The following is a 461,373-nucleotide window of genomic DNA, read 5'->3' as shown; positions in this document are numbered from 1 at the left end:
GACGGCTATAGCAGCAGGAGTCTTTTGAACTTGGGCTTCGAACAACTCATGCAAACAGGCGACATGCGGAGGCGGCGCCTCCGTGGTATTCCATTCCACAAGGACTTGCTGCTGCTCTCTATCCGTCAAGATCGGAAGTTGAGAAATCGCTGCGTCAGGCATAGCAACCATGCCTTGCAGTAAGGTCTGATAATGGTCCGCCATCCTGGCGATGGTCTCTCGATGGAACAGATCCGTGCTGTATTCAAAGATGCCCTGTAACTCATTATCGCTTTCAATCAGGTCGAGCGTGAGATCGAATCTCGCATATCCGGATTCGTGTTCCCTGTATTTCCAATTCAACCCTTCAAGCGTTGCCATTTCCAAATGACTCTGCTGTAAAGAAAACATCACCTGGAAAAGTGGGCTGTAACTGAGGTCGCGAACCGGCTGCAGTTCTTCAACCAGCTTCTCGAACGGCAGATCCCCGTGCGACTGAGCGGCTTGCACCGTCTCGCGTGTTCGGGCCACTAATTCTCGGAAGGATGGATCACCGGATACGTCGGCGCGAAGGACTAAAGTATTGGCAAACAGGCCGATCAATGCTTCGATTTCCGGTCGGTTCCGATTGGCCACGGGCATACCGATACAAAAATCGTTTTGTCCGCTATAGCGGCTCAACAGTACCTGAAACGCACCCAGTAGTGTCGTAAAGAGGGTGACATGCTGTTGTCGGCTGAACTCCCGCAACGAGGAGGTCAAAGCAATGGGGAATGAAAATTTGAATGTCGACCCTCTGTAGGTCTGCGAGGCCGGGCGAGGGTTGTCCGTTGGAAGATCCAGTTTTGCCGGAATGCCCTGAAGCTGTGCATTCCAATAGCGCACCAACCGTTCCACTGTCTCGCCGGATAGCCAGTGCCGTTGCCAACAGGCATAGTCGGCATACTGGACGGAGAGTTCCGGCAGTTCCAACGACGTCCCATTCCTGAGTTCTTCATAGATCGCGGCAAATTCTCGAATGAGGAGCCCCATCGACCAACCGTCGGCAATGATATGGTGTATCGTCAGCAGAAACACATGCTCTCGCTCCGAACACCTGAGGAGACTCATGCGAATCGCCGGCTCTTGGTCAAGGTAAAAGGGACGCTGGTTTTCGTGATTGGCAATATGCGTGATCTCATCTTCTTGGTCACTCGCCGACAAGGACGAGAGATCCTCGACCGTGAGGGATACGTACTCTTCATGTCTGATCACTTGAACCGGCTGTCCATCGGTTGTGACAAAGGTCGTTCTCAAGGCTTCATGGCGGCGTATGATTCGGTTGAGCGCCTGCTCAACGAGCGCTGGTTCAAGGTGCCCCTCCAAGTCGACACCAATTGATAGGTGATAAAATGGGCTTCCCCCTTCCAGCTGATCCAAAAACCATAAGCGTTCCTGAGCAAAGGAGAGCGGGATAGGCATTTGGGATGCACGTGGACGAATTGAAGGGGTCAGAACTCTATCAGGCTCGTCTTGCTTGACGGCGATGACTTTCGTCATGCCAGCGACAGTTGGATTTGCAAAAAAATCGGCAGGAGGCACGTCAACGTGACACACTGTCCGTATCTGAGACAGGAGTTGAACCGCTAACAGGGATTCTCCATCCAATTCAAAAAACGAGTCATGCAGACCAATCTGGTCGATCCCGAACAGGTCCTCCCAGACTGTGACGACTCGTTTCTCCAATTCGCTGTGTGGAGGCGCATACGGAACCTGAAGGAATGGCCTCTGACGATTATGTTCACCAGTCTGAGGAGCCATGTTCGAATGTGCCACGGTATCGGTTTCCATTCGATCCTCGCTTATCGGGCCTGTCCATGCACCGTATCTACTTGATTCGATCCAATACCGTTGTCGCTCGAACGGATAGGTTGGGAGCGGGACTCGTTTACACGTTTCTCCAGCATACATTCGAGACCAATCCACCGAAACACCCGCAAGCCACAGCTTGCCGACGGTTTCCCAGAGGTGCGCACCCGTTGAATGACTTTTTTGCGCATGGGGCAAGGACGAGAGAATGCAGAACGGAACGTCCGAATGAGCGCCCTGATGCGAACTGCACTCCTTCTTGGCAAGCTCCCGACGTGCCAACAGGCTGAGGGTTTCACCAGGTCCAACCTCCAACAAGACCTGCTTGGGATCATTGAACAATTCATGCAATCCCGAGGCAAAGCGGACCGTCTGACGAACATGCGTGACCCAATACTGTGGATCGATGGCTTCCTCCTTCGTAATCCATGTGCCCGTCACATTTGAAAGGAACGGGATGCGCGGATGACGACGTTCCACGTTCTTGACTGTCTCCAGGAATTCCGAAAGCATGGGCTCGACCATCGCGGAATGGAAGGCATGAGACACATGTAGACGACGCGAGGTGATCCCCCGTTCTTTCAAATCCTGCTCTAACGATTCAAGCACCGGTATTGGTCCTGACAGCACGCACAACTCCGACGTATTGACGGCTGCAAGATCGCATCCTCTCTCAAGCCATGGACGCATCTGTGATTCCGATACGGCCACTGCAAGCATCCCCCCTTCAGGCAGCTTCTGAAGAAGACGTCCGCGTTCCGCGACGACATAGAGCGCGTCTTCCAACGAAAAGACCCCAGCAAGACAGGCCGCTACATACTCGCCAATACTATGGCCGAGCAGCGCGTTCGGACGTACCCCCCATTCCATCCATAATGTTGCAAGAGCATACTCGATGATGAACAAGGCGGGTTGTGTTATACCGGTGTGATTGACGCTCTCCGATAGCGTTTGTCGCGTGTTCTCATCTTGAGAAAAGAGAGGCTGTAAGTCAAAACTGGTGTGTGGTTTCAGCAAATCAAGACAGTGATCAACCGCTTCACGAAACACCGGTTCTTCCGCGTACACCTGATGCGCCATGTCCACATGCTGCGCACCCTGTCCGGAAAATAAAAACGCAACTGGGCGAGTGTCCGACACCGTATCGGCGACTTGTAGACACACAGGATCGTCGCCTTCAAGAATACGGCAGGCCTGTTCGACGTCCCGGCAAATCGCTATGGCACGATACGCAAAATGCTGACGGCCGACTTGCAGCGTATACGCCACATCGCTCAGACTCTGTCCGGACGATTGCTTGAAATGATTGAGAAGACGAGGAATCATAGCCTCTCGTGCCGTGGGTGTTTTTGCTGAAAGAAGGAGCAAGCACCACGATCTGGAGGAGACTGATGGACGCATCAGCATCGGTGCTTCTTCCAAGACGACATGCGCATTTGTGCCGCCAAGACCGAATGAGCTGACACCGGCACGGCGCGGCTGACCGTTTCGTTGCCATTTTTGTAGTTTCGTGTTCACATAAAACGGGGTCGAGGGAAAATCGATCTCAGCATTGGCTTCGGTAAAATGCAAACTGGGCGGGATGTATTTATGGTGAAGCGCCAAGACGGCTTTGATCAATCCGGCAATACCCGCCGCGGCATCGAGGTGTCCGATGTTGGTTTTCACCGAACCCAACGCACAATACCCTCGACGTTCCGTACTCAGTCCGAACGCCTTCGTCAATGCGGCAACTTCGATCGGATCTCCCAAAGTGGTTCCCGTTCCGTGCGCTTCCACATAGGTGATGGAATCAGCTTTCACGTTTGCTGCAAGCTGTGCCGCATGAATCACCTTCGCTTGTCCGTCAATGCGCGGCGCGGTATACCCTATTTTTGCAGCTCCGTCATTGTTGATCGCCGATCCGCGAATTACCGCCAAAATATGGTCGCCTCCCTCAATCGCATCCTCAAGCCGCTTCAAGAGCACCAATCCCACACCACTGCCCCCAACCGTGCCGCGCGCCTGCGCATCAAATGCCCGGCAATGGCCATCCGGCGAAACAATGCTCCCCTCTTGGTACAGATAGCCGACCTTCTGGGGCACGGTAATTGACACGCCACCTGCCAATGCCATATCACATTCCCCACTTAATAAACCTTGACAAGCCAGATGAACAGCAACCAAGGATGTGGAACAGGCGGTTTGTATAGCAAGGCTTGGGCCTTCTAAATTGAGTTTGTAAGACACACGCGTAGGAAGAGCATCCTTTTCTACCCCGAGAAGCGCAGCCATGTCTGCAGCCGATTGCAAAGATACCCCGTGTGGGAAGACATTGAACATATAACCACTCGTACTCGATCCTGCGTACATGCCGATTGAGCCATGGCCACGCTCAGGGTCATATCCCGCATATTCAAGTGTTTCCCACGCACATTCTAAAAAGAGGCGTTGTTGCGGATCCAATAGTTCAGCTTCCTTGGGGAGCACACCAAAAAAACTCGCATCAAACACATCAATATCATCTAATAGGGCACGGGCTCGAACATACTTTGGATCGCTGAGTAAACCTTCTGGCACTCCAGACTCTCTTAGCTCTAGATCATTCAAAGTAGAAATAGCCTCAACCCCACCACATAAATTGTGCCAAAAGGCATCAATATTTTTGCTGCCCGGAAATCGACCAGCCATTCCAATGATGGCAACTTCCAGGCCACTAAAGCTCTGATCTTGAGAAGAAGGCATGGTCATTGTGTCCTTTTTTCCTGCTTCTGCATTCCCTGATCTTTCCTTCGTGCACGTTGTTGAGCCAGACGACTTTTCCCTTTGTCTATACGTTGCACATCGTCAAGACGTTTCTGTTCTTTCATATGCCCGTTTTCCGACCGTGCAAGAAACTCTGCTAGAGCATGAATCGTTGGATATTGAAAGAAATCGACAATTGAAATCTCGCGTTGAATCATATTCTGTAGTTTGCTTTTCACCTGCGTGAGCAACAATGAATTGCCACCGAGATCAAAAAAACTGTCATGAATCCCAACATCTTGGATATGCAAAATGTCCCGCCACACTGACGCAATAGCTTGTTCAATCTTTGTCTCCGGCACGACATGGCTCACACTCACCATCGAACGTTGTACTTCATGAACAGGCAAGGCATGACGATCGATCTTTCCATTTGGCGTTAAAGGAATTTCCTTCACTATGTGAAAGACGGCGGGAACCATATAATCCGGGAGTTGTTGTTCTAGATAGGTTCGCAATTCGCCTCGAAGATCTTTTGGGGTTGGTTGTAAATCAGACGATCCCCGAGAAAAGAGTCTTTGATAAAAGGTCGTCTGTTGAAACAACGGCTGTCGATAGGCCGAGTCGTAGGTAAACTCTACATGCGGACTACCTGTTCTGATGAGTTTTCCTTCCAATCGGTAATTGGGGTGAACAGGATGTTCGTCCATGAGCCGATATCCAACAGCATGGATGGAATCCCCTTTTCGAACTTCGATTCCGGGATAAAAGACAGGGAAAAAGACTGGGATCCAGCTATATTGATGATATCGTCCCGTTAAAACATCATTGACTTGTCCTTCAATTGTCGAGAATGCCAACCACAACAAAAATCCATCGATGCGTCCATTCTTATGTATCTTCAAAGTAATGTCCGTCTTAGCAAGAGGGTCAATTAGTCCGGTAAAGACTAAATCTTCAAACTGCTGAACATCTGACAACAAATGAATGCGCGAAAAATTCTTAATTCCTACTCGTACGTCAAACGGGTACCCCACGTCAGAAAAAATCTTTTGTACATATGGCCACGTTAACTCCGAAAACCTTGGCTGCTGTGCAACGGCATCTGGTAATGACACTGCTGCAATATTTGTTGCACTTCGAAAAGGAATCATCACACCATCTTTTTTCAGAAAACGTCTGGCAGAGTTTAAGATACTTACTACGCCTTCGGAAGAGGCGATATGACCAAGCAGTTCAGATACACAGACATCCACGGACTCTGGTAACTGAACTTGCATGACATCACCATGAACAAGGGTAATTTTGTTGGATAATCCGACCTCTTCTATAAGAGATTGCGCCTGTTTATATGCCTCTTCCAGCATCTCTATGGCATACACATGCTCAGCTCCAGCCTCCACACACATTCGTGCCAACAACACATCAGCTCCGGTACCAAGATCCACGACTGTTTTTCTGGGAACAAGCTGCTCAATCGCTGTCTGATAAGTGAGATTTCTGAGTTCATCATGAGTCATCGCGTAATACATGACAGCGTCATAGACGGGATATTCACCAACTGAAGGCCACAATTCTGGCAACCCAAGCTTTGGCTCTACATATGCCAGCAAGTTCTTCTGATGAGTTTCATCTTCATAAATCACGACGGCACATGCTTCCACCCCTAAATGTCGTGAGATCGCTGCCTCAATTTCACCTACCTCTATCCGGAAACCTCGAACTTTCACTTGCTCATCTACTCGCCCCTGAAACTCCAAATTGCCATCGGTCAAGTACCGAACCCGGTCACCTGTCTGATACAACCGCTTCCCAGGTATAAGGCTAAAAGGGTCGGGCAAAAACCGCACTGCTGTAAGCTCGGGATTCTGATGATAGCCCCGCGCCAGCCCGTAGCCGCCGATATAGAGCTCCCCCCACACCCCAATCGGCACCGGTTGTAGGTGCGAATCCAACACATACACCTGCATGTTCGAGATCGGTCGTCCAATGGGGATCGTCGTCTGCTCCATCCCTCGCTGACATGCCCATGCCGTCGCATCCATCGTCGTCTCAGTCGGCCCATAAAGATTATGCAGTTCCACTGACTCACCTAGCACGGCCCACACTCGCGCTTGCAATTCGAAAGGCAGCACTTCACCTCCACAGATGATCCGCCGTAAAGCTCCACAGCGCCGAAACGCAGGCTCCTCCATCAGCACCCGTAACACCGCCGGCACGACATCGATCACCGTCACTTCTTGCTTCAGACAAAATTCCGCTAAAGCCTGACTATCAAAGTGTTTAATCGGCGGGAGCAGGCACAGGCGAGCCCCAGCCAACAGCGGTGCCAACACTTCCAAGCTACCGACATCAAAGCTCAACGAGTATTTTTGCGGGACGCGATCCGTTGATGTCAGTGGCAATGCTTGCTGATACCATTGCATATGATTGTTCAGTGCCCCATGAGTCACCACCACACCTTTGGGAGTTCCTGTGGACCCAGAGGTGTAAATCACATAGGCAGCTTGATCGGGCTCAAGTATCGCATGGAGATTTTCCGACGACTCGGTCGCGATCGTATCCCAGTCGGTATCGAGCTGCAGCATTTTAATACCGCTCTCGGATAGCCGCGAGACAAGCCGCTCCTGGGTTAGCAGGAGCGTAACCTGGGCATCGATCAGCATCCATTTTTGGCGGGCAAAAGGATAGGTAGGATCAATGGGTACATATGTGCCACCGGCCTTGAGAATGCCTAACAAAGCTATGACCATTTCCCATGAACGCTCCAAACATAACCCCACTCGCACCTCAGGACCAACGCCACAGCTTCTTAAGTGATGTGCTAACTGATTCGTCCGAACATTGAGGACATCATAGGTCAAACTCCCCCCTTTACCGATGACGGCTTCAGCATGTGGCGCTGCTAACACTCGTGCCTCAAGTTGCTCCACCACATTATGCTTCAACGAATGTGACGTTCCATTCCTATTCCAGTCTATGAGTACCTGTCTTCGTTCAGCCTCGGGGAGAAGTGAATACTGCGAAATGCGTAAATGGGGAGTATTCACCACAGCTTCTAGTAACGTCGTAAATTGTGCAGCCATGCGCTCGATTGTCTGCTCATCAAAGAGATCGGTGTTGTATTCCCACATTCCACAGAGCCCTTCTGCCTTTTCCATAAACGCGATATTCATATCAAATTGCGAGGTACCACTTTCCGTGTGCAGTTGGCTCACCTCAAGACCAGGTAGCTCAAGTTCACCCAATGGCATATTCTGTAAAGCCATCATCACTTGAAAAAGGGGACTATGGCTTAACTTCCGAACAGGCTGTACGGCTTCCACAACTTGCTCAAACGGTACAGCTTGATGTGCCTGGGCTCCTAATACGGTTTCGCGTACACGGGCCAGTACTTCACTAAAAAAAGGATCCCCAGATAGATCCGTCCGAAGAACCAACGTGTTGACAAAAAATCCAATGAGCTTCTCTATATCTATTTGAGATCTGTTTGCCACCGGTGTCCCGACAACAATATCCACTTGGCCTGTGTAGCGTGCGAGCATTATCTTCAAGACAGACAACAATATTGTAAATATCGTTGTTGCTTGTTGTTGGCTCAGATGCCGAATTATTTCAAATACTGGCGAAGGGATCATGAAAGAATGCATAGCCCCTCGATGGCTCTGGACTGATGGCCGTGGCCGATCCGTCGGTAACACCAACATCGCTGGGGTTCCCTGCAAACGCTTTCGCCAATACGCCAATTGACCCTCTAAAAACGGCCCTTGAAGACGCAGCTTTTGCCACTGCACATAATTCACATATTGAAGAGGCAAGGCAGGTAAAGGTGAAGGTTTGCCTTCGAGTGCAGCCTTATACATTGAGCCCAATTCACGAACGAGAATACCCACCGACCATCCATCAGCCACAATATGATGCATGGTCACAAACAATACAGAAGTCTCTTTATTGAGATGCAATAACTTCATACGAACCAACGGACCATGCGCGAGGTCGAAAGCTTGTTGTGCCTCGTCAACAGCCAACTGTTGAACCGCAGATTTTTGTTCTTTTTCATCGAGTTTGCTGAGATCCGTTCTAGCCAGTTCGAGATTACTTTTTTCATTAATGACCTGAACAGGTTTACCCCCACTGGAAGGAAAGGTCGCCCGCAGCACGTCATGCCGACGCACGATCTCTTGAAGACTCCACTCCATTGCCGGAACATCCAGAAGACCTGTGAACTTCAATGCTATAGGAATATTGTAGAAGGGGCTGCTTTGATCAAGTTCGGTTAAAAACCATAATCGTTGTTGAGCAAAAGACAATGGTTGATCTTGCGCTCCTACTGACGCATTCAGTGGGATAGATTGATTAGCATGAACGGATGCAAGCCCTTCACGTAGCAAGAAAGAAATATACTCACTCAACTTAGCTACCGTTGGATGTTCAAACAAATCTTCCAACGAAAGCTCAACAGCACAACGCTCTTGTATGCGGGACAGCACTTGCGTCCCCCGTAGCGAATCACCGCCGAGCGCAAAAAAGTGACTTTCTCGGTTCACCACCGGACGTTCCAGTACCTCCTGCCAAACATCCACCAACATCGCTTCGATGTCAGTCCAGGCATCCTGTGGGACATTGGGCACAGAGGTCGTATCTAAGACCGATTCGTCAACCAGAGCTAACGTATGAGCCAGAAATCGCTCACGCGCGAGATACCGCTGCACTTTGCCACTCGACGTTTTAGGGAGACTGCCGGGCTTGATTAAGGCAACCGCATAGACGTGCAGGTCATGGGCATCGGCCACCGCCGTGCGAATACCAGAAACCATTTCTTGAGTATCCCCGTTCATGCGAAGATCAACTTCTTGTACGGTTACCACACGCTCTTCACTCTCAACGTCGATCGTGAACACTGCGCCACCCCCATCACGAAGGGCTTGATGACTCTGAGACACCGTCCATTCCAGATCATGTGGATGGTGGTTCCTGCCCCGGATGATTATGAGATCTTTGAGCCGACCGGTGATGAACACGTGGCCGTCGTGCAAAAACCCTAAGTCGCCGGTTCGAAGGTACGGTTCATCTCCGGACGAGAGCCTCGCTTGAAATGTCGCCGCTGATTCTTCCGGTCGATTCCAGTACCCTTGCGCCACGCTTGGACCCGTGACCCATACTTCTCCAACGCTTCCCTCCGCACAGGGTTGTCGATGTTCGGGATCCACGATCATGATGCAATGATCAGCATATGCATGCCCACACCCAACGACCTGCGGATGATCATGCCCCTTCCCTGGATGCACGATGTCCGCAGTCCGGTCCGGTGATGAAGGCTGAAGCGCGGTCAATACTGGCATCGCTTTGGGTTCACCACCGGAGACCATCAGTGTCGATTCCGCCAGGCCATAACAGGGATACAACGTCGACCGGTGAAACCCACACGGCTTGAACGCCGCCTCAAACTTGTCCAACGTGGCAGGACGGATGGGTTCCGCCCCGTTAAAGGCAACCCTCCAACACTCCAAATCCAGGCCTTCCCGCTGCGCTTGGGAGATCTGCTTGACACACAAGTCATACGCGAAATTGGGACCTCCGCTGGTAGTCGCCCGATACCGTGAAATAGCATCAAGCCATCGTAGGGGCTTTTGTAAAAAATGATGTGGCGCCATGAGTACGCAATGCGCACCCAAGTACAACGGCTGAAGCACATTCCCGATTAATCCCATGTCGTGGTACAGAGGGAGCCAGCCCACCACAACCGAGTGTTCATCATGGCCGAATGCATGCTGAATGACCCGTTGGTTGGCCATAAGGTTGCCATGGGTCACCATGACGCCTTTGGGGTGACCGGTTGAACCGGACGTGTATTGCAGAAATGCGAGAGACTCGGAATGTACATCGACTGTGGGACAGGACTCAGTGGACGTAGAAGCGTGAGGCTCAATATCAACCCATCGCAGGGCTTCAAATGTCTGCTGGCTGCCATCATCCATTCCCTGCTCATCGCGCAGCCGATGAACCAGTCGATCAATGGTAGTTCGCATTCGTGGTGTCGAGAGCGCAATACTTGGACTGGCATCATGTAGTATAGAAAGAAATTTCGGAAAGCTCCGTGACCGTTGAGGCGGATAAGCCGGAACGGCAACCACTCCCGCATAGAGACAACCTAAGAAGGCCACGATGAAAGCAAGACCGGGAGGAAAGAGCAACACCGCGCGTGAACCAGGCGTTTCGGTTTTAAGCAACTCACTCGCGATGAGACGAGCCCGGCTATTCAGCTCTCCATAGGTCAGGTCAACCGTCGCACGTTCACCATCGGTCAGGAACGTATAGGCCAAACGGTCGGACTCCTGCATCACGTGTTTCTGTAGAACCTCAATTAGGGTCATAGCCATGGATTGCTCTTTCCATATATCCGAGGGTGATTTTTAAGCAATTCGAAATACAACAATACATCCAATCACGAGATCCAAAACACATCTAAAACTCTTATCTCAAAACTTCAGACGGATCCTAATCCCTAGAGTTGACTCCTGTTCAGTGAATCCCTTCTCACCCTCCCCCCCTACCTTCGCCGAAGCGCTTCGGCGCGCAGACAGGTCTCCCACAAGAGGAGAGGGAACTTTCAGATGTCCCGAACTTCACGATCATTTCCAGTGCCTTGTCATTCGGTTTTCGAGATTAGAGTTTTGTATTACCTCTCTCTACACCTCACGCTTCACGAACAACACTTCACATCTTTTCTCCATACGCTTCTGCCATGGCCACCAGCACCGTCCGGTCACCTTCATACGGAGCCCGTCCATGTGCCGCCAACATGTTATCGAGTAACAGCACATCGCCTTGCTGCCAAGGGAAACGCACTTCAACACGGCGGTACGCGGCGTGTATCTGCTCTAGATCTTCCCGTGCGATTGGACTCCCATCACCATAGTACGCATTGCGAGGCAGATCGTCCTCACTTACGGTGATCAACAATGCATCCAGAACATGAGGGTCTAAGTTTGAAATATGAAACAGATGCGCCTGGTTAAACCACACAGAGTCGCCGGTTTGAGGATGCGTCGCGACGGCTTGGCAGATTTGGCGAGTCCGCAAGCTTCCATCCGCTTTCCATTCACATTCAATGTTGGTCTGTTGACAATAGGCCTCAACCTCTAACCGAGAGGTCGTCTGAAACACCTGTTCCCATGGCACATCGAGCCCATTCCCGTAGTTGCGCACATACATCACGTTCCGGTCGATGAACCGTTGCCGAATAGCCTGAGGGATACGTTGGTACACTTCTCGACTGTCTGCAATCGGCGTCTCTCCACCTTGTGTGGCCACGTGACGGGAATAAAACCAGATTTTCATCGGCCATTCACGAGTGTATGATTGTTCATTATGCAAAGGAATGGATTGATGAGCCGGATATTCCGTCGATGTATACACCTTCCCACTGACCTGCGAACGAGGGGTTGACCCGAACTCGTAATCCAGTAAGCGCTGGCTCACGGCCTTGGCGATAGACTCGAATTGATCCGCCGAGTGAACGGTGAATCCACGAAACAAGATGCCTCCATAAATCGGCAAGTAAGATTCAAGACCGGCTTCAAGAAAAGCCTTGATGGCATCTGGACGCACATCATCGATTGGTCGAACGACAAGTGGAAGTGATGACTGATGAGAGAAGGTCTCAAGCCTGACAGGAATATCGATTGGCACGGTTAACGCAAGACTAGGCATGGCTATTGATGACCTTTTGCATATGATTGTTCATAAAATGTTGGGAGTCTTTTGCCATTCTCTGACACTCCGAGCTTCAGGAATACGGCAAGAGTGATTCGCTGGCTTAAGTATTAACAAATAGATCATTCTGTCATTCGATATTGTTTCGTACTTCAACTTTCAGATTTCGATTTTTTAACACTCCCTTTGTCATCACACCCCCTGCAGACAGCCATCAAGTACGTTCCGCAATTCTTGTAAGACAAGATCCCGGGCCGTATGGAGGAAAAAATGTCCTCCTGAAAACATAGACACCGTAAATCGGTCATTCGTTAGTTCATGCCACGCTTCGAGCCGAGACCGTGAAACCTCATGATCCGAAACGCCACCAAACGCCGTAATGGGACAAGACAGTGGCGGTTCGGCTTCGTAGGCATAATGTTCACGAAGTGCAAAGTCAGACCGTAACACCGGCAAAAACAACTGCCGAATCTCCGGATTATCAAGAATCTCCGCTGGGGTACCCTCAAAGGCCCGGAGTTTCTGGATGAACTCAGGCTCTGGCAACGAATGAATTGGCGGATCGTGATCACTCAGATGAGGCGCCAAACTTCCGGAAACCACCAATCCTCGCGGCAAATGATTTCCCTGCCGTCTCAACTCACGAATAAACTCAAAACCAATCAACGCCCCAACACTATGCCCAAACACGACGAACGGAAGATCCGTCATGTCAATTAGAACATCATGTAAGTCTTGTACAAGGGGCCCCACCTGCGTGACGGGCGACTCCTGCATCCTTGACTCCCTCCCGGGATATTGAATGGCACAGATCTCGATTGACGCTTGAAGATGATCTGCCCAATGCCGAAAGATCGACGCCCCGCCTCCCGCATAAGGAAAGCAGAACAGCCGTAGGGCAGGCCTGACTCTTTGCCTTCGAAATGGCAGCCAGACATTCACAGCAGAGTGCAGTGTGTGCTTTACAATTGACATTGTTCGGCTTCAGCCTCTTCCATCTTTTTGCGCAAACTCAATGGACGCATATCGGTCCAGATTTCACCGATATGCGCTAAGCATTCAGCCTTGAGCCCTTTCGTCCCCTCATCCCGCCAGCCAAGCGGGTTGTCTTTATACTCCGGCCAGATCGAATACTGTTCTTCGTGATTCACGACCACTTTGTAAATCGTGGTATCTTCATCCTCGTCTTGCATAACCTTCCCTCCTTTTGTGAATGTTGGATTTAGATGTATAAAATAGTGCCTCTCTGCCTCTCTGCTTTTCGAGCTAGCTTTTCATTTTTCACTTGCAATGTACATGTGATCTTCAACCTTCCCAGACTCTTTACTCTGGACGAAGACTAAGCGTGTGACGTACTGGCCCTGGAAGCAACGACGTCGGCAAACCCTCAACCCAGGCGCGATGGTGATCCCGATAATGTGGCGACAAGGGATCACCCGATTGCCCACCCGGCATCTCAAACACTGCATCAGAGAGATGGCCTGGAGAAACGACTAACCGTTCCGTCGCTCCAACTACCCCAGAACTTGCTCGCACGCATTCTCCGCAACCCGGCATGGCTTCGTTGGGCAAACCAAGTACACCGGTAAGGCCAGGGAACACGTGTATTAATGGATGTCCATAGGTCTGTCGATTAAAGTCACCCCACTTCAACTTTTTCAAAGATTTCGTTTCGTGTTTTTCTAGAACCTGTTTCACACTCTTTTGAAGCACGGACAAGAGGAACGCATCCCATGTCGGATAGTGAGCAGCGCCTGGAAGCAATGAAGGAATCTTCGCGGTCAACAACCGCCGAAGTGCCGTCTCTGTATCTCCAGCCCAATAGGAAAAATCCTGATCATGTGCTCGACATTCTGTTAAATATGGCTCAAAGATATTATTTTTCAGTGAACGTTGAAAATGCTGTAAGAACCCCAAGCCAGCACTGTCCACATCCGCTCGTCCATTCCACTCAGCGAGAACATCCTGAAGTTCCTCGAGCGAGGGAGACAGGTGATCCTGGTGCTTCGCCAAAAGATCCAGCGCGACCTGTCGATAAAATTGGTAAGGCTGGCTCACCGTATCTAATTGTAAGGCCAGCATGTCGGCTTCCGAGACATTTTCTAATACCTTCAATCGTTCCGTGATGCGATGCCCTCGATAGCCGTTCGGAAAGTCGTGACCGATTGTATGCGGATATTCTTTCCCCACCATCCGATGATTCCCGGCCACCACATACCCCGAAGGAGGGTCAACAATTCGTGGTAAGGCTTCCGGTCGAATATATCCCTGCCACCCAACAGTCTCATCATTCCAGGACACGCTGGAGAACCCTGTCATCCCCTTTCGAAGTGGAACCCTGCCCATCAACGTCCAGGCAATATGACCTTGATTATCTGCAAGCACGGCACTCATCGCGGGGCCACGAGACTGATTCATGACCGAGATGGCCTCATGAATCGTGTTTGCCTGATCCATATGCAGGAGCCCAAAGTCCGCAGCGTGCGGATCCATCGGCACCCAGTGAATGGCCACAAACTTACCTAACAGCGGCTTCCGTGCCACCGGCCCCCATTTGGTCATCTTGACGTCGACCGGAACATCCGGTCCGCCTTTGACCTTGACCACTTCTCGTCGAACAGCATATGGCTCCCACCCGTCAGCCGTCCGATAGGCATCGGGATGATCCGAAGACGTCTCCACCGTAACCAAATCCAAGGCATCCACAAACGGATCCGTAAATCCCCACGCCACCGACCCATTGGTCCCGACGATCACTGCAGGAATACCCGGTAAAACCACCCCATTCAACTCATGTGTTTCGTAGCGCAAGCGAACCCGATACCAAAGATTGGGAATACTGATTGGCAAGTGCATATCACTGGCCAGCATCGTACGCCCATTCGCCGTCTTGGATGGGGCAAGCGCCCAACCATTGGATCCCCTGCCCCAATATTTATCCAACGGGTGTGGAGTCTGACTCGTGCGTTGAGACATGACAGACTTCTTCAGCGTAACCAATGATTCCACGGGGATGGGCGGAATCTCATCAGGCAAGCCGACCTCTTGCCGTTCACGCAACAATGAAGTCGTGTACGGATCAAAATCCCACGTGAGAAAGTTGAAGACATCCGGAGGCAAAGCGTGCTTCATAACTGTGATCATCCGCTCATGCTCAATCATCCACTCTGGGGGATGAAACATCCCCAGCATGACCAGGACACAATCCTCGATCGCCCATGGCTCAGGCCGATACCCCAAGAAATGAAATTCAAATGGCAGCGTATTCGTCTGTAAGACAAATGCATTTACACCTTCCACGTATGCCTCTAGGACAACGCGTTGTGCGACAGGTAGTTGTTTCGCGATTGCATGAGCCATCTGTTGCATGCCCAACACCCGCTGCTGAATATCGACTGGAAGTACCGACTTTCCAGCAATCTCCGCTAACCTCCCGGCGCTCGTTCGGCGCAACCAATCCATTTGAAACAGGCGATCACGAGCGGTGATGTACCCAAGTGCACGCATGGCATCTGCCCGCGTCGACGCATTCACGGTTGGAACTCCCAACGCATCAAACATTACATTCACCGGTGCGGATAAACCGGGAATCGATTGAGAGTCCTCGGCATGAGACAGAAATTTCTGAGACTCTGCATAGACCAACACAGACCCCGCGTACAGGGCACACGCCACAAGTAATCCACATAGCAACAAAGACTGGAAACGAGGGCTTCTGCTCAATCTACGCATGTTTATCTCTACTCTCAGCTGCTTCAACGGCCTCAGCAAAGATATGTGAAATCTCATCAACCTGCGATTCCGTCACGATTAGCGGTGGAAGAAATCGGACAACACATCCATTGCGTCCCCCCAATTCCAAGATTAACCCGCGTCGAAGCGATTCATGCTGAATGCGCTGTGCCATGACTGAGTCGGAGGCGCAACTTCCACAGCTATCAGGAGGACTCTCGCGATTGACAATTTCAACGCCGATCATCAGACCACGGCCTCGCACCTCACCAATACATGACGACCGCTCTTCAATCAGTAGCAACTGACTCACTAATCGGTTTCCTAGCCGCTCGGCCTGTTCAGTAAGATGGTTATCAATCACAAACTGTATCGTTGTGGCACCGGCGACCATCGCGAGTTGATTGCCCCGAAAGGTTCCCGCATGCGCTCCCGGCAACCATTGGTCCAATGCGGCATCATACGCGATAAGGCTGAGCGGCAAGCCACCACCGATAGCCTTAGACAAGATGACCACATCCGGCTTAATACCAGCCAGTTCAAATGCATACAGCATTCCCGTCCGTCCCAATCCCGTTTGCACCTCATCTACAATCAAAGGAATCCCGCGTTCACTCGTTATCCGGCGCATTGCGCGAAGCCATTCCGTTGGCGCCGGAATGACACCACCTTCGCCTTGCACGCATTCCAAAATCATAGCGGCAGGCGGCAACACGCCACTGTTGGGATCATCGAACACATGTTCCACGTATGCTTGAGCAATCTGTTCACTTTGTGTACCGCCAATTCCAAACGGGCAACGGTACGGATAGGGGAAGGGAAGAAAATGGACATCCGCCATGAGTCCGGCAATCGACAATTTAGGCTCAAGATGTCCTGTCAGGCTCAATGCCCCGTGCGTCATGCCGTGATACCCGCCATGAAAGGACACAACTGACCGCCGCCCCGTGGCCGTCTTCACCAGCTTGATCGCCGCTTCCACCGCATCGGCTCCGGACGGTCCACAGAATTGCACGCGAGCACTGGAAGAAAAGTCGTCAGGCAAACTGGCGAGAATTTGCTCAACAAAGTGATCCTTGACCGGCGTACACAGATCCAAGGTTTGCATGGGACAGTCAGCATCCATAGCCCGGCGAATACTATCGCTCACAACCTGGGGATTGTGGCCCAGGGCCAATGCCCCGGCTCCGGCCAGGCAGTCATAGTAGGCGCGACCTTCAGTGTCATACACGTACACTCCCTTGGCTTTTTGAATCGCAAGGGGAATGCGACGTGGATAGCTGCGGGCATTGGACTCACGAGCCACCTGCCGCTCAAGATAGGAATTGGCAATGACCGGATTATGCGGAGAACGAAGGGGTTCGGAATCTGTGCGACTCTTCACCACAACATGCGGGGGAGTGGTCTGTGTAAACATGAGCGATTGTCCTTCCTTGGTCATGCTCGACGTAAGACTTGTGCTATGTGTACGGACGTTATACTGGGATCATCGGCTGCTCTGAAACTGGAACCAGCTGTCCATCATGCATTTTGAGACAGCGATCGGCCATTGAAAAATACTGATCATCATGTGTGACCACCAACACGGACTTTCCCGCGGCCTTTAATGCCTGCAGCGCATTCTCGTAAAACCAGCGTTTAAAGATCGGATCTTGATCGCCGGCCCATTCATCAAAAACATAAAACGGACGATCCTCCAACAAGGCCGTCACTAAGGCCAGGCGCTTGCGTTGCCCACGCGACAGCGCCAGCGTAGACAACTTACCCTCGTGAATCGTGACCTTGTGGTCGAGTTCAAGCATCCGGAGATATTCCACGGCTTTGACTTCCAACTCAGGCGTCTTAATGCCCAAAAACGAGTTAAACAGATAAAAATCTGAGAAGATGGCTGAAAAATGCTGCCGATAGTGTTCGCGTTCATCATCTAAAACGGGCACGCCATTTACACGAATCTCCCCGCGCTCTGGCGCATAGAGGCCCAGCAACAGCATGGCCAACGTCGTCTTACCACTCCCATTTCCACCAATTAAAAACACCACTTCGCCCGAATAAAACGATACATCAATCGGACCAAGCTGGAACGGGCGATCTTCACGTTCATGATGATAGTGATGCGTAACCCCAACCAATTCCACATGTTCCAAGACCGTGGAATCTCCGAAAGACTCAGAAGAGAACGACGGAAGGCGGTCTGATGTGCCCTGCGGCACCTCCTCACCAGAAGACAACGAAAGGCCAAGATCATGAACCTTCTGCAAGGCGACACTCGCACGCCCAAGGCCCGGTAACGCATCCACGATTAACTCCAATGGTGACATTAAGTAGAGCAACACTAAGATATACCCCGTCGTAGCTTCCGCCGAGAGGTCGTGTATGAGTGGCACTCCAAACAACAAGAGGCCGATCATGGTATACAACAGCAGTGAACTCCACCCACCCGCGATCGTATAGGTTGTCATCCCGGACACAAACGCTTGGCGATATGCGTGAACAGCCGATCCAAGTCCTTGCGAGAAAAACGCAGCACGGCGGGCACGATGCAACTTCAACTCTTTCATGCCGTCGGTCATCGCCCGAAAGGCATGATGCAAGCGATCACTGGCTTCGCGAGCCGACGTCAACGCCTTGATCGCGTAGGTTTCATGCAGGCGAAAGCACAGGATACCCATCGCGATAAAACCCATGACCACGAGAACTAACGGCCAGGAAAGCCAACCCAGGTAGGCCAAACAACCCGCCACCGTCGCAAGTTGCACACACAACATAGGTAACGTCACAAAGGCCGTCGCCATCGCCGACACATCGTCCGTCAGCGTCGCCAACACCCGATGAGCACCCAACTCCTCCATATGCTGGACGGGAGAGGCTAGGATTTGCCGGCTGAGTTGCATCCGCAGGTCGGCAATGAGCTGTTGCCCCAATCGCACAAGGACAATTTGCGACAGCATTCTCGATACCAACACGACTACGCTAACAGCACAGAATCCCCAAAACACCAGACTCGTCAGGTCGCTGGATGTATGTAAGGCCCGATTAATCAACGCCAGCAATCCCGCTCCACCAAGCCCACTGACGACACCAGTCAAACCGGCCAACACCACCTTGCCCCATGAAGCACGTAAAAGAAAGAGGATTACCTGCATAGTCTTGCTCTCGTATTCAGTATCAATTGGAACCCATACATTAATAAAGATTGCTTATTCCCTTAGTTTGCTTTTACCAGTTCACTTCACGCTTCACGAACGACGTCTCACTCCGTTTCCCCTTCTCCCTCATTTTGCACTTTGCACTTTTCACTTTGCATTTCCCCCTTCCCTCTTCAATCCGCCCACGGCGGGGTCCATGCTAGCTCTGAATCAAACCTGACTCGTAGCGTACCGAACACGCTGACTGGCGCGCCAAAATTGTTATAATTATTGAAATTACTGATTCCAATACTGTCCAAATATGTCGCGTCTAATAAATTCCGCACATTAATGGTGAAATCGTAGACCTTTTGTGGCGGTCGATAGAACACCACGGCATCTACGCGCTCATACCCATTGAATGAAAGAGTATTGGGAGTCCCCAATTTGACGGGACTTTGGAAGTAGACCCCGCCGCCAAAGCCAACCCCTTGCAACACTCCCGTCTGCAGTTCATACGTCACAAACCCCCCACCGAAATACCGCGGAACTCCAGGTGGAGCACTACCGACCGCGCCATTACGAGAATCTTTAGTAATCTCCGCATCGAGATACGTAAAGTTTCCAGTCACATTTAGGCCTGGCCAGAGCTGGCCATTGACATCAAACTCCACGCCTTGATGACGTTGCTCGCCTATGCCAATAGAAAATCGCCCATCCGTCGGATCGGTTGTCGCCGCATTTTGTCGATAGTTCCGAAACAGTGCTGTCGTTACGCGCAACCGTCCATCCAAGAGATCCACCTTTGCCCCTACCTCGTAGTTCTCTCCGGTCTCCGGGGCTAATAGACCGTTTCTTGTCACAGCGAAGGCATTGGTTTGAAATGATTGAGAGAAGCCAGCATACACTCGAAACCCGGGAAGCACCTCATAGGTTGCCCCGACGCGACCAGTTAACTTTCGAGATTTATCCTCATTCACATCGTTCGTACGGGTATCTTTTTGAGCAATATCCACAAAATCATATCGGCCTGCTGCCACGAACGTGAGCGCGTCAAAGGGTCGAACCACAATCTGACTAAAGAGACCAGTTTGCCTCAAGTCAGTCGTGCGTGGATTAAAGTCACCACTCGCCGCTGTTTGAAGATCGGCATTTGATGGGGCTTGAAAATTATTGGCTGGATTAAAGATATTGTCTGTCGCCCCTCCCCCGGCATAGGCATAGCCGAAAAGAAAGTCCAGGTTCTGCTCACGATGATCGACACCAGCTAACACCTCATGTTTGTGCCCAAATGCCTCGAATTCTTTGTTAAGAAAAATTTCACCAGCAAACGTTTCAATGTCGAATTGACGCAAGCCGACCGAGACTGGGATATCTCCACTGGGCGGAAGCCCGCCCCCATAGGCGTAGGCATAGAGACTTTTATCCGACAAATCGGAATGTTCGTATTTGCCTTTGAACGAGAGCGTTAAATTATTCACAAATTCGTGATTATAGTGCAGTTCGTAATCCTGTCCTCGAAAGGTTAATTCTGCCCCATTCTTGTCTCCTCCGCCAAAGTTACGCGTGCGGGGAATATCAGGGATTTTCCCATTCTGTGTTAATGGAAACCCGCTGTAACCGGCCCCGTCAAATTGCTGGTAATGGCCGGTCAGGAGGAGGGTGCCAGCTCCGTCAAAGAAATCCATTTCGATCGAGGGAGCCACCATATATTGCCGCACTGGGGCGTTATCAATAAAATTCCCTCCCTCTTCTACCGCAAAGATCAGTCGCCCGCGTACGTTGGGATGCTGCGGCAAGACTCCATTCGCATCTACAGTGCCCCGATAGAAATCATAGGACCCTGCCTGAAATTCGGAAATAGCAAAATTCGTATCTTGCGGAGTCTTGGTGATACGATTTACCACTCCGCCTGGACTCGACGCACCGCCTGCTATTGAAGCTGGGCCTTTGATAATCTCGTAGCGTTCAATCAATGCCGGGTCTGGAGCAAAGAACGTGTCGGTCGGCAACCCATTTGATCGAAGCACACTAAAATTTTCTACACCATCGGAAAACCCTCGAATTTGAAAACTTTCCGATCGGTTTGGACGTATCCTTCCGTTTGATACTCCACTCACATGCTCCAACGCACTCCTCTGTGAGAGCGAAAAGGTATCGCGAATGACATCACGGGTGACTACACCGATCGAAGTGGGCGTTTCAGTAATCGGCAAAGCTGTGCGAGTGCTGCTCGTCGTCTCATCCGCCTTATAGCCATCCACAGGCGGCAGAAACACCTTGGAGCGGGTGATCGTATCCGTCACTTCCACCGGCTGGACTTCGACAACGGGGATGTCGGAGTTGGAGGATATCCCCCCAACTGCCGCTCCAGCGGCTCCCGCCGCACCGGCATTTTCCTGTGCAAACAGCGTCACGGTATCGACATCGGAAAAGCGGTACTGTAGACCAGTGCCTTGAAGCAATCGTTGCAAGGCTTCTTCGGAGGTATACAGCCCTTCAAGCCCCTTTGTTTGAAGTCCCGCGACTAACTTAGAAGGATACGCCAGCTGTACCTTGCCTTGCTCTATTAGTGCCAAGAGCGCTGGCTGCAAGGCTCCAGCAGGAAGCCTCAAGGAATGCCGGGTAAGCTCGTCCCCATCTTGACGTGCCGCGAGCATGGGATGATGGCGACCGCCGATCAGCAAATCCTGGGCTTCGTGACGAAATGGTCCGAGCTGCGGCGAGTCCTGCGTATCTTGTGCCAACGCGGGATGATACGTTCCCAGTGCTAATGACGAAAGTCCAACCATAAACCCCCAGACCAAACTGTGCCGATGCTGTCCATTAACCGTTTCCGCTGCTTTGAGAAACGCCGCATGTACCCGTGTGGCTGTCGTTTGCTGTTGCGTACTCCGCTTCCTCCGCTTGAACGTCTTTGGTTTCATTCGTATTTCCTTTTTGTCTAGGCATAAAAAAACCCCACAACTACAAAAAGAATTGTGGGATCGGGAATCTACGTCCTCTGTCCTCGATCAGAAACAATTATTTATGAATTCGATATGAACCCTTTTAAAAAAATCGTCATGTTAGGTATGACGGATCCTTTTTGCAGATCCCTACCTCCAGAGAAAAAATAGTGAAAAAAGTATCAAGTCGGAGGCAAAGGGTACCGGGAGAACCACTAATGGTCTTGGCGTTCCAGCACGATAAGGTTCGGGCCATGGCGGGTAGGGTACAGAGAAAGCATATCTTCTAAGGCCCGAAAAAACCCAGTGGGGTTATCAAGATGAAACGCACCCGTGATCGGGACATGCCCGAGACTCGGGTCACTCAGGCGAATGGCGTCGGTTCGATAGCGTGCCCATTCATTCAGGACATCACGCAAGGGTGTTTCGACGAAGACCAATTGACCTTGCCGCCACGACGCCGTCATGTGCACGTTAAAGGGTTTGCTGGCAGAGAGATCACCTTCAGCTGTATAAAACACTTCTTCGCCCTGCCTGAGCAGTTGAGGAGTCTTCTCCGATATCCCGGGTGTGTGCCCTGGTACCTCCACAGCAACGCGACCTTCCAGAACGGCGACCTGGACCGTGTTCGAAGACTGACGAACAAGAAACTCTGTCCCGATATCATGGATAATGCCGTTTGCGGCATGCACATCAAAGGGACGTTGGGGATCATGGGCCACGGTAAAGAGCGCTTCCCCTCGCTCGAGGCGCACAATGCGACGTTCATCAGATATCTCCACCGATACCTGCGAGTCGGTGTTCAGCCGCAGCGTCGAGCCATCCGTCAACATCACGGTTTGCTGTTCGCCTTTGGCTGTTTGATACGAGGCCTGGTCTACTGATGAACTGGGCCACAGCCACACGAGACAGCCTACTATTCCCAGGGCTAGACTTATCGTCGTGATGGCTGGGGGCCATCCCCACTGCCAGCTCGCCCTACGTGCGGATGCTTCACGCACCTTTTGTTCCCAATAGTGATCGACGTCCGCCAATTCCTCGTCAAGAAATTTCGGCACGTGATCCAGTGTCTCCCACATCTCCGTCGCCCGTGCGTATTCCTGTTGATGCTCGGGGTGTGCGCCAAGCCATTGTTCAAACGCTCGTCGATCTTCCGGACTCATTTCTCCCGATTGTAAACGGATGATCCAGGCCAGCGCCTGCTCACGGGGTGAATACTGGGGAGACGGGTGAAGATCTTCGAGCATCAGTCAGTGATTCCTTGACGACCAGAGATCTGGTCCGATATGTGGACGAGTGATCGTGAGACTCGACTCTTTGCTGCCTGCGACAGGTGATGCCATACATTTCACGCACTAGCCGTTCGTGGAGATTGCAAATCGAAGAATGATACCAAGATACACGTAGAGGGTCTAATAGGTATAACGGATGGAGAGGGGGGATCCAGACCTAGGACGGCAAGATTTTTCTACTTGGAGTCGCTTAAGGGGTACCTCTAAGACCAGGATTGTTGTGTGAGGGTTAGGGAGGAAGCCGCGCGCTCAAAACCGGAAAATCATTGATCTACCATCCCTACTCAGTTTCTTTGTCGAGGAACTGGCTGCAGCGCACCATAGCCTTCATCATATGTTTTTCCACCATGGCGTGGGAAATGTCGAGAATATTCGCGATTTCGCGGTGAGACTTTCCTCGGACTTTGTGCAGGAGAAACACCCGGCGACATTTGGGGGGTAACTCGGCAATCGCCTGACTCAACCGTTGCACCTTTTCTTTTCCAGCCAAGATACGCTCTTGATTGGGAACTGCCGATGGACAGTCTTTCGCTTCCTCTAATTCGACAAGACGGTACGATGGGTTCTGCTGCTTGCGATAAAGATCAATGGTGATATTTGTGGCTGTTTTGTACAAAAAGGCACGAGGATTTTCAAAGGCTCGAGACGATTGTAGAGAAGAGATGCGGAGGAAAGCCTCTTGCACAACGTCCAAGGCATCATCACGTGACTGCAGCCGTCTGGTGAAAAACCTCAACAATTCGTCGTAATGCTCGCGTACGAGCGTACTCATGGTGAAGCTCGGGCTCAACGATTCAGACAATAAACGACTCCAATCGGGTCAGAAGAAATACGGTTTAAAACACGTCTTCATAAGTAATATGGCATTCTACATAAAACTCCAAGTCAGGAAATTTATAGTGATAATGAAATTAATTATCATAATTATCATCACCATGTCAATGCAACTTGCTTATCGTTGAGAACATACGGCCTTCAGTCGCAACTTGTCCATGTCTAAACACCAGATAGAACATGTTGATTGGTCTTGTCGCAAACAGGAGCTGGAGACGAACAAGAACGTGTGGCCCAACCTGACTAGGCAGCAAGCGCATAGAACTGTTCGGCGAACGATTGCTTATTTCCAGCTCGGATTTTTATCTGCCCTTTCTTGATCATCACCATCACCTCCATTCCCGCTAACGCTCGTTGGGCAGCATAAAAGTTTTTGAACCGCAACATCGGTCGCGTTAACTATTTTATGCGACGATGTGCTTGTTCAATGATATTATTCAGATATTTACATTGGCGAATTTTGATGCGCGTCTTCTGCTCGTGATTCACTTGTTTCAGGCCGGCGTGATTGGCCATGCGCTCATCAATATTGACGAGACTCGGTTTTCGGTTTTGACTAATCGCTTTCCTCAAAAAGTGTAAGGCAGCCTTGGTATCTCGTATGGCGGTTAAGAGAAAGTCGATCGTCTTTCCCTGCTTACCTACCGCGCGATAATAGTATTTCCACTGGCACTTCACCTTCTCGTAGGCTTCATCCATTCTCCACCGCTTACCAACGCGTTTCTTCTTCTGCCGAACGGCTGCATCGAGTTGCGGAGAATACAGCAGGACCCAACGGTTAATGGTAGAGTGATCCACAGAGAAGCCGCGTTCGGCCATCATTTCCTTAATGTCTCGATAACTGAGTGCGTAGGCGAGATACCACCGCATGCGTTGAAGGATCATACCGTGCTGGAAATGTCGGCATTTAAAGGGTTTCGATTGGCCTTTAAATCAGACCCACCGAAGGTTGCCAAAGTCCCTCGTTGGAAAAATCTGAAAGAACCACCTCCGCGATCTGGGTTTCGTGAATTTGAGGAATTCATTCGTGTCCGTGAAGTGCTCCCCCCACTTGCGAAGGTTGTGGTTACGATCTGTTACTGGACCGGCATGCGCAGCGGAGAAGTCCTCACGCTGACGTGGCGACAAATCAAGTTTGACTCCCGCATGAAAACCGTTACAATGGAACTCTCGGGAGCAGATACAAAGACTGGAGAACCGCGGATGGTGATTATGGGCGGTGATTTGTACAACGCCATATCATCCTGGTATAAAGACACCAATTGCAGCATCCCCAGTGTGAGTGGGTCGCGCACTTCAAGGGCCGTAAGCTCAAGAGCATTCGCGTAGCCTTGCAGCGAGCTTGTGTTAAAGTTGGCTTGGGTCGCTGGGAGAAGCCAAAAGAAAAAGAGGTTCTGAACCGTCGCTATCGCGGAGCCCTTGTCCATGACTTTCGGCGAACTGCGGTGCGGAATCTTGTTCGGGCTGGTGTCCCGGAGAAAGTCGCGATGAAAATTACCGGACACAAAACGCGAGCCGTCTTTGACCGCTATAATATTGTGAATGTCCAGGATCTCATGGAAGCCGGCCGCAAGATGGTCCAATTGCACCAACAGCACTTGGCCATTCCGCGGCGTGGGCATTTGGTGGACACTTCTCGGAAGCGCAACGCATAAACGCCTGTGAGCTGGCGTAGCTCAGTTGGTAGAGCAGCGGTTTTGTAAACCGCCGGTCGGGGGTTCAATTCCTCTCGCCAGCTCCATACACACTCAAAAGACTATCTCCTTACCGTAAAAATGCTCTCCATACCATCTTCTAACACTCAACGTGGGTAGGCACGGTTAATTTCCGGTAAGCCGTTCACTTTTTCTTCTGAATTGGAATCTATTCAGTATTTAAGACTTGAGTATCTTCTGAGCGTTGTCTATAGATGGTTAGCCGTATCTCCTTGTGGCGTTCTTGTTTGTGCGGCTACCACTATCGTATGAATAAATTGCAATTTTTTCACAACAGGCGGAACAAGAGTTTCCGGCATCAGATCAATCAAACCCATGGCACGATTCATTTCGTTCAACATCGTACCCAAGTTTTGATAAGATTTTATCATTTCCATGAATTCAGCTCGTGTAGGATCGATACCAACTTCGGCAAAATTGTGCCTCGCAGTATCTAAGACACTCACCATAGCAAGATATTTCGCAAACGTTTCCGCAAAATCCTCCCAGGGGTGCATCGTCGCATAGGCACTGATGAAACTTTCCTGCCAATTGTACGGAGGCCCTTCTTGATAATATTGTTCCAACGCTTGCGAATAGGTCGGGTTTTGATAATCGCCGAACAAACGAATAAAGGCCTCTTCTTCCGTGTTTTGTATGAACATTTCCCAGTAATAATGCCCAATCTCATGCCGAAAATGTCCAACGATGGTTCGATGGGCTTCTCCCAAGGACACGCGTAGTTTTTCACGCTCCACGTCTTCGGTTTCCTGAAGATTGATTGTAATCTTGCCATTGTCATGGCCTGTATAGACCTGTTCATGATCTCCCATTGGCTTCCATTGATTACCAGGAAAGTTCGCATCAGCCTTAAAGTCAAATGACAGGGCAGGTTCAATGCCATCTTCAGCTGTGCCATAAGGCAGACCTAAAACATCCAAGGAATAGAGAAGACGTCGTTTAGCTATTTCAAGTCGATACCAACGTTCTCGATTTCCCTCGACAGAAAGATCGGGAATCGTGTCATTGTAGCGACAATAATCACACAAACTTGTACTCGCCGCTTCATTGGTATTGACGACAATACATCGATTGCACACATGTTCGATGTCATAATTATGGCATTTAATAAGTGAAGCCTGGCAATCCGTAAACCCACACTGAAAGATGTCTGAAGATAGTATCAAGCCGGTCAACCGCTGACAGGCTGGACACCAGCCAACATCCGAATTGCAGGCCACACATTGAGTGTTTTCAAAAAATAAGGTATTGCCACAATGACAAGTAAATTTCTTCATATCCACATAGTCCTTATATGTAATATATATTCAGCCATCGACCGACTTGAACATAGTACTGATTGAAATTAGAGGATAGGCAAAATCCTGCTCACAACTAAAATATAGCGCTGCCCCTCATACTCGCGTCTCTCACTGGTTGCCCACAGTGCACAGATGAATCATTCAACACGACAAACTATACAACACCGAACCTGTCATGATCTGACCATGTTGTAGTATACAAGATCGAGAATAATCATGAGCCACACGCAGACATACCTTTCTCGCTTCTATGGATACGACTCTTGAACATTCAGTTTCCACGTTCCAAACTACCAAAATATTTACGGGCTCTTTAAAAAGTTGTACCGACCTCCCAATTCTGGTAAGAAGAGATTGGGCCTTGTATACTGAAAAGCAAAGGTCTCGTACTAGTGATACTGTTGATGCGGCATAGAGTCGAGAGTTCATACCGTAGTCTTTAGAAAGTAAATCTCTTCAACAAAGCTTCCTCGACTGTGTATTCACCCTACATCTCGGTGGAGTTATGAGGATCACGAATGAGTAAAACGCCATCAAAATCTCAAGCCGTTCCTCGCTGGAAGTTATCTGACCTTCTTGCGCAACCGGACAAGGACTTTGAACGTCTTTGCCGACAGCAGGAACGCCAGGTGAGTCAGCTCGAACGATTACGGCCACGGTTGAAACAGGATGTCTCCTCAACACTTTTCAAGCAGGCCTATCAGTTGAAAGAAGCCATCGCTGAAATCTCGACAACGCTCCATGCGTTTGCTTTCCTGTGGTTTGCAGAAAATACGCAACAGCAAGCGGCACGAGCGTTCCAAGCTACAGTTCGTGAACGCCTCACGAAATTTGATAATCGAATCCTCTTCTTAGATCTCTGGTGGCAGGGACTCAGCATTCACAAAGCCAAATCCCATCTTCGTCAATCCGGAACACTCCACTACTACCTTGATACGCTCACTCGGATAAAGCCTCATACTTTAAGCGAAACTGAAGAACAAATTATAAGCGTAAAGGATAGTACGGGTCGCAGTGCCATCGAAATGTTGTATGGCGTCTTGACGTCTGGGTTTAAATTTTCACTGAAGATAGACGGGAAAGTTCAAACCCTGACACGCGAAGAATTAACCACGCATGTTCGACATCCGTCGACTCAACGTCGACAGGCCGCGTATCAAGAATTATTCCGTGTCTATTCAGATCATCGTGATGTCATTGGAGAAATGTATAAATCATTGGTGTTGGACTGGAAAAATGAAGGCGTGACGCTTCGTCGCCATCGCACACCTATCGCCGTCCGCAACATGGCCAACGATGTTCCGGATCAAGCCGTAACGGCACTGCTCACGACATGTCGAAAGAATGCCAGTATCTTTCAACACTACTTCCGCCTCAAAGCCAAACTGCTGAAGAAAAAGAACTTTACACGCTATGATCTCTATGCGCCTCTTCAAACGTCCTCCACAAAATACTCGTTTTCACAAGCTTGGAAGATGGTGAATGAGTCGTATCAACATTTTTCACCCGAAGTGGCGAAGCTGGCAGCACGAGTCATAGAAGAACGACATCTTGACGCCCAAATTCGTCCAGGAAAGATGGGGGGAGCGTTTTGTTATAGCGTAACCCCTCACCGAACGCCTTATGTCTTAATGAACTTTAATGGTCATCCGCGAGACGTCTCGACCCTTGCACATGAACTGGGTCATGCCGTGCATGGCATGCTCGCACATCAACATTCGGTGTTGACCTTCCACTCCTCCCTCCCGCTTGCGGAAACGGCTTCAATTTTTGGCGAACAATTGTTGTCGGAGAATTTTTTAAGTCAAGAACGCAAAGTCCAAGCGAAGCGAGCGCTCTTAATGACACACCTTGATGACCTCTACGCCACGATTCTCCGGCAAGCCTATTTTGTGGAATTCGAACGGCTCGCCCACGACATGATTAGCGATGGAGCGACAATAGATGCCCTTGCTCAGGCCTATCTCCAGCTGCTCCGTGAACAATTTGGACGCGGCGTTCAGGTCTCCAAAGAATTTCAATGGGAATGGTTATCGATTCCGCATATTTTCTCCAGCCCGTTCTATTGCTACGCCTACAGCTTCGGCAATTTACTGGTCCTCGCTCTCTATCAACGGTATAAACAAGAGGGGAACACGTTTATTCCGAAGTATCTGAACTTGCTGTCGGCCGGTGGTTCCGCCAATCCCGAGTCCCTCCTAAAACCACTGAAGGTAAACATTCGGTCTGAAAGTTTTTGGCAAGAAGGATTTAACCGTATTCAAGATCTTGTTGTGGAATTAGAGAAAACCATGACATAGCCGCACATGACCGTGAGGAAGTCAACACGATTGCCATGTTCGGAAAACGTTACGGTCCTGTCAGAACGACAGGCTATGTGGAAGGATTCCATGAAGAAAGGTTCGAAGGATCAAAAAATTCCTGCCTGTTGCTGCAACCAGCGAATATAACGAATGATCTCGGTCACGTCTTCTGGTGTCACAGTCTCGACCTTTGGCATATTGCCAAACTTCCAATGATGCGCGCGAACTCCCTGCGCTGCCGCTCGCTGAAAAGCAAAATCCGCATGATGATTCGGTTCATAAATTTTATGAACGAGCGGCGGCCCCTGTTTCGTTCCACCTGCTTGAGGTCCGTGACAGCGAGCACAGTTGTCGTTAAATAACCCCTCTCCCTTCGCCAAGTCCTGCGGCATGTGATCCGTCTTGATTATGGCAACAGGCGAGCCACTGGCTTCATGCCCTTCGTGACTGACGTCGGTTTTAGCTTCGGAACATCCTGCAAATGAAAGGATACAGGCAACGACAATCAGCCCACATAGGCGCTGCGCGACCACATTATGAGGAATGTCGGGAATAATCATATACAATATTTAAATTGCGGAAAGAGATAAATGATCGATTCTAACATGAATCAGACTTAGTAGTGGAAGGATCATCCATACCCACAGCTTGAAATCCTTCTTGGCGAAAAAGACAACTATCACACTCACCGCATGCCCGTCCATCTACATGAGGCGCATAGCAACTATGCGTGAGTTGCAAGGGAACGCCAAGTTCCAGCCCTCGTTGAATGATTTCCGCCTTCGTCATGCTCATCAGCGGTGTAAGAATTTCAATGGATTCTCCTTCAACACCTCGTTGAGTTCCCAGACGTGCAACCTTCTCAAACGCCTCAACAAATTCAGGCCGACAGTCAGGATACCCTGAATAGTCACGAACATTCGCACCAAAATAGATCCGCGTCGCATGGACGACTTCTGCATAAGCCAACGCAAGACTTAAGAAAATTGTATTCCGAGCCGGCACATAGGTGATAGGAATGCCAGACTGGCGATCGTTCAGCGATTGCCGCTTCGGAACCTCGAGATCTTCCGTAAGCGCAGACCCGCCGAAAGCCCGAAGATCAAGTTCGATGACTTTGTGTTCTACAGCCTGCAACCATGTCGCAATACTTTCGGCACGAGTCACCTCAATACGATGACGTTGACCATAGAATACCGTCAGCAGGTACAGGTCATGTCCTTCAGACTTGGCCATCGCAGCCGTGACGGTCGAATCGAGTCCACCACTTGCAAGAATAATGGCTTTGCGTTTGGACATGAACCCTAACGGCCAATCAAACTACTCTGTCGGCCTATTTGCGTAAGATCTCTCAACGAAACAGAATACGACCCATAGATGCATCCGTTGTCGATGATGATGGAAAGATACAGACAGCGCCATAATCAGGAACGCTGTTCAGATCGTTCAATTTTCTCCATGAGTTCTCTGTTAGTTTGACAAGCGACACATAAACGGGCAAAGGGAAGCGCCTGGAGTCGCTTTTCGCTGACTTCCTCTCCGCACTCCGCGCACATCCCATACGTGCCTTCTTCAAGGCTCACAAGTGCTTCCTCGATTTGCCGTCGTTCCTTATTTCTCATTTCTTGCAAAGAAATCCCCATTTCTCTATCCAAATCAACAAGCGCTTGATCACCGCTATCCATAGCCGACTCTAACCGACGTTGCTGCTCTTCCGTCAATGATTGTCCCAACTGATGCTTAATGGCCTGCGTTATAGCATCACGTTTGGCAAGTAAAATTTTTCGAAGCGTCGCTTTACGTCCTTTAGAAGGGCTTGCGTGGATTGTTTTTGACTCTTTCTTCATGGCATCCTTTTTCGGTGGTTTTGCAGCTTCCTTCTTTTTTGACGGAGAAGCCTTTCCTGAACCACGGGTCACCTTTTTTACTTGCGTCGATGGCTTTTTCAAAACCTTGGATTTTGGAGAAGTAGTTTTTGCCGCAACCTTCTTCTTTGAAACAACTTTTTTCGAGGGAGGACTCTTCTTACCCTTGGTTGTTCGCGAGACACTCTTTTTTTTCTGAACTTTGGAAGCCATACATCAGCGCCCTTTCTGGCTGAAGCAGTTTACAGGCATCAAACACCATAGGCCCGCAAACCGAAATGGGAGGGTGATCTTAGCAAAATTTATCCATATGGCAAAGAGAGGGGTTTAAGAATAGGTGATTAGTGAGTGTACCGAACAATCGTGAAGTTTTTCCCGACCTGCTAAGAATGCCAGTTCAACAAGAAACGCAACATCAACAATCTCTCCACCCAATTGTCGAATGAGATGCACCGTCGCCCCGGCCGTGCCTCCTGTTGCTAAGAGGTCATCCACGACCAAGACCCGTTCCCCAGGCACAATGGCATCCCGATGGATGGCAAGAGAACTCGATCCATACTCCAAATTGTATTTGACTTCATAGACATCAGCAGGCAATTTCCCAGGTTTTCGTACAGGCACAAAGCCCGCATTGAGTCGATACGCTAACGGACTACCGAGAATGAAGCCACGTGACTCAATCCCGATGACTTTTGTAACATTGGCCGACTCATACTGTGCCGTCAGTTCATCGACAATCGTTCGAAGAGCGGTCGCATCCTTTAACAGCGTTGTGATGTCATAGAAAAGGATTCCAGGTTTGGGGAAATCGGGAACTTCGCGAATGAGTGATTTGTAATTCATGTCATGACACCTTTTTTGTTCCGCATATCATGCTCGATAGAATGAGTTATGTCTACAATTGTTTTTTCTTATGGTGAATGGCCTACCTTGACCATCTTGCGACGACTTGGATGGGTGCAACATGTATGAAAGACGACCTCATCTTCTCTGTAGCGTATGGACAACTGAGAGCCTATTCAGTCATTGTCGATCTCGATACCCACGACTGATCTCCCATTAGGACCGGATAATTCGAAACGCTTCAACATCATTGACCACGGAAATCCAATTAACCTGGACGTGGGCGACTTGCGCGAGAGCAGGGCCTTTCCGCAAAAACGTGAGAAATGATTCCACGAACTCAGGAGGACCTTCCACTTCACATTCCACTTGTCCACTGGGAAGATTTCGTACCCATCCATGAAGGTGTAACCTAGAGGCTTGTTGCTGAGTAAACGCTCGATAGGATACACCCTGGACACGTCCATCTACCACAATGTGCGCACGAACCTGATTCTTCTGCGCAGATTGCTCTTTCTCCGGCGATGACCTGTCCATATTCAGCTCTTCGGGCATAGTCATTATCCGTTCTCCATACGCTCTTGATGAGATTGAACGACATCTGCCCCAACTCGAGTCCCTTCACGAATGCAGTCAGGGATGCCAAGACCTTCAAACGCCGCGCCGGTAAGATGCATACCCTCAAGTCCATTCATCAGAGAGCGAATTTCCCGAAGCCGTTGACCATGCCCACACACATACTGTGGCATCGCACGATCCCATCGATAGACTTCGGCAAATAACGGTTCACACGAGATGCCGACCATTTCTCGTAATTGTTCCCGTACGTATGCCACAAGCGCTGTATCATCTTCTTCAAGAATCTTTTCCCGGCCTTTTCCACCGACATAGCAGCGAATCAAGGCATGTTGCGCATTTGCTCGATTCGGCCACTTTAAGGACGTCCAGGTTGCGGCAAGTAAGGACCGGCCTTCAATTCGAGGAATGACAAACCCAAATCCTCGTATCAATTTTTCAACCTCATGATATGGAAAGGCCAGAGAAATTGTGGCAGTCGAACAATACGGAATTTGGTTGAGCAGGGAAGCTACCGGAGGAGCTAATGGTTCAAGCAGTTTGGCCGTCACGTACGCAGGAGTCGCCAAAATTACGTCATCAGCAGGCATACGTTCCTGATTATCGAGCACGACGCTATACGTAGCGTGAGTCGTGACCTTGGCTTGAGTAATCTCCGCGACATGATGCCCTGTCAGAAGCGTAGCCCCATTGGATTCTATCCGTTTCACGAGCACCTGAATTAAATCCCCAAGTCCACCACGAAGAGTCGTGAACATGGTACGTTGCGGCTTCTGCTGCACAGACAACGAGCTAGGTCGAGCCTGCTGAGCACGTATGCCTTTAATCAAACTCCCATACTCTTGCTCAAGATCATAAAACCGTGGAAAGGTCGACTTCAAACTTAATTCATTCGCATCACCAGCATAAATTCCAGCAACAAGGGGTTCGATAAAATGGTCAAACGCCTCCGCTCCAAGTCTTCGACGAAAAAATGACGCTAGCGACTCATCGTGCTCTAAATTGGTATAACGTGGCACAAACCATTCCCATCCCATTCGAAGAATACCCAAGGGGGAAATTAAGCCACCCGAAAACAGTGAGCTGAGTCGAGTCGGAACGAACGCGACCAACCCCTGAGGCAACTCACGCATCTGACCTTTGGTAAAGCAAAATGTTTGGCTATTCGCCATATTGGTATTAATCAATTGATCGGTAAGACCAAGCTTCTCACACAATTCAAACGCCCAAGGTTTCGATGTTAAGAAGGAGTCTGGTCCTCCCTCTATCACGAAGTCATCAATCTGATGCGTGAGGACTTTGCCTCCGAAACGGTCATGCCCCTCAACAATAGTACAGTCAAGCGTCACATTCAGTCTTTGGGATTCTTCCTGAATGGCAAACGCCGTGGCGAGGCCTGAAATACCGCCTCCGACAATAACAACACGACGTGCAGGATCAACCATAAGGCAAGGTGTCCTTTATGGTCATGAGACTTGGCTCCCAAAGAACCATCGCGTTCTCTGCCAAATAATCAACACAGGAAGTAGGATGTTGGGGTGCTCTGGAGTGCGTCGAAGGCTTACGATGCCTCGACCTCATGTGTACTGAATTGATGAACACAGTCTATCGTGGCTTCTACAGCATCAACAGAGATATGAGGGAGAATCCCATGACCGAGGTTAAAAACGTGACCAACTCGCCCATTCGCTTGTTGCAAAATTTTCCGAACACGCCTCTCGATTTCTTTCATCGGCGCTCCAAGCACAAGTGGATCAAGGTTCCCTTGCACCGCGAGATCATAGCCAATTGTTGCCCACGCTTCGTCCAGCCGGACTCGCCAATCGAGCCCCATGACATCGCAGCCAGTCTTTCGCATCAAAGGGAGTAACGTTGCCGTTCCTGTCCCAAAATAAATTCTGGGGATGCCGGCTGATGCGACAGCATTAAAAATTCGTTGCGTGTGCGGCAACACGTATTCTTCGTAATCATCAGGACTCAAACACCCCACCCAACTATCAAAGAGTTGAATGGCCTGAGCCCCTGCATGAATTTGCACCTGTAAATATTCAATCACCCCATTTGCCAATTTACCGAGTAGCGCATGCCAAAGGTCTGGGCGCGCGAACATCATCTCTTTCGTCAAACGGTAGTCCCGAGAACTACCACCTTCGATTGCATAGCTGGCAAGAGTGAACGGGGCTCCAGCAAAACCGATGAGGGGCACACGACCGGCAAGAGCTTTCCGTGCCATCGCAATCGCGTCACCGGCATACCCAAACGATTCTCCATCGACAGAGATAAGCCGCTCGACATCCGCATCAGAGCGAACAGGATTATGAAAGACCGGGCCTTTACTCTCAACGAATTCTAGACGCAACCCCATGGCTTCCAACGGAAGAAGAATGTCAGCAAAAATGATGGCTGCATCCAGGGAAAACCGTTCAATCGGCTGAAGGGTTACCTCTGTGGCGAGTTCTGGAGTTTTGCACACATCAAGAATGGAATGCCGCTTACGGACCGCTAGATATTCTTTCATATAACGGCCGGCTTGTCGCATAAACCAGACCGGGGTTCGGTCTACAGGTTCACGACGGCATGCTCGAAGAAAACGATCATTCATGGCGGGTATTTTACGAGCGCCCCTTTAGGCTGTCAACGAATCCTTTTGTTTACATGGGAAATATCATAGACATAAATCATCCTGACTCGTCTCAACCATCACCTACTTACTTGAGTAGAGGTTGGAGCCGAGCACGTATGGACTGGCTGGTTTCCTCAATCTCATGAAGGTCTTCAACTGATACGATCTGTGCATCATCTGGCTCTAATTCAAGACGGTAATGATCTTCGTCCTGCGAAAACCATTCAATATAGGGGTGAGGAGGCAGCAATGGATGCGGGTCAAAGGAAATCAGGCTGACCTTACCAATTTGCGGACTCTCCAACTCAGCAAGCGTATCAAGAGCCCTTGGGTCATCAATAAACTTTGAATTCTGAAATCGAAAAACGTGCCCACGAATCTCTCCAGTGCATTGCCCTGCGAGACAAAAGTCTACAAGCCCAAGTCCGGCAAACAGCATTTGCCCAACAACAAGCCCTTCCATTCTATTGTCTAAGTACCCCTCTTTTACCCAACGGAAATTTCCGAACTTTTGCGCCATGATTGGATTGTCCTAGTGGAAAAAAGAGTGGAGAGAGGCATGGAATTAGATGTTGGGAAAACTCAGTGGAAGTCGAAGGTTTCAGAGGAAACGATTCAGCATGTCATGCCTAAGGCTTACAAACAGGACAATGCTCCAGTCGGGTCAGACCTGTATTTTCTAATTCGTCAAGCGCCGTCTCTCTATCTGGATACTCAAACCACCCACCATCCCAGAAATCAGCACGTCCCGCCATTGATGGTATTTCAAGACAACGCTCACGATGGAGCATCGCCTGATCAAGAGCATGTCTCACATGAATCCAATAATTCATAACACCATAGGGGCTCTGGAAATTCTAGGCTGTGACATGAGAAGACTAGTCACCCAAGAGTTGCCACTCATCCTTTTCAACGATAACTTTTTCTCCGGCTTGTAACTTTTTGACATCATCACGATGTAAAAGACGAAAATAACGATCGATACGATCCTGTTCATCAATACGTTCTTCTTGCATTAATCCACTGGCTAGCTTGTACTTCCGAATGAGCACCGGCATGGCACGCCTCCTTCGCGTTCTGATAGAGTTTTTCGAAATTGAAACCTCGTAAAGTAATGGTCTCACTTTGATAAAGTCAAGACTCTCACCTACAATACAACCGAAAATGGTTTTGAGGCAAGCCATAGCGATGCTTCTCCACGATTCGCTATAATACGGCATGCTCTGAACCGTTGCTCAGGAACCAATTAATCAGATGACTTTCATCTCTCGTGATATTCACTAGCGAATGAATAACTATCTCTTAGAGCGTTAAGGAGGGTTAACAATGCCATTATATGAATACGTGTGTGAGGCATGTGAAAATCAGTATGAACTGATGCAAGCGCTGAGCGTGAAGGCCGAAGACACAATCTGTCCAAAATGCAATGCGACCAAGAGCCGAAGAATCATGTCCGCCTTTGCCTCAAAAGTCGTGGGAACACATAAGACAGGTTTTGCAGAAATGAAAGCGTATAATATGTTGGATGAGCGAGTGAACAAATTCTCTAAACTCCCCCCGCTGATTGGCCAACGTACAGCTATTACACCAGGTCCTCCACCAACGCCACCCGGCTCAACCTCTAGCGATTCGGCATAGAATACGTGAATGTCGTTTGTACAGCTCGGGCTCAACACATGGACAGCCGATGTTGAGGCCACTGTGGTTGCAGCATATAAGCTATGACGTCACTGTTTTTTAAGACTCCGCATTCGTGGCTTGACATTCATGCCTAAAAACAGGAATTATTCCGCGGGTTTCTGTTGAACAAAGAATCATGAGTTGCCAAAACCCAGTACAGAGCGTGTCGCGTGGCATTCCTCTTTTTCGCAATAAGACAGACGTTTGAAATGAGGAGGATGGAGTGAAAATCTTCCTATGCAGTGTCTTACTCATATTCTCTCCTGCAATCTGGATAAGCGCACTGAATGCGGAAGACCTTTCCCTCAATGATTCAACTATATCCGGCACGCTTCTGATTACTGGAAATGGACCGGAACGTCATTTAGTCGCAGACTTGGCTAAAGCGTTTGAAGAAAACCATTTTTCGGTCTCCGTTGATGTGTTTTGGCATGAGCACGCAAAACCAATACGAACGCTTGAGTTACGTGAAACCGATATTGGAGTAACGGGGTATCACGCACCTCACCTGCGATCGACAGTCGTCGCCCGCGACGGAATTGCCATATTGACTAACTTTTCAAATCCAGTTTCAGAAATGAGCCTCGCGCAGGTCGCTGGCGTCTTTTCGGGAGAAATTCGCTACTGGTCTCAGGTATATGAAGAAGCGCCAGAGATGAAAATACAGCTGGTGAATCGAACCGAGAATCAAAACATTCGACAAGGGTTGACCGATGTGCTAGGGATTACGCGGATTTCCAGATCAGCCAAAATAGTGGACCAAGAGCGGCACGCCATCAATGCTGTGACAGGCGACCTCGCGGCCATTACGTTTGTCTCGATGGCGCCAGCCTTACGCGCAAAAGAAGACGGTGTCGCGATTAATCTCATCTTTATCGATAAGATTGAACCCGAATTTCAAACGGTGTTGGATAAAACATATCCACTCCAGCGACCGGTAGTCTTCAACACCAGCAAGGATCCATCCCCGTTGACCGTAGAATTTGAACAATTCGTCTTGTCGCCAGAAGGTCAACGCATTGTGAAAGCGAATCACTATTATCCTCTTGATACATACTAACCTCAATGCGAGACTGGCCGAAGGATACACCAAGGTAAGCTTCATGGTAGTCAGACAAAGGCATCATGTATCGAGACCTAATCAATACGCAGTAAACGACCCGTATGTTTAGAAAAATACTTATTGCAAATCGAGGCGAAATCGCCATGCGGATTATCCGTGCATGTCGTGAACTCGGCATTGCCACGGCAGCCATTTATGCCGAAAGTGATGCGACTGGCATCTATGTGAAAAAAGCAAACGAAGCCTATCTTGTCGGGCCTGGTCCCGTAAAAGGGTACCTTGATGCCCAGCAAATCGTGCGGCTTGCTAAACGAATTCACGCAGATGCCATTCATCCAGGCTATGGCTTTCTTGCGGAAAATGCTCAATTTGCCACGTTATGCGAAGAAGCCGGCATCACCTTTATTGGTCCCTCTGCCTACTCTTTGGACCTACTCGGGGATAAAGTCAAAGCTCGTGAATTGGCGAAAAAAGTCGGTGTTCCTGTCGTCCCCGGCACTGACGGCCCGGCATCCAGCATTGAAGAAGGCTTGGACTTTGCACGGCGAGCCGGGTATCCCGTGATGGTAAAGGCCAGTGCAGGAGGCGGTGGACGTGGACTGCGCGTCGTCCGGTCTGACGAGGAACTCAAAGAGGCCATGGAAGCGGGTGCCCGTGAAGCGTTAGCCGCATTTGGCAACGGAGAGTTATTTCTCGAAAAATATGTCGAACGCCCACACCACATTGAGTTTCAATTACTCGCCGATAAAAACGGCTATGTCATACACCTGGGAGAACGTGATTGCTCGATTCAACGCCGACATCAAAAACTCATTGAGATTGCGCCCTCGCTTATTCTCACACCACGGTTACGAGCCGAAATGGGAGAAGCAGCCATCTCCCTGGCGCGGGCGGCCCAATTCTACAATGCCGGCACCATCGAGTTCTTGCTGGATCCGGATGGACGATACTATTTCATTGAAATGAATCCACGCATTCAAGTTGAGCATACCGTAACCGAGCAAATCACCGCCGTCGACATCGTTCAATCCCAAATTTGGATTGCGGCCGGTCGTCCACTGGTATTCGGACAACATGAGGTGAACTTGCAGGGGTATGCCATCCAATGTCGTATTAACGCAGAAGACCCGCAAAATGAATTTCGCCCGTCATCAGGAAAAGTCACGGCCTATCTTTCGCCAGGCGGGGTCGGCGTTCGGATTGACGGACAGGTCTACAAAGATTTCACGGTCCCCCCCTATTATGATGCTCTCCTGGCAAAACTGACCGTGCATGGACGAACCTGGGACGAAGCTGTACGACGGACACATCGTTCGCTGGAAGAGTTCGTCCTCCGTGGAGTAAAAACCACGATCCCGTTCCTGACAAAAATTATGGAAGAACCGGACTTTCGAGCCGGTCGTTTCGATACCTCATATCTTGAAGGACATTCAAATCTGTATACCTATGAAGAAATGGTAGAACCAGAGGATTTGGTTGTCGCATTATCAGCAGCCATAGCGGCCTATGAGGGGTTATAACCAATAATCTAGAGACCTGCACAGGAAGTGATAGCCAAGTACTGGCTGAGTCCTTCACTCTCCTCCTGCTGCGTTGAAAGGTGTACGATGGCTTCCAAACGTCCTCCAGCAAAAAAGAACAAACCGGCCCGGCAGTCTTCTGGGAAAAAAAATGCTCATCACGGAGCAGAGCTTGACATCAAAGCTTCTCCCGGAAGACGGCTTCACATTACCGATGTGGCACTCCGAGACGGGCATCAATCCCTTTTGGCCACGCGAATGCGAACAGAAGATCTTCTTCCAATTGCCTCACAATTAGATACGGTTGGATTCTGGTCATTAGAAGTTTGGGGCGGAGCCACGTTTGATTCATGCCTTCGATTTCTCAAAGAAGATCCTTGGGAACGACTTCGAGCCTTTCGTGAAGCCGCGCCCAACACTCGCCTTCAAATGCTCCTTCGTGGACAAAATTTGGTCGGCTACCGACATTATGCCGATGATGTTTTAGAAAAATTCATTGAACTGTCGGCCAAAAATGGCATCGATGTGTTTCGGATTTTTGATGCACTGAACGATATTCGAAATATGAAATATGCCATGGAAGTGGCCAAAAGTTGCGGAAAGCATGTCGAAGCGACCATTTGTTACACCGTAAGTCCAGTACATAGCCTCAATCACTTTGTCGAGCAGGCTAAGCAACTGGAAGATTTGGGAACCGACACGATTTGCATTAAAGATATGGCAGGGCTGCTTCCCCCATTCGAAGCCTATGAACTCATGACCCGGCTCAAGGCAACGGTGCGAGTTCCGATCCATCTGCACACGCACTACACCTCCGGGATGGCGTCAATGTCGGCCTTAATGGCCGTACTCGGGGGGCTGGATATTTTGGACACCGCAATGTCTCCTCTGGCAGGCGGCACCTCGCATCCTCCGACAGAATCCTTCATCGCCGCGTTACGGGATACACCCTACGATACGGGATTAAATCTCCAAGACTTAGCACCGGCCGCCGACGGTCTTCGAAAAGTGCGTAAGCGGTATCGTCAATTTGAAAGTGATTTTACGGGAGTTGATACGGATATTTTGGTGTCTCAAGTTCCCGGTGGCATGCTGTCAAATCTCGCGTCACAATTGGCTGAACAAAATGCCTTAGATAAAATGAAAGACGTTCTCAGTGAGATCCCGAGAGTTCGCAAGGACATGGGATATCCACCACTCGTCACACCATCCAGCCAAATTGTGGGAACACAAGCGACGCTTAATGTGCTGACCAACGAACGATACAAAGTCATTACGAACGAAACCAAGAACTACTTCCGTGGTCTCTATGGCACACCACCTGGATCACTCAATTCAGCAATTCGGAAACAATCACTCGAAGGTGAACAGCCGGTGAAAGGACGTCCGGCAGATAGTCTCGACCCTGAACTTGATGATGCAATCGAAGAACTGAAAGAACAAGAACCTTCACCTGAAGATTTAGTCTCCTATGCGATGCTGCCATCAGTGGCATTACAATTTTTTGATGAACGCGAACGTGGGGAACTGAAACCGGAACAACTCGACCCACAAGGAGAAGACGGTCCCTTTGTGTCCACTGACCTTCATCTCGCACCTGTTGAATTTAAAGTAACGGTCCATGGCGAGTCCTATCATATCCGCGTCTCTGGTGCAGGCCGAACCGTTGATGGGGTCAAGCCCTACTACATCAAAGTTGACGATAAACTTGAGGAAGTATACCTTGAGCCTCTTCAAGAAGTTTTAGCCGGAGGACCAGAAGCTGTTGCCACTGACGGCAACGCCAAGTCGACGGAAGGACGCCCAAAACCCTCAAAACCTGGAGACGTCACCACACCCATGCCTGGACGAGTGGTCAAAGTTTTTGTCAGTGAAGGTGATACCGTTGCAGTCGGAGACTCGTTGCTCGTCGTTGAAGCGATGAAGATGGAAAACCGGGTACAGTCGCCCGTTGCAGGAACGGTGTCAGCTATTTTTGTCCAGGAAGGCGACGAAGTGAATCCAGACGAGACACTGATTCAACTTGAGTAACCTGTGAGCGGTAGACCAAATCCTTGCTGGTATATTTTCATCATCTTTCTGCTCATGGTTCACTATGGGTGTACCACCACCCCGACACTCCCACCCTTGATTGAATCGATTCAACGAATCCCCCTGCAGACCATCAACATTGATGGCCATCAGATTGCCTATCTCGACACAGGCCAAGGGGCACCTCTCCTATTGCTTCATGGGTTCGGTGGCGCTATATGGAATTGGGAGCACCAACAATTAGCGCTGTCATCACACTACCGAGTCATCACGGTTGACCTCTTAGGCTCTGGAATGTCGGCTAAACCAGACATTGCGTATTCACCTTCAATGTTGACCTCGTTTTTCATTAACTTTATGAATGCCTTAGGCATTGAGAAGGCAACGTTAGTTGGAAACTCCATGGGGGCCGGTCTCGCCATGGCAACGGCCTTAACAGAACCACATCGTGTGCAGGCCCTTGTTTTGATATCCGGCTTTCCACCAACGTTCAAAGGCTCGATACATTCACCGCGCTATAAACGATTTCTTGAGCATCGCCCTCCCCTATGGATGGCGAAAATCGGGAACTGGATGGCCGGACGTTGGGCCACGCAAAAAGTCCTTGAAGAAATCTTGTATGATGTTACATTATTAACACCAACCGTGATAGAACGCTCATATCGCAATAGAATGAAGACTGATGTGCTGACGCCATTATATTCGCTCATGGAACACATGGAAGAATGGGAACTCCAATACGGAGCACATCTCCAAGACATTGAACAACCGACGCTGATTTTATGGGGAGAAGAAGATCAAGTTTTTCGCCCGACTGTCGGTCAACACTTACAGGAACTGCTCCCTCGGACGACATGGCATCTCATTCCAAAGGCCGGCCATTTTCTCCAATGGGAAAAACCCGAACTCGTCAATACCGCTATCCAAAAGTTTTTAGCAAAGACGCCAACATGAAGATAATACACATTTCGTCGCAGCGCTAACCTATTACCTTGGAGATTTCACATGACTATGAATATAAGAACTTGGGGTTTGTTCATGACGGTCTTCGGATTATCATTGTTGACTGGATGTTCGACCATGGGCGGCACACAGGACAAGGGATTTACCTATACCGACATACCCGTTACGTATGAAACGGCATACCCTGGAGAAGGCAATCATATTCTCTTCCGAGACAAAGAGCTGCCGTTATCGGGAGAGGGCATTCAGATCGGCGATTCACTTCGATCGGCACAGGTCACGAAGTCCGATTTATCACTCAGCACACTAACGGGCCCCAACAACACCATACGCATCATCAACATCGTCCCCTCGCTCGACACGAAAGTTTGCGAACAACAAACGCACTATCTCAGTGAAAAGAACCACGGCCTTGACCAACAAATTTCTCTGATCACGATTAGCATCGACACACCATTTGCACAAACTCGATTTGCCGAAGAAGCCAATATCGATAACGTCGTATTTTTATCTGATTATCGTGGCGCAGAATTTGGGAAAAACCATGGGTTGCTGTTAGAAGGCCCTCATGTCCTAGCCAGAGCCGTCATGGTCGTGGATCAAGACAACATCCTTCGGTACATGCAGGTCACACCTGATCTCGGACAACTTCCCGACATGGAGGCGGCGTTTCAAGAAGCCAGACGTCTCCTGGACACGCCGTCATGACGTTTTCAGACCATTTACGAACACGTGCGGCCTCTATCTGGAAAGCTCAGTTGAAGCATCCCTTTGTCAAAGCATTAGGAGACGGTACGCTTTCTGCTAGAAAGTTTCGATATTATATTCTGCAAGATGCCCGCTACCTTGAAGAACTCTCACGTATCTTTGCCGCCGGAGTGACGCGTGCCACAGATGCCGACACCGCTCTACATTTTGCCAAATTAGTCGAAGACACGATCGTTGTCGAACGAGGACTGCATGAAAGCTATGGCAAACGCTGGAAGCTATCGGCCAAACAGATGCGTGCCACTCCACAGTCACCAACAAACTATGCCTACTGCCGCCACATGCGAAGCGTCGCACAAGAAGGCACGCTTGGTGAAATAACCGTGGTCGCGCTCCCATGCGCATGGATTTACTGTGAAATTGGAAAACACCTCTTACGAAAAGGATCGCCGAACGCCAACCATCCCTATCGAGATTGGTTGCTCATGTACGGCTCACCTGAATTTGCCGAAGTCGCTCAGTGGATGCGTGCAGTTGTTGACCGCTGTGCCAAATTGGCCGGCTCAGCGGAAAAAGCTCGCATGGAGGAAGCTTTTCTCATCAGTTCGCGTTATGAATGGATGTTTTGGGACATGGCCTGGCGCGAAGAAACCTGGCCGGTCTAGCCAGAGAGACTGAATACTTCCAGGATTGCACAAGTCACGAATCCACCCTGAAACGTAGACTGTAACAGCTAAAAACTCCGCGATCCCGAGGGGCAATCGACAACATAGTATCTTCCTCATGCATCATGGTATGACCATGTTCGATTCAAGGTCCTCAGCCCTTTTCTTTGCTTCAATTTTCCTACAAATAGTCGCCTCCCTAGCGATTCTCAATTCAGTCCAGTGAATGCCTAATAATTCACATGATCGCCATCTATCTAATGGATAGACGCCAGCGGACTTGTTCGTGCCATATGCACTTAACTTACATGTATCGGGAAGAATAGCTGCTGCTGGTCTTTCGAGGTCGTGCTTTAATCGTCACGCCAAGGAGTAGCCCAAGGACGACTAAGGCCCCACCATACAGCAACCAGTCTCGCTGCACATTGTCTTCCAATTTTTTGACAGTAGAGGACAGTTCACTCACGTCGTGACGCAAGCGTTCGTTCTGTTGAGTCAGTTCAACATTATGCGCATGCTCTTTGATTGGATTTGCCGACACACGCTTCAACTCGGCGAGTTCATTGGTCAGAGCGGTTACCTGCGCATTCAACTCGCGATTAGTGGCCTCGGAAGCCTTATTCTCAGCTTGAATAGCTGTATGCGCTGTACGATCTTTTGCCATTTGAGCTTCCAGCCGTTGAAGACGTTTCTCTGCGGCCACGAGTTTGTCCCTGGCAATTGGTGACGCAACAAGGTATTGAGAACGGAGCCACCCCTCCGTTCCCCCGTCGGTCCGAACTTGCGTAAATTCGCCTTCCTCGTCGGTCGCAAGCACAGTGAGACGTGTCCCACTCGGCAGACCACTGTGAATGATGCGATGACCAGGAGTTGGCCCACTGCGCATCGGGACCTTTAATACATCAGAGATATAGTTCACATCTCCAACTGCAGCGAGTAACGGTACGGGAAAACCAAGATAAAAAAACATGAACAAGACGAGATAGATAAAGCGTTTCAAAGCGATTAGCCTCCTTGCTATTGGGGTCATGACTTGACGTGGCATAACTGTTGAGCCCTGACTTGCTCACGGCTGAGCCCCCGACTTTCGAGTATCCGTTGAATATGCGAGATTCGTGAAGGGGAAACCCCAAACCGGTCCGCCACCACTCCCAATGGTTCGTTCGCGACTCGCCTTAGAAGCCAGGCGGCACATTGATATGCATCCTGATGCTCCCGTGTGAGTAACTTCCTGGGATGCATGGAGTAGACCTGTCCGACTCGAGTCAATACCTGTTCTCCCGTCAAGCGAGTCGGCGACACCTGTATCCGAGGGACATTCGTGACAGACTGCCGTTTTACCAGTTTTGCCATCGTGGATAAAAATGGTTCGGTCCCTAAAAATATCTGCCCCCGCACATGTTCCCAAGGTGACGGTTCATTCACTCCATCTCTGACGAATTGTTGATAGCGTCGTCGCCCTTCACTCATCGAGCGGTGAAAAAGTCTGTGAACGCCGTCGACATTAATCCATGACGGTGCCTTTTCCAGTCCAGCCGTCAGACGATAACTACTCCACTTCCACTCATGGACTTTCCGAACGATTCCCGCTCGAACCGGATTGAGCACGATATAGCGACACAACTCCTGCAAGTACACATCCTTCTCCACAAGAATACTTTTAAATCGACCCTGCAGAACAGGCCCCCCTTGTTGATGACGACGATTAAAAGTCTGCGTGTACAGGCTATTCAATCGACGCATGCCGCGACTGAGATTTCCCTCTGGTGTTTCAAGCAAAAGATGGTAATGGTTTTCCATCAAACAATACGCATAGCACCGCCAACCTTGCTGACTGACTTCTCGACCAAGAATATCGAGAAAGCAGCGGCGGTCTTGCTGATCGAGATAGATATCTTCTTGCGCGTTTCCACGAGCCGTCACATGATACAACGCGCCAGCATACTCCAACCGTAATTGTCGAGCCATATCGCTAACGCTAACGGGCATGACCTATTAAGTCAAACAATGACCCTCTCAATTGTATCTGGAAAGATGTTCTATACGAAACGACATAATTCAGAGTACACTCCTGCGACACAAACTCGTAGATTTGTCACATTTCGTCACGGTGCAACATGATCAAGAATTCTCAGCCCCAAACACTCACCTATTTACACTATCGTGATCCGTGTCAAAAAAAGCCCTACATTGCCTTGACTCTACCTGCTCCTTCACCTAGAGTGATGTTGCCTTCCATGGCGTCAGAGGCCTATGGGCATCGAGAAGTAAGTGACTGGTTAAAAAGGCCCAGTGACTTTATTTCTTAGCATGCAACGGTTCCCACTCGATTCTGACCCTCATACAATCAACGCCTTCCCACCAACATCCTTCTAAAGGTGACCCCATGAAACCTCTTCGCGTTACCATTCTCGATCTTGTCACAAAAGGACCGACAAAGCGCATGTATGCACGCGTGATGAATCCTAATCTTGCCAGCATCATGCCTCAGGTGGTAGCCGTATGGTGCGAGCAAGCTGGCCACAAAGTCCGATTTGTGTGTTACACCGGAACTGAAGATTTGACTCAAGAACTTCAAGGTGACACGGATCTTCTTTTTATCGGAGCCTTTACGCGATCAGCGCTGACGGCATATGCCATCAGCAACTTATACCGGCAACAGGGAGCCGTGACCGTGCTTGGAGGTCCTCACGCTCGAAGTTACCCGCAAGATGCCGCACAGTATTTTGACTACGTGCTTGGGTTCACCGATAAAGCCATTATTCAAGAAGTCTTACAGGATTGTGCACCCTATCGCCCTCTCGGCCGTCAACTCTCGGCCAAGAAACAGCCCGTAGACCTTCCAGGAGTAAAAGAACGATGGAAATATATTGAACCCACGATTGCCAAAGCGCCAACAATTAAAATTGTTCCCATGATTGGGAGTTTGGGATGTCCCTATACCTGCAATTTCTGCATCGACTCTGAAGTTGATTATGAACCCGTCCCTTCAGATCAAATTCGCGAAGACCTGCGCTTTCTTCTCCAAAAAATTCGCCGCCCAAAAGTTGCGTGGCACGATCCAAACTTTGGCGTTCGCTTCAATGAATACATGACCACGATTGAAGAGGCCATCGGTCATCGGAAGATCGACTTCATTGCAGAAATGACGTTGTCACTGTTATCGGAACCGCACTTAGCACGCCTACAAAAAAATGGGTTCAAAGCGATGCTTCCGGGTATTGAGTCATGGTATTCCCTGGGAGACAAATCCAGAACGGGACAGAACATTGGCATCGAAAAGGTTCAACACGTTTCTGACCACATCAATATGATTCTCAGGTATATCCCCTATGTCCAAACAAATTTCATCTTAGGATTAGACACGGATGAAGGCTCAGAACCCTTTGAACTGACCAAGCGATTTCTTGACCTCTCGCCAGGAGCCTTCCCCGCGTTCTCCCTACTCTCCGCCTTCGGTCAATCGGTGCCGGTCAACCTCGAATTACAAAGAGAAGGTCGAGTCCTTCCGTTCCCATTCCATTTTCTAGATAACAATAAGTCTATGAATGTCAGACCCAAAAACTATACCTGGCCAGAATTCTATGAACATGTCGTCAACCTGTCACAATATGCCTTTTCATGGCCAAGAATCATAAGAAGGTTTCAGGCCAATAAAGGTATTGTTCCAAAGTGGATGAATGGATTGCGGGCGGTGTCATCTGAAGGGTTTGGGCGTATCCGATACCATACAAAAATCCGTGGATTTCTGGACTTGGATCCACAATTCCGGAAGTTCTTTACAGGAGAAAGCCATCAACTCCCGAAGTTTTATGAGAATCGAATTCGAAAAAGTCTCGGTTCCCTTTGGGATGCGTTACCTCAGGGTTCTCTGTTACATGATCACAATGCCTACCTCAAGTCGACGCCTCCCTCTTCAGACTGGATAGACACTCCAATTACCCCGAAAACAGTGAGTCCCGTGACGATGAAAACCTCATAGGTCACGTCGCCATATACTTGGAGGAAATTCCCTATCTCAAAGAAGAAACTTCCTGTTTTCTCCTACACTCCGAATCCCCCCAGGCGTCGGTAACGATTTGATGTCTCAGTAGACATCTCGTGCATGACCACATATCACAGCATTCCCTGAGCACAATATTTGCACTTCAATACTTTAGATGCGAAAATATGATGGGGATAAGGGCACTATGGGTGTCCTTCCCTCGTCAGGCAACGACTTGAGGCCTGTGTCACGACTGCAGCAGTGAGGTATTGTGCAAAACGAACGCGGCTTTACATATTTAATGACCATGTTTTTTGTGGCCATGATGGGGATCTCATTAATGGTCATCGGTCAGGAATGGTCGGTCACCATGAAGCGAGACCGGGAAGCCGAACTCCACTTTCGAGGCACCCGCATCAAAGAAGCTCTTGAACGGTATGCAGCCGATTATGAGGTACTAAAAGGCATTCGTCCGACTCGTTACCCTCATCAATTAATCGATCTTACCAAAAAACCAAAGCGCTACCTGCAGACTGTGTATAAAGACCCCATGACTGGAAAAGACTTTGACCTGATTAAAACAGGAATGGAAATTCACGGGGTCCGGAGCACCAGTCAAGAGAAACCCTATGATCAAGTCAACTTTAAAGGGGCCAAGACCTACCAAGCGGTACGCTATGAGGTGACTGGACAATCTGGAGATTGCACACCTGGCGTCGATATCAGCAAACTTGAAACATTTGTCGGGTGCTCAGAATCCATCACGACGGAGATAGACCCAGAAACCGGAAAGCCAGTCCAAAATCCAGATAGCGCACAAAATGCCGTCTCTGAGCAAGGAGACATTCAATAAGTGCATCACGGCACGTATTCTTCCGCGCGACAAAGCACTGAGAAACTCTTGTTTTTTTCTCTGTCGAGATGAGTAATGTTCAACGCTTAATTTTTTGAGAAAAACTTCCGATAAAGAAAACAGACGTACGGGAACGAGAAAGAATCTAGCCTCACTATACGAACTATGCTAGGTTATGTGCGTGTGGGTGAACAGACCTTCTCTACGCGCACGGCAACAGCAATTCCAATTCGCAACCACTAACTCATGAAACATATTCGTCATCAATGGCTCCTGACATATCGATTGTTTGCATTAAGCTTTTTGGTTCTTCTCTTCGCTGCCTGCACAACACCTCAGCTCGAGCACGCCGAAGAAATGGTCGCCAACGAAAATTGGGATGGAGCCGTCGCGGCGTATCGAGAAGCAATCCGAGAAGACCCGTTTAATGAAGAGCTTCAGGACAAACTTGAAGAAGTCAAAGGCCGTGCAGCCGAAGCCCACTACACCAATGGCAGAAAATGGCTGAAAGATCATCTGTTAGCTGAAGCCTTACAATCCTTTCAAATGGCCTTGGGACTCGTCCCCGGAAAGGCGGAATATCAAACTGCCCTCACTGATGTCTTACGATTAAAGGAGGCGCGGCAAGCACTGCAAGAAGGGAAAAAGCTTCAAAATCTTGGACAACTCGAGGAAGCCATGGCTCGCTATGAACGTGCCATTCAACTCGACCCCAGTTTAACTCAAGCACTCGACAATATTACCGCCATTGCTCAGCAACAAAATAAACAAAAATCCATCGGTGGATCGACGGAACCCGTCACCCTTCGATTCCAAAACACACGACTCAAACAGGTATTTGAAATTCTTGCAAGAACAGCCAATATCGACATCTTATTCGATAAAGATGTCCGCGATGATCTCGTGACAATCTTTACGAGAGATACGCCATTTGACGAAGCCTTGACGCTCATTTTAAACACCAATCAACTCTTCGCCAAACGCGTCAGTCAGGATACCCTCTTAATCATCCCCGACACCAAACAAAAACGGGAACAATATCAAGACCTCAAAATCCGAACATTTTATCTCTCGAACGCCAAAGCCAAGGACATGGCGAATTTGCTTCGGACCATCCTTGAGACAAAACGAGTCTACGTGAATGAGCCCTTGAACACCGTCGTCGTACGAGATGAGCCAGCGAAACTGTCGTTGGCAGAACACATTATTCACGCAAACGACCGTGGCGATGCAGAAGTGTTATTCGACGTTGAAGTACTCGAAGTCAATCGAACCAAAACAAAACGAATTGGCCTCAACTTTGCCAAACAAGCTGGCATGGGTATTTTTCCTCCTGGAGCCACGGAGTTTAGCAATATCTTACAAAGTTTCACCTTTCGTAATCTCGTGAACCTTGGACCGGACTCATATCTCTTTACATTCCCAGGCAGTTTTCTTCTGGATTTCTTCAAACAAGAGTCTGACGCCAAAACACTTGCCGCCCCAAAGATTCGAGTGCTCAATAATGAAAAGGCCTCGATTAATATAGGTGACAAACAACCGATTCTTCTCTCAACGACCCAGGTGTTACCTGGACAAGCAACGACTGGCGTCACTCCCACCACGTCGACTGTAACATCTATTGAATTTAAAGATACGGGGATTAAGTTAACGGTTGAACCCACAATTCATCTCAACGATGAAATTTCTTTACGTTTACAAATAGAGGTCACGCGATTGGGCGATCGAGTCGTGCTTCAATCCAACCCTGAAATCTCTCAGTTCCGATTTGGGACTCGTACCGCCGACACGGCATTGAGCCTGAAGGATGGCGAAACCGTTGTCCTCGCCGGGTTACTACAAGAAGAAGATCGAAAAACTCGTGAATCCGTTCCAGGCGTCGATGACGTTCCGCTCCTAGGCGATCTGTTAAGTAATTCCGAGACAAATAAGATTACCACCGAAGTCATACTCGTCATCACCGCACACATTGTTAACAGCGTGTCTCCTGCAGACCTCACCAAACAAACGCTGTGGTCAGGAACCGCAAAAAACTACGATACGAAACCGTTATTCTCTGAACCGAATGTCGCCATGCCGATCGTGTTAGACAACACCTCCACCTCCTCAGCAGAACAGGATGATCCAGAAGAGCGAACAGCTGACTCAAGCACCGTTGATGCACCGTCGAACGAAGGCTCCGGATCAACGGAAGACTCTGAATCGGCATCGAGCGATGCGACGCAAACGGTTACCCGGTTAACCTTGCTGCCCCCAGCGCTTTCCACAAAGGTAGGAGAAAATATCAGCATCGATCTCACTGGTCAGGATATACCATCTATCGAAAAAACACATATCACGATCACGTACGACCCTAAAATACTTGCGTTTCAACAAGTACTGGAAGGGGCCTTTTGGCTAGACCAGAATGTTCAACCAAATCTTAGCGTCTCCGACGTTCCCAATATGGGACAAGTGGTGATACAGATGAATGGGGCGGGCAAGGCCGTTCAAGGCAATGGGCCACTCGCGACTCTGGTATTTCAAGCAAAAGCAGAAGGCAATGCATCCTTACACATACAACGCTCATCGTTTGTTAGCTCAACGGGTGAACCGATCCCCGTTATTACTCAGCATGGGAGGGTGTGGGTTCAATAGGATGCAATCCTGTCGTGGGGTGACATTCCTCGAACTCTTAATTACCCTGGCGATCATCTTTATTTTGGCGTCCGTGGCCCTACCGATTACCAAGGTCAGCACGAAACGATCGCAAGAGTTGGAGCTACGCCAAACACTGCGAACCGTTCGGACCGCGATCGATACATTTCGACGAGACTGGGCCAGAGACGGCGACACACTTCTTGGCCCGCTGTGTGTGAAAAATCAGCTCACGTGTAAGGAAAGTACTGGACAAAGCGGATATCCAAAATCTCTAGACTATTTATTAAAAATTGAATTGACCGGGGCGGAAGCGCAAACTGAAGGAACACACAATATTCGTCGCTATCTCCGTCGAATTCCTATTGATCCGCTAACGGGAAAAAATGAATGGTTACTCCGGTGTTATCAAGATGAAGCTGATGCTGACCGATGGTGCGGAGAAGATGTGTTTGACCTGCATACGACCAGCACGAACGTCGCTCTGGATAAGACTAAATACCGTGACTGGTGATCATGCGCACCTCAATACCATACAAGAACGGATTTACCCTGTTGGAACTGTTGATCGTGGTAGCCATTGCCGCGATTCTGATTACCTTGGCGGTTCCATCATTTCAGACGTCATCAACCAAAGCTAAGGAAGCGGCATTAAAACAAAACTTATTTACGATGCGATCACTCATTGATCAATTTTACGCCGATCGTGGCAAATACCCTGCCACATTAGAGGAGTTGGTGTCAGAACAGTATATTCGTGAATTACCGATAGACCCCTTTACGAAATCGTCGTCGTCATGGGAGGAAATTCTCGAGGAGAAAGATCAAGAAGATGACTCTCCAGCTGGAATCTATGATGTGAAAAGTGGCAGTGACGGAACGGCACTTGACGGTAGACCCTATAAAGAATGGTAGGCATTGCTATGAAGTATCTCTTACGTATTTGGCCTCAATCGTTGTTTGTCTTCTTGTATGTCCTGGCCACCATTGGATGTACCCATACCCCAGCCGCCGTACCCGAGGAAGTGCATGTGCCTCAACCGGCTCCCGTACAAGAAGTCTTAATCCATGAAGCACGTGAAGAAGCCAGCTTGTTGCGATCAGAACTCGCCATGATCAAAATTGCCACGGCCAAGCAACAGGCCGAACTTCAGTCTGCCCTGAATCAACTCAATACGTTGAAAGAACGGGAAGAGGCATTCTCGGCCAATATGCAAAGCATCAAGGAAAACTTATTAGCGGCTGAAAATGAACGCGATCAACTTCACCAAGAAAAGATTGAACTCCAAGCCCAATCAGCAGCTCTTCCTGATCTTCAACAGTTAATCGCCGAGGTTCAAACGGTCCAGACATCAGTGTATGAAATGATGGCGAATATGGAAACACTCATGACCGAGGTTGTACAAATCAAACACGACATGAAACAAACGCAGAGTCAGTCGCAACGTGGCACACCAAACTTAACAGCCTTTTCCATGACAACCTCTTCAAATCCAAGGACGAACTTCGATACCTGGACCGTGAGCGCAGGCGATACCCTGTGGCATATTGCGCAACAGCATGGCATTTCCGTGGACGACTTAATGGATATGAATGCTTTACAATCAGATGTGATTGTGGAAGGGCAAGCCCTAAAGATTCCTCAGCTTGCCGCTCATCAACCTGACCAAGAACAGCAAGAGGCGGACATGCCAGAGGCTGAGGTTGTTCCCCCAACAGAATAAACACATGTGACTCCTCCTCAGCATGGCCTTACTCATTTGACTGTTTCGAATGTCTCCAACTCGTGCCACTATTTCACTACAGAGCCGCGCGACCCGATGGAAGCACCTTTGAAGACTCAACGGAAGACGATAACGAACGGTCTGTTCGAGCTCGATTGGAAGCCCAAGGCATCCTTATTCTGGAACTCAATGGGAAAGGCACGCAGTCGACAAGCCACTCGTTTCAACGAAAAAAGAAGCCGCTGTCACTGCGAGAATTTCTCGTGTTTAATCAAGAGTTTCTCGCCTTGATTAAATCCGGGCTTCCGATGCTGCGGAGCTTCGACCTGTTATCGGAGCGAACCACGAAGGGGGCCTTTCAGGAAACGCTGCTGGGACTTCGTGAAGAAATACGCGGCGGGTCGTCCATTTCTGATGCCATGGCAAATTATCCTACATATTTTTCTGAACTCTACCAAGCCTCAATTCGATCAGGCGAACAGTCAGGCAATCTTCCGGAAGTCATTCAACGGTATATCGAATACCTCAAGCTCTTGATAGGCGTGAGGGAAAAAGTCGTGAAAGCCCTCGCCTACCCCTCATTTTTAGTCGTGTTCGGGTTTGCCATTGTCGGGTTTTTATTAGCCTATGTCATGCCCATTTTTGCCGAAGTCTATGCAGAAAGTAATACAGAGCTCCCACTGGCGACAAAACTGTTACTCGACACCATTACCTATGCTGGCGTGTGGCTCCCGTGGGCACTCATTGGGATACTGATCGCTGGAATCAGCTTTCATCTCTGGAGGAAAACGCCGCAAGGACTCATGCAGACCCATCGATGGCTGCTCCACCTTCCACTGATCGGTGATGTCGTCCTGAAAAATCAAGTCATTCGCTTTACACGAACACTCTCCACCATCCTTGCCGGCGGCATCCCATTACTCTCGGCACTCCAAGTCACGGCCCGGGGCATGACGAATCAAGTCTTCACACATGCGCTCAGCGCAACAATCGATTCCGTGCAAGATGGAAAGAGTCTCTCCTCATCGTTAAAACGCGAATCGTTTCTGCCAAGAATGACGATTGAAATGATTGAAGTTGGAGAAACCACCGGCTCCTTAGAAACGATGTTGCTTGAAGTCGCAGAATTTCATGAAGGAGAGTTAGATCTCCAACTCTCACGTTTGACAACATGGATAGAACCACTGCTCCTGCTCGGTATGGGGGTGCTTGTCGGTGGCATTGTCATCATTATGTACTTACCAATCTTTAATCTCGCGGGCGCCATTTAAATGCCTTGCCTGAACAGGACAACCTAGAGAACACACATGCCAACACCGCTCAAACGAGTTGCGCTTGAAGACATTTTCGTGAAACGTGGCCTTATACCCGACACCCAAATGGAGCAACTCGTGGCTCAGGCACTTGAGACCCATCGCCCGCTCAAGGCCATCCTCCTTGAAGAAGGTATTGTCTCCGAAGAGCACATCGTTCAAGCCTTAGCTGAACAGTATGGGTTGCCCTATGAACCACTGAATGAATTTCGCGTCAATCCTGATTTTTTTGAAACGATTCCAGTCGAGTGGATGCATCGATACCCATTTGTGCCTCTCTCAGAAGATGAGGGAGTGCTCACGATTGCCATCCCCAACCCACAAGATGTACGAGTGCTTGATGAGTTAGAACTGTTCTTGGGATGTGAATTACGATTGGTGGTTTCAACCGACACAGCTATTCATGACGCCTTAGCCGTCAGTGAAGGGAACAAGCAGGTTCTTTCTCGAATTCAGGCAGAACTCGATCCCGTTCTGATTAAGGAAGATGAGAAAGGGGAAGAAATTCTTTCTGTTGAACAAATCTCGAAAGATCAAAGCCCGGTCGTCAAACTCGTCAATACCATTATTTTGAGTGCACTCCAAAAACAAGCGAGTGACATTCACATCGAAGCCAATGAACAAGTCGTGCAGGTGAAGTTTCGCATTGACGGCGTACTGTATAATGCCATGGAACCGCTGTCCTCTTCGTTTCATGCCTCATTAATTTCACGACTCAAAATTATGTCCGAGCTAGACATCGCCGAACGACGTATTCCACAAGATGGTCGATTTAAACTTCACGTCGAAAAGCGTACTGTGGATTTTCGTGTGTCCATTCTTCCCAGTGTGTTTGGAGAGTCCGTTGTCATTCGTATTCTTGACAAACAACATATTGCCACAGGTGCTAAGGGCTTAAATCTCGACGTCATGGGATTTAATCCTGAAGATTTGCGTCGCTTACGACGTGCCATTACACGCCCCTACGGCATGGTTCTGGTCACTGGCCCCACAGGAAGTGGCAAAACCACCACCCTTTATGGCGCACTCAATGAAGTACATACGGTTGAAGATAAAATCATCACCATCGAAGATCCCGTTGAATATCAATTAAAAGGAATTGTGCAAATTCCCGTAAATGAGAAAAAGGGGTTGACCTTTGCCCGGGGATTACGCTCAATCTTACGTCACGATCCCGACAAGATTATGGTTGGTGAAATTCGTGATGTCGAAACTGCGCAAATAGCGATTCAATCAGCACTAACAGGACATTTGGTCTTCACAACCGTACATGCGAATAATGCCTTCGACGTGATTAGCCGTTTTGTCAATATGGGAATTGAACCTTACAATTTTGTCGCATCTCTCAGTTGCATACTGGCACAACGATTAGTCCGCGCAATCTGTCCATTTTGTAAAGTCCCCATCGAAATCAATCAGAACCTCTGCGAAGAATCCGGCCTCGACTATGAGAAAGTCAAATCGAATACGCTCTATGAGGGACAAGGGTGTCATGAATGCAACGGCCTGGGCTATCGTGGGAGAAAAGGCATTACCGAATTTTTGGATATGACCGACTCGATGAAGGAAATGATTCTCGCCGGGAAGTCATCATCAGAAGTTCGAATTGCCGCCATGGCACAAGGCTTAACAACTCTGCGACAAGCGGCAGTCCAAAAAGTCTTTCGCGGGGAAACCACCCTAAAGGAAATCAACCGAGTCACTCCGGTTGACGATGCCGTATGAGAACATTCCTCCCCATGACGAAAGCCAGCTTAGGACTCTCTATTACTCGGGACTCTCTCTGTCTTGTAGAAGTTCGCCGACATTGGAATCGTGTGACCTGTCGGCGTATTTCAGAATCACTTCTTCCTCCCGGCTGCCTACAGTTGTCCCCAGCACGTCCGAACATTAAAGACAGAACAGCGTTTATCGAATGCCTCAAAGCCTTGGTCAAGCATAACCGGCTCCCTCAATCCGTCGCTCTTTCATTACCCGACATCTGCGGACGAACAACGATTTTAACCTTCCCATCGTTTCCGACGAAACAATCTGAGCAAGACTCAGTCGTACGCTGGAGATTCCAGCAGGACATGAATATCGTGACAGACAAAACCCGTTTTGCGTATCGGACCGTTGCGGCATCAAAAAGCCAAACAAGCCCAAGGCAAATTCTCGCGACGGCTGTCCAACACGATATTATCGAACAATACGAAGAAGCCTGTCTTGAAGTTGGCCTCTTGCCAAATTCGATCGGGCTATCGGGATTAGATGTCTGTGACTTCTATCAAGGACAATTACCAAAACTCGCTCGGCAATCGAAACGCCAGAGTGGAACGACCAATGAGGAATCTCTATTCCTGTATTTAGCAAACTGGGGATTTTCGTTTATCGCATTTCAGAATACCGACCCAACATTTCTTCGTATCAAAGCATTGCCAATCCCGCGCTTTAACCAAAATACTCCACTCCCTGATCAAGCGGAGGGCCGACAAGATCTGGATACGCCAGACAGTGATGTCTTACCTGAAACCGACAAACAAAACCTCCAACAGTACGTGTCTGGACATTTGAATAATGTCTCCAATGAACTGGTAGCCACGTTACAGTATTACTTTGAATCGCATCCCATCCGGGAGGAACATGTTTCGATTCCTCTCTATTTCGCTGAAGGCGTCTGTCATGGAGAAGGATTTTTCCCAACAGAAGCAACCATTGAGCATATGCTCAATACCACGATATTGCGCCCCCCCCCCTTGTCGATTATGAAAGTGGCGGACACCTTGTCTCCGAAAACCAAAGTCGCCATGATGAAGTCTTCGTCTCAAATGAATTCCATTTCAGCCTTGGCCAGTGTGGCAGTGTTATGAGGAAATCTCGAACCCATCTGTCGCTCGCAGCTCCAGGAATGGATAGCCTCTTGCTGGTACAATGGGGATTGATAGTATTGATGGGAAGCGGCTTACTGATCGCTGGAGGTATTTGGTGGCTCAGTCAAGAGATTGACCATGAACGTTCTCTCTTTGTAGACAAAACGAATGAACTCCGATTGCTGAATCAACAAATGATCAAGAATGCTTCGTCGCACGGGATTGATCTTTCCGTAGAACGCATTGAGTCACTGCCGAAAGAAATCAGCTTTGCCAATCAAATTCGAAAGCAATTAGGGTTTTCGTGGACTCAATTTCTGAATGACTTGGAATCCACGGTCCCTGACACGATTTCTATGGAATCCGTCAAAGTCAATTTTAAGGAAACGAACATTGCGTTAAGCGGGTCAGCTAAAACACTGAAGGACATCAATGGACTGGTCGATCAATTAGAAACACACCCCTCATTTCATGATGTGGTCTTATCGCAACATGCCAATAAACAAAGCAAGAAACAAGGCAAGGCAGCATTTGTGCTTTTCACCCTCACAGTTTTGTATGAGTCAGTCCAGGATCCGTTCATAACAGGCAAACAAGGAGTGTAGTCACAGCATGCCCTTCGCATTTCTCAATCGTTCAAAGACCACACTTCAGGTCTCACGTCACCTCTTCCCGCTCACACTGATGGCGGGCCTGTCATGTCTCGTGGCATTGGGCATGTATGTTTTTGTGTATTTTCCTGCCAACACACAACTGGAAAACGCATCATTGTCCTATTCAACTACATTACAAGATCGACAACAATTAGAGGCTGCTCAGAACACCCAAGAGGTATTAGGAGAAATCTGGAAAGGCCTTCCCGTTCAAAAAGACTTTACGCGGTTGAGTGTCTCTATTGCCTCGTTAGCAAAGACGCATCATGTCCGAATTCCAGGGATGGGATATGATCTCCAAGAGCTTCGCCATCAACTTGCTACGAAGGGTATTCTTTCATTTGAAGCGTCTGGACAATATAAATCTATTCGGAAGTTCATCTTTGAACTCGAATCGAAGTGGCCATATGTGTTCATAGAAAAACTCTCAGCAGAACGCGCAAAAAAGTCACAAGAAGTCGGATTTAAAATTAAGGTGGCCACATTTCTCAGACAACCACATAACCACTCCACAGAAAAACGTCAAGTATTATGACCAATCAAAAAAAAATACAAATGCTCGGCGCATTACTGTTGGTATGGGGAATAACAGTTGTATTTCAATTCTCAGAAGAGACCGGAAGCCACGATACAGCCGTCAATATCGATGCTTCCCCCTATAGACAACTCAAAACCGCTCCCGACTCCCTAGCATTAGCGAAGTCATTTTCCAATCCTCGCCAAAACGTCACACTCGCGACACCACGAAATATTTTTTCTCCCTTCCATCTCCGTCACGCGCAACAGGCAGCAGATTCTAATCGTACGAAAACTGCAAAGATAAAAACTCAAGAAGGTATCAAAAAAGAACCAACATTCGTGGCTCCTCCAGGGCCTTCACCTGAGGAACTCGCCTATCAACGAGCACAGCAGCAACTCAGCAAGTTTCGATTTCTTGGCTATCTAAAAAAAGGTGGAGAGAGTCAGGCATTTCTGACGAAAGATGAATCTATCTATATCGTGAAGCAAGGTGAAACCGTCGAAGGTCGTATTGTCGTGAATCGCATTGATCCCACACTAGTCATCTTATCCACCAAAGTTATAGAATCTGGAAGCCTGGTTCAAGCAGAAATCCCACTCACGAAAGACGAAAAAGGCGCTTCACGTTCATAACACATTTTTCGTAGTCATCATACAATGCCAATGACAAGGGTTATCTCTAAGAGTCGACTATCCACAGTCGTCGCTCACATCTTTTTCATCATGAGTCTTCTCGTGCTTTCAACGCTGCCCCCCACGTTCGCTGCCACGTACCGTTGTGAAGACTCAGCTGGGGTCACAGTCTTAACAGACAGCCCCGCACAGCTTGAGCACTGCACAGTCTTATTTGAAGATCACTCGTTACCCGATCAAGCCACAAATCCTCATTCGGGACCTGCCCTTCAACCCATGTCATTATTGACTCAACCGAATGGCAAGGAGTCACCTGGACAAAACCAAGAATACCCCTTTATTGATGAGCCGGATAAAGGGTCGCAAGGCGAACCGTCAAATATGGTGACTATTCCAGTCACTTCCTATGGAGGATCGCTCCTGGTCACCGTTCAATTGAATCAAACCCGAGAAGTCCGGCTTATTCTCGACACTGGCGCAACCATGACCGTGCTCTCCCAAGATGTCGCTCTTGACCTTGGACTGCTGTCAAATACGAATACCCAATTAACGACGGTTCAGACCGCTGGAGGTCCGATACAAGTCAATGTGAGTACCATACGGTCCATCCAAGCCGGAACGGCTGAAGTCCATGATGTCGACGTAGCCATCCATGACCTTCCCGACAGTCATACAGGTGTAGATGGTCTTTTGGGCATGTCCTTTCTCAATCACTTCCTCGTCACATTAGATACCAATCAAGGCGTGCTGCACTTAAAACCACGTTCCTGACTCACCGCCAACAAGCATGGTGCTTGTCACACCACTGCACCATCATATTTTGTGAGTAATGATTGTTTGAAAAACACGTAGGGCAATGAGCGTGGGAAATTTACAAGACGTACAAAAGGCCATCTCTTACCACAACATCGAAGATCGTCGTGGCAAGAGATGGCTTGATCGATGGATCGAGCAAGGTTAGAAGATGGCGTTCATTAGTAGGGGTAATACCGTCCATGATATCGATAATAGTGGAGACAATTCCGATATCGGGAAAATGAGTAGCGAAGGTTGTTACACGTATACCCTCGCTTCCAATCCTTTCCAGTGTACTCTTGAGGAATTTGATTTTTCTTCAACGCATCTTCGACAAATTGGTCAACTTCCGCTTGATCACCAGGATTAAACGGCCGTTCCATGACTTCTTTGTTCAAGGCTCGCTGCATGGCAGCTAAGTCTTCCTCATCATCTGCAAACACCACGTGCGACCCCACGAAAATGTAAGACAGAACAAGAAAAATACCAAGCACGTCTTTGAGATATAGGCGAAATACCATTAGATTCTCTCCTAAAAAAAGAAGGGGCACCCCGTAGCAGAAAAAGGTTCACCACACTCCCACTTTCATTACGATAATAAACTCCCGCCACCACCGGAATTACGATTAAAATACATTCGATAATGAACGAGTCAGTCCCTTTGTCAGCAAATCTTGGGCCTCCTCATATTCCAAATTGGCCTGATTGGCCGTACTCACAACACGTGTTCGATATTTCTTCAGTTTACCCACTTCCGAATAGGTTTGTTGTTGAGTACCAGCCATACCTTGGGCCAAACTCTGTTGACTATCCGAACGAACAATCACCCCCTTGGGGGCCTTTTCAACCACCTGAACATCCGTCACCGCCATGAACGTCACATCTTTCACAAACGCATCTGCCACTGTCTCGGTAAGCCCTCCAACAACAGAACCAATCAACCCACCTGCAGCTCCTCCAATCCCACCATGCGTGGCAAGGCCCACACCAGCACCGGCAGCTCCACCAGCCAGCACTCCTCCATAACCTCCGCCTAACGCAGCTTCGGCAGCTGTTGGACTCGCTTTCGCCACACTGAGCACATTAGCCTGCAACCGATAGTGTGCTTCTTCCGGATCATCAGTTATTCGATACCCTCGTTTCATAATTGCGGCTTTAATCGGCGTCTCAATGTCAAAGTTATCTTTGTCTGAGGTATTGCGAACTTCAATAAAAATTACTTTTTTATCAGGTCCAACAGGATCAAGAAAAATTGTATCACTCATCTTGGTTTGTACATCTAAATCTTTTTTGGCAATAGACGTGTGTAATGCATTACATCCGGACATGATCCAAACCAGAAATCCAAAAATTAACACATTGGCTGTCATCTTCTGAACATGTTTCATAGCAACATCCACTCCTTTTCTCACACCGTAAAATTTCAAATATGAATAAATAAAACCAACTTATGATATACCTGTACATTTATTCGTGTTCGCCTCTACCGAGGCTAAGCAAAACCTACTTAAAATCTACCATTTGATATAGATGTCTGCTTATAGTTTCCATACGGAACAAAAAAGTTATTACGACAGATCTTTCACGCAATCACGATCAAGACTTGTATCTGCGATCTGCCACAACGCTTGAGGAGCCAGCTTGCCAGTCCATGTCACAATCGCGTTTCCAACTTTGGCTGTAATTTTTTCGGATTGGACCTGCGCAGTCACACCATCTCCAAAACGACGAACCCGACCTTTCCCACCACCCAAGAGCGAAGGGTTGCTCAGTAACGCTCCAAGGCCGGACGCGACAGGTGAAACCAAAATTTGAATCTTGAGCGAAGCACCCTCATTCAACAACTTCTGTTCAATCGTGGTCCCTCCACCAAATGCTGCAGCGCCGGCAGTCTGAATGGTTGGGGCCTTTTCACTTACCCAAGTTTCCACCGTTTTCGCAATACAACCCGCTAACAAAATACCTTTTTGCTCCTGCCATAGCTGATTGGCATAGTCTAAGTCCGCAGAGACTGCCCCATACTGATTGTTTTCAATGTTTTGGATACTCGACTTCAACACATCAATGATTTCTTGCATTCTTGGAGAGGTGGCATTCACCGTATGTGGACCATTCGCGACAACGAAACAGATCAAGCCAGTGGCAAGACGTAACATCCACCTGTTCTTCATCAACAACCTCCTGACATTCTGATGACTTGATTCTTGAGCCAATGAAACTACTACCGGTATCATAGAGGTTCATCTTCAAATTTTTCAATTCTATTGAGACAAGATTCTTCTATCGAAAAATGCTCAGGGCAGGGATTGGCAAGGAAGTGGTGAAGCCATGACAGCACGTTGCACAAGAAAACGCATCAATGACCTTGAACATAACACAACGAGTAGGACCAATGGCCAAGCAATCAAACAATACAATCGACCAACTATTGAGACGGAGATAATGGCGACATGCGAACAGAATGGCGGGGACGGGGAAAAGTCAGGAAAGTTTGGAAAAGCTGGAAAACTCTTCGTCTGTGGTAAATGTCGGGATTAATTGAAACATATTCACCTGCTCTAACACATTTCTGACCGTTTCTTGTGGATTGACCAAGATTAATCGCCTTTTCAAACCTTGAAAAATCTTTGCGGCAGAGACCAAAGCCCCGACGCCAATGCTATCGATGAAGGTCACACCTCGTATATCAAGAATAATCCCTTGGGTCTCAAGTTCTCGATGATAATCAATAGTCTCGTTAAAATTATTTTTTGAAAAAATGTCAAGTTTTCCAATTAAACTCAGAACTTGCATGCCATTGACTGATTTTTGCTTGATAACCATTGTAACAACACTGAGGAGAATAAGAATCACGGCTCGCATGTAACACAATCTACTACTTAGGTTCTATCCTCTAATTCGGCCATATATCCAAGAGACTTAAGCTTGTGTGTACTGAGAGCCCGCATAAAAATCATTGCATACGCATGGCACTTACCCTATCCTTATGAGCATTGCCCACATCACGAACCACTTTATTGCCCCCTGGGAGCAATGGCGTTCAGAGAAAACATGTCAATGATGATGCCAACTCCACAGTCCCATCACTTTCCCGCTCCACCATCATGGTTATCTGAATTGCCACGGAAAGATTATTGGTCAACGCCATTTGCCGAAAGCTTGTTAGCACATGCAGATCTGCCTCAAGGAATTACGGTATTAGACATTGCGTGCGGTAGCGGATTACCCACATTTTACTTAGCCCAGCACGTTGGTCAGACCGGCAGAGTCGTTGGTCTAGATATCAGTGAGGCTCAATTGCTTCGAGCACGAACGTATCAAGGCCCGCATTTCCCATGGCTTGAGTTTCGACAAAGCGATATACGACATCTCCCTTCAGATCTTGGGACATTTGATCGCATTACTGGAAACTTATCCTTCATGTTCTTTCGCCCGAATCGAAAAGAAACCCTCGAACAATTAACCCATTACCTCAAACCTGGAGGGCAATTAGTTTTAACATTTCCTTCCCTCGGCACATTTGACTCCCTGTGGAAACGAGTAGATCAGGAAATGATGGAGCAAGGACTGGCCAGCGAGCAGCAAGCCTTAACCGAGTACAGAAAAGAACGGCCATCGGCGAAAGATGCTAAGCAGTGGCTGACGGAAATCGGAATGAAGCATGTGCAGGTCAGTGAATACCCTCTAGAAGTTGAGACCGAGGGTGGACAGGCTTTTCTCCAGCATCCTCTATTACGAGGAGGCTTCCTCGATGATATTTATGAATGTTTTGCCGACCAACAACATGCGGAACATTTCATGGAGATCATTGCCAATGACATTCAAAGCTTTCTCCCGTTGATCGCACAACGTTGCGTCATGTCGGCCTGGAGTTCCCCAGAGTAAACGTCCCTTTCACTATTTCGAATTATTGTCACATGACTCACATGAAGACATTCATTGTCACACTCGTACTCCTAGGGCTCAGTACAATATTTCTAAGCTGCAATCTCATTGGTGGAGCATTTGAACATGAGCCTCAAGATCTACAGAAAGAAATAAGCGCCGAAGCGCAACTCCTCATGAAACACGCATTCGAAGGAATCGACCCGGCACAACTTCGTGACTATCATATCCATCTGCTCGGAATGAATACAGAGCTGAATGGCACATTTGTGAATGAAGGGTGGCAATCACCATTTGGCGGACTCATTCATTATATTCAGTTTCAAGTCTATAAAAGCGCTGCGGCCATTACCGATGAGGAGCAGGCTGACAGCCAATATCTTACACGACTCAAAACCCTCATTGAATATATGCCGCAACATGGAAAGTTTGGAATCATGGCGTTTGATTATTTCCACAATGAAGAAGGTCAGCCGATCAAAGAACTCAGCACCTTTCATGTTCCCAATGCCTACGTCATGAGTACGGTCGAAAATAATCCTGACATCTTCTTTCCTATTATTTCGATTCATCCCTATCGACATGATGCCATCGACGCCTTAACACGTTATGCCAAACACGGAGCGCGATTTGTCAAATGGCTTCCCAACGCCATGGGCATTCACCCCTCATCCGAACGTATGAACGAGCAACTCGAAGCCTATTATCGCGTGATGCACGACTACAAGATGACACTCATCTCGCACACGGGCGATGAAAAAGCCACGGAAGCCGAAGAATTTCAACATCTCGGCAATCCATTATTTTTAAAAAAGCCCTTAGACATGGGGGTGAAAGTGGTCATGGCACACGTCGCAAGCTTAGGCGAATGCAGCGAAGAAGATGCAGCCATCTGCACACCTGGTGCACCCTACATTGACCTCGCCATAGAAATGCTAGAAAACCCCACATATCAAAACCTGCTCTTTGCTGATATTTCAGCCTTAACGCAAGACAATCGAAAAGACCATCTCGATAAGGTATTGGGCAATAGTGCTATTCACGCACAACTCATTAACGGCAGTGACTATCCCCTACCGGCTGTCAATATCGTCATCCAAACCCGAACGCTTGAGTCAGCCGGATACATCACCGCTCAAGAACGTGAAGCACTGAATGAAATTTACGACTTCAACCCCCTTCTCTTCGACTTTGTCCTGAAACGCACACTTCGACACACCGAAACGGGCGCACACTTTCCACCCTCCGTGTTCCTCGAACACCCTGAGTTGCAAACACAGTAAACAGTCGTTTATTCAGAATACAGGGAAGTACAGATTCATGATCGTAGGCGCTCTGCATCGCAGAGAGTCACATTCTCAACATAACCTGTACAAAGACTGGGGAGGACTAGTCGATCCAGATGGCAAGAGGTGGAAGGAATGGGAGCGGACCAACACCAAAGAATGAAGGCCTTCGATACCCATACAATGGAGAAAAACCCGATCCGATAGGAGGAACAGGGACAAAGTCGTAAGACGGTGAATAAGCAGGATGGTCCTGCTTCGGATATTGTCGCCGTGCTTGACGAGTCATACGGTCTTTAAGCTCATTCATGGAAATTTCTTGGCGCTTCAAGCGTCGTTCTAATTGCGCAATTTTTTCCTGCGGGTTCTGAAGGCCTTCATTGAACGACTGAATACATTCAGCTTGAGAATTTCCCGTATACGTATATGACGTACATTGCCAAGGAATAGAAGACTCAGCAGCAGCCAACGACGGTAACCCCAATAACCCAAAACAACTGGCTACCGACATCAAGACTATCGCATTGTTCAAACTGCGCCACTTCTTAAGGGTACGCACAATATGTACCATCGAGTTCTCCATAATTCCAGTAAGCACTCTATAGAATATCATGTCCTGAAACGATGAACAATCATAATGTCGATTGTAATGTTTGACACCAAAACCAAATAGTAGGCTTGCCCACCTTACCAAGCATGATGGATGGCCTTGCCTAAAGCTGATCCATGACCGTGAACATTGCCACTTCCACAATCTGCCCCTTCACTCATTTCCGAAAAATTTCCTCCATGCTTTTTAGAGCCTTGGCACTAGTTCGGCGAATAATAATCTCCGCTTTTGACGTCAGCCGTACCTGTTTCGTGCGGGTCCCGGTCGCCTGAATTTCTAAAAACTTGGCGTCTTTCGCATTTTGAATCGCTCGTCGTGCTTGGCTAGCCGAGAGTTGAGGGATAATTTTCTCTGCATCGCTCATGGAAACTGGAATGCGATGCATCTGCTTGAGAAATAACTCTGAAAACAATGTCCAGTAATAACTTTGCTGTAGCTTCGGTTCTCTCGCAAAAGCCATAAGCCACTCTTGGGCGGCTTCTTTATTAACCGCTTCGATATACCGCTGAATTTCTCGATCCGAAAATCGTTTCACAGATGTACCCTTTCAATTCCTCAGGACTTATATGTCAGAATGACCGTACGGAGACAATTAAAATATTAATATCAAGTACGTATAATGTCAATATGCAAGTCATTGTTTACATTAATTAATACAGTCTTATAGTCTTCATTAAAACTTCATTATACATGTCATATTGACTAGTATAATGAATCAATGTATGTTTATGTATCGACATCATTCCGAACGGGCATGTCCCGACATCCCAGAAACGGAGGTATACTATGAACACACGTTACCGAGCCTCTCATCAATCGGGATTCACATCCATCTCAATAACACCACGCATCGGCTTCCGGCACATCGCTCTCACAACCGTCTTACTTTTTCTCACATTTGGGGGATATTCGCCTGCATGGGCGGGAGATCGACACAGGACAACTGCCGCAAAGATTCATCTTACAGGGTTTTCCATTCATATTGGACCAGGCAGCGGTGTTCACTTAGGAATAGGTGGTCATCGTCATGGTTTTCGCGGACCACGTGGGCCGTTCAGAAACCACGTTGGACCTCGCCATTTTCATTACGGTCCTCAATATTTTTTCGGGCATCAATATCGACCCTATTATGCACCACGACATTTCGAAAGACATCACAAGCATCGTGGTCATCTTAAAGGCTGGAGAAAACATCGCCGACATCGGCATTAAGAAAAACACGAGACTCTCTTGATTATTGAAACATGTGTAGTCAGAAAAACTCCCCGGGCATCATTACCCCCAGGGAGTTTTTCTTTTTTCAGTTGCGACTGAGGATTCTCTTGCCACGACTCACGGCTAAAAAGGCTCATACACACGTTCCCGTTACATCAATACCCCATCAACGGGTTCTAGACGCGGCGGCACAGACGTTTCGCCCAATTGTTGCCGTAAATCTATTTCAATATTTCGGCAGATAGCCGTCATCGGCACATCCTCATATTTTCCATCAAAGGGGTCTTCTGTTCGGCAGCCTACTCTCTCCATGACCGTAAACATGAACGCCAGCATCACATAAATTGGCAGAGTTTCCCATCCCAAATGTTTCACCAATGAGAATGGAAGAAGTAACAGAAATACCCAGACAAATAGCTTCGTAAAAAACCCATACTGACGAGGCAAGGGCGTATGCTTGATTCGCTCACATTTACCCTGCGCAATGTAGAATTCCTTGAGAGAGTCCATTAATCCCAACACGTAGGCACGCGGGGCAATCCAGCCAGCGTCAAACACTTCCCGTAAGCGCTTTGCTTGCCAATGATTCAGCTGTGTGGCTCTATTGGCAACACTATCCAATTGGTCTAGTTCAGCCTTCCCAATAAATGGGGCAAGGACATTCGACGCATACCCCTCTCGCAGTTGTAAACGCAAAGCCTGCAAAAATGCGAAATGCCGATAAATAAACTCTCGATGCAGTGCTTCGACTTGCTCAGCCTGGGCATCACTCCCTTGAGGCGGTTGAATATAGACAAGAACTTGTGAAGCGAAGTTTCTTGAAAAATTGGTGACATCACCCCATACCGTTCGAGCTTCCCAATAACGTTCATAAGCGGAGTTATTACGAAACGCGAGTAAGATGGCGATAGCCGTCCCAAAGACACTAATCCCAGTAAAAGGAAATGCGAGTTTTTCAAAAAAGAACTCTAAATGAAGAAGGCACACTCCATAGCCATATAGCGTGTAAAACAAGACAGCCCAGCCATCGATTTGCAGAAACCATTTAAAAGGAAGTCTCCGCCTGACAATCATCAGCCAATCCTTTCTTCACGACAATGAGCGAAACGATGAGACAGTAATGCACGAGATGTTGTAGACTTTACGTTCCGACACGCACAACGTGTCACAGATGTATTCAAGAATTACCCTCAATCTTCAGAGATGATAAATTGCTGAAACAAGTAACCACAGGCATAGAACCCTACCTGGCATCAAGCCTCTATATCGATTGGAAAACGCCAGTAGTCTTCGCTCACGCACAAACGTTAGCTAAGAACTGCCAGACCTCTCTCGATGTGGCCAAGGCCTGCTTCGAATTTGTGCGTGATGACATCAAGCATAGTAGAGATTATGCCCTGAATCCTGTGACGTGCAAAGCCTCTGAAGTGCTCACGCATGGCACAGGGTATTGTTATGCAAAGAGCCATTTACTCGCCGCATTGCTCAGGGCCAATCATATTCCCACCGGTCTGTGCTATCAACGACTGACAATAACAGATGAGATACCCCCGTTCTGCCTACATGGGCTCAACGCCGTATATCTTGATGAATTCGAATGGTATCGCGTTGATCCACGAGGCAATAAGGATGGGATCGATGCATCCTTCTGTCCACCAATAGAACAATTAGCCTATCCGATTAAGACACCAGGTGAAGTGGACTTACCGGAGATATGGGCTGAACCGCTCGGTACAGTCGTTCGAACACTCGAAAGCTACAAGACCTATCAAGAAGTGGCCGACAACTTACCAGATATTTCAATGCGCACCACTCAACACTCCTCAGTTCAATAACTTTTTAGGAGAACGACAATCTGTCGCTCTGTCGTACACGATCATCTCATCACGAAAAATGTTTTTTGAGCGAGTTCAATAACGCCTGATAAATCGGGTTGCAGAGTTCACCAACTGCCGTATCATTCGGGGAATCGTACGTCGACTGCCACTCCACAAAGGCCGTATCGTTTTCCGTAATCGGTAAGACCCGCGCCGCCCCGATATAGTTATTGACCGCACTCTTCGAAACCGGACCTGGGCCATCATCAATACGGTACATAAAGGTACGCTCACGATCATCGATCAACACTAAGGTCTCATGAAATGCGCCATTGAGAATGCGCTGTGCGCCCACTTGATCCCCATCCACTTCACCAACTTTCTCTACCTGCGTCACGACCCCAGCCGCCCATGACAAATCATGAAATTCCCGTAGCACCTTCCACACAGTCTCACAGGACGCATTGACGATGACTGAATTGTAACAGTTCCCCATAACTTTCCTCCTACATTCATCACTCTAAAAACTACATCGTGTTGTTCCACACATGCATGGAACAAAGCCGACGTCTAGCGTAACTCCCAATCGAGAATATTAACTTGCAATACAGCAACGCAAACCTCAAAACCTGTATTGTCACCTATGAGGATTGCCAATAACATCACACACTTGCAGCCAGCGTCACGACAAGGTACCGTACACCACGTTCCATCAGCAAGAATACCTCACACTATACGCATGATCACCGAATTCCTGATCACAACCAGAGAGAAACGAAAACGTCTCGATACGTTTCTTGTTCACCGTGAACCGGAAATTTCACGTTCCCGGCTTCAACGGTTAATCGAACTTGGGCGAATCCGCGTCAACGCACAGATCGCAAAACCAAGTCAAAAAATTAAACCAGGCGATCGAATTACCATGGATACACCGCAAGCAAGCGACTTGACGCTTGCGGGAAAATCCATGGCCATAGAAATCCTCTACGAAGATGAAGCGCTTATCGTGGTAAACAAACCTGCCGGCGTGGTGATGCATCCAACATCTGGAAACTGGTCTGGAACATTACTGAATAGTCTACTCGCGCATTTTCAGATGACCCAACAGGAAGCTCTAACACCTGGGATCGTCCACCGTCTTGATAAAGATACTTCGGGAGTTCTCGTCATCGCAAAAAACCGAAATGTCCATCAAGATCTTGCCGGTCAATTTGCCACACATTCCATCACGCGCCACTACGAGGCTATGGCTTGGAGCACTCCAACAAAAAGTGAAGGCGTGATTGATCTGGCGATTGGCCGTGATAGACACCAATCAAAAAAACACTCATCCAACACGGCTACCCCTCGCGCTGCCATCACCGAATTCCGTGTCATTCAGCAATGGAAAAACGTGGCGTCTCACATCATGCTTTTGCCTCGCACAGGCCGCACCCACCAACTTCGTGTCCACCTTGCGTCTCTCGGCTCACCCATTCTGGGAGATCTCCTCTATGGGGGAACACCGGCATGTCGCATCGGAGAAATTGCCATCCCACGAGTTATGCTCCATGCACGCACCCTTGGCTTTCAGCATCCGACGTCAAAAATATACAAGGAATACACTATCGACCCACCGCCCGATATGCAGACACTACAGCAACAACTCCAATACAGAGACGAAACAACACAAACCTGAGGACATTTATGATGCGCTATTTAGCTCGTCACGTCATGATAGTCGATGGTATGATCACATGGAATATACACATCTAGAAGGAGCCGCATATGGATATCGAAACATTTCGACAGATGGTTGAGAAAAACCCTAAAGGCTTTTTGGGGCGCTATGGCCTCGGAAAGAAGATTTACGAGGAAGGTGGCAATCTTGAAGAAGCAGCGGAAAATCTCCGCGTTGCAGTTGAGCTTGACCCAATTCATGTTTCTTCTCACTGGATACTAGGCCAAGTGTTGGGAAAGTTAGGAAAACATGAAGAAGCCAAAACAGTGCTCACAGCAGGGATCGCTGCGGCCACGTCAGGTCGTTCGAATGGAGGAGGCGACCTTGTCCCAGAAATACAGGCCTTCATGCAAAGTTTAAAATAAACTTATGATTTTCCCAAGGTGACCTGAAGAACTTTTTCTGTTTCTTCTCGAAGGAGGCGAAGCTCTATAACCTGCCCAGGGACGGTATGTTCAATTAAATAACTTTTTAATTCTGCCGCCGACGTAATCGGCGTTTCATTAATCGCTAACAGCACATCATTTTTCTTCACCCCAGCGATTCGTGCAGGACCTTTCGCCAGCGCGGCAGCCACCCGCCATTGCTGCTCAACCTTCATGACCTTCATACGAATGCCCAGTCTAGGGAATGCATAGGACTTTCCAGATTTTAACGTGGTCACAATTTTCACAATTAATGGACCAGGAATCGCAAAGGCAAACCGACTACATCGTCGTTCACGACTTTCGGTTTGCGTTTGAATAATGGCATGAATGAGACCAACAAGATGGCCATCCGTTCCAAACAGTCCTCCACCAGAGTTTCCACTACACGCCGAAAGGTCGATCTGTAACAGGCGTGATTGTGCGGTGGGTAAAAATGTTTGCGGATTTCCCATACGCCCAAAGGACAATGCAGGACCCCATCCAAGCGGATACCCAACGGTAAAGACCTCATCCCCTTGACGTGACGTCTCTTTCTCGAAAGAAACAAAGGGAAGGTCTCCGGCATACGAGTCCTCATCAAGTTGATACAACGCCACATCAAGAAACCTATTTACACCAATTAAATGTGCCGATAGCTCTGCAAGTCCATCAGTAAGCACATGAATTGCCTGTGGAACCTCAGCCTTGCCACCACGTGTCCGCTCTACGGCATGTCGCGCTGTCAGGATATACCCTTCGCCAAGATGAACCCCTGAGCCACGGATCGCAAATTGAGATTGCACAGATTGCTGAGACATCTCATCCGAATTATGGCGCAAGATACCAACCGTGGCATGCTTGGCTTGTTCAACCGCGTCATGCAATTCGGATGACCACGCCTCCCCTCCAATCCCATCCATTGAGATACACAGCCATGCCATGGCAAAAAACCATACTAATCTTTTCCTAGAAGTCATCTTTCACCCCTTATAACAAAACAATGCAACAGGCCTTCAGCTTTTCAGCTACGAGCAGATATTTCCTTTCGTACGCGATTCAACTCTAAAAACCTCTGCAACATGTCATGATACGAGTAATGCGCATTCCGACCGCTCGGGTTTGGAAGCACCATCACCTGCGCGCCTTCCAAAAACTCTGGAATAAAACCCACTCGCGACTTGGAAGACGTACGTTGTCGACGAGCACCAGAATCGGCATGAGGCGGAAACACCACAGGATAAAGCGTAACGCCAAGTAGCGCAATAATACGAGGACGGTATCGGCGCACTTTTTCGAGGAACAACGCCCGCCCCTCGGCATACTCGCCCTGCTTCAGATCACTACTACCAGCAGTTGTACGAGCGACAATATTGGTTAGCCCCAATCCCCACTCTGGCAAACGCCAATCATCATGATAGGTAACAGGGTACGGAACGAAGTTCGCCTCATTCAGTAGCTTCCAAAATCTATTGGAATGGCCGGCATAATGATGGCCGACCTTCGCAGATTGTGTGCCGGGATTAATGCCAACAAACAAAATATCTAAATCCGGTTTGATATAATCAGGAAGAGTCATTTATGTTTCCAGGAAAGCTCTACTTTAGTGAGCGGAAAACCTCCTCATCCGCTAGTTTTGAGAACGCACCATACCCCCAATCAGCCTGGCAGACACACGTGTTCCAACCCATGCCGTCAATCAACCATTCTTAGGTATTGCGACAGACCAACGTGGGAAATGACCTTGCATGTTGGAACCTCCGGCAACGTTTGCAACGCTTGTGAACAGACCGAACTTTGGTGAGCGGAAGACTCCTCATCCGCTAGTTGTAAGAATCACCATACCCTCTTTTCAGCCTGGCGTTCGAACCCTTACCGCTTCAGAACATATAGCGAAACGTCTGAAGCTCAACGGCTAACTCCATCATCAAATATGTTTCCAAATACTGATACCTCCAGCAACATCAGCAAACCTTGTGAACAGACCTGTCATTGGTGAGCGGAAAAGCTCCTCATCCGCTAGAGTAAAGAACACACCATACCCCCAATCAGCCTGGCAGACACACGTGTTCCAACCCATGCCGTCTATCGACCAATCTCAGGCACTGCGACCGACCAACGCGGGCAATGCCCGTGCATGTTGGAATCTCCGGCAATGTCAGCAACGCTGTTGACCAGACCGAACTTTGGTGAGCGGATGAGGAGTGTAACATTTCACGAATCAGGGAGACTGTTTGGTATAATACATGACGGTTTGATAAACGGACAGAAAAGTTCACAAATTTCTTGCATTTGTGCATTAACCAGGAGTGAGACTCATGAAAAAAATAATATTGACGAGTATCTTGGCATTCAGCGCAATCGTTCTCATACTCGAGCAGGCTCCAGCATCTTCGATGGACACCGGTACATCTGACGGGAAATACGCAAAGGCCACATTTGCCGGTGGATGCTTTTGGTGCATGGAACCTCCGTACGACAAACTGGAAGGCGTAATATCGACAACGTCAGGATATATCGGAGGAGATACAGCCAATCCAACTTATGAAGAAGTTTCTGCAGGAGGAACTGGACATGCAGAGGCCATCCAGGTGATTTATGATCCAAGCAAGATCGACTACGCTACGCTGTTGGAAGTCTATTGGCGAAACATCGACCCCACAACGCCAGACCGGCAATTTTGTGATCATGGTGATCAGTATCGACCAGAACTTTTCTACCATAATGATGAACAACGACGACTGATAGAAAAATCTATTAAGAAGATTGAGGAAACAAAGACATTTCCGGAACGTATCGCCACGGAAGTCTCTTCAGCCACGGAGTTTTACCCTGCGGAAGACTACCATCAGGATTATTATCTTAAAAACCCTTTGCGGTATAAATTTTACCGTTACAGTTGCGGGCGGGATCAACGGTTAAAGGAACTTTGGGGTTAATGAAGGTAGTTGCGGAAGAAATGATCTGAAAAGCCTCATGTCGGTAGTGCGATGCCATTCCATACCTTCGTCAATCATCACCCGTAACCAATCTCATGCTTCACAATTGGGTAGAAAAACACTGCAACAAGAGCGAGAGTAATTTGAGTAGATCAGTGCTCATGGCTATGATTGAAAAAAACAGAACTTGCGTCTACGGTCTAAGGCGTATTGTGTGAACAAGAGACGTGATCTTTTGATCGAGCATCACAATAGTATCTTTCCACAGCGATTGCCCTGAAACACAATTGCTTTGTTCTGTAGCAGTTGTTAGGTCTTGTTCTCGTATCAAAATTCCAGATTGTGTACGAAATAGTGTAAATAACACTCCCGGTTTCATTTTTTTATATGCAGAGCTTCCATACACAGTATCGACCGGTAGCAATTTAGTATTATAGCGATCCGCGTATTGACTGAGATTTAATGTAGAACTGGACTTTAGTTCATGTGCAATATGAATTTTCGTGTTTTCATCTTCAATGTTTGCATAACGACCTGAGAGTCTTTCGATACGATACATGGCATTAAAACCGAAAAGTGTTGCCCAAGACTTCCACTTTAAGAATTGAGCATCAAGACGAAACTCATCACCGTATATTTTGTAATTTTCTTGTTCACAAAAATCACCCAATCGAAGTGATGCAGCAAACTCTTGAACGTTGACCGGCGTAAAGGTTAATTGTGCGATAGGTTTTTCGTGAGTCAGCCTGCTATATGTGTATATATTGCCAAGCACAAGAAATGTCAGCATAAGCAATACAACAAGACTCAGAGTTAAAACACTGCGTACAATGAGTGTAAACATACCTTCATTCTAACAATATTTCGCTTCACATATTCGGCTTGCATACATCGTTGATAGAAAATACATGATGCTGTTCCCCTAACTTGTCCGCTTCTTTAAGAATTGGGCATCCCACGTAGCCTCGGCTACGATTGATGGACACCGGTGAAGCATTCTTGGGGCAGCCTAGATTGAAGTCTCTTACCAACTAACGTACTGATTACAGGTAGCCTTGGCTACGATTGGTGGATACCCGTGAAGCAGTTTTGAGGCAGCCTAGATTGAAGTCTCTTACCAACTAACGTACTGATTACAGGTAGCCAAGAAAAAGCTGAAGATAATTGGGGGGGAGTGGTGGTGGACGTAAAGTAGCAAAAGGCCAGTCTTATAATGGCATGTTCGGTTAATGCTGCCCTGTACCATTTCGGAGATTGGCCAGAGTTTCTTCCGCCTCAGGAATAAGATCTTGACGATTTTGGGCCTTGGCTATCTTAAGTGCAGTCATGGCTAAATTCAAAGCTTCCTCTTGTTCTCCACGATCGGCAATACTTTCGGCAATGACTAATCGCGCATTGATTGCCATCGGCTCTCGCCTAATGACTTCTCGAAGAATTTCTACGCCTTTCTCTGAATCACCACCCATAATACCGGGAAGTTTGACAAGCAGTGTGCCTTTGGAAGACAGCGCATCAATATGTTGAGGATCAAGTTCAAGCGTTCGGTTCAGTTCATCCATCATTCGGTTATATCCAAAGATTGCGCCCATCGTCGGCTCACCATCTATACGCATCTGCTCGCCCAACGTGCAAAATAGAGAAAAATGAGCTTCGGCATAATTATCATCGGCTTCGATCGCTTGCTCTGCAATAACCTCGGCCCGTTCAAAATGCCCCATCCGAACATCGCGATCTTTGGCAATACGTCCTTTTTGACATTCATCCAATGCACGTGCACTGAGCTCTTGAGCTGTTTGTTCGGCCATAGCAATCGGAGTATGCGTACCGAGCCACAGAATACTGGCGAATATAATCAGGCAAAATCTTATCATCAGAGCAGGTCTCCCTCTCACTTCAACATACGATGAAGCCAGTAATGGGTTTCTAGAAAAGGGGCCTTTACTTATACCAAACGCGTGTTTGAAAAGTTAAGACATGGGAGCAAGATATGCTCATCATTTTCAACCGAAATTCCACATTTGTCAAAATATTTCCCAACCTGTGATGCGCATGATTTCGCAGAGGCAGTCTGAAAAGAAACAGTCTACGATTTCACCTAAAACCCCATAGGTACTCAGCTTTACAGCTAACTCCGCAGCTTAATCGTTTTGATGCGGCTTGCGACAGAATGTTGGCTGTTTCTTACATTTGTGTAAAATTATTTGAGAATCTTGCACCAAATACATTTTCCAATTATGGTTCACTATGTAGTATGTCTTTCATGATCGAGAAAACTATGCGTTTACCAGGGCGTGTCATAGGATTGCTCAAAGAGTACATGCATGACTTAGTTGAACAGGCTAAGCAAGACGAGGCCGCGTCACAGTCATTTGGATATGCCTCGCCCCCGTATCACACCGATCAAGCCATCTCTGATTTGCTGGCTATTTTAGATGATCGGATTGAATCGGAAGGCGTTCAGGTCGGGCTCCACGTTGAATTTCTTCATCAAATGTGGACATTATGCGATCAGGCTCGAGCACATATCACCGAAACGGTCTGGCTTGAACAAAAACTCACCGAAGAAAAACCCTCTATAGCCCAAACTCGAGCATTAACCTATCACGCCCTCATTGACTACCTTGAGCATCAGCCTGAAAACTAATCGGCTTACCCATTATAGGTCTGACAATCAACTGCGCTCATCTCAGCTAGGTTCCTGCAAGCAAGGGCATGCTCAACATGATAAACTTGCCTAGCCTGTAATAAGTGCCAACTGTCAGTGTGAAACGAATATGAGAATGCTAGGCGGATACAAGGAAACAGCTGTCATCTCATCTCCTTGCCACTTAGCAGATGAGAAGTCTTCCCTTCGCGTTGGAGCCGAATCGCCACCCAATCCTCTCGACCCTTCACTTCGGCAGAACACCAGCCATACTCTACATAGCGAGCAATGATTTCCGATTGATCATCATCAAGAATGCCAGCCAAAAATAAGACCGTCTTCGTACTCGATACACTCGTCAATGCCTGACACCCAGTCAACAATGTTCGTCGATCGATGTTGGCAATAATGAAGTCAAATGACTCATTAGGCAAGGCCTGGATGTCCAACGTGCGAAGGTCAAGCTCGGCTCCAAATTGGTTCAAATGCGCATAGTCTTTTGCACACTCAATCGCCACAGCATCATGATCAATGCCCAAGGCAAATGCCGCGCCGAGCCGCAATGCCAACATCGCTAATAGACCGCTCCCCGTTCCAACATCTAACACACGTTCTCCGCCTTGAATCCATTCCTCCAACCATTCGGCCAACAACTGCGTGGTTACATGGTGCCCAGTTCCAAACGCCTGCCGGGGATCCAGTATCAGCTCAATCCCATGTTCTGGAATATCGACTGTCGTCCAACTTGGCCGGACAATGATTCGCCGACCAATCTGAATCGGCTGCACCGATGCCGTCCATTGCGCATTCCAATCCTGGTCAGACACCTCGTGAGCTGCAATCCGATCAGGATCAAGCTGTCCTCCCAATTGTTGAATGGCATTCCGAATCTTGACAAGCATATGATCAGTCCACACGCCGTGATCGTAATAAAGGTGAATCACCCCATCTTGCTCCCACGTTCCCAACATTCCATCTTCAACAAGAAGGCCGGCCAATTCCGTCGCACTGACAGATTCAGCAATATGGACATCAATAAAGGATTTCATTTAGGAGCCGATCCAAGATAAACACAATCTACTACGAATGCTCTGGATTTGGACATATTTTCCGCTCCTTCTCGTAACGATCATTTACCGTGGATTGACTTCTTCGATTGACGAAGAGGTGAGGAGTCGGTATGGTCGACAGGCGGTATGGAAGACACTATACACCAGAAGCGAGCACGCACGATCGAGCATGGCATTGCCAGAGCCGAACGTCTTACCATTATTGGCACACACGCCAGTACGTCTTTTACGAGATGGCGACTCACCATATTTTTCACAGCCTTTATCACCTGCTTAGCCTTGTATAAAAGCGAATGGTTTCATACAGGAAACCTCACGCTGCTTGGATTCTTTCTTCTATTCATCACCGTGACATATTTCCACGGTCGACTCAAGAGACAACTCCATCGGCTTCAACGTTGGAAAGACATCAAGCACTCGAATCTAGCTCGCCTTCGCTTGGATTGGCCAATCATTCCAACGCGAAACTTTTCTGTACCAGACAACCATCCATATGCCAATGATTTAGATATTATCGGGCCTCATTCTCTCCTGCAATTACTCGACACCACGTTTTCGCTTCCAGGTCAACACCGACTAAACCAATGGCTATTAGACCAAAACGAACAGCCTTTGCGCTTCGTAGAATGGACCGACCGACAATCCCTCGTCAAGGAAATGGCGCAACTGCCTCTCTTGCGAGACCGTATGCGACTCGAAGCCCGACTGATCAGCGAACAGCCGCTCGATGGAAACCGAATCCACGAAGCTCTCCGACATGGTGCTGACGTTCCGCATCTCGCCTTTCGATTATTCGCCTCAGTCTCACTGTGCCTGCTGACTTTCGTCTTAGGAGTCTTAGCCGCCCATGGATCGATAGCAGGATATTGGGTTCTCTCCTTCGGCCTGTACGTGATGCTGTACTTCTCGACAGCAGGGTCAATCGCCCCCGTGTTTGGACGCGTCCTCGACCTTCATCACGAACTAGAAAAACTCGTCGCCGTTTTTCGACTTCTGGAAAACCGTCGCTTTACGCACCATCCACAACTCGCACAATTGTGTGCACCCTTAATGACGAAAGCAGACAAGCCAACGGTACTCACCCGACAACTCGCACGTATTTGTTCGGGACTCAGCATCAAAGCCCATCCACTAGTGCATATGTTAATCAATACGCTGATGCCGTGGGACATCAGTTTTGCCTATCGTCTGCAGAAAACATGTGAGCACTTGCAGACCACGCTTCCCCTCTGGATGGATCAATTGGCAACTGTCGACGCCGCTAGTTCATTGGGCACCTTTGCCTATTTGAATCCTGAATATGCCTGGCCCATTCGTGAACAACCTTCGTCCCGGCAAGCCGACACCGGTTTTACGGCAAAACATATTGGCCATCCACTCATCAACGCACACCGTCGTGTCCCTAATAGTCTCGGCTTTCGTGAATTAGGCCAAGTGCTGCTTGTAACAGGATCAAACATGTCAGGGAAAAGCACCTTTCTTCGAACCATTGGCGTGAATATCTGTTTAGCTCAGGCAGGAGCCCCTGTGTGTGCACAGTATTTCTCCTGGACCTGGTTACGGCTCTTTTGTTGCATTCGCGTCACCGATTCATTGGCTGAAGGCCTTTCCTATTTTTATGCTGAAGTAAAGCGTCTGAAGATTGTCTTAGATGCGGTCAATGAACGAGACGGCCACTCCGTACTCTTCCTTATTGATGAAATTTACAAAGGCACGAATAATCGTGAGCGACTGGGGGGAAGTCAGGCCTTTATCCAAGCCTTACAAAAAGGCTATGGACTCGGCCTCTTGTCCACGCATGATCTGGAGTTGGCTCAACTTGAAACCAATGGATCACGGGTCAGCAATGTCCATTTTCAAGAAACAGTGGAAAAAGGTAAGTTGCAGTTTGACTATCAGCTCAGGCCTGGGCCCTGCCCGACCACCAATGCACTTCGAATTATGGAACAAGAGGGATTGCCGATTCCGGAAGATAGAGAATGAGAACATGAAAAGTGCAAAGTGAAAAATGTAAAATTTACTGTGAAATCTTACGTCCTATCAACTTTTCATTTTGCATTTTAAAATTTGCACGTCTGCGAACTACGGCGTAAACAATTGAACGTCCTGTTGAGCTTGATCGGTCTTCTCCCCAGTCGTCGTCCCGCATTCCGAACACAAATACTCATACAGATTTCCACTCGGGAGCACTAAGAGCAAACGCTCACGTGCAGGGGTCGCAGACTTACACTTCGGACAATACAACAGCGATGCGCGAAGCGCGCCAAATTGTTCTTGAGGCGAAGAAGGCTGCGGGGCTGGACGCCGCATACGCATGCCCGGCGGAATCGGTGGTGGGCCTCCAGGAAACGGTGGTCTCGACATGCACTGATCTTATCCAAGACCATCGCCAGCGTCAAGAATTACCCTGACAACTCATGGCATATGACCTTACAAAAAATTCATGGCAACCACATACAAGCCAATCAGAGAAAACAAACCGATGATAGCGCCCAAAAGAAACCAGAGCACATCGGCAATGCGTTTTTGCTTCTTGCTTCTCCTGGGTCTCCTCTCGTCCATGGCTCTATGGTATCGCGTTCCGCTACTCGTGGGCTATAAGGTTTCTCTCCTTGTGTATGCAATTGGATTAAGCGACATAAGTATGATTCCACGATCTCCGATATGAACGACAAGACCTTCATCATCCAAGAATGTTCAGAGCATTTCAAATGCTCAAGTGTTACATGAATATTTCGCCTTCTCTCCACACATATTATTGCGAGGCCTTACATGAATCGAAAGTACCTACAAGAACATCACTCCGCACCAACACGTTCATACAGCAAACGCTGCCTGACGACAGCGTTGCCAGTCAGCGCTTAAACATCCACGCCATAGCCATCACAAATACTCGCCAAATTCAGTCACTCAACTTGAACAAGCAGGATGGTTTGGCGTATGAAGGCTTCTCAAAAATGTTAAAACTTCCTCCTGCTCACTTTGCTCCAAAGCGAAATAGTTCGCTCGAGCAGTCACAGCCTCACCCCCATGCCAATCGATTGCTTCAGTGAGTGTCGTCGCTCGACCATCGTGCATATAGGGAGCCGTATCGGCGATACCCCACAAACGCGCGGTAATGAACAACTGATTCTCTACATCCGTCGCCTCATGAAGAGTCTCCTGAAGGCGCGGCCCCATATCATGTCGCTTCAAATCTGAATATAACTTGACCTTAATTCCACCCTTCAAACTTTTCTTAAAATTTGCAGGCTCTTCAGTCAGGTCAACTTCATAATACGGCTCCTTAAATGGATGAGCGGGATCTTCTGGGTGTTGATAAGGCAACGACTTGCGGGAAGTCTTCAGAACAGGTGTGTGACAGCTCGCACACCCAATTTCTCGAAAAAGCTTTCGTCCCTTTCCATTCGTCTTCGCTTCACAGGGTGGCGCCGTCGTCGTATTAAATATCGCCAAGGAGGACAACTGGCCAATGGTGATTTCATTTTTCACCCCATCTCCATCATGATCCATATCCTTACCGACAACTTCGACCGGCTCCATCCCCATGTGAAACCGTAAGGCACCGCAATCGAAGTCTCGGGTCGTGACATTATTGCCTTTTCGCCCAAACGGTCGCACTACAAGATCAGAATCCACACCCACAACATTGGAGGTATCCAAGATAACCTCTGGCTTCGGGTCCGTTCCTTTAAAAAATGACCGAGACTGCATCTTGCCACCAATACTGTACAACGAAGCCTTGGATGGTTGAATGGCGATAAAATGCATCAATTCAGCTTCGCCCTTTAGCTTCGGACGTGCCGCAGCTTTCATTTTTTGCATGCCTGCTACATCACTGCAATTAGTCGGAATCAATCCATCGTCGGACATTGGTTTACCATCTGGCATTTTCTCTAATTCATGAAGCTCATGGTGCGTGAGTTTTCGTGAAAACACCGACCCAAAATTCACACCATGCGTGGTCAGAGCAAATGTTTTCCCCAGGTTCTCCGGAAGTAAGGCTTCCTGGGCAATCTCCTGTAATGCTTGCGTCATCTCTTTGGCTAACAATTCAACGCCTCCCGAACCAAAAACAAATGGCGGATTGATAATACGCCCATTAAAGGCCACATACTCATTCTCACCCTTGTTGACCAGATCAAACTCCGTAACCGCCGGAAACGCATTCGCTGCCGCTCCCCCCACTCCACCAACCGCAAATGTTGCCGGGACGGCATCGTTACTCAGTATGGAATGGCATTCGAGGCACGTCTGCGAATCCAATCCATTCATACGCAGAAAATGTCCGTTCCCTTCATCAGAGTTTGCCTGAAGCGTCAAGCGGCTCCCAAATGGGGTTTTATCCTCTCCTTCATCGAATGGACCATCTCCTAAGCCGTCATGTTTATTAAACGGTGTGGAGAAGACACGCTCCCCCTGTTCAAGTATTTCCACTAAAGTTTTGTTTTTTGCTCTAATTTCTTCGTGTGTGATAGACGCGTCCAATTTTGGCGCTTCGCCCTTCGGAACAGGTCCGGACGCACACGAGACTAACGGTACCCCCGCGATCAAGGTGGCAATCCACCAACTCGTGAGTAACATTCTGTTCATGGCAAACCCTCCCTGATAGAAAAATATAATAAAAACATTCCGCTCTTTATCTATTCGACTCCAAACATCAACACCGCAAGACTTATACCCTTTAAGTTTAAGAATAGGTTTTGCGAAATATTACGATGTAAGTCTTTGGTCTAGAACCAGAAAAAGAAAGAGAAAAAAACAGATATCCGAAATAGTGAGAAACGCCACCAAAATTCCATGTATCTGATCAGATACTGGCTGTATCTACTTGTGAAAACGAGAAAACAGCCTGACAGAAAACAGGTGAGGAAATGAGGAAATTTTTACTGAGAAGGATTAAGCTGAGGTGACAACGAGAGAAGGTTCAGAAACAGGTACGCCATGACGGAAAAGAATACTCCTTGAAGAATTCGAGGAAACACGCTCACCAGGCAAAATGATACCTGCAAGATTCAGAGGATCAGCGGCAGAGATTCGCACGTCTTGCGTATCGGATTGCATGTCGCGTCGAACGGCACGAAGCGACTCAACGGCTTCGGGCAACGCATACTGTTCTCCGGTAAACCCGCTCACAAATCGTCCACCACGAATTTCTCCCCGCCATTCCATTCGACGGTATTGCATCAGTAGCTCACGCCAGGTCATGGAAAGTGACTCTCGCTTCAAAAGATCACGAAACACAATTCCGTATCGAGCCAGTAACTGCCTGGCCCACTTCTCATGAAGCTGTGATGTCGTAAGATGCTCATGACCCGATTCATGGCGAGGATTCACCAATAAATCCCATCGACCGGCACTATGACGAGGACGGCGCGCACGCTCCCTGCCCTCGGCATTCCGACGTTTTGGATTGATCAAGGCACGCAAGTTATCAACCCCATCAGCGGTAACAAGTCCCGCTGCCACTAATTCCCAGAGAGCCTGCTCCACTTCAGAAGCCAGGTGTCCCGCGTTTGCCGTCAGGTCAGGAAAAAAGCTCGCGCCTCTTCCTTCCAGAGCTTGAAGAACGTCTTGAGCCACGGCACTCAAAACCTGACGAAGCCCCACGCCTGCATCCTTCACCTTCTGTCGACTCAACGTAATATGCAAGGACGCATTCTCTCGAAGAAAGAAACTAATCGGAGCCAGGCTTGTCGGATTGATACGACGGATTGAGGATGCACTCGCTTCAACCTGAAAAAACATGTCCTTGCCTTTTTCATGACTCTCAACTGCAACGCGTGACTCTTTATACGGAGGCGTCAATCGTCCCCAAGCCACGACTCCTCGAAGACAGAGCATATCCAAGAGCTCTGGCTTATAATTTGAGACACGCTCTTTTAAGAGTGAAGATTCCCATGCAGACGCGGCTGCCTCAAAACCGGCTAATTGTGCAATGACCTCACGCAATCCAGCCTCACCATGCAATTGCGAACCTGGCGCACGATGTTGCCATCGAAAGAGAAAACGCATGAAATCGGCAGCAGAGACCGGCTCGATCTCACGACGCAATGAGCTGACAGTTCTTCGGTGAATTCTGGCAAGTAATCGGCGATCGCACCACTCTTCAAGTTTTACATTAGATTTTCCACATGAAGCTGAGTTTGTATTATTAGAAAAAGGCGAGAGAGAAGATGCCGTACGGTACTGTCCACGTAAGACTTGCCCTTGCCCTTCAAGGCGTAACAAAGCCTGAGTGACCGCCTGACGAGGTAAGTGCAATGCATACGAAAGCTCATCAACAGTGACAGGTCCACAACTTTCCATCCAACCCTGGACGATCAGAGGCATAGCTGCTTCTAATTCGATTGAGGGAACATCGGAAATAATCGGAAGAAGCTCTAATTGCTCCGGGGCAACAATTGAAACAGATGGATACAGCGACTGAACGATTGGCAATTGTTCTGTCGTCACCCAACCCCTTGCCATTTCGACTTCTTCATTATTCGCCTGACACACCTCCACAACGACTGCCCGTTTTGACTCAAGAAGCTCGGGGAGAAAGTCATTCCATGGCGCACCGAACTGCTCCGGCACCCACACCAAAAGATGAAGTGTTTCATGAAGTTCATCTGCATCTCGAACCGTCGGCCATGCCTCTTCAATCACCGCGGCAATGGCCGCAGGGTCGAGCGCACCAAGCTCTCCTCCCATGTCTCCGGGAAGCACTTGCCGAAGATTGACCGCTCGCGCTCTACGCTCCTCCAACGGCGCATCATCCAAAAATGCATAGGGATTGGCGTTAAGAATTTCATGTGCAAACGGTGAAGGCGCTGGCGACTCAACGGCCAGACATTCCACGTCACCGGTTTCCATGCGTTGAAGCAGTTGAACCAAGCCATCGATATCCATAGCTTCCGTAAGACAATCACGGACCGTTTCTTGGACCAATGGATGATCGGGAATCGGCACATCACCGACATGATTATCCTGGCAGGCCGTCGCCATAGGAAACGCTGCCCCGAGTAAATCTTCCGCGCGCATTCGTTGAATATGGAGAGGAACCTTCTTTCCCTTTTGAAAACGTAGCAGTGCTAAAGATCGAGAAATATTCCATCGCCATCGCGTGACAAAAAGTGGTGAAGCCAACACAGCTTGAATCAGCACATCGCGTACCGTTTTTGAATTGAGAAAGGAAAAGATAGCCTCTAACGGAAAACTGTGTTTTTCGCCAAGCGAGAGAACCAAGCCTTCATCGGTAGCCGCAGCTTGTAATTCAAAATCAAAGTTCACACAAAACCGCTTGCGAAGTGCTAACCCCCACGCCCGGTTTAATCGCCCACCAAAAGGAGAGTGAATCACGAGCTGCATACCCCCAGCTTCATCAAAAAACCGTTCGGCAATAATACGCTTTTGCGTCGGCACAGCACCAAGCACCTGCTTCCCATTTTGGACATACGCAATAACCTGCGCAGCCCCGGCCTCATCAACTCCACATTCGGCTTTCAGCCAGGTTTGAGCATTGGCAAGGGGATCTTGAGACGACTCTTCAAGTAGATGACTCACCTTTTCACGAAGCTGCGCGACTTCATTGGAGAGCTCGGCTGTGCGAGAAGGAGCCTCGCCACGCCAAAAGGGAATATTCGGAGGCGCACCATGTGCGTCTTCTACTCGAACTTTTCCTGTCTCGATTCCACGAATTCGCCAGGAAGATGTCCCCAGCAGGATAATATCTCCGGCTAAACTCTCAACGGCAAAGTCTTCATCGACTGATCCTACAACCTTGCCTTCCGGTTCAGCAATGACGGCATAGGTTGCGGTATCGGGAATCGCTCCGCCGGACGTAATCGCCGCGAGCCTTGCGCCTCGTCGCGGACGGACCTGTTGCTGCACCCGATCATGAAAGACATAGGCTTGTTGCCGACGACGGCCCGGCACATAGCCTTCTGCCACCATATGCAGCACGGCATCAAACGTCTCTCTTGTGAGATGCCGATAAGGAAAGGCCTGAGTGCAAAGTTGATACAGACCGCCCACCGACCATTCCTGCGCAGCCACTTCTGCCACGATCTGCTGTGCAAGAATATCAACAGGCTCTGGAGGAATCGTCACCGGATCTAGATTGCCGCGACGAATGGCATGTACCGCAGCCGCACATTCAACGAGATCATCACGTGTCGCACAGAACAGTCGACCCTTTGGGGTCGCGCCGACCCAATGCCCTGCCCGCCCGATCCGCTGCATACAGGTGGCGATGGCGCGGGGCGATCCAATCTGACACACCAAGTCCACATGCCCGATATCGATCCCCAGTTCCAGCGAGGCCGTCGCCACCATGACCTGCAGTTGCCCGGTTTTCAACCGATCTTCCGCGGCAAGCCGAATCTTTCGCGACAAACTGCCATGATGCGCCATGACCTTTTCTTCGCCTAACAGTTCAGCAAGATGATGGGCGATGCGTTCGGCTAATCGCCGTGTATTCACGAACACTAATGTCGTACAATGTTCATGGGCCAACTCCGCAATTCGATCATAGATCTCCGCCCACATGGCATTCGTGGCAATGGGCCCTAATTCGTCTCGTGGGACTTCAATCTCAAGATCAAGCTTTCGCTTCTGCCCCACATCGACAATTTGGCACGATGGAACAGATGAACCTCCCTGACCTATCCCATTCCCTGCGACTCCTCCACCAACAAGAAAATTCGCAATTAATTCCAAAGGCCGTTGCGTCGCGGACAAACCAATTCTCACAGGAGGCCTGGGGCACAACGCGGCTAGTCGTTCAAGAGATAAGGCTAAATGCGTCCCGCGTTTATTCGGCGCGACTGCATGGATTTCATCCACAATAACGGTCTTCACATTCCAAAGAATCTCTCGGCTTTTGCGAGCCGTGAGCATCAAGTACAAGGTCTCTGGTGTGGTAATGAGAATATGCGGAGGATGAGTCAGCATGCGCTGACGAGCGGCAGCCGGGGTATCGCCCGTTCGCACGTCAACTCGTAACGGTGGAACAAGATAGCCCGCAGACAACGCACACTGAGTAATCTGGGCTAACGGTTCCTGAAGATTCTTTTGTACATCATGAGACAACGCTTTGAGCGGAGACACATAGACGATCTGCGTCTGATCACTTAGCTCACAAGCCAATGCTTGCTTGAGGAGCGTATCGATGCAGGTTAAAAACGCGGCCAACGTTTTCCCCGATCCCGTCGGTGCCGCAATCAGCGTATGTTGACCAGAGGCAATCACCGGCCAACTCGCCACCTGGACATCCGTCGGCTCACCAACCTGCGATCGAAACCACTCGGCGAGAATGGGATGAAAAGAAGAAAGGGATGAGGTGTCCATAATTAGCGACATCGTAGCCCTTCCGGACACGGAGGTAAAGCACGCATTCGGTATACTAATAAAAAACAAAGCCTCTTCTGTATACTCAAAAGTGATAACTTGATAATGTGTATTATTAAACCTATTCCAAGGTAATAGTACGCTAGAAATACCATGCAAGGTTCCCCGTGATAATGGATGTTAAAAAACATATTCAGTCTTGGATAAAATCCACTGAAGAAGATTGGGACATTGCTAAGGATTTAGTCGAGAGAAAGAAAGTGCGCCATGGACTTTTCTTTGCACATTTAGCTTTAGAAAAAGCCCTAAAAACCCATGTATGTCAAGCAACACAGGACATCGCTCCAAGGAGTCATCATTTATCACATCTTGCGAAGATTCGAATTTAAGTTTAAGACAAGACCAGAACACCTTTTTGGTAGAATTCGACCAATATCAATTGGAAGGGCGATATCCAGAAAACCTCCTCAGCCCACCGACTCAAGACGAGGCAAATGAACTCTTAAGCAAAGCCCAGGAGATCTTTCAATGGTTGATCCAACAGTTGTAGCAACAATCCAGAATTATCTCACTGCTGCAGAGAAACAAGGGGTACGTGTCTCTCAAGCGATTCTATTCGGCTCCTATGCCAAGGGAACAGAAACCACAGAAAGTGACATTGATCTCTTAGTCATTGGGCCAAACTTTGATCCACAGCCCGATCGGAATGTTGTTGGAAAGTTATGGGGACTACGAGCTGAAACTGACATTCGAATCGAGCCAATTCCAATTGGAGAACAACGCTGGAAAAACGACGATTCCGACGTCATCATTGAAGTCGCTCGACGAGAAGGGGTCCCTATTTCGTTGTCGTAGATCAGGAACCTCGCCAAACTGGAATTACGCTGAGACTTATGACTGAAAGTTCAATAGCCTCCAACGCAATAACTATTTCTATACTCCCAATCGAAAGTCGAGTCATTGAATTTCCTCCTACAGTAAACACTCCTATACTTTAAAAATATAGTAGGAGAAAATCACACCTCCAATCCCATATCATTTGTCTTACCCCCACTAATCCTGCCTTGCTTGACTTGACATCGTAAATAAATCTGCCAAAATTCTTGACCAAACTTGCTGTAGTTAGATTTATTTCACCTTTTAAAGAAGAGAGCAAATGTCACCTTTAGATTCGAGGTCAAGTCAAGAAATGACCAAATGTACAACAGATCGATGATTGATACTTATAAAACTTGACCGGCCCCTAACATCACAAGATTGAATGTGTGAATTGCAAACATGGTGTAATTCGGTAGACCAGATCACTCTGGCCTTGCAGAGAAAAGGTATCAGAAAGTAGCAAATACAATGAGCAATAATGGAGAATGTCCCCTTTTCCATCATTCCGCTAACCGACATCATCACCAAAAACAGGTGACTTAAATCAAAACCGAGTCGCATCTCTGGGGAGAGCTATCGAGGCCGTGATGATACTATTCATCTCACTACCACTAATTCGGATGGAAATTGTTTATGAAATTTTTGAGATGGCAATAATGCAAGGAAAAGATGTGGAGAAACTGTAAGGATCATTAAAGGGTACAAAAAATGCCAGGACATAATTTTGATTGTGAGATTGGTAGAATGGTTCGAGAATTTGAGATATTGACACATCTTCTCAGAATCTTTAGCTACCGTTGTTTGATTAAGCAAAACCCCACGGTCGAACCTCTTCCAAAACACCCTCTGATGAATAAAACATGCTCAGGAATCATTAAAGAAATGGTCTCATTATATGAGACGACTGTTCCAAATGATAGAACAGGTTTAACTGCACTTAATAAGGCTATTGTCAAATTAAGAAGTATCCGATTGCATCGAAATGAAATCGTTCATGCCTTATTTTCGTTAGACCTTGATGGTCGTTCAAAAACCATGCATGCCAACATTGTCAAACAGATCAGAAATTTCGAACATGAACAGCAATTCTTTGAATTTCCGGAGCAAGCATTAGACAAAATTACGATCTGTATCATTGGTGCCGCAGAAGACTTTAGCTATGCTATTAGAAGAGTCAACCAGAATAAGCCCATTGCTAAGGCATTACTAAACTGCACATCGAAAGAATTTGTAGTACCAAATATTCAAGAATATAGAATTAAAGATAAAGGACAGTAAGGAATGAAACGAGATATGGAGTTAGTTCGGAAGATTCTGTTGGACGTTGAGAGTCTCAGATCATCAGAAACAGAATCATACTACACTCCTAAACTCGATGGATATTCAGAAGAAGAAATACACTACCATTGTGCTCTTATGGAAGAAGCAGGCCTACTTGATGTGAAACATCGAAACATTATGGGCACAAAGTTTCCATTATGTTATCCGAAGCGTCTCACCTGGTACGGGCATGAATTTCTTGATGCTGCTCGAGACGATGGAATATGGACAAAAACAGTCGCAACGATAAAAGATAAAACTGGAGCAATGAGTTTTGATGTTTTATTGGAGCTATTAAAATCGGCGATCCTTAAAGTCGCCAGTGGAGAATGAAATCCAGGGAGAGCATAATTAAAAAAAGGCGGTGTTCTGTTGAAATCGTATCAAGCACTTTTAGTTAGCTGCATTATTATCGTTGTTTTCCCATTTCCTTCCTTCGCTGAAGCAGATCATTATGCAAGGAGTGTGGTGATTCACGAATTAGAACTCCCTAACAAACTAAAAGTTGTGGGTTGAGAGGAAAAGGGGGACATTCTACTTTTTGGGGATTACCCTCCAACTCTAGCGTAATGAAGATAAATTGTATGTAAGCAGGCCTCTGTCAGTTTCTTGAGATTTTCGCCAAGGGAAGGAATCTGTTCCAAAAGAAGTAAAAAGTAGAATGTCCCCTTTGCCGAATAAATTGATGTTATGTAAAAACTCCCGCGCCCTTCTATGTCTCACATTTTCCTTAACGCACTTCTTCAGGTGTAAGCGTAATTTCTGCTTCTTGCAGGAGACGCTTTTGTTCATCAGCCTTCGCCTTACACTCTTTGTGATTTGGAGCTGGTCGCGTTTCGTCAAACTCTTCCGAACAGCCACTAATATTCAACTGATTCGGAACGGTTGACGCCATTAAATCCCCACCAGAGACTGCCAAGTCAATCTGCCAGGTCCGGTCGATTTTCGCAATCTCGGAGGCAATCTGATCTTCTGTTTTCCCATCAGCTTGTCTCTGTACAATATACGCTCGCCTAAACGTTTCGATGATCTTTGCATCACCACGAGCAGCAAGCTCGTGACTTATGATGATTGGGAGGCATCCACCCAGAAGGGAAGAAACCGATATCATGGCCAAAAGAATATAAAAAAGTGGTATTTTCATTAAATACGTTAACTTAAGCGCTTTACGTTAAATCATGACCTCTTCCTACAGGGGACATATTCTTGAGATTTCCCATAGAGATATTTCAAAAGTATACCAATACATGTCTTTAGTAGAAGGGGTACATAGGAAAAGTGGGAAGAAACCATTTACTAAACTTCCCAGGATATCAACAACAAAAAAGGGGCAAGACGCTTGCTTCATAAAATAGGATCTTCTCTACTCGAACAACCTCACAGCATCCGCCTAAATATCTTAGTACCCTCCAGAGTTAGCAAGAATAACGATCAGACTACGTGTTTACGTATTTGCATAAATCATGCATACTCATGCATATGAGAACAACCTTAAACATTGATAACGCTCTTTTAGAGAAAGCAACCAAACTCACCGGGATTGCAGAGTAGACCTCATTAGTTTGCTTGGGGGTTGAAATGCCTCATTTCTAAAGAAGCGACACGGCGGCTTGCTCACCTTGGCGGATCTGAGAAACAACTTGCCTTGCCGACTCGACGACGTTCACTCCCCAACCAATGATAATTGAGTAACTATGATTTTGGGACGACGGCAAGTTTGACCATCGCCCAATATTGCACTTGCCTGAAATTATATGTATGTGTATAGTGATACACATCATATATAGGAGGTCACACGATGCCAACAGAGACACTGAAGCTCGTCCGAAAACAATACCTTGTTTCTCCGAAAAACGTTATGAAACTGGATCGAATTGCGAAAAAAAAAGGCACATCTGCCACGGCCATCGTCAGGGAAGCTATTGAGGCTTACGATCCTGAAGGACTCGACTCTCTTGGCGAAACTGAATTGATAACATTGGTTTCAACAAGGCTCAAAGAAGCCATACACGACACACAGATGATGAGAAGAAAATTAAACAAGACATTCAAATCTCTGGGGGTTGCATAATGGCAGGCTGGAAAGATGTCTTGCTCGACACGCTGAAACTCACGGAAGAAGTCAAACGGCTCACCCGTGACATCGAACGACTGAATGGGCATGTCATTGATGTCGACAAACGATTGGTCCGTCTTGAAACTATGGTTGAAATGGCGAAAGGCCAGAAATTACCCAAAAACGTATAACTTCAAGTGTGTGCGTACGACAGACCTTTTCTCTCAAACCACGCAGGTATAGAATATAACTATGTCCACAGAGTATCCATCCTCACCTCCTAGCTCTGGCCGCCACCCCTGCCAATCCGGCGATCGCTCCACGCAGGAAAAACTGTCGAACACCCAACGTCTCGCTGCTGAAGCCCGATTGCTTCGCGCTCTTGAACTCTCTGATGCCTCCCTTGAGTTACAACGCACGTGTTTGAAAAAGCCCTAACACACATTGCCCATCGCCTCGACGAGGCCAAATACCAAGGACTTTTAACAGAGTATGTCCTGATTGGAGGGTTTGCCGTCTCTGCCTGGGGCATTCCGCGTGCCTCCCATGCTGTTGAATTTGCCTTGGCATTAGGGGCAGCGAGCCCCACAGCATTTTCACAATATCTCAACACGGAATTTCATGTTGAGAACCAGGACGACCCAACAAGAGGCATCTATCAACTTGAATACTCGACGAATGAACTCAACATCCCCATTCAGTTAAGCCTGCTACCATCTCAGTGGACCCGTATCATTGTGGATGACGCAGTTGAATTGTCCATTCTTGAATGCACCATTCCAGTTATTTCTTGGCAGGTCTTGATACTCTTAAAGCTTCACGATGGTGAATCACAAGACCTTCTTGACGCCCAACAAATCTTTCGTGCTCGCCATCCAAGTCAGGAAGATCTGAACTCTATTGCCACGCTTGCATCTCACGTAAAACTGTCATCCGCGTGGCAGAACTTCACTGAACACCTCGCACCATGATGGATTGCCCTTAAAACTTGCAAGGCATTAGATTCGCATTTTGCTTCACAAACCAATTCATGTGTAGTAGCCAGACACTCTACTCAAGCCGAGCAGAGCGCCGGCTACGTTTTAATGTCACCAAGATAAGATGAAACGTTGCGTCTTAATGAAACTCATCCAATCCCTAGACTCGTTCGAGCTCCAGTTTATCCAACCGTGTCCCATCCTCCCGTAGATACACCGTTACCTTGTTAGGCCCGGCGTCTAGATGCACTTCGACAGGATCGTGGCCACCGCGATGATTCACATAATCCGCCGTATAGCTGGTCGTCTTCACCGTATCCCACAGATACCCATCAGCTGGCGCCTCATTGACTTTCACCCAGAACGAATCATCCTCCGTATTGGCTGCATACACCCAGCCTTTGATGCGATAGGTTCCGGCCTGTGTCACTTGAAAGGTGTACTCCATTTTATGCGCTTCGTCCGGCCCCCCTAAGCGCCTCCCCGTACCGTTAGGCACATGCACATACTGGCCCCCACTGGCCGCGTCATCGGTCTCGAGCTCAAATGCCCCAAAGCGTTGCCCCGCTTCGGCTTCCTGCACCAAACTTCCCACGCGTTCGAGCTCCAGTTTATCCAACCGTGTCCCATCCTCCCGTAGATACACCGTCACCTTGTTAGGCCCGGCGTCTAGATGCACTTCGACAGGATCGTGGCCACCGCGATGATTCACATAATCCGCCGTATAGCTGGTCGTCTTCACCGTATCCCACAGATACCCATCAGCTGGCGCCTCATTGACTTTCACCCAGAACGAATCATCCTCCGTATTGGCTGCATACACCCAGCCTTTGATGCGATAGGTTCCGGCCTGTGTCACTTGAAAGGTGTACTCCATTTTATGCGCTTCGTCCGGTCCCCCTAAGCGCCTCCCCGTACCGTTAGGCACATGCACATACTGGCCCCCACTGGCCGCGTCATCGGCCTCGAGCTCAAATGCCCCAAAGCGTTGCCCCGCTTCAGCTTCCTGCACCAAACTTCCCACGCGTTCGAGCTCCAGTTTATCCAACCGTGTCCCATCCTCCCGTAGATACACCGTCACCTTGTTAGGCCCGGCGTCTAGATGCACTTCGACAGGATCGTGGCCACCGCGATGATTCACATAATCCGCCGTATAGCTGGCCGTCTTCACCGTATCCCACAGATACCCATCAGCTGGCGCCTCATTGACTTTCACCCAGAACGAATCATCCTCCGTATTGGCTGCATACACCCAGCCTTTGATGCGATAGGTTCCGGCCTGTGTCACCTGAAAGGTGTATTCTATTTTATGCGCTTCGTCCGGTCCCCCTAAGCGCCTCCCCGTACCGTTAGGCACATGCACATACTGGCCCCAACTGGCCGCGTCATCGGTCCCGAGCTCAAAGACCCCAAAGCGTTGTCCCGCTTCGGCTTCCTGCACCAAAAACTCACCCTCTTCCAGGACGAAATTTTTCTGCCCCAGGTTATTTGAATCCCATACATGAGTGCCATCAACTACAGGCAGGTCTTGTGCACATTCAATGTGCACCAGAATACTTGGATTTTGCATCAATGACGAAATCTGTTCTGAACGCAAACGAACCTTTACGACTCTTGAAGCTCCTGGCTCTACCCCAAACACAGTCTGAGAAGGTGTATCTGGTGCTGAAATCGAATTTGTGTAGTCATAAGGAAACACAAACTCAGTACCATCAAAATCCGCCAAAAACAATCGAGTACGAACAACCTCGGCTGTAACATTGCCAAAATTCCTTACTCGTACGTAAATATAATTATCGATGTTTTTGCGTGGGTTTTGGTGGGTTTGATTGATGTCACCATCGTCTTGATTCCGAATCCAGATATCGGAATTATCATTGAAAGGATTACCGAGAGTAATTCCTACGTCAGTCGTAAAGGTACCAAGATTGAGATCAATGGGATCAGGTACTCCATCTGCATCTATATCACGCCATCCGAAATGCCCTACAGTCCACTGACAAACATTGTATGTATTGCCTTTCATCAAGCAATCGATAGAGCCTGAATTATTGACCGCACAATTTCCATTAGGCTCTTTAAGATAACCCCAGCTACCACCGGTGGAGCAATTGCTATTTACATATTCATCCGGTGCTCCAAAGATGTGACCTGTTTCGTGAGCAAACACCCGGTCAATCTGGTTCGGACCCCATCCATTATTATCGTATTGCATGACGAGTCGAGGGCCACCAATAGAAGCATAGGCGAACCAAAAAGTGGCGTACTTGGTAAAAAAGGCAATGTATGCCCAGTCTGGACCATCTGTCATCGTTGGCCATCGTGTCGTCCGAAGGTCGTGCAAATAGTCATACATGTTCGACCAGTCAGCTCCATAACCTAGTGCATTCATTGCACTACCACGCCAATCACTCTCCCCTGTGACATTGTTAGGATCAAGATTGAGAGTGATGATGTTCACATCAAAGAGAAAGTTGAGATTCGCTCCTGCTGGCGCCAGACTGATCAGACCATTAGAACCTTCTTGAACTTCAGAGATGACATTGATCTGTTCGGCCTCAGAGAAGGCGGCTGAACTATTTTGCGGACCTCCAACAATGACGACACCCACAGCTGCCGTTCCTATCAAATACTGACTAGTGTTCGTTGGAGGTATACCTGCACCCGAATCTTCGCTCACTAAAGGAGCTGGAGATTCATCAACCGGCAAAACACATCCATGTGGCCTCTCCTGATGAACATCCCATGGCTCGCCATCATCAGATCGAGCAGCCTTAGCCATACGATGTTCAGATGACATTCTTTGGTTCCATGCCCGGACAGTCAGTAACCCAACCCGATCCAACTCCAAATTCTCAGGAAATTCAACCTGCGAGGTGGAGACAACACTAACTCCTTGGACGTTGCGCAGGGAATTCACAACCTCTTCATTTCCCTGACAAAGAATTAAGAACGGGGGATAACGATGAGTTAGTCTGCCTCCAAGTTTCTTTAAAGTTGCAATGGTAGCGTCAACCTGTTTCGATGAGACATTTTTTCGCATGATAATAAGAATTTCAGACATGCCCTACCTCCATAAAAAATATTTCTTTAAAAAGCCACAACAATGGATATACACATCCTTCAGAAAAGCAAGTGAAGTGCCATGAAAAATCTTTAAGCACTTTGACCGTTAAAACGTCCATTTAAAGAAGAAATTTTTGAGAAGCTGAGAAAACTAAGGGAAGGTGAGATAAAGAAGAGCGAGTCCAGGCAAAACTAGGTTGAGTACCTACGGAAATGAAGCAAGTCCACGTCGCGTAAAAAACTGCTCTATTTTAAATGTAGTTGTATCGCATTAGATAATCCTCGTATTATTTTAGATAACAAAAATATTCTACAAATCACATGACGTCCATAGTACTCACATTTTTCATAGCTTTGACTGAGTTCGATGCTCTTCCTATTGACCATCATGAAATTTATGGGATTTGCCTGAGAGCAAAGAGCGTAGCAATAAGAGTGAGTACTGCCTTGGCAAGAAGAAGCTACTAGCACAATTATCTGTAGACTCGATACCTCACAATCGGATTAGCTGAGTTCCCACGCATGAATGGCATTGCCTGCATGTGATGGACAGTCGAGGCTATGGAATTGCATTCATTGCAGCTCTTCTTTCCTTAAAGTCAAGCGACTCTCCTCAATGCAAAGCCCTTTCACCTGTGATCAATGACCACGCCCTTCATGCCTGTCCCACCACACGACGTTCTCTCATCACTGTCGATCCGACACATTCTTCTATAGCAGTGAGTGAGCTCCCCATGTACGCAGCTCTTACACTCTCAACCATCCTACGTTCCGATTTTGATCCTATAGGATTGCCTGACTGTTCTGGTCCAGCCATCAAACCTCGTTCTATTGCCAACGCCTGTGTCAAAAGAAAAGAGCGTGTCACCAGTTCGTGACAAGCTCTATCTTTAGAAAATGACGTACAAATAGGATGACGTGCTCCTTTGATATCTTCTGAATATTCTGGCTATGGGTAATCCCAATGAAAGGTATAGGCGAAACGATTGTTGGGGTATAATGAGAAAAATGAATATGCATTATTGGAGATAAACAAAAATGCTTACCTGGCTCACGCGGTTTATTGAGCATCATTCCCGCCTTCATCGAATTGCCCTTCTCCTGTGGCGACAGTTTCCTCCCAGATTAGCGGGAACTCTGAAGGGATTGCTTGCCCGAAAATGGGTAGTAGGAGCTATCGCCGTCATGATCGATGAGAATAGGTCACCTCCAGAGGTGCTGCTGGTGGAACATAGTTATCGTCCCCAACATCCTTGGGGCCTTCCTGGCGGCTCGCTCGAATCCACCCCTGGAGATCCCACCAGACCAAGGCAAACGCCTTTGCCTGACAATGTCATTGAATCAGCGCTCGACCGAGAAATATGGGAGGAACTGGGCATAGGCATTACAGTATTAAACCTTCTGAGAATCGATGCCATTCCATATGTTCCAGAAGAACCTGGCCCCTACCGCTTACACTTCTACTTCCGCTGTGCTCCACAAGGCGGATTCTCAGCGTTGCGACGCAATTTGGATTCTGGCCAAATGAAACCTCGCTCACCCGAGATCAAGCGCATACGCTTGGTGCCTCTCACTGATCTGAGTAAGTACGAAGTATTTTCCACGGATGTAAAATTTTTGTGTGAAGACCTTCCTCGACTTGAACCAACCTTGCACTGGTAAAAGTTACTCACCTCAACTCTCCATAGTAAGACCGCCCCTTCAGAGAAAGCCGCCAAACACACTGGGGTTGAAGAGAAGAAATCCTTAGTGCACTTCGGACTGGGAACCCTGATTTCTCAAGAAGCCGCACAATCTCACAGACCTTGGTGAATCTAAAAAACGACTCGTCTTGCCTCCACGACGCCGCCCATCCACAAAGCAAATGACCTTAACCAATTAGATCAAATTTGAGTTACTTCTTGGCAGTCGTCGACTTGCCTCGCTGTAATCAAGTGGCCTCATCCTGCTTCACCCCGACGTCATTGGAGAACTATAGCGAAACCAAATAACTTCCAGTGGTGCCGAGGGCACGATCGTTGCCTAATCCTGGAAATACCGAGAATAAACAGTCGACGTTGAACCCTGTCCCGTCCTGACATGCCAGTAAGCGGTAGCCAACACAGCGTCATAACACACTTCGTCCATACAAAAGTTAACTGGAACGGCGATAGCGTCCGAGATGAGAAAAGTTCATGCAGAGCAGGGAAAGGGATTGAAGAAACGGTTCTTGTCACAAGGCACAAATTTGCATAAGCTTAGGCAAATATCAGCAGTTAAATTTCATATGAATTCTTTGGTGAAGGACATGATACACTTCACGGCTGACTGATAGGTAAGGCAATCAGTCAGTGACCTTGCAAAAACATTCTCCCTCTTTATCTTTTTTACGATACGCATTTTGAACCATCAATTCAGTAAAGTTTTGCCAATTCAGCGAAAACGATTACACAACCTTCTCACCATGATAATCCCAGGCGTCTTGCTTGCGGGAATGTTGTGGCCTCCCATCTTGTGTTTTGCCGATGACCGCTCCCCCATCGACTCGGTTTTGGATACCTGGTCTAACATCGGTTCCCAATTTCAGGCAAACGGTATTCGCTTGGAGACCGTGAATACGACAGGCTTCGTCAGTAATGTTTCTGGTGGGATAAGGCAAAGAACTACGATTGTCGGCGATATTGATTTACTGCTCACCGTCGATGCCAGTCGATTAACTGGCTGGGAAGATGCCGGAACGTTTTTTGTGTATGGGTTGGGTTTGTATGGCAATGATCCCAGTCAAAATGTTGGAGACCTGCAGGGGGTAAGCGCGATTGCCGCGCCCAATACCTGGAAACTGTTCGAGGCCTGGTACCAGCTCCCATTATTCGATGGTCGGGTGTCACTTTTGGCTGGACTCTACGATGTCACCTCCGAGTTCGACGTCATCCGATCATCATCAGAGCTCTTTCTTCAGAGTTCCTTCGGCACCGGTGCCGAATTGGCGCTTGGCGGCGAAAGTGGACTTTCGACATTCCCAACCTCGTCACTAGGGCTGCGAGGACAAGTGAATCTTACCAATGAGTTCACGCTCCGTGGAGCGGTGATGGATGGTGTCGTTGGCGATCCCGACAATCTTGAGGGCACGCACATCATTTTGCATGAAGATGATGGCCTGTTTCTTACCATGGAATTGGCCTATTACCGTTTTGGAGACTTAGAGCTCCAAGAACGAGCACAGCAACCCGACCGGCTCCTTCGTCGTCGCCTGACCCGGGCAGCCGCCTTGCAGTACGATGGGAAATATGCCGTCGGGACATGGTTGTTCACGAGAGAGTTCAACGATCTTCAGAAGGTCGACGCCTTAGGCACTCCCCTCACTCGCGACGAAACGTTTGGCATATACGGAATTGCTGAACAGGGGGTCTACCATGAAACTCACGATCCGCATGAAGGCTTGAGAATCTTTGCCCGGGTCGGCTGGGCCGATCCTCGAGTGAATCAAGTCGAGTGGTATCTCGGAGGAGGCTTCGTCTACACCGGGCTCATTCCAACACGAAATAGCGATCAAACAGGCTTTGGGGTTGCTGCGGCAGTGAATGGCACAAATTTCAAAAAATCTCAACGCCAAGCCAATCAACCTGTGAGTCAGTCCGAAATTGTCCTGGAGTTCACCCATTCCTTTTCAGTACATCCCGCGTTGAATCTTCAACCGGACATTCAATATGTCATGAACCCTGGGACAGATCCAAGCCGATCAGATGCCCTCGTCATAGGAGGACGGCTAGAACTCTACCTCGATTGGTTTCAATAAAGAGAATTTCACATAAAGACTTCCGACCCTGTTAAGACATATTTTTCTCAAGACAGACGGAAGCGGACGTTGTCAAGCGTAAGGACATTGCTTCATTGAACGCTCGGCAAACATCCACCATCCGTCTTCAGTCTCAAGAATTGGGCCTATTTCTTTTTCTTACAGTCCTCAAAAGCCTTGATGCACTTCTTCAGATCCTCAGCATGCTCATCGATACACTTATTAAGTTTCTCCTTATCTCCGTTGGCTTTTTTTCGGCAATCGTTTAGTTTCCTCCCAGCTTTAATAAGGCACGCGATGAATTTCGTATGACAACGTTTATCTTTTTCTGTTCCAAGTGCAAGGGCGGCTATCGTGGTGATGTATTCTGTGCCAAAAGGTTCCAGATCGGCCCGCTCCAACAAGACATCACCAAACACACTTTCAGTGATTGATGCTTCGAGAGGCAAACCCTCCACGGCGGCCTTGACCTCGTTTTGGTCAAACTGTTCAAGAATCGTAGAAATCTTCTGTACGTTTTCAGGGTTGAGTTCGATTTCGGTATCCATGATCCATTTCTCCTCTCTTCATCATGTGGATTAACAGACGAAGGTTCCTCTCCGCAGTACGAGACAAAATCGTTCATTGACAGTAGATGACCGCTTGCTTCGAATGCGTGCCCCCATCTTCTTCATTGTGAAGGAATCAGCTGATTACCCGTCATCAGAATATACGAGAGGAAGAAAAGAACGGATGCATGCATTAAGGCAATTTAATAAATGGAACACTTGCTTTCCATACATTCCACGGTGAGTCAAACAATCATCTGACAGTAGGCAAAAAGATGAGCGAACACAGAGGTCGGCCATGTCACCAAACAGGCATAATCTTGAGGTGGTCAGGTATTGAACGTTCATGATGGACATGAAAGGCAGATCTCCCATGTTCACTGCCATTACACCCATCACCTAGATTCGTTCTAAAAATCCAAGCTCTACAGGGCGCGTACGATGCCCTAATTGGAGAATTGAGACAGTCTCTATCTAAATTATTTTACATCTCAACCATGACATCGACTTCAGCTTCACCGCGAGAGGCATTGCCAGACTGCAGACTCTACCGATTGGGCTACCTGACCTGGAGTGAACCAGCACGCACATCATGTGTTTCATGCTTTACATATAATTACCACCTCTGCCTGTAACGTCTTTGGAAATCTAATGTCACCTTTTTTTACTTTCCCGCTTTTGACTGCAGGTTTTTGCCTTCAGAGTATTTGGCCTTCGATAGCCATTTCCCCCATCGACGCGAACACACTCACGCATAAAAATCTTTGTCGATCAACACGTTGAGATTTGCAGAGATGCGCGCTCACTGACGAGTACAACAATTGCGTCAAATGTTCCTATATCAATACATTCTCCATCACTCATTGAGTGGCGTAACGCCACAGAGGAGGTGGTCTCATGATACGTTCTTTCTTTTTCATCCTACTGTTCCTGGTGACGTTTTCTGGGAGTCCGTCTGCACTGGCGACCTCATTCACCACCATCTTCGGACCGAATACCACGCCCGGAGCTCCCCCAGACCCAAACGTACTGAACGGCATCGATGGCTTCACATCATTTACCGGGGGAGAAACGCTTTTCTTTCAGAATGGAAATTTTTATGTGGGTGGTGCAGGCCCTGCAACAGACAACCCGCTATCGGCTCAGGGTTTGGCGAATTTTGGCGGCGCCCCACAAGTCAACAACCGGGCGTTTGGTGTTGCGGGTTCAGGCTCGGCGAATATTGATTTTACGCCTGGCCTAGTTCAAGAATTAACGCTGCAGGTGCGTGGCACGGAAGATGGTCTCTTAGTTGGCCCGACAGCACCCGGAACAACCTTTCCGAACTCTACAGCACTCGCGAATGCGACTGGAACTCTAGAAGTTATTACCAACTTAGGATCACAGGCAATCGTTCCCATACCCAACGCCGATTATGCGCCTTTGACCTTGCAGCTAGGAGGGATGATCAATGGCAACTCATTTCAACAGCTGATTCTCACGAATAATGGTCCTTCGAATTCTGCAATTTTACTTGGCGAATTGACAGCCGAAGCCGTTCCTGAACCGTCAACAGTCCTACTCCTCGGATCCGGCCTCATAGGACTGGCACTCTGGCGGTTACGAGAACATCGCTAATCTACACTCACGCCTGTTGAGGAGATCGCACAAGAGCCTTTTACCGTCTAACGGTAGGCTCTTGTGCCCAATGTAAGGGGTCGTGCGGGGAGTTTTTATGACACAATACGTACCCCATTTCTCTCTGTGACACATTAATCCCTCCCGCATACTCTACAGAATGGCCTCGACTAACGTTGCCGAACAGTCAAGGCCTACGCATGCTCATTACGTCGCGGTAATTTTTCAAAATCACGCTGCCTCTTCATCGCGAAAACCTTCTCCTATAGCTTCAGAATCGGTGGTAAGCCCGGCGAAACGTATCGAAGGATTCCCCAGTTCATACGCCGTAAAGTACACAGGCTTTTCGGTTTGCAGGATATGATACATGTCATCATAGCGATCCAGATTCATTTGAATCGTTGAAAAGTTCGCTCCAATACTCATCCAATCGTTTCCAGGTGCTGAATAAAATCGAATCGATACCGTATGCGCTGCCGCTGAGGCCGTCGGTTTTAAATTCAGTCGAATGGCACGAATATAATTCAACGTACTAGATTTAAAGACATCAACTTTATACGAGCTCACCTCACGATTAAATAATGATGGCATGACTTACCTCCCTACTGTAAATATATTGTTGGGTCGTACTTTCTTTTGAGTAGGTGAGCAATAATGAGACCATGAAAAAAATAGAATTGATGAAATCCGCATGCACTATAAACCCTGAGGTATTTCGCTGTCTTAGCGTATGCTGATCTTCAAAAATCTTTTCTATAATTTACTGATGAGAAACGAGCACCAACTCGTCGTCGTATCGAAATGGATACAAAGGTTATCTTAACTGTACTTTAAGAAGTCAGACTCGATTAAAAAAATCGAATCACTTTGATTTCCCAAAATCTATTCTACCTTTTTTTCTAACGACAACTGCTTATTGAGACAGGAAGTCATACTTCCTAGACCTTCCTAGGCAGCATTCATTTACAAACTCTTCAATCTTACGACTCACGTATAAACACAGGCAGCTTTTTCCAGAACATGTACTACCATTCGTGAAAGGAATCAAGAGTCGTTTACGACCATCAAAGACACCAACAAACAGGGACATAGACCAAAAGACTTCAGGCCCTACCTTTAATAGTTTGCCCAACCATGTTTTCTGATGTGGTCAATTCTTCCCCAAAGATAGCTGGCAATTTCTCGTGACACAGCTCATTCCATATTGGCGCATGAGAGCATACGCCTTCATAGACATTTCTTTGTACTGATACACATATTTGTCTATTGGTCTCAACCTTAAAATAATCGACCATAAATAATGTTCAATGACGGTTCTTTGGGAATGTCATTGTTGTCATACAGGCATTGACGGAGATTACAATTTCATTCACGGAGCCATGACATCATTACACATCAAAGACCAGGCTCGAGATGATGTTGCGTGTCTCATTTTAAAAGGAAGGGAGCTTTCATGTTACAAGACTTCAATAAAATGAAAACGTATGTTGTTGAAGGTACAGATGGTACTATTGGTACCGTAGCGGACATGTACTTCAATGACCAAACCTGGGATGTTCAATACGTGGCGGCGAACACAGGAAACTGGCTGGAAGGTCGGCATCTACTCATTTCCAAGGAATCTTTGTTGACATTAAAACAGGAAACGAGTGCATACCCTGCGTTAATCAGCCAAACAGAGGCTCAAGCGAGTCCTGAGTTTGAAATCAATCACCCCTTGTCTTGGGGGAAAGAGCGGGAGATTTGTGCATTCTATCATTGGGCTCCCTATTACCCCTTAGAAGAAAATGAGTTGTCTGTATTTCCTGGAATATTGACCAGCACTAACGGTCTTAAGGATTTTTCGCTCTTCACAAATGATGGTGAGATAGGAAAAGTTGTCAATTTTATCGTTGATGATACAGATTTAGTGTTACGGTATCTCGTCGTTGATACCTCCAAATGGTTAGCGGGCAGAAAAGTGTTAATCAGTCCGATGTGGGGAAAGTCCATTAATTGGACAGAACAATTGATTGCAGTCGATGTGAAGAAAGAACAGGTTCAGGAATCACCGGAATACGACCCCTTGGTTCCGATCGAACAAGTCTATGAAGTCAATCTTTATGAGCATTACGGTAAACCACATTATCGGTGAACAGTGATATTCCAAAAGGGTGAGGGAATGGCTTATGAATCTTGAAATAACCCTTGGCCCTGTGCCTCAGATATACTGGGCTTCCCACACTACTCAGTGTTACATTCAGGAAACCGGTGTCTCTGAATGAACTCTCCTCATGAGTTAAGGAATCCGGCGGATGACCCATCTTTCGACCATCCGCCGGTTCACTCGGAGAACTACATGTCTGCTCATCTCGCTTCAGAAAATAAATTTATATGCTTACCGAGCCACCAATCCCGTGACACTTGTGGGAATGGGTAACGTGCCTCGCGGTGAAATCGCGCCGGTGCGATTCACGAAAAATCCACGGATTTGACCATCTCCGTTGTTGAGCGTCACCAGAAATTGATTATTTTGTGTGAGTACCGCATCACGCACGCCTGTCCCAGTTTCGATCGGAGTATCCTGATTGGCCGGGAAAAAGTACTCTAACGTGCCGTCGAAATTAATCCGATACAACGACACCGTGCCATCTCCCGTATTGGTGGCATACCCAATCGTCTCATCGCTGGACAAGACCGTCCAACACGTGGCCGTACCTTGCTCAATAGAACCGACCCTGCCCGACACTTCACCGGTCTCTCGATCCACGCGGTAGGACACCGTCATTCCAGGCCCGCCATTATTGGCTTCAGTGATATTCACGAAATCTCGATCACCAAATGAGAATCCGAATGGAGTGGGAATAAACGATGGGCGCTTTTCCGGTCGTCGTTGTGGAGTCCCGTTCCGCCTCATGACAAACGTGGTCAAGGTGTTCGTGGCCTTTTCGGTGATGAGCAACACGGTGCCGGATTTATTAAATCCAACCTGAGCAGGCGCGGTCAGTTGAGTTCGATCAATGATGCGTGTGGAATTGGGAATGGGTACCAAGATCCCCCCTGCCGTAAACCGGAACCCACTGATATTATCGTATCGCATACGTCGAGGATCCTGATCATTCCCGCTTCCTTCGTTCAACACATAGACTAGCGTGCCAAACACCGTCACGCTCAGCGGGCGAAATCCACCAGAAGAAACTTTATTGACGAACTGTAATCCAGCCGGTTGCAGTCGAAAGCTCGTGAGCTCTCCGCTCCCTGGACTCACAACGAACATCCAACGATCACTGGCATCGGTCGTCAGTGCGGCCTGATTTCCAAGTGGTCCTCCGGTTCCCGTGCCTCCCGTTGGAAATCGACCAATTTCGCTGAGATTTCCTCGACTGTCAATGTCAAACGCAATGACATCGTTGCCATTCACTTCGTTACTCGCGGTATAGACAATCGCATGCGCAAATCCACTCATACAGAATGTGGTAACGAGGACTGCTGTCCCAATACATTGCGTAATCTTTCGTGAAATGTTGTTCATGGTTTTCTCCGTGTTGATTCGTGAATAATCAATGGCTAATACTCATACCCAACTCCAAACGACGTGAACGCATTTGAATGAAGAGTTCCTTGTGCATGTATCGACGTCAAACCGGTATAAACAGGAATCTTCACCTGCGTACGACCTCCTTGACTAAACAGTCTTTTTCATTGCCGGTGATTCACATTTCTTCCATCTCGCGATTCCTCCAAGCATTAAAAGCCCCGTCCCGAGCAGCAGCGCCGCCGACGGCTCAGGAACGGGAGCTGCATTTGATGGAGTGACCGTAGAAATATCGTCGATGTTAAAACCCAAAGACGTGTCGAGTTGGTCACCAAAGCTAATCAATTGCGCCGAGTTGAATGTCTGATCGCTGATCAGGCCTAGAAAAAACACCTCACCTCCATCAATGAGAGTCTCCTCAGGAGTTCCAGCATTGAACACGCTGCCTCCACCGGCTGTGAGCAAAAAATCATTAGCCTGCGTCGCCATGGGACTACCAATAATCGACAGCCCAACGGCTTGAACAGGATTTTGAAAATTCACATTCAGCTCATCGCCAAATAAAAATTCATTGGAAAACTGATCATTCACTCCTAAATAGTTCAGTGGAGAGGTGGTAAAAAACTCAGCCGAGACAATCAGGCCAGATCTTCCAAGCACATTGTCAACGTTGCTCGTGAAGGTCATGCCCTGAAACGGCACTCCCTCTTGAATCTCGGTTCCAGCGGAAACGTTATCGAAATTCACGACTGTTTCCGGCCCCGATAACGCGGATTGAAACGCGATTCTGTCTGTAAATCCTACCGATGCGGCATCAACACCAACACTCGCCAACAACAACATACAGCCAGCCAGCGTGGCCAACGCATGACGCCCTACCCGTTGGTGAAGCAGCACAATACCCCCGTCTCCCGAATGCCGTTTCTCAGTAAACAACTGCGCAATCTTAACCTTGCCTGCCCACCTACCCATGCGATGTTTCATGGCAACCTCCTGTAATATTTGGTGAGGGAACATGAATAAATAGAGATGGATATCTCCCGAACAACTTTCGCCGTACACCTCATGATGTTTCGTCTTTCCTTTCCTTTAAAGGTTGGCTGCTTAAACTTTCCAAAATACATTACTTACCGGTAAGTAAATTAACTGCAAATAATTAACTTACCAGTAAGTTAATGTCAAGACATATAATGCATGTTTATTTTAATAAATTAATTCTATTCTATGACAACACCATATAATGTGGTATAAATAAAGTCATACCACATATATTTGCGATAGAGGCATTAAAGATGTATAGTAATATTAATAACTGGTAAGTAATTTATTATTTATGTTATTCACAATTAATATAAATAGTTATGCTTAACTAAATATGCCAATAATCATTAGGCATAGACTCAAAATTAACCAAGTCACCTAGAGAGAGAAAGTTTTTGTGTACAGAAAAACGTCAGAGGTCACTCACGTGGCGGCCTCCTGACTTCTGTGCGAAGACATAGAAGGAAATATTTGAAGGAAGGACTATGGAGTCATGGCTTCGAAGTTACGCGATAAGCTTGTCGATACAGCATTAAAACTTTTTTATGACCAGGGCTTTCATGTCGTGAGCGTCGATACGATTCTGGCAGAAGCAGGAATCTCCAAACCAACACTCTATAAATACTTTCGCTCGAAGAACGAACTCATTCTCGCGGCCCTTCGTCGACGGGACGAACAGTCTCGCAATTGGCTCATGCGCGAGATGGCGCATCGTGGGTCCACGCCTCAGGAACAACTCCTGGCACTCTTTGATACATTGGGTGATTTTTTTCTGACTGACGAATTTCGCGGATGCATGTTCATCAACGCCACCGTCGAGTTTCCTCACCTCGATGACCCCATTCATCAAGCGGCAACAGAGCATAAACGGATTTTCGGTCGACACATCGGAGATCTCGTTGATAAACTACACGTGTCAAACGCTCAAGAATTGACAGAGCAACTACTCATCCTCATGGAAGGCGCCGTCATTACCGCCCATGTCAGCCAACCCAAAACCGTTGCTCAACAGGCTAAACGATCAGCGGAAATCTTGATCGACCATGCTCTCGCTCAGGCACAAACGTAACTGACACTCCGCACACACACCATGCCAAGAACCGCTCCAGATTCAGCCCTATCACCGAAAGAACGATTGATCGAATCGGCGCTTCAATTATTCTATGATCATGGGTTTCATGCCACCGGTATCGACATGATTCTCACAAACGCCAACGTGTCAAAACCGACGCTGTACAAATATTTCGATTCAAAAGATGCACTCATTTTAGCCGTACTTCGCCGCCGTGATGAATCAGTCCGACGTTGGTTGACGACAGAAATAGAACAACGTGCGACAACACCAAAAGAACGCATACTAGCATTGTTCGACGTCTTGGCCGAATGGTTTCGATCAGCAAATTTTCAAGGTTGCATGTTTATTAACGCGACGGCTGAATACGCGCAACACGATCACCCGGTCCATCAAGCCTCGGCAGAACATAAACGTGTATTTAGGCAATATATTCTCGGACTCACCAGCGATGCCGGCGTAGCCAACCCAGAAGAACTCACCGCCCAAATTTTGGTGCTTATGGAAGGCGCCATTGCCACAGCACATGTTAGTGGGCCTGGCGTTGTCGCTCAGCAGGCTCGCAAAACGGTTGAATTGCTGCTCTCTCACGCCGTAGCCTAGGCATGATTGCCGACGTGGACTCATGGTTCCTCAACCTTCGCTCTCCCACGATATCAAGGCATCACGCATGGCCTAGAGTTTCATCCATTACCGCTGCCATTACACCTCATCCACTATTCGATCAGTAGTATTCGTGTAAAGAGAGACAAGGAAGTCCTTGCATCCAAGTAGATAACCAGAGAACCAAAATACACTCAGCAGATAAAAAACGCACAGAACATCACTCCGAATGACAATTACAGACTGATGAGATGCAATAAAAAAGATGCGATGTGGAACATCGAAAGAGTCTCTGACTTTGCACCAGAGCATTGATGAACAACTTGATACAAAGAAAGGAGGAATCCTACATTAAAAGATACAACCGTTCTCCAATAAGGTCAGCGTTTGTTCTTCATTCACAAATATCAACGTTGGAGCGATACGGCTTATTCCTAAACGTTTGACCGCAAGCAAAGGCCTTGAATGGCGATCATGAGTTGCCCACACAATGGCGTTGGCATGTTCCAAGAGCGGACTCAGGAGAAAACCACCGGGCTCACGTGACACTGGTCGACTGCGCCGAGTAAAGCTACTGTAGTTTCCAGCTTTGTGAGCAAAACAATGCTCCCCATAAAGCGAGCTAACTTTCAGCAACTGGTCTGGCAACGGAATAATGGCGCCACTAAGATTCTGAGTTGGAGAAGAAATATTCACGTTACCACTCACGCCAAACGCTGATGAGGCATCAATGGTACTGACGCTATCGACGAGCACCACATTGCCAATCAAATCAATATTACCACCTGCCCCCTCATTCGCCCGTGCGAGAATGTGACTATTCTGAACAAGCACAAATTGCGGATCAATACCAATATTGCCGCCTTGCGTCGTCGCATCGCCAGCCACTGAACTTTCAAGCGTGCTATTCAAGAGATGAACCTTGAAATCGGCCGTTAATTTTATATTTCCCCCGGAAGCAAGCGTCGCATCAGTACTGACCACGCTATCAGCGAGCCGGAGAGTTCCCGTAGTGTCTAACCGGATAGTGCCAGCATCACCACCACCGCTGCTTTCGGCAGTCACCAGTGAATTATTTCGAAGGAGGAGCAGTCCATTCCCTTTGATTTGCCCACTATGAATCGTAATGTCGCCGCCCTGCCCGCCTGCCGTAACATCGGCTGACACGAATGTAGAATCCAGCGTCACGCTATCGGCACTGTCGACGAGTATCCCCCCTCCTCTCCCAGACATCGCTTCCGTCGTGATAGCCGTCCCGGACAAGAAAACTGGACCGGGCACAGAGCGATTCGGACCCTGAATCGTCACACTACCCGCATTACCTGTTCCTGTACTACTACTCAAAATTTGAGCATCGACCGCCTTCAATGCCCCTACAGTAAAGACGATATTCCCCGCATGACCTGCGCTGGACGTTTCGGCTTCAATTTTGGCAAAGCCAGGACCAATAGGATCGCTCAGCGTCAGCTTTTCCATGGCCGTCACAATAATATTACCAGCATTACGTGAGCCCGTTGTGGTTGCTCTAATTCCTCCAAAACCTATACTCACATTTGGAGCAACGACCTCGACCATTGACACAGCCGTATCTTGCGCACCTTGACGATTATGAACGTTGGTCACCAAATTCGACCCTCGCAAACTTATAGAGTCACGAGCAACAAGTTTGATTTGGCCTCCCTTTCCATCCCCGTGATACTGACCGACAAGGTTAACTGGAGGAATAATCGAGGTGGTAAGCCGAGAATTCCGAGGAAAAGCAATAGTCTTCGCCGCACTTCCCTTCCCAGTCACGCCCTGAATAGTGATGTTACCTGCATCCCCTCCCCCAGCGTTGGGATTGCGGCTCCGGCTCCCTAAAAAAGAATTCACTCCAGTCAGCGTCTCTACATTAAATGTAATATTGCCTGCGTTCCCTGTACCATTGCCATCAGCTCGAACCCCTGTTGTATTCAGCACGATGGTTTTTGCTGTACTGGTAATATTCCCGCCTTGCCCCTTACCTGTCGTCACAATTGTGTCGACTTGAGAGCCGGTCAATGTGATCTGCTCAGCAGGACGAGGTTCTCCTTGTACAGGCAAGCCTTCAATAGTAATCTGCCCAGCATTACCACTGTCAGGAAGATCTCCCGTACTGAGACTGAGGATTTCAGTATTCACGGCCTCTACAGTTTCCACATTGAGAATAATATTTCCCGCATCACCCGAACTCGAGGTGGACGCTTCAATTGTCGATTTCTGTCGCCCCGAAACAGATTCAGAATCCACAAGATCATTACCAATGGTCAGTACGCGAGTACTGAGATGAATATTCCCAGCATGGCCTGCTCCCAAAACATTACTCGTAATGCGAGAATTCTGATTGAGAGAAATATCGTGTTCTGTATGAATATCAATTCCAATGGGATTCCCATTTTCATTTCCTGTGGTCACGGAAATTTCAGCATCATCCATCATGAGGCGTCCACCTCGAACGATCACCGTTCCACTATGAACTCCACTCGTTGTTATCACGGCTTCCTCAGACAGAATGATTTCTCCACCATATTCAATTGGGTTCGCTTCGATCCTGTCCAGACTTATAGGAACCTCGGCCGCTGTGTTTAGACTTGCGACATGAATTATGCCTCCTTCCGCGACAAGACGAGAAGATCGAGACTCACTTCCCTTATCACGAGCCCCCAGGGTAATGTCTCCTCCAACTATTGAAAGGGCCTTCCCTTTAGGAACCTGAAGAGTGGCACCCTCAAGCGTGAGAGAAGCAAAATCCTTATTCGTGAAACCAAAAGTTATTGGCCTATTCAAAAATCCAAAGTCTTCAGTCGGCGCGACAGTCAAAATGCTCTCGGCCTTGCCATCCAACGATGCATCTGCATACAACGTCGTTCCATCTTCAAAACGCAGGAAATCGGCAGTACTCACGTAAAACGAACCAGTAAGATCAAGCTTGGCTTCTGACCCGAACACCACACCAGCTGGATTCAGGAAAAACATGTTGGCTCCCTCAATGGTCGAGCGGAGCGTACCATCAATATTGGAGAGAGTTCCTCCCGTCACACGACTCAGGATATTCTCAATCCTTGCCGAGCCATTGAAACTCGCGATCTCACCCGTACCCAGATCAAACTGGTCAAAGCTGTGGAATTGGCTATTTCCCTTGATGGTCCCGGCTTCGATATGATGAACTTCACCAATTGTGTTAACCGTCGTGTTGCTTGGAAGACTGGAATCGGGAGTGATCCTAGTCGCGACCTGAGCCATAATAGGCTCCAACAGAATCGTGCCAGCGAGCACTATGCCCAGAATAGACTTAATGACGAATTGGGAAAGACTAAAACTCAACTCCTGAACCAACCTGTGGAGGGGTAGCCCGTGAGCCATAGCATCTGATCATAGGGGCAATACGTCGTTCTCGTTTTCCTCTATTGCGATTCATGCACGATAATGAAAGTGAGAGTAAAAGTAAATGTTTCTGTAGGTTCCTCTACAACTCCTCAAAATTTAACTAGAAGCGGAGACAGTATTCTCATTTTGCACGGACAGAAGGACTCTGACTTGGTAAATCAATAGGAACAAATTCACAAAACTTTAGACGGGCCATCGTGGGGAACCTCATAGAGGATTAACTTAATTTTGCTTGAATAAAACTCTAGACGGGTCACGTAATGTTCATCAAAATGCTGTTCCAACGGACCTTTGGACCGACCGTTCATCGACTGACTATAGAACACCCAAAAACGCTTGCGCCCGGCGATGATTTCCCGTAATTCCACGGGTAACTTCTTCGAGGTCAGTACGGTCTCTTTTGTTCGAAACGGTCTGATGGCCATACGCCGTGGAGCTGGAAGATAGTGGAACAGATTCGCGGTCGTATGCGGAGTCATACAGATCACGACATCACCTTGAATGACATGGTCTTTCAAAAAACGTGCGGCTCCTCGATTATCTTCCCGATAATAGTGCGGATCAAAATAATAGTGCTGTATCGAAAAACCACTCACCACGAGAAGCACTCCCACACAACATAATCGAACGAATCGGTTTTGCACATGTTGAATACCCACTGCCAGAAACACCAAGAATGGTAGCATCGAAGTGATGACATATCGTTCGTAAAACGGGCGGTAGGTCACAAGCGCGGCAACGCTCATCCCAATGATGGGTAAAAAAAAGAACAGCACCCACACAAGACATTGCCGTTTATCGTATGTCCAAATTTCTTTCACGCCAAACCACGCGAGTCCCACAGTCAAGGTGAGAATGGGGATCATATACGTGAAATGAGGAGCCAGGTATCGTAACTTTTCTAGGTTAAATAAAGAACGAAAGTCTGGTCCCAGCGAATACCCTGTTGAAAACAACCAGAGAAGATTCAGAAAAGACGAAGGGTCGAACTGTTGATCAATTTTCCCGCTGACTTGAATCGCATACGTCCAATACACGGCAGGAAGCAGCAGCAATCCCACAGCAAGAAATGTCGGAACCCAATCGCGCCACTCATTCAACGGGCGAAGAATAAGAATAGAGAGAACGAGGAACGCTAAAAAAGGAATCGCAGCGGCATGACAGAGGAAGGTCAAGACCGCAACAATAACGAAACTGACTTTTAGCAGGCGACTCTGTTGATGGTCGATGCACCGTTGAAGTAGAAACAAGGCAAGAACACACAAAAACACGTACATGGCATAGGGTCTGGCTTCTTGACTATAAAAAATATGAAACGGCGAGATAGCCAATAGACCGGTTGCCCATACTCCCGTCTGGGCTCCAAATGTGTGGCGAACGATAGCGTAAAACAGTGGAAGCGTGAGAGAGCCGAAAATGAACGATGGCAACCGCAATGATATCTCGAGATCGCTCCAATATAACAACGCATGCGTAACCAGATAGTATAACGGCAGGACATTGGTTTGAACCTCTGTTTGAAACAGAACATGCGACAGACTCCCATTGGAACTTAAATAGGTCAGGATTTCGTCATGCCACAGACTCTGGTAGCCTAACCGATAGGCTCGCAACCCAGTCCCGATGACCGTAATCAAGGCCACCAACATACATGTCCGTCTATGTTCTGAATGGAGATGAATCATCAGCAACACATTAGAGACAAAAGAACAAACAGTAAGGGAAGGAGAATGATGACACGAAGGTCGCGAAGAGGTGTTGCACCGAAGGTTACGCCTGAAATGTACGCATCAGCGTCTCATGAAGCAACTGTGCCGACTCAAAATTCTCATCGACATCCATATGCGTAAACACCGCATTTCTTCCCGTGATAAAAAGATTGGAATATGCGGCAAGTGCCGCCTGAGTAACTGCTAACTGCTCTTCATACTGGCGAGTGTAAATGGGATATCCAAATGTTTCATCCAACAATAAGGTATCGATTACTTTTTCCCGTCGGATAAAGCCACTACGGTCAAGGTCATGAATCACTCGCTCAACAATCTGATCACGGGGACACGCCATGGTTATTTCCGCACACAACACCGTTTTACCGGTAGGTACGCCATGAGCGGAAAAGTTTTTAAACTCTGAGACCCGATTCATGACAAAGTCTTTATGCGCAAAATAGACCCAATGGTTCGGAGAAACCTGCGGTTGATCAAGTAACAGATAGACAAGCGAGACAGATTGAAATTGTAATTGAATAGGAATATTGAGGAGTCGCATCAATATCGTCAATGGCAACGTTGACACGACGACATCGAAGGCTTCGGTTTTTTCGATACTGTCCGTTTCCGACGTAATCGCGACAACCTTACCGTGTTCAGTATGAAGCGCCTTCACTGAGGTTGACAGGCGTACATCGGCATGAATGTCCTGATATAACCGTTGACAGAACGCTCCATAGCCTCCTTCCTTGGGATAATAAAAATGGCTAAAGTATGTTTTGCTATTCCGTTTGATCATATCGAGAATGCCAGATACACGAATTTTCTGAGTCGCCCACGACGTGGAAATTTCGTTTGTTGATATTCCAAATAATTTTTCTGTATAGGGACGAAAGAAAAACTCCGTTAAGGACTGGCCATACTGCGACAAGGCATACGAATCGAACGAGACTGCGGCCACATCGGAGTTTGAGGTTCGCGTGAGATAATCCCACACAAAAGACAGTCCTGGATTGGGGAAAAACTTGACGGCTAACTCTAACGGGTTTACGGGATCGGTAATCCATTTCCCCTCGATGAAAATTTTGCTTTGCCTGACGTTTCGAACCAGCGGCACAAGTGAAGAAAACGTGTGAAAAGTAGCCTGATTCGTTGTATAGAATCGGTGTGCGGCAATGTCACAATGAAACCCATGCCATTGGAAAGAACGTGCCAATCCGCCATAACACGATTGACGTTCAAAAACAGTCGGCGACCAACCGGATTGCTTCAGCAACCATCCTAAGCTCAGTCCTGAAATACCGCCTCCCAATATGGCCACTTTCATCACTGAACCTGCCCTGAATACGTTACATACATCATCATTCCCTTACGACAACAAAGTCGCTGATCTTACCATATTTCCTGCCGCCGCTTTTCCTACCGCACATCCTCAAGGAATCGTGGCCTCACTTGCAAGTGTTCTCAAGTTCAAACACCGTAAGACCTATACTTTTGCCTAATGGTTGGGTAGCATGGCGATCGAAGAAGTAACATGAAGAAACCACAACCCAACACAAGACGCACCAACACACAAGACACGTCCCGTCCAGAGGGATCAATCGAAAATGGCATCTTGGCCGTACGTCAGGCCAAGGGCTTTTCTCAAATCGAACTGGCAAGGCGAGTTGGGCTTACCCGGCAAGCCATGCATGCCATCGAACAAAACCACTATCTTCCTAACACATCCGTGGCCTTGCAATTAGCACGAATTTTAGACTGTCAGGTCGAAGACCTTTTTTCACTTCATCAGGACGAACAAGAGATTGAAGCCGAATTCTTGGGAACATTACCAGTCGAAGGACAGTCATTGCGGGTGAATATATCTCACGTCGGCAACCGTATCCTCGCGCGACCCTTATCGCAATTGGGCGATATGCTCAATTATGTGGTACCGGCCGACGGAATCGTCACAGAAACCATTCAACAACCACGCAATCGAAACACTCCACGAGTACGAGTCAGCCTTCTCCATGATCAAGAACGCCTCACACATAATATTGTGATAGCTGGATGTGACCCATCACTCTTTTTAGCCGGGGAACATGTTCGTCATGAAACATTCTCTGGTGTGACCAATTGGACAATGGGCAGCGTCAACGCCGTCAACGCACTCCTCGACGGTGAAGTCCATATGGCAGGCGTCCATCTAGTCGATGCACGATCTGGCGAAAGCAACCTTCCCTATCTGAGACAGCATGTACGTGGCAAAGATTTTCTGGGTGTACGATTTGCTTCATGGGTTCAAGGATTTGTGGTGCACCCAGAAAACCCAAAACATATTCGATGTGTTGACGATTTAGCGAAACGTGGGATTCAATTGGTCAATCGAGAAGCCGGATCTGGAGCCAGGATACTCTTGGATAGCCTTCTCAAAAAATCCGGCATCTCCGGCAAGCATCTCACAGGGTATGGGCGTGAAGTGTCGTCACATCTGGAAGTCGCGCGGAACATTCGGGATGGACTCGCCGACATTGGAATCGGTGTGGAATCGGCGGCACGACAATACGGATTAGCCTTCATCCCTTTACGCGAAGAGCAGTACGATCTAATTTTGCGAAAAGACTCTTTGGCCTCTCATCCAACAATCAGCCGTCTCTTTGATGCCATCGTCAGCCGTCCATTTCGACAAGAATTACTCGCACTTGGCGGGTATGATCTTTCAGAAATTGGAAAATCCCTGAACTGGTAATCGATATTCAACTCTACACCTCATGTTCTTGCCGAAAAGACACGGCTTTAATTTGGGCATAGACTCGCTGCCCTGGATGAAGATGTAAGGTCGCCAACGACTTTCTGGTTATCGTCGCAAGAAGCGGTACTCCAATATCTAATTTAATATCAACAAACGGATGATCGGCATGAATCGTTCCAATGTCGGTTATTGAGGCTTCCAGCATATTAAGCACACTACTGTGAAAGTCAGGGGGACTCGTAATGATACTCACGTCTCTTGAAAGAATCTGCACACGTAACCTCTCCCCTATCGGCTTTTCTTGATGCGGCACAAAAAGATGACGACCACCAAATTCCAGCGTCGTCAGTCCAAATTCCCTGTCATGGGCTTCGACGACTGTATCGATGACCGCGCCCATGTGACTGCCTTCCATGAAATGCCGTGCATCCAACTGCGTGCAGACCTCACTCAGTGGACCGCGGCTCATAACTCGGCCTTCCTTCATGATAATCAAGGTCGTCGCTATTTGGAGGATTTCTTGAAGCGAATGGCTTACGTAGATAATGGGAATATCCAAGTCCATATTCAACCGTTGAATAAATGGCAATATTTCTCGTTTGCGCTGAACATCAAGCGAGCTGAGCGGTTCATCCATCAACAAGAGTTCGGGACTTGTCAGTAAAGCCCGTCCAATGGCTACCCGTTGCTGCTCTCCGCCTGAGAGCTTATGAGGCCATCGTTCTAACAAATGCTCTAACCCAAGAAGATCGACAATGGCTTCCACGGTAATCCGATGTCGAGCAGTAGGAACACGTTTTCGTCCATATACAAGATTCGACTGAACGGACAAGTGTGGAAACAAGCGGGGCTCTTGAAACACATAGCCAACGGGGCGAAGGGAAAGAGGGACGAATATTCCCTCCTTGTCATCCTGCCAAACCGTCTGATCAAGGCGAACCACTCCGTTCGGTGCGCGCTCAAGTCCGCTCAAACAGCGTAACAAGGTCGTCTTACCGCATCCTGACGGCCCGAAGACCGCGGTGACACCCCGCAACGGAAGCTCAAGAGCAACCTGAAGAGAAAACGACGGATAACGCAGCTCGAGTTGAGCCGTTAAGGTGCTCATGAGACATGAATGGGAAGACGTCGATTGACCGTATACACGATCGTGAGAATGGTGAAACAAAACAGGAGAAGAACGGCAGACAGCATGTGCGCCTGTGTATATTCCAACACTTCAACATGATCATAAATCGCAATAGACAAGACTTTCGTTACGCCTGGAATGTTGCCTCCCACCATAAGGACGACTCCAAACTCACCGAGCGTATGCGCAAATCCCAAGACAATCGCACTGAGAAATCCACGTATCGCCATTGGAGAGGCAACCGTAAAAAATGCATCGAGTTTTGAGGCACGTAAAGACCATGCCGCTTCCAACGGCATTTTACCGACAGATTCAAACGCTCCATGTAACGGTTGCACGACGAACGGGAGCGAGTAGAAAGACGACGCGATGACTAAGCCGGTGAAGGTAAACGACAGCGACGATCCAGTCAGTTCCTTCCAGAGTCCGCCAATCGGACCATGCGGACCGAGTGCTACCAACAGGTAAAACCCCAAGACAGTCGGAGGGAGGACGATCGGCAATGCCACGATTGCCTCGACCAGCGTTCGACACTTTGACCGTGTACCTGCCAACCACCACGCTAACGGAGTCCCGACAATCAGCAGCACGATCACGGTCACGCCAGCTAACTGAATCGTCAACCACAGTGGTCCCCAGTCCATGTCCAGAAGATTCATTCGTTATCCCTTAACCAGGCATCATGTTAATCCAAACCAGCTACGCCATACCCGAACCCGACAATAATCTTCCGAGCCTTGTCCCCTTTTACGTAATCTAGCAAGGCGGTGGCTGCCTTATTGTGTTTGCCATTTACCAGAAGAACGGCCTGCTGCTCCAGCGGATCGTAGAGATTTGACGGAACATCCCAACGGCTCCCAGCCTTATTGATTTTCGGATCCAAGACTTGAGAGAGGGCGACGAACCCAAGTTGAGCATTCTGTGAGTAGACGAACTGAAAGGTTTGTCCGATGTTTTCTCCTTGAACAATCCGACGCTCCACTTCCTGCCATACCCCTAATTGCTCAAGCGCTTGCTTGGCCGCAACACCATATGGCGCAGTTTTGGGATTGGCTATGGCTAAATGTTCAATATGGCTATGAGACAATACAGACGTGCCATCCCCCTTGATTAACGTCGGATCAGCACTCCACAACGTCAGACGTCCCACAGCGTAGGTAAATCGACTCCCCTGCACAGCAAGTGCTTCTTTTTCCATCAACCGCGGCCGTTCAACATCTGCAGAAAAAAACACATCAAATGGGGCGCCATGTTGAATTTGTGCATACAATTTTCCGCTCGACCCTGAACTGATGACAGCAACATGCCCCGTGTCTCGTTCGAAATTGCTCGCAATTTCATGAAGCGCCGACAAAAAATTTGACGCCACCGCAATCCGCACATCTTGAGCCGACACCGCACCCACAGATACTTGAAAAATAAGCAGACACAAAATCAACACAATCTTGCACGCTATCATCTTTTCCTTGAAATCATCGACCGCCAATACTCTTGTTAGATGCTAACTTTCGTCAGGATGTACAAGTAATCCGTATCCTTGTTGCCCCCAGGTGGCAATCCTGCACTTGCAGGAAGGCGATCGAAATAACTGCCTTTGAACCAATGGAGGTAGCCCGCATCGAATTCCAGGTTGTCGCTAACTTTCCATTGCACCCGCAATTCCACATCGTGTCCTAGAAAATTTCCGGAACCGCCGCTGACGTCACGTAGTCCATTGCTGGCAAACGCTCCACGTGAAGTCGCGAGATACCACACACGGTGCTTGACTTGCAGTCTCCAACCTTTGACAGGGGTCACAATCACTCGCCATCCCGGCGAGCTGATATTCGTCCGGAAAAATGGACCGAAATTTCCGGTGGGATTTAACTCAAAACGCCGCGCTCCAAAAAGCGTATCGAATGAGGAATCTTGACTATCGTTTGGGTTTCGATCACCACTGGCATAATCATAGTACATGACAAATCGCGGCGACCACGGAATATTAAATGTATAGCCGAGATCAATATGTTGAAAGTGCGCAAAGTGATCAGTATTGCCTAGCCTTCCGGTCTGCCACACGCTCTCAATATCGTAGTCTGGCCGTCCTCTCTTGGGATCTTCATAAAGACGTAACCCAAACGTGGAAAACGAACGTTGCGCACTGACCGTTGAGCTACGTTGATCATTTAACCCAAAATAATACAGATTAAGGCGCAACCACGGGATTTGAGTTGATTCACCATAGACTCCCCAAAATACACTACGTTTCGATTGTTCATCGAGTTCGGTTTGATCACGTAAGACAGGCTCCACAAGAAACGTGCGAATCCTCCAAACCTTGTCTTTAGCCAATTGCCAATGCACCCCATCGAATGCATTGGTGGTATTGCGAAAATCGTTACGGGCGATCAATCGACGATGCCCAAAGTCCATCGTCATTCGCCCAACATGTACATCGGTTCGAAGGCCAGAACCCATGACATTATCTCCTGTCGCGGAAACGAATAACTGGAGAATGTCCCATTCATTCCTGATGCCCGTGTTCACAAAATCACCCGGACCATCGAGATGCACACGAGAATCCTGCCCTTCAAACAAGAATCTGAATGCTCCACCATTTAACCCGAACCGCAAACGTGATCGTTGCTGAACCTGTGAGTCTGTTTGTCCTAATGGCTGACTGGATCGCCAGGGATGATCATATGTCTCGAATCGAGTCCGATGCTCAAAGCCCAGATCAATCCACGTTGGAAGATTCAATGCATTCTTTACATACCGATTCCACTGCCATTCCTTCGTTCGAATCAACACAGCATCGGCAGATTCCAGCAAAGACGATTGCGATGTCGATTGAACTCGCTCCATGGTTCCCTGAAAGAGAGAAGACTCTACCGCCTCTAAACGTTTGTGCTGCGTGGTCAGTTCTGAGGAAGCCTCAGCTATCCCTGTCACACTCCAGAGGAATACACCGAGGCCCATCAAGATTCGTTTTAGAACATGCCTTTTTCCATCAACTACTCTATCCACTATCATTATCTTCATAATTCGCAGACCGTCCTTCGCATTTTACAAGAATATAATTTAGTAACATTTACATTACTATATGTCAATTTCATACAACATCTACCCTCTTCCATTTCCCATACCTTTGATACGACACAATCCCAAAGTGGAAATAGCGATTTTACGAATCTCGCTAACCGCATCGATCAAATATTTCTTGGACAGTCAAATGACCTTCAAGCACATTTTGGCTTCACCAATGTTCATTCGCCTTTTTCTTGATGGCGGGTTAGAATTTGCTATTCGATTTCACTGCATGAAATGGAGGGACTCACATCCATGAACATCCCCAAACAGCCGACGATCCAACAAGGCCTGACATCGGCCTCACCAATTCCAACACAAATCATTTCCAATGAAGAATTTACGCCAATCCCACAAACCCGAAATCAAAAACATCTCGATGCTTTGATTAAAGCACAGAGCTCGGAGATGGCAAACCGCCTGGGAATGGATCGACGGACATTTCTGAAAACCACCGGCGGCATGGCTGTAGCCTTACTCGCGATGAATCAGGTATTTGGGAAGTTCTTTGATATACTCACCGCTGAAGCAGCCGAACCTGAGGCTTTTCTTACTCGTCGCGGCGAACATTTCTTTATTTTCGATGTCCAGACGCACTATGTCAGTTCGACCTTTACGAATCCAGGCTGGCGAGAAAGCCTGTTGGCATTACGCCAGCGCGCCAACGACATGGGGCTTAATGCCGCGCTCTCGCATGACAGTAAGACCATGGCCGATTTAAGTTGGGAAAACTTCGTGAAAGAAGTCTTTCTCGATAGCGAAACATCATTAGCGCTTATTAGCACTCCGCCAGGCCCTTACCCCTGGACTTCCGTGGTTCCGCCCAAGGAAATGACACATATCCGAAATGAGATTAATCGCATCACAGATTCACAACGCATGCTGGCTCATGGATTGGTCATGCCGCAACTCGGCCAGGTAGATTTGGATTTCATGGATCAGCAGCATGAAGTATTTCAAGTCGACGCATGGAAATGTTATACCGGTGCGGCTCCAAAAGGCTTTAACCATGGATGGTGGTTACATGATGAACAAATTGCTTATCCCATGCTGGAAAAAGCGCAAAAACTCGGGGTACCGACCCCATCTGCATCCACAAAGGGCTGCCACTTGGCTCAGTAGCTGACTATAACCATCCGAAGGATACCCTTCAGGCAGCCAAGGATTTCCCTAAACTCAAGTTCTTGCTGTATCACGCCGGATTTTTAGGAGTCGACCGGATCAATCTTGAGAAAGCGAGAAACGGGGACGTGCCGTGGACCAGTGAGTTTTGCCGCATGAAACTTACACACCCCGGACTGACAAACATTTATATGGAAATTGGCTCAACCTTTGCGCAGCTTGTCATTACCGAGCCAAAAGCGTGCGCACATCTCCTTGGGCAACTCCTAGTCGCATTTGGGGAAGATCATATCTTGTGGGGAACCGATTCCATTTGGTATGGAACCCCGCAATGGCAAATTGAAGCCTTTCGGCGGTTCCAAATACCTGAAGAATTACAGGAGCGACATGGCTATCCGCCCTTAACGCCAGAGATCAAAGCAAAGATCTTCGGGTTAACTGCCGCACGCATCTTTCACATCGATGTGCAGAGTAAACGGCATGACCTCCCCAAAGATTATCTCAGCCACATGAAAATGGCTTACCTTGAAGAATCACCGTTGCCAAGCCATCACGCGTATGGGTGGGTAACAGCATAAGTCTATAATAGGATACAGAACTATCTCATCGTATCATCAATAGAGTACGGAATATGGCGAAACCAATGACGCAGACATCACGATTTGAAATACAGGGAGCCGACTCCAAGTTGATCATCGGAGACCGGATCACGGGGGAAGACCGGCAAATTTTATTTATCACCGGATTCTTATCAAAACGGTGGGGCAACAAAAGCCGCGCACTGGCCAATATCTGCCAGGAACGTCACTGGGGGTTTTGCTGTTTTGATTTTCGGGGAAATGGGGACTCGGAAGGTGCATTCCGCGACTATACCTTGCATGATTGGCTTGATGATGCGAAACGCGTCACCACCATGATCGCTGACGGTCCTCCGCTCACAATTATTGGTTCATCGTTAGGTGGTTGGTTAGCGTGGTTATTAGGACAAGAATTCCTCCATGTCCGACAGCTACTACTCCTCGCCCCAGCTTTTAATATGATGGGGAAACGAGCGCAGGATATCACCCCCGCTCGAAGAGAAGCCTGGGAACAGACAGGTTGGATGCCCTGGGATGACGATGCCCTTCACCGAGATTTCCCCTTGTCATGGAAATGGGTTCAAGAAAGCGAAACGCTGTGGGCGAAACGCATCACCCATCCTCGCCAGGTTCCGACAACAATTCTGCATGGCCTACAAGACACGGTCATTCCGCCATCGGGTAGTTGGGACATGACAGAACACCTCCTGACACAGGACCCGTACTATCCTGTCGAATTGATCTTGAAGACAGGTGATCATCGATTCAGTAGCCCTGCAAACTTGGAAACATTCTTGGCACTATCCACACAGAGCATCCTACAAGTATGACACCCATCGTCTCGCGTCCTTGGAATGGTCTTGCCCAATCCAACCAACCAACACTTCAATCACAAGTCAACTAACTTCTCATTTAGTCAATAGACATGCCTGACCCCATTAACTCGTAACTCGTTTCAGATGTTAGTCATTCCTCTAACCGACCACCAAAACTGCCGAAGTTTCCGCCAAACCCTCCCTGTCCTGTACTCCAATACTCACCACGTCGCCATCGTTGAAAAGGATGTTTTTTCTCTGGACGAGTAAACCGCCAGAGAATATAGACCATTGTAAGCGCGGCACTCAGATTCATCCAAAAGCCAACGTTGGAAGCCTTTTTTTCAGGCTTCTCAAGAAATTCCACGTCGCCTGACGCTGCAGCTAACCGAACGGTTGCTTGGTAGAGAGGCTTGCCGAATTCACGTGTTTTGAACATCGGTACGAAAAATTCTGCCGAGAGCTCGTTGAGCTGCTGCCGGGTGATGACGGACAATAAACTTCGTCCCAACACAATCACTGCTTGCCGCTCCTTCATTGACGCCAACAATAAGAGCCCGTGTTGTTGTTGCGCTGTCCCGATACGCCACTCTTCATATAATTCCGATGCATACTTTTCAACACTCAATTCAGGCCCGACAGTCGGCAATGTCACGACAATCATTTCCACACCAGTCCGTTGCTCGAGTTCTTTACACACTCCCCGGATACGTTCAGACCAATTGCCAGATAATACCTCGGCATAGTCGCTGACATACCCCAACGGCGTGGGAAGATGGAGGTCAACCTTTGGTCGAGGGTATTGGGCCAATGCCAGTGGAACCAAAAGCGCGACGCCCCAGGCACAGACCAGACCAATGATACAGATGGATCGCAACATATTTTTTTTATGCAATAGATTACGCATGTTGTCGCAACTCTCGAACCTTCTGAATAATCTGTTCAAGGTTTTGTATATACCGCATAAAGAGTTGTGACCATGCATGTTTACCGGGACTCCGAAACCCTTGCTTGACCTCAAGGACTTCTAGAAGCACGGATGCCTCGACCTGTAACGTATTGGGAATGTTCGATAAAAATGCCTCAGAAGTTCCTCCGGAAGGATGATCGAACACTCGGCATACTCCCCGAAGGCACGGAAGCAACGCCATAAGCGAAAGCGGCAACAAGGCAGCGATGGCCTCAGGACGCCCCCCGCCTTCAACAAATCGTTGCCGAACTCTCAGGAGATTCCCATTCAATTCCTGCTGACATTGTAGTCCTAGGTTGTGATCATTGATATGGATGGTCACAAACGGATCTCTGCCTTCCAACAACACATGGTTATCTTTTATTTCAAAATATTCTAACGGAAAATATTCAACGGATTGCCGAAGTTCATCCTCTGTCAACAGCAACGGTGGCACAACCCCATGCTTTCGCCACTTTTCGGTCAGTTGAGCCACATGCTGCAAATTGGGCAATGAGCATGTTTGTAAAATAAGAAGAAGATTAATATTGGAATGGCCCTCAACATATTCCCCACGCACAAGACTCCCATAGAGAAGAACCCCTTCGAGTTGTGCATCGAACGGCTTACGTAACTGCTTGAGATAGTTGCGGATGATGCGCTCGACAACTTCAGGCATCGACGGCCAATCATGCTGTAGACTCGACATACTTAATATTCCTTGCGACTTCTTTATGACGGACGCCACCATGCGAGTGGATCCATACCATTAAACATGATTGGGAATGTGTTGGGCTTTTGAATCTGGCCATAAACCAGCGGCTTTCACCCGATCAAACAAGGTAAATGGAGGACTCTCTCGTAGGCCAGCCGTTGCGGTCAACACTTGGTATTGAAGACGTGGATTTCCATCAATCGTCGTAAACACCCGGTCCCGGAGGTAGGATAACACCAGATTTCCAGTGTTCCAAAAAAATACTTCTTCATCGGCTAAGTGCTGTAGCATCGTGACCTGCTGACGACGGCGAGTTTCAAATGGCTTCAAGGCTGCGGCTGACCAATCATCGGTCTTGGCACATGTGTCGATGACCTCACTGAGGATTTCCGCATCGACCATCGCCTGCATCCTCCCTTGCGACGCATGAGGATTCATCCCATGAGCGGCATCGCCAATCAGCACAGCGCCATCGGTCACCCACGACTTGGCTCGTACTCGCCCCGTCCCCATGTACGCGGTTTGACTCCAATCCTGCAATGTGTCAAACGTACGGCTCAGATCGGGATAAATGGACTTCCATCGCTGGGCTAACACCTTGGTCCCTTCTTCTTTCATCGCAGGAAGTGCTCCGGAAGGGATCATATAAAACACATACACCTGACGACCGGCTCCTGGAAAGATGCCTAAGATCGTTCGCTGCCCCACGAAATATTGCGACTCCGTGAATTCCTCTTGCCCCTCAAGCATCGCCACAAGGTAACTTTCTTGATATTGGTGCAATTGCGCTGAAATGTTTATGGCTTGCCGAACGGTAGAAAACGGCCCATCTGCACCCACAACCAGCTTTGCCCCAATCCGCACAGGTTTTCCGTCAATCTCAGCTTCAACGCCACAAATGCCTTTCTCATTTCGTAACAATCGCTTAAAGGTTGCTCCATAGTGCACGGCATCAGGACTTTCAGCTTCTAATGTTTTCAGCACGGTTTGCTGAACCATATTGGGCCACATCACCAACGCTCGATTGTATGGCTGAGGCAACATGTCATAATCCACCGTACATAACCGCTTGCCTCCAACACGACGGAAGTGGAAATACCGCACGGGCTTAATCGCATGGGCCGGCACTCGCTCTAATACGCCAAGTCTATCAAGAATTTGCTGGCCGTTTGGCTGTAGTATTTCTCCACGTACGCCTTGGGGATGCCCCAACGCTTGTTCCAGCACAATGGTTCCAATGCGTTTTCTCGTTAACTGTATCCCCAGGATGGCTCCGCCGCCACCAGCTCCAACAATGACCACATCCTGCATTATATCCATTGGGTCTCCCTATCAGCTGGATCAGGAGTGAGCCCTAAGATGAAACAGGCAAAGCATTTCAACTGAATAGACAACATGATCGCAACATCTGAACGTTGGAAGGAAGCTTACGTGGTTAGGAAAATATCATGAAAATGCTCATCCGCTTCTTCCCAGGCCTTCGGGTAGGTCTTCATAAGCCATGTCCGTAAGTACGACTTTTGATCGGCGGTGAGCATTTTTTTGATCTGGTGAGACCGTCCTTGAAGGGGCTGAAGAAACCCGACCTGCCTGACGGGATCCAATGTCGCGGTCCGTACATAGACATTGGTAAACACCGTGGGCAGACTCTCTTCGCCATCTCCTTGCAACCATACGGAAATGTACTTTTCTAGCTGCAACCCCGAGCTATCTAATGCAGGATCCGTTTCATGAAACAGTTCGTTTTCAGTCTCAACCAGAGGGGTGGCCTCTTCCGCACGGAATAATAAATTATGATTCCACATAATGTCCTACGCCTCACTATTCATCTAACCGGCGCCATACTCTCAGGCACTTCCTGAAAAAGTCAAGATGGGCAGCGATTGATGTCCCCCATTCCCAACCCTGAACAACACTCTCAGCCTTTCATGATAGAAACTTTCTGTCCAACCTTTATTCGCATGACAGCAAAATAAAGTCTAGAAATAAGGATTCAATTGCATTACCCTAGGACAAACAGCGCAGTTTTACTATTGCTATGATACGCAGGCAAGACAGAATAATTCTGTCCTTTCATTCACTTAGTCTCACGGAGAGGAGGAAGGTCTCGTGACACTCCATAAAGTCTGTATTGTTTTTATTCTTGCATTATGCACGTTACCCGGATGTCAAGGTACCGGTGAAATGGTGAATTTCAACCTTCGACCCATGCCGTCCAATTTGCATGCGGGGGAAGACGTTCATGATGATACGCTTCGCATCGCCGTTTCGCCATTTCAGGATAAACGGCAAGAGCAATCAAGAATTGGAAAGCGCACCCATTTTTGGGGAGGCACGACGCAATTCAATGCATGGAATGGTCAAATTGGTGAAGGCATGGCTGATCTGGCGGTCGCCTACCTTCAGCAACGAAAGTGGCATACCACACAAGCGACTGAAGAAAACTTATCTAATGTGATTCTGTCAGGGGAAGTCTTGAAGTTAGAGACACAAGCCAAAAGTGGATTTGGCTTTACCGACATTCAGGTGTCCATGCAAGTTCGGTTTGAGGCAAAAAACATGAGTGACGGCAGTACCGTGCGTACGAGTTTAGGAGCCAATGGATCTGATACGGTTATTCTGTTTAGCCCAAAAGACGTTGAAACATTAACCAGCGATGTCGCAAAAGAATTATTCGACCAACTGTTTCGAGATCTTACGGTCAAAGATCGAGCCTTTCACTTACGCTCAAATCTTTAACCATGAACGATACCGTCGATACAGGCATCATTTGATATCCTCATACCACAGATGAACGACCCGATTGACGCTAATAGTCCATATATTCCTAACAACGAGATGTATTGAAGGTGGAACAAGACCGCACCGATTTACAACTTTTTGATATCGCTCACACTATCACTTTCTTTTGATTATTATCTCAGTTTCGAGGATTATCATACCCTGATTATTCTGACATGAGAGAGGACCATGGGCGTCCCCATAACAGGGTTGAATCATGGAGCCTCTCTCAACATTGACCGACATATTTATACATGGGTAGCCTTTTGAGGATTGTCTGAGACCTTTTCTTCTTCGACAGGCAGTTATTTTTCATACTTCCTCGTCTTCATCCTTTTTGCAAGCGATCATGCGTCTGATGAAACATCAAATTGGAGAAGCTCGATGGATCTTAGTGCCAGTCCGCCCCCCACTCAACAACCTTCTATCTTAATTGTTGAAGACGAAGAAGGGCCGCGTGAATCCATTAAAATGGTGCTGTCACCGTACTTCAACCTTATTACGGTGGATAGTGCGGAAGTGGCCGTCGAAGTCCTCAAACGCCAGCCAATCGACCTCATCACCTTAGACCTGAAACTCCCCGGTCAACAGGGCATCGATCTCCTTCAGAGCATTCGCCAGCAGGGGCAAGACGTCGAGGTCATTATTATCACTGGCTATGGAACCTTGCAGTCAGCCATGGAAGCCATTCGCCAAGGCGTGGCCGCATATATTCTCAAACCATTTAACGTCGCTGAACTGCTCGCCGTCGTAGATCAAACATTCGAACGTCGTCGTCGAATGAGCTCGTTGCAAGGTGCCTTACAAGCGTTTGGGAATTTATGGAGTGGAGAAGATAACCTTCAAAATACGGTCAAAAATTTTGAAACTTTGTTAGAGGCCAAAAGCCCGGAACTCGCGCAACATTCCCATCGCGTGAACTTCTACTCATCATTGCTAGCCGAACACCTCAAGGTATCGCCTGAAGAAAAAGAATATATTCAATTGGGAGCCTATATTCATGATATAGGGAAATTCGGCATTCACAATCGTTTGATTTCAGGAGACCTGCCTCAATCCGAACAGGATCAAGAAGTCGTGAAATGTCATCCAATCCTTGGAGTGAAGATGATTCAAGCATTGCCGTTCCCTGAGCCCGTCTCTCAAATCATTCATTCCCATCATGAGCGATACGATGGAACAGGCTATCCTGACGGACTCGCAGGAGAAGAAATCCCCTATCTTGCTCGAATCGTTGGCCTAGCAAATCTCTTTGACCATTTAGTAGTCGGTTATGACAATCAAGGACCTTTGGCAATTCCAGAAGCCCGCGAACACATCCGCCGCGAAGCCGGGAAAGGCATTGATCCAACCTTGGCTGACCTATTTGCACAGGTGGTATGGTAAAGAATAACGATGCCTACATCATTCAACCCATGATCGCATCCGCACAGGAAGGAATATGAAAGTCCTGCAAAACCATCATGGAATTCCCGTATCATATAAACTGAAACAGTAAACGAGTATCTCAACGCGAGAGAACGTCATGAAAGAGGTCGATTCGCCACACCCCACTCCTCTCCACGAGTCCCAAAGCATCGATACCTCCTCCAAGCCGTCAACTAACTCTCTCAATCCTCAGCGGCCTGACTTCCTACAACAGCATACCGCTGGAGAAGAATGGGAACAGGCCTTTAATGCACTCTCCGATCAGATCATCATCTTAGATCGAACCGGCATTATTTTGTGGGCCAATAAAGCCGTTACGGAGTACTTTGAATCGGTCCATCCAAATCTTATTGGACTGGACTATCGTATTCCGTACTACGGAACAATCCAACTCAAGGAACTTCCGCCGTGGGAAACCGTACTCGCGGGAGCCTTGTCTGTCGTCATGGAAACATGGCTCTCGTGTCTAAAAGGCTGGTTTTTAGTGTCCTGCTACCCCCTCTATGACCGCGCAGGCGAGCAGTGGGGGGCCATTTCTGTCGTGAAGGACATTACCGACCAAAAACGCGTGGAAGAAGCGCTTCGCGATATCGCGCAAGGGGCCCCTGCTGCGGGCAGCGTGGCGTTTTTTCGATCTCTTGTCAAAGATCTCTCGAATGCCTTGGATGTTGAATATGCCATACTCGCTGAATTTCCCGGTGCAGATAAACAGCAGGCACACACCGTCGCTGCATGGGCAAACGGTAGCTTTCTTGAAAATTTTTCTTTGGATATTTCTCAAACGTTTGGTAGCCGTATTTTGAAAAGCAAATATTCTAATTGGACCAATACGGCGCAACACGACTTTCCGACCGATCCGCTTCTTGCTCAATGGAACATTGCCAGTTATATCGGCAGTCCGCTCATCGGAACGGCGGGACAGATTGTCGGGATAGTCATCGCGCTCGGCACACGCCCTCTCCGCAATATTCAAATTGCCCAGTCGATTATCCCGTTATTCGCCGTTCGGGCAGCGAGTGAATTAGAACGAAAACGTGCGGAAGAAGCCTTGCGGGACAGCGAGGAACGTTATCGTGCCATCGTTGAAAATTCGTATGACTTAATCTTCGAGACCACCCCTTCAGGAACATGCCTGTACCTCAGTCCCAACTGTAGCCATGTCTTAGGGTATCACGTGAATGAACTGCTCGGAAAAAGTTTTTTTGATTTTGTCCATCCGGATGAACGTGCACGTCTTGCTGATGAATTCGAACAAAAAGTGAGAATTCTCGAATCCGGAGAAATGGTCTGTCGCCTCCGGCACCACACTGAAGAGTGGCGTTGGTTTGAAAGCCATACGAAACCCTTTAGAACGACGACCGGAAATATTCTCGTGGTCATTGATGCCCGAGATATTACCGAACGAAAACATGCAGAAGAAGAACGGTTACGTGCCACAAAACTTGAGTCGGTGGGTGTGTTAGCCGGAGGCATTGCCCATGACTTTAACAATATCTTGACATCGGTCTTTGCCAACGTGGGACTCTCAAAAATGCTCGCCACAAAACAGCAAGCGCCTGCTGATGCCAGTATAGTGGAACGATTGACCGCAGCAGAAAAAGCCTGTCTGCGGGCTCGAGACTTGACAAAACAACTGCTCACCTTTGCCAAAGGGGGAGCGCCGATTAAAAATGTCGCGTCGATTTCCACGTTCATCACCGACACAGTCGAATTTGCCTTACGTGGATCCAATGTCAAATGCGAACTGCATTTACCTCATGATCTGTGGGCAGTAGAAGTCGATGAAGGCCAGATGAGCCAAGTGATCCAGAACTTAGTCATTAATGCCGACCAAGCCATGCCGAATGGCGGCGTCATTACCGTCGAGGCACGTAACACCGACATTGAGTCGACAACAAGTCTTCCAGTCAATCCCGGACGATACGTCGTGGTCACCATACAGGATCAAGGTATTGGAATTTCCTCGGAGTATGTGAGTAAAATCTTTGATCCGTACTTTACCACCAAACAAAAAGGGAGTGGCCTTGGACTTGCCACAACGTATTCCATCATGAAACGCCATGATGGACACATTACAGTCAACTCTGAGCTTGGCGTTGGAACGACCTTCCTCTTATACATTCCAGCGGCCAAAACTATGCTCATTGAAGCGCAGGAAGAAGAAGAAGCCTTGATTACCGGATCGGGACGCATCTTGATTATGGACGATGAAATCGAGATTCGCGATATTCTGGGGAAAATGCTCGAGCACTTGGGCTACGACGTCACCTATGCCAATGACGGACATGATGCGATTCAGCATTACCAAACAGCACTACACCAACAAACCCCTTTTGTCCTTGCGATTATCGACTTAACCATTCCCGGTGGCATGGGAGGTAAAGAAACGGTTCGCTGCTTACAGGAAATGGACCCGAATGTCTTAGCGGTCGTGTCGAGTGGATACTGTAACGACCCGGTCTTGGCCAACCCGGAAAATTTCGGGTTCAAAGGCGTTATCGCGAAGCCCTATAATCTCATAGATCTCTCAAAAGTCCTCAGTCAAATCCTTCTCTAGCAATCAACGCGAATCTCGTAGTGTGCATGTCAGCCACGTTGAGAAGGTACAATCAACTATCTACTGACACCATCCTACGCAACAATCGTCCCAATATTGCGTGGGGCGACCACCCCACGGTCAGTGATGATTCCTGTAATATATTCTGCAGGCGTCACATCAAAGGCTGGATTCAACACCTCAATTCCTTCCGGTGCAATGGACCGAACACTGTGAAGCGTCGTCACTTCCGAGGAAGATCGTTGCTCAATAGGGATCTGCTCCCCGGATGTCATGGTCATATCAATGGTCGATGATGGAGCCGCGACATAAAATGGAATGCCATGCACTTTGGCTAGGACAGCCACGGAATACGTTCCAATCTTATTGGCCACATCGCCATTGGCAGCAATGCGATCGGCGCCAACCACACACAGGTGAATCCGTCCCTGTTTCATGAGAGACCCGGCGGCATTATCCGTAATCAGCGTTGTCGGAATTCCATCCTGCTGAAGTTCCCACGCCGTCAACCGGGCTCCTTGTAAGACCGGACGGGTCTCATCGGCAATCACTCGAATGCCTTTCTTGGTTTTCCAGGCAGACCGAATGACACCTAAGGCCGTTCCATAGCCAGCCGTTGCCAACGCTCCGGCATTACAGTGAGTGAGAATGGTTTGGCCATCCTTGATTAATGCTGCCCCAAAGTCACCGATGGCCTGATTCATTTGTATGTCTTCGTCTAAAATAGTCTGCGCTTCATGAATCACCTGTTGCTGGAGCCATGCGAGTGGCTTGTCTTTTCTTTCAAGCACGAACCGTTTCATTCGATCAATAGCCCAGAATAAATTGACAGCCGTTGGACGTGCATCCCTCATGCGGTCACACATCACCTGAAACGCTGCTTGGAACTCTGCAAATGATGAGGCCGTGATACTCTGCGCCCCCAAAGCCAAACCCAAGGCGGCAGTGACTCCAATTGCCGGGGCTCCTCGCACTTTGAGATCTCGGATGGCTTGTACAACCGATTGATAGTCGTCACATACCAGCACCTCAACCTTTTCAGGCAACAAACTCTGATCGAGGATTTTCACTGAATTTTGTCCCCATTCAACAGTCGGAATCATCATGTATCCTTTTTGGTCTTGAATAAAAAGTCATTCGCGACAATCACATGAAGTGTGACGAGGTCAGACATACGCGTTATTCCACAGAACGGTGTTGTTCAAGATTTTGGGCTTCAACATCTTGCTCAGCAGTTGGCACGATCATCGAGGTGCGAAGCGTATCAAGCGCCTGTTGAGAAAATCCCGTTATCCCCTCGGAAAATGACTCCAAAGGCTTATAACGAACATCGGGAGTCGTGATGGAACCCCGTACATGGAATAATGCCGTCACTATTCCCTTGTTCGATCCCACACCTATTCGATCAAACAAGGGGATATTTCTTAAAAAATCGGCATGTTGACCAAACGGACTCACCGCCGTGGCCACATCCAATTGATCCGATACCATATCAAACGTCCCAGCGGTAGTCATTTTCATAATTGGACTGTCGACAATGACATTGTCCGATGAGATGATCCCATCTTGAATATTCAATGTGCCCGTCATTTTCGTGAACGGAAACCCATCACGGTGCAAGTCAACTTTACCACGCAAAACCTTCGGAAGATTCAAGAGAGATACAATTTGCGGTAAGACGGTCCCTTTCTTAACATGTCCCTGCTCCATCACGACATCCATATTTCCATTCAAGGTCGCCATGACACCTCTCGGATTTCGCCCATGCCCCTGCACCATTCCACGAACGGAAAGTTTCCCGGTAATCAGACGATCTTCATGTTCGAAGGACTGCTGAATATGATCAAACGGCAAGCCTTTCAAATGAAACGACGAACGAATGGCCACCGGTCGCTCCTTGGGAAGATGAATGAAGACCCGACCGGCAATAGGTTGACCGTAGGCTTGACTTCGAATTCGATCGAGTGTCACCAAACTATCCCGAATTTTTAGAATGCCTGACAGGTTTTCAGCTTCTAACTTTTTATACGTTGGATGATCAATATGGATGTTTCCCATGACTGTACTCGTTCCCGCTAAATCTGCCAGCCAATCGCGAAACGTCGAACCTTGGCCCTTGGGAATCAATAAATCAATATCAAAATGAGATGACTCAAGCACCACATCAATCTCAGGCTTATCTCTCCAATGTTTGACCGTTCCCGTCAGATGAATGTCACTCTTCTCCATTTTTAATTCAAAGCGTTTTACCTCTGCAAAGGTTGGACTCACTTTGAGACGAAACAACAAATTGGTGATTGGGGTGGGTAAATCACGAGCCTTGACCACACCATCGGTCAACGCAATCCAGCCTTGGGGGCTCCATTGTGACCAATTCAGACCACGGCCCCGAACATCTAATGACACTTCGAGAATCCCCGCACGTAAGATTCGATTACCAACCATGACCCCTTCAGGGAGGAGACCCAGATTGATCGGCCCGGTGTTCACTCGACCATGAACTTCAACGGTAGGATTGACTCGCACATTGGCCCGAACAGAAAGTCGAAGTGGAAGAATAGACAACTCAGCCTGATGAATGACCAGATTTCCATTTTGATGAACACCGAGATCGAAACTGAGCGCTCCTCGTACACCACGCGGCTTTTTCATGACACGTGGCCACTGAAGCGATGAGTCGAGTAAGTCGAATCGCCCTTTGAGTTTCGGAGCGTCAATGAGTCCGGATAATTCAACCCGAAGACCAACCTCTCCGTTCATCGTCACCTCTTGAAATTGCGTTGACTGACGAAGAAGGGAATGTAACAATTCCTGTCGCAACGTGACCTCACCCCTGAATTGTTCAAATACCGGCTGCCGAGCCGTACGAATTGTCCCCTGTACGCGAAATGGACTGTCGCCAATCACTCCCTCAACCTCATCAAATTGTATGTCGTTCACGGAAAAGACAAAACGTCCTTTTTGGAGAACCATTGGCTCGGGCAACCCTGGCACACGCCACGTAAGCTCCTGAGGTTCATATTCACCGGATCGGAACTTCACCCCTTCGGGACTGTCCAACTGTCCAGCGAATTGCATATGTAAATTTCCAAGTCCTTCAACTCCCGTGAGACGCGCAAGATAGCCTTGAGCCTGTGTAGAAGACGTCAACTGCCCAATGACTTCAGTAATCTGACTGGCCTCAATCTGACTGTGAAGATCGAGTTCGATCCATGGACCGGAATCCTTAAATAAGATGACTCCATGAGCCAAGTGAATCGGGAGAGCATCATACACTCCACTAAAATCAATAAGTCGAATTCGATCGGGCTCCACGACGATTTCACCATTCATGGCGTCTAGTTCCGGCTTGCCAGTTTGATGCTTCCAATAACTTTGCACAAGCTGAAACGTGCCAACGACAGAAACCCCCACATCTGGACGAGTGGAACCCGCGATCGTCGCCTGCCGCACTTGAATAGTTCCTCCAAGCTCCGCGTCCTCCCAGAGGGGCAAAAGCGTTGCTGGCAATCGTTGCTTGGGAATAATGGCCTGCACCATCTTCAAGGAAAACGGCGTCGATTCGACACTTGCATACATGGTCAGATCTCCCGATGCGAGCAATCCAGAAATATTGGCATTGCCGGACAGAGAGCCTGCCTGACTTTCAATATGCAATTCAGGCAACGTCAATTCATATCCCACTTGACCCGGCATCAATGTCACCTGACTATCAATATGTGCTAACCCAAGATCGTTGAGCCCTTTGGATTGAAGAGTAAAAAAGTCTGTGACCTGCCCAACATCCAAATCGCGAACCTGCATCTTGCCATTCATTTTTACGACTTGTGGAACATTCGCAAATTGAAAGACAGCTTGCGAATCCTCTGAGGGACTACAATTGACAAGACCTTCAAAGAAAAATACGGAGGCCCGAGTCGTCTGTCGAATTCGTCCAGATGCTTCAATCGTGGCCGAAAACATATCAGGCTCCTGACCAACGAATGACAGCATCACGTTTTCAAAGACCACGCCTCGCGCGGCTTCGCGAGGTGATTCATCAATAAAAGTGAGACGTCCATCTGCAATCACCACTTCTTCAACCAAAAACAGATCAGCAAACACCGAATCATTCAAGGATGTCCGGGCAGACTGGAACAGTCTCCATTGCCCATCACGATCTCGCTTGACCTCCATCTCTGGCTGTTCAATAAAGAGTTTTTTGACAACAAATTCTTGACGAAGAAGCGGGAAAATTTTCAGATCTAGACTCATCCGTGTGGCACGAAAGAACGCGTGCGCATCTGGATGCTCCTTCACGATCACGTCTGACACTTCGACATGAGGATACGGCCACAACAACACACGTGCCTGCCCAACCGTCAGATGTGGCCCCAAGGTACGCTGCATATAGTCAAAGGCCATGCCGGTAAAGTACGTCGGATTCACAAAAAACGGGAGGATCATAAATGCGCCGAATACGACAATCACAAGAAGACCGCCGCCAGCAGCGATTTGAGAGAATCGACGCTTCACTAAAAGTCCAATTCCTGTTCCAAGATAGACACGATTAGCCTACACCATCTGAGACATGACTCGAGAGCACAGTATCACCTACCCGCCAATAAAAAGAGACACGGTCATCACATCCATGAAGACTGAGCGTCACTGTATCAGAGGTAGAAAGGAAACAAGAAACTTCTGACATACATGGGCAAAGAGTCTTCTTCAAAAAACGCGATAGGATTGCTCAACTCCTGCAGATTCCAACACCCCGTAATTCGCACTCAGATATCATTCACTCTATTATACGTCAAAGAATTCAGTCCTGCTGTCTGTAGGACTGGAAACGAAAACAGCAGACCGCTGAACCGCTGCCAATGAATGCCGTTTCACCAATCAGAGCCCAAGAGAAGGGACAACACCTCGTGAGCCCAACAAATTCCAACTTGACATGCCTACAGGGTGTCGATATTCTTCAATAATTCCACCAATACATTGCATGATCGTAATGCCCATTCGAAGGCCTTCCGGCGAAAATCACCGTCCTATCAACACACATCAAGCTCACCCCTCGCATCATACGAAGACAGGAAACTATGTGGGCACTGCCCTCAGCAAGAAACTTCTCAAGTTTTACGACTATCCACACCCGCTGAAACCACATGTCATCATTCCCGGATATGATAAATATCATGCACGGCGAACCGCGTCATTGTGTAAAGCAGTCGCCACACAGCTTGGACATCCAATTGCCCGAATCAAGCAGTATGAAATTGCCTGTCTTCTGCATGACCTCGGTCGTGCGGGACTGGATCAACCGTTATTTGGAAAAATTTGGTCATGGGCCAAAACTCGCGGAATTCCTACTCGGCCACGCGAATGGCGAACATTGTACCCGCACACTCCCTATGGACACGAAACCGAAGCGTTTCTTGAGCGATACGGACATGAGCTTGAACGACAACATATTCCCTTGGATGCCTGGACCACCGCACAAATTGAAATGCGACTGGGGTTTGCTCGACGGTTACGAAAACAGTTACGAGTCGTGAAGCCTGAACTAACACGCATGGGCATCACATGGGCCCCATGGATGGAACTGATCATGCTCTACTATTATTATCCTGAAAAATTACAACATGCATCACGATGGGTTCGCCAGCTAGCAGAAACATTAGTCGCCTGCGAACAGCTCGAAGCCTACAATAATAGGCAACGAGGTCGTGATTACTATACGCGTTCACACGAAAGTGTGCGAGAAGCCTTTCGCTACCTTCAACAATTACACGACCAAGGCATTGTGAGCGAACGCGTACTGACCGTCATTCAACAACTCATGACTCGGACATCGTTTATAAAAATATTAACAGATGCACGGGGAAAACCATTTACCCAACGAGACGTGCGGTATATCCAAACCCTTCAGAAAGACCTGAGCCTATGCCAGTCGTAACAGAATTCTTGCAGTACAGGATGAATGGCCGGACACATATTGAAAACATCACACACTCAATCCAAGAAACGCTCAAACTGTCTGGACTTCAAGCCGGAACGCTCACGATCTTTGTCAAACATACAACCGCATCGGTGATGATTATTGAAGATGAACCAGGGATCAGGAGTGATACCACTCGCATTTGGGATCAATTAATTCCCCCAGACCCGAACTGGGCACACAACACCAAAAACCCCGGTGAAGATAATGGACACAGCCACCTTCGCGGTCAACTGCAGGGCCCATTCGTAACGGTTCCTTTTGTCAATCACATCCTTACACTTGGCACCTGGCAACAAATCGTCCTCATAGATTTTGACACCCGAGCGCGCACACGAGAAATCGTCCTGCAAATGATGGGAGAATAACGCCGAATAGCGTGACAATCGTTGTAGAGTACATCATGAGCAAAATACACCCTGATTCTCAGACCTTGCACAGACATGCGAATATTTCCGTAATCGCAATATTGATTGTACTCATGTTTGACCTCTCCGTCTCCATGAGCTCCGTTGGTGTTGAACAGCCCCCACGGTCAGTGTCGTACGATACACAGTCTACGGCTCACGACTCCCAGTCACTCTTGACCGCTGCATCAACAACGCCAACATTAAGTCGTGAAGAACTAGAAACCATTGAGGTCTTTGAACGTGCACGCCGTTCAGTGGTGTACATCACCAACACAGCCCTTCGGCGTGACTTCTGGTCACTCAATACCTTTGAAGTTCCGCAAGGATCAGGGTCGGGATTCATCTGGGATGACCGTGGTCATATCGTCACAAACTTCCATGTCATCTATCAGGCTGATTCCATACAGATCGTGTTGGATGATCAGTCAACTCACGAAGCCAGTGTCATTGGCGTCGACCCTGATCATGATCTTGCCGTACTGCATATTCGTGATCACAAGAAACCATTTATTCCCATTGATGTCGGCAACTCAAAACATTTACGGGTAGGACAACGGGTTCTCGCAATTGGCAATCCATTCGGGCTGGATCATACCTTAACCACAGGAGTGGTCAGTGCCTTGGGGCGTACAATTAAGTCGTTGAATGAACGAACCATTGAAGGCGTCATCCAAACCGATGCGGCAATCAATCCCGGTAATTCAGGAGGGCCATTACTCGATAGCGGTGGACGCTTAATCGGGGTCAACACGCAAATCATCAGTCCAAGTGGTGCATTTGCGGGAATTGGATTTGCGGTGCCGGTCAATACCATTAACCGCATTGTCCCGCAACTCATTACATATGGGAAAGTCATTCGACCTGGACTCGGGATTTCCTTGATTCCTGATTCCATTGTTGCACGCTGGGGCATTCAAGGCCTTGTGATCGCACGTGTCGAACCGGGGGGGCCAGCCAGCCAGGCGGGTCTTCAAAGTGCCCGAGAAATGCGTGGAGGACGGATTCGGTTGGGGGATGTGATTACCACAGTTGACGGTCAGCCGGTTAAAGTCTTGGACGATCTCGCCATCATTCTTGATCGCCATAAAGTGGGAGATCGTCTACAAATCCAAATTCGCCGACAGGGAAAAATACGAAGTCTCAGCTTAACGCTTCAAGCGATGAAATAGCCCGAACGTGCAACTCGGCACGTTCGGAATCATCGTTCCTATGACACCTGCCTGGGGTGCGTGGTGAATATCATTTCACCGTCTTGAACATCCACCGTGACACTATCGCCATCCTTCAACTCTCCCTTCACGATTAATCGCGAAAGCGGCGTTTCAATGTCATGTTGAATTAATCGCTTCAGCGGGCGAGCCCCGTACACGGGGTCATAGCCTCGTGAGGCAAGTTCCGCAACAGCCGATTCAGTCACATCCATCGTCATTCGTCGCTCGACTAAACGTTGACGAAGCCGATTCAACTGAATATGCACAATATGGCTCAAGTGCGTCGTCGTCAGAGGATGAAACACCACCGTCTCATCAACACGATTAAGAAATTCAGGACGAAAGTGCTGCTTCGCTTCTCGCATCACCAATGCATGCAGTTGTTCATACGAGAGTCCCTGTTCCTGTCCTTCCAAAATCTCTTGACTGCCTAAATTTGATGTCATAATCAGAACGGTATTTTTAAAGTCTACCGTACGTCCTTGAGAGTCGGTCAATCTCCCATCATCTAACACTTGGAGTAAGACATTGAACACATCATGGTGCGCCTTCTCAATTTCATCAAAGAGGATCACGGAGAATGGACGACGGCGAACGGCTTCAGTCAACTGACCACCCTCTTCATATCCCACATACCCTGGAGGAGCACCGATGAGTCTCGCGGTCGTATGCTTCTCCATATATTCGGACATATCAATGCGAATCATATTGCTTTCATCGTCAAAGAGGATACTGGCTAACGCCCTAGCCAGCTCCGTTTTTCCAACTCCAGTTGGGCCGAGGAATAAGAACGAACCGATAGGTCGATTGGGATCTTTCAAGCCAGACCGGGCTCGCAACACCGCATCCGCTACCGCGTGCACCCCTTCTTCTTGTCCAATCACCCGTTCATGAAGTAAGTCTCCAAGGCGAAGTAATTTTTCAACCTCTCCCTGCATCAGACGGCTGACAGGGATTCCGGTCCACCGGCTCACAACTTCAGCAATATCCTCTTCATTCACTTCTTCGTTGAGTAAACGATGCTCTCCCTGCTTTTCCCCAAGGTGTTCGCCCTCGGCCTGCAGTTCCTGTTCGATGCGGGGAAGTGTGCCATATCGTAATTCAGCGACTCGATTCAGATCATAATTCCGTTCAGCCAGCTCAATCTCCCGCTTGACATCCTCCATTTGCTGACGAAGGTCCTGAAGTCGTCCCACTGACGCTTTTTCGGTATCCCATTGCGTTTGCAGCCGTTCAAGCGCCTGTTGCTTGTCGGTCAGCTCCTGATTGAGGTGTTCCAGACGAGCCAGGCTTCCTGGGTCAGTTTCTTTCTTCAACGCTTCACGTTCAATTTCAAGCTGCATCACCTTTCGAGAGAGTTCATCCATTTCAGCCGGCATACTGTCAATCTCCGTCCGTAAATGCGCAGCGGCTTCATCCACCAAATCGATGGCTTTATCAGGAAGGAATCTATCTCCAATGTAACGATGCGAAAGCTTGGCCGCCGCCACAAGCGCCGCATCTTTTATGCGTACGCCATGATGCACTTCATAGCGTTCATTCAGGCCACGTAAAATAGAAATCGTATCTTCGACGGACGGTTGATCAACCAGCACTGTTTGGAACCGTCGCTCAAGCGCGGCATCTTTCTCGATATGTTTCCGATATTCATTTAAGGTCGTGGCGCCGATTAAATGTAGCTCTCCCCTTGCCAGCATAGGCTTTAACAAATTCGCAGCATCCATCGAGCCTTCCGCAGCACCTGCCCCGACAACGGTATGAAGTTCATCAATAAAGAGAAGGATTTGGCCGTGTGAAGCTTGAATTTCCTTCAGAACGGCCTTAAGACGCTCTTCAAATTCACCACGAAATTTTGCGCCTGCGACTAAGGCTCCCATATCAAGAACCACGACGCGCTTTTTCTTCAGTCCCTCAGGAACATCCCCCTTCACGATTCGTTGCGCCAACCCTTCGACAATTGCGGTTTTCCCAACCCCCGGCTCTCCAATGAGAACCGGATTGTTTTTGGTTCTTCTCGATAAAATTTGGACGACACGGCGAATTTCTTCATCGCGACCGATCACAGGGTCCAACTTCCCCTGCTCCGCGAGCTTTGTGAGATTCCGTCCGTACTTTTCAAGCGACTGATACGTGCCTTCCGGATCTTGATTAGTGACGCGTTGATTTCCACGCACCTGCTGAAGGCCCAACAGCAATTTATCGCGTTTGAGGCCAATAGGACCAAAAACTCCCCCTTCTTCCACCATGGCCAACAACACATGCTCAACACTCAGATATTCATCCTGAAGGCCTTTCATTTCATCTTCTGCACGCGCCAGCACCGAAGCAATCCGAGGCGTCAAATGAATCTGGCCAGGCCCCCCCGCACTGCCTTGCACTTGCGGGATCTTGTTCATAGCCTGCTCCGCAGCTTGTTGCACGGCCACGGGTGATACGCCAGCTTGTTCAAGAATAGGCTTGGTTAATCCACCCTCTTGCTCAAGTAAGGCCAACAACATATGCTCAACATCCACACCTTGATGGTTTCTCCGCATGGCAATGCCAGAGGCGGCTTGAAGAGCTTCCTGCAGTTTTATCGTCATTGTATTCATATCCATCGCGAGACCTCTTCAATTGCATGAATATTCCTAATCCACAACTTTTTCGTCATGATTGCTCTTGGCCATAGATAACCACCATTTCCGTGATTTCAAGCCTTGCAGGCTATATCCCAATGGTTTGTTGATACAAGCGATGAACGATTGAGGTATGACGGTCATACTCATCCAAAAAGGCTTGAGCGGTTTCGGGAGGCGCGTCACCTTTGGTGTAGCCCATGCGCACGGCACATTTTGCCACCTCTTCGATATCACTCGGCAGGACATGCGTTTGGAGGTCATTCACCATCTGCAGTTTATGTTCGAGGTCGCGAAGAAATCGGTATGCAGCATCAAGTTGACCGACAGACTCTGCAGACAAAATCTGTAATCCGCCTAAAAGCGCTAGGGCTTTTAAGGTATTGCGTTCCATCACATGCGGAGATTGGTGGACATGCAAGAGTTGAAGGGCTTGGACCAGGAATTCGATCTCTCGAATGCCGCCTATACCCAATTTCACATGCCGTGTTTCTTCGCCTCGTTGACGAAGCTTTGCATGGATTTTGACTTTCAGAGATCGGACGGTCTGTATCACATGTTCCGACGGTGCCTGTTTCTGTCCATGAATAAAGGATCGAATCCGGCGCAAAAATGACCGGCCAATCGATTTGGTTCCTGCAATCGGATAGGCTTTAATAAAGGCCATTCGCTCCCAGTCTCGTCCTCGAGTCCGGTAATAGTGCACGGAATCCTCTAGTGATTTGGCTAATGCCCCGACATCTCCCTCAGGGCGCAAACGTAAATCAACACGAAAGATCGCACCTTCATCCGTCGTGATATCAAGCACATGTGTGATTTCCCGAGCAAGCTTCTCAAAATACTCATTATTGGACATCGGAGTTAGTCCATTGCTCGTCTGCGTTTCGCCCTCATCCGTTTGATAGACATACACAAGATCCACATCCGAGCTATAATTGAGTTCTCCCCCACCCAGTTTCCCCATACCCATGACCACAAATCCAGTCTGTACCAAGCGTCCATGCCGATTACGATGACTCGGAGCTCCATGTTGCGCACGAAGATGCTCATCGACAAGTTCATAGACGGCTTGGATCAACACCGTAGCCATATTCGACAGGGAACAAACAGTTTCGGCGACATCCGCGACACGCAACAAATCTCGAATACCAATACGCAGCATTTCTCTTCGTTTAAAACGTCGAAGCGCATCCCCCTTTCGCTCATAACTTTGAAACATTGCCAGAGACGTTCGTAGACTGTTCTCCATTTGCTTACGAGTTGGAGAACGAGTGTCAACTCGCTCTTCAACAAGCCAGTACAGCAGCATCGGATCGCGAATCAGCGTTTCGGCCATGGCCGGACTATTGCCAAAAATCATACACAACAGGTGCAGCATTCTCGGAGCTTGATGCAAGAACTGAAAGAGCGATCGACGTTGAATCCCGGTGGCGATATAGTGCTCCCATGCATTCAAGGCTTGATCGGGGTCAGCCGTCTCGCCGACCGCACGCAACAATTCAGCGAGAATGACGGACAGGGCTCGACGTTCTTCTGGATGGCCAGCCATTGATTGTAAATTGGCATCAGCCTGAGCCGGTCGCTCGAATCCATACGGCCTGAGCAAACGAGCCACGTCCTGGCGCCCTAATGTCGATGAGAGCAATAACGGGGTGGGATCGGGGATAGGCGCGTCATTCATTAGGCAAAACACTCATGTGAATGGGGATTCCGTAAGACTTGGGTATTATAGACGATCAGACTATAGACCTTACAATGTATCGCCATTTCAGTGTAATCTTATCGTGATGGATCATCAAAATCGAATTCAAGAATTACAACATGCATGTCCGCAACTTCATCCTCGTATTATTGAGGATTTTGTTCATCGGATGGACCCGGAATATTTTAAGCAGTTTCCCCCAGACATCGTCACGGAACATCTCTCGTTAGTCGGCACGCTCACCCCTGAACAACCATGCGCCATCACCATTAAAAAATATCCGAAACAACTCTATCAATTAACGATTATCGCCTACGATTACTATTCAGAATTTGCCATGCTCTGTGGGCTACTCTCTTCCGTCGGACTCGACATTCGAAATGCCATTATCTACACCTTGACGGACCAGGCCGCAACAGCATCATCATCCTCGACTCGACCGAGTCGGCAACTCCAAGTGAAACCAGGATTAGCAAACTCAGGGAATGCGGTTCGTGGACTGTCGCGAAAAAAAGTCGTTGATGTGTTCAATGTTAAACTGTTGCCAGGATGCGTGTTTCAGCGTACGCAACAAATGAAATTCAAAGAATCGGTCTTCGCCATGATTCGGTTACTCGAGACCCGAAATTTCCGACAAGTCCGAAGTCACGTCAATCGCGCACTCCTTGAATCACTCGAACAACTCAAGCCTCATGTCTCAGAAGTCGTCCATCCGGTTGAAGTACAATTCCATAATGCCCGCGCATCCGATGCCACAGTCATGGAAATTCGGGCCACCGACACCCCGGCGTTTTTGTATACATTCGCCAATGCCCTCACGATGCGTGGCGTCTATATTGCGAAAGCCAAAATCGAAGTGAAGGGCAACACCGCGCACAATGAATTATTCGTACAAGGACGAACGGGCGGAAAAATCAACTCGGCCGATGAACAACAAGAACTCATGTCCACAGCCGCACTGATCAAAGAATTCTCACATTTCCTGACATGGGCTCCTGATCCTGGGAAAGCGCTTGAGCACTTCGATCAACTCTTGGATGACCTGCAAGGAGACAAACAACAATCTCAGACATTTTCTCTCTTACGACAGCAATCACTACTCGGACACCTGGCGAAATTGTTTGGCAGTAGTGACTTTCTCTGGGAAGACCTTCTTCGCCGACAACATGCCAACCTCTTACCGGCGATGACAGACTTCCTGAAAGACCCGATCATTCGCGAAAAGGCTGATCTGGAGCAAGCCCTGACGGCTCAACTCAAAGCTTGCAAGTCCACCGATGAACGACGTGTCTGCCTGAACACCTTCAAAGATCAAGAGCTGTTCCGAATCGATATGAAGCATATGCTGGATACCGTATGGGTACCGGACTTTTCGCTCGCCCTAACGAACCTTGCAGAAGTTGTTCTTGAATACGCTCTGCGCGAAGCCCAGGAGGTTCTTGCGAAACAATTCAAACTCCCAAAGCAAGAAGCGCGACCGTACGCATTTACCATATTCGGGTTAGGGAAATTGGGAGGAAAAGAACTGGGTTATGCGTCTGATATTGAAGTGCTCTTTGTCTATGAGATGAAAAAATCCGCGAAACACACACACCAGATGCGTTCAACCGATTATTTTGAACAACTCGTACAAGAAATTCTTCGTTGGATTGAAGCCAAAAATAAAGGCATCTTTCATGTTGACACACGTCTGCGACCTTACGGTGACAAAGGCCTGCTCGCAAATTCATTTGAAGAAATCCGCAAATACTATGATCATCAGGGCTCGGCCGCTCCCTTTGAACGCCAAGCCATGATCAAACTTCGATACGTCGCCGGCGATAGCAAGCTCGGAGAAAAAGTTGAATGGCATCGTGATCGATACGTCTATAGCGCTCAACCTTGGCCCTTAGACATTGCCTTAGGTCTCCGCGCCAGACAAATGAAAGAACTAGTGCCAGGTCAATCCATTCACGTCAAATATAGTCCAGGCGGTATTATTGACATTGAATATCTCACCCAATATCTCCAACTGATGCACGGCCATCGTCTTCCATCGCTTCGTACGCCCAATACACTTGAAGCGCTCACAATCCTTCAACGACGGAAGATCCTTCAAACCGACGAAGAAACTATCCTCCATGAAGAATATCTTTTCTTTCGCCAATTGATCGATGCACTTCGTATCGTTCGGGGTCATGCCCAAGACCTGCTGCTGCCGGAGTCTCATTCAGATAGCTTAATTTTTCTTGCTCGACGCTTAGGGTTTGTGACTCAAAATTGGAATGATGGAGCCGTGGCTTTAGAAAGAGAAATTCACGATCGCATGAAGCGAGTCCATCACGTATTTCAACAACACGTGTATCCACCCACCCAAGCCTAAGCCCATCCCGCTATCTCCCATGGATACCGACATTGCCTCACCTATGAGAGGAGAACCTCACGATGATTTCTCGGCTGTTCACAGTCTTTACATCAAAAAACTGTCAATTCATGCAGCACAGAGTCAAACATTCCAACCTTTTCTGCCTTTGGACTCCAGGAACTCCCAGACTCATCCGATGAAGAACGTGAAGAGGACACCCGGAGAAAATACATTCACACGCTTCTCAGGATGCCCTCTGAGCAATCACACGGTCGTACAATAAAAGACTCATACTTTCAACATGTTAGATGTAGCGCACAACAAGCAAATACGCCATATCCGCAAAAAGGCTTCCTCTATTCAGAATAAGGTGAATGAGGAAAAACTGAAGGGAATTAGCCCCTTATGTTGTTCATCTCTTCATTCGTGGCTTGCTTTTTGCTTTTTTCATGACTATAGGGCGTCAAACAGATGACCGGTATTCGAAAGAAAAAAGCAAACACACTTCACCCCATGGAAACCTAGACTATGAAACACTCACATGCCACTCTAGCCAATGATCATGTTGATGAACTGCCATCAAACGCCGGTCGAACCTACACCCCGCCCGCAGGCAGTCAATCCCCGGCACTCGAGTCTCTCTATTTTCGCTCCTTTGGACCAAAGCCATTGCTTGACCGCCATTCGGAAGCTGAGCTTGGAAAACGTATCGACCAAGCCAGCGGTTCAATACGTACCATAGTCAAGCAAGGTCTTCAGGAAGCCAAAACATTACCGAAATCGTCCGCACAACAACAGGTCATTGAAAAACTCAAGGAAATTCACGAACTCAGTGGATTGTCCGTCCCGGCGATTGAAGAAGCTAGATGTACGTTGATGGCCTTAGAGAAACAAGACAGGCGACGTGCAAAATACATCGCATCACTTTGCCAACAGTTACAAGCCGCCGGTAGTCAGTTGGAGCAAGCCAAAGCAGAACTCGTGCAACGGAATTTACGATTAGTCGTGGATATTGCCAAACGCTATGCCGGGCATGGCCTGGCCTTCCTAGATCTTGTCCAAGAAGGCAATATTGGTCTAATGAAGGCTGCCGAACGATTTCAGCATAGCAAAGGATTTAAGTTCAGCACCTACGCAACCTGGTGGATCCGTCAAGGAATTACCCGCGCGCTCGCTGATCAATCACGCACCATTCGTATTCCAGTCCATATGAATGAGATTTCAAATAAGATTGCCCGTGTGTCGAAACGATTGACTCAACAACATGCTGCGCCAGCACAGATGGAAGATATTGGAGCATTCTTGAACATGAACCCTGATAAAGTTCAAGAAACTGTTCAAGTCTTTCAAGATCCGCTCTCCCTTGAAACACCTGTCGGAGATGGCGAAACCCTCTTAACGGACTTTGTGGCTGACTTAAAATCTGCCTCTCCCGAATGTCCAATTGCCAAAAAACAAACGAATCAACAAGTCCAACGTGTGCTCAGCACACTGACAGAACGAGAACAAATGGTCATTCGTCTTCGATTTGGCTTCGGACAAGATGAACCCTGGACACTTGAGGAAGTGGGACAAACCATGTCAGTCACACGGGAACGAGTTCGACAGATTGAAGCCAAAGCCCTCCAAAAGCTCAAAGAACCGAACATGAAACAGTTATTGGCTGCCATCAAATAACGTTTGCCATCCACCTCAGAAGGTTTTACTTTTCACAGCACAATGTATCCACGGGAGGTCAGACCTTGAGCTTGGCCTCCCTTTTTTTTTATGATAGGCGTCTCTAAAACATCTCATGACTCTGATTGGATACACGAATGAGCCCACAACCTGATCACCTCGCGCTCTCGCTGCGTGAAGACTTCCGCTATCACCTTGAACAGTTTTATGCGTTTCTCCACCTTGCTCCTCCTTATAATAGCGTTGAAAAAGCCATTCGCTTTCTTTCGACTGCCATACAACAAAAATCACAGGAAGAACGCGAACAACTGGCGGCACATCGTCATCTGAGATGGTCACTCTTTGAGCAGGCGTTCATTGAATCGGGATTGCCGAAGAAGCATCACGGAATTATTCGAGGACTCATACAATCGAACAAATGTGACCATCTTCCCAAAGAATACATGGTGTTCACACAACCATTTCTTGTGAATTCATAATTCCCGCTTCTGCACTCAACGCTCCGCGTAAACTCTCTGTAAACTTCCCGTACGTACCTAGTTTTCATCAATAAGCCGTTGTAGAGTCCTGCGCATGACACATCTAATCGTGATAGCCGATGCAATTATAGCGAAATAAAAAAACTTTCAGTCGAATGTACATCATATTCACAGCGCAACAACGCTTGTCGTACAGACAGACGTCTAGTGGAACGGCTATAACTTCATCCACATGAAACGCGTGAAACCGCGTTGTAAATCCTCATGGTTCACGCATTGCAAGAGAGGCTCTGCCCTAATGATGAGCATCCTGCACATACAGATGAAATAGATAGGCTCATGAGGAAACCTTGGTAGGCAAAAAAGATACAGGTGCATCTTTCGTACAACATTTTTACTGGACCTTTCGACACAAACGCGTTACGATCACTATACATTTTATTCTGTTCGTTATCGTTTGTGCGTTATCTTTACTCGGCATCTTACTTGCTCTTGTACAAGTAGAATTTTCAGTTTTCAGCCTGTGGATTACACCTAATGAGAGGCATGAATGAGATTTCAACAAACGATTGGCAAGGCGATCTCGGTTTCAGGCGTAGGACTCCACTCAGGCGAAACTGCCGAACTGACAGTTCACCCGGCGCCTCCCGGCACCGGCTTCATTTTCCATAAGGTAACATCAGGCGTTCCTGAAGCATGCCCAGCCACCATCCAGTGCCTACACCCAACGGATTTATGCACCGCGCTGAGTTTCAATACATTTCAAATACAGACGGTGGAACATCTCCTTTCCGCTCTTTCCGGTCTTGAAATCGACAATGTCCGCCTTGAGCTGACAGGAAATGAAATCCCAGCTCTCGATGGCAGCTCAGCGCCATTTGTGAGCTTGCTACAGGAAGCCGGGATTGTCGAACAAACTGTTCCGAGAACCTATTTGAAAATTGTTCACCCTATTTCAGTTGAACGCGGAAACAAGTCTCTGTCCGTCTATCCAGCACCTTTACAGAAAATTTCCTATTCGATTGTGTATGATCACCCACTTATCAAATCTCAAACTTATGTCCACCACGCTTCGCCATCCGAGTTCCAACGAAATATCGCCCCTGCGAGAACGTTTGCATTCAAAGAAGAAGTCGAAGGGCTCTGGTCGCGAGGGCTCGGGATGGGAGGATCACTGGACAATACGCTCGTCTTTTCTGACACCACACTTTTAAATGAACCTGGCCTGCGCTATACAGACGAATGCGTTCGACACAAAATTCTCGACCTTATCGGCGATCTTGCCTTACTCGGATTACCTGTGATTGGCCACATTGTAGCCGATCGTGCAGGACATCAACTTCACGCTGAATTAGTGACGGCCATTAATGCCAACCCTGATTCCTGGATACTCATCAATACCGATGTTGAAGGCAACGAGACATCCGCAGCTAAAACTGCGGACCAAAACGCTCAGGTATCAACCGTAGACCAGCCCCATCACGTCTATTCTTCGTTTTAGACTCACGCAGCTTCCGATAAGTCCACATCCATTATTGCCCCATTCCCCTAGCGTGACAGCCATTTCCACAATGTGCCCGAGTATATATTGTTACTGCTTCTCAGGACCTATAGCTGCAAACGTCAGGTCATATATAGCCGTTTCAATCATACTTCCGTTTGTACGACGTGTGTTTTAGCGCTGTGTACATGATGCACATTCGGCTGGAAGCTATTTGGGTTCGCTATAATTGAAACGGCTATTACCTACACTGTGATCTGAGACTGTAGCAAAGACTGGGTAGGAATTTGGGGGAAGAGCAAGGAGAAAGGCAATCCTCCGAGCCTTCCTCACCGTTTCTCAAGAACTTGATCGATAGGTCTTCCCGATATCTATCGGTATGAACACATGCAGGTCAGACGAAACAGGCGAAGTGTCGCTAGGGATTATGCCATCGAGCGCCTTCAAGCTCTGGATTAAACTGGTAGGTAAGTTTAAGCGTATCGCCATCCTTAATCTTCGACTCCAACGTTGAAACCCTCAAATTAATCGTGACCATCACTTGATTGGAATGAAGAAACGATTGGAACGGCTCAAACTTTTCCGCATGAGTTGCAAAAAGCTCTCGGACCGTCATCGGCTCAGGTACGTCACATTCAAACTCAGGCTCTTCGATTGCATCCTGAAGGGTCTGCCCAAAAACCAGCACTTTAATCATATGGTCCTCTCACATATCACGTACGAGGCAAGAATCTATTTAAGCACGAACTCTTCCTCAGACACAATTATTTCTCACTCGCTTCGTCCAGTAATTCAGCAATATGCTTCACTGCCACGGTGCCCCGCAGTCCATTTTTCAACTGAATCATACAGGCTGGACAACTAGTTGCCACAGTTTGCGCCCCACTATCAAGAATGGCATTCCGTTTCCGATCGAAAATTTTTTGCGACGTCTCATAGTCTTTTACAATATAGGTCCCCGCTCCCCCAGCGCATCGATCGGCGTCTTGCATTTCAACAAACTGCAGACCTGGCAGATTCGATAACGCCTTTCGTGGAGCCTTCGTCACCCCCGCAGCACGTAAATGACAAGAGGAATGATAGGTCACCGTTTCTTTCCGCGGCGTGTGGGACGATGACGTCTCGTGATGCTTCGCCTCTGCTATCCGGACATTTCCTGGCAGCTCAGAAATATGCTTGACCCGAGTAGACAATTGATTGGCCAATTCTTCTTCGGGCTCGCCCTTGAACAATCGCGCATAGTCCTTCAAGCTAAGGGTACAAGACGCACAGCCAGTCACGACGGTCTCATACGATGCCAAATTGGCAATGTTCTCTCGAGCGCCCTCTTTGACTAAATCGCGATGGCCATAGGTTTCAATCGGTGTTCCAGAACATCGTTGAACTGGAAGTACTGGCTCAAGACCCTGTTTACGCAAGACGCTGATGACCGCATCACCAACCCCATCCTCAAAATAATTTGCCGCACACCCATGGAAATACGCGACTGTAGCGGAATTTTTTTCTGACGTTGGACACATCTCTGGATACCGCTCGCGCAACGTACGTTTCGCTAATTGCGGAAGAATGAGCCCCTGGGGGATAGCCGCATTTGGAGCAAGCTGACGGAGTATTGGCCGAGTGAATGTTTCTATTCCTCGCCGAATAGAAGGGCGATCCCAGATCGGTTGCGTGTATGCCGCGATCTTGAGCAAACGCTCAAAAATCCAGGGACGAGCATGCAGACCAAACACCCATCCCATCAGCCGATTGGGATGTTCCGCACGTCGTTGCAAAATCAAGTCCGACACATCGACATCAGCCGGACACACAGTTCGACAGGACTTGCAGTTGAGACAGGCATCCACCACGCGCTTTGAATCCAAATAACGATAATCCTTGTCCGTAACAATTTCGAACCAGCCACGCGAACTCATATCTTCGGACTGAAAGACATCATATACCGGACAGACCGCGTTGCACTTCGCACAGGTGGCACAGGGTTTAGCCAGACGCTCATAATCAATATGTTCCGTAAAGGATTCATTGCTGATCTTCACCCCTGGATTCATCACTCCAGTCGGGTCCAGGAACCGCTTCACCTCTACGAAAACTTGGTATAAATCTTCGCCAAACATCGGACGGACCATTTCCGCACGAATACGCCCATCTCCGTGCTCGCCGCATATCGACCCTCCAAAGGTCTCAAGCACAACCTGATGCACCGCGCGGTGCGCGTTCACCATTCCCTGGAAATCTTTTGAATCATTCAGATCCAATAAAGGAAGAATATGCGCGTTGCCATCACCAATATGCCCAAAGACAGCCACCGCAATATCTTGCTCTCCAAAAAAACCTTCCAGGTAACGAATCAGCTCTGCGGTGCGTTCCGCCGTCACAACAACATCATCCACAAAGTTAATAGGTTTTTTGTGCTGATCATACCGGTACAGAGTGGGATACAGCGCCTTTCGAGCCTTCCACAGCTCCTGTTGTTTTTCACCATCGAACGCCACCACCGGATCAGCGGATAAACGATAGCCGCGACAGAGGCTCAGAAGTCGCTCACTTCGCCCAGGATCTTCGCCTTGATCAAATTCAATAAGCAGTGTGGCTGCGGAATCAGCCGGAATGCCGTACGTGTCTCTCCCGATCAAATTGAGTGTATTGGCATCCATCACCTCAAGAGCGCTCGGCATAAGCGTCAACAGGTCTGGGACCGCCTCCCCCATTTCCTCCAAATGACGAAAGTGAATCAGAGCAGAAGCCGTGGATGTTGGACGATCGACGAGCCGAATCGTCGCTTCGCTGAAAATCCCAAGCGTGCCTTCACTCCCGATAAAGAGTTTCGGCAAATCCCATACCTCTCGCTTCACCCCATCGATCAAATCAAAAAGATTATACCCAGAACTATTCTTACTCACATGCGGGCGTTTCGCCTGAATCAAGGCATCATGTTCGCGAACCAAATCTAGGAGCGACCGAAGGGACGGGTGCTCGTCAAAAATACGGGACAGAGCCGGATCATCCATCTTATACGATTGGGCCTGCAGCCAACCGCCTTGAGGTAATCGTACGCGAAGCGCCAACACATTATCTTTGACTGACCCGTACCGCAGCGTATGCGGCCCGGAAGAATTATTCGCCAACATGCCGCCAAGCTTACACATCTCTCCGCTCGATGGATCTGGACCGAACATCAGATTCGACGTCACAAGTTGTTTATTCAATTCAGCCAACACAATTCCCGGTTGAACCCTTGCCCATTTTTCAGCGTGATTCACCTCGAGAATTTTATTCATCCTAGAGACATCGAGAATGATCCCCGTCCCTATCGCTGACCCGGTGAGATTGGTTCCAGCAGCTCGTGCGGTGAGCGGAATGCCATGACGAACGGCGTACTCGACGATCAGATCAATATCGGCTTCACATTCAGGAAGGGCAATGACTTTCGGGGACAGTCGGTAAATGCTTGCATCGACGGCATAGGCCTTAAGAGTCGACACATCACTCTTGACTTTATGGTCACCGAGAAGTCGGTGGAGATCTTGAACAACTGAAGATTTCTTATCAGGAAGAATTAAAGGCATCGAACCACGCCATGACTCCTGCATAGGAGAAGATTGAGGGAAAAAGTACACGCTGAACCGTCTTCACATACTTCAGTGTACACGGTCGGAGGGCTAGGCTGGAAGGTCACCATTCCCTTCCGTAGAAGCGGTATCTGAAGGCGCCTCACCTTCATCGAACGGAAGGGCTAACGTAACGGGATTCCCAAGATCCTGTATTTCTTTTAGGGGCGGAAGATCCCTCAGATCTCGCAGACCAAATCGTTGAAGAAATTGCTTGCTTGTTCCATAGAGAATTGGACGTCCAGGAACATCTTGCCGTCCTACGATTCTCACAAGTTTTTGATCAAGGAGTGTCCGAAGCACCCCGGAAGTTTCAACCCCTCGGATTTTTTCAATATCCGAGCGAGTAATGGGTTGCTTATAACTGACGATGGCCAGCGCTTCAAGTGCCGATGGAGACAGCTTCGAAGAGGACTTGGTTTTCGAGAGACGGCGAATGAACATCCCACAATCCGGACGAGTCGCCAAGAGGAAGCCCCCAGCAACTTCCGAAAGACATAACCCGCGCCCTTCACTCTCATAATCAGACTGTAAAATCCGAAGAACTTCTATGATCTTAGACTTTGGAACCCCTTCGAGCACGGTGGATAATTTATCGACGGTAACTGGATCATGAGACACAAATAAAACGGCTTCAAGGATCCCTTTAATTTCTGAATCTGCGAAATCAACACTCTCGTCAAAACTCCCGTTTTGTTCTTCTTGCTTTAATACGTCAATCGACGGACCATCTGCAATCGAAAGCTGTGGCTCCTCCGTGACACTCTCGACAGCTTCCGCCTCAACACAATCTTCTTGACCTAACGTTTTGACTGTCATCCTAGGCCTCCGTAACACATTCATCAAAATCTACGAGGAAGCACTCGATACATTCTTGTCTCTTCACGATCAAATCAATTCTCCGACATTTTTCACATCACCCATGTATGGCTCGTTATAGTTCTGTGCTGCCGCTGCCATCGCCTGGAACAAAATTCCTGGTCACACGTATCGGGCCAAAGATATCACTCTGATACAGGCGAACTAAATTCATACGCACAAGTTCTAACAGGGCCAGAAATGTGACAATAATCAGAGGGCGCGACTTGAGATGCTCAAACAGTTCGTCAAACGCGGCAGAGGATTCAATCTCTAGACGTTCGAGAATACCATGAATTCTATCCTGAATAGACAAGGACTCTTTGGTGACATCAATAAAGACCTGATCGGGCGTCGCTCGATCTAACACCCGCTGCAAAGCTCCGACAAGATCAAACAAACTCAGATCATCGGAGAGCATGTCATCGTCAGCCGCACTGAGAGTCTCTCCTTGAGTCGAGGGAACCGGTTCACGAATGAAGGCTTCGCCCCAGATTTTTCCCTGAGTCGATAGACGAAACGCCGCATCTTTGAATTGTTCATATTCGACTAACTGACGAACTAACTCCGCTCGAGGATCCTCGCCTTCCCCGTCATCCTCAACAGGGGTCTCATCCTTGGGAAGGAGGAGCCGTGATTTGATTTGCAATAGTGTTGCAGCCATCACAAGAAACTCTCCGGCAAAGGAGAGATTCAAGTTTTTCAGTAAATTGATATAGCTTAAGTATTGCTGCGTAATAAGAGCAATCGGGATATCATAAATATTGATTTCTTGCTTTCGGATCAGATGGAGAAGAAGATCAAGAGGACCATTAAATGAATCGAGTTGAACCTTATAGGTATCATCCAATGATTCATCAATTTGCAGACTTTCCATATATTTGCGTTCTCGTGACTGACTCAAACAACGGTGCGATCTTTAAGATATACCATCTTTTGTGGGCTCCATCAATCCCTTCTCTATATATTGGGGACAAGCCACAATTACCCTAAGAATATCGCCATTTTTTTACACCCCAGGCAAGAACACAGAGAAAGCCCAGGAAAGCCAAGATGATAGAAAGGTTACCACTTACGTCTTTCTGCCTACTCATACTTTGCCATTTCCCATCAAGTGTCGTTCCTGAAAACTCCGGTGGCGTGAGAAATTCCACATTTCTAAAATTTGTGAGACCGGCAAATGAGGAGTCGGTAAAGTCACTGACTGCCTGAAATGTGGCATCTTGAAAGTTTGCTTCCTGCTGAAAAGACGAAAACCGAAAAAACGCCTCGCGATGAAACTGCGACTCGGAAAACGTGCCAGGCCCATCAAATCGAGCTCCCGAGAAACCCGTTCCCATCTGAAATTGTGCTTGTGTAAAATTGGCCCCTTGCTCAAAGATGACTTCCAAGAATTCCGCAAGCCCGGTAAACCGGCTTTCGCTAAAGTCCGCCTCCTGCTTGAAGTGCGCTTTATGAAATCGAGAATGTGTCCCGAATAGGACGTGATGAAATACAGCCTGCCCTTCAAGATGCGCACGAACAAAAAAGCCCTCATACAAGATTTTCGAGTTTGAAAAGTTCAGATCGTGAAGAAATGCTGTATGTGAAAAATCGACTGACCGTTCAAATCGGCTTCCAGTGATAGAAAATTCTCCTACTATGACCAGCATACCTTGTCGTAAATTCGTAGCCCAAGTGCCTTGAATGAGTGCGTCATGAATAGCCACTGGACGCTGAATAACCCGAACGTCTTCAATCTGACGTTCAGCGGCGATTTTTTGAATCACGTCTGAAGACAAAGATGCCGCGCTGATGGATTGAAGAGGCAACTGATCCAACAGCAAGTCACCAACGATCATGACCCCGCGAAGATCAATTCGTTTCCCATCGTGTAGTGCCTGGAACAGGGAATCAGCATGAATCGCATGGCGTTCACGTTCCTCCGCAGTGCATGACCCAACAAGATGACGACGGAAGACATCAGGGTCAGTCTCAGACGATTGACTCAGTTCACAAGCCCAAGCAATGCTCAGACTTCCCATACTGGCCGCCATGATCCCAACGATGACGATAGACCGGAACATCAAGCCAATCCCATCCAAGGCCATAGCACTGCCCGGCATACCCAACTTCGAATAGGTCTTGGATGAACTGGTGTAGACATAGCGACAGTACGAGAGGACAAAAACAAAGCCGCGCGTTAGGTATCGTGCTGGATATTCACATGCATGGCTAGTAGAAATACCTGAGACGCGTGAATCGCGTCGTGGTCGACACAGGAGGACCTCGGAATGGTCACGACTCGAGACGAGGAATAACCCCGATACACATGGCGAGGCACTAAGAAGATTGACTTTCAGGTTCCGGAGACTTTTTAGGACTGGCATCTTTCAGCATGAGGTAGAAATCCTGGTGATCAAGGTCCGATTGATTCAATCGCGCTTCAACATCACTCACGGTTGTAGGCGGAGGAACCACAACCTTCTCACCCTCATGCCAATTGACCGGGGTCGCGCAGGAATACCGTTCGGTTGCCTGTAACGCCGTGACAAGCCGCAACACCTCATCAACATTACGCCCGACATTCATGGGGTAATAAATCAGAGCTCGAATCACCCGCTTGGGATCGATCACAAACACGGTGCGAACGGTCGCCGTGGAGCTGGCATCCGAATGAATCATGCCGTAACGATGAGATACCGTCATATCCACATCAGCTATCATAGGAAATGGAATGTCAACCCCCATTTTCTGTTTCATATTCTGAAGCCATGCAAGATGTGAATGAACACTATCAACACTTAGACCGATGAGTTTCGTCCGCCTCGAAGCAAACTGCTCATGTTGACGGGCAAATTCCATAATTTCAGTCGTACACACCGGCGTAAAGTCAGCCGGATGTGAAAACAAGACGACCCAATCTTGCTCCTGCCACACGCTAAAATTGAATTCTGAAATATGAGTGGTCACGGCATCAAAATCCGGAGCGCGATCACCAATTCGAAGCAACCCAGTCCCTTCCGACATGCATCCTCCTTTATGTTCTTACGCTTCAAGTTCTGCTGCGATCACGTGTTACCAGGAACGTGAAATATCCTCTTCATCATCTTCGAGTCCCGAATCGTTATCACGGAAAAACTTTTCCGTTCCCAGCTCATCGGAAAGATCATCAGTGAGATCATCATCACTCTCTTCATCCAGACCTCGAGGAAACGCATCATCAACAAACTCGTCCGCAAGGTCATCAGTCAATTCATCCAGATCATCGTCGGAGTCATCTGCCCCTTCTATGGTGAGTTCATCAACTTCGACATCCGCATCCGCATCAAGACTCGTTTTTGGAGATTTCAAAGAACTTAACGAGGCACTTTCGGCACTGAGGACGGCAACCAAAGGAGACTTCGCCACATCTTCTTCAGTCAGGATAGCCGCCTCTTGCTTTTTGGAAACGGGTTCTTCGCGTACGGCTTTCGACGTACCAGGCTTCTTGATGGCCTTCGGCCTATCAGGTTTCTTGACTGATACAAGGGGTCGAGACGCCTTCGAAGGGGCTTTCCCCTTTGCTTTTTTCGTTGACGTGACGGCTTTGGCTTTGGCTTTGGCCGTGACTTTTGGCTTACCTTTCGCCTTCACAACTTTTTTGGGTTTTACAGATTTTGGGGCAGTTTTTTTATTCACGGTTTTGCTAATCGGCTTCTTTTTTATTGCCTTTTTGGCCGACGTTTTACGTGCTGACTTTTTTGCACTCGTGGCCTTGGCTTTCTTCGCTGGTTGAGTTTTTTTGTTTGACTTGGTGCTTTTGGCCGCCTTGGGTTTTGTTGCCTTAGCCTTTTTTGAGGCAGACTGACGCGTGGATTGAGACGCCGCCTTCCTCCCTGTTGTCGCTTGACGCTTCGACTTCGCGGTTGACTTCGACGGACTTTTTGATGACTTAGCCTTCAGCTTCGGTTTGGCTTTCGACTTGGGCTTGGCTTTCGACTTGGGCTTGGCCTTCGTTGCCATTAGCGAACCCTCCTAGTGTAGTGTTTCACAAGTTCGTGACATCGCCTAAGAAACATAGCGTATAGTGCTCTGCCTCTACATCTTCATAAGGAGAGACACTGGTTGAAGCATTCACCTCAAGAAAACCATAAGCTGCGGAGGTCGCTCCGGCTTAGGCTACTCGTGCATGTTCGCCTTTCTTCTTCAACAGTTAGGCCGTGCCGTTCTTAGGTGGCTCCCATCTACCATGGACCGCATACACGTTTCAAGAAAAGAATTTCAAAACTCAAAAAACGTTCGATAACGCTATCAAGAGCGACGGCCTATTGTTACAATGCCTTCTCGTGAAAAGCCCAACTACGGCATGGCTCATGCCTCAAATAAAGAGCTAAAGAGAGCAAAATGAAGAGGAGCACCCCCTCGTTCTTTCACATCATGATTGGCGTCACACACCAAACAATCACTGACGAATCGGCATCAAACAGCATAACCCTCGACCATGGCCGGACAGAAAACTCCTTCTAGAAGCCATTCGCGTATCTCTTTACTTAGCGAAATTTCATCATAACGTCAATGCGTTATGACCAGCAGCCTTCCCTGACCACCAAATCAACGATGAATTGTCACTCTATGCCTGAATCACCAACCCGAACTCGTTGGAAAATTCTCGGAATTCTCCTCCTCATTAGTATCGTGACCTATATCGATCGAGTGAATATCTCCATCACGGCTCGACAGATGATGCCAGCCCTGGGACTCACGGATCTCCAAATGGGACAAATTTTTTCGGCATTCGTCTTCGGATATGCCATCTTTCAAATTCCAGGCGGATGGCTTGGCGATCGGTGGGGAGCGCGTCGAGTTCTGACACTCGCCGTACTGTGGTGGTCAATCTTTACGGCCCTGACGGCCGTTGCCCCGACTCTTTCAATCGCGAACACCATTGGCATTATGGGTTCTCTCATGCTCGTCAGATTTCTCATTGGCGTCGGCGAAGCCGCAGCCCTCCCCAACTTCAACCGCGCCGTGGCCAACTGGCATCCACCACATGAACGTGGACTGGGCATCGGCATTACGATTGGAGGAATCGGCATTGGTTCGGCACTTACTCCACCGGTCACCGCGTGGATTATGGTCAACTATGGCTGGCAGACCGCATTTTATGCTGCAGGAGGTCTGGGAATAGCCATTGCCCTTCTCTGGTATTGGTATGCAACAGACTACCCACGGCACCATCGACACGTGAATGAAGCAGAAGCCCTGTACATAGAAAACGCCACAATTCAGAAACCTCACGCTACCCGCGCCATGAGCTCCTCGCCTCCCTCAAAACAGCAAGACACAGGAAAAAAAGAAATCACGCCCCCCCCTTCTGGCGTTCCATGGCGCACCATAATACGAACCCCCACGGTCTGGTGGCTCGTGTTGAGCTATACATGCCTTGGATATGTGGCATATGTCTATATGTCATGGTTCTATCTGTACCTTGTCAATGTGCGTGGCTTTGACGTGTTACGGGGAGCATTTTTTGCGTCAGCACCATTCCTTGCCATGGCACTGTTCTGTCCGTGGGGAGGATGGGTTACTGATAAATTATCACAGACTCACGGGTTGAACATTGGACGATCACGGGTTGGGGCAGCAGGAATGATTCTCGCTTCACTCTCCATTGTCATTGGCGCAAATATACCATCCCCCTTTGGGGCGATTGGAATGCTGTCACTCGGCGCTGGGTGGCTATACTTCACCGTGGGCGCATTTTGGGCGGCCACCACAGACCTGTCAAAAACACACGCAGGCACGCTCTCCGGAATGATGAACACCGGAGCAAATCTTGGCGGAACAATTTCGCCAACGCTCACCCCCTGGCTTGCAGAACAATTCGGCTGGTCGGTGGCACTTGGAGCCGCCGCCTTCCTTGCCCTTGTCGGTGGTATACTGTGGTTCCTTATCCGTCCTGCTGACGGGTTAAAGCTACATGAGAGAGAGCCCAGTTAGACACAGTAAAAAAATACCTTCTAGGCCAATCAAATCTACATGCGACACGAATCAATAGTGAACCGACTTATCAGCGCAAGAATGTAAACGGCCAGCAAACGATAGCAACAACAGTATCAGGCCATGACAACTTTTGCCCCTATCGGTTATCGACCTCAACTGGACAGCCTTCGCGCACTCGCCGCGTTTGGTGTGTTCATGCAACATTTCCTGTATGAAAACAATGTATTTCGAAGCACAATTCCACTTGGAGATCTTGGGGTCCGCCTGTTTTTTGTCTTGAGCGGATTTCTCATTACTGGTCTTCTCCTTGATGGAAGAGATAAAGTTGAAACCTCTAGTCGTCAGCCCTTCACACTGTTGATATGTTTTTATATACGACGACTCTTACGGCTCACTCCGATCTATTATCTCGTCCTCCTGCTTCTACTCTGCTTCACCTCAACAGACAGGTCCCAACTATGGTGGTTCTTTGCGTATCTGCAGAATATTCATTTTGCCATTGACAATGGCTTCACGGTTGCCGATAACTTTTGGACGCTCGCCGTCGAAGAGCAATTTTACCTCTTCTGGCCATTTGTCATTTTATTTATTCCAAGAGCCTACCTCTTCTCTGTCGTCGCACTGTGTGTCATCATAGGCCCTCTGTTTCGCCTTCTTTGCCTCACGACTGGACTTACTCATTTTCAGGGAAGCATGTTAATGCCATCACATCTCGACACACTCGGCATAGGCGGACTCCTGGCGATCCTGTCTCGCACAGTGGAAATCGACAAACGTCAGCTACACAGAATACTCACCATCAGCTCCAGCATCGGCATACTGCTTTTAATGAGCGTATTGATTGCAAAAGTGCTTGACACCCCATCATCGATCGAGTTCATACTTGGCGAATTGGGTGCAGGACTTCTGTTTGTTTGGATGATAGGCAGGGCCGCCGAAGGATTTAGTGGGCCAATCGGCATCGTACTCAACCAACCTACGTTAATCTATTGTGGCCGAATCAGTTACGGAATGTATGTGATCCACCTGTTTGTTCCAGACCTACTCAGCGGTATTGGATTCATGGCCATACTTCCCCCAATCGTCAATAATGATGAGTGGCTCAGGTTGCTTCTGTTCAGTGCGGTGTCTATTCTGCTCGCCATGGTTTCATGGCATCTACTCGAAAAGCCGATCAATAATCTTAAGCGTTTCTATCCAATATAATCTGTCAACTGCAATGTGGAGGAAACCGCAAAACCTGGCATAGCTCATATGCAATAGATAAACATCGGTCTCCTTGATGATGTGCACCATTACTTGATACAGTTCAATCCATTATGTCTGACCTAGCAAATTTTCAATTTCAGAAAAAAAATCCAAAAGCCACAATCTTTACCAAATTAGGGAACATTGAGCTTCGCTTCTTCCCTGATGCGGCACCACGGCACATCGAAAACTTTATTAATCTGATCAAGATAAATTTTTACGATGGAACGACATTCCATCGAGTCGTTCCTGGCTTCTTGATTCAGGGAGGCGACCCGCTTAGCAAAGACCCCAATCGCGCCCTTCATGGCACCGGTGGGCCGGGGTACAGTATCCCTCCAGAAACAAGCGACTATCCGCACAAACGAGGCGCACTCGCAATGGCCAAGATGCCGCGCAATGAAGATCGCACTCGCGATATTAACGACAATGGCTCTCAGTTTTTTATTTGTGTCGAAGACTCAGGAAGCTTAGACCGGATGTACACCGTCTTTGGAAAAGTCATTCGAGGCATGGCCGTCGTCGATCAAATCGTCGCTGGCGCGACGGATGATCGAGACAATCCGCTTGACCCCATCGAAATGACCATGACCGTGGAAGAATAGGACAAGGCTGTTCGACTACGTTTTAAGACATAGATCTTCCTGGCAGTGCGGTACCTTCAGCTAGTAACATGACTGAGGCCTAATAAAAGGTGATGCTTGCGTAGGTCACGGTTGAGTTAAATTGATCCGTGATGCCTCGATCATACCGCAACACCTCTCCTTTTTCGGCATTGATGAGTTTCATGACCAGGAATATCGTCGAAAATCCCAGGATATGACGGGCATCCCCTTCCTCTAAGATAAACTGCGCAAAGGCTTCAGGATTCATTTCTTCGACTTTTTTCAGCATTTCCAGGTCCGTCTGCATGCAGCGATGAAAGGAAAAATCTGTCGGCGGTTTATTATCGCCGTAGCGCAATCCAATGTGCGCCAGGCTGGCGCTGCCAATGACGCAGACCTCTTGACCACTCGCAGCGATAGAAGCTTTTAACGACACCAAAAAAGCATCAATTTTCTCAAAAAGTGGTTTCAACTCAGCATCCGATAACGTGGCTGGCGGAAACGAGCAAAGCACGGGAACGATAGTGATTGGCCGCTGACTTCCAATCGTGTGCTGCAAGAACGGCAATTGAAATTCGATACTATGTTCCTGCTCATGCCGAATATCTTCTTCGAAAAACTGCGCCCCACCATTGGCTCGAAAATGTTCAAGAATCGGCTTGTTCACCGACAACACGCCTAGTGGCGTTTCAAAATCTTTATCTGTCACGGCAATCCCATGTTCTAAATCGGTATGGCAGGTTCCAAGGACGATAAAGACATCGGGCGTCACGGTCTCACGCAACTCCTTATAAGCCCAGGCATAAATGGCCCCGGCCTCTTTGGGTTCGTAATTCGGAGCGACCATCGCCTTGAGTTTCTCCCCTTGATGCTCGGATGGCTTTTTTTCCGGTCCCTCTTTCGAATCAAAAAAACTATCCAACTGTTGACGCAGTGCATCCGGATTGGCCTCATAGCTCTTGCCAGCAAAGACCGACTTTCTCACCGGAGCTTGCCGATAGGCCGCAATGGCTTGCACTTTTGCGTGTTCACATCGTTCCCCTTCAAGAAAGAGTTTGTCTTCCAAATCTGCCACCAATCGGCTCAACTTGTCAGGCATCAGAAACTCACCATATTGCTTCAAATACTCGGCCCCGACTTCTTCCAAGGAATGTTCACCGTCAAAAAATTGAAACAAGAAAAAGAAGTTTAACGGAATGACTAACTTTTCTTCCGAAAGTCGAGAAGGATCCCAGAGCAATATATACTGCTCCTCTCCCTGCTTGAGTGGAGAATATTGTAAATTACGTAAGGACGGATAATTTTTGGGGTCTTTCGTTGCACTCGTCATGTTCTAGCAAGGCTCCTTCTCTGTTTCATCTCAAACACAGACACATAGATAAAAATACCACAGACAAGGATTATACGAGCCCTACTAAGAGAGCAGCAACCAAGAAGGACGAAAATTTGAAAGGAAAGCAATCGAAAGAGCGCGCGTACTCAGACTTTTCACGATTCCCAGTGCAACTACGTATGTAGATGACACCAAACCTGGTGGCCATGCTCTGCCGGACCAATTTGAATGAGCGGTGGTTCGGTGCTCTTACAGACATCCATCACCTCTGGACAACGAGTATGAAACCGGCAGCCTGAAGGAGGATTGAGCGGAGAGGGGACATCACCTTCCAAGACCATTCGTTCACGTTGATGGGATGGATCCGGGATGGGATTTGCCGATAACAGTGCTTGCGTATAGGGATGCTTGGGATTGCGAAACAATGTTTCCGTAGGCGCGACTTCAGCGAGCTTCCCGAGATACATGACGGAAATTCGATGCGCCAGATATTCGACCACATTCAGATCATGGGTGATAAATAAGTACGCGAGTTGAAATTCCTGCTGTAGATCTTTGAGTAAGTTAATGATCTGCGCCTGAATAGAGACATCCAAAGCCGAAACGGCTTCATCACACACGATAAACCGCGGACGTAATGCCAGGGCTCTCGCAATTCCCACCCGCTGCCGTTGGCCTCCGGAAAACTCATGTGGATAGCGGGAATGATGCTCTGGACGAAGGCCAACACGCGTCAACAATTGATCCACTTGACCTTGCAAATCTTTTCCTTTGGCGAGACCATGAATTTTCAGAGGTTCTCCAATAATTGATCCGACAGTCATCCGTGGATTCAATGAGCTATAGGGATCTTGAAAAATAATCTGCATATGTTGACGGGCGCGACGCATCTCTTTCGCATTCAAATCGAAAATATTTCTTCCTTCAAAGATGGCTTCGCCTGCCGTCGGTTCCATCAACCGAAGAATCGTTCGCCCCACGGTCGTCTTGCCACAACCCGACTCCCCAACCAACCCAAGCGTCTCGCTTGCCTGAATCTGCAGACTCACATCATCGACGGCTTTCACCCAGGCCGACGTTTTGGAAAATACGCCGCTCCGAACGGGGAAATATTTTTTCAACCCATTCACCCGCAACAGCGGTTTGCCATTTTGCGCACTATCGGGAGATCCCGTCATCCTAGCCTTTCACTGGAAATCCAATCCGAGTTTTTTACATTAACTTTTACACTTTGCATTTTTAACTTTTCACTTTGCGTTTCCCACGGTATTCCTCACCCATGCAGCCAGCACGAGGTTTCATGACCGGATTCGATTTGAATCAGGGGTGGGGGCTGTTCGGCACAATGCTCCAAGACATCTAAGCACCTCGTAGAAAAATGACACCCTGTGGGATATTGCAAGGGGGAAGGCACCGTCCCTCGAATAGACTCAAGACGTTTCCCTCGCTCACCAGGTCGAGGAAGCGAGTTCAGCAAGGCCTTGGTATACGGATGCGATGGATTGTTGAACAGCTGCGTCACACTGGCCCGCTCGGCAATTTTACTCGCATACATCACGATCACATTTTGAGAAAACTGTGCCACCACACCTAAGTTATGTGTAATGAGGAGTATGGCCATCCCCATTTCTTCCTGAAGACTTTTCAGTAGATCTAAAATCTGCGCCTGTATCGTGACATCAAGTGCCGTGGTGGGCTCATCGGCTATCAACAAATCCGGCTTACAAGCCAATGCCATTGCAATCATGACACGCTGCTTCATGCCTCCGGACATTTCATGAGGATATTGATCAATACGTTGTTCAGGAGATGGGATGCGGACTTTCTCAAGCAATTTCAGAACTTCGTGTCGAATGTCACTTGCAGATAAGTCCGTATGTATCTGTAACGTTTCCCCAATCTGATTGCCAATCGTAAAGACCGGGTTCAACGACGTCATGGGTTCCTGGAAAATCATGCCAATGGATTTCCCTCGAATCTTGCGCATGGCAGGCTCCGGCAATTCAAGAAGATTTTGTCCCTTAAAGAGAATTTTTCCACCAACGATACGTCCCGGCTGATCGACTAGTCGCATGATGGAAAAGGCCGTGACCGACTTCCCACAGCCCGACTCCCCGACCAAGGCTAGCGTCTCACCGGGCTGAATCGAAAAGCTCACATCTTCAACCGCCCGAATCTCGCCTTTATCGCTAAAGAACGAGGTTGAGAGGTTTGTTAATTCAAGGAGTGGTTGAGGCATAGAGTTTACGAGCGACTTCGAAGTTTAGGGTTCAAGGCTTCACGGAGACCTTCTCCGACCAAATTAAACGCAAGCACGACGACAAAAATCGCAATCCCTGGGATAAAGAACAGCCAAGGCGCATCAAAGATGAATCCCTTCCCGCCAGACAAAATATTTCCCCATGTCGCATAGGGTGGTTGAACGCCAAAGCCCAGGAAACTGAGCGCCGATTCAGTCAAAATAGCTGTCGCAACACCAATCGTCGCCGAGACAAGGACTGGGGCAATGGCATTGGGGACCATATGTCTAAAAATGATGCGCTTTTCTGGCAACCCAAGAGCATGGGCTGCTGTCACAAAATCTTGTTCCCGCAATGACAAAAATTCAGCACGGACAAACCGACAGGTTCCCATCCAGCTTGTCAGCCCAATGACAATCATAATGTTGTAGATGCTTGGGGGTAGTAAGGCTACAACCGTCAAAATCAAAAAGAAGGTTGGGAAACACAGCATAACATCGGTAAAGCGCATGATCAGGGTATCCACGGAAATACCCCATAACTTCACGTTGCCATAGTAACCAGCCACCCCCCCGAACAGAATACCAATAAACACGGATATCCCCACCGCAATGAAGCCAATTGACAATGAAACAAACGAGCCTTGCAACATACGAGAGAACACATCACGCCCCAATTCATCGGTCCCGAAAACATACATGCCAAACATCGGCTCTTCGTGTAACGCCCTCACTTCGGCAGACGGAGGGGAAAACGGTGGTTGAAACTTATCAGGTAACCGAACGACTTCAGCATCAAATACGACAACCCACTCTGTCAGAACTTTTCCAGCCACCGCTGCAATGAGAAGAAATCCCAAAATGACACAACCTGCAACGGCCAAACGATCTTTTTTAAAGATTCGAACAAATTCTTCCCATGGCGTTTCATGCGGAAGAAGCGGCTCGTCTTCTACCAGTGTCTCAGCAGTGAGTGTATGTTCAGTCATATGGAGCTGTATTTATTGCAGGCGGATCCTTGGATCAACGACGGCGTATAAAATATCGGACAAGAGCGTCCCCGCCAAAGTAAGCACCGCCGCGATAAAGTTGATGGTTAATATCACGGGAAAGTCTCTTGCGAGAATGGCTTCATATCCAAGACGCCCCAGGCCGGGCCACGCAAAAATCTGCTCAAAAATAACCGATCCGCCTATCAAGCCAGGAAGCAGTAACCCAAACATCGTCACAAAAGGCAGCAAGGCATTGCGTAAGGCATGCCCGTATACCACCGTATCTTCTTCCAGACCTTTTGCACGAGCGGTCCGGACATAATCCTGACTGATAACCTCTAACATTTGAGACCGGACATAACGCGACAACACAGCCACTCCCAACACCGCCGACATTAACGACGGAATCACCAAGTGCCACACACGATCCATCAGACGAAACGCAGGATGCGCATCCTCCATCCCAAAGGTTTTCATGCCGATGACGGGAACCCCAAAAACTTCAACAATCCAGAGAATCATAATATAGGACAAGAAAAATCCTGGAACGGAAATAAGCGCATAGGCCACAAAGGTACTCGACCGGTCGTAGACCGCGCCACGCCGCATGGCTGCATAGATACCTGCTGGAAAGGCAAACGTCCAAATCAACAAGGTCGCGCAGATAAAGAGCGGCAGTGAATTGAGAAACCGATTCCAAATTTTTGGCAAGACCGGTTGACTATCTTTGAAAGACTTGAGTTCACCGCTCACGAGATCTTGAACCCAGTACGCATACTGAAGGTACAACGGATCGTCTAAATGAAACGCCGCGCGAATCCTGGCAATATCTTCAGGTTTCATTCGTGGGTTGGCTGGATCAACCTCGCTGGGCTCTCCCGGGGCAAGATGAATCACAGAATGCGCCACGATTGAGACAATCACGAGCAAGACTAAGCGTTGAAGCACATTTCGTGTAATGAAAGTCCACATACTATGACGGCAAATCCATCAGGTGCTGGTCCCGATACGCACACAATAGATTCGAGAACATCACCATCCTATCCAGTCGTTAAAAATCAGGCGTGAAGGCCAACTTCTTCCATTTATGAAAATATACCGAGACATCGCCGGTTTTGGTTGGGTATATTTTCTGATAGATTTCTTGACCGTCTTCATCAGTTTCCACTAATACAATTTTCTTGTCCAAGACTCGTGTGCTGAGTGGCGCATACAGAAACGTGTACGGTTGATCATCATGAATAATTTTATGGAGTTGATGAGCCAGCTCCCGCTGACGGTCTCGATTATATTCTTGCCGTATCCGCACAATAAGCTCATCGACACGGGGATTGCTATATCCCACAAAATTAAGCTGTTGCGGGCCAGCCTGACTGGAATGCCAGATCTGGTACAAATCTGGACTGGTGTCCATACTCCACCCCAAAACTACGGCATCAAACTGTCCGGTATTCACGAAATCTTTTAAGAACACGGTCCATTCAAAGTATTGCGTACGGCATTTGACCCCGATTTTCTTCCACGCATTTTGTACGATGGTCATGACATTCTTGCGAATGGGATTGCCGCTATTGGTAATCAGATTAAATTCAAAGATTTTTCCATCTTTCTCCAGCCAGCCCTTCTCGTTCCTCCGCCACCCCATCTCTTCAAACATGGCTAACGCACGTTGCGGATCATACGGCAGCGGCTCCACGGTTCTGTCATACCATTCGGTATTTTGGGAATACGGCCCAGTGGTGCGTTCACCTTCTCCATATAAGATATACTGCAAGAAATCTTTCACATTCACCGCCATCCCTAAGGCTTGCCGAACCTTGGGATCTGCAAATAAGGGATTGCGGTTATTATAGCCAATGTAGGTATACGCAAACCCCATACTGGAAAATGACTGATACGACGGCGCATCTTTATACCGAGCCACCTGGTGCGGCTGAGCAATATAGTAATCGATGGCGCCAGCCAAAAACTCCATTTCCTGTGTCAATAAATCAGGAATGACACGCATGTAGTAGTCATGATATTCAGCGGGACCTTCCCAGTAGGATTCAGATCGTTGCAAATGAATAAATTCATCGCCTTGCCATTCGGCAAACTGAAAACGACCACTCCCGACCGGCTGGCGATTAAAGACACTATCACGCATGCCAAAGGTCTTTCGCGCTTCTTCCGACAAATCCCGTTCATCCATTTCCGCTTGCATCGCATCATGGTTGAGTAGATGCTCTGGCAAAATGCCCATGGTCCATGCGTCAATTGCCGGGGAATACAGTCGTTTATAGACCACTTTCACCGTATGCGAATCGACGGGTTCAACCGACTTAATCGGCTCAAAGCTTGATGTTCGCGGTGATAAGTTCTTTGAATCCATAATGGCTTCGTACGTAAACTTCACATCTCCAGCATCAAATTCATGTCCATCGTGAAACGTCACCCCTTTTCGCAGATGAAAGAGAATTTCTGGATTATGTTCACTGACGGGCAACAATTCCTGATAGTGACGCTCTAGCTCTTCTTGCAGTTCAGGAGAAAGCTCGGACTCGACCGATACATAGCGTTCATAAGGAGGATCATCCCAATAGCCTTCGCCGACAACAGGCACAACATATTGAAAAAGGTCCTGATCCACATGATCCAACACAAACTCAATTCGTTCAGGAACATGAATGGATACCTGCACGGATTCAATCGAAGGATTGCCGCTGTCATATTTGATGAGCAACGAACGTACCTCATCCCGGTCTTCCGGAGGTACAAGACGCACTGACGTCACGTGCGAACGGAGATCGGCAAGAGAGGGATGCGTCAATCGATGCCTCACGCGACGTAGCAGCTCCTGACCGGTCATCGCCGTTCCATCAGGAAAACGGTAGGGATCCCGGACCAGCAAATAGGCCTTTTCCGTAATAGACCAATCGGTAGCAAGACGACCTCGTAAGTTCAATTCTTCATCGAGATCCAACAGCCCTTCAAAGATAAAATCGGTAATAATGGCGCTTGGGAGGTCTGCATTTAAGATGGGATTAAGGATTTTTGCATCAGCCGCAGATGCTTCAATATATGTCACGAGACGATTCGGATTCCCGGCAGCTTGATTTTCGTATGTGGGAACCCAAAAGTACGATTGGAGGAGAAAAACGGTAAGCGCAATAGGAATGACGAGCAGTAATCGTTTAATCGTCATACAGATTGATACGTAAGCACAAACCGAAATGAAGGGGGAATTCCCTTAAATATTAACAGGAAACATAGAAATGGCGCCACTGATACGACAGACAACCTGTAGCCATAAAAAACCTCTACCACAATGCTTGATTACTCATACTATCACGAAGGACGCGTTACAGTGTCTTGAATAGAAAAAAATGTGAAAATGACTTTTTCTCTTGAATCAGAAGCATTCATGAGCTACCATTCGTCTTTACTCTACAATCTTGTACATTTAAGAGAACGACAGTACCAATCATTCGGGAGGAACCGGACTCACAAGTTTCTCGCAGCTATCTTCTCTCATAATCCCTCAATACCGATTTTCTCATCTTTTTCTGCAGTCCTTCTGAACTCATTGTTGTCCTAGTTCGCGTCAACATTCACAACCGCTGATTCGCGCTCAGCACAAGCAGTCTCTTACCTCTGCCTTGGAAGGAACGATTGCATGGATGATCGACAAACATTCACCATTCTTGTCGTAGACGACAATCCCGGCCTCAGCAATCTCATTCAAAAATATCTGGAACGAGAAGGATTTACGACCCTCGTTGCCCATAGTCGTGCAGACGCACTCGCCTGGCTTGGCCAACAACATGCCGACCTCATGCTTCTCGACCTTCAACTCTCAGACAGCAATGGGGCCGACCTCATTCAGTCTCTCGAACAGCAGAATCAACTTCCGCCCTTTATTGTCGTGACCGGGCATGGCGATGAGCGACTTGCCGTCACCATGATGAAATCTGGCGCACGCGATTATGTCATCAAAGACGATATGTTTCTTGAATTGCTCCCATCGGTCGTCATACGCACCTACGAAGAACTTCGACGCGAACGTCGTCTCTTAGCCGCTGAAGAAGAATTAAATACCGAACGCGAACGTCTGGCTATCACCTTAGCGTCAATTGCCGAGGGAGTGGTCACGACGGATACACACGGACAGATCACGTCCATGAATCGCGTTGCCGAAACACAGACCGGCTGGACACAACTCGACGCAATTGGCCATCCAGTGGAAGACGTCATACATTTAAAGCAACATACGAAAATGACGTTTCGGGAAAACCCTGTCCGGGAAGTTCTTGACTCTGGAAAGATGCTTCACCCGGCCCGGCACCGACTCCTCTACGCCCGGGACGGAGTCGAACGTGCCGTGGCGACAAGCACCGCACCAATCCGACGACACGATAAATCCATTCTCGGAGTCGTGCTGGTCCTTCGGGATATGACGGATCGCCTGCGAGTCGAACAAGAATTGTTAAAAGCCAGCAAACTGGAATCCCTTGGAATTTTGGCTGGCGGCATTGCACACGACTTTAATAACTTACTCACGAGTATTCTCGGCAATATTTCCCTCTCAAAAGTATCACTCAACCCTCAAACCGAATCGTACGGCTACATGGATGAAGCCGAAAAAGCTTCCCTTCGCGCCAAAAGTCTCACACAACAACTGCTGACCTTTGCAGAAGGCGGAGCACCTGTCAAAAAGCCCATGGCACTTGAACCGATGGTGACAGAATCCGCCACGTTTGCCTTACGGGGAACAAAAAGTCGCTGTCACGTTGACTTTCCCGTGAACCTTTGGCGCGTTGAGGCCGACAGAGGGCAACTCAGCCATGTCATTCATAACTTGATGCTTAACGCCCATCAAGCGATGCCGAAAGGCGGCACGATCACCATTCGTGCTGACAATATGACTTTTCACCCCAACGATCATGAACGCAAAATGGCCTTACACAAAGGACACTATGTCGAAATCATCGTGGAAGATCAGGGAATTGGGATTCCAGCCGATTACCTGGCACAAATATTTGACCCGTATTTTACGACAAAACAATCAGGGAGCGGCCTTGGCTTGTCCACCGCCTATTCTGTCATTAAAAATCACGGTGGCACGATGACCGTATCGTCGGAGTTGGGTAGAGGCACGCAATTACGCATATATCTCCCAGCTTCATCAAGTCAAGAATTGTCCGACGAGCCCCCTCCTTCCACATCGATCACGGGAGAAGGGAAAATTCTTGTGATGGATGATGATGATTCCGTTCGATTATTGCTTGAAGAAATGTTGATTCATCTCGGCTATGAAGTAGAAAGCGTTCCCGATGGCGATGATGCGATTACTCGCTATCAACAAGCCAAGGCCAGACAACAAGGGTACTCAGCCGTCATTCTAGACCTAACCGTTCCGGGAGGTTTGGGAGGAAAGGATACGTTGGAAAAACTTCGGCAGATCGACCCTGATGTCAGAGCGATTGTTGCCAGTGGATACTGTAATGACCCTCTGTTGTCACGGTATTCCGCCTTTGGATTTCTTGGAATGGTCGCCAAACCCTTCCAATTAGGTGAACTCAGCGAGGTTCTGCATCGAGTCACAATCGAATAAGGAACAGAGCATTCACCACAGCATGGCCTCGGTCAGCGTTCAGAACATGATGCTCGAAAGAATCCCACCAAGAAGGTTGTCGCAATCTTCTTATATTTCGACTTTGATATCTGAGCCCTCAACGGTGACGTTATAGGTTTTCACACATGCGGCAGGGTTATTCGTACAGGCCCCAGTTTTCACATTATACTCCCAACCGTGCCAGGGACAGGTGACGATATCTCCGTCTAACTCACCTTCGCCCAACGGTCCGCCTCGGTGAACACATGTATTATCAATCACGCAATAGGCTCCATTGACATGAAACACGGCGAAACTTTTCTCTTCGACTTCCGCGACCATTCCACTTCCTGGAGAGATCTGATCCGTTTTGGCAATGGTGATAAGGTCACCCATCGTGTTTCCTCCTGAGAATGTTATTCGTTCGGAACATTGTTATTTCCCCTCCATTGGTTTTGTAATTTTCTGCAACAAGCTCGAGATTGATGGGGATGCGTTCTCACTCGACCCTGACCCCATCGTTTGTTCAAGCAATGTTGCCGCGATCGCTTTAAACGCTTCAGTTTGTGGAGATGATGGATTGGCGACCACGATGGGCTTACCCTCATCCCCGCCACGCCCAATTTCTGGGTCAAGCGGAATGCTCCCCAGGAACGGGACTCCAAACTTTTGAGCCGCCTGTGCCCCACCACCATGTGAGAAAATTTCCGTTCGCTCGCCACAATGTCCACACACATAGAAACTCATATTTTCGATGACTCCCAAGATGGGAACATTCACTTTTTGAAACATCACAATCCCCTTACGCACGTCTTGCAGCGCAATTTCCTGAGGAGTCGTGACCGTAATGGCTCCTGTCATCGGAACAAGTTGGGCTAAGGTCAACTGCACGTCTCCAGTACCTGGAGGAAGATCAATCAATAAATAGTCCAACTCTCCCCAGACGACATCACGAAAAAATTGTTGAATCGCCGAGTGGACCATCGGTCCGCGCCACACCACAGGCGTTTCCTCGGGAACAAAAAATCCCATCGATATCACTTTGACTCCATAGCCTTCTGCGGGAAGTATTTTCTTGTCATCTTTTCCTGGCGGTTGAGTAATGCCCATCATTGTCGGAATATTCGGCCCATAAATGTCGGCATCCATTAACCCGACTCTCTGGCCAGATAAGCTTAACGCCACGGCTAAATTTGTCGTCACCGTGGATTTTCCGACTCCACCCTTTCCACTACTCACAGCAATGACATGCTTCACACCCGGAATAGGATTATCTTTTGGCGCCGTTGACTCTGCTGCCGCCTCACCGGGCTTAGGGCTTTCTTCAGACATGCGTTTTACTCCCTTTATAGAAAAACCGTTTATAGAATGACACTCTGCCTTCAATCGATAGATCAGAGTCCGCGAAGGCCCATTCCTTCACGGCCGTGGCTTCAGAGCATGACAAACGCCCCGCAAACCTCGACACTGTACTGTCCATGAGTGATTTGACTCTCAATACAGACTGGAAAAGTTTGCCATCAACCAAGTTGCGTGGCAAACTTTTTACGCGACCGGCCAAGAAGCGGTTCGTGATGGTATTGGCGGTTAGCAGAAATGACAGGATCCAAAATTTCCCCACATAAAATACATCGCCACCCTGAAAACTTTAGCGCACCTGTATCATCTGCAACATCTTCAAATCTATCCCTCACCATAACCCCTTTACACCGTGGACATTCCATTTTATGCTCCTGACATCGTTGTACACATCATTGAAAATACACAACAGCCGATGAGCACTCGGCTTCATAAGTATACTCAATTATAAAGCAATTGAAATTTCTTAGCATCACTTAGCCTAAGACATTGATTTCAAAGAACATTATATATGTCGTTCATTCTATAGCCGTTCCAGTTATGCCGAATCAGTTATAGCCGTTCCAATATACTCCGTCTGTACGACGTGTGTTTTTTCGCTGTGTGGATGATGTAAATTCGGCTGGAAATTATTTGGTTCCGCTATAAATGTCGACCTACTGAATGCTGGTTATAGCCGTTTCAATTATAGCGAAACCATGAAACATTTAGCCGAATTGACAGCACATACCAGACGCAACGGCACACGTCATATAAGCGAACGAGAACCGGACCGGCTATAACTTCCGGTAGTGGAAACGTTGTACCGCGCTGAGTTCGTGGTATTTTCCTGCTTGGAACGTATTTGGATTCGCTATAACCCTTCGTTATTGAACCGTCAATCGTCTGTAGGTCATCCAGGCGGGTATAACCTTCCTCATGTTCACGTTGTCCTGCGCTAAGCTATAGCCGATTCCATGAACTTCGATATCTTGAAGTCCTTAATTCTGAAGGGGAAGTTAGGGTGGCTCAACTGAAATGTATTTGGATTCGCTATAGTCATTGCCGTTCCTCTCACGAATCGTTCTTCATGTATTTCAAAGACGGTGTGAATCGCTTCACACCGTCATGAATAGATGAATGCACGAGTTAGGAGGAAAGGTCAGTTGTGGTAACGTGATTATGAAGCGTAGCCAAGACGTTGTGTACCCCTAGCAATATGAAGTATGGCACTCCAGAGACAACATTTTCGTACGCACGGATTACTCGTCAATAGACACTGCGGAAAATTTCAGACAAATATAGAACAAACCATATCATCAATATTCGTCGCATACATTTGGTCTTAGACCACACAGTATTTGCACAACGTTGATCGTGTCATACGCTTGCAATCCATTGTCTGCACACCTAGTATGACAGCCCGTAGCTGGAGGACCCTGTTCACAATGCCGCTTCAGTCAGCACACCACACAATTACAATAACAATATTGTTATCAAAATAATGGCCACCTCTCCTATGTCAGCAAAAGGAATTCGCTTGTGATGGATTATTTTTTCGCAATCCCTTACCCGGAAATCGATCCTGTTTTTTTTCGGCTGGGTCCCTTAGCTTTTCGCTGGTACGGCCTCATGTACCTCCTAGGACTCGGAGCTGCCTACTTCCTGATCAAATCACGAGCCGCAAGTAAAAACCTGGCCCTCTCACCCGAACAACTTTCCGACCTCATCGTGTATGCCGCTTTTGGTGTCTTTCTTGGCGGACGATTAGGGTATATTCTGTTTTACAATCCGGCATTCTATCTAGAAAACCCCTTAAAGATTTTCGCCGTGTGGGAAGGCGGCATGTCCTTTCACGGCGGCTTAGTCGGCACATGTGCTGCCCTTTGGATCTTTAGTCGCCGCCTCGGATTCCCGTTGCTCAGCATTGCAGATCTTGCGGCAGGCGCTGTCCCGATTGGTTTGGGATTTGGAAGACTCGGAAACTTTATCAATGGGGAATTATATGGACGGGCAACCGATGTGTCATGGTGTATGGTCTTTCCTCAAGGGGGGCCTGAATGCCGCCATCCGTCTCAATTGTATGAAGCCCTACTCGAAGGCTTCTTACTGTTTCTGATACTCACAGTCATTCAGAGACGGCACACACCGCCTGGAACAATCTTCTGGAGTTTTTTGATTGGCTATGGATTCGCGAGATTCTTTATCGAACAGTTTCGCCAGCCAGATAGCCACATCGGTTTTCTTTTTAATACGTTAACGATGGGACAACTCTTGTGTCTTCCAATGATTTTGATAGGCACAACCATGTTGCTCAGAGGATACTGGACGTCAAAACAGGCGTAACACCGCTCTCAACTGCCCACACCGCCATATCCACCAATTCCCCCACCCCCACCAATTCCCGGTAACACAGGGGCCGATGTGTTCTCTTGTGGTTTATCAGGGACATTGCCATAACGACGTAACGGAGGAGAATCCCAAATGACTTTATGGCCTGGAGCAAGATTCGCCGCCTGAATGTAATGTTGCCGTGCCCGCTCAGAGTCTCCCAGCCGTTCCAAGGCCAGAGCCAGATTGTAATGCGCTTCCGCTAATTCTGGCTGAGCCTGGACTGCCTGTTCAAACTCCACAATGGCCGCTTCCCACTGCCCCTCGGAAAACCGTTGATTTCCCTTATTGACTAACGACAAGGCCGCTGGATCCGTTCCGCTTGGAGCCTCCAAGACTCGTTGTGGCATTGGATCAGGCTGACTCGAACAACCATATCCACTGACAAGGCCGCCGACAATCATTATCAAGAAACCGATAGATGTCACACGCATATGTCACCCCTTCTGCTTAATCTGCTTAGACAGCAATGATTTGTCCAAGACGTAAAAAAATAAATTGACATCGTACCTCATGTAACTGAAGACACCGTTGAGCTGCACGTGTATAAATTTCTGCTTGATCGCGATAGAAACGCATACGATCGGGAACATCCTTCTCTTTTATACGATCAGTTTTATAATCGACAAGACAAATCTGCTGGTCACGTTCATACACAAGATCAATCACCCCCTCCATCACAACAGAGGTATCATCAGTTATAGCCATTTCGCCATTCGGCACGCAATCCCATGGAATGGTAAATGGGACTTCACGACCAAGGATCGTTGCACGTTGCAACATGGTATAGGCAGACGAAGACAGAAAGGTTTCCAATACGTCGCAGATCTCCTCTTGGACCGCCTCCCGGTCTTCTTCCCACTCATCGAGAATGGCATGGGCAGAAACTTCGGCAACTGTAGATTTCAGCCTATCTCTATGAGGAGAGGTGCAAGAAAAATCCCACTGCTGAAGCACACGATGAGTCAAGCTCCCAATTAACGCTCCACGTCCACCAAGCATCCCTCCTTCATTGCCAAACGCCTCCACCCGGGGTCCATCGGTCCTTCTAGACGTTGGCGTGAGATAGGTTGGCATGGCCATACATTCCTTCCACGCACGATCTCGCTCATCCCAGCGCTGAAGCCAAGAGTCCAAAGTCATTGGAGGGGAAAACGCATGAGCTCTCGTCTCAGCATTCCCCAAGAAAGGATCTGATGAAGGAATGAATATCTGAGGAATAGACGTGGAATGGAGAGTGAGCCTGTCGCAATCAGGACTCCCAACCGTATCGGTCGTCACCTCTTGAAGAAGACGAAAAAAAGTTCCCGCCGCCTGACGCTTGGGAAACCCACCAGACAAGACCAAACGTTCCTGCGTCCGAGTCATGGCCACATACAAGAGACGTCGCTGTTCCGCCTCTTCCTTCACACGGGCTTTTTCTTTGGTCAAAACATTCCCTAGGGTGCAAGAGGAACCAATCGACACGCCGGCGACTTCCGTCGCCCAATCGGATGAGATTGTTGGACCATCAGAGCCCGTCTGTGCGCCATGATGGAACCCTGGCAAAATCACAACGGGAAACTCCAGCCCTTTAGCCTTATGAATCGTCAACACACGAACGGCATCAAGGGATTCTTCGGCAAGCGACCGTTCAGCCTCACTCGGTTGCTCATGAAGTCGAGTGACCAGAAGATTCACGAAGCCCGACAACGTCAACAAAGGCCGATCCTCCATCTCCATGGCCATTGACTGTATTTTCTTGAGATTCGCAACCGCCTGCTCACCATGCCGGGAAGCCATGGCCAATTCAAGAATCGGCAAGCGAGAAAATATTCGCTCGATGATTTGCCCCAGTGGATACAGAAACGCCTGTTCATTCAACTCACGGAGTGCGACAAACAGCTTTTGGACTACAGCTTTACGAGGACTGGTCCACCGGTCAAGTTGCGACACATGACGATAGTCACACGCCTGCAGTTGTCGCAGTTCGTAAATCTCTCGATCATTCAACCCACCCACAGGTGAACGAAGCATGCCGAGCATCCCGACGGCGTCTCCCGGTTGATCAAGCACACGAAGCACATTGATCACATCAATAACTTCCGGTCTTCGATAGAAATGTTTTTCGCCATCCGTCACATACGGAATACCATGTCGCTGCAAGGCCTCAAGATATACGTGTGCTTGGGTCAGCTTTCGAAACAACAGTCCGATGTGCCCTGGCCGCAAAGGCACGTGGGTACCCGTCGCCTCAAGCAACGTCTCTTCCTTGAGTAAGTGCTCTTTCATATACCGTGCAAGTTGCTCCGCCTCCCGTCGAGTCACCGCCGACGCACCGACATCCTCGGGGTCTTCCTCCATCTGGACAACACGGACTTCCACCCCTGGAGCGCGAAGCATCTCGTGACGGTTTGGGGAAACCGTTAACTGAATATTTCCCGGTTGAATATGTTGTCGTGGTTGTAAGAGCCGATCAAACACATCATTGACGACATGCAGGACTTGACGATGACTGCGAAAATTGGTCGTCAGTTCATACACAATGCCACCGTCATCTCGAATTTTCGAGATCACATGATCGAAGGCCTCAAGATCAGCACCACGAAACGTATAAATGGACTGCTTGGGATCACCAACAATAAAGAGTTTTCCCGGCGTCAACTGCACCGCACGCCAATCCGATGCACAGATGCCTCGCGTTTCACACAGATACAACACGATTTCATATTGAATGGGATCGGTATCCTGAAATTCGTCGACGAGGATGGCCTGGAATTCATGTTTGAGACGTTCACGCACGACTGGATAGTCCCGCAGGAGAGTTCGAGCACGCGTCAGTAAATCCTGGAATGTCATCCATCCATCGCTGATGAACGTCTGTTGAACATGCGTCACAAAAGGAATCAACATCTGAAGAAGACCATGAATACGCGGGTGATCGACAGAAAAAATCGAATGTGCCAGACGAATCAATGCACGCGCATCGGAAAAATCCTCCTCTGTCCATCCTCGTGGCATGTTCCCTAAATTTGAACCTAACAGGTCGCAGTCAGTGTCCGGGAACGAATGTATGCCATCAAGTCCCTGCTCAAGAATGGCCGTCAACACCTGCGTCGCGACGCCAAGCGCGCGTTCAACTTTCCGAGGCTTGGCTACCCGATATGATGACAACAGCTCTTCCATCCGATTGCGTTTGGAACAAAACCAATCGCGAAGGTGTCCAGTGATGTCAGTCGTTCCGGTTTGCGCGAGCAACTGTCCGACCATTGACATATCGAGCGAAAGATCCAAGGCCAATCCACGAAGAGACTCAAGCCGGAAATGCGCAAGCAACGATTTCCATTGGTCATGCTGCGTTCCATGTGGCCCTAATTCACCATCAATCCACACATCCCACTCTTGCGTAAAGTATTCATTGAACCGAGAACCATCATCTTCTCGAAAATTTGGCGGCACTCCGCTTTCTAATGGATACAGTCGAAGCAGATGCGCGGCAAAACTATGCAGGGTCCCAATCTGCGCCTTTTCCACATCATCCAATGCCGCTTGAGCTCTAGCCACAATCTCTGTACTCGATAACCGAAACTCTTCTTGAAACCTCACCATGTGGTGAGACGTGGAGGCAGATTCGCCTTCTCGCTGTTCCCAGTTCACGAGTCCAAGCAACTGGTCGCGAAGTCTCATTTTCATTTCAGTCGCAGCTTTATTCGTAAAGGTGAGTGCGACAATATTCGTCATCGGTATGGGGTCGGGTTCTCGCAACAACACAGACAACAGTCGATTCACCAAGAGCGTGGTTTTCCCCGTTCCCGCACCTGCCACAACCACCACATTTCGATCAAAGGTGGTTTCCGCAAGACGACGAATGGAGGAATCTGGAATAGACGAGGAGTCAATCACGAAGAATCTCTTGTTTCCGAATGTGTCGAATCTGTTTGGCTTGACTCGATCGATACGCTCGTATCCACGTTGTCTCGTGAAACCGCCGACATGCCGTGGACACCGAGCAATGCTGGCAATACTCGCCAGGGAGAATGAAATATTCTCCTTGGTATATTCCCTGAACAAGGGTTGACAGGGTGCGGTGCAGTTGTGACCCTGCGCGTGACTTCCAGGAAGACCGTTCAAACACCGCACGATCAACTGGAGGCTCTCGATGAGGAGCCAGGTACACAAACTCGACAGATTCCGGGGAAAAAGGCTGCGTCGATTCGCCTGTATTCGTATGAACATGTAAGCCTGACATCAACGAATACAATGCAGGTTGAAGGTAGTGGCCACGAATACCTGAAGCCAGTAAGTCTCGATCTCGTGATTGTTGTTGTGAGCCAACTTTCAATTTATAGTCGACGACACGAAATGTTTCCGTCATGGCGTGACGATCTATCCTGTCCAAACGACCGTGAATTTTGAGACGACTGAATCGAGGATCTTGCATATCGACAGAGCCTTCCGCCTTCATTTCAACGGCAAATGGACGAAACCCACTTTGGAGAAACTCTTGTAGGCTCGCATTGACTGCGACTTCCACTAATTCCGTGATCGCATCCTTGAGCAACTGCCACAGAAGCCAATACCCCGTAAATCCGGTTGCCGCATGTGAGGCAAACACCTTCTCGACCACCAGGGCAATGCGTTCACGGATAGGGGGCAGGAATGCCTGTAGATCCGGCCATTCGTCCTGAATCAACTGCGCATACACGTCCCGCAATACGTCATGATACAGAAGACCAATGACCGATACCGGTAACTCCTCAGTCTGAGAACGCCGTATTCCATCTATTCGAAGCAGTTGAGAGGCAAAATACTGAAAGGGACATTGGGCATAGGTTTCTAGAGACGTAGGCGAAAGGCCTCGAGTCATCACATGTCGCCAATAACCATCATCCGGCCCGATCATCCCATCAAACAATCCTGGCGTGGACATCGGACGCTCCATATCCGAGAGCGCAAGCATACCTTGCTGCAAAACGAGAGGTTCACGTCCAGCATGCTCCAACAGAACGGAAGGGTCCGATCCTTGGCGTAAGAGTTTAAACCCAAGCTCCTCCCCTGTAAGAAGGCTGTCTCGAAAGAGATGCTCGTCGAAACGATCAGAAAACCGTCGAGGAAGTGCCCACTCAGACACTCGTGTGTTAGGGGTTTCTGTTCGTGTCAGTTCCCGGAGAAAAGACGATGGAGCTAATACACGCCCCTCTTCATCCGCGCGTTGATAGGAAAGGTAGAGCCGATCTCGTGCCGCCATATGCACAAGCGCAAATAAGAGTCGCTCCTCATCATACCCGGCATACTTTTCATCGATTTTATACCCCAAGGTTTCGAACAACACGTTTCGATGTCCATCTCGTAAAAATGCATCCTCTCGAATATAACGCGGAAACACTTTTTCGTTCAGACTGAGAATGATCACGGCACGAAACGGCAACCCACGGGCTGCCATTGCATCGAGAACGCGAACACCTCGGTAGGGTCCCGGGGCCAGGGGCAGTGACGACTCCTGCACAATGAGAAGGAAGACATTGGTCCATTCCTCCCATGTCATCGTCTCTTGAAACCGATCAAGCTGTTCAAGTTGCTCGAATATGGTATGAATCACGTCAACAAGAAATGAACCGTGAAGCGTCACATGCCCTTGCAGCTTGGCGTCATCACGGCTTCGTAAGACCAGATGCTTCTCAATCAACTTTTTGTAAGCCTTCGTCAGTTCTCCCGTACGTCCCTGTGATGGTAAGGCTTGGCAATCATCGATTAAATCCTTCACCAATCGGTGTAATTCCTGTGCCGTTGCACAAAAGTCCTGAGGTGACATCGTCCGGCTTTTTCCCTGTACGCTATCACGAATATGGCGAGGATCAGTTGCGGCAACAGTCGAAAGTTTTGACCATTGCTCTTCGCCACGGGTAATCCCCAATGTGTGAACGACTTCATCCCACCCCTCTGACCACATTGCTGGCATCGCGGCTTCTTCAGTGCCGGCACGATAGTAAGGAGACCTCAGCACATCGATCATGTCGCTGGCAGAAAATTGGTTCACTGATACGCGTGCAAGAAACACGAGCAGTTTCATGGCCGGTTCATGAATGATTGACCGTGCGCTTGATGACGTAAACGGAATTCGGTGTTGTTCAAACAGGCGACTCAGCATCGGCTCATAGGGCTCTAACGTACGAGCCACAAGACCAATGTCTTCAAACCGATACCCATGCAGTTCGACCAGATCCATGATTTCTTTACATGCCAGGGTCAGTTCATCTTCCGCTCCAACAGCGCTCACCACGTTCACCGTTCGTTGATTCATTGAGACAGGCGGTGGCGGAAAGGTGGAGTAGGGAGATGTTTCGCTCACGACGCCTGATAACAAATGACGGTCATAAAATCGTCGAGCAAAGGCAAAAGCCGGATCATCAACACACGGAAAATAGACTGTGACGTCTGCGCTGCGAGTCACGGATTCGAAAAACGTTAATTGTATTTGCGTAAGATCATAAAACCCGTAGTAGCAGACACGCGTCAGTCGAGCCAGGAATGATGAAGACGGAACGTGTGGAATCACTAATGACGTCAGGTCGTCCGGACCACCAATCTGTAATCGCTGAGTCGTCTCTTGAATAACGTCATACAACAGACACAACGTTTGCAGTGCATCCCTCGACCCAGGATCAAAGAGACCTTCGTTGATGGCGTGCGTCATCACGTTCGGAGGGACCATCGCATCCTTGAGATCCCGTATTGTCGCCCACAGCGCCGCGCACAAACCGGGCGATCGATTCAGCAACGGACTCGCAGATTGCAACTCGGTGCCGAGAGACTCAAGGACAACCCTCAGGAGCTGACGAAGCGTAAACTCGGTGACGAGTCGAAACGACGACACATCGGGAGAGGCGAACGGTTCTCGCGGCTCATCATGCAGCCGAAGAGCAAACTGATGAAATGTCAGAAAGTGTACATCATAGAGTGCACACCCATGTTCAACACACAACAACCATTGGAGTCGGCGGCGAAGAATTTCTGAAGGGACAATAATCGCCAGAGAAGTGAAAGGGTCGGTAGATTTATATTGTTGAATCTCTTCGACGAGAGCCGCTTCTAAGACAGGCTGGAATGGTCCAGACACAAGATGAAACATGAGCAATCACTATGGACGTGCGAAGATGAGAAGCAGAGAATGATACTGAGACGGGAAGAACGTCGAAAGAGCAATTGGGAACGCGAACTGACATCGTTGCGATTCGGCGTTCACACAAGTCACGACATGCCAGGTGCGGAGAGACGATACGACGGGTTACCCCGTTTCAGGGCCAACCAACTCGCCATTACAGTCACTACATACCCAATCACCATCATTAAATTTCATCGGATCACCACAAAACGGACATTCTGGTGGAGGGCCGGCCTCAACGACTGGAATGATGGGGATTTCAAAGTCTTCATCATCCTCATCCATCCCAAACGGCCTACTACCTTCTGTATGTGAGTCGGTCATAGTCTTTACGTTTCTCTTGGTTTCATTTTAGCTGCAAGAGCTTTTTCTGCAGCCTGACGGGTTGGGACACCGATAAACGTCAGCTTTCCATTCAAGATCGTTGCTGGTGTTGCACGAATGGAATGGCGTTCAGCTAACTCTCTACCATTTTCAGTATCAATCTCGATTTCTCGATACGAAAAACTATACTTAACCTTCATGCCTTTCCACAGTGTTTTCGCTGCGGGACAGGCATTGCATGCCTTCGAGACAAGTAATGTGACATTTGCCATAAAATCTATGAGTCCTCCTCAATCTAAACGAAACATATATATATGCTGTCATGTTACCACTAGAGAAAAAGAGGCCGCAAGGAAAAAGAACCTACCCATATAGCGTTGAACGTTATGCCCCTCAATCATTCACTCCAACACATGACAACACACGGCGAGGGCCATACTGGAATACCGACCCCCTATGACACCACATCCATTCAGGTCATGCCTGGGTTGCCTCATTCATCCGCACGTTTTTAAATATGTTACGCACACAGACAACACGGCATCATGACATAACCGAGCCAATGAGATCGAATAGGGGAGTGTTGAATAATGCTGATATCGAGCTGCAATATTCCTCGAGCACGTGTTGGATGTCAGAAGCCTCGGGTCGGTTCAAAAAAGTCCGTCCAGCAAGGCCACAGCCATTTTGACGCGCGGAGCGTACTGGTTATACGTGAGCACGGCAAAATGGCGAGAACGCCGCTGGCGGCTTTTTTCAACAGACCCAATAGCACAACACGGTAGACAGGATCTTATTCAAGACATACTTTCTGGCCGTGGAAAATAATCATGACAAAAAATTCGTTGATATAATTGAAAAAACTTATTATGATCATACGTATTCATACCTTCGGCCATCTGTATAGGATTCATGCACACGTTCATCATTCATACACAGCCGCCTCTTTTTCTAATCAGTCGTTCATCACGTTTTATTCTCACCAGTCTTTATATTTAAAAATTTTCTCGATCCATCGTCTCGTGCTCCAACCATAGACCACGCGCCGGAGCAGGAAGCGTTGCGTTCAATCAGCATGTTCTCAGGCTGGACTTTTCCATGCTTCAATGGAGAAAACAGCATGCGCACTGACGCGCTTAGGGGCAAGAATTTCACATTATGAGGAGAGGCCTCATCATCGTAGCAACCCATTGCAAAAACCCTTATCAGCACGCATGGCGAATTGACGAATACCCATGACGACCAAAACCCAATCGGCCACTAAAAGCACCACAATATTTTCAACACGTTCCATGCGATTATGGCTACCGATTCTGTTCGGCAGCATCATTACGATGATTCTAATTATCAGCAGCGTCACATACTACAATGTTCAGCAAAACAAGATGGACGAACAGGGAAAGACGTTGGCCACGATTGCCTCGGCATTGGGAAAACGACTTGACCGGATTTTATTCGAACGGCAAGCCGATATCTCTGTCTTAGGACAAAACCCTCTATTGGCGACCGATGACCTCCCTACCATCACGCACTACTTACAGCTCATTCAAGACACCTATCAAGCCTATAGCTGGATCGGCCTAACTGATGAATCGGGACAGGTAATTGCTGCCACCATTCCATCGACGGTTGGACTCATCATGAATCAGGATCCGTCATTCCAAACTATTCAGCATACAACCGGCATTCACATTGGAGATGCAAAACCACGGGATATTTTAGGAGATCAATACGCACTCATGATTGCAATAGCCATCCAACCAGACACGAGTACCTCGCAAGAAACAGCACTAAAAAAAGGGTTATTCGCCTACATTCCCCTTGAACATTTGGCTCAAGAATTCAAACGACAAACATCAGTCTTACGGCAACAATATCCCATGATATCGATGATTGAATGGCAATTGCTTCGACATGACGGTCTCGTCTTGTTTGATTCTAGCGACGATGAGGTTGGACACGTAAATCTCCTTACGGTAAAGCGTCCCTCAGCTCAGGCCGTCACCATGGGACATGATGGCTATGTGCAAGAACGTCACGACCGAAAAGACATTGAGGTCTTAACAGGATATAGCCAAATGAAGGGCAGTGGATTGGCTTCATCCTTTAATTGGGGCATCTTGGTGCGTCGCGATCTCGATGAACTCTTAGCCGCATCTCAGGACCTCCTATGGAAATTCGCAGCTGCAGTCGTGGTGTTATTATTGTTAATCGGCCTGCTCGCCTGGATGACCTACCGGTTGCAGCGCTCACAAATACTTGAACGCAACGCCAATCGTTTAGCCCAACGAGCAGAAAAACGATTCCGTACGATTGTTGAGGCGGCTCCCAGTGGCATGATCATGATCGATCGATCCGGAACGATTGTGCTGGCGAATCCTTTAATCAGTCAACAGTTCGGGTATACGAATGAAGAATTGCTCAACCATTCAATTGACATGTTGGTCCCCGAACGCTTCCGCCCGCAACACGCCATGCATCGAAGCAACTTTTTCTCAACGACCGAGGGCAGGAACATCGCTGGCGGACGCGAACTCTATGGACGACGCCAAAACGGCACTGAGTTCCCGATCGAAATTGGACTGAACCCCTTGATTACCGATGAAGCACACTACGTCCTCGCATCGGTCATTGACATCACCGAACGCAAGCTGGCCGAGCAACAGTTACAGGAATTAAATCGAACCAAGGAACTTATTTTGAAGTCAGTTGAGGAGGGCATCTATGGTCTTGATATCACCGGACATGTCATCTTTATCAATAAGGCTGGAGCCGCCATGTTGGGCTATTCCCCCGAAGAATTAATCGGCATGCCGATGCATTCGACTATTCACCATACTACATTCGAAGGAACTCCGTATCCTCAGCACACCTGCCCAATACATACCGCCTCCCAGGTCGAGGCTATCCAACACATTACGGATGAAGTGTTGTGGAGAAAGGATAGAACCTACTTTCCGGTTGAATACACTAGTGCGCCAATTAAAAATGAACATGGCGAGATTGAAGGAGCCGTCGTGACATTTCAAGACGTCACGGAACAGAAAAAACAACGAGACGAAATCAACGTGCTCACCGAACGCCTCCAACTTGCCACCCAGGCTGCAGAAATCGGAGTCTGGGATTGGGATGTGGTGCACAATCACTTAACCTGGGACGACCGCATGTATGCCCTGTATGGACAATTGCCACACTCACATACCATGACCTATGAATCCTGGCTTGCCACTCTCCATCCTAAAGATTATGCACGAGCCCACGGGGAACTTCAGGAAGCGCTTCACAGTCACACGCATTTTCGCGCCAATTTCCGGGTCATCTGGCCTAACCACTCGATTCACTATATTCAAGCATTTGCCATTATCAATCGCACCCACGATGGAAAAGCCATACGAATGACTGGAGTCAATTGGGACATTACGAACGAAAAAGTCAACGAGGAGGTCCTCACACAATACATCGAAAACCTCCGACGATCCAATTCGGAGTTAGAACAATTCGCCTATGTCGCCTCCCATGATTTACAAGAACCATTACGAAAAATCCGAAACTTCTCGGAGTTATTAAGCGCACGCGCCGAGGGACATTTACCTCAAGAACTCGAAAAGTTTCTCACCCCGATCGTCAGCAGTGCCACACGGATGCAAGCCCTCGTTCAAGACTTACTGGCTTTCTCTCGCATTGCACGTGAAGGGCCGGACGTCGCACCCGTCGACCTTCACGTCCTTGTGGAACAGGTAAAAAGCTCATTGGAATCGACCATTACAGAAAGCCAGGCCACCCTGATCATCGACCCCCTACCAACCATCGAGGGCAATGCCACGCAGATCGAGCAACTCTTTCAAAATTTAATCGCGAACAGCCTGAAGTATCATGGTGATCGTGCGCCACGAATCACGATCACGGCAACCCGACACGACACCTATTGGCAGTTTGCCATCAGCGATAATGGCATCGGAATCGATCCGCAGTATGCGGACCGCATCTTTGTGATCTTCCAACGACTGCATACGAAACAAGCCTATGACGGCACAGGAATAGGGCTCGCCATTTGTAAAAAAATTGTTGAACGCCACGAAGGTCAAATCTGGGTGGAGTCCACACCCAACGAAGGCTCAACATTCTTCTTCACGCTTCCGAATTCACAGGCTGGAAACGACCATCAAGCGGTATTGGTTAGTGAGCAAATGTCATAGTGGCAGACGCACGAGTCATACAGTGAAATCTTCCATCAAATTAATGAGTGTGTTAACATACGACATCATATCCAACCGTGCCTCATTATTCTGCCTTCATCTCTTTTTCGTATTGCTCATGATGACGATCATGTCACTGAGAGGTCACATATGACACAGCAAAGCAATTCGGTTCACATTCTGATGGTTGAAGATGATGAGGAAGACGTGGTGCTGACGAAGGAGTCACTCACCAACTCCAAAGTCACATTAGACCTACATGTTGTTGAAGATGGGGAAGAAGCGCTTCTGTATTTACGGAAGGCTCAGCCGTACGCCTCAGCGACAACCCCAGATGTCATCCTCCTTGACCTCAACCTCCCCAAAAAAAATGGGCGTGAGGTCTTGTCGGAAATGCGGGAAGACGACCTTTTGCGTTCAATCCCGGTGATCATCCTCACCACCTCCGATCAGGAAGAAGACGTCATGAAAACCTATAAACTTGGAGCGAATTGCTATATCACCAAGCCAGTTGGTCTGGAGCAATTCATGAAAGTCGTAACCGCCATCGACAATTTTTGGTTTTCAATTGTGAAATTGCCGCCTCGAACATAACGACATGATTTTTCGCACCCGTCAAATTCTGATCATTGACGATGACGCTGACGACATTCTCATCCTCGAAGAATGTCTATCACGCACAAGTCTAGACTTTCAGGTAACGGCTCTTCATACAGGAAGTGAAGCCATTCCTTATCTGCATGAATTCTCTCGTGAAAAGACAAAAGGTCGACCAGATCTTATTATTCTGGATCTTCACCTTCCAGACATTGACGGAGTTGAACTTATTCGCGCAATACGGCGAAATATTGTCCTGTGCGTGATTCCCATTATCGTCTACAGCGGATCCGATGACCAGGAACGCATCCGCAAATGTTATGCCGCTGGAGTGAATTGCTGTCTCAAGAAACCATCAAACATCGACGAAGCCATGACCCTGGCCTCTGCAATACATGAATTTTGGTTTACCACCCTTCAACTTCCCAGTAACTACGCTTAACAGTCATCGCCATAGGAGCCTGATCACATGGTACGAGGGAAACCCATTAAAGTCCTATTAGTTGAAGATGATGAGGAAGATGTGCTCTTGACGAAAGAGGCGCTTCACCGTTCAAAGTTGTCAATAGAACTTGATGTCGTCACCAATGGTGAACAGGCCTTACTCTATCTTCGGCAAGAGGCCCCCTATGCCGATACGACACGACCAGATTTAGTGCTTCTCGATATCAACCTGCCACGTAAAAATGGATGGGAAGTATTGGAAGTCATTAAAACCCATGACCAACTCAAGTCGCTTCCCGTCACCATGCTCACAACTTCAAGTGAAGACCCTGACATTCAGCGCTCGTACGATTTGGGAGCCAATAGTTATGTCACAAAACCCATTGGCATCGATGAGTTTCATCGAGTGGTGCAAGCCATTCAAGACTTTTGGTTTACCATTGTCAAGCTGCCACACTTGTGATGAAACCAACCGATTTTCCCACGTCAACACCTATGACGAACACTCTCAACACTCACGGAAGTCCATTGGATTGAATACCAATGAAGACCATGACGTTCTGTAACGGGCTTGCGCACTTCCAGTTCACTCCTTCAAACCAGAGTCACGACACATGACCGACTCTTCACTACCTCAACAGGCAAGCGAACAAGAGTTTCGTGCCCTCGTCGAACACAACATCGACGGAATGGTCATCATCACGCACGACCGAAACATTCGTTACGTCAACCCGGCTGCCTGTCAATTATTTCAACGTTCAGCGAAAGAACTCATCGGAACAGCCATCGAATTTCCCATCGTCGTTGGGCAAACAACAGAAATTGACCTTGTACGCGCACAGGGTTCGCACATTCCAGTTGAAGTACGTATCGTGAGTGTCAACTGGGAAGGCAAAACCAGCTACCTCGGATGCCTCCGTGATCTCACTGAACGCCGAAAAGCCGAAAAAGAACGAGAACGTCTTTCCACGCAAATGCAGTACGCTCAAAAGCTGGAAAGCCTTGGAGTCCTCGCCGGCGGCATTGCGCACGACTTCAATAATTTATTGATGGCGATCGTCGCAAGGACCGGTCTTGCACTTCGAATCGTTGGTCCGGACTCCCCGGCCAGTACACACCTGGAGCACATAAAAGTGTCGGGACTTCGTGGCGGCGAGCTTGCCAACCAAATGCTCACCTATGCCGGCAAGGGAAAACCGATTATCCAAACAATCAATGTCACACAACTTATTCAAGGCATGGCGCACCTACTTCGGCTCTCCGTCTCAAAACAGGCAACACTGGAATATGATCTAGCTGCAGAGGTGCCACTGATCGAGGCGGACCCTTCGCAGTTACGACAACTCATCATCAGCGTCCTGACCAACGCCTCAGAAGCTCTTGGAGACAAGAGTGGGGTCATTACGATCTCTACGGGGACCGTAAACATGCAAGCCAACCAGAGCAAGGGCTGGTACGTCACTGGAGATTTACCCTCATCTCACGGGATCTACATCGACGTGCGTGACACCGGTTCGGGCATGGATTCAGAGACTATTCCAAAAATTTTCGATCCGTTTTTTTCAACAAAATTCACAGGACGAGGGCTTGGCCTAGCCGCGTTACTCGGTATTGTCCGAGCCTTGAACGGAGCCGTCGCCGTGACCAGCCGTACTGGAGAAGGGACACATTTTCGCCTGATGTTTCCGTCGCTCGTCTCGACACAATCAGGCCAGATGAAACCGAATACCCCCGACCTTTGCTGGAAAGGCAAAGGTACGGCACTTGTCGTCGATGACGAAGAAGATGTTCGGCTTGCGTCTCAACTCATTCTTGAGGAAATGGGCTTAACCGTGTTGACCGCCGGCGATGGCGAGGCTGGGCTTGAGATCTACACGCGATACCATCACGAAATCACCCTCGTGCTGCTCGACCTTTCCATGCCCCGAATGAATGGTGCACAACTTTTTAAAGAAATTCGCAAACTCAGCCACGAGGTGCCGTTTATTCTCTCGAGTGGGTATAACGAGGATGAAGCCGCAACACGATTTCAAGGAACCGGCCGGTATGATTTCCTTCAAAAGCCCTATCAAATTGACGACTTGATTGCCAAGGTTCGAAAAACCATCGAAGCAGGAAGATAAAAATACATTCGACGCGCTTTCTTGAGTGAGATCATATGATTATCATTCGAGCGTTGGGTATGTATACAGGAAGGTAGCAAACTATTGTGCGTTCGTGCACTACACACCTCTAGAATCTACTTGAAGTCGTAATCATCGATCTCCATGATTCAGAGTCTCCTGCACCGACAAGCATCACAAGACAACATGAAGGATTGAAACCTGGAAAGCCCACGATTAACGCGAAACCAAAGAAATGCTTTCACTGGAGGAGCAGCCTGAAACATCTGATTGAAGAGCGCTATCTTTTGGAAATGTGAACATGAACCGGCTCCCGACCTGTTCAACCGAGTCAACCCAAATAGAACCGCCATGCATCTCAACGACTTTTTTGCATAAGGCCAGTCCAATGCCCATGCCGTCGGTTTTCACACCATTGTCTAACCGTTGAAAGACTTCAAAGATCTTCTGTGAAGCATCAGTGGGAATGCCAACGCCATTATCACTCACCGTTAACTGCCACATCGTGTCCATATCCTGCACAGAAACATGGATATTCGGAGGAGGTACGCTCCGAAACTTCAAGGCATTTCCAATAAGGTTTTGAAATAATTGCTGAAGAAAGAGTTCATTGCCCATCATCGTTGGTAATGGCTCTATCGTAATCGTAGCCTGCGTTTCCTGTATTGGTTGTTCGAGTTGAGTCAATGCTTCTTGAACAATATGATTGAGGTTCGCCTGCACAAAGGGTTTCGATGCACCACCTAAGAGCGAATAATCAAGTAACGCCTTAATTAATCGACGCATATGGTAGGCGCTTTTGAGGGAACGGGCAATGTAATCCTGAGACCGTTCGCTCAAGTGATCGTTCGAATCTTTTTGAAGCAGTTCCAAAAATGTAATGATCCTTCTCACCGGAGCCTGCAAGTCATGCGATGCACGATGAGTAAACTGCTCGAGCTCATGCTGTGATCGCTCAATTTCATCATGCTGCTGCTCGGTCTTACGAATCAGTTCAGCTTTTTCAATAGCCCGCGTCACCGCACGGACTATTCCCTCTGCCGTGAGTTTTCCTTTTACCAGATAATCTGCAGCTCCACTTTTCAAAGCCTCGGACGCTACCGTTTCATCGCCCTGCCCCGTCAACATCAACACCGGAATACGTTGAGTATCCTCTCTTTGATTGAGTAAAGAAATAAACTCAAGTCCATCGGCATCAGGTATTTGATAATCGATCAAAATACAGTCAGGTTGTTCGCGTTGACAGAGCTCCCATCCTTCGGCACTCGAATCCGATTCGATGATACGGAAACGTTGCTGTACGCTCTTACTCAAATATCGACGAAGCACGTCTCGGTCTTCCTGGCAATCATCAATAATCAACACAGATGTTTTCATACGGGTTTCTCCAGATTCGGCATGACCACGACTTCAAACCAATAATCCTTCAATCGTGTCATCGCCCGCATAAATCCTTCAAAGTCTAAGGGTTTTGTAATATAACTGTTTGCCCCTAAGGCATAACAGGCTTGCACATCTCGATCATCGATAGACGTCGTGAGGACAATAACTGGAATCAACTTTAAGTACTCGTCATGTTTGATTTCGGTTAAGACCTCACGCCCATCGGTGCCCGGTAAATTGAGATCCAGAAAAATCATGCCTGGAAGCTGGACGCCAGCTTGCGCATGATCCCGTGTGCACTGATGGAGAAACTCCACAGCATCATCTCCATCTACATGGTGTATGATGGGATTGATCAGTCCGGCAGCGCGCAAGCTCCGCACCGTCATCTCGTAATCCTCTGGACTATCTTCAACGATGAGAATAGGCTGTTGCGGCGTGGCCACCATCGAGCACACTCCTTTGCAAGGTAAAGAAAAATGTTGTCCCCTCTCCATACGTCGACTCCACCCAAATTTTTCCACCATGACGCTCGACAAGCTTCTTCGTGATGGTTAACCCGGCTCCAGTCCCGCCCCCAAACTGCTCACGACCATGCAGACGTTTAAAAATACGAAAGATACTCGACACATGCTTCTCCTTGATCCCGATCCCATTGTCGCGCACGTAAAAGACCAACGGTTCATTGCGTACGAAATGTATTTCGTCGTCAGAATCTCGTATCGTATTGGAAGATTCGAGACAAATATGCTTCTCGGATGAGGCTTCTCGTTGGAATTCATCAGCAGTGATGTAGCCGATTTCTATCCACTTCTCATGTTTATCGTTGTATTTCATCCCATTGGTGATCAAATTGCGGAAGACTTCACCGATTCGCACATGATCACAGGTGACTGTGGGCAACGATCTCGGGATGCGAATGTCGACACCGCATTCCGTTAACCGGATATCCAAGGACTCAATAATTTCCTCAAGAATCCTCTGTGTATCAGTCGGACCAATCGCCAGCTCCGTACGGCCGACTCGAGAGTAATAGAGCAACGAATTAATGAGGTCTTCCATCCGTTTCGATAAACGAAGAAGGGTTTCACAGCGAGACCGGGCCTCTTCATCCAATTGATGACCATAGTCTTCCATGAGAATCGTGGAGTAATTATAAATTCCACGTAACGGTTCCTTGAGATCATGGGATGTGATATACGCAAAGTCATCCAATTCCTGATTGGAGCGATGCAAATCATCCATGTATTGATACAAGGTGGATTCTTCTTTTTTACGAGCTGTCACGTCCACAACTGAAGCAAGCATCAAGGGCTCCGTCGCAGTCGGAACTGGACTCAGACCGACTTCCACCAGAAATTCCGACCCGTCTTTTCGTCGCCCAAAGAGATCACGAGTCCCCCCAAGAATTCGAGGCTCAGGATGGGCAAATGCTCTGGCGCGATGCTCTGGATGCACGTCACGAAATCGTTCCGGAACCAGCAACTCAATGGCCTGCCCCAACAACTCACCACGCTCATATCCAAATAACGATTCAAGGACTTGATTGGCTAAGACAATGGCTCCTTCTCCATTGATCATGATCAGCCCACTCGGAACCGCTTCGATGACAAGACGAAGTTGCTCTTGAATGCGTTGACGCTCCGTAATATCTCGAAAGGTCACCACAGCCCCGATAAGCTGTCCGCGATCATCACGAATAGGCGTACTCGTATATTCAACAGGAAAACTGCTCCCATCTTTCCGCCACAGGACGTCGTGATCGACATGATGGATCACACCATCTTTGAAGGCGGCATACATTGGACATTCTTCACGAGGGTACGGTGATCCATCCACTTTCGTATGATGCATCGTGGGATGCATCGGGACGCCAAGTAATTCCTCGGACGTGTAGCCCAACATAGCTGCCCCTGCCGGATTCACAAAGGTCGTATTGCCTTGAGCATCAAGCCCATAGATCCCTTCTCCCGCAGATTGCAGAATAAGGGCGTTCAATGACTCACTTTGACTCAAGGCGTCCTCCGCCTTCTTCTGCGCAGTTCTATCCATGACAGACGCTAACACGCGCACCCCGTCCGATGTGGTAAGTGGAGTCAGCCCAACATCGACAAGAAATTCAGAGCCGTCTTTTCGCCGCCCATAGAGCTCGCACCCATTCCCTATGGTCCGTGAGACAGGAGATGCCAAAAACGCGGTTCGCAACTGAGGATGACGATGCCGGAAGCGATCAGGAAGAAGGATTTCAATTTTTTGGCCAATCAATTCCCCTTCTCCATAGCCAAACTGCTTAATAATGTGAGTATTGGCTAAGAGGATCGTGCCATCGCCATCACTCATGATCATCCCGTTTGGGATAATGTTCAGGAGATGTTCAAAATAGTCTTTGTACTGGCGTTCCTGCGCAAGTCGTACTCGTAATTCGAGTTGCGTCATCACTTGTCGGGAGAGAATGGTCAATGCCTCTCGTTGCACTCGCGTAAGTGAACGTGGAGTCTGATCAATGACACAGAGTGTGCCGAGCGCCAACCCGTCAGACGTTTCTAGGGTCGAGCCTGCATAGAACCGGACGTTCGGATCCATCGTGACCAGCGGATTATCGGCAAACCGGACATCGTGCAAAGCATCGGGTACTTCAAAAATTCCAGATTCGTGAATCGCGTGTGCACAAAAGGCGATATCTCGAGGAGTGTGAGTGGCCGAAATCCCAACTTTCGATTTAAACCATTGGCGATGTTCATCGATCAAACTGATAAGGGCAATGGGTGTTTGACAAATATAGGCCGCAAGTCTTGTCAGATCATCCAACGATTCCTCTGGCATCGTATCGAGCACGTGATACCGATCGAGCGCAGCCAGGCGCTGAGATTCGTTGTCGGGCAATTGAGCCGAGAGCATATGGTCACCTTCTTCATATATTATGTATGTCCTTATTCGGCCTATCAACACCCTGTCTTAATAGGGCAATTCCAGTGCGTTGATTCAGCGTTGAAGTAAAGCGATCTACACGACAACAATGCAACACATGGAGCATGAACTCGATAAGACAACATGGTTCCTCTCAGAAGCGCTTACGGGCTCTTTCCACATTCACAGTACCTACGGTTGAGAAGTCCATACTTCACCTAAAGCTTCTTCCAGGTAGACCGATAACAGGAGGTATAGTGACAAGAGCAAACCATTCGTGAGGATGGGACGCAAAGCCAAGGGACCCAGTGAAGTCGACTTCACTCAGAGGTACGCCCGGTTGCCGCTTACGCACAACCTCCTCTCCGCTTTTGCTCCTCTCCTATCGGAATAGGTCTTTCATGATCACTCCGTTCTCTTGCTCATTCTTCATGGTGACGATCGCCATGATCCCGAGCAATCACTCACAGACGGAGAGACGAATGCGTCTAGGAAAAAGGCTATGTCGATGAGGTCAACAACAACCCGCGCGACCAACTCACTCAAGGTGCTACTCGTGGACGATAATGAAGATGATGCCATCATCATCCAAACACTCCTTGGCGATGTTGCGACCACACACTTCGACATTGACTGGGCCGACTCGTATGAACGTGGATTGATGATGATCAAAGAAGATACGCATGACATTGATCTGATTGACTATCACCTCGGCGCATACACCGGCATTGACCTGTTACATGAAATTCAAGGTCGAGGCTTTCAAGCGCCTGTGATTTTATTAACCGGGCATGGAAATGAATCCGTTGTGCTTGAAGCAATGCGGTCGGGCGCATACGACTATATTCCCAAAGGGTCCATGTCCTCCGAAAATCTGGAACGTGCCATTGGCCATGCTGTCGAAAAAACCAAGTTGCAAAAAACTCTCGACGAGCATCACCGTCAACTTCAACAGGCTAATGCCAATTTACTAAGGAAAAACGAAGAAATTCAACGGTTTTATCATGTGCTTGCTCATGAACTGAAAACCCCTCTCACCGCAGCCTCTGAATTCGTCGAAATCATACTTGAAGGCCTCGCGGGTCCACTCACGCCAGATCAACAAGAATATTTAGAAATTGTTGATGGGTGTTGTGACTCATTACGACAAAACATTAATGATCTTTTTGATATCACGCGACTGGAAACCGGAAAACTGAGTGTCGATCTACAACCCCATTCACTGGAGCCTCTCATTCATCAAGTGGTCACGTCTCTCGTGCCAACGGCACAACACAAAGGCATTTCCCTCAACGACTCGCTGCCTCCGGACCTTCCTCAGGTCATCATGGATCAACATCGCGTTCGTCAGATTTTGAATAATCTTCTTGGCAATGCGTTGAAATACACCCCCAAAGACGGAGAAATACGAGTCGAGGTGTCTGATGTTGTCGAAGATGAGACCAGAGTGAAGATTGCCGTGTCTGATACAGGCCCTGGAATTGGTAAAGACCAGCTTGAGCACATTTTTGATCGTCTCTATCAAATTCGAAATGATGCCTCACCATCCGTGGCCGGCTTGGGCCTCGGCCTGTTTATTTCTCAAGAACTGGCGAAACTTCATGGCGGAACCTTGTCTGTTCACAGTTCACCCGGAGCGGGAAGTATATTTTTCTTTACCCTTCTAAAATCCCCTCAACTCAAATCCTAGAAGAAGAGAGAAAGAGAGAGTATTATGGAAAAGAACATTTTGGTGGTCGAAGACGATGAACGTATCGTGAAAGCTCTGAGCGTTCGATTGAATGCCAAGGGCTATCACGTCCTTACCGCCTACGATGCGATCATGGCCATCCAAAAGGCCATGGAACAACCTCCAGACCTCATTCTTCTTGACATTACCATGCCGGGAGGAAATGGACTCACCGTTGCTGAGCGCATCAAATCCTCGACGAAAACCTCTCATATCCCGATTATTTTTCTCACTGCCAGCAAAGAAGCAAGCTACCATGAACGCGCACTTGCTCTCGGGGCAGTAGCGTTTTTTGAGAAACCATTTGACTTCGAAGAATTACTTGCCACCGTTAGAGCCGCGTTAGAGCATCCGAACATGAGTGTATCTGTGAATGGATGAGACAATGAAACATGTGCCCCTTGTACATAAGACAACCGTACCATGACAACAGCTCTCGACGCACGATTTTCAACTGAACGCATTCATCTCCTGCTGATCGAAGACGAAGAGGATGACGCCATCATTGCGCATTCCCTTCTTTCGAATATACGAGGCGTCGAGTTTACAATTGATTGGGTCTCATCGTACGAAGAAGGACATTCCTCGATCCTGCAAAATCGTCATCATGTCTGCCTGCTTGACTACTGCCTTGGCGCTCGAACCGGGCTTGAGTTATTACATGATGCGATGCAGTATGGATGTAAAACGCCTATTATCATGATGACCGGAACCACCGATCGACATATTGATTTCCAAGCCGTACAACTCGGAGCGTCAGATTATGTCGTGAAAGGACACATTGACCCGCCGCTGCTCGAACGAGTGATCCGTCACGCCAGAGAACGGAAAAAGGCGGAAGTCGAACGGGAAGAACTCCATACGCAACTCCTCGAAACCTCTCGCCAGTTAGGCATGGCAGACATCGCAATTAATGTTCTCCATAATGTCGGCAACGTCCTCACGAGCATCAATGTATCGGCCGGGCTCATCTCCCAATCATTGCGACAGTCACATATCGAAGGAATTAGTCTCGTGGCCGACATGCTACAAACCCACCACGGTCATCTTGACACGTTTTTCACGAAGGACCCAAAAGGCAAACTGATTCCACAATATCTTCAAGAACTTGGCAAAGACTTATCTGCTCGCGTCCAACACACCATCTCGGAAGTGGAATCTCTGGTTTCAAAAGTCGATCACGTCATGCAGATTATCGATGCCCAACAAACCATCGCAAAACCAGGGGGAGTGCAGGAACCCGTTCGGCTTGCTGCCTTGTTAGAACAGGCCTTAATGATCAGCGGGGGAGAACTGGAAGAACACCACATTGAGATTATTCAAGACTATGCTGAACTACCACAAGTGGTGCTTGACAAACATCAAGTGCTACAGATTCTTGTCAATCTGATACGCAACGCCAAGCATGCCATGATCGCTCACGAACGAACGCAACATCGCCTGACATTACGCCTCACACCATGTCCTGAACAGAAAGGGTTTGTACAAATTCAGGTGACTGACACCGGGATCGGCATTCACCCAGAACATCTCACTCGCATATTTGCTCAAGGGTTTACGACCAAAATGCACGGGAATGGCATCGGACTACACAGCAGTGCCATCGCGGCAAAAAACTGTGGAGGATCACTGTATGCCTCAAGCGAAGGGGAAAGTCACGGGGCAACATTCACGCTGACATTGCCTTGTTCAGTGGTGCAGAACCGGGCTGAAGACACCTGAATTCACAGAACCAACCAACACCAACAGGACATACCAACGATAGCGCTCTCACATCCAGGCTTCATACGCCCTCGATTCATTATGACTCTAGACAGAATGAACGATTCTTGAAGTTCTCATTACGTGATATAGCCGAGACGGTTGAGACAGATCGTGCGGTAAAATCATTCATAATTTCTCCACATCCGGCCATCTTTCGCTAACAAGGCGTCAGCATCAGGTGGCCCCCACGTTCCAGCAGGATAGGGATGGATAGCATGGGTACCAAGACTATCCCACACCTTGAGAATCGGGTCGACGACACTCCATCCCAATTCGACATTATCACTTCGTTGAAAGAGCGTCGCATCTCCAGCCATCACATCGTGAAGCAAGGTTTCATACCCGGTACTTGGTGCGTCGCCAAAGTAGTCGGCATATTGAAAGTCCATATTTACGCTCCCAACCTGGACCTGGGGACCAGGAATTTTTGCCCCGAAACTTAACGAAATACCCTCGTCGGGTTGTATACGAATGACGAGAACATTCGGAGTTAATCGATCCACCGGGGTCTTTCGAAAGAGCATGAGTGGGGCTGACTTAAACTGAATAACCACTTCGGTTACTCGTTGCTTGAGTCGTTTCCCTGTTCGTAAGTAGAATGGTACGCCTTCCCATCGCCAACTCTCAATCGACAAGGTCATCGCCGTATAGGTTTCTCTCAAGGACGTTGACGATACATTGACTTCAGATCGATACGGAAGCACCTGCGTGCCGTGAGAAATGCCGGCCCCGTACTGTCCAGCCACGGTCGACTGCAAGACTTCCATTGGATTCATTGGCTGAATCGCGCGAAGCAGTTTGGCCTTTTCATTGCGCACGGCTTCAGGATCAAACGCATTCGGTGGTTCCATGGCCACAAAAGCCAAAATCTGCAACAAATGGTTGGGAACCATATCGCGTAACGCACCGGCCTTATCATAGTAGGACCCCCGATGCTCAACGCCTAAGGTTTCCGCAACCGTTATTTGCACATGATCGATATATTGCCGATTCCAGATAGGTTCGAAAATACCATTGGCAAATCGAAACACCAAAATATTTTGAACAGTTTCTTTTCCTAAATAATGATCGATACGGTAAATCTGTTTTTCATCTAACACACTGCGCAATGTGGAATTTAAGGCCTGCGCAGACGACAAGTCATGGCCAAAGGGCTTTTCAATGACAATGCGGCGAGCCTGGTTTTTCTCTTGAGTCACGAGACCCTTGGCTCCGAGGTTTTGGACGATTTCGCCAAAGAATGAAGGAGAAGTCGCCATATAATACAGATAGTTTCCACTCGTACCATATTGAGCATTTAACTCGGAAATCATCTTCTGCAGATGCCCGTAGGTCTGTGGGTCGCGAAAGTCGCCAGACAGATAATACAAACGGTCGAGCAACCATTCTTTGATCGTTGATTCTATCGGTTGAGTAGAAAGCTCTTGAATATCTCGACGAATTTTGACGCGAAAGTCTTCAGTGTTCATCGAAACGCCATCGACTCCAAGAATGGCAAATTCTTGCGGTAAATGATGACTCGCGGCAAGGTTATACAACGCAGGAATGAGTTTTCGTTTGGTCAGATCCCCTTGTGCACCAAAGATGACAAAGAGCGTTGGAGGTCGTGTCTGACCTTGACCAGCCTGAGAATAGACGGCTGCGTTATCATCTTGCATATTAAATTCAACATGATCAGAAAACTCTTCAGTACCGAGAGGTCTTTCAACAGAGTCGTCCTGTTGATGTGATGGAGGGGGAGGATTCGTGTGCGACATTAATCGTTCATCCTCAAAATGATGGCAAGCAGGCAATGATGGCAACACGTATCACAATACGGCAATCTACCCGTGGTATAGCGAAAGCATCCAGTGCAGGTACCTGGAGAATACATTTTGTGGGTAGTGCCTACCCACACTTACATCTTACAGAAGTTTGGGGAAGACACAAGCCATAACACAAAAATCGTTCAGAGCCATCAAACTCATTCAATAAGTCGTTTCCCTGCCTTCACCGCCTTGCTGGCCACCCGTTCTGCCGTGCCCCAAGCTTTCCCCACGACTTTCCCAACAGCTTCACCAGTTTTCTTTGCCACTTTCTGAGCTTTCCCCTTCACCACCCGGGTTTTCTTTTTCACAGTTTTGACGCCAACAGCAGCCTTCTTTTTCCCGGCTTGCTTCAGCGTACTGGCCTTCTTCTTCGCAGTAGTGACTGTTCGAGAAGCACCTTTGGTCTTCTTTGCCACGCCCTTCTTGGTTGTCTTGATAGCACGGGTTGCTTTCTTCTTGGCATCAGAGAGCGTCTGAGAAGCTTTTTCTGTCTTATTGATAACCTTCTTTTTGGCCTGCCGGACGGCAGATGCGGTCTTTTTGCTCGCTGTACGTTTGGCCTTGTCAGCTGCGTTCGCAACGGTCTTCACAGTGCGTTTGACGTTTCTTTGAGTAGGCATACACTTCCTTTCTTTAGACAAAAATAGTAAAGCAACGCCGAACGATACCATGATGATTGATTATTGTGAAGAGTGAACGCACGAGGACACGTACCGTGTAACGTGAAAACAACTGTGACATTCACGTCCTCACGAACGTTGAGGGGGAGAGTCCTTGTCGTATGAGGTCACGACCAGAAGACAGACGAGAAATGTTCGCGTATTGTAATCGGCGTCTTATTTGCTTTGCACTAAGATGGCGGCCCGTGCCGTCCCGCCACCTGTTTGCACATTTAAAAAAGTCATGCCTTGTCTTGCGGAATTTGGAACGGTCACTTCCAGACGTTTCGCATCGACATACGTCATCTGCTTTCCTTCCTGTGCCCCAATGGTGACATGATGGACACATTCTTTAGTCTTGCCGAAATCACCCGTCACAACAATCTTGTCACCTGGCTTAACCTCATCAGGTTCAACAGTTTCAATCACAGGACGCCGACTTGAATCACAAACCGGATCGTCTTTGACTTTATCTTCGTCATAACCTTCAATGGCTTTTGGGGTCGCCGACGCTCCAGTCGGCGATTGAGCCAATACGTTCCCTACGTCAACACACATAAAATTCGCAAGCAGAATGAGTGTGGCGAGCAATGAAGATACATTCATCATGATAGTGTTCCTCTGAAAGACAGGGTGAATAAATGGACGTTGAATAAAGACTCGTACTGACCTGAAAAGTATAACCTGGCAATTCCTAGACGACATACGGCATTCATTGTAGACTTCTGAGGACTTGAAATCTACTCATTCACGATAGGAATGAGGCTCTAAAGCAAGATCCGTGCGTCACTCACAATTATAGCGAATTCCCAATACGCTCCAAACAGGAAAATACAACTATAGGGCACCTCTAAAACCAGAATTTTTTCGTGAGTGCAAGGAAGTCGCGCGCGAAACTTGCGCGCCTGTGATCGTTCTCGCGGAAAGGAGAATCCATCCCAACAAAGGAAAGAGGGCAGTCCCGTCTGCCCTCTGACCCATCGTGCCCAAGGCCACTGCCCTGAGCCTTGGCTACAATAGTGGGACAACCCTCACGACACTGATAAACCCTCCATTGTGTGAGGGAAGTGAGCTCTTGTATTTTGATCGTAGGTAGCCAAGACATGAGGATTTGAGCACGTGGCTGACGCCGCAATCGCGGAAAGGGACGGTTTTTAGAGATACCCTATAGCCGTTCCCATATACTTCCGTCTGTACGACGTGTGTTGTTGCGCTGTGTACATGATGTACATTCGGCTGGAAGTTATTTGGGTTCGCTATAGCCCAACGCGGCACAACGTTTCAACCAATGAAAGTTATGTAAAACGGCTATAATCACTAGGGAGAATGCGTGGATACAATTTTGTGAGAAAGAGGGCATCACAAACAGTTGGGAGTGGGATTCGGTGCGGTTACCGGGTACGACCCAGCTACGACTCATCGGAACAGTGAGGAGATGAGTCGTGCCTTAGGCGTGATGGCATGGCTGGCGGATACGCCGGCTTAGTGTTCTGATTTTTGCGCTCCACTCTTTGAAGCCGCGCCAATACTCCTCAAACCAGCTTGCGCACAGGCAACATCAAGATGCCCACCAGGGGCACCACCCACTCCAATGCCTCCCACCACCTCGTCTCCCAATTCAATGGGAAGACCACCGGCAAGGAGAAGTATATGCTCATTCATGTGCTGGAGACCGTGAAGTACTGGCATCTTGGCAACCAGGCCAGCTAACTTTTCCGTAGGCTGTTTCAAACTCGCTGAAGAGTAGGCCTTCTTTCGGCTACTTTCTAACGTATGCGGCCCGGCTCCGTCCTGTCGCAACACCGCACGGATATTTCCTCCTCGATCGACCACCGTCGCACTGACCCGATACCCATCGGCTAAGCATTTGTCGACTGCCGCATGGGCCGCCTTTGTCGCCAAGGAAAGCGGCAGCACACTCTCACGAGGCAATTCCTCTGCCGAACTCTGTGCTGTCACGAGACCAATCACGCAACAGGTCATGAGTAGAATGTTCATACAGGACGAGTATACGGTGGGACGTTGACACTCAGCTCCGTTCATCTGCTCCTCCTTACTGAAAATTTTATGGATTTCTGCCGCTCCTCTCCATACTCGTCGTTCATGGACCGTGTGCATCTGCTGACTCTAGAATGGTAACGATTTCACGAAACCCCTTTCGCCTGGCATGAAGCAACGGAGAAATCCCCTCTTCGTCAGCAATCTGGATATCAGCTCCAGCCTTGACGAACAATTGAATGATCTGTTGATGACGTGGTCTCCCATTGCTCAACACGATCGCCTCCAAGAGCGCTATCCATCCTAAATTATTTACATGATCGACATCAATATCAGTCTTCAGTAACACTTTCACAACTTCGAGATGACCTCGTTCACATCCAGGAATCAACGCGGTCCCCCCAAAACGATTATATAGCGTAAAATCGGGGTTCGCTTCTAAGATGAACGGTAGTATCTCAAGCCTACCTTCAGCACCAGCTAATAATAATGGACTATCCATCTGATGATCTTGCGCATTCACATTTGCACCGGCTTCTATCAAGAGACGAGCAATCTCAACGGAGTTTATGCCAACCGCAATCAATAATGCCGTGCGTCCTCGAGTATCTCGACTTTCTACATCCGCTCCATGCTTCAATAATTGCTTGACCGAGGCAAGGTCACGTTGGTCAACCGCATCAATCAAGAGTTGCTCTCGCTCACTGATTGGCCTGCCAGGTTGAGCAAAGCCAAGAATTGACATGATGATCGTGACACTCCACAACAGTTTCCCAATTCGCTTCATCGATCCCCGCACCGTCGCATCATTTAAATGGCAAAAGGGGTTGGCATGCCTGAGCCGACGTGACGTGTTTCTCAGGGATGACTTCAGGCGATAGCCATTCGTCTTATGCATGCCTGTTGCCGTTCATCCTCATCTCGTCGCACTCAGGACAAAACTGTACAGCACTTTTTCGTCCTCGCGCACAACAATCAGAAGCGCTAAGCTTGGGAATCGTGCACACGTCATACTCAATAGCCCACAAACTCCTCAGTGCGAATATCATGATCACGCACACCAGCCTTACGAAGCATAGAACGACATCCACTCACCATGGCAGACGAACCAACGATATAGTAGATAGGACTATCGATCCCCGGTACATGTCTCATCAACATTGCCTGATCCACATATCCAGTTTCCCCCAACCAGGGATCTCGTGCTTGTGCTGGTTGCGTCATAGTACCGACAAAGGTGTAGTTGGAAAGCGTACCCTGAAGATCTTCGAGTTCGTGAAAAAAAGGCGCATCTTCCAGACGACGGTTTGCATACAAGAGCGTGAATCGATGGGTCCGTTGATTGGCCGCGGCATCAATCAGCATACTCCGGAACGGGGCAATCCCGATACCGCCAGCCAGAAATACCAATGGCCTTGCGGCCTGTTCCGGCAAGGTCAAATGACCATATGGACCTTCAATATTCACCATCGTTTGAAGCGGCATATTCATCAGAACTCGTTTAAAGGCAGAATCACGTACACGCGTGACCACCATAAGGCAATTTTCTGATGGCGCACTTGCGATCGTTAACGCACGGGTATTACCGGCTGAGTCGGTTTCAGGCGGGTCCAGGAGCATCAGATCAATGAACTGCCCCGCTTTGAAACTAAAATCGGCTGGCCGTTCAAAATACAAGGCCATTGTCTTATCCGCCACTTCACGACACGCGATAAATCGAACGTGATTGGTTGTTGGTTCAAGAATGCCCTTACTGGCTCCCTGCTGCATATGTTCGCCATTATCCATCTTCGATGTCCTTCTCTCTTAAACCAGACAGCACCGTCGTGACGATATCCACGAATGTGGAAGCATCGATTACGCCATACTCTGAATCGATGAAACTCTTCATCGCGTATCAAAAGATTACGTCTGACTCATTATAATAGTCGTCTACTCACACATATGTTTTGATACTGAGCGTTCGTCATAAAATGTTTCCCTCCTTCAACTTTTTGCATGATTCACACTCAAGGTGCACTGGCTCTTCAATATGGCCTCAACAAGCAGACCATGAAAGAGCAAGAAGAAAATTTGAGAGATTGCACCACGGGAAGGAACAAAGTGCATGGCAATGACATCGCACGTTCGAGGCGATACCGCGGAAGGAATCTGCTCAAGTAAAGATTTTGCTACGCCTCTCTACTCAACACACTATCAGGCGCGCGCATATACGTGGGAGATATAGACGGACACACACAAAGCGTATATCCGTCACTAACTCAGTTACTTCAAAGTAAGGGGAGAGGACGCACGGTGGGACATTGACGACTCTTGTCTATACACATTCAATACATTGGCAAATGCAAGTTTCGCCCTGATGACAGAGAACATTGAAGTGGATTGCGTTGTCAGTGCTCGTGAGTAGTACAGATTCACGCAAACCATCAAAACGACCGCTGCAATGACCAATAAATCGTAGACAGGATTCATTATTCACCTCACTTGCCAATATTGAATGTGCAAAGAGTATTCCTGTCATATTTTCGCAAATATTTCTTCCAACACATCATTCAATATATTGAAAGTAAAGAGTTTTTCCATCATTATCTGACTCTTTCAAAAAATGACAAGCGTGAGCTACCTACACACAAGTGCGATTTCGAACGGAAGATAATGTGTGATATTGCACAAGCGGCTATCGTTGATGAGACAAGCTTACGATATCGATCACTCTCTCATGCTCTCAAGCACGCTTGGACTTGTAGAAACCTGGGCCTGAATACGGTGAGCAAACGGAAGAAAGGGCGAGGATATGGCTTGCCGACGGTACGGCAATACGGATTTCAGGCTAACAATTATGACTGTCGAGGCTCAAGCTCAATAATACCTTTGCGAATAGCCAAAATCGCGGCCTGCGTACGATCATACACATGCAGTTTGTGGAAGATATTTCTGACGTGATTTTTCACTGTTTTTTCACTAAGATCCAATACATTTGCAATTTCTTTATTTGTTTTTCCATCGGCAACGAGTCGAAGCACGGTAATTTCCCGTTCAGTCAGATCATGCTCAAGAATCCCTTTCTTCCGACCCTTCCCTTCCGATAATAGAGAAAATTCTGCAAGTATTTTACTGGCCACTGAGGGGTGAATAAGTGACTCGCCTCGCGAAATCGTCCGAATTGCCGCCACAATTTGCGCGGAGTCACTATCTTTGAGCAAATAACCTGTGGCTCCTGCACGAACAAGATCAAAAATATACTGCTGCTCTTCATACATCGTCAGCGCAATCACGCCAATATGCGGAAACTCTCGCTTGATGATCCGAGTCGCCTCCACACCGGTCATCCCCGGCATGCTCACATCCATCAAGATCACATCGGGCATCAACGAACGAGTTTTTTCAACAGCCTCTCCACCATCACGAGCCTCTCCGATAATTTCAATATCATCCTTTGTTTCAAGAATCGCGCACAGTCCCTCCCGGACGACACGATGATCATCGGTAATTAACACTTTTGTTCTTTTAGCCATGTGCGCGTTTCTCCTTTGATGCGATTGGGATATGAATCGTCACGCTCGTGCCCTTTCCCCGTTGCGACTCCCACCGTACTTCTCCGGCCAACATCCGAGCGCGCTCCATCATGCCTTGCAATCCAAAATGATCCCACTTCTCAGGATTATTCGATTCCATTGCGACGTCAAATCCCGTCCCATTATCCGTGATCGTCGTGACCAGAAATTTCTTTTGAGACATCACCTCGACATGGACCTGCGACGCCTTGGCATGCTTGGCAACATTATGCAGCGCCTCTTGAACCATTCGAAAGACAAACACTTTTGTCTTTGGATCCAAATGCGATTGTGCTCCCGTCGATTTAAAAGCGGTTCGGATTTTTTGTTCCGCTTCAAACGACTTCAAATAATTTGAAAGAGCCGAGACGAGATCAAGATTATCATAATGACCTGGACGAAGATTATACACAACTTGCCGTGCTTCTTGAATTGCATCCTTCAACTGCCCTTTTGTTTGATTAATCATCGTCAAACATTTTACAGGCTCCGTGCGAACAAGATCCCGACATCGTTCGAGCTTAAGATTCGACCCTACCAGCGTTTGGACAAGTCCATCATGTATTTCACAGGCAATTCGCGTTCGCTCGTCATTCACGGCCCCTTCGGACTCTTCCTTCACATACAGCTGAAACAGCGATTGATACCGCATTAATGTCGTTTCAATTTCTGTGGTGGCACGAATACGCGCTTCAACCAATTGCCACATAAACTTCGCACTCGCACCTCCGATGATCGAGAGGTTGGGAGCATGAATTTTCGAGAGGGCCTTTTCAACATCTGGATTCCCTGTGACATCGATCACCAACTCTACATCTTTACTCTGCAGAAAATCCCGGTAGTCTTTCGTGACAGGAATATTGAGCCGTTGAGCCAGCCGAATCCCACGTGTGCCCAACCGTGTCTCGGCAAGACCCACGACTCGAACCAGAGGATCATCAGCAAAAATTTCGATTAAGGCTGTCCCGCCTTTTCCGCCACCGATAATTGCCACTCGTGTGACAGCGACCGCAGCAGCAGAACGACTCGACGGTGTGCGCTTGCGGGATCCGTTAGGCTTGGTTGGTCGTCGAGGCATGCGGTGGGATCATAGAAGAAGAAATATGGTATCAGGACACCGCTTCATAAAAAATTCCACACGAGTGTTCCAATTCGATCACCCTCACTCTATCCAGCGTGTCGCGTACATCGCATACGCCTTACGACACATGTTTTTCTTGAGCAAGAATTTTGATCGTATCCATAAACTGATCGATATCTTTGAACTCTCGATACACAGACGCAAATCGAACATAGGCAACAGGATCAAGGTCGCGAAGCTCTCGAATGACTTCTTCTCCTACATCGCGACTTGGGATTTCCGTTTCACCTTTTTCTTGTATCCGTTTCTCAATTCGATCAACCGACGCTCCGAGCGCACTAATACTCACCGGACGTTTCTCGCACGCCTTTTTGAGACCAGAGAGAATTTTCGTACGGTCAAAGGGTTCACGTCGATTGTCCTTTTTGACGACCATGGGCATGCTCTCTTCAATCCGCTCATACGTTGTATAGCGGCGGCGGCAGGAGAGACATTCCCGGCGACGACGAATGATTTCCCCTTCTCGTGCAGTACGAGAATCAATCACCTTATCGTCAAGCTGGTCACAAAATGGGCACTTCACCGAACGCGGTCCTGTCGTTGAATGGCCCCTTAGACGGGTTGATAGGAATGAAAAATGGGAAATTGAGCACACAGGGCTTTGACTTCTTTTTTCACCTGCCGCTGTGTCTTGGCATCGTGAACATGTTGAAGTACGCGATCCATCAAATCAACCATGGCCTGCATTTCATGTTTGCCCATCCCACGCGTTGAGACCACAGGCGTACCAATGCGGATACCACTCGCAACCGCAGGCGGTTTTTCATCATAGGGAATGGCATTTTTATTCACGACAATTCCTGCTGCATCTAAACCTGCTTCCGCGTCTTTTCCCGTCACGCCCTTTGGCGTAAGATTGAGAAGAAATAAGTGATTATCAGTTCCACCCGATACGACACGGTACCCCCGCTCAAGGAATCCTTCGGCTACGATCTTCGCATTTTCCACAACCTGACGTTGGTACGCGGTAAACGCCGGTGATAACGCCTCTTGAAATGCGACAGCCTTGGCGGCCACAACATGCATAAGCGGACCACCTTGAAGTCCCGGGAATATGATTTTATCGACAGCTTTGGCATGTTCAGCCTTACACATGATCATGCCAGATCGAGGGCCACGCAACGTCTTGTGAGTAGTCGTCGTCACAAAATCAGCATACGGCACTGGATTCGGATGAAGCCCGGCAGCAATTAAGCCAGCAATATGCGCGATATCAACCAACAAGTAAGCTCCTACGGCTTGGGCGATTTCTCGAAATCGAGAAAAATCTAACACGCGGGAATAGGCACTCGCGCCCACGACAAGCATTCGAGGCTGACATTCTTCCGCAATTCGTTGAACGGCATCATAATCGATACGTTCCGTTTCGCGATCTACTCCATATGAATATGATTGAAACAGCTTTCCAGAAAAGTTCACCTTATGCCCATGGGTCAAATGCCCCCCATGCGCTAAGTCCATACCTAAGATGGCATCACCAGGTTTCAGGACCGACAGATACGCAGCCATGTTGGCCGATGAACCAGAATGCGGCTGCACATTGACATGCTCGCATCCAAAAATTCTTTTGGCACGCTCAATAGCTAACTCTTCAACCGTATCGACATGCTCGCATCCACCATAATATCGACGGCCGGCATAGCCTTCGGCATATTTATTCGTCATCACGCAGCCTTGAGCGCCAAGAACGGCGGGACTTGCGTAATTTTCTGACGCGATCAACACGAGCTTTTCACGTTGACGCTTTTCTTCAGCTCGAATGGCCGCCCAGACATCAGGGTCGGTTTCCTGAATGGCTTTCATCGTACCCACGGGATGACGCATGAAGTCTTACTCCCCTTCCGAAGATTCGTTATTCGATACGGTTTCGCTCGTCTCACTCGAGGCATGGGCGTGAGCCTCAGGCTCCTCCTCGCCTTTCTTGACAACCGTGACGGAAAATTCCGGCACCACATCTCGATGCAATTTCACCGGAACGGAAAATGTCCCAAGTTCCTTAATCGGCTGAGCCAGTTGAATCTTACGCCGATCAATGTCAATACCGTCCTTCGCCAATTGCTCTGCAACGTCTTTTGAGGTCACAGACCCAAATAATTTATCGTCTTTGCCAGTTTGGACTTCGAACGTCAATGCAACGTGAGAAATTTTCTTTCCCAACTCAGCAAGATCTTGAAGCTCTTTCTTCGTTTGATGAGACGCCACCCGCTTCAAATGTTCGAACATTTTGAGATTGCGAGGGTTGGCAAGAACTGCCTTGCTCCGAGGAATAAGAAAATTTCTCGCATATCCATCTGCAACCGTCAGCAGATCACCAACATAGCCTAGACCGTCAACATTTTCTTTAAGAATCACTTTCATGCACGTTCACTCCTTCCACTGTTTCTCTTGCACAAACACTGTGTTACAAGCCAATTCTTGGCATCTACTGTCACATAACATCGAGTATTCTCTACGGTGCTTCACGTTGAAGTTTTACGTAAGACGCCTTTTCGGATGTCGGTGTCGTCGACTCACCGAGACCATATCATACACATTTGGAGAATCTGCTTATGTGGGGGAACGACTATATTAAAGAAGATTGATCATAAAGTCGGGTCCACAAAAAGTCAATTTCCTCTCCAATTACGAGGACTTATTTCATTGAGAACCTATACCTAGACACTCTTGAAAAGGCTTCTCTACAATGAGCAAGGAAAGACAGCCTATTTTGTATGAAAATCTCATTCGCCCAAAGGATGCGCGGTTCTGTGCCATCTCATACCAAAAACACCATAACGTTGTGGTTCTTCAGAAAAAAATTCAACCGACAAACCGCATTGCATTATTCCATCATCACCATTTTCATGTTGCTCAACATCTCAACACCCACCCATGGGACGGCATTGGCACAGCCTTCGGACACCAACGGGTTATCCACATTACATGTTCGTCTCAGCAGTAAAGCCATCCGTCCACCCCAAGAACTCGTAATCTCGACTCTCAAGATACCCAATATGGCAATAGCGAGGCCAATAGTCGGCCCACCATCAAAAGCAGCGATTTTAGAAAATGATCAACGTCATCGAACGGCTGTCCTGACTTCCGAGGAAAACGGAGACTTAACGGTATACGTCTTAGACCATATCGACTTAACGCCTCATCGTGAGAGCCTACGGGCTCTGGTGGAAAACCGCGGATGCGCACATGATCGTATGACCATCACCGGGGGCCTCGGCTGTGTGGCAATTTGCTTGAAAGAAATCATTGAAGCTGAGTATCTTCCGTAGATTTCCATGAAACTGCACGAACTACTTACGCATTACGCGAACCAATTACAGACAGAGCGAGACCACGCCATGACGCTCGGCCTGGATGCCCCCATCGATATTGCGAAGGCTAGACATACTAAGACTATTGGAGGGTTGCACCTCTACGCGATCGAATGCGCAGAAGAGCAGGGTCTTCTACAGGACATTCCATTCACTATTTTACCGTCAAACGACTGCGAGCCCACAGAAGGTGTTGTGCTCGGCCGACTCAATGGTGAGATGATCATCCAAACCGTCGATACATTCGGTGACACCGTGCATCATTGCACCTTAATTCCCGATACGGCAGGTTATCTTGAAACGGCAGCCACACGATTACATGATATGGCGGGCAATCCGGAATCCTTCACATTGGGTCCAGCCGAACGACTCGTTCCCTGGCTCGACCCTGATGAAACAACCGATGCGACCAATGCACGAATGCATGGTGCGACGGCGGTTCTCACCACAATGTGGGACCCTGATGACGCGACGCGGCAGGCCAGCTTATGTACATTGCTCGTCGAACAAGCCAGGCTGAATAAACGTGTCTTAGTGATCAGTCCAGACCACGACTCACTGGACCGTCTGGCCGGAGCCATGGCAAAAAAACTTCACAATGCCGCCTTACCGTACAAAAGCCTTCTCACTCGCTATGAAATGCCGATACTCCAGATCATAGAAGGAATCGCACTTCAAGAAATTGGGTTTGAAGCTCACATGCATCAATTTTATGCCAAGGCCAATTCACACAAAGTTGCCTTACGTAAAAAATATGACCGGTTTCGAGAACTCACTCCAATTTTGTCGTATAAACGAGACAAACAAAAAGATTTGAATGAGGTCAAACTCTTGGAATGGCGTCTCTTAACCTCACTCAGCGAATGGCAGGGCAAAATTAAGTCTCTCGATAAAACCGTCGCAGACTATGAAGCCATTCCGATTTGGAAACGTCTGGCCATGCAGGCAGCTGGAAAAAATGTGGAAACCCTCAAAGAATATCGTAGCATCTATGTAGAAAAAACCCGGGAACTGATGCACGAAATAGAGATTGCCCAACAACGCATTCGAGAACTCATTCCCGAAGCCGCGATTCCTAAAGACATGCGACCGGAATACGACGAACTGAAGGAAGCCATCAGCAAACTCGGGGGAACAAAGAAAATTCGAGAAATGTTGGCTGCCGGAGAAGGAACCAACCGCCAGGCTTTTATTCAAAATAAGCGCATTGTGGCAACGACGGCCAGCCGAGTCTTGACCGATCCCCTGTTCAAACGCGTTCGCTTCGATGTAGCCATGATCGACAATGCCCCTCGAATCCCAGCCCCATGTTTATTAGGAGCGTCCGGACTTATTCGAGAGCGGATTATTCTGAGTGGCGACAGCCATGAACTTCAACCGTGGCCGGGCAAGAACACTCCCCATGCATTAGGTAAGTGGCCGCAAAAGCTATTGAACCTCTCATCCAGATCGCAAACCGAAGAAACTCAGGTAGGGTAGCGCAAGCCCCATGCTTCTAATCCTCTGCAAAAGATAAGAATGAGAAACTCCACCTTGACCCCTTCACTCTAAAAGATGATAATCTCCCATACTGAGCCGAAGTGGCGGAACGGCAGACGCACCAGATTCAGGGTCTGGCGCCCTCCGGGGTGTGCGGGTTCAAATCCCGCCTTCGGCACCAAATTCTTTTCCAGCGACGATCATTCGCTATCAGTTTTTCTATCTCCCGTTTCTCTATTTCCATCGAATAATACTTCTACCCTTGTAACACGTTCCATCAGTGCGAAGAGTTTCTTTTCCAAATGATACCAGGCGCGGAGAATCACAGTATTGATCGTATTAGATGACTTTACTCAGATGGTGGGCCTTTGAGTTCAATGGTGTTCCCTTCGGGATCTTGAATGTAGATAGAGGGGCCACTCCCTTCAGCTCCATATCGAGTCTCAAGTTTGCTGCCAACCACATGGTATCGGCTAAGGTGCTCGCGAATGGCCTCCTCATCGAAGGATTCTAAACGGACACAGAAATGATCCATGTTTCGACCCTCTTTCTCAGGTGCAGCTCCACCCATTCGCCCAATCTCGCTGTCAACCGCAACAATATCAATCAATGCCTCGCCCGCCCTTAGTTGCACGATGCCAATATCAGGAGACAATCGCCTTTCAACGGTGCACCCAATAACATTGCAGTAAAATGTCACTAACTTCTCAGCATCTTTGGCTCGTATCACGACGTGGTCCAACTTTCTGATCCGAATCAAGGTTCACCTCCTTTATGCATTATGCATAGCAAAATCACCTTTTTCGGTATTATAATTTATTCTTAAACTTCACCATCAACCCTTCTGATCCGGATAGAGTAAGATGTTGCATTGGAAGCAAAAGAGACAGTTGTATTATTCAAGACATAGAACATAGCCGAGTTGTTCCCATTCAATACATCATTTTCTCCATGGCGCTTATGCTATCCGGGATATGCGGGTTCACATCTTGCCTTCGGCACCAAATGGTTCTTTACCGGCTCCACATTTTACACATGACCGCCGAACCCATTATCTAGTACAATACGACTTATACGAAAAACTCGTTTGTGATTATCTTCGGAATTTGTTTCTAAGGCCGCTTTGTGGCCTAAGGAGAGAGCGTGCGGCTCTACCCTTATGAGTGACACAGATAACAACGTCCAACAGCCGAACACCCAAGCTCCCAAACGCATCTGCCTCATCGATGATGATCCAGCCGCTCGATTCCTTCTTCGCCTCTTACTTGAACACCACGGCCATCAATGTCTCGAAGCGGAGCAAGGCTCTCCTGCCCTTGCCCTTCTCCAGGAAGGACAGATCGTCGACCTGATCTTGACCGATAACCAAATGCCACACATGAACGGATTAGAATTCTTAAAGCAATTGCATGAATCAGTCCCCTGTCCCCCTCCCGTCATCATGTACAGTGGTCAATTAAATGAAGACCTCAAACAACACGCCCTCCAACTCGGAGCGCACGCGGTATTGAGCAAACCCTATACATTCCCTGAAATCCTACAGGCCATTAACCAGGCCTTAGCGACCGCCTAAGCTTCTGGTTTTTTCACTCACGTCATGGACACCATGACGCACAATCCTTCGCGCGACGATCTCTCTCACTGTACACATCGCTTGACAATTAAAGGGAGGTTGGCACAATGACCCCATTCATATGTGCTTGATGGCCTTATTCGCTTTATCCGTACGGTGTTTCACGACATGTTCTGGATCAAAAAGGTTGAAGTCACGCTTGAGAATAATATGAAGAAAATCGTGTTAGAGCGCCCGTCGTTTTTAGGTCCACGACGTCGAATCAAATTCATTGAATCAACACTACCCACAATGATTTGCTCAGCAGAGACAAATGTCATTAGCATCACGCATCGGCGCAGAGGCTGGCGGTTTCGAATCAGATATCCCTTACAAACGACGTACTATAAAAAAAATCCCAAAGGGAAATGGATTCAAATTGGAACAGTCTATCCATAAGCACACGATTTGTTTTACGATCCACTCTCTTGTATATTTGCATTGTGCATGAAACATCATGCGTAGAGAATGAACCACCAACACCAAGTACAGGCTATAAGGAATTCGGTCGTATTCAGCAAACACGTGACGTACCTTACGAAGCTTTCGCTCATAAGCCTCACGGCATTGCTTGTATTCTCTGGGTGTGCGACTCCAACGTTGACTCCAGAAGAAACGAAACAACTGAAGACCAAAACCTATTCGGCACTCTCCCCTGAAACAATTCTCCCTGCCGTGTCTGATTTATTTTTTTTAGTAGATGACCAGGCCTACCAGAGAACAGTACACGACAATCGCCTTACCGCCACGCGTACCCACAGCCTCGATATCGGAATGACTTTCGTCAAAGCGAAAGACACGTGGATTGTCGACATGGAGAAAACACCGAAAGGCACCACGGTCACACTCGATGTCAAAAGTGAAGAAACATGGATGACCGGCACAACTGAGGTCGACATGCCAGATGGCCCTGCCGTGTATACGCAATTCTGGACTCGTCTAGACTTTTTGCTCGGACAATCGACCGCCTGGATGACGTGTGACGATTTGACCAATGAATACCTGGAAGACCGAACATGGGGTGATACCTGGTGGCTGTGCAGCGAAGTCAAAGACCGAACACCGCCCGAATTGCTTGAAGGGACATGGCAAACACGCGAAGGGTTCTCCCTTTCCTCAGAAGACAACAATCTCTGTATACAGGAAGTGCGCGAAGGCAAATACGGCTTAGCACAAACACCACGACAACATGAGATTTACCGAACGCTTTGCCTGGAAGAGCTCGGCTACGAAAACAGTGACGAACCATCTGACCAACAGGTTCCAGATATCCAGTTCCCCGATGAACTCTACGATGATCAGGTGGACCCCATGGCACCAGGCAGAACAATGCCTCATTTAGAACATGATGGGACGCCATGGTCTTCACCATCTAATCCGTAATATCCCACGCCTAGGAACTCATCCCACCCAAATAGAAAATGTACTTCGATTTTTTGATGAATTGTGTTATATTGAAAGGAATACATTACCTTTCATCTTCGAGTGCATCGTGATTCGAAATATTTCCTACCCGCCTTCTCATACACGCACTTATCTCCCATGTATTTCTCTACGTCCAACAGCCCAGAGCTCCAGACATTGAGAGACGTATAAGTCATCGCAGCCTCACGTTGTGATATTCCTTTGGTCATATCATAATTGGAAAAATTCTCGCACAGATGGTGAACAGAAAAATCCTGAGTTCAGCACCCCAAGAAAAAAAGGAGTGAAGACTGCCATGAATGGTTTCCGACCTCTCTTACCACGACCCAAAATCACAGGTGCCCTCTGGATAGGTGTCGTACTCGCTGCATGCCTCACGTTGACTGCATGCTCTCGGTCAGCTTGGATGAAAGCAGATGGACGAGAGGTATCTCCAAATGAACAATTGACGTGTGCCGAAGAAGTCGGGGAACTGCCTGAAAACCACGCCCTGAATCACGACGAATTACAACCGAAGATTGAAGCCTGCATGAAGGGGAAGGGTTATCACCGGCGTCCCTGGTGGCTGTTAAACGATTTACATTGGAATATTAGTCCTCCATCCTAAGCATACAAGCCTGAGGCCTGACACGCTCATCGTTGCATTTTCCTGCTTAGCGCTCATCCGACTTCTTCATTCGGTTGCTCACAGAAGACGACTCGCTTCTCAAGATCAAAGTTTGATAAGGTGAGGCGTTGTTCTGCATACACACCTACTCTCAACATGATTCATCAAATGTATGAGTACATACTGCCGTTGAAATGGTACAAAGGAGAGCATTCGTGACATACACTCACCATTGTTCGCGCATCACCATGATCGGGTGGATGCTGACAGGTCTTATGCTTCTTCCAATCCCCGCCTATTCCGAAGTCATTCAAGGTTTTAGAGATCTGAAGTTTGGCATGACAGAAAATGATGTTCAGGCATTAGAACACTGCACAACCTCATCGGAATGTCTGTACGAACTTGCGGGGAAAAATCGTTACTTGCAGATGTTTTATACTGAACAGACACCCAACCATCAATCGTCCCCAATACTCACGAAGGTTTCCATTGAGATGGGAAGATTTACAAATGATTGGTACGAAGAACTCCAAGGCCGCCTATTGGATCAATACCAAGCGGCGAATGAATTAACAGACCGTGACATTGAAGCCTTTGCAAATAAACAACAGTCTGAATTAGTCTCTGTCTATGAAAACGGCCAAGTGCTCCTCAAGGTTGTTAGGCGGAAGTATGAAGTCCTCATCCTCAAAGTGGTGTATCAAAATACAGACTTAGCGAGTGAAGTCCTCCGACAGCACAACGTATCACCAAAACCGTAATGACAAGAACTTTTTATCATTCACGCACGTGATATATTATGTGTCCGAATGCCCTACCGTCATTGATACCCTGAATTTTCGTCGACCACAACACGAGAAAGTGAGCGATCCATCGGCATCCTGAATCTTCATGAGCCTGACAATCATACGTCAGAACCCTTCACTGTTGCTGCCCTCTTCTAGACCTTGAGCTCCCACTTTTTCCAGATCAGAAAAAGCGCCGGGATCACAAGAAGTGTAAGAATAGTGGTAGTGACCATTCCTCCAATCATGGGAGCAGCAATCCGTTTCATCACATCTGCTCCAGTTCCATGGCTCCACATTATCGGGAGTAAGCCCAAAAAGATGGCTGAGGCCGTCATGATTTTCGGTCGTACTCGAAGAACAGCACCTTCAATCACCGCTTCACGAAGATCCTCAATCGAATGCAGCCGATTGTCCCTTTGCCAACGGTCACAGGCTTCATCCAGAAAAATAATCATAATGACCCCTGTTTCCGCGGCGACTCCGGCTAAGGCAATCACCCCGATCCACACGGCAATACTGAGGTTATAATCCAAAAAATATAAATACCCGATTGCTCCGACCACCGAGAAAGGAATCGCCAGCAGCACGAGAAGACATCGGGGAATAGAGTGAAAATTGAGGTACAGAAGAAGAAAAATCAGAAAGAGCGTGAGCGGGACCACAATCAGGAGCCTTTGTTGTGCCCGCTCCATGTAGGTATATTGCCCCGCCCATTGAAGCGAGTATCCCGGAGGCAGCTTCACTTGCTGTTGAACTAACTCTTTGGCTTTTTGCACATAGGTGCCGAGGTCTTGGTCGGCAATATCAACAAAGACGATGCTGGCCAACGAGCCGTTTTCATCCCGAACTGACGGCGGTCCCATGGAGGTGGAAATGTGGGACAATTGGGCCAGAGGAATATGTTCACCGTTTGGCGTGGACACGAGGATGCGTTTAAGCGCGTCCACATCCTGTCGCAAATCGCGCGGGTATCGTACATTAATCGGGTAACGCTCCCGCCCTTCGACCGTCCACGCAATGTTCTTCCCTCCGATTGCGGATTCAATCACATCCTGTACGTCTCCAACGGTGAGACCGTATCGAGAAGCGGCCACTCGATCGACGTCAATATCCAGGTAGTATCCTCCCGTGACTCGTTCGGCATATGCACTGCGAGTGCCCTTCAAGGGTTGAAGCAGGCTTTCGATTTGCATGCCGATTTTTTCCAGTTCTTCCAATTGAGGCCCTAGAATGCGAATGCCTAGACTGGTTCGAATGCCGGTCGCGAGCATCTCCGTTCTCGTTTGAATCGGCATCCACCAGATATTCGGCATGCCCGGAAATTTCACTTTCTGCTCCATTTCGGCAATGAGCTTGTCCCAGGTCATGCCGGGACGCCAGTCTTTATCGGGCTTCAGCGTGACAATAGTCTCAGCCATGTTTAATGGAGCCGGATCGGTCGCCGTGCGTGCCCGGCCCATTTTCCCCATGACCTGGTCCACTTCAGGGAATTCTTTCAACAGCCGATCCTGTGTTTGGAGGACTTTGGAGGCTTGTTGAATGGACATGCCTGGAATACTGGTTGGCATAAAGAGAATCGTGCCTTCATTGAGGGGCGGCATGAATTCTGAACCTAATTGGTTGTAGAGGGGGATGATGGCAATCATGGTGACACCGGCCAAAAAGACCACCAGCCAACGGGCACGCACGACGCCTTTCAGCAAAGGGGTATACACCCATACCAGGAACCGGTTCAGAGGGTTTCGGCTTTCGGGTTTAATTTTTCCGCGAATGAACCACCTCATGAATAAGGGAGCCAATCCGATGGAGACCAATGCGGCAAAAAACATCGCAAACGTCTTCGTGTAGGCCAGCGGCTTGAACAACCGTCCTTCCTGTGCTTCCAGTGTAAAAATAGGGAGAAAGGAGACAGTGATAATCAGCAAAGAAAAAAAGAGCGGCCTCCCAACCTCCCGAGCAGCTTGAATAATGACGTCATCCCGCGAACCGGAACGGCCGTGTTGCTCCCATTCCTCTAATCGACGGTGAGCATTTTCCACCATCACGATGACGGCATCCACCATGGCACCGATCGCGATCGCAATCCCCGCAAGAGACATGACGTTTGACGTGACGCCCATGTAATACATGGCAATAAAGGATAAGAGAATCGCCACGGGCAGCAACAGGATCGGAACTAAGGCTGAGCGCAAGTGAAACAAGAACACAAGGCTGATCACGCTCACAACGATGCTGATTTCGAGTAGTTTTTCTTCCAGGGTGGCGATCGCGCGAAGGATCAGACTGGATCGATCATACACGGGAACGATCCGAATGCCCTCGGGAATAGAGGGACCGATTTCCTTCAGTTTTTCTTTGACTCGTTGAATGACTTCCAGAGCATTTTCGCCATACCGCATCACCACGATGCCCCCCACGGTTTCTCCTTGGCCATTTAATTCCAGAAGGCCTCGCCTGAGATCGGGACCAAGCGTGACCGTCGCCACTTCGTGAACCGTAATGGGTGTGCCCTTGCCGTCCGTCCCAAGAGAAACGTTTCGAAGGTCGTCAAGCGATTGGACATACCCCCGACCTCGTACCATGTACTCGCGTTCACTCGCCTCAATTACTCGGCCACCCACTTCATTATTGCTGCGGCGGATCGCCCGAATGACCTCCGGCAGACCGATACCGTATCCTTGCAATTTCACGGGATCGACTTGAACTTGATACTGCTTGACAAACCCTCCTATGGACGCCACCTCTGCCACTCCCGGGACACTTTGCAGCCAATAGCGAAGAGACCAATCCTGGAATGATCGAAGATCGGCTAAACTATGGGTATCGCTGTCATCCACGAGGGCATACTGAAAGACCCAGCCCACTCCCGTGGCATCGGGGCCAAGAGCAGGTGAAACGTCCTCTGGGAGTTTTCCTGCAAGTCCCTGCATATATTCCACAACCCGGCTTCTGGCCCAATACATGTCGGTGCCGTCTTGAAACACAATGTAGACAAACGACAACCCCAGAAAGGATTGTCCACGTACATATTTGATGCGTGGGGCGCCCAACATCGATGTGACAATGGGATAGGTGATCTGGTCTTCAACCAGGTCGGGGCTGCGGCCCGGCCACTCCGTAAAGACGATCACTTGCACATCGGAAAGATCAGGCAGGGCATCCAGGGGCGTGTGATAGACCGCCCAGATTCCCCACCCCATCAGGAACAGGGTGACGATCCCCACCAGGAATCCATTACGAGCGCTCCAGTCAATAATCCGTTCAATCATGGTAAATGACTCACATGCCCGACATGCCAGACATCTTTCCTCCTACCATCACAGAAAAGGGTTCCTTGATCTCGGGTTGCCCCGAACGTTGAGCCTCGATCGTGAGATCCCATTGTCCAGCCATTCCAAGATTCACCTTCGCCTCATACCTTCCTGGCTCTCCACCTGCCATGGGAACCGTGGCGGGAATCATCCCTGGCATTGGCATGGTATAGGTTAATTGGACTTTGGCGTCGGAGACCGGCTTGTTATTGTTGTCGGTTATTGTGACGTGAACTCGGTTATCTCCCATGCGTGCTGGTGTTGGATCCGTGGAAAAGACCAGCGTGAGTCCGCCGGCTGTCTTTTTCTTTATGGCAGTTGTCTCCATTTGTGACCTATTCTTATCCTGCCCCATTTCACCCCTTTTCATGCCGCCCATGTCCATCTGCCCCATTTGGGCCCGCTCCATTTTGACCCCGCCCATACCTAGTGCCCCCATCATATTCGTACTCGCCGCGAGCTTGCTTTCCGAATCGAGCAGAAATGTGCCGGATGTCACAATTCGCTCACCTTTTTGAAGGCCTTCAACCACTTCATAATATGCCCCGACTTTCGGTCCCAGCGTCACCTCGCGTGGCTCAAACATGCCTTCTCCTCGAGCCACAAACACCACTTTCCTCGTTCCGGAGTCCAGGACAGCTTCCTCCGGCACAGTGAGGGCGTTTCCACGAGTCACCTGAATGCGGACCGTCCCATACATCTCAGGTTTCAGTCGCAGATTGGGATTCTGAAACACGAGACGAACCTTTACGGTGCGAGCTTGCTGGTTCAGATAGGGATAGATGTACGAAATTTTTCCATGAAAGGTTTCTCCGGGATGGGCATCGAGGATCAGCGTTCCCGATTGGCCTACTTCAATAAACGGCACTTCATATTCAAAAACGTCCACCAGCACCCATACGGTCGATAGATCGGCAATGGAGTACACGGTCAGTTCAGGTTTGACATACATGCCCTTAAACACTTTCTTGTCCACAATGAATCCCGTTGCCGGGGAGTAAATGGTGACATAGGTTTGGGGTGTGCCACGGCGAGCCAATTCCTCAATTTGCTTATCGGTAATCGTCCACAACCGGAGCCGGTCGCGAGCAGCCTCTACTAATTGATCCCCCTGTTCTCGAGCTTCCAACAGTGGGCTATGTTGAATGTCTTTTTTCGCGCGTAATGCCAGGAGATATTCCTCTTGAGTGGCCACGAGCTCCTGACTGTACAGCGTAAATAAAGGTTGTCCTTTCCGAACCAATTGCCCCGTATAATCCACAAAAAGATCCTCCACCCATCCCGCCATCCGGAGATTGACATGAGTAATGCGCTGCTCGTCATAATCCACTCGCCCAACCGCTCGGACAACGGTCTGGAGCGCCTGCCTGTCAACCACGGCTGTTTTCACGCCAATCAGCTGTTGGCGTGCCGGGGTCACCATGGCATAGGCTTGGTTCGTTCCCATTTCTGGGGAAGAAGGCCCGTTCATGTTTCCCTTGTTCTCACTGGAGCGTACTATTTGACCGTCTTGTTCTGTAAATTTTGCGATCAATGGTTGGATGGTATTCCACATGGTTTCTTGAAACACCAAGATGACAATGACTAAAGCCCCGATGACGGTTCCCACTATCAGCCAGTGGCGTTGTCGTGAAGTGTTGTTTCGCATCTTCTACCTCTCGCTAAAGATCTTTACCCACCACCTGCTCGAGTTGCGCCATTTGTTGTTCCCGATTCGCGAGTGTCCGAAAATATTCAAGTTGATAGCTCAGCAATGCTCGCTCGGCATCGATTAAGTCAAAAAAATCCGATCGATCTGTTCGGTAGCCGGCATAGGCAGCCTGAAGCGCTTGCTTGGCTTGTGGCAGCACCGTGGTGGAGAAAAGCGTGATAACTTGCTGCGTCGCCTGAATTTGCGCCACTAAATCCTTAATCTGAAATTGCGTGAGGTTCTCAAGGGTTTTTTTTCTGGCCCGGGCTGCGGCCACCTGTGCGGTCGCCTCACGAACCCCCGCGTCGTACTTGGATTTGGTCCAGAAGGAAAATGGAATATTGAGCATGACATTTCCTCCGAATCCATTATCGGCCTGGAAATTTTGCCAGCGTTGCAGTTCGACTCGAAGGTGGGGATAGTACCGTAACTTCGCCAATTGGGTGGCCGATTGAAATTGATCCACGGCTAAATCAGCTTCTTGAATTTCCGGACGCACCAGAAGGGCTTCCTCCATGAGGGTTTCAAGAGAATACGTTAAGGGCTGAATGTCCGGAGTGCGTGGAATGCCGAGAACAGCCAGAGGAGCCCGATCGAGGAGGGTATTCACATGAGCCTGGGCTGTCTCTCGATGTTGTTCTAAGATTGGCAAATGTTGAAAGAGTTTCGAGAGTTCCACTTGAGCTCTCAGAACGTCTACTTGGGAACCTTTCCCGACTTTAAATTTGGCATTGGCAATTTTGAAAAATTCCCTCAACAACTTGACTTGTGCATGGTGGACGGCCACCGCCTTATGGGTATAAAACAACTCATAGTAAGCCATCGTAACGGATGAAGTGATTTCCAGAACTTTAGCGGCCAATCGTTGTTCTGATTGTGCCGCCTCATGAATGGCTACGTCTTCTTGTTGAGACAACAGGCCTGGTACCGGAAAACGCTGGGCTAATCCGTAAATGGTGGTATCCGTTTTGGTGATATTCAACGATTCTGGAGTATTCCATAGCTGAATTTTCACTTCTGGATCATCCAACACCCGCGCTTGGGGAACGCGCTCCTTCATGGCCAAGACCTGCTGTCGAACTGCAGCCACCTCGGGATTGTTCTGAAGAGCCTCCTGGATCAATGGTTGTAATTCCAAGATCGGTATTGGTCCTTCAGGTTCGTCAGCCATAGCAAAACCAAGCATCCCAACCCAAACTGTACCGAGAACAACCAAAATCCCATATAATCTTGATACTGGTTTCATATGTTTCTCCAAATCGAACCGAATTCCTGTGCCGTGACGTCAAAAACGAAAGCAGGAAATCTCAATTCGTCAATCTTTTCTGACACAGCAGAAAAAATGGCTTGTGATGTCTTAATCTAGAAATGTAACTGGGATGAAAAAATCAGGTAAGGTATCAAATACGAAAGACGGAAATCTGGACAAGGAAATCCCTTGAAGTCAGGAGATCGCCTCGCTCAGGTACAGAGAGGAATGGACTGATGGTCACTGGTTCAAAAAAAGTGGGAGCAATGCTCGAGGGAAGAACAAAATGAGAAAGTCCTGAAGAAGAAAGATCTGGACCAGATTGGACAGCGAGAGATTTAAACGCTTTACAGAATTGAGAGGCAGGCTCTTCTCCAGGCATAGAGCAATCACTCCCATCACTGACCTTCATGCCACTGTAAATCGGGATCAAACAGGCGTAGGCGTTAAAGCTGAACGAAAGGAAAAGAGTAACGAGAAAGAGAACGAACAGTTTTGGAGTTAATCGCATATCGAATAGCTTAATAGGAAAACAGTTTTCAAGGCAAGAGGCATGGGGCAAGTCAATGTGAAAGTCGAAATTCTTGCTTAGCCTCCTTGAGCACCAGAAATGCCGATCGACAAAATATCGAGGCAACCAGCAAGCCAATCGCAATGTCTGGCCATGCTGAGCCAGTGAGACTGACACCTAAAGCCGCAAAAAGCACACCAACATTGCCAATTACATCATTTCTCGAACACACCCAAGACGATCGCATATTAATGTCGTCATGCCGATGTCGCCAAAGCAACAGAAGACAAAAAACATTGGCGAGAAGTGCAAGTGTTCCAAACACGCCCATGACCTCGGCAACAGGCACTAATCCCTCCAGAACCTTGATCACGACCTGCACGAAAACACCAATACCAAATACGGCCATGATCATACCCTTCAAGATAGCGGCGCGAGCTTGCCACTTCCCCCCTCGTCCGATGACATAGAGGCTGAACCCGTACACAATGGCATCACCCAACATATCGACAGAGTCGGCAAGAAGAGCGGTCGAATATGACACAATCCCCGCCGAGGCTTCCAGGAGAAACATGATGATATTGACCCAGAACACGATGCGAAAGACACGGCGTTGCTGGTCAGAAACTTTGATGACGGAGCAGCATTCATCCATGAACGCTATCGTATCGCATACCGCGCCTCACAGCTATAGCTGTTCCCATAACTTTCCATCTGTACAAAGTGCGCTATCGCACGGTATTCGCTCGAATATCCGGAGTGGAGATATCAGATGTGATGTGACCACAAGGTAGGTTGCCTGTCATGCAAACCTGATGCAATGAATGGTCGGATCGCCTCTGGAAGTTTTTCCTTTCGCTCTCATTCATATTGTCCTGTAACGTAACGTCTCGCACTTAGCTCAAGAAATAGGGTTATCAGAGTTTCGCATTGCTCGAAAATTTGCTACTCTCAAGTAGAGAGTTTCCTCAACCGATCTATTTCATAAAAAATTGTAGTGGTGATGTACATAACAACAAGAACAATGGGGATGAAACGTAATCGTCATATCGTGTTCCGAGCCTGGCTCATATTTTGGCTCATGGCGCTCCCCCTCATTCACATTCACCCCGAATCCGATCATGCTCATGGCATGCCCGGACATGTTCATGGCGGAACCTACCATACGGTGTTATCCAGTACACCAATTTGCGCCTACGAAAATCATGACCATCATCACGATTCATTTTCTTCTGGTGAACAGTCCCCCCTACCTGACTCCACCCAACATCTCCCGCATGGCATGGAGCACTCCACTTATGAATTTTCAGTTTTTAATTCCTCAATAGATCCGATATTTAATGGAAGTTCTTCATTTTCCGCATTTGATGGGGTTGTGGCTTCAGAAAAAGATAGACCGACCTTAACACCCATACCCGGAACGAGCTTCTCGTTCCGTGAAACACTACTCTCGGCTTTCATTACCAAGTCTTTTTCGCCACGCGGCCCTCCTATTCTTCTCGTCTAATTCATTTTCAGTTTCTGACTCAACAACGTTTCTACTTTGCGCAATTGATTGAGCAGAGGGAAATATTTCTCGTTTTTTTCCAAATATGTATTCAGGAATGCATCTTCGATCATGTGGCGCACTCGCCAGAATACATGGTCGACATTGTCCAAAGGCTTTGCGTAGGGTTTTTTAGAAATACGCTCCTGTCACTGGAGACAGATATGATACAACACAAAATTTTGGCATACCTAGTCCTTCTCACCTTTATGAGTAACTCTCAAAGTAATCCAGCCGACGCGATGGAATCCTTGAGCATCGACCAGGCTGTGGAAATCGCTCTGGAGACAAATCCGGATTTGTTGGCGACCCGCCAGGAACTGGAAGTCGCTCGCGGTCGGAAAGTGAATGCGTTTCTTTTTAATCGGTTTAATCCCACGGTCAACGGCCAGATCTGGAATCGGAAGAACCCAGGTTCGGGCAATGTCACGGATTCGCAAGTAGGGTTGTCACAAGAGATAGAGATAGCTGGACAACGTGGACTCCGAAGAGAAGAAGCGATTCGAAATGTCTTTCGGGTCGAAGCCCAAGTCAAAAATCGTGAGCGACTCATCACCGGACAAGTAAAACGTGTTTTTGTTCAAACCCTCGCCTTGAAAAAAGTTTTACAACTCAGAAAGAAAATCGAGACTTTGAACCAACGAATTCGTGATGCCTCACAAGCACGATTTAAAGCCGGCGTCATTCCGATCATGGAATACAATTTAGCAGAGATCCGTTATGGCCAAGCACGGAAAGAGACGTTCGTAGCCGAAGCCGCATTCCAAAATAGCTTGGTGGCCCTCCGCAGATTGTTAGGGTGGAAGACGATTCGCGCAATTGAGCTGAAGGGACAACTCAAAAACTCCGTTAAAGTGGTTTCTTTGCCCAAACTACTTCAACTCGCACAGGCACAACGTCCTGACCTCTTGATGGCCAAAAGGGAGGTCTCCCGTGTCGAAGCGGCGATAGATCTCACCCGTCGACTTATCCTACCGAATCCCACCTTTCAGGGATTTTACTCAACGGAAACCGAAGGGCCTGAGGGAGCCAGTACACTCTTGGGCGGAGGAATCACCATTCCTTTTCCTATATTTGACCGGAATCAAGGAGAGTTGGTGACACAGGGCGGAAAGCTTAATCAAGGCCGACATCAGATTGTGTCCGTCACGAGGACTATCGAGCAAGAAGTAAAAACCGCGTTTCAAGGCTACCAGGCAGCTCGCCAATCCCTAGAAGTGTTTGAAGCAGAAGTGCTTGAACGAATCGATCAAAACTTCCGCTTTATCGAGATTGCCTACCGTGAGGGCAAGATTGGGTTACTGCAACTGATTGTGGTGCAGGATGATCTCATCACCGCTCAGCTTTCGTATGTGGATTCCTTAGGGGAGTTTCGGACGGCGGAGGTCAATTTGGAGCAGGCTGTTGGGGACACGCTGTAAGACAAAGGAATGGATATGAAACATTCAATTAGGGTCACGGTTCTAATACTATGCCTGCTCCTGAGCATTGCCTGTCAAGAAAATCCGACTGAGCGGGCTCCGGAGGGAGTATCAGCCGATCACAAGCAGGGCAGTGAATCTGACAGGGATAGCAAGCAGGACCTGCAAGGAGATCACGATAAACACGAGGAAGAAAATCACCTCGACGAGATCACCCTCGCCCCTGAAGCCTTGAAAGGTCAAACCTTCCAGACGGTCATCGTTGAACAAGGAGTCGTTAGAGAAGGGATCCAGGCCACGGGCAATATCAAACCGAATGCTTACAAACTCACGCATGTGAGTCCCCGCATCGAAGGAAAAGCTATCAAAGTCATCGCCGAACTTGGGAATTTCGTGAAGGCAGGCGATACCCTTGCGCTACTCGATAGCATTGAACTGGGTTCCCAAAAATCCGCTTTTCGACAAGCCCGAACCACCCTTCTCGTCAATCAAGCCAACTACAAGCGGGAAAAGCGGCTCTTCGAGCAACAGATCTCCTCGGAAAAAGATTATCTTGATTCGAAGGGGGCCTATCAACAAAGCTTGGCCTCTTATCAGGCAGCCTTTGAAGCTCTCGAACTCGTCGGACTGTCACACCAGGATATTCAAACGATTATCAAAAATAAAGATGGGCATCATCCTCTGTCGATCTTTTCCCTGACGGCATCTCAGAAAGGAACCATCATTGAACGGCATATTACTCCAGGCGAATTGATTACTCCTGGCGATAAACCCTTTACGATTGCCGACCTAAGCACAGTGTGGATTCTCCTAGATATCTTTGAAAAGGATTTGGCCAATGTCCGCGTGGGAGCGGATGTGCAAATTGCTGTGGATGCGTATCCGGAAAAGACCTTTCGCGGCACGGTTGTCTATCTGAGTAACATTTTGGATCCAGACACACGGACGGTCGAAGCCCGGGTGGAAATTCCCAATCCCAGTGGACGCTTGCGTCCAGGAATGTTTGCCAGATCTTCGATTGCCGATTCAGGCTCCCAAGGAAGACAGGTTCTGCGGGTTCCTCTGGATGCCGTTCAACACATCGAAGAACAACCTGTGACGTTCGTAGAGGAAAGGCCTGGGACGTATAAGAAACAGATGGTCACCCTTGGGTCGGAAGATGATCCTTACGTCGAAATACTCACTGGCTTACAGGAGGGCGAACGTGTGGTCACCAAAGGATCGTTTTACCTGAAGTCCGTCCTGCTGGAAGAAACTCTCGGAGGGCATGGGCATTAAGAGGAGCGTTGCCAAGAACCTTTCCAGAAATAAGGACGCGTCATGCTGAACCGAATCTTCGAATTTGCCTTACATAATCGATTCCTCATTCTGGTCTTTGCCGGGCTGATCATCGCGTCAGGGGTGTACTCGATGATCATCCTGCCAATTGATGCCGTTCCAGATGTGACACCCAACCAAGTCCAGATTCTGACCAATGCTCCAGGCTTAGGGCCAGTCGAAGTGGAACAATTCATTACCTTTCCTGTTGAAACGGCGATGTCCGGCCTGCCGGGGATTGAACTGATTCGTTCGGTCTCGCGCTTCGGCCTGTCTGCAATCACCATTTATTTCGATGAAGGCATGGATATTTATTTCTGCCGGCGCTTGGTGATGGAACGATTACCGCGGGCACGCGAGGCCATTCCACCAGGATTGGGAACGCCGGAAATGGGGCCCATTTCCACCGGCCTGGGAGAGATTTACCAGTTTGAGGTCAAGGGGAAAGATTACTCCCTCATGGAACTGCGGACGATTCTGGATTGGGACATCGCCTTTAAGCTTCGTTCGGTTCCCGGTGTGATCGAAGTGAACACCTTTGGCGGGGAGTTACAGACCTATGAATTCCAGCTGGATGCGTCGAAGCTGGTGTCATACAACCTCGCGATCGGACAAGTTTTTGAGGCCCTCAAGAAAAACAATGCGAATGCCGGAGGGGCCTATATTGTTCATGCGCAGGAGCAGTATTTGATTCGAGGAGAGGGCCTTATCCAAACTCTTCAGGATATTGAAAATATCGTGGTGGCGACTCGGAACGACGGCACCCCAATTTATATGCGCAATCTCGGCCACGCTCAGTTTGCACCCATGGTTCGCCAAGGGGCTGTGACGCGGGATGGCAAAGGTGAAGCAGTGACCGGCATTGTCATGCTGCTGATTGGGGAGAACGGACGAGTCGTGGTGAATCGGGTAAAAGAAAAACTCAAACAGATTCAAACATCGTTGCCGAACGGGGTCACCATTGATCCCTATTATGACCGAATCGACTTGGTGAACACGACCATTCACACCGTGGCGACAAACCTGACGGAGGGCGCCATCCTGGTCATTGCCGTCTTGCTTCTCCTCCTGGGCAATATCCGTGGCGGTCTTATTGTTGCGGTCGCAATCCCACTGTCTATGCTTGTCGCCTTTACGGGCATGGTCTCAGCACGAATCTCCGGTAATCTCATGAGCCTGGGCGCGATTGACTTCGGTCTGATTGTCGATGGGTCAGTCGTCATGATCGAAAACATCGTGCGGCATCTCGCCGAACATCGTGAAAAGACTCAAAAATCCAGGCGCATGACGTCTGAAGAAATGCACGAGGTGATTCGAAAGTCAGGACGGGAAGTGTTACGCCCCATCTTCTTTGCGGTGGGCATCATTATCATCGTGTACCTTCCCATTCTGACACTTCAGGGCATCGAAGGAAAAATGTTCACGCCCATGGCTGTTACCGTCATCTTCGCCTTAGCGGCCTCCTTGGTTCTCGCCTTTACACTGACTCCCGTTCTGGCCAGTCTCTTTTTGCGGAAGGGAGTAAAAGAAGAAGAAACCTGGATAATCCGACACATTAAGCGAATCTACCGCCCTCTGTTAACCCACACGATGCATCATCCTGCCATCACAGGTGGAGTGGCTGCCGTGTTGTTTGCGGGAAGCCTGGGAGTGGCATCGTTCATGGGTGCGGAATTTATTCCCAAGCTGGATGAAGGCTCCATTGCCCTGCAGGCCTGGCGGTTGCCTAGTGTGTCACTTGAAGAGTCCGTGAGGAACACGACCAGGATTGAACAGGTGCTGAAAACATTTCCGGAAGTGACCTCGGTGATTTCCCGGACAGGCCGTCCGGAAATCGCCACGGATCCCATGGGTGTGGAGATCAGTGATATTTATGTTTTATTGAAACCCGATGATGAATGGAGAACGGCGGAAACCAAAGACGGACTCATTCAAGCTTTCGACGCTGCCTTGAAAAAAGCGGTCCCCGGAACCAAGTTCAGCTATTCCCAACCCATTGCCCTGCGGGTCCAGGAACTGATTGCCGGCGTCCGATCCGAGATTGCCATTAACATTTTTGGCGAAGACATGGATCAGCTTAAGAGACTCGGGAACCAAGTCGTACAAGTAGTTACGAGGGTACCGGGAGCCGCCGGCACCAAAGCGGAACAAGTGGCTGGACTTCCATATCTTCGTGTGGTCATTGATCGAGATGCGATTGCGCGTTATGGGATTAACACGTCACAGGTTCTTGATACCATCAGAGCCATCGGTGGTCGCACCGTAGGACAAGTCGTGAAAGGTAATCACCGGTTTTTCATTCAAGTCCGTTTTAGACCAGAGGATAGGAAAAACTTCGACCGGATTAAAGATATTCGGGTTTCCGATCCACGGAACCGTTTGATTCCCATCTCTCAACTTGCCGACATTCGAGTTGAGACAGGCCTCGCACAAATCAGCCGAGAGAATATTCAGCGGCGATTAGCAGTGGAGACGAACGTCCGGGGTCGGGATCTGGCCGGCTTTGTGGCCGATGCGCAACAGGCCGTCGAGCAACAGGTCAAGCTTCCAGAAGGATACTCGATTGAATGGGGCGGCCAATTTGAGCAATTGCAGCGGGCCTCGATGCGGTTGGCGATTGTCGTGCCCTTAGCCCTGTTTTTGATTTTTGTGTTGCTCTATACGATGTTCAATTCAGTCAGGCCGGCTATGCTTATCTACTTGAATATTCCTTTGGCGGCGACCGGCGGCATCCTTGCCTTGTTCTTGCGCGGCATGCCATTTTCGATATCCGCAGGCATTGGGTTTATCGCGTTGTTCGGCGTAGCCGTTCTCAACGGAGTCGTCCTGATGTCCTATGTCTTAGACCTACGAAAACAAGGACTATCGGCAGAAGATGCAGCCTACACAGGCGCTCTCATACGCGTACGACCGGTTCTCATGACCGCCCTGGTTGCAAGCCTGGGTTTTGTCCCAATGGCCCTGTCCTCTTCAGCCGGAGCAGAAGTCCAACAACCTTTGGCAACGGTAGTCATCGGAGGCCTTGTCACCTCAACCGCGTTAACACTCCTGGTGCTACCTACGCTGTATGTGTGGGAAGAACGTCTGCGTGAACGGTGGGCTTCCTCACGATTCACAGCGAAAGCATCATGAAAACGAAGACCGCACGATCAGCACACCCATGCTGCGATACCAATCCCGTGTCCCGTCAATTATCTATTCATGCTTCGTATGAGTTCTTTTCTTAGGACAACGCAATTCTGCCGCACACTCAGCTCTTGAAGTCACCAGAGATTACAAGTCATAATATCTCAAGTCCTCAACATGCGACCATGCGATTTCCAGGAACATCTGTCATGCAAGAGGAGTCTCACGTTGTCCTTCATGCCATTTCCAGCCATCATTCCCAATCAGGAGGCTATATCATGAGTATTGCCACACCAGAATTACGCATTGATGATCGTGTAAAAGATTTTGTCGCGCTCCCATGTAAATTGTTGATCAATGGACAATGGGTAGAGTCCGCCTCAGGAAAAACCTTCCCCACCTTTAACCCGGCAACAGGGGAAGTCCTTGCCCATGTGGCAGAAGGAGAAACACACGATATCGATCGAGCCGTGCATGCTGCTCGCACCGCCTTCGATCAAGGACCATGGCGGCAAATAACTACATCAGAGCGTGGTAAATTAATTTGGAAGCTAGCGGACCTCATGGAAGCCCATCTCGAAGAATTCGCTCAACTCGAAACATTGGATAACGGCAAACCACTGACTGTCGCGCGCGTAGCCGATGTGCCATTAGCCATTGACTTATTCCGATACATGGCTGGCTGGACAACCAAACTGGAAGGCAACACCATTCCCATCTCGGTTCCCTTCACGCCTGGAGCACAATACCATGCGTATACATTGCGTGAACCCGTTGGCGTCGTGGGCCAAATCATCCCCTGGAATTTCCCCTTGCTGATGGCGGCATGGAAACTTGGCCCAGCACTTGCGGCTGGCTGCACCATTGTCCTCAAACCTGCGGAACAAACTCCGCTGTCGGCTATCCGTCTCGGAGAATTGATTTGCGAAGCCGGCTTTCCCGATGGCGTCGTCAATATCGTCACAGGATATGGAGAAACTGCCGGAGGCGCACTCGCCGCCCATCCTCAAGTTGACAAAGTGGCCTTTACCGGTTCGACCGAAGTCGGCAAGTTGATTCTCAATGCCGCCTCACATGACTTAAAAAAAGTGTCGCTTGAGCTTGGTGGCAAATCGCCCAACATCGTCTGTAAAGACGCAGATCTCGACATTGGAATTCCAGGCGTGGCAAGCGGTATATTCTTCAACCATGGACAATGTTGCTGCGCCGGTTCGCGTTTATTTGTGGAAAAGGGGATTTTTGATGAAGTCGTCGAAGGCGTGGCCGAGCAAGCCAAGAATATTAAAATAGGTTCAGGCCTTGACCCGAGCACCGATATGGGACCGCTCGTTTCCGATGAACAACAGCAACGGGTACTCGGGTATTTAGAAGCAGGCCTGTCCGAAGGCGCCGAAGCCGTCGTCGGTGGAAGGAAAGTTGGCGAACAGGGTTATTTTGTGGAACCAACAGTCTTAGTCAACACAAAACCCGACATGAAGGTCATCAGAGAAGAAATTTTCGGCCCCGTGGTCTGCGCGATTCCGTTTCACGATGTCGAAGAAGTCATTCCAGCCGCCAATGACAGTATTTATGGGTTGGCCTCTGCCGTATGGACAAAAGATATCGGCAAAGCCCATCGAATTGCCGCCGCCATGCGAGCCGGAACCGTATGGATTAATTGCTATAATATTTTCGACGCCGCTCTTCCCTTCGGAGGCTATAAACAATCAGGGTGGGGCCGAGAAATGGGACATGCCGCATTAGACTTGTACACCGAGGTCAAATCCGTCTGTGCCAGGCTCTCGTAAACCCATCCCTCTTGCTTAGCTAGAGCTTGATAGTCGCCATGAACGTCATCAGGCATCTCTGTTCTAGAGATGCCTGTAACAATTTAATTTCCAGTCGGAACCGCTCGAATTTCGACGTCATCGACCGCCGCCTCGATCAAACTGCCGCTCCCTGCGTCGGCCGCTATGATCAGCACCGTAATCGTCTGACCCGCAAAACTGGAGATATCCGTCGTGAAAGTGTTCCAATTTCCGGAATCATTGGCGCCATCACCCAATTCTTGAAAGACGGTGACCGTCGTCGCCCCTACAACCTGGACCCGGAGATAATCCACATTCGTCGCATTATTGAGATGCGCGAGGTAATAAGCAAAACTCAAAGTCACCTTCGCCCCAGCCGGCACGGTCATTGGCGGAGACTGGATGGACGTGAACCCATTATCAATGTCGTGCGTCCCAACGCTTTGACCAGCCGCTCCTTCCGTCACCAAGGCGAATAGTCCACTCGTGGCATGCCCCAATTGCAACACGGTCTCGTTATGGGAAGTCCCTTGCGGATCAGCCCGTTCCCACTGGCCCGTCGTGGCCGTGTCCGTCCCCGATGGATTGTTGATCCACCCCTGCGTCGTTTCAAAATCATAACGCCACTCAATTGATGGAGCATTCACGCTCCAGGTAAAACTCTCGGCTTCCGTGATAAGGCCGTCATCGGCTGAGACTACAACCGTATGTGATCCAACCGCCCCGACAGCCAGCATTCCAGTGATCTCACCGGTATCGGATTGAACCGTCAGACCTGCGGGTAATCCTGTCGCACGATACGTCAACACGTCACCATCTACATCCGTAGCCTGTATCGTCAGACTCACTGTCTCGCCGACAACATTCGTTTGCAACCCAGGATTCGTGAGAACCGGTGGTGAATTGACAACCACTGGCGCTGATTCGTGATCGTCTATCTGTTTGAGAAACGCAACCACCCCATCGAGCTGGGACGCAGTCAAAGAGACGCCCGCATGTGCCGTGACAGCCTCGGTTAACGTTGCGGCAGATCCATCATGCAGATACGGAGCCGTACTCCATACCCCTCGGAGCGTTGGTGAGTCTAAGCCAGTTAACGGTCCGCCTAAACGCTGACCGCTGGCCGTTTTGATCGTGCCAACGTTATGAAGTCTGTTCGAAGAACTATCCGTAAATCCTTGCCCTCCGTGACAACTCGCGCAATTATTTGATTCAAAAACCGTTCGACCAGCAACTGCCACTGGAGTCAATTCGCCATTGCTCGCACGGTGTGGGCTACGACTAAATTTCGTCAACGATTCCACATAAGCGGCCAACGCATCCAAGGCGCCACTCAACCCGGTTTTTGGTGCTCCTAACGGATCGCTCGTCGCGTTGAAATTCGTATCATTCATCAATCCTGTGCCGCCTGCAAGACTCCGAATTTGTCCCTCGAAATCCTGGACTTCATCAAAATTACCCGTCCAATGAAGTCGGCCATGTTCTGACCCACCTCGACCATTCAAGCTAATTGTATTCCGCAATCCTTCACCGGCTCCAGTCAGGTCCCAGACACGACCATCATGGCCTCCATTGTTATGACAGGAAGCACAACTCATGTATCGATCTCGCGCAAGGCGAGGGTCACGGGCGTCATAGAAGAACTGTTTGCCTGATAAGACCTGATTCGACAGTGTTTCGTTGCTAACAGTTGTATACGTCGCGATGGGATGCACCGTTAAAGACCCAACATTGATTAGCGGAGAAAGATCAAATACCCCAACACTACGGTCCATAAAGTTATGAACGTATAACGTGAGGCCGTCCGGAGCGATCACAAGACCTTGGGGCGCACGCCCCACGTCAAACCGAAAGAGTTCCGATCGTTGATACGCATCGATCACGGCAATTTCCCGGCTGGTTTCCAATGCGACGAAATAATAATTTCCATACGCATCGAATGCTCCGGCACTTCCTACCCCTGCATTGTCATGATCGAGACGTGCGGAAAAGTCCTCACGATCAGTCGACAGATCAAGACGCGAGGAGATGGCACGCACAGTATGCTCGAAATTTAAATCATTGCCATCCCGTAAGACACCACGCAGAATATTATCTTGTTTGGAAGGAACCCACGCCATACTGCCGTCAGGAGCAATAACAGGTGCTGCCAGGTAATTCGGCACGCCACGCGCTCCAGCTTCGAAATCAGTGCCATTATTGACGGCCAGAGTGCTTGTGCCGTTCACACTCAGAGTCGCAGCGTTGACCACGATCACCTCACCTCCAGCACCAGCAATTTGAGGGTGAGCCGTTTCTTCTTCTGGTAACATTGGCGTAATGAAGCGTGAAACATAGAGCTTACTGCCATCCGCATTGACGGCGAGATGTCGTGGATGCGATCCGACATTCACACTCCCTGATTGGTCTCCAGTACTCGGACTCAGCCGAAGCACGATGCCAGTTGCTTGAAGCACGACGTATGCATGATTTCCCGCTGGGTCAAACACGATCCCAAAGGGCCGTGAACCTGCAGGTAAGTCAATCGTCTGAACCACATCAAAAGAACCGGAATCGATAATACTCACTGTCGCTGACGAATGGTTGGCAACCCATATCTGTCCATTTGGAGCTAACGCTAAGCTTCGCGGTTCATCACCAACAGCGATTTCTGCAATCTTGCTCTGGGTCACCGTATCATACACACTGACGGTATCGTTATCCGGATTGACATTCCACACTCGATCGTTTCCACCGCGCACTTCATACCGTATGCTCATTGAACTATTTGGATGACTTTCGGTCAACGGACGATGAATGGCCTGGTAAAACTGTCGAGACACTTCCTGGGCACTACTATCTTTCACTGTCAGTGTAACGATGTAACGGCCCGGATTTTGAAAAGTATGAGCAATCGTCGCCGAGGAACTGTATGCCGTTTCTGGCGTGTTGTCCCCGAACAGCCATTTGTACTGGAAAATTCCTGTTCCACCACCCACCGTCGCTGAATACGTGAGAGACTGACCGATAGGATATGGAGTCGTAGGCATTGGGTTAATGATGATTGATGGAGGAGGCGCGATCGTCCAGTCAAAGGAAACCGCATCTTGTCCTCCTTGACCATCAAAAACTTCGAGCGTTGCCATAGTTGTCCCAACACTTGTGACCACCCCGGAAATAATGCCAGTCATGCTATCAATGCTCAACCCTGTCGGAAGTCCGACGGCACGAAACGTCAGGGTGTCACCATCTCCATCACTGGCAGCTACCGAAAGACTAACACGATCACCAGCCATGTGAGATTGTGGCCCCGGATTCGTCAGCACCGGACTGTGATTGGCGACTACTGTTATTATCCAGCTAAACGTCACATTCGCAGAATCGGTGCCATCTGCCACCGTGACAATGGCTGAATATGCGCCAGTGCTTCCAGTCCCTATTGTTCCAGAAATCACCCCCGTCAGAGGATCAATACTCAATCCTAAAGGGATGCCTGTCACACTATAAGTCAGCGTATCGCCATCCGCATCCGTAGCCATCAGAGCTAATGTGACCTGCTCACCTTCATTCGTCATCTGCTCGCCAGGATTCGTCACCACTGGTGCGTGATTGCCTGTTGGTGGATTAAAGAGAACCGTTTTTTCGTCGGCATTGTTCGCAAAGGTGCCTTGGGCCACCGCTGACCCCCAGTTCACTCCATCAGTGCTGATATACAATCGATAGGCCGCGACCGTTCCGTTTCCTCCTCCTGGACGGGGTAAATAGGCAAACCCGCCAAGACCGTACCCTGCACCTAAATCAATAACCATTTCATGGGGATGGGCAGGATCATTGTCATCTCCGGCCTGAGCAGCCCATTCCGTATGCCAGATGGTCGTAGGACTGCCATCGATAGCATTCACCACGCGCCCATCTTGAACCGTCTCTTCACTATCAAACGAGATGACAGACCACTCTGTTTGGCTTAAGCGATTTCCATTGCTATCCAACACATTCAGCTCGGCCATACTCGTCCAGGGTTTGCCGTTGACCTCCGAATCGGCCACAAACCGAACGTATCGATGGACATTCGCTGAAGGAGTACGAATCGTCCACGTAAAGGTCACACCTGCACTACTTGTCCCATCACTCACGTCCACGGTAACTGAGAAGGGCCCCGCACTACCACTGGCTACGGTTCCTGAAATCACCCCGGTGCTACTATTGATACTCAAGCCACTCGGTAATCCACTCACACCGTAGCTCAACGTGTCCCCATCAGGATCGCTCGCGCTGATCGGAAGTGTCACCGTGCCCCCCTCGGTATGAGTCTGCTCGCCAGGATTCGTCACCACTGGTGCTTGATTGCCTGTTGGTGGATTAAAGAGAACCGTTTTTTCGTCGGCATTGTTCGCAAAGGTGCCTTGGGCCACCGCTGACCCCCAGTTCACTCCATCAGTGCTGATATACAATCGATAGGCCGCGACCGTTCCGTTTCCTCCTCCTGGACGGGGTAAATAGGCAAACCCGCCAAGACTGTACCCTGCACCTAAATCAATAACCATTTCATGAGGATGCGCAGGGTCGTTGTCATCGCCGGCCTGGGCTGCCCATTCTGTATGCCAGAAAGTCGTGGGATTTCCATCAATGGCATTCGCGGCACGCCCGTCTTCTCCTACCGTCTCTTCACTATCAAACGACATGACAGACCACTCTGTTTGGCTTAAGCGATTTCCATTGCTATCCAACACATTCAGCTCGGCCATATTCGTCCAGGGTTTACCGTTGATCTCAGAATCGGCCACAAAGCGAACGTATCGATAGGCCCCTTGTCTAGGAGGCGTTCGGAGCACTTGCATGACTTTTGCCACAGAAGGCACACCCTGGCTATTCACCGCAAATAGCATCCAAAAACCAGGCGTGAGAATATTTGTATTGGCGTGCATAGTCAGTTCATATTCCCCTGTCCCCGTTGAAGAAAACGGAACTTTAAGAAAACGGAGATCGGAATTCAGGTTGTGAGTAATGCCTGACATTTTTACAACCGTGAAATATTCAACATTCGAAGAAGCATGCACAGCAATCACATCTCCATGCCCAACAGTAGTCGGTGCCGCAGTAATAACTGGTCTGGTCGCCAATGAACCGTCCGCATTAAAGAGATACGGTGGCGAATACACCTGATGATCCGGATGATCAGCAGAACAATTACAGAGCCCTCCCCCTCCCGACCACACACGCCCATCGGTCATCAACAATGCCACTGAATGATAATTTCTCGGCACGGACATATCAGCCACTTCCCGCCAGACTTGCGTATCGGGGTTCCAAATTTCCGGAGCCAGAATGGTCCCCTGGTCGCTAAATTCAATCCCAGAGGTATTCCCGCCTATCACCAAAACTTCTCCTGTGGGCAGTACGACGCCATTATTAAATTTTCGAGCATACGCCATCGGTGCGATAGTGGTCTTCTCAGGGGTCGGGCCATTAAGATCGATAATCATCGCTTGATTTGTTCCTGGGGAGGAACTGGAATTATCGACGGCGCCTCCAGCTACGAGCAGCTTGCCTTCATCATACATGACATTCGTGCTGTACTTGGGATACCAGTCATTACCGAGACCCGCAGAGGCAATTGCACCATTCCCGTTGGGATCGATAATATTCATTTGGGTTGTGGGACCTGTGTGAAACACGTCACCACTCGGCATCAAGTGAATATACGGCAACCACGTACTTTGATACCCACCAAAATTCAGGACCCCGCTGTTAAGATTCGCTCCCGTTTGCAGAGACCAGCCCTGCCCTTCTCTCCATAATTCCGGGTATGGGCCTCCCGGCCGACCAAGCAACGTCATGACCCCTCCGTCTGGGAGAGCTAGACTGCCAGGGTACCAACGGCCCGTGCTCATATTTTCGACACGCGTCCACTGTCCGGTTCGATAGTTAAACGTACTGACTCTATCCGAATTGGCATCGCCACCGTTCACGAACACGCGACCATCTTCCAGCATGGTCGGAATCCCGCAAAATAATGGGTGACTCGCATGGTTACTTTGCTGGAATTGTCCAGTACCCGGATCCCAAATAGCAGAAAAGGTGGACGACCCTCCGGTAAAGCTGAAACGATTATTCGCGCCCCAGGCAATAATACGACCATCAGGCAGATTCGCTGCAGACGCAAAGGCAAAGGCCCAGGGGACAATAGGCCCCCATTGACCTACCTGATTCAACGGCCCGCTGGTGGCGAGGGCCTGGATGCCCTCTGACTTGCCATTTTCCGAGAACGCGCCGACACGTTGGCGGGATAAAGGCGCGACAAAAACAGGTTCGTTACGCTGACGCGCCCGTTCTGCAGCGGCATAATCATCGTGATCATGCGACCACGACACACTGGAAACACCGAATTGCATAATGAGAGACAGCAAAATAATTGCGAAAAATACGCATCGAGATGCCATAGAGATTCCTCTTCAATGGTTTCCTCAAGAAACAATACAATTAATATAACTTCAGGCTGGAATAGATTTCGGAAACTAACATAAAGGAAGAGAGAAAAGGAATAACACAAATAAACTAGATACATCGTGACACAGTCACGACTCAGTGAGGCTCAAGTTTGGGGAAAAGGAGGAAAGAAAGAAGGTAACAACGGTCGTACCCATTCCACGAAAACACGGGCAGGGACAAAGTCAGAGAGAGTCTGCATACTCGCATAGGGCAGACATCTTACCAACTACGGCTAATGAACCGGGAAGAGTTTGGGCGTCACGAAGCCCGTGGGGGAAATCCTTTGGAGTCTTTGGACGTTGTCTGATGAGTAGAGTTCTGAGACTTCGCACGACGCGCAAGTTCAAGGTCAATCACAACCCCGCGTGGCTCTTTCTGTAACAAACGTCTCCAACATCGGCGACATAAGTCATGGTCCTTCATGCTCACCGCCCGTCCGAGTTTACTTGAATGAGGATTTCGTCTTGGCGACACTAAAATTTTCACTTCACTCCCGCATTGCGCACATTGCATGAGACCAGCATTTTGAATTTTTGAAGGTTTGCCAGACCGAATAAAGACACTCCCGCGTTGCGTGCGATGTCGCGACGCCCACCACTCTTCTGTCGTCATATCACCCTCTTGCATACCTAGCGATAACAGCCGCTTCATGACACACCTCACAAATGAAAGATAAATTCGTAAAGACTCCATTTACCTGATGACTTGAGCAAAGGATGTGCCGAATCAACGAGAAAGCCGTCAGTAACGCAACCCAGACTATTCCCCCTGACTTTCAAGGCGTTGCACACAGTGTTGCCACGAATTGAACCCACCCATAAAAGAACATGGGTGCATGAGCTATGGCGTTTTTTGACACGCCGTTGCGACTCATGACAGGTGCATTGAACTATGCAATGAATGGAAAAAGAGCTGATGATATCTCAGCGGGGAGTAGGGGGAGAGGAGTGCATGTCGAATTGATACAGAATACCGGCATCGAGTTCTAGGCTTGCTCCTCCGAACGGTGCCCCCACGACAAGCTTGCGTCCATGCGCAAAGAGTGTCTCACCGAACATATCACTCGCTCCAGCCGCCGGAAGAGGATCTCGAAGTGTCTGGACAAGCCTTCCAGTCGTCAGGTCAAAAATCGACACCAGGCCACCTTCAACTTTTCCAAATTCTTGTATTCGGTCACCGGGAGCAGCGACGACGACACGATCATTCAAGACAGCCACTGCTTTCCCAAAATGCGCACGTTCAGTAGGACTGGGATTGTGGAATCGACGCAACAATTTCCCAGATTCAACATCAAACAGATACGCCACGCCTTCTTCGCGATACCGATCATGAAACCCAAGAGCTCCAATCAATACCACTTGGGAATTTGCGGCCAAAGCCCATCCAAACAGAGACGAGTCAGACGGATTCGGAGGTTCAAAGGTACGCACAAGATTGCCTGTTTTGGCATGATAGAGGTACACAATTCCTGCATCATGATTGACGGCAGGTCCAAATGGCGCAGCAACGAATATAGACTCGCCAACCATCGCCACCGCATGTCCAAACTGGGTCTCATGCGTCACCTGATCAGCTACCGGATGAAAGGTCTGTTGCAGAACACCCGTTGTTTCATCAAACACATAGGCCGCTCCAGTATGAAACGATGAGGAAGTACTCGCCTGTGGATCCCCCACCACTATTCGCTTGTCCCCAACAGCTACCGCATGACCAAACACGCCACTGGCCGGTTGCGGATTCTCTAACGTAAGCCGGAATGTTTTTGTCTTCCGATCAAAGAAGTACACCACTCCAGTTTGCGTTTTCACAGCATCGCGCGCATGGGGCGCACCAATGATGACATGCTGTTTCGTAAGAGCCACAGATTGACCAAACAACGCTCCTCGTATCACAGTAGGAATGGTAAATGTATGCAGGACGTGTCCCTGTCGGTCAAAAAGATACGCAAGACCCGTGTCGCGTCCTGCATGCAGAGCATGGGGTGATCCGACGAGAACATCACTACCCTGCTGAACCGCAGACATGCCGAATCCATCAAGAATTCGTGGCTTCGGGTTATGGAAAATGGTACGTGGAGCTGTTGAGAGCTCTTCCAGTTCCACATTCCCACAATATGCCCATGACCATAAGCCTAAAACGAGCACCATGACTCCGACGCTTTTCATAAGACGCCTCCACATAACGACGATCACAACACGAACACCGAAGCACTTGCAACACACAGACACCAAACCGATTACTCAATCATGAAAAAGGTGTTGTGCGCACACATCCACATCATTCCACATGTAAACGCTTCCGTGAACCATCGGCACCACGTTCCTTCTGAGGCAGAATCACGGTACAATGGGTTGAGAGCACTCGTCCATATTCCATGATTCTCACTCAATCAAAAATTCTATAAAGAATGACGGACTTCGATCAGCACAAAGGCCTGGCTATTGTCACGGGCGCATCTCGCGGAATCGGTGCCGAATATGCACGAACACTTGGAAGTCGCGGCTATCCGCTCTTACTAGTTGGAAGAGATGAAGAGCGACTCCAACAAGTCGGCGATAGCATTTCACGCGATCATGGCGTAGCGGTCACGGTGAAATGCTTGGACCTCTCCCAAGAAGAAGCCGCTCATCACCTGTTTGTCACAGCGCAACAATGTCAAACGGACATTGCCATCTTGATTAATAATGCAGGGTTTGGCCTGTATGGGATGTTTATCGACATGCCGATGGCACGTATTCGAGCCATGCTTCAGCTGCATATCAACACCGTCGTAGAAAGTACTCGGCTTTTTTTGCCGCACATGATAGAACGTCAGTCCGGTGCGATCATTAATGTTTCTTCTGTGGCCGGATTCCTGCCCATTCCCTACATGGCTGAATATGCGGCAACAAAAGCCTTCCTCATTTCTTTTTCTGAATCGCTCGCCGAAGAAGTTCGTGCATCCGGGGTCACCGTGCAAGCCTGCTGTCCTGGATACACCGAATCGGAGTTTCATGCGACGGCTGGATACCGCCCACGCAATCCGCTTCAAGCTCAAACCGCTCAAGAGGTCGTTCACGCCTCACTCTCGGGACTTGCTAAGAAGCGGCGACGCGTGACCGTCGGATGGCAAGGATGGCTCTCTGATATCTTTGCACGATTCCTACCTCGATCCGTGGTAATGCGGATAGTCGGCAACCAAGTCAAACCGCGCACCTAACATGCACTCTCATCTTCCTCACCGTCACCTTCGCTCTTTCCACTATAGCCGTTCCAATTAACTTCCGTCTGTACGACGTGTGTTGTTGCGCTGTGTACATGATGTACATTCGGTTGGAAGTTATTGGGTTTCGCTATAGCCCATCGAGCGTTCCGTTCTATTCCGCATACTGTTTTTCAGGACGTACACCTCGCAGCAATATTCACCGCCCCCATGTAAGAACTTGCTCCCCAAAAGTTCGACAACTTACCCGCAATGCTCCCGAACACGCATAGGCACAGGCGTGCGCATAACTGAAGCCCTCAAACAGGCAAAACGAAATCGACGATCTATTTCATATCGTTACTGGCTGTTGTGCACGGTTCTTGAACTCCAGACACACACAGACTGACACAGACAGGCAAGAATAAATATTTATTCTCTAACAACCGACAATTTATATGAATATTAATGTTCTCGATAAACATCCTATGGTTGTGGTGATCAGACCATGCCAATTTGTGTGAAGACCGAAAGTCATTGAGCATCCAATGAATAATCAAGTAATGGAAAACAGATTATAGTGAGCTATCTGAAAATCGCGAGCGTCACGGGGGCTCTCCTTCTCCTGACTGGATGCGTGGTCACCCCAACGGTACTGACGAGTACCGAAATTAACACACGGGTTGATCATGACTTACAGCAACTCACGAGTAATCAGGCCCCAGTTCGAGCCCCTATTGATTTGTATGAAGCCATGGCACGCGCGCTGAAATACAATCTCGAAGCCAAAGTGGAACTCATGAACACCATGCTGGCACGCAAAAACCTTGACCTGTCTCACTACGACCTCCTTCCAACCCTCGTCGCCAATGCGGGGTATGATGGACGAAATAATTTCAGCGGGGCACGCAGCCGTTCACTACTGAGTGGCCAAACATCGTTAGAACCTTCGACCTCTTCGGATAAAAATCTATTTAGTTCCGACTTGACGCTCAGTTGGGATGTCCTTGATTTTGGACTGTCCTATGTTCGCGCACAACAGGCCGCTGATAATGTGCTGATTGCTGAAGAAGAAAAGCGGCGTGTCGCCAATCGCGTCATTCAAGATGTTCGCATCGCGTACTGGCGTGCCGTCAGTGCCGATCGCATGTTAGGACAACTGGCTCACCTCGATGACTGGGTGTCCAAGGCACTCAAAAATGCACAAACCGTCCATCATCGTCAGCTCGGCTCTCCCTTGGCTTCACTACAATATCAACGCGAATTAATGACGATCCACAGTGAAATCCTAAAACTTCATCAGAAATTGTCACTCGCGCGCATTGAGCTCGCCAAACTCATCAACCTTCCGCCGGGAGAACCTTATGAATTGGTCATTCCCGAACAACCCAGCACCCTACCGAACATTCCGTTTCCATTGGAAGCATTAGAACGACAGGCTTTAAAGAATCGGCCAGAGCTGCGAACGATCGATTATCGAAAACGGATACAAGCCAAAGAAACCAAAGCCGCCATTCTCGAGATGCTGCCAAATCTCAATCTGCAATTTGGACCGAACTACAGTAGCAATTCCTTTCTGTTTAACAATCATTGGCTCGCCTATGGGGCAAAAGTGAGCTGGAATCTTCTCAATTTGTTCCGAAAGCCCGCTCAATTCAAGATGATTGAAATACAAAAAGAAGTCCTCGATGCACAAAGTCTAGCGTTAACCATGGCAGTCATGACTCAAGTGCATATCAGCATGGCCCAACTCACCGCCGCGAAGCTGGAAGTCCATAACACAAAAATGTACTACGAGACTCAGCAGCAGATTCGCGATCAGGTTCACTCATCTTGGCTCACCAAACGATCGAGTGAACAGGTAATCATTCGAGAACGACTCAACAGCATTCTGGCAGAAATTCGCTACAATGTGGCCTTGGCTGATCTCGAAGCCGCCTATGCCAACCTGTTAGGGACCATTGGAGAAGATCCCATTCCAACCGTGCTGACCGATACGAGCATGTCGGAATTAACCACAGCCTTGCGTCATCGATGGAACGCATTAGTCGAAACAACAACCAAAGAGGGCACGCGTCAAAAAACATGAACCGTTGTCCTGCACATCTGACTTCACTGAAATTTATATGCTTCTGGGCATTCAGCATCAGTCTGTTGACAGGCACACTCGAGATTTCGGAAGCCAAGCGGCAGTCAAGCCCACAGACAGAAACGTCTGAACTCAATACCATTCGCGGCATCATCAAGCCCGCGGTACGCGCAACTATCTCAAGTGAAATTCAGGCGCGCATTCGCCACCTTCCCTTCAAAGATGGACAACGTTTTCGCAAAGGTCAAATACTAGTGCTGTTTGATTGCGTCAAATACAAAGCTCAACTGCATGCCGCCCGTGCTGAATATGAAGCCAAGCTGAAAACGCTAGAAAACAATCTTGAGCTATCCAAGCTCAACGCCATTGGGGAGTTAGAAGTCGACATATCCAAAATTGACGTCAAAAAAGCGATCGCTTCCATCTACCTCGCACGAATCAATATTAAACATTGTCGCATTCATGCTCCATTTTCAGGAAGAGTGGTCAAAGTGCTGGTCAACCGATATGAAAGCGTCAATCCATATGATGAACTGCTGAGCATCCTGGATGATCGTCACTTTGAGATTGAACTCATTCTCCCATCCACTGCACTGCGTTGGATAAAAAAAGGCATGTCATTTCAATTTACCGTTGACGAAACCAACGAAACATTTAACGCACGTGTGACAGAACTCGGCGCCAGCATTGCCCCGGTCAGTCAAACCATGCGTCTGACTGGTACATTCAAGAACCCCGAGAGTTCCGTCTTATCCGGCATGAGTGGCAGCGCGCATTTCCCCGACAACCCTCAGAATTTGACAAAAACCCGTTCTGTCGAACCAACGACGAAATCTCATCGGCTCACAAGACGGAGCAAGCGAACGCAATCCCTCTCGACGATAAGAAAGTAACACGATTCATCCCAGAATCATAACGAGACAGCGGGTAAATACCAACATGAACGACACCCCGCAACATTGTGTCCTTGAGAATGAACGGGAACAGGCACGCCCCTTGGCGGATCAATTCACACCGGACGTTCAATCCCCACAACACCCAGCACCTCTTGAACAACAAGCCATCCTTACTCTTTTGCAACTTGAACCCCAAGCCCGAAACGCGCAGACCGTCAAAGAACTGCAATTTCTCGTCGTCAACGACACGCGCCAGCTCCTTTCATATCGACAAGCCTTTGTCTTTAGCGCTGGAGCCTCGGTACGAAATCGATGTCACGTCGAGGCCGCATCAAGTTTGCCGATGATTCAGCGTGAGGCTCCGATTACCCAATGGCTCGAACGGACGCTGCATGCCATTCGAAACAAACACGACATCCCGACGATACAGCGCTGGACCGTGGACGATTGCCCTCCCGACCTGAAGACCCAATGGCGGGAGTTCAGTTTTGCCCATGTCCTGTGGTGCCCCTTCGTGCTCTCCAACGGCACGTTCATTGGCGGACTCTGGCTTGCCAAGGAAACACCATGGCTCGACAGCGAAGCCAGCGTCGCTCAGCGGCTCAGCGATACCTACGCCCATGCCTTGGGCGCATTACGTGGCAGCAAGAAGACGGCCAGACCGAAAACCTTCTCTCGATATTGGTGGTGGCTCGCGCTACTGATCACGCTCATCGGATTACACCTACCCGTCAGCATGTCGACGCTTGCTCCAATGGAGATTGTAGCGAAAGACCCGGCAGTGGTCAGCGCACCCATGGATGGCGTCATTGCAGACATTCTGATCCCACCCAATACGCTGGTTGCCAAAGGCCAAACGGTATTCGTCTATGAAGACACGAATTTCCGTAGTCAGTATGAAGTGGCCGAACAAAATCTGGCAAAAGCCGTAGCGGAATATCGTAAAGCCGCACAGGGAGCATTCTTCGAAGGAGAGAACAATGCCCAAGCTTCGCTGTTAATCACGGACGTGCGATTGAATGAAACCAAACGTGATTTTGCGTTAGAACGACTCGAACAAATCGAAGTCAAGGCGGCCAAATCAGGACTCCTTATCTACTCCGCCAAGTCGGATTGGATTGGGCGTCCGATTGAAGTGGGACAACGCATTATGGATATTGCCGACCCCACACACAGTGAATTGCGGATCGATCTGCCCGTCAATGACGCAATCGTCTTGAACGAAGGCGCGGACATCGAGGTCTTCCTGGATGCACGCCCCCTCGAGACCTTACGCGCGACACTCACTCGTGCCAGCTACCAAGCCATGCCATTGCCGGATCACATCCTGGCCTATCGAGTCACCGGAACGTTCAATGATGCTGATCCTGAGGTGCGAATCGGATGGCGCGGGACGGCCAAAATCTATGGAGATCAGGTGTCGCTGGGGTTCCTGCTGTTCCGTCGACCTATGGCCTTCATGCGTCAATTTCTGGGTCTGTAATGGCACACGCATCACAACACGACAGCGCACTACCTCCGCTACGAAACGATCTCCAGATCGTCAAAGGCCCCCCGACCCTTCAAGGCGAACCCACGTGGACCATCATCGATCCAGTAGCCAATCGGTACATACAAATCGGATGGACGGCATACCACATGCTCAACCGTTGGACGTGTGGAACGGTCCAACGGCTTATGGAAAAAATGGAATCCGAGACCACGGCTTCTATGACGACACAAGACATCACCGACCTCATTCTTTTTTTGCACACAAACCATCTGACACAGGCCCCACACGAAGGCGGCAACGCGGCATTTGTCGCCCAAGCGGAAGCAGCACAACAACACTGGCTCATGTGGATCATCCATCATTATCTCTTTTTTAAAATTCCACTTGCACGACCAGACCGTTTTTTACAGGCAACGCTACCATACGTCAGGCCACTCATGACCTCCACTGCCGGCATGATCGTCAGCCTTATTGGCGCGACAGGCCTGATCATGGTCAGTCGACAATGGGAAACCTTTACCAAGACCTTTGTCCATATGTTCACGCTGGAGGGCATACTGGCATTCGGCCTGGCACTCTGCGGAATCAAGGTGCTGCATGAATTGGCGCATGCCTATAGAGCAACGCAATATGGATGCCGCATTCACACCATGGGCGTCGCCATGCTCGTGATGTTTCCCGTGCTCTACACCGACACGACCGACACCTGGCGGCTCACCGAGCGCAAAGAACGTCTCACCATTGCCGCCGCAGGCGTGACGGTTGAGCTGATGGTGGCGATGCTCGCAACCTTCCTCTGGAATTTTTTGCCAGACGGCATTTTTCGTAGTGTCGCCTTTACCCTCGCGACCACAAGCTGGCTTCTCTCTCTGACCATTAACCTCAACCCGTTCCTGCGATTCGATGGTTACTATTTTCTTTCAGACTGGCTTGGGGTCCCCAATCTTCAAATGCGCGCCTTCGCATTTGGCCGTTGGAAGCTGCGCGAATGGATCTTCGGTATCGGCATCGCTCCCCCGGAAGTGTTTTCACCACGTATGCGAAGCATACTCATCATCTATACCTGGAGCGTGTGGATATTTCGGTTCCTGCTGTTTCTCGGCATTGCCCTGCTGGTCTACCATTTTTTCTTCAAGCTCTTGGGCGTCATCTTGTTTATCGTTGAAATCGTCTGGTTCATTCTCTGGCCGATTGGGCACGAACTTCGAGAATGGTGGAATCTGAAAGCCGAGATTGCTCGAACACCTCGTGCCTGGCTGTCAGGCATAGTCCTCGTACTCCTCACCATGGCCATGTGCATTCCTTGGAATACTCGCGTCGCCATCCCAGCGATTCTGCAAGCCCAACATCATACGACCATTTTTTCGCCAGCCCCCGGACGTCTGCTTCACACGACAATGCAAAATGGACAGGCCGTCACGCATGGCGAGCTCTTAGCCAACGTAGAATCGCCACAACTGGAACATGATATTCTCCAGACCCGACAACAACTCACGGCTCTCCAGCTTCGGCTCAAACGGCTGACGAGCCACACTGACCACATCGCGGACAAAGCCGTGGTCATTGAAGAACTGAAGACCCGCCGTTCGGAATTGGAGGGACTCCTTGAGAGGCAAGAGCAATTAGCCATAACCTCCCCATTCTCAGGCATCGTGATGGATGTGCAAACATCGCTGCACTCGGACCGCTGGATCGATGAATCCTTACCGCTCGCACGCGTCATTGACCCAACTCGCGCAGAACTTCTCGCATTGGCTCCTGAACATGATCTCGCTCGTTTGGCCGTTGGACAAGAAGCGCGCTTTATTCCCGATGATCCCATGCGTTCGATTCGTCACGCACACATTCGCGAAATACGCGAGGTTGATGAAGACACGCTCATCATTCCCTATCTGGCCTCGGTGTTCGGCGGAAATATCGCCGTTCGCGAAGACGCGGACGGCAATCTGCATCCGGAGACGGCGATTTATCGAGTCACCCTCGTGCCAACTAACAAGCACGTGCTCGATCATCAAGTAATCAAAGGCATGCTTCATATTAGCGGCCAACCTAAAAGTTTACTCACACGTGTCGGCGATACCATCATTCCAGTCCTTCTCAAAGAATTGAGTTGGTAAACAACCAACATCCCACGTCTCATACATACCATTCACACACTCCACTGTACGTTTTTGTTTATTCCACTTTCTTGTGACTGATTCGTGTCTACAGTCGGTTGTTCCTCCACCTTGTACAGAATTCCACTTCCCATTCGTATTCGTGCCGTCAACTTCCCAAGGAGAATGCCGAAAGAAAAAGAGTAGGCAAATTCTCCCTCGACAATACGGATGTCATGTTCCCCTGGAGAGAATCGGGTTATGCACAATCATGCTCGCACGCAAGACAGTCACGCCTCTCTGAAAGCCTCACTCCTTGTCCTCGAGCCTCGCCTCATGCTTGATGGAGCCGCCCTCGTGACCGGCGCCGAGGTTGTCGACGAATCCCAGGCCCAACCAACTCCTGACACGTCTCTCAAAGACGATGCCCAGAACAGTTCTCCCCCGCCCACCACGGACGACACCTTGCTTCACTCCCTCTCCACCTTGGACGTGCCATCAGATCGACGGGAACTGGTGTTCATCGATACCAGCGTCGAGAATTATCAAGTGCTCATAGAAGGCATTAACGCCAATGCAGAGGTTATCCTCTTGGATACCACCCGCGACGGCATCGAACACATCGCCGACATCCTCCAAAACCGCAGAGACATCGACGCCATCCACCTCATCTCCCATGGCGACCAAGGGGAATTGCGATTAGGAACCGGCGCCCTCACGCTGGAGTCTATGCAAAACGAGTATGCCGATGAACTCTCGGTGATCGGGCAAGCCCTCGGAACCGAAGCCGACGTCCTGATCTACGGCTGTAACTTTGGGGAAGGTGAGGCTGGCCAAGCCGCCGCCGCGCGCCTGGCGCAACTCACCGGCGCAGACGTTGCCGCCAGCAACGATTTAACGGGCAGTGCCGGTCTGGGTGGGGACTGGGACTTGGAAGTCGCCACCGGCCATATCGAAACCGGGATCGCCGTGGCTGAAACGGCGCAAGCTACATGGGCCAACGTGCTGGACATTACGAGCAACCTAGTCGCGCACTACGCATTCGACGAGGGGGCCGGCACCACAGCCACCGATTCCACCGCCAACAATAACGACGGCACGCACCAGAACTCACCCTCTCATGTTGCTGGCCACATCGGCAGCGGCGCCCTCGATTTCAGCGGAGATGCCGGCAGCAACAATAAGTATGTCACAGTCCCGGACGATCCCTCGCTCGATATCAGCGGGGATTTTTCGGTGACCTTCTGGTACAACTCGACTACCACACATGGCAGTCAAGTCAGGCTGGTTGGTGCCCGGGACGCCGGTCAGGGGTTTGTCGTCTACACCGACTCGAGTAATTCCTTAAATCTTTGGGTCGTAGGAAGTTCGACAGACGTCACGGTTTTCGATTCCGGCGGCCATATCACGGATGGCCAGTGGCATCACGTCACCATTACTCGAATAGGCAACACCTTTCGCACCTACGTGGACGGCGCTGAAACGGATTTCTCGACAGCCGCCATCGGAACCGTCTCGACCACGTCGCCTCTCACGTTCGGAGCTACCAACGCAACAAGCAATGACTACGAAGGCAAGCTGGACGATATCCGATTATACACTCGTGGCCTATCCGCAGCGGATGTCACTGAACTCTACAACTATACGGGGAACGCCGCGCCGGCAATTGCGGATCTCGGCAGCGACGCCCTGGCCTATACCGAAGGCGACGGCGCGGTGGTCATCGATCAAGGTGCCAGTGCAGCCGTCACCGATGCTGATTCTGCCGACTTCGATACCGGCACCCTCACCGTCTCGTTTACTGCGGGCAGCGATACTGCTGAAGATGTCCTGGCCATCCGTGATCAAGGAGCCGGAGCCACGAATATTACCGTCTCCGGGAATGCCGTCAGCTACGGCGGCACCCAGATCGGCACCTTCACCGGCGGCTCCAGCGGCACCAATCTCGTCATTACCCTGGATGCCGATGCCGACGCCACCGCGGTGTCCGCACTGGTGCAAAACATCACGTATGAGAACACCGACACCAATGCCCCCACTACCGGCGCCCGCACCGTCCGCTATGTGCTGACCGACGGCGACGGCGGCACCAGCGCCAACTACGACACCACCGTCACGGTGAGCGCCGCCAATGATGCACCGGTGTTAACCCCGAATACGCCGGCTCTCACCACCATCACCGAAGACGACACGGGCAACAGCGGGAACCTCATCTCCGCCATCGTGGGCGCCTCCATTACCGATGCCGACAGCAGCGCCGTCGAAGGCATGGCCATTACCGCTCTCAACAGCAGTAACGGCACCTGGCAATACAACACAGGCTCGGGCTGGACCACGGTCGGGGCCGTCACCAATACCTCTGCCTTGTTGTTACGCGCCACCGACAGTCTGCGCTTCGTCCCCGATGGCCAGAATGCCGACACCGCTTCCGTGACCTATCGCGCCTGGGATCAAACCAGTGGCGCCGCCGGCACCAAAGTCGATACCTCCACCAACGGCGGCACCACCGCCTTCTCCACCGCTACCGATACCGCCTCCCTCACCGTCACCGCCGTCAATGACGCGCCGGTGATTGGCGACCTTGGCAGCGATATCCTCTTCTACACTGAAGGCAATGGTGCCCAAGTCATCGATCAGTCCACCAATGCTGCCGTCACCGATGTCGACTCTTCGAACTTCGACACCGGCACCTTGACAGTGTCGTTTAACACCGGGAGTGATACTGCCGAGGATGTCTTGGGCATCCGCGATCAAGGGGCCGGAGCCACGAATATTACCGTCGCCGGGAATGCCGTGAGCTACGGCGGCACCCAGATCGGCACCTTCACCGGCGGCAGTGGCGGCACCAATCTCGTCATTACCCTGGATGCCGATGCCGACGCCACCGCGGTGTCCGCACTGGTGCAAAACATTACGTATGAGAACACCGACACCAATGCCCCCACCACTGGCCAGCGCACCCTCCGCTATGTCTTGACCGACGGCGATGGCGGCAGCAGCGGCTACGATTTGAAGGTGATCGTTGCCGCCGCCAATGATGCGCCAGTGAATACTGTGCCCGGCGCGCAGAACACCAATGAAGACACCAATCTGGTATTTTCAGCCGGCAACGGGAATCAGATTACTATTACCGATCCCGACTCTAGCGGAGACGCCTTCGAAGTGACCCTCTCCGTCACCAACGGCACCTTGAGTCTGCCAGGCACTGCCGGCTTGACGTTTGTGTCTGGCGACGGGACAACCGACAGTTCAATGACATTCCGCGGTACGGTAACAAACATCAATACGGCCTTAAACGGACTGACGTTCATCCCAACCACCGATTACAACGGTGGGGCAACCCTGACACTGACCACGCGTGACAGTCAACTCGTCTCGCTCGACATCGACGCCAATCTCCAAGCCCGTTACACATTCCAAGGTAACGCCGACGACGTCGCGCCGGGAACGGCGCAGAACGGGACACTGACTAATGGAGCCGCAATCACGACGGATGGGACCCGCGGCCAGGTGCTGAGTCTTGACGGAGCCAATGACTTCGTCGATCTCTCGACCCACACAACCGACTTTGCGGGATTTACCCAAGGCACCATCAGTGGATGGGTCAAATCCACCGGCACAAATGAAACCATTTTTTCCATTTCCGATACGGCGGACACCGGCAGTTACGCCGCACTATTCCTCGGAGGTTCAGGCTATCTCACATATGAAGTGGTGGAAAACGGGGTCATGCAGTTAGCCGTATATAAGAGCGACAGCGCCATTAACGATGGGAATTGGCATCACGTCGCCGTGACGATTGGCCCATCTGGCAACACCTTATACGTCGATGGCGTCGCTGCAACTGGGGGTCAGTTGACCTATGACACCGGCAACGCGACGACACAACATTTCTTCAGCAGCGTGTCGAACCTCGATTCCATGGCTATCGGCCGAAACCAAGATTCTTCAGGAGGTAAGTGGTATACCACTGGGAACCTTGACGACACCCGTCTTTACAACCGCGCCCTGACGGAAACCGACGTTGTCAATCTCGCCATGGATCTTTCCCTAACCGACACCGATACGGTCACAATCTCTGTTAATGCGCAGAACGACGCCCCCGTCCTCGATAATACCGGCACCATGACCCTCACCAACATTGCCGAGGATGACACCAGTTCCACCGGGGATACCGTGGCGGCGATCATCGCGAGTGCCGGCGGCAACCGCATCACCGATGTCGATACTGGCGCCGTCGAAGGGATGGCGGTCATCGGCGTGGACGATACCAACGGCACCTGGCAATACAATACCGGCAGTGGCTGGACCGCCTTTGGCGCCGTCACCAACACCACCGCCGTGCTCTTAGACAGCACCGCGACCATTCGCTTCGTCCCCGACGCCTCCTACACTGGCGCCGCCGGCGACCTCACGTTCCGCGCCTGGGATACCACCACCGGCAGCGATGGCGACACCGGGGTCGATGTCAGTACCAACGGCGGCACCACCGCCTATAGCTCAGCCACCGAGACGGCCACCCTGACCGTCACCGCCGTCAACGACGCCCCGGTGCTCACTCCGTCGACCCCAAGCTTGACGACCATCACCGAAGACGACACGGGCAACAGCGGGAACCTCATCTCTGCCATCGTCACCACCGATATTGCCGACATCGACAGTGGTGCCGTTGAAGGCATGGCCATTACCGCTCTCAACAGCAGTAACGGCACCTGGCAGTACAATACCGGCTCGGGCTGGACCGATGTCGGGACCGTCACCAATGCCTCGGCGTTATTATTACGCGAAACCGATAGTCTGCGCTTCGTCCCCGATGGCCAGAATGCCGACACCGCTTCCGTGACCTATCGCGCCTGGGATCAAACCAGTGGCGCTGCTGGCACCAAAGTCGATGCCTCCACCAACGGTGGCACCACCGCCTTCTCCTCTGCCACCGATACCGCCTCCATCACCGTCACCGCCGTCAATGATGCCCCGGCAAACACGGTTCCGGGGGCACAAACGGTCAATGAAGACACGGCGCTCATTTTTAACACTGCGAACGGTAACCTGATTTCGATCAGCGATGCTGACGCAGGCAACAATCCCTTACGCATCACCTTAACCGCCACCAACGGCACCATGACCCTTTCGCAAACCACTGGTCTCGCATTTAACACTGGAGACGGCACGACCGACGCCACGATGGTCTTTGAAGGCACACTCGCCAATATCAATGCTGCCCTGGACGGATTAAGTTTTCTTGGTGATCAAAATTTCACCGGTGCCGCTAACATCCAGATTATCACCGACGACCTCACCCTCACCTCACTGAACGAAGACACAAGCCTACTTGGCTACTACACATTTGATAACACTGGCGATCTTGGTAATGACGATAGCCCTGCGGGAGGACATGATGGCACCATCACTGGAGCCGTCACCACCAACGATGCCACACGTGGGAATGTTCTGTCTCTCGATGGGAATAATGATTATGTCGACATTACCGGGGCCGGAGCACTGTTTGGATCGCCGGCCGATATTACCCTCTCCGCATGGGTGAACTATTCCAATGCTGATACATTAGGCGGCGAAGTCATCTCGCTTGGCAACAATGTGATGCTGCGTGTTGATAATGGAGCCAGAGGGGTCACGGGAGTGTTTTACGATGGCACGACGTGGCAGTATAACGACTCCAGTATGAGCCTTGCCGACGGTAATTGGCATCATATTGCGTTCACATTCGATGATGCAGGTAATACCCAGGCGCTCTACATCGATGGAGTTCTAGCGGCTTCAGGAAACGCCACCGAATCCATCACGTATACCCAGGGGGCCAATACCCGAATCGGTGCCAATTCAAGCGACACCGACAATGACTTTGACTTCAACGGTCTGATCGACGAGGCCAGGATTTACGATCGCGCCTTAACTGCCACAGAAATAGCGAATCTAGCGTTGGAAGCCCCCTCGACGGATACAGACAATATTCCAATAACGGTTAACGCCGTGAACGACGTCCCGACGATCACCAACCTGGGCGGCGACGCCCTGGCTTACACCGAAGGCGATGGTGCCGTCGTGATTGACCAATCCGCCAACGCCACCGTCGCCGATGTAGACTCTTCGAACTTTGACACCGGCACCCTCACCGTCTCGTTTACCGCCGGCAGCGATAACGCCGAGGACGTACTCGCCATCCGCAACCAAGGCACCGGCGCCGGGCAGATTGGCGTGAGCGGTTCGAACGTCACATATGAAGGCACCACCATCGGTTCTTTCACTGGCGGCTCCGGTGGTACCAATCTCGTCATTACCCTGGATGCTGATGCTGATGCCGACGCCGTCAGCGCACTCGTCCAAAACATTACCTATGAAAACACCGACACCGACAATCCCACGACAGGTGCCCGCACCGTCCGTTACGTGCTCACCGACGGCGACGGCGGCACCAGCGTCGACTATGACACCACCGTCACCGTTTCAGGCCAGAACGATGCGCCAATCGCAACAAACGATCCCGGAAACTTCAATTCGGAGGTCACAACGCTCAACCCACTCAGCTATTGGCGATTTGGTGAAACCATGGGAGCATCCGCCACCGATGAAGGTTCACTGGGAAACAACGGAACCTATAATGGAGTCACACTCGGCGAACCTGGCGCTCTCAACGGAGATGCCAATACGGCGGTCGACTTTAACGGATGGTCGGATTACATCGAAATCGCTCACGACCCTGGCTATTTACTCAATAACGGATCGGTTCAACTTTGGTTTAAAGCTGATACTATCGGCGATATCGAAACGCTTTTTTCCAAGGACTCGCAAGACCATGATACTGGCGGTCACCTCGATATCCATATCTTAGCAAATGGGGAAATTCAAGCTCGGCTGCAAAGTAATGTTGGCGATAATTTGGTGACATCCACGAACACTGTGACTGCGGGAACATGGCATCACGTCGTGGTGACCTTTGGAGCCAATGGCATGACTCTGCATGTTGATGGCGCACTCGAAGATACCAATGCCTACACTGGAGGACTTGGTGCGACATCCGGAGATAGTGGAAACTTTGAACCGATCGTTATTGGAGCCAGTAGCCGATCGAGCGACGATTTAATGGCAACCCCTCTGACGCAATTCTTTGGCGGACTTATCGATGAAGTCTCGATTTTCGGATCTCAACTCAGCACGGAGTCCATCCAGAACTTCTATGCGACGGGCATACAAGCATACCCCGTATCTGAAGATGGGACTTTGACGGTCAATGCAAGTGCGGGGGTCTTGCGAAATGATTCGGACCCCGATGGAGATGGCTTAACGGTATCCTTGCTCGCAGGGCCATCCAACGCTGCGGCCTTTACACTCAACGCCGATGGCTCATTCACCTACACGCCAGTGGCGGACTTTAATGGAACCGATACCTTCACCTATCAAGTCAGTGACGGCAATGGAGGCACCGACACGGCCACAGCCACAATCCTTGTCACCGCCGTCAATGATGCCCCCGTCCTCGATAATACCGGCACCATGACCCTCACCAACATTGCCGAAGATCACACCACCTCTGCCGGGGATACCGTGGCAGCGATCATCAGTAGTGCCGGCGGCAACCGTATCACCGATGTCGATACCGGGGCCGTCGAAGGGATGGCGGTCATCGGCGTAGACGATACCAACGGCACCTGGCAATACAATACCGGCAGTGGCTGGACCGCCTTTGGCGCCGTCACCAACACCACCGCCGTGCTCTTAGACAGTACCGCAACCATTCGCTTCGTCCCCGACGCCTCCTACACTGGCTCCGCCGGCGACCTCACCTTCCGCGCCTGGGATACCACCACCGGCACCACCGGCGACACCGGCGTCGATGTCAGTACCAACGGCGGCACCACCGCCTATAGCGCAGCCACCGAGACGGCCACCTTGACCGTCACCGCCGTCAATGATGCGCCGGTATTAACTCCCAGCACGCCGTCTCTCACCACGATTACCGAGGATGACACGAACAACAGTGGGAACCTCATCTCTGCCATCGTCACCACCGATATTGCCGACGTCGACAGTGGGGCTGTTGAAGGCATGGCCATTACCGCTCTCAACAGCAGTAACGGTACCTGGCAATACAATACCGGCAGTGGCTGGACCGATGTCGGGGCCGTCACCAATGCCTCAGCGTTATTATTACGCGCAACCGATAGTCTGCGCTTCGTGCCCGATGGCCAGAATGCCGACACCGCTTCCGTTACCTATCGTGCCTGGGATCAAACCAGTGGCGCTGCTGGCACCAAAGCCGACGTCTCCACCAACGGCGGCACCACCGCCTTCTCCTCTGCCACCGACACCGCCTCCATCACTGTCACCGCCGTCAATGACGCCCCCGTGCTCGATAATACCGGCACCATGACCCTCACCAACATTGCCGAAGATCACACCACCTCTGCCGGGGATACCGTGGCCGCGGTCATCGTGAGTGCCGGCGGCAACCGTATCACCGATGTCGACACCAGCGCCGTCGAAGGGATGGCGGTCATCGGCGTAGACGATACCAACGGCACCTGGCAATACAATACCGGCAGTGGCTGGACCGCCTTTGGCGCCGTCACCAACACCAACGCCGTGCTCTTAGACAGCACCGCCGCTCTTCGCTTCGTCCCCGACGCCTCCTACACCGGCTCCGCCGGCGACCTGACCTTCCGTGCCTGGGATACCACCACCGGCAGCGATGGCGACACCGGGGTCGATGTTAGTACCAACGGCGGCACCACCGCCTATAGCGCAGCCACCGAGACGGCCACCTTGACCGTCACCGCCGTCAATGATGCGCCGGTATTAACGCCCAGCACGCCGTCTCTCACCACGATTACCGAGGATGACACGAACAACAGTGGGAATCTCATCTCTGCCATCGTCACCACCGATATTGCCGACATCGACAGTGGGGCCGTTGAAGGCATGGCCATTACCGCTCTCAACAGCAGTAACGGCACCTGGCAATACAATACCGGCTCGGGCTGGACCGATGTCGGGACCGTCACCAATGCCTCGGCGTTATTATTACGCGAAACCGATAGTCTGCGCTTCGTCCCCGATGGCCAGAATGCCGACACCGCTTCCGTGACCTATCGCGCCTGGGATCAAACCAGTGGCGCTGCTGGCACCAAAGTCGACGTCTCCACTAACGGCGGCACCACCGCCTTCTCCACCGTCACCGATACCGCCTCCATCACCGTCACCGCCGTCAATGATGCGCCGGTGATTACGAGTGACGGCGGAGGTGGTACAGCAAACAGCAGTGTGGTTGAAGGGAATACGGCGGTTACGACGGTTGTGGCGACTGATGTGGATGTCCCGGCCGATACGTTGTCCTACAGCTTGGTCGGGGGATCGGATCAAGGGTTCTTTAGCATCGATCCCAATAGTGGGGCCTTGACTTTTCAGACCGCACCAGCGTTTGCCAGTCCGGCCGATGCGGACATGGACAATGTGTATGACGTCCAGGTCCAAGTGAGCGATGGAAAAGGCGGTATTGATACACAAATGATTCACGTCACTGTGACCGATACCAATACGGCTCCCACTATCAGCAGCAATGGGGGAGGACCAACCGCCAACCTGACGGTTGCCGAGGAAACCACAGCCGTCACCACCGTCACAGCCACGGATCCGGATCTGCCCACCAACACCTTGACCTATCGTCTTGTGGGAGGAGCCGATGCCGCTCGGTTTCATATCGATAGCCAGACCGGAGCCCTCACATTCACGACGCCGGCCGACTTCGAACAGCCTCTCGATGGCAACAGCGATAATGTCTATCAGGTGCAAGTTGAAGTCAGCGATGGCCAAGGCGGAACCGATCAGCAAACCCTTCATGTGACCGTGACCAACATCATTGAAGCGCAAGCCCCTCTCCCGGACTCCTCCCCGGAGGCCGAAGCCGAGGCCGACTCAGAAGCTGACTCAGAAGGGCCAGCCAAAGAGACCCTGGACTCCAGCAGCCAGGCCGTCTCCCCCCCAGCAGCCTCCCCCAATACTGTCACCCCCGCTCTGCTTGATGAGCGCGAACTCCAGACAGAAGGTGAGACCAAATCAGAAGGTGCCGACAATCCAGAACTGGCTCTCTCCCACTCTCTCAATGAACTGGAATCTCTACAACTGACCAGATTAACATCTCGCAATCTTCTCACTCTCAGTGAGGCGCTGTCCGACACGATGCGCACGGTCGATTTTTCCTCCCCCCTGCCGGGACCATCCAGCGACCTCTCCAAGCAACTTGATGCCCTCGCTCAGCACCTGCAAGACACGATGCAGGACAAGCACGAGACGTCCGAGATGATTACCGGAGTCGCCACCGGAGGAGGGCTGACCGTCTCGGCCGGGTATATTGCCTGGATGTTGCGTGGCACCTCCTTGCTCACCAGCCTCTTGGCCTCCTTCCCAGCCTGGGGCCATTTCGATCCCTTGCCGGTGCTGTCGGGGGGCTATACCGCCCGCAAGACGGAAATGGAGAGCAATCAATCGGCGACGGATAAAGAAGATCAAGAATATCAAGGAATCGACAGGATCTTCCGAGACACTCCTCAAGACGAGGACCGCTCGGTATGACCCGATAGCCACGATCTCATGCGAATCCCGCCATTAGCTTCTATCAGCATCGGACTTGTCTCCGTCACGCTCACCTCCATCATGTTGAGTAATTCGTTTTTTCAGATAGCGCCAGATGAACACGAACAGACATTTGCCTATCGTCGAACTCTTTCCGAATCGCTTGCCATTCAATATTCAACGCTTGCCGGTCAAGACGACTTTGAGACCATTGAAGTCGCCATGGACACACTGGTTGAACGAACTCCTGATATTTTGTCTGCAGCGTTGGTCTCTGTCCACGGCGAACCTCTGGCCGCAACCTCGACTCACCAAACACTGTGGTTGCCTCCGGCAGACAACGAGTCCACGCTTGATCATGTCCAAATTCCCATTTTTCAGGGCCTGGCTCGATGGGGTACGCTGCAAATTCGGTTTCAAGCACCTCAGGATTCTCCAACGGCAGAATTTTTCTCATTACCATGGACCCGCTTCATTGCGACAGTCGCCTGCCTGGGATTCCTCGGCTATTATTTTTTTATGAAACGCACCTTGCGACATTTGGACCCGTCCTCTGTTGTCCCCAAACGAGTGAAGGCGGCGCTTGATAATCTGGAAGAAGGTGTCGTGATCCTCGACCCCCACGATCAAATTATCTTGGCGAATAGCGCTTTTCTGAGACAGTCCGGGAAAGACCTGACGGCCCTACTCGGTTCAAATATCTCAAAATTGCCATGGGTTACGACAGAAGCCCATGTGGGAGAGGAGATGCCGTGGGTGCTTGCCCGCACACAGAACAGCCCACAAACTGCTTCTCCGCGAATTCTCATTCAATCGGAAGACACATTCAGGAAACTCTTACTCAATTGTTCCCCCATTCAAGATGACGCTGGTCACGTCACTGGCGTACTCGTCTCGTTTAATGATGTCACGGAACTCGATATTGCCAATGCGCAGCTTGTCGAAACCTTACACAATTTACATGAAACCCAGGATGAGCTCCTGAAAAAGAATGCAGAACTTGAACTCTTAGCCACGAGAGACCCGATGACAGGCTGCTTGAATCGCCGCGCATTCTTTGAACAGTTGGATCAATTGTATGTGGCGGCAAAAGAGCAGGACACCGCTCTCACCTGCATCATGACCGACATCGATCATTTTAAGTCCTTTAATGACCGCTACGGACATGCCCTGGGAGATCAAGTTATTAAAGTATTTGTGAAAACCATGAGTGAATGCATTCGGCCCACCGACATTATGGGACGGTATGGCGGCGAAGAGTTTTGTATCATCTTACCCGAGGCAGATAGATCCCATGCCAGGGAGATTGCCGAACGTATGTGCCGGAAAGTCGAAGCGGAGAGTGGAGGTAAAATCAGAACCACGTCAGGCCTCAGCATTACGGCAAGCTTTGGCGTGTCGGCAATACGTCCTGAAACCGTTGACCCATCAGAGTTGATCGAACAAGCCGATCAAGCTCTCTACATGGCAAAAGAGGGTGGACGGAATCAAGTGAAAGTATGGGAAGCGAACGCACCAGTACAACCAGCGGTCTCTCACTGAGAAAAAAATGACTGGAAACAACACTGATTATGACAGGACTCAAGAACTGCTGAAATGGGCGACGTATCGTGACGATACACAATCGTCAAAATTGATGAGCGAATATTACGCGGCATGCTCCATGGCTGGAGCGAATATTTCGAGCGTCTGGCTTAACCCTTCTTGAACCAATTCGAGCATTCGATTGAGATCTTCCTCTGAGAGATCTTGTAATTCTTGCCCATGTATCGTTAGCCATTGCCTCCAGTTTTCCCTAGGAATATCCAACAACTGACATTCCACGACAACTCCGGCAAGATGCAGGATATCGAGTTCTAAGGAATGTTCTGTTGCGTCGAACGGATTCATATGATAGCGAGTCGACCGCTGATAGTTTTCTGGAAGGTGCCAATGCGCCAATACGCGTGCTCCGACCTCTGCAGCTTCAAACCCGATCGTCTTCAGTTCGAGCTTTGGTCGTATACTCATCTCAGTTTTCGCCTGCTCGAAAACCTGAGAGGCAAGATCCGGCATCTTTTGATACAAGACAAGGTGTCCAATGTCACAGAGTAATCCACCCACGAATAATCGCTCGCTATCAATCAGTTGGCAGTGTTGCCCCAACACTCGTGCCAACAACCCTCGTTCAACGCATTGCTGCCAAAACGTTTTCATATCCATTACATCCGGCTGAATTTTGGAAAACGTTGAGGCAAGAGACGTGGCTAAGACCAGATCATGGATGGGTTGCATCCCCAAAATACTTGCAGCACGTGAAACTGTTTCAATTTTCCCTGATAATCCATAAAATGGGCTATTGACTAACCTCAAGACTCGAGCCGTCATCGCCGGATCAACGGACAGCGCCCTTGCCAACTCAACCATTGACGCCTTGGGATCTTCAACCACCTCTTTCACACGCAGATAGACATCGGGAAAGGTTGGCAAATCGTCACAGTCTTGGATAAGTTGTTCGACCGTTAACATGGTTGTCTTTCAATCTCGTATCAGTAGATTTTCACAGACCTATCAGGCTATAGCCTATAGCCGTTCCAATTTACTTCCATCTGTACGACGTGTGTTTTTGCGCTGTGTACATGATATAAATTCGATTGGAAGTTATTTGGTTTCGCTATAGATATGTCCTCATATCTAGATCGGCCATTTAGGTGGATCCCTTAACGGGAAACAGGGAAAGTTATAGCCGTTCCAGTTATGCCGGATCTACATGTCGTCGCACTGAATGCGATTAACCCATCGTGATTGAAGCATCAATCGCCTGCAGGTCATCCAGGCGGGCATAACCGTCCTTACGTTCAGGCGGTACCGCGCAGAGTTCATCGTCTTTTCCTGGGTGGAAGTTATTTGGTTTCGCTATAAACGTGAAAATTGCAAAATGAACAGTAAGGTGGAGTGGGAGACTGGGAGAAAATCGTGGAGTCTCAGAGAACAACGAACAGCCTCTTCTCACGAAATACGAGCAACGTAATACGTCCTAGCCCGACGAATCTGCTCGCTGTAGCGCCCGCATAAGTACCGGATCGCTCATAGCGACTTCACTCAGCGCATCCATAATATGGAGTTCCTTCGACTTGACGAGACCCTTGGCTTTTGAATATTGCCGGGCATTAAATCGAGCCACGGATGGCTGACCATTAATAATCTGGCAGGCCAGGACGCCTCCGGTCTTCAATTCACAGGTTCCTCCATGATCCAACAACGTTTGCGCCTCTTGCTGACTCACACCGTGAAATTCCGAAAAATCCTCAAGTCCGCTCGTTTCAACCAGCTTTCCATCCGGCATCACACATTTCCGTTTAAAATGCGGTGACCAATCTTTTCGGAAATCAATATATTTCACATCGCCTCCGCGTGCGACAGACAATTCTAATTTGGCGTAGTCAATTCCAAGATTCTTTTGTTTGAGCCGTTCTTTGAGTTCTTCGGGTAATGTTCGATAGAAGACACGGGTTGCCGCCTCCCCCATCGAAAGCCCCCAACTCTGACGTAGCTGTTCAGCATCGGCATATTGCTCAAGGTCCAACACCCATGTCTGTTTTGGTTCTTGCCCCGAGGAATCAATTGTGCACACGAAGAGGCCTTTCGTGACCAGACTGCCGGATTGTGGATACTGATACAAACCACCTTCAGTCAATAACTGCGTCACGGTTTCGAGCGGAATCTCATAACTTTCGGACAAGACTCTGGCATGAACGGCGAGATCTTCAGACTCGGTCATCGCACAGACCATGACATTTCCTGGAGGGTCATGATCGGTATAATTCTCAAGTATGTTATACAGCACCGGCAATTTTTCTTTTTTCAGGGGACGTTTCTTTACCTTAAACATCAGTAGGCACTCCTCATTGAAAAACTAAAGCTCGATCATTCAGCCCCCCCGCAGCAAGCTACGGGGAATAGAAAGATTCATATTTGCATTTCTTGATGGCCCAATGGTACAAGAATGGCCGTTTTTATCACAATCTTTCTTTCACGTATCTCCAGCATGTCAAAACAAGACCTTCTACAGGCCTTCCATACAACCAACGCCTTTCAATGGGACGAACACACCGGCTTTCGTCTGGCCTCTGGACGAACCAGCCCGTACTACATCGACTGTCGTATTGTCTTATCGCACCCTGAGCCTCGTCACCTTGTTGCACAACTGGCCTATAACTCCCTGCAACATTTCACCTTTGACTTGGTTGGAGGACTTGAAATTGGTGCAATTCCGCTCGCCACCTGTATTTCTGATTATGGGTATTCAGCACAGCCTTGCCGCACGTGGCGTACGTTTGTGGTCAGAAAACAAGCGAAAGATCATGGTCTGGGCAAGTTGATCGAAGGAACGTTTTCCCCTGGCGACACGGCGATCATTGTTGATGATGTCCTCACCACTGGGGGGTCGCTTATCAAAGCAGCAGACGCGGCACGAGAGGCCGGACTCGTCGTCACACGTGCCTTAGTTATCGTCGATCGTTCAGAACAAGAAGGACAGCAACGTCTCGCAGACCATGGCCTTGAATTAGTCCGCCTTCTCACATTGGACGACCTGAAAAAGACTCAGCCAGCCTGACGGCTCTGTGATGATAGCGAATCCTCATACATTTCCGTTGAGCCACCCTGACTTTCCCTGCGGAATTATAGCGAATCCCAATAAGTTCCAATCAGGAGAATATCACGAACTCCGCGCGGTACAATGCGAACATGAGGAAGGTTATGCCCGCCTGGATGCCCTGAAGACGATTGACGGTTTAATAACGAATGGTTATAGCGAATCCAAATACGTTCCAAGCAGGAAAATACCACGAACTCAGCGCGGTACAACGTTTCCACCACCGGAAGTTATTTGAAACGGCTATAACCAGCATTCAGTGGATCGACATGTCACTGATTCGGCATAACTGAAACGGCTAGAACTGGATGAGCGCGATCGTGCTTGACAGTCAAACTGAATCCCCCACCAATTTTCGGTGACCACATCTGTTCCTCCCACGCCCTCAACCACCCGCTTCCGTCCACGTGTCGGCCCTTCCCGGTTGATCATATACGAACCGTGACAATATTGTCGTATCCGACGTAAGGCATCCGATCTATTTGGAGAAAGCAAGTGTCCGACATGTTCTTGAAACACATATTGCACCACGCCTCCGCCGTTTCCATTCGGATGCATGAGCACTCCTGCCCCACACCCGAGGAACCAACCCGCCCCGAATGCAAGAGCAACGATACTTGACCAACGCTTCAAAGCCGGCATAAGATTTTTAGAGAGAGCGGATACCGTATTTTACGCGTCTGTCACGTGCGACAGAGACCCATCAAAACCGTCCTGAGTATACCCTGGCTTGAACGACTTATAAAGGAGACCTCATCATGAAACAGATAAACATCTTCATCATCATGCCGCTGATGTGTTGTGTGATCATGGGCCTGAGTCTCACGAGTTTTGCAGCCCAACCCTATGTCTTGAATGTTCAGCAAGTAAAGGCCGGACTCGATAAAGCAGCTGATCCAACGCAAAAGGGATTTATCCTCATCGACGTGCGGACACCAGAGGAACATCGTGATGGGTTTATCCCAGGAACCGATATGAATATCGACTATCGAGCGCTCCCGCAACGCTATCGAGACCTGGCGGCTCAACCCGATGATCATATTGTCGTCTATTGTCAAACTGGACATCGGAGCAATATTGCCGCGAATACGTTAATGGAATTGGGATACACACATGTGTATAACGTCGAAGGGAGTATGAATGCTTGGCAGGAAGCCGGATATGCGGTTGAACGCCCTCACTAAAGAGAAACCCTTCAGTCATACTCGTTTAGGTAAACAGGAAAGAGAAATATTTATGAAGGGACGAGACCGTCTGTCTCCTCCATCACTTTCGAGTAAATACCATCAAACTCGTAATGAATCTCACGAAAAGCTGAAAGCAATTGCGGATCGAAGTGAGAGGGCTTTGTTCGATCATTTCCATTTAACATTAAGTCACATGTTTTCTTATGAGAAAAGGCTGGTTTATACGGCCGCTTACTTCGAAGAGCATCATAGTGATCCCCGAGCATGACAATGCGTCCGGTGAGAGGAATTTGTTCTCCCCTGAGGCCATACGGATACCCGCTTCCGTCCCACCGTTCATGATGGGTGATCGCCACTTCCCGAGCCATTTTCAACAACGGTGACGAAGACCCTGCTAACAAGCTTGCCCCGAGTGTTGGATGCGTCTTGATCATTTCCCATTCTTCTTCCTCTAACGGACCCTGTTTTCCTAGCACGGCATCAGGAATACCAATCTTTCCCACATCATGCATGGGTGCCGCCGCAAAGAGCTGCTGAGCGGCCTCGTCACTCCAACCTATGCATAACGCCATGGTTTTTGAATAATGACTCAATCGTTCGATATGTCCTCCCGTCTCCTCATCTTTATACCGAGAAGCCAAGGAAAGACGGACGATCGTTTCTGCATAGGCCTGTTCTAGTTCTTGATTTTTTCGTTGCTCCGCATCATAGGACTTTTTCAAATCTCGGGCATAGGCTTTTAACTGTTGGTTGACTCTGGTGATCTGCCTCGTCTTGGCGGCCTCTCGCTGAAGTAACGCCTTCAGGTCAGTCGCATATCGTGCAAGTTGAGAACGGGAAGCGTCTAATTGACGTTGAACGGCACCGGTTACGTCCTCGGGAACTTCTTCAGGAATGAGCGCATCACGATTCGATGGGTCGAACCTCATCCTGCTAACGCTTTCTGAACAGTCTGTATTAGTTCGAGAGGACTGAAAGGCTTTTGAAGGTAGGAAAAGATTCCGAGCGTGTGCATTTCATCTTGGTAGTCACGATTGTCTTGACTCGTGAGCATCACGACGGCGATACCGGCAGTGATGGGATTCTCACGTAACCTTCGAACCACTTCGAGACCATCGAGTTTTGGCATGACCCAGTCCAGGATAACCAGATCTGGTCGATGATGGAGAATGGCCTGAATCCCCGCTTCTCCATCTTCCGCCGTATATAAACGATACTGAGAATCCTCTAGCGTTATTTCAACCAACTCTCGAATATCGTCGTCGTCATCCACAATGACGATGGTCTTCTCTCTGGTTTCCATCTCTCATCTATCCTTTGCTCACCAACAATGACACATTCACAATGTCTGGGGGTCTTCATTCGGTTCTTGATCCTCCTTGATCATGTCAGTGTGTTCCGGGCTTGCATCAAGCTCCTGTACTGGAGATTGCGACTCCCAGGTCCCTCGGTCTATCTTTCTGGCAACGGTAATAAATCCTGAGTGTGCAACCATACGATGATCTGGCCTCACACTACGGCCTTGAATATTCCATGTGCGTAATAATGTTTCAAAGGTTTCAATAAGCGCAAACTCCCGAGTCTCTTCCAATGCCGTAACGGTTTGCATGACCTGCGGAATCGTCGGCACAAAGCTGAGATAGAGCCCCCCGCATCGCAACCCTTGAACCGCATGGGGTACGACCTGCCACGGCTCAGATAGATCCAACACGATACGATCAAAGAGCCCTGCTTGAAGATCGTCTTCATGAATCCCTTGAAAAATATCGCCTAACCTCAACGTAAAGTTTGGAACCGCTCCCATGTAGCGTTCAATATTTTTTGTTGCAGTCCTGGCAAACTCATCTCGCATTTCATAACTGACGACCGTCCCTCGCTCACCGACGGCTCGAAGCAGAGCCATGGTTAACGAACCAGACCCGACGCCAGCCTCTAAGACCCGAGCCCCCGGATAGATATCTCCCCAAATGGTGACCATGGCCAGATCTTTGGGATAAATGACCTGCGCCCCTCTTGGCATTTTCACCGAATATTCAGCCAATGTCGGATAGATCGCGAGCATCGCCCTCCCAGTTGAGAGATGCACCATGGTGCCATCAGGAATGCCTATGAGGTCATCATGAGCAATTTTCTCTCCACTCAATTGAAAGACATCACCAGCCTTTAATGTGAGGGCATAATGTCGATCCTTTTTGTCCACTAAATGAATTCTGTTTCCGGCTTGTAGATATTTCATAATGGAGGCATTCTAACAAGCAGCTTGACCATTTCACACCCACTCTTTTGAGGGGAATTGAGGTGCGAAACGCGTATCTCGTCGTTCGTTGCTCGTCGTTCGTTGCTCGTCGTTCGTTGCTCGTTGCTCGTCGTTCGTTACTCGTCGCTCGTTGCCTGTTTTCTGTCCTATATGTTACTCCTCACGCTTTACACCTCACTCCTCCCGCCTTTTGGCGATTATCTTGACACCATTCGTCCGTGAACGTAAGATCCAAATAGACGGGCCCTCACTGTCGGAGCCCCATGATTTCCTTACAGCTACCATCAACGTTCTCCATATTATTGGGTACCGCCCGGTTTTTTTCTCGCCTTGTATGGCTCGTATTCTTACTGTTGAACTCCTGGCACACTCCTGTCGCCTACTCACAATCACCACAGGTTATCGTGGCCACGTACGAAGGCGTCATTAACCCCGTCGCGGTAGAATACCTACAGGAATGTATTCAAATAGCACACGATACGCGGGCTGAAACCTTGGTCTTTCAACTTGATACGCCTGGAGGGTTGGACACATCGATGCGCATGATGGTGAAGGACATTACACAATCACCGGTCCCCGTGGTCGTCTACGTCTTTCCACCCGGAGGGCGCGCCGCATCGGCTGGCGTGTTTTTGACTCTGGCCGCACACTTTGCCGCCATGGCACCTGGCACCAATATCGGAGCAGCGCACCCGGTCGCCATGGGAGGCGGGGAAATGGATGAGGTGATGAAGAAAAAGGTGGAGAATGATTCCGTGGCTTATCTTGTTTCCATTGCAGAACGTCGCGGCCGTAACGCCGAGTGGGCGGAAAAGGCCGTGCGCCAAAGCGTCTCGGTCACCGCACAACAAGCCCTAGATCTTCAACTCATCGATTTCGTTCCTGAAAATCTCACGAAACTGTTGGAAGCACTTGATGGAAAAACTACGTCAATCAACTCGCATACAGTGACCCTACAGACCGCCCAAGCGCAGATTCACACATACCCAATGTCCTGGCGTCTCAAGGTGCTGAAGGCTCTGAGCGATCCAAACATCGCCTATGTCCTCATGACGATCGGCACCATCGGCATCATTGCAGAACTGTACAACCCAGGTGCGATCTTACCTGGTGTTGTCGGCGCCATTAGTTTGATCCTGGCGTTTTATTCCTTACACACACTCCCGGTCAACTACGCAGGCGTACTCTTGCTCATTGTGGGTTTGGTCCTGTTGCTGTTAGAAACCACCGTCACGAGCTTCGGACTGCTGGCTATCGGTGGGATCACCTCGCTGATCCTCGGGTCAGTCATGCTGATTAAAGAAGGCTATCCGTTTTACGAACTCTCCTGGACAACGATAATTCCCATTGTCGCATTCACGACCGGCTTTGTGTTATTGATCGTCTCGTTTAGCGTGAAAACACTCAAAAGCCGAACCATGACGGGGAGTGAAGGCCTGATCGGCATGACAGGTTCAGCAAAAACTGATCTCACACCTTCAGGAAAAATTTTCGTGCATGGGGAACTGTGGAATGCCATCAGTGACACACCCATTCATGCCGGCGACACCATCGAAGTGACCGGCATGGATGGCTTAACACTCTACGTCAAACCCTCACTCGCATCTCAGCGGAACGCGTAACGGTGGAGGTGACCGTGAACCCTTCGTATATTGTTCTCTTTATTGGAATCCTCGCTCTCATTGCCAAAGGGTTTTATGTCTTACGTGAATATGAACGCGCAGTGATTTTCCGTTTTGGCCGGTTAGCCAGCGGCATCATCGGAGGACATGGACCTGGCGTGATTGTCATTATTCCATTTATTGACAAATTGGTTCGCGTGAGTCTCCGCACCGTCACCATGGATGTTCCACCGCAAGATGTCATCACCAAGGACAACGTCTCGGTCAAAGTCAATGCCGTGATTTACTTTCGCGTCGTCGACGCACAGAAAGCCATCGTCGATGTTGAAGACTACTACTACGCCACATCCATGATCGCGCAAACCACCCTGCGGAGCGTCTTAGGACAAAGTCAACTGGACGACCTGCTCTCCAAGCGCGATGAAATCAATGCAGATCTTCAACGCATTATCGATCAAGCTACAGAGCCATGGGGCATTAAGGTGTCGGCGGTTGAAGTCAAAAATGTCGACCTCCCCCATGAAATGCAACGAGCCATCGCACGCCAAGCCGAAGCCGAACGGGAACGACGGTCAAAAGTCATTCATGCCGAAGGCGAGTTCCAGGCGTCTCAACGACTAGCCGATGCCGCGAACGTGTTATCGCAGAATCCTGCCGCGATCCAACTACGCTATTTAGAAACCATGATGAGTATTGCCGGGGACAAAAATTCGACTATACTTTTCCCGCTTCCAATCGATATTCTAAGCGCATTCATGAAGACATCCGATAATCCACAAACGAAAGAGCGGTAAGAGAATCTCAGCTGTCAATCCGTCCACGCATGACTCACATCGCTCATTCATGAAGGAATATAAGGAATGAAACGTTTTTTTGCCGTGATCGGACTGGGACGATTTGGCTATAGCGTAGCTGAAACGCTGATCAACAAAGGCTGTGAGGTCTTGGCCATTGATCGCGATGAGGAAAAAATCCAAGCCATTAGTGATATCGCCACATTCGCAGTCCAGTGTGACGCGACCGATGAACGAGCCCTCAAAGCCGTCAGCGCGCAAAACGTGGATGTGGCTGTGGTCAGCATTGGCGAGAATATCGAAGCGAGTATTCTTATCGTGCAAACACTAAAGGAGATGGGCATAGAATCGATTATTGCGAAGGCCGTAGCGCCCATTCAAGGAAAAATCCTCAAGAACCTGGGCGTCAATGAAGTCATCTACCCTGAACGTGATACGGCCATTCGCTTGGCTCACCGACTCATTTCACCAAATGTCTTAGAATATCTTGAACTCGCTCCCGGATACAGCATCGAGGAAGTCTCCGTTTCAGAAAAATTTTCAGGGTTAAGTATCGGAGAATCCAAAATTCGACAACAACATAATTTAAATATTATCGGGATCAAAAAACAGGTTACCCGCATGGTCAAAGGACGGATGATGGTTGGGGAGTCCTTTAACTTTACTCCGTCCCCGGATGAGATCATCGAAAAAGGTGACGTCCTTGTCTTGATCGGTCGAGAAGAAGATTTCGACCAATTCAGCGATGCTGAGGACGATAAAGATTAACGTGCTCGAACCATCGCAACTATCACGTCCCTCGTGACACATTCTCCAGAACACCTCATTTCAATTCAAATAACAATCGGGCACTGCTAACTGTGCAATGAAATCACTCTCAAAGCTTATCTTTACTAATATAGCCGTGCTCTTGGTCGGTCTCTTATCGATAAACTTTTTTTTCTCGATCATTATCGACGGCGTCTATCTTTATAAAAAAGTCTTTGTATCGATCGGACAACCCTTGTATCGCGAAAGCCTGCCTGATCAGGAGGAGGCCAAGAACATCTTTCGTGAGCTTCGACAATTAACGAAACAATACACCCCCTACATGGGATGGTCCCGTCAACCGTTTTCCGGCGTCTCCACCAACGTTGACTCCGTTCATGGCGAACGCATCACGCCGCAACCCTCGAATCAGACCAACAAGCATATACATTTTTTTGGCGGCTCGACCATGTGGGGAAGCGGGGTGGATGATCAGCACACTATTCCAGCTCATTTCCATACACTCCAGCCGGATTACCAAGTCTATAATCATGCGCAATCAGGTTTTATCAGCCGCCAAGGCGTGGCACGATTAGTCAACCTTGTGAATCAGAACAGCCCGATGGATGTTGTGGTGTTTTATGATGGATGTAATGATCCGTTGACACTGTGTCGTGGAGACATCTCAATTAACGGGCACCGGGAAGAATCAAAAATCCGACAAAAACTTGAACATCAATGGCAAATTCCTCAAAGCATTTTTACCGCCACGCAAATAGCTATTCGAACAATTTTCAAAGGAGGAACCCGTCCTCCATCTCGATGTGAAGACGACCCGAACTACGCCAAAACCGTCGCAACCACAATGGTCAATAATTGGAAAATCGCGAAAACAATTGCATCCATGAAAGGCGCAGACTTTCATGCGATTCTTCAACCGGTCTCACGGCTGGGTCATCCCAACATCGACTATTTAGATGAAAAATACGATGGGTCAGAATGGAAAGCCGTCTATCCGTATGTGCAGGAAATGAAACAAAAAGAAAATCTGACATGGCTTCATGACTTCTCTGATGCGTTTGATCGAAAAGACCCAATCTATATTGACTTGTGCCATGTCAACAGTTTAGGCAATGAAATTATCGCCAAGAAACTCAGTCAAATCATTTCCCGTCTCGACAACGCGTCCTGATAACCGAGAGTAAAGCCAGCACATGACGATGCGTGAAAAGGAATGGTATAGTTTCTTAACTTTTTCTCAGTACCTATGATCTGACGCCTGCAGGCCAGTCCGTTGAGTGAACGCCTCTCATACTGTGCGGGCTTGTTTGAGCGCAGCGAGTTAGCCCGCCCCACCAAACGGTGTTCATCTCATCAGATAAGCCTGGCCTGGGCGTTCATGGTTTTGGGTCCTTTTGCCGAAACAAAAGGGCCTCGGCCGCTGGGACGAACCCCGGCAGAGAGCAAAAACCTAGGACGATAAGTAAGGCATACGAGCAATGTGGGAATGAGAATGCGCCATGTTCTTAAGCAAAAGCTCCTCTGCACTATAGCGAATCCAAATAAGTTCCAGCCGAGTCACCACCACTCACAGAGCGCAAGAACACACTTCGTACAGACGAAACTGTATCCGCACGGTTACAGGTCTTAATGAAAAATTTAAAAACTATAGCACGGCGGAGAAACACGAAACGGTTTTTAGAGGTGCCCTTTAATAACTCTCAGATGTTCGTGCCACGCCAAATACCCGAGAGAGTCGATCCATAGGCGTCAGATGCTTAATCGCGACCATAAAGACTTTTCGCATCCGATCTTCCGGACAATGAATTTCTTTCATGCCATGCCAAGAATTTGGCGTTCGTGAAAAGAGCAGGCTATAATTTCCTATGGCACGAGAGGGAATGATATGCTGAAATGCATCAAAGTCCGGGGCTGACTTCCGGTCAAGGTGTCCGCCATCATCAAGAATGAGTGTTTCCCCTCCCCATTCCGGACTCCAATCCGTCGGAGTACTGAAGTAGAAAAGATGTGCGCCAACTTTATTCTTGTGATCGCAATGTGGTGAGATCGAACACCCATTGGGTGTATAAAACCAAAAAAAATCCAGTTCAAACGAACGGCATTTCAAGAAAGTTTTGAGAAATGATCCATATTCTTCCCCTTGCAGTTCTTGAAGAAATTCTTCCCATGGATCAGGCAAAGTAAGGCCTTGACGATACTTAAGGGTAAAACGATCATGACTTTTTTGACCATACTTTCGAGCTCTTCCAAACGTCGTGTTAAACAACGAAATGTCCGGCAAGGCATCAATCAAACACTGATACGCCTCTTCGCGTAACAACCCATACGGATTCACCCATGGATAGGGGTTCTGCCGCTGATACGCATCGACATCAATAGCCCCAAGGGTTTCTGAGTTAAGATACGTCATGGCGCTCACCATACAACAATTGTGATTCGACCGACAAGATGAGTCATCATTTACAGGGACAAGCCATTCACACCCGACAACCCCTAGGGCGTTCCACTCACCTTTTCATACTCATTGCCATACTGTACAGTTCAACTATTCCAAGCATTGGTGCGAACTCAGACTCACTCCCTTCATACTGTGCGCAAGCACCTCATCCAATTCTCATCACCGTACTCGGACTACGCAATACGCACGGTTCGATCAAAGCTAAGCTCTATGGCGACAATCCAGATGAGTTCCTTGTTTCCGGGAAGAAATTGGATACGAAACGCGAGTCGGCAGAAATCCCATCTACAAGCATCTGTCTCCAAGCACCCAGCCCCGGTACCTACGCCATTGTCGTACATCACGACGAAAATGGGAACAAGAAATTAGACACCAACTGGATTGGCCTGCCAACGGAAGGCATCGGGTTTTCAAATAACCCTGAGCTTGGCCTCACACAACCGGCGCATGACGATGTGGCATTTCAAGTTCGTGACGGACTCACCAGGGCAACCATCACGTTGCAGTATTAGGAATCAGACGACTTTTGCTTGACCATCGCCTTCCGGGCTCCATCTTTGACTGTACGCCAACGCAGCCTCTTTTTTCCTGCATGAAAAAACACCGAGACAATCTGAATAGCAATATTTAGATCACCTGGACTTTCTTTCACAGCCGCTCTCATTAATTGTAAGGCTTGACGCCACTCACCAAGCTGAATCAACATTTTTGAGCCTCGAACATATTCACAAGCCCTGATCCACTGCTTTACTTTTTGATCCAAATCGTCAAAGCATGCTGCTGTCGGCACAGGAGGTTGGCTCGATTGTTGAAATACGGTATGAGAACATCTATCAGATAGAGGCACTGATCGACGGGTATGATAATTGTTGATTGCCGTTTCATACAGCCTCCCAAGACACACTTGCGTTTGACTCCACGATCGTTTTCGAAGAATGGTTTCCCTCGCGGCCTCTCCAATCTTAACGATCAGATCACGGTTCCGTTCAAGTGTCACGGTCATGTCAACGAAGGCCTGGGAATCGTCAAATGGAACGATGAAACCATTCTTGTGATCGTGCACGAGATCAAGCACGGCACCCACTGGTGTCGAAACACACGGCAATCCGCTAGCCATGGCTTCAAGCAGTGGAACAGGCCCCCCCTCGATTCGAGAGGTTACCCAAAACACATCGAGGGCTCGATACAACCTCGCGATTGCCGTATGATCGAGTTGGTAAGACACGTGAACGACCGCAATGTTTTCACTCTGAAGCTGACGAACGAGCTGTTCCCAGCCAGGACCAATCATTACAATTACAAGTTGCGGCATGGATTGACGAAGAGTTTTTACGCTTTCGAGGAAACACGCCAACCCCTTTCTTCCATCGACATCACTTGTCCGTCGTCCGGCAAACCCAACGACAAACGCCCCTGTTGAAATGTTCAATTCCTGACGAATGGAAGATCGTTCAGCCTGGCTCGCCGGATAGAACTCCGTCCCATCAACGGCAAACGGCACAATCCCCAATCGCTCACAAGGTATACCCACATCAATCAAATACTGTTGCCATTGAGTCGACACCGTCATGACGGCATCGCAGTCATCAAGATATTTCACATGCGTGTTGGAATCCATATGATGGAACGTCGTCACCGTCGGCAATCGACCACAGAACGGCTCCATGGTTTTCGTATTCAAAAAATGGACAAGATCAAACGAGAGTGGAAATTGCCCATACCGTTGCTGAAACTCCCTGATCACATGTTGCGAACAAATCACGGCGTTGAGTTGAGGATTATTTTTGACAACCTGGCGGGCAAAATGACCAACTGTCCAATAGAGGGAATCAACGACCAGGAGAACGCGAAGTGGGTCGCGTCCTTGATGCTGTGCAGTAGATTCCTTAACAGCCATTGGCTTAGGAAGACATCCTTGTCGTAACCGAATGCCACACTTAAAAAACTGATACGTTATCTTACGCTATAGCCGATTCTCTGAACTTCGATACCTTGAAGCCCTTATAGCCGTTTCAGTTATGCCGAATCAGTGACATGTCGATCCACTGAATGCTGATTGCTCCTTCGTTATTAAACCGTCAATCGTCTTCAGGGCATCCAGGCGGGCATAACCTTCCTCATGTTCGCATGGTACCGCGCGGAGTTCGTGATATTCTCCTGATTGGAACTTATTGGGATCCGCTATAATTCCGCAGGGAAAGTCAGGGTGGCTCAACGGAAAGATATGAGGATTCGCTATAGTCTCTTGAAACTTAGAACACCCGCCTAAGCACGGTCTTCAACTAATGTGGCGGTACCCTGTTCTAAACGATACACACGATCTGCCGCATCAATAAGACCCGCCTGATGGGAAATAGCAAGAATCGTCAACGATCCTCGAAGCTCCTGTAGCGTTCGACAAATCGCAGCTTCTGTTGCCGAATCAAGTGCACTGGTTGCTTCATCTAAGATAAGCAGTCTCGGGCGATGCGCCAACGCCCGGGCAATAGCAATTCGCTGTCGTTGTCCACCGGAAAGGCTACTCCCATGCTCACCCACGGAAGTCCGTAATCCTTGAGGAAGTTGTTGAATAAACTCCCAGGCCCCTGCGGCGCGAAGTGCAGATTCTACATCAGCGTCCTGAAGATCCGGGTCTCCCAACGTGACATTTTGATAGACGGAATCATGCAACAGTAACGTTTCTTGGGGCACATAGCCGATTGATCGCCTCCAGGCGTTCAAGTTCACAACGCCTAATGGCAAACTATCCAAAGATACTTCCCCTTGCTGTGGCCGAATAAGACCGATCACCAAATCAACGATTGTGGTTTTTCCAGCACCGGACGGTCCGACAATTGATGTAAAGCCACCGGCCGGGATTGTCAATGACGCGTGGTTGAGCACCGGACGTGTGTCGTATGAAAATGTCACATTGTCGAATCTAATCTCATGCTCTAACTCTGGGACTTGATCACCTGATACATTTTCACATTGCTGCTCTGCCTGCTCAATCGTTTCACGAAGCGACCAATATGCGCTTTCAAATATCACCATATCCTGATATTGCCGTTGAATCTTTCCCAGCCGACTCAGCATCTGTGCCAGCAATAAGATAAGAACCATGACGGTCGCAAACGGCATTCCCCATTTCACTAACGCCATATACAGCCCAATGGCGACCAAAATCGTCAGCATCGGCTCCTGTGATGCCCGCAGTGCTTCCCGACTTATCACCTGTTTTCGAATGGCTTTGTTTAATTTTTTCGTTTCGGATTCCAAAAGGGAACTAAACAACGCTTCTCGCGCCATCGCCTTTAACGGTTTGACGGAACGAAGACTATCCGTCATGACTGCCAAGAGGGATTTCAGCAACTTGGTTTGACGTCTACCCGCACGCTTGGCCATCCTGATTAGCTTGTTGAGCACGAATAACAGACAGACACTCGCAACGATTGCCGTCAAGGTTACTTTCCACGAAACCAGAAATGCCACGCACATATAGACCAGCACTTGAATCGAGACGGCGGTGACATTGGCAGCAAAATGATAGGCACTGGCCGAACGCTGGGCTTCAGTTGCGACGGCATTCACCAACATCCCGGCAGGCTGACGAATGTAGTACTCCCACCGCGTTCTCAATAACGCACGGATGAGAGCCAACCGAAGATCGGTGGCCACATGAGCCATGGTATAGCCGACTTGCCGATTCGCTAACATTAAAAACACATTTTTAAGCAGTATGCCCACAACAATGACAATCAACAGAGCTTCAAGTGACGGAGACAACCCCATACGCACCAAAGCATCCAGTATGAGTTGACCAGGCCCTACATCAGTTGAAGATGCTCCACTCTCAAGAGGCGGTGATGGTGCACCTTGACTGTCTATCGCGGTACTTAAGAGTGGAAGGAGGGTGGATAAACTCAGTCCTTCCATCACTCCAGCGAGTAACAAGGAAAGGAGTGTGAAAAAACTTGGCCAAGGATAAGCTCGACCGAACGCGAGGAGTAAGCTCATACCGGTGAGAATTCGATTTTTTCAGAAAGGTCTTGCAAGGAGATCTCGTGATTCTTTTTCAATATGCCAGAAACATAAGACACTGTCGACCGAGACAGATTGAGGGAGCATGGTTTTCGAACACACCAGTTCGCGATCATTCGCTCTTGACCAGCCCACGCACATGCAACTGTCGAGCAAGAGACGTCGCCACCAATTGATGAGACTTGGCCGTCATATGTTCATCTTCAATACTATAATATAATCCAGATTCCCCCTGACGAGCAGCCTCAACTAATACGGTTAGCGAATCAAGCACAGGAATACCGGCTTCCTGCCCGAACTCCTCAAAGACTCGATTGATACGAGTGAGGTCAAGTTGTAGCTGCGGGTAGGCTTCTTGAACTTTTGCTTGATATTCATTCTCCACTTGAAGTTTTGGAGCCATGACCGTCATCGCAAATGTGGCCCCTTGAGCTAGTACCTGCTCTCGCATGCGTAAAATAAGGGCCTTCGTGACTGCCCATCCATCATCCCAGAGGCGCGTATAGTCCTCAACCGACATGCCACGAGTTGAGTATTCAGGAGCAAATTCCGCAAGGAACGGCCATCCGATAAACATGTTCGGATCATGGAATTTCGACGTTTTAAAACTACCCACAAGCATTTTCCCTAAGCGATACAACACCTGCCGCTTGTGATACGCTTTCAAGCGCTCTTCCGGAGTACGATCTTTCTCTCTCTCATAGAAAGGTTTGACATGACTCAAGTCCAATTGCAATTGACCGGCATCATCAAGACTCGCATAGGCTCGCACCTTTTTCTTCTGATGGAGTTCCTGCAAAACTAATGTATTCGTTTGAATATCCGTGTTTGGACTGAATGCTAATATGACAAGATCCGGCTTGTACGACAAGCCTTCTTCTTCTAAGAACAATAACTCCTGCACGGTGTTATACGTGGCAAACCCGCCATTAATAATTTCCACTCGATCCGCGCCAAGCTCTTCGGTCAAACGCGTTGGGATAATCTGCTCAACCGGAACCCCGCTTCCAAACGTCGTGGAATCGGCAACGAAAAGGATTCGTTGACGATGATCTTTGGGGCCAATATCCGGACCACGAAGACCCTGTGCATTGATGTGCACGGGTACATTGAAGTCCAACTCCTGATGCCACCCCGTCAATCCAGGACCATAGGCAATCGTTCGTGTTGGATGGGGAACCGTAAAGGAAGGGCTGGAAAATGGTTGTGCCAGTGAACCGAAAAAATACACACGAAGAAATGCCTCCATCACCACGACCATCACCGCAATAGTCATGCAAACCAGAACCACATTCAGCAACGGCGTTTGTTTCTTCATGAGATTGTCTATTCGCAAGAATTAGGGAGTAAAGTATTGGGGGAAATGTTCGAGTAAAGCCTGTTGCAATCTGCGAGCAAATAAATTTCCCGCCTTGCCATTGGGATGTGCATCCGTGGGGGTGACCCATAGGGAATGCGGTTCCTCGGCTTGCACTGCCGGCAATAAATCCAGAAACGGCACATTCAGACTCTCAGCTTGCCTCGCAATGAGATCAGTGACTTGGGTGAAAGGATAGGGGGCCACTTGGTGCAGCTCTGGATAATTGACCATTATCACCTGAATGTTCTGCTCTCGACAAAATTCAACCAGTTGCCGAATCGCCTCCTGCGTGGCCACCCATCCAGATTGACGCTCCGCATAAAGATCACGGTAATAACTTAGCCAATCGCCTCGTCCAAAATAACTGCGCATGAACACATCAAGACGACCGGCGAAAAAGACCGCCGCATAGGAATGTTCGACGAATACATTTTGGGTCCGTGACGGCGTGGGCTCCGCATCATTAATAAAATAGTTCAACACCACAATATCGGGATCATACCGAAACCCTTCGTGGAGGAAATAGGCCGTTTGCATTGCCGTATTGGTATTCCCAATTCCTGTATTCAGCACCTCAAAGCCTTTTGGTGATTCCTGTTGATTGAGAAGAGACTCCAGCACATACGAAGTCACACCCTCTGGTTCCGCCCCCCAACCAAAAGTTACAGAATCTCCAAGCATCATAATGCGCACCACATCATTCGGCTTCTCTACCGTATAGTCTTTATCCCGCCATCCAACTGCATTGATTGCAACCGGTACGCCCATGTACGTGCCAGACTGATTTGGCACATGCTCATGCCCCATTCCCGGAATTTTACTGACACGCTTGATATCGCGCGCATAGCGCCACATTTCAATGTCAAAATTATTCGTATTCGCTTGCGTGACTCGTACGTAGACTTCGAACACGCCAAAGACCACAAGCAAACTCATAAGCGCCAGTAGCACACCAAAGATAATATTTTTCATGATATGTATAAGAAGTTAGATACGATTCACAAGCACGAGAGGATAGACGGCTGGCATTATTTCCAGAGAGTATACATTGGGCTCTTGATGAGACGGATCGTGACGGGAAGGCCGAGAAAAGACAAACGGACGATCGCCAATATCTGGAAAAATCTTTGACCTACCTCATGGCGTATTGTTCTGTATCAAATGTCGTCAAGGTTCGCACACATGACGCAAGACATTCCTCAAAATGCGAAGGGCTATTGTATCGAATGACTACAAAAGAATAAATAGGTCTCTTGAGACTACCCTTACAAAAGAACATCTCGTATATCATCAATCACAACTGAAAAATTATCACTCACGCGCGGATGGGAAATAACTTCACGGGTTTTGATACACGTATAGTTCAATTTCATGTCCACAGAGAGACGAAAATAGGCATCAGTCGCTCGTGCTGGAAACAGCTCGATCACACGCGTACCCGGATCGCAAAATACCAGATTGGCTAGCCCAGAACCATGTGGCGCCACAATGACGTCCGCTTCAGAAAACAATCCTACTTGCTCAGTAAATGACATCGATTCCAATAGACATATCGCAAACCCTTGGTCACGAAGGAAATCGGAAAGTTCGACCTCGTTCGTCACCATCCGCTTGCCGGCACATGATCGAGATATATAAATTTTCCGCTTGGAGTCCGAAGAACTCTCTCGCGCTGGCAAAAACGTATCACGAAGCCAATCGCAGACCCAACGAGGGTGACGATATCCGAACATAATCTGATGGCATGGCACCACCAGCTCATCTCCCGTGACCCATGGAACCTGAACGCTATTGATAATGTGACTCCCAGACGTCAACCCTAAGCACTCGAGTGTTTCCACTTGAAAGGGATGCGAATATTGCAAGAAATAATGATCAGGCTCTCCATACAACTCCTGTAATTTGGCAAGGCGTGGAAGAATATCGAATAGCCAATGCGAGTACTGATGCTGGTTCTGTGAAGTCAAAATCGCAATTCGTCCCGGAAAATATCGCGGGTCTTGCTGCTCCTTGCGATAAGCAACAGGAATACTATCCCGCCAACTCCGTCGGCGATACTTCATGCGTTGACGAAATGGGTGGCACGCTTCCAAGACCGGCCGGCTTTTGGACTCAAACACAAACCCGTCCTGATCGGCTGATCCACCTGGAATAAGTACGGTATGATGAAGCGTGACCTGGGAAGGGGTAGGACGGTCCCAAAAATTCTCACGTGAGGCCTCATGACAGGCTGAATAATCAAAGCGTTCTGGAGGACTAAATGTTTTGTCGATAAACGGTGACGCCGATACGGGAATATATGGAAGGACTCCAAACCAATGGCCAACCCGTTCTGCCCCCAATACTGGGTAAAAAAGGCAGGCCAAGAGATGCCTGAACGTAGTCAAAGGGTTTTTGAATGTAGAGTGCCGTTTCGCAAGAGTACCTTCTCCGTCTTCGATGACAGAGGTGAGAACATCCTGTTGGACAAACAACTCCTTCCGACCCACACAACCAGGACTAAACTCCTTTAATAGTTCAGGCAATCGGGTTCCCTCCTTGGCGTTCCCTGTACTTGTTCACCTAACGGACGGACGCAATTTCAAAATTTACGCGATAGAGCCAGATTCACTCTTGACTCTGCTAATCGTACGCATGCTTACCACTTCAGAACAGACCAAACACACTTAGGGCTCAGCGTCAGAAGCTCACGAGTCAAGCATTACAAATGGAACATTCGTATTCTCAACGCAAAATGTTCACTAGCAGACGAGAAACGGAAGAGGTGTTTTTCCGAGAAGAAATATTAAAAATACAGGGGTTATGAAGAGTAGAATTGAAATTGATACAATGAATAATTCACGGGTATGACAACATCTGCAGGAAAATGAGATGATAGCAACAATTCAACGCACCCAGCGCGAGGATACATTTAGAGAGAATGAAATCATTATATAGTATTACCATAACAAAGATTATGAGTTGAGAAAACCAAAAAGAGACTTAATTTTTTGACTCACAACCTCCGCCTCGCGAAGCGGTCGATGCGTACGAATTTCATAATCTTGGCCAAAAGAGCATGCATAGCCTTGTTCAACCAAAACACGATGAAAGGCTTTAAGGTCGCGAAGAGGCCTCACAATGCCCTGTCTGACCAAAACGGCACTACAATTTTTGAAGCCTCGGCTCCAGAAACTACCTTGATACTCTCCATGTAATGAGGCTCGACCGGCAACAACAATCATTTCCCGCAGACGGGCAAATAACGTCAGAGGCTTTTCTGGTAGAGCATAAATAAACACAGGCTTCCCAATGGATACACTCTCACCCACCATGGACTCACTATCGCCCGTAACAATAATACTATCGGCCGTGGCGAGATACCCCCAGTAAGGATTTCGTGACTGATTCGGCTTCCACCTTTGCACGACCCCGGAATGACCTAATCCTTCAGTCAGAGCTTCGGTCGCTTGCGTTCCTGTGCGACGACTTGTCACGGCATGTACCATCCCGCCCGTTTTCTTCGCAAACTCAGCCACATCCTTTCCCAACTGTCTGGCAACGGACTCGTCCAAAACATTCCTGACAGTACTTCCACCAACCAGCAGCACAATATGCGGCCGAGGAGCGTCATCATATAGATCTGGCCATTCTTTGGCCGCCTCTTCGAGTTGTTGATTCGTCACGCGATTTAACGGCGCCAGGGTCTCAATGCGCTGCTCATTCGGCCACATCCGACAATACCCTGGGGCAATAGACACATCGCCTAGCTGCACGGCTTGACTGCCTTTCCGTCCGAGCTGAATAAGCTTGGCCTTCCCCTGACTCTGCTTTCGTATCCATCGTGCTACAGGCGCAGCGCGCCGACCCGCACTGATCACCACATCGGGCCATGGTGGGACGAGTGAATATGAAGAATCGCGATCCAAACAGATCGTGGTGGCACCGAGCAGTCGTTCATGAACTTTATGGAGCCAAGCCAAACGAGAAAACCCAAGAGTCTTGACCGTATATGGCCAACCCAACGCATCAGCCAAACCCAAGGACTGCGTAGAATTACCTGGCCGATCATCTGTCAATACCCAGACGACCGGTCGTGCGGATGCGATAGCGTCAGAACACAAAATACTGGCTTCTCCATATTGATCTTCTTGGCTCATAGCGCAAACCCACAATATTTTTCGATCAATGACAAATTCATCCGTAAATTGCTACTCTCATGCTCAGCACCCAACACGACTACATGTATCCCACGCACCAGCTCATGTACCACGCCGATCTTATTTTACCCATAGAAAATCAAGTCCGTGAATTGGATGCAAAGCTCCTCTTGGCTTGCACCGTAGCACAGCGTGGATATTCTGTGATCATCGGATGGAAAAGTGACATTGAGCAGGGAATTTACCGTTTTCGTTCCGGAAGCCTCTACCTCGCAAAATCATTTGCGCCCGTCAATCTTAAGATGTTGCGCATCTTAAAGGAATTAGGTCACCACGTCATCGCATGGGACGAAGAAGGCCTTGTGCATTACCCTCCTGACATCTACTTCGGACGCCGCTTTACAGGAGACATTTTACCTTATGTCGATAGAATTATCGCTTGGGGAGAAGACAATGCTCAGCTCCTCCAGCAATATCAATCGCCGTTTCCTCTGCCCATTCATGTCTTGGGCAACCCACGCGGTGACTTGCTGAGATCGGAATTGCGGCCATTTTTTGAGTCTGACGTGAAGAATCTTGTGGATCAATATGGAGACTACATTCTGGTCAACACAAATTTTCCATCCGTCAACTGCTTTGACCCTACACTCAATACGTGTCACGAAGACAATGATGCACCTGAAGGATTGGCATTAGGGAGAGGCAGTCGTGGCATGCCCGAAAGCTTTGCGCGAGGCCGTTACGCACATGTGAAGCAATTATTTGAAAAGTTCCAAGAACTTCTGCCGTTTCTCGCCGAAACCTATCCAACTCATACCATCGTCCTTCGACCTCACCCTTCTGAAAATCAAGAATTGTGGAAACAAGAAGTCAAACACTATCCGAATATTATCCTCAAAGCGACAGGGAATGTCATTCCTTGGATTCTCGGTAGTACCGTCCTCATCCACAACGGATGCACCACAGCCGTGGAAGCCTTCGCCATGGACAAACCGGTCATTTCTTACGAACCGTACCGAAACGAACGCTATGACAATCACTTACCCACAGATTTAAGCGAATCCTGTACGACCCTCGAGCAACTCAATGAGAGCCTTGCGAAATACCTTATAAACCCGATGCCACAAACATCCATGGCTCAGCACCAAGAATTATCAATTTTTTTAGCTTCGATGAATGGTACATTGGCCTGTGAACATATAGCAGAGTTGATTGACTCAATGAAGAAAAACGGCTCTCTCGCCCAGAAGCCTCTTACCGACCGACTCCGGCCACTCGGTCATGCAGTCGTACGGCATGCAAAAAAGAAATTCAAACGCCTCAAGGGAAACCTTCAGTATAGTCAAGCCTTTCAACAGCAACGTTTCCCAGACTTAAACCAGATGGAACTTAATCAGAAAGTAGATAATTTTAACCGCTTACTACAATTCCGCAAACCCCTACAGTTAGAGCCCTTGCAAACAAACATCATCCGAATAACCACATCATTTGAGAAAAATTGACACTTCGCGTACAGTATCGCTTGCTGTCTGAGACCAAGAAGAAGATATGGTCTAGGGCAGAGTGGAATTTTACTTCCTTTATAAAAACACAGGCTCTACCATCCTATTCGCTGTTCAAAAGGAGAATGCCCCATTGCCAAATACACTCACCAATCTCACCATTGAAAAATCAAAAGCTCTAGAAATTCTTGCTCCATTTATCGAGAAACAGTTGAAGGCAAATGACCCAGAAATTCAAACTGAAATAGCCAAGCTCAAACGTCGATGGAAACGAAGAAGATGGAAGCGTCAATTGTTAGGGTGGCTACCCACCGGCATGCAAATCCCTCGAGCATTTCGTGGGGCACGTAATCAACAATATGTCTTGGAAAGTTATAATGCAAACTGGGAAAGAGTTGACTGGCCAAGCCCTTCAACACCTCCCCGACCGAGAGAACTTGTGTATGCACAATGGGAGGAAGAATATCTCTTTATTCGAAGTGGGGCTCTATCACGAATTCATCTCGCGCTCATGGCAGACGTGATTGATGAACTCAAGCCACGCACAATTCTTGAAGTGGGCAGTGGAAATGGATTAAACCTATTCACATTAGCCAGTCGTTTTCCCGACATTGAATTTACAGGAATAGAACTCACAGAAAATGGAGTCGCACAGGCTCAAGCCGCTCAACAAAGCCATCCATTACCAAACACACTTGTCGACTTTTTCCCATGGACCCTGAACAATGAACAGGCGTTGCGTCAGATCACCTTTCGCCAGGGTGATGCCTGCGCACTCCCGTTTGAAGACTCGAGCTTTGACCTGGTCTTCACACGTCTCGCACTAGAACAGATGGAAACGATACGCGAAAAAGCCTTACGTGAAATATCAAGAGTCGCGCGGCAACACACCATGATGGTTGAACCCTTTGCTGAATTCAATCAGGACCCAACGCGATTCAATTATGTCAAGAGCAAAGACTATTTTTCTTTACCCTATGCACAACTCAAACAGTTTGGGATAGAACCCATCTATACCTTTTCAAACTTTCCACAAAAGTTAACACTCGGCGCTGGTCTTGTGGTTGGAAAAGTCGCAACGCATTCACCTAAATAGACACCTTTTCATAACTTTCTATTTAAAATGTCTCCTAGATTCCTTGATTCCTTCCGCAAGAAGTCACTCGACCCATCACGAAGCGACGACGTCTTTGCTGCATATGATGAAGATCGTGGCTATCGGGCGTACCATGAACATTGCCGGACGTTACTCAAAAAAACAATAGACAATGATGCGAACGATGCACTCAACCAAGAAGGCATTGAACACATACATGCATTAGACACAATCATCGCATCGGACATGCTCAATACAATTATTTCAAAATCCAACGAGTCAACGCGAAAGAAAAATATAGACTACTCTGCAATGCTCACGGTGGCAGATACGCGCTTCATCGAAACCCTATTCATGAAAATCTTCACGCCGGCGTTCGAGCAAAAACTTGTTCAATATTTTAAAAGTGAATTTTGTATTTATTGGCACACGATTCTTCGTGCCAGCCCCTCACCTCAAGCACGCCGTTCATTCCTGTGGCATTGCGACAAAGGGCCAAGCTGCCATATTAAGTTATTGCTCTATCTCAATGCCACGGATGAGCATGGCGGAAACACCAAATTTCTCGATCGCCGTACAACCAAAAAATTTGCGGAAACTGGATACCTTTTTGGTCCTGTCGATGCGAGACAAGCAGACCTCTCAACGCTCGCTAACACTGCTAATATTGAGTTTCAGCCAAAGCAGTGGGACATGCAACCCGGGGATGGGATTCTCTTTGAGCCATCTCAAATTCTTCACTGCGGAATCCTGCCGACTAAAGGACCACGTTACGTGATTGCCTTCTGCTTACTTCCTAGCCCTATCCCGTGGCATGAAGCTTTCAACCGAACTCAAGGCAACAACATGAGCCAAGACTACGCCTGGCACAGCAATGCTAACGAAATTTGCAAAGCATTACTTGAATCGAAAAGTCGGACGTCAACCTGAAAGCAGCCAGCTATCCCAGGAAAACCCGTGAAGCTGCGCGAACTGAATTTTGTACCTGTCAACCTGGGAATATGACTCGCCCGCTACGCATTAGCTATCCTGGTGTGGGGTATCATGTGATGAATCGTGGCACGGCCTGTGCCTATGATCGAGATCGCCGACTGGTTAACAAAAAATCCGAAGTCAATTGGAGCCTATCGAGAAAAGACTGTATTAATGACAGATATGATTCATCATTTTGCATCTGGCGGTGCAACACTAGCAATTGCCGCAAGATATGTATACGAACAAAATCAAAATCAGGCTGAAATGAAAGGGAAAATGATCAAAAACAGAAACACTAGATACTGTTTCAACCTTATAAAAATCATCTAGGAACTCCTTTGTCTCTCCGTATGCCATCACGACATCTCTTTCTTTACCCCTTTTTCCATTCCTGTTTAAACCTAAATTCAGTCAGTGCTTCTGCTCAGTAATTGATCCTGAGTGAGGTCAAGATCCGACATTTCTACCTGGCTTTAGCCACATACTTTCACACGTAATTTCATACCCCACTAACGAGGAATAGACAGCATTCGCCCTCCCTGCGCTTACATCCAATCGTGTGTGCATGAGTTCTGCATTTCGGCAGCCTTTTCCATATGTATCCACCGCTGTTGCTTGTACTCGATGCCCCCTCCTTTTGAGGGATTGTAAATAATTACCCTCCTGGCTTTTAGTGTTGTATGACCAGGTAACATCCAATTGTGAAAAGGAAACATTGATCGTCATGAAATTTTCTACGTTAGCTCGCATCAATTTATTAAGCCTCTTCTTCTTTAACCTATTTTTGCTGCTGAATTGGGGCACAACGGCTTTAGCATTGCCACTGACCAATTCCAACGTGCTCGTGACTTCACCAAGGTTCAATACAATTACCGAATACAACAAAACTGGCTCAGTAATTCAAAGTCACACCGTACCCTATCCTGGAAATATTCGAGGAGCTAATAATGTACGAGATAGCGTAGTAATGCCCAATGGCAAAGTAGCAATATACAATGGCACATTCGATCCATACTTTACCCAATGGTCACCTCATTCTGATACGTACACTCATAGAACTTTTTCGGGTTGGAGCACCATCAATGGTTCTGGACTTGGAGGGATCGCTGTCATTGGCAACCTTGTCTTTACCACGGACATGCGCACATTTGGTGACGGGGGACCAGATTTGGCTTCTGGAATAATACGATTTAACTTAACTACAAATTCTGCGGCTAGATTCGCAGAACCAGCTAGCTTCATCGATCTGACCATTGGATTTGATGGATTACTATACGGGCTCACCCTAGGTAACTCAGATGTTTTAGTGTATGACCCAAACACACTGGCTCTCCTAAGATCTTTTACTTTACAGCCACCTGTAAGTGGGATCGCGGTCAACAGCTCCGGACTGGTGTTTGGTTCGTCTTACGATGGAAATATTTACAAGTTTGCAAACAATGGGAGTATCGTTTCCTCTTTGCCAACCGGACATTTTGGACTGCTAGACATTGATCTCAATGGTATAGGAGAAATTGTGGTTTCTGGCCCTTCAAGCCAGTCTGTCATAGACGGTAAGATCATTTTTACCGATCAGAATTTTTCTTCTCTAAGTTCTTTTGATGTATATTTCTCAATTGATCCGTACGTGTCTTTTACCACCTCTATCCCCGCATCAAATACTCCGGTCCCAGAACCGAACACTCTAATGCTTTTAGCTAGTGGACTTATAGGATTGACCTTCTGGAGTGTAAGGAAGAATATTATCAGACCACTTACCCCCAATTTTGGCGCAAAAAACTAGGAGACGCACCCGCACCAGGGAGAACAAACTTTGGAAAATGCTGTGCCTTGATGATCACTCAAGGGATCGCCCAGGAGGATTCATGTTGAACTCAAGGCTCAATCGCTTCGCCGTCCGTTGTGATTTCCAGGCCTTTCGACCAAACGGTGCGCCTTGATTGACGCTTTGTCGAATTGCCTCAACTTCCATTTCTAAAAAAGGCGAATGTCCCATTTTCTTATACCAAAGCCGTGCGGACGATCGTCGAGCACTGGAAGCACTTGCGTACATCGAACATTGTCGAGTCGCCGTTCTCACGGGTACGCCTATGCACCGGGGCCTCACGCCGCCTTAAATCATCCGTCTATGCGACCTATTTGAATTGGAAGACACAAATGGTGGCTAAAAGAAGTTTCCGAAAGTTGAATGCCCAATACCTCGTCGGCAAGGTTGCGGAAGGAGAGGTGTTCACAGACGGAGTCAAAGGGACCAATCCGAAGGTCGTCGCCTAACTCTTTACACACTTTTTGACAACGGCTCATAAATTACCTGACACTAACTATAGATATTGCAATGGTTTTGAAAAAAAGCGGCAGATCGTTTTGTACAAATATGGTCCTCTGAAGTTGTCGAGGCTAGCGCTGAAATGAAACATATATGGCTCCTGGTACTCCTATGTGGTTTTTCAAACTCTTCTGTCTTGGCACAGAAAGAGCCATTAAATATTGAAATTCCTAATCCGCAAAGCAATAACAGTACGATACTTGTTCTATACCGAGATGAACATTATGCATGTCGCGTTGGTGAAGCCCCGAACCTTATCATTCGAGACGATTCCTTTCGGGTCCAAGAGACGATATATCTCTTGGAAAGACAGAGACATGACTGGAGGTCTCTTGAGGCCAGAGCCTACCTTTTGGTGATACAACAGAATCAAAAATGGAAGAAAGGGATAGGAGGCAAACTGACAGTTACGCTTGATGCGGGCAGCAAGTTATTTGTTAAAGTTGTGCCGAACTGCCGTTCTACTTTTAGTTGGAAGAAGGATTTTCTCCCTAGCCTTTTTCTCACAATTCTAACCTTTGGATTGGTTATACCAGATCACAGTGAAACTGACTTCTCTCTGATTCAAATGGATGAAAACCATGCTATTACAGAGATTCAAACTACAAAACGCTCTCAACCTCAAATAATCACCTATCATTAAATTCAAGGAATTTGCTTACTCTTGTACAAAGCCAGATTACAACCGTCAAGCACACTACGGGCTTCGAGAACGACTCATGGTCTGAGCCACACCGGTCATTCATCAGGATCAAGACTGGGAAGCCCGTCCCCACAGGACAAACCTTCAGGTCCTGGCACGTGTGAATTTTAGGACAAATTGGGAATAGAGACTAGTTTTATAATGTTTTCCCGTTCCCCTATGTTCCTACAAACAGCAGTTGAAAGTAGGGGCAAGTCCAATCACAAAGGTGAATGAAGATCGAGCAGATTTCGCGTTCTCACCATTGATAGCGATCATAGATCCATCCCACGAATGTATCCTCTAACTACCCATTACGAACCACCCATGGCAATATAACTTTATAAAACTAGACTCGACCCCAATACCAAAACATGGCAACCAAACATTCAATTACGATGACCTGGATCGCCTTACAAGCGCCAGTGGCACGTATCCCACGATTACGTATACGTACAATCAAATTGGCAACATGACGAGCAACTCCCAAATCGGCACCTATACCTATCCCGCCAGCGGCGGTAGCAGCGTGCGGCCGCATGCAGCCACAGGCGCCGGTTCGAATACCTATGCCTACGATGCCAATGGGAATATGACGAATGGGGCCGGGCGCACGATTGCCTACGATCACGAGAATCGGCCAATCACGATTACCGCCAATGGCAAAACAACGACGTTAACATACGACGGTGATGGCGGACGAGTGAAGAAAACGGTCAACGATGGCAGTCAGGAAAAAGAAACCACGTATATTGGAAAACTCTATGTGTGTGACGGCACAGCCACACCCCTTTCCTGTGCCAAGATGATCTTTGCCGGAAGCCAACGGATTGCAATGGTTCAACCATCCCCGCCAATTGGTACCGGAAGTATCAATTACTTTCATCCCGATCATTTAAGCTCGACCAGTGTGTTGACCAACAACACTGGTGTCAGTGAACAAGACCTGGCGTACTTTCCCTATGGCGAGACGCGTGTCAACACAGGGAAAACTATGTCAGCAGTCGAGGAATGGAAGTTAGAGATCGGCACATTTACAGGTGGAAATGATCTCTATCAAAGTAGTGGGCTCGGGCAACAAACCTCCGTCACCGTGCCGAATCTCCCAACTGACGGCAGCCAAGTCTATGTGACCTTATCGTATAACGTTGGAGGGCAATGGGAACATGACGAATATGTCTATACAGCCAGCAATGGTACTCCGCCTCCCCCCACAGCCGAACCGATTCCCATCAACTTCCAGCCCAGTGGGGCCACGGTGCCGAACGGTTATCTGAAAGATGATGGATCAGTGTATGACAGTACTCGTGGCTATGGCTGGACCACAAGCGTCAATACGCGTGAACGGAACTATTTGAGTGATCAAACGCGCGATACCTTAATTCACTTCGACACTGGAACCACCGTCGACTGGAATTACGATCTGCCCAATGGCGACTATCAGGTTTCACTCGTCAGCGGCGACCCAAGTTATTCACAAGGCCCGCATACGATAGCGGTCGAAGGCGCAACCGTCATCAATGGTGTCACAACACAGGCCAATGAGTTCATTACCATCACCGATCAGCCAATCACTGTGACGGATGGGCAGTTGACGCTGCATCTCACACGAGCCGGCGGCTCAAGCAAAACGATTATCAACTCGCTCGTCATCACACCAGTGAACACAGCACCACCAACTGAACCTACGCTCACGACAACCATCGCGGGAAGCGGGACAGTCACCAGCTCTCCCAGTGGCATGAATTGTAGCAGTGCAAGTTGCAATACATCGTTTGCCACAGGGACCGTCGTGACCCTGACTGCAACTCCGGCTAACGGCCAGAGCTTCATTAGTTGGGGGGGAACCTGCAGTGGGACAACCACCTCCTGCCAACTGACGCTTGATGCCAACCAAAGTGTCACCGCCACATTTACGGAAACGCCGCCTCCGTCCGACCTGGCCGGACACTGGACCTTCGATGAGAACAGTGGCACCCAAGCTACGGACGATTCCGGAAATGTCCACCATGGAACATTACTCAACGGCCCATCGTGGACGACGGGAACAATCGGCGGTGCGCTCGACTTCGATGGGAGTAACGACTATGTGTTGATCGGCGATCCGTCTGATGGAAGTTTAGACATGGGAGCCGGGCAGGACTTTACTTTGGCCGCATGGGTCAAGACAAGCGACCGCACGCCCAACGCTGGAGACAGCCTCCGGATCATTAGCAAGCAGGTTTCAGGTGGACGGTTCTATACCCTGCGCGAGCGAATAGACGGCACCGTCGGATTCGAAATTCGCACCGATGGCGGCAACTATGCAGGACAGCTGAGTACCACCACCATTGATGACGGCCAATGGCACCATGTGGCGGGAACTCGGCAAGGCGGCCTCCTCACGATCTATGTGGATGGCGTGGCGGAAGGCAGCACCAACGGCCCAACAGGAACCTTGGCCAATTCGGCTCCGCTGTATATTGGACACTATCAACCGGGAGAAGGCCAAAATTTTCATGGTCTCATCGACGAGGTGCGAATCTATCAACGTGCGTTATCAGCCTCGGAAATCACAAACCTGGCTCAATCGGATATAAATCATACCCTGACCGCGATTATTGCCGGATCCGGCACGGTGATGAGCAACCCGAGTGGATTGAACTGCGGAAGTGGGACGTGTCAGGCATCGTTTGCAGAAGGGATCACAGTCACACTCACCGCGACACCAAACGCTGGCCAGAGCTTCAGTAGCTGGTCGGGAGCCTGCAGTGGACCAACGCCGTCCTGCCAACTCACGCTCAATGCCAACCAAAGTACCACTGCAACCTTCACGACCGCTCCTCCGCCACCGAGCAATCCGGTCTCCATCAACTTCCAGCCCAGTGGGGCTCCTGTACCCACTGGATATCTCAAGGATGACGGGTCGGTCTATAACAGCGCACATGGCTATGGCTGGACCACAAGCGTCAATACGCGTGACCGAAATTATCTGAGTGATCAGATGCGAGATACCTTCATTCACTTCGATACGGGAACAACCGTGGACTGGAATTATGATCTGGCCAATGGCGACTATCTGGTTTCACTCGTGAGTGGCGATCCCAGTTTTCCACAGGGCCCACATACGATCGCGGTCGAAGGCACGAACGTCATTAATGGACTGAATACTCAAGCCAATGAGTTCATCACCATCACTGATCAGCCTGTGACGGTGACCGATGGCCAGTTGACGCTGAGTCTGACCCGTGCAGGTGGCTCTAGCAAGACCATCGTGAACTCGATCGTTATCACACCCGTCAGTACAAGCGCCTCGCTGACAACAAAAGATCCGAAGATACATGTTGTAGCATTCCATACCGCAGAGCAGGAAAAATATGCACCTCACCTCCATCAAGCGGTGAGCCAAGGGAGCAATCCAGGAACGGCACCAGCCGCCATTCGCCAAGGCGGGGGCATCTACAGCCTTCGCTTTGTGGTGCCACAATTGGCACACACACCAACCAATCCTCTGCTCCATTTGGTCTCTCATGGTGGCACCCCGTCGACCACGATAACTCCAACTCCTGGGAGTGTGCTCCCTGGAAGTACCGTCACCTTCTCCTGGAGTTATTCAGCTGCGAGCGGCAGCGGAACGGCCAATGTACCCTACAGGTACACCGGCAAAGAGCAAGATAATTCGACGGGGCTCTACTATTACGAAGCCCGGTACTATGATCCTGTCCTTGGGCGATTCATCTCCGCCGATACCATTGTGCCAAGTGCTACCGATCCGCAGGCACTTAATCGGTATAGCTATGCTCGTAACAATCCGATCATCTTCAATGATCCCAGTGGGCATTTCTTTAAGAAGGCTTTTAAAAGTACCACGAAATTTTTCAAAAAGAGTACAATAGGGCGAGTTGCTGGATGGACTGCAAATCCTATGCTCATGCAATTTACCGATCCGGTTACTAGCCGATATGCAGTCCCAGCAGCTGCAGGTGCCACTGTGGGTTGGGTGCCAGTTGTGGGACCTGTGTTGGGAGGAGCAGCAAGCGGTGCAGTGAGTGCATACTTATTTGGCGGTAACATAGGGGAAGCTGCATGGAAGGGGGCAGCGGCAGGCGCAGCAGGAGCGGCTGTTGGTGGCGGGCTCAATTTTGCGACAGGTGGTGACTATTTAATTGCCTCAGCTTTTGCAGGTGGAGTTGCGGGTAGTGCCACAGGGGGCGCATTAAATGGGGGTAGTACAAGCCAGATTGTTCAGGCGTCGCTGATACAAGGATCTGCGGCAGCACTCAGCGCGTATATTCAAATGAACGCTCGGGTTTCGCCGGAAGAAGCGCAGGAAGCTTCGCTAAGGGCAAAATATCAAGGAGCCCTCAATGTTGCTCAAGCTGAACAAACATCTTCAGGTGTCCAAATTGCTCGCACTGTCAGACCGCCAAGGCCAAGATATGAATTAGGTGAGGCCTTCGGAGATGTTCCTGATGAGTTTGTAAGAGCGTTTGGTACAGTAGCTGCTTTTGAGAAATACAGTCAGGTAAATCAAAAGTTTTTCGAACTCTCATTACTGTTCCCCTATGGCGAGTCAGGGAAAGCCATGGTTTGGATAAATACGAGTGAAGCATCTTCGAATTTTGGTGTTGTACAAGGAAGACTCGGGGGGTTGCATGATAATCTTATTGATTTCGGAAATAGTTGGTGGGAAGTACGCCACATTCCTCAAGGATCTCAGAGAGTGTACTAGGAAGGAATAGTAAGCTTTTCACATGAAGATTGTTAATGGCAGGGGTTCTGAAGGAATCAGGGTATTATTCCTACTAATATGGGCATGCTCCCTCATCGGTGCAGGCTCTGGTGCGATAACTTTTTCTGAGGAATTATCCCAGGAACAGATTTTTCAAAATGAAGTAAAGAAGCTAACTGAAAAAGGATTCTTCTTTTATAAGCAGAAGGAATACTTAAAAGCCATTAATTCATTTACCAAAGCACTTCAATTGACGGATGAGCCCTATGAGATACTGCTTTATCGTGCGAATGTGTATCTACAACATGGACAACATGAAAAAGCTTTGACAGATGCAACTACGGCAATTCAGATAAGACCTAAAGACCCCCTAGGATATCAATTACGAGCATCAATCTTCGCCCGAAATAATCATCCTCACAAAGGATTGGAAGACCTAACGAATGCTATTAATTTAAACCCTATATTAAGCGAAAACTATGTAAGAAGAGGAGACACTTATTTAATTCTTGGCGAACCCCAAAAGGCTTTAGACGACTTATCAAAAGCAATTGAACTTGGTCGTAGGAATCACCTTGTATTTCGGTACCGAGCCTATGCATTGGAACAACTCGGCCAATACAAACAAGCAATTGATGACTATTCAAAAGCTTTGCGTTTTAGATCATGGGACAGCCCTAGTTTAATTGGACGGGGTTGGATTCATGGTTGCCTTGGTGACTTAGAGGAGGCAATAGCTGACTTTAGTGAGGTGTTAATAAAAAACCCTAGCCACCTGGCTGTTCGACTTCAGCGTGCTATTACCTATTCTGACATTGGGAATTTGGAGTCTGCGGAGGCTGACCTTATTTATGGAGTTAGACAAGGTGTCAAAAATCCTGAATACTACCTATACTTGGCCGATGTCTATTACCGCCAAGGAAAACTAGACAAAGCAATAGATATCAATAAAAAAATCGAACTACTTAAGAATGAAAATTCACTATCGCCAATGTATCTTCAAAGGGGCCTACTCTATCTTCAACAAGGAAAAATTGTGGATTCGAAAAAATTCTATCAAGAGGGCCTTGAACTGGCTGAAAAATACTTGGATATGGAGGAAGTGAACGAGGCTATTCAAGAGTTTAAAGCCTTAGCAATTCAATACCCTAAACAGTTAAATGCAGGACAAGAAATATTGAGCGAACTGGAAGCGGCTAAAAAAAGAATGGCACTCATCTGGAAACCAGACATTAATTCTTGTTCAGCAATAAAAGCAGCTAAGGACGGGGCTTGACAAGTTGTAAGAAAGCCACATTCAATGTGGAAGTGCACCACGCGCTTCGCGAAAGACTTCATAGGGGGTCCGATAGCCTAAACACTTTCGAGGTCGATTGTTTAGGAGCTTTTCAATACGATTCAAGACAGCAGGGCCCAGGTGGTGAAAATTCGTGCCTTTGGGCAAGAACCGCCGAATCAATCCATTCACCTGCTCCACACTGCCTTTCTCCCAACTGTGATATGGGGCACAGAAGAAGGACTGCGAGCGCAGAGCTCCATTGATTTTTTCATGGCAGGTATTTTCACTGCCATTATCATAGGTGATGGATTGTCTCAGGGCACTCGGGTATCTTGTCAAACGACGAAGGATGGCCTTGCAAGTTGCGGCGGCCGTCTTCTTTGCCAAACTTGGGGAACTTGAACTTGGGGTCAAGACTAGTTTTATAATGTTTTCACGTTCCCCTATGATCCTAAAAACGGCAGTTGAGAATAGGGGGCACGTTTAGCTTTATAGTAACAAAGGTGAAGGAAAACCGAGCAGATTTCGCGTTCTCACCATTGATAGCGATCATAGATCCATCCCACGAATGTATTCTCTAACTGCCCATTACGAGCCACCCATGGCCCATATTCTAAAATGAAGTGCACCACTTTATCCTATAGAAACAGGAGGTGGTGTATGGGAAAGCATTATACGCATTTCGATCACAAAGAACGGACGCTCATCTATTGGTGGCGGAAAGAACGGCTCAGTCTCAGGGAAATGGGCCGCCGCTTACGGCGGAGTCATACCAGCATCAGCCGGGAATTAAGACGAAATTGCTGGGTTCGGCAACCGTATTTCCCACGCGGGGCTCAGCTCCTCGCTGGCTCTCGGCTCCACCGTCGCGCAAAGCGCGAGCGCTTCAAGTCGAAACAGGTCCGAGCCTATGTGCAGCAGCAATGACAAATCGGGGGGGGGGCCGGAATTGATTGCGGGGCGCTTAAAACAGCAGAGGCTTCTGCCTTCGGTGTGCCATGAAGCCATTTATCAATTGAGGTACATTTTTTTCTTACTTGCTCTTGGGTTGAGCTGTTCACTGTCAGCTTGTTCTCTCACGCTGAATGAAGGAACATCTCCTGGATTTCTATGGCCAATCGATCCACGAGGCCACAGCGAAACAAGGGGAATTTCGCGGTCTATAAGTATAAATATAACACCTGAATATCGAGATGAGTGGGATCCTGGGGAGACCTACATGGCTCGTATATTTTTGAAAGAAGCGGCAGGCACAACGGTTCTGGCTTTTAAAGACTCTGGATTATTTCCGCATGTGTTGATCGGCAATCAAAAAGCAGACTATCAGGTAGACCTCATACTGACTGGGAAACGACAATATAATGCTGGGCTGGTAGGACTTTCCAATATGACCCTCTGGCTTGTCCCTCATACCGTGACAAACACCATTCAACTTCAGATGACGATAAAAGACAAGCAAGGCCTGATCCTAGGAAAACTTGAAACTTCAGATCAAGAAAGGAAAATTAACGGACTTTTACTTTTACCATTTTTCCCAATATTGATGTACATCAATGACCCTGGGGGTTGGGATACGCTCATTTATCATGTGGTTCAGGCAGGCATTATAGAAGCAAATCAACAAGCTATACTCTAAGCTGACAAACCTTGGTTAAAAGACATGAAGAACGTAGAAGACGTGGCGTTAGACTGACACCTCTACATAGTCAACCTGACTGCTGGAAGAGGGAATGGGTTGACCATCAGCTTGCAGGCCTTCTAGATGAAAAACAATAGCTTCCCGAATGAGGGTCTCAGTTTCTTCTATGGTGGCACCGGTGGCCACACATCCTGGCAAGTCCGGAACATAGGCGGCGTAGTTTGATAAGGATTTTTCAATAACTATGGCATATCGCATTATAACCTCGTGTTTTTCCAACCCGCTTGTTTGTAAATGCTATTGAGAGTTCCAGGAGGAAGGTCATTGCTGGCTTTTCCGGCTACAGTTACACGGCCAGGCTTAGTCGTATGCTTGAACTGTCGATGACTTCCTCTTGTTGCAATTCGGTTACCGCGCTATGCAGCACCAACTGGGCTCTTGAATTCAAATCGTCGAATAAATATTTTAGAGTAGATACCCACGGGCTTACGCCGCGTGGCACTTAAAATTCAAATGCAAGCTGAAAGTGCCCCTTATCTACTTGCTCCTGATGAGCTACGTACCGCCGGATCACCGCCTCATTCAACCCCACGGTCGAAGAGAAAAACCCGGGGGACCACAACACGGCTCCCCAGTAAGTCCGTTTCAGCTCGGGATACCGAAGTCGAAGTTGCCGACTCACATTCGCTTTCACCTTGCCCACAATACTTGAGACAGCATATTTCGGAGGAATCACCAGCACCACATGAATGTGGTCAACCTGCACACTCCATTGTTTGACCTCCACATCTGGGTGATAGTGCTGGATTTTCGATATATGCTCCTCCACAAAGAGCTTGATCACTCCCCGCAAAATGGCGTCGCCGATACTTCGGAATCCACACCACATGGTATTGATGCTGCTACGCACCATGAGCACTGAGTCGAATCTCCATGCACCAGTGTCATCCGACCCCCTTCATATGGCAAGGAGGCCCCGCTTCTAGCGGGGAGCGCTTTCACCCACGGGCTCACGCCACATGGTCCTCCGCGCTAGCTTTGATAGGTTTTAAAAACAGGAAATTAAATCAAGTCTGACCCGAAAATAAACTCAACAGATAATATGAATCAATAGGTCAGTTTCTTTTCGAAGGTGAGTGTCACGTCTGCTAATAAGTCTGCGATACGTTGCCCGGCATCACCGGAACCGTAGAGTGGGTCTTCGGCCACTCGTCCCAACGCCGCTTGCGTTTGAATGGCCGTAAGGATGTCATGTCTGTCGTATTCCACATCGATCACATTGACACCCCGGTCACGACCAGTTTGGCGGCTACCGATGTTCACGGCAGGAACACCTAAATAAGAACATTCCCGAATGCCTGCACTTGAATTCCCGACCAAGCATTTACTGTGATAGATGGTTTGCACGAAAACATCGGGTGGTAAATTTCTAAAAAAGTGGACATTGGGAAGCATGTGATGTTCTCGAAACACACGAATCCCTTGCGATGTGCCATCCGATCCGGCATCTACATTCGGCCAAAACCACAATGTCGGAATGCCACTTGCGCTCACCGCATGCAATGTTTCCTCGATATGTTGCCGAGCTTGTTGAAACTCTGTCGTGACGGGATGTTGTAAGACCACGATGTATCCCTGCGTCACATCAAATTCGTCCCCAACACCTCCATATTTCTTGAAAAACGTATCCACGCTCATCTGAGAACGCGCAATGGCGTGCTTGGCTAAATCAATGGATGGGCATCCGGTCACAAATACACGATCAGGCCGTTCTCCCATCCGCACGACTCGTTCCCCGGCTCGTTCAGTGGACACGAAATGCAGATCAGCCAACTTGGTCACGGCATGTCGAACTTTTTCATCAATCGATCCCGTAATTTCACCGCCCTGGATATGCACCAAGGGAATATTCATATAGGCTGCACACACAGCAGTCGCCATCGTTTCAAATCGATCCGCAATCGTCACCACGACATCAGGTTTGAGATCATCGAATACGGTCGCCATCTCCGCAAGCCCTAACCCGGTCGACTTGGCCGAGGTCACGGGATTTTCACCTTCGACGATCATATAAACACGGCGATTAATGATGAATCCGTCTTTCTCAATCACGACATTCGTGCTTCCATAGCGGTCCAAAAGTGCGGAAGCGGCAACAACCAGTTGCAACTCAAGACCCGCATGATTTTGAATGGCCTCTAACGCCGACCGAATTCGTGAATAACTCGGTCTTGCCGTAATAACCACACAGACTTTACGTTTCCCCATACCGACTACTCCACATCCTCAATCTGAATGCAGGCATCACGTTTCACTTCGCGACGAAGAGAACGGCCAAGCAATGTTGACAGTTGGCTGGGCGGAACCCCTGTCCCGGGCTTTTTAATGGCGAGATGCTCACGGGCTAAGACCGTTCCTTTTGGTAAATCATCATTCGCGACAAGACTTTTCATGAAAATGTCTCGCAGAGACGCTATATCCTCAGGCAACGAGGATTTCGCAACCGGATGCGCTTTCATCGTTTCGATCATACGAATGCCTTCAACCAGCTGCCGCAGTTCCACAGTCGTAATTGAGGCAGGAACATCAGGACCAAACATTTCACGGCTGAGCGTGACATGAACCTCCAAAACTTCAATACCCATCGTTGCAGCCGCTAACCCTGGATAGATGAGGCCAGAATGGTCAGACAATCCGACCGAACACTTATAGCGCTCTCGAAACTGGGTCAGCACATTCAAACCAATATGCTCTGGAGGACAAGGATACCGCGATGTACATTGAAAGACGGCTAAGGCCTCTGCTCGCTCACGAACATGCTGAACCGCTGCATCAATTTCCTCAACGACACTCATACCAGTTGATAAAATGACTGGTAGTTTCGTCGCCGCCATCGCTTCCAATAGAGGAAAGTTGGTGATCTCACCAGAGGGAACTTTCCAAGCTTCAACTCCCACATCGGTGAGTAGCTGAACCGCCTCAAGAGAAAACGGAGAGCTGAGAAAACTCAACCCTTTTTGCTGTGCATGTTCCCGTAATCCCACCCACTGCTCAGGCGTAAATTCCATACGACGCCAATAGTCGTATCGTGTCTTGTCTTGAAGACTAAACGACTTTCGCCAGGGCTCGGCTGCCGTACTTTCTGCAGCCGCAATATGCGTCTGAAACTTGACGGCATTGGCTCCCGCATCCGCAATGGCATCGATAAAGGCATGGGCCAACCCCAAGCTGCCGTCATGAGACTGACCGACCTCTGCGATAATCGCACAAGCGGAGCCTGGGACAGGTTCTTGAAGCCATGTAGGGTTCATCATGTACTCGTTTGTCGATTATGGGTATGCAACATGATCAATGAAAAACCGCTATCCTGATGGATGCTCAGTCTGAGCGGCTTGCTCACGCTCAAACATAACATTCGCAAGATCAAGTTCAAACGGTTCATCAATATTCATAATATGCCGATCAATGACGACTCCGACACAATCCTCTTCTACAATATGGCCCCTCGTCAGCAGGGTCTCTCTCGTTACGGCATAACATAATCCATTCCGTGAGTAATAGGGAGGAATTGTTTGTCGTAACGAATGCTGCGCTCCCTCTTTGAGATAAAAGTTCACACAACCAGCGGGATCAAGAGTGAGTATTTTGTGTGGTGTATAATGACCAGGCACACGACTGACCGTCGCCGCGGCATGATGACTCCCTTCAACAAGTGTCCGTACGGTTCGCTCTACTTCCTCAGGCTTCCGTAAGGGAGTGGTCGGCTGTAAAAGAATAGAAAGATCAAATCGACAATGATAGTACGCTTCACCTTGCAACCACGCATGTTGCCACATGCCAAGAGCCGTCGCGTGATCGCTTGAAAATTCTGCTGGACGAAGAAACGGCACATCCAGACCATGGACACGACCTTCTTCAGCCATCTCTTCATCATCCGTTGAGAGAACGGCGTGATCGATCCACTCAAGAGCCTTGACCGTTTGTGCGGCATGGGCAATTAAGGACTTCCCCCCTACACGACATAAATTTTTACGGGGAATTCCCTTACTGCCTCCACGAGCGGGAACGACAGCAAGAATGTTCAGACCTTGCCAGGCCACATCACCTCCTATTGAGTCAGGCCGATTGGATTACTGGAAAGGTACGGTTGATTATACATAGAGAGCACAGGTTTGAAACGCTCCACACACTCTATAGCCGTTCCAGTTATGCCGAATCTGCATGTCGTCGCACTGAATGCGGATTGACCCATCGTGATTGAAGCGTCAATCGCCTGTAGGTCATCCAGGCGGGCATAACCTTCCTTATGTTCCGTCTGTACGACGTGTGTTTTTGCGCTGTGTACATGATCTAAATTCGGTTGGAAGTTATTTGGTTTCGCTATAGACATAGAAGAACACACACGTGAAACCCATATCACACAATGGGGGAGAGACACATCGAGATTACAGACTTCACTGAGCGCGTCATTCACTCAGTTGATCTTTGAGAGTTGTGAATGCGTCACAAATGGCGGTGAGCTGTTCAGGAGTATGGGCTGCACTCACACTACAACGAAGTAAACTCAGACCATTGGGGGTCGCAGGGGGAAGCATGAGATTGACATAGACACCCTGTTCAATAAGACCATGCCAAAAAGCTACCGCATATTCCTTTGATGGAACGGTCGCAGCCACCACGGGAGAGACTTCCGGCCCAAGCGTAAACCCAGCCTTTTGCAACCCTTCGTACAAGACATGACTATTTGCCCATAGCCGTTCACGCAATTGGTAATTACTGGCAAGAATACTCAAAGCCATTCTGGTAGAAGCAACAACCGAAGGGCACAAGGATGCAGAAAAAATATACGGTCGACTCATGTAGCGAATATAGTCCAGCTCCGGCCGTCGACTCACACAAAATCCGCCGGTAGACCCCAAGCTCTTACTAAACGTTCCCACGATAAAGTCGACCTTGTCATCAAGCTTCGCTTCTTCGGCAAGACCACGACCACTCTGACCAAGGACACCAAGTGAATGCGCTTCATCAACAACTAAACAGGCCCCATACTTTTCTTTCAACGCCACAACGGCAGCCAAGGGCGCTCGATCACCCAGCATGCTGTAAATACCTTCCAGCACAATCAGCGTGCTTGATGCGCGGTCGCCCAGCCTCACTAATCGCTTCTCAAGATCCTGCACATCGTTATGTCGAAATCGAAGAACCTCCGCTCCACCTAAACGGCACCCATCGTAAATGCTTGCGTGACTATCCGCATCTAGCAAAATGATATCTCCGGGGCCAGCCAGAGTTGATAAAATCCCAAGATTGGCTTGATATCCTGTCGAGAAAACAATTGCGCTGGAACATCCATAAAACGCAGCAAGCTCACGCTCAAGGGCCACGTGGCCTTCAAAAGAACCATTCGCCATTCGGGACCCAGTCGTTCCTGTCCCCTGACGTTCCAAAGCTTCATGTGCGGCGGCAATACATTGAGGGTTAAATGTCAACCCTAAATAGTTATTGGTGCCAGCCAAGATCGTATGTCGATCATTGATCATGGCTTCCGTGGGAGAAAGAACTTTCTGAACAACAAGCCGAAACGGATCAACCCCATGTTCAACAAGAGACTGATGCGCTGCACGAACAGGCTTGAATTTATCGAAGAGCGTCATGAGGATGGCACAACGAGTTTGGAAATTTGTGTGGCAAGGTCTTCAATCGTGCGGACTTCTGGAACAATATTCAAGGGAACAGAAATATCAAACTCATCTTCAATCGTCGACAACAGCTCCATCACTTGCATCGAGTCAAGACCAAGGTCCGCCACAAGCTGGGTTTCAGGTTTCAGCGTTCGCCCTTCTTTCACAAAAGGGGATAAGACTTCGTACAGCCGTTCAGTTACGTCGTCATGATTGCTCATCGAATTCCCTCTCCTCCATGTCGTTCTTATACCGTATACGACCGCCCCCCCCAAACCTGAGGCAGTCAAGCTAGGAGGCGATATGACCAGAATGCAATGAACGCCTCACCCCTTCTGGCAATGATATCGACGGCTCCCATCTCAAAAATTTCGTCAGCTCTGTATTATCACAAACCCAATTCATGTGTCTCAATTCCCGCACTTTACCATAGGTCAAAATTGGTTCATACCGAAAAATTTGAGCCAGCACTTGGTTGATCGAAGCCGTCGCACTGAGCAAAGATTTGGGAATGACTATTCGGATCACCCTTTTTCCACCGACTAATTCAAAAACATCCGTCCATGCATATCCCCCCTTGCGGCCATCATGTAACTCAAATGCTCGACCTGCGTGAGGACCTTGCTCCAACCACGTCCTCACGACCTCGGCTAAATCATCAACATATAACAATGAAAATCTGGAGTTGCGCGCCCCTAATTGTACGCCAATCCCACGTTCAATCCATTGAAATAATGGGAGAGTTGCTCGATCCTGCGGACCATAGACTGCAGGGGGACGCAGAATAATCCACTCCATCCTGCCAGCCACTTCCTCAAGAGCCATCTCTCCCTGCTGCTTACTCCACGCATAGGCTGAGAGGCTTGGTTCTCGAGCAGCGAGCGACGAGATCAGCACAAAACGTGGGGCATGTTTTTGCTCGGCAGCAATTCGTGCAATGCGGCGTACGCCCTCAACATTGCTCGTTTGAAACTGAACTGGGTCAAGCCCGCGAATCCTCCCGGCACAATGGACCACAGCCTCAACGCCATGGACAAGCGTATGCAAACATTCCGCATCCTCTAATGCCCCTTCGACATACTCTGTATTGTGCAGTGCCTCGCGGTGTTGATTGGCATAGGATGGACGGAGCAATGACCGTACCGTCCATCCGGCCTTTTCAAGATATCGCCATACGACCCGCCCAATAAATCCTGTCCCTCCAGTTAAGGCAACTATTCGGGACATGGCGAGAGCAATGGCGTACGTCGAAAATGATTAGAGGGAAGCTAAGCTCTCAGAAGGAGAAGCACATAAGGCAAGAGCTGGCGATTCGTCCCAATTGCCACGCTTTAAAAAATCTTCACGAGCGCGAGATCGAGACAACTTCCCAGAAGATGTCCGAGGCAAGGTCCGAGGAGGAATCAACTCGACAAAACAATCAATCCCCAATTCTTTGTAAATAATGGGTTTCAATTGCTCAATTAAGTGTTCACGTTTTTCAAGATCCGTTTCACGGCATTGAACCACCACAACCGCAGATTCTTCGCCATTCGAAGCCTTGACGGAAAATGCCGAAGCATCACCAGGTCGAACTCCTGGAAGACATTCTGCCAGGTATTCTAAATCTTGAGGCCAAATATTTTTCCCATTAATGATGATCAAGTCTTTTTCTCGTCCAATGATCACGAGACTCTCACCAATGCGATACCCAATATCGCCAGTGTTTAACCAGCCATCAGAAGAGAGGACTTCTTGGGTCGTGACAGGATCGCCAAAATAGCCAGTCATCAGCCCAGGACCTTTAACATAAATGACTCCGGCACATCGCTCAGGCAGGATATCACCACATTCATCCCGAACTTCAACTTCACAATCTGGAATTGGATTCCCGCAATTCACATAGCTACTTTCGCGAGTATGGGCATGTGTCCCTTGAACTTCATCATCCAGAGAAATAGCCTCTTTATGCTCGGCCAAATGATCTCCATCAACATAATCAACAATCAGACCCTGATCGAGCGGAGCAAAGCTCACAGCCAACGAGCATTCAGCCATTCCGTAACACGCTACAAATGCTTTTTTATTAAAACCACTCGGCTCCAGAGCCTTTGCAAATTGTAACAAGGATTCAGCGCGAACCGTTTCGGCTCCTACTCCAGCAATTCGCCAATTCGATAAATCAAATTGATCTCGATCACGTTCAGCCAACCGCCTTAAACATAACTCAAATCCAAATGACGGGCTGAAGGATATTGTGGCCTTGCTCTGCGTCATGAGATTCAGCCACTGTCGTGGCCGCATCGCAAAATCGCGAGTGCTGAGATAATCGACAGACAACTGGGAGGCCAATGGCCCAAGAACAAAACCGACTAAGCCCATATCATGATAGAAAGGTAACCAGGACACACATCGGTCACCGGATCGAACCTGAAGGCCATGCTGAATAATTCCAGACAAATTACTCAGTACGGCTTCCTGAGTAATTTCTACACCGCGAGGCCAACGGGTACTTCCAGACGTAAACTGTATGTATGCCAACTCTTTCGGACCAAGAGGGCATAACTCTTCTGAAGCTTCCGGCAGACTGGCAAACACATCTGCTCCACCTTGAATTTCCAGATCAAGCCCTTGCGAGGCCTCTTCGAGGTACGGAACAACCTCTTCAGGAGCCACGGCCGCTGAAGCACCACATGTCTTTAACAAACGATTCAGTTGTTTCACATACGCATCATGTCCGCCAAGATGCATGGATACGGGTAGAGGAACAGGAACAAGCCCTGCCATTTGGCACGCAAAGAAAAATCGCAAGAAGTCTGGAGTCGTGTCTGCAACCAAAGCCATTCGCGCTCCACGTGGCAACTGAAGAGACAGCAAACGCCTCGCAAGCGCGCCAGCTTGCTGATAGAGATCACGATAAGAAAGCGCGACTGAAAGCTTTCCCCTGCTCGTAAAGAAATTACATCCCGTCGCGCCTTGCGCTGCATACTCAAGCGCGTGAGACAGGCTTTCAAAGTTTCCTGGTCGAAGCAAAACTCCACTCTGAGTTGGGGTCACAAGACTTTCCATTAAGATACCCCCCTCATAGGCAATTTTCGTGAAGTACGAGACACTGTGTTTCTCTCAACATACATTTCAAACATTCTCCATATCCCGACCCATAAAATACCTAAGTATAAAGTACCAAATAATTTTCAGCGCACATGAAGGCACAAGCAAACCTAGGCTTAACAAAGCAATACCCATACCAAATTTTTCTTGAGAAATTATGAGATATTACGGCCATTTTCTTTATTATTTTCACGACCTTAATCAATTTCTGTTGCTAAACTGCAACTAAAATGAGTCTATTTAGACACACCGTTATAATAAATTTACTAAGACTTAAGTCGTGAAAGAATCACTTGATTGAGTTCAAGACTTGTCGCATTCACTTGCTTGAGATTAGGAGGACCTGGCCAACCAGCATCAACAAATTCCTGCTCAGCAAAAATTCGCGGCTTGGAATATCTTGGGAACACATGAAAATGCACATCCGGGTCGACCATCATCAACATTAAGTAATTAATCTTCTCAAACGAAAACTCCCGACCCAAGACACCTTCAACGTATTGTGTGACTTCGCGCAACTCTACAAATGCATCTGAGCTTAGCTGTGAAAACGACGACGCCTCTTCCTTACAGACAATCACTAACGATCCAAGCGTTACTTGCTGAGGACGCAACAGCACAACCCATTGCTCAAACATCTTTACCCGAGTCTCTGGATCACCAAATTTTTGCAATGTCGCATTCATCAGCTCATCTCCCTGCCGTCTTGAAATTCAATCCATCAGCAACACAGAAATACATATCATTTTTACTGAGACTTTTCACTGAGCCTAATGGACCTCTTGTCCATAAGCTCAATGTTCAATTCCCAACCTGGAAGACGATTCCAGCATAGAATACATCGGCCCTATCTTACAGACCTTGGACAGCAAGGAGAAATTACCATATGATGAGAACGATCTTCATCATTCATCTGTGGACTAGACTTGCAGCGTCTCACCCTCACTGAGAAAAATTAAGACGAACACAAGAGAAATGTCCTTTTAACCGATAGAGAATGTTACATGAGGATATCCTCAACCATTAGTGTGCAACCAGAACCACGATTTCCCTCTTGAAAACATGTCACACCAGGTTAACTGAAGGCCGCTTGAGTTCACTTTCTCTGCTGCCTATAATCGCAACTGAAGGTCTACGCTCTTCATGAAACGCAAAGCGACATAATCCATGAATACTTTAGGAAGCTTCTGGCGTGAGCGCACGCACCACTTAGATAAAATGTCTTTACGCGAACTCATCATCGCGTATTTTCAATATCCAGCCGTCATCGCCTACATTATCCTACTTCCTCCAAGCACGTATCTGGCCCTTGTGCCATGGCAAACAGGCGTAGCAACCCATTGGTCCCTCCTTCTTATTGCTGCGATGACAGCGGTTCTCGTCTATCCAGCCGTGTGGTACCTTCTGCATCGTTTTGTCTTACACGGACAATTTCTCTACCGTTCTCCTGTCACCGCAGCCTTATGGAAACGGATTCACTATGACCATCATCAAGATCCCAACAATCTTCGCGTCCTGTTCGGAGCCCTCTACACAACCCTTCCAACTGTCGCCATCGTGACCATGACAGTCGGGAACTTAATTGGCGGCTATCAAGGTGCCGCCGCCGCATTTGCCGCCGGACTCGGAACAACGTTGGTGTATGAATTTTGTCATTGCATCCAGCACTTACGTTATGTACCAAAATCTCAATTTCTTCGAAGAATCAAACGGCTGCACCTGCTCCATCATTTTCATAATGAAAATGGAAATTACGGCATCACCAATTATTTCTGGGATAAACTATCCGGCACGTTTTACGGACAATCACATGATATGCCTTCAAGCGCGACGGTTTTTAACCTTGGCTATAGTGAACAAGAAAGTGATCGGTATCCGTGGGTTGCCAAACTGACTGAAACCAGTCGATAGTCGATTGACTCGCTCACACGCATCTCCCTCACCATTCGAATCTCGATTCGACTTCCTGGCACCCATCTGCTATATGAGCCTCAGACCAGCTCACACACAACTGAAACGATTCGCATGAAGACCTAGACGATTCGTGTGTCAAACATGACCGCGAATTGATCAGTCATCAACAGTCTCTCTCGACACTGATACATTGACACGAATTCATAAATTATCCGTACTTCAACACCATGTCCGACCGGACTCAGACAGATTCAAACACACACTCCACGACGCACCGGGCAATCGCATCAACTGCACACTCCTCACTTCGAATTGTTCCTGTAGAAGACTCCCGAGCCATTGAGCAGTTCATTCGTGTCCCATGGCCTATTTACGCACAAGACGCCTGTTGGGTCCCTCCGCTTTTACTCGAACGCAAACAACATCTTTCAAAACGCAATCCCTACTTCTCACATGCCACGACGCAATTATGGATCGCCTACCGCAACGAGCAACCCGTTGGACGCATCAGCGCACAAATCGATCAATTTCATCAAGAACGCTATCAAGACCACACAGGGTTTTGGGGCATGCTGGAAGCGCAAGATGACCAAGACGTTTTTCATGCACTGCTACAGACGGCTGAGCGGTGGCTTCAAGACAAGGGAATGCGGAACGCGCGTGGCCCATTTAACCTTTCCATCAATCAAGAATGTGGACTCCTCATTGACGGGTGGAATACACCGCCCATGGTGATGATGGGACATGCCCGTCCCTATTACCAGCAACATGTAGAATCGCACAATTACCAAAAGGCCAAAGATCTCCTAGCGTATAGAGTGGATCTTGATTTCGAGATTCCGCCCATTATTCAAAAAGCGATACGCAAGGCCGAGTCCTCTGTCAGGTTTCGCACCTTGCGACGATCGGAATTCAAACAGGAACTTGCAATCATTCGAAGCATTTTCGAAGAAGCCTGGTCGAACAATTGGGGATTTATTCCATTTTCCGACGAAGAGTTTGCCGCCGTTGGCCAGGAATTGCGACTGTTAGTCGACGACAGCTTTGTGCAAATCGCAGAGGTAGACGGAACGCCAGAAGCCATGCTTGTCGCCTTTCCCAATGTCAATGAAATCATTCGAGACCTCAATGGACGCTTATTCCCGTTGGGATGGGCGAAATTTCTTTGGCGCCTCAAGGTTTCACGACCTCACACAGCGCGAGTGGCCTTAATGGGTGTACGAAAAAAATATCAAGGTACGCCGCTTGGAGCTGTGCTGGCGTTTGGCATGATCGACTCAGTGCGACAGGCAGGACGCAAATGGGGCATCACAAGCGTGGAACTGTCATGGATTCTCGAAGATAATATTGGCATGAAAAATATGTTGGAAGCCATCGGATGCAAACAGTACAAAACCTACCGTATGTATGAAAAACATTTCACGAACCCTTAAAATATGAAATCCCATTCGTACAATCGTCTCACCACTATATTTTTTTCATGTTGGCCATGACGCACAGCCATTCTTCTTTTACTGCCATTGTCTTAGCCGGAAGCCGGGCCGCCCACGACCCCGTGGCTGAAGCCACCGGAGTACCATGTAAGGCCTTCACGCCGGTTGGTAATACGCCAATGGTGTTTCGTGTACTTGAGACTCTCCAGACCGCAGAAACCGTCTCTCGTCGGATTCTCTGCGGCCCAAGTTGGTCCATCATCAGCCAAAGTCCCGAGCTTCACGCACGGATCGATGAAAAAGACATCGAGTGGATTGAACCGCAGGCCACTCCCAGCACCAGTGCAGCCTTTGCCATGCAATCCATTTCGCATGAGACGCCCATTCTCCTGACGACGGCCGATCATGCATTACTGACGCCTGAAATGGTCAACTATTTTTGTGCTAAAGCTCAGGAAAGCCAGAGTGATGTGATTGCGGGCCTTGTCCCGTATGACATCGTCAAGCAAGCGTTTCCTGAATCCAAACGAACCGTGATGAAATTCAAAGATCAAGGCTATTGCGGCTGCAATCTATTCGCCTTTCTCACTCCACAAGGTCGAACGATGGCCAAATTTTGGCAGCAGATCGAACAGGAACGAAAAAAACCGCTCCGCCTTATCGGCATACTCGGCTGGATGGCTGTCTTTCGATTTTTGACAGGAAACCTGTCATTGGCTCAAGGGCTGGAAGGCCTATCAAAAAAATTGAACCTCAGAATTCACACGGTCACACTGCCATTCCCTGAAGCAGCCGTCGATGTGGACACGGTTGCCGACTGGGAACTTGTTCAGAAAATTGTACGGGAGCGATCGACGAACACTTAAGAATTCCTTGAGTCCTGCAAGCTTTCGACAAGTTTATGCGCATGATCAAGATCGGCTGAATTATCGATTTCACCCCATTTCAGCCCACGAATGGCACTGGTCCATACCGATCCTTCCTGAGCCAATTCATCGATAATCGATAAATACCACTTCTTCAAAGACTCAGGTCGGCGAAGCGCCTGTTCAACGGCCTGACGAAACATAGTCGGCCCCTCGTCACGGAACACCATCATTCCGATCGACTCGCCATGCGTTTCGTGAATCGGAATGGTTTTCCCCACTCTTGCGAGCTTGGTTCCATCGAGAATGACTTTCATATCATCGGCATCATAGGTGCCCTTAGAATCCGTTACGAGCGTTACGGGATGTCGAGGTGAGGCCAGCAACTGCTGAGGCACCGCAGACTCAAAGAGGGTATCGCCATTTAACAAAACAAATTCCTCAGTCATTTCCCCCCGTGCCACCCAGCAACTACCCAAATTGTCCGCCACGGCATAAAAGGGATTATAGATCGTACGGACCCAGCTCTCGTGCCCATTGTGTCGAAGACACTGCTCAACTTTGTCCGCCCCATACCCCACCACGACAGCCACTTGATCAATACCGCATTTGCGCAGTTCTTGTAATTGCCATTCCAGAAGTGACTTTCCACCAATTTGCAGCAAACATTTAGGGTTTTCAGCCGTGAGCGGCAACAACCGCCGCCCTTGACCAGCACTGAGAATAATCGTTTTCATGGTCACCTACATTAGAATGATTGTCCAGCTCACCTTCTACCATATTGCGTCGCAATTATAAAATTCACCATGACTTTCACTTTTTCCTTGTCAAGGTGACGTACGATTCAATACTCTTCCGTATCACATCGAAATGACACAAAGCCACCCAGCCGACGAGCTCGAATGAAGAACCGGCAGTGGGAAGAACACCCTCCAGGGATTCTTCAAAAATAACCGTCTCACTATATTTACTCTCATCCGAACTCAAATTCGTCGACAATGCCTCATTTCATGATACGGTATTCCTAAACCTTGAGTCAGTATGATATTACTAGAACGCTATCTCGCCAGAGAAATTCTCAAGCCCTTCCTCGGCATCTGCACAATCCTCATTGCGATGTTTGTGAGTTTTAATTGGGTGCGCTTCTTAGGGCGCGCTGTCGAGGCTCAACTACCCTCCAGCATGATCCTCACCCTCATCATCTTCAAAGTAATCATCGCGTTGGAAGTGCTCCTCCCCGTTGCGTTATTGCTGTCAATCGTTCTTGGACTCGGGCGTCTTCACCTGGAATTGGAAATGACCGCGCTTTCCGCCTGCGGCGTGAGCCCCTGGAAACCCGTCAAGGTCGTGTTTATGTTTGCGCTGTGCCTCTCCATATTCGTCAGCTGCCTCTCGTTATTCATCCGTCCATGGGCGTATCAACAAAGTTACGACCTGCAAGATAAAGCCGACACCGCATTTCGAATTTCAGATCTCGAAGCCGGTCGATTTTACGAACGAAAAAAGGATGATGGCTCCCTGGTCCTGTTCATGAAAGACATTGACGTCAAAGGCGAAAGAATGAAACACGTCTTCGTCCAAACAGAAAATGGGGATAAAATCCGCATTCTGTCTTCCAAAGAAGGGTATGAGCGTCGCGATCCTACTAGCAACCGAATGCTTCCGGTTCTCGTTGATGGATACGAATATAAATTATCGCGTCATGAGGGCGTTGATCGCATTACTGCGTTCAAAGAACTCACCATTTTCCCAAGCGATAAACAATCGGTGTACTACACGCGAAAGGCATCTCCAAACTCTCGATTAGCCTATTCCTCCAATCCCAAAGAATTTGCGGAATTTCAATGGCGGCTCTCAACCGGCGTGTCGACGCTGCTCTTGGCCTTGCTGGGCATTCCCTTAAGCCGAGCCACGCCACGCCAGGGAAAGTACGCAAAAATCTTTGTTGCGGTCATCGCGTTTGCCGTGTATTACAATCTTGGCGCCATTGCCATGACCTGGGTGGAGCAGGGCATCGTTCATCCTATGTTCCCTGGTATTTGGTGGGTCAACGGCCTCTTGCTTATCGTCCTTCTCATCTCGTATTGGCCTCCAACATTGATTCGGCGGCTACGAACGTCATAAGGCCGACCATCGCAAGGACATCTGCCGGAATTAGAATACACGCTCTTTGTCCCATCACCACTGACATGAATATTCTTGATCGATATATCGCCCATTCAGTCATCACGAGCTATGGGCTTGTCCTCTCTTTATTTGTCACGATCTTTAGCTTTTTCATCTTCGTCGAAGAACTCGATCAAATCGGGACCGGCCAGTATGCACTCTCGGATGCGATGACGCATGTCTTCTATACGATACCTGGTCGAATTATCGACCTGGCTCCTATCACCGCCTTACTCGGCAGCATCATCGGTCTCGGGACATTAGCCAATCATCGGGAACTGATTGCCATGCAAACCGTGGGAATTTCGACTCTTCGTATTGCCTGGTCTGTGCTCAGAGTCGGCATTTTGTTTATGCTTACCATTGTTGTATTCGAAGAATACGTTCATCCGCCACTCGCTCATTACGCTCATAACCAACGTGCATTAGCCTTAGCCGACACGCAAACATTATTGAGTGAACATGGATTTTGGTTTCACGAATCTTCCCGGTTCATTAAAGTCGGAGGGCTTCGATACGGAAAGCTCCCCGAAGATATTGATGTCTACGAATTCAACGAACAGGGCGAATTACAGGTCTTTACCCATGCTCGCACGGCTGACATCGTCAATCCCAATCAATGGATTTTGCGAGATGTTGAGCAGAAGACCATCGACCACAGAGGTGTCACCTCTCAACATCTTGAGGAACTCATTTGGCATTCATTTCTGAGCACACAGCAAGTAGGGATATTTTCAACACCGCCGGACATGTTTTCGCTCACTCAGTTATACAATTACTTAGACTACTTAGATGAGACCGGCGCAAATTCAAACCGCCTTGAGCTGGTGTTTTGGCAAAAAATCGCCATGCCCTTCACATCCGGCGCAATGGTGCTCCTTGCCATCCCGTTTGTCTTTGGCCCACTGCGATCAGCTACCGCAGGGAAACGCATTCTCATTGGAGCGGGTATTGCCATTGCGTTTTACTTTGCGAATCAAATCCTTGGCCATGTGGGATTACTCTTTGCCTTGAACCCACTTCTTATCACATTTGCACCGATTGGCATCCTTCTCGGAATTGCCTTCTGGCTCTGGAAGCAGCACATCTAGGCAATCGGCTTGAAACACGTTACGATGGGACAAGATGTTGCTCGTGATCAAGCTGAAAATGTTCGGTCTCCGCAGAATACGCGAAGACTTGCACATGGATGTTCCACGTTCCCGACTGCTCCTTAACTGAATAGAGATGATAATGCGCCCGACGATCCGGCGTCGCTCCCACGGCCGAAGCAGACGGCACACCGAGCACGGGGATAGGTTGGGTTGCTGTCGAGATAGAGGTCATGATGGAACGATGCGCATGACCATGAAGAACCAGTTCGGCTCCGCATCGAGAAAGAATAGACTCAAGAGCGGGCGCATTGGTCAAAGACTTTCGCCACCTGACGATTCCAGGCACCGGCGGATGATGAATCAAGACCACTCGACAGTACTGTTGCCGGCCTAATTCACGCAACACTTCCTCGAGTTTCGACAATTGTATCGCATCCAAACTGCCGGTGGCTAAAAATGGCAACGTTGGCTGCGCACTGGAGAGACCAATGAATGCGACATGTTCTCGAATGCGAACACTGGGAAACACGCCATCAGCACGAGCGTGAGACTCTGCGTCAGTTGCCTCATCAGAAAGCAGATAGGGAGCCCAATGGGCAAAGGTGTTCTCCCATGCCGTCGCCACATACGTTTCATGATTGCCAGGAATGACAGTGACCTGTGAAGCTGGCCCGAGGTCGTGAAGCCAAGCTTTGGCTTCTTGAAATTCAGCCGGCAGCCCCAAATGCGTGAGATCTCCTGTGATCACAATATGATCAGGATTTTTGCTGCGCACATCGTCAACCAGTCTTGCTAGGATTTCGCCTCGATGTTCCGTCCGTCGATGCGAACGCCAGGACAAGTATCCCAATACGCGTTTACTCAACAACTCTCCAAATTCAACACCTTCGAGTGTCGTCAAATGGGGATCGGACAGATGGGCAAATGTAAAGTCACTCATGATATATTTCGACCTTTATGTGTGTTATGTCACATGACTGAACACGTCATTCTTTACCTCAGGTATCGCATTAGTATACGATCTCGCGTTTGTTATGCCTATAACGACTCCATGTGTTTGAACCTTTATCTTACGAACAACATAAAGCAAAATAAGTATTTTCAGCAAATTGCCAAAAGGTTTCATGCCAAGATACGCCTATATTGTCAACGATGCTCCAATAACTCTGTGGGGATTGACTTCTCGAGAACGATTGACGCGAATGGTCCAACGCGCAGGAGATCTGACGATGCTGGAAGATATACAGTCGCTCCCGCCTGATTCTTCCGTCCTCATTCTACGAGCGGACTTTCTGTATGACGATCGGATTATTAAACGTCTCGCCAAAGAAGAACAGACCGTCCTTCAAGTCTCTCTCAAACACATTCTGACTCCAGTCGCAGCGGTTGTCACGGCCCAGTCGGCTCGGCAGGCAGAAGCGCTCCTGTCAGCATCTTCAGCAGCACAAGGAATCCCCAACATCCAAACGGTTGAACTAAAAGAGTGGGCTTCGGGGTTTCAAGAACAGCTTCGTAAATTTGATCCTCCATACATTCTCCCGATCACGGGTGAAAGACAGGAAGACTTTGAAGAACACTTGTATTCCGGTTCCTATAAAGGCGTCACCGACCTCATCACGAAATGGGCATGGCCTATTCCAGCGAAATGGGCGGCACGTTTCTGTGTCAAAGCGGGCATCGTGCCAAATGCGGTCACAACGCTCAGCTTGATCCTGACGATCATTGCGGGAATATCTTTTGCGCAAGGCTGGTATGGCGTTGGGCTGTTGGCGGGATGGCTCATGACCTTCCTCGATACCGTTGACGGAAAACTGGCTCGAGTCACGGTCACGTCCAGTAAATTCGGACATGTCTTAGATCACGGTCTCGACATTATTCATCCTCCGCTTTGGTATATCGCGTGGGGCCTGGGATTAGCCGCCTTTACCCCTCCGACAGCCTGGCTGACACTCCATACAATTTTCGGCATTATACTGATTGGATACATTGCGGGACGACTGTGCGAAGGTCTCTTTCAATTAGGCTTTGGACAATTCGGCTTGTTTTGCTGGCGTCCGTTCGACTCCTTTAATCGATTGATTACGGCTCGTCGAAACCCCAATCTCATCTTACTCACAGGGTCGCTGTGTTTTGGTCGTCCCGACGTAGGACTCCTCGCTGTCACGGCATGGACCGTGCTTTCAACCGTCATTCTGCTCATTCGGCTGGGATTCGCCTCCGGTATCCGCATGCTATCTGGTAGGCCATTGCGTCCATGGCTAGCCGATATCGGAACGACCGTGTCCCGTGACTCCCTTGCGGCAAGGACATTTACTCGTCCTCCTCTCACCACAACCATTCAATCAACAGATTGACTCTGCTACTATCATACGACAAGCCAATGTCGAACAGACCCTCTGGAAATTAAGACCGCATTGCAAGTCCCTGCACACACATATCGCCTGGGCATTATCTCCAACCCTCTGAGTGGACGGAATAAGAAACGTGCTGTGGTCATGACGACCATTTTAGAAGCCCATCCGGACATCCTTCACGACGAAGTTCATACACAACACGATATTCAAACAACCCTCACCACGTTTGCCCAAGAACAGGTGAATGTTCTCGTCATTAACGGTGGCGATGGAACCGTACAGGCCGTACTGACCACACTCTTCCATCTTCAACCATTTGCAACACTCCCGTTGCTGGCAATTCTTCCTTCCGGCACATCCAACATGAATGCCGGGGATGTCGGACTCCGTGGAAATCGAACAGCCTCACTCCAAAAATTACTATCGTGGATAGAAGGGCATGGTCCTGATCCGACACTTCTCACACGGCATGTATTGCGCGTACAGCGAGTGCCGGATGAAGATCCTATTTTCGGCATGTTCTTTGGCGCAGGAGCCATTTACCAGGGAGCGCAAGTTGGATGGAAAACCAAACAGTCGGTCGGTCGACTGGGAGAAGTCGGAGCAAGTCTCATCATCTGCCGATTTTTCCTTTCACTCTTGTTCAGTCGGCAAACCCACATCACCCCCATTCATGCAACCATCTCCCGCGATGAACACCCGGCTATTAAAGGGGAATTCCTCACCATTCTGGTCACGACATTGGAACGATTATTCCTTGGGCTACGCCCGTATTGGGGAACCGAATCTCATCCGTTACACTACACAGCAGTCCGGAAGAGCCCTGCATATCTTATGCGGACACTTCCTTCACTCTTATTTGGCCGCACTCACAAATATGGAACGGCAGAACATGGGTACGACAGTCATAATGCTCTGTCACTGGAACTTCACATGCAAGATGGATTTACCATCGACGGCGAGGACTACACATCCGATCCTGAACGAGGTCCCGTACGTCTGACCACTGGCGGCATAGCCACATTTATCCGTTTCTAACGCTACACATCGTGACTATTTCATCTGAATTACTACAGCTTGTTCACGGCCAAGATGCTGAGCCCGTCCCTGAGTCAATCCAGGCACTGTGCGACGCACTGCAGAAGCGTTATTCAGATGCCATTCAAGCCATCCTGTTCTACGGCTCGTGCTTACGTGCAGACTCAGACATTGATGGAATCGTCGACCTCTATCTTATCGTCGATTCCTATACAACCATCTACGACACAAGGTTTTTAGCGTTTGCCAATACCCTGCTTCCACCAAATGTATTTTACATAGAAGTTCCATTCCATGATCGCATCGTACGGGCAAAATACGCCATCCTTTCCTTAGAGAACTTTCAACACAGCACATCCATGAAATGGTTTCACTCATATTTCTGGGCACGTTTTGCTCAGCCGACTAAGGTTCTCTATGCTGCAACGCCTCATGTTGAACAGGACATCTACACCGCGTTAGCCCAATCCGTCATGACATTTATCACCAGAGCCCTTCCACAAACACCGAATTCCTTTGAGGCGCTGACGCTCTGGGAAACAGGCCTGTCACTCACGTATCAAGCCGAACTTCGAACGGAGAAGCCTGGACGCATCACACACATTGTCGAGGCCAATCGAGACTACTACCAGCAGACAGCGCACACGGTTCTTCGCCAACTGTCTCCCCTAGTCATGGTAGATCAATCCGTTCAACCTGTTCGCTTTCACGCAGCATGTTCATCATTAAGCCGCCTGAGCAATCGAATCTCCTGGGGACTCCGTCGAGGACAAGGCAAGGTCTTGTCTATCTTACGGCTCATCAAAGGCCTTTTTACGTTCCAAGGTGGAGTGGACTATATCCTGTGGAAAATTGAACGACATTCCGGGATCAGCATTGAACTCACACCTTGGCAACGACAGCACCCGCTCCTCGCCAGTCCTGTCGTATTGTGGAAGCTGTACCGAAAAGGCGCATTTCGGTAACTATAGCGAAACCAAATAACTTCCAACCGAATGTACATCATGTACATAGCGCAAAAGCACACGTCGTACAGACGGAAGTAAATTGGAACGGCTATAGTCTCTTCTCACGTTCAACCATCTATAGCCGTTTCCATGAACTTCCGTTCTCCTGGTGCGTGTGATATCGCGTCGAAAGTCCTCCTAGTTCAACTAGAACGTATTTGGATTCGCTATAGTCAACGAAGGTCTTTACCGATATGATGTTATTCGTTACTATGTAGGCTCTCAATACAATCTCCCCTGAACCAACACAGACATCAACCGCTCAGCGCGTCAATCGTTCAATACTATGCTTTTCACGTAAGGAACAATTCGTCATGCCTCTGTATGCCCACATCATCGGTGAGTCTTCTCTGCAATTATGGGGACTCACCTCTCGCGAACGATTAACACGAATGCTGAAACACATGGAGGTTAAGCATGTTATCGATGATTGTTCTCTCTTGCCCCCGGATGCCACACTCCTCATCATTCATTGCAACTATCTCTATGATGTGCGGGTGTTGACTCATCTCATAGAACAAGAAAACGTCGTATTCCAACTGGCGGTGAAAGGCGAAGACGTTCCAATTGCTGCACATGTTCAGGCCAGCTTCATCCCCCAGACTCTGGAGGCTCTCGAACAAGGACTCCGACCCAAGGTAGGACCACTTCAACTGATTGGGCTACAATCCTTAACGAACACATTCCACAAAAAGCTCCGTAAAGTTGATCCTGCTTACGTGTTCCCTATCGCACAGGAGAATCAAAACGCACTTGAAGAACACCTCTATTCCGGCTCCTATAAAGGGATCACCGATCTTATTACGAAATGGGCGTGGCCGATCCCCGCGAAATGGGCGACACGTCTGTGTGCCCGGACCGGCATTACACCAAACGCTGTGACATTTCTCGGGCTCATCCTCACCATCATTGCCGGTATCTGTTTTGCCAAACAGCAGTATCTCATCGGCCTTCTTGCAGGCTGGGGTATGACCTTTCTTGACACCGTTGATGGGAAATTAGCCCGCGTGACCGTCACCTCCAGTTGGTTTGGAAATATCTTCGACCATGGAATAGATGTCATTCACCCGCCCCTCTGGTATCTCGCCTGGGGAATCGGTTTGACGACCCTTCAGACCACGACCTGGTGGCCATGGACACTCACAGCCACGCTATGGGCTATCTTCATTGGTTATGTCATGGGAAGGGTGATTGAAGGGTCTTTTCATCAACTGGTAGGACGATTCGGAATTTACTGCTGGAAACCCATAGATTCGTACTTTCGATTGATCACCGCTAGGCGCAATCCCAATCTGATTCTTCTCACGGGCAGTGCCATCATCGCTCGACCAGACTGGGGATTGATGGGCGTCGCCGTGTGGACTGTGGCTTCAACAGGTATTCTCTTCGTTCGATTTGTCATGGCGCTCGGCACAAAAAAACGTTGCGGAGAAGTTCGCCCATGGCTTGCCGATATTGGCACCAGCATCGACCGCGAATCACTCACTGCCAGACTCTTCACCCGTCCTCCGTTCACCAAAGCAATGCAATCGAAAGACTGACGTAGCCTGACAGCTGTAGGAGCAAGAACATTCGCGATACTGAAGACAAAACGACGCGCTCACCTGCTGAGAAGATGAGCGCGTCGTTATCGAGTGAGTCGAATGTTCTTGCTACTGATGTCTAGACATCATAGTACATGAAGAACTCATAGGGGTGCGGTCGAACTCTGAGTTTATCGACTTCGTTCTCTTGCTTGTACGAAATCCAAGCCTCGATAACATCCTCACTAAACACACCGCCCTTGAGCAAGAACTGATGATCCTCCTTCAAATGATTCAGGGCATCTTCTAAACTAAACGGCAGCGTAGGAATATTGCTCGCTTCTTCCGGCTCCAAGTCATACAAATTCTTATCCATCGCTTCGCCTGGATGAATTTTGTTTTGGACGCCATCAAGCCCGGCCATCAACATGGCACTAAAAGCGAGATACATATTGCATGAGGGATCAGGAAATCGCACTTCGATACGCTTGGCTTTGGGGCTTGGCGAATACATAGGAATCCGAATCCCAGCCGACCGATTGCGGCTCGAATACGCCAACAGGGTTGGAGCTTCAAACCCTGGCGTCAATCGCTTATACGAATTGGTAGACGGATTGGTAAATGCGGCAAGCGCTTTTGCATGTTTGAGAATTCCGCCAATATAATACAAACATTGTTGCGACACGCCGGCATAATCGTTTCCGGCAAAAGATGGCTTTCCACCTTTCCAGAGACTTTGGTGGGTATGCATCCCTGTTCCATTATCACCAAACATAGGTTTCGGCATAAAGGTTGCCGTTTTTCCATGACGACGCGCAACATTCCTGACGATATATTTGTACATCATCATTTTGTCTGCCATGCTGAGGAGGGTATCGAACCGCAAATCAATCTCTGCCTGGCCTCCGGTCGCGACTTCATGATGGTGCTTTTCGACGTGCATGCCGACCCTCTCCATTTCACGCACCATTTCTGAACGAATATCTTGCTGAGAGTCTATCGGGGCTACAGGAAAATAGCCTTCCTTGTGACGAGGACGGGACCCGAGGTTATGGCCTTCGTCTCCGGAGTTCCATATCCCTTCTTCCGAATCAAGAAAATAAAATCCGGAATTGGCATTTTGATCAAAGCTGACATGATCAAAGATAAAAAATTCGGCTTCCGGTCCCCAGTAGGAGGTATCGGCAATTTTCGTACTTTTGAGATATTTCTCGGCATTTTGCGCGATAAAACGCGGGTCTCGCTCATAGCCTTGTCGGGTAATGGGATCTTCCACATTTCCCACCATCGAAAGCGTTGGAATTTCGGTAAACGGATCCATACATGCGGTATTGGGATCTGGTACCAGCAACATATCGCTATTTTGGATCGCCCGCCATCCGCGGATGGATGATCCATCAAACCCTGACCCGTCTTTAAAGAGATCAAGTGTCAGCTCAGAAGTGGGAACAGAAAAATGTTGCCATGTTCCTAAAAAGTCCACAAACTTCACATCAACCATTTCCACTTTGTTCTTTTTGGCATAATCCAAGACTTCACGCGGAGTCATGTGCTACCTCCTTCAGGAGAATTGTTTATAAAAACTTGATTGACCAATCAAAGACAATCAGACAAACGACCAACACGACAGTTTTTTCTCGCTCGCACACGACTCAGGGTACGAGTGAACGAAGGGATTTGAGTGAGAAAGCAGACGCTATGTGCTGTTGAACCGCTTACGAATACGCTCGCTCACTATGTTGACTGAGATCTAAGCCAATTTCTTCGTCATGCGACGATACACGCAGTCCTATTGTGATATCAATCACTTTTAAGATCAGATATGTTCCAATCAGTGCAAAGACTAATGTCACAACGGCCAAAAGCACCTGAATGCCAAATTGGCTGGCATTGCCCCAAAAGAGTCCTTGAGCGCCAATCGATGCAAACAGTCCTGTGGCCAAGATGCCGGTGAACCCTCCTACTCCGTGAATACCCACCACATCAAGCGAGTCATCATATCCCAGCTTCACCTTCCACACGACCGCCGCGTAACACAGTGTTCCGGCAAAGAGGCCGAGCAACAGAGCCGAAAGTGGACCGATATACCCTGCCCCAGGAGTAATGGTTGCCAATCCGGCAATAATGCCACTGGCTACCCCTAATACCGTAGGTTTTCCTCGATGCACCCACTCCGCAATCATCCAACTGATGCCTCCAGCGGCGGCAGCCGTATGCGTCGACACAAACGCTGCAGCAGCAACCTCATTGGCGCCCAATGCGCTTCCAGCATTAAACCCAAACCACCCGAACCACAACAGCCCGGTGCCTAACACGGTCATGGGCAAATTATGAGGCGGCATCGGTTCCGTCCCAAACCCTCTCCGTGGGCCCAACATGACCGCACACACTAAGGCGGCAATCCCGGAACTAATATGTACGACCGCTCCACCAGCAAAATCCAGCGCGCCCATCTGACCTAACCATCCACCACCCCACACCCAATGGGCCAACGGCGCATACACACACAAAGACCACAACACGGCAAACCAGAGCAACGCGGTAAACTTCATCCGTTCAGCAACACTCCCGGTAATCAGTGCCACCGTAATGGCAGCAAACATGAGTTGAAACATCATGAACACTTGATGAGGAATGGTCGGAGCATAATCAGGGCTCGGCGTGAGCCCAACGCCTTGGAGTCCCACCCAATCCAGTCCCCCGATCACTCCCCCAATATCCGGACCGAACGCAAGGCTGTATCCACAGAGAATCCAAAGAAGACTAATCATGCAAAGAATAATCGCCGTATGCATGATAGTCCCCAGGACATTACGGCTTCGAACCAGGCCACCATAAAACAACGCTAACCCAGGAAGCATCATGCAGAGCACAAACGCTGATGACACTAAAATCCATGCCGTATCTCCGGTGTCGATAGGCAAACTGACTGACTCTTCAGCCCATGACACGGTCGGTTGCCCACATAACAACCAGACAACTGCGCACAGACCAATCGTACGGAATCGCCAATTACTCACAGCATGACCTCATACATACTAATTGACCAGTTGATTCTGGCATCGCCTTGGTCGAAATGTTTATACAGCAGACTCATCGGCCTCCCCTGTTCGAATACGAATGACCTGACTCAAGTCCGATACAAAAATCTTCCCATCGCCGATACTCCCCGTCTTGGCTGCACGGCCAATAGTTTCAATGACCTGCGGCACCATCGCATCAGCGACAGCTATTTCCAACTTAATCTTTGGAACAAATTCAATTTGATATTCGGTCCCTCGATAGGTTTCTTTATGACCTTTCTGTCGACCAAATCCTTTCACTTCCACCACAGTCATGCCCTGAACACCTAGCTCAATCAGAGCATCTTTGACTTCATCTAATTTAAACGGCTTGATAATGGCTTCTACGAGCTTCATGGGTTGTATCCTCTCGGCTGGTGAATAATTGGTGATATCAGAACACCCTCATCGAGAAGCCTATACTGACGGTCTCACTGACAAGATGCAAGTGAATTTACGCATAGGCCCGCTCCCGATGCTGGCTCAGATCCAAGCCTACGATCTCATCTTCCTGTGGCACTCGCAAGCCAATTGTCCAATCTATCATTTTCAGAATGAACATGGTTCCCACAAAAGCAAAGATCCAGGTGGCAGTCACGCCCACCGCTTGAATGAGCACTTGCGAAGGATTCCCAAACAAGAGACCGGTACCGCCTCCAACACTCGCAAACAACCCTGTGGCCAAGGCCCCCCAAGTTCCACCAATTCCATGAATACCCAGCACATCAAGGGCATCGTCATACCCCAGTTTATGCTTAACAAAGACACCCAGATAACAGACGACTCCGCCCCCCAACCCAATGACAATCGCAAACACCGGCGTCACATACCCGGCAGCAGGAGTAATCGCCACCAGACCCGCCACCGCTCCACTTGCCGCGCCCAATAATGTTGGATTGCCTCGGTATGCCCACTCGACCGCTAACCAGGCCAAAGCCCCTGATGCCGTCGCCACATGTGTCGCCACAAACGCACTCGCCGCAAGACCATCTGCCGCTAAGGCACTCCCCGCATTAAAGCCAAACCATCCGACCCATAATAGACTCGCTCCAACGACAGTGAGTGGGAGATTATGCGGAGCCATATTCTCACTGCCATACCCATGCCGCTTCCCAAGCACCAACGCACAGGCAAGGGCAGCCACCCCTGAACTGATGTGCACCACCGTCCCACCAGCAAAGTCTAATTCCCCGAATCCGGCTAGCCAGCCACCTCCCCACACCCAATGGGCGAGAGGCGCATAGATAAACGTCACCCAGAGTACGGAAAAGACCACAAAGGCACTAAACTTCATCCGTTCGGCAATAGCCCCGCTGATCAATGCCACCGTGATTCCTGCAAACATCAATTGGAAGACCATGAAGGCTAAATGTGGAATGGTTGACCCTTCCAACGGAGCAGTGCCAACTCCATCCAAGGCAACCCATTGAAAATTTCCAATCACTCCTCCAACATCAGGCGCAAACGCGAAACTATATCCCCAGAGCACCCACACCACACTCACGAGACACACCGCAATAAAGCTGTGCATCATCGTACTGAGAATATTCTTGCTTCGCACCATCCCGCCATAGAATAAGGCGAGACCTGGTATGGTCATCGCCAAGACCAGAGCGGAAGACACTAGTACCCATGCGGTATCTCCAGCACTCATCGTTGACGTCTCTTCAGCAAAAACAGAAGTCACTGATATTCCAAGAAAACCTACTATACTTAACAGCGATACACCGATCTTATATGTCAGACGATCAAACATTCCCTCTCCTTTATCCTCTTCCTATGTACTAGAAGAGATACGCGACTTCTGCGGCTAGCGTCTCCTGATGATTGGCAGACCGGTTGCCGAATTGGAAGGTATTTCGATTTGATTTATCGTAACGAAACTCCACTCGAGTCAATAATGAAGGAACCGGTTTGTACTGCAAGGTCAGCGTTCCTTCCCAAAGCGTCTGCGATGCCGGCACGACATCTCCGAAGCAGGTATTAGCCCTCCCGGCCCTCACGACGGAGCCACCACAGCCCAAGAATCCATCTGCATCTTCAAACAACTCACCACGGACACGAACCCCCCATTGATCCGTAAAGTTATGAATGACATATCCTGCCACCCCATTCCAGCGAGCATTGGTACCGGGCGTGGCGTTGGCTTGATTCGCATAGTAAGCTTCCACAACAAACTCCGTCTGATCCGTCGCCTGAATATCAATGATCCCACCGATAAGCACTCGATCAGCATTCTTGGCCCCTAAATCACCCTCTGGGCCCCAAAATCCAAAAATTGAAACACCGAGCCAATCTACTGGTGTCAGGCCGAGTAGGGCTTCAATAGATTTACTTCTATTGGGATCTTCCTGGGCTCCAGTAAAAGAGTTTATGCCACCAATTGAAAACGTCACGTTCTCCGAAAAGGTATAGGTCCCTCGAATTCCGGTTGTGGTAAACGGTTCACCCAGCCCAAAGAGCCAGGAACGCGAAAAGTTTGGATTAAAAGGACTTTCGATGACTTCGTATCCGATCAAGGTGTTCATACGACCAATGCGAAGATCAAGACCATTTCCCACAGGAGCCACGTATTGAGCATATGCTTCTTGGAAATCGACTTCGTCTTCGCCGGTATTTCCACCGGTAAATTTCGCATCTTCACCAAAATTCAACTTAATGCGAAACCCTGCGCGATCAACCATGGCCCCTTCAACCTTTCCTGCTTTTTCAAAGACGATTTGCGCCATGTTGGGTCGAAACGAATTCGCATCACCATCAAAAATCCTCAAGGCATTGGCTTGAGAATTCGGGTTATTAAAATTATGCGTATACGATGCTGACACATACCCATACAGCGAGAGGTCCAACTTTTTGATCAGAGGTTCTTCCTCCGTCGATTCTTCAATTTTTTCTAGACGTTTTAAGATGTCGGAGGTGTCATCTTCCGCCACACTCAGACTCGTCATTCCAACGCAGATGAAAAAACATGATACAAACAGAAACAGAACGTGATTACTCCTAAACTGGTTATTCAACTGCCATATCTCTTGCATGCTATCTCCTTGACGAAAAGGGTTGAAGGATTTCGTGCAAACCGCTCTCACTCGCCATCCATTGCGTGGCCGAGCGAACCAGCCTGACTCTTCACGAGATCGCACGATGACCTTCTTAATATCGGCAGAAACCCTTAAAAACTTAAGGGAAAATGAACAAACACACAGCAACTCACTGGAACAAAAATGGCAAAAAAAAAGCCCTCAGCCCCTTCTTTGGGGTGAGGACTCCGTCGTCCAGAACCGATTGAGTTTTTTCATTCAATACGCCGAGGAACAACGCTGTCCCCTGACGATAGCTAAATTTGTATCACTTGGATTCCCAACTGTCAAGGATAGATACGAAAAAACACAGATAAGAGCACATTTCATCAATGCATGCTTTACTCTAAAATTTAGAAGAATATTCAATAACCAAAATTTTGGCAATCAGACAATGCATGTCACAATACACGTGATGATGTCGAACCACCTGAATCAATGGAGGAACCACTAATGCCCGACTTGAACTATGAGTATATTTCATCCTGGCTGCTTCATAACATGACAGCGCTCATCGAAGCAGGAGTCCGAATTGTATTCATTATGGTAATGGCGTTTCTCGTAATCCGCTCAATCAAATTCGGGTTATCCCGACTCGAAGAGAGCATCATCAAACGTCGAGAACATGAAGAAACCTATCCAGGGGCAGCCTCTAAACGTATCAAAACCCTGACAGGCCTCGTGCAAACCATCAGCCTCGCAGCCATTTGGGTCATTGCAATCATCATGTCCCTTGATCAAGTAGGGCTGGATGTCACTCCCATTTTAGCCGGTGCCGGCATTATTGGATTGGCTGTTGGATTTGGCGCACAAAATCTTGTCCGTGATATTTTTAGCGGCTTCTTCATCATCCTGGAAAACCAAGTCCGGGTCGGAGACGTCGCCATTGTAAATGGTACAGGCGGACTCGTTGAGCGCATCACGTTTCGAACCATTATCCTCCGCGACATGGCAGGAGTCGTTCACGTGTTTCCCAATGGAACGGTGAACACCCTGGCCAATATGACCAAAGAATGGTCAGCCTATTTAATGGAAATTGGGGTGGCCTACAAAGAAGATACCGATCGGGTCGTTCAGGTCATGAAAGACGTTGATGAAGAATTACGACAGGACCCTCACTATAGTTCTCAAATTCTCGAACCCATCGAAGTGTTCGGCGTCGATCAATTTAAAGAATCCGAAGTCGTGATTAAGGCACGAATTAAAACCCTACCCATAAAACAATGGGGCGTCGGACGAGAATATCGCCGACGACTCAAAAAAGCATTTGATGCACAAGGTATTGAAATTCCATTTCCCCATCGCACACTCTACATGGGAGAAGCCAGCTTGCCCTTTACCGTACAAACAGACCCTGTAAAGCTCTCAGCATGAAAAGAGGGCTTGCACGTACACAACGGCCAATTACGGTCGTTCCGCTTACATGCATGGCGTGTCATCGTTGCGTGAAAAAACCATTGCGCCTTGACACCTTACAACGAACGAACAAATAATAGAGTCGCATCACGTTCAACACCTATTCACCTTTATGGAACCCGACGTTTTATGCCAGACCACGCATCCCCTCAATCACCAGAACAACCAGACAATGTCGTGACGCATGCGACAGACGAAGACATTGTTCCCCCGACGCTCGAAGGCGGTAAAACGCTTTTCGTCGATGCCACTGATGCCCAATGCTACCCCAGGCCTAGTGCGGCACTGAAAGATGCGGGACCTGACGATCAGGTCTTTGTCAAACCCGGCATCTATGAAGATCGAGTCTTTGCGGCCGATCGAAATATCCGACTGATTGGAGCTGGACGAGACAAGGTACAAATTTTCAGCAGACGAGGCAGTCCCTTGTATTTACAACGTGTTTCGAGTGGACGGGTGGAAGGTCTCTCGTTTCGATATGTTGGAAGCGATCAGCATTCAGCCATGAATATCCTGGATTCCGTGTGCACCATCACCAAATGTCGCATACTTGAAGGTATTCTATCTGGCGTCGTCATGTATGGACCGGAATGCCGACCGACCTTTTCAGAAAACGAAGTCTGTTATAACCGAGAATCCGGAATCTTTTCATTTGCGGGCGCTCGCCCCTACATCAGTCAAAACACATGTTTCGGCAATCATCACTTTGGGATTGCTGTTCGCGATGACGGCACCTCTCCCGACATAGTCCGAAACACCTCTCGCAACAATATGTTGAGCGGCATCCTCCTCTTTCATTCGGCCAAAGCGCTGATCCTCGAAAATCACTGCCACGACAATCAGCATTGGGGCATCGTCATGACTCCTGACTGTCAGTCATCACCAGAACAAGAAAAACTCCTCGAAGCAAATAGCTTAGGCGAAAATCCGCGAGGCTCACTCATCATCACGCACGAACCCCTCGCCGAAATTGGACGGTAGTTCTGCAAGACCATATTCATGAATGTCGCTCGTATTTCGTAGAAAGAATCTGCTGTTTTTTACTTGTACGCTTCACGAACGGCACCTTAGATTCTCCCTCAAGCTTCCGAAGGAAAATCCAGGTCTATAGTTGACGAAATAGAGTCACCCCTCCCAAAAGAATTATGTGGATTGCTTCCCTACGTTCCAAAATCCAATCGCCAACAACAACCAGCCGATTATAAAAAAGAGCCCGCCCAATGGCGTCACCGCACCCAGCCAGCGTATGCCAGTCAACGACAGCACATATAAACTTCCAGAAAACACCAGAATGCCGACCAGGAACGACCAGGTGGCCCATCGAAAAAGCGGAAGCTGATAGACCGCCAAAGCAGTGCCTGCCCCCATCACTCCAAACGCATGATACATTTGATATCGAACACCCGTATGAAAGACTTCCAACATGTGCTCAGATAAAATTTCGCGAAGGCCATGCGCGCCAAATGCACCAAACGCCACCCCGAGCATCGCCAGCACCGCGCCTATAGATACAAAACGAAAACCCATACATACCTCCAGTCACACGTCAGCACCATTCAGGTCACGGCGAACTGGTTGGCGGAACATGACGACCCCATTGTATATGTTGCCAGCCACGCTCATGCGCCCAAAACAGTCCGATTTTCACCAATGAATCACTCAAGCCTGCAAATAAAGCCATCGCGGCCTCACCAGAAATAAACCACACAACGATGGTGGTCACAAGAGTGGCAATCACTCGCCAGCTCAGGCCTTTGACGATACTGCGTAAATGCGTTTCCATAGTGTCGACTCCCGTCTATTAGGACGACGATCGTTTTTTCTTTTTTTGACCAACCCTCTTACGAGGCGTGACATCTTTTTTTTGAGAAAGATCTGCATGTCGAACGAAATCTTCAAGCGTATAGTGATCGAGAATCGCCGCAATGGCATTCCGGACTTCTAACATCATGCTTTGAATAGCACAGGAAGATTTTTCTGCATACGGACAGTCTTCACACTTTTGATACGCTGTTTGACTCACACAACCAATCGGCGCAAGTGGACCATCCAGTGTCCGAATCACCTGCCCCAACGTCACCTCGCCCGGGTCTTTCAATAAACGAAAGCCCCCATCCACTCCCCGTCGGCTCGTCAAAATGCCCGCGTTCTTCAACGTCAACAGAATCCCCTCCAGAAAGCCCAGAGGAATTCGTTGCTCCTTCGCCAACTGCGTTCGCTGCACCGGCACCGCCTGCTCATAATTCGCCGTGAGCTCAATCAACGCCCGTAACGCATACTCACTTTTCTTCGAAAATCGCATAATCTTTGTAATGTTAACTAATTATATTAAGAATAGCAAAACCTCACAAATACAACCCTCATCTCTCTTCCAATACCCTGACTGATGTGAAAAGGTGAGAACGCATCAAGGGAAGAAAGACATAGCAACAAGCAACCACCACTACGAGATAAATTTCCTGAAAAGCCCTGCCGGGTAGAACCTCGAATGCCAAAAGACCCCCTAAGCACGTGAAAGCGATCAAGGGCTTGAGATACGGTTTAGGAGAAGGCCTGCCTGATAGTCTGGATCGAGTCTTACGCGGCGACGGGTTCTCTTGGGGCTGCTTCAATGCCATCCGAAATTTGAATGACTTTGCTTACGTGAGGCAACTGGCATAACCCCCGGAGGCATCGCCAGCCTTGCTCTGCACAGCGGCACAACTTGGCATTAATGGCATTTAGGGGTCAGACATGACTATTGATTTTTATAACCCACACGTAAATACGGGCGAAAGAAATCCACGCGTTCAATGACAGCCAATCAGCGCACTAAGGCTTACAATGATTTAGGGGAGAGTTCTCTGGACGACATTACGAAAACAATTGAAGCGAGACTTTCCTCGCTATTTTCGTGAACACGGCATCTTCCGTCAGGAGTTCAGCCTGAAGGTCGAGCGCACATTGCGCAACATGTGCATCCGGCGTCGACACAGTCAGTCCTTTGGTTAGCAGAGTCGCGCGAAGCTGTCCAACCCTGAACCAATGCTGAAGATCGCCTTGAACAAGCGGGAGATCACCTAATAAAGACTCAAGGGCCGATCGATGTCGAGTTGTGAGTTTGCCACTGGTCAATTCTGCGGCAATAAGCCCAGATACATACACTCGACCTTCGGCTAAGGCCTCATCGATAATTGCATGCTCTCCTCGATTGAAGTACTCAATCCAACTTGACGTGTCAACGACGATTCCGCTCACGCGAGGTCTCCAAATCAATCGTCAAATTCAACTTTCCTTTCAGACGAGCGGCTTTTGCAGCAGCCTTACTTCGAGCAACCATGGCTAACCCCTGAATAAGCGTATCGGTTATTCCTGATCCTGAGGCATCACATGCTTCCTTCAGTAAATGTGTGGGAAGATTTGCGGTGACTCTTCTTGTTGGCGTAGAAGTGTTCATATATATATTCATATCATCATTCATATGATCTCGCAAGTTTTTCGGCCCGTGTTTAAGGAAAAACTCCTTCAGGCATGAGCATTCCACGTCAACAGCTGTTGACTCTATACTGAGCCGTTTATTTTAAAATAAAAGTTAAAACGAACGACATTCATAGAAGAATGTGGCGATGATTCGGACCTCCCACCTCCCAGCAATAACATCTCGTATGAATTCGACCGGACAAAATACCACCACCATCGACATTCCATATGAAATTTGACAGTATCCTCAATATACGTACTTGCCGTTGGGGGAAACGAGACGTATCTATCGTAGACAACAAGAACAGGAAACAGAAAACATTCGTTCCACATGAGACAAGGAGAAGGATATGACGATGCCCACAAAACATATTGCACAAATAGAACGTGAAACCAGTCGTCATTGGGTGGGTGATGGCTTTCCTGTCAGAAACATCTTTTCGTATGATACGTTGGGAACGGAACTGAGTCCGTTTTTACTTCTTGACTATGCCGGGCCTGCGGATTTCGACCCAACCACCAAGTCCCGTGGAGTTGGCACTCATCCCCATCGAGGATTTGAAACCGTAACGATCGTTTACCAGGGTGATGTGACGCATCAGGACAATGCAGGCAATGCAGGAACCATCGGACCAGGTGATGTGCAATGGATGACCGCAGCCAAAGGCATTCTTCATGAAGAAATACATGGACCGGTGCTCAAAGAACACGGCGGTACGTTAGAAATGGTCCAATTGTGGGTCAATCTTCCCGCCAAGGATAAAATGTCGTCCCCCCGGTATCAGGATATTCTCAACGCCAACATCCCCGCAATCCCACTCGATAATAACGCAGGTGCCGTAAGGGTAATTGCCGGGGAATTTCACGCAGTCCGAGGTCCTGCAAAAACCTTTACGCCAATACATCTTTGGGATGTCAAAATCCAGGCAGGCCACGGCATAGACTTACCATTCACGGCAGGGTTCACAACAGCCATCTTGACCTTAAACGGCAAAGTCACCGTGAATGATCGTTCAGAATTGCAGAGCGCTGAATTGGCGTTGTTCGAACGTGAAGGAGACACCGTTCATCTTCATGCGCATGAGGACACCAGCTTGCTCGTGCTACATGGAGAACCCATTGCCGAACCAATTGTCGGTCGCGGTCCATTCGTTATGAATACGCAAGAGGAAATTCGTCAAGCCGCGAATGACTTTAACGCCGGACTTTTTTAACGGAGACGGCTCCGGATTGTTCCCACGCGTCCAACATGAATCCATTCACCAAACAGTGCCTGACATCGAACAGAAGTCAGGCACTCAGAAGCCGACACCATACCAAGGTCCTCTGGAACGACGAAGGGCATACATGAGACAACAACAAACGTAACAACGTTAGGACTGAAAACTTCTGCTCCCTACAACATAGACGACACATTGAGCATGAACGTTCTTCGTACAAACATCTGTGGTGAGTGATGAAAAAGCAGAACCTCCCCTCAGGTAGCCGAAGACTCCACCACAACCTCATACATCACTTTGCTCAGCTCCTCGAGTGAATAGGGTTTCCGCACAACTCCCTGAAAACCATGGCTATGGTAATTCGCCATGACCGGGTCCTGAGAATAGCCGCTTGAGACAATGGCCTTCACTGCTGGATCAATCTGCTGCAAACGCCTCAACGTCTCTTTTCCACCCATACTTCCGGGGATCGTCAGATCCAGAATGACGGCTGAAAAATGCTTCCCACATTGCATCGCTTGCCTATACAGCGTGATCGCTTCTGAACCATCTCTCGCTAACTCGCACTGATACCCACAGTGAGTCAAAATTTCTCCGGCAACCATTCTGACATGGACATCATCATCCATCACTAAAATCCGTCCATCCCCTTTCCGAGTCTGAACAACTTCCGTAGCACTCGGCACCTGCGCATCAGGAGCCGCTGGAAATATAAGCGTGAACTCCGTGCCGATTCCGTGCTTACTCTCAACGGTCATAAGGCCTTCATGTTTTTTCATGATCGAATACGCAGAGGCTAGACCGAGGCCATGCCCTTCAGACTTGGTCGTAAAATAGGGATCAAAAATTTTGGGCAACTGTTCATCAGGAATACCGGGCCCTGTGTCACACAACGACACCTTCAGATACGGACCGGGAGGCAATGGAATACGTCGTTCCAGCGTCTTTGAGGGAAGCAGTACATTTTCTGCTCGAATCGTGATCGTGCCTTCATTGGACATCGCTTCCACTGCATTGATCACGAGATTATGGATGACCTGACTCATCTGCCCTGGATCCACATCAGTTGGCCAAAGGTCCGGTTGAAACACATACTCGCAGGCCACGGCTGAGCCAGAGAGAGAAAAGCTTGAGCTTTCCTTGATCACCCTGTCCAGATATGTCAGTTGCTTTATCGGCTCTCCACCTTTTGCAAACGTCAGGAGTTGTTGTGTGAGATCTTTGGCGCGCAACGTGGCTTGCGCTGCCTTGGTCAAAAACTCTGCTCTTGCCGAACTGGCGATCTCTACCTGCTGAGCCAAGTCAATATTTCCCAGGACACTCGTGAGGAAATTATTAAAATCATGAGCAATTCCACCAGCCAGCGTCCCCACGGCTTCAATTTTTTGCGAACGTAACAGTTGAGCCTCAAGACGTTGCTTTTCCTCATCGATTTTTTTTCGTTCGGTGACATCACGAGTGACGCCCACCATTCCAATACCCTGCCCCCGCTCATCTCGAAGCAGACTTCCCCGCACTTCGGCCCAGACGGTCGATCCATCCTTACGGTAATGTTCCAACTCCAACAGAAACGATCTGAAACGATCGGCATTTCCGGTAGATTCAAGTCGTAACTCCTCATCAAGCACCGCTCTAGCTTGTCGAGCGGAATCAGGTGTCAGCACTTCATCGAGGGAATGCGTCATAGCTTCTTCAGGAGTAAAACCAAGCAATGACGTAACAGACGGGCTGATATATGTGAAGCGTCTTCCATCCAACGCCATCAGCCAAATGACGTCGGTCAGATTATTAGCCAATAGCCGATAACGGGCTTCCGATGCCTGCAATTCGGCCGTACGAGCCTTCACCATGGTCTCCAGTTGGTCTCGTGCTGTGGTGGCATGATCCAGAAGCTGAGCATTTTCATGTTGCAAGGTGATACCCTTGGCGATCAAGAGATGGTTTCGACGAGCGACCATACCCATCATGACCATAAACAATATGGATAGCAGCCCCATGGCAACATGCAGATCATCCCCGTGTTGAAAAAAAATGACTGTAAACGGCACGGCCGTCGGCGCACTAAAGGCCCAAAAGGCTTGGGGTAATGCCGAATGCATGGCCGTCGAGCCAGCCACCATGCCTCCCAGCACAAAGATTAGCCCAAATTCGTGAGGAAGCGAGTCGAGAGGGTAGAGAAAAAATCCTGCAGCTCCCCAGGTCAAACCCGAGAGTAAATTTCCCAGAATAAACCAATGACACCATCGAGAGATATCTTCTGGCGACGGTGTCATACGTCGGTAACGAAAAACAAGCACTCCCCTGATCGCGTTGATAAGCGTTAAACTACTCACCCAAACGAGCAACAGGCTCGGCGCCATCACATTCCAGAGAATAAACACAAGAATCAAGCTCGTGATGCATGAGGCGATAATTCCGACAGGAGCAAGCGCATACAGCTGCGCAACCTGCTCACGAAAGAGTTGCGTCTTGAGTGGAAGATGACGAAAAGAAGAGGAAAGGACAGAAGAGGGCATATGACGTGACGTTATTGGCATTCTTCAAATGTACACTGTGGAGATTTCTGTAGGATACTGCGTTTAGGAAAATTTTTCTACGCTAATTTTATCAATTCCTGCTCATTACTCATAAATTCATGTGAAAACTAAAGAAACAGTCTCGCGTAGAGCACACCCTCCTTCTATTCAGTGGTCCACAGATTATCCTTTTCCCATGCCAGCTATGTTTCTGGTTGTCAGGGTGTTATGGTGATGTGATCATGTTATAGCCGTTTCGAATAACTTCCACATGCTTGCAGTGAGTAATCGCGCGGGGCTATAGCCGATTCACTGAACTTCCGAACCCTTGAAAGTTTTGACACCGCGGTGAAAGTCTTTAGGCATTATAGCGAAACCAAATAACTTCCAACCGAATGTACATCATGTACACAGCGCAACAACATACGTCGTGCAGACGGAAGTAAATTGGAACGGCTATAACTGGACCGAATTGAGATTCGCTATAGTTGATCGACCTCAGCTGGAACTTATTTGGATTCGCTATATCCTCTCGACAATCACATACCTTCACTCTCATTGAGGAGAAAAACTATGACTGCACATTCTCAGGACCCGCAACATATTCAGATTACCGAAGCGCTCATCCACGTATACTTGATCCTCACTCAATACCTTGACCATATTGTGGATGAACGAAAAAGCCCAGAACTGTCGAACCAGGAGATTGAGACTCAATTAGAAGAGGCGCGGACGAAGCTTCAAGCCTTTCTAGCGGCCAATCCTGTCGTGCAAGCGAAAGTAGGGAAGGAAAGTGATCGGATCTTGTCTGAAGCCACGCAAGTCAGAAAAGAAGGACATAGCACAAAAAATATGGATATGCTGATGTCGGAACGCAACCTGCTTCAAACGAAAATCGTCACCTTGACAGACCTGATTGCCGTCTTTCGTGCGCTGTAAATGTGACAGGTGTGACGTGCGGTAGAGTATTGCGTTACAGGCGGGCCTCTTTACTCAGGAAGTACATGCTGCTTGTTGATTTGCATTTTTCTCATACGCGCCAATAATGTCGTAGGTTTCATACCCAATAACTCGGCGGCACCACCTGCGCCATACACTTTCCAGCGTGTCTGCTTTAAAGCTGTGAGCGTATTTTGACGAATGACTTCCTGCAACTCTTCTTCAGTTAAAATACCCTGAGACGTCAGCGCCTCTCCGACAGGCGGCACAAGACGCTTCTTTGCTTTACTCGGTAACTCAAAGTAGAGCTCGCCAGAATTGGCTGTGATTAATGCGCGCTCAATAATATTTTGGAGTTCGCGAATATTCCCAGGCCAATCGTATCCCTGCAAGAGACTCACATGCCTTTTCGTTAAACGAGGGTGCGCGCAATGAAACTTTTTCGCCCCGATGGTGAGAAAGTGATCAGTTAACAACGGAATGTCTTCCTTACGATCACGAAGCGGTGAGATTTCCAACGGAAACACATTCAAACGGTAATAGAGGTCTTGCCGGAAGCGACCCAGCTCTACCTCTCGCTTCAGATCACGATTGGTGGCCGCCATCACACGCACATTCACATTGCGCGTGCGTTCATCCCCCACACGTTCGTATTGCTGCTCTTGCAAGACCCGGAGAAACTTACTTTGTAAATCCAGTGGAATTTCTCCCACTTCATCAAGAAATAAGGTTCCGCCATCCGCCGCCTCAAATCGACCGGCACGATCCTTCACGGCTCCGGTAAAGGCACCTTTAACATGCCCGAAGAACTCGCTTTCATAAAGATCTTTGGGAATCGATGCACAATTGACTCGAATGAGCGGACGGGTATGCCGGTGACTCCGCTTATGGATTTCTCGAGCCACCAATTCTTTTCCCGTACCGGACTCGCCAAGAATTAACACAGTCGCTTCGGTCGGAGCGACCACATCAATTTGACGTATCACATTTTCCAGGGCCGGACTCTGACCGATAAGATCACCAAACGCGCACGCCTCGATCACCTCTTCTTGCAGATACCAATTTTCCGCTTCGAGTCGATGTTTCGTTTCTAACAACTCTTCGGCTTGCTTGCGTGCACTGATATCGATAACCGAGCCCTCATACCATTGTGGAAGACCCTGCAAATTCCGAATGGCGCGCGCATTTTCAGAAATCCAGATAATCGTGCCGTCACGACGATATACCTGCGATTCAAACTCAGTCACCACATCCACCTGTTCCACAAGTTGACAAAATTGCCTCCGTCGTTCTGGCTCCACATAGAGTTGCCCGCCAATGTCTTGAACGGCGTCGAGCAATGTCGAGGCCGAGTCATAGCCCAGTAAATAACTGAGAGCAGGATTGACGTTGAGAAATGTGCCATTGACGCTTGTTTGATAAATACCTTCTACGGCTTGATTAAAAATAGCTCGATATTTTTCTTCTGATTGCCGAAGTGCGCCTTCCGCCGCCTTGCGTTGAGAAATATCCCGAATGATTCCGCTAAAAAACTGCTGCTGATGTTCCATCCATGCAGAAAGTGTCAGTTCCAATGGAAACTCTTCCCCTGAATTCCTCAAACCTTGGAGTTCAAACGTTTTCCCAAGAAGACGGGCCTCCCCTGTCTCGCAAAACCTAGCCATACCTTCTTGATGAGAATGGCGATAACACTCTGGCATGAGCAATGTCAGAGATTTCCCCACGACTTCATTGCTTTGATACCCAAAGATCGTTTGTGCGCCACTGTTCCAAAATAAAATATTCCCCCTTTGATCCGCGATGATGATGGCATCATTAGAAGATTGAGCTACGGCACGAAACCGCATTTCAGCATCGTAAATGTGTTGTTCGACATTCATCGCGCAAAACTCTCAAATTCGTTTCCAGAACATGCTGGATGGATCATACTTGAGCCCCTCTGACAACTTGTACTGACCTATGCAACAAATCGTAGCCTAAACAATTCTTTACGTTTTCACAACATTATTTTGCTGAATATCAAAATAATGACAACAGCAAAACATGATATATTTTAAAATATACATTAAATTCAATAATTTACATAAATAAAGTAATTGGTATAGTAAGTGCTAGATAATAACAGGAATAGTTAAGCACTTTTCAAATATATACATGTGTAACTCAATAACCGTACTTATTAATCTCAGGAGGAAGAAGATGAAGAGGAATCAGCTGACTGGAAAACGCATACCTGGCCTGGCCACCCTGGCCATAACAGGTGCCCTACTTTGCACATTTGGACAGGCAGAAGCCAAAACCGTCAACGTTGAAATGACGGCGGTGGAAACGGAAGTGGTCATTGACGGGAAAGGCACAAAATTTAAGGCCTGGACGTTTAACGGACAATTCCCAGGACCCGTCGTTCGAGTCACCGAGGGTGACACGGTCCACTTCACACTGATCAACTTACCGACCAATAGCCGGCCGCACTCCATGGACTTCCATTCGGCCGAAACCAATTTTCTCGATAATTACTCAGAAGTCAATCCTGGAGAGACGAAGGAGTTTGACTGGGTGGCCAAACGGCCAGGCGTCTTTGCCTATCATTGCGGAGCCTTTCCGATGATCCAACACATTGCCCGAGGCATGTTCGGTGCCGTGATCGTGGATCCCAAAGATGCCTCCGCCATGCCGAAGGCTGACAGAGAATACGTCTTGGTTCAATCTGAGTTATTTTTAAAAGACCCAGATGATGTGCAAGGCATGTTCGACGAAAAATACGACCACGTGGTCTTCAATGGTGGCGTGTTCAAATATGACCCGGTCCATGCCACGCAAGGCGGAGATTTCTTACAAGCCAAGCCAGGCGAGCGCGTGCGATTTTATTTCGTCAACATCGGACCAAACCGATTTTCGGCCCTTCACCCAATTGCAGAAATTTGGGATGACGTGTGGCCAACCGGTACACCAGCCAATCGGATGCAAAGCGTCCAAACCCAAGTTGTTGGTCCAGCCGATGGGGCTATTCTGGATATGATCGTCGATGAAGAAAACGTCATTCCAATTGTTACACATTCGCTTACCGATGCCCTTCGAGGAGCTATTGCCTTACTCGAAGTCACGAAAGATGCTGAACAATTACCGCTCATGCCCTTCGTGACACCATCGGCGGCCACTACCCCCTCAGTGGCCACGCAGGAGTCCCACCACTAAAACGGGCGATGGTGCCACATCTTTGCGGAAGGTCAATTGCATTGACCTTCCGCAAAGATACCAAAGACATTGCTCAGACAATACCTTTACACTCCTCGGTCACTTCAACGTAGATTCATCAATTTGTTCAAATATGCACCTCTACCCTTCCCCTCAATCCCATCATCACCTCACTCTGCGTTCTTCACGATTGCTCTGTACATAAAAACCATCCCCTTGGTCCATGCTGTAACATTTCCTGGCAACTGAAGACTAAAGGCTTCCATGCAGGTGTTGTGTTATGCACCAATCTCACCACGATCAATGCATAATTACAGGGATTGGGGTGCGATATAAACTAACTTACTACTTTAAAGGAGAGCCACAATGACTGAAGAAACGAAGAGTAACGAATCATTGCGAGAGAAAACTCAACAAATCCTTGCCATGCTTGCCAAGGGAGAATTTGTGGAGGGCATGGAACTATTCTATGCTGACGATGCCATTAACGAAGAACCAACAGGAGTCATCATAAAAGGGAAGCAACACATAATCGAGAATGAGAAGAATATCCTTCAACAAGTGAAGGCCTACCATGGGATTGCAGTCAAAACCGTTGGTGTCGGTAGCGATGATGGACAAGGGAATGGGGTCACGTTTGCCGAATATAAATTGGAGGTCGACATGCAAGATGGCAGTAAGTTTAACCCCGATCAAGTCCAGGTTACCCAATGGGTCAATGGCAAAGCTGCGCACATTAAGTTCTATTACAATCCTAGCTTTTCATAAACTGAATGTGGGTTCAGGAATGCATCAAACATGGGGCGACATGAAAAGTAGGAAGTATAACAAGCCATTCGTATTCGGCGTGTCGCCCCACGCCGACAAGAGCCCACCTTGATCATCCAATAACGATTCCCACCACAGACGCAAGCTTTGGAACTTATGATGAATGACGTGAAAAGTGGTTGACGCCAATGGAGAAACTTCGACTGTAGCAAATCCAAACGCCAGCTATAGCCGTTTCAATTATGCCGAATCTACAGGTCACTCTATTGAATACTGATTGCCCCTTCTTCTTGAACTGTCAATCGCTTGCAAGTCATCCGGGCGGGTAGAACCTTCTTTATGTTCACCGAGGTCGGGTAAATCCAAATCTCCAGTGACAATCCATTTGGCCTTGACAGCTATAGCAGTGGCAATCACATGATCGTCGTTAGGGTCACGGCAGACCTTGACGATTTTGGGCAAGAATTTGGTCCAGAGAAATCCGATCTTACTGACTTTTTCACACCATGTGCCCACGTCATTATCTGTATAGCCGCAAGGATTTTTAAGCACGGATTTTTGAGCGAGCGGGAGACTTCTTCAATCAGAATCGGTGAGAAATGCAGCGTGTATACCCTTTGGCCTGCTAAGCGGATTACCTGTCCAGGCACACTCTCAGAAAACAGGAAGGCACTGACCAGCAACGAGGCATCAACAACGGCGCTCGGAAGCATATCGGCGGCATTCTTTGTTCACAACAGCGAGAATCTCGGCTTCTTGTTGCGGTGTGGGTTCACGGCTACCAATACTCACAGGTCGAAGTAGTATCCTGGCTTTGGTGACTTCTGCTTCCAGATAGTCCCCTTCTTCAAGATTGGCCGCTTTCCGAATTTCACGCGGTAAGGTAATTTGAGCAGCCCGCCGAACCTTGATCAATACCGAAGGCTGTGCCTCTGCTGTGGCTTTATTCATGCGTCTTATAGTAATTTCATAAAATACGATTTTACTATTTTAGTACGGCAGGGTTTTGTCAAAAAAAAATTTCCCTCATTTATAAACTGCCATTATCCAAGCCTTTCATTCATATTCCTGCTATTTCATGATCTTTGTCGAGGAGAATACTTCTTTGCAGAAAATACCATTATATGGCATTTAATAATATGCGAAAGGAAGGTGAAACGATGGCCCAAAATACCAGCATTATTCTTGGTGAGCATTTTGATCAGTTCACTAGTACGCAAGTTCAGAAAGGACGTTATGGGTCTGCAAGTGAAGTGATCCGTCAGGGGCTACGGTTTTTAGAAGAGCATGAACAAAAAGTCATTGCACTTCGAGAAGCCCTCATTGCTGGTGAAAAGAGCGGAGATGCCGGACGGTTGGATATGGAAGAAATTAGGAAATCGGCGAAAAAGAAAGCAGGTTTAAAGCGGTAGGATGATCGAGATACGAAAAACCGCACTTGCCAAAAGCGACCTTGAAGATATTTGGCTCTACAGCTTTCAAGAGTGGGGAGAACCACAAGCGGACACCTATCATGATCACCTCACCCAAGTGATAGAACAACTTCTGTCAGGTTCGCCGCAAATCCCAACTGCGTAACTGTCCGTTATGTCCATTCCTTCCGCCCAAACGGTATGCCACGATTGAGCGCATGACCGCAGAGGCCTCCAATAGGTGAACAGGAAAACTTTATAAAACTAGTCTTGACCCCCTACTTTGAAAGCCAGCGGAAGGATTTATTAAACAAACAGAAAGAGCGTAAGAAAAGGGAAGAAATTCAACGTCTTCGCCGTTTACCGAAAGGTTTTAAGGCACTCTGGTTTCACATGACAGGAAAGTATCAGAAAATCAAAGCCCAGAATGAGCGCGAAGCCAAAAGTTCAGCTATCCGTGATAGAGGTGAAAAACAAGCTTTGATAGACCGTGTAGCGCCTGCAATTAATCGGACACGTATTTAGGAAGCCATCTTGGCCTTCCGGTTCCATTCCTGTCGCACTTGTTGGGGCGTACGGTATGCATGGCGTTGTAGAATCCAGTTCGCATTGTAGCGTTCTCTGAATTCGTACAGCGCCCCTCTCAAGTGCTCTTCATCGTCGTAATCCTGAAGCCACAACAATTGTTCCTTGAGCGTACGAAAGAATCGTTCGCTCACCCCATTACCTTCTGGACTTCGCACAAAGCTCGGAGATGCCTCCAGGCCAAGGAAGGCTAGCTCGGCCTGAAAGTCGTGACTGATATATTGACTGCCATGATCATGGCGCACGAGCACCCCCTTGGCGACTTTGGCCTCGTAGGTCCCAAACACATGGTTGACCGCTTGGCGAATGGGCTCTAAGGCTTCATGGCGTGTACCGTACTTGGCTGCATGAAGGCCGAGACACTCGCCGGTAAAGTGCTCAAGGACGGCAAAGACGGTCACCTGGCCCTGCTTGAGTGTCCACGTGGCTGTGGCATCTGTGCCCCACATCAGATTGGGAGCCATCGGAATAATTGACCCATCATGCACTCGGGGGCCGTTAGGCGACCCTCCTCGGACAGGCGCCAAGAGCTGATGTTGCCCCATAAGCCGCCGCACCCGTTCCTTGTCTGCTCGCAAGCCGCGATGCCGCAGTCGCGCCCACACCTTGCGATACCCTTCGCCAGGGAAGCTCACCTGTGACGACCCAGCGAGCACTTGCCTGATCGCGACCATCAAATCCTCATTACTCACCAGCGGACGTCGGCCACGCTGCTTGACCGCGTTCCCGGCAACTCGTCGACGTTGCAGCCAGTCATATACGGTTGAACGTGGGATGCCCCACACATCGCATATACGAGACCATCCATACCGGCGCTTTGTGGAAATCGAACAGGTCTCGCTCAACACTTCGATTTCCTCAAGTGCAAAGGGACGCCATCCTCCAGACGATCGATCTTTGCATACAGCAAGTCGTTATCCATAACCAGGGACCCCACCTTGGCTTTCAGCGACCGGTTCTCCGCTTCCAGAGCCTTCTCCTTAGCTGACTCGCCAGTATGAAAGGTGGCCTCGCCACCCTGCATGAAGCTCTCCTGCCATTTCTTGAGCACATACGCCGGCTGACCCGTCAGCCGACTCACTTCTTCCAGTGACGCCCCCTTAAGTAGAACAAGCACCACCTCGGCTTTCCGGCTAGCATTCCAACGCTTGTGTTTGCTGAGTTTCATCGACACCTCCAATTGCCATAAAATACGCAATTTAAAGTGTCCAATCAATTACCGAGGCAATCCAACCGTCAGCTTACAAACCGTCAGAATTTACAGGACCAGGTGAGGCCTATTTTGCGCAAACATCAAAGCCTAATTTTTCAGCTTAAAAATGATGTTGCCAAGTATATGGAGATGGGTGATCCCGGACAAAAGGCCTTGAAGGACAAATTCACCCAATTGGACCAGGAAAATCAAAGGCAAACAAAACGAGGCCCCAATCAGGGCTATGACCAGGAGATGTAAGTCCTCGCGTTAAACCCCAACCAGATTCCCTGCTGCTTTGATAACATCGCTATCAAAAAATACGCTTACGCTCTGAAGCGGACATTCAGGTTATTTCCGACATTTCTACAAGTAGGTTTGAATCTTTTAGTAATTCGGTAATAACCGGCGGCCAACTTCCTTTGTTCTTAGTAAAAAAGAGTCGCTCTTCTGCTCGTGAAAGACCAACAAAGAAAGAATTCTTCTCTTCTCTTTGTTTTTCTTCATTATTTCGTCGTACGGCTTGGCGTAGCCCCCACCAAGAATCAGCGTGAAAATCAACGAAGAATACCGTGTCAAATTCCAACCCTTTGCTTTTGTGAATAGTCATTAATTTGACTTGGTTTGTTCCTTCATAATTTTCTATTGCCTGCTTTATATCTTTTGGATTTTTATCAAGTGCGTCCTGAAAAAGGATACAGAAAGATTTTTTTACTTTGATTAAATATTGCGATCTGTATTGAGGGAAAATTGCTTTTATCTTCTCATTGCCAATTGTTTGCAAGATTTTTGTGATGGCATTTTCTATAGGGCTAGAGAGATCAATACATGATACTAAATCTGCAATATACGTTCTCTGCTTCCTATATTCGCGATCTTGATCTAAATCATATCCCGTAAAAGACGATGAAATTCTCTCAAGCTCCTTTTCCTGTGTGTAGTCTAAAAAGCCTGCCTTGCGTCTTATAAGAAGAGTCCAAAAGACAGAGAGAGGTTCATCCATAAGGTCTTGTATTTTGACGCCGTTTTTAACCACTAATGCGTCTTCATTTCGAAGATTAAGATTATGGCTTTGGAATGCTTCATTTGCTTCTTTGAAATAATCTTGGGCTTTTTGTCTCAATATAAGAGCGAAATCACTTGGCATTAAAGCGGGGTTTTTGCTCATCATTAAATTAATATATTTGGAAATATACTCGGCTTCACTCTCGGCATTATCAAAGGTTTTTGCCCCTATACAGTGAGGGGGTGGAGATCCTTGTCTAGTTCCTTCATAGACTATGGGTTTTTCGCTTGGAGGTGTTAGGTCTTTTATGACGTGGTTAATAAGACTAACAATTTTAGAATTGGATCGGTGGTTGACTGCTAAGGGGATAATATCTGAATTAAAATCTTTCTTTAAATTCTCGAAATTATTAGGATTAGCACCAGCCCATCCCATTATCATCTGATTTGTGTCCCCAACTGCTGTAACTACGGTATCGCTATCCTTGAAAATAGTATTCACAAAGTCATATTGCGGGTCCGTTGTATCTTGAAATTCATCAAGAAATAGATATTTGTAAGTTGATAGAATTAAATTTTTTACCTGGCTATGATTCTTAACAATAGTAAAAGCCATAGAACGACACATGGGATAATCAGCAATTTTTTTCTCTGCACAATAATTCCAAGTTTTCACTATCGCTCCATCGGGCTCTTCACTTAAATCCAAAGGAGAATGCAAATCAGGATTAGTAAATGTACTTCTATATTTACAAGGCTTGCCACCTAGTTCAGTCTGCTCATATTCATCCCACCAGTTTTTATCAAAAGGATAGACATCAAAATCCGCAGATATCTCAACCCAATCAGGCAAGAGAGAAGAAAATCTTCGTGCGAGGGATATAAAGAATGTATCGAACGTCGATGCATGAAATCTACGGGCCAGTTCTCTATCGCAGCGCAAATCAACTCTATTTTTGATGTTGGCAGCAGCATCCACCTTGAAGCTCAACGCCAATATTTTCTGAGGTGATTTGCAGGCTCCGGTTTGTAATAGAAAATTTGCACGCTGAGCCAAAATTTCAGTTTTCCCCGAGCCAGGGCCAGCAAGGACAGATAAACTTTTCTGCTTTTCTTTAATCATTTTTTCTGCTGTTTTAGTCGTTATGAAGCCGTCGCTCGGCTCCCATAATTCAGCAGACAGGTACTTACTCATCTTCTTCTGTTCCTGACAGTAAAGTTAAGAATTTTTCGACAAGTCGCTTTATAAAATCAGGGCATTCTGTCTCAATATCGCCCTCATCGAGTTCTAAGATATCTGCTATTGCTTGATAATGGGAAGCAACTTTACTTTTTGTGCAGAACAAGTAGCGATATTTTTTTAGTTCTTCATCAGAATATAGCTCCTCTTCATTATCCTCATAATTATCTGCTTTGTGTTCTTTACCCAAGACGGCATTGTCTAAAGTTTCTCGATCACTATTTTGGGCGTTATCCGCGTTATAACATTCAGGAAATGCTCTAATCATTGCCATATCCAGGTCAAGCGGAAAGGAAAAGTATACGTTGTATGATTCAAGCTCAGTGATTAGTACTTCGATCTGTCCTAATTCCAAGTACTCGTCACGCAATATGTCGGCATCAATAGTGGTTGGAAATGTAAATTTCTTTCCAATTTTTTTTAATTCTCCAATTGCATATTCAATGCGGCATTGACCAGCGTTATTTCTTCCTAAATCCAGATCAATTAGCGTTAAGAAAGGAATATTTAGGTCTGACAATAACTTCCACATGTGATTTACATGTCTGCCACCTAATTTCACAAATGCCACAAACGAAGGGTCCAAATCAAAACCGAGTTTTTTTGCTAATTGAGGAATAACAATTTCTTCTGAATCACCTTCTCCCAGAAGAACAAGCTTGGAGAAATACAGTTCCGGGTGAGCTAAAACTGCTTGATTAATGTACTTATAGTCCTCTTCAGATTTCTTGGGCGGTAGCAGGATTTTTTTAACTATAGAATACCGGCTGTCAGAAGTGGTTTCCTGGCGAAAATGACGGATTTGTTCAACTCGCTGCATACGGCGCACAACACTGGGCGAATGTGAGGTGACGATACCGGTGGCTCTCCCAGTTTTTGTTTTAGCATGTAAAACTTCCAGAACCCGTCCCAAATAATAGGGAGAGAGGTGATTTTCCGGTTCCTCGAATGCAAATATCGTAAATACAGGAATGTCTTTATCAAGCTCCTTAAAGCCTTTTGCTTTTCCTGCATGGTGTTTTTGCTCTATCACATAAAGCGCAATGGCAAGAGTGAAATAGAGAAGGGATATTTGACCATCACTTAGCTCACTTATATCTCTGCTTCCTCCGTCTTCCGATGGAGCAAGCCTCATAGAGATTGACCTTAGAAGTTCTCCTATTTCAGTCGGTGTCGCCTCTAATTTTGGTTTTTGATAATGCTTTAGTGTTTCATCATGAGTATTGCTCCAAATTTTTTTAAGCAAAGCAGTTGTTGTTTTGATGGATTCAAGGTTCTGAATCTCATCGCTTAGATTCTGGCTAATTGTTTCGATTTTCTTTTGGTGCGAGGGAGCTACGGCTGTATAGTCCTCAAGGATTTTTGTTAGGGCTTTCACTTCGTTTTTAAGCATGGCCTTCGAATCTCTGAAGGCTGGGATATACCTTAATTTGATATGTTTTCGATCATGAGATAAAACTGGAAATTTAAAATCTTTACCCTCTCCAAATTCGATTTCTTCAGAAGTTGTTACCCAATATATTTTAGATTGCACCTCATCTTCATACTCCGTTTCATCCCATAGTGCTTCCAGACGCATTCTTGCTTTAAGCTTTCCATCTTCTGCATCAGCATAAATAACAGAACTAAACGCCGGGCATACTTCACGGGATTCTTTTATCTTTCCTTTTAGTTCAGGAAACGAGAAAATAATTTCTATATATAACTCCCGTCCGCGAATACTTTTGTGATCTTCGTCAGGAGCAACATAAAAGTCATCTCGGATAATCGTACGATCTTCTCTGGTTGAGCCAAATAGGCGCTTAAGCGCTACTATTAGTGTCGTTTTCCCAGAACCGTTATTGCCGACAAAACACGTCAGATCAGATTCTAAAGAAACCACCACTGACGCTTCTGAAAAGCATCTGAAGTTTGATAGCACTATTTCGTCAATCCTCATGTTGCCTCTTGAAATTTCCCATATCTAAGCTAACTATTCGAATAGTAGACTATCTCTAATATTCACTTTGGATCGCAAACAAACATTAACACATTTTCCTGAATGACCTTTATTAAAAAAACGGAGGGATAGCTGGGTTGTGTCGAGTCTGGACAGCTCCCAGGAAGATACGCATCCAAGGACGCTCCTTGCTCGAAGTCCAGCAATCGAAATGCTGGTCGTGATCCATCGGCGGAAGCGATGGCGCACATCCAATCCGCCCAGGGTTGGTCGAGGGTTCCACAGGGGAGCGAAGTCCCCTTGGCCGATGGAGGTGCAGGAGGAGAGCGAAGTCTCTTCCTGCGAGAGATAAAAACGGCGATACGTTTTGATGGTGCGAAGTGGGGCTAGATGCCACCGAAGCACCAAGGCCAGAGGGATGCAACGGGAGAGCGCAGCGTCTCCCTTGCCAAGATGTGTTGTAGTACAACACACATCTTGCGGTAATCCTTACCGTTAAGCCTCTCACGCAGCTGTAATACAGTTAGTCTTCTGGATATGAACCAACATGAACCGTAACCGAACTGGCATCAGACTCCGTTGCTTTTAAATTCGGGTGCTTACGAGGTAAACAAGGTAGGGTCAGAAACTTTATTGCGAGGTCAAGGATTCCTCAACAGCCTTACGAATGTATTTCTGATAGGAAATGCCTTCCTGGTCGGCTTTCTGTCGGACTGCCGAAAGTAGTTGCTCTGAAAACCGTAGATTGACCTGCTTGTCTTTCGGAAGCATTTCAAAATTGACCGACGTAAAATTCTTCAGATTGATGTAATCCGTCAAATCCTGGTCTAGGAACTTTTCAGCGTCTTTATCACTCTTCAATTTTGGCATTTTCTTCTTCATATCGTTTTGCCTCTTTCTCATGCATATAACGGGCGCTGATGGGACGGATTAACTTCTCTCCATTCACATCTCGCAGGGTAAACACGACAAACATTGGTTTGTGCTTTTTTGAGCGTCCAATCGCCAGATAGCACTCCTCCTCATCGGAATGCTTGGGATCAGGGGCAACGAACACCTCTTTTTGCTGAAAGAAATATTCAATCTCCTTCTGAGAAAGCCCATGCTTTTGGCATTTCTCTCGATTCCCATCATCCCAATCAAAGCCGTTAACCTGTATATTTATCATAGCATGAAGTTATACATTTGTATATACAAATGTCAATCTCTTTATTCTTATAAGCGATGACCTACTGTAGGGTATCGAGTGCCAAGCAGGTAACCAAAGGAAATGGGTTAGGCTCACAGGAAACTCGTTGCCGCGAGTACGCCAAACACAGAAATCATGAAATTGTCGAGGTATTTAAAGATGAAGGGGTATCAGGCAGTCTGATTGACCGTCCTGGCATGCAAGCGATACTGATACTTCTTAAGAGCCAATTGTGGCCGATCCCTTCAAAGCTTCGATGAAAGTTTTAGAACCGCCAAAACTGCGCTCCCCTTCAGGCTTTTAGGCGACTTGAAGAAGGACGGGTATGAAATGGTGGAGGGCACGGGAGTTGAACCCGCGACCTCAACGTTGCGAACGTTGCGCTCTCCCAACTGAGCTAGCCCCCCACATATACGGCAGGAAATGTCGTCTCTGTTTTTCAATGCGGATTATACATGAGTCAGATCGAGCACGCTACTCAACAAATCTCGTGAAGCGTTGCTCGTCGTTCGTTGCTCGTATTGAAAAGCATTATATTTTTTTCTTTTACGAGTAACGATTCACGCGCAACGAGCAACGTTTTCCTCTTTGCTTCACACTTCACGCTTCACGCTCTCCACAATTCGTGTTCGCCGTCCGTCAATAGCGAGGCGATCTTCTGTATACAACTGAATCGCCTCAGGATATATTCGATGTTCATGCTCAAGAATTCTTACTGAAAGTGTTTCAGCTGTATCGTCTTCCTGAATGGAAACTGCCGCTTGCAGAATAATAGGTCCTTCATCCACACCTTCCGTAACAAAATGGACGGTACACCCGCTCACCTTTGCTCCCCAATCCAGGGCTTGTTGCTGTGCATGCAAACCAGGAAAAGACGGCAACAACGACGGATGAATATTCATCATTTTGTCTTTGTAGGCCTCAATCAATAGAGCAGTCACGATCTTCATGTACCCTGCCAAGATCACGAGTTCTACCCCATGCTCTTTCAGCACGTCTAACATAGCCTGATCATAGGCTTCACGGGGATTCGGTTGCTCCTTGAATGGTTTCGGGTCAACAAACACCGTTTTAATCCCATGTTTTTCGGCTCGTTGTAATCCCAACGCATCGCGCTTGTTGCTCAAGACCACGGCAATACGCGCATCCAACTCACCAGACTCAATCGCATCGATAATCGATTGTAGATTCGACCCTCGGCCAGATATCAGCACACCCAAGAGCACCTTCGCCATAATCGTTTCTCTCAATGACCGTATCGAACCGGACAGTCTGGAGAAGTACGTTCACCAATCTCTCCGATAATATATGCGCCGTCACCCAGATGGTTCATGTGATTCAGAACTCGATCTACGTCAGTTGTCGGAACAATCACCACCATACCAATGCCCATATTAAAGACCTGATACATTTCTTCTTGGTCAACCTGTCCCGCCCGTTGAATCACATCAAAAATATGAGGGATTGGCCATGATCCTCGTTTAATGAGCATTTCACAATGCTCAGGTAGAATACGCGGCACGTTACCCGTTAGCCCGCCTCCGGTAATATGCGCGACACCATGAATGTCACAATCCGTCAGCAGGGCCCGTATGTGCTTAGCATAAATCCTGGTTGGCTCCAGCAAGACATCGCCCAGCGGGCGATCAAGGTCTGGCAATTCCGTCGTTCCGGTCCAACCTGCCTGTTCAAACAAGACTTGTCGAGCCAAGGTAAATCCATTGCTATGTAACCCCATTGAGCTCAACCCTATCGCAATATCACCTGGAGCAACCTTCTTGCCATCAATGATTTTCTCACGCTCGACGACTCCAACGACGAATCCAGCTAAATCGTATTCATGGTCGGGATAGCATGACGGCATCTCTGCCGTTTCTCCACCAATCAACGCACACCCCGCTTCTCGACACCCCGTTACTATTCCACTGACTATAGACTCCGCCTTTGCGACATCAAGTTTTCCCGTCGCTAAATAATCTAAAAAAAAGAGTGGCTCCGCCCCGCTCACGACTACATCATTCGCACACATCGCCACTAAATCAATGCCAATCGTATCGTGACGACCCATGAGAGCCGCGACTTTCAACTTCGTTCCGACCCCATCGGTACCTGACACTAAAATCGGATCGTGATATTGCGTCGAGGGAAAACGAAAGAGACCGCCAAATCCACCGAGATCACTGACGACTTCCGGACGAAACGTTGTCCTGACTAGCGATTTAATTCGTTGCACAAACTGATCGCCAGCTTCAATATCCACACCTGCGTCACGATACGTTGTCATAGTATTCCAATCACAAAAAGAACATAGACGCCCCTCATGTCGTCAGATCTGAGACGGCTAACTCAACCAATGTTTCGATATGCGCGGTCTGTGGAAACATGTCAAAGGGTTGAACGCGAATCACACGATACCCGAAGGTTGCCAGGCGAGCAAGGTCCCGAGCAAGCGTGGCCACGTCACACGAGACATAGAAGAGTCGCGAAGCCCTGATCCGTCCTAACTCCTGAAGCACAACCGGACTCAACCCCGTTCGAGGTGGATCGACCAGGATGAGGTCATATTCGCCAGAGTTCACAGAAGGCAAAAAATTCTCTCCAGCTTGCCGTTTAAATTTGCATCGTGCCACTCGACTCAGCGCAGCAGACGTTCGCGCATCCGCAATGGCAAGCGCATTAGATTCGACCAACGTCACGAAGGCCCCATGTCGAGCCAAACTCATGCCGAACGCTCCAGTGCCTGCGTACATTTCTAACACCTGCAGGCCGTCTGGGTGGCCGATCCAATCATTCAGCGTGTTCCCCATGGCTTCAAACACTGGCCAATTCGTTTGCGTAAAAGAATGAAACCCAATCTGAAGGGTCAGATCCCCGAATCGTTCGGTCACAGCATCCTGTCCGACTACAAGCGCTGCACGCGGCATCCGATCATCCTTCGGGCCGGGTCGTTGCATAACACATCCAACCACACCAGGCAGTGACAGGAATGATTCGAGAAATGCCTGCACCCGCTCCGTCTTTTTGTATGTCCCATGAAACACAAGCAAGATGTTGCTCGTGGTGGCTGAAGAACGAAACTCAAGGTGCTCCAAGAACATTGGAATCGAAGACGTTGTTGTAAAGCGTTGAGTCACCAATGCAGCGACATGCTGTATCCGTTCTGGAATAAGTAAACAGGTGTGGGCATCAACAGGAATGTGCGTTCCTGCTTGATAAAATCCTAGCTGGAGATGTGTTGCCCCTTTGAAGACCACAAACCGAACCGTATTGCGATATCCCAAAGGCTGAGGTGACGGCACAACGACTCCAACTTCAGGAATGTCAATTTTCCCGATACGCTGAAGCGCATCCACGAGCATGGCACGTTTCTCTCGGAGCTGCCCCTCGTACTGAAGATGTTGCAGTTGACACCCGCCACACACTCCATAGATCGAACAGGGTGGCTCCACTCGATCATGAGAAGCCTCAAGAATCTTTGTAATGTCACCAGAATGGACGCCGCGAAGTTTTGCGCCAACCTGAATCTGGAGCATTTCACCTGGGAGCCCTCCCTTGACAAAGATCACCTGAGGGCCGATTCGCCCTAACCCATTTCCACCCGGCACAAGTTTTTCAATAAGGATCTCCGAAGGAGGAGCCTTGCTTACGGAAGGCACTACGACTGGATGTTTCATAACAATAGACGAAGCATTAACTTTCAGAACGGAGTTCAACATTGAGTAATTTAATTTTTCGGTGGAGATGACTACGCTCAATTTTCAAATCATCAGCCGTTTTTGACACATTCCAATTATTCTCTCGCAGTTTATTGGAAATAAGTTCACGCTCAAACGCATTGCGTGCATCCCGCAACGAAGCAAAATCCTTCCCCGAGGCAAAGGCTTGGTTGCTTCCGCCACTTCGAACCTGGAGAAACAATTCAATATCCGCACCATCGATAACCGGGCGCGGCACCATGATGAGCAAGCGCTCAATCAAGTTTCGCAATTCACGAATATTGCCAGGCCAATCATGCTGTCGCAGCATTTCCATGGCCTCTTTCGTGAGCTCTTTTAATTTCATGCCTTGCTCTTCAGCATGGAGCTTGAGAAAGTGCTGGGCAAGCTCCGGAATATCGTTTCGGCGTTCTCGAAGCGTCGGCACCATAATCGGCAAGACGTTGAGACGATAATACAAATCCTCACGGAATAGGCCTTTTTCAATTTCTTCTACAAGATCTTTGTTTGACGCTGCAATGACGCGAACCTGTACATTCAATAATTTACTCCCGCCAACTCGCGTAAACTGTTGCTCTTGCAGCACGCGCAAGACCTTGGCCTGCGTCGCCAAACTCATGTCCCCAATTTCATCGAGAAAGAGGGTTCCGCCATCGGCTAATTCAAACTTCCCTCGCTTCATCGACGTCGCGCCGCTAAACGCCCCCCGTTCATGCCCGAACAATTCACTCTCAATCAGCGTTTCGGGAATCGCTGCGCAGTTCACTTCCACAAACGGACGACTATGACGAGGACTATGCAGATGAATCGCACGTGCCACCAGCTCCTTTCCAGTTCCATTTGCCCCGGAAATCAGTACACGACTATTGGTAGGAGCGGCCATCGCAATGAGCTCACGAAGCCGATGCATGGCAGGAGAGGTTCCGACTAACTCGAAGCGCCGTTCAACTTGAATTCGAAGATTCAGATTCTCTTCTTCAAGTTTTCGTTGATGCAGCGCATTCCTGACAAGAATCGTAACTTTTTCAAGGTCGAGAGGCTTCTCTAAATAATCGTAGGCGCCTAATTTTGTGGCTTTGATCGCTGTTTCAATGGACCCGTGCCCCGACATCATAATGACGAGAAGAGCAGGAAATTGTTGTCGCAATCGCTTCAACGTTTCCAGACCATCAATCTCCGGCATCCAAATATCTAAAATAATCAAATCCGGTGGTTCACTCCGAACCATTTTCAACACTTCCGTGCCGCTTTTGGCCACAGACGTTTGATACCCTTCATCTTCTAAAATGCTGCTAAGGGTATTCAGGATTGCTGGCTCATCATCGACAATGCAAATACTCTCGGCCACAACGTTATCTCCTCAAAAAATTACCTACGGCATTCATGGCTCTACATGAGATCGTGCAGGCGCTCACGACATGTCCTAGATTAGATTGGCAGATCAAACGTAAACACGGCGCCTTTGGGCTGATTATTCTCCGCTCGAATCGAACCATTGTGGTCCGTGACTATACGATGAACAATGGCCAGCCCCAGCCCCGTTCCCGTCCGTTTTCGGGAAAAATACGGGACAAATAACTTCTCTTGGTCTTCGGGTTGAATCCCTGCTCCTTCATCAGCCACCCGCACGATAACACGATGGCGTCTTCGATCGCACTCCGTGGACACCCAAATTCGTCCACGACTATTCATAGCTTGAACGGCATTGTCAAAGAGATTCACAAACACCCGACGAATTTGTTCGACATCACAGCTAATTTCAGGGAGCGAATCATCCAAATTCACGATCAATTCTACATCACGATGGGCTCCGGCATAGAGGGAGACCACTTTTTCGATGACATGGCCTAATGATTCACGCGTCATGTGCGGAGCTGGCATTCGTGCAAATTTTGAAAACTCATCAACCATTCGCTTCAAACTACTCACTTCCCCCACAATCACATTGGTCGATTGATCAAAAATTTTCTCAAAATCTGGCGACTTTTCAAAAAACTTTTTCCGTAGACGTTGCGCGGACAATTGAATGGGTGTGAGAGGATTCTTAATCTCATGTGCGATACGCTGAGCCACTTCCTGCCACGCCGCGGTTTTTTGCGCCTTAATCAATTCCGTACGATCCTCAAAGACGAAGACAAACCCCAGGTCATGCCCCGCTTCATTGCGCATACGCGACACGTTCAATCCAATCGTCAACAACATGCCATGCGCTTCCATTTGTCCAGCCGCCGAATAGCTTTCACGTCCATCGACCAGCATCTGATCATACGCCGACTGAAACAGGGTTAGCTGAAATTCCTTAAAGGCCTCCGTCACCGGTCGTCCTCGAAATTGCTCCCCACTCATGCCTAAAATTCGTTCAGCGGAGGGGTTGAATGTCGTAATTTTCGCGTCCGCCGAAATAGACAAGACGCCCGACGCAATCGTTTCAACCACCGTTTCCGTGTATGCACGACGTTGGTCAAGTTCGGCGTTCGACTGCAACAACGAATAGTTCGCTTCTTCCAGCCTCGATTTACTTTGCCGTAAATCTGACGTCATTCGATTAAACGATTCAACCAACGTTCCGATTTCATCGGTTGCGTTCACCTCAATTTTCACATCAAGATCACCCTTTGCCACGGCTTCGGTCCCCTCAGCCAGCCGCTGAATCGGTACGGTAATGCCGCGAGCGACATAAAACCCAAACCATGTCGCGCCAAACAAAATCAGCACGGTCACCACGGCAACAAATAAATACGCGCCAACTTTAATCGGCGCTTTCATTTCTTTCATCTGCCGGTAATCGTTAAATTGTTTGGCAATCACATCCATTTTGACCAGCAACGACTCCGGCACATATGCCGACACCACAACCACGCCACTGACTTTGTCTGGGGTCATGTTGGATAAAATCGGAGTGGCCGCGCGCACCAACCGTCCCACTGGAGCTTCTTGTACGGAATTTAATTCTTCACGCGTATCGAGCACTTGCAAGACTAATTGCCCGACGGGAAGACTTAACACGGCATCAGTCAGGTCGGGATGCACGACCCGCGCTAAGGTCTCCATTCTCGGCGAAAAGACTTCAACGCCAGCGAGATTGTATTCCGTCCGCTTCCGGCCCATCGCTGAAATCAACAGTTCCCGGTGTTCAGGGCTTAAAATATCTTCTCTGAAAATTTCTTTACTAATCGCTCTGGCGCTGTTGACTGCAAGGTCAACTCGATCCTCATGATAGAGTTGAGCTAATTCTTCCGAATCGTTTAAGACCTGCATGATTTGGTCATTAAACCACACCTCGATCACCTCGCTAATCACCCCACTCGCGACTGTCGCTAACATCACCGTTGGAATCAGAGCGAACCCGATAAATGCAGCGATGAGTTTGGCACGAAATCCAGATCCAATGAGTCGGTGCCGTTTTTCAAAATATGCTCGAATGAGATTGCGCGACAACAGAAGAGACAGAACCACCAACCCGACACTATCCAGATACACCAAAAACATGACCACGGCGTAACTGGGGCTTGGAAGAATAGAGTCAGGTTTTGTCGCATTCGTAATGCCGTATCTGGCATAGAACGCCGTGAGCACCAGACACGGAACCAACAGCAGCAACACGATAACAACGGGCTTAAAATGCCGTGCCTTCTGTTGACTATCTGATTCCCGCTCGGCATAACGGCGCTCAGGAGGTGGCGGAGACAGCGTTCGGCGAGGATATTTAGGCGGGGACGGGTTATGTGAAAACAGATTCATGTTCGATTTCAAAAAGCCATACAGATGTCAGTCAAGACTCTTGACCACCATGTCACATCGTTATAAGACCTCATCCTCTACACAGCCATGTTCGAGAAATCTTCAACACCACTGTTGTGGTCACATTCCTCATGACCACCAAGATGAGACAGCAACGTCGAACCGCCATACCGAGAGTGAATCGCGGATCATCGTGAGCTTATAGCCGTTTCACGTATCGCGAAACCATAGAACGTTCAGCCGAATTGATATCACGTACAGAGTGCAACCATACACGTCGTATACGTGAACGTGAACCGGAACGGCTATAACTTCCGCTGCAAGATGCCTAGCATGACACTATGGCAATCTCAAAACGTCAACGAACAATTCATTGAATTCGCTAGCGTACGTCAGATTTTCCGAGTGTGTGAAACACGTAGTGGTGCTCTGCCACGGATATGTTATGAAAAGAATCGGAATTCTTGAAAGAAAATCACGGACTCCTCGTAGCCTACCATAGATCCACCCTTATGAGGACGGAGGGACAGGGCTCCCAGATGTGAGTCCAACATATTTCATTCGAAGAGTGTAGAGCATATCTCCAAGCACTGAGGCTTCTTCAGACGAGAGATTTCCCTTCGTCTTTTCATCGAGCATGGAGAGAATGTCCACAACCTCTTTAGCCTGTGGGAGGTTCACCGGAACCGAGGGTTGTTGTGGGTCCAGAGATTCTCCCATCAACATCAAGGCTGAGGTTCCAAGGGAAAAGACAAATGAGGAAAACGTAATAGGTGGTCCTGATTCTTGGGGTTCAGAAATTTTGGCTGCACTGGGTGGAGGAGGGGCCGGGTCTGAGGCTGGCCCTGCGGTCGAATCCGGGGAAGGTTCTGACTCTGTGCGACCACGTTTGTCTCGTACGATAAAGCCTTGTTCTTCCTCACTCATCAGGGCATCCTCCTTATATTAATCTATCAAAACCGTAACACGATGTCAGGGTTTCTCGCAAGAAACCATAAGATTGCACCAAACAGAGAAACCGGTATAATAGCCGCCTAATAGACGGCCAAATCACTTTTCCACGTGCGTTACACCATGGAGAATTTCGATGACCGACATGCCGAACATATCTAGTGCCTTGAGAAAGTCTGCAAGTGTTCAATGCCTGACATCATGAGTACCAAAATCTCAGAACTTGTGGCGCTTCTCGCTCAACTGCGATCTCCCAATGGCTGTCCATGGGACCGCCAACAAACGCACGACACACTGAAACCCTACCTCCTCGAAGAAGCCTATGAAACGCTGGAAGCCATCGACAATCACGACACGTCAGCGTTGAAGGAAGAATTGGGCGATGTGTTACTCCAAGTGATCTTCCATGCGCAAATTGCAGAAGAACATGCAGAATTCACACTTGATGATATCGCGACACACCTAAGCCACAAATTGATCCGTCGACACCCACACGTCTTTCAGCCAGAGCAACACACAGAAGTGAAGACCGCCAAGGACGTCGCACAAAAATGGGAAACGATCAAGAAAGAAGAACGCCAACACGACGGTACGCCGCCATCGGCCTTAAATGGAATTCCCAAGATAGCCCCGGCTCTTCAGCGAGCCTATCAAATGCAAAAGCGAGCATCGAAATCCGGCTTTGATTGGACGAGTTCTGGACCGGTGTTGGAAAAGTTACGTGAAGAATGCCAGGAACTGTACGAAGCCGTGGCGGAATTGCAAAAGCAACAATCGGACACTCCATCCCATGAGGCCCTGTCCTCTTACGAATCCCATGTCGAAGACGAATTCGGAGATGTGTTATTTTCTTTCGTCAACATGGCGCGTTTTCTCAACATCAATCCAGAGGAATCCTTGAGAAAAGCCACCAACCGATTTGCGACACGCTTTCAGCACATCGAAACCAAGGCGTTAGAAACGGGTCGATCGATCGGTCAATGTTCTGAGACCGAACTGGATCAATGGTGGGAAGACGTCAAGCTACGCGAAGCCCAAAACCAGCAACAAACCTAGAGAGACACCTCATCACATTAGCAAGAGTTTGGAATTTTCAACATGGACGAACACGATAGCAAGCCAACAGAGGGAAAACGCGTTGGGCTTCACCCTGCCCTGGTCTTATTCGGCGTGATTGTCGGATTGTGGGTCTTCATCACATTGATTATCCCGAAATCCAAAAACACCGACACCCCTCAAAGCAGAGGGATGCCGCCCGAATCATCTAAACCCCTTCCTGACAATTCATTTTCCAGTGACGTTGTCCCCATCTTCAAGACGAAGAGCACCATCACCGAAATGAACATCATCAATCTTACCGTGCCTCCGGCCACCACCGACAGTCAGATCGTGGCTCTTCTTCATCATCTCAAGAATGCGCGTCTCAATGGTACGCTCTCGACTTTCCTACCCCCGACAACGCCAGGAGACGACCTCGGAGAATTTTCGATTGCCGAGATCTATATTTTTTCCGAACCAGAATATGCCGTTCCTGAGGCGACCGAAGTCCTGAGTCGCGGGGCCCATGCTCCCGGCACACTCTACCCAAGTTCCATTCCTTTCGAAGTAGCCATGGAACACGTACGAGGTCACTATGCCATTAACCTTCACAACCGGGCAGCCCCGGACGCAGGTTCCCTAGGATTTGGCGAAGACGAAACAGGCGTCTACTCTAAAGGGTTTCAAAAGATTTTTTGAAGAAGGGGAAGGGAGGCGTGACGTGGCAAAACACATTGTAAAACACAAAATAAAAATTGAAAAGTAAAGGGCTCTACAAACTTACAAACTCTTTACACATTCTTATTTCATCATCTTCCTTTGTCAATTTACATTTTTCACTTTGCAGGAAGAGAGTGTGGCTAAATCCCAATATTTTCTTGAATTTCTTTGCGAATAGGGTCTTTCTGTTCCTGCATCCAACGCTCAAGTAAAGGGGCCAAGTGTTGGAGTTCCCCATCAAAAGGCCCAATCATCACGTCACGGCGATCAGCAAACACCCCATCCTGATTTCCCAGTTCCAGTTTTTGATCCGCAATATGGCGGCAAATCATTTGATTGGCCCGCAACTGTTGCCCACTTGTTCCACCAGTAACTCCTAGGACATTTTCCTTAAAGTACTCTAATTCTTCCTTGATGAGTACTTTGACACGAACGCCTTGCGGTGTTCCCCAATGGGGACGTTGAACCGAATAATCGTACGAAAATGCCGGTTCACGAGGCTCACGATAGGGACCCATAACATTCAGCACTGTATACTCATCAGATGTGTATTCATCGCTCATCGTCGTATTCCATGGGATTCAGACACGCTGTGTCTTTGATTGAATTTGTATTAAATTGACTGGCAACTCTCCTTCAAGCTCTCCAGTCCAACGTTGGAGCCCGTCATACATATGATACAGATTGAGATACCCCTGTCGACTTAAGTAATCACACGCTAATCGACTCCGCTCACCATTACTGCAATACACTAATATGGCGTGATTGGTCTTCGAAATTTCAGCGTGATACCGCTGCTCCACTTCTTCAAGCGGAATCAGGATCGCGCCCGGTAAATGTCCATGTTCATATTCTTGTGCTGTGCGAACATCAATGCGAATCACTTCCTGTTGCTCATCCGCACCACTCGCCATGGCGCGACGGCTTTCTTCTTCAGCTGAAATTTTCCGATAGAGACAGCCTTCTCGAATCAGTTCACTCGGGACAATCTCTCCTGTGGCAACAGCCGCCAACTGGAAACGAAGCGGTTCAAGCAGACTCCGGCTTTCTTGTGATTGTGCCTTGAGTTTCAGTTCCAAAGCGGACTGGGCACATTTGAGCCGCTCCACCTGATTGCCTAACCTTCGAGCATGGATCCATGCCCCAATTGCGGCAAGACATCCAACGATTGCAATTCCCTGGATCAATGCGTCCATGGTTCATTCAAGACACAAGCTGGAAGTAACAGAATGAGCAGGCACGAGCGTTGTGCTCAACGCTGGCTGATGAAGTTGGTCGGGGCGAGAGGATTTGAACCTCCGACCCCCGCGTCCCGAACGCGGTGCGCTACCGGTCTGCGCTACGCCCCGATTTCTGTAACAAGAATCCGACCATTCACTGAGCATCAAAGAGGGTCATACGGAAGCCCATGAGATTCAGCCACCGCACGACACGTCACCCGACCCCGACTCACGTTGACTCCTCGAGCAAGACCCGCGTCGGTCTTCAGAGCCTCTTCAACTCCTTGATTCACCAGACGGACTATAAAAGGTAGCGTCGCATTGGTCAAGGCCATCGTTGAGGTTCGAGGGACAATACCTGGAATATTTGTCACCGCATAGTGCAGGACATGATCAACGACATAGACGGGATCTGAATGAGTGGTTGGATGAGTCGTCTCCGCGCAACCTCCTTGATCCACCGCGACATCCACGAAGACGGCCCCACGTTTCATCGAGCGGATCAGGTCACGGGAAATCAACTTCGGAGCTTTCGCGCCAGGGATCATCACGGCCCCAATGACAAGATCGGCCTCCTGAATCGAATCATCTAAAACTTGAGGCCGTGAGACCAATGTGGTGACTCGTCCCGCATAGAGGTCATCGAGATGGCGGAGCTGTCCCACATCGATACTTAAGACAGTCACGCGAGCGCCCATGCCCACCGCAATTTTTGTCGCTGATGCCCCGACAACTCCCGAACCAACAATGACAACATGACCTGGTGGCACGCCGGGAATTCCCCCAAGCAGCACACCTCGTCCCCCTTGATGACGTTCTAAAAAATGCGCGCCAATTTGAATGGACATACGCCCGGCAATTTCACTCATCGGACGAAGCATCGAAAGTTCTCCTTGAACAGTTTCAGTCGTTTCATACGCAATAGCGGTACATCCGGAAGCCATGAGCGCTTCAGTCAACGATTTGGAAGCCGCAAGGTGAAGATATGTAAATACCGTATGATGACCTTGAATATACTGATACTCTTGCGGTTGCGGTTCCTTCACCTTCAATATCAGTTCAGCCTGCTCAAACACATTTCGAGGTGATTCGACGATGTCTGCCCCGACCGCATGGTACTCGTCGTCCCAAAACCCACTCCCCTCGCCCGCCCCTTTTTCCATACGCACTGAATGGCCAAGCGACACCAAATGTTGGACAGCATTCGGAGTCAACGCGACGCGAAATTCATGATCTTTCACTTCTTTGGGAACACCTATGATCATGGTGAATTCTCCTCAATTTCATGCATAGCGGTCATGACAGCAACTGGACACCTACAGGAACCCTCAGGTAATATCGCTGACCATTACGAGCATTTTCTTTCGACTTTCAGTGATAGCTTGAAGAATATGGGAGCATTCAAACATCACATCTTTATCTGCATTAATCAACGTCCCAAAGGTGACCCTCGAGGGTGTTGCGCCGATACTGGGTCGGTTCAACTCCATGCGTTTTTCAAGAAAGAAGTTGAACGATTGGGACTGAAGGGCATCGTCCGTGCCAATAAAGCTGGCTGTCTTGACCATTGTGAATATGGGCCAAGTGTGGTCATTTACCCTGAAGGTGTATGGTATTGGGTTGGCACAGAACCGGATGTGACAGAGATCATGGAACGTCATATCGGTAAAGGGGAAATCGTTGAACGCTTGCTCATGCCAGGACACGATGCGCCAAAACAACTCATCAATCCTCAATGATCTCACGCTTCGAATTTGCTCATTCCCCATCCCGTTCACATGTTACCCAAGCATAAAATGAGAGACCGTTATGTCAATTGAAGCCAAATGGAAAGCCAATCAAGACAGGGCCGCCTTTCTCAAAACATTTCCAGGCCTCCTCTCCTCGTGGGAACAAACCGTTGGCCAGACGGTTGAACATGTGGCTCCGCTTGGGACTGACAACGGGACAGCCATGATTGTCTTTTCTAACACTACATTCGTGGTAGCTCCGCCAGTCACGACTGAACCTCGAGATCTCAAGGCTGGCCTTTCAGCGGGGCGGGCGGCATTAGAACCGAAACACCCTGAAGCCTTTGCTGAATATGACCGTTTATCCATGCTCGATCAAGAGGCTGGCCGGAAGGCCCGGATGGAGAATATCCTTGGAGCCATTACGAATAACCTCGACCAAATGCCTGAATTGAAAGATCACATCCGGACATTAGTGCAAACCTGGGACTAGGAAGTTGTCTGAAGAGAGTGATCATCAGGCATATATGCCTAGAACACGGTCCAACCGAGTCTTTAAGCTTTGCTACGATAATTTCCTTCGAAAGATAAATTTTTGATGCCGACTGTCTTGATTATAGGTGTCCTTTTATGAACATGTTCGAACTGTTTTCCCAGGGCTTATTTGAAGGAGTCACTCCCATGATGGTAACCAGAGATCATCTCGTTCGTCACCCAGACCGTTGTACGCATAATGCCGTGTGCATTCCCGTGTGCCCAACAGGAGCATGGCTTTCAACCCCTCCCTTTAAATTTGATTCATCTCGTTGCATGGAGTCCTGTCGGCTCTGCCTTGATGCCTGCCCATCGCAAGCCATCTATGCCGTCTTCAAAAAGGGTGAAAAAGTCATCCAGCCACCTGCTGAATAGCGTAATTCGTCGCTCGTGTGTCGTATCTCGTAAAAACTAATAAAGACTCCTTACACGAGATACGACACACGATCGACGAGATACGGGGTTTCCCCTCATACTACACGTTTCCGTAGGTAGCCCCAATACGCTGTTCCGACAGCCCCGCATCCACCAGACAATGTGGTCGTCGCCATAATCCGATACACTTCCCCACGGGAAACTTTCACGGAAGTCGCTGGATCCAGAATGTGCGGCGACATGGATAGCTGCTGTAGCGTCCGCAGACCAATCAACAGGGGCCACATACATGCCAGCCGCAATCGGACTTCGAGGCGAGGAATCGCCATGGTATAGCTCCATCCTTGATCTAAATGGTCAAGCGCTCGAGCGATTAATTCTCTGAGAATCGGACGGAAGCGCTGAGCATTTCGTTCATCGAATAAATCTTCCGGCTGAAGATGGGCTTCATCGAGAAGATTTTGAGGAATATAACAACGCCCAAGACGAAGGTCCTGAGCCACATCTTTCAAAATATTGACTAGCTGCAACCCTTTCCCATACCGAATTCCGGTGGGAACCATGACTGACGCATCCCAATGCGACAGACGAGGAAGATGGGCACACATCATCGTTGTCCAAAATTCCCCAACACACCCAGCCACAGCATACGTATAATAATCCAACTCCTTCATCGTCGGCAGTGAGGTCACACGCCCATCCGATTGCTGAGGAAATTGAACAAGGTCAAATTCCATTCCTTCTATTATCGTTGGAAGCAATGCCGCAATGCGTTGTTGATCATCACGAGACAGCGTTTCATAGAGGGTAAAACAGCGAAGCAGCTCTTCAAGTAATACCCGTTCACTTGGATTTCGTTGCAAAGAGATAGCCAAGGCCTGTATCGTTTGCACGTCGGCTTTCTCTACCTCTCCGCGTTGAAACTGTTCTTTGAATTGCCGGAGGCAACGAAGTCGGGTTTCATGATCCAGTTCCCCTGTATCCGCAATGGTATCCGCCGCTCGAGCAAACAAATACGCGAGCCCGACTTGCGCACGAACGGCTTGAGGAAGGACAGCCAATGTGAGGTAAAAGGACCGAGAAACACGTTTGAGAATAGTCTGAAGAAGATAGGTGTCTGTTTGCGGCGAAGTCATGTATAAATAAAATCAGCGAACGGTGAGCATCCCTTCCATCCCCTCTTCGCGATGGTCAGGAAAAAAGAGGAGCTGCTTATCACAGTAAAAGGTATGAATCCCGCTTTGAGTCGGGGTGAAACGAATCGTGGCCTGTTCTCCACTATCAATATTTGCCTCAATCAGGCGAACGCCATCGGGGGAATCCAACAGGAAATTGTGCGGAACGAGAAACGACTCGTTTTTCAGCAGAATTTCGATGGGCTGCCCAACATCACCCACCAGCATGTGCGGAGTAAAGGTATAGCTCTCCATCGTAATGGTCATGAATTGCGTTCCCACCTCAGACTCGACAGATGCTCCTGCCGTTTCAGCCCATGCGACATCTTGACTACACACCAAGCTAGTAAGCGCCATACACGCAACAAACACTATAGAGTGAGGAGTGAGTAATAGGTGAAAATGCACGGAGTGTTCTTTATCAGGAAATTTGGGATATTCAAATTTGAAGAAACACAGTATAATACCTGCAATGGGAACAAGATTCATCTATTTTGTCCGTTCCCCTCTTGACTCGTCAAAAAAAATCATTATCTTTCATATAGATAGAAAGCTTACAACTCAAATTCTGAGTAACGTGTGATAAAATCTAGAATCGGTACACATCAAGACTCATCATCTTGAATTTTATATAAGGGGGAGATTCGATGAAAAATCTGAAAGGGATAGGATTGTTGCTCCTCGCCAACATCCTAATTTTTGTCACACTGTCTATTACCTTCACGGTCTTGTCAGAGTTTATCCTGCCATCCTTCGGGATTGATCTCCGTGGATCGATTGGCCAACAAGATCTACTGTGGGCCTTTGTTTTTGGGTTTGGTGGCGCATTCATCAGTTTAGCTTTCTCGAAACAGATGGCCAAAATGATGATGAACTGCCAGCAAATCACACAACCACGCACACAAGCAGAAGTGCTGGTCTTTGACACCGTTCAAAAAATTTCAGCACGCCTGGATGTCAAGATGCCAGAGGTCTATGTGTACGAGGGAGAAGATCCCAATGCATTTGCCACCGGACCATCGAAAAATAACTCCATGGTGGCTGTCTCAACCGGCTTACTCAACAACCTCAATGAGAATGAGGTCCGAGCTGTTCTCGCACACGAAATGGGACATGTCTATAACGGCGACATGTTTACCACCACCATCCTCGCCGGCCTCATGAACACCTTCGTATACTTCATCAGCCGCTGGGTGTATCGGCATGTCGCGGAACGCAATCCCATGCTCGGCTTTGGCGTCTATATTTTCTTACAGATTGTCTTGTCGTTCCTGGCGATGATTCCGATTAGCTGGTGGTCTCGTCGACGAGAATTCGTCGCCGATCGCTTTGCAGCAAACACCGTCGGCAAAGAACATATGATTTCAGCGTTGCAATCCATTGATCGATGGGTCAAAGGTGTTCAATACCAGTACAGCACGGAAGACGCGCTGGCGACGATGAAAATCTCAGGGCAAACCAAAAGCATGATGCAAATGTTTGCCACTCACCCGCCCATCGAAGCACGAGTGGCCGCACTACAGCGGTTGTAAGTTTTCAATACAAACTACACCATGAAAAAGGGGCTTGCTATTCAGCAAGCCCCTTTTTTGCTTCCCACCAAGAGAAACAGTTGAATCATTTACTGCAAACGTCTGACGTTTAACGACTTGCAAATCTTTTCAATGAGCAACACATGAAACGTCTAAAACGTTCGAAATAGGCAAAGGGCAAGAAAAGGTGAGAAAGTACTCACAAACATAGGGAAGAACAATACAGATGGTGCAGCATGGAGCTGAAAAGGCGATCCGCCTTCTTTATTCCTGAAACACAAAATGACTTCGGCGATTATCCTTCCAACATTTCGCAGAATGTTGGGAGCAAAATGGTTTCGATTTTCCATAGCTCAACACCTGCATGTTTTCAGGCGGCACGCCAAGATCGGCCAAATAGTCTTTCACCGCTTGTGCCCGTCGTACGCCAAGCACTAAATTATACTCCTCGGTTCCGCGCTCATCGCAATGGCCTTGAATGAGGACCTTTTTCTCTGGGTAACGGCCTAAAAGAACTTTCGCGTTCGTTTCTAATGCACTCAGATCATGACCACGTAGGATATACTGGTCATAGTCAAAGAAGATGTCCGATAGTCCATACGGTATGCCTTTCAGGTCATCGGGTTTGGCTAACTCAGAAATTGGTGCGGATTGAGGGAGGCTTGTCAGAGGTTCACGTGAGCCTTCTCCCGATGAGGCAAAAACATCGCTGAGATCGGCTGGGGCGTCTAGGGGAAGAAGCTGGTCTTCGGCCTCTTGCGACTGAACCAGCTCATCCTTTGGCTTTTCAATAGGCAAAATTGGCAACGGAGCCTCAATCGAAGTTTCCTCCAATTGCGCACTCGCCGTGTCGCTAAGGGGCGACACACTATTCACTCTGGTGTGCTGACGAGAACTACACCCCACCACGAGCAACAGCAGACTCAACATGAGTACGCCGAGACGAATAGAAGAGGGAACATCAGATCTCTGTACCGAACAACATGGTGCCATCACACTTTCTCCCTAAACATACAGTCAAGTATCGTCACTCATACATGATAGAAAACGAATTTTGGCCTATTCCATTGGGTGATCGAAGACTTGACACCCAATTTTAAGAATTATCATACTAAGTGGCCTATCCATGTCAACCTTGCAGCCAACAACATTTACATTATGGAAGACTTGACGGTATTTTGAGTAGGCCGGTATGATCCCATTCGTTCCTCCTTCCATATAATACTATACACGAACAGCGTTAGCCCTTACCAAGCATTCACATACCAAGGCCCGTTGTTACCGATTATGATTGAAGTTCAGCACGTCACAAAACGTTATGGCCCGCTCACAGCCGTTCAGGATATTTCGTTTTCCGTTGCCAAAGGGGAAATTGTGGGCTTCCTGGGCCCGAATGGAGCTGGCAAAACGACAACGATGCGCATTTTAACAGGCTATATGCCAGCCACAGACGGCTCTGTCCGTGTTGCAGACTTTGACTGTCATGAATCGCCACTGGAAGTGAAACGAAGAATTGGGTATCTCCCGGAACATCCTCCGCTCTACCTTGAATTAACCGTTCGTGAATATCTCACATTCGTTGGACGTATGAAGGGCGTAGAGATGGGACAGGTCACCAAACGGATGGAGCGGGTCATCGAACAAACCGGCTTAGGAGAGGTGAAACAACGTGTGATTGGCAATTTATCTCGCGGCTTTCGCCAACGCGTCGGCCTGGCACAAGCACTCATTCATGACCCGCCAGTGCTTATCCTCGATGAACCGACGGTCGGGCTTGATCCCAATCAAATCATCGAAATCCGTGAGCTGATAAAAGGCTTAGCTGGATCCCATACGATTATTCTCAGCACACATATTCTTCCAGAAGCCACCGCGCTATGCGAACGTGTGATTATTATTCATCGCGGGCAAATCGTGGCGATCGACACGCAGGAACAATTAGCCACACGGCTCCGCCGCTCGGAGCAACTTCGGGTCACGGTCAAAACAACGCTGCCCGACATGGAAGACCGGCTTCAAACCGTTCCCGGAGTCATTAAGGTTTCCCCAGGCGAATCAGACAAGACCTACTTGATTGAGGCGGAACTTGGACATGACATTCGAGAAGCCGTTACCGAGTTCGTCATGACCCATCAATTAGGTCTTCTTGAATTGGCCGTGGTCTCCATGTCTCTTGAAGATGTGTTCATCCAACTCACAAACCAGGACGCAGCACACGCAAACCCAGGAAACGAGCACGCACGATCATGAGACCTGCCACAACCCTTCTCGCGAAAGAATTGCGCTGCTACTTCGTCTCACCCATCGTGTACGTGATCGCCGCCATGTTTTTAGGGCTGGTGGGGTTGCTGAGTTATTGGGCAGTCGTGAATGCCAGCGGCCAAGCCTTACGGATGATGCAAATTTCTAATACCTATGCCCAAATCAACTTGAATGATTTGGTCTTTCGCCCGATGTTCTTCAGTATGAACCTTGTACTCATGTTTGTCTTGCCCCTCTTGACGATGCGAACTTTTGCCGAAGAACGAAAACTCCGAACCTTTGAATTGCTCTTAACCTCTCCAATCGGCATTAATGAAATTGTCTCAGCCAAATTTTTAAGTGTCGTGGTCATATACGTCATCCTTCTCGTCCTCACTGGATTGATTCCATTGGTGCTCTCAGCCTACGTGAGTTTTAGTTGGGATCCAATCTGGACGGGGTTTCTCGCCCTGCTGCTTCAGGGCGCGTTCATGCTTGCCATTGGAGTGTTGGCTTCAGCTATGACCGAGAATCAAATTATTGCGGCATTCCTGAGCTTTGGAATCATTCTCCTCATTTGGCTACTTGGTCTCTTCGCCACCGTTCTAGGAGACTCAACATTGGGGCATCTCTTTTCGTACCTCTCATTCACCGAACACTATGAACGACTGGTTCGAGGACTCGTGAGTGTCAAAGATATTGTCTATTATCTCTCAGGCATGGCCTTTATGTGGTTTGCCGCCCATCAAGTGATTGACGCACATCGATGGAAATAGGTCGCCTTATTCCCATTCTTGGTGGTACCGGCGTCATGCTTGCCCTTGCAGGCGTGCTTGTCCCACTCCTGATTCCGGAAACCCAATGGCTCACCACGGTCTGTGAAAGTCTTGCATTGTTGTGTTTGTCCATTGTCTGTTTCTACCACATCAAAACGATTAAAAAATTTTCACAGCAACGTTCTACTCGGCTCGGACTGAACAGCATCGTGACGGTAATCCTGGTGGGGGCAATCCTGGTAATTATGAATTTCCTCGCCGCTCGTCATGCCCCGGAATGGGATTTTTCAGAAACTCAGCATTTCACGCTTTCCAGGCAGACCTATCAGATCTTGCGACAGATCGAACAACCCGTATCCATTAAAGTCTTTGCGCGTGAGGGAAGTCCAAACTTTGCCGCCTTTCGCGATTTACTAGGAACCTATACCAAAGAAACAGCACAGGTCACGGTAGAATTTATTGACCCTGAACGACAACCCGACATCGCGAAAACCTATGCCATTACTCAGGTAGACACAGCGGTCGTCGAAAGCTCACTGCAAAAAATTTACCTGACAGAAGCGTCGGAAAATGAAGTCACCAATGCATTGCTTCGCGTCACCCAAACGGCAAAAAAACGCTTGGTGTTTCTCTCAGGCCATGGAGAGAAAGGACTCATCGACCAGCAATCCTCCGGCCTTTCTCGCGCACAAGATGCATTAGAGAAGCAGGGATACCAAATCGATGTGATTCCCCACATGACAAATGAACATATTCAAACAACAACCACGGTCATTATGGCTTCTCCCCAACAGGCATTGACGGAAGAGGAGCAGAACAACCTGCAGCACTATATCGAGCAAGGAGGGCACCTGCTGTTGCTCGTTGACCCGCAAAACCACGATTCTGTCGATACCCTGACACAGCGTTGGGGCGTCACCTTAGGAAAGGGAGTTGTCGTCGATGAAGAGCATCGGCTTGGACGTGGGAGTCCTACGGCATTACAAATTCGTACCTTTACCGGCCACGATATTACCGATGAATTTACCGTGCCGATCCTGCTGCCAGTTTCTCGATACATTGACTTTGACATAGAAACGGGTCAAGACTGGGACTTCGTGTCACTGGCACAAACATCGGAGAACAGTTGGGCAGAAATGAATACTACGAATGCGACACCAGAACTCAATACCGATGAGGATATCAAAGGCCCTCTGACTATCGCTGCGGCCTTAACAGCAAAGACCGAAGGTCAGGACAGCCAGACCCCAGCCAAAATTGTGATCGTTGGGAACTCCGCCTTTGCAACGAATGGATACCTAACGTATCCTGGCAACACCGACTTCTTTTTAAAAACGGTCGCCTGGTTGGCAGATGAGGGACATCTTGTGTCCATCACTCCCAAAGAACCAGCCTTCCGTCCATTTGTTCCCAATCCGTCTCAAGAACAAGCGTTACTCTTTTTTCAAGTCTTGTTTTTGCCATCGTTTACATTATTCCTGGGATTCTCCGTCTGGAAGAAACGCCGTCGGCTGTAACGACACATGCAGCAATCACACGGATAACGCGTCACCGACTCGACTCCCGTTCAACGACGTAAAATGATACTGAGCATCATGGCCAAAGCCATTCATCACTCAACGAATCAGCAAAAACGGTCTTGGCACTATGCAAAGACAGGCAGCGCATCCGTATCACCTCAACACATGGAGAATCAGTAGGATGTCGAGTTCTTATCGATTGACGATCGTACTTGCCGTCATCCTCCTGGGCATCGGGGGATACGTGTACTTTGTCGACGTGCCAGCCTCGGAACAGGCCATTCAGGTAAAACTCGATGAGCGAAAACTCATTCCATTTGATGACCGTCATATCACCCAGCTCACACTCAAGACTGCGAAGGAACACATCATCTTCGACCAAGGTGAACGAGGCCGGTGGCGTATTACCACACCGTTGAATGCTCCTGCTGACGGGCGGGAAGTCAGAAAAATCCTTCGAGCATTAACACTGGGCAAAATTGAACGGGTGATTCAAGAACAGGCGACCGATAATATCGAGCAATATGGGCTTAACCCGCCCCATATGACCGTCACCATCACGAACGGCCAAGACACCTCCACGCTCGACTTAGGGAATCCCGGTCCATTTTCCTCTTCGCTGTATGTGCGCAAAGTCGCAGATAATAGCGTCGTTCTCACCACGCTCGATGTCCTGACATTCGCAAAGAAAAACTTGTACACGTTTCGATTAAAAGACGTGCTCTTTTTTAACCATGCACATATCACACAAGTCGAACTGAAGACTCAGGATCAGACAACCGTGCTCCACCGAGTTCCCGGCATTCATGGTATGAGTCCTAGCTGGCGCTTCCAAGAGCCGATAGAAGGACCAGCCGACAAAACGACCGTTGGCATACTCCTAATGGCCCTGGAAGACCTGCAAGCAGAAAAATTTGTAGATACGAAACAAGAGAAACTCGCCCTCTTGCAAACCTTAGGAAAGCCCGTTGCCACGGCCGTCATGCAAACCGAGAAACGTACGCACCCGGTCTCATTTTATCAGCACGCCGGTCAAACCTACGCGCAGACTTCCCCTGAAAACCCGTTATATCTTGTCCAATCACAAATCGTGAAAGAAGTTTCACAAGGGCTCTTTGGACTACGCGATAAACGGTTATTGGGCATTCCGGTTGATGAGCTGACCATTGTTCGTGTGACAACGCCGGAAGGCACGTATGGACTCATCAATCAAAATAACACATGGTTATGGGAAGAAGACCCGGCAACTCCGCTCAACCAAAAAGATGTGAAACTCTTAGTCAGTCGCCTTGCCGACGTACCTGCGGAACATCGTATCGACGAAGAAGAAGTGGCACTCAGTACATATGGGCTAGACCAGCCCACGGTTACAATTGCAGCGACCGATCAACGTGGAGAAGAACGAGGCCGCCTCCATATCGGAAACTTGGATCATGGCCTCGTCTACGCCACAGGGGCAGGACTTCCCGGTGTTGTCCAGGCTCGCTCTACGATCCTCACACAAATTCCTACCATACAACAACTCATCGAGAACACGCATGATCGCCCGTAACGCCAAACGGCGAGACGAAAAAACATGGAAACAACTACTCCCCATGAAATACTGAAATCGAACGTATGATTTCAAACTGACGAGAAGAGTGCTACCATCAACAGACGGGAAAGGAGACAAACACCTGTCGTGTAGGCTTCTCTGTAGACAAGAAGAAATTAAGAAAGCTTCGAGACTCTGAATGCCGCAGGTTCAACCATGCCCAGCCATGAACGCTTTGTCATGATAGTGCACTCCGTATTCTTCACATGAATATCATCATTCGATTTTGGCATAGTCTGAAACGAGTGGGGACGAAGTTCTTTTCCGATAATGGTCCGTTTCTCGCCTCTGGACTCTCATTTGATCTCATACTTTACTGTCTTCCCCTCCCCGTCCTCTTCGTTTCAGGATTAGGCTATACCCTCATCGGATGGGATCGTGCGTTAGAATGGGCCCAGGACATTATCGAACGGCTACTCCCGGAATTCCAAGAACCTTTTCTCGGGTTGCTGTCCTCACTCATCGATAATCGAGGCATTCTCGGGTTTACAGGGTTCTTTTTATTTTTTCTCTTTAGCAGCGCCGTCTTTTCCTCAGCCCGTCATGTACTCAATAAGGTGTTTCACGTGGAAAAAGGACGTGGATTCCTGAAAGGCAAAGGCAATGACTTTCTCCTTATGTTGGTGCTGTCCTTACTCATCATCATGATTGTGTTGGTCAATTCAGCCTTAAGTTTTCTTCAATCATATGGAGAAAGCCTGCCTGCAATCGAAGGGCTCTTAAACCCACTCTGGTTTGTCATTGGAAAAGTCTTTGGCTTTACCTGTCTGGGGGCCCTCTTCTATCTCTTTTATGGCTTTTCAACGCCTACCCGACTAAGTCAAACCTCCCTACTCGTGGGCTCGCTCACGGCTGCCGGGCTCTTTGAAGCTTCGAAGTGGGTCTTCTCGTGGTATGTCCATCTTGCACAGATACTGACCGCCTTTTACGGCGTGCTCAGTGGATTCATCTTCTTTTTTCTGTGGGTGTACTATGCCTCAGTGGTGTTCATCCTGGGAGCCGAAGTTGGGTGGGAGCATGAGAGAAGGAAGAACAATGTAGAAGAGCGGTAGTGTCGAACTCGACTCTGGCGCCGCACTCGCAACAGTTCGTGGGAGTGTTAGTTGCAGTGCCGGTGATGTTATCAGTATTAGGGCTAAACAAAAAACCGTTATTCCAGCTTCAGCCAAGCTCTAACTTTTCCAACACCAAAATTTTTCATTTAGTTCCACAGACGATTCCGTCTGAGCATTTCTATTTCAATAACGTAAATTCTGAAGATTTTCCTGCTGCACGATCGAATGTGACTGTCGTCAAACAACCATGAGCTTCATTAATTCGACTTAACAGGTAGTCTGCAAAATCTGCCGACCCCTTTCGATAATCTTCCAAAGCTTTCCACACAACATGTGAAGACTCAACTCGCAACTCAGCCACACGCAATAGCTGTTCAAGGGTTTTGATGAGGTTTTCCTTGGACTGATCATAGCAGCCGTCTAAAACCCATACCGTTTCACACAAAACTAAATGATTAAGAAATCCAGGGTTCTCCCGAGTACACTCCTTCTCAATAAGGTGAGTGGCTGCTTTAGCCTGGGGTGGGTCATCTTGCACTAAATAGCGCACAAGAACATTGGTATCGATTCCCGTCACCGACGTCTGCCTCGACGACGAATAGCCGCTCGCATAGCTTCAAGCGTCACAGGTTTCTTGGGTTTGGGAATCATGCCTTTCAAGGTCTTGACATCGGAGGTCACCGGCCACACCGTAATACGTCCGTCAGATCCAACGAGAAACTCTACTCGGTCCCCCGGATCAAGTTTCAGTTGCTGCCGAATTTCCTTTGGCAACGTGATTTGCCCTTTGCTGGTCAGGGTTGCAATAGCCATACTACTCTCCTTACTTTACCATATTATCCTTACATGAAGTAAGGAGAAAATCAAGTCTCGACAGCTTTGCTCACATACCTTATGAGGATCTGCTTTATGGCTCACCATTTCTACAATGAAAATTATATGTCTGAACTGTCCGCTTGACGGGGAAGCTTACACACGCGCACATGATGGGCAATCTAGTTGGAAAATTCATGACTTTCCCAACATTTTGATTACAGGTGTTCGGCTAGGACACGGTACGGGTAAGTCGACGAGCACATGGTGGGCAACCTAGGTGGAAAATTCATGGCCTTACCAACGTCTTTATTACAGGTGTCCTAGAACACGGTTTGGGTAAGTCGACGAGCACATGGTGGGCAACCTAGGTGGAAAATTCATGCCCTTATGAACACCTTTATTACAGGTGTCCGGCTAGGACACGGTACGGCCGAATCAACTTTGCACATGGTGGAACAACTTGATTGAGAAGCTTCAGGTTCCTTACCGTGTATATTTATTACACGTGTCCTAGTAAGGAAAATGCTGTTGGAAGCAGTCGGAGCTTCGTATGCCTAAGGACTGGTAAATTCGTAAGGTCGCTTTGGATTTGTTCAAGGTGTAGAAGTGAATGCCTCTGACTTTATTGTCGATCAAATCATGGACCTGCTCGGTGGCCCAATGAATTCCAACATGTTCCGCCTGTTCATCCGTTTCTGCTCGCTCCATAGCCCGAAGTAATTTGGCTGGAAATCTGGCACCTAAGGCGAGTTCGGCCATGCGGCGCATCCCTTTTCGTGAAGTAATCGGCATGATCCCTGCGATAATCGGCACTTTAATTCCCGCCATTTCACACCGTTCGCAATAATCGTAAAAATCACGATTATCAAAAAACAGTTGCGTGCAGATGTAGTCGGCGCCGGCATCAATTTTTTTCTTTAAATGGTCAATCTCAGCCAATCGGTTTGGCGTTCCCGGATGACCTTCCGGAAAACCCGCGACGCCCACACCCATCTGAGGAAATTTCGCTTTGATGTACAAGACCAAATCGGAGGCGTAGGCAAACCCATCAGGAGGCGGCGCGGCATGAACTTCTCCCTTGGGAGGATCCCCTCGCAATGCCATGATATTGTCAATTCCATGCGAGTCGTACTTGGATAAAATTTGCTTAATTTCATCTTGGCTCGATCCCACACAAGTTAAATGGGAAACAATTGTCAGGTCCGTTTCTTTTCGAAGCTTGACGACCAAATCATGCGTACGCCCTCGAGTCGTTCCCCCTGCTCCATACGTCACACTGACATACGCCGGCTGCAACGGCATCAACATGGAAATCGTTTTAAAGAGTTCGTCTGATGCGGCTTCGGTTTTTGGGGGAAAGAATTCAAAACTGATCGCGGGGTTATGCTGAGCGAACACATCTGAAATATGCATGAAAACTCATCCTTACGATAATGCGGAGGGCGTGCCTTATAACTCGGCACGATACCGAGAATATTAAGATATCAGTGTACGACTGTGAGATAATGTGACATATCGACCACCAAGATACAACCCCACACCCATTATCCCCATGACACTGCTCACCACGAGCCACGAGAGCTCACCAAGATGTGTTGGCTCTCCATTCAACGTCATCCATATTTTTCTAACTTCTTCTCGAATGAGAACCATGCACACCATCGTCACAATCAAGCTGCCTACACCACCCCACACTAATCCGCGCTTTTGCGGAATCATGAGCGACGAATTGAGTAACACCAATGACAGTAAGGTCAGGGTCAAACTGACAAAAAAGATTAAAGAGACCACACTTGTTCCATCGACCAAATGAAACCGTACATCAGACGGCAATGCTAAGAGGAACCATGGCCCCACGACCACTTGAGGGACCGTGCCCCCAAGCACCCAACCCACGCCATACCTGACCAACCTCGTATCATAAGGAGCCGGGTCAACCTGATAATCTTCTCGACATTGTGGGCGAAGACTTCCATAGATTGTGAGCGCCATTCCGGTTATGGCAATCCCGCTGAACATTGAATGGAAAAACCGTGGCCAGATCGTAGCCCCACGTCCAACACGCGCCTGATCAGTGAACAGAGTCTCTGCGCTGCGAAGAAAATCGAACATGCCAATATGCGAAGAGACAAACAACCCCGTAATGCCCACCATACACAAAATGACAAGACTCCCAAGTGCCCACTGATTCCCTGAATCCCCTTGATAATTGCGTGACACACTCATAACCCCCCAGAACCCAACAAGCAGAAGAATCACCAAGACAATCCACCCGACGGTCACTGACCCGAGCAACGGTGACAGCGTCCAATCATACTGAAGCCAAACACTTCCCCACAGGACAATACCAAACGCTACAGCAAGACCGAATATCTTTGGAGCTAATTGACACATGCCCTTCGCCAGCGCCACGTAATAGCGTGCGCCATTTCCTGACGTCCCACGATAGTACGTCATCATCAAAATGGGAATTCCACCGATCACAAGATTCTTGAGCACACTATGAATCAAAAAACTTACGACTAATACTATTTGAATAAGTGTATCCACGTGTAATTGAGACTTCCGTTTCCTAAAAATTGAACTCTAGAGATTTGCGCCACAGGATGTTTTCTCATACCATTCCTCCAAAGTGCAAATTATGATGACTCGCGTGAGAATAACCTCAAAAACCCTCGACACACAGTGTGAAACGGCCTCATTGCGCTTGCTGCCATGAATGTACTTGATGCCAGCATTCTTCTCGTGTTTATTGCCTACGCTCTGGTGAACGGGCTTCGATCCCGCGCCATTGCATCGAAAAATCTTGAAGAATACTTTCTTGCAGGACGCACCTTACAGGGATGGCAGGCCGGCATGAGCATGGCTGCCACACAATTTGCCGCAGACACACCATTGTTGGTAACTGGCCTCATCGCCACCGCCGGAATCTTTTCTCTCTGGAGAATCTGGATCTATGCATTGGCGTTTTTGCTATTGGGGTTTCTCCTTGCACCAAGTTGGCGTCGAGTCGGAGTCTTGACCGACGCGGAACTGACTGAAATTCGCTATGGCAGCCAAGCCGCTCCGATCCTTCGAGGCATCAAAGCGATCTATTTCGGCACCGTTATTAATTGTACGGTCCTTGCCATGGTTCTCCTGGCTGCGACAAGGCTGGCCGAACCGTTTCTCCATTGGAATGAGTGGCTCCCACACGTTCTCTATCATCCACTCCTAGACTTGGTTCAATGGATTGGCGTGCCGTTTACCATTGCGGCATCCCAATCGGGTAACCTCTGGATTCTCTCCACAAATAATCTTCTGTCGATTGGGATCGTCATCCTCGTCACACTTCTCTATTCCACGACAGGTGGCCTGCGAAGTGTCGTAGCCACCGATGTCGTGCAATTCATCGTTGCCATCCTCGCCAGCGTCATCTTCGCAGGATATGTGCTTGACCATGTTGGAGGACTCCATTCGCTCCACGAACAACTCATGACTATGTACACCCCCATCGGGCCAAGCGATTTGACGTTCACGCAACTCGTCGCCTTCACACCGATGGAAGCCAAGGACATATCCGTTGCGATCTTGCTCGTCTATGGATTGCAGTGGCTCTTTCAAATGAATGCCGATGGGTCCGGCTATTTGGCACAACGATCCATGGCATGCAGGAGTGACCATGATGCAAAACGCGCCGCCGTAATCTTTACCATTTCGCAAGTAGTAGTCCGAAGCCTGATTTGGATTCCATTAGGCTTGGGACTCCTCTTACTCTTTCCTCCAGCACCAGGAATCATCGACGCCAACTATACAGCGGAAAGAGAATTCACATATGTACAAGGTATTGCAGAATTATTGCCACATGGCCTGCGTGGACTCATGCTGGTCGGTATGCTCGCCGCCCTCGCGTCCACCATTGACACACATTTGAATTGGGGATCGTCATATTGGACCAATGACATTTACAAACGGTTTCTCTGTCCATTGTGGTTCAAGCAAACCCCTTCCGACCGTTCTCTCGTCTGGGTTGCCCGCGCAGCCAATCTTCTCATACTCACAATTGCGCTGTTGATCGTTCCAACCCTCACGTCAATTCAGACAGCTTGGCAGATGAGTCTCCTTTTAGGAGCTGGTATCGGAACAACCTTAATTCTTCGTTGGATTTGGTGGCGCATGAATGCATGGGGAGAACTTGCCAGCATTGCCACCTCTATGGGACTTGCTCCGCTGTTGCTCTGGAATAGAGGTGATACCGACGAAGCCCAACGCATCATAATTATGGCACTCGGAGCAACCCTTGTGAGTGTTTTCACCGCACTGCTCACGCCACCAGAAAGTCAGGCTCACTTACAGGAATTTTATCGTAGAGCTCGCCCCCCAGGTTTTTGGGGGCCGATTGTCGAGAAATGCGGAATCTCACCACAGGAAACGCAAACACGACTCTGGAAAGCCCTTTTGACAACAGCTCTTTCTGCCTTCTCCATATTTTGCATGCTGACAGGCGTGGGATCGTTTCTCGCTCACAGCCCAAGTCCTTCGTGGTTTCCTTGGGAGACAGGATGGAGAGCCTGTCTCTTGATGACAGGAATTGGGCTTATACCCGTCTGGTGGCGACTCGCATTTGGAAAACCGCACGCCGCCTACGAAGGCATGGAATAATGCCGTTTGATTCAACGCAAAGTTAAAAGTCTAAAATGTAAAGTAGGAAACTTTACGTGTTGTCGATGAATTTTAGACTTTTAACCTTCAGGCTCAACTCACTCCGGAATAGTACCGCAAGACATCAGAGACCGACACAACACCAATAATTCGATCATTCTCGGTTACGGCCAAATGACGCGTGGCCTTCTCTTTCATTATCCGAACAGCTTCCACGATCGCATCACTGCTCTCAATTGTAATAACCGGCTCGCGCATACAGGTTTTGACCGTTGTCGTGGTGGCATCCACGCCTCCGGCAACAACCTCTTGCGTGAGTTCAGTCTCAGTAATGTATCCAACAAATTCATCGCCACCCTGAACAAGCAATGATCCAATTTTCAAGTCAGTAAACGATTGACCCGCCTCTTTCAGCGTGGCCTCCATGGGAATGGCCCGAATCGATTTTGACATATATTCTGCGACGCGAGGACCAGTCGCACGTTTTTTTCGAGCCCCTTGCGTGGCTGCAGCTCGACGAGCCTCCAAATCCGCCACGCAACTTTCTATGATTCGTAACCGCTGTCGAATATTTTCTCGCTCTGACTCATGCGTCATCCCTTCTGGCGCTTCATCAGGCCAATTCATCAAACCAGCCGCCTCTCCCACAGTGGCATACTCATACCCTTCGATCATTGGAGAGGAACTTCCTAAAATATCACTAATGAGGTCGACGGTCTGCGCATCAAACTCTAATAATTCCTCGGAAGATGGTTCAGTTCGCAAATAACCTTTCAGGGCAGTCAATTGGGCCCGTAAACGCTCGATATCACGATCAAAAGGAACTCGGGTTTCCGCTCGATTCACGACCGACTTTTCCATAAGGCCTCCTGTGGTGATAATGATGAAGGCCAAGATAGTATCGCACCGTGTAAGCCACAGGCAACAGCTTATAGTCCAGAATGTTTTCCCCAACAGTTCGATGGCAACTCCACAGACGTACCAGAAAGGGCTGAGAACACGAAATCCTTAAATTCTAATGGAAAATGAATGTTAACTTTTCGCGTAAAACGGCTTTATAGCCGTTCCAATACACTTCCGTCTGTACGACGTGTGTTTTTGCGCTGTATATATGATGTAAATTCGGCTGGAAGTTATTTGGTCTTGCTATAGATCAGAGGGCAGACAACCCCTACGAAGTGGAAATGGGATTGCTGCATTGGATTGATGCGGGGAACTTAAAACTCGAAGAATGTGGAAAAAACAGTCGCGAGGCCAAGAAAACTAAAAAACCCCACGATGTCCGTAATGGTCGTGAGAACAATAGAAGACGATTGTGCGGGATCCTGCTTAAATGCTTTTAACGTCAGAGGAATAATCGCGCCGGACAAACCGGCAATCACCATGGAGACGATCATCGACACACCAATAACAAGGGTAAGACCAACCGAGCGACTCCAGAGTGCAACCGCCACACACGCCGTCAATGCAATTGCCACACTGTTGAGAAATGAGACATACACTTCCTTTCCGCTAACGGTTAGCCATTGCGACGGTCGGATATCACGTAATGCTAAACCACGCATCACGACAGCCAACGATTGCGCTCCGGTATTTCCCGACTGCCCAGCCACAACGGGTAAGAGCACGGCCAGTGCCGTCACTTTGGCGATGGTCTCTTCGAACATTCCAACCACAAACGCTGCTAGAAATGCCGTAAATAAATTGATCTGGAGCCATGGCAATCGTTTTCGCACGGAAAACCATGCCGGGGAAAGCGCGCGTTCATCTTTACTCGCCCCCACCATAGTCTGTAAATCAGCCGTGGCATCTTCCTGACTAGCCTTGACGATGTCTTCATTTCGAATCACGCCTAACAACGCACCATCAAGATCAACGACTGGAATCGTAAACAGGTGCCGCTCACTAAACAGTTCAACAATTTGCTCACGGCTTTCAAGCGGATGGATCGCAGGCAAATCCCGATGCATCACTGATTGCAGACGTTCGTCGGGAGATACCAACAGAAGATCGCGCAGTGACAATTTCCCGACAAGCGTGCGACTCCGGTCAATGATATACAAATCATGCAGGTCTTTTGAAGCTTTTCTACGAATTTGGACAATAGCGTCTTCCACCGTGAAATCTTCTGGCAGGACAAACGCCGAAGTATCCATCAAGCTCCCAACACTCTCAGAAGGATATTCCATATGCGCACGGATTTCATTGGCCGTTTTTGACGCAATGCGACTGAGAAGAGCGATTTGCAAGTCTTCATCCACACGATGCAGCAAGGAAGCAGCAATCGCCGGGGATAACTCAGATAAGGTTTTCGACAGAAGATCACTCGGCATGGCGGACAAAATTTCTGCGGCGAGCGGCGGGCTTAAGCATGAAAGAAGATTGGCGGAATTCTTTCCACTCGTTGCTTGCAACAAGCGGAGAATATCGGGAACCTCAAAGGTTTCGAGTATTTGCGCAGCTTCTTCGTGATGGTCCGTAAAAAACGCTTCATGAATGACTTGATGTGACATCAACGCCGATCCTTTGGATACGTGGCTGATGCATGTGTCTTTTCCTCGTTGGGTGGGCCCATCGTTTTGACCATATCCGTCATTATGCCAATCCCAGCTAACGAATAGACTTCCCACAATTGGATCAAGGCCTGGCTAAGCGGACCAGGGTCAGGGTTATACACGTGTTCCTGCTCAATACCTCGAAGCGTACGATAGCGCAGAGCGCCTAAGAACGTTCCCCATCGATCGACGACCGGCAACGTATGAAATCGTTCCCACTGTGGATGCTGTAGAATTTCATCAATACTCGCTTCCGCAGAGAGCGTCACCACTTTAGTGGTCATCATCGAGGCAATTAAATGATCGGACTCGTTCGCCAGTAACTGTTTAAGCGTCACCAGCCCTTCGAGCTTCGTATCACGATCAATCACGTAGACATAATAGGTTGCATGCCGTACATCTTGTTTCGTGCGCACCAACGCCTCATCGACCGTGACATCCGGTGGTAACGTAAATACTCGAGGATCCGCCAAATTGGCAGCCGTATGTGGCGGGTAACGCATCGCTCGACGCAGACTTGCACCAATAGCTTTTTCCAACCGATCTAACAAGTCAAGACGGAGGGAATCGTCAAATTGACGAAGTACGCCAATGGCTGAAGAAGTAGAGAGTTCCGTAATAACATGACACGTCATTCGTAAGGTGAGATTCGCTAACACTTTTGACGCTGGACCCGGCAAGCAATGTTCTAAGACAGACGCCACATCCTCCGCTGGCAACGGCGCCAGAAGTGCCGCCGACTCATCGGATTTCATCGCTTCTAACCGACGTGCAGCTTCAAGCGGATGAGATCGAACATACCCTAAGGTCAAACGATCTTCAGGCTCCATAGTCGACTTACCCTTCCGGCCTCGAAATGATAGCCGTCGTTTCATTGAACTGAGAGGCAGGAATCACAACTCGGCCATCTTCAGTTTCCAATACGACAGAGACCGGCGTCATTGCGACTACCGTACCGTAAATCGCTCCCATACGGACATGAAGCCCGACGCGCACCACCGACTGGAGGTAATGAGCGGCAATCAAATTGGAGACGGCAGCTCGAGACCCCAGACCAAACGACAACGCGGCACCGGCAATCAACCCGGCGACGATCAACGTAATCGTATTGTTGAGTAAGCTCGTATCAATTCCCAATTCACTAATCGCTGTCACCACCACGAGAAGAATGCCGGCGACATAAAATGCCTGCGCCACAATCGCCCCTTGCACAATGCCAGCGGAACTACAGGCAAGGAGGATCAACTCACGAACAAAGTTGGTGGCCATCAATCCCAGCACCAAAATCAGAATGGCAATCCCAACCTTTGGAATGTAGTAGGCCAAACTGGTTAACGCTTCGGACACGATGCCCAACCCAACAGTCTTAGACGCGGAGATCAAAAATAACAGGAAAATTAGCCAGAACCCCGTAATACCCAAGAGCTCGGACATGTGTTTTTTCGTCCCTGAACGTTCCAACATGGTTTGAATCGTCGTCCGCCCCAGGAGCCGATCAAGACCCAAAAATTGAAACAATCGTGTGGCAACGGATCCCACGAACTTGGCTAACAGAAAGCCAAGCACCAACAGCAAGATGGCTTCTAAAATAGTGGGGAGAAAAGACAGAACATCCGAGACACTGGTCGCAAAGGATTGTGTGATACGTTCGGCCCAATCAGTCATGCTTGCCCTTGAAAATCTCAAGAATGTGAACATACGTTATCGTGAACGTGAAAAACGCTGTAGGGTCAAGCAAAAACGATTGCATATCGACCCTCCAAATCCAGGGAGAAACCCCTACCATCTTGGCATGCCCTCCATAAGAGTCGCAAGCAACGGCATCGACAAGCTCAGCAATAGCACAGCACTATCCATTCATACGCAAGATCGACACAACGTCACGACTCAAGGGTACCTCTAAAAACCAGGATTTTTTCGTGAGGGCAAGGAAGCGGCGCGCGCAAAACCGCAGTGTATAGAGGTATACATGAGGATTTGAGCACGCGGCTGACGCCGCCATCGCGGAAAGGGACGATTTTTAGAGGTGCCTCAAGCATCCTACGGCCACCATACCACAAGTCGATTGCCAATCACTGAATGCCCATGATCAACAATCATGAACGACAAATGCCTGTACTCGTCATACGCTGTCATGATTACGATACGGATAAATGGCCTGCATAAACGACCGGATGCATGCACGTCTTCGAAAGGATTCAAACGATGGCGTCAACCTCAGTTGCCATGACGGATAGGCCTCACTTCTCGCTCCCGGCAAATTCGGCGCTTCAAACTCTCCCAGGAGATCTTCTAGAGGGATCATTAAGATTCGACAAGGGGTTCGAGCAAGGTATGTATACGCAGCTTGCACAAACGCATACGGAGCCTCGAGTGGAAAAGACGACAGAGCCTCTTTGGGAAGAATGTGCTCATGCACCAAGGCTTCAAGAAAGCCCACCCGATCTCTCATGCGTGCCTCGCAATCCTGTTCCATTTGCAGCTCAGTCGCATAGAGACCAGCACGTGCTTTCACTTCAATGTCACGCCCAGACCAGTACCCGATGAATGTTGGAAGATCATGTGTCGTGAACGACACCATTGCCTGGTGAGGATAGTGTTTGGGATCACGAAATTTTCCCGTTGACTCCTGTTCAAACGGCATAAGCCGATAGGAAAGGATTCCAGACTTGGTTAAACGCGCACGTATTTCCGGAGTGACAGTCCCAAGATCTTCACCAATCACCATCACCTGATTCCGTACGCTTTCTAAGGCCAAAATGGCCAGGACTTCATCAACGTATGTTTGTACATATGTTCCACCTTCTCCTGTTTGTCCCTCTGGAATCACGAACAGTCGAAACAGACCAAGTGCATGATCAATCCGTAACATACCGCCAAATTGCATATTGCGACGCAGCGTTTCAATAAAAAGGCGATAGCCCGCTGTACGCATATGCCATGGAACCGGAGCCATCAGCCCCCAATTTTGCCCTTGAAGATTGATAGAGTCTGGTGGTGCCCCCAGTGTAATGCCTGAGGCAAACTCATCTTGAAACATCCAGGCATCCGCACCATCAGGATGCACCCCGACAGGTAAATCATGATACATTCGAAACGCGAGATTGAGACGCTTTGCCGTTCGGTCAAGCCCCATCAGCTGCTGCTCGCACTGCCACTGCACGTACTGAACCTTTTGAATCTGATCTGCGCATGTGTGCAAGAACGTTTGGACATGTGGTGAATGAGGCGTGTGATAGGCTTCCGGCCACTGACGCCACGCGGAAGTGTGGAAATGTTCAGACAACACTTGAAAGAGGCTGTACTGCTCAAGGTACGAGCCTTGCCGACGACGGTATTGTTCAAACGCGCGAAAACGAGCGGTTTGGGGTTGCACATGCTGCTGCTTAAACGTTTGATATAAGTGTTCCAATACTTCGGCTTTCAACGCATTGACCTGTTCATATTGAATCAATTGACTGGACCGTAACTGCTGTAACGTATGTTGAAAGTTTCGGCTAGCAACACGTCGTTGCACGGCAGGTGATGAACGAAACTCGGAAATCGATTCGAGATCAAGATATACTGGATTAAAGAAGAGACGACTTGATGGTGAATACGGACTGATTACACCAACGGTTGGGTCATGAAGAGGGCTAATCCCAACGGTTGATACGTGCAACTCGTTTCCAGACCACCGAAGCAATCCTTTCAAGTCTCGAAAATCACCAATTCCCCAATTCTTGGCGGTCCGCACATTGTACAATTGTATGCTGAGACCAACGCATCGAGACGGCGTGTCCGGCGTGTAGCACTGACGAGGCGCAACGATGACAAACGTCTTCCCATTCAATGACTGGTCCATCACTGAGACTGAAAGAGCGACCCAGTAATACCCTAAGGACAACGAAGCCTGAAGAGGCAGCGATACACGCACATAGCGTGTTCGATCGATCATGGTCTCCTCAAGCAATTGACATTTCTCACATGAACGTGAAAATGTTTGTGCATTGGAATGTTCGTCTGTAATCGTCCATGAAACCCGAACATCATCCAACGACTGCGATTCTAACGGTAGGGACAGCACCAGAGCAGGGCTTTGCGTACCATCTTCAATCACCTGTACTTCATCCACGACCTGTTTCCACGTTCGAACCCGAACGTGCTCTAAGCTTTGCTCAATCGACTCATGCGACGTCGAAGGCACTCCCATTGAGGTTAACATCAAGGCAAGCCCTTCCGAAGTCATCGTGCGATCAGACCCGACCCCATCCGTATAGGCCGAAGCCATCCCATAGCGGTCAGCTAAATCAAATACATCTGGTTGTCGCTCTCTCAATTGCTCTGTCATACGGTCGCGTCTGCCTTTGCCTACACTAGGTATAATACGCACGTAACTTCACTGATAATGTCACAAAGAAATATATGTCTCCAGTGTATGATAACGTGTTGGTTTCCATAGTGGAAAAGTATTCATTTTCAGATACCATACCCCAATCCTTACCGCAAGAAACATGACCTCCCAAGCGCATGAAGGTTCACTGTCATCATGCGTGAGTAGCAAACAGAGTCACATGGCATAGGATTTTCCCAAATGACACTTGACCTTTCTCATACATTGGAGCAGAATCATATTCTTTATGAAATCCTTATAAGCTCTACGATGTATTGAGGATTATCACATGGTAACCCGTCCCCCTCTTGAACATACGAAAAACACACCCGTTAGACCGTCAATATATCACTGCCTGAAAAACCCTCTACGATTGACCGCATATTTAGACGTTCTGCCTTTTCTACTTCTTCATTCTTTTTTCCGCCATTATCTCAATTCATCCAAGTTCCAAGAATCCATGCATCGCTGGCCTTTACGTTTAGCCGTGACTGAAGAGATTGGAGTGTCTTAATGCCGTGTAGACACATTAGCGTGTTCAGTCCGCTCAGAAGACAGGAATGAGCTGACAGGACACCATGCCATCGCCGTTCGATCAGCCAAAGACGAGCACAACTCGTCTTTGACGACCATGTGAATGTCGAGCGGCCAACGCGAGAGAGGAAAGACGTGACTCTCATTCTCTAACGAAGGGGACATTGTGTGTATGCCCTCTTAGAAAGGAAGTCATCATGCCTACCGCGAAACATCAAGAACGACCATTGTGGTCAGTGATTCTTACTGGAGACGACCATCACTGTGTTTCACCCCTCAATACGCAATGGCTCAGCTACAAGAAACCAACACCATTTTGCACGTTCGTTGGCTCTCGGTCCATGCTACAACACACATGGGATCGCGCCGACCAACTCAGTCATCCTAGTTGTAAAATTACGGTTGTGGGAAAATCATATCTCCATGAAACCTGCACACAACTGGGAGGTCGTGTCCCAGGCATTATCATCACAGAGCCACGGCACCAAGGCATGGTCGTGAGCCTGTTTCTGGCATTAACCTACTTACAAGTGAAGGCACCCCATTCGATGGTCGTCGTCTACCCATCTGACCATTTCGTCTATCCAGAAGATCTGTTTCTCCGGACTGTTCAACGGACCATTTGGGCAACGGAAGAATGGTCTGATCACATTTTTATCCTTGAGGCTGCCGGAGCCAACTATCAACCTTCCGGGTGCAGCGTTGTCCTTGACCAGCAACTGGGATTGATCCATGAAACTCCCGTATATGGCGTCAAACCCCCTCCTCAAGAACCCATGGATGAAGAGGAACACCCATTTACTCAGACACACTACCTTTCGAATACCTCAGTTCTCATGGCAAAACCTGAAGTGCTGTGGGATCTGGGATGGCAATATCATCCACACATGATGAAAATCTTTGATGAGTTACAGGATGCGATCGGCACCTCCTATGAACGAACGGTTCTGGACAACACATTCCAAAGCCTACGATATTGGGATACCTCGCTTCTGGCCCTCCTACAATTAACACCAAATTTAGCCGTGATTGAACTCGAACACATACGCTGGAGTCATTGGGAAGAACCCCGGCACATTCTGGAAGATTTATCAGAAATTGGTAAAGAACCAGCATTTCCGATAGAATATGCAAAGACGTACAAAGAAGGAACGTTCACAGAAAACCCGAGTCCAACTGGAGGTCTCACAACAAGTCAGAAGGGAGTCTAGCGCATGGATACCGATACACGTTATGTCGTATTTGGAGGACTCGCGTTCATTACAGGTCTCGTCCTTGGCACAGGCATGGGGGTCCTCATGGCTCCTCAATCGGGAACGAGAACTCGTCGAAAACTTCGAAGTTTTGCCGAAGATGCAGGAGAGCGCGTCACTGAGTTCAAGGAAGACGCACGTGATGCCGTTGATCATTTAATGGAACGCGGAAAACGATTCGTTGGAGAACGTGGATAGTCCTCACGCATGATACGTCGTTCGTGAATGTGCGATGAGCAAGAAGTCATACGCTTCACGAACGACGAAATCTTCCCGCCTCAACGTTTCCGCAACAAAACAAATGTCCGTGAACCGAGCGCATAGGGATACCCGCCTTTAATGAGTTTACTTCGTTTTCGTGACTGCTGAGTGAGAGAAAACGAGGTATCGAATACGACTTCCCACCGTACGCCCTTTTTATGAGCGGGTAAGGTAAACGCCACTTCTTCATGATGCGCATTTAACAATAATAAAAATGTGTCGTCGACAATCGCCTGGCCTCGAACGTCTTTTTCACCTATCGCATCGCCAGCTAAACGAATTCCAATCGTTCGAAACCCCATATCCCACTCCTCATCCGTCATTTCTTTCCCATGCGAGCCAAACCATGCAAGATCTTTGACCTCCGATCCCCGTATTCGGCGACCTTGAAAAAACCTTCTCCGTCGAAACACTGGATGGGTTTTCTTTAAATGGATAAGAAGCTGAGTAAATTCATATAAATGTTGTTCGGATTGTAAGTAATTCCAATCGTACCAACTGATTTCATTATCTTGGCAATACGCATTGTTATTCCCGCCTTGTGTCCGGCCAAGTTCATCACCTCCACAGATCATCGGCACACCCTGCGACAGTAACAGTGTGGCGAGAAAATTTCGTTTCTGCTTTTCTCGCAACTCATAAATGGCCAGATCATCTGTTGGCCCCTCAACTCCACAGTTCCAACTCAGATTATCATCCGACCCGTCACGACTCTCTTCTCCATTGGCATCATTATGTTTGTGGTTATAGGACACAAGGTCATGAAGCGTAAATCCATCATGGGCCGTCACAAAATTAATACTGGCATATGGCTGTCGGCCACTCGCGCCATACAAATCACTGCTTCCTGATAATCGATGAGCCATTTCTCCAAGTAAGCCACCATCGCCCTTCCAATATCGCCGGATATCATCACGATATTTCCCATTCCATTCCGCCCATCCCGGTGGGAAATTTCCAACCTGATATCCACCCTCACCAAGGTCCCACGGTTCAGCAATGAGTTTGACCTGAGACAACACGGGATCCTGATGAATAATGTCAAAAAATGCACTGAGCCGATCAACATCATGGAGCTCGCGAGCTAAGGCCGAAGCCAAATCAAATCGAAAGCCATCGACGTGCATCTCGCACACCCAGTACCGCAAACTATCCATAATCAGCTGGAGCGTTCGGGGATGCCGGACATTCAACGTATTGCCACATCCGGTGTAATCCATATAATAGCGAGGGGTGTCGGGAACCAACCGGTAATACGAGGCATTATCAATGCCTCGAAATGAGAGCGTAGGCCCGAGATGATTGCCTTCACCCGTATGGTTATACACCACGTCTAAAATGACTTCGATGCCAGCGCTATGAAGCGTTTTGACCATCGTCTTGAACTCATACACCTTACGGCCTAAATCTTTATAAGCTGAATATCGAATGTCAGGAGCAAAAAACCCGATGGAATTGTAGCCCCAATAATTGGTCAATCCTCGTTCTTGAAGAAAATTATCATTGACAAAATGATGGATCGGGAGGAGTTCCACGGCCGTCACGCCTAATGACTGAAAATATTCGATAATGGGTGGCGTGGCTAACCCGGCATACGTCCCACGTAGCGGCTCAGGAACGTCGGGGTGCCGCATCGTCAGCCCCTTCACATGGACTTCGTAAATAATCGTTTGCTCCCATGGGACATCCAGGAGCCTATCGCCACTCCAGGTAAACGCCTGGTCGATCACGATTCCCTTGGGAATATTGGCAGCATTATTTTTTTCGTCATACGACAGATCTTCCCGTGCATCGCCAATACGATAGCCGAACATGGCCTCCGACCATTTTACTACCCCGGTTAATGCCTTGGCATATGGATCAATCAACAACTTCGAAGGATTGAAACGATGACCTTCCGCTGGTGCATAGGGACCATGCACACGATACCCATAAAATTGCCCAGGTCTGGCTTCAGGCAAGTACACGTGCCATACTTGATCGGTACGTTCCTCGATGCGAATCCGATGCGTCTCCTGCTCTTCTAATTCATGACTAAAAAGGCACAAATCGACGCTCGTCGCATTTTCAGAGAACAACGCAAAATTGACACCCTGACCATCCCAGGTCGCACCAAGGGGATACGGCCGCCCCGGCCACATTTTCATAGTTACGGCTCTCCTGTACGAAGTTGTTAATCGACAATGAAGACAGTATGAAAACTGGAATGAATTTCACTATACTGAAATTTCACTACTGGCGCAAATCCAAATTCCAAGGCAAAATCAGAGTCATGGGACATGGACAATACCCACTATGACGAGCAAACGTAGAACACAACGGATACTCAATGCACGCACCTATGACTTTGGTGTGTCTATCGTCGATACATCGACGGCATCATTTAAGATTTGGGCCCCACAAGCGCAGTCAGTTGCCGTCGACATTTTCGGACACGCCGACACGCCTCTGCGCCTCACGTCGCAACCATTGGGATATTGGCAGGCGACGGTAGAGAACGTGCCGGCCGGAACGCACTACCGCTACATACTCGATGAGGCGATATATCCAGATCCAACCTCTCGCTTTCAACCCGAAGGCGTCCATGGTCCCTCCGAAATCATCGATCCGCAAGCGTTTCCATGGACTGATCAACACTGGAAGGGACTTCCGCTACACGATCTCATCATGTACGAACTTCATCCAGGAACATTCACCAAAGCAGGAACATTTGACGCAATTATTCCAGCGTTGCCGTATCTTCGTGACGAAGTAGGCATAACCGCGATTGAACTCATGCCAATCGCGCAATTTCCTGGCGTACGAAATTGGGGGTATGACGGTGCCTACCTCTTTGCGCCACACAATAGCTATGGAGGGCCTTGGGGGCTGCATCGTCTCGTCGATGCCTGCCATGCGGCAGGACTCGCCGTGGTCCTTGATGTGGTCTATAACCACCTCGGGCCCGAAGGAAATTACTGGGGAGCGTTCGGACCATTTTTCACTGATCAATACCGGACACCATGGGGAAGCGCGGTCAACTACGATGGTCCGCATAGCGATGCCGTACGAAACACAATCATCGACAACGCCGTCTATTGGATTCGCGACTATCACATTGATGCCCTTCGATTAGATGCCATTCATAGTATTTTTGATTTCAGCGCACGACATATTCTCGAAGAACTGTCCACTGCAGTTCATGACGAAGCTGCCAGAACAGATCGAACCGTTCATGTGATCGCCGAAAGCGACCTGAACGATGCAAAAATCATGACCCCATCATCTAAAGGCGGTTATGGATTGGATGGACAATGGAACGACGACTTTCACCACGCGCTTCATAGTCTGGTCACCGGCGAACAGCAAGGCTACTATTCCGACTTTGGCGCGCTTGATCATGTCGCCACGGGATTCAAGAAACATTTTATTCTCTCTGGACAATACTCCCACCATCGCCAACGACGGCATGGAAACTCTGCGGCGCATCTCCCCGCTACAGCATTTGTCGTGTTTGCTCAAAACCATGATCAAATTGGCAATCGCGCTGAAGGCGATCGCCTGTCAACGCTCATCCCACACTCAGCCCAACAAGTCCTGATGGCCTCTATTCTCTTATCTCCATGTATCCCGATGCTCTTTATGGGTGAAGAATATGGTGAGCGCAGACCATTTCAATATTTTATTGACCACGGGGATGAACAATTAATTGAAGCGGTTCGAAAAGGACGATTGGCAGAATTTAAACAATTTGGATGGAAGAAAGTACCAGACCCCTATGCGGTAAAAACGTTTGAAGATTCTCGACTCACACCACCTGACGAACAAACCGACATTCAATCCCGCATGGCAGCATGGGTAAAACAACTGATCACACTCCGTAAGCAGCATCCGTCGTTAGGTCCTGGCGTCAAAGGCCATCAACTACGCGTGTGGACACATAAAAAACACAATGTCCTGACCATCTACCGCAAACACCCACATGCTCCAGCCATGCTCCTGATCTTAGGCTTTAAGAACACACCGTCCATGCTCACCTTGCCACAACTCAAAAATCGTTGGTCACTACTTTTGGATAGTGGAAGTCAATCGTACGCCACCCCTGAGAATGAGCCTCTGATACCAGCACCTCCAAGTTTTGATCTCACGGCTCACAAATATACAATTTCGTTACCACCATTTCCTGCTTGGCTCTATAGCCAGCAGAACGATCCGGACATTCCTTAGCGCTTACCCCTTTCTTGCAAGGCACGCAATTAGGGGTCCACTCCATCATGAATCGTCCATCGCAATGACATGACATTTCTTTGATCGACAGACTCATGACCTAAGACTTGCCCGGTGATTTTCGTACGCGACCTGAACTGGATTTCTTGTGTACGCGTTCGTCCTTGAGTGAGGGCTTGCGCACAAGACCGCCGCGCTCGGTCACGCGAACATGGATGAACCCATTCAAATGAAAGATCAACGTTCCAAGAAAATAGGACTGCTCTTCATCATGTTCAGCTTTGAGTTCTGCTGAAGCCAAACACGCATGCAATTCATCAAAACGTAATTGCACGGTATCTCTGGGCAAAGCCCCAAGCGAAAAACCCGGCACCAGCTCTAATCCCAACAACACCGATGGCGCTACCATTCGGACCACGTCTTGCAAAATGTCATAGGAACCAGAAAGACACTGTACCGTCACGATCATTCGGCCTGGTCGTTCTTCCTCAAATCCCTTAAACGTTGTTGGCCCCTTCACCAACCTTCGTGCGATCATCGCGCCTTCAGTGGTGACTCCCCCAAAGTCTTCAAGTTTCGAGACGTAACAATACACTTCAGGTCGAATGCCGCTAAATTGAGACACAACGAGCGGTCCGCGCGTGAACAGAATCTGCTTTCCTAACAGACGTTTCAGTCTGTCTTCTAGAAATTTCTCTACAAATCTAGCATCCATGATCGATACGTTGCTGCCATTTTCTTCAATGTGTTTGCGTTACGCTCGCTCAACTTTTTCCACCACAATTTCGATTTCTTCGAATAATGACCCTGCGTGCTTGGCATCAAACTCAAATCCCTTCCAACGACAAGGCCAAGCTTCAAAAAAGTTATAGCGTAAGATTTCTGAACCATCGTCAGCCAACGCAATAATGGAACCGGCCTTCCGCTCCACCTTCCCGTCGATAACCGCCTTGTGCCAATTCCACAGTTCATCAGTGTTGATGTAGCCACGCTTTAAGACAAGATTGGAATAACTGGTTCGACCCGGTCTTTTGCGAACCAATAAGTCGCTACCATCCACGAACGTCACCACTTCAGTTGTCGACTCCAATCCTTCAAAGGCGGAAAACTGAGCTTGCGTCACACCTTCTATTTCTACCCTAAATTTGCTACTCATGAGATGATCGAAATTTCTACGGTTCGGCATAGGGTTCTCCTTTCATTACCACTCCATGACGATATAAGCCTTTGCACTATGAAAACTAAACTTGTTGCCACACATCTCTTCATCGGAAACGTCAGGAATCTGGGTTGAAATTTCCAGTAAGCAATGGCAAGCACCCAAAGAACTTCTATGTAACGGTATCTCCTACTGCTGTCAAGATACGTCTGTTCAAAACACAGGGGGAATTGCATCCGGAAGGATGACCGTAGGAATATACACAAGCCTACTGAAATGACTCATGGCAATGAGTACAGAACACTGTCCTCTTGTGACGATCAAGAAGACAGCGACTGCTTCAATGCACTAATGATGTAGGATTGGTACGAGAAGAGAAGAAAGGAAATTTTCGTGAGTGAAACTGCTACGAACACAAATAGGAAAACGATACGACCTTACGCCGTGACCGAAAGAAAGCTGAAAATATCACAGGCTATAGCCGTTCCAGTTATGCCGAATCTGCATGTCGTCGCACTGAATGCGGATTGACCCATCGTGATTGAAGCGTCAATCGCCTGTAGGTCATCCAGGCGGGCATAACCTTCCTTACGTTCCGTCTGTACGACGTGCGTTTTTTGCGCTGTGTACATGTTGTATATTCGGCTGGAAGTTATTTGGGTTCGTTATAGCATTTCACCGTCTGCTTGACCGGCTTAGGCCCCCGCACATGATGCTGGAACTGCTGCCATGGATAACTCTTGTTCATGAATTTTCTCGATAATTTCTTGGAGTTTTTCATTGGCTAGCGCATTCGCTACCTGACAAGTCCCTGCATTTTGATGTCCGCCACCGCCATAGGTGAGACAGAGTTCACCGATATTCAACGATGAGCTCCGATTCACGATCGACTTGCCAATTGCGAACACTGTATTTTGTTTTTTGAGCCCCCACATGACATGCATAGAGATATTGCAATCCGGAAACAGGGCATAAATCATAAAGCGATTGGCCGCGTATATCGTTTCTTCATTTCGCAGATCCAATACGACCAGATTCCCATGAACCGTCGAGCATCGCTGGATCTGTTCTTTGGCTAATTCCGCATGTTCGTGAAACAAGGTCACCCGCTCTTGAACATCCGGCAGAGCAAGAACCTCATCGACACTCTTGTTTTTGCATTGCTCGATGAGTTCCATCATGAGTTCGTAATTGGAAATTCGAAACTGACGAAAACGACCAAGTCCGGTACGGGCATCCATGAGGAAATTCATCAGAGCCCAACCGCGCGGGTTTAAGATTTCATCGATCTCATATTGTGCCGAATCGCCCTTATCCACAGCTTCCATCATTGCATTCCATTTAGCAGGAAAGGTGTTCTCACCACCGTAATACCGATAAACAACCCGTGAGGCTGACGGCGCCTCAGAATCGATGATATGGTTCGATCTCTCACCTGTATTACGAATAGTTTCACTGTGGTGATGATCAAAAGCCAAATACACACCTTCGACATACGGGAGATTGGTGGTAATATCATGATCAGAGACGGCAATCTTCTCATCCTGCATATCTTTGGGGTGCACGAAGAGTATGTCGTTAATAATTCCCACTTCTTTTAGCAAAATTGCACAGACAAGCCCATCAAAGTCACTACGGGTGACTAAACGAAATTGACCGGTATCCATAAATTTCATCCTTACGACATAAAAGAAGTTGATAATCGGTTGCTCATATTCTTCTTGCCTCCCACTACATCAAGCATGAAAATTCCCTCCTATGGCAACCCTCAGGCTTGAGTATGTCTTTAACTTTCATCGGCATTTTCCCTTCAATCTTGAATTCCCGAATGTGTATTTTTTCTGCCGCATACACATATCCAGACGTTTGCTCCGTCCTATTTACTCTCTGAATCACATTCACCCTGTACGTCAACCTTCGAAGTCTTGCGCGTATCCACGCAGAAAAAAAACGGCGTCCTATGCCTATGCCACTCTCACGCACCCGTCCCCCTTCTCGTGTGTATAAACACATTACAGATACCTCGGTAAAAACCGATAACACCTAGTATCGAATCACAAAATCAAAGATTGTGGCTTCTGTTACGCCATGGCTACGAGTTATCGAAAAACATTTCAGAACATGCAGGACATCTCAAAAACTACAGGCAAACCGCATATAGCCTGAACACGCAAATCTCATAGAAGAGGAGGAATGCCATGTCCCGATTCAGCATGACTTGGACACGATATAGCCTTGCATATTTCATATTACCGTTCGTTCTCTTTTCCGTTTCGTCTCATGCCATTGCCTCGGGCGATGTCATGTTACAATGGGACTCAAATTCAGAACCGCTTCCCACGGGCTACCGGGTGTATACAGGAACGACGTCTGGCGTGTACGGCCCCCCGACGGATGTGGGGCTAGCCACACAACATATCGTCACAAATCTTCAAGAAGGATCCACCTACTATTTTGTGGTCACCGCAATGGACGATTCACATCGAGAGAGTCTTCCTTCAACGGAAGTGTGGACACTCATCCCAGACACAACCGCGCCTCTCCCTCCCGAATCGTTGCAGGCCGAGGCAGTATCCTCGTCTCACATTCGCCTGACATGGGACCACGCGTGGGATAATATCGAGGTCGCGGGGTACAACGTATACCGAAACCAATCCTCTATTGCGAACACACAGCAAGTCGAATTCATAGATACCAGCCTGACCCCAGATACAACCTATACGTATGAAATAGAAGCCTTCGACGATGCAGGAAATACGTCAACACCCACCCAACCCGTTGCGGTTCGCACATTCTCGTCCACCCAACCGACCCTATCCATTGCCATTGAGGGCACGGGAACGGTGACCAGCACCCCAATGGGACTCTCCTGTGCGGACAAATCCTGCTCCGGAGCGTTTCCAAGCGGAACCATTGTGCAATTAACACCATCATCGAGCAAACAATGGAAATTTACTGAGTGGAATGGAAGTTGTACTGGAACGGGTGAATGTTTAGTCACAATGACCACCGATAGATCCGTCGGAGCAACCTTCACGCACAAGAACAAAGGCAAAGGACACTCACGGTAAAGCAGTAAACTTGAAATGTCTTTCCCCACGTTAGGGAAATTGACATCACGTACACTGCCTCATCAGCACCGCTCACCGACAGTCTGACTGGGAAGAAAGAGAAGAGGAACATCGGGAAAACGGAAAAAATATGGTGTTTCAATACCAACGAGATTAGGGAGTTAACACGGCGTAGGCTTGAAAAACACGACAGAAAGTGGGGGAAGTGTCACAAGGAGAGAGTAGGGTTGATTATGGTAGGGAATAGGCTCAGCTTCCACGGCTCCGGCGTTTCCCATATTACTCCCACCATAGATCTCAGCATCACTATTTAATAACTCACGATACATACCTGCCTGTGGAACTCCCATACGATAGTGCAGACGTATGACGGGTGTAAAATTACAGGCACACACCACAAGGTCTTTTTGCTCACTAGCATAGCGAATATACGTCAAGGTCGAATGATCGCTATCATGCAAATCGATCCATTGAAACCCTTGCCAATCAAAATCCACTTCATAGAGAGCCGGCTCGGATTGATAGAGACGATTGAGGTCGGCAACATAGCGCTGCAATCCCTGATGAGGGGCATAGTCTAATAAATGCCACTGCAAACTATCATCATGATTCCATTCCCACCACTGACCGATTTCGCACCCCATAAACAGCATTTTCTTACCGGGATGTCCCCACATATGTCCGTACAATGCACGCAGATTGGCCATACGCTGCCAGTCATCTCCTGGCATTTTGTCGAGAAGCGCTTTTTTCCCATGCACCACTTCATCGTGTGACAGCACGAGGACAAAGTTTTCCGTAAAGGCATACATCAATCCAAAGGTAACCTTATTTTGGTGATATTTCCGATGGACGGGATCCATACTGAAATACTCGAGCGTGTCATGCATCCATCCCATATTCCATTTAAAAGTAAAACCTAACCCTCCCGCATAGGTTGGACGAGACACCCCGGCCCATGCGGTAGATTCCTCAGCTATCATGACACTCCCGGCATGCTCTTGATGAACCATGACATTAAGTTCTTTCAAAAACTCTACGGCTTCGAGATTTTCATTGCCTCCAAATCGATTCGGCAACCACTCGCCTGACTTTCGCGCATAGTCCAAGTACAGCATCGAGGCGACAGCATCCACTCGAAGACCATCAATGTGATAACGGTCAAACCACATCAACGCGCTATTAATGAGGAAGTTTTTTACTTCAGTCCGGCCGTAATTAAAAATGCGGCTTTTCCATTCAGGATGATAACCAAGCCGTGAATCTTCGTGATCGTAGAGATGGGTTCCATCAAACCAGGCTAATCCGTGAGGATCATCAGGGAAGTGCGCCGGAGCCCAGTCCATAAGCACGCCGAGATTGGCCTGATGACAGGCATCAACAAAAGCCATGAAGTCTTCCGGAGAGCCAAACCGACTCGTCGGGGCAAAGTACCCGGTCGATTGATATCCCCATGATCCATCAAAGGGATGTTCTGTCACTGGCATGAGTTCGATATGGGTGAAACCCATTTCCTTCACATAGGGAATGAGCGTTTCCGTCAACTCACCATAGGTCATCCAGCGTGAGTCTTCTTCTGGGACTCGCCGCCATGAGGCCAGGTGAACTTCATAGATCGAATACGGAGTCGCTAAGGGATTTTGCGTGCCACGCCGCTCCATCCACTCTCGATCTTGCCACTGATAGCGAGACGTGGTTCGGACAAGAGACGCGGTCTTCGGCCGAAGTTCAGCCGCAGTGGCGTAGGGATCAGCTTTCAGGAACGGCGCATCTCCATTTTGAGAACGTATCTCATACTTGTAGACGGTGCCCTCCTGTAAAGCAGGAATAAATAACTCCCACAGACCACATCCTCCGCGAGATTCCATCAGATGACGCCGGCCATCCCAATCATTGAAATCCCCGACAACACTCACGCGTTTGGCGTTGGGAGCCCAGACAGCAAAACTCACCCCTTGAACCCCTTGATGCTGACACATTTGCGCACCAAGTTTGTCATACGCCTTATACAATTTTCCTTCTCCAAACAAATGCAAGTCATATTCTGAAAGAACCGGGGAAAATGCATAGGGATCATGACATTCATGCTGTGTCCCATCCTGCTTCATCACTTGAAATCGATACCCGACCTCCCGGGCATCAACATCACATTCCAGTTCAAACAGACCATCCGAGGTCATCGCCTTCATTGGAAACGATTGCGTCTTTAAGTTGTTGAACAACACATTCACGCTTGAAGCTTCCGGGATAAAGGCTCGAATGATACTACGAGGTCTTCCCTGACCAACATCTTGCTGACGATGCGGACCAAGATAGGCAAACGGATGGCCTTCTTCTCCGTGAATCAAACGCGTGATTTGTTGATCAAGTGGTACGGACATGGTAAATAAGTATAGCAATGTCGTATGCTATTTCGTATTGTAACCTATCAAGCCTGAAATTTCTCATGTCATTTGCCTTAATCGCCGCTCTCATGATGGTCTTCTTTGCTGTAGCGTTTTCATTGCAGAATGCAAGCGAAATCACCATTCATTTCTTTGCCTGGACATTTCAAGGATCACTAGTGATTGTCTTACTCACCACGCTCGCCCTTGGCGTCATTATTAGCCTCCTGGCCTCCCTCCCCGCTCAAATGAAGAAAAGCCGAACCATTGCGCAACAATCGAAACAAATCGAAATGCTCAAACAATCGATGAAATCCTCAAACACACCACGGATACACACCAGACCATCATGAATCACAAGGACAACCCAACACCACGCCAACATCAGCGAGAACGCGTATCTCAGCGAGTTTTAGCCATGATCATGGCCGGGGGAAAAGGTGAGCGCCTGATGCCCCTCACGGAACAGCGCAGTAAACCCGCTGTTCCCTTTGCCGGAACGTATCGTATCACAGACTTTGTCTTAAGTAACTTCCTGAATTCCGGCATCTTGGCGATGTACGTGCTGGTTCAATATCGCTCTCAATCGTTGATCGAACACCTTCGCCGCGCCTGGCGAAGTGGCGGTCCGCACCGTCAATCGTTCATCACTGTTGTGCCTCCACAAATGAAAGGCCGAGGCAAGTGGTATGAAGGAACGGCTGATGCGATCTATCAAAACATCAATCTGATACGCGATTTTGCCCCTGGATTGGTCGCAGTGTTTGGCGCTGATCACATTTACCGCATGGATATTCGGCAGATGATTCAGTTTCACTTGGACAATCAAGCCGACGTCACCGTCGCCGCCCTTCCGGTTCCACTCCAGGCTGCAAAAGGCTTTGGCATCGTCGAAGTCGATGAGGAGCAACGGATTATTGGTTTTGAAGAAAAGCCTAAATCACCGAAACCAATGCCGTCCAACCCGGACATGGCCTACAGCTCGATGGGCAATTACATTTTCAATGTCGATACGCTCATCCAAGCGCTCGAACAGGATGCCAGTCAATCTGGGACGCATGACTTTGGAAAAGATATTATTCCGTCTTTGACGCGTACGCACCGAGTCTTAGCATATGACTTCATGAAAAATGTCGTCCCGGGCATACATCCCTACGAAGAATGGGGCTACTGGCGTGATGTTGGCACTATCGATGCTTATTGGCAAGCAAACATGGATATTCTCGGTGAAACGCCAATATTCGACCTTCGGAATGTCAACTGGCCAATTCAGACGGATGCCTCTCTCGAACCCGTGGCCAGCTTAGTTCGAACCCGTGTCGACGATGCCATGGTCGGACAAGGAAGTCTCGTCGTTGATGCAAAGATTACACGCTCGCTCATCGGGCGCAATGTCCGCATTGGAGAAGGCTCCGTCATCCAGGAATGTGTCATTCTCGATGGAACGATTATTGGTCCTAAATGCCGATTACGCCGCGTCATTGCCGATCGATTCAATGTTATTTCTGCCGGAACGGAGTTGGGGTTCCACAAATCCAAGGATTCCGCTAGCAATACGGCTAGTAAATCTGGCTTGATTGTTCTACCACGAGGGCAATCGTACGGTGGCCGAGCCGTCATCGATCCGATTGAGCAGACCTAAGCTTGCACTCCATGCCCATACCCAGTCGACGCATTCCCATTTCTACCTACCGCCTCCAATTCAATCAATCGTTTACCTTTCGAGATGCGGCCGCGCTTGTTCCCTACCTTCACGATCTCGGCGTGACTGATTGCTACGCATCTCCCTACCTCAAAGCTCTTCCTGGCAGTTCCCATGGCTATGACGTCATTGATCCGACAATGCTCAACCCTGAATTAGGGAGTGACGATGAGTATCAGCAATTCATCAACGCCTTAGAACAGTACCACATGGGACACATTCTTGATGTCGTCCCCAATCATATGGGCATTGATCAATCCGCGAATCCCTGGTGGCAAGATGTTTTAGAAAATGGGCCAAGTTCAAAGCATGCCAAACTCTTTGATATTGACTGGAATCCGGTCAAAGTCGAACTTGAAGATAAAGTCTTGCTCCCCATCCTGGGAGAACAATATGGAATCGCGTTGGAAAATCAGGAAATCACCCTGTCGTATGTCGATGGACGATTTTTTCTTCAATACTACGATCATCAATTTCCAATCGACCCTTCGACCTGGACGCTGATTCTAACCTTTCGCCAAGATGACCTGACTAATCAGCTCAGCCCAGACGATGCCCATTGGCAAGAATTTCAAAGCATCATTACAGCCCTCTCCCATCTTCCTTCAAGAAATGAACGCGACCCGGAACGCATTGCCGAGCGATATCGAGAAAAAGAGGTCATTCAACGCCGCCTATCCAACCTCTACCAAGAACAATCCGACATCGCCGACTTCCTCAATGAAAATATCCGCATACTGAATGGCACCAAAGGATCAGATCGAAGCTTTGATTTGCTTGATGCGCTCGTCAGCAACCAAGCCTATCGACTCGCCTATTGGCGGGTGGCGGCTGAAGAAATCAACTACCGGCGTTTTTTCGATGTCAATCAGCTTGCCGCAATCCGTATGGAAGAACCTCAGGTGTTCACGGAATTTCATCAGTGCGTGTTTCACCTGCTCAAAACAGGTGCAATCACCGGACTTCGTATCGACCATATTGACGGACTGTTTGATCCGAAAGCCTATCTCGAACAGTGGCAGGCATGGGCTCGTGAAGAACTCAACCTTCCATTTGATGATCACAATCGATCAATTTTCATCGTCGTGGAAAAAATTCTCGGAAAATCCGAAACGCTCAGTGAAGATTGGCCATGTCATGGGACTACGGGGTACGATTTTTTGACCCTTCTCAACAACCTCTTTATTGACACACAACATGTGCGCAAATTTGATGATCTCTACAACCGGTTCACCAAGCCACCGGGAACATACGACGACCTTATTTATTCCTCAAAAAAACTCATCATGAGCAGTGCAATGTCGAGTGAAATCAATGCACTGGGACATCAACTCAGCCTTCTCTCTGAACGGAATCGTCGATCACGGGACTTTACCTTAAACAGTTTGATTCATGCCGTCCGCGAAATTATTGCATGCTTTCCCGTCTATCGTACGTACGTCACATTCGATCCCAGCGAAGGCGTTTCCGATCGAGATCGACTGTACATCCGTTTGGCTACGGTTCGAGCCAAACGAAGAAATCCTGCAATCAGCAACCTGGTTTTTGACTTCATACGCGACCTTCTCCTCAAGGTCCCATTTGACGGCTCACGTCTCGACTGGCGCGAAGTCAATAGTTTCATCATGAAGTTTCAACAAACAACTAGTCCGGTCATGGCGAAGGGTGTCGAAGATACGGCATTTTATACCTATAATCGTTTAACGTCGTTAAACGAAGTAGGAGGAGAACCCGATCAGTTCGGCATTTCACTCGATCATTTTCATGAAGCAATGCAATCGCGAAAAGAGACATCGCCTTACAGCATGTCTGCAACGGCCACCCACGACACCAAACGCGGAGAAGACGTCCGTGCTCGCCTCAACGTCTTGTCTGAATTTCCCCAAGAGTGGAGAAAACATGTGAGTCGGTGGTCTCAGCTCAATAAGAAGGCCAAGCAGATCATTGAGGAACATCCCATACCCGATCGGAATGAGGAATATTTCCTCTACCAAACGCTTCTAGGCTGCTGGCCCTTTACGCCACTCGAAGGTCCGGATCTTGAGAACTTCTCATCCCGCATTCAGGAATATATGGTCAAATCCCTCCGCGAAGCGAAAGTCCACTCAAGTTGGCTCAATCCGAATGAAGCCTACGAATCAGCCGTTCAGGAGTTTATCGTCCACATACTCAAGCCGACGCGCTCCCGAGCGTTTCTCAGAGACTTCCTTTCCTTTCAACACACCATCGCACACTTTGGGATAATCAATTCACTTTCTCAAGTGTTGCTCAAGATTACCGCACCAGGCATTCCAGACTTTTACCAGGGCACCGAACTGTGGGATTTACATTTAGTCGACCCCGATAACCGCCGACCTATACCATATGAGCATTACCGCCACGCTCTTGATGACCTCTACAACACTCAACAACGCGACGGAACCCTGACACTAGTCCGGCAATTGCTTGAACACCCTCACAATGGGCACTTGAAACTGTGGACAACGACCATGGCCCTTCAATACCGAAAATCCCATGCCTCTCTCTTCCTGGACGGCCAATTTCAGCCACTGATGACTGAGGGGCCACAATCGCCACATGCCTGCGCATTTGCTAGAATAGAAGGTGAGCATGCTTCGGTGACGATTATCCCGCGCCTCATTTCAACCATCTGCTCTGAGCCAAGACAATGGCCGCTCGGGAAAGAGATATGGAACAACACGAACCTATTGCTTCCAGACAAATTGTCTGGATCGCAATTTACGAATATACTCACAGGAGAATGCATTCCATCGACGCAACACAATGAAAAGGCTATAGTACCGTTACATAGGATTTTTGAACATTTTCCTGTTGCCGTATTAGAGAGGACCTCATGACAATCTTAGAACACAATAGCGAACACATTCCGAAAGAAGACAGCGAATCAGACGAGTCATTTCAACAAGCCAACCTCGGCTGGGAAGGGCATGTTCACTTTCCAACTGGGGTTCCTCTCTGGGAACGAATTCTTGAGAGTTGGCCGGAATTAAGAACTGGGCTTGCCTATAGTCTTGTATTTGGCGCGGGTGTGTTGCTAGGAAGTGCCGTGACAACATTCGTTGGAAACAAGCAGCACAGACACTCATAACCATTCGATATCAAGGAGAGACCGATCATGGATCATCAAGAGTATTCAGACGACTCAGGCTGGGTCAACACATTTGTGTTTATTGCTGGAGTAGCCCTTGGAGCCGGAGCGGCTCTGTTGATGGCACCCGAACCTGGGAATTCCCTACGGGGACGATTAGCACGAGGAGCGAAAACCGCTCAAGAAGAGTTCGCAGGCTTAGCGACCGACACCAAAGACACACTCAATACTTGGACCAAGGATACGCAACACTCGTTGAAAACCGCCGCATCGCGTGTCACCGCAGCCGTGGATGCCACGAAACAGTCGGTCAAAGCCCAACCTGACATTAATCCTATCGATTAATGAGCACAACGGATACGACGGCTGGCTCTATCACGATCACGCGTCTTCGATCAGCATTAGACATCCCGCTATCTGTGTTTCAGGCGACTAGGTTCAACTGCATGCCTTCATTCACCAGGTGAAGCCGTGGATGTTTACGACCTTCACTTCCACGACTCTCCAGCCATGCATCCCTTGACCTTCTTCGCCCGATACGTATTGCAAGAAGGGACAGTGCTCTAGACATGTGAAGGACAACGATGAAAGTCTTGCTTCTCAGTAACGAATACCCTCCCCACACCTATGGTGGCGCCGGAGTCCATGTCGAATACTTGACTCGTGAGCTGGCTAAGCTCATGACCGTTGAAGTGCGATGCTTTGGCGATCAGAAGGAAACGGCTCCAAATCTCCAGATCAGAGGATTTGAACTTGATACGAGTTCCTACGGTTGCCCAAAAGCCTTGGCCTCAGTCTTTGGAGCCATACAACGAGGACTGGACTTTAATTCCTTTGGCATCGATGCCACGCTGGTCCACTGCCACACCTGGTACACCCATCTTGCAGGCATCTTGGCCAAACTCAACTATGGCATTCCACTCGTCATCACCACCCACTCACTCGAACCCTTGCGCCCCTGGAAGCGAGAGCAACTGGGTGGCGGATATGATTGTTCATTGTGGGTCGAACGAACCGCGTTGGAAATGGCCGACGCCGTCATTGCCGTCTCGCATGGCACGAAACACGACATTCTCCGTCACTTTTCAATCACAGAAGATAAGATTAAGGTCATTCATAACGGCATTGATCTCACCGAGTACAGAAAACACACATCAACCAAAGCTCTACTCCGCCACGGTGTTGATCCATCAAAACCCTACATCTTGTTTGTCGGCCGAATCACCAGACAAAAAGGCATCGTGCATCTTGTGCAAGCGATCGAACATTTAGACACAGGCTTTCAGGTCGTCCTGTGTGCCGGAGCACCAGACACGCCAGAAATTGAAGCAGAAATGGAACTCGCGATCAAAGACGCATCCAAGAAAAGATCTGGGGTGATTTGGATTCGCGAAATGCTCGACAAACCAAGCATCATCGAATTTTATTCACATGCCGACGTCTTCTGTTGCCCCTCGATCTACGAACCATTCGGAATCATTAATCTTGAGGCCATGGCTTGTGAAACGGCAGTTGTGGCATCAGCGATCGGAGGCATTCCAGAAGTTGTCGTGGACGGAGAAACAGGCACACTTGTTCCCTTGCAACAACATCAAGAGTCGCCCTTTGCGCCCATGAACCCGGAGAAATTTTCCCAGGACATCGCAACCGCGATTAACGAGCTAATGGCCAATCATGACCAACGAGAACGATATGCCAAGGCTGGTCGTACACGAGCTGAAGAATTGTTTAGTTGGACCGCTATTGCACGACAAACACAAACACTCTATGAACAGCTTCTTGCTCAGCCATAATATTCTCACCTTTATCGACTTTAGACGAAATCCTGTGCGGTCTGCCCAGGCATAGATATGATGCCTGGAAAGCGTGTGATGACAGAAACACTGACTCACGCTTCATACGTGTTTTGTTGCTCAATTCGAAGGATGATGCGACACTAAGGCTATGGCATCACACTCGCTCAACTACCAGCAACTCAAAACTCGCTTGCGTATTGGCATGATGATCAATGCCGTGATTATCGTGGCAGAGTTTATTGGCGGGTATTGGATCAACAGCATCGGTCTCATGAGCGATGCTGGACATAACCTCATCGACCAAGGTTCACTTTTTCTGGCGTTATACGCGCATATTTTAGCAGCCAGACCCGCAACCGAAGACCGCACATTTGGCTATCATCGTGCAGGAATTGTTTCTGCGTTCGTCAATGGCTTGGTCTTGCTACTCACTGCGGGAATTCTTGCGATATTGGCGATCCACCGACTGACTGCACCAGTCATTGTCCCAGGAGGGTGGATGATTATCATCGCTCTCATTAGTTTTTTGGCAAACTTGTCAGTCGCCTTACTTCTTCAACACGGAGCAAAAGATGACCTAAACATTCGAGGCGCGTTCATGCATATGCTCGCCGATGCTTGGGTCTCACTTGGTGTCGTGGCCTGTGGTGTCGGCATTCTGTTGACGGGATGGACAACCCTCGACCCACTCATCAGTCTGCTCATCGTGTTTGTCATTGCTAGAGGCGCGTGGCCAATCTTTCGTGAATCACTTGATGTGTTATTAGAATCCACACCGCCCAGCATCAATCCCACGGAAATTGTCAAAGCCATCGAACATATTGACGGTGTTCAGAATGTTCACGACCTCCATATTTGGGCCGTTGAGCCACGCCTCATTATGTTGACCTGTCATGTGTTAGTCGATTCGGAACATGAACGTGAAAAAGATGCTCTTCTCAACAGCATTCAGTCAATGATTATCACCGACTTTGCCATCCATCATCATACCATTCAACTGGAAACTCACTGCTCGGACCCTGATACCGTTCATTGTGATTTGAATCGTCTCACGAATGGAGAAATGAGTGCGGACTTTACTCACTCCCACTCATCTCATTCATGATAACGGCACATTCCTTACACAGCTGGCACAACAGACGGCTTCTTCTTCCGCCCAAACCACGAAGATGTCGCGAGCATAAACGCCACGCTTCCCCCAAGCACCAGACCTAACGTCCAACCAGCAAACACATCGGTCACGTAATGTGCTCCCAAATACACACGTGACAGGCCAATGAGGCCAACCAATGGCCAGGCGATCCATCCAGAACGCGGATACAACACATGGAGGAATGCCGCCGCGGTTGCAGAATTAACGGCATGATTTGATGGCATACTCATCGTCCCACCGCATCCAACGAGTTCCTGGATATTCGCCAATATATGGCATGGACGGGCTCGGTCGATGAGAATTTTCAATTGACCGCCGATCAGATCGCTTAACCCAATCAACAGGGCCAACACCGGCCCAGCCACTAGAGCTTCACGCCGGTTCGTCCACGCCCAATACGCCACAAGCAGAATAACTGGAAAGAGGAGATTCCCTTCTTGGGATAATTCATACATGATCCAGTCGAGACTCTCTGACGTGCCAGCCAGACGATTAATGCTTCTGAAGATTTGCTCATCCCAACTCATAACATCGTTCCGATCTCTAGCATGGAATCCCTACCCAAGTCCTCACAACACCGGACTTCTTTGTGTTTAAAAAATATGGTACATTCACAACACAATTCTACTCATTGAGGCCTTATGCTTATCGATAGCCACGTACACTTAGATGATGAACGATACCATGCCGACCGCGCTGAAATATTCACACGTGCTCACGAGGCCGGAGTCGAAGCCTTTGTCACGATTGGCTGTGATTTGGCCACAAGCCGTGCAGCCGTTGAGCTGGCTGATCGACACGCCAATGTCTACGCCACGATTGGCGTTCATCCACACGAAGTCAAACATATCGAGGATGACTGGTATCAGGAATTGCGAGAATTGGCGAAACATCCGAAAGTTGTTGGATATGGAGAAATTGGATTGGACTTTCATTATGACCATTCCCCTCGCGACACACAACGACAACGGTTTCGCGAGCAGATACAACTGGCCCATGAGCTCCAGCTTCCCATCGTCATTCATACACGTGAAGCGCAGGATGACACTATCACGATTTTGCGTGAAGAGCACGCATCGGAAATTGGCGGGGTCATCCATTGCTTTTCAGGAGATGCCTCACTAGCGACCAATGCTTTGGACCTTGGATTCTATATCTCATTTTCTGGGATTATTACATTTCGCAATGCCACAGTACTTCGTGAAATCATTGAAACGGTGCCGGATAATCGCCTGCTGATTGAAACCGATGCGCCCTATTTGACTCCGGTTCCGTATCGCGGAAAACGAAATGAGTCTGCCTACATTAAACAGGTAGCTGAAAAAATAGCCGAAGTGAAGGAAGGATCAACGCCTGAGGCGTTCGAACGTATTGCAGAAATCACGACAGCCAACGCCAAACGATTGTTTCACCTTGGGTGAAGGTTAAAATTTCTTCAAATTCCTCAAACGCTGCCGTACAGCCTTAGGAAGTTTTCGCGGATTACCTTTTTTATCAGGTCGACGCGTTCGATCCCTATCACGATCCTCATGCAATCTGGTCGACTCTGAAAGACGTGAAGACTGAGATTGCTCACGAAGCTTTGTTAAGAATACCTGAGAGCGAAGTACCATCGCTCCATGTGCCTGAGCTGTACCAATAATTTCGTGATCGGAAGAGACCACAACGCAATTCTGACGCTGTGATCGCACCATACGTTGAATGACCTGATCGGCTTGTTCTCCCTGTTGTGTGTACAGCACCGTCACTCCGGTTCGATGTTCAAGATGTTGCGTACCGCCATGTTGCCGCCAAGCATCAAAAACCACCGTAATGGTATGTCCGACACGCTGTTGATAGGTGGCTAGATCATGAAGGAGACGTTCACGAGCGGACTCTCCATAGTGTTCCGTTGAACGAGGCCCACGGTCTGAAGCTCCCAAAAGGTTATACCCATCAATAATCACATGCGTTGACATCATGCCCCTCAGGCTATCGAATGAGTAAGACACAGTCAAGAATATGAAGAGGCCATCGCGATGGAAGCTTGACAATACCTCAAACATCTGAGAAATAGTTATAGTATAGCGTTTCCCAATACGCTTCATGAACCAACATGACAAATCCTTGCGCAATAATCACTGCAAGCGTAGTTAGTCATTTGAATCGGCCATAAGACCACAATGTCACAACTCGCACGAATTTTTATTATTTGGACCCTCATTATCACCGTTGGTCCAGTTCCGCTCTCAGGCTCCTTTGGGCTCCAGCAATCCACCTTCTCTTCTCTCAGTGTTGCCGACCAAAACAGTCATCCCTTCGTCCTTCCAGTTGCAACGAAAACTTCGTCTCGGGCTCAGAAGTCACGCAAGACTACTTCGTCGATGATTCAAAACCTTCGTTTTCATAAATATCCCGACCACACGAGACTCGTGATTGACCTCAAGGGCCACATACACTTTAAAAAACGAAAGACCACCAAGCCAGAACGCGTGGTGTTTGAGCTTGACCGTACCCGTCTCAGTACGAAAGCCTATAAGAAGACTCAAACCAAAGGTTTCCCCCAAGCCGTTCAACTTGCTCGTCAATGGAACAAACCTGTCACCATCACCCTTGATCTTTCGGCGCTCGACAAATACAAAGTCTTGACCTTGAATAATCCCAATCGCCTCGTTTTAGACCTATTTCCGTCATCTACTCCAACGCCGGCTAAATCCAAGCCTGCGCCCCCTCACCCTCAGGTGGTGAAGAAACCCTCAAACAAGCCCAAAACGCTGACTCCAATCAAAAAAGTATCGCCAACACCAGCACGCGATCCACTCCTCATTGTGATCGATCCGGGACATGGCGGAAAAGACCCAGGAGCATTGGGTCGGAAAGGGACGAGGGAAAAAGACATTGTCCTGAAGGTTTCCAAACAACTGAAAACCATGATTGCCAAACGACTCAATGCAAAAGTTCTGATGACTCGAGATACAGATATCTTCATTGAACTGGAAGATCGAGCCAAGTTTGCCAACAGTAAGAAGGCAGACCTCTTTGTCTCGATCCACGTCAACTCTCATCCCAAACAATCGGTCAAAGGCCTGGAGATTTATCATTTTGGGAAAGCCAGTGATCCACGAGCCCTTGAAGTGTCAGCACGAGAAAATGGTACACCGTTGAAAGATAACGGCCCTGCCTGGCAATTTATTCTCGCCGATGTCTTGGCGGACAAGAAAATCGACGAATCCCGGGACTTAGCCTGGATTGCACGAAAAGCCCTCGTCGGTCAATTGCGCAAACATTACAAAATCAAAGATCATGGGGTGAAAACGGCTCCGTTCTTTGTACTCCGAATGACGACCATGCCAAGCATTCTTGCGGAAATCGCATTTGTCTCAAATCCCACCGAAGAAAAACTTATCATCGGCAAGACCTACCAAACACGTGTCGCAGAAGGGATTTTTCAAGGCATTAAAGCGTACATCACCCCGTTACAAACAGTTTCACGATAACGCCCCAAACGTTGTTGTCCTAACACTCACACTCTTCATACTGCACCTTTCTTGATTCGTGTGTTTCTGGAGTAAACCTGTGATACATTAGCGTATCCTGCTTCGTCGTGCGCATGAACCATTGCGATGCCTACTTACAAACTCACTCTCGAATACGATGGCACACATTACGCGGGTTGGCAGTATCAGCCTCAGCAACCCACTATACAAGCGGAAGTTGAAAAGGCCCTCGCCCAAATTACGCAAACTCGGACGCCGGTGATCGCCGCCGGACGAACCGACGCGGGCGTACATGCCTATGGACAAGTCGCAAGCTTTCAGTCTGAAAAAGACCTATCTCCTCATGAATGGATCCGCAGCCTCAATGGCCTCCTCCCATCAGACATTTCCGTACAACAAACCCACAGAGTGACCGAAACCTTCCACGCCCGCTACAGTGCCATCGGGAAAATCTATGCGTATCGCATCTTTCAAGCCCCTCACCGCTCAGCCCTCGAACGCTATCGGCTCTGGCATATCCCGAAACGCTTAGACCTCAAGGCCATGCAGGAAGCCGGAACAGGTTTGTTAGGAACTCATGACTTTTCTTCGTTTCAAAACTCCCCCACTGATACGAAAAACCCAGTTTGCACAATCACGTCATTCACTGTTGAACAAGAAGGCCCCCTCATACATATTCACGTCAAGGCCAATCGCTTTCTGAAGCAAATGGTCAGATCCATGGTCGGCACCGTCGTGGAAGTCGGATTAGGGAAGCGCCATCCAACGGATCTCACGCAGATCCTTCAATCTGTCAATCGTTCTGCTGCTGGAAAAACTGCACCCGCTCACGGACTTTATCTCCTGAAAGTCCTGTATGAATAAAGGATTATCGCAACACCAAACCGGCTATTGCGGCGGATAGCCCTTGCACCGTTCAGGCGATCGTGTTAGGGAAAATTGACGGTGAGCTAAGATCGTCTGCATTCAGGTCATAGGAGAAGAAAGATCAAGGTTCCTGAGGAATGCGGCATGCGCACGATAGAGAGAATGCGAGTCGCCCCCTCCATGATTGAGCATCTACCCAACAAATGTAACAAGCCTTTGGAACAGCAATCTATAAGAACGGCCCTTTACTGATCTGTTTATATTCATCCGGAGTTTGAGAAATAAAAAACCATTATCCCAGTTTCATATCCGATAGGAGCGAACGTTGGAACAAGTAGATCTCGGCAATCAATATCCGGCAGTGACAGTTGGAACCTTGAACAGGGATGGAATAGAGCGCCTTCGAATATCAATCCCCACCATGCAAAGCCTCGACTATCCCAGTCTGGAATTTGTCGTCATCGATGGAGGTTCGACGGATGGGAGTGTCGAGTATCTCCAACAATTTCCCAATATTCGTGTCGTGAACCTTGAAGGCACATTTAGCGTAACCAAAGGCCGAAACCGGCTGGTACGGGCAGCCAAAACCCCCTATGTCTTCATGGTTGATAATGATATAGAAATTCTCGATCCACAATTACTCAAAGCACTGTATGCTCGCTATCAACAATACCCAGACCTCGCCTTTCTTTCACCACTTGTTCTTGATGCGGATACGGAGATGCTGAGCGAAGTTGGGCTGTCACACACGCACATACAACACAAACAGCCTCTCACCACAGTACTTGGCCACGGACCGATAGAAGTCAGCGGGTACTACGGAAACTGTGTACTGTTTCGTGCGCAGTTGTTAGAAGACCTCGGAGCTCATGATGAACGGTATCCGTATCATAATAATGACTATGATCTCGGCGCTCGAGCGTACCTGAAAGGGTTTCGGGTCATGATTGAGACGGATCAGTATGTGATCCACCACGGGTACGCAGCCAGAGTCCAACTGTCTCCGGTCACCTGGCGATACCAGTATCACTTAAGCAGCATGGGCCGAATTATTTGCAAGAACTATCGCTTCAAAAATCTGCTGATTTGGCTGCCGGCGACAATGGGATGGACCTTCATCAAAGCCCTTCGCTTATCCTGGAAGAACCGGTCTCCCAGACCTTTCCTTTCAACGTGTAAATCCTTGTTCTACTTCCTACGAGATCTACCTGATACCTGGAAAGTGAGAAAACGGATTCAACAGGAAAGAGTTGCATCGGAAGACTATTTTTTAAAAATTCCTCCCGCACGTTTTTAACATCTATAGCGAATCCCAATAGACCCGGATCAGTTGAATATCACCGGGGTAATGGCGTCAGGGCTGGATCCTGACCGGTGAGACTCTGAAGAAGAGTACGATAGGCTTCATAAGCATTGTCCAAATCTTCTAATCGACTGCCTTGCCAAAAGGCCATGCGTTCACGAACCTTCTGGATCTCTGCAATAAACTCCTGTTCCTCCATGCCGGCATCATACACAAACTTCCGCGACACAATCGTCGCGGTGGCTCCAAGACGTGCATATTGGGCATAGACGAGATCTGAGGGAATGGGAAGAGACCTATCCATTGCTCGCCCGACATGACCAAAGCCAAGCCGTTTCCCTGATTGACGAACGCACGATGCGATATGAACCACAAGATCCGTCGCTAATGTGGAAAAACGGTTCCGGAACCCCAAGCTAAGACCAAGATCGTTAATCCCAACATGAATTTCCCGTATTTCATCGAGAGCGACAAGGTCCTCGATGATGTTGGCAGCTTGGACATTTTCGAGAAGTGGGACCACATGCGCTCGATCGCCCACGATATGTGCATAGGTCCTCACGTCTTGTGCCGTCGTGAAATACGGAAGCATCAAGACCTCGACCCCCATGTCAATGAGCCGTCCCACTTCGTCGACAGTGCCAGAATGAAGCGGGTTCGTTCGAGCGAATAGCTTCGCGTGCGCCAACTGCTCCCGCATGGCTGGGATCAGATCTTCCTTATGGCCTGAAATCCAAGTATTCAATCCTCCTTGCCGCTCAGCTTTCCCGATGACCTCAAGGTCGACACCGACGCGATCGACACCCGCACTGTCGGCAAAACGAGCCAATGCGAGGTCTCCGGTCCAAAAAGTCAGAATCAACGGTTCAGGTTCGGATCCCGACGAAATGATAGAGTCTTCTAAATCCTTGGTCATACAGAATTGAACATTCTATGAAAAGGTAAAAGGAATTTCTGGCGTATCCAGCGGAAGTCTCCACTCGTCTGGCTTATCATAGTTATACGCGCCATCCGAGATGTTGATAAAACTGCTACTTTCGGAATTCAGTAAATTTTGAAACCCGTGCCAGACTCCTGGAGGAAAACCCACAACCATTGGACGTAACGGGCTCATGTTAAACACATTTACCTTCCCCTTCGTCGGCGAATCTTGTCGTCCGTCAAAGAGGACCAGCTTCATCATTCCTGACGGGACAACAATATTATCGGATTTCCATTTATGCATGTGCCACGCCGTAATAGCGCCTGGGCATAATGTGACATGGACAATATGTTGAATGGGTCGTTCCTGACAGATATCCCAATTATGCCGGTAATATTCTGTCACGTATGAGTGGTCAGATAACGTATTTTTAATTTCTGATGTCTTCACGCCATCGATGAGCTCAATTAATGATTCCCAATTCGAGGTGACGCGTTGCTCATCTTGTTTAGCCGACTCGATATTACTCATCATTCACTCTCCTGCATCATAAGAAGTAGTACGATTGTTTGAAAACGCAGTCACAACCCACATACGTTTGAATAGTCATACCCCCGATTACGAAGAGACTGTGACGCGTGCAACAAAGTGTCGAAAGGCATCTTTAATATACTCAACGTGTTCTTCATCCATGCTTTGGTGACATCCAATGAGCAGTCCTCCACGCATAATGTAATCGGCATTTGGATACCCTGCGGCGTCAGCCCGATGCGTGATAGACTTGAACGCCGGCTGGCGCAAAATATTGCCCGTAAACACCACTCGTGTTTGAATCCCTTGTTCTTCAAAGTATATCTGCAGATCCCGACGGCTAAATGGAGCGTCATCACGAATAATCAGCGGAAACGCGAGCCACAAGGTGTCCACCATTTTTAATTGTCGCGGCAAGATAAACCACTCCTCATAGGTCAAAAAGAAATCCCTCAATTGCTGAAAGTTTTCTTGTCGACGTTGTCCAAATTCCTGAAGTTTAGAAAGTTGCACTAACCCAAACGCTGCCATCAGCTCAAGCGGCAAAAAATTGTGTCCTATGGCCTCGAAGACAAACTTTCGATCATACGGAATATCGTCGATGACAATATCAAACCGATCTTCGATTCGCTCAGACTCTTGAAACCTGGCTGAGCTGCGTCCCCAGCCACTCAGAATACGTGTGCGAGTTTCAAGGTCAGGATTGTTCATACAGATCATCCCCCCCGATCCGGCACACGTAATCACATGTGTCGCATAGAAACTCGTCGTAGAAATATCCGTCAATTGACCAGTCGGAACTCCCTCGAAGGTTGATCCAACGGTATCTGCGGAATCTTCAATGACCATCAAATCATGGCGATCGGCAATTGAACGCAACATGGCCCAATCCGGTATATTGCCGATTAAATTCGGAATCATCATCGCACGAGTTGCAGGCGTAATCATTCGTTCAATGTGTTCAGCATCAATATTCAGCGTGTCTAATTCCACATCAATAAACGCAGGAATAAGCCCATGATGCACAAGAGGGGCAACAGTCGTGGAAAACGTCACGGCCGGCGTAATGACTTCACTGCCTGGGGGAAGATCAAGAATGGCTACGGCCAACGTGTTAGCTGACGACGCTGAATTCACCATCACCCCATAGGATTTCCCAAATAATTTGGCAACCTCCTGTTCCATACGTGACGTACAGGGGCCATGCACAAGGGAAAGAGGGTTTTGAAGAGACTTCACCACGGCAGCGATCTCTTCCTCTCCATACCTAGGCTGCGCATAATACACTTTAGGACTTGCCGTTTGACGCGGCGTCTTCAGTGAATCGCTCGTCTGAACACCATGAACCTCAAAAGAATTCATTCCATCACCTTCATGAATTGGTTATGAAAAAAGAGTATAGGAGCATGAAGCAGGCTCACACCGAATGGCAGGACTTTATCAATTGATCGTGGAATAGAACAAACATTTTCCGGTAAACGTGAGAGGGGCAAAAAGACCCCCTACCATACGATTTTCTGAAGGTCCCACGCAAGGGATATAAGTACAGAGAAACAAGTCAAATTGTTTCGTCTCATGACTGCCATCACACATATGTCTTCTGTTCTATGTTACGATTAATCCGAAAATCTTTAATCCAGGAGGCCTTCATGGAAGAGGCAACTGTCACTGAATTTGACCATCCCACGTTTCGCCTGGCCGTCGCGCAGTTTGATCAAGCCGCCGAAGTCATGAGACTTGACCCAAACCTCAGAGAACGCCTCAAGGCGCCCCAACGCGCCCTCACCGTCAGCCTCCCAATTCGAATGGACGATGACACAGTCAAAGTGTTTATGGGATATCGGGTACAACATGACTCGGCCCGCGGCCCCTCGAAAGGAGGCATTCGCTATCATCCTGAAGTCAATTTAGGAGAAGTGGCCGCGCTCTCAATGTGGATGACCTGGAAAACGGCCATCGCCGGACTTCCGTACGGCGGCGCCAAAGGTGGGGTGAAGGTCTCACCCAGCACCCTCTCCCTGGGCGAACTGGAACGATTAACCCGTCGCTACGCGGCGGAAATTTTTCCGATCATCGGACCGGATAAGGACATTCCAGCACCCGATATTGGCACGAACGCACAGGTGATGGCCTGGCTGATGGATACTTACAGTGAACAAGTGGGATTTGCCGTGCCAGGCGTCGTGACTGGGAAACCGTTAGCAATTGGAGGAAGCGCCGGGCGAGAAGAAGCCACAGGCCGCGGCGTCGTGAATGTCACGCTGGAAGCCCTCAGACATCTGAATATCGACCTTTCAAATACGACAGTTGCCATCCAGGGGATGGGGAATGTCGGATCTCATACAGCACGAATCATTCGTCAATCGGGAGCCAAGGTTGTAGCCATTAGTGACCAGCTAGGGGGACTCTACAATGCACATGGACTGAATATTCCCGACGTTTTACAACGCTATCAAGAAGGAAAAGAACCTCTTGGTTCCATGCACAAACTCGGTGATCCTCTCACCAATGAAGAATTGCTGACAACAGATTGTACCGTCCTCATCCCTGCCGCTGTGGCTGAACAAATTACGACGCACAACGCCGCGAAGCTTCGCTGCCGGATCTTAGTCGAAGCCGCAAACGGACCGACCACACTTGAAGCGGACTCAATCTTGGCAGACCGGGACATCTTCACGATTCCCGATATCTTAGCTAACTCAGGCGGGGTGATTGTGTCGTACTTTGAGTGGGTGCAGGATGTACAAAGATTTTTCTGGAAGGAAGCGGACATTCATGAACGCTTAGAAGAAATCATTGTCGCAGCCTTTCAACGAACGTTGTCCTTCGCAACGGAACAAAAGTCCACCATGCGAACAGCAGCACTCATCAATGGAATCGATCGAGTCGCACAAGCCCATCAACTACGAGGCTTGTACCCCTGAATCACAAGGCAAGTCAGAAACAACAAGGGCGGCTCGACAAGAAACGCGCTAGCGTTACGACGACTCCCCTGCATACAGCTTCATCACCGTCGACATAAACTCAAAGGCTTCCGGTTTCTGCCGCTGGAAGGAATTTCTGCCAATAATCGACCCAAACCCGCCTCCGTCTCGAATCGCACGAACTTCATCAAAGATTTTCTTATCTTCGCCTTTGGCGCCCCCTGAGAAAATGACAATTCGTCGTCCATTAAACGTGCTTTGCACCACATGACGAATACGTTCTGCTGGTGTACTGATGGGAATTTTTTCAGACTCGTACACCTTCTTGGCGGCACTTTGCTCGATATAATCTGAGGGAACTTTGACTTTGACAATGTGGGCACCTAGCTGTGCCGCAATTTGAGCCGCATACGCCGAGACGTCAATCGCAGTTTCACCTTCCTTACTCAACCCTGCACCGCGAGGATACGACCAGACCACAACGGCTAACCCATAGGATTTGGCCTCCTGCGCAATTTCCCTGAGATGCTGGTACATCGTTTGGGCATTGGCTGACCCAGGATAGATGGTATACCCGATACCACAACATCCCAACCGCAATGCATCTCTCACACTCCCGGTAATAGCAGAATTAGGATCTTTGGTGGCGAACAACGAATCGTTGTTATTGAGTTTCAGAATTAGTGGAATTTGGCCGGCAAACTCCGCCGCCCCGGCCTCGAGAAACCCCAGAGGGGCTGCATAGGCATTACATCCGGCTTCAATACCAAATTCAAAATGATAGTGAGGATCGTAGCCAAGAGGATTTGGAGCAAAACTGCGCGCGGGACCGTGCTCAAACCCTTGATCGACGGGAAGGATTACCAGTCGTCCAGTCCCCCCTAAGCGGCCATTCAACATGAGTCGCGCAAGATTAGACAATTCCCCTGGACTCGCACCATCATAATAACCAAGAACTTCCTTCACACGCGGTGTCATTTGATTCGTCACAAGTTCAGCCCTCCGTTCTCATCCAATCATGGAAAGTATTATAGCACGATACAGCATGTTCAGCTCTTTAGCAGACACACACACCATCACAACGCAATATAGCCATTCACCGCACCTAGCGAGGAGGCTGCCCCTCTTGATTTTCGAGCCGCTTTCGTAAATCAATGAGCTCTCGTTCCATTGCTTCAAATCGCTCGGCTATCGGATCTGGAGTATTCAGATGATCCATCGTGGCCTCAGGAATACGTTCCCCCTCGTACTTCACAACACGACCAGGATTACCGACGACGGTTGAATTGGCAGGCACCGATCGCAGAACCACGGCATTGGCTCCAACTTTGACATTGTCCCCAATCGCAATGCCTCCAAGCACCTTCGCTCCCGCTCCTACCACGACATGATTGCCCAAAGTCGGATGACGTTTGCCTCGTTCTTTTCCTGTCCCACCCAACGTCACACCCTGGAAAAGCGTGACATAATCACCAATTTCTGTTGTTTCACCTACGACCACTCCCATGCCATGGTCGATAAAAAATCCTTTCCCAATCTTCGCGCCAGGATGTATTTCAATCCCCGTCAACCAACGTGCGAACTGGGAGATGAGTCGTGGGAAAAATGGGATGTTTCGACACCTCAATCCATGCGCCATACGATACGCCAAAAGCGCATGAAACCCTGAATACATGAGAAAGACTTCCCAACGACTGGTTGCCGCTGGGTCACGTTCAAACACGGCCTGTAAATCTTGTGAAATAAACTTAAACATGGGAAGCCACTGCGTACTTTATCTATCGTGATGGCTTCAGATCGTACCAAAGGCTATTGACCTTAAACAGCCTTGGGCTATAGCCGTCTCACTACTGCTCTGACACGGTCCATATCGATGGGCATAATATCAGACCATATGCTCAGTTGAAACCACGATCATCACACCACTTCCCAGTATTATGAGGAGGCAATTCGCATCTCGTCAATGAGACAGATCGCTTGCGTGGCAATACCTTCCTGCCGACCAATCATGCCAATACCTTCCCCACTTTTGACTTTCACATTGACTTGCGCCGTTTTAACACGTAATACGTTCGCCATGCATGCAGTCATTTTCTCAAGATAGGGGCCTAATTTTGGAGACTGTGCCATAATCACTGTATCAAGATTGACAAGACCGTACCCGTTTCGTGCAAGCATCTGGGTAATGTCTTGTAACATCGTGAGGCTCGAAAGATCTTTGAATTGCGGATTGGAACTCGGATAGTGTTTTCCCAAATCCCCCTCGCCCATGGCACCAAGCAAGGCATCGCACACGGCATGCACTAATGCATCGGCATCGGAATGCCCGTCAAGTCCATGTGTGTGCGAAATCTCAATGCCACCCAAAATCAACCGACGCCCTGCTTTGAGGGGGTGAATATCATACCCTTGACCAATGCGCATAGTTACCCTATAGCTCTTTTTGAGTGTTTTGACTGGAAAGAATAGCTTCCCCTAAGGCGATATCCTCAGGTCTCGTAATTTTAATATTGAATACACTGCCTTGAACAATCGTAACCGGATAGCCCAATTGCTCAACAAGCCCGGCATCATCCGTGGCATCGATATTTTTCGCTTCCGCCATTTCATGCGCTTCGACTAACCACGAGTACCGAAACACTTGCGGAGTTTGCGCTAACCATAGTTGCTCGCGAGAAAGCGTCGCTTCCACAACCCGGTGTTCATTGACTCGCTTGACCGTATCTTTCATCGGAATCGCAACAAGTGCGGCCCCATGCTTCAGTGCTGACTCTACAGCCTGTTCAACAATCTCACGCGAAACAAATGGCCGTACGCCATCATGGACAACGACAACATCAGGTATTGTCTTCAGGGCCAACACGCCATGTCGGACCGAGTCTTGACGGCGACGTCCACCAGGAACAATCTGAGAAACCTTTTGAATATGAAATCGATCGACAACGGCTTCTTGACAATACTGCCTGTCGGCCTCAGGAATGACCACGATAATTTCTGAAATGGCCTCGACGGCGTCAAGTGTTTGGAGGGAATGAACTAAAAGAGGGATGTCGCCAAGAGATAAAAATTGCTTCGGCGTGGCCCCACCCATTCGGGCTCCACGACCGGCGGCGGGAACCACCGCAGCCACGTGACTAGACACGCGCGAAGCTTAACTCCTCCCGTTCGGTCTCTTCTTTGAGGCGGGTAAAAATCATACGACCGGCACTCGTCTGCAACACGCTCGTGACAAGCACATCAACATTCTTCCCAATGACGCGCTTCGCATGATCAACCACGACCATGGTCCCGTCATCAAGATAGGCAATGCCTTGTCCCGCTTCCTTGCCTTCCTTCAGCACAAACACCTTCAATGTTTCACCGGGGAGAACGACCGGCTTCAAGGCATTACAGAGTTCGTTAATATTCAGGACTTTCACGCCTTGCAATCCAGCAACTTTATTCAAGTTTAAATCATTGGTCAGAATCTTCGCATCAATTTTCTTGGCCAACTCGACGAGCTTCGTGTCCACTTCTTTGACGTGCGGAAAATCATCTTCAACAATGTCGATTTTGACATTGGTCATTTTCTGCATACCATTTAAAATATCTAATCCACGCCGTCCACGCGCACGCTTGAGGCCATCCGACGAATCAGAGATATGTTGCAGTTCCAGTAAAATAAACTGCGGAACAACCATCGTGCCTTCAATAAAACCTGTTTCGCATAAATCGGAAATACGCCCATCAATGATCACGCTGGTATCTAACAGCTTGAGCGTAAAATCCGGCTTTTTTACGCCGTCGCTTTCTGCTAACGCTTCCTCATCGGCAGACAAGGTCAACACGGTTTCCGAGCCGTAACGCATCCCTACGATCAGTCCGAGGTACGGCAAGGTTAACAAGACGATGAGCCCGCCCACATGCCCCAGCAAAGACGAGGAATCAAGCACAAGACCAGCCATTCGAACAAAGAATCCGGCTACGAATAGACCACCCCCTAATCCCACAGCACCCCACACTGACATAGAGAGCGGAACATGGACCAAACGTTGCTCCAGACCAATCATTGCCCCACACACGAGAAGACCCAAGACCGCACCGACCAGAAGATACAACGGATCTCCTGCGCCAAGGCTAAATCCAACGCCCATTCCTGATACTATTCCCACCACCAAAAAGATGGTACGAAGAATCATAAGCGACTCCTCTTGTTCCTAAGATTGTTGTTCACGTACGTAGACATTCTTGGACCTGTTCGACATTTTGCCGACTCCCAATCACCAGAGGAACACGCTGATGAAGCATTTTCGGTTGAATAGAATTAACGGATTCAACTCCAGTGCTTCCTATTCCACCAGCCTGTTCAATCACATAGCTCAAAGGAGCCGCTTCATACATGAGTCGAAGCTTTCCTTCCGGTTTATTCACTTCCCCCGGGTACAGATATACCCCCCCTTTTAGGAGAATTCGATGGACATCAGCGACAAGACAACCGGTATACCGCGAACTATAGGGACGATTAGTAGCTGTATCCGTCTCTTTAATGTAGTGAAGATACTGTTGAAATCCACGGGACCATTTCTGGCAATTGCCTTCATTGACGCTATAAATCTTCCCTCGTGCAGGCATTTGAATATTCCTGGCTGTCAGGAAAAACTCGCCAAGTTCCGGCTCAAGGGTAAACTGATGAACCCCTTTCCCACAGGTATATACAAATACGGTACTTGTTCCGTATAACAAATACCCACCACCCACTTGCTCGGAGCCTGGCTTCAAAAGGTCCTGTTCTTTCTGTCCTGAACTCTCCTCAGATACGCGATGGAGAGAGAATATTGACCCTAACGGTGCATCCACATCAATATTGGAAGAACCGTCTAACGGATCTAAATACAGGGCATATTTCCCCGAACGTTGTGCATCAGAAAAGACATGGGGTTTTTCCATCTCTTCAGAAACCAACGTCTTCACAATCTCATTGGCTTTAAATACTTTAATGAAAATCTCATTGGCCCGTTCGTCCAACTTCTGAACGTCTTCGCCCTGAATGTTGGTCTCTCCCGTTGAGCCTAACACATCAATGATTCCAGCATGCCGTAAATCCCGGGCAATCATTTTGCCCGCAATTCCTAAATTCATCATGATATGAGAAAACTCGCCCGTGGCTTCAGGAGGAAAGGCATCCTCTTTGAGAATATGGGAAGTAAGCGATATGGGTTCCTGAATCATCCGTGACTCATTTTGATTAAGAAAAGCGATAGAAGTTTCCGTATTATAGACCTTTTCATGTATTGGGGCAACGGATGAGGTGTGATCAGTAGATCATTGGCCTAGAAGTTTCGAGCATCGGGGTGTCCGTGGATTTTTCACGCAGAGAAATTTCATAGAAAATTGTATAACCGTGAGAGACTGTTTCCAAAAACATGACACAATTGACTTCGTTGATGACCGTTATTCCAGAACCGACATATTCGTCATGCTCAGGCTTAGGACTCAAGTGAATGCTGACAGGCCTTCAGTTCTGATTCGAGAAACGTTCGAATGGCTTGAAGATGCTGAGGCGTGGAGGCCTCAAAGCGAAGCACCAGTGCCGGCTGAGTATTTGATGCACGAATGAGCCCCCATCCTTCATCAAATGTTACCCGAATTCCATCAATGGTCAAGATGTTTTTGATGCATAACGATGGCGTATCGGGATGAGGCGTCTTGGCAAGTTGCGTGATACGCTCGATCACCGCATCAACCAACTGAAACTTGTGCTCATCGGAACAATCAACACGAATTTCTGGCGTCACAGACGTCCGCGGCACATCCGCTAAAAGACTGGAGAGGGACTGTTTGGACTTTGCCAGAATTTCAATTAAACGACAGGAGGCATAAATGGCATCATCGTATCCAAAATACCGATCGGCAAAAAACATGTGACCGGACATTTCTCCCGCAAGCGCCGCCTGCTCTTCCTTCATCTTCGCCTTAATCACGGAATGGCCGGTTTTCCACATGATTCCTCGCCCACCGCGTTTTTCAATATCATCATAGAGAAGTTGTGAGGCTTTAACCTCCGAGATGAACGTACTACCAGGGCGGGAAGCCAACACATCTCTGGCAAAGAGCAACAACAGACGATCGCCCCAGAGAATATCCCCCTGTTCATCGATCGCCCCAATTCGATCGGCATCTCCATCGTACCCGATCCCGACGTGCGCACCATGCTGCTTCACTGCATGGATCAAGTCTTGAAGATTGTCAACAACCGTGGGATCGGGGTGATGATTTGGGAAACGCCCATCTAAATCGCAATACAACCCTGTCACGGTACACCCCAACTGCTCCAAGGCTTCTTTGGCGACAAGGGAAGCGGCGCCATTGCCACAATCGATGACCACATGAATCCCGCTCCCATCCAGGGAAGCAAAACTCTTCTTGAGATACGCTAAATAGTCTGAAATGATAGGTGACTCTACAACCGTCCCATGTCCACTGGAGTACTGCCCAGACTCGATGATCTGACGTAAGCGTTGGATGCCCTCTCCATACAACGCATGTTTCCCTATACACATTTTAAAGCCATTGTACTCGGCCGCATTATGACTACCCGTAATCATAATGCCTCCATCCACCTCACGCTCGAATAAGGAAAAATATAAAAGCGGTGTCGCACACACTCCAATATCAACGACATTCACCCCACCAGCGGTTAATCCCTTGATGAGGCGATCACGTAGTTCAGGTGATGTCAGCCTTCCATCCCAGCCAACGGCAATGGTTTTTATGCCGTTCTCCTGTCCAAGCGTGGCATAGGCTCTGCCCACAAGTTCAGCAACATCAATCGTCAGATCCTGCCCGACAATGCCTCGGATATCATATTCTCGAAAGATGCGCCGATTCACCGACTTCTCGTTGATCACACTCATGTCACCTCTCCTCGTCCAAAATCATCTTGAAACCGAACAATATCATCTTCACCAAGATAGGGACCGTTTTGTACTTCAATAATTTCTAACACGTCCTTCCCAGGGTTTTCTAAACGATGCGGAGTCTCAATCGGGATCCCCGTACTCTGACCGGCAAGAAGATCATACACATCATCTCCACACGTCACCCTTGCCCGCCCATTGATAACCACCCAATGTTCCGTTCGCTTATGATGCATCTGAAGCGATAACCGACGACCTGGCATGACCGTGATCCGTTTGACTTTATACCCCGGCGCTTCCTCTAACACGGTATAGGCGCCCCATGGCCGCATCACCGTCAGGTGCTCCAAATGTTCTGGAGCATTACGTTTTTTTAACTCCTGGACGACCTGTTTTACGTCTTGCGCTCTAGACTTAGGGCAAATCAATGTCGCATCCGGGGTATCGACGACGACCATATCTGATAGTCCGATCGTTGCCACCATGCGCCGATCCGCAAACAGGACGGAATTGGTACTTCCGATATCCATAATATTGCCGCTCAAGACGTTGCCGGCCTGATTACGCGGCGCCACCTCTTCAAGACTACTCCAACTTCCAACGTCAGACCAGCCAAAATCGACAGGGATTACCGCCGTCTGCGAAGCATGTTCCATCACACCATGGTCAATCGACACTGACTCTAAACGATGATACTGCTTCGCAATGTCCGCCTTTGCCGCCCCATCTCGAATCATGGACTCAACCCGTTTCAGTCCCTTCACAAGCGCCGGCTTTTGCCTTTCGAGTTCCTGCAAGACCACTTCGGCCTTCCACATAAAGATACCGCTATTCCAAAAGAAATTTCCTGATTGAACATACCGCTTCGCCGTGGGGAAATCTGGCTTTTCAACAAAACGAGCCACACGATACCCGGTCATTTTCCCTCGATGTCCGAGACGAGACCGTCGGTTCGGCTGGATATATCCATAGCCGGTCTCTGGTCTCGACGGCTGGATACCGAACGTCACGAGATTTCCCTGTGTTGCCAGTTGCACGCCGAGACTCACGGCTTGCTGAAACTTCGTGGGCTGAGCAATCACATGATCAGCCGGCAATACCACCATCACAGCATCAGGATCACGATGCAGTAATTGGAGAGCGGCAAGTCCAATTGCGGGAGCGGTATTCCGTCCTTCAGGTTCAAAAATAATATTTCCAGATAATTCCTCTTGCCAGTTCACTAATTGCAAGGTGATCGAGTCGGCTTGCCCTTGGTTCGTGACAACCACGATACGATCCGCAGGCATCGAGCGAAGGAGTCGCCGAACCGTCTGCTGGATAAGCGTTTCCTCTCCAATAATTCGTAACAGTTGCTTGGGAAATCGTTCACGACTCAATGGCCAAAAACGCGTGCCGCTTCCACCGGCCAAGATCACTCCATATAAATGAGCATGTGTCATGTATTATTCCATTATGTTTTCATGGTGTGTAAGAGCACTCAAAAAGGACATGCGCAATATCTCGCGGTCGACTTTACTAGTTGAATATCATTCTAGTACCACGTCAACATTACCGAAACAACGGCTGTGCTCCACGGGCAGATAAAATAAGATCGGCGACTTCTCGTACAGCCCCATTTCCACCGTTATGACGACAAATATAATGGACGACGCTTCGAACTGAATCCATACCGTCCGCGGGAGTCGCCGCAAACCCAACGTTCCGTAAGGCTTCCAAGTCGTTCACGTCATCACCCATATACGCAACTTCGTTCAGAGATATGTCGTACTTTGACACTAACGCCTGGAGAACAGACAATTTATCGTGGATGCCTTGGTGCAGCTCCGGAATGGTCAGCTTTTGAGCCCGTTTTTGGACTATCTTGGTATGTTCCATCGTCACGATGGCAGTAATCAGGTGTTCAGCCTGCAACAGCTTAATGCCCATACCATCGCGCGTCTGAAACCTTTTGAATTCCTCTCCGCCTTCTCCATAATACATCCCACCATCAGTCAGCACGCCGTCGACATCGAAGGCCACCAAACGGATACGCCGTAAGACCTTTCTCCGCGCAGTGGCTGTTAAGACTTTTTTCGATGTCCGGCGAGTCGATACCCCTGGCATAAAGCCCCCCTGAATCTATCAAGACTCTTTTGGCAATTTATAGACATTGTCGCGTTGATAAGACAAACGACCACGTCGACGCACATAATCAGTCGTGGAAGAAAACTTTACCAGCGAAACACCCTGTTGCCAAGAAAAAAATAGGCACACGAATCCGATGGGACGAATTCAATAATTATTCACGTGATACTTTATTCTTTCTTGAATTCAAAAACAGTGATATGATTAAAAGGATAGCAGCTCTGGATTCCATGTCACCCTGAAGTCCTCACCGACGGGCGGAACATTTATGACGATTCAGATTACGCACGATACCTGCTTCGCCACAACACAATCGCCCATGCGTACCAACATGTATTACCTTGAAAAAACACGGCATGAAACGAAACTTTAGTCGGCTGCTTATAGCTGGAACAATTGTTGTCTTTGCTGGTTGTTCATCGCAAGGACCTCGAAACAACATGGATTCCTTCTTGTGCTGGCTTCGTCCCTCATGCCTTCCCAATCAATCAACTTCGTCCCCTCAGCCATCTTCCGCTACACCCAAACGTCCCAAGAATGTCGCCACACATCGACAAGTCGCCACACCAAAACAACCATCGCGACCGCCCTGCGTCACAACAGTCAAAACCATCGTGACGAAACACCAGCCTTCCATCACAATTTCATACATAGAACCCGACACACGAGCCGATGGAACCCCATTGCACGACCTCGCCAAGACAACTATTTACCATAATCAGGGAAACGGGTTTATTAAAACAAAAGACGTACCGGCAACGAATCCCAAGGGAGGCGGAACCATTACGGAAACGCTTTCCATCGATGTCAACCCTCGGAAACACGTTGAAACCACGATTTGCGTGACCGCTACCAATCAGTCAGGAAATGAGGGGTAGCATAGCCAGAAATCGTAGTCGACACTTTAAGTCGGATTAAATCCACGCGACCAAGAAAACCCATGGGTACGATTATTTCTATTGCATCGGGAAAAGGCGGTGTAGGGAAAAGCGTCATTGCCAGCAATCTAGCCCTTCAGTTTTCACGACAAGGCCAAAAAGTCGTGTTGGTCGACCTTGATATTGGAGGAGCCAATCTCCACATTCTTTTCGGAAACCTTTCTCCTTCGCCTACACTCTCGGACTTCCTTGAACGCCAGATCGATTCGCTCGACTCCGTCGTCCACACAATTCCTTGGGCACAAGGACTAGGATATATCCCCGGTACGGGGAATACTCTGGTAGGGGGAAACCTGCTCCATAGCAAAAAACTCCGGTTACTCCGTCACCTCAAAAACCTTGATGCCGACATCGTCATCTTAGACTGCGCTCCGGGCACCAATTATCATACGCTGGACTTCTTTCTTGCGGCAGACGTTCATGTCACCATCGCGACCCCAGACCCCACATCGGTCATCGAAGTCTATCGATTTATGAAATTGGCGGCTATTCGGAAAGTCATGACCCACCTGTCCATTCGATTGCATGGTGAAATACGACAATCGCTTGTCAATCAGGAATTCTCCAACATCCAGGAAGTGCTTGAAGCCTTTACCCCAACACACGAAGCGCAAAAAACCGAAGCCCTCGCGATCCTCAAAACCTTTGACCCATTTTTTATTCTGAATCGTGCGAATAACCGACACAAGTTTTCCACCTCATCACTCCAACAAGTGCTCTTGAAATTCTTGGGTACAGAATTGGTCGTGCTTGGAGAAATTCCTCATGACGATGTTGTCACCCACTCCATCAGAAATTATTTACCCGTCATCGACTGGGCGCCACATTCGCCTGCCTCCATAGCCCTCATGCAAACGTTTTACGCCTTACAACAACGAATTCTCATGCAGAGTCCACGCCGGGCAACCACCACAGAGGCACTCCATCAACCGACCAATGGTTGATGAGACAATGGACATCAATCTGGGACGAGTCTATACCCGTTGTCCACCATACAGCGATTGATTTCCAAACCCAACGATACGGTATCTTTCGACCACCCGTTTTCCCCACGTAGTTTTTCTTCCGTACATCTCGCATGAACGACATCCACATCCGCTTGACCAGGTTCATGCATCACCCACACACCCTGCGAACATTGAGTATACGGGTGACATATTCGCTCAGCTCGGTCACGTCCATGTTGAGGAGCCGCGTAGCTCTCCCACGTGTCCGCAATACACCCATTCAATACGACGGCACCCAACATTGCATAGAGCCCCATTCGCCACGGCATTTTCATACACTAACCCCCAATTGAATTCTTTTTAGCTTTGATAATTCGGTCAGAATTATCTACAGACAGGCCTGAATATGCCTTCAATGCATGTATCGGAAGGTTGGGGGTATTAAAAGAGGGGAAAATGCTGACACACGCAGCTTTTAGTTTTAACGCCACAACCACCTAGGCCAGCATCACTCAACAGAATATCAAATTTGTCCTTGAAGCCAAGCCCATGCAATTCCGAGATATTCATGCATGGCCATATCCGCTAGTCGTAATCCCGAAGACCCTGGAATCCAGGACCAGAGTGAAAACGTCCGTTCGGCCTTCCAATGTCCGATAGGAGATGGGATGGGATACAGCTTGCGTTTCGCAAACAATTTCATGGCTCTGGGCATATGGTAGGCGGATGTCACCAGAATAAACGGTTCATCTCTAACTAAGGCAGAAACAAACCGAGGATGATCTTTCGTATCACGAGATTGGACCTCTAGCACAATATCAGACTTTTTCACCCCATACGTTTGGGCCACACGACTCAGCACTGTGGCTTCTGGAACGGCCTGAAAGCCAAGCCCTCCAGTCAGGATGAGTTGGCTGCCTGGCAACAGACGATAGAGACGAATTCCCTCTAATAACCGCTCTCGAGACGCATGTAATATTTGAAGATGAAGGGGCAGCGTCGAATCTCCCGCCACACCGCCTGCAAGCACCACAATTTGAGGAATTTTCGGTGAATTCGACGAGGCCAACGTTTGGATTTGCGATGACGTGAGAGGAACATATTGTGATTCAAGGGCTTGGATCATTCGACCAGATATCGCTTCAGTACTCACGGCCATCAATAAGACAAACCCGACACTCACCATCACCTTACCCAACCACTTTTTTTTGGTGAACCACAACAACACAAGCCCAATTCCCATAATTTCCAAACACAGTGGAAGCGGCAGGAGAACTTGTCCCAAAATTTTCTTCATCAAAAACATCGTACCCTCACACCCAATCCCCCAGATACCAATCTTTCGCGAACGGCATAAAACGCATATCGGCCATGCCTGCAAGGCAATACGACCTTAAGACATCACATATCATATTTCACTGCACGTCGAGCAAATGCACATGGTTGCGATGCGGCATCGTTTCACACGCTCACAGCAAAACGGCGCGTTCGTCCTAGAACTCCGACCCTCGGCATGGCTCCGCCATCCACCTGAGAGATCTCTGACAGATGCCAGTCCCATCGAGCCAACCCGGTTCACACGGCGTCACGACGAACCTCAACCAGTAGAAGTTCATTGATTCGGCTATAGAATAAACAAATTAGGAACTTCTGACTATAGCGAATCCACAGACTTTTCAATCCATGCGTCCAGCTCACACAACAAAAAAATTGGCATCAACTATCAGAAATGATTTGAAACGACTATTGGAAAGAAACAACTATGAAATCACTCAAGGCCTTCGACCTGAGAAATGGTAAAGACTGTGGCAGATACATGAATTGATAGCAAGAAAAAATTACTCAGGAAGCGAACAGGCTTGGGTCATGTCGTTGAGACGACGCTCAAAGGTTTTCATCGCATGGGTCAACATTCGTTGAGCTTGAATGACTTCTTTGATGGCCACCCCCCCGTGCGAGCGATGATTCACGCAATGAATCCTTCCACCGGCAAACCCACGACTCCCATTTCGACAGGGTTCTACGCCATCTGGGAAAAGCGTTAACGTCAACTTCGATTGGTAGACTCGATTATGCTGCCTCACAACATCTTTTTGTGCATGACTCAGTAAGGTCATGGCCTCAGCGCAAGCATAACTCCAAACTTCTGCACTGAGTGAGGAGGGAATACTCCATAACACCACAAGAAGCAGTGTTGTCAGAATATATTTACTGGAAAAACTGGGAAGCTCCATGTTCAGGCCACTTTCATGCTGAGCAATCAATTTCCACGAACACCCATATCACATTGAAAGGTATCGACAACAGGAAAAACTATTCCCCTTTTGAGGGGACTCTTAAGAGAAGCCTTGAGGAACACAACCCCTCATAGACTCCCCCTTGACAAGCATTCCCTCAAAATGCAACCATTGGTTGCATGACGTCAGGAACACTCAAAAAAATACGAAAGAGCTTAGGGTTAACGCAACAAGCATTGGCCGACCACCTACAGACAACACGCACCACGATTGCCCGTTATGAATGCGGCGATCGGCGCATTCCAGGCATGATTGAAGTCGCACTTGCTCAATTAGGCGCTCCTCTTCAGGTGCCAATGGCTGGCATCGTTGCAGCCGGAATTCCCATCGAACCCATTCCACAAACAGAATTCGTTGAAGTCCCACACGCAATGTTGACCAGTGAAAAAACGTTCGCACTTCGCGTGAAAGGGGAATCGATGAAAGACGATGGGATCCTTCCAAACGATTTAGTGATCATCCGGAAGCAAGAAACAGCACGGAATGGCCAAACGGTTGTCGCGCTCCTCAACAACGAAGCCACGATTAAAAAATACTATCGAAGAGAAAATCAGATAGAGCTGCAACCAGCGAATTCAACAATGGCATCTATTATGGTGAGCCCGCAGGATGAGTTTCGGCTTGAGGGTATTCTTATCGGTGTGATTCGGTACTGTGAGTAATCATTCAACAAAAGGTGAGCATGCTATGATTAATAGTACAACATCAACAACGTCTCGAGACATGTGGTTGACCAGACTGTTCTCCCTCTTTTTTCAACAAGCGACTCCACGCGTAGGCCCCAGGCCGAATATTCGCCTTAACTATATTCAACTGTCATTACCCTTTCACTGAAACAACATCGGGATCCGGTGACCACCCGCCACCGAGAGCTTTGTAGAGTTGGACAATTGAGACGAGATGAAGACGATGGGTTTCTGCAAGCGACAATTCCGCATCAAAGAGACTACGCTTTGCAATCAGCACATCAATATAACTGGTGACGCCGCCTTGATAGCGGAGATTCGCCAGGCGCAAGGCCGATCGTAAAGCCTCAACTTGTTCACTCTGTGCCTGTCGTTGAATACGAGCGGTTTGCACGGCAATTAAGGCATCTTCAACTTCCCGAAAGGCCACAAGAATTGTTTGCTGATATTGAGCAAGCGCTTGCTTGGCTTGAGCCTCAGCAATATCTTGCTGAAACCCAAGGGCTTCCGCATTGAGGAGTGGACCGACAATGTCAAACCCTGCGGCCCCAAACTTGGCCTCCGACTTAAAGAGGTTTGAAAGTCGTGGACTCGCAACGCCCAGAACCCCCGTGAGCGTCACTTTTGGAAAACGGTCAGCTTTGGCAATGCCGATTCGTGCCGTAGCCGCGATTAACTCATGTTCGGTCTTCAAAATATCAGGCCGGCGGCGAAGAAGTTCAGAAGGTAACCCAGCGGGAACTTCTGGCGGAAAGATTTGATCCGTCAGCATCGTCCCTCTCGCAATTTCAGTAGGATTCCTTCCTAGCAGCACACTGAGCTCATTCTCTTTCTGTGTCATTAATCGTTCAAGCTCGGCCACGCGTGCGGCGGCATTGGCGCGTTCAGCTTCAAACTGATCGGCATCAAGCCTTGATGTAACCCCTCTTCCCAACCGAGCACTCGCAATCCTCACAGACTCTTCCCAGGACTCGAGCGTTCGCCTTGCAATATCAAGTTGCATATCAAACTGTAAAAGATCGAAATAGGCTTGCGCCACACCACTCACAAGCCCAAGAACTACGGCTCGTCGATTTTCCTCCTGTGCTAAGAGATCGGCCAAGGCAGCTTCCGTCGATCTTCGAATCCGGCCCCAGATATCAAGCTCCCAGGCCAAATCTCCTAGTAGGGAATAACTAAACGTTCCAGGAGAACCAGGAAAGCGAAATCCACCGGTTCGGCCAAGAGCTGGGAATCTCGAACTCCCAGTCATCTGTGGTGCAAAATCAGTCCGCGCGGCGTAGAGACGAGCTTCAAATTCTTCGATACTCGCGACAGCCTGCTGAAGATCCTTATTTTCCTCAAGCGCCGTCTGAACAAGTTTCTGAAGTGTGGCATCTTGCAGGAGTTCCCACCACGGAAGATTCGCCAAGGACTCCAGAGAACTCAACGTTTCAGCTTGACGAAAATCCTCAGGTACCTGAAGGTCAGGCTTTGCATAGTCAGGACCCACCGCGCACCCACTCAACAATATCAACGCCAAACCTACGATCACACGCATATTAAGACTCTTCCCGTTCTTGAAGGGTTGGTGCGGTTTTCAAAGATTGCGCATGAGGAACATCGCGCGTGTCCTTGCGAAATTTCCCGATAACCACAAAAAACAACGGGACAAAAAAGACGGCAAGGAATGTGGCGGCCAACATGCCTCCAAACACTCCCGTCCCGATCGAATTACGACTCGCAGCCCCAGCTCCAGACGCGATGACAAGAGGAACCACCCCTAAAATGAAGGCCACCGATGTCATGATAATAGGCCGGAATCGAAGCCGAGCCGCCTCAAGTGCAGCATCCACCAACGAGTGACCTTCTTCATACCGTTGATTGGCAAACTCGACAATCAAAATGGCATTCTTCGCCGCCAAACCAATCAATGTAACGAGTCCGATTTGAAAGTAGATATCGTTCGTCATACCCCGCATCCACACGGCACCCAACGCGCCAAGAATACTAAACGGAACAGCCAGGAGAACGGCAAATGGGATCGACCAACTTTCATACAGGGCAGCCAACACCAAAAACACCATTAACATGGCAAAGGCAAACACCATCACAGACTGCCCTCCAGCCTTGCGTTCTTGAAATGACATCCCACTCCAATCAATGGCATATCCCTGAGGAGTTAACACTTCATCGGCAACCTCTTCCAAGGCATCGAGCGCTTCTTCAGAACTATACCCTGGCGCGGCCCCACCTAAGACCAACGCGGTATTGAACCCATTAAAATGGGTCACAGGATCAGGCCCCGTCGTGAATTCAGTCGTGACAACGGTATTTAATGGGACCATGCTCCCCCCTGATCCATTCTGCGCACGGACATACATCTTGCTAATGTCTTCAGGGCTCGATCGGTACTGAGGCAGCGCTTCTGTCTGAACACGATACACACGACCAAACCTGACAAAATCATTGATATACAGGTTTCCGAAATAGGCTTGCATCGTATCGAAGACTTCTGAAATCGGCACACCCAGGGCCTTTGCTCGATCTCGATCAACCATGGCATTGAGGCGTGGAGCACTGATACGAAAACTGGTATTTGCGGCAGCAATCGCCGGATGCTCCCCTGCTTTCGTCACAAATTCTTGGGTCACAGCTGCAAACTTCTTGAAATCCCCTCCGCTGGGGTCTTGTAGTTGGAGGGTAAATCCACCGGTAGCCCCGACCCCTCTGATTGAAGGTGGATTGAAGGCCAAGATCAGGGCTTCAGGAATTTTGGCAAACTCTTGAAACGCAGCGGCAATCAGAGACGGCGCCTGCTCATGCTCCTCCTCTCGCTCATCCCAATGATGTAATGGGATAAACATCGTCGCCTGATTGGCTCCACGAGTATTGAAAATAAAATTTTGGCCGGCAAGAGTATCCGTCGAATGCACGGACGGAACCGACTTGAAATACCCTTCCACCTTTTCCAAAACCCGAATGGTTCGCTCTTGCGATGCTCCATCTGGCAATTGAACAATCGTAATGAAATAGCCCTGATCTTCTGGTGGAAGAAACCCACCGGGAATAGTTTTAAACAGGCTCCATACGGTGAACAGCAAAATGGCAAAAATGCCCAGTGACATGATGGAACGTCGGATCAACACACCCACAGCCCCCACATAACGAATCTGCATCCAATCAAATGACTGATTGAACAATTTCCAAAACCCTCGGGGTTCACCATGGGCTGGCTTGAGAACGAGAGCACACAGCGCAGGGCTCAACGTTAGTGCCACAATCCCTGAAATAGCAACGGACACCGCAATCGTAATGGCAAACTGTTTATAGAGTTCACCTGTAATCCCACCCAAAAATCCAACGGGAACAAATACCGCGACGAGCACAAGTACGCTGGCAATCACCGGCCCAGTGACTTCGCTCATAGCTCTTTGAGCAGCCTCCTTCGGGGAGAGACCTTGCTGGCTCATAAGACGTTCGACGTTCTCCACAACAATAATGGCGTCATCCACAACGATTCCTATGGCCAACACCATGCCAAACAACGTTAAGGTATTGATGGAAAAATCTAAGGCTGCCATGCCAGCAAATGTGCCAATCAGCGAGACGGGAACGGCGACCGCAGGAATAAGGGTCGCACGCCAACTTTGGAGAAACAGAAACACCACCAAAATAACCAACACCATCGCTTCGATGAGCGTCTTGACGACTTCCTTAATAGACACTTCAATAAATTGTGTGGTGTTATAGGGAATATCGTAAGACACGCCTCGCGGAAAACTCGGGGCAAGTCGATCCATTTCATTCCGAACCCGTTCGATGGTATCAAGCGCATTAGCTCCAGGAGCAAGAAATGTGATGAGAAAGGTATTGGGTTTCCCATCCCATCGTCCTTGAAGATCATAGGACTGTGCGCCTAACTCAACTGTGGCCACATCCCGCAACCTCACCATTGACCCATCGGGATAGGCCCGAACGATCATATTTTCAAATTCCTTCACATCACTCATTCGACCATGCGTGATAATCGGAATCGTTAACTCCGTTCCCTGAGGTGCAGGTTCGCGTCCAATTCGCCCTGCAGGGAAATCGCGGTTCTGCTCTCGCACGACATCGGCGATATCACTCGGAGTCAAATCAAGTTGCGCCATACTCACGGGGTCAAGAATGAGGCGCATGGAATAGTTTTGACCGCCAAAAATTGATGCATCCCCGACACCGGGTAGTCGTTTGACATTGTCGAGAATACGAAGCAAGGCATAGTTTGAAAGATAAATTGTGTCATGATTGGGGTCGTTGGAGCTTAACGCGATCACCGCCAAGAGATCAGGTGAGGTCTTTTTCACCGTGACACCCTGACGCACGACTTCATCAGGAAGCTGCGGTTCCGCGAGTCGTTGCCGATTCTGTGTCTGCACCTGCGCAATGTCGACGTCCGTCCCAATTTCGAACGTGAGCTTCATCGTCATATGACCGTCATTGGTGCTTGTGGAGTCGTAGTACAAAAGATTGTCGATACCCGGAAGTTGGACTTCGATAGGACGCGCGACGGATTCAGCGACAACTTCCGCGCTGGCACCAGGATAGTCCGCATCGATTTGCACCATCGGTGGCGTGATTTGCGGAAACTGCGCAATAGGCAACGCCTGTAATGACACCAGTCCAATCACCACAATGATGATCGACAACACGGAGGCAAAGATTGGACGATCAATGAAAAAGTGAGGACTCACGACTCCTCCAAACGGTCCGCTTCAACAGGTGGGGTCACAGAAGAGTCCGCGGGGCTTTGAAATGGGATCGGATTGACCTGCGCTCCAGGCCGAACACGATGAAACCCTTCAACAACAACTTGCTCTCCTGCTTGCAGACCCTCATCAATCAACCAGTTTTGACCGTGCCAGGCACTGGCCGTAATCGGGCGTAGCTCGGCCTTATTCGCTCCATCGATGACATAGACAAACGTACCCTGAGCGCCCTGTTGGACCGCGCGTTGCGGGACTAATAAGGCATTCATTCGCATGTATCCCTTTACGCGAATTTGAACAAATTGGCCTGGGTACAAGGCATACACCGGCCGATCATCACGATCTCCCGGAATTGAGCGCTGCCGAGTATTGGGAAAGACAAAGCGCGATTGAAGGGAACCTGTTTCGGAACGAAAACCCGTTCCGGCAAAATCCAATGTGCCCTCATGGGGATAGGTCGTCCCATCAGCCATGGTCATAATCCCTCGTAATTCAAAAAGGTCAGGTCGCTCAACACGCTGTTCCGATAATTCTCGTTGGCGCCTCAAAATGTAGCTTTCAGGAACATTCACGTTGACGTACATGGGATCCATCTGACGGATGCTGGTGAGCAAGTCGGTCTGCGCAGAAACCAATCGGCCTTCATAGAGTTGGCTACGCTCAATTCGTCCTGACACGGGAGCCACAATAATTGTGTTTTTGAGATCGAATCGAGCTTTTTCAAAATCAGCTTTCGCCGACACAAGAGTCGATTCGGCTGCCAACTCTTCGGCAACCGCATCATCCACATCTTTTTGACTTACGGCCTGCTCGTCTAGAAGCGGTTTTACACGAGCCAACTCCGCTCGGGCCTGAGCCAACCGAGCGACGGCCTGGCCTACTTGACCTTTAGCACTTCCGGCCGCAGCCTTAAACGGAATCTGATCAATGAGATACAGCCTATCGCCTTTCTTGACATCACGGCCTTCTGTAAAAAAAACTTTCTTGATAATCCCCGTGACTTGAGACCGGATCTCGACAGGACGGAACGAGTCCGTTTGACCAATAAACTCCACCTCGTCAGGAATCGTTTCAGGAACCACGGTCATGACTTTGACTTCGGGGGGTGGAGGTGCAGGCGGCGGAGCAGCCTCCTGCTTACAAGCTGTCACGCTCAAGAGCACGACAACAACGGCGAACACGAGTCTATGTTTTTCTTGTTTCATAGGAAATTGCCTAAATCTGTACATCACGTCTCATGTACCTACAACTGGTTTTTATCGTGCTGTCGTGCCCCAAAAGTCCTCATTGACTTTCCGCAACCATAATCCATTTGCTACGAACGTTCTCTGACACACGATGAACAATTCCCGCGTGCTACGACAAGCAGACACCCGCAAGAAACGATTCTGGTTCGGTGTCATTGAGTCATTTACAACGCAAGTGGTTTAATCGGAGCCAACACGAGCATCGGATCTTCTTTCCATTGCGATGCTGGATCATCCACATATAGCTCCACTTCATTGCCATCAGGGTCCTTCAGGTACAGGCTTTGGCTTACCGTATGGTCACTCATTCCCACAATGAAAACGCCAGCCTGTTCAAGGTCCTTTTTAGCAGAACGAAGCTCCTCCAAGCTATCACCAACTTTAATGCCAATATGATAGAAACCACGCCGTCTACCTGACGAAGGTCCCGGAACATCTCCCACCTCGATCAAAAGTAATTCGTGATGCGTCCTGCCGGAGGTCAAAGCGCCAGCCTTGCCTTCGAACGCCCGGCCGACTTCCTGAAACCCCAACAGGTCTCGGTAAAAGCTCAACGAACGCTCTAAATCTTTCACATAAAACACGACATGACCTACATACTGTGCTTTCATGGCACCTCCTTTCTCCCCAGAAGGTTCCTTATTTCTGAGGAATGATCGTCCGCTGATTTGAAGCTGGAACATCATGCATTTCACTGTGGCTAAAACCCACATTGCGAAACATGCAATCGTATGCAACGGATTTAGTCAATCTCCAGCAAAACCAGGCGCTCATCATATTCGGCTCACCTCACGACCCTCCATCTTTTTGTTCGAACGTCCTCTCTGTGAGTATCTATTGTGTATCCGGCCTCCACGGAAAGGGGCCCATCCATTCATCAAGAAGAATCCGCCAGGCGTTCATCGGCAACCATTCCTTATACATCGCCCAATCTTTGTATTTGGGAAGCTGCACAACATTCGGAACCATCATTGGATTCGTACCCTTCTTAAATTCCGCAAAAATAGCGCCCCGTAAATCTTGCATGAATTGTAAATACATTTTCACGTCTTGCTTGGTTCCCCCCAATAACGGTGCGGCATTGTTGTTGTGAGAATAGACCGCTTTATCGAAATCCATTTGGTCAATAACCTTTAACGATCGCTCCCATTCTTTAATATTGAAATCTGGCACAATATTAAACATGACTCGATTCGGGACAACAAGGTCAGCGATATAGGCAATTTTTTCTTTTGGCAAAAGAAACACGGTCATGCCGAGTCCGTGATTCATGCCTAAATAATGCAACTCAATGACGGTGCCGCCGAGGGTGATATCTTTTCGATTTCCTTTCCAACTTTCGTCGGGAACCACCATGTCCGAGCCTGTATTCGCCTTCATCCATGCATAGGCCTCCTCATGAGCAATCAGCGTAGCCCCGGCATCGCGAAACACTTTCCCACCACTCGCATGATCCCAATGATTGTGGCTGTGCAAGAGATATCGAATGGGTTTATCTGTTATCTCCTTAATAGCTTTGACCATACCTGCGGCGTGTTGGGAGCTCACCGATTCGATTGCGATGACGCCGTCCTTGGTCACCATAAACATGGAAAAATAGCCATCGGCTGGGTTCCCATAGCTATACACTCCGTCCGCGATCTTCGCGGTGTTCGGGGGAAGGTCTTCAGCGAGAGCTACGTTGGATATCAAAAGGCTCAAGACAAGCATGCCAATGAAATGTTTCATACGATTTAACTCCTTTTCTCAACAGGTGACTTCGGAAACAAACTAACGATTAATCAAGTATAAATACGGTGCGCTAGAGATCATTTCTGGGCAATGACACACTTTTCTGTTTCGAATCCTGCGATGCTCTCGCGGTAACCTCTTCCACAATGACATTGGTCTGGCATCCTGAGGCCATCAATTGGCCGCCCGCTCGATGAATCTGTTGCAACAGCGCTTTGCCGTTTTCGTCGATCGAGGTGACGGCATTCAAATCTACCCAGATCTTGCCCCTTTAGTAGCCCATGATGATGCCTAACATGATCCGCCAGGTGTTCATGGGAAGCCATTCCTTATAAAAGAGCCATCCCTTATATTTTGGTAACTGGATGGTATTGGGAATCTCCATCACATTTTCACCATTGTTCATTTTGCGAAGAATTTCGGCTTTCAAATCCTCCAAATACTCCCGTTGTGCCACCACTTCGGCTCGACCGCCAATTGGACCTTCATGCGAAAACACAGCAGTCTGGAATGGAATAGCTTCAATTTCGTTCAAACTGCTCACCCAACCATCTGGATCAAAATCTGGAATGATCGTAAAGGGCAGTCGATTCGGTGTAACGATATCAGCAAAATACATCACCTTTTCCTTGGGCAGATAATAGACGGTCATGCCGGTTCCATGATTCGGACCGAGATAACGAAGTTCCATAGTCTTATCCCCAAGCGTCAGAACATACCGTTTCCCGCTCCAGGTAAAGTCCGGCACCGCCACGTCCGGATGAGGCTGTTTTATAATAGCTTTCTTTGCTTCCTCATGGCTCAACAGGGTAGCTCCAGCGTCTTTAAAGACCTGTCCACCGGCAATATGATCACGATGATCATGAGAATAAATAAGATATCTCACAGGCTGCTTAGTCACGGCTTGAATCGCTTCCAACGTCTTGGCAGCGAACTCTGGATTGATAGAATCCGCGACAATGACCCCCTCAGTCGTCACGACAAACATCGCGTTATAGCCTGGCCCCGTGACCACGTATACATCCTTGGTGACCTCTATCGTGGAATACGGTGCAGGTTGAGCCAAGGCCGTTCCTGCGAGAAAAACGCTAAGAATTACGAGTACGCCCATGAGTTTTTTCATTTCAAGATTCCTTAATTTAATTATGATTCAATAGTCGTTCATATCCTGTGTGTCATCAATCATACCGGACTCGATCTGTAACCTCTTCCACAATGGCTCTGATCAGACATCCTGTGGCCATCAATTGGCCGCCCTCTCGATGAACCTGTTGCAACAACACTTTGCCGTTTTCGTCGATCGAGGTGACGGCATTCAAATCCACCCAGACCTTGCTCCTTTCCTCTGCCCCTCGAATCCCCTGCCAAGAGGCTTCGAATTCGTGAACCCACGGACCAACCAATCGACCTTCGAGTCTGATGGTTGGCCCGGAAGAGTGTTCTTCAAGAGTAATGCGAAGCATGGATGCGTTCTTCCCCTGCGGTTAGGCCGCGGACGCGGTCAATTTTCGATCAACAACGATGTTCTCGGTTACGGGCTCATTCAATTTTTGTGCAATCAATCCATCAACCGACCACTTGCCACCGCCATTGGATACCAACGCCATAGCCATTCCAATGACTAACAGGTGAAACTCAAATCCTTCTCCCGCCTGTTGACCAAACCAGTTCATGAAAAATCCTTGCGGCCAATGCACCATGGCAATCGCCCCCAGCATAATGACTCCAAGACTGGCTGCCGAAAACCGAGTGAAGAGCCCAAGCGCGATGGCCAGTGCTCCGACAGACTCCCCAATAATCACGAGGAATGCGATCAGCCAGGGCATGCCCATTTGCTGGGTGAAAAATCCCATTGTTCCGTCAAATCCATTTCCACCAAACCAACCCAAAAGCTTTTGGGCACCATGAGGAAAAATTACGAGTGCCAACATAACTCTCAAAATCAATCCAGACCATCGATCATCTGTTTCAAAAAATGCTTTCATGGTTTGCCCTCCTTCCGGTCGGTCTGTTGTCAATTAACTCTCAAATATTTCGACAAATATTATTCCGTCTTGTCATATGATATGGCATAAGCCGTACCAGAGAATGACGACACAAACATGACACCTAACACATTGACTTTACGTGTAAAATCAAAAAATCGACAAGAAGGAACAGCGGAGTGCCGAAATAACGAGTGCCGACATGTCGACACATGCCGAAGTACCGACACTCACACAGCTCAAAGCTGGACTGCATTTTTCACGACAGATTATGAGAGAAATTAACCAGAGTTGAGGAAGGCATTTTAATCATCGGAAAGGTTCGTGTGAGAGATCTCACTCTCACGTCTGATCCGTGCTCGCGCCACATCTAAATAGCTTAAAAGTCCCAGAGGATGACCTTCGGCATTGAGCACGGGAACCTGCTTGACGTCTTTCATGTAAAACATCTGTAACGCATCGCGAACGACCTGATGATGCTCCAGACACAGCACCTCCTGAGAGGCAATACTCTGAACAGCCTTAGAAAATGGTTCGCGGTGTGCAGCAGCACGATGCAAATCTGTTTCCGTTATCAGACCTGCGACCTTCCCATTCGCGCCAACAAGGACCAACGCACGTGGAGCATTGACCTCCAACTTCTGAATGGCCTCGCCAATCGTCGCCGATTCCGGCAAACACACGATAGGCGCCTGCATCAAGTCGGTCACTGACATCTGTAGTAATTCCTCCGACCACACCGCAGGATTCAGGACTTCGTCGAGCGGCCCTCGCATGGCCGTATCATGAAGTAATTGACGTAAGGACTGAAAAAGATCAATAAACAACTTGAATTCTTTAGACGCAAATACTAGTAATGTAGCCGAAGTCTTCGCCGTCACGGTGACTCGACGAGCCAGGCCATGAAGCAGTGAACCTTCCCCAAAGTGCTCTCCCTGCGTAAGCTCGTCTTTCCACAACATTTGCCCTTCAGTATCGCACCGTGTCGCCTCAAGTACGCCTGCCTCGACAATGTAAAACGCATTCCCTCGCTCACCTTGTTGAAAAATCACATCACCAGGTTCAAGATGAACTCGCGCCATTTTTTGTGTTTTCCGCAAATCCCAATAATTAAGATCCGGAGGGAAAAACAGCTCGAAAGTCCAATCGATCATCACCCGAAGCTTTCGGTCGATTCCTGGAAGTTTCAGCAAGTGAACGGTCCGTGTGACCCACCAAGCCAATATACCGCTAAATTGCACTCCGAACATCGAACAGACACCTTTATGATGTCCAATGGTCGCCATCTGCCCAAGCATTTTGAAGCGAAAGGGCTGAAGGGAGGACTGTTCCAATGTCGACGCAATATTCTTGGCCACCTGCACACCTAAGGGTGTCGCAAATTGAGCCGTCGGCGGAGAACGCTTCCCATATCCATCAGGATTTGCCGCGCCATCTCCAATTGCCCAGACATCTTCATACCCTTTCACCCGTAGCCATTCATCAGTGAGGAGCTTCCCTTTTTCATATTCACCATCCAGATCAGCGAGAACAGGATTCGGCGCATTCCCAATGGTACACACGACATTCTGGGTTTCAAGACGAGAGCCATCTTTGAGACGAAGATAGTCACTGCTCACAGACATCACACGTTGATTAACTAATACGCGCATCCCTCGCTGCTTGAGAGTGCTTTGCGTAAATTGGCCAAGAGTTTCACCCAACTCTGGGAGGACATGAGAACCAGAATGCACGAGGGTCACACGTAATTCGTCCGAATCCAAGGTTCGATAAAACCGTTTGGCCGCATGGAGCAAATCCAAAATTTCTCCGGCCGTTTCAACTCCGCTATATCCGCCGCCGACAATGACAAAATGCAAGAGACGCCTCCGGGCCTCCGGGGCCGATTCCAGACTCGCCTCTTCAAGGCGACGGACAATATGTTCCCTGAGTGATAACGCGTCGGCCAGTGTTTTCAAAAAAAGCGCATGTTCCATCATCCCCGGAACTGCACGCAGATTCGTACTGCTGCCGAGAGCCAGCACTAAGTGCCGGGCTTCAATGTGGTCGAGATATGGGCCATCGGTTGAATCAAATTCAACTCGCCGTTCCTTGAGATAAATCTTTTTCACTTGCGCACGCATGAGTGTGCAGTGTCGAAGAACAAATCGAATAGGGTTCGTGACGTGACGCGGCTCAATCGACGCGCCGATGACTTCAGGCAAAAATGGCTGGAAGACGAAATAGTTTTCAGCATTTACTAAAAGAATACGTTGAGTAGACTCTGCGCCCCACAACTTCTCCAACCGTTTGGCACAAGCCAAGCCGGCAAAGCCACCCCCGAGAATTACGACATCCCATATTTTATGATCCATACAGTGTTTCCTCATTCAGCCAACACTCATGCTGGCACATTCACAACCTCAGCTGGAGACATCGCCTCAAACGCCTGTTCCTGTTGACGGCGAATCCACTGAGAAATTTTATGGCTGGGCACGGCCTGGTCAGACAATACCGCTTCAGCTAAATCAACCCCTTTTGGAAAACTACGAGTCACGACAGCATTCATTCCGAGTACAGCAAACTTTTTTCGCTCTTCATCCGTTTCCACCGAGACCAACCGCCTTAAATTCGGATAGCGTGTCTGGACGATTGGCGTCAGCTCTTTTGAAATTTCATATCGAGCAACGGTAATCACCAAAACTCCAGCCTGCGCGATCTCGATGGTTTCCGCCAAACGTAAATCGGCTAAATCCCCGAACGCCACGGGATACCCATCGGTACGTGCATTGACAAACCGTTGATGGTCGAAATCAAATGCCCGATAGGAAATTCCATGAGCCTCCAGAGCATCAACCACCCGGCGCCCCTCGTCAGTCATGCCGAGAATAATCACTTGGGCTGGTCCTGTGTTTTCATTCACATCTTGATCCAACACCTGCATCAAATCTTTATTGGCCATTCGCTCGGCAGCCCAATGACCAAAAGCGACAAGGGGTGGAGTCAGGACCATGCTTCCAGCTATCGCCATGATGAGAATTGCAGAAAACTCTGAACCCACTCCCCCCGCGACGGCAGGCACAGCTATCAAGACAAAGGCAAACTCACTGCCTTGTGAGAGTAAAAACCCAAGTTGGATGGCCGTCCTTAGCGGAGTTCCCATAAGCCATGCCGATAATTGCACCAACAGAGTTTTCATCCCTATCAAGACTGAAAGCACCAACAGCACGGTCATCCAGTTGTCGACAAGGACGTTCGTGTCTAATGACATGCCAACCGTGATAAAGAAAAATCCCAAGAGCAGTCCTCGAAAGGGCTTCATCTCTGTTTGCACAAGATGTCTGAAGGGTGTTTCTGAAATAATCATGCCCCCTAAAAATGCACCCAAGGTCAACGAAAGACCAACGGCTCCGGTTGCTCCTGCGGTCGCAAGGACAATTAGGAGTGCGAATGCCGTAAAAATTTCTTCACGTTTAGTCTTTGAGAGATACGAAAACAGTGGACTGATCACAAATCGACCCAACACAATTGCAGCCATAAATGCCATGACACTCTTCACCACGGCGCCGGCCAAGGCACTCCCTAACGATGCATCGTGACCACCCAGGGAGCCAGCCAGAATAAGTAAGAAAATGGCACAGATGTCTTGAAGAATAAGAACGGAAATTGCGGATTGTCCGACAGGACAACGAGATTGATCATATTCGCTTAAGGTTTGAACCGCCACAGCCGTCGAGGACAGGGCCAGGGCCGCACCAACGAGAATCGCATATTCTGTTGAGAGATTGCTGGTCAATGCGAAGAGCATGGCCAACACGGCCGTACACAGGATCATCTGCAAGGGTCCGAGACCAAGAATATCTCGACGTGACGCCCAGAGATGTGCAAGTGAAAAGTGCAGTCCAATATCGAATAGCAGAAATACGACGCCAAGCTCCGCGAGCAAATGAGTCGTCCCGCTTTCGTGAATCAGTCCGAATCCATACGGACCAATAATCATCCCAGCAAGTAGATAGCCCACAATAGGACTCATATGTAATGACCGCATCAACACAATCGATGAAATGCCGACAAAAAGCAGCAAGATTGCAGGCTGTAGGGCTTCGACTTGTTCCATAAATTATCTATCCAATCGATACACGAACGCTAATCAACTCTGACAGGTAAAGTCTCAGCAGAGCGCTTCTCTATAAATCACAATCATGTCGAGCGCTTCACGGCTCCAATATCGGAGAGGTTTCTTTCTGGCATACCATGAGACCGCCATGCATTTCAGTCAAGAGCTTCGTGAGGACCAGCTCACAATCAAGACGACTTAAGCTTTTCACATGACGCTGTGATTCTGTGCATCAAATGGTCTGCCTGACTGCGGCTGTCCCAAAGAACGCATATCAAAACCAGAGGGTGCCTGATGCGCGCGCAAGCCGAATTCAGGCAAGATCGCGAACATATGGTCAAAGATGTCAGCCTGTATACTTTCGTAGGCCATCCAGTCGGTGGTGTTGGTAAAGGCATAGACTTGTAACGGAAGTCCATCAGCATTGTGCTCCTGCTGACGGACCATCAATGTCAACCGCTGGTGAATCCGGGGATGCGTTTTCAGGTAGGCGGTCATGTACGCGCGAAACGTCCCAAGGTTGGTCAGTCGCCGGCCATTGATCATCGTTGATAAATCTACATGAGTCTCATCATTGTCGCGACGAATGTCCTGGAGTTTTTCATCCAAATATGGAGACAGCAACGAGGACTTATGGAGCCGTTGGAGATCTTCTTCGAGCAGAAATCGCACGCTGCTTGTATCTAACAGAAGACTGCGCTTCATGCGGCGGCCACCGGATTCAGACATGCCGCGCCAGTTTTTAAATGAATTGGCAATTAAGGCATATGTGGGAATCGTGGTGATGGTTTTGTCCCAGTTACGCACCTTCACGGTAGTCAAGCCGATATCGATCACATCTCCATCTGCGCCATATTGGGACATTTCCAACCAATCCCCCACCCGAAGCATATCGTTTACCGATAGCTGAATGCCGGCCACGAGGCCAAGGATGGGATCTTTAAACACCAGCATCATCACGGCAGAAATAGCTCCCAGCCCACTCAACAGAATCAATGGTGATTTGCCCATAAGAATGGAAATGACGAGCAGAACGATGAGTACGGCGGAAAGAAGTTTGACACTCTGAATAACTCCCCGTAACGGGAAGGCATTCATGGCTGGCTTTTGTTGAGAAATACGCAGCACAGCATCGAGCAAAGAAAAGAACGACAACAGGCCATACAGCATGATCCAAAAATCAGATGCCGTCTCAACAATCGGCAATAATACCGACTCAGGGTTCAGCCAGAGCCCTGCCTGAAGATGAAAAATGACCCCTTGCAGCGTCAATGCAAGCCGGTTATAGAGCTTGCTCTCAAACAGTATCTGACGCCATACCTGACGGGCACTCATGGCCCGCCTTTCCACCCATTTCAAGACCACTCTGTGTAAAATCCAGTGAATAGCCAGTGAGATGAAGGCAATCCACATCAAAATTGTTACGGTGTACAAGAGGGTTGAGTACTCAGGAATTGTGGCACTCAGCCATTCCCTCAAAAGACTTTTAATATACGTTCTTGCCTGGTCCATCGCGTGTTTCCGTTTCGCCAAGTCGCTATGAATAAGAATCTGATATTACACGCTATCGGTGATCTTCGCATGTTTCGAGCGATACTCGAAAGTCGAATGAGTCATCTTCTCCATGTTATAGCGTATCCACCGTACTTTCAGCCGAATTGACAGCACGTACAGGCCCAAACCCATACGTCGTTCAAGCAAAAGGTAAAAAAGGAATATTCCTGAATGGGATTGGACTGTGGAAAGGATATTCAAGCAGCCAATTTCTTTGAGATTGCCTACAGCACATCCTATCGACGTCGATAGGATTATTCTCAGCAGAATAATCGCTATCCATTACTGTTTTTTGAGCCCCAAGAAAATTCGGCATTCGAGGCGTGACTTATGACTCAATTGGTGTAATCCCCATTCGATTCGTTGACTCGATGACAAGAAGCTCTTAGAATATTGAACAAGATGAACACTCATACCCTTGTCTCATCGGAAGATTTACTCCAGTGGTGGGCCGAGTTTGCCCAAGACCCGCAATCCCCAGATTGTTATGAATTAACTGAATATGGAGAACTCGTCTTGAGTCCACGAGCTGAAACGGATCATCAACGGCTCTGCGCGGAAGTTGCCTTTCAACTTCGCAGCCAATTAGGAGGAGAAGCCGTGGTCGAAGCAGCCGTCCTTACCACCACCGCTGGCATTCGCGTTCCAGACGTGGTCTGGATGCCTCAGAACCGATGGAATCAGCTACCACGGAATGCCGTCCTCGAAGCTCCTGAGCTCGCGGTGGAAGTTCTGTCACCTGGCAATCGGAAACCTGAAATGAACCATAAGATCCAAGGGTATCTGCAATCCGGCGTCCAAGAAGTCATCCTGATCGGTCTCACCGGCTCGATTGAATATGTTCGGCAAGATGGCGTGCATAGCACATCCATATTCAACGTCACGCTGTCTCTGCCATCCCAGCTCTTCGAATAATTTCTCAAACACCACTACCTTGCAAGTGACTCACAGCCACTGAGTGCGAGACGGATGTCTCCTTATGATTTCGTGGGATCAAAGTAGCTGTGGCCACAAACCACGTGTTGGTCTCAATCTAATAGACTTCGTTGCCAGTAAGTTGCTCGGTTGTTCGTTTGAATGTGAGGCCAGCAAAGTCTGCTTTTCCAAGCGCTTGGCACACTCTCATCCCGAAAACCCGCCCAAAAGAATCACCACAACCCAATGGTTTTTCATAGGTCAAAACTGTAACTCGGCCTAATTATCTCCATTGTCTTACGCACTCAAAAGTCGAGTTGGACTCACTTCGCGAGATTTGACCATCATATCTCCTCAAACCATTTCGGTCATCGCCTAGAACGTCAAAACAAAATCATACTGACCCACCAGACCGTCAGTGATCAAACCAGCCTGATCCTTTGTGTATTCGATGATGACGCTTTCTTGTTCCGCTTGCGTCATTCGTTTACTTCGAAGGATATCATCTTTGGCATTGAGTTCGTGAATAAATTCGTAGTTCGGAATTTGCTCTCCCTTGAAGTATAACTGCGTTACGAGTTGCGGAACTCCCGCAGCCATGACCATAAAATGCAAATGAGGCGGGCGGTACCATTGCTCTTCCATATCGACGGGGTAAAATCCGGGAATAATCGTTTTAAAAGAATAATTTCCATTGGCATCCGTGATGCAGCGCCCCCAATACTGAAAATACTCATCGTAGGACCGTTCAATCCATTCACCAGACAGCGGATGCTGAAATCGGGTATTCTCCTGGTCGCCTCGATGGTTGTATCTTCCCGAAGCGGACGCGTTCCATTCGATCAACACCGCTCCAGTTAGAGGTTTAAGCGTTCCTTCCCGGTCTAGTAGGACCTTGCCTCTGATGTAAACCACCTGACCCTTGGCTTTTCCCTTCTTCCCTTGAATGGTCGTAAGATCATTATCATTCGCCTCACTGATCGGCAATCGAAAATCTAAGTTTTCTCGAATACCTATCACCGGATCTCCATCATCAGGGAAAAAAGGTCCAAGGGTTTGCCGTGGACTCTTTTGACTCGATGGAAGTCCTTCACTTAAGGGAGTGCCGCGCTTGAAGGATTGCGCAAGGACGGGAATTCCCATCAACGTCCCCGCTGCAGTTCCAACCACGCCCATGCTCTTTTTCAAAAATGTTCTCCGTGAATTATCGTGGTTTGCGTTCTTCATTACACCTCTCCTACCACGTAAAGATTTTACGGCTCGATTTACTACTCTCATGCAGTAAATCGAGCCGCATTACCTACCCTTTACATCCGACTGGTCACTTGGTTTTTCCCTGAGCGTTAAAGCTTTTTTCAGCATGCTCACCACGATGAAGATCGATGACGGTCCCGCCTTCATTCACTTCGACTGTGACAACCGCTCCTTCTTCAATATTTTTGGTTTTGATCTCTAAGCGACCGAGAGGAAATGTTTTTTCACCTTCAGCAGTCTCCAACTTGATATGTTTGTCCATTTTCCCCATATACACGAGTTTCCCGGTATAGAAGTGATGATGGCCCTCTTCACCCTTTAGATGCGCCTCGATTACCGTGTTGTTCTCGTCCAAGACCATGGTCACTTCATCCCCGACTTTATATTCGGCATGACCATGTCGCCGGGCGTTTTTTTGATTCAACATGTGGTTGCCCGCCTTGGTTTCAACCGTGACGAAATCGCCTTTGACAGCCGTGACCACACCCGTGGCCTTCGAGTGGCCTTCGCTGACTGCGGAAGAATCGGCTTGCCCAACACCTGCCCACATAAACACTGTGACCACCAACGCCGACAGAACAAAAACTTTTAAATTAACTGTGCGGTTCATGACTACCTCCTTGGTAATAAAATTGGAACAGAATAATCAGCCATCCATAAGCGGACGACTGTGGTGATTGTTTGTTTCTGACTTGCGTTTAATCTTCCGCACTTCCCTTCAATCCATCTACACTCCAAATGCCTGAGCCGTGAGCCGAAATGAAGAGAAAGACAAAACAATACAGGGCCGCCAACTCCCCTCCATTCATGATGGGAAATAACGCTTTGGTTCCATGCGCCATCCAATAAGCGGCCGCCATCAGGCCACTGCATAGAAAGGCCGTCCAACGAGTAAACAGTCCAATCATCACGAGAAATCCACCGAACAGTTCAATCGATCCGGCGATGTATACGACAAAACCGGGAGCTTCCATAGGCATGGGCGTCGGAAACCCGAACAACTTCTGCGCCCCGTGCCACAAGAATAACAATCCAACGATGATACGCATGAGTGCGTAGGCTTGTGGCTGTAGTGCGTTCATAATGTTCCTCTCTCGTTGAGTTGGAAATGTATGGATCGAATCCCGTTGAGTTTCCTTGACGATTCAATATGGCATAAGTTGTACCAAACGCATATGACACACAAAAAAGTCATAACGCTATGATTTCATAATTGATTGTTCTGAGCAGATAACGAGGAACAGCGAAGTGACGACACGAGGCATGACGACATTTCGACTTACGACGAAATGACGACAGGAACATAACGGCGAGGTTTGCGAAATTGTCCCTGAAGTACGGACGCCCTGAGGGAAATCAAGAATGATTCCTCTCAGGGCGACGAATTTGTGTCCGAAAGACCTTTCACAGGCCTTCACTCAGGGTTGTTCACTGGTCCAGCCAATCGACTTACCGATACCCATGCCCTTTTTTATACCCATGACCTTTCTTGTAGCCATGCCCTTTCTTGCCGTCGTGCTTTTTGCCATGCACAGCCTTTTTGAGTAATTTCATGTCGAACCCAACCCGTTGTTCCGGGGTGAGGATGTTGCGTAGAGCCACTTTAAACGCATACTTTTTTTGCATGTATGCTTTTTTCAGTTCCAGTACTTCGTCGATTTTTTTATTGATGGCCCCCTGATCGGCATTGTCTTGCGTAACCAAGATCGCCAGCTCAACTTTCTTGACGGTTTTCTGAGCCTTCAACAAAGCTTTGGTTTTCTTAAAGTCTAGCCGCAGTTTGCCAATCTTGGCCTTTTGTTCATCAGTCAGCGTTTTAGTCCAGCATGAGCCGCCGTGCCCTTTCTTCCCATATTCCATGTCTCGATGATGAGATTTTTCGACATGATGGCCACTCTCTTTTCCATGCCCTCCGCTCCTTGGATCCGCATACCCAGGACTACTCATGATTAACAACATGCTAACGAACACCGACGCGGCTACCATGAAAGAATGCGTGTAACGAGTCATGACTATCTCCTTTGTGTAAAGTGAAGAAATACCGCCATAGCTGGACGGAAATGGTAATTGAGGTCTATCTAGTTCCTTGCGTGAAAAACCTGATGAAACTATTGCACGATTGCAATGTGCCAAAATGAATATTCAATGAGCGTTCCTGATCTGTACGTTAGCTATACCTGTTACTATTGTACCCCCTGAAAATGTCAAATTTGTCTCAGACTCGTAAAAGTTTGTAACAAACTGTAACGACCTGTCTGCCATCTCTTTGATGATCATGCGTTGACATCGCTCTGAAAACACACGCGTTCTTCAGAACGTAAATAACACCATGTACGGCAAGAGCCATTCCAGGACCCACGAGGCAAGACCTCACATCCAAACATCTGATTTTTATTTATTTTCTTTGTTGTATAAAGAAAGGAATGCAAGCGATGTCGAAATGAGGCGTGACGATATATCGACGAATGATGTGGGGACGACACGAAAACTAGAGTTAGTATTTAGTGAAATATTCTCGTAAAAAATGGCGGCCCAGCTGTGGCCGACTCTTTCCCACCTGAAGGTATTCCAAGCTTTCTGCAATCTATTGTTCCGCTCCTACCTGTGGAGCAGCACCGATACTGTCGAGGCCCACGTGGATACACACGACATCCAGATATCCGCCCGGTCGCCGCTCAGACCAATTCCTCCAACGATGGCTTCATCGATGTTGAAGCGAAACCTACAATAAGCAGGAGCATATGTAGAGTCATTTCTGACTATGTGCCTCCGGCGGATTCCAAAATTCCTACGATCTCTTGAAAGCCTTTTCGCCGGGCATGCTGCAAGGGTGTTACGCCCTCTTTGTCGCTAACATTGACATTTGCTCCAGCATCCACGAGCAACTGTACAATCTTCTGATGACGGGGACCACCATTACTGAGGACAATGGCCTCTAATAAAGCCGTCCACCCCAAATGATTCACATGATCGATATCGACGGTTGTGTTGACTAACAATTCCACCATATCCACGTGGCCTCGCTCAGCAGCCGGAATCAGCGGAGTCCCGCCAAAGCGGTTATACACGGTAAAATCCGGGTTGGCTTGCAAGATACGCTTCATGATATCGACCCTGCCTTCGGCTCCCGCCAAGAGGAGAGGGCTATCCTCTTTGTGATCTTGCATATTCACATCTGCGCCAGCTTCAAGTAACATGTTCGCACTTTCAAAATGGTGTTTCTCCACCGCGACGAGCAAGGCGGTACGTCCTCGAATATCCTGAGCGTTAATGTTGATGCCTTCCTTCACCATTGCCTGTACCGTGGTCAGGTCGTTTTGAGAGACGGCCTCGAGCAGGCGTTGTTCTTTGTCCGTCATAAGACTGCCGGGTTTTGCTAGGACAATCACGGAAATGAATATTCCAAATCCCAGTAGACTGAAGAAGACGATCGTCTTCATCATGCTACCTCCTGCACCAATATGTTTTCGGACATGACCTCATAATTTGTTTGCTCTTGTTAGAAGACATCGCATAAGCCGGACCAAAAAATGAGCATATCATCTACGGAAAACTATCTGATATGTATATCAATCCTATTTGACCTTGAAGTTTGAGTCTAAATATCGGATCAGCCATCTTGGAAATCTTCAGGCATTGACATCGACGACGATGCGGCCCTTGATCCGACCGTTTAAAATCTCGACCCCCAGTTTCGGAACCTCGGCTAACCTCGCTGGACGGATCATGGCGTCGAGTTTTTCCAACGGAAGATCAGAGGCAATACGTCGCCATGCTCTCAAGCGCCGGTCAAAAGGCTGTAGCACACTGTCTATCCCCAATAGATTGACTCCACGCAGCAGAAAGGGAAGCACGTTTGTTGGCAGCGCCACTCCACCGGCAAGTCCGACCGCCGCGACTGAGGTGCCGTATTTCAACTGACCAAGCACACGCGCCAACATCTTCCCACCAACCGCATCGACACAACCCGCCCATGTCTCCGATTCCAGTGGCTTCGCAGATGCGATGTTAATCTCTTGGCGAGCGACAATCCGAGTCGCACCGAGCGACTTCAAATAATCGGCTGCCTCCGGTCGACCCGTCACTGCTGCGACGTCATACCCGAGATTCCCGAGAATCGCTGTCGCGATCGAACCAACTCCGCCCGCTGCTCCCGTGACTAACACAACACCTTGTTCGGGGGTCAAACCATGATCTTCTAATGCAACTATCGCAAGCATTGCGGAGAAGCCAGCCGTACCAATGGCCATCGCTTGCCTGGTTGTCAGATTATCCGGTAATGGCACCAACCAATCGGCCTTGACGCGAGCCTTTTGTGAATAGCCGCCCCAATGCGTCTCGCCCACACGCCAACCGGTTAAGACGACTGTGTCGCCAGGCCGATAACGTGGATCATTGGACGCCTCAATCGTTCCCGCAAAGTCAATCCCCGGCACATGAGGATAATCGCGAACCAGCCCGTTGTTTGCCTGCAGGCACAAGCCATCTTTATAGTTGACTGTGGTGTATTCAACAGCGACCGTCACATCGCCTGACGGCAATCGATCTTCAGTCATCTCTTGAACGCAAACAGAAACGTCTGCTTGTCCGGTCTTTTCGACCACGAGGGCCTTGAAGATCATGGTCCCCTCACATCATCATCTCGTAAAGCTGAATCCGAGGAACGCTCGCTAGCGATTGACTGCAAGACCAGCAAAAAGATTTCACTGAGCATCCCCCAGTCTGGCATACCACTGTAACATACAAATCTCAATTCGGCCTTTTCCGCTCCAATCAATCCACGATTGCCTGTTTTTCAAAGTATGTGTCGTTTCCTCCGATCCAGTCCTGGCGCGCTGGCAAAAAGAAATCGACATCAATCGTATCTTCCAAAAAGCGCAATTGATGCGGTGTAATTGTCGGAAAGATGATGATTTCTCCGCCTGCCACAATGAATGTCTTGCCGCCAGATAGAACTTCGACTTTGCCGGACACGATCCAGGTGACTTGTTCGTTCACGTGGGAGTGCATCTGGATGAAAGCTCCCTTCTTGGCGGTCCACTTCACATAGGTGGGTTGGGGTCCCATGGAAATATTGGCGCGTGATCCCAGGCGAAACCTTCCCCGGCTTCAATTTGTCGAGGACGATATGGGCAAACGCGGTTTCGACGCCAGTGGAATTGCGAGGCGCTGTGGCGATTTCAGCGCTGGCCGGAAGAAGTGCCGAACAAATTACGTTCACTGTTGTCATGATCATCGTGATCATGTATCGGCGGGTATGTTTGAAAATTTACGTCTCATTTGGTACCTCCCTTGATTTGAGCTCTTCGCACTCGTTTTTTTGCACGTACTTACCTTCAGACCTTTGATACGGCGGCATATCCTTGTCTGCATGTATCTGTACGCCCATGTTTTGACCTCAATACACATAGGTTTGACATGAATCAATTATCGACCAAATATACCGTTCGTCAGCGGCTTGAAGCGGAAGATATAATATGGCGGCGTGGCCAACTGGGTTCCGTCGTTGAATGGTGCTCCGAGATGGACTTTGGCGGCAGAGACGTACATGTAGCCGTCCTTGTTGTAACTAATTCCGTCGGGCCAAAGCATGCGTTCGTCGGATGCCAACACCGAATATTTCTTGTCAGTTGCCGACACGAATCCGATGCTACGACTCTCCACGTTCGTGGAGTACAGATTGCCTGCGGTGTCGATCGACAATCCACCGTTGTTTCCTTTGTCGCTGTGTGTTACGACAGCGGCCGCCAGTTTGTCTGGTGATAGGGACTCATTGGCGATTTCCTCCATGCGAACGCGATAGATTGTCTTGCCGCACAATGGTGCGAAGTAGAGCCATTCGTTCTCTACATCCAAAGTGATCCCGTCGGCTCCGACGTAGATCGGCATTGGATTGCCATCCTTCACGACGCTCATCGGTTTGCCGTCGATCATGATAGGCGAGTCAGTGTCGGCCTCCGTCATGGATTGACCTTCCAACAAGCGGCGAGCCTTCCCGGTCTTCAAATCGACGACCACCAATGCGGCCTTTGAACCATCACCACCGCGTGCGATGCCTTCATCTGCAATCACCACCAATTGACGTTTCATATCGACGACGAAGTCATTGAGTTGCGAGGTATCATTGCTGGCGGGCGCAGGAATGTAGTACAGCCTGTGAAGCTCGTTTGTCTGTGTGTTCCAGCCAACCAGCTTCGGCGTGATGTCGCTGCGCGTGCCCATATCAAGTATCCAGATTATTCCATCTGCTGCATTTCGGATCCCCAGGACGTCGTCGAGGAACCAGTCGTTATCCACACGAGGTGTGTTCCACTGACGATTCGGAAACGGTGTGTATTCACCAGTTTCAGGGTCGAGCCGTGCGACGCGTATTTCCGGTTTGAAGAACGGATGAAAACTGACAATCAGATCTTTATTTTCGGCGAACGCGATATTGCCAACCGCTTGATCTGTATTCGTCACAACCTCCAATTGGTTGCTTTGTGAGGCCTTGGTTGCATGCACCGTACGCCCCGGGGACTGCCGATGCGTCTGAGCGAACACCGGCACACAATGCACAACTATAACGCCAATGCTGAACAAGACCAGAATGAAATGTCGACGATTGATAAACAGCGAATATGCAGGCATGGCTAGGTTCTTTCGTTTATGTATTTCTGTTGGTTTAGATTGATATGCGAATAATGGCTCCCACGTATCTCTGTAAACACTTCCGATCAAGGCAAACGCGACTTTGGCAAGCCGGCTTACCGTCATCCGCCGCTTAACGTTGCTCCATGCGCCATTAACCACTGTTGGGTCACTTCATCGATTGGCTGATTATCTCGAGAAACTTTATAGGCAAGTTCTGCAATGATGTCATTTGAGAACCGTAATGAATCTAACGTTTGTAATTGCTCCTTGATAAACAACGATTTGTTATCGTCTCGGACACGCAGAACCGCTTTGTCGACAATGCCAAGAAGCCCTTTCGGCTCTTTTACTTCGCGAATAGTATACCGGTAGTGCAAAAACTGCGGTTTCCACAACGTCCATCTTCCCCATGCGCTGACGCGTAGGCCGAATCCCTCGCCGTCCCGAGGACCGCTAGTGAGCGTTGTGTTTGTAATGCTGTTCAAGTATCCCCGCGCCAAAGTCATTCGACTTGCTTCGCCAGACGGCATGAACGTGGTTGCCGTTTTGCACATTATCGTATTCAAATACGAAGTCCGGCCCTTGCAGGCGAAAATAGTGCGGCTTCCGACGCTCCGTGCTACCCATCCACGCGAAGCGAAGGACATCAAGATTGATCGTGTCGGTAATTCCAAGGGAGATTTCTGGCCGGTAGTTGGCGATAGCCTCATCGAGGATACGGCGTATCCAAAACTGCTGCAATTCGTCAAGCGACGCGACGGATATACCTTGCGGTTCGAGCGATTCCTCCCAGTCATTCCATTGCTCTCTCGGCTTGCGGAGATTGGCAGCAAAAATCTCGGCGGGCGCCTGCTCGGACAGAATCGCTGCCTTCTTCTGCGAGTCGTTCAGCGACATCACAAGCTTCCGCGCAAGATCCTCTTGAATCCCATGCACTCTCAAGCCGGCAAGAGGACCGCTTGTCACTTCGCCAGGGTTGGACCCGAGAAAGGACGGCGTGACCGATAAGCCGTCGGGGGAAACCGTGACGTTTAGTGAAACGTGATGTCCCTCGAAACGCCATCCCCAAGCGGATTCCATTGACGGGGTGCCAAAGAGTACCCATACATAGTGATCGACGCTGCGCGGCAACCCCACGTCGTCGAGTACATCGAGGATCTCTTCAAGCTGCATAATGGTCACCACTTTGAGATAGCCCGCCGAACTCAATGTGTGGGTTAAAAGATCATGCACAAGCATACGTTGTTCGGCAGACATGTATTCAAGGGACAGGCCCGCGCGGGCGGTTGGCCAGAATTGCCAATTTTCCCGGTTCTGATCCGTAAACTTGAGAACCATTTGTTCTGCATGATCAACCCCCAACAGCCCAGCAAACGGACTGCCTTCTGATACCGACTTCAAAATCTCACTGGCAATGTCGACCATTTCGGAACGCACGGCTTCCGAAAGTAATTGGACATCTTCCAACGGCTTCTTGCTACTGTTTGACAGCGATGAAAGAGCAGAGGCGTCATTCGACATTCCAAAAGATTGTGGTATTTCTGCAAGCAGCACCGCAATCACTAAGACACAGGCGGCTAACACGGCTGAAAGTATATCTGTTTTCATGATGTTCTCCTTTTTTAATCAAGCCAAATAGCCAGCATCCCACCAGCCCCCCTTTAAACTGTCTCGGGTACCTACTCTAATCAATTCCTAAATCGTGAAGTCCACGACCACTCCATCGGCAACGGTCATGAAATCGCCCCATTCCCTGTTATCTGACACTGTCCGGAAATGGACGCTACGATATCTTTGGTTGACCGTCAGAAACGCTAAGTCCACCATCGACAGGAATTATGGCTTCAGGTACAAAACACGCTTCCTTGCTTACTCATTTGAAATTACTGCCCCGACTCAAAGATCTTGTTGAGGTATTGTTTCAGAAAATTCAGCCAGAAACCTAAGAAGAATCCATTTCAACGGATCATCCTGCTGATCGTTCCTAGGAAAGGCTACGTTTAATCCAATTGGGGCATCTTAGCCAAAACAGTCTCGATCACGCGCACCATCTCTTGGGATTTCTTGGGATCAAGCGCATCGGGATGTGGCGAGACAAACTGACCGGAATCGTTGTCGAAATACTGGCCCGACGCCGTCGCGAATTCATCTTCCAGGGCCGCGCGGGTCAGGATTTCCGCGCCGATGCGGATATCGCCGCCAGCCACTCCAAAAGCATCTTTTACCATCTTGCTCCCAAGCATCGACCCTGGATTCACGGCAATAATCGCTGGACCTTCCCCCTTGAGCGAAAGCGCCACATGACGAGACCACATGGTCAGCGCCAGTTTACTTTGTGCATACGCCGCACCGCCTAACAGACGACCCTGTCCGACCAGCGCCTTCGGATCGACCGGCGACTGAGCCGCGGAAGACACATTAATCACCCGTCCAGACGCACCAAATATCGGCAAAAGACGTTGCGTCAACAGATAGGGCGCAATCGTATTGACCGCGAACCGCACATCAAGCCCATCCGGCGTGACAGGACCAGACGTGTTATACACACCTGCATTATTGATGAGCACATCAAGTTTCGTGTGCTTTTCCGCGACAGCCTTCGCGAATGCCTCAACCTCGGCCATGCGCGACAGATCAGCCACGTAGCGTTCAACGTGCCCACCACCCGATAGCGCGGAGAGCGTTCGTTCCGCGTCCTTCAGCTTTCCCGGATTGCGCCCATGCAGCAGCACGTAGTGGCCCTGCGAGACCAGCATTCTGGCCGTGGTTAATCCGATGCCGTCGGTCGCTCCGGTTACAAGAATGATTTTTTGCATGCGATTGGTTCCTTCACGCTGAGAAGTCTGGCAGAAGGTCATCGGCCAGCCGTGTCAACGTTGTCTCGATATCCGCCTGATTAAAGCGGAGGTTGAGCGCCACATGGTTGACACCGATTTCTTCCCGAGACTTTAGATAGGTTCGAAGATGATGCGTCCCCAACCGGAGTCCCAGATGAATCGGTTGGGGAGGTGTGTCAGGGTCTTTGGCCAGGTCAATATAAAACGGTTCCATGACCGGCTGGACGGGTCTTCCTGACGCCTCGACCTGCGTCCGCCAGTTGCGAATGATCTGTGCTTGCACCATAGTATTACGTGGATACAGCATCCAGCCATCTCCATTTTTTGCAATCCATGCGGAATCTTGTTGACTACCTCCCGTAATCAGCAGCGGCAGTTTTCCAGAGGCTGGCTTGGGCAGCATGTCCATTCCGCCATTAGGACTGCCATACGTATTTTCGAAGGCCGGTGCAACCTCACTCATGCGCCTGATATAGTTAAAGCTCTCGCGAAATCCTGCGCCGCGTTCGGCAAAGTCCAGATTGAGCGCCGGATACTCCTCTGGCCGGTCACCCGAAGCAACACCAAGGATGAGCCGCCCTCCCGACAGCACATCAACGCTGGCTGCGGACTTGGCGACATGCGCCGGATGCCTCAGCGGCAGAACAATGCTAGCCACACCTAGTGCAATCCGCTCTGTCTGACCAGCCAACAGGCCTAGATAAACAAACGGGTCGTACATCTGACCGGCATCCCCGAATGACGGCACGTTGAACGGCACATCTCGCAACCAGACTGCGGAAAACCCGAGTGCTTCGGCCAGTTGAATGCGTTCCACGTGACGGGTCATCGCCGGCACCGGGCCCGGAGAGTAACTCTCCAGCGGCACCACCAATCCAAGGCTCAGCCGGTTCGTGCGGAACACGGAGTTGTACGCCCGATTGATGGGTTGGAACTCGATTGTATTGAACGTCTCCATCAGTGTCATCATGCAAAGCCTCCAAATGGTTTCAGCCGTTGGTATTTGTACCGTACGCTTCCAGCTTCATCGACCTCAAAGTCACGAGCACTGAGAATACTTTCCAGCACTCGCGCGAGACCGGCGCGAACCATCTCACACGATGGACAACTCGTAGGATAGCCGATGGCCCCTATCGTCTCTCTCACCCTTTCCCCGTTACGACGGTTCGTCATTTTCCACAACCACTTTGCCCACAGCTTGCCCACTCTCTAAGCGAGCGTGCGCTTGTCCGACTTCTTCAAGTGAATAACGCTGTTCGTCAAGGACAGGTTTCAGCCCCCCAGACTCAATAATTTGAGTTACGTTGCGCAAAATCTCTGCATGTTCTTCGCGCTTCACGTTATGCAGCATGGGGATTAACATGAACACGACGTGCAACGACAAACCCTTAAAATGAGCAACCGTTAAATCCATCTCACACAACGCAACTGTCGAGGCAATTTGACCATTAAGTGCAGCCGCCTCAAATGAGTTAGCCATGTTTGCACCGCCTACAGAATCGAACACAACATCAAACCCTGCCCCACCAGTATGTTTGCCCACGTACTGCTCAATCGTCTCAGTTTTATAGTTGATGGCAGTGGCCCCCAGTTGTTCGATTAACGCCAATTGCGTTTCACCGCCACCCGTAGAATACACTTCGGCACCAAAATGTATTGCCAGCTGCAACGCAACATGACCAACGCCACCAGATCCACCATGCACCAGAACTTTTTGGCCTTGCTTGATACCCGCGCGAGTCAAACCTTCGTAGGCAGTAATGGCAACCATTGGCAATGCAGCGGCTTCTCGCATCGACAATTTTTTTGGCTTATGGGCAATCAAGTTGCTGTCCGCCACCATGTATTCAGCCAATGTACCGGGCAAATCGGCCAACCCACCTGCACAGCCATAGACCTCATCGCCTATTGAATAATCTTGAACACCCTGACCGACGGCCTTAATCGTGCCGGAAAAGTCCATTCCTAAAATAGCTGGCGTATCGGGTGATAATGGTAACTCCTTACCCATTCTACGAATCATAGTATCAACCGTGTTGACACTTGATGCAGCGATCTTTACGAGAACATGACCGGCTTGTACTTCAGGTTTTTCAACTTCCGCCGCTTCAAATACGGCGTCTTCGCCATAGGCATTAATCAGCATGGCTTTCATCGTGTTTGTCCTTCCGCTCGTAATTGTGAATATCACACAATCGGCATCAACACGTACATGCTCATGATACGTTGTCTGACATAGGTCGATACCTCTCGTGAACTTCGTGTCCTGATTCGCCTAGGCCCAATCAGCCAGAACCACTTTACCCGTCGAATTCCCTTGTTCCAGCATGGCGTGCGCTTTGCGGAGGTTACTTGCGTTGATAGGGCGAATCACTTCATTGAGAGTCGTCACAAGTTGACCGTCATCGATAAGTGTGGCAATCGACGTAAGCAACCGTTGTTGTTCGATCATATCCGGAGTCTGATACATCGACCGCGTAAACATGAATTCCCAGACAAAGGTCGCGCTCTTGCTCTTAAGCAAGTCAAGTTCCACAGGTTCGGGCGTCTCGACGATCGAGCAGATACGTCCTTGTGGCGCGATTGCATTGGTCATTGCCAGCCAATGTTGCATGGTATCGTTCAGGCAAAAGATATAGTCGACCTGTGGCCGTGAAATGTCACGTAGCTCCTGATCAAGCGCATTGCGGTGATTGACTACCTGATCGGCACCGAGCTTTTTGACCCAAGCCATCGAATCAGGGCGTGAAGCGGTGGCAATCACATTCAGCTTGGCCAGTTGCTTTGCCAGTTGAATCGCGATCGAACCGACGCCACCAGCCCCTCCAATAATCAGAATGAATTTGCCTGCATCCTCACCACGCGTTGAGATCCCGAGTCGCTCAAACATGCCTTCCCAAGCCGTGATGCTCGTTAACGGGAGTGCAGCCGCTTCCGCGAAAGAGAGTGAACTGGGCTTCTTGCCGACGATGCGTTCATCAACCAGTTGATACTCGCTGTTACTCCCCGGCCGGGTAATGTCACCCGCATAGAACACCTGATCTCCGACGGCAAAGTGTTCGACCTCTGATCCCACGGCCATGACTTCACCGGCGGCATCCCATCCTAAGATGCGGGGTGTCGCTTCAATCTCGTCTCGTGGTGCGCGCACTTTATAATCGACAGGATTAACGGAAATGGCCTGAACCTGAACCAGGAGGTCTCTTCCAGTTGGTTGCGGTTGGTCAATCTGAACATCCACTAATGATTGTTCGTTCTCGATGGGTAAGTAGCGATACAAGCCAACAGCTTTCATAATATGTCCTTTTCGATGAATGTAAGATAATGAAGATCGTTTTGCCCTTTTCGAAGCTGCATGTGTATGTTATGACTAAAATACGTTATACTTAAATCTTTAACAAGTACATACATAAATGTGTCATAGAGACAAAAAGTATACTATTGAGGTGACATATGAGATTCCAACGTTACGATTGTGCACAAGGCTGCCCGGTCGAGGCGGCGCTAGAGCTGATTGGAGGGAAGTGGAAAGGGATTGTGCTGTACCATCTGCTGGATGGGACCATGCGGTTCAATGAACTCAAGCGTAAGACGGGAAACGTGACTCAACGCATGTTGACCAAACAACTCAGAGAATTAGAAGACGCCAGACTGCTTTCCAGACAGATCTATGCCGAAGTGCCGCCAAAGGTTGAGTACACCCTCACCAAAAAAGGCCAATCTCTTCGTCCGATATTGTTGGCCCTGGAAAAATGGGGAACGCGGCATGCGCTTCCGAAAGCATCCGGCAAGGTACGAAGTGCGTGAAGGATATTTGTACATCATGAGTCGACTTCGTTTGTCAGATAGTATTCCGCACAAGACCTATGTCAGGTAATAGCCCCGGATACTCTGTTACATGTTTGACCCGCGTGACCTTCTCAAATCTGGGCTCCCGCAAAAATAGTTTTTTGAAGGCTATCACTTCTGATAATATTGACGGCACAATCGGAGAATGAGGTCCTACCTGATTCCCAATGTCCGCTATAGGGTCGCTTTCGGCCAATTGCGAACACTCAAAACATCGCACATCACTAGAGTTACAATATGATGAAAGGTACGAGCGCCCTTTATTTTTATGGTCCGGGTTGTGGACTACAGACACTTCTGCGAAACGGTAATTCGACTATCGACAGATATTTCCAACAATAGGTGTGACAAGCATGTTGAAAAACCTACCCATTCTTTTTGATTAGGGAGCTTACTTATGTTGTCAAAATTTCCAAAGAATCGCCAATCACTCATCGTCAATGATTCATCCTATCGATTTCTTCCGCAACGTCATTTCATGACGTTTAAGGCATTTTTATGTACGTTGATCTTGGGAACCGGCTTGGTTTTTCAAACTTTATTGTTCCCTATGCCGGCGTTTTCTGAATCGGAAGAAATGTTCCCAGTGGGTGATCAAGAATATTTCCACGCCCTTCTAGAACTCGAAAAAGACGAGGAGTATAAAAAATTCTTACTGCAAAGTGTGTCATACGCCGGCAACAAGAAAGTAGATTATATTGATTATAAAGGTGTGAGGCCCACGGTCGATGGAGAAGGAGCCGAACCTGCTAATGCTGGGACGGACGCCGCTCCTTTCAGAAAACAAACATATGAATCCCTGCGCAATATGGATTGGTTTAGGAAAAACAATTATCAAAATTTCATCCGAAATGTTGGTCATAATATTTACCCATTGATCATTGCAAGTGACTATGAACCAGGAAAAGAAGGAGTCGGCAGTACCTATTACCTGTACCGAAGAGACCGTCCTGTCGAAACAGTCACGCCTACATCGGTCATGTATGAGATGGAAAAAATTCTTTCCCACATGCCAATGGGAGTCTTTATTTTAATCTCCCCCTACTTTGACAAAATAGCCAATCGACCCGAAGGATGGGAAGAACCGCTGATTGAATATAAAAAACATGTTGAAACTATTAAAGAACGTCTACAAAAAAGTGATATTGATCAAGCAACATCGAGTAGAGCCATAACGATGTTAGACATGGTGAATAAGTATTTACATGACTGTATCGCCAATGGTGCGGGTGATGAAAAATCGTATAGTGCATTTTCTCATAAGATAATTCCTTACGTTGCGGAGGCCATGAAAGCTGCTGTGGAATTGCAAACACAAGCGGGGGTGAGCGCCATGAGCAAATGGAAAAAAGAGTTAGGTCCGCAAGAGTGGGACAAACTTCATGTGTTAATTCCCGTGGTGTGGCCCGTGGCTCAAGGCAGTCCACGACGACAATTGTTTGAACACCTCATGACTCCTGAACGGGCGAAGACAAACATCTTTGAGGTGCATGCACGATCGCATGATGAGGCCCGAACGACCTTAGGCAGAATTAAAGGTGATTCGGTGATGGCCGGTCTCACCTTTGATAAGAACACCCACTTTGGCATGATGAGTTACTTACGTTTATCATCACCAACTGATCTCGTGCAGGGAGCCAGTAAAGAAGAATTGGAGAAGTACCCTAAAACACAAACCAATATTCTCCCTATGACAACACCCCACAGCGATTAGGAGAAGTGTTTTTCGTTTCCCATATTGTAAAACTCAGAAAAGGGGACGTTTTCCTGTTTGAATAGCCCATGGGCATCGTCATGAAACTTTCCGAGATCGTCCACATGCCAAAAGAAATTTTCTTTCACTGTAGACGCGTTCCAGGTATAGACGACGAACTGCAATTGCAATCTCTCAAAGGGGTTAACGAGCCTAATACAACAGAATGGGATGAACTACTCAATCGATCGGTTATCAAATCGTGTGTAAAAAGAGTTAGGCGGTATCTTGTGTATTCCAAGTTGTGTGCAGTTTCGGTCACAATCGGTCAGTTCCTACGCTGTCTTCGGAACGGTTCTCAGGATAGACTCAGGACCGTCCGATGCCTTATAGCCGTCTGGACAGAGCCGCTCGTCGATATTTATTGGCGTGTGCCGCAGAAATTGCGGCCGTCGTGATTACGCGTAAAGTATGCGGCTATTTTTTGGACTTCGCCTGAATGACCTCGAACTTACCTGCCATACGTACGTAAATGAGACTCTCTCCACCCGCTTCGGAAGAGATCTGATGCACCGTCTCTCCCTCCGAGCCGAAGTAGCTGCCCGGCTCCAGGTTATTAACGCCGGTCTCGCCCGCAAGCTGGTGATTGGGTCGACCCTGGATCACTACGGCACGGAAACCCGAGCCGTGGGTATGTATCTCTCCAGTAAATCCAGCCGGCAGCTTGATGAGTGACCCGTTCAACTGATCGTCCTGCGGGTCCCCCCAAAGAAAGGCGACTTTCAGCCCATCAGCAGAGGCTGGCAATGCAGACTGATCGATCCAGGTGATGTTCGATGCATCCAGCCAAACAATGTTCGATGCGTCCACATCAACTGGCCTTTCTCCACTATCAAACGCCTTCTCTGATGGAAGGACGAGATACGGTCCTTTCTGAATCTCTATGTACGCCAGATTGTTGCTTCCCTTGGCAGCAGTAATGTGCACTTCCCCAGCTGGCTGCGACCAGAAAGAACCCGTCGGCAGCCACATCTTTTCGGCATTCGGATCATTGTTGTGAATGAGGCCGCTAATGACTACTCCGCGGTAAGTGATATTGTGAATATGAGGTGGAGACGAGAAGGCATCTAGAAATTTGACAAGGAACCCTGACGACCCGGAGCCGGTACGATCACCCCACAGGGTGCCAGCCTTCGGACCTTTATCGCCACGGGCAGGGTTAAGCGGCCCCCACTCGACTTCGGACGTCAAGACAACCTTGGGAATTGGTTCAACCGCTGCTTTCGGAGTGATGCTATCGGATGCAACCAGAGAGCTAGCGCAGGCAGTTACGACGCTTGCAAATGCGATAGATAGAAATGTTCTCATGTTCTCCTTTCTACGCGATCACCGTGTGGCAATTACCTGAGGCTTGCGGCATTATACAGCGACGGAGGGTGACAGGCGTTCGGAGCCTGGCACAACGTGGCCCAACTCAATGTGTCGCTTCTCTCATGTTCATATACAAATGAAGATAAATACCTGCTTTGGATCAGTAACGAATACTCGCGTATTATCGTAATCGTAATAGGTATCGGTTGTATAAAAATTAAGAAATTATTGACGTGAGATCATGATGTCATACATCGTAAGGAATGTGCCAGGCCATAACACTCAATCTGCGTGATACCTGTATGATGAAAAACAATCAATTGTTATCAGCTAACACGAGCCGATAGGATACACAGGATTGAATCCCCTACGGGGAAACCAACTCAGGAAGCGTGTAAAGAGAACACGGAGGCTTGTTGTGTCGCATCCATTTCAAATGAAAGGCGTCCTTCTCACGGGGTTTGGGGGTTTTGACAAACTCAAATACCGTGAAGACCTTATAGTACCAGAACCAGCAGCTGGGGACGTCCTCGTCAAGGTCGGTGCATGTGGTGTGAACAACACAGA

General features: G+C 48.7%; 385 protein-coding genes, 4 tRNA genes, 2 pseudogenes and 1 riboswitch (2 of these 392 only partly in view). Of the genes and pseudogenes, 167 read left to right on the top strand and 224 right to left on the bottom strand.

Annotated elements, in window-relative coordinates:
- The 12 genes and pseudogenes from ACWHX8_RS08135 to ACWHX8_RS08080 form a co-directional block, all read right to left on the bottom strand.
- Positions 1-4,551: the start of an amino acid adenylation domain-containing protein gene (locus ACWHX8_RS08135; RefSeq protein WP_447971453.1), read on the bottom strand. The gene continues 6,336 nt to the left of window position 1, outside the view; only the first 4,551 of its 10,887 coding nucleotides appear in the window; it begins with the start codon at positions 4,549-4,551; its stop codon lies off the left edge, out of view.
- 2 nt (positions 4,552-4,553) lie between these two features.
- Positions 4,554-10,931 (bottom strand): amino acid adenylation domain-containing protein, encoded by a 6,378-nt coding sequence (locus ACWHX8_RS08130; protein WP_447971452.1) that lies wholly within the window; start codon positions 10,929-10,931, stop codon positions 4,554-4,556.
- Between the two features lie 337 nt (positions 10,932-11,268).
- Entirely contained in the window at positions 11,269-12,264 is a 996-nt protein-coding gene (locus ACWHX8_RS08125) for a TauD/TfdA family dioxygenase (RefSeq protein ID WP_447971451.1), read from the bottom strand.
- Between the two features lie 195 nt (positions 12,265-12,459).
- Positions 12,460-13,242 (bottom strand): thioesterase II family protein, encoded by a 783-nt coding sequence (locus tag ACWHX8_RS08120; RefSeq protein WP_447971450.1) that lies wholly within the window; start codon positions 13,240-13,242, stop codon positions 12,460-12,462.
- Entirely contained in the window at positions 13,230-13,460 is a 231-nt protein-coding gene (locus tag ACWHX8_RS08115; protein WP_447971449.1) for an MbtH family protein, read from the bottom strand. Before ACWHX8_RS08115 ends, ACWHX8_RS08120 begins: the two co-directional genes overlap by 13 nt.
- A gap of 130 nt (positions 13,461-13,590) precedes the next feature.
- Positions 13,591-15,942, bottom strand: coding sequence for a penicillin acylase family protein (locus tag ACWHX8_RS08110; RefSeq protein WP_447971448.1), 2,352 nt, complete (start codon positions 15,940-15,942; stop codon positions 13,591-13,593).
- Positions 15,943-15,991: 49 nt separating this feature from the next.
- Positions 15,992-17,416 carry a diaminobutyrate--2-oxoglutarate transaminase gene (locus ACWHX8_RS08105; RefSeq protein ID WP_447971447.1) on the bottom strand — a complete coding sequence of 475 codons (1,425 nt, stop codon included), beginning with the start codon at positions 17,414-17,416 and terminating at the stop codon, positions 15,992-15,994.
- A 58-nt stretch (positions 17,417-17,474) separates the two neighbouring features.
- The gene (locus tag ACWHX8_RS08100; protein ID WP_447971446.1) at positions 17,475-19,142 is read right to left on the bottom strand and encodes a cyclic peptide export ABC transporter; all 1,668 of its coding nucleotides are present in this window, start codon (positions 19,140-19,142) and stop codon (positions 17,475-17,477) included.
- A 176-nt stretch (positions 19,143-19,318) separates the two neighbouring features.
- Positions 19,319-22,051: a TonB-dependent siderophore receptor gene (locus ACWHX8_RS08095; protein WP_447971445.1), complete on the bottom strand. Its 2,733-nt coding sequence runs from the start codon at positions 22,049-22,051 to the stop codon at positions 19,319-19,321.
- Positions 22,052-22,287: 236 nt separating this feature from the next.
- Complete coding sequence (locus ACWHX8_RS08090) at positions 22,288-23,319, bottom strand: FecR family protein (RefSeq protein WP_447971444.1); 1,032 nt, start codon at positions 23,317-23,319, stop codon at positions 22,288-22,290.
- Positions 23,320-23,644: 325 nt separating this feature from the next.
- A complete protein-coding gene (locus tag ACWHX8_RS08085) occupies positions 23,645-24,136 on the bottom strand; it encodes an RNA polymerase sigma factor (protein ID WP_447971443.1) in 492 nt (163 codons plus the stop codon).
- Positions 24,137-24,441: 305 nt separating this feature from the next.
- Positions 24,442-25,083 (bottom strand): annotated as a pseudogene (locus tag ACWHX8_RS08080) (IS6 family transposase).
- A 12-nt stretch (positions 25,084-25,095) separates the two neighbouring features.
- Here ACWHX8_RS08080 and ACWHX8_RS08075 point away from each other — a divergent pair.
- From ACWHX8_RS08075 to ACWHX8_RS08065, 3 genes are all read left to right on the top strand, one after another.
- A complete protein-coding gene (locus ACWHX8_RS08075) occupies positions 25,096-25,527 on the top strand; it encodes a tyrosine-type recombinase/integrase (RefSeq protein ID WP_447971888.1) in 432 nt (143 codons plus the stop codon).
- Between the two features lie 2 nt (positions 25,528-25,529).
- Complete coding sequence (locus tag ACWHX8_RS08070; protein ID WP_447971442.1) at positions 25,530-25,853, top strand: hypothetical protein; 324 nt, start codon at positions 25,530-25,532, stop codon at positions 25,851-25,853.
- A gap of 10 nt (positions 25,854-25,863) precedes the next feature.
- Positions 25,864-25,939, top strand: a tRNA-Thr gene (locus tag ACWHX8_RS08065).
- 162 nt (positions 25,940-26,101) lie between these two features.
- On the opposite strand, the gene ACWHX8_RS08060 is transcribed toward ACWHX8_RS08065, so the two are convergent.
- On the bottom strand, positions 26,102-27,190 hold the full coding sequence (locus tag ACWHX8_RS08060; RefSeq protein WP_447971441.1) for a zinc-binding metallopeptidase family protein: 1,089 nt from the start codon (positions 27,188-27,190) through the stop codon (positions 26,102-26,104).
- Between the two features lie 542 nt (positions 27,191-27,732).
- On the opposite strand from ACWHX8_RS08060, the gene ACWHX8_RS08055 reads away from it, so the two are divergent.
- The gene (locus ACWHX8_RS08055; protein ID WP_447971440.1) at positions 27,733-29,514 is read left to right on the top strand and encodes a M3 family oligoendopeptidase; all 1,782 of its coding nucleotides are present in this window, start codon (positions 27,733-27,735) and stop codon (positions 29,512-29,514) included.
- 110 nt (positions 29,515-29,624) lie between these two features.
- On the opposite strand, the gene ACWHX8_RS08050 is transcribed toward ACWHX8_RS08055, so the two are convergent.
- The 3 genes from ACWHX8_RS08050 to ACWHX8_RS08040 form a co-directional block, all read right to left on the bottom strand.
- Positions 29,625-30,077, bottom strand: coding sequence for a c-type cytochrome (locus ACWHX8_RS08050; RefSeq protein WP_447971439.1), 453 nt, complete (start codon positions 30,075-30,077; stop codon positions 29,625-29,627).
- 40 nt (positions 30,078-30,117) lie between these two features.
- A complete protein-coding gene (gene queC / locus ACWHX8_RS08045) occupies positions 30,118-30,816 on the bottom strand; it encodes a 7-cyano-7-deazaguanine synthase QueC (RefSeq protein ID WP_447971438.1) in 699 nt (232 codons plus the stop codon).
- A gap of 125 nt (positions 30,817-30,941) precedes the next feature.
- A complete protein-coding gene (locus ACWHX8_RS08040) occupies positions 30,942-31,364 on the bottom strand; it encodes a TraR/DksA family transcriptional regulator (RefSeq protein ID WP_447971437.1) in 423 nt (140 codons plus the stop codon).
- On the opposite strand from ACWHX8_RS08040, the gene ACWHX8_RS08035 reads away from it, so the two are divergent.
- Positions 31,363-31,581, top strand: coding sequence for a hypothetical protein (locus ACWHX8_RS08035; protein ID WP_447971436.1), 219 nt, complete (start codon positions 31,363-31,365; stop codon positions 31,579-31,581). The two genes, ACWHX8_RS08040 and ACWHX8_RS08035, sit on opposite strands and share 2 nt — an antisense overlap.
- A gap of 128 nt (positions 31,582-31,709) precedes the next feature.
- On the opposite strand, the gene ACWHX8_RS08030 is transcribed toward ACWHX8_RS08035, so the two are convergent.
- From ACWHX8_RS08030 to ACWHX8_RS08010, 5 genes are all read right to left on the bottom strand, one after another.
- Entirely contained in the window at positions 31,710-32,225 is a 516-nt protein-coding gene (locus ACWHX8_RS08030) for an adenine phosphoribosyltransferase (RefSeq protein ID WP_447971435.1), read from the bottom strand.
- Positions 32,226-32,441: 216 nt separating this feature from the next.
- Positions 32,442-32,786 carry an acylphosphatase gene (locus tag ACWHX8_RS08025; RefSeq protein WP_447971434.1) on the bottom strand — a complete coding sequence of 115 codons (345 nt, stop codon included), beginning with the start codon at positions 32,784-32,786 and terminating at the stop codon, positions 32,442-32,444.
- Positions 32,786-34,246 carry a protoporphyrinogen oxidase gene (gene hemG, locus ACWHX8_RS08020; RefSeq protein WP_447971433.1) on the bottom strand — a complete coding sequence of 487 codons (1,461 nt, stop codon included), beginning with the start codon at positions 34,244-34,246 and terminating at the stop codon, positions 32,786-32,788. Before hemG ends, ACWHX8_RS08025 begins: the two co-directional genes overlap by 1 nt.
- A 116-nt stretch (positions 34,247-34,362) precedes the next feature.
- On the bottom strand, positions 34,363-35,403 hold the full coding sequence (gene hemE, locus ACWHX8_RS08015) for a uroporphyrinogen decarboxylase (RefSeq protein ID WP_447971432.1): 1,041 nt from the start codon (positions 35,401-35,403) through the stop codon (positions 34,363-34,365).
- Between the two features lie 106 nt (positions 35,404-35,509).
- The gene (locus ACWHX8_RS08010) at positions 35,510-35,944 is read right to left on the bottom strand and encodes a hypothetical protein (RefSeq protein ID WP_447971431.1); all 435 of its coding nucleotides are present in this window, start codon (positions 35,942-35,944) and stop codon (positions 35,510-35,512) included.
- A 39-nt stretch (positions 35,945-35,983) separates the two neighbouring features.
- Between ACWHX8_RS08010 and ACWHX8_RS08005 the strand changes: the two genes are divergently transcribed.
- Positions 35,984-36,259 carry a hypothetical protein gene (locus ACWHX8_RS08005; RefSeq protein ID WP_447971430.1) on the top strand — a complete coding sequence of 92 codons (276 nt, stop codon included), beginning with the start codon at positions 35,984-35,986 and terminating at the stop codon, positions 36,257-36,259.
- 43 nt (positions 36,260-36,302) lie between these two features.
- Here the strand turns inward: ACWHX8_RS08005 and ACWHX8_RS08000 are convergent, their stop codons facing one another.
- Entirely contained in the window at positions 36,303-36,482 is a 180-nt protein-coding gene (locus ACWHX8_RS08000) for a hypothetical protein (protein ID WP_447971429.1), read from the bottom strand.
- 268 nt (positions 36,483-36,750) lie between these two features.
- Between ACWHX8_RS08000 and ACWHX8_RS07995 the strand changes: the two genes are divergently transcribed.
- From ACWHX8_RS07995 to tenA, 7 genes are all read left to right on the top strand, one after another.
- Positions 36,751-37,062, top strand: coding sequence for an FmdB family zinc ribbon protein (locus tag ACWHX8_RS07995; RefSeq protein WP_447971428.1), 312 nt, complete (start codon positions 36,751-36,753; stop codon positions 37,060-37,062).
- Positions 37,063-37,327: 265 nt separating this feature from the next.
- The gene (locus ACWHX8_RS07990) at positions 37,328-38,164 is read left to right on the top strand and encodes a substrate-binding domain-containing protein (protein WP_447971427.1); all 837 of its coding nucleotides are present in this window, start codon (positions 37,328-37,330) and stop codon (positions 38,162-38,164) included.
- Between the two features lie 104 nt (positions 38,165-38,268).
- A complete protein-coding gene (locus tag ACWHX8_RS07985) occupies positions 38,269-39,687 on the top strand; it encodes an acetyl-CoA carboxylase biotin carboxylase subunit (protein WP_447971426.1) in 1,419 nt (472 codons plus the stop codon).
- A gap of 87 nt (positions 39,688-39,774) precedes the next feature.
- Positions 39,775-41,718 (top strand): sodium-extruding oxaloacetate decarboxylase subunit alpha, encoded by a 1,944-nt coding sequence (oadA, locus tag ACWHX8_RS07980; RefSeq protein ID WP_447971425.1) that lies wholly within the window; start codon positions 39,775-39,777, stop codon positions 41,716-41,718.
- 3 nt (positions 41,719-41,721) lie between these two features.
- Positions 41,722-42,672 (top strand): alpha/beta fold hydrolase, encoded by a 951-nt coding sequence (locus ACWHX8_RS07975; RefSeq protein WP_447971424.1) that lies wholly within the window; start codon positions 41,722-41,724, stop codon positions 42,670-42,672.
- 84 nt (positions 42,673-42,756) lie between these two features.
- Entirely contained in the window at positions 42,757-43,389 is a 633-nt protein-coding gene (tpx, locus tag ACWHX8_RS07970; protein WP_447971423.1) for a thiol peroxidase, read from the top strand.
- Positions 43,386-44,054 (top strand): thiaminase II, encoded by a 669-nt coding sequence (gene tenA / locus ACWHX8_RS07965; protein ID WP_447971422.1) that lies wholly within the window; start codon positions 43,386-43,388, stop codon positions 44,052-44,054. Before tpx ends, tenA begins: the two co-directional genes overlap by 4 nt.
- A gap of 304 nt (positions 44,055-44,358) precedes the next feature.
- Here the strand turns inward: tenA and ACWHX8_RS07960 are convergent, their stop codons facing one another.
- Positions 44,359-45,054, bottom strand: coding sequence for a TIGR04211 family SH3 domain-containing protein (locus tag ACWHX8_RS07960; protein ID WP_447971421.1), 696 nt, complete (start codon positions 45,052-45,054; stop codon positions 44,359-44,361).
- Between the two features lie 26 nt (positions 45,055-45,080).
- Positions 45,081-46,043 (bottom strand): REP-associated tyrosine transposase, encoded by a 963-nt coding sequence (locus ACWHX8_RS07955; RefSeq protein ID WP_447971420.1) that lies wholly within the window; start codon positions 46,041-46,043, stop codon positions 45,081-45,083.
- A 397-nt stretch (positions 46,044-46,440) separates the two neighbouring features.
- On the opposite strand from ACWHX8_RS07955, the gene ACWHX8_RS07950 reads away from it, so the two are divergent.
- The 13 genes from ACWHX8_RS07950 to ACWHX8_RS07890 all read left to right on the top strand — a co-directional run bounded on the left by ACWHX8_RS07950 (position 46,441) and on the right by ACWHX8_RS07890 (position 59,991).
- Positions 46,441-48,036: a B12-binding domain-containing radical SAM protein gene (locus tag ACWHX8_RS07950; protein ID WP_447971419.1), complete on the top strand. Its 1,596-nt coding sequence runs from the start codon at positions 46,441-46,443 to the stop codon at positions 48,034-48,036.
- Between the two features lie 274 nt (positions 48,037-48,310).
- Complete coding sequence (locus ACWHX8_RS07945; protein ID WP_447971418.1) at positions 48,311-48,892, top strand: type II secretion system protein; 582 nt, start codon at positions 48,311-48,313, stop codon at positions 48,890-48,892.
- 246 nt (positions 48,893-49,138) lie between these two features.
- Positions 49,139-51,529, top strand: coding sequence for a secretin N-terminal domain-containing protein (locus ACWHX8_RS07940; protein ID WP_447971417.1), 2,391 nt, complete (start codon positions 49,139-49,141; stop codon positions 51,527-51,529).
- A gap of 1 nt (position 51,530) precedes the next feature.
- Positions 51,531-52,043, top strand: coding sequence for a type II secretion system protein (locus ACWHX8_RS07935; protein ID WP_447971416.1), 513 nt, complete (start codon positions 51,531-51,533; stop codon positions 52,041-52,043).
- A 2-nt stretch (positions 52,044-52,045) separates the two neighbouring features.
- Complete coding sequence (locus tag ACWHX8_RS07930) at positions 52,046-52,444, top strand: type IV pilin protein (protein WP_447971415.1); 399 nt, start codon at positions 52,046-52,048, stop codon at positions 52,442-52,444.
- 8 nt (positions 52,445-52,452) lie between these two features.
- Positions 52,453-53,253: a LysM peptidoglycan-binding domain-containing protein gene (locus tag ACWHX8_RS07925; RefSeq protein ID WP_447971414.1), complete on the top strand. Its 801-nt coding sequence runs from the start codon at positions 52,453-52,455 to the stop codon at positions 53,251-53,253.
- A 62-nt stretch (positions 53,254-53,315) separates the two neighbouring features.
- The gene (locus tag ACWHX8_RS07920) at positions 53,316-54,524 is read left to right on the top strand and encodes a type II secretion system F family protein (RefSeq protein WP_447971413.1); all 1,209 of its coding nucleotides are present in this window, start codon (positions 53,316-53,318) and stop codon (positions 54,522-54,524) included.
- 36 nt (positions 54,525-54,560) lie between these two features.
- Positions 54,561-56,291 (top strand): GspE/PulE family protein, encoded by a 1,731-nt coding sequence (locus tag ACWHX8_RS07915; protein ID WP_447971412.1) that lies wholly within the window; start codon positions 54,561-54,563, stop codon positions 56,289-56,291.
- Entirely contained in the window at positions 56,288-57,415 is a 1,128-nt protein-coding gene (locus tag ACWHX8_RS07910) for a hypothetical protein (protein ID WP_447971411.1), read from the top strand. Before ACWHX8_RS07915 ends, ACWHX8_RS07910 begins: the two co-directional genes overlap by 4 nt.
- Positions 57,412-58,020 (top strand): PilN domain-containing protein, encoded by a 609-nt coding sequence (locus ACWHX8_RS07905; protein ID WP_447971410.1) that lies wholly within the window; start codon positions 57,412-57,414, stop codon positions 58,018-58,020. Before ACWHX8_RS07910 ends, ACWHX8_RS07905 begins: the two co-directional genes overlap by 4 nt.
- A gap of 7 nt (positions 58,021-58,027) precedes the next feature.
- The gene (locus tag ACWHX8_RS07900) at positions 58,028-58,603 is read left to right on the top strand and encodes a hypothetical protein (protein WP_447971409.1); all 576 of its coding nucleotides are present in this window, start codon (positions 58,028-58,030) and stop codon (positions 58,601-58,603) included.
- Positions 58,600-59,220 carry a hypothetical protein gene (locus ACWHX8_RS07895; RefSeq protein WP_447971408.1) on the top strand — a complete coding sequence of 207 codons (621 nt, stop codon included), beginning with the start codon at positions 58,600-58,602 and terminating at the stop codon, positions 59,218-59,220. The genes ACWHX8_RS07900 and ACWHX8_RS07895 overlap by 4 nt, the downstream gene beginning before the upstream one ends.
- Positions 59,221-59,322: 102 nt before the next feature.
- Positions 59,323-59,991, top strand: a complete 669-nt coding sequence (locus ACWHX8_RS07890) for a retropepsin-like aspartic protease family protein (RefSeq protein WP_447971407.1) — start codon at positions 59,323-59,325, stop codon at positions 59,989-59,991.
- A gap of 203 nt (positions 59,992-60,194) precedes the next feature.
- Here the strand turns inward: ACWHX8_RS07890 and ACWHX8_RS07885 are convergent, their stop codons facing one another.
- From ACWHX8_RS07885 to ACWHX8_RS07870, 4 genes are all read right to left on the bottom strand, one after another.
- Positions 60,195-60,536 (bottom strand): hypothetical protein, encoded by a 342-nt coding sequence (locus ACWHX8_RS07885; protein ID WP_447971406.1) that lies wholly within the window; start codon positions 60,534-60,536, stop codon positions 60,195-60,197.
- 105 nt (positions 60,537-60,641) lie between these two features.
- Positions 60,642-61,403: a complement resistance protein TraT gene (locus ACWHX8_RS07880; protein WP_447971405.1), complete on the bottom strand. Its 762-nt coding sequence runs from the start codon at positions 61,401-61,403 to the stop codon at positions 60,642-60,644.
- Between the two features lie 180 nt (positions 61,404-61,583).
- Entirely contained in the window at positions 61,584-62,186 is a 603-nt protein-coding gene (locus tag ACWHX8_RS07875; protein ID WP_447971404.1) for a hypothetical protein, read from the bottom strand.
- Positions 62,187-62,496: 310 nt separating this feature from the next.
- Positions 62,497-62,877 carry an STAS domain-containing protein gene (locus ACWHX8_RS07870; protein WP_447971403.1) on the bottom strand — a complete coding sequence of 127 codons (381 nt, stop codon included), beginning with the start codon at positions 62,875-62,877 and terminating at the stop codon, positions 62,497-62,499.
- 195 nt (positions 62,878-63,072) lie between these two features.
- Here ACWHX8_RS07870 and ACWHX8_RS07865 point away from each other — a divergent pair, with 195 nt between their 5' ends.
- Entirely contained in the window at positions 63,073-63,900 is an 828-nt protein-coding gene (locus ACWHX8_RS07865; protein ID WP_447971402.1) for a class I SAM-dependent methyltransferase, read from the top strand.
- Between the two features lie 41 nt (positions 63,901-63,941).
- The gene (locus ACWHX8_RS07860) at positions 63,942-65,183 is read left to right on the top strand and encodes an amidohydrolase family protein (RefSeq protein WP_447971401.1); all 1,242 of its coding nucleotides are present in this window, start codon (positions 63,942-63,944) and stop codon (positions 65,181-65,183) included.
- Positions 65,184-65,289: 106 nt separating this feature from the next.
- Here ACWHX8_RS07860 and ACWHX8_RS07855 read toward each other — a convergent pair whose 3' ends face one another.
- Together ACWHX8_RS07855 and ACWHX8_RS07850 are read right to left on the bottom strand one after the other, a co-directional pair.
- Complete coding sequence (locus tag ACWHX8_RS07855) at positions 65,290-65,757, bottom strand: hypothetical protein (RefSeq protein WP_447971400.1); 468 nt, start codon at positions 65,755-65,757, stop codon at positions 65,290-65,292.
- Between the two features lie 196 nt (positions 65,758-65,953).
- Complete coding sequence (locus tag ACWHX8_RS07850) at positions 65,954-66,331, bottom strand: hypothetical protein (protein ID WP_447971399.1); 378 nt, start codon at positions 66,329-66,331, stop codon at positions 65,954-65,956.
- Between the two features lie 492 nt (positions 66,332-66,823).
- Here ACWHX8_RS07850 and ACWHX8_RS07845 point away from each other — a divergent pair, with 492 nt between their 5' ends.
- Positions 66,824-67,030, top strand: a complete 207-nt coding sequence (locus ACWHX8_RS07845) for a hypothetical protein (protein WP_447971398.1) — start codon at positions 66,824-66,826, stop codon at positions 67,028-67,030.
- Positions 67,031-67,161: 131 nt separating this feature from the next.
- Here the strand turns inward: ACWHX8_RS07845 and ACWHX8_RS07840 are convergent, their stop codons facing one another.
- On the bottom strand, positions 67,162-68,085 hold the full coding sequence (locus tag ACWHX8_RS07840) for a bestrophin family protein (RefSeq protein WP_447971397.1): 924 nt from the start codon (positions 68,083-68,085) through the stop codon (positions 67,162-67,164).
- Between the two features lie 140 nt (positions 68,086-68,225).
- On the opposite strand from ACWHX8_RS07840, the gene ACWHX8_RS07835 reads away from it, so the two are divergent.
- On the top strand, positions 68,226-68,846 hold the full coding sequence (locus tag ACWHX8_RS07835) for a transglutaminase-like domain-containing protein (RefSeq protein WP_447971887.1): 621 nt from the start codon (positions 68,226-68,228) through the stop codon (positions 68,844-68,846).
- A 49-nt stretch (positions 68,847-68,895) separates the two neighbouring features.
- On the opposite strand, the gene ACWHX8_RS07830 is transcribed toward ACWHX8_RS07835, so the two are convergent.
- Positions 68,896-69,324, bottom strand: coding sequence for an SRPBCC family protein (locus ACWHX8_RS07830; protein WP_447971396.1), 429 nt, complete (start codon positions 69,322-69,324; stop codon positions 68,896-68,898).
- Positions 69,325-69,567: 243 nt separating this feature from the next.
- On the opposite strand from ACWHX8_RS07830, the gene ACWHX8_RS07825 reads away from it, so the two are divergent.
- Complete coding sequence (locus tag ACWHX8_RS07825) at positions 69,568-70,506, top strand: RluA family pseudouridine synthase (RefSeq protein ID WP_447971395.1); 939 nt, start codon at positions 69,568-69,570, stop codon at positions 70,504-70,506.
- A gap of 89 nt (positions 70,507-70,595) precedes the next feature.
- Positions 70,596-70,913, top strand: a complete 318-nt coding sequence (locus ACWHX8_RS07820) for a tetratricopeptide repeat protein (RefSeq protein ID WP_447971394.1) — start codon at positions 70,596-70,598, stop codon at positions 70,911-70,913.
- Positions 70,914-70,915: 2 nt separating this feature from the next.
- Here the strand turns inward: ACWHX8_RS07820 and ACWHX8_RS07815 are convergent, their stop codons facing one another.
- Together ACWHX8_RS07815 and ACWHX8_RS07810 are read right to left on the bottom strand one after the other, a co-directional pair.
- Positions 70,916-71,932, bottom strand: a complete 1,017-nt coding sequence (locus tag ACWHX8_RS07815; RefSeq protein WP_447971393.1) for a S1C family serine protease — start codon at positions 71,930-71,932, stop codon at positions 70,916-70,918.
- Positions 71,933-71,976: 44 nt separating this feature from the next.
- Positions 71,977-72,531, bottom strand: coding sequence for a mismatch-specific DNA-glycosylase (locus tag ACWHX8_RS07810; RefSeq protein WP_447971392.1), 555 nt, complete (start codon positions 72,529-72,531; stop codon positions 71,977-71,979).
- A 739-nt stretch (positions 72,532-73,270) separates the two neighbouring features.
- Between ACWHX8_RS07810 and msrA the strand changes: the two genes are divergently transcribed.
- A complete protein-coding gene (msrA, locus tag ACWHX8_RS07805) occupies positions 73,271-73,891 on the top strand; it encodes a peptide-methionine (S)-S-oxide reductase MsrA (RefSeq protein WP_447971391.1) in 621 nt (206 codons plus the stop codon).
- A 193-nt stretch (positions 73,892-74,084) separates the two neighbouring features.
- Here msrA and ACWHX8_RS07800 read toward each other — a convergent pair whose 3' ends face one another.
- Both ACWHX8_RS07800 and ACWHX8_RS07795 read right to left on the bottom strand, forming a co-directional pair.
- Complete coding sequence (locus tag ACWHX8_RS07800; protein ID WP_447971390.1) at positions 74,085-74,735, bottom strand: hypothetical protein; 651 nt, start codon at positions 74,733-74,735, stop codon at positions 74,085-74,087.
- A 382-nt stretch (positions 74,736-75,117) separates the two neighbouring features.
- Positions 75,118-75,762: a hypothetical protein gene (locus ACWHX8_RS07795; protein WP_447971389.1), complete on the bottom strand. Its 645-nt coding sequence runs from the start codon at positions 75,760-75,762 to the stop codon at positions 75,118-75,120.
- A gap of 404 nt (positions 75,763-76,166) precedes the next feature.
- Here ACWHX8_RS07795 and ACWHX8_RS07790 point away from each other — a divergent pair, with 404 nt between their 5' ends.
- Positions 76,167-76,535 carry a hypothetical protein gene (locus ACWHX8_RS07790; protein ID WP_447971388.1) on the top strand — a complete coding sequence of 123 codons (369 nt, stop codon included), beginning with the start codon at positions 76,167-76,169 and terminating at the stop codon, positions 76,533-76,535.
- Between the two features lie 164 nt (positions 76,536-76,699).
- On the opposite strand, the gene ACWHX8_RS07785 is transcribed toward ACWHX8_RS07790, so the two are convergent.
- A complete protein-coding gene (locus ACWHX8_RS07785; protein ID WP_447971387.1) occupies positions 76,700-77,584 on the bottom strand; it encodes a 50S ribosomal protein L11 methyltransferase in 885 nt (294 codons plus the stop codon).
- 147 nt (positions 77,585-77,731) lie between these two features.
- Here ACWHX8_RS07785 and ACWHX8_RS07780 point away from each other — a divergent pair, with 147 nt between their 5' ends.
- On the top strand, positions 77,732-79,588 hold the full coding sequence (locus ACWHX8_RS07780) for a MutS-related protein (RefSeq protein WP_447971386.1): 1,857 nt from the start codon (positions 77,732-77,734) through the stop codon (positions 79,586-79,588).
- 99 nt (positions 79,589-79,687) lie between these two features.
- On the opposite strand, the gene ACWHX8_RS07775 is transcribed toward ACWHX8_RS07780, so the two are convergent.
- The 3 genes from ACWHX8_RS07775 to ACWHX8_RS07765 form a co-directional block, all read right to left on the bottom strand.
- Positions 79,688-79,969 (bottom strand): hypothetical protein, encoded by a 282-nt coding sequence (locus ACWHX8_RS07775; RefSeq protein WP_447971385.1) that lies wholly within the window; start codon positions 79,967-79,969, stop codon positions 79,688-79,690.
- 546 nt (positions 79,970-80,515) lie between these two features.
- The gene (locus tag ACWHX8_RS07770) at positions 80,516-82,198 is read right to left on the bottom strand and encodes a di-heme oxidoredictase family protein (RefSeq protein ID WP_447971384.1); all 1,683 of its coding nucleotides are present in this window, start codon (positions 82,196-82,198) and stop codon (positions 80,516-80,518) included.
- Between the two features lie 306 nt (positions 82,199-82,504).
- The gene (locus ACWHX8_RS07765) at positions 82,505-86,938 is read right to left on the bottom strand and encodes a DEAD/DEAH box helicase (protein ID WP_447971383.1); all 4,434 of its coding nucleotides are present in this window, start codon (positions 86,936-86,938) and stop codon (positions 82,505-82,507) included.
- Positions 86,939-87,111: 173 nt separating this feature from the next.
- Here ACWHX8_RS07765 and ACWHX8_RS07760 point away from each other — a divergent pair, with 173 nt between their 5' ends.
- The 4 genes from ACWHX8_RS07760 (at position 87,112) to ACWHX8_RS07745 (ending at position 89,470) form a co-directional block, all read left to right on the top strand.
- Entirely contained in the window at positions 87,112-87,327 is a 216-nt protein-coding gene (locus ACWHX8_RS07760; protein WP_447971382.1) for a HEPN domain-containing protein, read from the top strand.
- 139 nt (positions 87,328-87,466) lie between these two features.
- Entirely contained in the window at positions 87,467-87,793 is a 327-nt protein-coding gene (locus ACWHX8_RS07755) for a nucleotidyltransferase domain-containing protein (protein ID WP_447971381.1), read from the top strand.
- A 732-nt stretch (positions 87,794-88,525) separates the two neighbouring features.
- Positions 88,526-89,095, top strand: a complete 570-nt coding sequence (locus ACWHX8_RS07750) for a hypothetical protein (RefSeq protein WP_447971380.1) — start codon at positions 88,526-88,528, stop codon at positions 89,093-89,095.
- 3 nt (positions 89,096-89,098) lie between these two features.
- Positions 89,099-89,470, top strand: coding sequence for a DUF2513 domain-containing protein (locus ACWHX8_RS07745; protein ID WP_447971379.1), 372 nt, complete (start codon positions 89,099-89,101; stop codon positions 89,468-89,470).
- Between the two features lie 397 nt (positions 89,471-89,867).
- Here the strand turns inward: ACWHX8_RS07745 and ACWHX8_RS07740 are convergent, their stop codons facing one another.
- On the bottom strand, positions 89,868-90,281 hold the full coding sequence (locus ACWHX8_RS07740) for a hypothetical protein (protein WP_447971378.1): 414 nt from the start codon (positions 90,279-90,281) through the stop codon (positions 89,868-89,870).
- Positions 90,282-90,610: 329 nt separating this feature from the next.
- Here ACWHX8_RS07740 and ACWHX8_RS07735 point away from each other — a divergent pair, with 329 nt between their 5' ends.
- The 5 genes from ACWHX8_RS07735 to ACWHX8_RS07715 all read left to right on the top strand — a co-directional run bounded on the left by ACWHX8_RS07735 (position 90,611) and on the right by ACWHX8_RS07715 (position 92,164).
- The gene (locus ACWHX8_RS07735; RefSeq protein WP_447971886.1) at positions 90,611-90,688 is read left to right on the top strand and encodes a type II toxin-antitoxin system VapB family antitoxin; all 78 of its coding nucleotides are present in this window, start codon (positions 90,611-90,613) and stop codon (positions 90,686-90,688) included.
- 247 nt (positions 90,689-90,935) lie between these two features.
- The gene (locus ACWHX8_RS07730; RefSeq protein WP_447971377.1) at positions 90,936-91,208 is read left to right on the top strand and encodes a hypothetical protein; all 273 of its coding nucleotides are present in this window, start codon (positions 90,936-90,938) and stop codon (positions 91,206-91,208) included.
- The gene (locus ACWHX8_RS07725; protein ID WP_447971376.1) at positions 91,208-91,384 is read left to right on the top strand and encodes a hypothetical protein; all 177 of its coding nucleotides are present in this window, start codon (positions 91,208-91,210) and stop codon (positions 91,382-91,384) included. Before ACWHX8_RS07730 ends, ACWHX8_RS07725 begins: the two co-directional genes overlap by 1 nt.
- A 61-nt stretch (positions 91,385-91,445) precedes the next feature.
- Entirely contained in the window at positions 91,446-91,631 is a 186-nt protein-coding gene (locus ACWHX8_RS07720) for a hypothetical protein (protein WP_447971375.1), read from the top strand.
- Positions 91,613-92,164 carry a hypothetical protein gene (locus tag ACWHX8_RS07715; protein WP_447971374.1) on the top strand — a complete coding sequence of 184 codons (552 nt, stop codon included), beginning with the start codon at positions 91,613-91,615 and terminating at the stop codon, positions 92,162-92,164. Before ACWHX8_RS07720 ends, ACWHX8_RS07715 begins: the two co-directional genes overlap by 19 nt.
- Before the next feature lie 166 nt (positions 92,165-92,330).
- Here ACWHX8_RS07715 and ACWHX8_RS07710 read toward each other — a convergent pair whose 3' ends face one another.
- On the bottom strand, positions 92,331-95,234 hold the full coding sequence (locus ACWHX8_RS07710; RefSeq protein WP_447971373.1) for a hypothetical protein: 2,904 nt from the start codon (positions 95,232-95,234) through the stop codon (positions 92,331-92,333).
- Between the two features lie 1,040 nt (positions 95,235-96,274).
- Between ACWHX8_RS07710 and ACWHX8_RS07705 the strand changes: the two genes are divergently transcribed.
- A complete protein-coding gene (locus tag ACWHX8_RS07705) occupies positions 96,275-96,898 on the top strand; it encodes an NUDIX hydrolase (protein WP_447971372.1) in 624 nt (207 codons plus the stop codon).
- Between the two features lie 718 nt (positions 96,899-97,616).
- Positions 97,617-99,011, top strand: coding sequence for a carbohydrate porin (locus ACWHX8_RS07700; protein WP_447971371.1), 1,395 nt, complete (start codon positions 97,617-97,619; stop codon positions 99,009-99,011).
- Positions 99,012-99,157: 146 nt separating this feature from the next.
- Here the strand turns inward: ACWHX8_RS07700 and ACWHX8_RS07695 are convergent, their stop codons facing one another.
- Positions 99,158-99,559, bottom strand: a complete 402-nt coding sequence (locus ACWHX8_RS07695; RefSeq protein WP_447971370.1) for a hypothetical protein — start codon at positions 99,557-99,559, stop codon at positions 99,158-99,160.
- An 897-nt stretch (positions 99,560-100,456) separates the two neighbouring features.
- Here ACWHX8_RS07695 and ACWHX8_RS07690 point away from each other — a divergent pair.
- A complete protein-coding gene (locus ACWHX8_RS07690; protein ID WP_447971369.1) occupies positions 100,457-101,176 on the top strand; it encodes a PEP-CTERM sorting domain-containing protein in 720 nt (239 codons plus the stop codon).
- Positions 101,177-101,407: 231 nt separating this feature from the next.
- Here the strand turns inward: ACWHX8_RS07690 and ACWHX8_RS07685 are convergent, their stop codons facing one another.
- Positions 101,408-101,767 (bottom strand): hypothetical protein, encoded by a 360-nt coding sequence (locus ACWHX8_RS07685; protein WP_447971368.1) that lies wholly within the window; start codon positions 101,765-101,767, stop codon positions 101,408-101,410.
- Between the two features lie 862 nt (positions 101,768-102,629).
- Between ACWHX8_RS07685 and ACWHX8_RS07680 the strand changes: the two genes are divergently transcribed.
- Positions 102,630-103,310, top strand: a complete 681-nt coding sequence (locus ACWHX8_RS07680; RefSeq protein ID WP_447971367.1) for a PRC-barrel domain-containing protein — start codon at positions 102,630-102,632, stop codon at positions 103,308-103,310.
- Positions 103,311-103,553: 243 nt separating this feature from the next.
- On the opposite strand, the gene ACWHX8_RS07675 is transcribed toward ACWHX8_RS07680, so the two are convergent.
- Positions 103,554-104,687 carry a hypothetical protein gene (locus ACWHX8_RS07675; protein WP_447971366.1) on the bottom strand — a complete coding sequence of 378 codons (1,134 nt, stop codon included), beginning with the start codon at positions 104,685-104,687 and terminating at the stop codon, positions 103,554-103,556.
- Between the two features lie 153 nt (positions 104,688-104,840).
- Positions 104,841-105,674: a PEP-CTERM sorting domain-containing protein gene (locus tag ACWHX8_RS07670; protein ID WP_447971365.1), complete on the bottom strand. Its 834-nt coding sequence runs from the start codon at positions 105,672-105,674 to the stop codon at positions 104,841-104,843.
- A gap of 550 nt (positions 105,675-106,224) precedes the next feature.
- Between ACWHX8_RS07670 and ACWHX8_RS07665 the strand changes: the two genes are divergently transcribed.
- Both ACWHX8_RS07665 and ACWHX8_RS07660 read left to right on the top strand, forming a co-directional pair.
- Positions 106,225-106,800 carry a TetR/AcrR family transcriptional regulator gene (locus ACWHX8_RS07665; RefSeq protein WP_447971364.1) on the top strand — a complete coding sequence of 192 codons (576 nt, stop codon included), beginning with the start codon at positions 106,225-106,227 and terminating at the stop codon, positions 106,798-106,800.
- A 21-nt stretch (positions 106,801-106,821) separates the two neighbouring features.
- Complete coding sequence (locus ACWHX8_RS07660; protein WP_447971363.1) at positions 106,822-107,406, top strand: TetR/AcrR family transcriptional regulator; 585 nt, start codon at positions 106,822-106,824, stop codon at positions 107,404-107,406.
- A 351-nt stretch (positions 107,407-107,757) separates the two neighbouring features.
- On the opposite strand, the gene ACWHX8_RS07655 is transcribed toward ACWHX8_RS07660, so the two are convergent.
- The 3 genes from ACWHX8_RS07655 to ACWHX8_RS07645 form a co-directional block, all read right to left on the bottom strand.
- Positions 107,758-110,787 carry a two-partner secretion domain-containing protein gene (locus ACWHX8_RS07655; protein ID WP_447971362.1) on the bottom strand — a complete coding sequence of 1,010 codons (3,030 nt, stop codon included), beginning with the start codon at positions 110,785-110,787 and terminating at the stop codon, positions 107,758-107,760.
- Between the two features lie 197 nt (positions 110,788-110,984).
- Positions 110,985-112,460 (bottom strand): glycosyltransferase family 39 protein, encoded by a 1,476-nt coding sequence (locus ACWHX8_RS07650; protein WP_447971361.1) that lies wholly within the window; start codon positions 112,458-112,460, stop codon positions 110,985-110,987.
- A gap of 121 nt (positions 112,461-112,581) precedes the next feature.
- Complete coding sequence (locus tag ACWHX8_RS07645) at positions 112,582-113,847, bottom strand: protoporphyrinogen/coproporphyrinogen oxidase (RefSeq protein ID WP_447971360.1); 1,266 nt, start codon at positions 113,845-113,847, stop codon at positions 112,582-112,584.
- Between the two features lie 207 nt (positions 113,848-114,054).
- Here ACWHX8_RS07645 and ACWHX8_RS07640 point away from each other — a divergent pair, with 207 nt between their 5' ends.
- Complete coding sequence (locus tag ACWHX8_RS07640) at positions 114,055-115,251, top strand: substrate-binding domain-containing protein (RefSeq protein ID WP_447971359.1); 1,197 nt, start codon at positions 114,055-114,057, stop codon at positions 115,249-115,251.
- Between the two features lie 13 nt (positions 115,252-115,264).
- Here ACWHX8_RS07640 and modC read toward each other — a convergent pair whose 3' ends face one another.
- The 4 genes from modC to ACWHX8_RS07620 are packed head-to-tail and all read right to left on the bottom strand — an operon-like array spanning position 115,265 to position 119,341.
- A complete protein-coding gene (gene modC, locus ACWHX8_RS07635) occupies positions 115,265-116,362 on the bottom strand; it encodes a molybdenum ABC transporter ATP-binding protein (protein ID WP_447971358.1) in 1,098 nt (365 codons plus the stop codon).
- Positions 116,359-117,042: a molybdate ABC transporter permease subunit gene (gene modB, locus ACWHX8_RS07630; RefSeq protein ID WP_447971357.1), complete on the bottom strand. Its 684-nt coding sequence runs from the start codon at positions 117,040-117,042 to the stop codon at positions 116,359-116,361. The genes modC and modB overlap by 4 nt, the downstream gene beginning before the upstream one ends.
- A 26-nt stretch (positions 117,043-117,068) precedes the next feature.
- Positions 117,069-117,842, bottom strand: coding sequence for a molybdate ABC transporter substrate-binding protein (gene modA / locus ACWHX8_RS07625; protein ID WP_447971356.1), 774 nt, complete (start codon positions 117,840-117,842; stop codon positions 117,069-117,071).
- Positions 117,843-117,877: 35 nt separating this feature from the next.
- A complete protein-coding gene (locus ACWHX8_RS07620; RefSeq protein ID WP_447971355.1) occupies positions 117,878-119,341 on the bottom strand; it encodes an alginate export family protein in 1,464 nt (487 codons plus the stop codon).
- 363 nt (positions 119,342-119,704) lie between these two features.
- On the opposite strand from ACWHX8_RS07620, the gene ACWHX8_RS07615 reads away from it, so the two are divergent.
- From ACWHX8_RS07615 to ACWHX8_RS07605, 3 genes are all read left to right on the top strand, one after another.
- Positions 119,705-120,571, top strand: coding sequence for a hypothetical protein (locus ACWHX8_RS07615; RefSeq protein WP_447971354.1), 867 nt, complete (start codon positions 119,705-119,707; stop codon positions 120,569-120,571).
- Entirely contained in the window at positions 120,535-121,149 is a 615-nt protein-coding gene (locus tag ACWHX8_RS07610) for an amidohydrolase family protein (protein ID WP_447971885.1), read from the top strand. Before ACWHX8_RS07615 ends, ACWHX8_RS07610 begins: the two co-directional genes overlap by 37 nt.
- 65 nt (positions 121,150-121,214) lie before the next feature.
- Complete coding sequence (locus ACWHX8_RS07605; RefSeq protein ID WP_447971353.1) at positions 121,215-121,979, top strand: alpha/beta hydrolase; 765 nt, start codon at positions 121,215-121,217, stop codon at positions 121,977-121,979.
- A gap of 136 nt (positions 121,980-122,115) precedes the next feature.
- On the opposite strand, the gene ACWHX8_RS07600 is transcribed toward ACWHX8_RS07605, so the two are convergent.
- From ACWHX8_RS07600 to ACWHX8_RS07585, 4 genes are all read right to left on the bottom strand, one after another.
- On the bottom strand, positions 122,116-122,871 hold the full coding sequence (locus tag ACWHX8_RS07600) for a TPM domain-containing protein (protein WP_447971352.1): 756 nt from the start codon (positions 122,869-122,871) through the stop codon (positions 122,116-122,118).
- The gene (locus ACWHX8_RS07595; protein ID WP_447971351.1) at positions 122,864-123,622 is read right to left on the bottom strand and encodes a hypothetical protein; all 759 of its coding nucleotides are present in this window, start codon (positions 123,620-123,622) and stop codon (positions 122,864-122,866) included. Before ACWHX8_RS07595 ends, ACWHX8_RS07600 begins: the two co-directional genes overlap by 8 nt.
- Positions 123,623-123,682: 60 nt before the next feature.
- Positions 123,683-124,948 carry an FAD-dependent oxidoreductase gene (locus ACWHX8_RS07590; RefSeq protein WP_447971350.1) on the bottom strand — a complete coding sequence of 422 codons (1,266 nt, stop codon included), beginning with the start codon at positions 124,946-124,948 and terminating at the stop codon, positions 123,683-123,685.
- Between the two features lie 107 nt (positions 124,949-125,055).
- Complete coding sequence (locus ACWHX8_RS07585; RefSeq protein ID WP_447971349.1) at positions 125,056-125,433, bottom strand: hypothetical protein; 378 nt, start codon at positions 125,431-125,433, stop codon at positions 125,056-125,058.
- A gap of 304 nt (positions 125,434-125,737) precedes the next feature.
- On the opposite strand from ACWHX8_RS07585, the gene ACWHX8_RS07580 reads away from it, so the two are divergent.
- The 3 genes from ACWHX8_RS07580 to ACWHX8_RS07570 all read left to right on the top strand — a co-directional run bounded on the left by ACWHX8_RS07580 (position 125,738) and on the right by ACWHX8_RS07570 (position 130,394).
- Entirely contained in the window at positions 125,738-126,367 is a 630-nt protein-coding gene (locus tag ACWHX8_RS07580; RefSeq protein ID WP_447971348.1) for a hypothetical protein, read from the top strand.
- A gap of 426 nt (positions 126,368-126,793) precedes the next feature.
- Positions 126,794-127,795 (top strand): HD-GYP domain-containing protein, encoded by a 1,002-nt coding sequence (locus ACWHX8_RS07575; RefSeq protein WP_447971347.1) that lies wholly within the window; start codon positions 126,794-126,796, stop codon positions 127,793-127,795.
- 139 nt (positions 127,796-127,934) lie between these two features.
- On the top strand, positions 127,935-130,394 hold the full coding sequence (locus ACWHX8_RS07570; protein WP_447971346.1) for a PAS domain S-box protein: 2,460 nt from the start codon (positions 127,935-127,937) through the stop codon (positions 130,392-130,394).
- A 74-nt stretch (positions 130,395-130,468) separates the two neighbouring features.
- Here ACWHX8_RS07570 and mtnA read toward each other — a convergent pair whose 3' ends face one another.
- Together mtnA and ACWHX8_RS07560 are read right to left on the bottom strand one after the other, a co-directional pair.
- Positions 130,469-131,500: an S-methyl-5-thioribose-1-phosphate isomerase gene (gene mtnA, locus ACWHX8_RS07565; protein ID WP_447971345.1), complete on the bottom strand. Its 1,032-nt coding sequence runs from the start codon at positions 131,498-131,500 to the stop codon at positions 130,469-130,471.
- Positions 131,501-131,573: 73 nt separating this feature from the next.
- Positions 131,574-134,909, bottom strand: coding sequence for a YhdP family protein (locus ACWHX8_RS07560; protein WP_447971344.1), 3,336 nt, complete (start codon positions 134,907-134,909; stop codon positions 131,574-131,576).
- Between the two features lie 565 nt (positions 134,910-135,474).
- On the opposite strand from ACWHX8_RS07560, the gene ACWHX8_RS07555 reads away from it, so the two are divergent.
- The 3 genes from ACWHX8_RS07555 to ACWHX8_RS07545 are packed head-to-tail and all read left to right on the top strand — an operon-like array spanning position 135,475 to position 137,950.
- Positions 135,475-136,329 (top strand): hypothetical protein, encoded by an 855-nt coding sequence (locus ACWHX8_RS07555; RefSeq protein ID WP_447971343.1) that lies wholly within the window; start codon positions 135,475-135,477, stop codon positions 136,327-136,329.
- On the top strand, positions 136,317-136,739 hold the full coding sequence (locus ACWHX8_RS07550; RefSeq protein WP_447971342.1) for a secondary thiamine-phosphate synthase enzyme YjbQ: 423 nt from the start codon (positions 136,317-136,319) through the stop codon (positions 136,737-136,739). Before ACWHX8_RS07555 ends, ACWHX8_RS07550 begins: the two co-directional genes overlap by 13 nt.
- 35 nt (positions 136,740-136,774) lie before the next feature.
- On the top strand, positions 136,775-137,950 hold the full coding sequence (locus ACWHX8_RS07545; RefSeq protein WP_447971341.1) for a S1C family serine protease: 1,176 nt from the start codon (positions 136,775-136,777) through the stop codon (positions 137,948-137,950).
- Positions 137,951-137,988: 38 nt separating this feature from the next.
- Here ACWHX8_RS07545 and clpB read toward each other — a convergent pair whose 3' ends face one another.
- Positions 137,989-140,589 carry an ATP-dependent chaperone ClpB gene (gene clpB, locus ACWHX8_RS07540; RefSeq protein ID WP_447971340.1) on the bottom strand — a complete coding sequence of 867 codons (2,601 nt, stop codon included), beginning with the start codon at positions 140,587-140,589 and terminating at the stop codon, positions 137,989-137,991.
- A 106-nt stretch (positions 140,590-140,695) separates the two neighbouring features.
- Positions 140,696-142,288: a [protein-PII] uridylyltransferase family protein gene (locus ACWHX8_RS07535; RefSeq protein ID WP_447971339.1), complete on the bottom strand. Its 1,593-nt coding sequence runs from the start codon at positions 142,286-142,288 to the stop codon at positions 140,696-140,698.
- Between the two features lie 106 nt (positions 142,289-142,394).
- Between ACWHX8_RS07535 and ACWHX8_RS07530 the strand changes: the two genes are divergently transcribed.
- The 4 genes from ACWHX8_RS07530 to lpxC all read left to right on the top strand — a co-directional run bounded on the left by ACWHX8_RS07530 (position 142,395) and on the right by lpxC (position 148,310).
- A complete protein-coding gene (locus ACWHX8_RS07530; protein WP_447971884.1) occupies positions 142,395-144,671 on the top strand; it encodes a [protein-PII] uridylyltransferase family protein in 2,277 nt (758 codons plus the stop codon).
- A gap of 510 nt (positions 144,672-145,181) precedes the next feature.
- Entirely contained in the window at positions 145,182-146,330 is a 1,149-nt protein-coding gene (locus ACWHX8_RS07525) for a sigma-70 family RNA polymerase sigma factor (RefSeq protein WP_447971338.1), read from the top strand.
- Between the two features lie 137 nt (positions 146,331-146,467).
- Positions 146,468-146,809, top strand: coding sequence for a hypothetical protein (locus ACWHX8_RS07520; protein ID WP_447971337.1), 342 nt, complete (start codon positions 146,468-146,470; stop codon positions 146,807-146,809).
- Positions 146,810-147,359: 550 nt separating this feature from the next.
- Positions 147,360-148,310 (top strand): UDP-3-O-acyl-N-acetylglucosamine deacetylase, encoded by a 951-nt coding sequence (gene lpxC / locus ACWHX8_RS07515; RefSeq protein WP_447971336.1) that lies wholly within the window; start codon positions 147,360-147,362, stop codon positions 148,308-148,310.
- Positions 148,311-148,728: 418 nt separating this feature from the next.
- Here lpxC and ACWHX8_RS07510 read toward each other — a convergent pair whose 3' ends face one another.
- The 7 genes from ACWHX8_RS07510 to ACWHX8_RS07480 all read right to left on the bottom strand — a co-directional run bounded on the left by ACWHX8_RS07510 (position 148,729) and on the right by ACWHX8_RS07480 (position 156,763).
- Positions 148,729-149,007, bottom strand: a complete 279-nt coding sequence (locus tag ACWHX8_RS07510; protein WP_447971335.1) for a MoaD/ThiS family protein — start codon at positions 149,005-149,007, stop codon at positions 148,729-148,731.
- Between the two features lie 67 nt (positions 149,008-149,074).
- Positions 149,075-151,879 (bottom strand): FAD-binding and (Fe-S)-binding domain-containing protein, encoded by a 2,805-nt coding sequence (locus ACWHX8_RS07505; protein WP_447971334.1) that lies wholly within the window; start codon positions 151,877-151,879, stop codon positions 149,075-149,077.
- Between the two features lie 93 nt (positions 151,880-151,972).
- Positions 151,973-152,740 carry an SMC-Scp complex subunit ScpB gene (scpB, locus tag ACWHX8_RS07500; RefSeq protein ID WP_447971333.1) on the bottom strand — a complete coding sequence of 256 codons (768 nt, stop codon included), beginning with the start codon at positions 152,738-152,740 and terminating at the stop codon, positions 151,973-151,975.
- 115 nt (positions 152,741-152,855) lie between these two features.
- On the bottom strand, positions 152,856-153,656 hold the full coding sequence (locus ACWHX8_RS07495) for a segregation and condensation protein A (RefSeq protein ID WP_447971332.1): 801 nt from the start codon (positions 153,654-153,656) through the stop codon (positions 152,856-152,858).
- A 112-nt stretch (positions 153,657-153,768) separates the two neighbouring features.
- Positions 153,769-154,884 carry a pentapeptide repeat-containing protein gene (locus ACWHX8_RS07490; RefSeq protein WP_447971331.1) on the bottom strand — a complete coding sequence of 372 codons (1,116 nt, stop codon included), beginning with the start codon at positions 154,882-154,884 and terminating at the stop codon, positions 153,769-153,771.
- A 217-nt stretch (positions 154,885-155,101) separates the two neighbouring features.
- Complete coding sequence (locus ACWHX8_RS07485; RefSeq protein WP_447971330.1) at positions 155,102-155,788, bottom strand: peroxiredoxin; 687 nt, start codon at positions 155,786-155,788, stop codon at positions 155,102-155,104.
- A 48-nt stretch (positions 155,789-155,836) separates the two neighbouring features.
- Positions 155,837-156,763, bottom strand: a complete 927-nt coding sequence (locus tag ACWHX8_RS07480; RefSeq protein WP_447971329.1) for a hypothetical protein — start codon at positions 156,761-156,763, stop codon at positions 155,837-155,839.
- 609 nt (positions 156,764-157,372) lie between these two features.
- Here ACWHX8_RS07480 and ACWHX8_RS07475 point away from each other — a divergent pair.
- The 3 genes from ACWHX8_RS07475 to ACWHX8_RS07465 all read left to right on the top strand — a co-directional run bounded on the left by ACWHX8_RS07475 (position 157,373) and on the right by ACWHX8_RS07465 (position 160,596).
- Complete coding sequence (locus ACWHX8_RS07475; RefSeq protein WP_447971328.1) at positions 157,373-158,740, top strand: MFS transporter; 1,368 nt, start codon at positions 157,373-157,375, stop codon at positions 158,738-158,740.
- Positions 158,741-158,863: 123 nt separating this feature from the next.
- On the top strand, positions 158,864-159,949 hold the full coding sequence (locus ACWHX8_RS07470; RefSeq protein WP_447971327.1) for an acyltransferase family protein: 1,086 nt from the start codon (positions 158,864-158,866) through the stop codon (positions 159,947-159,949).
- Between the two features lie 113 nt (positions 159,950-160,062).
- Positions 160,063-160,596 carry a peptidylprolyl isomerase gene (locus ACWHX8_RS07465; protein ID WP_447971326.1) on the top strand — a complete coding sequence of 178 codons (534 nt, stop codon included), beginning with the start codon at positions 160,063-160,065 and terminating at the stop codon, positions 160,594-160,596.
- A gap of 79 nt (positions 160,597-160,675) precedes the next feature.
- Here the strand turns inward: ACWHX8_RS07465 and amrB are convergent, their stop codons facing one another.
- The 6 genes from amrB to ACWHX8_RS07435 all read right to left on the bottom strand — a co-directional run bounded on the left by amrB (position 160,676) and on the right by ACWHX8_RS07435 (position 168,344).
- A complete protein-coding gene (gene amrB / locus ACWHX8_RS07460; protein WP_447971325.1) occupies positions 160,676-161,926 on the bottom strand; it encodes an AmmeMemoRadiSam system protein B in 1,251 nt (416 codons plus the stop codon).
- A gap of 176 nt (positions 161,927-162,102) precedes the next feature.
- A complete protein-coding gene (locus ACWHX8_RS07455) occupies positions 162,103-163,107 on the bottom strand; it encodes an ABC transporter ATP-binding protein (RefSeq protein ID WP_447971324.1) in 1,005 nt (334 codons plus the stop codon).
- Positions 163,108-163,202: 95 nt separating this feature from the next.
- A complete protein-coding gene (locus tag ACWHX8_RS07450) occupies positions 163,203-164,168 on the bottom strand; it encodes an ABC transporter ATP-binding protein (RefSeq protein ID WP_447971323.1) in 966 nt (321 codons plus the stop codon).
- Positions 164,169-164,173: 5 nt separating this feature from the next.
- The gene (locus ACWHX8_RS07445; RefSeq protein WP_447971322.1) at positions 164,174-165,157 is read right to left on the bottom strand and encodes an ABC transporter permease; all 984 of its coding nucleotides are present in this window, start codon (positions 165,155-165,157) and stop codon (positions 164,174-164,176) included.
- A 12-nt stretch (positions 165,158-165,169) separates the two neighbouring features.
- Positions 165,170-166,132 carry an ABC transporter permease gene (locus tag ACWHX8_RS07440; protein WP_447971321.1) on the bottom strand — a complete coding sequence of 321 codons (963 nt, stop codon included), beginning with the start codon at positions 166,130-166,132 and terminating at the stop codon, positions 165,170-165,172.
- Between the two features lie 79 nt (positions 166,133-166,211).
- Entirely contained in the window at positions 166,212-168,344 is a 2,133-nt protein-coding gene (locus ACWHX8_RS07435) for an ABC transporter substrate-binding protein (protein WP_447971320.1), read from the bottom strand.
- 471 nt (positions 168,345-168,815) lie between these two features.
- On the opposite strand from ACWHX8_RS07435, the gene ACWHX8_RS07430 reads away from it, so the two are divergent.
- Positions 168,816-170,753, top strand: coding sequence for a response regulator (locus tag ACWHX8_RS07430; RefSeq protein WP_447971319.1), 1,938 nt, complete (start codon positions 168,816-168,818; stop codon positions 170,751-170,753).
- 90 nt (positions 170,754-170,843) lie between these two features.
- On the opposite strand, the gene ACWHX8_RS07425 is transcribed toward ACWHX8_RS07430, so the two are convergent.
- The 3 genes from ACWHX8_RS07425 to ACWHX8_RS07415 all read right to left on the bottom strand — a co-directional run bounded on the left by ACWHX8_RS07425 (position 170,844) and on the right by ACWHX8_RS07415 (position 172,477).
- A complete protein-coding gene (locus ACWHX8_RS07425; RefSeq protein ID WP_447971318.1) occupies positions 170,844-171,149 on the bottom strand; it encodes a Rieske (2Fe-2S) protein in 306 nt (101 codons plus the stop codon).
- A gap of 39 nt (positions 171,150-171,188) precedes the next feature.
- Positions 171,189-172,085 carry an Mrp/NBP35 family ATP-binding protein gene (locus ACWHX8_RS07420; protein ID WP_447971317.1) on the bottom strand — a complete coding sequence of 299 codons (897 nt, stop codon included), beginning with the start codon at positions 172,083-172,085 and terminating at the stop codon, positions 171,189-171,191.
- A 188-nt stretch (positions 172,086-172,273) separates the two neighbouring features.
- A complete protein-coding gene (locus ACWHX8_RS07415) occupies positions 172,274-172,477 on the bottom strand; it encodes a hypothetical protein (RefSeq protein ID WP_447971316.1) in 204 nt (67 codons plus the stop codon).
- 1,177 nt (positions 172,478-173,654) lie between these two features.
- Here ACWHX8_RS07415 and lgt point away from each other — a divergent pair.
- The gene (gene lgt / locus ACWHX8_RS07410) at positions 173,655-174,437 is read left to right on the top strand and encodes a prolipoprotein diacylglyceryl transferase (RefSeq protein WP_447971883.1); all 783 of its coding nucleotides are present in this window, start codon (positions 173,655-173,657) and stop codon (positions 174,435-174,437) included.
- Between the two features lie 8 nt (positions 174,438-174,445).
- On the opposite strand, the gene ACWHX8_RS07405 is transcribed toward lgt, so the two are convergent.
- The 5 genes from ACWHX8_RS07405 to ACWHX8_RS07385 all read right to left on the bottom strand — a co-directional run bounded on the left by ACWHX8_RS07405 (position 174,446) and on the right by ACWHX8_RS07385 (position 182,219).
- Positions 174,446-174,916, bottom strand: a complete 471-nt coding sequence (locus ACWHX8_RS07405) for a tetratricopeptide repeat protein (protein ID WP_447971315.1) — start codon at positions 174,914-174,916, stop codon at positions 174,446-174,448.
- A 25-nt stretch (positions 174,917-174,941) separates the two neighbouring features.
- Positions 174,942-178,364: a UvrD-helicase domain-containing protein gene (locus ACWHX8_RS07400; RefSeq protein ID WP_447971314.1), complete on the bottom strand. Its 3,423-nt coding sequence runs from the start codon at positions 178,362-178,364 to the stop codon at positions 174,942-174,944.
- Complete coding sequence (locus ACWHX8_RS07395; RefSeq protein ID WP_447971313.1) at positions 178,357-181,590, bottom strand: PD-(D/E)XK nuclease family protein; 3,234 nt, start codon at positions 181,588-181,590, stop codon at positions 178,357-178,359. Before ACWHX8_RS07395 ends, ACWHX8_RS07400 begins: the two co-directional genes overlap by 8 nt.
- Before the next feature lie 156 nt (positions 181,591-181,746).
- A complete protein-coding gene (locus ACWHX8_RS07390; protein ID WP_447971312.1) occupies positions 181,747-181,947 on the bottom strand; it encodes a hypothetical protein in 201 nt (66 codons plus the stop codon).
- Positions 181,948-181,952: 5 nt separating this feature from the next.
- Positions 181,953-182,219 (bottom strand): glutaredoxin family protein, encoded by a 267-nt coding sequence (locus ACWHX8_RS07385; RefSeq protein ID WP_447971311.1) that lies wholly within the window; start codon positions 182,217-182,219, stop codon positions 181,953-181,955.
- A 963-nt stretch (positions 182,220-183,182) separates the two neighbouring features.
- Here ACWHX8_RS07385 and ACWHX8_RS07380 point away from each other — a divergent pair.
- The 5 genes from ACWHX8_RS07380 (at position 183,183) to ACWHX8_RS07360 (ending at position 189,307) form a co-directional block, all read left to right on the top strand.
- A complete protein-coding gene (locus ACWHX8_RS07380) occupies positions 183,183-186,143 on the top strand; it encodes a PAS domain S-box protein (RefSeq protein WP_447971310.1) in 2,961 nt (986 codons plus the stop codon).
- 150 nt (positions 186,144-186,293) lie between these two features.
- The gene (locus ACWHX8_RS07375) at positions 186,294-186,737 is read left to right on the top strand and encodes a response regulator (RefSeq protein WP_447971309.1); all 444 of its coding nucleotides are present in this window, start codon (positions 186,294-186,296) and stop codon (positions 186,735-186,737) included.
- A gap of 4 nt (positions 186,738-186,741) precedes the next feature.
- Positions 186,742-187,182 (top strand): response regulator, encoded by a 441-nt coding sequence (locus ACWHX8_RS07370; RefSeq protein ID WP_447971308.1) that lies wholly within the window; start codon positions 186,742-186,744, stop codon positions 187,180-187,182.
- 27 nt (positions 187,183-187,209) lie between these two features.
- Complete coding sequence (locus tag ACWHX8_RS07365; RefSeq protein ID WP_447971307.1) at positions 187,210-187,647, top strand: response regulator; 438 nt, start codon at positions 187,210-187,212, stop codon at positions 187,645-187,647.
- 151 nt (positions 187,648-187,798) lie between these two features.
- The gene (locus ACWHX8_RS07360; protein ID WP_447971306.1) at positions 187,799-189,307 is read left to right on the top strand and encodes a hybrid sensor histidine kinase/response regulator; all 1,509 of its coding nucleotides are present in this window, start codon (positions 187,799-187,801) and stop codon (positions 189,305-189,307) included.
- Positions 189,308-189,523: 216 nt separating this feature from the next.
- On the opposite strand, the gene ACWHX8_RS07355 is transcribed toward ACWHX8_RS07360, so the two are convergent.
- The 3 genes from ACWHX8_RS07355 to ACWHX8_RS07345 are packed head-to-tail and all read right to left on the bottom strand — an operon-like array spanning position 189,524 to position 193,588.
- The gene (locus ACWHX8_RS07355) at positions 189,524-190,684 is read right to left on the bottom strand and encodes a sensor histidine kinase (protein ID WP_447971305.1); all 1,161 of its coding nucleotides are present in this window, start codon (positions 190,682-190,684) and stop codon (positions 189,524-189,526) included.
- A complete protein-coding gene (locus tag ACWHX8_RS07350) occupies positions 190,681-191,139 on the bottom strand; it encodes a response regulator (protein WP_447971304.1) in 459 nt (152 codons plus the stop codon). Before ACWHX8_RS07350 ends, ACWHX8_RS07355 begins: the two co-directional genes overlap by 4 nt.
- A complete protein-coding gene (locus ACWHX8_RS07345) occupies positions 191,102-193,588 on the bottom strand; it encodes a PAS domain S-box protein (RefSeq protein WP_447971303.1) in 2,487 nt (828 codons plus the stop codon). The genes ACWHX8_RS07350 and ACWHX8_RS07345 overlap by 38 nt, the downstream gene beginning before the upstream one ends.
- 264 nt (positions 193,589-193,852) lie before the next feature.
- Positions 193,853-193,945, top strand: a riboswitch (cyclic di-GMP riboswitch).
- A 154-nt stretch (positions 193,946-194,099) separates the two neighbouring features.
- On the opposite strand from ACWHX8_RS07345, the gene ACWHX8_RS07340 reads away from it, so the two are divergent.
- From ACWHX8_RS07340 to ACWHX8_RS07330, 3 genes are read left to right on the top strand one after another with little or no spacing between them, the layout of a single operon-like run.
- On the top strand, positions 194,100-195,287 hold the full coding sequence (locus ACWHX8_RS07340) for an ATP-binding protein (protein WP_447971302.1): 1,188 nt from the start codon (positions 194,100-194,102) through the stop codon (positions 195,285-195,287).
- Between the two features lie 24 nt (positions 195,288-195,311).
- A complete protein-coding gene (locus tag ACWHX8_RS07335) occupies positions 195,312-195,707 on the top strand; it encodes a response regulator transcription factor (protein WP_447971301.1) in 396 nt (131 codons plus the stop codon).
- A 42-nt stretch (positions 195,708-195,749) separates the two neighbouring features.
- A complete protein-coding gene (locus ACWHX8_RS07330; protein WP_447971300.1) occupies positions 195,750-197,048 on the top strand; it encodes an ATP-binding protein in 1,299 nt (432 codons plus the stop codon).
- Positions 197,049-197,212: 164 nt separating this feature from the next.
- Here the strand turns inward: ACWHX8_RS07330 and zwf are convergent, their stop codons facing one another.
- The 11 genes from zwf to rplI all read right to left on the bottom strand — a co-directional run bounded on the left by zwf (position 197,213) and on the right by rplI (position 208,608).
- Entirely contained in the window at positions 197,213-198,748 is a 1,536-nt protein-coding gene (gene zwf / locus ACWHX8_RS07325; RefSeq protein WP_447971882.1) for a glucose-6-phosphate dehydrogenase, read from the bottom strand.
- A 305-nt stretch (positions 198,749-199,053) separates the two neighbouring features.
- On the bottom strand, positions 199,054-199,518 hold the full coding sequence (locus tag ACWHX8_RS07320) for a hypothetical protein (RefSeq protein WP_447971299.1): 465 nt from the start codon (positions 199,516-199,518) through the stop codon (positions 199,054-199,056).
- Positions 199,519-199,734: 216 nt separating this feature from the next.
- Positions 199,735-200,166 (bottom strand): hypothetical protein, encoded by a 432-nt coding sequence (locus tag ACWHX8_RS07315; RefSeq protein WP_447971298.1) that lies wholly within the window; start codon positions 200,164-200,166, stop codon positions 199,735-199,737.
- A gap of 873 nt (positions 200,167-201,039) precedes the next feature.
- Entirely contained in the window at positions 201,040-201,600 is a 561-nt protein-coding gene (locus tag ACWHX8_RS07310) for a GlcG/HbpS family heme-binding protein (protein ID WP_447971297.1), read from the bottom strand.
- A gap of 58 nt (positions 201,601-201,658) precedes the next feature.
- Positions 201,659-202,453 carry an ankyrin repeat domain-containing protein gene (locus ACWHX8_RS07305; protein WP_447971296.1) on the bottom strand — a complete coding sequence of 265 codons (795 nt, stop codon included), beginning with the start codon at positions 202,451-202,453 and terminating at the stop codon, positions 201,659-201,661.
- Positions 202,454-202,569: 116 nt separating this feature from the next.
- A complete protein-coding gene (locus tag ACWHX8_RS07300; protein ID WP_447971295.1) occupies positions 202,570-203,343 on the bottom strand; it encodes a ferredoxin--NADP reductase in 774 nt (257 codons plus the stop codon).
- 1,049 nt (positions 203,344-204,392) lie between these two features.
- Positions 204,393-205,070, bottom strand: coding sequence for a response regulator (locus ACWHX8_RS07295; protein ID WP_447971294.1), 678 nt, complete (start codon positions 205,068-205,070; stop codon positions 204,393-204,395).
- The gene (locus ACWHX8_RS07290) at positions 205,063-206,187 is read right to left on the bottom strand and encodes a histidine kinase (RefSeq protein WP_447971293.1); all 1,125 of its coding nucleotides are present in this window, start codon (positions 206,185-206,187) and stop codon (positions 205,063-205,065) included. Before ACWHX8_RS07290 ends, ACWHX8_RS07295 begins: the two co-directional genes overlap by 8 nt.
- A gap of 121 nt (positions 206,188-206,308) precedes the next feature.
- Positions 206,309-206,773, bottom strand: a complete 465-nt coding sequence (gene nrdR, locus ACWHX8_RS07285) for a transcriptional regulator NrdR (protein ID WP_447971292.1) — start codon at positions 206,771-206,773, stop codon at positions 206,309-206,311.
- 29 nt (positions 206,774-206,802) lie between these two features.
- Positions 206,803-208,053 carry a serine hydroxymethyltransferase gene (locus ACWHX8_RS07280; protein WP_447971881.1) on the bottom strand — a complete coding sequence of 417 codons (1,251 nt, stop codon included), beginning with the start codon at positions 208,051-208,053 and terminating at the stop codon, positions 206,803-206,805.
- A gap of 27 nt (positions 208,054-208,080) precedes the next feature.
- A complete protein-coding gene (rplI, locus tag ACWHX8_RS07275; RefSeq protein ID WP_447971291.1) occupies positions 208,081-208,608 on the bottom strand; it encodes a 50S ribosomal protein L9 in 528 nt (175 codons plus the stop codon).
- A gap of 389 nt (positions 208,609-208,997) precedes the next feature.
- Here rplI and ACWHX8_RS07270 point away from each other — a divergent pair, with 389 nt between their 5' ends.
- The 3 genes from ACWHX8_RS07270 to ACWHX8_RS07260 all read left to right on the top strand — a co-directional run bounded on the left by ACWHX8_RS07270 (position 208,998) and on the right by ACWHX8_RS07260 (position 211,218).
- The gene (locus ACWHX8_RS07270; RefSeq protein ID WP_447971290.1) at positions 208,998-209,516 is read left to right on the top strand and encodes a hypothetical protein; all 519 of its coding nucleotides are present in this window, start codon (positions 208,998-209,000) and stop codon (positions 209,514-209,516) included.
- Between the two features lie 6 nt (positions 209,517-209,522).
- Entirely contained in the window at positions 209,523-211,037 is a 1,515-nt protein-coding gene (locus ACWHX8_RS07265) for an AAA domain-containing protein (RefSeq protein ID WP_447971289.1), read from the top strand.
- Positions 211,038-211,132: 95 nt separating this feature from the next.
- Positions 211,133-211,218, top strand: a tRNA-Leu gene (locus ACWHX8_RS07260).
- A gap of 168 nt (positions 211,219-211,386) precedes the next feature.
- Here ACWHX8_RS07260 and ACWHX8_RS07255 read toward each other — a convergent pair.
- A complete protein-coding gene (locus tag ACWHX8_RS07255; protein WP_447971288.1) occupies positions 211,387-211,797 on the bottom strand; it encodes a VOC family protein in 411 nt (136 codons plus the stop codon).
- Between the two features lie 399 nt (positions 211,798-212,196).
- Between ACWHX8_RS07255 and ACWHX8_RS07250 the strand changes: the two genes are divergently transcribed.
- From ACWHX8_RS07250 to ACWHX8_RS07230, 5 genes are all read left to right on the top strand, one after another.
- A complete protein-coding gene (locus ACWHX8_RS07250) occupies positions 212,197-212,610 on the top strand; it encodes a response regulator (protein ID WP_447971287.1) in 414 nt (137 codons plus the stop codon).
- A 168-nt stretch (positions 212,611-212,778) separates the two neighbouring features.
- The gene (locus tag ACWHX8_RS07245) at positions 212,779-213,048 is read left to right on the top strand and encodes a hypothetical protein (protein WP_447971286.1); all 270 of its coding nucleotides are present in this window, start codon (positions 212,779-212,781) and stop codon (positions 213,046-213,048) included.
- A 126-nt stretch (positions 213,049-213,174) separates the two neighbouring features.
- Complete coding sequence (locus ACWHX8_RS07240; RefSeq protein WP_447971285.1) at positions 213,175-214,032, top strand: hypothetical protein; 858 nt, start codon at positions 213,175-213,177, stop codon at positions 214,030-214,032.
- A 337-nt stretch (positions 214,033-214,369) separates the two neighbouring features.
- Positions 214,370-214,681 carry a hypothetical protein gene (locus ACWHX8_RS07235; RefSeq protein ID WP_447971284.1) on the top strand — a complete coding sequence of 104 codons (312 nt, stop codon included), beginning with the start codon at positions 214,370-214,372 and terminating at the stop codon, positions 214,679-214,681.
- A 215-nt stretch (positions 214,682-214,896) separates the two neighbouring features.
- Positions 214,897-215,442 (top strand): hypothetical protein, encoded by a 546-nt coding sequence (locus tag ACWHX8_RS07230; protein WP_447971283.1) that lies wholly within the window; start codon positions 214,897-214,899, stop codon positions 215,440-215,442.
- 179 nt (positions 215,443-215,621) lie between these two features.
- Here ACWHX8_RS07230 and ACWHX8_RS07225 read toward each other — a convergent pair whose 3' ends face one another.
- The 4 genes from ACWHX8_RS07225 to ACWHX8_RS07210 all read right to left on the bottom strand — a co-directional run bounded on the left by ACWHX8_RS07225 (position 215,622) and on the right by ACWHX8_RS07210 (position 222,885).
- Positions 215,622-218,738, bottom strand: a complete 3,117-nt coding sequence (locus tag ACWHX8_RS07225) for an efflux RND transporter permease subunit (RefSeq protein WP_447971282.1) — start codon at positions 218,736-218,738, stop codon at positions 215,622-215,624.
- Between the two features lie 10 nt (positions 218,739-218,748).
- Entirely contained in the window at positions 218,749-220,428 is a 1,680-nt protein-coding gene (locus ACWHX8_RS07220; RefSeq protein ID WP_447971281.1) for a FixH family protein, read from the bottom strand.
- Between the two features lie 13 nt (positions 220,429-220,441).
- Positions 220,442-221,716, bottom strand: a complete 1,275-nt coding sequence (locus ACWHX8_RS07215; protein WP_447971280.1) for a TolC family protein — start codon at positions 221,714-221,716, stop codon at positions 220,442-220,444.
- A 566-nt stretch (positions 221,717-222,282) separates the two neighbouring features.
- Positions 222,283-222,885 (bottom strand): cation transporter, encoded by a 603-nt coding sequence (locus tag ACWHX8_RS07210; protein WP_447971279.1) that lies wholly within the window; start codon positions 222,883-222,885, stop codon positions 222,283-222,285.
- 375 nt (positions 222,886-223,260) lie between these two features.
- Here ACWHX8_RS07210 and ACWHX8_RS07205 point away from each other — a divergent pair, with 375 nt between their 5' ends.
- The 5 genes from ACWHX8_RS07205 (at position 223,261) to ACWHX8_RS07185 (ending at position 231,427) form a co-directional block, all read left to right on the top strand.
- The gene (locus ACWHX8_RS07205) at positions 223,261-223,737 is read left to right on the top strand and encodes a hypothetical protein (RefSeq protein ID WP_447971278.1); all 477 of its coding nucleotides are present in this window, start codon (positions 223,261-223,263) and stop codon (positions 223,735-223,737) included.
- A 203-nt stretch (positions 223,738-223,940) separates the two neighbouring features.
- Positions 223,941-225,197, top strand: a complete 1,257-nt coding sequence (locus ACWHX8_RS07200; protein WP_447971277.1) for a TolC family protein — start codon at positions 223,941-223,943, stop codon at positions 225,195-225,197.
- 15 nt (positions 225,198-225,212) lie between these two features.
- On the top strand, positions 225,213-226,475 hold the full coding sequence (locus tag ACWHX8_RS07195; RefSeq protein WP_447971276.1) for an efflux RND transporter periplasmic adaptor subunit: 1,263 nt from the start codon (positions 225,213-225,215) through the stop codon (positions 226,473-226,475).
- A gap of 42 nt (positions 226,476-226,517) precedes the next feature.
- Positions 226,518-229,646: an efflux RND transporter permease subunit gene (locus ACWHX8_RS07190; RefSeq protein WP_447971275.1), complete on the top strand. Its 3,129-nt coding sequence runs from the start codon at positions 226,518-226,520 to the stop codon at positions 229,644-229,646.
- A 272-nt stretch (positions 229,647-229,918) separates the two neighbouring features.
- The gene (locus ACWHX8_RS07185; RefSeq protein WP_447971274.1) at positions 229,919-231,427 is read left to right on the top strand and encodes an aldehyde dehydrogenase family protein; all 1,509 of its coding nucleotides are present in this window, start codon (positions 229,919-229,921) and stop codon (positions 231,425-231,427) included.
- A gap of 83 nt (positions 231,428-231,510) precedes the next feature.
- Here the strand turns inward: ACWHX8_RS07185 and ACWHX8_RS07180 are convergent, their stop codons facing one another.
- The 3 genes from ACWHX8_RS07180 to ACWHX8_RS07170 all read right to left on the bottom strand — a co-directional run bounded on the left by ACWHX8_RS07180 (position 231,511) and on the right by ACWHX8_RS07170 (position 240,060).
- Positions 231,511-237,846: a putative Ig domain-containing protein gene (locus tag ACWHX8_RS07180; protein ID WP_447971273.1), complete on the bottom strand. Its 6,336-nt coding sequence runs from the start codon at positions 237,844-237,846 to the stop codon at positions 231,511-231,513.
- A 307-nt stretch (positions 237,847-238,153) separates the two neighbouring features.
- A complete protein-coding gene (locus ACWHX8_RS07175; RefSeq protein WP_447971272.1) occupies positions 238,154-238,546 on the bottom strand; it encodes a hypothetical protein in 393 nt (130 codons plus the stop codon).
- A gap of 272 nt (positions 238,547-238,818) precedes the next feature.
- The gene (locus ACWHX8_RS07170) at positions 238,819-240,060 is read right to left on the bottom strand and encodes a hypothetical protein (RefSeq protein ID WP_447971271.1); all 1,242 of its coding nucleotides are present in this window, start codon (positions 240,058-240,060) and stop codon (positions 238,819-238,821) included.
- A 242-nt stretch (positions 240,061-240,302) separates the two neighbouring features.
- Between ACWHX8_RS07170 and ACWHX8_RS07165 the strand changes: the two genes are divergently transcribed.
- From ACWHX8_RS07165 to ACWHX8_RS07135, 7 genes are all read left to right on the top strand, one after another.
- Positions 240,303-241,094, top strand: coding sequence for an SDR family NAD(P)-dependent oxidoreductase (locus ACWHX8_RS07165; RefSeq protein WP_447971270.1), 792 nt, complete (start codon positions 240,303-240,305; stop codon positions 241,092-241,094).
- A 562-nt stretch (positions 241,095-241,656) separates the two neighbouring features.
- Complete coding sequence (locus tag ACWHX8_RS07160; protein WP_447971269.1) at positions 241,657-243,165, top strand: TolC family protein; 1,509 nt, start codon at positions 241,657-241,659, stop codon at positions 243,163-243,165.
- A 65-nt stretch (positions 243,166-243,230) separates the two neighbouring features.
- Positions 243,231-244,058, top strand: a complete 828-nt coding sequence (locus ACWHX8_RS07155) for an efflux RND transporter periplasmic adaptor subunit (RefSeq protein ID WP_447971268.1) — start codon at positions 243,231-243,233, stop codon at positions 244,056-244,058.
- Between the two features lie 46 nt (positions 244,059-244,104).
- Positions 244,105-245,544, top strand: a complete 1,440-nt coding sequence (locus tag ACWHX8_RS07150) for an efflux RND transporter periplasmic adaptor subunit (protein WP_447971267.1) — start codon at positions 244,105-244,107, stop codon at positions 245,542-245,544.
- Positions 245,544-247,670: an HlyD family efflux transporter periplasmic adaptor subunit gene (locus tag ACWHX8_RS07145; protein WP_447971266.1), complete on the top strand. Its 2,127-nt coding sequence runs from the start codon at positions 245,544-245,546 to the stop codon at positions 247,668-247,670. The genes ACWHX8_RS07150 and ACWHX8_RS07145 overlap by 1 nt, the downstream gene beginning before the upstream one ends.
- A gap of 336 nt (positions 247,671-248,006) precedes the next feature.
- Complete coding sequence (locus ACWHX8_RS07140; protein ID WP_447971265.1) at positions 248,007-258,236, top strand: LamG-like jellyroll fold domain-containing protein; 10,230 nt, start codon at positions 248,007-248,009, stop codon at positions 258,234-258,236.
- Between the two features lie 18 nt (positions 258,237-258,254).
- Positions 258,255-259,778, top strand: a complete 1,524-nt coding sequence (locus tag ACWHX8_RS07135; protein ID WP_447971264.1) for a sensor domain-containing diguanylate cyclase — start codon at positions 258,255-258,257, stop codon at positions 259,776-259,778.
- 105 nt (positions 259,779-259,883) lie between these two features.
- On the opposite strand, the gene ACWHX8_RS07130 is transcribed toward ACWHX8_RS07135, so the two are convergent.
- Both ACWHX8_RS07130 and ACWHX8_RS07125 read right to left on the bottom strand, forming a co-directional pair.
- Positions 259,884-260,744, bottom strand: coding sequence for an HDOD domain-containing protein (locus ACWHX8_RS07130; protein ID WP_447971263.1), 861 nt, complete (start codon positions 260,742-260,744; stop codon positions 259,884-259,886).
- A 508-nt stretch (positions 260,745-261,252) separates the two neighbouring features.
- The gene (locus ACWHX8_RS07125) at positions 261,253-262,107 is read right to left on the bottom strand and encodes a hypothetical protein (RefSeq protein ID WP_447971262.1); all 855 of its coding nucleotides are present in this window, start codon (positions 262,105-262,107) and stop codon (positions 261,253-261,255) included.
- Between the two features lie 156 nt (positions 262,108-262,263).
- On the opposite strand from ACWHX8_RS07125, the gene pyrE reads away from it, so the two are divergent.
- On the top strand, positions 262,264-262,833 hold the full coding sequence (gene pyrE / locus ACWHX8_RS07120) for an orotate phosphoribosyltransferase (RefSeq protein ID WP_447971261.1): 570 nt from the start codon (positions 262,264-262,266) through the stop codon (positions 262,831-262,833).
- Positions 262,834-263,115: 282 nt separating this feature from the next.
- On the opposite strand, the gene ACWHX8_RS07115 is transcribed toward pyrE, so the two are convergent.
- Entirely contained in the window at positions 263,116-263,430 is a 315-nt protein-coding gene (locus ACWHX8_RS07115; RefSeq protein WP_447971260.1) for a hypothetical protein, read from the bottom strand.
- 200 nt (positions 263,431-263,630) lie between these two features.
- Here ACWHX8_RS07115 and ACWHX8_RS07110 point away from each other — a divergent pair, with 200 nt between their 5' ends.
- A complete protein-coding gene (locus ACWHX8_RS07110; protein ID WP_447971259.1) occupies positions 263,631-264,056 on the top strand; it encodes a rhodanese-like domain-containing protein in 426 nt (141 codons plus the stop codon).
- Between the two features lie 50 nt (positions 264,057-264,106).
- Here ACWHX8_RS07110 and ACWHX8_RS07105 read toward each other — a convergent pair whose 3' ends face one another.
- The 3 genes from ACWHX8_RS07105 to ACWHX8_RS07095 are packed head-to-tail and all read right to left on the bottom strand — an operon-like array spanning position 264,107 to position 266,295.
- Complete coding sequence (locus ACWHX8_RS07105) at positions 264,107-264,988, bottom strand: HD-GYP domain-containing protein (protein WP_447971258.1); 882 nt, start codon at positions 264,986-264,988, stop codon at positions 264,107-264,109.
- Positions 264,985-265,362, bottom strand: a complete 378-nt coding sequence (locus ACWHX8_RS07100) for a response regulator (protein ID WP_447971257.1) — start codon at positions 265,360-265,362, stop codon at positions 264,985-264,987. Before ACWHX8_RS07100 ends, ACWHX8_RS07105 begins: the two co-directional genes overlap by 4 nt.
- A 36-nt stretch (positions 265,363-265,398) precedes the next feature.
- Positions 265,399-266,295, bottom strand: a complete 897-nt coding sequence (locus ACWHX8_RS07095) for a tRNA (adenine-N1)-methyltransferase (protein ID WP_447971256.1) — start codon at positions 266,293-266,295, stop codon at positions 265,399-265,401.
- Positions 266,296-266,579: 284 nt separating this feature from the next.
- Here ACWHX8_RS07095 and ACWHX8_RS07090 point away from each other — a divergent pair, with 284 nt between their 5' ends.
- The 4 genes from ACWHX8_RS07090 (at position 266,580) to ACWHX8_RS07075 (ending at position 270,671) form a co-directional block, all read left to right on the top strand.
- The gene (locus tag ACWHX8_RS07090) at positions 266,580-267,938 is read left to right on the top strand and encodes an NfeD family protein (protein WP_447971255.1); all 1,359 of its coding nucleotides are present in this window, start codon (positions 266,580-266,582) and stop codon (positions 267,936-267,938) included.
- Between the two features lie 14 nt (positions 267,939-267,952).
- The gene (locus tag ACWHX8_RS07085; protein WP_447971254.1) at positions 267,953-268,732 is read left to right on the top strand and encodes a slipin family protein; all 780 of its coding nucleotides are present in this window, start codon (positions 267,953-267,955) and stop codon (positions 268,730-268,732) included.
- A gap of 66 nt (positions 268,733-268,798) precedes the next feature.
- Complete coding sequence (locus ACWHX8_RS07080; RefSeq protein ID WP_447971253.1) at positions 268,799-269,500, top strand: potassium channel family protein; 702 nt, start codon at positions 268,799-268,801, stop codon at positions 269,498-269,500.
- 97 nt (positions 269,501-269,597) lie between these two features.
- Complete coding sequence (locus ACWHX8_RS07075; protein ID WP_447971252.1) at positions 269,598-270,671, top strand: SGNH/GDSL hydrolase family protein; 1,074 nt, start codon at positions 269,598-269,600, stop codon at positions 270,669-270,671.
- A 519-nt stretch (positions 270,672-271,190) separates the two neighbouring features.
- On the opposite strand, the gene ACWHX8_RS07070 is transcribed toward ACWHX8_RS07075, so the two are convergent.
- On the bottom strand, positions 271,191-271,910 hold the full coding sequence (locus ACWHX8_RS07070; protein WP_447971251.1) for a hypothetical protein: 720 nt from the start codon (positions 271,908-271,910) through the stop codon (positions 271,191-271,193).
- Between the two features lie 38 nt (positions 271,911-271,948).
- Here ACWHX8_RS07070 and ACWHX8_RS07065 point away from each other — a divergent pair, with 38 nt between their 5' ends.
- Positions 271,949-272,470 (top strand): DUF2141 domain-containing protein, encoded by a 522-nt coding sequence (locus tag ACWHX8_RS07065; protein WP_447971250.1) that lies wholly within the window; start codon positions 271,949-271,951, stop codon positions 272,468-272,470.
- Here the strand turns inward: ACWHX8_RS07065 and ACWHX8_RS07060 are convergent.
- The 6 genes from ACWHX8_RS07060 to ACWHX8_RS07035 all read right to left on the bottom strand — a co-directional run bounded on the left by ACWHX8_RS07060 (position 272,467) and on the right by ACWHX8_RS07035 (position 281,477).
- Positions 272,467-273,855, bottom strand: coding sequence for a glycosyltransferase family 4 protein (locus ACWHX8_RS07060; protein ID WP_447971249.1), 1,389 nt, complete (start codon positions 273,853-273,855; stop codon positions 272,467-272,469). The two genes, ACWHX8_RS07065 and ACWHX8_RS07060, sit on opposite strands and share 4 nt — an antisense overlap.
- A gap of 368 nt (positions 273,856-274,223) precedes the next feature.
- Positions 274,224-275,954, bottom strand: coding sequence for an ABC transporter ATP-binding protein (locus ACWHX8_RS07055; RefSeq protein ID WP_447971248.1), 1,731 nt, complete (start codon positions 275,952-275,954; stop codon positions 274,224-274,226).
- 136 nt (positions 275,955-276,090) lie between these two features.
- Positions 276,091-277,296, bottom strand: a complete 1,206-nt coding sequence (locus tag ACWHX8_RS07050) for an alginate O-acetyltransferase AlgX-related protein (RefSeq protein WP_447971247.1) — start codon at positions 277,294-277,296, stop codon at positions 276,091-276,093.
- Positions 277,297-277,317: 21 nt separating this feature from the next.
- Positions 277,318-278,310, bottom strand: a complete 993-nt coding sequence (locus ACWHX8_RS07045; protein ID WP_447971246.1) for an SGNH/GDSL hydrolase family protein — start codon at positions 278,308-278,310, stop codon at positions 277,318-277,320.
- A 293-nt stretch (positions 278,311-278,603) separates the two neighbouring features.
- A complete protein-coding gene (locus tag ACWHX8_RS07040) occupies positions 278,604-279,863 on the bottom strand; it encodes a glycosyltransferase family 61 protein (RefSeq protein ID WP_447971245.1) in 1,260 nt (419 codons plus the stop codon).
- Positions 279,864-280,292: 429 nt separating this feature from the next.
- Positions 280,293-281,477: a mitochondrial fission ELM1 family protein gene (locus ACWHX8_RS07035; protein ID WP_447971244.1), complete on the bottom strand. Its 1,185-nt coding sequence runs from the start codon at positions 281,475-281,477 to the stop codon at positions 280,293-280,295.
- Between the two features lie 59 nt (positions 281,478-281,536).
- On the opposite strand from ACWHX8_RS07035, the gene ACWHX8_RS07030 reads away from it, so the two are divergent.
- From ACWHX8_RS07030 to ACWHX8_RS07010, 5 genes are all read left to right on the top strand, one after another.
- Positions 281,537-282,979, top strand: a complete 1,443-nt coding sequence (locus ACWHX8_RS07030) for a surface carbohydrate biosynthesis protein (RefSeq protein WP_447971243.1) — start codon at positions 281,537-281,539, stop codon at positions 282,977-282,979.
- A gap of 133 nt (positions 282,980-283,112) precedes the next feature.
- Positions 283,113-284,075: a class I SAM-dependent methyltransferase gene (locus tag ACWHX8_RS07025; RefSeq protein WP_447971242.1), complete on the top strand. Its 963-nt coding sequence runs from the start codon at positions 283,113-283,115 to the stop codon at positions 284,073-284,075.
- A 246-nt stretch (positions 284,076-284,321) separates the two neighbouring features.
- Positions 284,322-285,005 (top strand): hypothetical protein, encoded by a 684-nt coding sequence (locus ACWHX8_RS07020; protein WP_447971241.1) that lies wholly within the window; start codon positions 284,322-284,324, stop codon positions 285,003-285,005.
- Between the two features lie 126 nt (positions 285,006-285,131).
- A complete protein-coding gene (locus ACWHX8_RS07015) occupies positions 285,132-285,380 on the top strand; it encodes a hypothetical protein (protein ID WP_447971240.1) in 249 nt (82 codons plus the stop codon).
- A gap of 394 nt (positions 285,381-285,774) precedes the next feature.
- Positions 285,775-286,833, top strand: a complete 1,059-nt coding sequence (locus ACWHX8_RS07010) for a PEP-CTERM sorting domain-containing protein (protein ID WP_447971239.1) — start codon at positions 285,775-285,777, stop codon at positions 286,831-286,833.
- A gap of 54 nt (positions 286,834-286,887) precedes the next feature.
- Here the strand turns inward: ACWHX8_RS07010 and ACWHX8_RS07005 are convergent, their stop codons facing one another.
- Positions 286,888-287,130 (bottom strand): hypothetical protein, encoded by a 243-nt coding sequence (locus ACWHX8_RS07005; protein ID WP_447971238.1) that lies wholly within the window; start codon positions 287,128-287,130, stop codon positions 286,888-286,890.
- Between the two features lie 1,400 nt (positions 287,131-288,530).
- On the opposite strand from ACWHX8_RS07005, the gene ACWHX8_RS07000 reads away from it, so the two are divergent.
- Positions 288,531-292,769 carry a LamG-like jellyroll fold domain-containing protein gene (locus ACWHX8_RS07000; RefSeq protein ID WP_447971237.1) on the top strand — a complete coding sequence of 1,413 codons (4,239 nt, stop codon included), beginning with the start codon at positions 288,531-288,533 and terminating at the stop codon, positions 292,767-292,769.
- A gap of 22 nt (positions 292,770-292,791) precedes the next feature.
- Positions 292,792-294,045 (top strand): tetratricopeptide repeat protein, encoded by a 1,254-nt coding sequence (locus ACWHX8_RS06995; protein WP_447971236.1) that lies wholly within the window; start codon positions 292,792-292,794, stop codon positions 294,043-294,045.
- A 21-nt stretch (positions 294,046-294,066) separates the two neighbouring features.
- Here the strand turns inward: ACWHX8_RS06995 and ACWHX8_RS06990 are convergent, their stop codons facing one another.
- Positions 294,067-294,435 (bottom strand): IS30 family transposase, encoded by a 369-nt coding sequence (locus tag ACWHX8_RS06990; protein WP_447971235.1) that lies wholly within the window; start codon positions 294,433-294,435, stop codon positions 294,067-294,069.
- A gap of 273 nt (positions 294,436-294,708) precedes the next feature.
- Here ACWHX8_RS06990 and ACWHX8_RS06985 point away from each other — a divergent pair, with 273 nt between their 5' ends.
- Positions 294,709-294,975: a helix-turn-helix domain-containing protein gene (locus tag ACWHX8_RS06985; protein WP_447971234.1), complete on the top strand. Its 267-nt coding sequence runs from the start codon at positions 294,709-294,711 to the stop codon at positions 294,973-294,975.
- Positions 294,976-295,267: 292 nt separating this feature from the next.
- Positions 295,268-295,684, top strand: a complete 417-nt coding sequence (locus ACWHX8_RS06980) for a hypothetical protein (RefSeq protein ID WP_447971233.1) — start codon at positions 295,268-295,270, stop codon at positions 295,682-295,684.
- Between the two features lie 48 nt (positions 295,685-295,732).
- Here the strand turns inward: ACWHX8_RS06980 and ACWHX8_RS06975 are convergent, their stop codons facing one another.
- From ACWHX8_RS06975 to ACWHX8_RS06925, 11 genes are all read right to left on the bottom strand, one after another.
- Complete coding sequence (locus ACWHX8_RS06975) at positions 295,733-295,945, bottom strand: type II toxin-antitoxin system HicB family antitoxin (protein ID WP_447971232.1); 213 nt, start codon at positions 295,943-295,945, stop codon at positions 295,733-295,735.
- Positions 295,945-296,091 carry a type II toxin-antitoxin system HicA family toxin gene (locus ACWHX8_RS06970; RefSeq protein WP_447971880.1) on the bottom strand — a complete coding sequence of 49 codons (147 nt, stop codon included), beginning with the start codon at positions 296,089-296,091 and terminating at the stop codon, positions 295,945-295,947. Before ACWHX8_RS06970 ends, ACWHX8_RS06975 begins: the two co-directional genes overlap by 1 nt.
- 98 nt (positions 296,092-296,189) lie before the next feature.
- Complete coding sequence (gene tnpA / locus ACWHX8_RS06965; protein ID WP_447971879.1) at positions 296,190-296,600, bottom strand: IS200/IS605 family transposase; 411 nt, start codon at positions 296,598-296,600, stop codon at positions 296,190-296,192.
- A 194-nt stretch (positions 296,601-296,794) separates the two neighbouring features.
- Complete coding sequence (gene neuC, locus ACWHX8_RS06960; RefSeq protein WP_447971231.1) at positions 296,795-297,955, bottom strand: UDP-N-acetylglucosamine 2-epimerase; 1,161 nt, start codon at positions 297,953-297,955, stop codon at positions 296,795-296,797.
- 5 nt (positions 297,956-297,960) lie between these two features.
- A complete protein-coding gene (locus ACWHX8_RS06955; RefSeq protein WP_447971230.1) occupies positions 297,961-299,001 on the bottom strand; it encodes an N-acetylneuraminate synthase family protein in 1,041 nt (346 codons plus the stop codon).
- A gap of 48 nt (positions 299,002-299,049) precedes the next feature.
- On the bottom strand, positions 299,050-299,787 hold the full coding sequence (locus tag ACWHX8_RS06950) for an acylneuraminate cytidylyltransferase family protein (protein WP_447971229.1): 738 nt from the start codon (positions 299,785-299,787) through the stop codon (positions 299,050-299,052).
- A gap of 366 nt (positions 299,788-300,153) precedes the next feature.
- Positions 300,154-301,341: a serine palmitoyltransferase gene (spt, locus tag ACWHX8_RS06945; protein WP_447971228.1), complete on the bottom strand. Its 1,188-nt coding sequence runs from the start codon at positions 301,339-301,341 to the stop codon at positions 300,154-300,156.
- Positions 301,338-301,589 (bottom strand): acyl carrier protein, encoded by a 252-nt coding sequence (locus tag ACWHX8_RS06940; protein ID WP_447971227.1) that lies wholly within the window; start codon positions 301,587-301,589, stop codon positions 301,338-301,340. The genes spt and ACWHX8_RS06940 overlap by 4 nt, the downstream gene beginning before the upstream one ends.
- Before the next feature lie 70 nt (positions 301,590-301,659).
- Positions 301,660-302,595, bottom strand: a complete 936-nt coding sequence (locus ACWHX8_RS06935) for an NAD-dependent epimerase/dehydratase family protein (protein WP_447971226.1) — start codon at positions 302,593-302,595, stop codon at positions 301,660-301,662.
- A gap of 30 nt (positions 302,596-302,625) precedes the next feature.
- The gene (locus ACWHX8_RS06930; RefSeq protein WP_447971225.1) at positions 302,626-304,416 is read right to left on the bottom strand and encodes a fatty acyl-AMP ligase; all 1,791 of its coding nucleotides are present in this window, start codon (positions 304,414-304,416) and stop codon (positions 302,626-302,628) included.
- 308 nt (positions 304,417-304,724) lie between these two features.
- Positions 304,725-305,144, bottom strand: a complete 420-nt coding sequence (locus tag ACWHX8_RS06925) for an HIT family protein (RefSeq protein ID WP_447971224.1) — start codon at positions 305,142-305,144, stop codon at positions 304,725-304,727.
- 481 nt (positions 305,145-305,625) lie between these two features.
- On the opposite strand from ACWHX8_RS06925, the gene ACWHX8_RS06920 reads away from it, so the two are divergent.
- The 3 genes from ACWHX8_RS06920 to ACWHX8_RS06910 all read left to right on the top strand — a co-directional run bounded on the left by ACWHX8_RS06920 (position 305,626) and on the right by ACWHX8_RS06910 (position 308,671).
- Positions 305,626-306,369: a sterol desaturase family protein gene (locus tag ACWHX8_RS06920; RefSeq protein WP_447971223.1), complete on the top strand. Its 744-nt coding sequence runs from the start codon at positions 305,626-305,628 to the stop codon at positions 306,367-306,369.
- Between the two features lie 230 nt (positions 306,370-306,599).
- Entirely contained in the window at positions 306,600-307,805 is a 1,206-nt protein-coding gene (locus ACWHX8_RS06915) for an N-acetyltransferase family protein (RefSeq protein WP_447971222.1), read from the top strand.
- Positions 307,806-307,861: 56 nt separating this feature from the next.
- Positions 307,862-308,671, top strand: coding sequence for a nucleotidyltransferase family protein (locus ACWHX8_RS06910; protein ID WP_447971221.1), 810 nt, complete (start codon positions 307,862-307,864; stop codon positions 308,669-308,671).
- Here the strand turns inward: ACWHX8_RS06910 and ACWHX8_RS06905 are convergent.
- Positions 308,668-309,408 (bottom strand): phosphocholine cytidylyltransferase family protein, encoded by a 741-nt coding sequence (locus tag ACWHX8_RS06905; RefSeq protein ID WP_447971220.1) that lies wholly within the window; start codon positions 309,406-309,408, stop codon positions 308,668-308,670. The two genes, ACWHX8_RS06910 and ACWHX8_RS06905, sit on opposite strands and share 4 nt — an antisense overlap.
- Positions 309,409-309,712: 304 nt before the next feature.
- Between ACWHX8_RS06905 and lptF the strand changes: the two genes are divergently transcribed.
- Positions 309,713-310,795: an LPS export ABC transporter permease LptF gene (lptF, locus tag ACWHX8_RS06900; protein ID WP_447971219.1), complete on the top strand. Its 1,083-nt coding sequence runs from the start codon at positions 309,713-309,715 to the stop codon at positions 310,793-310,795.
- A gap of 65 nt (positions 310,796-310,860) precedes the next feature.
- Positions 310,861-311,928, top strand: a complete 1,068-nt coding sequence (gene lptG, locus ACWHX8_RS06895; protein WP_447971218.1) for an LPS export ABC transporter permease LptG — start codon at positions 310,861-310,863, stop codon at positions 311,926-311,928.
- Between the two features lie 19 nt (positions 311,929-311,947).
- On the opposite strand, the gene ACWHX8_RS06890 is transcribed toward lptG, so the two are convergent.
- Complete coding sequence (locus ACWHX8_RS06890; protein WP_447971217.1) at positions 311,948-312,871, bottom strand: metallophosphoesterase family protein; 924 nt, start codon at positions 312,869-312,871, stop codon at positions 311,948-311,950.
- Positions 312,872-313,055: 184 nt separating this feature from the next.
- Here ACWHX8_RS06890 and ACWHX8_RS06885 point away from each other — a divergent pair, with 184 nt between their 5' ends.
- The 4 genes from ACWHX8_RS06885 (at position 313,056) to ACWHX8_RS06870 (ending at position 317,871) form a co-directional block, all read left to right on the top strand.
- Positions 313,056-314,285, top strand: coding sequence for a CDP-alcohol phosphatidyltransferase family protein (locus tag ACWHX8_RS06885; protein ID WP_447971216.1), 1,230 nt, complete (start codon positions 313,056-313,058; stop codon positions 314,283-314,285).
- Positions 314,286-314,345: 60 nt separating this feature from the next.
- Positions 314,346-315,323, top strand: coding sequence for a diacylglycerol/lipid kinase family protein (locus ACWHX8_RS06880; protein ID WP_447971215.1), 978 nt, complete (start codon positions 314,346-314,348; stop codon positions 315,321-315,323).
- Positions 315,324-315,334: 11 nt separating this feature from the next.
- On the top strand, positions 315,335-316,288 hold the full coding sequence (locus ACWHX8_RS06875; protein ID WP_447971214.1) for a hypothetical protein: 954 nt from the start codon (positions 315,335-315,337) through the stop codon (positions 316,286-316,288).
- Positions 316,289-316,644: 356 nt separating this feature from the next.
- A complete protein-coding gene (locus tag ACWHX8_RS06870) occupies positions 316,645-317,871 on the top strand; it encodes a CDP-alcohol phosphatidyltransferase family protein (protein WP_447971213.1) in 1,227 nt (408 codons plus the stop codon).
- A 121-nt stretch (positions 317,872-317,992) separates the two neighbouring features.
- Here ACWHX8_RS06870 and glnA read toward each other — a convergent pair whose 3' ends face one another.
- From glnA to ACWHX8_RS06845, 5 genes are all read right to left on the bottom strand, one after another.
- On the bottom strand, positions 317,993-319,402 hold the full coding sequence (gene glnA, locus ACWHX8_RS06865) for a type I glutamate--ammonia ligase (RefSeq protein WP_447971212.1): 1,410 nt from the start codon (positions 319,400-319,402) through the stop codon (positions 317,993-317,995).
- A 166-nt stretch (positions 319,403-319,568) separates the two neighbouring features.
- Positions 319,569-320,873 (bottom strand): ammonium transporter, encoded by a 1,305-nt coding sequence (locus tag ACWHX8_RS06860; protein WP_447971211.1) that lies wholly within the window; start codon positions 320,871-320,873, stop codon positions 319,569-319,571.
- Between the two features lie 60 nt (positions 320,874-320,933).
- Positions 320,934-321,272 (bottom strand): P-II family nitrogen regulator, encoded by a 339-nt coding sequence (locus tag ACWHX8_RS06855; RefSeq protein WP_447971210.1) that lies wholly within the window; start codon positions 321,270-321,272, stop codon positions 320,934-320,936.
- A 97-nt stretch (positions 321,273-321,369) separates the two neighbouring features.
- Complete coding sequence (locus ACWHX8_RS06850) at positions 321,370-322,569, bottom strand: ammonium transporter (RefSeq protein WP_447971878.1); 1,200 nt, start codon at positions 322,567-322,569, stop codon at positions 321,370-321,372.
- Positions 322,570-322,699: 130 nt separating this feature from the next.
- Positions 322,700-323,863: an outer membrane beta-barrel protein gene (locus ACWHX8_RS06845; RefSeq protein WP_447971209.1), complete on the bottom strand. Its 1,164-nt coding sequence runs from the start codon at positions 323,861-323,863 to the stop codon at positions 322,700-322,702.
- A 582-nt stretch (positions 323,864-324,445) separates the two neighbouring features.
- On the opposite strand from ACWHX8_RS06845, the gene ACWHX8_RS06840 reads away from it, so the two are divergent.
- Positions 324,446-325,366: a mechanosensitive ion channel family protein gene (locus ACWHX8_RS06840; protein ID WP_447971208.1), complete on the top strand. Its 921-nt coding sequence runs from the start codon at positions 324,446-324,448 to the stop codon at positions 325,364-325,366.
- Between the two features lie 171 nt (positions 325,367-325,537).
- The gene (locus ACWHX8_RS06835) at positions 325,538-326,389 is read left to right on the top strand and encodes a right-handed parallel beta-helix repeat-containing protein (protein WP_447971207.1); all 852 of its coding nucleotides are present in this window, start codon (positions 325,538-325,540) and stop codon (positions 326,387-326,389) included.
- A 162-nt stretch (positions 326,390-326,551) separates the two neighbouring features.
- On the opposite strand, the gene ACWHX8_RS06830 is transcribed toward ACWHX8_RS06835, so the two are convergent.
- The 5 genes from ACWHX8_RS06830 to ACWHX8_RS06810 form a co-directional block, all read right to left on the bottom strand.
- A complete protein-coding gene (locus tag ACWHX8_RS06830; protein ID WP_447971206.1) occupies positions 326,552-326,935 on the bottom strand; it encodes a DUF423 domain-containing protein in 384 nt (127 codons plus the stop codon).
- Positions 326,936-326,969: 34 nt separating this feature from the next.
- Positions 326,970-327,191 carry a DUF2061 domain-containing protein gene (locus ACWHX8_RS06825; protein WP_447971205.1) on the bottom strand — a complete coding sequence of 74 codons (222 nt, stop codon included), beginning with the start codon at positions 327,189-327,191 and terminating at the stop codon, positions 326,970-326,972.
- Between the two features lie 18 nt (positions 327,192-327,209).
- Complete coding sequence (locus ACWHX8_RS06820; protein ID WP_447971204.1) at positions 327,210-327,710, bottom strand: RrF2 family transcriptional regulator; 501 nt, start codon at positions 327,708-327,710, stop codon at positions 327,210-327,212.
- Positions 327,711-328,261: 551 nt separating this feature from the next.
- Positions 328,262-328,645 carry a PIN domain-containing protein gene (locus ACWHX8_RS06815; protein WP_447971203.1) on the bottom strand — a complete coding sequence of 128 codons (384 nt, stop codon included), beginning with the start codon at positions 328,643-328,645 and terminating at the stop codon, positions 328,262-328,264.
- Positions 328,626-328,844: a hypothetical protein gene (locus ACWHX8_RS06810; RefSeq protein WP_447971202.1), complete on the bottom strand. Its 219-nt coding sequence runs from the start codon at positions 328,842-328,844 to the stop codon at positions 328,626-328,628. The genes ACWHX8_RS06815 and ACWHX8_RS06810 overlap by 20 nt, the downstream gene beginning before the upstream one ends.
- Before the next feature lie 379 nt (positions 328,845-329,223).
- Here ACWHX8_RS06810 and ACWHX8_RS06805 point away from each other — a divergent pair, with 379 nt between their 5' ends.
- Positions 329,224-330,081: a pirin family protein gene (locus ACWHX8_RS06805; protein ID WP_447971877.1), complete on the top strand. Its 858-nt coding sequence runs from the start codon at positions 329,224-329,226 to the stop codon at positions 330,079-330,081.
- Between the two features lie 263 nt (positions 330,082-330,344).
- Here ACWHX8_RS06805 and ACWHX8_RS06800 read toward each other — a convergent pair whose 3' ends face one another.
- Positions 330,345-332,603, bottom strand: coding sequence for a hybrid sensor histidine kinase/response regulator (locus tag ACWHX8_RS06800; RefSeq protein WP_447971201.1), 2,259 nt, complete (start codon positions 332,601-332,603; stop codon positions 330,345-330,347).
- A 573-nt stretch (positions 332,604-333,176) separates the two neighbouring features.
- Here ACWHX8_RS06800 and ACWHX8_RS06795 point away from each other — a divergent pair.
- Complete coding sequence (locus ACWHX8_RS06795; protein ID WP_447971200.1) at positions 333,177-333,542, top strand: hypothetical protein; 366 nt, start codon at positions 333,177-333,179, stop codon at positions 333,540-333,542.
- 50 nt (positions 333,543-333,592) lie between these two features.
- Here the strand turns inward: ACWHX8_RS06795 and ACWHX8_RS06790 are convergent, their stop codons facing one another.
- Positions 333,593-335,422: a sigma 54-interacting transcriptional regulator gene (locus ACWHX8_RS06790; RefSeq protein WP_447971199.1), complete on the bottom strand. Its 1,830-nt coding sequence runs from the start codon at positions 335,420-335,422 to the stop codon at positions 333,593-333,595.
- Positions 335,423-335,741: 319 nt separating this feature from the next.
- Between ACWHX8_RS06790 and ACWHX8_RS06785 the strand changes: the two genes are divergently transcribed.
- Together ACWHX8_RS06785 and ACWHX8_RS06780 are read left to right on the top strand one after the other, a co-directional pair.
- Positions 335,742-336,737, top strand: a complete 996-nt coding sequence (locus tag ACWHX8_RS06785; RefSeq protein ID WP_447971198.1) for a multicopper oxidase domain-containing protein — start codon at positions 335,742-335,744, stop codon at positions 336,735-336,737.
- A 366-nt stretch (positions 336,738-337,103) separates the two neighbouring features.
- Complete coding sequence (locus ACWHX8_RS06780) at positions 337,104-337,505, top strand: hypothetical protein (RefSeq protein ID WP_447971197.1); 402 nt, start codon at positions 337,104-337,106, stop codon at positions 337,503-337,505.
- A gap of 258 nt (positions 337,506-337,763) precedes the next feature.
- On the opposite strand, the gene ACWHX8_RS06775 is transcribed toward ACWHX8_RS06780, so the two are convergent.
- A complete protein-coding gene (locus ACWHX8_RS06775; protein WP_447971876.1) occupies positions 337,764-338,021 on the bottom strand; it encodes a putative toxin-antitoxin system toxin component, PIN family in 258 nt (85 codons plus the stop codon).
- A gap of 174 nt (positions 338,022-338,195) precedes the next feature.
- A complete protein-coding gene (locus ACWHX8_RS06770; RefSeq protein WP_447971196.1) occupies positions 338,196-338,456 on the bottom strand; it encodes an AbrB/MazE/SpoVT family DNA-binding domain-containing protein in 261 nt (86 codons plus the stop codon).
- Positions 338,457-338,665: 209 nt separating this feature from the next.
- Here ACWHX8_RS06770 and ACWHX8_RS06765 point away from each other — a divergent pair, with 209 nt between their 5' ends.
- The 3 genes from ACWHX8_RS06765 (at position 338,666) to ACWHX8_RS06755 (ending at position 339,442) form a co-directional block, all read left to right on the top strand.
- A complete protein-coding gene (locus tag ACWHX8_RS06765) occupies positions 338,666-338,917 on the top strand; it encodes a type II toxin-antitoxin system ParD family antitoxin (RefSeq protein ID WP_447971195.1) in 252 nt (83 codons plus the stop codon).
- 1 nt (position 338,918) lies between these two features.
- Positions 338,919-339,083, top strand: coding sequence for a type II toxin-antitoxin system RelE/ParE family toxin (locus ACWHX8_RS06760; protein WP_447971194.1), 165 nt, complete (start codon positions 338,919-338,921; stop codon positions 339,081-339,083).
- A 104-nt stretch (positions 339,084-339,187) separates the two neighbouring features.
- Positions 339,188-339,442, top strand: coding sequence for a hypothetical protein (locus ACWHX8_RS06755; protein WP_447971193.1), 255 nt, complete (start codon positions 339,188-339,190; stop codon positions 339,440-339,442).
- On the opposite strand, the gene ACWHX8_RS06750 is transcribed toward ACWHX8_RS06755, so the two are convergent.
- The 6 genes from ACWHX8_RS06750 to ACWHX8_RS06725 form a co-directional block, all read right to left on the bottom strand.
- Complete coding sequence (locus ACWHX8_RS06750; protein ID WP_447968140.1) at positions 339,439-340,350, bottom strand: transposase; 912 nt, start codon at positions 340,348-340,350, stop codon at positions 339,439-339,441. The genes ACWHX8_RS06755 and ACWHX8_RS06750 overlap by 4 nt on opposite strands.
- Positions 340,344-340,670 carry a transposase gene (locus tag ACWHX8_RS06745; RefSeq protein ID WP_447968141.1) on the bottom strand — a complete coding sequence of 109 codons (327 nt, stop codon included), beginning with the start codon at positions 340,668-340,670 and terminating at the stop codon, positions 340,344-340,346. The genes ACWHX8_RS06750 and ACWHX8_RS06745 overlap by 7 nt, the downstream gene beginning before the upstream one ends.
- A gap of 370 nt (positions 340,671-341,040) precedes the next feature.
- The gene (locus ACWHX8_RS06740; RefSeq protein WP_447971192.1) at positions 341,041-342,894 is read right to left on the bottom strand and encodes a UvrD-helicase domain-containing protein; all 1,854 of its coding nucleotides are present in this window, start codon (positions 342,892-342,894) and stop codon (positions 341,041-341,043) included.
- Positions 342,887-344,878, bottom strand: coding sequence for an ATP-dependent nuclease (locus ACWHX8_RS06735; protein WP_447971191.1), 1,992 nt, complete (start codon positions 344,876-344,878; stop codon positions 342,887-342,889). The genes ACWHX8_RS06740 and ACWHX8_RS06735 overlap by 8 nt, the downstream gene beginning before the upstream one ends.
- 630 nt (positions 344,879-345,508) lie before the next feature.
- Positions 345,509-345,748, bottom strand: a complete 240-nt coding sequence (locus tag ACWHX8_RS06730; protein ID WP_447971190.1) for a CopG family antitoxin — start codon at positions 345,746-345,748, stop codon at positions 345,509-345,511.
- A complete protein-coding gene (locus tag ACWHX8_RS06725; RefSeq protein ID WP_447971189.1) occupies positions 345,729-346,046 on the bottom strand; it encodes a BrnT family toxin in 318 nt (105 codons plus the stop codon). Before ACWHX8_RS06725 ends, ACWHX8_RS06730 begins: the two co-directional genes overlap by 20 nt.
- 56 nt (positions 346,047-346,102) lie before the next feature.
- Here ACWHX8_RS06725 and ACWHX8_RS06720 point away from each other — a divergent pair, with 56 nt between their 5' ends.
- Entirely contained in the window at positions 346,103-346,327 is a 225-nt protein-coding gene (locus tag ACWHX8_RS06720; protein ID WP_447971188.1) for a recombinase family protein, read from the top strand.
- A gap of 71 nt (positions 346,328-346,398) precedes the next feature.
- On the opposite strand, the gene ACWHX8_RS06715 is transcribed toward ACWHX8_RS06720, so the two are convergent.
- The 7 genes from ACWHX8_RS06715 to ACWHX8_RS06685 form a co-directional block, all read right to left on the bottom strand.
- Positions 346,399-346,474: transfer RNA gene (locus ACWHX8_RS06715), tRNA-Ala, on the bottom strand.
- Positions 346,475-346,660: 186 nt separating this feature from the next.
- A complete protein-coding gene (gene purN / locus ACWHX8_RS06710) occupies positions 346,661-347,302 on the bottom strand; it encodes a phosphoribosylglycinamide formyltransferase (RefSeq protein ID WP_447971187.1) in 642 nt (213 codons plus the stop codon).
- A gap of 11 nt (positions 347,303-347,313) precedes the next feature.
- Positions 347,314-348,351, bottom strand: coding sequence for a phosphoribosylformylglycinamidine cyclo-ligase (purM, locus tag ACWHX8_RS06705; protein ID WP_447971186.1), 1,038 nt, complete (start codon positions 348,349-348,351; stop codon positions 347,314-347,316).
- A gap of 34 nt (positions 348,352-348,385) precedes the next feature.
- A complete protein-coding gene (gene rlmD, locus ACWHX8_RS06700; RefSeq protein WP_447971185.1) occupies positions 348,386-349,741 on the bottom strand; it encodes a 23S rRNA (uracil(1939)-C(5))-methyltransferase RlmD in 1,356 nt (451 codons plus the stop codon).
- Positions 349,742-349,757: 16 nt separating this feature from the next.
- Positions 349,758-351,131, bottom strand: a complete 1,374-nt coding sequence (locus tag ACWHX8_RS06695) for a sigma-54-dependent transcriptional regulator (protein ID WP_447971184.1) — start codon at positions 351,129-351,131, stop codon at positions 349,758-349,760.
- 80 nt (positions 351,132-351,211) lie between these two features.
- On the bottom strand, positions 351,212-353,524 hold the full coding sequence (locus ACWHX8_RS06690; RefSeq protein ID WP_447971183.1) for an ATP-binding protein: 2,313 nt from the start codon (positions 353,522-353,524) through the stop codon (positions 351,212-351,214).
- Positions 353,525-354,034: 510 nt separating this feature from the next.
- Positions 354,035-354,451 (bottom strand): DUF1844 domain-containing protein, encoded by a 417-nt coding sequence (locus tag ACWHX8_RS06685; RefSeq protein ID WP_447971182.1) that lies wholly within the window; start codon positions 354,449-354,451, stop codon positions 354,035-354,037.
- A gap of 225 nt (positions 354,452-354,676) precedes the next feature.
- Between ACWHX8_RS06685 and mazG the strand changes: the two genes are divergently transcribed.
- Together mazG and ACWHX8_RS06675 are read left to right on the top strand one after the other, a co-directional pair.
- Positions 354,677-355,531: a nucleoside triphosphate pyrophosphohydrolase gene (mazG, locus tag ACWHX8_RS06680; RefSeq protein ID WP_447971181.1), complete on the top strand. Its 855-nt coding sequence runs from the start codon at positions 354,677-354,679 to the stop codon at positions 355,529-355,531.
- 42 nt (positions 355,532-355,573) lie between these two features.
- The gene (locus ACWHX8_RS06675; RefSeq protein ID WP_447971180.1) at positions 355,574-356,212 is read left to right on the top strand and encodes a hypothetical protein; all 639 of its coding nucleotides are present in this window, start codon (positions 355,574-355,576) and stop codon (positions 356,210-356,212) included.
- A 161-nt stretch (positions 356,213-356,373) separates the two neighbouring features.
- Here the strand turns inward: ACWHX8_RS06675 and ACWHX8_RS06670 are convergent, their stop codons facing one another.
- The 4 genes from ACWHX8_RS06670 to ald form a co-directional block, all read right to left on the bottom strand.
- The gene (locus ACWHX8_RS06670; RefSeq protein WP_447971179.1) at positions 356,374-356,796 is read right to left on the bottom strand and encodes a hypothetical protein; all 423 of its coding nucleotides are present in this window, start codon (positions 356,794-356,796) and stop codon (positions 356,374-356,376) included.
- An 18-nt stretch (positions 356,797-356,814) separates the two neighbouring features.
- On the bottom strand, positions 356,815-357,429 hold the full coding sequence (locus ACWHX8_RS06665) for a rhodanese-like domain-containing protein (protein ID WP_447971178.1): 615 nt from the start codon (positions 357,427-357,429) through the stop codon (positions 356,815-356,817).
- Between the two features lie 76 nt (positions 357,430-357,505).
- A tRNA-Pro gene (locus tag ACWHX8_RS06660) sits at positions 357,506-357,582 on the bottom strand.
- Positions 357,583-357,617: 35 nt separating this feature from the next.
- Positions 357,618-358,718 carry an alanine dehydrogenase gene (gene ald / locus ACWHX8_RS06655; RefSeq protein WP_447971177.1) on the bottom strand — a complete coding sequence of 367 codons (1,101 nt, stop codon included), beginning with the start codon at positions 358,716-358,718 and terminating at the stop codon, positions 357,618-357,620.
- 33 nt (positions 358,719-358,751) lie between these two features.
- Between ald and ACWHX8_RS06650 the strand changes: the two genes are divergently transcribed.
- The 3 genes from ACWHX8_RS06650 to ACWHX8_RS06640 all read left to right on the top strand — a co-directional run bounded on the left by ACWHX8_RS06650 (position 358,752) and on the right by ACWHX8_RS06640 (position 360,092).
- Positions 358,752-359,192: a (2Fe-2S) ferredoxin domain-containing protein gene (locus ACWHX8_RS06650; RefSeq protein WP_447971176.1), complete on the top strand. Its 441-nt coding sequence runs from the start codon at positions 358,752-358,754 to the stop codon at positions 359,190-359,192.
- A gap of 70 nt (positions 359,193-359,262) precedes the next feature.
- Entirely contained in the window at positions 359,263-359,676 is a 414-nt protein-coding gene (locus ACWHX8_RS06645) for a hypothetical protein (RefSeq protein ID WP_447971175.1), read from the top strand.
- A 188-nt stretch (positions 359,677-359,864) separates the two neighbouring features.
- The gene (locus ACWHX8_RS06640; RefSeq protein WP_447971174.1) at positions 359,865-360,092 is read left to right on the top strand and encodes a hypothetical protein; all 228 of its coding nucleotides are present in this window, start codon (positions 359,865-359,867) and stop codon (positions 360,090-360,092) included.
- 95 nt (positions 360,093-360,187) lie between these two features.
- On the opposite strand, the gene ACWHX8_RS06635 is transcribed toward ACWHX8_RS06640, so the two are convergent.
- Positions 360,188-361,228, bottom strand: coding sequence for a phytoene/squalene synthase family protein (locus ACWHX8_RS06635; RefSeq protein ID WP_447971173.1), 1,041 nt, complete (start codon positions 361,226-361,228; stop codon positions 360,188-360,190).
- Between the two features lie 12 nt (positions 361,229-361,240).
- Positions 361,241-361,624 carry a cupredoxin domain-containing protein gene (locus ACWHX8_RS06630; protein ID WP_447971172.1) on the bottom strand — a complete coding sequence of 128 codons (384 nt, stop codon included), beginning with the start codon at positions 361,622-361,624 and terminating at the stop codon, positions 361,241-361,243.
- Between the two features lie 290 nt (positions 361,625-361,914).
- Between ACWHX8_RS06630 and htpX the strand changes: the two genes are divergently transcribed.
- A complete protein-coding gene (gene htpX, locus ACWHX8_RS06625) occupies positions 361,915-362,799 on the top strand; it encodes a protease HtpX (RefSeq protein ID WP_447971171.1) in 885 nt (294 codons plus the stop codon).
- Positions 362,800-363,063: 264 nt separating this feature from the next.
- Here htpX and ACWHX8_RS06620 read toward each other — a convergent pair whose 3' ends face one another.
- Positions 363,064-363,792, bottom strand: coding sequence for an OmpA family protein (locus tag ACWHX8_RS06620; protein WP_447971170.1), 729 nt, complete (start codon positions 363,790-363,792; stop codon positions 363,064-363,066).
- Positions 363,793-364,086: 294 nt separating this feature from the next.
- On the opposite strand from ACWHX8_RS06620, the gene ACWHX8_RS06615 reads away from it, so the two are divergent.
- From ACWHX8_RS06615 to ACWHX8_RS06595, 5 genes are all read left to right on the top strand, one after another.
- Positions 364,087-365,049 (top strand): ABC transporter ATP-binding protein, encoded by a 963-nt coding sequence (locus ACWHX8_RS06615; protein ID WP_447971169.1) that lies wholly within the window; start codon positions 364,087-364,089, stop codon positions 365,047-365,049.
- On the top strand, positions 365,046-365,816 hold the full coding sequence (locus ACWHX8_RS06610) for an ABC transporter permease (RefSeq protein WP_447971168.1): 771 nt from the start codon (positions 365,046-365,048) through the stop codon (positions 365,814-365,816). The genes ACWHX8_RS06615 and ACWHX8_RS06610 overlap by 4 nt, the downstream gene beginning before the upstream one ends.
- On the top strand, positions 365,807-367,333 hold the full coding sequence (locus tag ACWHX8_RS06605; RefSeq protein WP_447971167.1) for a GldG family protein: 1,527 nt from the start codon (positions 365,807-365,809) through the stop codon (positions 367,331-367,333). Before ACWHX8_RS06610 ends, ACWHX8_RS06605 begins: the two co-directional genes overlap by 10 nt.
- A gap of 184 nt (positions 367,334-367,517) precedes the next feature.
- Complete coding sequence (locus ACWHX8_RS06600; protein ID WP_447971166.1) at positions 367,518-368,888, top strand: DUF4340 domain-containing protein; 1,371 nt, start codon at positions 367,518-367,520, stop codon at positions 368,886-368,888.
- 248 nt (positions 368,889-369,136) lie between these two features.
- Positions 369,137-369,982: a YihY/virulence factor BrkB family protein gene (locus tag ACWHX8_RS06595; protein WP_447971165.1), complete on the top strand. Its 846-nt coding sequence runs from the start codon at positions 369,137-369,139 to the stop codon at positions 369,980-369,982.
- A gap of 181 nt (positions 369,983-370,163) precedes the next feature.
- On the opposite strand, the gene ACWHX8_RS06590 is transcribed toward ACWHX8_RS06595, so the two are convergent.
- The 4 genes from ACWHX8_RS06590 to ACWHX8_RS06575 all read right to left on the bottom strand — a co-directional run bounded on the left by ACWHX8_RS06590 (position 370,164) and on the right by ACWHX8_RS06575 (position 373,351).
- Positions 370,164-370,562, bottom strand: coding sequence for a PIN domain-containing protein (locus tag ACWHX8_RS06590; protein WP_447971164.1), 399 nt, complete (start codon positions 370,560-370,562; stop codon positions 370,164-370,166).
- The gene (locus ACWHX8_RS06585; RefSeq protein WP_447971163.1) at positions 370,559-370,798 is read right to left on the bottom strand and encodes an AbrB/MazE/SpoVT family DNA-binding domain-containing protein; all 240 of its coding nucleotides are present in this window, start codon (positions 370,796-370,798) and stop codon (positions 370,559-370,561) included. Before ACWHX8_RS06585 ends, ACWHX8_RS06590 begins: the two co-directional genes overlap by 4 nt.
- 513 nt (positions 370,799-371,311) lie before the next feature.
- On the bottom strand, positions 371,312-372,214 hold the full coding sequence (gene metF, locus ACWHX8_RS06580) for a methylenetetrahydrofolate reductase [NAD(P)H] (RefSeq protein WP_447971162.1): 903 nt from the start codon (positions 372,212-372,214) through the stop codon (positions 371,312-371,314).
- 63 nt (positions 372,215-372,277) lie between these two features.
- Complete coding sequence (locus ACWHX8_RS06575) at positions 372,278-373,351, bottom strand: hypothetical protein (RefSeq protein WP_447971161.1); 1,074 nt, start codon at positions 373,349-373,351, stop codon at positions 372,278-372,280.
- Between the two features lie 165 nt (positions 373,352-373,516).
- On the opposite strand from ACWHX8_RS06575, the gene ACWHX8_RS06570 reads away from it, so the two are divergent.
- Complete coding sequence (locus ACWHX8_RS06570) at positions 373,517-375,442, top strand: sodium:solute symporter family protein (RefSeq protein ID WP_447971160.1); 1,926 nt, start codon at positions 373,517-373,519, stop codon at positions 375,440-375,442.
- Positions 375,443-375,535: 93 nt separating this feature from the next.
- On the opposite strand, the gene ACWHX8_RS06565 is transcribed toward ACWHX8_RS06570, so the two are convergent.
- The 5 genes from ACWHX8_RS06565 to malQ all read right to left on the bottom strand — a co-directional run bounded on the left by ACWHX8_RS06565 (position 375,536) and on the right by malQ (position 382,327).
- Complete coding sequence (locus tag ACWHX8_RS06565) at positions 375,536-376,303, bottom strand: CBS domain-containing protein (RefSeq protein WP_447971159.1); 768 nt, start codon at positions 376,301-376,303, stop codon at positions 375,536-375,538.
- 356 nt (positions 376,304-376,659) lie between these two features.
- Positions 376,660-377,955: a magnesium transporter gene (gene mgtE, locus ACWHX8_RS06560; protein WP_447971158.1), complete on the bottom strand. Its 1,296-nt coding sequence runs from the start codon at positions 377,953-377,955 to the stop codon at positions 376,660-376,662.
- Positions 377,955-378,827, bottom strand: a complete 873-nt coding sequence (locus ACWHX8_RS06555; protein ID WP_447971157.1) for a magnesium transporter MgtE N-terminal domain-containing protein — start codon at positions 378,825-378,827, stop codon at positions 377,955-377,957. The genes mgtE and ACWHX8_RS06555 overlap by 1 nt, the downstream gene beginning before the upstream one ends.
- A gap of 7 nt (positions 378,828-378,834) precedes the next feature.
- Positions 378,835-379,662, bottom strand: coding sequence for a mechanosensitive ion channel family protein (locus ACWHX8_RS06550; protein ID WP_447971156.1), 828 nt, complete (start codon positions 379,660-379,662; stop codon positions 378,835-378,837).
- Positions 379,663-380,119: 457 nt separating this feature from the next.
- Entirely contained in the window at positions 380,120-382,327 is a 2,208-nt protein-coding gene (gene malQ / locus ACWHX8_RS06545) for a 4-alpha-glucanotransferase (RefSeq protein WP_447971155.1), read from the bottom strand.
- 773 nt (positions 382,328-383,100) lie between these two features.
- Between malQ and ACWHX8_RS06540 the strand changes: the two genes are divergently transcribed.
- Both ACWHX8_RS06540 and ACWHX8_RS06535 read left to right on the top strand, forming a co-directional pair.
- Entirely contained in the window at positions 383,101-384,114 is a 1,014-nt protein-coding gene (locus ACWHX8_RS06540; RefSeq protein ID WP_447971154.1) for a hypothetical protein, read from the top strand.
- Between the two features lie 3 nt (positions 384,115-384,117).
- Complete coding sequence (locus ACWHX8_RS06535) at positions 384,118-384,354, top strand: YtxH domain-containing protein (protein ID WP_447971153.1); 237 nt, start codon at positions 384,118-384,120, stop codon at positions 384,352-384,354.
- An 80-nt stretch (positions 384,355-384,434) separates the two neighbouring features.
- On the opposite strand, the gene glgX is transcribed toward ACWHX8_RS06535, so the two are convergent.
- Positions 384,435-386,564 (bottom strand): glycogen debranching protein GlgX, encoded by a 2,130-nt coding sequence (gene glgX / locus ACWHX8_RS06530; RefSeq protein WP_447971152.1) that lies wholly within the window; start codon positions 386,562-386,564, stop codon positions 384,435-384,437.
- 148 nt (positions 386,565-386,712) lie between these two features.
- Between glgX and treZ the strand changes: the two genes are divergently transcribed.
- Complete coding sequence (treZ, locus tag ACWHX8_RS06525) at positions 386,713-388,623, top strand: malto-oligosyltrehalose trehalohydrolase (RefSeq protein ID WP_447971151.1); 1,911 nt, start codon at positions 386,713-386,715, stop codon at positions 388,621-388,623.
- A gap of 100 nt (positions 388,624-388,723) precedes the next feature.
- On the opposite strand, the gene ACWHX8_RS06520 is transcribed toward treZ, so the two are convergent.
- The 3 genes from ACWHX8_RS06520 to ACWHX8_RS06510 all read right to left on the bottom strand — a co-directional run bounded on the left by ACWHX8_RS06520 (position 388,724) and on the right by ACWHX8_RS06510 (position 391,449).
- Positions 388,724-389,338 (bottom strand): hypothetical protein, encoded by a 615-nt coding sequence (locus tag ACWHX8_RS06520; protein ID WP_447971150.1) that lies wholly within the window; start codon positions 389,336-389,338, stop codon positions 388,724-388,726.
- 39 nt (positions 389,339-389,377) lie between these two features.
- Positions 389,378-389,809: a phage tail protein gene (locus ACWHX8_RS06515; RefSeq protein WP_447971149.1), complete on the bottom strand. Its 432-nt coding sequence runs from the start codon at positions 389,807-389,809 to the stop codon at positions 389,378-389,380.
- Positions 389,810-390,477: 668 nt separating this feature from the next.
- Positions 390,478-391,449 (bottom strand): exopolyphosphatase, encoded by a 972-nt coding sequence (locus ACWHX8_RS06510; RefSeq protein ID WP_447971148.1) that lies wholly within the window; start codon positions 391,447-391,449, stop codon positions 390,478-390,480.
- Positions 391,450-391,980: 531 nt separating this feature from the next.
- Between ACWHX8_RS06510 and ACWHX8_RS06505 the strand changes: the two genes are divergently transcribed.
- The gene (locus ACWHX8_RS06505) at positions 391,981-392,853 is read left to right on the top strand and encodes a fibronectin type III domain-containing protein (RefSeq protein ID WP_447971147.1); all 873 of its coding nucleotides are present in this window, start codon (positions 391,981-391,983) and stop codon (positions 392,851-392,853) included.
- Positions 392,854-393,014: 161 nt separating this feature from the next.
- Here ACWHX8_RS06505 and glgB read toward each other — a convergent pair whose 3' ends face one another.
- Positions 393,015-395,234, bottom strand: coding sequence for a 1,4-alpha-glucan branching protein GlgB (glgB, locus tag ACWHX8_RS06500; protein ID WP_447971146.1), 2,220 nt, complete (start codon positions 395,232-395,234; stop codon positions 393,015-393,017).
- A gap of 65 nt (positions 395,235-395,299) precedes the next feature.
- On the opposite strand from glgB, the gene ACWHX8_RS06495 reads away from it, so the two are divergent.
- The 7 genes from ACWHX8_RS06495 (at position 395,300) to ACWHX8_RS06465 (ending at position 402,949) form a co-directional block, all read left to right on the top strand.
- Positions 395,300-395,590 (top strand): LapA family protein, encoded by a 291-nt coding sequence (locus tag ACWHX8_RS06495; protein ID WP_447971145.1) that lies wholly within the window; start codon positions 395,300-395,302, stop codon positions 395,588-395,590.
- Positions 395,587-396,879, top strand: a complete 1,293-nt coding sequence (glgC, locus tag ACWHX8_RS06490; RefSeq protein ID WP_447971144.1) for a glucose-1-phosphate adenylyltransferase — start codon at positions 395,587-395,589, stop codon at positions 396,877-396,879. Before ACWHX8_RS06495 ends, glgC begins: the two co-directional genes overlap by 4 nt.
- An 11-nt stretch (positions 396,880-396,890) precedes the next feature.
- Positions 396,891-399,797: a malto-oligosyltrehalose synthase gene (gene treY / locus ACWHX8_RS06485; RefSeq protein WP_447971143.1), complete on the top strand. Its 2,907-nt coding sequence runs from the start codon at positions 396,891-396,893 to the stop codon at positions 399,795-399,797.
- Positions 399,794-400,048, top strand: coding sequence for a hypothetical protein (locus tag ACWHX8_RS06480; RefSeq protein ID WP_447971142.1), 255 nt, complete (start codon positions 399,794-399,796; stop codon positions 400,046-400,048). Before treY ends, ACWHX8_RS06480 begins: the two co-directional genes overlap by 4 nt.
- A gap of 27 nt (positions 400,049-400,075) precedes the next feature.
- Complete coding sequence (locus ACWHX8_RS06475; protein ID WP_447971141.1) at positions 400,076-400,393, top strand: YtxH domain-containing protein; 318 nt, start codon at positions 400,076-400,078, stop codon at positions 400,391-400,393.
- Between the two features lie 239 nt (positions 400,394-400,632).
- Positions 400,633-401,841, top strand: a complete 1,209-nt coding sequence (glgA, locus tag ACWHX8_RS06470; protein ID WP_447971140.1) for a glycogen synthase — start codon at positions 400,633-400,635, stop codon at positions 401,839-401,841.
- Positions 401,842-401,992: 151 nt separating this feature from the next.
- On the top strand, positions 401,993-402,949 hold the full coding sequence (locus tag ACWHX8_RS06465; RefSeq protein ID WP_447971139.1) for a cation diffusion facilitator family transporter: 957 nt from the start codon (positions 401,993-401,995) through the stop codon (positions 402,947-402,949).
- A gap of 14 nt (positions 402,950-402,963) precedes the next feature.
- Here ACWHX8_RS06465 and ACWHX8_RS06460 read toward each other — a convergent pair whose 3' ends face one another.
- Positions 402,964-403,524, bottom strand: a complete 561-nt coding sequence (locus ACWHX8_RS06460) for a phosphatase PAP2 family protein (protein ID WP_447971138.1) — start codon at positions 403,522-403,524, stop codon at positions 402,964-402,966.
- Positions 403,525-403,638: 114 nt separating this feature from the next.
- On the opposite strand from ACWHX8_RS06460, the gene ACWHX8_RS06455 reads away from it, so the two are divergent.
- Positions 403,639-404,418 (top strand): TatD family hydrolase, encoded by a 780-nt coding sequence (locus tag ACWHX8_RS06455; protein ID WP_447971137.1) that lies wholly within the window; start codon positions 403,639-403,641, stop codon positions 404,416-404,418.
- Between the two features lie 3 nt (positions 404,419-404,421).
- Here the strand turns inward: ACWHX8_RS06455 and ACWHX8_RS06450 are convergent, their stop codons facing one another.
- Positions 404,422-404,958 carry an NYN domain-containing protein gene (locus tag ACWHX8_RS06450; protein WP_447971136.1) on the bottom strand — a complete coding sequence of 179 codons (537 nt, stop codon included), beginning with the start codon at positions 404,956-404,958 and terminating at the stop codon, positions 404,422-404,424.
- A gap of 201 nt (positions 404,959-405,159) precedes the next feature.
- On the opposite strand from ACWHX8_RS06450, the gene ACWHX8_RS06445 reads away from it, so the two are divergent.
- From ACWHX8_RS06445 to ACWHX8_RS06435, 3 genes are all read left to right on the top strand, one after another.
- Positions 405,160-406,473: an N-acetylmuramoyl-L-alanine amidase gene (locus ACWHX8_RS06445; RefSeq protein ID WP_447971135.1), complete on the top strand. Its 1,314-nt coding sequence runs from the start codon at positions 405,160-405,162 to the stop codon at positions 406,471-406,473.
- A gap of 126 nt (positions 406,474-406,599) precedes the next feature.
- A complete protein-coding gene (gene truA / locus ACWHX8_RS06440) occupies positions 406,600-407,337 on the top strand; it encodes a tRNA pseudouridine(38-40) synthase TruA (protein WP_447971134.1) in 738 nt (245 codons plus the stop codon).
- Between the two features lie 328 nt (positions 407,338-407,665).
- On the top strand, positions 407,666-408,637 hold the full coding sequence (locus tag ACWHX8_RS06435; protein WP_447971133.1) for a glycosyltransferase family 2 protein: 972 nt from the start codon (positions 407,666-407,668) through the stop codon (positions 408,635-408,637).
- A 40-nt stretch (positions 408,638-408,677) separates the two neighbouring features.
- On the opposite strand, the gene ACWHX8_RS06430 is transcribed toward ACWHX8_RS06435, so the two are convergent.
- The 3 genes from ACWHX8_RS06430 to ACWHX8_RS06420 form a co-directional block, all read right to left on the bottom strand.
- Positions 408,678-409,559 (bottom strand): aldolase/citrate lyase family protein, encoded by an 882-nt coding sequence (locus ACWHX8_RS06430; protein WP_447971132.1) that lies wholly within the window; start codon positions 409,557-409,559, stop codon positions 408,678-408,680.
- Between the two features lie 15 nt (positions 409,560-409,574).
- On the bottom strand, positions 409,575-410,099 hold the full coding sequence (locus tag ACWHX8_RS06425) for a dTDP-4-dehydrorhamnose 3,5-epimerase (protein ID WP_447971131.1): 525 nt from the start codon (positions 410,097-410,099) through the stop codon (positions 409,575-409,577).
- Positions 410,100-410,183: 84 nt separating this feature from the next.
- A complete protein-coding gene (locus ACWHX8_RS06420) occupies positions 410,184-411,458 on the bottom strand; it encodes an aminotransferase class I/II-fold pyridoxal phosphate-dependent enzyme (protein ID WP_447971130.1) in 1,275 nt (424 codons plus the stop codon).
- Positions 411,459-411,745: 287 nt separating this feature from the next.
- Here ACWHX8_RS06420 and ACWHX8_RS06415 point away from each other — a divergent pair, with 287 nt between their 5' ends.
- A complete protein-coding gene (locus ACWHX8_RS06415; protein ID WP_447971129.1) occupies positions 411,746-413,020 on the top strand; it encodes a Glu/Leu/Phe/Val family dehydrogenase in 1,275 nt (424 codons plus the stop codon).
- Positions 413,021-413,074: 54 nt separating this feature from the next.
- Here ACWHX8_RS06415 and ACWHX8_RS06410 read toward each other — a convergent pair whose 3' ends face one another.
- The 9 genes from ACWHX8_RS06410 to ACWHX8_RS06370 form a co-directional block, all read right to left on the bottom strand.
- Positions 413,075-413,998 carry a class I fructose-bisphosphate aldolase gene (locus tag ACWHX8_RS06410; protein ID WP_447971875.1) on the bottom strand — a complete coding sequence of 308 codons (924 nt, stop codon included), beginning with the start codon at positions 413,996-413,998 and terminating at the stop codon, positions 413,075-413,077.
- Between the two features lie 127 nt (positions 413,999-414,125).
- Positions 414,126-414,776, bottom strand: coding sequence for a serine O-acetyltransferase (cysE, locus tag ACWHX8_RS06405; protein WP_447971128.1), 651 nt, complete (start codon positions 414,774-414,776; stop codon positions 414,126-414,128).
- A 179-nt stretch (positions 414,777-414,955) separates the two neighbouring features.
- Complete coding sequence (gene ispF, locus ACWHX8_RS06400) at positions 414,956-415,444, bottom strand: 2-C-methyl-D-erythritol 2,4-cyclodiphosphate synthase (RefSeq protein ID WP_447971127.1); 489 nt, start codon at positions 415,442-415,444, stop codon at positions 414,956-414,958.
- Positions 415,445-415,451: 7 nt separating this feature from the next.
- Positions 415,452-416,162 carry a 2-C-methyl-D-erythritol 4-phosphate cytidylyltransferase gene (gene ispD, locus ACWHX8_RS06395; protein ID WP_447971126.1) on the bottom strand — a complete coding sequence of 237 codons (711 nt, stop codon included), beginning with the start codon at positions 416,160-416,162 and terminating at the stop codon, positions 415,452-415,454.
- A complete protein-coding gene (locus ACWHX8_RS06390) occupies positions 416,155-417,198 on the bottom strand; it encodes a TRAM domain-containing protein (protein WP_447971125.1) in 1,044 nt (347 codons plus the stop codon). Before ACWHX8_RS06390 ends, ispD begins: the two co-directional genes overlap by 8 nt.
- A 31-nt stretch (positions 417,199-417,229) precedes the next feature.
- On the bottom strand, positions 417,230-418,228 hold the full coding sequence (gene fbp, locus ACWHX8_RS06385) for a class 1 fructose-bisphosphatase (protein ID WP_447971124.1): 999 nt from the start codon (positions 418,226-418,228) through the stop codon (positions 417,230-417,232).
- Between the two features lie 257 nt (positions 418,229-418,485).
- Complete coding sequence (locus ACWHX8_RS06380) at positions 418,486-419,889, bottom strand: phosphomannomutase/phosphoglucomutase (protein ID WP_447971874.1); 1,404 nt, start codon at positions 419,887-419,889, stop codon at positions 418,486-418,488.
- A gap of 20 nt (positions 419,890-419,909) precedes the next feature.
- Entirely contained in the window at positions 419,910-421,358 is a 1,449-nt protein-coding gene (locus ACWHX8_RS06375; protein WP_447971123.1) for a mannose-1-phosphate guanylyltransferase/mannose-6-phosphate isomerase, read from the bottom strand.
- Between the two features lie 109 nt (positions 421,359-421,467).
- Positions 421,468-422,022, bottom strand: a complete 555-nt coding sequence (locus tag ACWHX8_RS06370) for a KdsC family phosphatase (protein WP_447971122.1) — start codon at positions 422,020-422,022, stop codon at positions 421,468-421,470.
- A 461-nt stretch (positions 422,023-422,483) separates the two neighbouring features.
- On the opposite strand from ACWHX8_RS06370, the gene ACWHX8_RS06365 reads away from it, so the two are divergent.
- Both ACWHX8_RS06365 and ACWHX8_RS06360 read left to right on the top strand, forming a co-directional pair.
- A complete protein-coding gene (locus tag ACWHX8_RS06365; RefSeq protein ID WP_447971121.1) occupies positions 422,484-422,921 on the top strand; it encodes a hypothetical protein in 438 nt (145 codons plus the stop codon).
- Between the two features lie 62 nt (positions 422,922-422,983).
- The gene (locus ACWHX8_RS06360) at positions 422,984-423,925 is read left to right on the top strand and encodes a P-loop NTPase (protein ID WP_447971120.1); all 942 of its coding nucleotides are present in this window, start codon (positions 422,984-422,986) and stop codon (positions 423,923-423,925) included.
- A 14-nt stretch (positions 423,926-423,939) separates the two neighbouring features.
- Here the strand turns inward: ACWHX8_RS06360 and ACWHX8_RS06355 are convergent, their stop codons facing one another.
- The 3 genes from ACWHX8_RS06355 to ACWHX8_RS06345 all read right to left on the bottom strand — a co-directional run bounded on the left by ACWHX8_RS06355 (position 423,940) and on the right by ACWHX8_RS06345 (position 426,162).
- Positions 423,940-424,263 carry a hypothetical protein gene (locus tag ACWHX8_RS06355; protein WP_447971119.1) on the bottom strand — a complete coding sequence of 108 codons (324 nt, stop codon included), beginning with the start codon at positions 424,261-424,263 and terminating at the stop codon, positions 423,940-423,942.
- 188 nt (positions 424,264-424,451) lie between these two features.
- Positions 424,452-425,225: an ElyC/SanA/YdcF family protein gene (locus ACWHX8_RS06350; protein WP_447971118.1), complete on the bottom strand. Its 774-nt coding sequence runs from the start codon at positions 425,223-425,225 to the stop codon at positions 424,452-424,454.
- Between the two features lie 541 nt (positions 425,226-425,766).
- Positions 425,767-426,162 (bottom strand): hypothetical protein, encoded by a 396-nt coding sequence (locus ACWHX8_RS06345; protein WP_447971117.1) that lies wholly within the window; start codon positions 426,160-426,162, stop codon positions 425,767-425,769.
- Positions 426,163-426,344: 182 nt separating this feature from the next.
- On the opposite strand from ACWHX8_RS06345, the gene lexA reads away from it, so the two are divergent.
- Entirely contained in the window at positions 426,345-426,887 is a 543-nt protein-coding gene (gene lexA / locus ACWHX8_RS06340) for a transcriptional repressor LexA (protein ID WP_447971116.1), read from the top strand.
- 157 nt (positions 426,888-427,044) lie between these two features.
- Here the strand turns inward: lexA and ACWHX8_RS06335 are convergent, their stop codons facing one another.
- From ACWHX8_RS06335 to ACWHX8_RS06285, 11 genes are all read right to left on the bottom strand, one after another.
- Positions 427,045-428,451, bottom strand: a complete 1,407-nt coding sequence (locus ACWHX8_RS06335) for an efflux transporter outer membrane subunit (protein ID WP_447971115.1) — start codon at positions 428,449-428,451, stop codon at positions 427,045-427,047.
- A gap of 1 nt (position 428,452) precedes the next feature.
- Positions 428,453-431,626: an efflux RND transporter permease subunit gene (locus tag ACWHX8_RS06330; protein ID WP_447971114.1), complete on the bottom strand. Its 3,174-nt coding sequence runs from the start codon at positions 431,624-431,626 to the stop codon at positions 428,453-428,455.
- Complete coding sequence (locus ACWHX8_RS06325) at positions 431,623-432,846, bottom strand: efflux RND transporter periplasmic adaptor subunit (protein ID WP_447971113.1); 1,224 nt, start codon at positions 432,844-432,846, stop codon at positions 431,623-431,625. Before ACWHX8_RS06325 ends, ACWHX8_RS06330 begins: the two co-directional genes overlap by 4 nt.
- A gap of 206 nt (positions 432,847-433,052) precedes the next feature.
- On the bottom strand, positions 433,053-433,499 hold the full coding sequence (locus ACWHX8_RS06320) for a VOC family protein (RefSeq protein ID WP_447971112.1): 447 nt from the start codon (positions 433,497-433,499) through the stop codon (positions 433,053-433,055).
- 223 nt (positions 433,500-433,722) lie between these two features.
- On the bottom strand, positions 433,723-434,616 hold the full coding sequence (locus tag ACWHX8_RS06315; RefSeq protein WP_447971111.1) for an MBL fold metallo-hydrolase: 894 nt from the start codon (positions 434,614-434,616) through the stop codon (positions 433,723-433,725).
- 274 nt (positions 434,617-434,890) lie between these two features.
- The gene (locus tag ACWHX8_RS06310) at positions 434,891-435,742 is read right to left on the bottom strand and encodes an MBL fold metallo-hydrolase (protein WP_447971110.1); all 852 of its coding nucleotides are present in this window, start codon (positions 435,740-435,742) and stop codon (positions 434,891-434,893) included.
- 55 nt (positions 435,743-435,797) lie between these two features.
- Complete coding sequence (locus ACWHX8_RS06305) at positions 435,798-436,082, bottom strand: hypothetical protein (RefSeq protein WP_447971109.1); 285 nt, start codon at positions 436,080-436,082, stop codon at positions 435,798-435,800.
- Positions 436,083-436,103: 21 nt separating this feature from the next.
- The gene (locus ACWHX8_RS06300; protein ID WP_447971108.1) at positions 436,104-436,604 is read right to left on the bottom strand and encodes a DoxX family protein; all 501 of its coding nucleotides are present in this window, start codon (positions 436,602-436,604) and stop codon (positions 436,104-436,106) included.
- 305 nt (positions 436,605-436,909) lie between these two features.
- Entirely contained in the window at positions 436,910-438,958 is a 2,049-nt protein-coding gene (locus ACWHX8_RS06295; protein ID WP_447971107.1) for an FAD-dependent oxidoreductase, read from the bottom strand.
- Positions 438,959-438,984: 26 nt separating this feature from the next.
- Complete coding sequence (locus ACWHX8_RS06290; protein WP_447971106.1) at positions 438,985-440,700, bottom strand: cation:proton antiporter domain-containing protein; 1,716 nt, start codon at positions 440,698-440,700, stop codon at positions 438,985-438,987.
- Between the two features lie 207 nt (positions 440,701-440,907).
- Positions 440,908-442,191, bottom strand: coding sequence for a mechanosensitive ion channel family protein (locus ACWHX8_RS06285; RefSeq protein ID WP_447971873.1), 1,284 nt, complete (start codon positions 442,189-442,191; stop codon positions 440,908-440,910).
- A gap of 465 nt (positions 442,192-442,656) precedes the next feature.
- Between ACWHX8_RS06285 and ACWHX8_RS06280 the strand changes: the two genes are divergently transcribed.
- Positions 442,657-443,169, top strand: coding sequence for a Uma2 family endonuclease (locus ACWHX8_RS06280; RefSeq protein ID WP_447971105.1), 513 nt, complete (start codon positions 442,657-442,659; stop codon positions 443,167-443,169).
- 375 nt (positions 443,170-443,544) lie between these two features.
- On the opposite strand, the gene ACWHX8_RS06275 is transcribed toward ACWHX8_RS06280, so the two are convergent.
- The 15 genes and pseudogenes from ACWHX8_RS06275 to ACWHX8_RS06205 all read right to left on the bottom strand — a co-directional run bounded on the left by ACWHX8_RS06275 (position 443,545) and on the right by ACWHX8_RS06205 (position 457,188).
- The gene (locus ACWHX8_RS06275; RefSeq protein WP_447971104.1) at positions 443,545-444,396 is read right to left on the bottom strand and encodes a dioxygenase family protein; all 852 of its coding nucleotides are present in this window, start codon (positions 444,394-444,396) and stop codon (positions 443,545-443,547) included.
- 94 nt (positions 444,397-444,490) lie between these two features.
- Entirely contained in the window at positions 444,491-445,033 is a 543-nt protein-coding gene (locus ACWHX8_RS06270; RefSeq protein ID WP_447971103.1) for a hypothetical protein, read from the bottom strand.
- Between the two features lie 88 nt (positions 445,034-445,121).
- Positions 445,122-445,505, bottom strand: a complete 384-nt coding sequence (locus ACWHX8_RS06265) for a DoxX family protein (RefSeq protein ID WP_447971102.1) — start codon at positions 445,503-445,505, stop codon at positions 445,122-445,124.
- A gap of 367 nt (positions 445,506-445,872) precedes the next feature.
- Positions 445,873-446,433 carry a Spy/CpxP family protein refolding chaperone gene (locus ACWHX8_RS06260; RefSeq protein ID WP_447971101.1) on the bottom strand — a complete coding sequence of 187 codons (561 nt, stop codon included), beginning with the start codon at positions 446,431-446,433 and terminating at the stop codon, positions 445,873-445,875.
- 749 nt (positions 446,434-447,182) lie between these two features.
- Positions 447,183-447,866 carry an ankyrin repeat domain-containing protein gene (locus tag ACWHX8_RS06255; RefSeq protein ID WP_447971100.1) on the bottom strand — a complete coding sequence of 228 codons (684 nt, stop codon included), beginning with the start codon at positions 447,864-447,866 and terminating at the stop codon, positions 447,183-447,185.
- Positions 447,867-448,052: 186 nt separating this feature from the next.
- Positions 448,053-449,042, bottom strand: a complete 990-nt coding sequence (locus ACWHX8_RS06250; protein WP_447971872.1) for an MDR family oxidoreductase — start codon at positions 449,040-449,042, stop codon at positions 448,053-448,055.
- A 154-nt stretch (positions 449,043-449,196) separates the two neighbouring features.
- The gene (locus tag ACWHX8_RS06245; protein WP_447971099.1) at positions 449,197-449,469 is read right to left on the bottom strand and encodes a cupin domain-containing protein; all 273 of its coding nucleotides are present in this window, start codon (positions 449,467-449,469) and stop codon (positions 449,197-449,199) included.
- 381 nt (positions 449,470-449,850) lie between these two features.
- On the bottom strand, positions 449,851-451,053 hold the full coding sequence (locus tag ACWHX8_RS06240) for an L-dopachrome tautomerase-related protein (RefSeq protein ID WP_447971098.1): 1,203 nt from the start codon (positions 451,051-451,053) through the stop codon (positions 449,851-449,853).
- Between the two features lie 122 nt (positions 451,054-451,175).
- A pseudogene (locus tag ACWHX8_RS06235) lies at positions 451,176-451,466 on the bottom strand (glycine betaine ABC transporter substrate-binding protein); the annotation flags it as partial.
- Positions 451,467-451,509: 43 nt separating this feature from the next.
- Positions 451,510-452,664 (bottom strand): DUF3500 domain-containing protein, encoded by a 1,155-nt coding sequence (locus ACWHX8_RS06230; protein WP_447971097.1) that lies wholly within the window; start codon positions 452,662-452,664, stop codon positions 451,510-451,512.
- Positions 452,665-453,056: 392 nt separating this feature from the next.
- Positions 453,057-453,872: an SDR family NAD(P)-dependent oxidoreductase gene (locus ACWHX8_RS06225; protein ID WP_447971096.1), complete on the bottom strand. Its 816-nt coding sequence runs from the start codon at positions 453,870-453,872 to the stop codon at positions 453,057-453,059.
- Between the two features lie 13 nt (positions 453,873-453,885).
- Positions 453,886-454,851, bottom strand: coding sequence for an LLM class oxidoreductase (locus ACWHX8_RS06220; protein ID WP_447971871.1), 966 nt, complete (start codon positions 454,849-454,851; stop codon positions 453,886-453,888).
- A gap of 8 nt (positions 454,852-454,859) precedes the next feature.
- Entirely contained in the window at positions 454,860-455,039 is a 180-nt protein-coding gene (locus ACWHX8_RS06215) for a hypothetical protein (protein WP_447971095.1), read from the bottom strand.
- 10 nt (positions 455,040-455,049) lie between these two features.
- The gene (locus ACWHX8_RS06210; protein WP_447971094.1) at positions 455,050-456,048 is read right to left on the bottom strand and encodes a zinc-dependent alcohol dehydrogenase family protein; all 999 of its coding nucleotides are present in this window, start codon (positions 456,046-456,048) and stop codon (positions 455,050-455,052) included.
- 120 nt (positions 456,049-456,168) lie between these two features.
- On the bottom strand, positions 456,169-457,188 hold the full coding sequence (locus ACWHX8_RS06205; RefSeq protein WP_447971093.1) for a zinc-binding alcohol dehydrogenase family protein: 1,020 nt from the start codon (positions 457,186-457,188) through the stop codon (positions 456,169-456,171).
- Positions 457,189-457,346: 158 nt separating this feature from the next.
- On the opposite strand from ACWHX8_RS06205, the gene ACWHX8_RS06200 reads away from it, so the two are divergent.
- Complete coding sequence (locus ACWHX8_RS06200; RefSeq protein WP_447971092.1) at positions 457,347-457,700, top strand: winged helix-turn-helix transcriptional regulator; 354 nt, start codon at positions 457,347-457,349, stop codon at positions 457,698-457,700.
- A gap of 439 nt (positions 457,701-458,139) precedes the next feature.
- On the top strand, positions 458,140-459,456 hold the full coding sequence (locus tag ACWHX8_RS06195; RefSeq protein WP_447971091.1) for a hypothetical protein: 1,317 nt from the start codon (positions 458,140-458,142) through the stop codon (positions 459,454-459,456).
- A gap of 456 nt (positions 459,457-459,912) precedes the next feature.
- On the opposite strand, the gene ACWHX8_RS06190 is transcribed toward ACWHX8_RS06195, so the two are convergent.
- A complete protein-coding gene (locus tag ACWHX8_RS06190; protein ID WP_447971090.1) occupies positions 459,913-460,803 on the bottom strand; it encodes a DUF4437 domain-containing protein in 891 nt (296 codons plus the stop codon).
- Positions 460,804-461,224: 421 nt separating this feature from the next.
- Here ACWHX8_RS06190 and ACWHX8_RS06185 point away from each other — a divergent pair, with 421 nt between their 5' ends.
- A protein-coding gene (locus tag ACWHX8_RS06185; protein ID WP_447971089.1) for an alcohol dehydrogenase family protein crosses the window boundary here: on the top strand, positions 461,225-461,373 show its 5' portion. The gene runs 907 nt beyond the window's last position; the window shows 149 of its 1,056 coding nt (coding positions 1-149); its start codon is at positions 461,225-461,227; its stop codon lies off the right edge, out of view.

The sequence above is a fragment of the Nitrospira sp. M1 genome (assembly GCF_965152605.1).
The sequence above is the reverse complement of the archived record's forward strand: the minus strand, read 5'-3'. Positions and strand labels throughout refer to the sequence as shown.

Coding starts and splice junctions, on each gene's coding strand:
- ACWHX8_RS07680 (WP_447971367.1), top strand. CDS start 102,630: ATGTTACAAGACTTCAATAAAATGAAAACGTATGTTGTTGAAGGTACA.
- ACWHX8_RS07485 (WP_447971330.1), bottom strand. CDS start 155,788: ATGTCGGAAGGGACTGGGTTGCTTCGAATTGGTGATCGCGCTCCGGAT.
- ACWHX8_RS08095 (WP_447971445.1), bottom strand. CDS start 22,051: ATGAAACCAAAGACGTTCAAGCGGAGGAAGCGGAGTACGCAACAGCAA.
- ACWHX8_RS06410 (WP_447971875.1), bottom strand. CDS start 413,998: ATGACACCGCGTGTGAAGGAAGTTCTTGGTTATTATGATGGTGCGAGT.
- ACWHX8_RS07760 (WP_447971382.1), top strand. CDS start 87,112: ATGGATGTTAAAAAACATATTCAGTCTTGGATAAAATCCACTGAAGAA.
- ACWHX8_RS07035 (WP_447971244.1), bottom strand. CDS start 281,477: ATGAGCCAAGAAGATCAATATGGAGAAGCCAGTATTTTGTGTTCTGAC.
- ACWHX8_RS06620 (WP_447971170.1), bottom strand. CDS start 363,792: ATGGCACCATGTTGTTCGGTACAGAGATCTGATGTTCCCTCTTCTATT.
- ACWHX8_RS06800 (WP_447971201.1), bottom strand. CDS start 332,603: ATGCCCTCTTCTGTCCTTTCCTCTTCTTTTCGTCATCTTCCACTCAAG.
- ACWHX8_RS07645 (WP_447971360.1), bottom strand. CDS start 113,847: ATGAAAGTGGCCATATTGGGAGGCGGTATTTCAGGACTGAGCTTAGGA.
- ACWHX8_RS06520 (WP_447971150.1), bottom strand. CDS start 389,338: ATGGATGCTAGATTTGTAGAGAAATTTCTAGAAGACAGACTGAAACGT.
- ACWHX8_RS06455 (WP_447971137.1), top strand. CDS start 403,639: ATGCTTATCGATAGCCACGTACACTTAGATGATGAACGATACCATGCC.
- ACWHX8_RS07825 (WP_447971395.1), top strand. CDS start 69,568: ATGATCACCGAATTCCTGATCACAACCAGAGAGAAACGAAAACGTCTC.
- ACWHX8_RS06390 (WP_447971125.1), bottom strand. CDS start 417,198: ATGATTCTTCGTACCATCTTTTTGGTGGTGGGAATAGTATCAGGAATG.
- ACWHX8_RS07330 (WP_447971300.1), top strand. CDS start 195,750: ATGACAACAGCTCTCGACGCACGATTTTCAACTGAACGCATTCATCTC.
- ACWHX8_RS06195 (WP_447971091.1), top strand. CDS start 458,140: ATGTTGTCAAAATTTCCAAAGAATCGCCAATCACTCATCGTCAATGAT.
- ACWHX8_RS07490 (WP_447971331.1), bottom strand. CDS start 154,884: ATGCCGGGCAGTGCTATGGCCTTGGATGGGATTGGCTTGATGTTCCGG.
- ACWHX8_RS06730 (WP_447971190.1), bottom strand. CDS start 345,748: ATGCCAAAATTGAAGAGTGATAAAGACGCTGAAAAGTTCCTAGACCAG.
- ACWHX8_RS06280 (WP_447971105.1), top strand. CDS start 442,657: ATGAACACTCATACCCTTGTCTCATCGGAAGATTTACTCCAGTGGTGG.
- ACWHX8_RS07175 (WP_447971272.1), bottom strand. CDS start 238,546: ATGAAGCGGCTGTTATCGCTAGGTATGCAAGAGGGTGATATGACGACA.
- ACWHX8_RS08040 (WP_447971437.1), bottom strand. CDS start 31,364: ATGAAGAAAGAGTCAAAAACAATCCACGCAAGCCCTTCTAAAGGACGT.
- ACWHX8_RS07090 (WP_447971255.1), top strand. CDS start 266,580: ATGATTTCCTTACAGCTACCATCAACGTTCTCCATATTATTGGGTACC.
- ACWHX8_RS07770 (WP_447971384.1), bottom strand. CDS start 82,198: ATGAACAGAATGTTACTCACGAGTTGGTGGATTGCCACCTTGATCGCG.
- ACWHX8_RS06760 (WP_447971194.1), top strand. CDS start 338,919: ATGATCGAGATACGAAAAACCGCACTTGCCAAAAGCGACCTTGAAGAT.
- lptG (WP_447971218.1), top strand. CDS start 310,861: ATGAATATTCTTGATCGATATATCGCCCATTCAGTCATCACGAGCTAT.
- ACWHX8_RS07200 (WP_447971277.1), top strand. CDS start 223,941: ATGATACAACACAAAATTTTGGCATACCTAGTCCTTCTCACCTTTATG.
- ACWHX8_RS06720 (WP_447971188.1), top strand. CDS start 346,103: ATGACCTACTGTAGGGTATCGAGTGCCAAGCAGGTAACCAAAGGAAAT.
- ACWHX8_RS07730 (WP_447971377.1), top strand. CDS start 90,936: ATGCCAACAGAGACACTGAAGCTCGTCCGAAAACAATACCTTGTTTCT.
- ACWHX8_RS08030 (WP_447971435.1), bottom strand. CDS start 32,225: ATGAATTACAAATCACTCATTCGCGAAGTTCCCGATTTCCCCAAACCT.
- ACWHX8_RS06830 (WP_447971206.1), bottom strand. CDS start 326,935: ATGGGTTTTCGTTTTGTATCTATAGGCGCGGTGCTGGCGATGCTCGGG.
- ACWHX8_RS07570 (WP_447971346.1), top strand. CDS start 127,935: ATGAAAGAGGTCGATTCGCCACACCCCACTCCTCTCCACGAGTCCCAA.
- ACWHX8_RS06595 (WP_447971165.1), top strand. CDS start 369,137: ATGAATATCATCATTCGATTTTGGCATAGTCTGAAACGAGTGGGGACG.
- ACWHX8_RS07310 (WP_447971297.1), bottom strand. CDS start 201,600: ATGAACGGAGCTGAGTGTCAACGTCCCACCGTATACTCGTCCTGTATG.
- ACWHX8_RS07315 (WP_447971298.1), bottom strand. CDS start 200,166: ATGATGAATGTATCTTCATTGCTCGCCACACTCATTCTGCTTGCGAAT.
- treY (WP_447971143.1), top strand. CDS start 396,891: ATGCCCATACCCAGTCGACGCATTCCCATTTCTACCTACCGCCTCCAA.
- ACWHX8_RS06240 (WP_447971098.1), bottom strand. CDS start 451,053: ATGCCTGCATATTCGCTGTTTATCAATCGTCGACATTTCATTCTGGTC.
- ACWHX8_RS08050 (WP_447971439.1), bottom strand. CDS start 30,077: ATGATTATTCCCGACATTCCTCATAATGTGGTCGCGCAGCGCCTATGT.
- ACWHX8_RS07710 (WP_447971373.1), bottom strand. CDS start 95,234: ATGTCTGAAATTCTTATTATCATGCGAAAAAATGTCTCATCGAAACAG.
- ACWHX8_RS06745 (WP_447968141.1), bottom strand. CDS start 340,670: ATGAAACTCAGCAAACACAAGCGTTGGAATGCTAGCCGGAAAGCCGAG.
- neuC (WP_447971231.1), bottom strand. CDS start 297,955: ATGGGGAAACGTAAAGTCTGTGTGGTTATTACGGCAAGACCGAGTTAT.
- ACWHX8_RS06230 (WP_447971097.1), bottom strand. CDS start 452,664: ATGAAAACAGATATACTTTCAGCCGTGTTAGCCGCCTGTGTCTTAGTG.
- tenA (WP_447971422.1), top strand. CDS start 43,386: ATGACGTTTTCAGACCATTTACGAACACGTGCGGCCTCTATCTGGAAA.
- ACWHX8_RS07955 (WP_447971420.1), bottom strand. CDS start 46,043: ATGCCCGTTAGCGTTAGCGATATGGCTCGACAATTACGGTTGGAGTAT.
- ACWHX8_RS06645 (WP_447971175.1), top strand. CDS start 359,263: ATGTCAATTGAAGCCAAATGGAAAGCCAATCAAGACAGGGCCGCCTTT.
- ACWHX8_RS07830 (WP_447971396.1), bottom strand. CDS start 69,324: ATGGGGAACTGTTACAATTCAGTCATCGTCAATGCGTCCTGTGAGACT.
- ACWHX8_RS06820 (WP_447971204.1), bottom strand. CDS start 327,710: ATGCGATTTTCGAAGAAAAGTGAGTATGCGTTACGGGCGTTGATTGAG.
- ACWHX8_RS06325 (WP_447971113.1), bottom strand. CDS start 432,846: ATGAAACAAGAAAAACATAGACTCGTGTTCGCCGTTGTTGTCGTGCTC.
- ACWHX8_RS07065 (WP_447971250.1), top strand. CDS start 271,949: ATGAGTCATCATTTACAGGGACAAGCCATTCACACCCGACAACCCCTA.
- ACWHX8_RS06685 (WP_447971182.1), bottom strand. CDS start 354,451: ATGAGTGAGGAAGAACAAGGCTTTATCGTACGAGACAAACGTGGTCGC.
- ACWHX8_RS07725 (WP_447971376.1), top strand. CDS start 91,208: ATGGCAGGCTGGAAAGATGTCTTGCTCGACACGCTGAAACTCACGGAA.
- ACWHX8_RS08025 (WP_447971434.1), bottom strand. CDS start 32,786: ATGACTATGCCCGAAGAGCTGAATATGGACAGGTCATCGCCGGAGAAA.
- ACWHX8_RS07895 (WP_447971408.1), top strand. CDS start 58,600: ATGACCAATCAAAAAAAAATACAAATGCTCGGCGCATTACTGTTGGTA.
- ACWHX8_RS07790 (WP_447971388.1), top strand. CDS start 76,167: ATGCGTTTACCAGGGCGTGTCATAGGATTGCTCAAAGAGTACATGCAT.
- ispF (WP_447971127.1), bottom strand. CDS start 415,444: ATGCGCATTGGTCAAGGGTATGATATTCACCCCCTCAAAGCAGGGCGT.
- clpB (WP_447971340.1), bottom strand. CDS start 140,589: ATGGATATGAATACAATGACGATAAAACTGCAGGAAGCTCTTCAAGCC.
- ACWHX8_RS08000 (WP_447971429.1), bottom strand. CDS start 36,482: ATGCCGGTGCTCATTCGGAAGTACAAGCTAGCCAGTGGATTAATGCAA.
- ACWHX8_RS07290 (WP_447971293.1), bottom strand. CDS start 206,187: ATGCCTCGACGACCAACCAAGCCTAACGGATCCCGCAAGCGCACACCG.
- ACWHX8_RS07365 (WP_447971307.1), top strand. CDS start 187,210: ATGGTACGAGGGAAACCCATTAAAGTCCTATTAGTTGAAGATGATGAG.
- ACWHX8_RS07215 (WP_447971280.1), bottom strand. CDS start 221,716: ATGAAACCAGTATCAAGATTATATGGGATTTTGGTTGTTCTCGGTACA.
- ACWHX8_RS07820 (WP_447971394.1), top strand. CDS start 70,596: ATGGATATCGAAACATTTCGACAGATGGTTGAGAAAAACCCTAAAGGC.
- spt (WP_447971228.1), bottom strand. CDS start 301,341: ATGACGCTCTTCGATAAATTCAAGCCTGTTCGTGCAGCGCATCAGTCT.
- ACWHX8_RS06930 (WP_447971225.1), bottom strand. CDS start 304,416: ATGGAAAGTCTTGTGACCCCAACTCAGAGTGGAGTTTTGCTTCGACCA.
- ACWHX8_RS06510 (WP_447971148.1), bottom strand. CDS start 391,449: ATGGATACCGGTCAATTTCGTTTAGTCACCCGTAGTGACTTTGATGGG.
- zwf (WP_447971882.1), bottom strand. CDS start 198,748: ATGCAAGATGATAACGCAGCCGTCTATTCTCAGGCTGGTCAAGGTCAG.
- ACWHX8_RS06345 (WP_447971117.1), bottom strand. CDS start 426,162: ATGGAGCTTCCCAGTTTTTCCAGTAAATATATTCTGACAACACTGCTT.
- ACWHX8_RS06355 (WP_447971119.1), bottom strand. CDS start 424,263: ATGAAAATGCCGTGGCGAATGGGGCTCTATGCAATGTTGGGTGCCGTC.
- rplI (WP_447971291.1), bottom strand. CDS start 208,608: ATGAAAGTGATTCTTAAAGAAAATGTTGACGGTCTAGGCTATGTTGGT.
- ACWHX8_RS07900 (WP_447971409.1), top strand. CDS start 58,028: ATGCCCTTCGCATTTCTCAATCGTTCAAAGACCACACTTCAGGTCTCA.
- ACWHX8_RS07075 (WP_447971252.1), top strand. CDS start 269,598: ATGAAATCACTCTCAAAGCTTATCTTTACTAATATAGCCGTGCTCTTG.
- ACWHX8_RS07305 (WP_447971296.1), bottom strand. CDS start 202,453: ATGCATAAGACGAATGGCTATCGCCTGAAGTCATCCCTGAGAAACACG.
- purM (WP_447971186.1), bottom strand. CDS start 348,351: ATGACAACGTATCGTGACGCAGGTGTGGATATTGAAGCTGGCGATCAG.
- ACWHX8_RS07995 (WP_447971428.1), top strand. CDS start 36,751: ATGCCATTATATGAATACGTGTGTGAGGCATGTGAAAATCAGTATGAA.
- glgA (WP_447971140.1), top strand. CDS start 400,633: ATGAAAGTCTTGCTTCTCAGTAACGAATACCCTCCCCACACCTATGGT.
- ACWHX8_RS07740 (WP_447971378.1), bottom strand. CDS start 90,281: ATGAAAATACCACTTTTTTATATTCTTTTGGCCATGATATCGGTTTCT.
- ACWHX8_RS07795 (WP_447971389.1), bottom strand. CDS start 75,762: ATGATAAGATTTTGCCTGATTATATTCGCCAGTATTCTGTGGCTCGGT.
- ACWHX8_RS06675 (WP_447971180.1), top strand. CDS start 355,574: ATGGACGAACACGATAGCAAGCCAACAGAGGGAAAACGCGTTGGGCTT.
- msrA (WP_447971391.1), top strand. CDS start 73,271: ATGAAAAAAATAATATTGACGAGTATCTTGGCATTCAGCGCAATCGTT.
- ACWHX8_RS06535 (WP_447971153.1), top strand. CDS start 384,118: ATGGATACCGATACACGTTATGTCGTATTTGGAGGACTCGCGTTCATT.
- ACWHX8_RS07060 (WP_447971249.1), bottom strand. CDS start 273,855: ATGGCTGTTAAGGAATCTACTGCACAGCATCAAGGACGCGACCCACTT.
- ACWHX8_RS06220 (WP_447971871.1), bottom strand. CDS start 454,851: ATGGAGACGTTCAATACAATCGAGTTCCAACCCATCAATCGGGCGTAC.
- ACWHX8_RS06690 (WP_447971183.1), bottom strand. CDS start 353,524: ATGAATCTGTTTTCACATAACCCGTCCCCGCCTAAATATCCTCGCCGA.
- ACWHX8_RS06295 (WP_447971107.1), bottom strand. CDS start 438,958: ATGGATCATAAAATATGGGATGTCGTAATTCTCGGGGGTGGCTTTGCC.
- hemE (WP_447971432.1), bottom strand. CDS start 35,403: ATGAATGATCGTTTTCTTCGAGCATGCCGTCGTGAACCTGTAGACCGA.
- ACWHX8_RS06770 (WP_447971196.1), bottom strand. CDS start 338,456: ATGAATAAAGCCACAGCAGAGGCACAGCCTTCGGTATTGATCAAGGTT.
- ACWHX8_RS07170 (WP_447971271.1), bottom strand. CDS start 240,060: ATGAAAAGCGTCGGAGTCATGGTGCTCGTTTTAGGCTTATGGTCATGG.
- ACWHX8_RS06430 (WP_447971132.1), bottom strand. CDS start 409,559: ATGACCAAGGATTTAGAAGACTCTATCATTTCGTCGGGATCCGAACCT.
- ACWHX8_RS07870 (WP_447971403.1), bottom strand. CDS start 62,877: ATGCGAGCCGTGATTCTTATTCTCCTCAGTGTTGTTACAATGGTTATC.
- glgC (WP_447971144.1), top strand. CDS start 395,587: ATGAATCACAAGGACAACCCAACACCACGCCAACATCAGCGAGAACGC.
- rlmD (WP_447971185.1), bottom strand. CDS start 349,741: ATGAAACATCCAGTCGTAGTGCCTTCCGTAAGCAAGGCTCCTCCTTCG.
- ACWHX8_RS07940 (WP_447971417.1), top strand. CDS start 49,139: ATGAAACATATTCGTCATCAATGGCTCCTGACATATCGATTGTTTGCA.
- ACWHX8_RS07210 (WP_447971279.1), bottom strand. CDS start 222,885: ATGGATGAATGCTGCTCCGTCATCAAAGTTTCTGACCAGCAACGCCGT.
- mazG (WP_447971181.1), top strand. CDS start 354,677: ATGAGTACCAAAATCTCAGAACTTGTGGCGCTTCTCGCTCAACTGCGA.
- ACWHX8_RS06635 (WP_447971173.1), bottom strand. CDS start 361,228: ATGACTTCGCCGCAAACAGACACCTATCTTCTTCAGACTATTCTCAAA.
- ACWHX8_RS07405 (WP_447971315.1), bottom strand. CDS start 174,916: ATGCGTGTGACATCTATCGGTTTCTTGATAATGATTGTCGGCGGCCTT.
- ACWHX8_RS07000 (WP_447971237.1), top strand. CDS start 288,531: ATGACGAGCAACTCCCAAATCGGCACCTATACCTATCCCGCCAGCGGC.
- ACWHX8_RS08125 (WP_447971451.1), bottom strand. CDS start 12,264: ATGCCTAGTCTTGCGTTAACCGTGCCAATCGATATTCCTGTCAGGCTT.
- ACWHX8_RS07130 (WP_447971263.1), bottom strand. CDS start 260,744: ATGTTAACGGTCGAACAACTTATCCAAGACTGTGACGATTTGCCAACC.
- ACWHX8_RS07530 (WP_447971884.1), top strand. CDS start 142,395: ATGGATCATCAAAATCGAATTCAAGAATTACAACATGCATGTCCGCAA.
- cysE (WP_447971128.1), bottom strand. CDS start 414,776: ATGTTTAAGTTTATTTCACAAGATTTACAGGCCGTGTTTGAACGTGAC.
- ACWHX8_RS06600 (WP_447971166.1), top strand. CDS start 367,518: ATGTCGAGTTCTTATCGATTGACGATCGTACTTGCCGTCATCCTCCTG.
- ACWHX8_RS07390 (WP_447971312.1), bottom strand. CDS start 181,947: ATGACCGACTCACATACAGAAGGTAGTAGGCCGTTTGGGATGGATGAG.
- oadA (WP_447971425.1), top strand. CDS start 39,775: ATGGCTTCCAAACGTCCTCCAGCAAAAAAGAACAAACCGGCCCGGCAG.
- modA (WP_447971356.1), bottom strand. CDS start 117,842: ATGATAGCGTGCAAGATTGTGTTGATTTTGTGTCTGCTTATTTTTCAA.
- ACWHX8_RS06890 (WP_447971217.1), bottom strand. CDS start 312,871: ATGAGTGACTTTACATTTGCCCATCTGTCCGATCCCCATTTGACGACA.
- ACWHX8_RS07775 (WP_447971385.1), bottom strand. CDS start 79,969: ATGTCGAGACCACCGTTTCCTGGAGGCCCACCACCGATTCCGCCGGGC.
- malQ (WP_447971155.1), bottom strand. CDS start 382,327: ATGACAGAGCAATTGAGAGAGCGACAACCAGATGTATTTGATTTAGCT.
- ACWHX8_RS06415 (WP_447971129.1), top strand. CDS start 411,746: ATGGAAGAGGCAACTGTCACTGAATTTGACCATCCCACGTTTCGCCTG.
- ACWHX8_RS06425 (WP_447971131.1), bottom strand. CDS start 410,099: ATGATGAGTAATATCGAGTCGGCTAAACAAGATGAGCAACGCGTCACC.
- ACWHX8_RS08035 (WP_447971436.1), top strand. CDS start 31,363: ATGGCATCCTTTTTCGGTGGTTTTGCAGCTTCCTTCTTTTTTGACGGA.
- ACWHX8_RS06940 (WP_447971227.1), bottom strand. CDS start 301,589: ATGAGCAATCATGACGACGTAACTGAACGGCTGTACGAAGTCTTATCC.
- ACWHX8_RS07840 (WP_447971397.1), bottom strand. CDS start 68,085: ATGATTGTCAGGCGGAGACTTCCTTTTAAATGGTTTCTGCAAATCGAT.
- ACWHX8_RS06445 (WP_447971135.1), top strand. CDS start 405,160: ATGTCACAACTCGCACGAATTTTTATTATTTGGACCCTCATTATCACC.
- ACWHX8_RS07815 (WP_447971393.1), bottom strand. CDS start 71,932: ATGACTTCTAGGAAAAGATTAGTATGGTTTTTTGCCATGGCATGGCTG.
- ACWHX8_RS06270 (WP_447971103.1), bottom strand. CDS start 445,033: ATGAACCGCACAGTTAATTTAAAAGTTTTTGTTCTGTCGGCGTTGGTG.
- ACWHX8_RS06740 (WP_447971192.1), bottom strand. CDS start 342,894: ATGAGTAAGTACCTGTCTGCTGAATTATGGGAGCCGAGCGACGGCTTC.
- ACWHX8_RS07660 (WP_447971363.1), top strand. CDS start 106,822: ATGCCAAGAACCGCTCCAGATTCAGCCCTATCACCGAAAGAACGATTG.
- ACWHX8_RS07380 (WP_447971310.1), top strand. CDS start 183,183: ATGACGACCAAAACCCAATCGGCCACTAAAAGCACCACAATATTTTCA.
- ACWHX8_RS06585 (WP_447971163.1), bottom strand. CDS start 370,798: ATGGCTATTGCAACCCTGACCAGCAAAGGGCAAATCACGTTGCCAAAG.
- hemG (WP_447971433.1), bottom strand. CDS start 34,246: ATGGTTGATCCTGCACGTCGTGTTGTTATTGTCGGAGGCGGTATTTCA.
- ACWHX8_RS06605 (WP_447971167.1), top strand. CDS start 365,807: ATGGAAATAGGTCGCCTTATTCCCATTCTTGGTGGTACCGGCGTCATG.
- ACWHX8_RS07885 (WP_447971406.1), bottom strand. CDS start 60,536: ATGGTATTTCGCCTATATCTCAAAGACGTGCTTGGTATTTTTCTTGTT.
- ACWHX8_RS07705 (WP_447971372.1), top strand. CDS start 96,275: ATGCTTACCTGGCTCACGCGGTTTATTGAGCATCATTCCCGCCTTCAT.
- ACWHX8_RS07080 (WP_447971253.1), top strand. CDS start 268,799: ATGAAACGTTTTTTTGCCGTGATCGGACTGGGACGATTTGGCTATAGC.
- ACWHX8_RS07950 (WP_447971419.1), top strand. CDS start 46,441: ATGAAACCTCTTCGCGTTACCATTCTCGATCTTGTCACAAAAGGACCG.
- ACWHX8_RS06320 (WP_447971112.1), bottom strand. CDS start 433,499: ATGAAAGCACAGTATGTAGGTCATGTCGTGTTTTATGTGAAAGATTTA.
- ACWHX8_RS06210 (WP_447971094.1), bottom strand. CDS start 456,048: ATGAAAGCCATGCTGATTAATGCCTATGGCGAAGACGCCGTATTTGAA.
- ACWHX8_RS07930 (WP_447971415.1), top strand. CDS start 52,046: ATGCGCACCTCAATACCATACAAGAACGGATTTACCCTGTTGGAACTG.
- lptF (WP_447971219.1), top strand. CDS start 309,713: ATGATATTACTAGAACGCTATCTCGCCAGAGAAATTCTCAAGCCCTTC.
- ACWHX8_RS06855 (WP_447971210.1), bottom strand. CDS start 321,272: ATGAAGCTCGTAGAAGCCATTATCAAGCCGTTTAAATTAGATGAAGTC.
- ACWHX8_RS07875 (WP_447971404.1), bottom strand. CDS start 62,186: ATGAAGAACAGGTGGATGTTACGTCTTGCCACTGGCTTGATCTGTTTC.
- ACWHX8_RS07860 (WP_447971401.1), top strand. CDS start 63,942: ATGAAGACATTCATTGTCACACTCGTACTCCTAGGGCTCAGTACAATA.
- ACWHX8_RS07415 (WP_447971316.1), bottom strand. CDS start 172,477: ATGGAATGTCCACGGTGTAAAGGGGTTATGGTGAGGGATAGATTTGAA.
- ACWHX8_RS06835 (WP_447971207.1), top strand. CDS start 325,538: ATGCCAGACCACGCATCCCCTCAATCACCAGAACAACCAGACAATGTC.
- fbp (WP_447971124.1), bottom strand. CDS start 418,228: ATGATTCAGGAACCCATATCGCTTACTTCCCATATTCTCAAAGAGGAT.
- ACWHX8_RS07905 (WP_447971410.1), top strand. CDS start 57,412: ATGAGGAAATCTCGAACCCATCTGTCGCTCGCAGCTCCAGGAATGGAT.
- ACWHX8_RS06565 (WP_447971159.1), bottom strand. CDS start 376,303: ATGGAAAAGTCGGTCGTGAATCGAGCGGAAACCCGAGTTCCTTTTGAT.
- ACWHX8_RS07300 (WP_447971295.1), bottom strand. CDS start 203,343: ATGGATAATGGCGAACATATGCAGCAGGGAGCCAGTAAGGGCATTCTT.
- ACWHX8_RS07050 (WP_447971247.1), bottom strand. CDS start 277,296: ATGAAGAAACAAACGCCGTTGCTGAATGTGGTTCTGGTTTGCATGACT.
- ACWHX8_RS06200 (WP_447971092.1), top strand. CDS start 457,347: ATGAGATTCCAACGTTACGATTGTGCACAAGGCTGCCCGGTCGAGGCG.
- ACWHX8_RS06935 (WP_447971226.1), bottom strand. CDS start 302,595: ATGTCCCGAATAGTTGCCTTAACTGGAGGGACAGGATTTATTGGGCGG.
- ACWHX8_RS07615 (WP_447971354.1), top strand. CDS start 119,705: ATGAACATCCCCAAACAGCCGACGATCCAACAAGGCCTGACATCGGCC.
- lexA (WP_447971116.1), top strand. CDS start 426,345: ATGACGTCAGGAACACTCAAAAAAATACGAAAGAGCTTAGGGTTAACG.
- ACWHX8_RS07185 (WP_447971274.1), top strand. CDS start 229,919: ATGAGTATTGCCACACCAGAATTACGCATTGATGATCGTGTAAAAGAT.
- ACWHX8_RS06615 (WP_447971169.1), top strand. CDS start 364,087: ATGATTGAAGTTCAGCACGTCACAAAACGTTATGGCCCGCTCACAGCC.
- ACWHX8_RS07105 (WP_447971258.1), bottom strand. CDS start 264,988: ATGAGGTTCGACCCATCGAATCGTGATGCGCTCATTCCTGAAGAAGTT.
- ACWHX8_RS06725 (WP_447971189.1), bottom strand. CDS start 346,046: ATGATAAATATACAGGTTAACGGCTTTGATTGGGATGATGGGAATCGA.
- ACWHX8_RS06310 (WP_447971110.1), bottom strand. CDS start 435,742: ATGAAAAAACTCATGGGCGTACTCGTAATTCTTAGCGTTTTTCTCGCA.
- ACWHX8_RS07935 (WP_447971416.1), top strand. CDS start 51,531: ATGCAATCCTGTCGTGGGGTGACATTCCTCGAACTCTTAATTACCCTG.
- truA (WP_447971134.1), top strand. CDS start 406,600: ATGCCTACTTACAAACTCACTCTCGAATACGATGGCACACATTACGCG.
- ACWHX8_RS06515 (WP_447971149.1), bottom strand. CDS start 389,809: ATGCCGAACCGTAGAAATTTCGATCATCTCATGAGTAGCAAATTTAGG.
- ACWHX8_RS07800 (WP_447971390.1), bottom strand. CDS start 74,735: ATGTTTACACTCATTGTACGCAGTGTTTTAACTCTGAGTCTTGTTGTA.
- ACWHX8_RS06555 (WP_447971157.1), bottom strand. CDS start 378,827: ATGGAGCCTGAAGATCGTTTGACCTTAGGGTATGTTCGATCTCATCCG.
- ACWHX8_RS07180 (WP_447971273.1), bottom strand. CDS start 237,846: ATGGCATCTCGATGCGTATTTTTCGCAATTATTTTGCTGTCTCTCATT.
- ACWHX8_RS06995 (WP_447971236.1), top strand. CDS start 292,792: ATGAAGATTGTTAATGGCAGGGGTTCTGAAGGAATCAGGGTATTATTC.
- ACWHX8_RS08090 (WP_447971444.1), bottom strand. CDS start 23,319: ATGCTCGAAGATCTTCACCCGTCTCCCCAGTATTCACCCCGTGAGCAG.
- lpxC (WP_447971336.1), top strand. CDS start 147,360: ATGAGATTTCAACAAACGATTGGCAAGGCGATCTCGGTTTCAGGCGTA.
- ACWHX8_RS06375 (WP_447971123.1), bottom strand. CDS start 421,358: ATGACACATGCTCATTTATATGGAGTGATCTTGGCCGGTGGAAGCGGC.
- ACWHX8_RS08120 (WP_447971450.1), bottom strand. CDS start 13,242: ATGTCAATTGTAAAGCACACACTGCACTCTGCTGTGAATGTCTGGCTG.
- ACWHX8_RS07745 (WP_447971379.1), top strand. CDS start 89,099: ATGAAACGAGATATGGAGTTAGTTCGGAAGATTCTGTTGGACGTTGAG.
- ACWHX8_RS07340 (WP_447971302.1), top strand. CDS start 194,100: ATGTCGATGAGGTCAACAACAACCCGCGCGACCAACTCACTCAAGGTG.
- ACWHX8_RS06790 (WP_447971199.1), bottom strand. CDS start 335,422: ATGAATGTCGAACAACACATTTACGATGCTGAAATGCGGTTTCGTGCC.
- ACWHX8_RS07225 (WP_447971282.1), bottom strand. CDS start 218,738: ATGATTGAACGGATTATTGACTGGAGCGCTCGTAATGGATTCCTGGTG.
- ACWHX8_RS06365 (WP_447971121.1), top strand. CDS start 422,484: ATGGATTCCTTCTTGTGCTGGCTTCGTCCCTCATGCCTTCCCAATCAA.
- glgX (WP_447971152.1), bottom strand. CDS start 386,564: ATGAAAATGTGGCCGGGGCGGCCGTATCCCCTTGGTGCGACCTGGGAT.
- ACWHX8_RS07235 (WP_447971284.1), top strand. CDS start 214,370: ATGAATGGTTTCCGACCTCTCTTACCACGACCCAAAATCACAGGTGCC.
- ACWHX8_RS07355 (WP_447971305.1), bottom strand. CDS start 190,684: ATGAAAACATCTGTGTTGATTATTGATGATTGCCAGGAAGACCGAGAC.
- ACWHX8_RS07865 (WP_447971402.1), top strand. CDS start 63,073: ATGATGATGCCAACTCCACAGTCCCATCACTTTCCCGCTCCACCATCA.
- ACWHX8_RS07655 (WP_447971362.1), bottom strand. CDS start 110,787: ATGGCTCACGGGCTACCCCTCCACAGGTTGGTTCAGGAGTTGAGTTTT.
- ACWHX8_RS07720 (WP_447971375.1), top strand. CDS start 91,446: ATGTCCACAGAGTATCCATCCTCACCTCCTAGCTCTGGCCGCCACCCC.
- ACWHX8_RS06300 (WP_447971108.1), bottom strand. CDS start 436,604: ATGAAAGCATTTTTTGAAACAGATGATCGATGGTCTGGATTGATTTTG.
- ACWHX8_RS07690 (WP_447971369.1), top strand. CDS start 100,457: ATGATACGTTCTTTCTTTTTCATCCTACTGTTCCTGGTGACGTTTTCT.
- ACWHX8_RS07545 (WP_447971341.1), top strand. CDS start 136,775: ATGAGCAAAATACACCCTGATTCTCAGACCTTGCACAGACATGCGAAT.
- ACWHX8_RS07010 (WP_447971239.1), top strand. CDS start 285,775: ATGAAATTTTCTACGTTAGCTCGCATCAATTTATTAAGCCTCTTCTTC.
- ACWHX8_RS06460 (WP_447971138.1), bottom strand. CDS start 403,524: ATGAGTTGGGATGAGCAAATCTTCAGAAGCATTAATCGTCTGGCTGGC.
- amrB (WP_447971325.1), bottom strand. CDS start 161,926: ATGACGAGTGCAACGAAAGACCCCAAAAATTATCCGTCCTTACGTAAT.
- ACWHX8_RS07020 (WP_447971241.1), top strand. CDS start 284,322: ATGCTCAATACAATTATTTCAAAATCCAACGAGTCAACGCGAAAGAAA.
- ACWHX8_RS07480 (WP_447971329.1), bottom strand. CDS start 156,763: ATGGCAACGAAGGCCAAGCCCAAGTCGAAAGCCAAGCCCAAGTCGAAA.
- ACWHX8_RS07430 (WP_447971319.1), top strand. CDS start 168,816: ATGGATGATCGACAAACATTCACCATTCTTGTCGTAGACGACAATCCC.
- ACWHX8_RS07150 (WP_447971267.1), top strand. CDS start 244,105: ATGAACGACACCCCGCAACATTGTGTCCTTGAGAATGAACGGGAACAG.
- ACWHX8_RS07320 (WP_447971299.1), bottom strand. CDS start 199,518: ATGCCTACTCAAAGAAACGTCAAACGCACTGTGAAGACCGTTGCGAAC.
- modC (WP_447971358.1), bottom strand. CDS start 116,362: ATGAGCACCTTAACGGCTCAACTCGAGCTGCGTTATCCGTCGTTTTCT.
- ACWHX8_RS07465 (WP_447971326.1), top strand. CDS start 160,063: ATGTCTGACCTAGCAAATTTTCAATTTCAGAAAAAAAATCCAAAAGCC.
- ACWHX8_RS07600 (WP_447971352.1), bottom strand. CDS start 122,871: ATGCGTAATCTATTGCATAAAAAAAATATGTTGCGATCCATCTGTATC.
- ACWHX8_RS07620 (WP_447971355.1), bottom strand. CDS start 119,341: ATGGGCCTCGGTGTATTCCTCTGGAGTGTGACAGGGATAGCTGAGGCT.
- ACWHX8_RS07785 (WP_447971387.1), bottom strand. CDS start 77,584: ATGAAATCCTTTATTGATGTCCATATTGCTGAATCTGTCAGTGCGACG.
- ACWHX8_RS07045 (WP_447971246.1), bottom strand. CDS start 278,310: ATGAAAAATATTATCTTTGGTGTGCTACTGGCGCTTATGAGTTTGCTT.
- ACWHX8_RS07670 (WP_447971365.1), bottom strand. CDS start 105,674: ATGAAACATCGCATGGGTAGGTGGGCAGGCAAGGTTAAGATTGCGCAG.
- ACWHX8_RS07395 (WP_447971313.1), bottom strand. CDS start 181,590: ATGTTTCATCTTGTGTCTGGACCATTCCAGCCTGTCTTAGAAGCGGCT.
- ACWHX8_RS07280 (WP_447971881.1), bottom strand. CDS start 208,053: ATGAAAGCCATTCAGGAAACCGACCCTGATGTCTGGGCGGCCATTCGA.
- ACWHX8_RS06805 (WP_447971877.1), top strand. CDS start 329,224: ATGCCCACAAAACATATTGCACAAATAGAACGTGAAACCAGTCGTCAT.
- ACWHX8_RS07195 (WP_447971276.1), top strand. CDS start 225,213: ATGAAACATTCAATTAGGGTCACGGTTCTAATACTATGCCTGCTCCTG.
- ACWHX8_RS08060 (WP_447971441.1), bottom strand. CDS start 27,190: ATGAAGAAATTTACTTGTCATTGTGGCAATACCTTATTTTTTGAAAAC.
- ACWHX8_RS07505 (WP_447971334.1), bottom strand. CDS start 151,879: ATGCCTTTAATTCTTCCTGATAAGAAATCTTCAGTTGTTCAAGATCTC.
- ACWHX8_RS06780 (WP_447971197.1), top strand. CDS start 337,104: ATGACTGAAGAAACGAAGAGTAACGAATCATTGCGAGAGAAAACTCAA.
- ACWHX8_RS07110 (WP_447971259.1), top strand. CDS start 263,631: ATGAAACAGATAAACATCTTCATCATCATGCCGCTGATGTGTTGTGTG.
- ACWHX8_RS06540 (WP_447971154.1), top strand. CDS start 383,101: ATGCCTACCGCGAAACATCAAGAACGACCATTGTGGTCAGTGATTCTT.
- ACWHX8_RS07845 (WP_447971398.1), top strand. CDS start 66,824: ATGGTTTTCGCGGACCACGTGGGCCGTTCAGAAACCACGTTGGACCTC.
- ACWHX8_RS06260 (WP_447971101.1), bottom strand. CDS start 446,433: ATGACTCGTTACACGCATTCTTTCATGGTAGCCGCGTCGGTGTTCGTT.
- ACWHX8_RS06465 (WP_447971139.1), top strand. CDS start 401,993: ATGGCATCACACTCGCTCAACTACCAGCAACTCAAAACTCGCTTGCGT.
- ACWHX8_RS07190 (WP_447971275.1), top strand. CDS start 226,518: ATGCTGAACCGAATCTTCGAATTTGCCTTACATAATCGATTCCTCATT.
- ACWHX8_RS07985 (WP_447971426.1), top strand. CDS start 38,269: ATGTTTAGAAAAATACTTATTGCAAATCGAGGCGAAATCGCCATGCGG.
- ACWHX8_RS06975 (WP_447971232.1), bottom strand. CDS start 295,945: ATGCGATATGCCATAGTTATTGAAAAATCCTTATCAAACTACGCCGCC.
- tnpA (WP_447971879.1), bottom strand. CDS start 296,600: ATGGTGCGTAGCAGCATCAATACCATGTGGTGTGGATTCCGAAGTATC.
- ACWHX8_RS07750 (WP_447971380.1), top strand. CDS start 88,526: ATGCCAGGACATAATTTTGATTGTGAGATTGGTAGAATGGTTCGAGAA.
- ACWHX8_RS07590 (WP_447971350.1), bottom strand. CDS start 124,948: ATGGATATAATGCAGGATGTGGTCATTGTTGGAGCTGGTGGCGGCGGA.
- ACWHX8_RS07910 (WP_447971411.1), top strand. CDS start 56,288: ATGAGAACATTCCTCCCCATGACGAAAGCCAGCTTAGGACTCTCTATT.
- ACWHX8_RS07470 (WP_447971327.1), top strand. CDS start 158,864: ATGACAACTTTTGCCCCTATCGGTTATCGACCTCAACTGGACAGCCTT.
- ACWHX8_RS07575 (WP_447971347.1), top strand. CDS start 126,794: ATGGATCTTAGTGCCAGTCCGCCCCCCACTCAACAACCTTCTATCTTA.
- ACWHX8_RS06870 (WP_447971213.1), top strand. CDS start 316,645: ATGCCTCTGTATGCCCACATCATCGGTGAGTCTTCTCTGCAATTATGG.
- ACWHX8_RS07650 (WP_447971361.1), bottom strand. CDS start 112,460: ATGTTGGTGGCCTTGATTACGGTCATCGGGACTGGGTTGCGAGCCTAT.
- ACWHX8_RS07810 (WP_447971392.1), bottom strand. CDS start 72,531: ATGACTCTTCCTGATTATATCAAACCGGATTTAGATATTTTGTTTGTT.
- modB (WP_447971357.1), bottom strand. CDS start 117,042: ATGAATCTTCTGGACATGGACTGGGGACCACTGTGGTTGACGATTCAG.
- ACWHX8_RS07915 (WP_447971412.1), top strand. CDS start 54,561: ATGCCAACACCGCTCAAACGAGTTGCGCTTGAAGACATTTTCGTGAAA.
- ACWHX8_RS07295 (WP_447971294.1), bottom strand. CDS start 205,070: ATGGCTAAAAGAACAAAAGTGTTAATTACCGATGATCATCGTGTCGTC.
- ACWHX8_RS06610 (WP_447971168.1), top strand. CDS start 365,046: ATGAGACCTGCCACAACCCTTCTCGCGAAAGAATTGCGCTGCTACTTC.
- ACWHX8_RS07250 (WP_447971287.1), top strand. CDS start 212,197: ATGAGTGACACAGATAACAACGTCCAACAGCCGAACACCCAAGCTCCC.
- ACWHX8_RS07220 (WP_447971281.1), bottom strand. CDS start 220,428: ATGCGAAACAACACTTCACGACAACGCCACTGGCTGATAGTGGGAACC.
- ACWHX8_RS06315 (WP_447971111.1), bottom strand. CDS start 434,616: ATGAAACATTTCATTGGCATGCTTGTCTTGAGCCTTTTGATATCCAAC.
- ACWHX8_RS07440 (WP_447971321.1), bottom strand. CDS start 166,132: ATGTGGACTTTCATTACACGAAATGTGCTTCAACGCTTAGTCTTGCTC.
- ACWHX8_RS07145 (WP_447971266.1), top strand. CDS start 245,544: ATGGCACACGCATCACAACACGACAGCGCACTACCTCCGCTACGAAAC.
- ACWHX8_RS06910 (WP_447971221.1), top strand. CDS start 307,862: ATGACGCACAGCCATTCTTCTTTTACTGCCATTGTCTTAGCCGGAAGC.
- ACWHX8_RS06290 (WP_447971106.1), bottom strand. CDS start 440,700: ATGGAACAAGTCGAAGCCCTACAGCCTGCAATCTTGCTGCTTTTTGTC.
- ald (WP_447971177.1), bottom strand. CDS start 358,718: ATGATCATAGGTGTTCCCAAAGAAGTGAAAGATCATGAATTTCGCGTC.
- ACWHX8_RS06370 (WP_447971122.1), bottom strand. CDS start 422,022: ATGCCAGGGGTATCGACTCGCCGGACATCGAAAAAAGTCTTAACAGCC.
- ACWHX8_RS06265 (WP_447971102.1), bottom strand. CDS start 445,505: ATGAACGCACTACAGCCACAAGCCTACGCACTCATGCGTATCATCGTT.
- ACWHX8_RS08010 (WP_447971431.1), bottom strand. CDS start 35,944: ATGGCGCAAAAGTTCGGAAATTTCCGTTGGGTAAAAGAGGGGTACTTA.
- scpB (WP_447971333.1), bottom strand. CDS start 152,740: ATGACAGTCAAAACGTTAGGTCAAGAAGATTGTGTTGAGGCGGAAGCT.
- ACWHX8_RS07605 (WP_447971353.1), top strand. CDS start 121,215: ATGACGCAGACATCACGATTTGAAATACAGGGAGCCGACTCCAAGTTG.
- ACWHX8_RS08130 (WP_447971452.1), bottom strand. CDS start 10,931: ATGGCTATGACCCTAATTGAGGTTCTACAGAAACACGTGATGCAGGAG.
- ACWHX8_RS07510 (WP_447971335.1), bottom strand. CDS start 149,007: ATGATTAAAGTGCTGGTTTTTGGGCAGACCCTTCAGGATGCAATCGAA.
- mgtE (WP_447971158.1), bottom strand. CDS start 377,955: ATGTCACATCAAGTCATTCATGAAGCGTTTTTTACGGACCATCACGAA.
- ACWHX8_RS08055 (WP_447971440.1), top strand. CDS start 27,733: ATGAGTAAAACGCCATCAAAATCTCAAGCCGTTCCTCGCTGGAAGTTA.
- treZ (WP_447971151.1), top strand. CDS start 386,713: ATGACGAGCAAACGTAGAACACAACGGATACTCAATGCACGCACCTAT.
- ACWHX8_RS06450 (WP_447971136.1), bottom strand. CDS start 404,958: ATGATGTCAACGCATGTGATTATTGATGGGTATAACCTTTTGGGAGCT.
- ACWHX8_RS07855 (WP_447971400.1), bottom strand. CDS start 65,757: ATGGTACATATTGTGCGTACCCTTAAGAAGTGGCGCAGTTTGAACAAT.
- ACWHX8_RS06305 (WP_447971109.1), bottom strand. CDS start 436,082: ATGCTTCGCATTACTCTTGAAGAACACTCTTCCGGGCCAACCATCAGA.
- ACWHX8_RS08115 (WP_447971449.1), bottom strand. CDS start 13,460: ATGCAAGACGAGGATGAAGATACCACGATTTACAAAGTGGTCGTGAAT.
- ACWHX8_RS06905 (WP_447971220.1), bottom strand. CDS start 309,408: ATGAAAACGATTATTCTCAGTGCTGGTCAAGGGCGGCGGTTGTTGCCG.
- ACWHX8_RS06350 (WP_447971118.1), bottom strand. CDS start 425,225: ATGAAGAAAATTTTGGGACAAGTTCTCCTGCCGCTTCCACTGTGTTTG.
- ACWHX8_RS08005 (WP_447971430.1), top strand. CDS start 35,984: ATGGAATTAGATGTTGGGAAAACTCAGTGGAAGTCGAAGGTTTCAGAG.
- ACWHX8_RS06810 (WP_447971202.1), bottom strand. CDS start 328,844: ATGAACACTTCTACGCCAACAAGAAGAGTCACCGCAAATCTTCCCACA.
- ACWHX8_RS06335 (WP_447971115.1), bottom strand. CDS start 428,451: ATGCGTGTGATCGTAGGTTTGGCGTTGATATTGTTGAGTGGGTGCGCG.
- ACWHX8_RS06980 (WP_447971233.1), top strand. CDS start 295,268: ATGGCTCGTATATTTTTGAAAGAAGCGGCAGGCACAACGGTTCTGGCT.
- ACWHX8_RS07445 (WP_447971322.1), bottom strand. CDS start 165,157: ATGACTGAACATACACTCACTGCTGAGACACTGGTAGAAGACGAGCCG.
- htpX (WP_447971171.1), top strand. CDS start 361,915: ATGAAAAATCTGAAAGGGATAGGATTGTTGCTCCTCGCCAACATCCTA.
- ACWHX8_RS07245 (WP_447971286.1), top strand. CDS start 212,779: ATGTTCTGGATCAAAAAGGTTGAAGTCACGCTTGAGAATAATATGAAG.
- ACWHX8_RS06205 (WP_447971093.1), bottom strand. CDS start 457,188: ATGAAAGCTGTTGGCTTGTATCGCTACTTACCCATCGAGAACGAACAA.
- ACWHX8_RS07780 (WP_447971386.1), top strand. CDS start 77,732: ATGGAAGACACTATACACCAGAAGCGAGCACGCACGATCGAGCATGGC.
- ACWHX8_RS06550 (WP_447971156.1), bottom strand. CDS start 379,662: ATGACTGATTGGGCCGAACGTATCACACAATCCTTTGCGACCAGTGTC.
- ACWHX8_RS06670 (WP_447971179.1), bottom strand. CDS start 356,796: ATGAGCGATGAATACACATCTGATGAGTATACAGTGCTGAATGTTATG.
- ACWHX8_RS07755 (WP_447971381.1), top strand. CDS start 87,467: ATGGTTGATCCAACAGTTGTAGCAACAATCCAGAATTATCTCACTGCT.
- ACWHX8_RS07370 (WP_447971308.1), top strand. CDS start 186,742: ATGATTTTTCGCACCCGTCAAATTCTGATCATTGACGATGACGCTGAC.
- ACWHX8_RS07450 (WP_447971323.1), bottom strand. CDS start 164,168: ATGCCTCAACCACTCCTTGAATTAACAAACCTCTCAACCTCGTTCTTT.
- ACWHX8_RS07925 (WP_447971414.1), top strand. CDS start 52,453: ATGAAGTATCTCTTACGTATTTGGCCTCAATCGTTGTTTGTCTTCTTG.
- ACWHX8_RS06920 (WP_447971223.1), top strand. CDS start 305,626: ATGAATACTTTAGGAAGCTTCTGGCGTGAGCGCACGCACCACTTAGAT.
- pyrE (WP_447971261.1), top strand. CDS start 262,264: ATGTCAAAACAAGACCTTCTACAGGCCTTCCATACAACCAACGCCTTT.
- queC (WP_447971438.1), bottom strand. CDS start 30,816: ATGTCCAAACGCAAAGCCATTATTCTTGCAAGTGGTGGACTCGATTCG.
- ACWHX8_RS07125 (WP_447971262.1), bottom strand. CDS start 262,107: ATGTTTAAGGTAAAGAAACGTCCCCTGAAAAAAGAAAAATTGCCGGTG.
- ACWHX8_RS07265 (WP_447971289.1), top strand. CDS start 209,523: ATGAAACTGCACGAACTACTTACGCATTACGCGAACCAATTACAGACA.
- ACWHX8_RS06825 (WP_447971205.1), bottom strand. CDS start 327,191: ATGGAAACGCATTTACGCAGTATCGTCAAAGGCCTGAGCTGGCGAGTG.
- ACWHX8_RS07385 (WP_447971311.1), bottom strand. CDS start 182,219: ATGGCAAATGTCACATTACTTGTCTCGAAGGCATGCAATGCCTGTCCC.
- ACWHX8_RS07595 (WP_447971351.1), bottom strand. CDS start 123,622: ATGTCGAGTCTACAGCATGATTGGCCGTCGATGCCTGAAGTTGTCGAG.
- ACWHX8_RS07665 (WP_447971364.1), top strand. CDS start 106,225: ATGGCTTCGAAGTTACGCGATAAGCTTGTCGATACAGCATTAAAACTT.
- ACWHX8_RS06735 (WP_447971191.1), bottom strand. CDS start 344,878: ATGAGGATTGACGAAATAGTGCTATCAAACTTCAGATGCTTTTCAGAA.
- ACWHX8_RS06630 (WP_447971172.1), bottom strand. CDS start 361,624: ATGGCGCTTACTAGCTTGGTGTGTAGTCAAGATGTCGCATGGGCTGAA.
- ACWHX8_RS07350 (WP_447971304.1), bottom strand. CDS start 191,139: ATGGTGGCCACGCCGCAACAGCCTATTCTCATCGTTGAAGATAGTCCA.
- ACWHX8_RS06795 (WP_447971200.1), top strand. CDS start 333,177: ATGACTGCACATTCTCAGGACCCGCAACATATTCAGATTACCGAAGCG.
- mtnA (WP_447971345.1), bottom strand. CDS start 131,500: ATGATGATTCCGACTGTTGAATGGGGACAAAATTCAGTGAAAATCCTC.
- ACWHX8_RS07550 (WP_447971342.1), top strand. CDS start 136,317: ATGCCAGTCGTAACAGAATTCTTGCAGTACAGGATGAATGGCCGGACA.
- ACWHX8_RS07685 (WP_447971368.1), bottom strand. CDS start 101,767: ATGCCATCATTATTTAATCGTGAGGTGAGCTCGTATAAAGTTGATGTC.
- ACWHX8_RS07345 (WP_447971303.1), bottom strand. CDS start 193,588: ATGCTCTCGGCTCAATTGCCCGACAACGAATCTCAGCGCCTGGCTGCG.
- ACWHX8_RS07095 (WP_447971256.1), bottom strand. CDS start 266,295: ATGAAATATCTACAAGCCGGAAACAGAATTCATTTAGTGGACAAAAAG.
- ACWHX8_RS06765 (WP_447971195.1), top strand. CDS start 338,666: ATGGCCCAAAATACCAGCATTATTCTTGGTGAGCATTTTGATCAGTTC.
- ACWHX8_RS08075 (WP_447971888.1), top strand. CDS start 25,096: ATGTCGGCATTTAAAGGGTTTCGATTGGCCTTTAAATCAGACCCACCG.
- ACWHX8_RS06785 (WP_447971198.1), top strand. CDS start 335,742: ATGAAGAGGAATCAGCTGACTGGAAAACGCATACCTGGCCTGGCCACC.
- ACWHX8_RS06505 (WP_447971147.1), top strand. CDS start 391,981: ATGTCCCGATTCAGCATGACTTGGACACGATATAGCCTTGCATATTTC.
- ACWHX8_RS07640 (WP_447971359.1), top strand. CDS start 114,055: ATGAAGAAACCACAACCCAACACAAGACGCACCAACACACAAGACACG.
- ACWHX8_RS06275 (WP_447971104.1), bottom strand. CDS start 444,396: ATGAAGAACGCAAACCACGATAATTCACGGAGAACATTTTTGAAAAAG.
- ACWHX8_RS07475 (WP_447971328.1), top strand. CDS start 157,373: ATGCCTGAATCACCAACCCGAACTCGTTGGAAAATTCTCGGAATTCTC.
- tpx (WP_447971423.1), top strand. CDS start 42,757: ATGACGGTCTTCGGATTATCATTGTTGACTGGATGTTCGACCATGGGC.
- ACWHX8_RS07360 (WP_447971306.1), top strand. CDS start 187,799: ATGACCGACTCTTCACTACCTCAACAGGCAAGCGAACAAGAGTTTCGT.
- ACWHX8_RS07765 (WP_447971383.1), bottom strand. CDS start 86,938: ATGGACACCTCATCCCTTTCTTCTTTTCATCCCATTCTCGCCGAGTGG.
- ACWHX8_RS07030 (WP_447971243.1), top strand. CDS start 281,537: ATGCTCAGCACCCAACACGACTACATGTATCCCACGCACCAGCTCATG.
- ACWHX8_RS08085 (WP_447971443.1), bottom strand. CDS start 24,136: ATGAGTACGCTCGTACGCGAGCATTACGACGAATTGTTGAGGTTTTTC.
- ACWHX8_RS06480 (WP_447971142.1), top strand. CDS start 399,794: ATGACAATCTTAGAACACAATAGCGAACACATTCCGAAAGAAGACAGC.
- ACWHX8_RS07100 (WP_447971257.1), bottom strand. CDS start 265,362: ATGGAAACCAGAGAGAAGACCATCGTCATTGTGGATGACGACGACGAT.
- ACWHX8_RS06955 (WP_447971230.1), bottom strand. CDS start 299,001: ATGATGAACCCTACATGGCTTCAAGAACCTGTCCCAGGCTCCGCTTGT.
- metF (WP_447971162.1), bottom strand. CDS start 372,214: ATGCATATTTCAGATGTGTTCGCTCAGCATAACCCCGCGATCAGTTTT.
- purN (WP_447971187.1), bottom strand. CDS start 347,302: ATGGCGAAGGTGCTCTTGGGTGTGCTGATATCTGGCCGAGGGTCGAAT.
- ACWHX8_RS07205 (WP_447971278.1), top strand. CDS start 223,261: ATGAAACGTAATCGTCATATCGTGTTCCGAGCCTGGCTCATATTTTGG.
- ACWHX8_RS06495 (WP_447971145.1), top strand. CDS start 395,300: ATGTCATTTGCCTTAATCGCCGCTCTCATGATGGTCTTCTTTGCTGTA.
- ACWHX8_RS07495 (WP_447971332.1), bottom strand. CDS start 153,656: ATGGAAAGTCTGCAAATTGATGAATCATTGGATGATACCTATAAGGTT.
- ACWHX8_RS06885 (WP_447971216.1), top strand. CDS start 313,056: ATGCCAAGATACGCCTATATTGTCAACGATGCTCCAATAACTCTGTGG.
- ACWHX8_RS07115 (WP_447971260.1), bottom strand. CDS start 263,430: ATGCATCCGAATGGAAACGGCGGAGGCGTGGTGCAATATGTGTTTCAA.
- ACWHX8_RS08105 (WP_447971447.1), bottom strand. CDS start 17,416: ATGTTTACACAGACCACTCCCCCGCATGTTGTGGTGAAGAGTCGCACA.
- ACWHX8_RS06925 (WP_447971224.1), bottom strand. CDS start 305,144: ATGAATGCGACATTGCAAAAATTTGGTGATCCAGAGACTCGGGTAAAG.
- ACWHX8_RS06915 (WP_447971222.1), top strand. CDS start 306,600: ATGTCCGACCGGACTCAGACAGATTCAAACACACACTCCACGACGCAC.
- ACWHX8_RS06190 (WP_447971090.1), bottom strand. CDS start 460,803: ATGAGAACATTTCTATCTATCGCATTTGCAAGCGTCGTAACTGCCTGC.
- ACWHX8_RS07880 (WP_447971405.1), bottom strand. CDS start 61,403: ATGAAACATGTTCAGAAGATGACAGCCAATGTGTTAATTTTTGGATTT.
- ACWHX8_RS07165 (WP_447971270.1), top strand. CDS start 240,303: ATGACGGACTTCGATCAGCACAAAGGCCTGGCTATTGTCACGGGCGCA.
- ACWHX8_RS06850 (WP_447971878.1), bottom strand. CDS start 322,569: ATGAGTGCTGGAGATACCGCATGGGTACTAGTGTCTTCCGCTCTGGTC.
- ACWHX8_RS06650 (WP_447971176.1), top strand. CDS start 358,752: ATGACAGCAACTGGACACCTACAGGAACCCTCAGGTAATATCGCTGAC.
- ACWHX8_RS07525 (WP_447971338.1), top strand. CDS start 145,182: ATGAAACACTCACATGCCACTCTAGCCAATGATCATGTTGATGAACTG.
- ACWHX8_RS07520 (WP_447971337.1), top strand. CDS start 146,468: ATGAGCCCACAACCTGATCACCTCGCGCTCTCGCTGCGTGAAGACTTC.
- ACWHX8_RS07585 (WP_447971349.1), bottom strand. CDS start 125,433: ATGTGGAATCATAATTTATTATTCCGTGCGGAAGAGGCCACCCCTCTG.
- ACWHX8_RS06640 (WP_447971174.1), top strand. CDS start 359,865: ATGATGGTAACCAGAGATCATCTCGTTCGTCACCCAGACCGTTGTACG.
- ACWHX8_RS06985 (WP_447971234.1), top strand. CDS start 294,709: ATGGGAAAGCATTATACGCATTTCGATCACAAAGAACGGACGCTCATC.
- ACWHX8_RS07135 (WP_447971264.1), top strand. CDS start 258,255: ATGCGAATCCCGCCATTAGCTTCTATCAGCATCGGACTTGTCTCCGTC.
- ACWHX8_RS06845 (WP_447971209.1), bottom strand. CDS start 323,863: ATGACGAGTCTGAGTGTGGCGGAAGATGACACCTCCGACATCTTAAAA.
- ACWHX8_RS07675 (WP_447971366.1), bottom strand. CDS start 104,687: ATGAACAACATTTCACGAAAGATTACGCAATGTATTGGGACAGCAGTC.
- ACWHX8_RS07455 (WP_447971324.1), bottom strand. CDS start 163,107: ATGACGGGATCTCCCGATAGTGCGCAAAATGGCAAACCGCTGTTGCGG.
- glgB (WP_447971146.1), bottom strand. CDS start 395,234: ATGTCCGTACCACTTGATCAACAAATCACGCGTTTGATTCACGGAGAA.
- ACWHX8_RS07735 (WP_447971886.1), top strand. CDS start 90,611: ATGCATATGAGAACAACCTTAAACATTGATAACGCTCTTTTAGAGAAA.
- ACWHX8_RS07535 (WP_447971339.1), bottom strand. CDS start 142,288: ATGAATGACGCGCCTATCCCCGATCCCACCCCGTTATTGCTCTCATCG.
- ACWHX8_RS07055 (WP_447971248.1), bottom strand. CDS start 275,954: ATGAGCTTACTCCTCGCGTTCGGTCGAGCTTATCCTTGGCCAAGTTTT.
- ACWHX8_RS06570 (WP_447971160.1), top strand. CDS start 373,517: ATGAATGTACTTGATGCCAGCATTCTTCTCGTGTTTATTGCCTACGCT.
- ACWHX8_RS07335 (WP_447971301.1), top strand. CDS start 195,312: ATGGAAAAGAACATTTTGGTGGTCGAAGACGATGAACGTATCGTGAAA.
- ACWHX8_RS07435 (WP_447971320.1), bottom strand. CDS start 168,344: ATGACGATTAAACGATTACTGCTCGTCATTCCTATTGCGCTTACCGTT.
- ACWHX8_RS06360 (WP_447971120.1), top strand. CDS start 422,984: ATGGGTACGATTATTTCTATTGCATCGGGAAAAGGCGGTGTAGGGAAA.
- ACWHX8_RS07420 (WP_447971317.1), bottom strand. CDS start 172,085: ATGTCTGAAGAAAGCCCTAAGCCCGGTGAGGCGGCAGCAGAGTCAACG.
- glnA (WP_447971212.1), bottom strand. CDS start 319,402: ATGACTCCGCGTGAAGTCTTGGATTATGCCAAAAAGAACAAAGTGGAA.
- ACWHX8_RS06225 (WP_447971096.1), bottom strand. CDS start 453,872: ATGCAAAAAATCATTCTTGTAACCGGAGCGACCGACGGCATCGGATTA.
- ACWHX8_RS08100 (WP_447971446.1), bottom strand. CDS start 19,142: ATGCAGGTAATCCTCTTTCTTTTACGTGCTTCATGGGGCAAGGTGGTG.
- ACWHX8_RS07425 (WP_447971318.1), bottom strand. CDS start 171,149: ATGGGTGACCTTATCACCATTGCCAAAACGGATCAGATCTCTCCAGGA.
- ACWHX8_RS06475 (WP_447971141.1), top strand. CDS start 400,076: ATGGATCATCAAGAGTATTCAGACGACTCAGGCTGGGTCAACACATTT.
- ACWHX8_RS06840 (WP_447971208.1), top strand. CDS start 324,446: ATGCCCGACTTGAACTATGAGTATATTTCATCCTGGCTGCTTCATAAC.
- ACWHX8_RS06420 (WP_447971130.1), bottom strand. CDS start 411,458: ATGAATTCTTTTGAGGTTCATGGTGTTCAGACGAGCGATTCACTGAAG.
- ACWHX8_RS07695 (WP_447971370.1), bottom strand. CDS start 99,559: ATGGATACCGAAATCGAACTCAACCCTGAAAACGTACAGAAGATTTCT.
- ACWHX8_RS07375 (WP_447971309.1), top strand. CDS start 186,294: ATGACACAGCAAAGCAATTCGGTTCACATTCTGATGGTTGAAGATGAT.
- ACWHX8_RS06255 (WP_447971100.1), bottom strand. CDS start 447,866: ATGATGAAGACGATCGTCTTCTTCAGTCTACTGGGATTTGGAATATTC.
- ACWHX8_RS07070 (WP_447971251.1), bottom strand. CDS start 271,910: ATGACGTATCTTAACTCAGAAACCCTTGGGGCTATTGATGTCGATGCG.
- ACWHX8_RS06665 (WP_447971178.1), bottom strand. CDS start 357,429: ATGGACGCATTGATCCAGGGAATTGCAATCGTTGGATGTCTTGCCGCA.